The 461373-nt window shown below is 53.7% G+C and carries 387 protein-coding genes, 4 tRNA genes, 11 pseudogenes, 1 riboswitch and 1 other annotated feature (2 of these 404 running past the window's edge); of the genes and pseudogenes, 177 read left to right on the top strand and 225 right to left on the bottom strand.

What is annotated here, in order from left to right; genetic code table 11:
* Both D9980_RS05295 and D9980_RS05290 read right to left on the bottom strand, forming a co-directional pair.
* Nucleotides 1–121, bottom strand: the 5' portion of a protein-coding gene (locus tag D9980_RS05295) for a YmfL family putative regulatory protein (RefSeq protein ID WP_121606630.1). It extends 413 nt beyond the left edge of the window; 121 of the gene's 534 nt are visible here — the first part of the coding sequence; its start codon is at nt 119–121; its stop codon lies off the left edge, out of view.
* A gap of 27 nt (nt 122–148) precedes the next feature.
* The gene (locus D9980_RS05290) at nt 149–358 is read right to left on the bottom strand and encodes a Cro/CI family transcriptional regulator (protein ID WP_121606629.1); all 210 of its coding nucleotides are present in this window, start codon (nt 356–358) and stop codon (nt 149–151) included.
* 102 nt (nt 359–460) lie between these two features.
* Here D9980_RS05290 and D9980_RS05285 point away from each other — a divergent pair, with 102 nt between their 5' ends.
* The 8 genes from D9980_RS05285 (at nt 461) to D9980_RS05250 (ending at nt 5975) form a co-directional block, all read left to right on the top strand.
* Nucleotides 461–1105 (top strand): LexA family transcriptional regulator, encoded by a 645-nt coding sequence (locus D9980_RS05285; protein ID WP_121606628.1) that lies wholly within the window; start codon nt 461–463, stop codon nt 1103–1105.
* Between the two features lie 327 nt (nt 1106–1432).
* Nucleotides 1433–1663 (top strand): hypothetical protein, encoded by a 231-nt coding sequence (locus D9980_RS05280; protein WP_121606627.1) that lies wholly within the window; start codon nt 1433–1435, stop codon nt 1661–1663.
* Between the two features lie 266 nt (nt 1664–1929).
* On the top strand, nt 1930–2550 hold the full coding sequence (locus tag D9980_RS05275; protein ID WP_121606626.1) for a 3'-5' exonuclease: 621 nt from the start codon (nt 1930–1932) through the stop codon (nt 2548–2550).
* Nucleotides 2547–3005 carry a hypothetical protein gene (locus D9980_RS05270; RefSeq protein WP_121606625.1) on the top strand — a complete coding sequence of 153 codons (459 nt, stop codon included), beginning with the start codon at nt 2547–2549 and terminating at the stop codon, nt 3003–3005. Before D9980_RS05275 ends, D9980_RS05270 begins: the two co-directional genes overlap by 4 nt.
* Nucleotides 3005–3340, top strand: coding sequence for a hypothetical protein (locus tag D9980_RS05265; RefSeq protein ID WP_121606624.1), 336 nt, complete (start codon nt 3005–3007; stop codon nt 3338–3340). Before D9980_RS05270 ends, D9980_RS05265 begins: the two co-directional genes overlap by 1 nt.
* Before the next feature lie 43 nt (nt 3341–3383).
* Nucleotides 3384–3629, top strand: coding sequence for an excisionase (locus D9980_RS05260; protein ID WP_121606623.1), 246 nt, complete (start codon nt 3384–3386; stop codon nt 3627–3629).
* Entirely contained in the window at nt 3610–4737 is a 1128-nt protein-coding gene (locus tag D9980_RS05255) for a site-specific integrase (RefSeq protein ID WP_121606622.1), read from the top strand. The genes D9980_RS05260 and D9980_RS05255 overlap by 20 nt, the downstream gene beginning before the upstream one ends.
* A gap of 284 nt (nt 4738–5021) precedes the next feature.
* Nucleotides 5022–5975 carry an HNH endonuclease gene (locus tag D9980_RS05250; RefSeq protein ID WP_121608954.1) on the top strand — a complete coding sequence of 318 codons (954 nt, stop codon included), beginning with the start codon at nt 5022–5024 and terminating at the stop codon, nt 5973–5975.
* A 268-nt stretch (nt 5976–6243) separates the two neighbouring features.
* On the opposite strand, the gene D9980_RS05245 is transcribed toward D9980_RS05250, so the two are convergent.
* Entirely contained in the window at nt 6244–6927 is a 684-nt protein-coding gene (locus D9980_RS05245) for a DUF2971 domain-containing protein (protein ID WP_162304236.1), read from the bottom strand.
* Nucleotides 6928–7342: 415 nt separating this feature from the next.
* The gene (gene icd, locus D9980_RS05240; RefSeq protein ID WP_121606620.1) at nt 7343–8596 is read right to left on the bottom strand and encodes an NADP-dependent isocitrate dehydrogenase; all 1254 of its coding nucleotides are present in this window, start codon (nt 8594–8596) and stop codon (nt 7343–7345) included.
* A gap of 140 nt (nt 8597–8736) precedes the next feature.
* Between icd and rluE the strand changes: the two genes are divergently transcribed.
* From rluE to purB, 5 genes and pseudogenes are all read left to right on the top strand, one after another.
* On the top strand, nt 8737–9363 hold the full coding sequence (rluE, locus tag D9980_RS05235; protein ID WP_121608953.1) for a 23S rRNA pseudouridine(2457) synthase RluE: 627 nt from the start codon (nt 8737–8739) through the stop codon (nt 9361–9363).
* Nucleotides 9364–9372: 9 nt separating this feature from the next.
* Nucleotides 9373–9819, top strand: coding sequence for an NUDIX hydrolase (locus tag D9980_RS05230; RefSeq protein WP_121606619.1), 447 nt, complete (start codon nt 9373–9375; stop codon nt 9817–9819).
* A 95-nt stretch (nt 9820–9914) separates the two neighbouring features.
* Nucleotides 9915–11018 (top strand): tRNA 2-thiouridine(34) synthase MnmA, encoded by a 1104-nt coding sequence (gene mnmA, locus D9980_RS05225; protein WP_121606618.1) that lies wholly within the window; start codon nt 9915–9917, stop codon nt 11016–11018.
* Nucleotides 11019–11020: 2 nt separating this feature from the next.
* Nucleotides 11021–11646: pseudogene (hflD, locus tag D9980_RS05220) on the top strand (high frequency lysogenization protein HflD).
* 21 nt (nt 11647–11667) lie between these two features.
* Nucleotides 11668–13038 (top strand): adenylosuccinate lyase, encoded by a 1371-nt coding sequence (purB, locus tag D9980_RS05215; RefSeq protein WP_121606617.1) that lies wholly within the window; start codon nt 11668–11670, stop codon nt 13036–13038.
* Between the two features lie 147 nt (nt 13039–13185).
* Here purB and D9980_RS05210 read toward each other — a convergent pair whose 3' ends face one another.
* From D9980_RS05210 to D9980_RS05200, 3 genes and pseudogenes are all read right to left on the bottom strand, one after another.
* The gene (locus D9980_RS05210; RefSeq protein ID WP_121608952.1) at nt 13186–13794 is read right to left on the bottom strand and encodes a maltose acetyltransferase domain-containing protein; all 609 of its coding nucleotides are present in this window, start codon (nt 13792–13794) and stop codon (nt 13186–13188) included.
* A 23-nt stretch (nt 13795–13817) separates the two neighbouring features.
* The gene (locus tag D9980_RS05205) at nt 13818–15080 is read right to left on the bottom strand and encodes an MFS transporter (protein WP_121606616.1); all 1263 of its coding nucleotides are present in this window, start codon (nt 15078–15080) and stop codon (nt 13818–13820) included.
* Between the two features lie 213 nt (nt 15081–15293).
* Nucleotides 15294–18172, bottom strand: a pseudogene (locus D9980_RS05200) (beta-galactosidase).
* 44 nt (nt 18173–18216) lie between these two features.
* Here D9980_RS05200 and D9980_RS26935 point away from each other — a divergent pair.
* Nucleotides 18217–18357 carry a hypothetical protein gene (locus D9980_RS26935; RefSeq protein WP_238393686.1) on the top strand — a complete coding sequence of 47 codons (141 nt, stop codon included), beginning with the start codon at nt 18217–18219 and terminating at the stop codon, nt 18355–18357.
* Between the two features lie 169 nt (nt 18358–18526).
* On the opposite strand, the gene D9980_RS05195 is transcribed toward D9980_RS26935, so the two are convergent.
* Nucleotides 18527–19618: a LacI family DNA-binding transcriptional regulator gene (locus D9980_RS05195; RefSeq protein WP_121606615.1), complete on the bottom strand. Its 1092-nt coding sequence runs from the start codon at nt 19616–19618 to the stop codon at nt 18527–18529.
* Between the two features lie 255 nt (nt 19619–19873).
* Between D9980_RS05195 and ebgR the strand changes: the two genes are divergently transcribed.
* The 4 genes from ebgR (at nt 19874) to D9980_RS05175 (ending at nt 26236) form a co-directional block, all read left to right on the top strand.
* Nucleotides 19874–20857, top strand: a complete 984-nt coding sequence (ebgR, locus tag D9980_RS05190; protein ID WP_121606614.1) for a transcriptional regulator EbgR — start codon at nt 19874–19876, stop codon at nt 20855–20857.
* Nucleotides 20858–21202: 345 nt separating this feature from the next.
* Nucleotides 21203–24274, top strand: a complete 3072-nt coding sequence (ebgA, locus tag D9980_RS05185) for a beta-galactosidase subunit alpha (RefSeq protein ID WP_121606613.1) — start codon at nt 21203–21205, stop codon at nt 24272–24274.
* A 3-nt stretch (nt 24275–24277) separates the two neighbouring features.
* Nucleotides 24278–24730, top strand: a complete 453-nt coding sequence (locus tag D9980_RS05180) for a beta-galactosidase subunit beta (protein WP_121606612.1) — start codon at nt 24278–24280, stop codon at nt 24728–24730.
* Nucleotides 24731–24820: 90 nt separating this feature from the next.
* A complete protein-coding gene (locus D9980_RS05175) occupies nt 24821–26236 on the top strand; it encodes an amino acid permease (RefSeq protein ID WP_121606611.1) in 1416 nt (471 codons plus the stop codon).
* Nucleotides 26237–26356: 120 nt separating this feature from the next.
* Here the strand turns inward: D9980_RS05175 and D9980_RS05170 are convergent, their stop codons facing one another.
* The gene (locus tag D9980_RS05170) at nt 26357–27067 is read right to left on the bottom strand and encodes a GNAT family N-acetyltransferase (RefSeq protein ID WP_121606610.1); all 711 of its coding nucleotides are present in this window, start codon (nt 27065–27067) and stop codon (nt 26357–26359) included.
* 484 nt (nt 27068–27551) lie between these two features.
* Here D9980_RS05170 and D9980_RS05165 point away from each other — a divergent pair, with 484 nt between their 5' ends.
* The 4 genes from D9980_RS05165 to D9980_RS05150 all read left to right on the top strand — a co-directional run bounded on the left by D9980_RS05165 (nt 27552) and on the right by D9980_RS05150 (nt 32564).
* Nucleotides 27552–28271 carry a gluconate 2-dehydrogenase subunit 3 family protein gene (locus D9980_RS05165; protein ID WP_121606609.1) on the top strand — a complete coding sequence of 240 codons (720 nt, stop codon included), beginning with the start codon at nt 27552–27554 and terminating at the stop codon, nt 28269–28271.
* Nucleotides 28272–30050: a GMC family oxidoreductase gene (locus tag D9980_RS05160; RefSeq protein ID WP_121606608.1), complete on the top strand. Its 1779-nt coding sequence runs from the start codon at nt 28272–28274 to the stop codon at nt 30048–30050.
* A 17-nt stretch (nt 30051–30067) separates the two neighbouring features.
* A complete protein-coding gene (locus D9980_RS05155) occupies nt 30068–31339 on the top strand; it encodes a cytochrome c (RefSeq protein WP_046808179.1) in 1272 nt (423 codons plus the stop codon).
* A gap of 460 nt (nt 31340–31799) precedes the next feature.
* Nucleotides 31800–32564 (top strand): GntR family transcriptional regulator, encoded by a 765-nt coding sequence (locus D9980_RS05150; RefSeq protein ID WP_024485250.1) that lies wholly within the window; start codon nt 31800–31802, stop codon nt 32562–32564.
* On the opposite strand, the gene D9980_RS05145 is transcribed toward D9980_RS05150, so the two are convergent.
* Genes D9980_RS05145 through D9980_RS05135 form a run of 3 tightly spaced genes read right to left on the bottom strand, consistent with a single transcriptional unit; the run spans nt 32551 to nt 35843 of the window.
* Nucleotides 32551–33525 (bottom strand): PfkB family carbohydrate kinase, encoded by a 975-nt coding sequence (locus D9980_RS05145; RefSeq protein ID WP_121606607.1) that lies wholly within the window; start codon nt 33523–33525, stop codon nt 32551–32553. The two genes, D9980_RS05150 and D9980_RS05145, sit on opposite strands and share 14 nt — an antisense overlap.
* Nucleotides 33522–34541, bottom strand: coding sequence for an ADP-ribosylglycohydrolase family protein (locus D9980_RS05140; RefSeq protein ID WP_024485248.1), 1020 nt, complete (start codon nt 34539–34541; stop codon nt 33522–33524). The genes D9980_RS05145 and D9980_RS05140 overlap by 4 nt, the downstream gene beginning before the upstream one ends.
* A 51-nt stretch (nt 34542–34592) precedes the next feature.
* Complete coding sequence (locus D9980_RS05135; protein WP_121606606.1) at nt 34593–35843, bottom strand: nucleoside permease; 1251 nt, start codon at nt 35841–35843, stop codon at nt 34593–34595.
* Nucleotides 35844–36195: 352 nt separating this feature from the next.
* On the opposite strand from D9980_RS05135, the gene phoP reads away from it, so the two are divergent.
* The 3 genes from phoP to D9980_RS05120 all read left to right on the top strand — a co-directional run bounded on the left by phoP (nt 36196) and on the right by D9980_RS05120 (nt 39532).
* Nucleotides 36196–36867 (top strand): two-component system response regulator PhoP, encoded by a 672-nt coding sequence (gene phoP, locus D9980_RS05130; protein ID WP_021804688.1) that lies wholly within the window; start codon nt 36196–36198, stop codon nt 36865–36867.
* Between the two features lie 5 nt (nt 36868–36872).
* Nucleotides 36873–38330 (top strand): two-component system sensor histidine kinase PhoQ, encoded by a 1458-nt coding sequence (gene phoQ / locus D9980_RS05125; protein WP_021804689.1) that lies wholly within the window; start codon nt 36873–36875, stop codon nt 38328–38330.
* 80 nt (nt 38331–38410) lie between these two features.
* Nucleotides 38411–39532: a cupin domain-containing protein gene (locus tag D9980_RS05120; RefSeq protein WP_121606605.1), complete on the top strand. Its 1122-nt coding sequence runs from the start codon at nt 38411–38413 to the stop codon at nt 39530–39532.
* Between the two features lie 53 nt (nt 39533–39585).
* Here D9980_RS05120 and pepT read toward each other — a convergent pair whose 3' ends face one another.
* Entirely contained in the window at nt 39586–40818 is a 1233-nt protein-coding gene (gene pepT, locus D9980_RS05115) for a peptidase T (RefSeq protein WP_024485244.1), read from the bottom strand.
* Nucleotides 40819–41151: 333 nt separating this feature from the next.
* On the opposite strand from pepT, the gene potA reads away from it, so the two are divergent.
* From potA to potD, 4 genes are all read left to right on the top strand, one after another.
* Nucleotides 41152–42258 carry a spermidine/putrescine ABC transporter ATP-binding protein PotA gene (gene potA, locus D9980_RS05110; RefSeq protein WP_121606604.1) on the top strand — a complete coding sequence of 369 codons (1107 nt, stop codon included), beginning with the start codon at nt 41152–41154 and terminating at the stop codon, nt 42256–42258.
* The gene (gene potB, locus D9980_RS05105; protein ID WP_024485242.1) at nt 42242–43102 is read left to right on the top strand and encodes a spermidine/putrescine ABC transporter permease PotB; all 861 of its coding nucleotides are present in this window, start codon (nt 42242–42244) and stop codon (nt 43100–43102) included. The genes potA and potB overlap by 17 nt, the downstream gene beginning before the upstream one ends.
* Nucleotides 43099–43875, top strand: a complete 777-nt coding sequence (potC, locus tag D9980_RS05100) for a spermidine/putrescine ABC transporter permease PotC (protein WP_021804693.1) — start codon at nt 43099–43101, stop codon at nt 43873–43875. Before potB ends, potC begins: the two co-directional genes overlap by 4 nt.
* A 118-nt stretch (nt 43876–43993) precedes the next feature.
* Nucleotides 43994–45040 (top strand): spermidine/putrescine ABC transporter substrate-binding protein PotD, encoded by a 1047-nt coding sequence (potD, locus tag D9980_RS05095; RefSeq protein ID WP_121606603.1) that lies wholly within the window; start codon nt 43994–43996, stop codon nt 45038–45040.
* A 207-nt stretch (nt 45041–45247) separates the two neighbouring features.
* On the opposite strand, the gene cobB is transcribed toward potD, so the two are convergent.
* The 5 genes and pseudogenes from cobB to lolC form a co-directional block, all read right to left on the bottom strand.
* On the bottom strand, nt 45248–46087 hold the full coding sequence (gene cobB, locus D9980_RS05090) for a Sir2 family NAD+-dependent deacetylase (RefSeq protein ID WP_024485240.1): 840 nt from the start codon (nt 46085–46087) through the stop codon (nt 45248–45250).
* A 9-nt stretch (nt 46088–46096) separates the two neighbouring features.
* Nucleotides 46097–47014 carry an N-acetylglucosamine kinase gene (nagK, locus tag D9980_RS05085; RefSeq protein ID WP_121606602.1) on the bottom strand — a complete coding sequence of 306 codons (918 nt, stop codon included), beginning with the start codon at nt 47012–47014 and terminating at the stop codon, nt 46097–46099.
* A gap of 52 nt (nt 47015–47066) precedes the next feature.
* On the bottom strand, nt 47067–48314 hold the full coding sequence (lolE, locus tag D9980_RS05080) for a lipoprotein-releasing ABC transporter permease subunit LolE (RefSeq protein ID WP_121606601.1): 1248 nt from the start codon (nt 48312–48314) through the stop codon (nt 47067–47069).
* Nucleotides 48314–49017, bottom strand: a pseudogene (gene lolD / locus D9980_RS05075) (lipoprotein-releasing ABC transporter ATP-binding protein LolD). The gene lolE and the pseudogene lolD overlap by 1 nt, the downstream one beginning before the upstream one ends.
* Nucleotides 49010–50212 carry a lipoprotein-releasing ABC transporter permease subunit LolC gene (gene lolC, locus D9980_RS05070; RefSeq protein WP_121606600.1) on the bottom strand — a complete coding sequence of 401 codons (1203 nt, stop codon included), beginning with the start codon at nt 50210–50212 and terminating at the stop codon, nt 49010–49012. Before lolC ends, lolD begins: the two are co-directional and overlap by 8 nt.
* 244 nt (nt 50213–50456) lie before the next feature.
* On the opposite strand from lolC, the gene D9980_RS05065 reads away from it, so the two are divergent.
* Nucleotides 50457–51437, top strand: a complete 981-nt coding sequence (locus tag D9980_RS05065) for a threo-3-hydroxy-L-aspartate ammonia-lyase (protein ID WP_121606599.1) — start codon at nt 50457–50459, stop codon at nt 51435–51437.
* A gap of 349 nt (nt 51438–51786) precedes the next feature.
* On the top strand, nt 51787–55263 hold the full coding sequence (gene mfd / locus D9980_RS05060; RefSeq protein WP_121606598.1) for a transcription-repair coupling factor: 3477 nt from the start codon (nt 51787–51789) through the stop codon (nt 55261–55263).
* Between the two features lie 434 nt (nt 55264–55697).
* On the opposite strand, the pseudogene D9980_RS05055 reads toward mfd, so the two are convergent.
* The 9 genes and pseudogenes from D9980_RS05055 to D9980_RS05015 form a co-directional block, all read right to left on the bottom strand.
* Nucleotides 55698–56233 (bottom strand): annotated as a pseudogene (locus tag D9980_RS05055) (glycine zipper 2TM domain-containing protein).
* A gap of 294 nt (nt 56234–56527) precedes the next feature.
* The gene (locus tag D9980_RS05050; protein ID WP_024485958.1) at nt 56528–57832 is read right to left on the bottom strand and encodes an NAD(P)/FAD-dependent oxidoreductase; all 1305 of its coding nucleotides are present in this window, start codon (nt 57830–57832) and stop codon (nt 56528–56530) included.
* Nucleotides 57833–58164: 332 nt separating this feature from the next.
* Entirely contained in the window at nt 58165–58707 is a 543-nt protein-coding gene (ycfP, locus tag D9980_RS05045) for an alpha/beta hydrolase YcfP (protein WP_024485957.1), read from the bottom strand.
* A 76-nt stretch (nt 58708–58783) separates the two neighbouring features.
* Complete coding sequence (nagZ, locus tag D9980_RS05040; protein WP_121606597.1) at nt 58784–59803, bottom strand: beta-N-acetylhexosaminidase; 1020 nt, start codon at nt 59801–59803, stop codon at nt 58784–58786.
* A 37-nt stretch (nt 59804–59840) separates the two neighbouring features.
* Nucleotides 59841–60704, bottom strand: a complete 864-nt coding sequence (locus D9980_RS05035; protein WP_121606596.1) for a phosphotransferase — start codon at nt 60702–60704, stop codon at nt 59841–59843.
* On the bottom strand, nt 60685–61266 hold the full coding sequence (lpoB, locus tag D9980_RS05030) for a penicillin-binding protein activator LpoB (protein ID WP_024485954.1): 582 nt from the start codon (nt 61264–61266) through the stop codon (nt 60685–60687). Before lpoB ends, D9980_RS05035 begins: the two co-directional genes overlap by 20 nt.
* 25 nt (nt 61267–61291) lie before the next feature.
* Complete coding sequence (locus D9980_RS05025) at nt 61292–61681, bottom strand: YcfL family protein (RefSeq protein ID WP_065685911.1); 390 nt, start codon at nt 61679–61681, stop codon at nt 61292–61294.
* Between the two features lie 12 nt (nt 61682–61693).
* A complete protein-coding gene (hinT, locus tag D9980_RS05020; protein WP_021178295.1) occupies nt 61694–62044 on the bottom strand; it encodes a purine nucleoside phosphoramidase in 351 nt (116 codons plus the stop codon).
* A 130-nt stretch (nt 62045–62174) separates the two neighbouring features.
* Nucleotides 62175–62552, bottom strand: a complete 378-nt coding sequence (locus D9980_RS05015) for a helix-turn-helix domain-containing protein (RefSeq protein WP_121606595.1) — start codon at nt 62550–62552, stop codon at nt 62175–62177.
* A 98-nt stretch (nt 62553–62650) separates the two neighbouring features.
* Between D9980_RS05015 and D9980_RS05010 the strand changes: the two genes are divergently transcribed.
* Entirely contained in the window at nt 62651–63406 is a 756-nt protein-coding gene (locus D9980_RS05010; RefSeq protein ID WP_121606594.1) for an SDR family oxidoreductase, read from the top strand.
* A 65-nt stretch (nt 63407–63471) separates the two neighbouring features.
* Here D9980_RS05010 and D9980_RS05005 read toward each other — a convergent pair whose 3' ends face one another.
* On the bottom strand, nt 63472–64068 hold the full coding sequence (locus D9980_RS05005) for a GNAT family N-acetyltransferase (protein ID WP_121606593.1): 597 nt from the start codon (nt 64066–64068) through the stop codon (nt 63472–63474).
* A gap of 316 nt (nt 64069–64384) precedes the next feature.
* On the opposite strand from D9980_RS05005, the gene D9980_RS05000 reads away from it, so the two are divergent.
* From D9980_RS05000 to D9980_RS04990, 3 genes are all read left to right on the top strand, one after another.
* The gene (locus tag D9980_RS05000; protein WP_121606592.1) at nt 64385–64537 is read left to right on the top strand and encodes a type I toxin-antitoxin system Hok family toxin; all 153 of its coding nucleotides are present in this window, start codon (nt 64385–64387) and stop codon (nt 64535–64537) included.
* A gap of 450 nt (nt 64538–64987) precedes the next feature.
* Nucleotides 64988–65140, top strand: coding sequence for a type I toxin-antitoxin system Hok family toxin (locus tag D9980_RS04995; RefSeq protein WP_121606591.1), 153 nt, complete (start codon nt 64988–64990; stop codon nt 65138–65140).
* A gap of 450 nt (nt 65141–65590) precedes the next feature.
* Nucleotides 65591–65743, top strand: coding sequence for a type I toxin-antitoxin system Hok family toxin (locus D9980_RS04990; protein ID WP_115158366.1), 153 nt, complete (start codon nt 65591–65593; stop codon nt 65741–65743).
* Between the two features lie 149 nt (nt 65744–65892).
* Here D9980_RS04990 and D9980_RS04985 read toward each other — a convergent pair whose 3' ends face one another.
* The 15 genes and pseudogenes from D9980_RS04985 to yceD form a co-directional block, all read right to left on the bottom strand.
* Complete coding sequence (locus tag D9980_RS04985; RefSeq protein ID WP_121606590.1) at nt 65893–66402, bottom strand: hypothetical protein; 510 nt, start codon at nt 66400–66402, stop codon at nt 65893–65895.
* Nucleotides 66403–66555: 153 nt separating this feature from the next.
* Nucleotides 66556–67988: pseudogene (gene ptsG / locus D9980_RS04980) on the bottom strand (PTS glucose transporter subunit IIBC).
* 339 nt (nt 67989–68327) lie between these two features.
* Nucleotides 68328–69104: a metal-dependent hydrolase gene (locus tag D9980_RS04975; protein ID WP_121606589.1), complete on the bottom strand. Its 777-nt coding sequence runs from the start codon at nt 69102–69104 to the stop codon at nt 68328–68330.
* Nucleotides 69105–69118: 14 nt separating this feature from the next.
* Nucleotides 69119–70126 carry a DNA polymerase III subunit delta' gene (gene holB, locus D9980_RS04970; protein WP_046808177.1) on the bottom strand — a complete coding sequence of 336 codons (1008 nt, stop codon included), beginning with the start codon at nt 70124–70126 and terminating at the stop codon, nt 69119–69121.
* Complete coding sequence (gene tmk, locus D9980_RS04965) at nt 70126–70764, bottom strand: dTMP kinase (RefSeq protein ID WP_021804713.1); 639 nt, start codon at nt 70762–70764, stop codon at nt 70126–70128. Before tmk ends, holB begins: the two co-directional genes overlap by 1 nt.
* Entirely contained in the window at nt 70754–71779 is a 1026-nt protein-coding gene (mltG, locus tag D9980_RS04960) for an endolytic transglycosylase MltG (RefSeq protein ID WP_065685095.1), read from the bottom strand. Before mltG ends, tmk begins: the two co-directional genes overlap by 11 nt.
* 13 nt (nt 71780–71792) lie before the next feature.
* Nucleotides 71793–72590: an aminodeoxychorismate lyase gene (gene pabC, locus D9980_RS04955; protein ID WP_121606588.1), complete on the bottom strand. Its 798-nt coding sequence runs from the start codon at nt 72588–72590 to the stop codon at nt 71793–71795.
* A 122-nt stretch (nt 72591–72712) separates the two neighbouring features.
* Nucleotides 72713–73954, bottom strand: a complete 1242-nt coding sequence (gene fabF, locus D9980_RS04950) for a beta-ketoacyl-ACP synthase II (protein ID WP_024485943.1) — start codon at nt 73952–73954, stop codon at nt 72713–72715.
* An 81-nt stretch (nt 73955–74035) separates the two neighbouring features.
* Nucleotides 74036–74272 carry an acyl carrier protein gene (acpP, locus tag D9980_RS04945; RefSeq protein ID WP_004719003.1) on the bottom strand — a complete coding sequence of 79 codons (237 nt, stop codon included), beginning with the start codon at nt 74270–74272 and terminating at the stop codon, nt 74036–74038.
* A gap of 154 nt (nt 74273–74426) precedes the next feature.
* Nucleotides 74427–75161 (bottom strand): 3-oxoacyl-ACP reductase FabG, encoded by a 735-nt coding sequence (fabG, locus tag D9980_RS04940; protein ID WP_021178306.1) that lies wholly within the window; start codon nt 75159–75161, stop codon nt 74427–74429.
* A 12-nt stretch (nt 75162–75173) separates the two neighbouring features.
* Nucleotides 75174–76103, bottom strand: a complete 930-nt coding sequence (gene fabD / locus D9980_RS04935) for an ACP S-malonyltransferase (protein ID WP_021804717.1) — start codon at nt 76101–76103, stop codon at nt 75174–75176.
* An 18-nt stretch (nt 76104–76121) separates the two neighbouring features.
* On the bottom strand, nt 76122–77075 hold the full coding sequence (locus D9980_RS04930; protein ID WP_024485942.1) for a beta-ketoacyl-ACP synthase III: 954 nt from the start codon (nt 77073–77075) through the stop codon (nt 76122–76124).
* A gap of 6 nt (nt 77076–77081) precedes the next feature.
* Entirely contained in the window at nt 77082–78116 is a 1035-nt protein-coding gene (plsX, locus tag D9980_RS04925; RefSeq protein ID WP_121606587.1) for a phosphate acyltransferase PlsX, read from the bottom strand.
* A gap of 12 nt (nt 78117–78128) precedes the next feature.
* The gene (gene rpmF, locus D9980_RS04920; protein WP_004943042.1) at nt 78129–78296 is read right to left on the bottom strand and encodes a 50S ribosomal protein L32; all 168 of its coding nucleotides are present in this window, start codon (nt 78294–78296) and stop codon (nt 78129–78131) included.
* A gap of 16 nt (nt 78297–78312) precedes the next feature.
* On the bottom strand, nt 78313–78834 hold the full coding sequence (gene yceD, locus D9980_RS04915; protein WP_024485941.1) for a 23S rRNA accumulation protein YceD: 522 nt from the start codon (nt 78832–78834) through the stop codon (nt 78313–78315).
* Nucleotides 78835–78975: 141 nt separating this feature from the next.
* Between yceD and D9980_RS04910 the strand changes: the two genes are divergently transcribed.
* On the top strand, nt 78976–79557 hold the full coding sequence (locus D9980_RS04910; protein WP_162304235.1) for a nucleoside triphosphate pyrophosphatase: 582 nt from the start codon (nt 78976–78978) through the stop codon (nt 79555–79557).
* A 79-nt stretch (nt 79558–79636) separates the two neighbouring features.
* Here the strand turns inward: D9980_RS04910 and rluC are convergent, their stop codons facing one another.
* The gene (rluC, locus tag D9980_RS04905; RefSeq protein WP_121606585.1) at nt 79637–80605 is read right to left on the bottom strand and encodes a 23S rRNA pseudouridine(955/2504/2580) synthase RluC; all 969 of its coding nucleotides are present in this window, start codon (nt 80603–80605) and stop codon (nt 79637–79639) included.
* A 553-nt stretch (nt 80606–81158) separates the two neighbouring features.
* Between rluC and rne the strand changes: the two genes are divergently transcribed.
* The 7 genes from rne (at nt 81159) to D9980_RS04865 (ending at nt 89031) form a co-directional block, all read left to right on the top strand.
* Nucleotides 81159–84437, top strand: coding sequence for a ribonuclease E (rne, locus tag D9980_RS04895; RefSeq protein ID WP_121606583.1), 3279 nt, complete (start codon nt 81159–81161; stop codon nt 84435–84437).
* 251 nt (nt 84438–84688) lie between these two features.
* Nucleotides 84689–85738, top strand: coding sequence for a dihydroorotase (gene pyrC, locus D9980_RS04890; RefSeq protein ID WP_121606582.1), 1050 nt, complete (start codon nt 84689–84691; stop codon nt 85736–85738).
* Nucleotides 85739–85812: 74 nt separating this feature from the next.
* The gene (gene dinI / locus D9980_RS04885) at nt 85813–86052 is read left to right on the top strand and encodes a DNA damage-inducible protein I (RefSeq protein ID WP_121606581.1); all 240 of its coding nucleotides are present in this window, start codon (nt 85813–85815) and stop codon (nt 86050–86052) included.
* A 134-nt stretch (nt 86053–86186) separates the two neighbouring features.
* Nucleotides 86187–86465 (top strand): hypothetical protein, encoded by a 279-nt coding sequence (locus D9980_RS04880; RefSeq protein ID WP_121606580.1) that lies wholly within the window; start codon nt 86187–86189, stop codon nt 86463–86465.
* A gap of 197 nt (nt 86466–86662) precedes the next feature.
* Nucleotides 86663–86917: a biofilm formation regulator BssS gene (gene bssS / locus D9980_RS04875; protein WP_024485935.1), complete on the top strand. Its 255-nt coding sequence runs from the start codon at nt 86663–86665 to the stop codon at nt 86915–86917.
* Nucleotides 86918–87062: 145 nt separating this feature from the next.
* Nucleotides 87063–88175 (top strand): N-methyl-L-tryptophan oxidase, encoded by a 1113-nt coding sequence (gene solA, locus D9980_RS04870; RefSeq protein WP_121606579.1) that lies wholly within the window; start codon nt 87063–87065, stop codon nt 88173–88175.
* Nucleotides 88176–88389: 214 nt separating this feature from the next.
* Nucleotides 88390–89031, top strand: coding sequence for a LuxR C-terminal-related transcriptional regulator (locus tag D9980_RS04865; RefSeq protein WP_121606578.1), 642 nt, complete (start codon nt 88390–88392; stop codon nt 89029–89031).
* A gap of 3 nt (nt 89032–89034) precedes the next feature.
* Here D9980_RS04865 and D9980_RS04860 read toward each other — a convergent pair whose 3' ends face one another.
* On the bottom strand, nt 89035–90093 hold the full coding sequence (locus D9980_RS04860; RefSeq protein ID WP_121606577.1) for an AI-2E family transporter: 1059 nt from the start codon (nt 90091–90093) through the stop codon (nt 89035–89037).
* A 428-nt stretch (nt 90094–90521) separates the two neighbouring features.
* Here D9980_RS04860 and D9980_RS04855 point away from each other — a divergent pair, with 428 nt between their 5' ends.
* Together D9980_RS04855 and D9980_RS04850 are read left to right on the top strand one after the other, a co-directional pair.
* On the top strand, nt 90522–91076 hold the full coding sequence (locus D9980_RS04855) for a cytochrome b (RefSeq protein WP_071680514.1): 555 nt from the start codon (nt 90522–90524) through the stop codon (nt 91074–91076).
* A gap of 26 nt (nt 91077–91102) precedes the next feature.
* Nucleotides 91103–91681, top strand: coding sequence for a YceI family protein (locus D9980_RS04850; protein ID WP_121606576.1), 579 nt, complete (start codon nt 91103–91105; stop codon nt 91679–91681).
* A gap of 90 nt (nt 91682–91771) precedes the next feature.
* Here the strand turns inward: D9980_RS04850 and D9980_RS04845 are convergent, their stop codons facing one another.
* Nucleotides 91772–92824: a rhodanese-related sulfurtransferase gene (locus tag D9980_RS04845; RefSeq protein ID WP_121606575.1), complete on the bottom strand. Its 1053-nt coding sequence runs from the start codon at nt 92822–92824 to the stop codon at nt 91772–91774.
* A 208-nt stretch (nt 92825–93032) separates the two neighbouring features.
* Between D9980_RS04845 and D9980_RS04840 the strand changes: the two genes are divergently transcribed.
* Nucleotides 93033–94130, top strand: coding sequence for an NADH:flavin oxidoreductase/NADH oxidase (locus D9980_RS04840; RefSeq protein WP_121606574.1), 1098 nt, complete (start codon nt 93033–93035; stop codon nt 94128–94130).
* Here D9980_RS04840 and D9980_RS04835 read toward each other — a convergent pair.
* Nucleotides 94089–94310, bottom strand: a complete 222-nt coding sequence (locus D9980_RS04835; RefSeq protein ID WP_370454290.1) for a histidine kinase — start codon at nt 94308–94310, stop codon at nt 94089–94091. The two genes, D9980_RS04840 and D9980_RS04835, sit on opposite strands and share 42 nt — an antisense overlap.
* A gap of 327 nt (nt 94311–94637) precedes the next feature.
* Here D9980_RS04835 and D9980_RS04830 point away from each other — a divergent pair, with 327 nt between their 5' ends.
* The 4 genes from D9980_RS04830 (at nt 94638) to D9980_RS04810 (ending at nt 99353) form a co-directional block, all read left to right on the top strand.
* Nucleotides 94638–95558, top strand: coding sequence for a Kdo(2)-lipid IV(A) acyltransferase (locus D9980_RS04830; protein WP_121606573.1), 921 nt, complete (start codon nt 94638–94640; stop codon nt 95556–95558).
* 59 nt (nt 95559–95617) lie between these two features.
* Entirely contained in the window at nt 95618–95902 is a 285-nt protein-coding gene (locus D9980_RS04825; protein WP_024486560.1) for a YciI family protein, read from the top strand.
* 184 nt (nt 95903–96086) lie between these two features.
* Nucleotides 96087–97322, top strand: coding sequence for a multidrug efflux MFS transporter MdtG (gene mdtG, locus D9980_RS04820; protein WP_024486559.1), 1236 nt, complete (start codon nt 96087–96089; stop codon nt 97320–97322).
* A gap of 477 nt (nt 97323–97799) precedes the next feature.
* Nucleotides 97800–99353 (top strand): peptide MFS transporter, encoded by a 1554-nt coding sequence (locus D9980_RS04810; RefSeq protein WP_024486558.1) that lies wholly within the window; start codon nt 97800–97802, stop codon nt 99351–99353.
* Nucleotides 99354–99401: 48 nt separating this feature from the next.
* On the opposite strand, the gene D9980_RS04805 is transcribed toward D9980_RS04810, so the two are convergent.
* Nucleotides 99402–99800 carry a VOC family protein gene (locus D9980_RS04805; protein WP_121606571.1) on the bottom strand — a complete coding sequence of 133 codons (399 nt, stop codon included), beginning with the start codon at nt 99798–99800 and terminating at the stop codon, nt 99402–99404.
* 132 nt (nt 99801–99932) lie between these two features.
* Here D9980_RS04805 and D9980_RS04800 point away from each other — a divergent pair, with 132 nt between their 5' ends.
* On the top strand, nt 99933–100733 hold the full coding sequence (locus tag D9980_RS04800; RefSeq protein WP_121606570.1) for a helix-turn-helix transcriptional regulator: 801 nt from the start codon (nt 99933–99935) through the stop codon (nt 100731–100733).
* Here D9980_RS04800 and leuA read toward each other — a convergent pair.
* A pseudogene (gene leuA / locus D9980_RS04795) lies at nt 100705–102371 on the bottom strand (2-isopropylmalate synthase). The gene D9980_RS04800 and the pseudogene leuA overlap by 29 nt on opposite strands.
* 175 nt (nt 102372–102546) lie before the next feature.
* Here leuA and D9980_RS04790 point away from each other — a divergent pair.
* Both D9980_RS04790 and D9980_RS04785 read left to right on the top strand, forming a co-directional pair.
* Complete coding sequence (locus D9980_RS04790) at nt 102547–102921, top strand: MysB family protein (protein ID WP_024485685.1); 375 nt, start codon at nt 102547–102549, stop codon at nt 102919–102921.
* Nucleotides 102922–103018: 97 nt separating this feature from the next.
* Nucleotides 103019–103567: a GNAT family N-acetyltransferase gene (locus D9980_RS04785; protein WP_121606569.1), complete on the top strand. Its 549-nt coding sequence runs from the start codon at nt 103019–103021 to the stop codon at nt 103565–103567.
* Between the two features lie 3 nt (nt 103568–103570).
* On the opposite strand, the gene D9980_RS04780 is transcribed toward D9980_RS04785, so the two are convergent.
* The 3 genes from D9980_RS04780 to D9980_RS04770 form a co-directional block, all read right to left on the bottom strand.
* Complete coding sequence (locus D9980_RS04780; protein ID WP_370454289.1) at nt 103571–103810, bottom strand: YceK/YidQ family lipoprotein; 240 nt, start codon at nt 103808–103810, stop codon at nt 103571–103573.
* An 81-nt stretch (nt 103811–103891) separates the two neighbouring features.
* Nucleotides 103892–106453, bottom strand: coding sequence for a glucans biosynthesis glucosyltransferase MdoH (mdoH, locus tag D9980_RS04775; RefSeq protein WP_121606568.1), 2562 nt, complete (start codon nt 106451–106453; stop codon nt 103892–103894).
* Nucleotides 106446–108014, bottom strand: a complete 1569-nt coding sequence (locus D9980_RS04770) for a glucan biosynthesis protein G (RefSeq protein ID WP_121606567.1) — start codon at nt 108012–108014, stop codon at nt 106446–106448. The genes mdoH and D9980_RS04770 overlap by 8 nt, the downstream gene beginning before the upstream one ends.
* Nucleotides 108015–108266: 252 nt before the next feature.
* On the opposite strand from D9980_RS04770, the gene mdoC reads away from it, so the two are divergent.
* From mdoC to D9980_RS04755, 3 genes are all read left to right on the top strand, one after another.
* Nucleotides 108267–109394, top strand: a complete 1128-nt coding sequence (gene mdoC / locus D9980_RS04765) for a glucans biosynthesis protein MdoC (protein WP_046808170.1) — start codon at nt 108267–108269, stop codon at nt 109392–109394.
* A 313-nt stretch (nt 109395–109707) separates the two neighbouring features.
* The gene (locus tag D9980_RS04760; RefSeq protein WP_021178338.1) at nt 109708–109932 is read left to right on the top strand and encodes a hypothetical protein; all 225 of its coding nucleotides are present in this window, start codon (nt 109708–109710) and stop codon (nt 109930–109932) included.
* A 280-nt stretch (nt 109933–110212) separates the two neighbouring features.
* On the top strand, nt 110213–111934 hold the full coding sequence (locus tag D9980_RS04755; protein WP_024485690.1) for a potassium/proton antiporter: 1722 nt from the start codon (nt 110213–110215) through the stop codon (nt 111932–111934).
* A gap of 417 nt (nt 111935–112351) precedes the next feature.
* Here the strand turns inward: D9980_RS04755 and D9980_RS27160 are convergent, their stop codons facing one another.
* The 3 genes from D9980_RS27160 to D9980_RS04745 form a co-directional block, all read right to left on the bottom strand.
* Nucleotides 112352–112483: a hypothetical protein gene (locus tag D9980_RS27160; protein ID WP_255417739.1), complete on the bottom strand. Its 132-nt coding sequence runs from the start codon at nt 112481–112483 to the stop codon at nt 112352–112354.
* A gap of 69 nt (nt 112484–112552) precedes the next feature.
* The gene (locus tag D9980_RS04750; protein ID WP_121606566.1) at nt 112553–113056 is read right to left on the bottom strand and encodes a YlaC family protein; all 504 of its coding nucleotides are present in this window, start codon (nt 113054–113056) and stop codon (nt 112553–112555) included.
* Nucleotides 113057–113175: 119 nt separating this feature from the next.
* On the bottom strand, nt 113176–113481 hold the full coding sequence (locus D9980_RS04745) for a hypothetical protein (protein ID WP_071680533.1): 306 nt from the start codon (nt 113479–113481) through the stop codon (nt 113176–113178).
* Nucleotides 113482–113625: 144 nt separating this feature from the next.
* Between D9980_RS04745 and D9980_RS04740 the strand changes: the two genes are divergently transcribed.
* From D9980_RS04740 to D9980_RS04730, 3 genes are all read left to right on the top strand, one after another.
* Nucleotides 113626–114039: an Exc2 family lipoprotein gene (locus D9980_RS04740; RefSeq protein WP_121606565.1), complete on the top strand. Its 414-nt coding sequence runs from the start codon at nt 113626–113628 to the stop codon at nt 114037–114039.
* Nucleotides 114040–114473: 434 nt separating this feature from the next.
* Nucleotides 114474–115976, top strand: a complete 1503-nt coding sequence (gene proP / locus D9980_RS04735) for a glycine betaine/L-proline transporter ProP (protein WP_024485695.1) — start codon at nt 114474–114476, stop codon at nt 115974–115976.
* 241 nt (nt 115977–116217) lie between these two features.
* Nucleotides 116218–117456, top strand: a complete 1239-nt coding sequence (locus tag D9980_RS04730) for an MFS transporter (RefSeq protein ID WP_238393685.1) — start codon at nt 116218–116220, stop codon at nt 117454–117456.
* Nucleotides 117457–117533: 77 nt separating this feature from the next.
* On the opposite strand, the gene D9980_RS04725 is transcribed toward D9980_RS04730, so the two are convergent.
* Nucleotides 117534–118490, bottom strand: a complete 957-nt coding sequence (locus D9980_RS04725) for a DMT family transporter (RefSeq protein WP_238393684.1) — start codon at nt 118488–118490, stop codon at nt 117534–117536.
* A 139-nt stretch (nt 118491–118629) separates the two neighbouring features.
* Between D9980_RS04725 and D9980_RS04720 the strand changes: the two genes are divergently transcribed.
* Nucleotides 118630–119124, top strand: a complete 495-nt coding sequence (locus tag D9980_RS04720; protein WP_121606563.1) for an Lrp/AsnC family transcriptional regulator — start codon at nt 118630–118632, stop codon at nt 119122–119124.
* Between the two features lie 124 nt (nt 119125–119248).
* Here the strand turns inward: D9980_RS04720 and D9980_RS04715 are convergent, their stop codons facing one another.
* Nucleotides 119249–119668, bottom strand: a complete 420-nt coding sequence (locus tag D9980_RS04715; RefSeq protein ID WP_121606562.1) for a hypothetical protein — start codon at nt 119666–119668, stop codon at nt 119249–119251.
* 269 nt (nt 119669–119937) lie between these two features.
* Between D9980_RS04715 and D9980_RS04710 the strand changes: the two genes are divergently transcribed.
* The 4 genes and pseudogenes from D9980_RS04710 to D9980_RS04695 all read left to right on the top strand — a co-directional run bounded on the left by D9980_RS04710 (nt 119938) and on the right by D9980_RS04695 (nt 126913).
* Nucleotides 119938–120390 carry a hypothetical protein gene (locus D9980_RS04710; RefSeq protein ID WP_121606561.1) on the top strand — a complete coding sequence of 151 codons (453 nt, stop codon included), beginning with the start codon at nt 119938–119940 and terminating at the stop codon, nt 120388–120390.
* A gap of 702 nt (nt 120391–121092) precedes the next feature.
* Nucleotides 121093–123398: pseudogene (locus D9980_RS04705) on the top strand (TerB N-terminal domain-containing protein).
* Between the two features lie 3 nt (nt 123399–123401).
* A complete protein-coding gene (locus tag D9980_RS04700) occupies nt 123402–124718 on the top strand; it encodes an ATP-binding protein (RefSeq protein ID WP_121606560.1) in 1317 nt (438 codons plus the stop codon).
* Nucleotides 124715–126913 (top strand): DEAD/DEAH box helicase, encoded by a 2199-nt coding sequence (locus tag D9980_RS04695; RefSeq protein ID WP_121606559.1) that lies wholly within the window; start codon nt 124715–124717, stop codon nt 126911–126913. The genes D9980_RS04700 and D9980_RS04695 overlap by 4 nt, the downstream gene beginning before the upstream one ends.
* Nucleotides 126914–127106: 193 nt before the next feature.
* Here D9980_RS04695 and D9980_RS04690 read toward each other — a convergent pair.
* From D9980_RS04690 to uvrY, 6 genes are all read right to left on the bottom strand, one after another.
* A tRNA-Leu gene (locus tag D9980_RS04690) sits at nt 127107–127192 on the bottom strand.
* Between the two features lie 10 nt (nt 127193–127202).
* A tRNA-Cys gene (locus D9980_RS04685) sits at nt 127203–127276 on the bottom strand.
* Nucleotides 127277–127331: 55 nt separating this feature from the next.
* Nucleotides 127332–127407: transfer RNA gene (locus D9980_RS04680), tRNA-Gly, on the bottom strand.
* Between the two features lie 144 nt (nt 127408–127551).
* Nucleotides 127552–128100, bottom strand: coding sequence for a CDP-diacylglycerol--glycerol-3-phosphate 3-phosphatidyltransferase (pgsA, locus tag D9980_RS04675; protein ID WP_021804755.1), 549 nt, complete (start codon nt 128098–128100; stop codon nt 127552–127554).
* A 56-nt stretch (nt 128101–128156) separates the two neighbouring features.
* On the bottom strand, nt 128157–129989 hold the full coding sequence (gene uvrC / locus D9980_RS04670; RefSeq protein ID WP_021178350.1) for an excinuclease ABC subunit UvrC: 1833 nt from the start codon (nt 129987–129989) through the stop codon (nt 128157–128159).
* A complete protein-coding gene (gene uvrY, locus D9980_RS04665) occupies nt 129982–130638 on the bottom strand; it encodes a UvrY/SirA/GacA family response regulator transcription factor (RefSeq protein ID WP_024485703.1) in 657 nt (218 codons plus the stop codon). Before uvrY ends, uvrC begins: the two co-directional genes overlap by 8 nt.
* Nucleotides 130639–131429: 791 nt before the next feature.
* Here uvrY and D9980_RS04660 point away from each other — a divergent pair.
* Nucleotides 131430–131654: a DUF2594 family protein gene (locus D9980_RS04660; protein ID WP_021178352.1), complete on the top strand. Its 225-nt coding sequence runs from the start codon at nt 131430–131432 to the stop codon at nt 131652–131654.
* Nucleotides 131655–132028: 374 nt separating this feature from the next.
* Here the strand turns inward: D9980_RS04660 and D9980_RS04655 are convergent, their stop codons facing one another.
* Nucleotides 132029–132457 carry a universal stress protein gene (locus D9980_RS04655; protein ID WP_021178353.1) on the bottom strand — a complete coding sequence of 143 codons (429 nt, stop codon included), beginning with the start codon at nt 132455–132457 and terminating at the stop codon, nt 132029–132031.
* A gap of 630 nt (nt 132458–133087) precedes the next feature.
* Here D9980_RS04655 and cycA point away from each other — a divergent pair.
* Nucleotides 133088–134488, top strand: a complete 1401-nt coding sequence (gene cycA / locus D9980_RS04650) for a D-serine/D-alanine/glycine transporter (protein WP_024486730.1) — start codon at nt 133088–133090, stop codon at nt 134486–134488.
* A 66-nt stretch (nt 134489–134554) separates the two neighbouring features.
* Here the strand turns inward: cycA and D9980_RS04645 are convergent, their stop codons facing one another.
* Both D9980_RS04645 and D9980_RS26820 read right to left on the bottom strand, forming a co-directional pair.
* Nucleotides 134555–135469: a DMT family transporter gene (locus tag D9980_RS04645; protein WP_121606558.1), complete on the bottom strand. Its 915-nt coding sequence runs from the start codon at nt 135467–135469 to the stop codon at nt 134555–134557.
* Nucleotides 135470–135615: 146 nt separating this feature from the next.
* Nucleotides 135616–135789: a hypothetical protein gene (locus D9980_RS26820; RefSeq protein ID WP_164721884.1), complete on the bottom strand. Its 174-nt coding sequence runs from the start codon at nt 135787–135789 to the stop codon at nt 135616–135618.
* Nucleotides 135790–136178: 389 nt separating this feature from the next.
* Here D9980_RS26820 and D9980_RS04640 point away from each other — a divergent pair, with 389 nt between their 5' ends.
* Nucleotides 136179–136493 carry a hypothetical protein gene (locus D9980_RS04640; RefSeq protein ID WP_024486732.1) on the top strand — a complete coding sequence of 105 codons (315 nt, stop codon included), beginning with the start codon at nt 136179–136181 and terminating at the stop codon, nt 136491–136493.
* 114 nt (nt 136494–136607) lie between these two features.
* Here D9980_RS04640 and D9980_RS04635 read toward each other — a convergent pair whose 3' ends face one another.
* A complete protein-coding gene (locus D9980_RS04635) occupies nt 136608–136841 on the bottom strand; it encodes a hypothetical protein (RefSeq protein WP_024486733.1) in 234 nt (77 codons plus the stop codon).
* A gap of 503 nt (nt 136842–137344) precedes the next feature.
* On the opposite strand from D9980_RS04635, the gene D9980_RS04630 reads away from it, so the two are divergent.
* The 3 genes from D9980_RS04630 to D9980_RS04620 are packed head-to-tail and all read left to right on the top strand — an operon-like array spanning nt 137345 to nt 139779.
* A complete protein-coding gene (locus tag D9980_RS04630; protein WP_021178360.1) occupies nt 137345–137755 on the top strand; it encodes a GNAT family N-acetyltransferase in 411 nt (136 codons plus the stop codon).
* 25 nt (nt 137756–137780) lie between these two features.
* Nucleotides 137781–138470: a PAS and helix-turn-helix domain-containing protein gene (locus D9980_RS04625; protein WP_121606557.1), complete on the top strand. Its 690-nt coding sequence runs from the start codon at nt 137781–137783 to the stop codon at nt 138468–138470.
* Nucleotides 138471–138489: 19 nt separating this feature from the next.
* Nucleotides 138490–139779 (top strand): cytosine permease, encoded by a 1290-nt coding sequence (locus tag D9980_RS04620; protein ID WP_121606556.1) that lies wholly within the window; start codon nt 138490–138492, stop codon nt 139777–139779.
* Nucleotides 139780–139871: 92 nt separating this feature from the next.
* Here the strand turns inward: D9980_RS04620 and cobT are convergent, their stop codons facing one another.
* From cobT to cbiB, 6 genes are read right to left on the bottom strand one after another with little or no spacing between them, the layout of a single operon-like run.
* Nucleotides 139872–140930 (bottom strand): nicotinate-nucleotide--dimethylbenzimidazole phosphoribosyltransferase, encoded by a 1059-nt coding sequence (gene cobT / locus D9980_RS04615; RefSeq protein ID WP_121606555.1) that lies wholly within the window; start codon nt 140928–140930, stop codon nt 139872–139874.
* Between the two features lie 4 nt (nt 140931–140934).
* On the bottom strand, nt 140935–141552 hold the full coding sequence (locus D9980_RS04610; protein ID WP_121608950.1) for an adenosylcobalamin/alpha-ribazole phosphatase: 618 nt from the start codon (nt 141550–141552) through the stop codon (nt 140935–140937).
* Between the two features lie 9 nt (nt 141553–141561).
* Nucleotides 141562–142308, bottom strand: a complete 747-nt coding sequence (gene cobS / locus D9980_RS04605; RefSeq protein ID WP_121606554.1) for an adenosylcobinamide-GDP ribazoletransferase — start codon at nt 142306–142308, stop codon at nt 141562–141564.
* The gene (cobU, locus tag D9980_RS04600; protein WP_121606553.1) at nt 142305–142850 is read right to left on the bottom strand and encodes a bifunctional adenosylcobinamide kinase/adenosylcobinamide-phosphate guanylyltransferase; all 546 of its coding nucleotides are present in this window, start codon (nt 142848–142850) and stop codon (nt 142305–142307) included. The genes cobS and cobU overlap by 4 nt, the downstream gene beginning before the upstream one ends.
* Nucleotides 142847–144388, bottom strand: a complete 1542-nt coding sequence (locus D9980_RS04595; RefSeq protein WP_121606552.1) for a cobyric acid synthase — start codon at nt 144386–144388, stop codon at nt 142847–142849. The genes cobU and D9980_RS04595 overlap by 4 nt, the downstream gene beginning before the upstream one ends.
* Before the next feature lie 49 nt (nt 144389–144437).
* Nucleotides 144438–145394, bottom strand: coding sequence for an adenosylcobinamide-phosphate synthase CbiB (cbiB, locus tag D9980_RS04590; RefSeq protein ID WP_121606551.1), 957 nt, complete (start codon nt 145392–145394; stop codon nt 144438–144440).
* 160 nt (nt 145395–145554) lie between these two features.
* Nucleotides 145555–145748: riboswitch (cobalamin riboswitch) on the bottom strand.
* A 220-nt stretch (nt 145749–145968) separates the two neighbouring features.
* On the opposite strand from cbiB, the gene cobD reads away from it, so the two are divergent.
* On the top strand, nt 145969–147042 hold the full coding sequence (gene cobD / locus D9980_RS04585; protein WP_121606550.1) for a threonine-phosphate decarboxylase CobD: 1074 nt from the start codon (nt 145969–145971) through the stop codon (nt 147040–147042).
* Nucleotides 147043–147232: 190 nt separating this feature from the next.
* Here cobD and D9980_RS04580 read toward each other — a convergent pair whose 3' ends face one another.
* The 14 genes from D9980_RS04580 to hybO form a co-directional block, all read right to left on the bottom strand.
* Nucleotides 147233–147982: a hypothetical protein gene (locus tag D9980_RS04580; RefSeq protein ID WP_121606549.1), complete on the bottom strand. Its 750-nt coding sequence runs from the start codon at nt 147980–147982 to the stop codon at nt 147233–147235.
* A gap of 211 nt (nt 147983–148193) precedes the next feature.
* Nucleotides 148194–148784, bottom strand: coding sequence for a HupE/UreJ family protein (locus tag D9980_RS04575; protein ID WP_121606548.1), 591 nt, complete (start codon nt 148782–148784; stop codon nt 148194–148196).
* 60 nt (nt 148785–148844) lie between these two features.
* On the bottom strand, nt 148845–151181 hold the full coding sequence (gene hypF, locus D9980_RS04570) for a carbamoyltransferase HypF (RefSeq protein ID WP_121606547.1): 2337 nt from the start codon (nt 151179–151181) through the stop codon (nt 148845–148847).
* A 300-nt stretch (nt 151182–151481) separates the two neighbouring features.
* Nucleotides 151482–152450 (bottom strand): hydrogenase expression/formation protein HypE, encoded by a 969-nt coding sequence (gene hypE, locus D9980_RS04565; protein ID WP_305000459.1) that lies wholly within the window; start codon nt 152448–152450, stop codon nt 151482–151484.
* A gap of 59 nt (nt 152451–152509) precedes the next feature.
* Nucleotides 152510–153625, bottom strand: a complete 1116-nt coding sequence (hypD, locus tag D9980_RS04560) for a hydrogenase formation protein HypD (RefSeq protein ID WP_121606545.1) — start codon at nt 153623–153625, stop codon at nt 152510–152512.
* Complete coding sequence (gene hybG / locus D9980_RS04555; protein WP_024486886.1) at nt 153612–153887, bottom strand: hydrogenase maturation factor HybG; 276 nt, start codon at nt 153885–153887, stop codon at nt 153612–153614. Before hybG (D9980_RS04555) ends, hypD begins: the two co-directional genes overlap by 14 nt.
* On the bottom strand, nt 153887–154852 hold the full coding sequence (gene hypB / locus D9980_RS04550) for a hydrogenase nickel incorporation protein HypB (protein WP_121606544.1): 966 nt from the start codon (nt 154850–154852) through the stop codon (nt 153887–153889). The genes hybG (D9980_RS04555) and hypB overlap by 1 nt, the downstream gene beginning before the upstream one ends.
* A gap of 19 nt (nt 154853–154871) precedes the next feature.
* Nucleotides 154872–155213 (bottom strand): hydrogenase maturation nickel metallochaperone HypA, encoded by a 342-nt coding sequence (gene hypA / locus D9980_RS04545; RefSeq protein WP_121606543.1) that lies wholly within the window; start codon nt 155211–155213, stop codon nt 154872–154874.
* A gap of 6 nt (nt 155214–155219) precedes the next feature.
* Entirely contained in the window at nt 155220–155705 is a 486-nt protein-coding gene (gene hybE, locus D9980_RS04540; protein ID WP_121606542.1) for a hydrogenase-2 assembly chaperone, read from the bottom strand.
* A complete protein-coding gene (locus D9980_RS04535) occupies nt 155689–156189 on the bottom strand; it encodes a HyaD/HybD family hydrogenase maturation endopeptidase (RefSeq protein WP_121606541.1) in 501 nt (166 codons plus the stop codon). Before D9980_RS04535 ends, hybE begins: the two co-directional genes overlap by 17 nt.
* Nucleotides 156189–157883 carry a hydrogenase 2 large subunit gene (hybC, locus tag D9980_RS04530; protein ID WP_098931614.1) on the bottom strand — a complete coding sequence of 565 codons (1695 nt, stop codon included), beginning with the start codon at nt 157881–157883 and terminating at the stop codon, nt 156189–156191. Before hybC ends, D9980_RS04535 begins: the two co-directional genes overlap by 1 nt.
* Complete coding sequence (gene hybB, locus D9980_RS04525) at nt 157861–159060, bottom strand: Ni/Fe-hydrogenase cytochrome b subunit (RefSeq protein WP_021804782.1); 1200 nt, start codon at nt 159058–159060, stop codon at nt 157861–157863. The genes hybC and hybB overlap by 23 nt, the downstream gene beginning before the upstream one ends.
* Entirely contained in the window at nt 159047–160057 is a 1011-nt protein-coding gene (gene hybA, locus D9980_RS04520; protein WP_121606540.1) for a hydrogenase 2 operon protein HybA, read from the bottom strand. The genes hybB and hybA overlap by 14 nt, the downstream gene beginning before the upstream one ends.
* A gap of 3 nt (nt 160058–160060) precedes the next feature.
* The gene (hybO, locus tag D9980_RS04515; protein ID WP_024487114.1) at nt 160061–161194 is read right to left on the bottom strand and encodes a hydrogenase 2 small subunit; all 1134 of its coding nucleotides are present in this window, start codon (nt 161192–161194) and stop codon (nt 160061–160063) included.
* Nucleotides 161195–162248: 1054 nt separating this feature from the next.
* On the opposite strand from hybO, the gene ynfF reads away from it, so the two are divergent.
* Nucleotides 162249–164687, top strand: a complete 2439-nt coding sequence (ynfF, locus tag D9980_RS04510; protein WP_121606539.1) for a selenate/tellurate reductase subunit YnfF — start codon at nt 162249–162251, stop codon at nt 164685–164687.
* Between the two features lie 44 nt (nt 164688–164731).
* Nucleotides 164732–165013, top strand: coding sequence for a hypothetical protein (locus D9980_RS04505; protein ID WP_121606538.1), 282 nt, complete (start codon nt 164732–164734; stop codon nt 165011–165013).
* 376 nt (nt 165014–165389) lie between these two features.
* Here the strand turns inward: D9980_RS04505 and D9980_RS26630 are convergent, their stop codons facing one another.
* Nucleotides 165390–165605 (bottom strand): hypothetical protein, encoded by a 216-nt coding sequence (locus D9980_RS26630; RefSeq protein WP_162304234.1) that lies wholly within the window; start codon nt 165603–165605, stop codon nt 165390–165392.
* A gap of 748 nt (nt 165606–166353) precedes the next feature.
* Here D9980_RS26630 and yahO point away from each other — a divergent pair.
* The 4 genes from yahO (at nt 166354) to xdhC (ending at nt 170633) form a co-directional block, all read left to right on the top strand.
* Complete coding sequence (gene yahO, locus D9980_RS04495) at nt 166354–166623, top strand: DUF1471 family periplasmic protein YahO (RefSeq protein ID WP_037413937.1); 270 nt, start codon at nt 166354–166356, stop codon at nt 166621–166623.
* A 360-nt stretch (nt 166624–166983) separates the two neighbouring features.
* Complete coding sequence (xdhA, locus tag D9980_RS04490; protein ID WP_121606536.1) at nt 166984–169269, top strand: xanthine dehydrogenase molybdenum-binding subunit XdhA; 2286 nt, start codon at nt 166984–166986, stop codon at nt 169267–169269.
* A gap of 12 nt (nt 169270–169281) precedes the next feature.
* Nucleotides 169282–170163, top strand: a complete 882-nt coding sequence (xdhB, locus tag D9980_RS04485; RefSeq protein ID WP_121606535.1) for a xanthine dehydrogenase FAD-binding subunit XdhB — start codon at nt 169282–169284, stop codon at nt 170161–170163.
* Nucleotides 170157–170633: a xanthine dehydrogenase iron sulfur-binding subunit XdhC gene (gene xdhC / locus D9980_RS04480; RefSeq protein WP_121606534.1), complete on the top strand. Its 477-nt coding sequence runs from the start codon at nt 170157–170159 to the stop codon at nt 170631–170633. Before xdhB ends, xdhC begins: the two co-directional genes overlap by 7 nt.
* Nucleotides 170634–170649: 16 nt before the next feature.
* Here xdhC and D9980_RS04475 read toward each other — a convergent pair whose 3' ends face one another.
* The 8 genes from D9980_RS04475 to ygfK form a co-directional block, all read right to left on the bottom strand.
* The gene (locus tag D9980_RS04475; RefSeq protein ID WP_162304233.1) at nt 170650–170856 is read right to left on the bottom strand and encodes a hypothetical protein; all 207 of its coding nucleotides are present in this window, start codon (nt 170854–170856) and stop codon (nt 170650–170652) included.
* 336 nt (nt 170857–171192) lie between these two features.
* The gene (locus D9980_RS04470; protein WP_024485730.1) at nt 171193–172557 is read right to left on the bottom strand and encodes an NCS2 family permease; all 1365 of its coding nucleotides are present in this window, start codon (nt 172555–172557) and stop codon (nt 171193–171195) included.
* Between the two features lie 101 nt (nt 172558–172658).
* Nucleotides 172659–173975 carry a guanine deaminase gene (gene guaD / locus D9980_RS04465; protein WP_121606532.1) on the bottom strand — a complete coding sequence of 439 codons (1317 nt, stop codon included), beginning with the start codon at nt 173973–173975 and terminating at the stop codon, nt 172659–172661.
* 84 nt (nt 173976–174059) lie between these two features.
* The gene (locus D9980_RS04460; protein WP_121606531.1) at nt 174060–175475 is read right to left on the bottom strand and encodes a nucleobase:cation symporter-2 family protein; all 1416 of its coding nucleotides are present in this window, start codon (nt 175473–175475) and stop codon (nt 174060–174062) included.
* 249 nt (nt 175476–175724) lie between these two features.
* Nucleotides 175725–178604 carry a molybdopterin-dependent oxidoreductase Mo/Fe-S-binding subunit gene (locus tag D9980_RS04455; RefSeq protein WP_121608949.1) on the bottom strand — a complete coding sequence of 960 codons (2880 nt, stop codon included), beginning with the start codon at nt 178602–178604 and terminating at the stop codon, nt 175725–175727.
* On the bottom strand, nt 178604–179377 hold the full coding sequence (gene ygfM / locus D9980_RS04450; RefSeq protein ID WP_121606530.1) for a molybdopterin-dependent oxidoreductase FAD-binding subunit: 774 nt from the start codon (nt 179375–179377) through the stop codon (nt 178604–178606). The genes D9980_RS04455 and ygfM overlap by 1 nt, the downstream gene beginning before the upstream one ends.
* Nucleotides 179378–179431: 54 nt before the next feature.
* The gene (ssnA, locus tag D9980_RS04445; RefSeq protein ID WP_121606529.1) at nt 179432–180760 is read right to left on the bottom strand and encodes a putative aminohydrolase SsnA; all 1329 of its coding nucleotides are present in this window, start codon (nt 180758–180760) and stop codon (nt 179432–179434) included.
* Nucleotides 180761–180762: 2 nt separating this feature from the next.
* The gene (gene ygfK, locus D9980_RS04440; RefSeq protein ID WP_121606528.1) at nt 180763–183870 is read right to left on the bottom strand and encodes a putative selenate reductase subunit YgfK; all 3108 of its coding nucleotides are present in this window, start codon (nt 183868–183870) and stop codon (nt 180763–180765) included.
* Between the two features lie 468 nt (nt 183871–184338).
* Here ygfK and yqeC point away from each other — a divergent pair, with 468 nt between their 5' ends.
* Complete coding sequence (gene yqeC / locus D9980_RS04435; RefSeq protein ID WP_121606527.1) at nt 184339–185115, top strand: selenium cofactor biosynthesis protein YqeC; 777 nt, start codon at nt 184339–184341, stop codon at nt 185113–185115.
* A gap of 28 nt (nt 185116–185143) precedes the next feature.
* Complete coding sequence (gene yqeB, locus D9980_RS04430) at nt 185144–186733, top strand: selenium-dependent molybdenum cofactor biosynthesis protein YqeB (protein WP_121606526.1); 1590 nt, start codon at nt 185144–185146, stop codon at nt 186731–186733.
* A 60-nt stretch (nt 186734–186793) separates the two neighbouring features.
* On the opposite strand, the gene arcC is transcribed toward yqeB, so the two are convergent.
* From arcC to ygeW, 5 genes are all read right to left on the bottom strand, one after another.
* Nucleotides 186794–187726 carry a carbamate kinase gene (arcC, locus tag D9980_RS04425; RefSeq protein WP_121606525.1) on the bottom strand — a complete coding sequence of 311 codons (933 nt, stop codon included), beginning with the start codon at nt 187724–187726 and terminating at the stop codon, nt 186794–186796.
* Between the two features lie 185 nt (nt 187727–187911).
* Nucleotides 187912–189312 (bottom strand): dihydropyrimidinase, encoded by a 1401-nt coding sequence (hydA, locus tag D9980_RS04420; RefSeq protein WP_121606524.1) that lies wholly within the window; start codon nt 189310–189312, stop codon nt 187912–187914.
* A gap of 486 nt (nt 189313–189798) precedes the next feature.
* On the bottom strand, nt 189799–191016 hold the full coding sequence (locus D9980_RS04415; protein ID WP_046808163.1) for a YgeY family selenium metabolism-linked hydrolase: 1218 nt from the start codon (nt 191014–191016) through the stop codon (nt 189799–189801).
* A gap of 200 nt (nt 191017–191216) precedes the next feature.
* Entirely contained in the window at nt 191217–192410 is a 1194-nt protein-coding gene (dpaL, locus tag D9980_RS04410; protein ID WP_121606523.1) for a diaminopropionate ammonia-lyase, read from the bottom strand.
* Nucleotides 192411–192483: 73 nt separating this feature from the next.
* Complete coding sequence (gene ygeW / locus D9980_RS04405; protein WP_024529727.1) at nt 192484–193671, bottom strand: knotted carbamoyltransferase YgeW; 1188 nt, start codon at nt 193669–193671, stop codon at nt 192484–192486.
* A 482-nt stretch (nt 193672–194153) separates the two neighbouring features.
* On the opposite strand from ygeW, the gene D9980_RS04400 reads away from it, so the two are divergent.
* Complete coding sequence (locus D9980_RS04400; protein WP_121608948.1) at nt 194154–195902, top strand: sigma-54-dependent Fis family transcriptional regulator; 1749 nt, start codon at nt 194154–194156, stop codon at nt 195900–195902.
* A 68-nt stretch (nt 195903–195970) separates the two neighbouring features.
* On the top strand, nt 195971–197578 hold the full coding sequence (locus D9980_RS04395) for an ABC transporter substrate-binding protein (RefSeq protein WP_121606522.1): 1608 nt from the start codon (nt 195971–195973) through the stop codon (nt 197576–197578).
* A gap of 136 nt (nt 197579–197714) precedes the next feature.
* Here D9980_RS04395 and D9980_RS26625 read toward each other — a convergent pair whose 3' ends face one another.
* The 25 genes and pseudogenes from D9980_RS26625 to tssB all read right to left on the bottom strand — a co-directional run bounded on the left by D9980_RS26625 (nt 197715) and on the right by tssB (nt 230021).
* A complete protein-coding gene (locus D9980_RS26625; RefSeq protein ID WP_162304232.1) occupies nt 197715–197885 on the bottom strand; it encodes a hypothetical protein in 171 nt (56 codons plus the stop codon).
* A gap of 63 nt (nt 197886–197948) precedes the next feature.
* Complete coding sequence (locus tag D9980_RS04390; protein ID WP_162304231.1) at nt 197949–198449, bottom strand: hypothetical protein; 501 nt, start codon at nt 198447–198449, stop codon at nt 197949–197951.
* A gap of 335 nt (nt 198450–198784) precedes the next feature.
* A complete protein-coding gene (locus D9980_RS04385; RefSeq protein ID WP_121606520.1) occupies nt 198785–199282 on the bottom strand; it encodes a CPCC family cysteine-rich protein in 498 nt (165 codons plus the stop codon).
* The gene (locus D9980_RS26620; RefSeq protein ID WP_162304230.1) at nt 199279–199494 is read right to left on the bottom strand and encodes a hypothetical protein; all 216 of its coding nucleotides are present in this window, start codon (nt 199492–199494) and stop codon (nt 199279–199281) included. The genes D9980_RS04385 and D9980_RS26620 overlap by 4 nt, the downstream gene beginning before the upstream one ends.
* A gap of 618 nt (nt 199495–200112) precedes the next feature.
* Nucleotides 200113–200472, bottom strand: a complete 360-nt coding sequence (locus tag D9980_RS04380) for a hypothetical protein (protein ID WP_121606519.1) — start codon at nt 200470–200472, stop codon at nt 200113–200115.
* 707 nt (nt 200473–201179) lie between these two features.
* Entirely contained in the window at nt 201180–201557 is a 378-nt protein-coding gene (locus D9980_RS26615; RefSeq protein ID WP_162304229.1) for a hypothetical protein, read from the bottom strand.
* Nucleotides 201554–206134, bottom strand: coding sequence for an RHS repeat-associated core domain-containing protein (locus D9980_RS04375; protein ID WP_121606518.1), 4581 nt, complete (start codon nt 206132–206134; stop codon nt 201554–201556). The genes D9980_RS26615 and D9980_RS04375 overlap by 4 nt, the downstream gene beginning before the upstream one ends.
* 12 nt (nt 206135–206146) lie before the next feature.
* Complete coding sequence (locus D9980_RS04370) at nt 206147–206617, bottom strand: DcrB-related protein (RefSeq protein WP_121606517.1); 471 nt, start codon at nt 206615–206617, stop codon at nt 206147–206149.
* 204 nt (nt 206618–206821) lie between these two features.
* Entirely contained in the window at nt 206822–207352 is a 531-nt protein-coding gene (locus D9980_RS04365) for a hypothetical protein (RefSeq protein ID WP_162304228.1), read from the bottom strand.
* 943 nt (nt 207353–208295) lie between these two features.
* Nucleotides 208296–209989 (bottom strand): annotated as a pseudogene (locus D9980_RS26930) (type VI secretion system tip protein VgrG); the annotation flags it as partial.
* 328 nt (nt 209990–210317) lie between these two features.
* Nucleotides 210318–211706: a VasL domain-containing protein gene (locus tag D9980_RS04355; RefSeq protein WP_121606515.1), complete on the bottom strand. Its 1389-nt coding sequence runs from the start codon at nt 211704–211706 to the stop codon at nt 210318–210320.
* 60 nt (nt 211707–211766) lie between these two features.
* The gene (tssM, locus tag D9980_RS04350; protein ID WP_121606514.1) at nt 211767–215300 is read right to left on the bottom strand and encodes a type VI secretion system membrane subunit TssM; all 3534 of its coding nucleotides are present in this window, start codon (nt 215298–215300) and stop codon (nt 211767–211769) included.
* 31 nt (nt 215301–215331) lie between these two features.
* Nucleotides 215332–216726, bottom strand: coding sequence for a type VI secretion system protein TssA (gene tssA / locus D9980_RS04345; protein ID WP_162304227.1), 1395 nt, complete (start codon nt 216724–216726; stop codon nt 215332–215334).
* A 5-nt stretch (nt 216727–216731) separates the two neighbouring features.
* A complete protein-coding gene (vasI, locus tag D9980_RS04340) occupies nt 216732–217397 on the bottom strand; it encodes a type VI secretion system-associated protein VasI (protein ID WP_121606512.1) in 666 nt (221 codons plus the stop codon).
* Nucleotides 217398–217399: 2 nt separating this feature from the next.
* On the bottom strand, nt 217400–218182 hold the full coding sequence (locus D9980_RS04335) for a helix-turn-helix domain-containing protein (protein ID WP_121606511.1): 783 nt from the start codon (nt 218180–218182) through the stop codon (nt 217400–217402).
* Nucleotides 218179–220779 (bottom strand): type VI secretion system ATPase TssH, encoded by a 2601-nt coding sequence (tssH, locus tag D9980_RS04330; protein ID WP_121606510.1) that lies wholly within the window; start codon nt 220777–220779, stop codon nt 218179–218181. Before tssH ends, D9980_RS04335 begins: the two co-directional genes overlap by 4 nt.
* A gap of 9 nt (nt 220780–220788) precedes the next feature.
* Nucleotides 220789–221556, bottom strand: coding sequence for a type IVB secretion system protein IcmH/DotU (gene icmH / locus D9980_RS04325; protein ID WP_021178397.1), 768 nt, complete (start codon nt 221554–221556; stop codon nt 220789–220791).
* Nucleotides 221556–222902, bottom strand: a complete 1347-nt coding sequence (gene tssK / locus D9980_RS04320; RefSeq protein WP_024529707.1) for a type VI secretion system baseplate subunit TssK — start codon at nt 222900–222902, stop codon at nt 221556–221558. Before tssK ends, icmH begins: the two co-directional genes overlap by 1 nt.
* A 2-nt stretch (nt 222903–222904) precedes the next feature.
* Entirely contained in the window at nt 222905–223411 is a 507-nt protein-coding gene (gene tssJ / locus D9980_RS04315; protein ID WP_024486773.1) for a type VI secretion system lipoprotein TssJ, read from the bottom strand.
* Nucleotides 223408–224712 (bottom strand): type VI secretion system-associated FHA domain protein TagH, encoded by a 1305-nt coding sequence (gene tagH / locus D9980_RS04310; RefSeq protein WP_121606509.1) that lies wholly within the window; start codon nt 224710–224712, stop codon nt 223408–223410. Before tagH ends, tssJ begins: the two co-directional genes overlap by 4 nt.
* Before the next feature lie 25 nt (nt 224713–224737).
* Complete coding sequence (tssG, locus tag D9980_RS04305) at nt 224738–225790, bottom strand: type VI secretion system baseplate subunit TssG (protein WP_121606508.1); 1053 nt, start codon at nt 225788–225790, stop codon at nt 224738–224740.
* A complete protein-coding gene (gene tssF / locus D9980_RS04300) occupies nt 225754–227568 on the bottom strand; it encodes a type VI secretion system baseplate subunit TssF (RefSeq protein WP_046808159.1) in 1815 nt (604 codons plus the stop codon). Before tssF ends, tssG begins: the two co-directional genes overlap by 37 nt.
* A complete protein-coding gene (gene tssE, locus D9980_RS04295; protein WP_021178403.1) occupies nt 227568–228008 on the bottom strand; it encodes a type VI secretion system baseplate subunit TssE in 441 nt (146 codons plus the stop codon). Before tssE ends, tssF begins: the two co-directional genes overlap by 1 nt.
* 6 nt (nt 228009–228014) lie before the next feature.
* The gene (gene tssC, locus D9980_RS04290) at nt 228015–229496 is read right to left on the bottom strand and encodes a type VI secretion system contractile sheath large subunit (protein ID WP_021804827.1); all 1482 of its coding nucleotides are present in this window, start codon (nt 229494–229496) and stop codon (nt 228015–228017) included.
* A gap of 27 nt (nt 229497–229523) precedes the next feature.
* Entirely contained in the window at nt 229524–230021 is a 498-nt protein-coding gene (gene tssB, locus D9980_RS04285; protein ID WP_024529701.1) for a type VI secretion system contractile sheath small subunit, read from the bottom strand.
* A 761-nt stretch (nt 230022–230782) separates the two neighbouring features.
* Here tssB and D9980_RS04280 point away from each other — a divergent pair.
* Entirely contained in the window at nt 230783–231301 is a 519-nt protein-coding gene (locus tag D9980_RS04280) for an Hcp family type VI secretion system effector (protein ID WP_021178406.1), read from the top strand.
* A gap of 341 nt (nt 231302–231642) precedes the next feature.
* Here D9980_RS04280 and flhA read toward each other — a convergent pair whose 3' ends face one another.
* The 3 genes from flhA to hypA (D9980_RS04265) form a co-directional block, all read right to left on the bottom strand.
* Complete coding sequence (gene flhA / locus D9980_RS04275) at nt 231643–233709, bottom strand: formate hydrogenlyase transcriptional activator FlhA (protein ID WP_121606507.1); 2067 nt, start codon at nt 233707–233709, stop codon at nt 231643–231645.
* 139 nt (nt 233710–233848) lie between these two features.
* Entirely contained in the window at nt 233849–234142 is a 294-nt protein-coding gene (gene hybG, locus D9980_RS04270) for a hydrogenase maturation factor HybG (RefSeq protein WP_121606506.1), read from the bottom strand.
* 15 nt (nt 234143–234157) lie between these two features.
* The gene (gene hypA / locus D9980_RS04265) at nt 234158–234502 is read right to left on the bottom strand and encodes a hydrogenase maturation nickel metallochaperone HypA (RefSeq protein ID WP_121606505.1); all 345 of its coding nucleotides are present in this window, start codon (nt 234500–234502) and stop codon (nt 234158–234160) included.
* A gap of 373 nt (nt 234503–234875) precedes the next feature.
* On the opposite strand from hypA (D9980_RS04265), the gene hydN reads away from it, so the two are divergent.
* The 15 genes from hydN (at nt 234876) to D9980_RS04190 (ending at nt 251871) form a co-directional block, all read left to right on the top strand.
* On the top strand, nt 234876–235418 hold the full coding sequence (gene hydN, locus D9980_RS04260; protein WP_121606504.1) for an electron transport protein HydN: 543 nt from the start codon (nt 234876–234878) through the stop codon (nt 235416–235418).
* Nucleotides 235419–235449: 31 nt separating this feature from the next.
* Complete coding sequence (locus D9980_RS04255) at nt 235450–236070, top strand: 4Fe-4S dicluster domain-containing protein (protein WP_121606503.1); 621 nt, start codon at nt 235450–235452, stop codon at nt 236068–236070.
* Between the two features lie 2 nt (nt 236071–236072).
* Nucleotides 236073–238088 (top strand): hydrogenase 4 subunit B, encoded by a 2016-nt coding sequence (hyfB, locus tag D9980_RS04250; RefSeq protein WP_121606502.1) that lies wholly within the window; start codon nt 236073–236075, stop codon nt 238086–238088.
* Between the two features lie 12 nt (nt 238089–238100).
* Entirely contained in the window at nt 238101–239051 is a 951-nt protein-coding gene (locus D9980_RS04245) for a respiratory chain complex I subunit 1 family protein (RefSeq protein ID WP_121606501.1), read from the top strand.
* A 17-nt stretch (nt 239052–239068) separates the two neighbouring features.
* Nucleotides 239069–240526: a hydrogenase 4 subunit D gene (locus D9980_RS04240; RefSeq protein WP_121606500.1), complete on the top strand. Its 1458-nt coding sequence runs from the start codon at nt 239069–239071 to the stop codon at nt 240524–240526.
* 11 nt (nt 240527–240537) lie between these two features.
* Nucleotides 240538–241188, top strand: coding sequence for a hydrogenase 4 membrane subunit (gene hyfE / locus D9980_RS04235; protein ID WP_024487063.1), 651 nt, complete (start codon nt 240538–240540; stop codon nt 241186–241188).
* Nucleotides 241189–241192: 4 nt separating this feature from the next.
* Entirely contained in the window at nt 241193–242776 is a 1584-nt protein-coding gene (locus D9980_RS04230; protein ID WP_121608947.1) for a hydrogenase 4 subunit F, read from the top strand.
* The gene (locus D9980_RS04225; protein WP_174469079.1) at nt 242719–244509 is read left to right on the top strand and encodes a hydrogenase large subunit; all 1791 of its coding nucleotides are present in this window, start codon (nt 242719–242721) and stop codon (nt 244507–244509) included. Before D9980_RS04230 ends, D9980_RS04225 begins: the two co-directional genes overlap by 58 nt.
* Nucleotides 244510–244519: 10 nt before the next feature.
* A complete protein-coding gene (gene hyfH, locus D9980_RS04220) occupies nt 244520–245065 on the top strand; it encodes a hydrogenase 4 subunit H (RefSeq protein ID WP_121606499.1) in 546 nt (181 codons plus the stop codon).
* Between the two features lies 1 nt (nt 245066).
* Nucleotides 245067–245852, top strand: coding sequence for an NADH-quinone oxidoreductase subunit B family protein (locus D9980_RS04215; RefSeq protein WP_121606498.1), 786 nt, complete (start codon nt 245067–245069; stop codon nt 245850–245852).
* Nucleotides 245842–246258 (top strand): formate hydrogenlyase maturation HycH family protein, encoded by a 417-nt coding sequence (locus tag D9980_RS04210; RefSeq protein ID WP_024487075.1) that lies wholly within the window; start codon nt 245842–245844, stop codon nt 246256–246258. Before D9980_RS04215 ends, D9980_RS04210 begins: the two co-directional genes overlap by 11 nt.
* On the top strand, nt 246255–246707 hold the full coding sequence (hycI, locus tag D9980_RS04205) for a hydrogenase maturation peptidase HycI (RefSeq protein ID WP_024487074.1): 453 nt from the start codon (nt 246255–246257) through the stop codon (nt 246705–246707). Before D9980_RS04210 ends, hycI begins: the two co-directional genes overlap by 4 nt.
* A 335-nt stretch (nt 246708–247042) precedes the next feature.
* On the top strand, nt 247043–249187 hold the full coding sequence (gene fdhF, locus D9980_RS04200; RefSeq protein WP_121606497.1) for a formate dehydrogenase subunit alpha: 2145 nt from the start codon (nt 247043–247045) through the stop codon (nt 249185–249187).
* Nucleotides 249188–249467: 280 nt separating this feature from the next.
* Entirely contained in the window at nt 249468–250637 is a 1170-nt protein-coding gene (rfaQ, locus tag D9980_RS04195; RefSeq protein ID WP_121606496.1) for a putative lipopolysaccharide heptosyltransferase III, read from the top strand.
* Between the two features lie 19 nt (nt 250638–250656).
* Nucleotides 250657–251871, top strand: a complete 1215-nt coding sequence (locus D9980_RS04190) for an O-antigen ligase (protein ID WP_121606495.1) — start codon at nt 250657–250659, stop codon at nt 251869–251871.
* Nucleotides 251872–251933: 62 nt separating this feature from the next.
* Here D9980_RS04190 and D9980_RS04185 read toward each other — a convergent pair whose 3' ends face one another.
* The 7 genes from D9980_RS04185 to D9980_RS04155 form a co-directional block, all read right to left on the bottom strand.
* Nucleotides 251934–253532 (bottom strand): ABC transporter substrate-binding protein, encoded by a 1599-nt coding sequence (locus D9980_RS04185; protein ID WP_046808156.1) that lies wholly within the window; start codon nt 253530–253532, stop codon nt 251934–251936.
* Nucleotides 253533–253696: 164 nt separating this feature from the next.
* Entirely contained in the window at nt 253697–254491 is a 795-nt protein-coding gene (locus D9980_RS04180; RefSeq protein ID WP_024485284.1) for an ABC transporter ATP-binding protein, read from the bottom strand.
* Nucleotides 254488–255390 carry an ABC transporter permease gene (locus D9980_RS04175; protein WP_024485283.1) on the bottom strand — a complete coding sequence of 301 codons (903 nt, stop codon included), beginning with the start codon at nt 255388–255390 and terminating at the stop codon, nt 254488–254490. The genes D9980_RS04180 and D9980_RS04175 overlap by 4 nt, the downstream gene beginning before the upstream one ends.
* Nucleotides 255391–255470: 80 nt before the next feature.
* Nucleotides 255471–256433: an ABC transporter substrate-binding protein gene (locus tag D9980_RS04170; RefSeq protein WP_024485282.1), complete on the bottom strand. Its 963-nt coding sequence runs from the start codon at nt 256431–256433 to the stop codon at nt 255471–255473.
* Between the two features lie 573 nt (nt 256434–257006).
* Nucleotides 257007–258251 carry an amino acid permease gene (locus D9980_RS04165; RefSeq protein WP_121606494.1) on the bottom strand — a complete coding sequence of 415 codons (1245 nt, stop codon included), beginning with the start codon at nt 258249–258251 and terminating at the stop codon, nt 257007–257009.
* 550 nt (nt 258252–258801) lie between these two features.
* Nucleotides 258802–259677, bottom strand: coding sequence for a polyphosphate kinase 2 (gene ppk2, locus D9980_RS04160; RefSeq protein WP_121608946.1), 876 nt, complete (start codon nt 259675–259677; stop codon nt 258802–258804).
* Nucleotides 259678–260052: 375 nt separating this feature from the next.
* Nucleotides 260053–260140, bottom strand: a tRNA-Ser gene (locus tag D9980_RS04155).
* Nucleotides 260141–260368: 228 nt separating this feature from the next.
* Here D9980_RS04155 and yccA point away from each other — a divergent pair.
* Entirely contained in the window at nt 260369–261028 is a 660-nt protein-coding gene (gene yccA, locus D9980_RS04150; protein WP_021181987.1) for an FtsH protease modulator YccA, read from the top strand.
* Nucleotides 261029–261137: 109 nt separating this feature from the next.
* Complete coding sequence (gene tusE, locus D9980_RS04145; protein ID WP_024485653.1) at nt 261138–261467, top strand: sulfurtransferase TusE; 330 nt, start codon at nt 261138–261140, stop codon at nt 261465–261467.
* Nucleotides 261468–261474: 7 nt separating this feature from the next.
* On the opposite strand, the gene yccX is transcribed toward tusE, so the two are convergent.
* A complete protein-coding gene (gene yccX, locus D9980_RS04140) occupies nt 261475–261753 on the bottom strand; it encodes an acylphosphatase (RefSeq protein ID WP_021181988.1) in 279 nt (92 codons plus the stop codon).
* Nucleotides 261754–261846: 93 nt separating this feature from the next.
* Here yccX and rlmI point away from each other — a divergent pair, with 93 nt between their 5' ends.
* Nucleotides 261847–263037, top strand: coding sequence for a 23S rRNA (cytosine(1962)-C(5))-methyltransferase RlmI (gene rlmI / locus D9980_RS04135; protein WP_121606493.1), 1191 nt, complete (start codon nt 261847–261849; stop codon nt 263035–263037).
* Between the two features lie 61 nt (nt 263038–263098).
* Nucleotides 263099–263416 carry a heat shock protein HspQ gene (hspQ, locus tag D9980_RS04130; protein ID WP_024485655.1) on the top strand — a complete coding sequence of 106 codons (318 nt, stop codon included), beginning with the start codon at nt 263099–263101 and terminating at the stop codon, nt 263414–263416.
* A 98-nt stretch (nt 263417–263514) separates the two neighbouring features.
* Here hspQ and D9980_RS04125 read toward each other — a convergent pair whose 3' ends face one another.
* Nucleotides 263515–263928: a CoA-binding protein gene (locus D9980_RS04125; RefSeq protein WP_121606492.1), complete on the bottom strand. Its 414-nt coding sequence runs from the start codon at nt 263926–263928 to the stop codon at nt 263515–263517.
* 239 nt (nt 263929–264167) lie between these two features.
* Between D9980_RS04125 and D9980_RS04120 the strand changes: the two genes are divergently transcribed.
* Entirely contained in the window at nt 264168–264827 is a 660-nt protein-coding gene (locus tag D9980_RS04120) for a DUF2057 family protein (protein WP_121606491.1), read from the top strand.
* 127 nt (nt 264828–264954) lie between these two features.
* Nucleotides 264955–265413: a methylglyoxal synthase gene (locus tag D9980_RS04115; protein WP_021182049.1), complete on the top strand. Its 459-nt coding sequence runs from the start codon at nt 264955–264957 to the stop codon at nt 265411–265413.
* 178 nt (nt 265414–265591) lie between these two features.
* Here the strand turns inward: D9980_RS04115 and helD are convergent, their stop codons facing one another.
* Complete coding sequence (gene helD / locus D9980_RS04110) at nt 265592–267646, bottom strand: DNA helicase IV (RefSeq protein WP_121606490.1); 2055 nt, start codon at nt 267644–267646, stop codon at nt 265592–265594.
* A 201-nt stretch (nt 267647–267847) separates the two neighbouring features.
* Between helD and D9980_RS04105 the strand changes: the two genes are divergently transcribed.
* Together D9980_RS04105 and yccS are read left to right on the top strand one after the other, a co-directional pair.
* The gene (locus D9980_RS04105) at nt 267848–268291 is read left to right on the top strand and encodes a YccF domain-containing protein (RefSeq protein ID WP_024485658.1); all 444 of its coding nucleotides are present in this window, start codon (nt 267848–267850) and stop codon (nt 268289–268291) included.
* A 34-nt stretch (nt 268292–268325) separates the two neighbouring features.
* Nucleotides 268326–270461: a YccS family putative transporter gene (gene yccS / locus D9980_RS04100; protein WP_121606489.1), complete on the top strand. Its 2136-nt coding sequence runs from the start codon at nt 268326–268328 to the stop codon at nt 270459–270461.
* A gap of 4 nt (nt 270462–270465) precedes the next feature.
* Here yccS and D9980_RS04095 read toward each other — a convergent pair.
* Nucleotides 270466–271121 (bottom strand): annotated as a pseudogene (locus D9980_RS04095) (TfoX/Sxy family DNA transformation protein).
* Between the two features lie 277 nt (nt 271122–271398).
* On the opposite strand from D9980_RS04095, the gene sulA reads away from it, so the two are divergent.
* On the top strand, nt 271399–271860 hold the full coding sequence (sulA, locus tag D9980_RS04090; RefSeq protein ID WP_230326628.1) for an SOS-induced cell division inhibitor SulA: 462 nt from the start codon (nt 271399–271401) through the stop codon (nt 271858–271860).
* Between the two features lie 359 nt (nt 271861–272219).
* A complete protein-coding gene (gene ompA / locus D9980_RS04085; RefSeq protein ID WP_121606487.1) occupies nt 272220–273278 on the top strand; it encodes a porin OmpA in 1059 nt (352 codons plus the stop codon).
* Between the two features lie 66 nt (nt 273279–273344).
* On the opposite strand, the gene matP is transcribed toward ompA, so the two are convergent.
* The gene (gene matP, locus D9980_RS04080; protein ID WP_121606486.1) at nt 273345–273803 is read right to left on the bottom strand and encodes a macrodomain Ter protein MatP; all 459 of its coding nucleotides are present in this window, start codon (nt 273801–273803) and stop codon (nt 273345–273347) included.
* A gap of 208 nt (nt 273804–274011) precedes the next feature.
* Here matP and D9980_RS04075 point away from each other — a divergent pair, with 208 nt between their 5' ends.
* From D9980_RS04075 to fabF (D9980_RS04060), 4 genes are all read left to right on the top strand, one after another.
* On the top strand, nt 274012–275760 hold the full coding sequence (locus D9980_RS04075; RefSeq protein WP_024485664.1) for a Lon protease family protein: 1749 nt from the start codon (nt 274012–274014) through the stop codon (nt 275758–275760).
* 68 nt (nt 275761–275828) lie between these two features.
* Nucleotides 275829–276347, top strand: coding sequence for a bifunctional 3-hydroxydecanoyl-ACP dehydratase/trans-2-decenoyl-ACP isomerase (gene fabA, locus D9980_RS04070; RefSeq protein WP_024485665.1), 519 nt, complete (start codon nt 275829–275831; stop codon nt 276345–276347).
* Nucleotides 276348–276459: 112 nt separating this feature from the next.
* Complete coding sequence (locus tag D9980_RS04065) at nt 276460–276984, top strand: helix-turn-helix domain-containing protein (protein ID WP_024530393.1); 525 nt, start codon at nt 276460–276462, stop codon at nt 276982–276984.
* The gene (gene fabF, locus D9980_RS04060) at nt 276981–278255 is read left to right on the top strand and encodes a beta-ketoacyl-ACP synthase II (RefSeq protein ID WP_046808143.1); all 1275 of its coding nucleotides are present in this window, start codon (nt 276981–276983) and stop codon (nt 278253–278255) included. The genes D9980_RS04065 and fabF (D9980_RS04060) overlap by 4 nt, the downstream gene beginning before the upstream one ends.
* Before the next feature lie 70 nt (nt 278256–278325).
* Here the strand turns inward: fabF (D9980_RS04060) and rmf are convergent, their stop codons facing one another.
* From rmf to rlmKL, 6 genes are all read right to left on the bottom strand, one after another.
* On the bottom strand, nt 278326–278493 hold the full coding sequence (gene rmf / locus D9980_RS04055; protein ID WP_071784464.1) for a ribosome modulation factor: 168 nt from the start codon (nt 278491–278493) through the stop codon (nt 278326–278328).
* Between the two features lie 269 nt (nt 278494–278762).
* A complete protein-coding gene (gene pqiC, locus D9980_RS04050; RefSeq protein WP_121606485.1) occupies nt 278763–279320 on the bottom strand; it encodes a membrane integrity-associated transporter subunit PqiC in 558 nt (185 codons plus the stop codon).
* Nucleotides 279317–280963, bottom strand: a complete 1647-nt coding sequence (gene pqiB, locus D9980_RS04045) for an intermembrane transport protein PqiB (RefSeq protein WP_121606484.1) — start codon at nt 280961–280963, stop codon at nt 279317–279319. Before pqiB ends, pqiC begins: the two co-directional genes overlap by 4 nt.
* On the bottom strand, nt 280950–282224 hold the full coding sequence (gene pqiA, locus D9980_RS04040) for a membrane integrity-associated transporter subunit PqiA (RefSeq protein ID WP_237733962.1): 1275 nt from the start codon (nt 282222–282224) through the stop codon (nt 280950–280952). Before pqiA ends, pqiB begins: the two co-directional genes overlap by 14 nt.
* 120 nt (nt 282225–282344) lie before the next feature.
* Complete coding sequence (locus D9980_RS04035) at nt 282345–284249, bottom strand: ABC transporter ATP-binding protein (RefSeq protein WP_121606482.1); 1905 nt, start codon at nt 284247–284249, stop codon at nt 282345–282347.
* A gap of 5 nt (nt 284250–284254) precedes the next feature.
* On the bottom strand, nt 284255–286375 hold the full coding sequence (rlmKL, locus tag D9980_RS04030; RefSeq protein WP_024486046.1) for a bifunctional 23S rRNA (guanine(2069)-N(7))-methyltransferase RlmK/23S rRNA (guanine(2445)-N(2))-methyltransferase RlmL: 2121 nt from the start codon (nt 286373–286375) through the stop codon (nt 284255–284257).
* Between the two features lie 104 nt (nt 286376–286479).
* Here rlmKL and D9980_RS04025 point away from each other — a divergent pair, with 104 nt between their 5' ends.
* Nucleotides 286480–287583 (top strand): YcbX family protein, encoded by a 1104-nt coding sequence (locus D9980_RS04025; protein WP_121606481.1) that lies wholly within the window; start codon nt 286480–286482, stop codon nt 287581–287583.
* A gap of 6 nt (nt 287584–287589) precedes the next feature.
* Here D9980_RS04025 and D9980_RS04020 read toward each other — a convergent pair whose 3' ends face one another.
* Together D9980_RS04020 and pyrD are read right to left on the bottom strand one after the other, a co-directional pair.
* Entirely contained in the window at nt 287590–288138 is a 549-nt protein-coding gene (locus D9980_RS04020; RefSeq protein WP_024486044.1) for a cell division protein ZapC, read from the bottom strand.
* Between the two features lie 157 nt (nt 288139–288295).
* Nucleotides 288296–289306 carry a quinone-dependent dihydroorotate dehydrogenase gene (gene pyrD, locus D9980_RS04015; protein WP_021804888.1) on the bottom strand — a complete coding sequence of 337 codons (1011 nt, stop codon included), beginning with the start codon at nt 289304–289306 and terminating at the stop codon, nt 288296–288298.
* Between the two features lie 597 nt (nt 289307–289903).
* On the opposite strand from pyrD, the gene ssuE reads away from it, so the two are divergent.
* Genes ssuE through ssuB form a run of 5 tightly spaced genes read left to right on the top strand, consistent with a single transcriptional unit; the run spans nt 289904 to nt 294198 of the window.
* Nucleotides 289904–290482, top strand: coding sequence for an NADPH-dependent FMN reductase (gene ssuE, locus D9980_RS04010; RefSeq protein ID WP_115159654.1), 579 nt, complete (start codon nt 289904–289906; stop codon nt 290480–290482).
* A 10-nt stretch (nt 290483–290492) separates the two neighbouring features.
* On the top strand, nt 290493–291458 hold the full coding sequence (locus D9980_RS04005) for a sulfonate ABC transporter substrate-binding protein (RefSeq protein WP_121606480.1): 966 nt from the start codon (nt 290493–290495) through the stop codon (nt 291456–291458).
* A 15-nt stretch (nt 291459–291473) separates the two neighbouring features.
* A complete protein-coding gene (gene ssuD / locus D9980_RS04000) occupies nt 291474–292622 on the top strand; it encodes an FMNH2-dependent alkanesulfonate monooxygenase (protein ID WP_121606479.1) in 1149 nt (382 codons plus the stop codon).
* 11 nt (nt 292623–292633) lie between these two features.
* Nucleotides 292634–293425 (top strand): aliphatic sulfonate ABC transporter permease SsuC, encoded by a 792-nt coding sequence (gene ssuC, locus D9980_RS03995; protein WP_046808141.1) that lies wholly within the window; start codon nt 292634–292636, stop codon nt 293423–293425.
* Nucleotides 293425–294198: an aliphatic sulfonates ABC transporter ATP-binding protein gene (gene ssuB / locus D9980_RS03990; RefSeq protein ID WP_024484581.1), complete on the top strand. Its 774-nt coding sequence runs from the start codon at nt 293425–293427 to the stop codon at nt 294196–294198. The genes ssuC and ssuB overlap by 1 nt, the downstream gene beginning before the upstream one ends.
* A 32-nt stretch (nt 294199–294230) precedes the next feature.
* Here ssuB and pepN read toward each other — a convergent pair whose 3' ends face one another.
* Nucleotides 294231–296846 carry an aminopeptidase N gene (pepN, locus tag D9980_RS03985; protein ID WP_121606478.1) on the bottom strand — a complete coding sequence of 872 codons (2616 nt, stop codon included), beginning with the start codon at nt 296844–296846 and terminating at the stop codon, nt 294231–294233.
* A gap of 344 nt (nt 296847–297190) precedes the next feature.
* Here pepN and D9980_RS03980 point away from each other — a divergent pair, with 344 nt between their 5' ends.
* From D9980_RS03980 to D9980_RS03960, 5 genes are all read left to right on the top strand, one after another.
* A complete protein-coding gene (locus tag D9980_RS03980; protein ID WP_121606477.1) occupies nt 297191–298891 on the top strand; it encodes a GGDEF domain-containing protein in 1701 nt (566 codons plus the stop codon).
* 253 nt (nt 298892–299144) lie between these two features.
* Nucleotides 299145–300350 (top strand): nicotinate phosphoribosyltransferase, encoded by a 1206-nt coding sequence (gene pncB, locus D9980_RS03975; RefSeq protein WP_024484584.1) that lies wholly within the window; start codon nt 299145–299147, stop codon nt 300348–300350.
* A gap of 278 nt (nt 300351–300628) precedes the next feature.
* Nucleotides 300629–302029, top strand: a complete 1401-nt coding sequence (asnS, locus tag D9980_RS03970; protein ID WP_024484585.1) for an asparagine--tRNA ligase — start codon at nt 300629–300631, stop codon at nt 302027–302029.
* Between the two features lie 303 nt (nt 302030–302332).
* Nucleotides 302333–303445, top strand: a complete 1113-nt coding sequence (gene ompC / locus D9980_RS03965) for a porin OmpC (protein WP_024484586.1) — start codon at nt 302333–302335, stop codon at nt 303443–303445.
* 247 nt (nt 303446–303692) lie between these two features.
* Nucleotides 303693–304883, top strand: coding sequence for an amino acid aminotransferase (locus tag D9980_RS03960; RefSeq protein ID WP_024484587.1), 1191 nt, complete (start codon nt 303693–303695; stop codon nt 304881–304883).
* Between the two features lie 62 nt (nt 304884–304945).
* On the opposite strand, the gene D9980_RS03955 is transcribed toward D9980_RS03960, so the two are convergent.
* From D9980_RS03955 to cmoM, 7 genes are all read right to left on the bottom strand, one after another.
* The gene (locus D9980_RS03955) at nt 304946–305593 is read right to left on the bottom strand and encodes an MBL fold metallo-hydrolase (protein WP_024484588.1); all 648 of its coding nucleotides are present in this window, start codon (nt 305591–305593) and stop codon (nt 304946–304948) included.
* 68 nt (nt 305594–305661) lie between these two features.
* Nucleotides 305662–306210, bottom strand: a complete 549-nt coding sequence (locus D9980_RS03950) for a YcbK family protein (RefSeq protein ID WP_121606476.1) — start codon at nt 306208–306210, stop codon at nt 305662–305664.
* Between the two features lie 181 nt (nt 306211–306391).
* Nucleotides 306392–308242: a L,D-transpeptidase gene (gene ldtD / locus D9980_RS03945; protein WP_121606475.1), complete on the bottom strand. Its 1851-nt coding sequence runs from the start codon at nt 308240–308242 to the stop codon at nt 306392–306394.
* A gap of 219 nt (nt 308243–308461) precedes the next feature.
* Nucleotides 308462–312901 (bottom strand): chromosome partition protein MukB, encoded by a 4440-nt coding sequence (gene mukB / locus D9980_RS03940; RefSeq protein ID WP_121606474.1) that lies wholly within the window; start codon nt 312899–312901, stop codon nt 308462–308464.
* Nucleotides 312898–313626, bottom strand: coding sequence for a chromosome partition protein MukE (gene mukE, locus D9980_RS03935; protein WP_024484592.1), 729 nt, complete (start codon nt 313624–313626; stop codon nt 312898–312900). Before mukE ends, mukB begins: the two co-directional genes overlap by 4 nt.
* A complete protein-coding gene (gene mukF / locus D9980_RS03930) occupies nt 313607–314929 on the bottom strand; it encodes a chromosome partition protein MukF (protein WP_024484593.1) in 1323 nt (440 codons plus the stop codon). Before mukF ends, mukE begins: the two co-directional genes overlap by 20 nt.
* Nucleotides 314926–315711, bottom strand: a complete 786-nt coding sequence (cmoM, locus tag D9980_RS03925; RefSeq protein WP_024484594.1) for a tRNA uridine 5-oxyacetic acid(34) methyltransferase CmoM — start codon at nt 315709–315711, stop codon at nt 314926–314928. The genes mukF and cmoM overlap by 4 nt, the downstream gene beginning before the upstream one ends.
* Nucleotides 315712–315863: 152 nt before the next feature.
* On the opposite strand from cmoM, the gene elyC reads away from it, so the two are divergent.
* Nucleotides 315864–316637: an envelope biogenesis factor ElyC gene (elyC, locus tag D9980_RS03920; RefSeq protein WP_121606473.1), complete on the top strand. Its 774-nt coding sequence runs from the start codon at nt 315864–315866 to the stop codon at nt 316635–316637.
* Here the strand turns inward: elyC and D9980_RS03915 are convergent.
* The 6 genes from D9980_RS03915 to D9980_RS03890 form a co-directional block, all read right to left on the bottom strand.
* A complete protein-coding gene (locus D9980_RS03915; RefSeq protein ID WP_059200397.1) occupies nt 316634–317530 on the bottom strand; it encodes a YcbJ family phosphotransferase in 897 nt (298 codons plus the stop codon). The two genes, elyC and D9980_RS03915, sit on opposite strands and share 4 nt — an antisense overlap.
* Nucleotides 317531–317664: 134 nt before the next feature.
* Complete coding sequence (kdsB, locus tag D9980_RS03910; RefSeq protein ID WP_121606472.1) at nt 317665–318414, bottom strand: 3-deoxy-manno-octulosonate cytidylyltransferase; 750 nt, start codon at nt 318412–318414, stop codon at nt 317665–317667.
* Nucleotides 318411–318593, bottom strand: coding sequence for a Trm112 family protein (locus tag D9980_RS03905; RefSeq protein WP_021804911.1), 183 nt, complete (start codon nt 318591–318593; stop codon nt 318411–318413). Before D9980_RS03905 ends, kdsB begins: the two co-directional genes overlap by 4 nt.
* Nucleotides 318594–318865: 272 nt before the next feature.
* Entirely contained in the window at nt 318866–320092 is a 1227-nt protein-coding gene (locus D9980_RS03900) for a winged helix-turn-helix domain-containing protein (RefSeq protein ID WP_121606471.1), read from the bottom strand.
* A 110-nt stretch (nt 320093–320202) separates the two neighbouring features.
* Nucleotides 320203–320424 (bottom strand): cold-shock protein, encoded by a 222-nt coding sequence (locus D9980_RS03895; protein ID WP_021804913.1) that lies wholly within the window; start codon nt 320422–320424, stop codon nt 320203–320205.
* 221 nt (nt 320425–320645) lie between these two features.
* Nucleotides 320646–320855, bottom strand: a complete 210-nt coding sequence (locus tag D9980_RS03890; protein WP_021804914.1) for a cold shock domain-containing protein — start codon at nt 320853–320855, stop codon at nt 320646–320648.
* Nucleotides 320856–321372: 517 nt separating this feature from the next.
* On the opposite strand from D9980_RS03890, the gene D9980_RS03885 reads away from it, so the two are divergent.
* Nucleotides 321373–322779: a VOC family protein gene (locus D9980_RS03885; protein WP_121606470.1), complete on the top strand. Its 1407-nt coding sequence runs from the start codon at nt 321373–321375 to the stop codon at nt 322777–322779.
* Between the two features lies 1 nt (nt 322780).
* Here the strand turns inward: D9980_RS03885 and lpxK are convergent, their stop codons facing one another.
* The 10 genes from lpxK to ansB form a co-directional block, all read right to left on the bottom strand.
* Entirely contained in the window at nt 322781–323758 is a 978-nt protein-coding gene (lpxK, locus tag D9980_RS03880; protein ID WP_121606469.1) for a tetraacyldisaccharide 4'-kinase, read from the bottom strand.
* The gene (gene msbA / locus D9980_RS03875; RefSeq protein WP_021804917.1) at nt 323758–325503 is read right to left on the bottom strand and encodes a lipid A ABC transporter ATP-binding protein/permease MsbA; all 1746 of its coding nucleotides are present in this window, start codon (nt 325501–325503) and stop codon (nt 323758–323760) included. The genes lpxK and msbA overlap by 1 nt, the downstream gene beginning before the upstream one ends.
* Before the next feature lie 35 nt (nt 325504–325538).
* Nucleotides 325539–327770 carry a ComEC family protein gene (locus tag D9980_RS03870; protein WP_162304341.1) on the bottom strand — a complete coding sequence of 744 codons (2232 nt, stop codon included), beginning with the start codon at nt 327768–327770 and terminating at the stop codon, nt 325539–325541.
* 287 nt (nt 327771–328057) lie between these two features.
* Nucleotides 328058–328342 carry an integration host factor subunit beta gene (ihfB, locus tag D9980_RS03865; protein ID WP_004928264.1) on the bottom strand — a complete coding sequence of 95 codons (285 nt, stop codon included), beginning with the start codon at nt 328340–328342 and terminating at the stop codon, nt 328058–328060.
* 62 nt (nt 328343–328404) lie between these two features.
* On the bottom strand, nt 328405–330081 hold the full coding sequence (rpsA, locus tag D9980_RS03860; protein ID WP_021804919.1) for a 30S ribosomal protein S1: 1677 nt from the start codon (nt 330079–330081) through the stop codon (nt 328405–328407).
* A 191-nt stretch (nt 330082–330272) separates the two neighbouring features.
* Complete coding sequence (gene cmk, locus D9980_RS03855; protein WP_021804920.1) at nt 330273–330962, bottom strand: (d)CMP kinase; 690 nt, start codon at nt 330960–330962, stop codon at nt 330273–330275.
* Nucleotides 330963–331155: 193 nt separating this feature from the next.
* Complete coding sequence (gene aroA / locus D9980_RS03850; RefSeq protein WP_024484604.1) at nt 331156–332442, bottom strand: 3-phosphoshikimate 1-carboxyvinyltransferase; 1287 nt, start codon at nt 332440–332442, stop codon at nt 331156–331158.
* Nucleotides 332443–332558: 116 nt separating this feature from the next.
* Nucleotides 332559–333644 (bottom strand): 3-phosphoserine/phosphohydroxythreonine transaminase, encoded by a 1086-nt coding sequence (serC, locus tag D9980_RS03845; protein ID WP_024484605.1) that lies wholly within the window; start codon nt 333642–333644, stop codon nt 332559–332561.
* 248 nt (nt 333645–333892) lie between these two features.
* Nucleotides 333893–334585, bottom strand: coding sequence for a DUF421 domain-containing protein (locus tag D9980_RS03840; RefSeq protein WP_024484606.1), 693 nt, complete (start codon nt 334583–334585; stop codon nt 333893–333895).
* Nucleotides 334586–334670: 85 nt separating this feature from the next.
* Complete coding sequence (gene ansB, locus D9980_RS03835; RefSeq protein ID WP_121606468.1) at nt 334671–335717, bottom strand: L-asparaginase 2; 1047 nt, start codon at nt 335715–335717, stop codon at nt 334671–334673.
* A gap of 148 nt (nt 335718–335865) precedes the next feature.
* Between ansB and ycaO the strand changes: the two genes are divergently transcribed.
* From ycaO to D9980_RS03805, 6 genes are all read left to right on the top strand, one after another.
* Nucleotides 335866–337629, top strand: coding sequence for a 30S ribosomal protein S12 methylthiotransferase accessory factor YcaO (gene ycaO, locus D9980_RS03830; RefSeq protein WP_121606467.1), 1764 nt, complete (start codon nt 335866–335868; stop codon nt 337627–337629).
* 524 nt (nt 337630–338153) lie between these two features.
* Nucleotides 338154–339014, top strand: coding sequence for a formate transporter FocA (gene focA / locus D9980_RS03825; protein ID WP_121606466.1), 861 nt, complete (start codon nt 338154–338156; stop codon nt 339012–339014).
* Between the two features lie 60 nt (nt 339015–339074).
* Nucleotides 339075–341357 (top strand): formate C-acetyltransferase, encoded by a 2283-nt coding sequence (gene pflB, locus D9980_RS03820; RefSeq protein ID WP_065685327.1) that lies wholly within the window; start codon nt 339075–339077, stop codon nt 341355–341357.
* 309 nt (nt 341358–341666) lie between these two features.
* Nucleotides 341667–342407, top strand: a complete 741-nt coding sequence (gene pflA, locus D9980_RS03815; RefSeq protein ID WP_024484611.1) for a pyruvate formate lyase 1-activating protein — start codon at nt 341667–341669, stop codon at nt 342405–342407.
* A gap of 441 nt (nt 342408–342848) precedes the next feature.
* On the top strand, nt 342849–343469 hold the full coding sequence (locus tag D9980_RS03810) for a carbonic anhydrase (protein ID WP_121606465.1): 621 nt from the start codon (nt 342849–342851) through the stop codon (nt 343467–343469).
* Complete coding sequence (locus D9980_RS03805; protein ID WP_121606464.1) at nt 343466–344965, top strand: SulP family inorganic anion transporter; 1500 nt, start codon at nt 343466–343468, stop codon at nt 344963–344965. The genes D9980_RS03810 and D9980_RS03805 overlap by 4 nt, the downstream gene beginning before the upstream one ends.
* Before the next feature lie 33 nt (nt 344966–344998).
* Here D9980_RS03805 and D9980_RS03800 read toward each other — a convergent pair whose 3' ends face one another.
* From D9980_RS03800 to lrp, 12 genes are all read right to left on the bottom strand, one after another.
* Nucleotides 344999–346144: an MFS transporter gene (locus D9980_RS03800; protein WP_065685328.1), complete on the bottom strand. Its 1146-nt coding sequence runs from the start codon at nt 346142–346144 to the stop codon at nt 344999–345001.
* Nucleotides 346145–346265: 121 nt separating this feature from the next.
* Nucleotides 346266–346832 (bottom strand): ferredoxin-type protein NapF, encoded by a 567-nt coding sequence (napF, locus tag D9980_RS03795; RefSeq protein WP_121606463.1) that lies wholly within the window; start codon nt 346830–346832, stop codon nt 346266–346268.
* Nucleotides 346832–347440 (bottom strand): Tat proofreading chaperone DmsD, encoded by a 609-nt coding sequence (dmsD, locus tag D9980_RS03790; protein WP_037412102.1) that lies wholly within the window; start codon nt 347438–347440, stop codon nt 346832–346834. Before dmsD ends, napF begins: the two co-directional genes overlap by 1 nt.
* A 48-nt stretch (nt 347441–347488) precedes the next feature.
* Nucleotides 347489–348349: a DmsC/YnfH family molybdoenzyme membrane anchor subunit gene (locus D9980_RS03785; RefSeq protein ID WP_046808140.1), complete on the bottom strand. Its 861-nt coding sequence runs from the start codon at nt 348347–348349 to the stop codon at nt 347489–347491.
* Between the two features lies 1 nt (nt 348350).
* Nucleotides 348351–348968 carry a DMSO/selenate family reductase complex B subunit gene (locus D9980_RS03780; protein WP_021804936.1) on the bottom strand — a complete coding sequence of 206 codons (618 nt, stop codon included), beginning with the start codon at nt 348966–348968 and terminating at the stop codon, nt 348351–348353.
* Nucleotides 348969–348978: 10 nt separating this feature from the next.
* Entirely contained in the window at nt 348979–351429 is a 2451-nt protein-coding gene (gene dmsA / locus D9980_RS03775; protein WP_121606462.1) for a dimethylsulfoxide reductase subunit A, read from the bottom strand.
* 210 nt (nt 351430–351639) lie between these two features.
* Nucleotides 351640–354090 (bottom strand): selenate/tellurate reductase subunit YnfE, encoded by a 2451-nt coding sequence (ynfE, locus tag D9980_RS03770; protein WP_121606461.1) that lies wholly within the window; start codon nt 354088–354090, stop codon nt 351640–351642.
* A 263-nt stretch (nt 354091–354353) separates the two neighbouring features.
* Nucleotides 354354–355646, bottom strand: coding sequence for a serine--tRNA ligase (gene serS / locus D9980_RS03765; RefSeq protein ID WP_046808139.1), 1293 nt, complete (start codon nt 355644–355646; stop codon nt 354354–354356).
* 108 nt (nt 355647–355754) lie between these two features.
* The gene (locus D9980_RS03760) at nt 355755–357098 is read right to left on the bottom strand and encodes a replication-associated recombination protein A (protein ID WP_037375016.1); all 1344 of its coding nucleotides are present in this window, start codon (nt 357096–357098) and stop codon (nt 355755–355757) included.
* A gap of 7 nt (nt 357099–357105) precedes the next feature.
* Nucleotides 357106–357717: an outer membrane lipoprotein chaperone LolA gene (lolA, locus tag D9980_RS03755; protein ID WP_024485997.1), complete on the bottom strand. Its 612-nt coding sequence runs from the start codon at nt 357715–357717 to the stop codon at nt 357106–357108.
* A 270-nt stretch (nt 357718–357987) separates the two neighbouring features.
* Entirely contained in the window at nt 357988–361455 is a 3468-nt protein-coding gene (locus tag D9980_RS03750) for a DNA translocase FtsK 4TM domain-containing protein (protein ID WP_121608943.1), read from the bottom strand.
* Between the two features lie 120 nt (nt 361456–361575).
* Nucleotides 361576–362070 carry a leucine-responsive transcriptional regulator Lrp gene (gene lrp / locus D9980_RS03745; RefSeq protein ID WP_021804943.1) on the bottom strand — a complete coding sequence of 165 codons (495 nt, stop codon included), beginning with the start codon at nt 362068–362070 and terminating at the stop codon, nt 361576–361578.
* 224 nt (nt 362071–362294) lie between these two features.
* Here lrp and D9980_RS27155 point away from each other — a divergent pair, with 224 nt between their 5' ends.
* The 6 genes from D9980_RS27155 (at nt 362295) to infA (ending at nt 368672) form a co-directional block, all read left to right on the top strand.
* On the top strand, nt 362295–362417 hold the full coding sequence (locus tag D9980_RS27155) for a hypothetical protein (protein WP_255417737.1): 123 nt from the start codon (nt 362295–362297) through the stop codon (nt 362415–362417).
* 350 nt (nt 362418–362767) lie between these two features.
* On the top strand, nt 362768–363739 hold the full coding sequence (gene trxB / locus D9980_RS03740) for a thioredoxin-disulfide reductase (RefSeq protein WP_121606460.1): 972 nt from the start codon (nt 362768–362770) through the stop codon (nt 363737–363739).
* Between the two features lie 346 nt (nt 363740–364085).
* A complete protein-coding gene (gene cydD, locus D9980_RS03735) occupies nt 364086–365852 on the top strand; it encodes a cysteine/glutathione ABC transporter permease/ATP-binding protein CydD (RefSeq protein ID WP_121606459.1) in 1767 nt (588 codons plus the stop codon).
* Between the two features lie 2 nt (nt 365853–365854).
* Nucleotides 365855–367591 carry a cysteine/glutathione ABC transporter ATP-binding protein/permease CydC gene (gene cydC, locus D9980_RS03730; RefSeq protein WP_121606458.1) on the top strand — a complete coding sequence of 579 codons (1737 nt, stop codon included), beginning with the start codon at nt 365855–365857 and terminating at the stop codon, nt 367589–367591.
* Between the two features lie 30 nt (nt 367592–367621).
* A complete protein-coding gene (gene aat / locus D9980_RS03725) occupies nt 367622–368347 on the top strand; it encodes a leucyl/phenylalanyl-tRNA--protein transferase (protein ID WP_121606457.1) in 726 nt (241 codons plus the stop codon).
* A 106-nt stretch (nt 368348–368453) separates the two neighbouring features.
* On the top strand, nt 368454–368672 hold the full coding sequence (gene infA / locus D9980_RS03720) for a translation initiation factor IF-1 (protein WP_002211347.1): 219 nt from the start codon (nt 368454–368456) through the stop codon (nt 368670–368672).
* A 268-nt stretch (nt 368673–368940) separates the two neighbouring features.
* Here the strand turns inward: infA and clpA are convergent, their stop codons facing one another.
* Both clpA and clpS read right to left on the bottom strand, forming a co-directional pair.
* On the bottom strand, nt 368941–371220 hold the full coding sequence (gene clpA, locus D9980_RS03715) for an ATP-dependent Clp protease ATP-binding subunit ClpA (protein ID WP_024529873.1): 2280 nt from the start codon (nt 371218–371220) through the stop codon (nt 368941–368943).
* A 26-nt stretch (nt 371221–371246) separates the two neighbouring features.
* Nucleotides 371247–371567, bottom strand: a complete 321-nt coding sequence (clpS, locus tag D9980_RS03710; RefSeq protein WP_021804950.1) for an ATP-dependent Clp protease adapter ClpS — start codon at nt 371565–371567, stop codon at nt 371247–371249.
* A gap of 344 nt (nt 371568–371911) precedes the next feature.
* Here clpS and cspD point away from each other — a divergent pair, with 344 nt between their 5' ends.
* Nucleotides 371912–372133 carry a cold shock-like protein CspD gene (gene cspD, locus D9980_RS03705; protein ID WP_021804952.1) on the top strand — a complete coding sequence of 74 codons (222 nt, stop codon included), beginning with the start codon at nt 371912–371914 and terminating at the stop codon, nt 372131–372133.
* Between the two features lie 76 nt (nt 372134–372209).
* Here the strand turns inward: cspD and macB are convergent, their stop codons facing one another.
* Together macB and macA are read right to left on the bottom strand one after the other, a co-directional pair.
* Nucleotides 372210–374156, bottom strand: coding sequence for a macrolide ABC transporter ATP-binding protein/permease MacB (gene macB / locus D9980_RS03700; protein ID WP_046808138.1), 1947 nt, complete (start codon nt 374154–374156; stop codon nt 372210–372212).
* Nucleotides 374156–375271: a macrolide transporter subunit MacA gene (gene macA, locus D9980_RS03695; RefSeq protein ID WP_024486524.1), complete on the bottom strand. Its 1116-nt coding sequence runs from the start codon at nt 375269–375271 to the stop codon at nt 374156–374158. Before macA ends, macB begins: the two co-directional genes overlap by 1 nt.
* Nucleotides 375272–375467: 196 nt before the next feature.
* On the opposite strand from macA, the gene D9980_RS03690 reads away from it, so the two are divergent.
* Nucleotides 375468–376409: a VirK/YbjX family protein gene (locus D9980_RS03690; RefSeq protein ID WP_121606456.1), complete on the top strand. Its 942-nt coding sequence runs from the start codon at nt 375468–375470 to the stop codon at nt 376407–376409.
* Here the strand turns inward: D9980_RS03690 and D9980_RS03685 are convergent.
* Entirely contained in the window at nt 376406–378061 is a 1656-nt protein-coding gene (locus D9980_RS03685) for an ATP-dependent endonuclease (protein WP_121606455.1), read from the bottom strand. The two genes, D9980_RS03690 and D9980_RS03685, sit on opposite strands and share 4 nt — an antisense overlap.
* 179 nt (nt 378062–378240) lie before the next feature.
* On the opposite strand from D9980_RS03685, the gene D9980_RS03680 reads away from it, so the two are divergent.
* From D9980_RS03680 to D9980_RS03655, 6 genes are all read left to right on the top strand, one after another.
* Nucleotides 378241–379137, top strand: a complete 897-nt coding sequence (locus D9980_RS03680) for a lysine exporter LysO family protein (protein ID WP_024486521.1) — start codon at nt 378241–378243, stop codon at nt 379135–379137.
* Between the two features lie 180 nt (nt 379138–379317).
* On the top strand, nt 379318–380967 hold the full coding sequence (gene hcp / locus D9980_RS03675; protein ID WP_121606454.1) for a hydroxylamine reductase: 1650 nt from the start codon (nt 379318–379320) through the stop codon (nt 380965–380967).
* 55 nt (nt 380968–381022) lie between these two features.
* Complete coding sequence (gene hcr, locus D9980_RS03670; protein ID WP_121606453.1) at nt 381023–382027, top strand: NADH oxidoreductase; 1005 nt, start codon at nt 381023–381025, stop codon at nt 382025–382027.
* A gap of 125 nt (nt 382028–382152) precedes the next feature.
* Entirely contained in the window at nt 382153–383874 is a 1722-nt protein-coding gene (gene poxB / locus D9980_RS03665) for a ubiquinone-dependent pyruvate dehydrogenase (protein WP_121606452.1), read from the top strand.
* A gap of 108 nt (nt 383875–383982) precedes the next feature.
* Nucleotides 383983–384999, top strand: a complete 1017-nt coding sequence (gene ltaE / locus D9980_RS03660; RefSeq protein WP_024486198.1) for a low-specificity L-threonine aldolase — start codon at nt 383983–383985, stop codon at nt 384997–384999.
* Nucleotides 385000–385091: 92 nt separating this feature from the next.
* A complete protein-coding gene (locus tag D9980_RS03655; protein ID WP_121606451.1) occupies nt 385092–386084 on the top strand; it encodes an MBL fold metallo-hydrolase in 993 nt (330 codons plus the stop codon).
* Nucleotides 386085–386146: 62 nt separating this feature from the next.
* Here D9980_RS03655 and D9980_RS03650 read toward each other — a convergent pair whose 3' ends face one another.
* Nucleotides 386147–386494, bottom strand: a complete 348-nt coding sequence (locus tag D9980_RS03650; protein WP_121606450.1) for a DUF1294 domain-containing protein — start codon at nt 386492–386494, stop codon at nt 386147–386149.
* A 194-nt stretch (nt 386495–386688) separates the two neighbouring features.
* Between D9980_RS03650 and D9980_RS03645 the strand changes: the two genes are divergently transcribed.
* A complete protein-coding gene (locus D9980_RS03645; protein WP_121606449.1) occupies nt 386689–388131 on the top strand; it encodes a DUF2867 domain-containing protein in 1443 nt (480 codons plus the stop codon).
* A gap of 151 nt (nt 388132–388282) precedes the next feature.
* A complete protein-coding gene (locus D9980_RS03640; protein WP_024486194.1) occupies nt 388283–389293 on the top strand; it encodes an NAD(P)-dependent oxidoreductase in 1011 nt (336 codons plus the stop codon).
* Between the two features lie 454 nt (nt 389294–389747).
* On the opposite strand, the gene D9980_RS03635 is transcribed toward D9980_RS03640, so the two are convergent.
* Complete coding sequence (locus D9980_RS03635) at nt 389748–390584, bottom strand: N-acetylmuramoyl-L-alanine amidase (RefSeq protein ID WP_174333475.1); 837 nt, start codon at nt 390582–390584, stop codon at nt 389748–389750.
* A gap of 209 nt (nt 390585–390793) precedes the next feature.
* A complete protein-coding gene (locus tag D9980_RS03630; protein WP_024486192.1) occupies nt 390794–391117 on the bottom strand; it encodes a heavy metal-binding domain-containing protein in 324 nt (107 codons plus the stop codon).
* A 176-nt stretch (nt 391118–391293) separates the two neighbouring features.
* Here D9980_RS03630 and D9980_RS03625 point away from each other — a divergent pair, with 176 nt between their 5' ends.
* The 6 genes from D9980_RS03625 (at nt 391294) to artJ (D9980_RS03600) (ending at nt 395920) form a co-directional block, all read left to right on the top strand.
* On the top strand, nt 391294–391842 hold the full coding sequence (locus D9980_RS03625; RefSeq protein ID WP_121606448.1) for a lipoprotein: 549 nt from the start codon (nt 391294–391296) through the stop codon (nt 391840–391842).
* Nucleotides 391843–392104: 262 nt separating this feature from the next.
* Nucleotides 392105–392833 (top strand): arginine ABC transporter ATP-binding protein ArtP, encoded by a 729-nt coding sequence (gene artP, locus D9980_RS03620; RefSeq protein WP_099049968.1) that lies wholly within the window; start codon nt 392105–392107, stop codon nt 392831–392833.
* A 32-nt stretch (nt 392834–392865) separates the two neighbouring features.
* The gene (gene artJ / locus D9980_RS03615) at nt 392866–393597 is read left to right on the top strand and encodes an arginine ABC transporter substrate-binding protein (protein ID WP_021804969.1); all 732 of its coding nucleotides are present in this window, start codon (nt 392866–392868) and stop codon (nt 393595–393597) included.
* A gap of 9 nt (nt 393598–393606) precedes the next feature.
* A complete protein-coding gene (gene artQ, locus D9980_RS03610) occupies nt 393607–394323 on the top strand; it encodes an arginine ABC transporter permease ArtQ (protein ID WP_121606447.1) in 717 nt (238 codons plus the stop codon).
* The gene (gene artM / locus D9980_RS03605; RefSeq protein WP_024486187.1) at nt 394323–394991 is read left to right on the top strand and encodes an arginine ABC transporter permease ArtM; all 669 of its coding nucleotides are present in this window, start codon (nt 394323–394325) and stop codon (nt 394989–394991) included. Before artQ ends, artM begins: the two co-directional genes overlap by 1 nt.
* Nucleotides 394992–395185: 194 nt before the next feature.
* Complete coding sequence (artJ, locus tag D9980_RS03600; RefSeq protein WP_046808135.1) at nt 395186–395920, top strand: arginine ABC transporter substrate-binding protein; 735 nt, start codon at nt 395186–395188, stop codon at nt 395918–395920.
* Between the two features lie 37 nt (nt 395921–395957).
* On the opposite strand, the gene rlmC is transcribed toward artJ (D9980_RS03600), so the two are convergent.
* The 8 genes from rlmC to D9980_RS03560 form a co-directional block, all read right to left on the bottom strand.
* Nucleotides 395958–397085, bottom strand: a complete 1128-nt coding sequence (gene rlmC / locus D9980_RS03595; RefSeq protein WP_121606446.1) for a 23S rRNA (uracil(747)-C(5))-methyltransferase RlmC — start codon at nt 397083–397085, stop codon at nt 395958–395960.
* A 144-nt stretch (nt 397086–397229) separates the two neighbouring features.
* Entirely contained in the window at nt 397230–398075 is an 846-nt protein-coding gene (gene potI, locus D9980_RS03590; RefSeq protein WP_021804974.1) for a putrescine ABC transporter permease PotI, read from the bottom strand.
* Nucleotides 398072–399034 carry a putrescine ABC transporter permease PotH gene (gene potH / locus D9980_RS03585; RefSeq protein ID WP_021804975.1) on the bottom strand — a complete coding sequence of 321 codons (963 nt, stop codon included), beginning with the start codon at nt 399032–399034 and terminating at the stop codon, nt 398072–398074. Before potH ends, potI begins: the two co-directional genes overlap by 4 nt.
* 24 nt (nt 399035–399058) lie before the next feature.
* The gene (gene potG, locus D9980_RS03580) at nt 399059–400192 is read right to left on the bottom strand and encodes a putrescine ABC transporter ATP-binding subunit PotG (protein WP_121606445.1); all 1134 of its coding nucleotides are present in this window, start codon (nt 400190–400192) and stop codon (nt 399059–399061) included.
* Between the two features lie 222 nt (nt 400193–400414).
* A complete protein-coding gene (gene potF, locus D9980_RS03575) occupies nt 400415–401524 on the bottom strand; it encodes a spermidine/putrescine ABC transporter substrate-binding protein PotF (RefSeq protein ID WP_121606444.1) in 1110 nt (369 codons plus the stop codon).
* 395 nt (nt 401525–401919) lie between these two features.
* Nucleotides 401920–402399, bottom strand: a complete 480-nt coding sequence (locus D9980_RS03570) for a YbjN domain-containing protein (protein ID WP_024528635.1) — start codon at nt 402397–402399, stop codon at nt 401920–401922.
* A gap of 174 nt (nt 402400–402573) precedes the next feature.
* On the bottom strand, nt 402574–403476 hold the full coding sequence (gene rimK / locus D9980_RS03565; RefSeq protein ID WP_121606443.1) for a 30S ribosomal protein S6--L-glutamate ligase: 903 nt from the start codon (nt 403474–403476) through the stop codon (nt 402574–402576).
* A gap of 57 nt (nt 403477–403533) precedes the next feature.
* Nucleotides 403534–403833, bottom strand: coding sequence for a YbjC family protein (locus D9980_RS03560; RefSeq protein ID WP_021804980.1), 300 nt, complete (start codon nt 403831–403833; stop codon nt 403534–403536).
* A 237-nt stretch (nt 403834–404070) separates the two neighbouring features.
* On the opposite strand from D9980_RS03560, the gene D9980_RS03555 reads away from it, so the two are divergent.
* Complete coding sequence (locus D9980_RS03555; RefSeq protein ID WP_021804981.1) at nt 404071–404334, top strand: GrxA family glutaredoxin; 264 nt, start codon at nt 404071–404073, stop codon at nt 404332–404334.
* A gap of 53 nt (nt 404335–404387) precedes the next feature.
* Here D9980_RS03555 and D9980_RS03550 read toward each other — a convergent pair whose 3' ends face one another.
* Nucleotides 404388–404777, bottom strand: a complete 390-nt coding sequence (locus tag D9980_RS03550; RefSeq protein ID WP_121606442.1) for an inner membrane protein YbjM — start codon at nt 404775–404777, stop codon at nt 404388–404390.
* Nucleotides 404778–405121: 344 nt separating this feature from the next.
* Between D9980_RS03550 and D9980_RS03545 the strand changes: the two genes are divergently transcribed.
* From D9980_RS03545 to lpxA, 3 genes are all read left to right on the top strand, one after another.
* Complete coding sequence (locus D9980_RS03545; protein WP_121608941.1) at nt 405122–406813, top strand: aspartate:alanine antiporter; 1692 nt, start codon at nt 405122–405124, stop codon at nt 406811–406813.
* Nucleotides 406814–407639: 826 nt separating this feature from the next.
* Nucleotides 407640–408224, top strand: a complete 585-nt coding sequence (locus tag D9980_RS03540; RefSeq protein ID WP_121606441.1) for a hypothetical protein — start codon at nt 407640–407642, stop codon at nt 408222–408224.
* Between the two features lie 466 nt (nt 408225–408690).
* Nucleotides 408691–409482, top strand: a complete 792-nt coding sequence (gene lpxA / locus D9980_RS03535; protein ID WP_121606440.1) for an acyl-ACP--UDP-N-acetylglucosamine O-acyltransferase — start codon at nt 408691–408693, stop codon at nt 409480–409482.
* A gap of 83 nt (nt 409483–409565) precedes the next feature.
* On the opposite strand, the gene eco is transcribed toward lpxA, so the two are convergent.
* Nucleotides 409566–410078 carry a serine protease inhibitor ecotin gene (gene eco, locus D9980_RS03530; RefSeq protein ID WP_046808133.1) on the bottom strand — a complete coding sequence of 171 codons (513 nt, stop codon included), beginning with the start codon at nt 410076–410078 and terminating at the stop codon, nt 409566–409568.
* A 160-nt stretch (nt 410079–410238) separates the two neighbouring features.
* On the opposite strand from eco, the gene D9980_RS03525 reads away from it, so the two are divergent.
* Together D9980_RS03525 and ybjG are read left to right on the top strand one after the other, a co-directional pair.
* Nucleotides 410239–410997, top strand: a complete 759-nt coding sequence (locus tag D9980_RS03525) for a phosphatase PAP2 family protein (protein WP_121606439.1) — start codon at nt 410239–410241, stop codon at nt 410995–410997.
* Between the two features lie 6 nt (nt 410998–411003).
* Nucleotides 411004–411609, top strand: a complete 606-nt coding sequence (gene ybjG, locus D9980_RS03520; protein ID WP_121606438.1) for an undecaprenyl-diphosphate phosphatase — start codon at nt 411004–411006, stop codon at nt 411607–411609.
* A gap of 31 nt (nt 411610–411640) precedes the next feature.
* On the opposite strand, the gene D9980_RS03515 is transcribed toward ybjG, so the two are convergent.
* Complete coding sequence (locus D9980_RS03515; RefSeq protein WP_121606437.1) at nt 411641–412459, bottom strand: hypothetical protein; 819 nt, start codon at nt 412457–412459, stop codon at nt 411641–411643.
* 227 nt (nt 412460–412686) lie between these two features.
* Between D9980_RS03515 and deoC the strand changes: the two genes are divergently transcribed.
* The 4 genes from deoC (at nt 412687) to D9980_RS03495 (ending at nt 418066) form a co-directional block, all read left to right on the top strand.
* Complete coding sequence (gene deoC, locus D9980_RS03510; protein ID WP_024485555.1) at nt 412687–413367, top strand: deoxyribose-phosphate aldolase; 681 nt, start codon at nt 412687–412689, stop codon at nt 413365–413367.
* Between the two features lie 177 nt (nt 413368–413544).
* Nucleotides 413545–414309: a DNA-binding transcriptional repressor DeoR gene (gene deoR / locus D9980_RS03505; RefSeq protein WP_065685372.1), complete on the top strand. Its 765-nt coding sequence runs from the start codon at nt 413545–413547 to the stop codon at nt 414307–414309.
* A 956-nt stretch (nt 414310–415265) separates the two neighbouring features.
* A complete protein-coding gene (locus D9980_RS03500; RefSeq protein ID WP_024485557.1) occupies nt 415266–416564 on the top strand; it encodes an HAAAP family serine/threonine permease in 1299 nt (432 codons plus the stop codon).
* 134 nt (nt 416565–416698) lie between these two features.
* Nucleotides 416699–418066, top strand: coding sequence for an L-serine ammonia-lyase (locus D9980_RS03495; protein WP_121606436.1), 1368 nt, complete (start codon nt 416699–416701; stop codon nt 418064–418066).
* Between the two features lie 42 nt (nt 418067–418108).
* Here the strand turns inward: D9980_RS03495 and D9980_RS03490 are convergent, their stop codons facing one another.
* Nucleotides 418109–419314, bottom strand: coding sequence for a serine hydrolase (locus tag D9980_RS03490; protein WP_024484085.1), 1206 nt, complete (start codon nt 419312–419314; stop codon nt 418109–418111).
* Between the two features lie 416 nt (nt 419315–419730).
* Between D9980_RS03490 and D9980_RS03485 the strand changes: the two genes are divergently transcribed.
* Nucleotides 419731–420387, top strand: a complete 657-nt coding sequence (locus D9980_RS03485) for an HAD family phosphatase (RefSeq protein WP_121606435.1) — start codon at nt 419731–419733, stop codon at nt 420385–420387.
* A gap of 73 nt (nt 420388–420460) precedes the next feature.
* On the top strand, nt 420461–421081 hold the full coding sequence (locus tag D9980_RS03480; RefSeq protein WP_121606434.1) for a glutathione S-transferase family protein: 621 nt from the start codon (nt 420461–420463) through the stop codon (nt 421079–421081).
* 130 nt (nt 421082–421211) lie between these two features.
* Here D9980_RS03480 and D9980_RS03475 read toward each other — a convergent pair whose 3' ends face one another.
* Complete coding sequence (locus tag D9980_RS03475; RefSeq protein WP_121606433.1) at nt 421212–422315, bottom strand: PQQ-dependent sugar dehydrogenase; 1104 nt, start codon at nt 422313–422315, stop codon at nt 421212–421214.
* Between the two features lie 131 nt (nt 422316–422446).
* Between D9980_RS03475 and D9980_RS03470 the strand changes: the two genes are divergently transcribed.
* Together D9980_RS03470 and D9980_RS03465 are read left to right on the top strand one after the other, a co-directional pair.
* Nucleotides 422447–422866: a GNAT family N-acetyltransferase gene (locus D9980_RS03470; RefSeq protein WP_121606432.1), complete on the top strand. Its 420-nt coding sequence runs from the start codon at nt 422447–422449 to the stop codon at nt 422864–422866.
* Nucleotides 422867–422877: 11 nt separating this feature from the next.
* On the top strand, nt 422878–423858 hold the full coding sequence (locus D9980_RS03465) for a magnesium and cobalt transport protein CorA (protein WP_121606431.1): 981 nt from the start codon (nt 422878–422880) through the stop codon (nt 423856–423858).
* A gap of 115 nt (nt 423859–423973) precedes the next feature.
* Here D9980_RS03465 and D9980_RS03460 read toward each other — a convergent pair whose 3' ends face one another.
* Nucleotides 423974–425152 (bottom strand): HNH endonuclease, encoded by a 1179-nt coding sequence (locus D9980_RS03460; RefSeq protein ID WP_238393683.1) that lies wholly within the window; start codon nt 425150–425152, stop codon nt 423974–423976.
* Between the two features lie 199 nt (nt 425153–425351).
* The gene (locus D9980_RS03455; protein WP_121606429.1) at nt 425352–425735 is read right to left on the bottom strand and encodes a hypothetical protein; all 384 of its coding nucleotides are present in this window, start codon (nt 425733–425735) and stop codon (nt 425352–425354) included.
* A gap of 425 nt (nt 425736–426160) precedes the next feature.
* Between D9980_RS03455 and rimO the strand changes: the two genes are divergently transcribed.
* The gene (rimO, locus tag D9980_RS03450) at nt 426161–427492 is read left to right on the top strand and encodes a 30S ribosomal protein S12 methylthiotransferase RimO (protein ID WP_021179962.1); all 1332 of its coding nucleotides are present in this window, start codon (nt 426161–426163) and stop codon (nt 427490–427492) included.
* 77 nt (nt 427493–427569) lie between these two features.
* On the opposite strand, the pseudogene D9980_RS03445 reads toward rimO, so the two are convergent.
* The 3 genes and pseudogenes from D9980_RS03445 to D9980_RS03435 form a co-directional block, all read right to left on the bottom strand.
* Nucleotides 427570–429961, bottom strand: a pseudogene (locus D9980_RS03445) (glucose/quinate/shikimate family membrane-bound PQQ-dependent dehydrogenase).
* A 118-nt stretch (nt 429962–430079) separates the two neighbouring features.
* On the bottom strand, nt 430080–432248 hold the full coding sequence (gene pqqU / locus D9980_RS03440) for a TonB-dependent receptor PqqU (protein WP_121606428.1): 2169 nt from the start codon (nt 432246–432248) through the stop codon (nt 430080–430082).
* A gap of 323 nt (nt 432249–432571) precedes the next feature.
* A complete protein-coding gene (locus tag D9980_RS03435; protein ID WP_071680793.1) occupies nt 432572–433396 on the bottom strand; it encodes an SDR family oxidoreductase in 825 nt (274 codons plus the stop codon).
* Between the two features lie 283 nt (nt 433397–433679).
* Here D9980_RS03435 and hisL point away from each other — a divergent pair, with 283 nt between their 5' ends.
* The 10 genes and pseudogenes from hisL to D9980_RS03385 form a co-directional block, all read left to right on the top strand.
* Nucleotides 433680–433727 carry a his operon leader peptide gene (gene hisL / locus D9980_RS03430; protein ID WP_100396937.1) on the top strand — a complete coding sequence of 16 codons (48 nt, stop codon included), beginning with the start codon at nt 433680–433682 and terminating at the stop codon, nt 433725–433727.
* Nucleotides 433703–433838: a sequence feature (His leader region), on the top strand. Its footprint overlaps the gene before it by 25 nt.
* A 70-nt stretch (nt 433839–433908) precedes the next feature.
* Nucleotides 433909–434808 carry an ATP phosphoribosyltransferase gene (hisG, locus tag D9980_RS03425; protein ID WP_021179966.1) on the top strand — a complete coding sequence of 300 codons (900 nt, stop codon included), beginning with the start codon at nt 433909–433911 and terminating at the stop codon, nt 434806–434808.
* A 4-nt stretch (nt 434809–434812) separates the two neighbouring features.
* Nucleotides 434813–436120 carry a histidinol dehydrogenase gene (gene hisD, locus D9980_RS03420; RefSeq protein WP_121606427.1) on the top strand — a complete coding sequence of 436 codons (1308 nt, stop codon included), beginning with the start codon at nt 434813–434815 and terminating at the stop codon, nt 436118–436120.
* Nucleotides 436117–437181 carry a histidinol-phosphate transaminase gene (gene hisC / locus D9980_RS03415; protein WP_121606426.1) on the top strand — a complete coding sequence of 355 codons (1065 nt, stop codon included), beginning with the start codon at nt 436117–436119 and terminating at the stop codon, nt 437179–437181. The genes hisD and hisC overlap by 4 nt, the downstream gene beginning before the upstream one ends.
* 8 nt (nt 437182–437189) lie before the next feature.
* The gene (gene hisB / locus D9980_RS03410; protein WP_021179969.1) at nt 437190–438257 is read left to right on the top strand and encodes a bifunctional histidinol-phosphatase/imidazoleglycerol-phosphate dehydratase HisB; all 1068 of its coding nucleotides are present in this window, start codon (nt 437190–437192) and stop codon (nt 438255–438257) included.
* On the top strand, nt 438257–438847 hold the full coding sequence (gene hisH, locus D9980_RS03405; RefSeq protein ID WP_021179970.1) for an imidazole glycerol phosphate synthase subunit HisH: 591 nt from the start codon (nt 438257–438259) through the stop codon (nt 438845–438847). The genes hisB and hisH overlap by 1 nt, the downstream gene beginning before the upstream one ends.
* 5 nt (nt 438848–438852) lie before the next feature.
* On the top strand, nt 438853–439590 hold the full coding sequence (hisA, locus tag D9980_RS03400) for a 1-(5-phosphoribosyl)-5-[(5-phosphoribosylamino)methylideneamino]imidazole-4-carboxamide isomerase (RefSeq protein WP_021179971.1): 738 nt from the start codon (nt 438853–438855) through the stop codon (nt 439588–439590).
* Nucleotides 439572–440348, top strand: a complete 777-nt coding sequence (gene hisF / locus D9980_RS03395) for an imidazole glycerol phosphate synthase subunit HisF (protein ID WP_024486601.1) — start codon at nt 439572–439574, stop codon at nt 440346–440348. The genes hisA and hisF overlap by 19 nt, the downstream gene beginning before the upstream one ends.
* Nucleotides 440342–440959 carry a bifunctional phosphoribosyl-AMP cyclohydrolase/phosphoribosyl-ATP diphosphatase HisIE gene (gene hisIE, locus D9980_RS03390; RefSeq protein ID WP_121606425.1) on the top strand — a complete coding sequence of 206 codons (618 nt, stop codon included), beginning with the start codon at nt 440342–440344 and terminating at the stop codon, nt 440957–440959. The genes hisF and hisIE overlap by 7 nt, the downstream gene beginning before the upstream one ends.
* 126 nt (nt 440960–441085) lie before the next feature.
* Nucleotides 441086–441229, top strand: a pseudogene (locus D9980_RS03385) (IS481 family transposase); the annotation flags it as partial.
* 64 nt (nt 441230–441293) lie between these two features.
* Here the strand turns inward: D9980_RS03385 and D9980_RS03380 are convergent.
* The 14 genes from D9980_RS03380 to D9980_RS03315 all read right to left on the bottom strand — a co-directional run.
* Nucleotides 441294–442355, bottom strand: a complete 1062-nt coding sequence (locus D9980_RS03380) for an acyltransferase (protein WP_121606424.1) — start codon at nt 442353–442355, stop codon at nt 441294–441296.
* Between the two features lie 477 nt (nt 442356–442832).
* Nucleotides 442833–444239 (bottom strand): NADP-dependent phosphogluconate dehydrogenase, encoded by a 1407-nt coding sequence (gene gndA / locus D9980_RS03375; RefSeq protein ID WP_121606423.1) that lies wholly within the window; start codon nt 444237–444239, stop codon nt 442833–442835.
* Nucleotides 444240–444392: 153 nt separating this feature from the next.
* A complete protein-coding gene (locus tag D9980_RS03370; protein ID WP_121606422.1) occupies nt 444393–445514 on the bottom strand; it encodes a glycosyltransferase family 4 protein in 1122 nt (373 codons plus the stop codon).
* Between the two features lie 8 nt (nt 445515–445522).
* Complete coding sequence (locus D9980_RS03365) at nt 445523–446656, bottom strand: glycosyltransferase family 1 protein (RefSeq protein WP_121606421.1); 1134 nt, start codon at nt 446654–446656, stop codon at nt 445523–445525.
* A gap of 47 nt (nt 446657–446703) precedes the next feature.
* Nucleotides 446704–447738, bottom strand: coding sequence for a GDP-mannose 4,6-dehydratase (gmd, locus tag D9980_RS03360; protein ID WP_121606420.1), 1035 nt, complete (start codon nt 447736–447738; stop codon nt 446704–446706).
* Between the two features lie 548 nt (nt 447739–448286).
* Nucleotides 448287–449186, bottom strand: a complete 900-nt coding sequence (locus D9980_RS03355; protein WP_121606419.1) for an NAD(P)-dependent oxidoreductase — start codon at nt 449184–449186, stop codon at nt 448287–448289.
* A complete protein-coding gene (locus D9980_RS03350; protein ID WP_121606418.1) occupies nt 449183–452179 on the bottom strand; it encodes a glycosyltransferase in 2997 nt (998 codons plus the stop codon). Before D9980_RS03350 ends, D9980_RS03355 begins: the two co-directional genes overlap by 4 nt.
* Nucleotides 452180–452213: 34 nt before the next feature.
* Complete coding sequence (locus D9980_RS03345; protein ID WP_121606417.1) at nt 452214–453962, bottom strand: methyltransferase domain-containing protein; 1749 nt, start codon at nt 453960–453962, stop codon at nt 452214–452216.
* Entirely contained in the window at nt 453962–455236 is a 1275-nt protein-coding gene (locus D9980_RS03340) for an ABC transporter ATP-binding protein (protein WP_121606416.1), read from the bottom strand. Before D9980_RS03340 ends, D9980_RS03345 begins: the two co-directional genes overlap by 1 nt.
* Nucleotides 455236–456030 (bottom strand): ABC transporter permease, encoded by a 795-nt coding sequence (locus D9980_RS03335; protein ID WP_121608940.1) that lies wholly within the window; start codon nt 456028–456030, stop codon nt 455236–455238. The genes D9980_RS03340 and D9980_RS03335 overlap by 1 nt, the downstream gene beginning before the upstream one ends.
* Nucleotides 456031–456032: 2 nt before the next feature.
* Nucleotides 456033–457406: a phosphomannomutase CpsG gene (cpsG, locus tag D9980_RS03330; RefSeq protein WP_121606415.1), complete on the bottom strand. Its 1374-nt coding sequence runs from the start codon at nt 457404–457406 to the stop codon at nt 456033–456035.
* 14 nt (nt 457407–457420) lie between these two features.
* A complete protein-coding gene (locus tag D9980_RS03325; protein ID WP_021179982.1) occupies nt 457421–458830 on the bottom strand; it encodes a mannose-1-phosphate guanylyltransferase/mannose-6-phosphate isomerase in 1410 nt (469 codons plus the stop codon).
* 666 nt (nt 458831–459496) lie between these two features.
* Nucleotides 459497–460519, bottom strand: coding sequence for a UDP-glucose 4-epimerase GalE (galE, locus tag D9980_RS03320; RefSeq protein WP_121606414.1), 1023 nt, complete (start codon nt 460517–460519; stop codon nt 459497–459499).
* A 559-nt stretch (nt 460520–461078) separates the two neighbouring features.
* On the bottom strand, nt 461079–461373 hold the end of the coding sequence (locus D9980_RS03315) for a hypothetical protein (protein ID WP_121606413.1). 896 nt of this gene lie beyond the right edge of the window; only the last 295 of its 1191 coding nucleotides appear in the window; the start codon falls outside the window, past its right edge; it ends in the stop codon at nt 461079–461081.

The following is a 461373-nucleotide window of genomic DNA, read 5'->3' as shown; positions in this document are numbered from 1 at the left end:
CGGTACCGGTTAGCGGATCCAACTGCTTGGCCATGGCGCTGTATTTGCCAGGCGTCAGGGTGATCAACTTGTGTATGGCTTCGCTGATATCGTCCTGGGTTGGAAAGTCTCTGTTGTCCACAAGGTTTCCCCCTTTCTGTGGTTTTGGTTAAGCCGATGGAGCGGTAGACTTTTTGTAAAGCAGTGGGTTAAACACAAGCCTTCCCCCCGTGCGCGCAAATGCCTCAGCTGCGCGCCCTTTAGGGATTAGCATTCCAGGCCTTTTTCTCCATTGATAAAACGCCTCTGGAGAAATGCCGAAAAATGCAGCAGCTTTGTTTGGATTGCCAAAGTAGTCCTCCAGCTCTTTAGTGGTCATAACACCCTCCTTTTTCTAAGAATACTTAGATACTATTTCCTAATTTAATTTTGGTCAATAAAAACTAAGATAACTTAGCTTTATTTGATTGAGGGTGATGGTTTGGAAACACTCGGACAGAGACTAAAAGGGCTTAGGAAGGCCAAGAAACTTACCCAGGCTCAGGTAGCAAAGGCGCTGAAAGTTAGTGACGTTACAGTGGGGTACTGGGAGCGTGATCTTAATGAGCCGGGCGGTAAGTCTCTTACAGGGCTAGCCAGGTATTTCGGTGTAACAGAGGAATATCTACTTTATGGGAAAGATGATGTTTCCAATGTAGCGCCGGCCACTCTCGGCTCAACAAGAGTTCCTTTAATTAGCTATGTGCAAGCTGGTGTTTGGACGGCTGAAAGTGACGCGAGAAGCTTGGAGGGGAACGTAGACTATCTGCTAACAGAGCAAACCCTATCCAAAGGGGCTTTTGCATTAAAAATCAAAGGGAAATCAATGGAGCCTGACTTTAAAGAGGGCGATTTGATTATTATTGATCCAGACATAAACCCTCTCCCTGGCGATTACGTCGTAGCAAAAAATGGAGAGCATGAGGCAACTTTCAAAAAATATCGTGCGCGTGGCGTTACCCAAGATGGCCAGGACGTCTTTGAATTAGTCCCACTAAATCCTGATTATCCAACCAAAAGCTCGCTTACAGAACGCATTGAAATAATAGGTGTTCTTGTTGAGCATCGACGTTTATTGCGCCGCTAAAACCCCCTTTTCAATCCTTCCTTAAAACCTGTGTCCACAGGTTAACGAACCAAAATCTAAGTTTATTTAGCTCTTGAGCTTGACGATAAAGCTAAGTTATTTTAGATTTAAGCCATCAACAGCGAACAAGCAGGACACCCACGAAGTAGCCGCCCGAGGCGTATGAAGATCGGGATGATTCGCTCAGTAGTGGTACTCGGTAAGGAAAGCAGAGTATGAGCAAAAACGGATGTAGAGCAGTAGTGTTTAGCGTTTTGGCGGGGTCTGTCATTTGGGGCGCGCTGATTGTCGCAGTGATACGTATCGCCGAATAAGGGGATCTTAACGATGAAACCTACAGCACTTAAGCCCGGTATGCGGGTACTGATTCAGCCACATTATGCTTTAGGTGAAAAATACCACGGTACGTTCATCGAACGCGTACCACGCCATTTCACTCGGGCCGCTTACAGCATCATCCGGGTTGATGAGTTTGCGGGGGCTAAAGGCTCTGATGATCTGGGTGATACACCATATGGTGATTACGACGTTTCACGCCGTGTGTCACCACTGAAATAGCATGCGCCGTGTCGGCGGCACCGTAGCGAAAGCGAGCGCGGATATCCGACGAAATTACATATCAGGTGGCGTACTGTCCGGCCCCTTAAACCTGGATAGTCTAAGAACCACCGGAACGGTGCGCCACCTGATGTGTGAGTAATTAACCGGGAGGATCTGCGCTATGCGGGCGCCCTCCCATCTTTAAACCCGATTTTCCCTCAGCGAAAAGTTGCCAATTCTGGCGGGGCTTCGCTTTGCCGAAAATCAGTGTGGGGTAATTAGCGATGTTCAACACAATCACGATTGATACAGAAACAATGGATGTAAAGCCATCGGCAGTGATCCTTTCTATCGGTGGATTCGCTTTCAATATTCAGGATGTAAAAGGTGTCCAATCATCGATCCTTGAGATAGCCCGCAATCCAGAGCTAGCGAACTACTCCCCCGCCGCTTTTTATGGGTTGGTTGATACCTTCGGCCAGTTGATGCAAGGCCGGACAGTTAGCGCTCAAACGCAGCAATGGTGGCAAAAGCAGGAAGAGGAAGCGCATGAAGCGCTTGCAGGCCAACGTGAACCACTGAGCCAGGCGCTGGTTAACCTTACTGCGTGGATCCAAAAGCACCCGGACGCTCGCATATTCTTCCGCGGCACCGATCTTGATGGTTCGATTCTCGAAAATGCTTACCGTACCTGCGGCCTAACCTGCCCTTGGCATTTTGCCGGTAAGCGTGACGTGCGCACGTACATTGACGCCATGGTGAAAGGTACCAAAGGCTACCTGCCAAGAACCCACCAGCCATGCTTTGCCATGGTTAAACACCATTCCCTGCATGATGCCATGAATGACGCAGAACAGATGGCTATCGCCTACCAGGTGAATTCTCAACAGGTAGGTGCGGTATGAGCTTCGAGTGGGTCAACCAGCACTATGGTGTCAATGCCTGCGTCGGACGCCGAGTAATTGCCTACGGTGCACCAGGTACCATTGTGAAGGATATGGGCAACCACATCGGCATCGTTCTGGATAGTGCGCGGGAAAGAGAACCTGCACCTTACCACCCTATTGACGGGCTCATTTATGGCGATGTGGTCGAGTACAAACTGCCAAAAGTTAGCCTCTCGATACAGCGCTACCGGGAATACTGGCATTCGGAAAGCACACTCAGTTTCGCTGAATGGCTGGGGATCGATGTTCCTGAGCGAGAGTACGGCCACCACTGGAATAACCGTGGCAAGGTTCGCATGCGCAACAGTCGGGTTTCTGGCGAGTTCTGCAAAAACCTTAAAGAGGCCAAGATCAGCTATAAGCAAGCGCTGAAAGCCTACAAGGAAAGACAGAAAATCCTGGAGGCATATTGATGGCTAAACCATCTGCTGAACGTAAAGCAGAACAGCGCGCCCGGCAACGGGCCGCTGGTGATGTAGTTCGGGAATTGCGTCTGGATGTGCAGGAGAACCAAATGGTCGAAGAGGCTTGCGTGATCCGCCGTCCTGGCCGGGAACCGTATGACCTCAATGAGTACGTTTCCATGCTGATCCGTAAAGACCACGCGGAACTGAAAGAAAGGTTGGCGGAATTGAATGGTAAGCAGTGCCAGCGGTGCGGCGAACAGTTGCCGGTCGGTAAGTGCTGTCTCGATACCGAGGCGGCATGCTGGGTAAACCTTGGCTGGCATGATCTTAAATTAATGTGACGTGTCACACCCGTATGCGGCGGGCTATGTGTGGAGAAAACCTATGCTACAGATGTTAACCCTTGAAGAATGGGCAGCGGAGCGATACCGCAGTAAACCGCCCTCGCTGAATACTTTACGACGCTGTGCAAAGGAAGGCCACTTCGCCCCACCAGCACGTAAAGAAGGCAAACTATGGCGTGTACGTGAAGATGCGGAGCTGGTTGGCCCGCTCACTTCCCCAGTCATTAAGCACACTGATAATCCAAAGTTACTGAGGATCTTGAACGATGGCAGCCCGTCCACGTAAGAACAATGTTGATATTCCTAACCTATACCCGTTATTTAGCCGCAAGGTCAACAAGGTGTATTGGCGGTATCGACATCCAGTAACTGGCAAGTATCACGCCCTTGGTGATAATGAACAGGAAGCCCGTGAAATTGCGATCGAAGCGAATAACCGACTGGCGGAGCAGCGTAGCCGGCAGATCTTGGCTCTAAGCGATCGGCTGGCTCGTATTAAGGGCAAGGAAATTACTGTCAGTACCTGGCTCGATCGCTATTGGAAGATTCAGGAAGAGCGTTTGGCCACGCAAGATATCCGGCCGAACACTTTTAAGCAGAAACATAAACCCGTGGCATTGATGCGCCACAGTCTTGGCATGAAACCCCTGCCTGCTGTTGATGCTCGGGATATTGCGGCGATCCTTGATGAGTACAAAGCTATTGGGCAGGCCCGTATGGCTCAGGTTGTTCGCTCTGTTTTGATCGACGTGTTCAAAGAGGCTCAACATGCAGGTGAGGTCCCACCAGGTTATAACCCTGCAGAGGCCACTAAGCAGCCGCGGAGGAAAATTACACGCCAGCGTTTGAACCTAGAAGAGTGGCAGAAAATTTTCGATATTGCTGATAAACAGCATCAATACATGGGTAATGCGATGCTCTTGGCCATAGTCACAGGTCAGCGCCTGGGTGATATCTCAGCAATGAAATTCAGTGATGTTTGGGATGACCACTTACATATTTCGCAAGAAAAAACAGGTTCTAAGTTGGCAATACCGCTTTCTCTTCGATGCGATGCTTTGAACATATCCTTACGTGAGGTTATCTCGCGTTGCAGAGATTATGCTGTAAGTCCGTATCTGGTTCATTACTTCCGTTCGACATCAATGGCCCAGCGTGGAGCCAAGGTTTCAGGTAATACGCTGACAACCAACTTTAGCAAGGCCAGAGATAAAACTGATATTGATTGGGGAAACGGTACACCAGCAACATTTCATGAGCAACGTTCGCTCGCCGAAAGGCTGTATAAGTCCCAGGGAGTAAACACGCAGATACTTCTGGGACACAAAACACAAACCCAAACCGATCGCTATCATGATGATAGGGGCAAAGATTGGATCAAGGTTAGCTGCTAACTTGAGATGCGCTCCTTAAGTGTTTACTTGTATTAGCTCATGCTTAGCCTGTTACTTTATACTCTTGGCTTAATCAAATCCAACTGTCGGTTCTGCGCCAGAAGCGGATGCCCATAGTCCTATAAAGCGAGGTAATTGTAAGTACAGTAAAAAACTCGTCTATTGAGCATGTGGTGTATCACAATACGTTGACATCACGACGACATTGAAGATTTGACTTGCAAATTATAACCATTTGCTATTTGATGGTACAAATCAACGCTATTTATATACAGGGTAATTTCGTGGCACAGCAAGCATGGTCTTTTAAGGCTATTGAACAGGATGATTTAAGGTATTGGGGTAATGATGGTTACCATGACAACTCATCCGTCTTTTATCGTTATGATAGTTTTGTCGCTAACCACAAAAATGTTAAAGAAGGTGATATTGTTATCGTCACGAACAGAGATAGCGTCCTTGGAGTTTCTATTATAGATATAATAGCAACACAAAGCACAATAAAAAAACGCAATAAATGTAGCCACCTAGATTGTAATGCAAAAAAAATCCTCCCTCGGAAAACCATTAAACCTGAATGGCGCTGTGATAATGGTCACCAATTTGATGTGCCAAGAGTGCTTTTTGAACCGGCAGTAGAGTTCATTGCCAATTATGGAGAATACTACAAAGAGATAACAGATATTTCAATATCTCAACTCATTACCGAGACCCCGCGTTACAATGGGCAAATGTCAATTCAAGAGGTTAATCTTCAATGGGCTATCGAATTACTAGGTTCTATACCCGCTGATGTTCTAGACCTTAAGGCTGAAGAAGCAGATAATGACATACCAAACTTAATGACTGATGATCTAAGGAAAATAGTCGAGCGACAAATAAAACAGCGACGTGGACAACAAAAATTCAGAGATAAACTTTTAAAATCAAATCCTATCTGTGCTGTTACTGGATGTGAGCTCGTAGATATTCTTGAAGCAGCTCATATTGATGCATATCGAAATGATAGCCATAATCATATCAGTAATGGACTGCTGCTTCGTAGTGATATTCATACGTTGTTTGACTTGCATTTATTTGCTATAGAGCCTGAAACAAATAGTATTCGTTTATCTACTGGCCCCCTCCAACATGGTTATCAACAGTTCGAGGGCGCCAACTTAAAAATAAAACATAAAATATCGCATAGCGTTTTATTAGAGAGATGGAAAAAATTCAATTCACTAAAGGAGAAGTAATAAAGGTGATTGCCTGAGGGCTATGGCTGCTAGTTAGGTAGTGACCACGTCTTTAAACCTCAGTGTATAATGTGACTCCCCCAGCATTAAGGAGTATTTCAGCCCAGAAAAATTTGCAGGAACGAGTCGTTTTATTAGCGAGTTAGCGAGCACCTGAGTGCTCACATTTAAAACGCCCGCAGACACATGAAATCACTTTCAGGGTTATCATTTTAGATGATTTTTAATTCCCATTTGTAATTTCCTGATTTAACAATCTCCTTTGCAATTATATTTTTGATTGCAAGATACTCAAGAGATGATTTTTATATTCAGGCTTTATGTTTGGACCAAGTATAACAGACTTTATTGTGTCTTCGATAAGTGGCAGTATAAAACCAGAGTCATCATTGACATTATCATCAACAATCTTAACAATTCTAGTTTCAGCTTCATGCTCCCAAAACCTTGCCTTTGTCGCCAAGGATTTTTGATATATCTCTTTTATTGATTTGATTGAAACATCATACCCTTCATCATACATTTCTTTATGTTTTTCATACTCTCTAGTACTCTCAAAAACATCTAGGTGATAGTCCGCTATTGAATCCCAGACAGCCAAGAGTGCTGTATCAATTACCGGAAACTTTTCGGAGTACACTACATCAAAAAGATATGCGTCTTCTTCACTAAGTCTGCAAATTTTTTCTTCGTCATACTCCACACAAATGCCGCTCATCGAATCGGCATAATAAGCCCACATCAATGCATTAAATGGACTTCTAGTGAAACAGGAAATTCTAACTTTATTTCTGAAAGAAGTATCATTTAACTTAGGTTCTATTAGACTTGATGTATAGTCCGTATAATAATTATTCACTATGCTCATATCTATGCTCTCACCAAGCCAAGCCTCTAATATACGATTAAGACGAGGTGTTTTACTGTCTAGAGGTGGAAACCCGCTTTCCACAATGCAATCGAGCTCATAGGGATCGTTGAAAAGATGAGGGGGATTCATGTAAATTGTGTTCTCTGATATATTTCTGAGAGAGTATTCCGTTGGAGGGTAGAATTTATACATCGCTGCAAAAGCCTGGTTGTATTTTAGAGGTCTCAGATAGTACAGCCTTCCACACTTTTAACCAATACCATTCAGCTTGATATACAATCATCAGTGGTAGAACCCGATATTAGGTTGCCCATCCCAGCAAACGATTCTGCCCTACCGTTTGTACCAAGTTCAATCTTAAGCCTCTAGGCTCAAAAGCACCCAAATGGCCGAGTTTTGATAACTTGTTTTGATAACGTTTTGATAACCGTTGCAATTGGAATAATAAAAAACGGGAACCATCAGGCTCCCGTTATCATTCAACGCACAAACACACTTACATGTGTTTAACGATAGCGTCGCCAAACTCGCTACATTTCAGTAGCTTAGCGCCTTCTAGCTGACGTTCGAAATCGTAGGTCACGGTCTTGGCAGCGATAGCGCCTTCCATGCCCTTAACGATCAGGTCAGCAGCTTCAAACCAGCCCATGTGACGTAACATCATCTCAGCGGACAGGATGATGGAACCTGGGTTCACTTTATCCTGGCCAGCATACTTAGGCGCGGTGCCGTGGGTGGCTTCAAACAGCGCACAATCGGAACCGATGTTGGCACCAGGTGCGATACCGATACCGCCAACCTGAGCGGCCAGGGCGTCGGAGATGTAGTCACCGTTCAGGTTCATACAGGCGATCACGTCGTATTCAGCCGGGCGCAGCAGGATTTGCTGCAGGAAGGCGTCGGCGATCACGTCTTTAACCACGATCTCTTTACCGGTGTTCGGGTTTTTGATTTTCAGCCATGGGCCGCCGTCGATCAGTTCACCACCGAACTCTTCACGTGCCAGTTCGTAGCCCCAATCCTTGAAGGCACCTTCGGTGAACTTCATGATGTTGCCTTTGTGAACCAGCGTCACTGAATCACGATCGTTGGTGATCGCATATTCGATGGCCGCACGAACCAGGCGTTTGGTGCCTTCTTCGGAACAAGGCTTAACGCCAATACCGCACTGCTCTGGGAAACGGATCTTCTTCACGCCCATTTCGTCACGCAGGAATTTGATCACTTTGTCGGCTTCTGCAGAACCCGCTTTCCATTCGATACCGGCATAGATGTCTTCGGCGTTTTCACGGAAGATCACCATATCGGTCAGCTCTGGCTGCTTAACCGGGCTTGGTGTGCCCTGGTAATAACGCACCGGGCGCAGACACACGTACAGATCGAGCTGTTGGCGCAGTGCCACGTTCAGAGAACGAATACCGCCACCCACTGGCGTAGTCAGTGGGCCTTTGATCGCTACGCGGTAGTCACGAATGAGTTCCAGAGTTTCTTCCGGCAGCCACACGTCTTTCCCGTAAACGTGGGTGGATTTTTCACCGGTATAGATTTCCATCCAGGAGATTTTACGTTCGCCGTGGTAGGCCTTTTTAACCGCTGCATCCACCACGTGGATCATGGCAGGGGTAACGTCAACGCCAATACCGTCACCTTCGATGAACGGGATGATAGGGTTATGCGGAACAACCAGTTTACCCTGGGCATCAACCGTAATCTTTTTACCTTCTGCCGGAACAACTACTTTGCTTTCCATCAACCTCTCCTTTCTGTCTTCAAGCGCAATTTTTGTTAATGCTTTGTAAGATGCGTGTCAATACTACTTGAATATTCAGCTCGCGCCAATCCGAAACGGATTAGGCTATAATGCGCTTATCATTCGAAATCTCAAAGACCATGACTAAATTCTCTGTTAAAAATCACCAAGTTAAACGATTCAGCCGCAGTAAACCCGCAGCCCGCCAGAAATCGCAGGCACCGCGGCGAGTGGTTATCTTCAACAAACCCTTTGATGTGTTACCACAATTTACCGACGAAGCCGGCCGCGTCACCCTGAAAAAATTCATTCCTTTCAGCGATGTTTATGCCGCCGGGCGCCTCGATCGCGACAGCGAAGGCTTACTGGTGCTGACCAACGACGGCAAGCTACAGGCGCAGCTAACCCAGCCCGGCAAACGCACCGGTAAGATTTACTATGTGCAGGTGGAAGGCGAACCACAGGATAGCGATCTGGCAGCATTGCGCCTTGGCGTTACGCTGAACGATGGGCCAACCCTGCCCGTTGGAGCGGAACGGGTCGAAGAGCCAGAATGGCTATGGCCGCGCAATCCACCGATCCGGGAACGCAAGACCATCCCCACCAGTTGGCTGAAAATCACGCTCTACGAGGGCCGAAACCGCCAGGTGCGTCGCATGACGGCACATATCGGCTTCCCTACCCTGCGCCTGATTCGTTACAGTATGGGCAATCTTTCTCTGGGGAGCTTGCAACCAGGGGAATGGCAGACCGTCGATTCACTATAAGGAACCGCCATGTTTAAGCCGCACGTCACCGTTGCCTGCGTGGTTCATGCCGCCGGTAAATTTTTGGTAGTCGAAGAAACCATCAACGGTAAAGCCCTGTGGAATCAACCGGCCGGCCATCTCGAAGCGGATGAAACGCTGGTCCAGGCCGCCGAGCGCGAGCTGTGGGAAGAAACCGGCATCCGCGCCACGCCGCAGTCTTTTCTGCGGATGCATCAGTGGATCGCGCCAGACAGCACGCCGTTTCTGCGCTTCTGCTTTGTGATTGAGCTGGAGCAGCCGCTGCCCACCGAGCCGCAAGACGATGATATCGATCGCTGCCTGTGGCTCACCGCCGAGCAGGTCCTGGAGGCTGAAAACCTGCGTTCACCGCTGGTGGCTGAGACGATCCGTTGTTATCAGCAGCCGGAACGCTACCCGTTGTCGCTGGTTGCCAGCTTTAACTGGCCGCTTTAACCGCAAATAAGGGCCGTGCGCGCAGGCAGCCAACGTGGTAAAATCCTGCGCTTGTTTTTTATCGCACAGTACGTGTTCAAGTTCGTGAGATCCCCATGTCAGACAACAGCCAGAAAAAAGTGATCGTCGGAATGTCCGGCGGCGTCGACTCTTCCGTTACCGCCTATCTGTTACAACAACAGGGCTATCAGGTCGCTGGGTTGTTCATGAAGAACTGGGAAGAAGACGACGACGAGGAATACTGCTCGGCCGCCACCGATTTGGCCGATGCGCAAGCCGTCTGCGACAAGCTGGGCATCGAGCTGCATACGGTGAACTTCGCGGCGGAGTACTGGGACAACGTGTTCGAGCTGTTCCTTGAAGAGTACAAGGCTGGCCGTACCCCTAACCCGGATATCCTGTGCAATAAAGAAATCAAATTCAAAGCGTTCCTGGAGTTTGCGGCGGAAGATCTGGGGGCGGATTTTATCGCTACCGGTCACTATGTCCGCCGCCAGGACGTGGACGGCAAAAGCCGCCTGCTTCGCGGCGTCGACGGTAACAAAGACCAGAGCTATTTCCTGTATACGTTAAGCCACGAGCAGGTTGCGCAAAGCCTGTTCCCGGTCGGTGAGTTGGAAAAGCCAGAGGTGCGCCGCATTGCGGAGCAGTTGGAACTGGTCACCGCCAAGAAAAAAGACTCTACCGGCATCTGCTTTATTGGCGAACGTAAATTCCGCGACTTCCTGGGCCGCTATCTGCCAGCACAGCCAGGCCCGATTGTTAGCGTCGACGGCCAAACCATCGGCGAGCACCAGGGCTTGATGTATCACACCCTTGGCCAACGCAAAGGGTTGGGCATTGGCGGTATGAAAGACAGCAGCGAAGATCCGTGGTACGTGGTGGATAAAGACGTCGCCAACAATATTCTGGTGGTCGCCCAAGGCCACGAACATCCGCGCCTGATGTCTATCGGCCTGATCGCCCAGCAGTTACATTGGGTGGATCGCCTGCCGTTGACACAACCTCTGCGCTGTACGGTTAAAACCCGTTATCGCCAGCAGGATATTCCTTGCACCGTGACGCCGCTAGACGCCGAGCGCATCGAAGTCCGCTTCGATGAGCTGGTCGCAGCCGTCACCCCAGGCCAGTCCGCCGTGTTTTATCAGGGCGATATCTGCCTGGGCGGCGGCATTATTGAACAGCGTATACAGGAGTAACCGTGGCGAAGAATTATTACGACATCACGCTGGCCATGGCCGGGATTAGCCAAGCGGCCCGTCTGGTACAGCAGTTGGCGCATGAAGGGCAAATGGATGGCGAAGCCTTCCATACCTCGCTCAACAGCCTGTTGCAAATGGATCCCCTTCTACCCTGGCGGTGTTCGGCGGCGAAGAGCGTAACCTGAAAATGGGGCTGGAAACCTTGATTGGCGTACTCAACGCCAATAACAAAGGCCCGGCCGCCGAGCTGACCCGCTACACCATCAGCCTGATGGTGCTGGAGCGCAAGCTTAACGCCAACAAAACGGCGATGAATACGCTTGGCGAGCGCTTGAGCCAGTTGGAGCGTCAGTTGGCACATTATGAGCTGGGTTCAGATACCATCATCAGCGCTCTGGCCGGTATCTACGTCGATGTCGTGGCACCATTGGGGCCGCGTATTCAGGTAACCGGTTCGCCCGCCATCTTGCAAAATCCGCAGGTGCAGGCCAAGGTTCGTGCCACCCTGCTCGCCGGTATCCGTGCCGCCGTGCTGTGGCAGCAGGTTGGCGGTAGCCGCCTGCAGTTAATGTTTTCCCGTAATCGTCTGCTCAAGCAGGCGCAAAATATCGTTGCTCATTGTTAAACTTCCCAGGAGTTGCTACCGATGGAATTATCCTCACTGACCGCCGTTTCCCCCATTGATGGACGCTACGGTGATAAAGTCAGCGCACTGCGCACCATTTTCAGCGAGTATGGCTTGCTGAAATTCCGCGTGCAGGTTGAAGTACGTTGGCTGCAAAAACTGGCCGCTTGCGCAGAGATCAAAGAAGTTCCCGCTTTTGACGCCGACGCAAACGCTTACCTTGATAAGATCGTCGCAGAATTCAGTGAAGAAGACGCCCAGCGCATCAAGACCATCGAGCGCACCACCAACCACGACGTGAAAGCGGTGGAATACTTCCTGAAAGAAAAAGTGGAATCAGTACCCGCTCTGCACGCCGTGTCCGAGTTTATCCACTTCGCCTGTACCTCTGAAGACATCAACAACCTGTCCCACGCACTGATGCTGCACACCGCGCGTCAGGATGTGGTGTTGCCGCACTGGCGCAAAATCATCGAGTCCATCAAAGGGTTGGCGCTGGAATATCGCGATATTCCGCTGCTGTCACGTACCCATGGTCAACCCGCTACCCCGTCTACCGTGGGTAAAGAGTTTGCCAACGTGGCCTACCGGATGGAGCGTCAATATCGTCAGTTAGAGCGCGTTGAGATCCTCGGCAAAATCAACGGCGCGGTAGGTAACTACAATGCCCACATCGTAGCCTATCCGGAAGTGGACTGGCACCGTTTCAGCGAAGAGTTCGTCACCTCGCTGGGAGTGACTTGGAACCCGTACACCACCCAGATCGAGCCTCATGACTATATCGCCGAGCTGTTCGACTGCGTAGCGCGTTTCAACACCATCCTGATCGACTTTGACCGCGATATCTGGGGTTACATCGCCCTGAACCACTTCAAGCAAAAAACCATTGCCGGTGAGATCGGTTCTTCCACCATGCCGCACAAGGTTAACCCGATCGACTTCGAGAACTCCGAAGGCAACCTGGGCCTGGCTAACGCGGTGCTGGGCCATCTGGCTAGCAAACTGCCGGTTTCCCGCTGGCAGCGTGACCTGACGGACTCCACGGTGCTGCGTAACCTGGGCGTGGGCCTGGGCTATGCGCTGATTGCCTATCAAGCCACCATGAAAGGCATCAGCAAGCTGGAAGTGAACCGTGCGCACCTGCTGGACGAGCTGGATCACAACTGGGAAGTGCTGGCCGAGCCGATCCAGACCGTGATGCGCCGCTACGGCATCGAAAAGCCGTATGAGAAGCTGAAAGAGCTGACCCGTGGTAAACGCGTGGATGCGGCAGGTATGCAAGCCTTTATCGATAGCCTGGAACTGCCGGAAGACGAGAAAACCCGTCTGAAAGCCATGACGCCAGCTAACTATATTGGCCGCGCCACCACCATGGTTGACGAGCTGAAGTAAGCGTCTCCCTCTTGTAGCTTTTAAAGGCTCTTTAGTTACCCGCCCAAGGGCGGGTAAACTTTAACCGAGCTGAACCAGACTCCACAGCCGGATCATCTATGAAACAACAAGCCGCGCCCCTACGCAGCGAACAGATTATCTTGCCGTTTATAGTGAGCTATCTGTGAAACGCCGCCCTTTATGGTAGAAAACTCGATCGTGCTCACCGATGGGTCTTAGTACGCGGCAGGGAACGCCCGCAGCGACCACATCTGCAGGCACATCCTTGGTCACCACGCTTCCAGCACCAATAACGCTGTTACGACCTATGGTGACGCCAGGGTTAATGATGACCCCACTACCAATCCAGACATTATCTTCAATGGTGACGGGCAAAGAAAACTGCTGGCCGGTAATACGCACCGCAGGATCCACCGGGTGCCCCGTGGTAGATATCGTGACATTCGGTGCAATCATCACATTATCGCCAATCAGCACCTTACCGTCGTCCACCACAACCAGATTAAAGTTGGCGTAAAAGTTTTCCCCAATAGCGATCTGGCTACCATAGGCAACATGCAGCGGCGGCTCAATCCAAAAGTTCTTGCCGACCCTTCCCATCAGTTGTCGGATCAGCGCTTCACGTTTTGTCCGCTCTGAAGGCCGTGTATGATTAAAGTCATAAACCAATTCTTTTCCGCGCAGGCGCTCTTCTGCCATACCTTCATCCATATCAGTGTATAAACACCCACTGGCTAACTTTTCCCGTTGCGTCATCATCACATTATCCTTGTCGTTGACTATGCCATATCCCTTACGGCTTCAGGTTCAGGTTTAAAAGCTGACAGCGGCCCACGTCCCGACAAAGTGAAGACTGATATCAGAGTAAACGTTAGCGCAATAAGCCCCAGAATAAGGTAGGTTCCGTGGAAGCCGACTTTTTCATACATATTCCCGGCAAAGACCGACATAAACATGATGGCTAATTGTTTAAAGAAACAGAAGCAAACCAGATAAATAGTGGCAGAGAAACGCACCTCAAATACCGAAGTGATATACTTAAAACAGCCAACGATCAGGAACGGAATTTCAAACATATGCAAGGTTTTCAGAATAACCACTTCTAACGGCGTAGAGGCAAATGAAGAGCCGATAATACGTATCGACATGATTAGCCCCGCGAGCAACAGCGCATTTTTCCCACCGATGCGATTCACAATGAGCGGTGCAAAAAACATGATTGAGGCATTCAGCAACTCCCCCATCGTGGTGACATAACCAAAAACACGCGTTCCTTGTTCAGTTGAAGAGAAGAACGAAGTGAAAAAGTTGGCGAATTGCTGATCAAACACATCATAGGTACAGGAAACGCCTACCACGTACAGGGCTAAAAACCACAGTTTTGAGTCTTTCAGTAATTCGAACGCCAAGCGTAAATTAAACGGCTTACTGTTAGCGCCCAATTTGTCAGCAACCTCGGCGGTACTGCCGGTTTCAGGCTTAGCGATAAGTAACAGGATCGCCAGTATCACGGCACAACCAGAGCCCAGCCAGAATACAAATTCGTTGTTGATGGTAAACATAATACCAACTACAGAGGCACACAACGCCCAGCCCACACAGCCAAATAAACGCGCACGGCCAAATTCAAACGAGCTACGGCGGCTTACTTTTTCTATATACGCTTCAATAGCCGGCGCACCTCCGTTATAAATGAAACCAAGATAAATCCCGCCCACGATGGAGCCTAAAACAATATTGGTGCGTAGTAGCGGGCCAAAAACATAGATAAAGAACGGCGCAAACAACACCAGCATTCCTGTGATTATCCACAGCAAGTGTTTTCTCAACCCCAGCTTATCCGACAGCAAGCCAAATATCGGTTGAAAGAGTAATGAGAAGAAGGAGATGCTGGCAAAGATAATGCCGGTATCGCTTTTACTGACCTGGTTGATGTCATGCAGCCAGATAGGAAAAAACGGGAAATAGGCCCCCATGATGAAGAAGTAGAAAAAGAAAAACAGCCCAAACATCCAGAAGTTAGTGTTTTTCAAATAATACATGCGAACTCCTTGTGCAAAACCCAAGCGCGTTTGAGTTCATACTCAAGTACGCGACATTATTTATATTTTCATCAGGTAGGAGATAGATACTTTTCTGTATTGTAAAAATTCGAGTTGCGGGAAGGTGCTAAACCCACGCCTCCAGTCACATAGATAACCCTGTGACTGGAGTAAACAAGTGCAACCAAGAATCCATCCCATGATGAATAAGTCTTATCCGCCGTACTGCCAAACCAACTTATAGTTGTAGTGCTCAGCATCCAAGATAAAATCCGGGCTCACACTCGGGCTCCATGAGTCATCACCGCCGACCCCCATATGGAAACCATCTATATTGACCCAAGCCCCCTGCTCCGCGCGCAACAAATGGTTATGTGAGGTATCAGCCAATTGTTGCTGGCTATATTGGCTGAGGCTAAAGTGGAAATCCCCTTGCCACTGCCAGTGGCCAAAATTCAGTTGGCGAGTATTGCAACGCAATCCATTCTCCGTTGGGAAAATGTATGGCGTATGTAGCTCAGAAAGCGGTAACGTCCACCGCCCAAGCTGAGCGGAAAGCTGGCGGTCAGGGTAGTTTTCGTGTGGGCCTAACCCTAGCCACTTTGCGTGTTCAGCAACCTCCGCAAGTTGGCAGCTCAAGCCAATCCGCGCCGGTGCTGGAATTCCATGGGCTACGTCAACGTTGACATCAATATGCAGTTTACCCTGGCAGTCGATCAAATAGGTCTTGCGGCTGATAAACATGATGTTGTTTTGGTAGGCATAAGCATGGGCTGTGCAGATCTGCACGCCTTGTGAAATCGCATCGGCTTCACATTGCAGTAAGCGCGTTTCTAGCGCGTACATTCCAGCTATCTTCCAACGTTCTACCCATGCATTAGGATCGATGTGAGCGGCATCGCTCACACCAATGTCATTATCAAGCGGTGCGCGGGTAAAGTTGTCGCGTAACGGCGTCAACAGAGCGGCTTTTTCATCCTGCCACCACTGCTCAAGCAAACCGGTTTGCCGATTGAACTGCCAGCGCTGTGTACCCCACTCAATGCTGAAAGCGTCATTATGCTTGTTCAACCGAGGTGACTGCGCCTGAACGTCACTGTGATCGGTTGGTAAGGTTAATGGTCGTGCTAAACGCCACTGGTCCCAGGCACAACGATGATGCTCATCAGACCATGCCGTTGCCTTGATTTGGCGAACCTCCACGTTTAACCACAGTTCACCGCTCTCTTTCAGTTCGGGAATATCACCCAATACGATTTTCTGTGTACCCTGCGCCGCTAATGACAGTTCAACCTCGCCCTGTGCAATAGCTTTCCCGTCCAAGGCTACATTCCAATAAAGCCGCTCGTTATCGCTGGTACGGAATAAATACTCACTGCTCACTTCAATCGTTAACGACTGCTGTTCGAGCATTTGGAACTGATAAAACTGCTGGGCACGCTGCGCTTCAAACAGTGCCGGGTGCGGGCTGCGATCGGGGAATACCAACCCGTTCAAACAAAATTGGCGGTCATTGGGCGTATCACCGAAGTCGCCGCCGTAAGCCCAGTATGATTGACCATCATCGGCAAGACGTGTCAAAGCTTGGTCGACCCAGTCCCAGACAAAGCCCCCTGCAGTCGCGGATGTTTACGAAAAGCCTGCCAATAACGATCAAAACCGCCAAAGCTATTGCCCATGGCATGGGCGTACTCGCACAGGATCAGCGGGCGGTGTTCGTCGGGTAAACCGATCCACTTTTTGATCGACCATTTGGGTACCGCTGGGAAAGGTTGATCCTGCTCTACCCTTGCGTACATCGGGCAGATAATATCCGTTGCGGCGGTGTTGGCTCCGCCGCCTTCATACTGTACCGGACGGGTGGGATCCTGACTTTTTATCCAGCGGTACAGTGCATCATGGTTGCACCCATGGCCAGATTCATTACCCAATGACCAGATGATAATACAAGCGTGGTTACGGTCACGCTGCACCATGCGCGTAACGCGCTCGCTCATGGCGGGTAGCCAGAGCGGATCGTTACAAAGCCGGTTCATCGGCTGCATGCCGTGGGTTTCAATATTAGCCTCATCCACTACGTACAGGCCGAAGCGATCGCACAGCTTGTACCACCGCGGGTGGTTCGGATAATGGGAACAGCGCACCGCGTTGAAATTATGCTGCTTCATCAGCAGGATATCCTGACGCATGGTGGCTTCATCCATGACCTGACCCTGCTCAGGATGGTGCTCATGGCGGTTGGTGCCACGTATCAATAGCGGCTGTCCGTTAAGCTTCAGTAAGCCGTTGCTGATTTCAACCTGGCGGAAACCGACATCATAGGCTTCAGCCTCCACCAATTCACCCGTTGGGGAGAGCAACTTGACCACTGCGCGATACAGTGTCGGCGTCTCTGCACTCCACAAGGCGGGTTGATCCACCGGCAGGCGCAGGGTCGTACGCTCATCATAAGCGCCGCGCTCATCGATAATCTCGCTGCCGAAGTCCTGCGTTTTCTCGGCGATCAGGGCATCTTTACGCCACAGTTGCACCTGCACCCGGTGTTGTTGTGGCTGATGAGCTTGCACCTCTACCACCAATTCCCCTCGGCGGAAACTGTCACTTAATGGCGTGGTGATAGAGATATCGCTCAGGTGAGTGGCGGGTTTATGCAATAGGCTGACATCGCGGAAAATCCCGCTCATGCGCCACATATCCTGATCTTCCAGATAACTGCCGTCGCACCAGCGTAATACCATCACCGCCAGCCGGTTTTCCCCTGGAACCAAAACGTCGCTGAGATCGAATTCAGCAGGTAAACGGCTGTCTTGCGAATAGCCAACCCAGTGACCATTGCACCACAGATAAAACGCAGAATTGACACCGTCGAAAATAATCCGGGTCTGTCCCTGCGCTAACCACTCATCATCGAGATTAAATGTGAGCGAATAACATCCCGTAGGGTTTTCTACAGGGACGAAAGGCGGATTAACCGGGATCGGATAGGTAACGTTGGTGTAAATCGGTGCATCGTAGCCAGCCAATTGCCAGTTTGACGGCACCTGTATTTCATCAGCGTTGTCCAGGTCGCTCTGTAGCCAGGTCTCCGGCACCCGTTCTGGCTGACTAAAATAGCTAAACTTCCAGGTGCCATTTAATGAAGCAGATTGAGCTGAAGCCCTATCCTCTCTTGCATCTTGCTCATTGCGCCAACTTTGAAATGGCGGATGCGCGGGTAGGCGACGGTATTGCGTACAGGCAGGATTTTCCCAGTCTCGACGAGATAAAACAGCGCTGAGTGATTTCCCTGTTTGAGATGAGTTCATGCTTTCCCTCTAAATGTTATACGCTCACAATTAATAATAAAATGAACAATGCGCGTAGAGGTGTAAAGCAAATATCCTTGGGAAAGCGAGATCAGTCACAAATTAAGCTCAGGGATCGCAACCGATCCCTGACTTTGGCGGCTATTTTCCCTCGAGCGCGGAGATTTGACGTGCGATACGCAGCAACTCCTGGGATAAAGTGTGCAGCGATACCTTCTCTTGATTCATAACCGCCGTTGTATGCCTTTGCACCAGACTGGTCGTCAGACGCAAAGAACCGGCATGAGACACATGTCGATCTTCCAGACACTGAACCAGGCGTTTAACGCTTTCCTGCCCCAACATCCGAAAGTCCTGCTTAATGGTTGTCAGCGGTGGGTAATAATAAGCACTGTCTTCTGTATCATCGTATCCCACTACCGACATTTGCACCGGAATTTGCAACCCATACTCCTGCAGCGCACGCAGCACGCCTAACGCCATTTGATCGTTAGCAACCAAGATCGCCGTTGGGTGTTTTGGCAAGCTCAGGATCTGCCCGGCAAGCTGGTAACCGGAGGCCGCACTCCAATCTCCATGGAGCACCGAACAAGGCTTCAGCTGACGCTCTGCTAACGTAGTCAGCCACCCCTGATAGCGCAAGCGTGCCGAAATCGAGACCAGCGGCCCGGTAATCAGTGCTATATCACGATGCCCAAGAGCAACGACATGTTCTACCCCTTGCCGAGCCCCCTGATAGGGATCAAAAAGAATGCTGGAGACATCAGAATCAGGGTCGACGTCCAAAAACAGCGCAGGCACCTCGCCACAAACTTGTTCAATAGCGTGAGAATCTTCAGCGCAGAGCGAAACATTAATCAGCAATCCATCTACCCTTTGCGACAACAGCTCATTTATCGCAGTGCGACAGGCCTGAACGCTAAGATCTTCCACCATGGAAATCACCACGTTAAATCCCATCTGGTTTGCCTGCGTTTTAATTGCCGAAGCGATTTGAGAAGGTGCGTGCAGCGCTAGTTCGGTGGTCGCCAGCCCCAGCGTAAAACTCTGTTTGCCTGCAAGTTGTTGTGCGACACGGTTTGGTACGTAATTCAGCGCAGCCATGGCCTGCTCGACCTTCGCGCGGGTTTTATCCGAAACGTGTTCAGCACGATTTAATACCCGTGACACGGTTTGATACGACACTCCGGAATAGTCGGCGACGTCATTCAGCGTGACAGATTTAGGCTTCATACGGTTTCTCGCGTCGATTAATTCAAAGAAATCAAGCTAATGAGTATCAATCATAGCAGCTTAAAACGCTATCCAACCAGGCATTATTGACAGTACGGCCTGAAGGTATTGATTTCAGGCCTTCGGGCCCATAAAGAGTGAACCCGTTAATCTCGCAACCCTTATTTTTTACTAAAAACTGATGAAAGTTCGCCGACATCACTTACAATGCCAGATAACGAAGTTTGCCGTTCAGGCTGTGAGATAAGGATAGATATGGCAACGCTGAAAGACATCGCGGCCGAAGCAGGAGTTTCATTGGCGACGGTCTCCCGGGTTTTGAATGACGATCCCACGCTCAACGTCAAAGAAGAGACCAAGCATCGCATTCTGGAAATTGCCGAAAAGCTGGAATACAAGACCAGCAGTGCCAAAAAGCATCTGACTAACACAGTGGTACAGCACCACGTGCTGGCGCTATACAGCTATAAGCAAGAGATGGAAATCAACGATCCTTATTATCTTTCCATTCGCCACGGCATCGAAACCCAGTGCGAGAGGTTGGGGATTGAACTCACCAACTGCTACAAAAACAACCAACTGCCGGATTTGAAAAAGATCACCGGCGTGCTGATCGTCAGCAAGCCTGCACCTGAGATCCTGCGTAAGGCAGCGGCGCTAACCGACAACATCTGCTTTATTGATTTTAATGAGCCCGGTTCCGAGTACGACTCAGTGGATATCGATCTGACAAAAATCAGCAAAGAGATCATCGACTTCTTTATTGAACACGGTGCCAAACGCATCGGTTTTATCGGCGGTGCCGATGAGCCGAATAAAGCGGATATCCGCGAAGCGGCCTTTGTGGAATATGGGCGGCTGAAAGGCGTGGTCCGCGATCAAGATATCTACCGTGGCGATTTCTCTAGCGCCTCCGGCTATGAGCTGGCGAAAAAGATGCTGGCAACCGCGGATTATCCTGCCGCGCTGTTTGTCGCCTCAGACTCCATTGCCATTGGGGTACTGCGCAGCATTCATGAGTTGGGGTTGAAAATCCCACAGGACATCGCCCTGATCAGCGTGAACGATATCCCGACCGCGCGTTTCACCTTCCCACCGCTTTCTACCGTGCGTATCCACTCGGAAATGATGGGGATCCAAGGGGTCAACCTGCTGCTGGAGAAATTCCGTGATGGTCGTGCCCTGCCACTACAGGTCTACGTGCCCAGCAAGTTAAAGCTGCGTGAAACCACCAAGTAACTGACGACTCAATTCTCGCCATGTTGGGGCGCCGCATGCTGCGCCCGTTAAAACGCCTATCCCGTATCCAACCGCTTAGTTATTAGTAAAAAATACTAATAATTACGGGATTTTTTACCTCATAATCCACCAATTTTTGCCACTTCTCTCCGCCTACCACGCCAATCAGCCATTTCTTTAACCCGATCACAGATCCACCAGCGCAATGAACATAAAGCGTGATCGAGTTAAAGCAAAACAAATTATCGGCTATGTTTTAGTAAATGTTTTACTAAAATCACTCCAAGCATTGACGCATTCCATGCCAAGACTGCGGCCTACAGCATTCAGACCAGGAGAGATGACGTGAATAATTGGGAAAACTTTCAACACCTGCATGAGAACCGAATGGCCCCCCGCGCCTACTTCTTCTCATATGACTCACTCAAGCGTGCCCAAACCTTTCAGCGCGCCCTCAGCAGCCACTTTATGGCGCTCAGCGGCCAATGGAGCTTTAACTACTTCACCAACCCGCTGCTGGTGCCCGACGACTTTTATTCACAAAGGATGACTGACTGGGGCCAGATCACGGTGCCCAACATGTGGCAAATGGAAGGCCACGGCATCCTGCAATATACCGATGAGGGCTTCCCCTTCCCGATCGATGTGCCTTTCGTGCCGACAGACAACCCAACCGGTGCTTACCAGCGTAGTTTCACACTAGGTGAACAGTGGAGCGGGAAACAGACCATCATCAAATTTGATGGGGTTGAGACCTATTTTGAAGTGTACGTTAACGGCCAGTATGTGGGCTTTAGCAAGGGCAGCCGCCTGACCGCCGAATTTGATATCTCCGGTTACGTACACTCTGGGGAAAACCTGCTGGCCGTGCGCGTCATGCAGTGGGCGGACTCGACCTATATTGAAGATCAGGATATGTGGTGGACGGCTGGCATCTTCCGTGATGTCTATCTGGTGGGCAAAGAGCCGGTTCACGTGCAGGATCTGACCGTTCGCACCGATTTTGCTGCTGACTACCAAAGCGCGACCCTATCCTGCGCACTGGAGATCGAGAATCTGTCTGGGGCTCCGCTAGCAGACTACGTGGTTGAGTATGCCCTGTTTGATAACGATAACCTCCTGGCGCAGCAGTACCAAGGCGCACAAACCCAGACCCATTTTGCTATCAATCTGGCAAATCCCATCCAGTGGTCAGCGGAAAACCCTTATCTCTATCAGCTGTTTATCACGCTTAAAGACCCAAGCGGCACCGTATTGGAGGTGATCCCTCAACGCGTCGGGTTCCGCGATATCAAGGTGCGTGATGGCCTGTTCTATATCAACAACCAGTATGTGATGCTGCACGGCGTCAACCGCCATGATAACGACCATCTGAAAGGCCGTGCGGTAGGCATGGATCGCGTCGAAAAAGATCTGATCCTGATGAAGCAGCACAATATCAACTCGGTACGTACCGCCCATTACCCTAACGACCCGCGCTTTTATGAGCTCTGCGACATTTACGGGCTGTTCGTGATGGCCGAAACCGACGTCGAAACCCATGGTTTTGCCAACGTGGGCGATCTGAGCCGCATCACCAACGATCCGGCCTGGGAAACGGTATTCGTCGATCGCATCGTGCGCCACGTTCACGCGCAGAAGAACCATCCGTCGATCGTGATGTGGTCGCTGGGCAATGAGTCCGGCTACGGCTGCAACATCCACGCGATGTACCACGCCACCAAGGCCATCGACGATACCCGACTGGTGCACTACGAAGAAGACCGCGACGCCGAGGTGGTGGATATCATCTCCACCATGTATACCCGCGCGCCGTTGATGAATGAGTTTGGTGAACACCCACACGCCAAGCCACGCATCATCTGTGAATACGCGCACGCCATGGGCAATGGCCCCGGCGGCCTGACGGAATATCAGAACGTGTTTTACCAGCACGATCATATTCAGGGCCACTACGTTTGGGAGTGGTGCGATCACGGCATCCTGGCGCACGACGAGCAAGGCCAAGCATTTTACAAATACGGCGGCGACTTCGGCGACTATCCGAACAACTACAACTTCTGCATGGACGGGCTGATCTTCCCGGATCAAACCCCAGGGCCGGGCCTGAAGGAGTACAAGCAGGTTATCGCACCGGTGAAGATCCGCGCGCTTGAGGCACGCCTTGGCACCTTCCTGGTTGAGAACAAGCTGTGGTTTACCAATCTGGATGATTACACCCTCACCGCCGAGATCCGCGCAGAAGGGGAAACGCTGGCAACGCTGCCTCTGCGGTTGAAAGATCTGGCGGCCAACTCCTCACGGGAAATCCGCCTCGAGCTGCCTGAACTGGATGAGCGCGAAGCCTTTGTGAACTTCACCGTGCGCAAGAACTCCAGCACGCTGTACAGCCCGGCCAATCACGAAATCGCGGTGTACCAGTTCCAACTCAAAGAGAATACTGCGCAGGCAGAAGTCTATACCAACCTCAACGCCCTGCCACTGCGGGTAGCAGAAAGCCGCCTGACATACTGCATCAGCGGCCAGGACTTTAGGCTGACCTTCTCCAAGGTGAACGGCAAGCTGACCTCCTGGATGAGCAACGGGGAAGAGATTATCGCCTCTGCTCCGGCGTTAAGCTTCTTCAAACCGATGATCGATAACCATAAACAGGAGTATCAGGGCCTGTGGGAACCCGCTCACCTGCAAATCATGCAGGAGCACTTCCGTACATTGGACGTCGTTCAGGCCGACGGCCGCGTTGAGATCACCGTCACCAGCATCATCGCCCCGCCGGTCTTCGACTTCGGCATGCGCTGTTGCTACCGCTACCAAATCAATGCCGAAGGCCAGCTCAACGTGGAACTCAGCGGCGAGCGTTATGGCGATTATCCGTACGTGATCCCGGCCATCGGGTTGGATATGGGCATCAACGACGGCTTTGACCGGGTGAACTACTATGGCCGCGGCCCGGAAGAAAACTATCAGGACAGCCAGCAGGCCAACCTGATCGATATCTACCAGACCACGGTGGCCGAGATGTTTGAGCACTATCCGTTCCCACAAAACAACGGTAACCGCCAGCATGTGCGCTGGGCCGCGCTCACCAATCGCCACGGTACCGGCCTGCTGGTCAAACCGCAGCAACCTATCAACTTCAGCGCCTGGCAGTACACCAACCAGAACCTGCATCAGGCGCAGCACACCAATGAGCTGCAACCGAGCGGTTATATCACCCTCAACCTCGACCACCAGGTAATGGGCCTGGGTTCCAACTCCTGGGGCAGCGAAGTCCTCGACTCCTACCGGGTTTACATGGCGCCATTCCGCTACGGCCTGACCCTGATGCCGCTGCAAGCCGGTGACGTCAGCGCCCAGGCGCTGGCCAATCATGACTTTGCCAATGACTTCTTCACTCCCACCACCAACGAGGCCTGATCCATGCACGTATTAGACAACCTGGAACAATTCAAAGTGGTTTATCGGGACGGCCGCAAATGGAACCGTTGTGTGGAAGCCATTGAGAACATTGCCAATATCAAAGACGGCGTGATGCACTCCATCGGCGATACGCTGGTTTATATGATTGAAGACGGCGTCACCCGCAATCGCGCGACCTTTGAAGGCAACCGTCGCTATTTCACCATCCATTACTACCTCGAGGGCGGTGAAACGGTGGAGTTCGCGCAGAAATCCGCCCTCTCCCCCGTTGAGGCCTACCGCGATGAAACCGACCGCGAATACCTGGAAGGCACCGGGCAAACCTGTGAATTACGTGCCGGGCAACTGGCGATTTTTGACAACCAGGAAGCCTACCGCTTCCACGGCGATAACCGGGTAAGAAAAGTGGTGCTGCGGGTCACCATTGAGGATGGCTACATGTTGAACAAGTGATCCTGCTGATTATGAAGCGAACCGGACGGGATATCACTCCCGCTCCATTCAGATTGAGTTCATCATTGATGTCGTTCATCGGAGGACGCTATGTCCGATTCTTTACGTGGCACGATTGGCAAGTTTGCCCTGTTGTCGATGACCTTTGCGGCGGTGTTCAACGTACGCAATATCGTCAACAACAACATTGAGCTGGGCTTGAGTTCAGCCCCGGTATTTTTGTTTGCGACCCTGGTCTACTTCATTCCCTTTGTGTTTATTATCGCGGAGTTTGTGTCCGCCAATAAGAACTCCGAGTCGGGAATGTACGACTGGCTAAAACAGCCTCTGGGCACCAGAGCAGCCTATATGGGGTCGTTCCTGTATTGGTTCGTCAACCTGTTCTGGTTTGTATCATTGCTGCCTAACGTGATTGCCTATGCGTCGTACGCCATTATGGGCCGCGAATACGCCTTTTCCCCGGTGATGGTATCGATCATCTCGATCGTACTGTTTGCCGCCACCACCCATATTTCCACCAAGGGTGCCAGTTGGTTGGGCAAGATTGCCGAAGTCGTCGCCTATGGGGTATTCGCCCTGTTTGCGATTTACGTGTTGGGCGCACTAATGGCGCTGAGCGGCGATCACGTCCCGGCGCAGCCTATCACGCTGGAGGCGATGACGCCGACGGTGAACTGGGCAACGTTGGGTATCATGTGTTGGATTTTCCAGGCGGCTGGCGGTGCGGAAACGGCGGCGGCCTACCTCAATGACGTCAAAGGGGGCCAGAAGTCGTTTATCAAGGTGATTATCATTGCCGGTGCGGTGATCGGTGGGATGTATGCCGTCGGTTCCCTGTTGGTTAACGTGTTTGTCGCGCGTGAAAACCTGACCTATGCGGGCGGCATGGTGGAAATCTTCACCGGGATGGCCAAGTACTTCGGCATTTCCGAAACGCTGGTGGGCCGCCTGGTGGGTATCGTGCTGTTCATCGCCATTTTTGGTTCGATGATGATGTGGACCTCCGCACCGGTGAAGATCCACTTCTCCGAGATCCCGAAAGGCGTTTACGGCCAGAAAACCACCGAGCTGAACAAGCATGGCGTTCCGGTACGTGCCGCATGGTGGCAATTTGCCTTCGTGTTCGTGATGTTGGTGGTTAACGGCTTTGGTTCCGAATCGGTACAGCAGATGATGAACACCGCGATTAACCTGACAGCGGGGACGGCGATGCTGCCACCAATCTTTATCATGGTGGCCTACTTCGTGTTCCGCTGGAAGCATGACGATACGCCGCGCGAGTTCCGCATGGGGTCGCGTAAATTCGGGATGGGTGTGGTTTCGGTGCTGATCACCATCTTTGTGGTCAGCATGACAGCGTCGGCATTCCCGCCGGGTGTCGATCTGATGAAGGCCTTCTTTATCAACGTCTGTATGACCGCCGTGTTCTCGGCGCTGGCCTGGTGGTGGATTTCACGCTTCGAGGCTAAACAGGTGAGAAATAAGGCGGCACTAACCGAGCAGTAATTAACGAGACACCGTTGCTGAATACGTAGGGGGCGAACATGTTCGCCCCGATATATCAACGGACGTGGCACTCGACAAAGCGGGCGCAGCATGCAGCGCCCCTACCAAGAAATGAGTCGGTTAGCTGTTTGGCGGCATAAACGCCTGCAAACGCTGTATCTGCTGGCCATCAGAGCCAAAGTTCTCGTCAGCCAGCCAACCTTCGAACGCACTACGCATCTGCGGCCAGTTTTGGTCGATCATGGCGAACCAGTCGGTATCCCGGTTGCGGCCCTTGGTAACCAATGCCTGCATAAAACGCCCTTCATATTGGAAACCAAAGCGTTGCGCTGCCTGCCTGGAAGGCGCATTCAGGCTATCGCATTTCCATTCGCAGCGGCGGTAACCCAACTCATCAAAGGTGTGGCGCAGCATCAGGTAAATCGCCTCGGTGGCGCAGGAGCGCTGCTTCATCAGCGGTGACCAACAGACGTGGCCAATTTCCAACACGCCGCTGGCCTCTTCAATCCGCATAAAGGCCACCGTGCCGACGGGCAGATCGGTGGCTAAATCGAACACCACCAGATTCACCAACGCCGGGTTGGCCTGTAGGTTTTCCAGATGCGCACACAGCTCCTGCGGGCTATCCGGCCGCTCCCTCATCAGGTAAGTCCAGTCACGGCCATCTGGCGCTAGCTGGTAAGCCGCAAACAGCGCGGCAAAGTCCCGCTCGGCGTCCAACATCGCGAGGCGGCAAAATTTGCCCGTCAGCGTCACCTCCTGCGGCCGTGGCAAGGCATGCCATTGCACCAAGGGTTCGCCCACCGGCTGACCATATTGATTTATCGCCATAAAAGTATTCCGTCTGGTTGCAGCAAAAGTAGGTTCTCCGCAACAGCATATACCGATGCCAGATCGCAGCATACAGACCAATTAACCCCAGCGACTAGACCAATCACCAACCGCCCGTTAGGGGCTTTAGTCAAGGTAAATTGTTAATGAAATGATCTAAATCAAAAACAATGTGAAGAAAATGTTTTGATACAGATGCTTTATTGTTTGTTTTAGCGGCCAAGACGTAAACTTGAATCACCATACCAGTAGCTTGCTAATCATTATTGGTCATGGAATAGCAACTCCCTCTGCCCGTTTTTACGGCCCAAGACAGCGGCCACGCGGGCATTTCTGTGAAGCAGGTAGCCTATGGATTTCAAGCTGCAGCTAGGCGACAAACTATCTCATCCCCAAGAGCTTACACTTAGTAAGTGACTGGGGTGTGATAGTGCAGGTAACAACGCTGCAGCTTGAAAGACGACGGGTAATTCAAGGTGGAATTATGTCTCGACAGCACTCTCCAGTACCGCCTCGGCGGAACTTTCTAAAGAAAACGCTAGCACTAATACCACTGGCAGCCGCTGGAGGTACCGGCGTTCTGACATTGACGCCCCTACCAGCCTCCGCTGCAGGTGTCTCCTCTCACTATGTTCCCGCTTATTTCAATAACGAGGAATGGCGCTTCCTGTTGGCGGCCTGCGATCGTCTGATCCCCAGCGATAGCAACGGCCCCGGGGCCGTCGAAGAAGGCGTGCCGATCTTTATCGATAAGCAAATGGAAACGCCTTATGGCCACGGTGGCCTGTGGTATATGCACCCGCCGTTTGTCCCTTCGGCCCCTGAATTAGGCTATCAGTCCAAACTGACGCCGCGTGATACCTACCGCATTGGCATTCGCGGCCTCAATGCGCACTGCCAGCAGCAGTACCAGAAAGCCTTTGCGGATCTGGATCATGCCCAGCAAGAGCAGCTCCTAACGGCGTTGGAAAAAGGTGAACTGGACTCCGAGACCCTGCCCGGCAAAGCCTTTTTCAACCAACTGCTGCAAAACACCAAAGAGGGTTATCTGGCCGATCCGCAGCACGGCGGTAATCAGTCGATGGCCTCATGGAAACTGATCGGCTTCCCTGGTGCGCGGGCGGATTACACCGACTGGGTCGATCATCCTAATCAGGCCTATCCCCTTGGCCCGGTCAGTATCTCCAGCAAAAGGAATGCATAAATGAGCACGATAAAAAAACCACCGGTAGACGTGGTGATTGTCGGATTTGGCTGGACCGGTGCCATTATGGGCATGGAACTGACCGAAACCGGCCTGAGCGTATTGGCACTGGAGCGCGGTGAGCAACGCGATACCTACCCTGACTTTGCCTATCCACGGATTGCCGACGAATTGACCTATGGCATCCGCCTGAAACTGGAGCAGGAGATGGCGCACGAAACCGTCACCGTGCGCCATACGCCAGCGGATTTCGCCGTGCCTTATCGTCAGCTTGGATCCTTTTTGCCCGGCAACGGCGTTGGCGGTGCAGGCGTCCACTGGAACGGCATGCACTGGCGCGCCCTGCCCGCCGATCTGAAAATGCGTACCACGGTGACGGAAAAGTATGGCGACAAATGGGTGCCAGAAGGCATGTTGTTGCAGGATTACCCTCTCAGTTACACCGAGCTGGAGCCTTACTTCGATAAGTTCGAGAAGGTCTGTGGTACCGCTGGCAAGGCCGGTAACCTGCAAGGCAATATCGTCAAAGGCGGCAACCCGTTCGAAGGGCCACGCACCAGCGAATATCCCACTGCGCCCCTCAAGCAGCTCTATTCTGGTTCGCTGTTTGGCAAGGCGGCCGAGTCGCTCGGCTATCACCCGTTCAGCATTCCAGCGGCCAACTGCTCGGAGCCTTATACCAATCCCTACGGCGTGCAACTCGGCCCTTGTAACTACTGCGGTTACTGTGAGCGCTTCGGCTGCTTTATGTACTCCAAGGCCTCACCGCAAACCACCATTCTGCCGGTGTTGATGAAGCGGAAAAACTTTGAATTGCGCACTCAGTCGCAGGTCATCAAGGTCAATCTGGACAGCAGCGGCAAAAAGGCGACCGGTGTCACCTATGTCGACGCCCAAGGCCAACAGATTGAACAACCGGCGGACCTGGTGATCCTCAGCGCCTTCCAACTGCATAACGTGCGTCTGCTACTACTCTCCGGCATCGGTAAACCTTATGACCCCGTCACCGGCGAAGGGGTCGTTGGCAAGAACTACGCCTATCAGATGAATAGCGGCATTTCGCTTTTTTACGATAAGGACACCCACTTCAACCCGTTTATCGGAGCCGGAGCTGCGGGCACGGTAATCGACGATCTCAACTCGGAAAACTTCGATCACGGCGCGCTGGGCTTTATCGGCGGCGCCTATATTTCCGCCACCCGCACCGGAGGCCGGCCGATCCAGCAGATGTCGTTACCGCCGGGGACACCCACCTGGGGCAGTGGCTGGAAACAAGGTATCAAAGAGAATTATCAGCACTCGATGAGCATTGGCTCTGAAGGCTCGGTGATGCCCTATCGCGACTGCTATCTCGATCTCGATCCCACCTATCGGGACGCCTATGGGCTACCGCTGCTGCGCATGACCTTCGACTGGAAGGCTAACGAGATCAAGATGACCCAGCACATTACCAGCAAGATGGCGAACATCGCCAAAGCCATGGAGCCGAAGCAGATGGCAATTTCGGTGATGGACAGCGGTTCGCACTATGACGTGCGCCCGTATCAATCCACCCACACTACCGGCGGAGCAATCACCGGCGACAACCCAAAAACCAGCGTGGTGAACAAGTACCTGCAATGCTGGGACGTGCCCAACGTGTTTGTCACTGGCGCCTGCGCCTTCCCGCAGAACCTGGCTTATAACCCCACCGGGATCGTCGGTGCGCTGGCCTATTATTCAGCGGAAGCGATCCGTAATCAGTATCTGAACAACCCCGGCCCGTTGGTTCAGGCCTGATACGCAAGGAGAAGACGATGAAAGGATTAACCCTCTCGCTGCTGGCCTTGCTGGTATTAAGCGCCAGCGCTCAGGCCGCCGAGGATACCCACCAGGTCGGGCAAATCGCTCATGGCGAATATCTGGCCCGCGCCGGTGACTGTGCCGCCTGCCATACCGCGCCAGGTGGCATGGCGTTCGCCGGTGGGCTGAAGATGACCACCCCGGTTGGCGCGATCTATTCCACCAATATCACTCCAGACAAAACCACTGGCATCGGTGCCTACGATCTACAAGAGTTTGCCGACGCCCTGCGTAAAGGCATTAGGCGCGATGGCACTCGGCTCTACCCGGCCATGCCCTATCCCTCTTTCGCCAAAATCAATGATGAGGATATACGCGATCTGTATCTCTACTTCACCCAACGGGTAACGCCGGTGGTGCAGCAGAACAAGGCTAGCGATATCCCATGGCCGCTGAATATGCGCTGGCCGTTGGCAATGTGGGACGGCATATTCCGCGAGGATGGCGCCTATCAGCCAGATGCTAACCAAAGCGCACAATGGAACCGTGGAGCCTATCTGGTTCAGGGATTGGGCCACTGCGGCAGTTGCCATACGCCGCGCGGCATTGGCTTCCAAGAGAAAGCGTTGAACCAGACGGATGACACCTATCTGAGCGGTGGGACGCTGGAAGGTTGGCACGCCGCCAGCCTGCGTGGCGATGCGCTCAGCGGGCTGGGTAGTTGGAACGCGGCAGATCTGAGCCGTTTCCTGAAAACCGGCCACAGCGACAGATTTGCCGCCTTTGGCTCCATGGTAGACGTGGTACAAGACAGCACTCAGCACCTGAGCGATGAGGATTTGCAGGCGATCGCCGCCTATCTGAAATCGCTACCTGCGGGGGATGAGCAAAAAACGCCAACGACCAACCAGCCGCTGGCACTCTACAACACCGGCCAAGGCAACCCTGGCGGGCAGGCTTATCTGGACAACTGCGCCGCCTGCCACCGCAGCGATGGCCAGGGCTATCGCAACACCTTCCCACAGTTGGCCCATAATCCGGCGTTGCTGGCGGAAGACCCTGCTTCGGTGATCAGCATCATTTTGAATGGTTCACGTACGCCGATGACTATAGAAGCCCCTACCGGACTCACCATGCCGGACTTTGGCTGGCGTCTGAGCGACCAGCAGGTGGCCCAGATTGCCACTTTTGTGCGCACCAGTTGGGGGAATAACGCCGCTCCGGTCACCGCCGATCAGGTCAAAGAAATACGGGAGAACAGCGCCGCCAAACCTTCCCAGCAGTAAACACCACAACGGGCGCAGCATGCAGCGCCCCTACGTTTTGACTTGATCGTTGGTGTTACAGATTGTCTCTCATACCTGACTATAGCGCCGTACCGGCCCCCTCTCCTTTTTGGGGAGAGGGTTGGGGTGAGGGGAAACAGTGGGCACCGGCTCACCATTGATTATCCAAACAGTCGCAGCATGCAGCGCTCCTACGTTTTGACTTGATCGTTGGTGTTACAGATTGTCTTTCATACCTAGCTATAGCACCGTACCGGCCCCCTCTCCTTTTTGGGGAGAGGGTTGGGGTGAGGGGAAACAGTGGGCACCGGCTCACCATTGATTATCCAAACAGTCGCAGCATGCTGCGCTCCTACGTAGCGAGTTTGATCTCCACAGATCTTGCTCCACACGGTTGCACAGCCCGGCGAAATCACCTTAAATAAGCTATCGCATTGAGGCTACAGGATTTCGGTCATCTATGAGCACGGATCCCAACCAGCGCCTGCTGGACAAACTGCAACAAGATCTGACCAGCGCTGGCGCTATGCCGCTCTACCTGCGCTTTAACGAATCGGTACGGCAGGCCATTGAGCTTGGCATATTGAGCCAGGGGGATTTTCTGCCCAGTGAGCGCCATTTCACCGAGCGGCTGGGGATCTCGCGCATTACGGTACGCAAAGCCTTGGCCTGCCTGGAGCAGGACGGCATTATCGGCCGCTCGCGGGGCTATGGCACCTTCATTCAAAATACCGTGGCTCAACCTAAACTGGCTTATTCGCTGGCGGATGTGAAAGGCTTTTCACGCGAAGTAATGCTGCAAGGCCGTAAGCCGGACACCATGTGGCTCAGTCGTGAACAGATCCCGGCAGATAGCGCACTGGCCGAGAAGCTGTCGCTGGCCGAGCATACGCCGGTGTACAAACTCAAACGCATTCACTTTATCGATCAGCGCCCCATGTCGGTAGCGGTGTCTTACGTGGTGGCAGAAGCCATAGCCAACGTTGAGGACATCGGCGTTTCCCTGTATGACTACTTCCGTTTGAACAACGTGGAGTTGGGATCGCTACGTAGCCAGGTTAGCGCCGCCATGAGCGATGACGAAACCCTGAAAGCGCTACAGCTGAAAGAACCGATGCCGCTGCTGATCATCAAGCAAACGCTGTTCGACAGCCGGAAAAAGCCCATCGAATACAGCGAAAGCTTCTGCCGCAGCGACATGTACGAGTTTATTAGCGAGGATTGAGTTCCTCGCTGGCCAAGAGCTCAGCCAAGGTTGGCGCACAATCTCCACCGGCCTGCGATACCACGTAACCGGCGATGCTATTGGCTAGCATCATGCTTTGGCGAGCGGTCAGGCCCAGTGCCAATCCGGCGAGCAAACCGGCGCTGTGGCTATCGCCAGCACCAATACTGTCTACCACTTTGACCTGGCGAGCGGCGATCCAGCCTTGATCCTCCGGCCCGGCAAAGTAATATCCGCCTTCCCCGCCGCAGCGCACAATCACTAGTTGCCCGGTGGTTGACCATAATTGCTGGCAAAAACCGGCAATATCTTCCTGCATGCCAAGGTGCTGAGCTTCACGCTGGTTTAGCGTCAGGATCACCCCAGGGCGGATCAGGCGTTGCAACAGGCTCTGCGCCATCACGTCAATGCGCGGGCCAATATCCAGCACCACCCGCACCTGTGCGGGCAGGCGTAACAGCCAATCCACCAGCACGTGGCCCTGCCGGGCACCCAGTTGATAACCGGAGAGGTAAACCAGCCCGCTTTGTGGCGTCACGTCTGCCAACCACTCCGGCTGCCACTGGTTCTCTATGCCATCGATAGAGATAAAGGTGCGCTCACCGTCCGGCTCGACCAACGCCAGACACCAGCCGTTATCCTCACCACCCACTTGCAGATCGGAACTCACGCCGCGCTGCGCCATCTCGCTACGCAAACGCTCTGCCCACACGCCTTCGCCCACCGGCAACAAATTGCGGCTGGTAATGCCCAACTGGCGCAGAGCCACAGCGATATTCAGCGCGCAGCCCCCTAAATGCAGCCCCTGCATCTGGGCCGACACATCGCCACCGCGCACCGGCAACGCATCGGCGCTCACCACCATATCCATTACCGCTGCGCCAATCACCGTCACCGGGCACTGCTGATGCCAGCCGCCCTGGGTCAGCGTCTGCAATAACTCGCGTCTTTCGTGACTCATTCAGCCTCCTGCCAGCGCTGGCGGAAACGGAGAAAGGCCTGCGCGTAGTGGTTGATATCCAGCGGATTCACCCGCTTCAGTTCTGCCAACATGGCCGCGTCGAACGCGTCGATACCGTTCAGGGCACCGCAGATCGCCGTGGCCATCGCGCCAATGGTGTCGGTATCACCGCCCAGATTGGCGCACAGGATCGCACAGCGGGTAGGATCGGTTTGCGCCAGTTCGACCATCGCCAACGCGGCCGGTACGGATTCTATGGTGCTGACCCCTGCGCCAACCAGCTGGTAGACCCGTTCTGAGGCCTGCTCGGTACCGCCAGCCTGTTCGACTACCTGGAAGGCCAGTTCGATGCGCGCAGCTAAAGAAGCACTGAAGGTGGTGCTCTGGCGGCGCTGAGCGTAATCTGCCACCCCTGGCAAGGCCAGGCGGATCTCTGCCCAACTAGCCCCTTCGACCGCCTTGGCAACTGCCCAGGCAATCACCACCGCACCGGCAACCGCGATATCGGATTTATGCGTCGGGCTGGAGGCCAGCCAAACCTGCTGGCAAAACTGCTCCAACGGCGCAGAAGGCAGCACACAGCCCAACGGGGAAACCCGCATCGCCGCGCCGTTGGTCACACCGTTGTTTTCCAAATCGCTAATCGGCGTGCCCTTCTTCTGCTCCCCCAGCGCCAGTTTGGAACTTGGGCCAAGGATGTTTTTGTTGAAGGCGTCAAAACTATCGACCCAGCGGATCACATTGCGGGCAATCAGCTCCGGCACCACTTGACCGTCGGCCTCGATCAACGCGTCGGCGAGCGCCAGAGCCATCGAAGTATCATCGGTATACTGCGCTGCCGTGAAATAGCAGGCGGCGTTGTTCTCCGCCGGGCCGTCAAGGAAACGGTCGATCCAGCCAAAGTGGCGCTTAACCCGCTCACGCGGCCACAGCTCGGAAGGCATACCGAGCGCGTCGCCCAGCATTTGGCCATAAAGTGCGCCCACCACGCGTTGTTCCTGGGTTAACTGCTTCATCTGTTTCTCCTGAATTTTTACCTTGCCGGGCAACACGCCCGGCGCAACGAATTAAGACCGTGCCACGTCAATCGGGGTGATGTTGTCGCTGCGTTCACGGAAGAACAGTAGGAACAGCAGCATGACACCCACCACCATCACCGCACCAACGCCCCACACGGCGAACCAGTCAAATGTCATACCGTCTCGCGGCTGTTCGAGAGCGAAAGTGGTCATTGCACGGCCCCCGAGCCAGTTACCGATAAAGCTGCCCAACCCCTGGCAAATCAGGGTGATCAGGCCTTGAGCGGCGGTACGCATATGCGGCGGCGCTTTTTTGTCGACGTAGATATAGCCGGTCACGAAATAGAAATCGTAGCTGACACCGTGCAGCAAAATGCCCATGAACAGCATGCTGTAGGCCCAGACGTCGGCGGTGCCGCCGTAGATAAAGAACACATAGCGGATCGCTGCGGTCACAAAGCCCAGCAACAGCACCTTCTTGATACCGTACCGCTTGAGCAGCATCGGCAGCGCCAGCATGGCGAAGATTTCCGAGACCTGCCCCAGCGTCATCCAGCCGGTGGCATTCGGCAGCCCAACCTGCGTCAGATAGCCATTGGCAAACTGGTAGTAAAACGCCAACGGCATGCAGAACAGGAACGAGCACAGGGCGAAGGTGGCAAATGAGCGATCCTTCAGCAGGCCAAGCGCATTCAGGCCCAGCAACGCCTTGATTTCCACCGGGCCAGAGCCTTTGGCTGGCGTATTGGGCAGCACAAAGCTGTACAAACCGAGCGCGATCGAGGCCACACCGGTAATGATTAACGGCAGGTTGCTATCGGAAATATTGCCTAACCCCAGCAGCGGCGGCAGCATAAAGCCCACCACCAGACCGGAGGCAATCCAACCCAAGGTGCCCAGTACGCGGATGCGCGGGAACTCTTTTTCGGTATCGGTAATGTTGGCAAAGGCGATGCTGTTGGTCAGCGCCACGGTCGGCATATAGGTAATGGCATAAATCACCAGCAGCGGGAAGAAGGTGGCAAAGGTGGTTTGCCAGGCGATGATAAACATCAGCACCCCACCAGCCAGATGCAACCAGCCCAAGACTTTTTGCGCGGCGAAGTAGCGATCGGCAATGACGCCAACCAGCACCGGCGAAAGGATTGCCGCAATCGCCGTACTGCTGTACGACCAGGCAATTTCGCCCGGTGTAAAGCCCAGTTTGTTGAGGTATTGCCACAGGGGAACAAACCACGCTCCCCAGATAAACCACTCGATAAACATCATGACAGACAGCTTCAGATGAGGACGTTTCATTATTATGTATCCTTGCTGGCTACCTTCCCGGCATCGGCTCGGGAAAGCGGTGTAGGGTTCCTGGTATTAGCATCATTACGATACCTATATAATACCTTAATGATACCTTTAGTCCTTTGCCGCGATCCCGCTCACACTTCAGGCAGTCAGCTTTGTTTAAGTTTTGTTTACCTTTGGCACTGCGCTGTTTATCCTGCGTTTATCAGCCATTGCCGATAATCAATGGATGACAGAATCAAACGATCAGGGAATGGTCAGCTAATGCGCGTTACCACAACGTGGCCAACAGCGTGTAACCTTTTCAGTGTGGGTGCCTGGTGTTGCACCCGCCTAAACAACAGGAGTCTGTACCATGCGAGTACTGGTTGTTGAAGACAATGGCCTATTGCGCCACCATCTTAGTGTGCAAATGCGCGAAATGGGGCATCAGGTTGATGCCGCAGAAGATGCCAAAGAAGCTGACTATTTTCTGCAGGAACATGCGCCTGATATCGCCATTGTCGATCTCGGGTTGCCGGGTGAAGACGGCCTGAGCCTGATCCGCCGTTGGCGTGCCAACCAGATGAAGTTGCCGATCCTGGTGCTGACCGCCCGCGAAAGCTGGCAGGATAAGGTGGCGGTGCTGGAAGCCGGTGCCGATGATTACGTCACCAAGCCCTTCCACCTGGAAGAAGTGATTGCCCGCATGCAGGCTTTGATGCGCCGCAATAGCGGCCTGGCTTCACAGGTGATCGTACTGCCGCCATTCCAGATCGACCTCTCGCGCCGTGAGCTGAGCGTCAACGAACAGCAAATCAAACTGACGGCCTTTGAGTACACCATTATCGAAACGCTGATCCGTAACGCGGGTAAAGTGGTCAGCAAAGATTCATTGATGTTGCAACTCTACCCGGATGCCGAACTGCGCGAAAGCCACACCATCGACGTATTAATGGGCCGCCTGCGTAAAAAGCTACAGGCCGAATACCCACAGGAAGTGATCACCACCGTACGTGGTCAGGGCTACCGTTTCGATGCCAAGTGAGCATAATGTTCAACAGAGATAAAAAGCCCTTCTCACTGCGCGCCCGCTTTCTGATGGCCACCGCCGGGGTGATCCTGGCGCTGTCGCTGTCCTACGGGCTGGTTGCGGTGGTCGGCTATATCGTCAGCTTTGATAAAACCGCCTTCCGCCTGCTGCGCGGTGAGAGCAACCTGTTCTTCAGCCTGGCGCAGTGGAAAGACCAGAAGTTGACCATTGCCATCCCGCCCGATCTCGATCTCAACTCCCCAACGCTGGTGTTTATCTACGACGAAAAAGGCAACCTGTTGTGGAGCCAGCGCTCGGTGCCGGAACTGGAAAAACGGATCCAGAAAGAGTGGCTGGAAGAGTCCGGTTTCTATGAGATAGACACCGACACCCGGATCAGTAGCGAAGTGCTGGGCGACAATCCCAAGGCCCAGGATCAGTTGAAAGACTATGACGATACCGACCATGAGGCGTTAACCCACTCGGTGGCCGTCAATACCTATGCCGCCACCCCACGCCTGCCCGCCTTGAGCATTGTGGTGGTCGACAGCATTCCGCAGGAGCTGCAACGCTCGGACGTGGTATGGGAATGGTTCAGCTACGTACTACTGGCCAATCTGCTACTGGTCGTGCCTCTGCTGTGGCTAGCTGCGTATTGGAGTTTGCGGCCGATCAAGGCGCTGATAACCCAGGTCGGTGAATTGGAAAACGGCGAGCGCGAGCAACTGGATGAGAATCCCCCCAGTGAACTACGTGGTCTGGTACGGAACCTGAATATCCTGGTGCGCAACGAGCGCCAGCGCTACACCAAATACCGCACTACGCTGTCCGACCTTACCCACAGCCTGAAAACCCCGCTGGCGGTATTGCAGACCACCCTGCGCTCGCTGCGTTCCAGCAAGCAGACCACCATCGAAGAGGTCGAGCCGATCATGCTCGAGCAGATTAGCCGTATTTCGCAGCAGATTGGTTATTACCTGCATCGGGCCAGCATCAACTCTGGTCAAACCGTGCTGACCCGCGAGATCCATTCGGTTTCTGCCCTGCTCGACAGCCTGAGCGTGGCGCTGAACAAGGTCTATCAGCGTAAAGGGGTAGTCATCACCCTCGATATCTCACCAGAAGTCACCTTTATGGGCGAGAAAAACGACTTTATGGAGGTGATGGGCAACGTGCTGGAGAACGCCTGTAAATATTGCCTGGAGTTTGTGGAGATCACCTCGCTGCACTCGGACAAATACCTGACGATCGTCATTGATGACGACGGCCCCGGCATCCCGGAAAGCAAGCGTGAGTTGATCTTCCAACGCGGCCAACGCGTCGATACTCTGCGCCCCGGCCAGGGGATTGGCCTGTCGGTCGCCGCCGAGATCATCGAGCAATATGACGGGCAAATTACCATCAGCGACAGCCCGCTGGGTGGAGCACGGATGGAGGTCACCTTCTCCCGCCAGCACGACTCCCACCATCACGATTAAATTCTCTCGCTCAGGCCCCGATCCACGGGGCCTAACTTCCGTTATAATCCCTGCAGGCTCACTCTATCCTGGAATAGAACATGGATTACCAATTAGATCTCGACTGGAACGACTTTTTGCAACGCTATTGGCAAAAGCGCCCGGTAATTATCAAGCGTGGTTTTAGCAACTTTATCGATCCGATTTCCCCGGATGAGCTGGCCGGGTTGGCTATGGAAAACGAGGTGGACAGCCGCCTGGTGAGCCATCAGGAAGGTCGCTGGCAGGTTGGCCACGGCCCGTTCGAAAGTTTCGACCATCTGGGCGAGAACAACTGGTCATTGCTGGTGCAAGCCGTTGATCACTGGCATCAGCCATCCAGTGCCCTGATGCAACCGTTCCGTAAGCTGCCGGACTGGCGCATGGACGATCTGATGATTTCGTTCTCGGTGCCGGGTGGCGGCGTTGGCCCGCATCTCGATCAATACGACGTGTTCATCATTCAGGGGACTGGCCGCCGCCGTTGGCGCGTGGGCGAAAAAGTACCGATGAAACAGCACTGCCCGCACCCTGACCTTTTACAGGTAGAGCCGTTTGACGCCATCATTGACGAAGAGATGGAGCCTGGCGATATTCTGTATATCCCACCGGGATTCCCTCATGAAGGCTACTCGCTGGAAAACTCGCTCAACTATTCCGTCGGTTTTCGCGCGCCGAATGGCCGCGAAATGGTGAGTGGCTATGCCGACTACGTGCTAGCGCGCGAGTTAGGCAGCAAACGTTACACCGATCCGGATATCGCGCTGCGCGATCACCCGGCGATGGTTCTCCCCCATGAGGTCGATGCACTGCGTGGGATGATCCTGGAGCTGGTGCAGCAGCCGGAGCACTTCCAGAACTGGTTTGGCGAGTTTATTTCGCAATCGCGCCACGAGCTGGACATCGCGCCGCCAGAGCCGCCTTATCAGGCCGGTGAAATCTATGAACTGCTGCAACAGGGTGAGCCATTACAACGTTTGGGTGGGTTGCGCGTGCTGCGCGTTGGCGACCAATGCTTTGTCAACGGTGAGCTAATCGACACCGAACATCTGCAAGCCGCCGATGCGCTGTGCCAGCACGCCAGCGTTGATGCCACCTTGCTGGGCGGCGCGGTGGACGACCCGTCGTTCCTGGCCCTGCTGACGGCGTTAATTAACAGCGGTTACTGGTATTTTAACGACTAATCATAATGAGTGAGGGGTAAACTAGCCCCTCACTCATTCTGTTAACGCAAAAACTACCGTTTAGCGCGCTCGGCGCTCAGAGTAGCAATGCGCATAATCACCGCCACCGCCTGCTCCATCCCTTCCAGCGTAATAAACTCATGCTTGCCATGGAAGTTATAGCCACCGGTAAACAGGTTTGGACAAGGCAGCCCCTTGAAGGATAGCTGCGCACCATCGGTACCACCGCGGATCGGCTTCATCACCGGCTCAATATCGCAGTCCCGCATCGCCTGCTGTGCCAGCTCGATCACATGAGGATGCTCAGCCACCTGCTCACGCATGTTGTAGTAATTATCCTCGATCGCCACCTCAATGTAGCAATCCCGTGGTAACCCACGGCCAACCTTTTGCGCGACTTCAATCATCTTGCGCTTGCGTGCTTCAAAACCTTCACGCTCAAAATCCCGCAAGATGTAGTGCATCTCGGCACGTTCGACGTTCCCCTTGATGCTGTTGAGATGGTAAAAGCCCTGATACCCCTCAGTATGCTCCGGTGTTTCCTCGGCCGGTAGCTCCTGTTGGAAACGGGTTGCCAGCGACAACGCGTTCACCATAACCCCTTTGGCACTGCCAGGGTGTACGTTATTGCCGACGATTTTCACCGTCACTGCTGCCGCATTGAAGTTTTCACACTCCAGTTCGCCCACACCACCACCATCGACGGTGTATGCCCACTCTGCATCGAACGCAGCAACATCAAAGAAATGCGCTCCCTTGCCCACTTCTTCATCCGGCGTGAACGCCACGCGGATATCGCCGTGAGGAATTTTTTGCTGCTTTAGCCGCACCATCGCGGTCAAGATCTCGGCAATCCCGGCTTTATCGTCGGCCCCCAACAGCGTTTTGCCGTCGGTGGTGATCAGCGTTTGCCCCAGCATCTGATGCAAGATCGGGAACATCACCGGCGATAACACTTCATCACCGATGCCCAAGGCAATGTCACCGCCGCGATAGTTTTCCACTATCTGCGGTGTCACATGCTTACCCGAAAAATCGGGTGAGGTATCAAGGTGAGAAATAAAGCCAATGGCCGGCACTGGCCAGCTCACATTGCCAGGCAACGTGCCCATCACGCAGCCATGTTCGCTTAGCGATACCCGTTCAAACCCCAGCCCAATCATTTCCTGTTGCAACGCACGCGCCAGCTTCAGTTGCCCTTCGGTACTAGGCACATGTTTGACGTTCGCTTTAGCCTGTGTGTCAAATGAGACGTAGTTAAAAAAGCGATCTAGTAGTTTATCCATGGTTCCGCCCTCAGAATTTCGCGTTTCATTATGCGGAACCGATCCGGATCAAATATTGAGACAGGTCATTAATAATCAGATTTAACACAAATCATTAAAGCAAGTGATGGTTTAATAGGGTCACTATCGACGCAAAAATCGGCCAACTGGCATGACTTATGGGCGGTTTGGCTTTCAATTACCGGATTCTGCGTCTATCATGCGCCCTCTTAAATTTTTGATCGGCGCCGCTGGCTTTGAGCTTCAGTACCTGACGGGTCACTCCCGTAAGCTCGCGCAGTCTTTTCCAGCGGCGGTTCTATCTGCACCACCGTACGGGATAGAGACACTAAAATGACTGAACAATCCTCTTTGGTTACACTGAACGCCCTGAGTAAAAGCTTTGACGGCAAAGAGATCATTCGCGATCTCAACCTTGAGATTAACGATGGTGAATTCCTGACCCTGCTTGGCCCTTCCGGCTGCGGGAAAACCACCGTGCTGCGGCTGATTGCCGGGTTGGAAAATGCCGACCACGGGCAGATCGTGCTCGACGGGCAAGACATCACCGCCATCCCGGCCGAGCATCGGCACGTTAACACCGTGTTTCAAAGCTATGCCCTGTTCCCCCATATGACCGTGTTTGAAAATGTCGCCTTTGGCCTGCGCATGCAGAAAACCCCAGAGGCGGAGTTAACGCCGCGCGTGGAGGAAGCCCTGCGCATGGTGCAATTGGACGAGTTCGCTCAGCGCCGCCCGCATCAGCTATCTGGAGGGCAACAACAACGGGTCGCGATTGCCCGGGCCGTGGTGAATAAACCTAAACTGTTACTGCTCGACGAGTCGCTTTCGGCACTGGACTACAAGCTGCGCAAGCAGATGCAGAACGAGTTGAAGGCGCTACAGCGCCAATTGGGCATCACCTTTGTGTTCGTCACGCACGATCAGGAAGAGGCGCTGACCATGTCCGATCGGATTGTGGTGATGCGTGACGGACGAATAGAACAGGACGGTACCCCACGGGAAATCTACGAAGAGCCCAGGAACCTGTTTGTCGCCAGCTTTATCGGTGAGATCAATATCTTTGATGCGGTAGTGCTACATCGCATCGATCCGCAGCGGGTGCGTGCCCATGTAGAAGGCCGTGAGTGTGATATCTACGCCGATCTCCCTGTCGAGCCAGGGCAATCCCTGAAGGTTCTGCTGCGACCGGAAGACCTGCGCGTCGAAGAGGTGAACGACAGCGAGCAGATAGATGGCCTAATCGGCTACGTGCGCGAACGCAACTATAAAGGCATGACGCTAGAATCGGTGGTTGAACTGGAAAACGGTAAGATGGTGATGGTCAGCGAATTCTTCAATGAAGACGATCCTGACTTTGACCACTCGTTAAACCAGAAGATGGCGATAACCTGGGTTGCAAGCTGGGAGGTAGTGCTGGCCGATGAAGAAATCGCGTAATTTGCTGCAAAACCTGGTGATCAGCGGCACCGTCGGCTGGCTGGTGCTGTTTGTTTTTCTGCCGAACCTGATGATCATCGGCACCAGTTTCCTCACCCGTGACGACGCCAATCTGGTGCAGATGGTGTTCACTCTGGATAATTACACCCGGCTGTTTGATCCCCTGTATGGTCAGGTGATGCTGCACTCGCTGAACATGGCGGCGATCGCCACCTTGTGCTGCCTGCTGCTGGGTTATCCCTTCGCCTTTATTCTGGCTCGCCTGCCGCAAAGGGTGCGCCCGCTGCTGCTGTTCCTGCTGATTGTACCCTTCTGGACCAACTCGCTGATCCGTATCTATGGCCTGAAGCTGTTTCTCAGCACCCGCGGCTATCTGAACGAGTTCCTGATGTGGGCCGGGATCATCGATACGCCGTTACGCATTATGTATACCTCTGGCGCCGTGGTGCTGGGGCTGGTCTACATCTTGCTGCCGTTTATGGTGATGCCGCTCTACTCCAGCCTGGAAAAGCTGGATAAATCCTGCCTGGAAGCGGCCCGCGATCTCGGGGCCAGCAAGCTGCAAACCTTTATCCGCATCATCATTCCGCTGACTATGCCAGGCATTATCGCCGGTTGCCTGCTGGTGCTGCTGCCCGCCATGGGCCTGTTCTATGTGGCCGACCTGATGGGCGGAGCCAAAAACCTGCTGATCGGTAACGTCATCAAGAGCCAGTTCCTGAATATCCGTGACTGGCCGTTTGGTGCCGCCACCAGCATTTGCCTGACGCTGGTGATGGGGCTGATGCTGTGGATCTATTACCGGGCCGCCAAGCTGCTGAACAAAAAGGGGGAGCTGGAATGATCGGACGCCTATTGCGCGGTGGCTTTATGAGCCTGATTTACGCCTATCTCTATATTCCCATCGTGATCCTGATCGTTAACTCGTTTAACACCTCGCGCTTTGGCATCAACTGGCGGGGTTTTACCACCCACTGGTACAGCATGTTGATGAACAACGACAGCCTGTTGCAGGCCGCTGGGCATTCACTGACCATGGCGGTGCTGTCCGCCAGCTTTGCGACCATGATCGGCTCTTTGGCGGCAGTGGCGTTATACCGCTATCGTTTTCGCGGGAAGCCCTTTGTCGGTGGCATGCTGTTTGTGGTGATGATGTCGCCGGATATCGTCATGGCCATCTCGCTGCTGGTGCTGTTTATGCTGCTGGGGGTCTCGTTGGGCTTCTGGTCGCTGTTATTTTCGCATATCACCTTCTGCCTGCCCTTTGTGGTGGTCACCGTCTATGCGCGCCTGAAGGGCTTTGACGTCAAGATGCTGGAGGCCGCACGCGATCTGGGTGCCAGCGAAATGGTGATCCTGCGCAAAATCATCCTGCCGTTGGCCATGCCCGCCGTCGCCGCCAGTTGGCTGCTAAGCTTCACGCTGTCGATGGATGATGTCGTGGTTTCTTCGTTCGTGACCGGGCCAAGCTACGAGATTTTGCCCTTGAAGATCTATTCGATGGTGAAGGTCGGCGTATCTCCTGAAGTTAACGCCCTGGCGACCATTCTGCTGGTATTATCGCTAGCGCTGGTGCTGACCAGCCAACTGCTGTTGCGCGATCGGCAAAAACACTGATTTGCCAACGGGATAAGCGTCTTTACCCCGCTGGGTACGCCACCTATAATGGCCGCTCTCTGGGGTATGGCGCATCACGCTATACTGTAAAAACACGCACTGCTAAAGGATCCGTACCATGAAAAAGTGGTCACATCTGCTCGCAGCCGGGATGATGGCACTGAGCCTTGGCTCGGCAAACGCCGCGGACGACGGCAAAACGCTCTATTTCTACAACTGGACCGAGTATGTCCCGCCTGGGCTGCTGGAACAGTTCACCAAAGAAACCGGTATCAAGGTGATTTACTCCACCTATGAATCCAACGAAAGCATGTATGCCAAGCTCAAAACCTACCGGGACGGCGCGTACGATCTGGTAGTCCCTTCCACCTATTTCATCGCCAAGATGAGCAAGGAGGGGATGCTGCAAAAGATCGACAAAAGCAAACTCAGCCACTTTAACGATCTCGATCCCAACCTGTTGCACAAGCCGTTCGATCCCAACAACGATTACTCCATTCCCTATATCTGGGGCGCCACCGCCATTGGCGTCAATTCGGATGCCATTGATACCAACACCGTAACCGCCTGGGCCGATCTGTGGAAACCGGAATACAAAGGCCGCGTGCTGCTCACCGATGATGCACGTGAAGTGTTCCAGGTCGCGCTACGTAAACTGGGTTATTCGGGCAATACCACCGATCCTAAGCAGATCGAGGCTGCCTATAACGAGCTCAAGAAGCTGATGCCAAACGTGCTGGCGTTTAACTCCGATAATCCGGGTAATCCGTATATGGAAGGTGAAGTCGATCTGGGCATGGTATGGAACGGTTCCGCCTATGTCGCGCGCCAGGCCGGTACCCCATTGGAGATCGTCTGGCCGAAAGAAGGCGGGATCTTCTGGATGGATAGCCTGGCCATTCCGGCTAAAGCCAAGAACGTTGAGGGAGCGTTGAAGCTGATCGACTTCCTGCTGCGCCCAGAGATCGCGGTGCAGGTGGCGGAAACCATCGGTTACCCTACTCCCAATCTGGCCGCGAGAAAGCTGCTACCTAAAGAGATCGCCAACGACAAGTCGCTGTATCCAGATGATGCGGTGATTGAGAACGGTGAATGGCAAAATGATGTGGGTGAGACCAGTACGCTGTATGAAACCTACTTCCAGCAGCTAAAAGCTGGGCGCTGAGACCCCTCACCCCAACCCTCTCCCACAGGGAGAGGGAGCTGTCCTGAGCGCGTAATTAGCCCGAGCAGCTCTGGAAAGCAGAGAATAAGAACAAGTAAAACAAGGTATTACGCAAAGCAATCAACGAACTCGATCGGTCCCCTCTCCCTGTGGGAGAGGGTTAGGGTGAGGGGCATACTAAAGCCACCAATCCCACCCAACATTCTGCTAAGGCTTATCCGCCCGCTCGACCTTGCCCATCAGGAATTTGTGCACAAAGCGTGGCACCACTTCGCTGGCCGGACCGTAATGCTTCTCTTCGAACTGGCTTTCCACCAGGCTTGGCTCCAGGTTCAGCTCCATGGTATAAGCCCCGCCCAACCGTGCCTCGTGAACAAAACCTGCCGCCGGGTAAACATTGCCAGAGGTGCCAATCGCGATAAAGAAATCCGCCTTGGCCAACGCGGCGTAAATCTCATCCATCCCCAACGGCATTTCACCAAACCACACCACGTGGGGTCGCAGAGGCGCAGGGAACTGGCAGCAGTGGCAACGTTCATCCACGCTCAGGTCTCCCAACCATTCCACCACCTGCCCGGAGCTAGTGCAGCGCACTTTCAGCAGCTCGCCATGCATATGCAGCACCTGCTTGCTACCGGCGCGCTCATGCAGGTTGTCGATATTTTGCGTAACCAGCAGGAAGTTCTCCTCCCCCAGCCACTCTTCCAAATCGGCCAGCGCACGATGAGCCGCATTAGGGCCGATATCCGACTGCTGTAGCTGCCGGCGGCGCGCATTATAAAACTCCTGCACCAAGGCAGGATCGCGCTGAAAACCGTCCAGGGTGGCGACATCTTCCACCTTGTGCTCTTCCCACAGCCCATCGGCAGCGCGGAAAGTACGGATGCCGGACTCGGCAGAGATCCCTGCCCCCGTCAGCACTACGACAAACGGCTTTTTCAGCTCTGCCGCCGCCATGGTATCGCGTTGGAATATCCGCGAGCGAAAACGCTGATGCCGCACATGCTTACTCTTGCGAAACTGACACAACCGATGGCGAGTGTGCATGAACTCTCCTTATTTATGACTTTCCACCAAATTGAGGAACGCTGCCCCACGAACACCACCAGCATCGCCATAGCGAGCCTTCTCGATGCGTGGCAGTTTGGCTACCCGTAACAAATGGGTAGGCAAACGCTGGGGCAACGCCTGATAAATTGCGGCAAAATTCGATAAGCCGCCGCCAATCACCACCAGGTGGGGGTCGATGATGGTCAGCAGGTTGCCCAGGCAAATGGCCAAGACATCCAGAAAACGTTCTACGTGTGCTACAGCCTGTGGTTCACCGGCCTGATAATGCGCAATGATTTGCTGCGCTGGCAACTGTTGTTGATAAAAATGCGCGTACATCCACTCAAATCCGCGGCCCGAGATGTAATTCTCGATGCAACCGTCATGGCCGCAGCCACAGGGAACGCGAGGAATATCACGCCCGAGCACCTCCAGCGCATCCACCGGCAAGCGGAAGTGGCCAAACTCTCCGGTGATAAAGTTACGCCCAGAGACCACTTTACCATTAACGATCAAACCACCACCAACTCCGGTGCCCAAGATGATGCCCAGCACCGTCGGGTAATGGCGAAACTCTTCGTCCCAAGCTTCCGAGAGCGTGAAGCAGTTGGCGTCGTTATCGACCTTGACCTCACGGCCAATCAGCGCGCTCAGATCGCGCGGCAACGGCTGTCCCATCGCGGCCGGGACGTTGGCGGTAAACAAGGTACCATCTTCGTTTGGCAACCCGGGAATGCCGATGCCCACCAGCCCTTGCGTACCACAAACGGCATCGGCCTCATGGGTGAGATCGCGTAATACCGCCAGCAGTTGCCGGTAGTCTTCACGCGGCGTCGGCACCCGCTTTTGCCAGATACGTTGCAGATTGGCGTCGAACACCCCAAGTTCAATCTTGGTGCCGCCCATGTCGAAACCGTAGTACATAACTCGCCCTCAGGGTAAAAAAATGGGGCCCGCTACTGGCCCCAGGTTTTTATTACTGCCCGCTCAATACGCGGGCCGGATCGATGCGGCTGGCACGTCTTGCCGGATACCAACTGGCCAGCAGGCTAAGCACGATTGCCGTACCCAGTACGATCGCCACATCAAGCCAGTGCAGCTCGGACGGCAGGAAATCGATAAAGTAGATATCGCCAGACAAGAAAGAGTGGCCCATCAGCTTTTCGATGCCCTTGATGATATTGGTCAACTGTAGCGAGGCGATCACTCCAACCACTACTCCACTAAGGCTACCTACCAGCCCGGCCAACAAGCCATACCAGACAAAGATTGCGCGGATAAAGCCGTCTTTGGCTCCCAGCGTACGCAGCACGGCAATGTCGCCGCTCTTGTCCTTCACCGCCATCACCAGGGTGGAAACAATGTTGAAACAGGCCACGCCGATCACCAGCACCATCGCCAGATACATGATGGCGCGGATCATCTGAATGTCGCGATACATAAAGCCGTAGGTGCCAATCCAGCTCTTGATATAGACGGTGGCATCGGCGACTTCTCCGGCGTCACGCACCAGCTTGTTAGCGGCGAACACGTCGTTGACCTTGATGGCGATACCGGTGACACTGTCACCCATATCCAGATATTGCTGGGCATCCGCCAACGGCACCATAGCCATGCTGTGATCGAGCTGGCCGCTAAGTTGCAGAATACCGGTGACATGCAGGCGAATACGCTTCGGCTGCAGCAGCTTCATCTCAGGATCGCTGTTGGGGATCATCACAGTGACGTAAGAGCCCTGCTTCACGCCCAGAGCGTCAGCCACCCCTTTGCCCAGGATCACCTGCTGCTCACCGCTTTTGAAGTTTGCCCAGGCATCGCCCTGCACATAACTTGGCAGCGCGCTGAGCTGTTTTTCCTGCGCAGGATCGACGCCTTTTACCTGCACGGCGCGTAGCTGAGCACCATTTTCCATCAGCCCGGTAAAGTTGATATAGGGTGCCGCAGCCACAATGCCCGGAACCTTTTCGACCCGTTGCAGGATCTCCGGCCAGCCGGTGAACGGTTGTTTGACCGGTTCGATCTCGCCGTGCGGCACCACCGCCAGAATACGGTTTTGCAGTTCACGTTCGAAGCCGTTCATCGCGCTCAACCCGACGATCAGCACCGCCACGCCCAGCGCGATGCCGATGGTGGAGATCACCGAGATTAACGAAACCATGCCGCCGCGCCGCCGGCCACGGCTAAAACGCAGCGCCATCAGCAATGAAAGTGGCGAAGCGCTCATTACTCGGCCCCCATCAGGGTCAGTTGCGCCTGTAGATGGCCGTCTGCCATTTCCAACTGGCGGCTCAGGCGCTTAGCAAGTTGCAGATCGTGGGTGACCACCAAAAATGCGGTGCCCTGGCGTACGTTCAATTCGCCCAGCAAATCGAAGATGCTGTCTGCGGTGCGTTTATCCAGGTTGCCGGTAGGCTCATCCGCCAACACCAGCGAAGGGTTATTCACCAACGCACGGGCAATCGCCACGCGCTGACGTTCACCGCCGGAAAGCTCGGACGGGCGATGTTTGCTACGTTTTTCCAAGCCCACGGCCGCCAGCATCTCCAGCGCCTTTTCCTTCGCCAGCGCCGGTTTCATGCCGCCGATCAGCAGCGGCATCGCGGCGTTCTCCAGCGCGGTGAAATCTGGCAGCAGATGATGGAACTGATAGATAAAGCCGAGCTGGCGGTTGCGCAGCTCCGCTTTGGCAGTGGAAGAAAGCTTGTTCAACGACTGCCCTTTGTAGATAACCTCACCCGAGGTGGGCGAATCCAGCCCCCCAGCAGATGCAACAAGGTGCTTTTACCGGAACCCGAGCTGCCGACGATCGCCATCATCTCGCCCGGTTGCATGGCAAAACTGACATTGCGCAGCACGTCGGTATGCAGGTTGCCTTCCTGATAGGTTTTACACAGGCGCTCACACTGCAATAAAGGATGGTTACTCATAACGTAAAGCCTCAGCGGGTTGTACGGCGGCAGCGCGCCATGAAGGGTAAAGCGTGGATAACAGCGAGACCGCCATCGCCACTACGGCAATGATCGTGACCTGGATAGGGTCAACCGCCACCGGCAGAGAAGCCCCGTCGATCAACGCGCCAAGGATTGGCATCAGGTTGTTTAGATTGGTGGCAAGCAGAACGCCTAATAGCGTTCCCAGCAATGAGCCGATAATCCCGGCGCTAGCCCCCTGCACCATAAAGACCGACATGATCTGCCGCCGCGTCAGGCCCAGGGTTTGCAGAATGGCCACTTCGCCCTGCTTCTCCATCACCAACAGGCCCAGCGAGGTAATGATATTGAATGCCGCCACCGCCACGATCAGGCTAAGCAACAGCCCCATCATGTTTTTCTCCATGCGCACCGCTTGGAACAGCTCTCCCTTACGCTCACGCCAGTCTTTCCACTGAGTGCCTTCCGGCAGCGTTTGCTGACTAAGGGTGTCAACGCTCAACGGCTGTTGCAGGAACAGACGCCAACCGGTGATATTGCCCGCCGGGTAACGCAGCAGACGTGAAGCGTCTTGCTGGTTCGCCAGCAACTGATAACCGTCCACTTCACTATTGGCGTGGAAGGTACCAATCACGGTGAACAGACGTTGGCTCGGGATGCGGCCCATCGGGGTAAACTGGCTGGCGCTCGGCACCATCAGACGCAGTTGATCGCCACGCTTGACGCCCAACTGCCCGGCAAGCTGCTCACCGATAATCAGGTTGTACTCGCCAGGTTGCAGCTGTTGCTGTTTAACGTTGACCAGATAAGGCGTCAGCGGATCGGGCTGCTGCGGGTCAACCCCCAACATGACGCCAACGGCCACGCTGCGAGCACTTTGCAGCACCACATCGCCGGTAGTCAGCGGGGTGACCCGGGTGACACCATGCAGGTTTTGCACGGCAGAGGCTGGCAGCTGTTCAGGGTTGATTGAACCCTGTTTGCTGGTGAGCAGCGCCTGCGGCATGAGCCCCAGGATGTTGTTTTCGAGATCTTTCTCGAAGCCATTCATCACTGAAAGCACCGTCACCAACGCCATCACCCCCAGCGTAATGCCAATGGTGGATAGCCAGGAAACAAACCGCCCAAAGCGGTCTGAGGCTCGCCCGCGCATATAACGCAGGCCAATAAATAACGCGACAGGTTGATACATGAAATCCGTTTTGTTGCCGTAGCTTAAGCAAAGTGATCAAGGATAATAAAGGCTCTACCGGGTTTATGGAACCACCCGGCCGGTTTTATTCATCATGTTTGCACGGGTTTACAGAAAATGCCTGATTTTGAACATCCTGAAGACACGGTTGTTTCCGCTGACAGCCGTTTAACCGTTTGACAATCCGTTTACAACGGGCAAATTAATAGACTGAACGAATCAATGCCAACCACATGAGGTAGCCATGACCGTTAAGCCCCACTGCATCACCGCCGCCGATATTGCCAAAGCGGCCGAAATCCTGCAAAACCACGCGATCCGCACGCCGGTAATGACTTCCCGCCAGGCGGATGAGATCGCCGGTGCCCAGCTCTTTTTCAAATGCGAGAATTTCCAGCGCATTGGGGCCTTTAAATTCCGTGGGGCCTATAACGCCATCAGCCAGTTGACCCCAGCCCAGCGCCAGGCCGGAGTGATAGCCTTCTCATCCGGTAACCATGCGCAGGCCATGGCGTTGGCGGCCCGTGAGCTTGGGGTAAGCGTCACCATCGTGATGCCACATGACGCCCCCGCCGCCAAACTGGCGGCAACACGCGGCTATGGAGCTAACGTGGTGATCTATCAGCGGCAAACCGAAGACCGGGAAGCCATCACCCAACGGTTAGCGGCGGAAAAGGGCTTAACGGTGATCCCACCTTACGATTATCCGCAGGTGATGGCTGGCCAAGGCACCGCAGCTAAAGAGTTGATCGAAGAAGTTGGCCCGTTGGATATTCTGCTGGTTTGTACCGGTGGCGGCGGGTTGCTCTCTGGATGCGCCATTGCAGCACATCACTGGTCGCCCGGTTGCCGGGTATTTGGCGTCGAACCCGAAGCGGGCAACGATGTGCAACAGGCGTTCCGCAGCGGTGAAAAAGTGTGGATCCCAGTCCCGAAAACCATTGCCGACGGCGCACAGACCCAGCAGGTGGGCAATCTCACCTTCCCGATCATTCAACACTATGTGGAAGATATTCTGACGGTGACCGACCAACAGCTATGCCAGCAAATGCGTTTCTTTATGGAGCGGATGAAGATGGTAGTCGAACCGACCGGTTGCCTGGCTGCCGCTGCGGCGATGAATCAGGTCATCGATCTGCGGGGTAAAAAAGTCGGGGTGATCGTCAGCGGTGGTAACGTGGACGTCGATAAAATCGGCCAGTACCTCGCCATGGCACAGGATTGATTAAATTACCGCCAACAGGAAGCTTGCTCGCGCTTTTACCGGTGTCAGTTTCTCAGCCGCTGGGCTAGTATAACCAAGGTAAAAAGGTGATGGGCTTGAACCACTTGATAGTCCCCTCACCCTAACCCTCTCCCAAAGGGAGAGGGAACCGAATGTGCCACAGCCATACTCCGTACCTAACCGCAACTCCGTTCCAGCCCCCTCTCCTTGGGGAGAGGGTTGGGGTGAGGGAGAACGGGTTAGTTTTAGCCAAACACCAGGTCAACAGGATTTTGTGGTATTCACGCGTCAAGTGCCACGGTGAACACCACAAAAACTGTTATTCAATTCATTGATTAAAGATAACTGAATGAGCATTTCTGATAATAACCGCAGCTCCGCATCCTCCTACCGTTACTCTCTTCCTGAACGCGCGGGCGATTTACGCCAGCTAGGGCAGCTCACCGGTTCTGCCTGTGCCGTTGAATGCGCCGAAATCGCCGAACGCCATCCCGGCCCGGTGATGCTCATCGCCCCGGATATGCAAAATGCGTTGCGGCTGCGTGACGAAATCCAGCAGTTTACCGACCAGATGGTGACTACCCTTTCGGACTGGGAAACGCTGCCATACGACAGCTTCTCGCCCCACCAGGAAATCATCTCGGCGCGGCTTTCCAGCCTGTATCATCTGCCGACCATGGCACGCGGCATCATCATTCTGCCGGTGAATACGCTGATGCAACGCGTCTGCCCGCATGAGTTCCTGCATGGCCATGCGTTGGTGATGAAAAAGGGCCAACGACTATCGCGGGATCTGCTGCGAGCACAGTTGGAACAGGCGGGATACCGCAGTGTCGATCAGGTAATGGAGCATGGCGAATTTGCTACGCGCGGTGCGCTGCTGGATCTGTATCCCATGGGCAGCGAAGAGCCTTATCGCATCGACTTTTTCGACGACGAGATCGACAGCCTGCGCACCTTTGACGTGGATAACCAACGCACGTTGAGCGAAGTGGAAGCCATCAACCTGCTGCCAGCGCACGAGTTCCCGACCGATAAGGCCGCCATTGAGCTGTTCCGCAGCCAGTGGCGTGAACAGTTTGAAGTGCGTCGCGACGCCGAACATATTTATCAGCAAGTGAGTAAAGGCACCTGGCCTGCCGGTATCGAATACTGGCAACCGCTGTTCTTCAGCCAGCCACTGCCTTCCTTGTTCAGCTATCTGCCAGCCAATATGCTGCTCGTCAACACTGGAAATCTGGAAGGCGCCGCCGAGCGTTTCTGGCTTGATGTCAATCAACGCTATGAGAACCGGCGGATCGATCCGATGCGGCCGCTGCTGGCCCCGGATACCCTATGGCTGCGAGTCGATGCACTATTTGCCGAGCTGAAAGCCTGGCCGCGGATGGCGTTGAAAACCGAGGAACTGCCTGCCAAAGCCGGTTGCACCAACCTGGGCTATCAAACCCTGCCGGATCTGGCCGTGCAGGCCCAGCAGAAAGCCCCGCTGGATAATCTGCGGCGCTTTATTGAAAGCTTCACCGGTGGCGTGGTCTTCTCGGTAGAGAGTGAAGGCCGCCGCGAAACCCTGCAAGATCTGCTTGGCCGCATCAAGCTGAGTACCAGCCTGATCCACCATCTGGATGAGGTCGAAGCATCGGGCCGTTACATGATGGTCGGTGCTTCCGAGCGTGGCTTCCTCGATACGCTGCGTGACCGGGCGTTGATCTGTGAAAGCGATCTGCTCGGTGAACGCGTCAGCCGCCGTCGGCAGGATAATCGCCGGACCATCAATACCGATACCCTGATCCGCAACCTGGCAGAGCTGCACCCAGGGCAGCCGGTGGTACATCTGGAACACGGCGTTGGCCGCTACGTTGGCCTGACGACGCTGGAAGCCGGGGGGATCAAAGCCGAATATCTGATCCTCTCCTATGCCGGTGAGGACAAGCTGTACGTGCCGGTTTCTTCCCTGCACCTGATCAGCCGCTATGCCGGGGGAGCCGACGAAAATGCCCCGCTCCACCGTCTTGGTGGAGATGTGTGGTCGAGAGCCAGGCAGAAAGCTGCCGAACGCGTGCGCGACGTGGCCGCCGAGCTGTTGGACATCTATGCCCAACGTGCCGCCAAGAGCGGTTTTGCGTTCAAACATAATCGTGAGCAGTATCAGCTGTTCTGCCAGACCTTCCCGTTTGAGACCACGCCGGATCAGGAACAGGCCATCAACGCGGTACTGAGCGATATGTGCCAGCCGCTGGCGATGGACCGTCTGGTGTGCGGCGACGTTGGCTTTGGTAAAACCGAAGTGGCGATGCGTGCCGCCTTCCTGGCCGTCGAAAACGGGAAACAGGTCGCGGTACTGGTGCCGACAACCCTGTTAGCACAACAGCACTTCGACAACTTCCGCGATCGCTTTGCCACCTGGCCAATCCGCATCGAGATGATGTCGCGTTTTCGCAGCGCCAAAGAGCAGCAGCAGATCCTGGAAGAGGCGGCCGAGGGCAAAGTCGATATCCTCATTGGCACCCATAAGCTATTGCAGAGTGATCTGCGCTGGAAAGATCTGGGGCTGTTGGTGGTTGATGAAGAACACCGCTTTGGCGTACGCCACAAAGAGCGCATCAAGGCAATGCGTGCAGACGTAGATATTCTGACGTTAACCGCCACGCCAATCCCGCGAACCCTGAATATGGCCATGAGCGGCATGCGCGATCTGTCGATCATTGCTACCCCACCAGCCCGCCGTCTGGCAGTGAAAACCTTTGTCCGCGAGTACGACAGCCTGGTGGTGCGCGAGGCCATCCTGCGTGAGGTACTGCGCGGCGGCCAAGTGTATTACCTGTATAACGACGTCGAGAATATCGATAAGGCCGCCGAACGCCTGGCGGAGCTGGTGCCAGAAGCGCGGATTGCCATTGGCCACGGCCAGATGCGGGAACGCGATCTGGAACGGGTGATGAACGATTTCCACCACCAGCGCTTCAACGTGCTGGTCTGTACCACCATTATTGAAACCGGCATCGATATCCCCAGCGCTAATACCATCATTATCGAACGGGCCGACCGCTTTGGCTTGGCGCAGCTGCATCAGCTGCGTGGTCGCGTCGGGCGTTCGCACCATCAGGCCTATGCTTATCTGTTAACGCCAAACCCGAAGGTCATGAGCACCGACGCACACAAGCGGTTGGAAGCGATTGCCTCGCTGGAAGATTTGGGGGCCGGGTTCGCGCTCGCCACCCACGATTTGGAAATCCGCGGTGCCGGCGAGCTGCTGGGGGAAGATCAGAGCGGCCAGATGACCACCGTGGGCTTCTCGCTGTATATGGAGCTGTTAGAAAGCGCCGTCGACGCCCTGAAGAACGGGCGAGAGCCTTCGCTGGAAGATCTCACCAGCAATCAGACGGAAGTGGAACTGCGCATGCCAGCACTGCTGCCCGATGACTTTATCCCGGACGTGAACACCCGTTTGTCCTTCTATAAACGCATTGCCAGCGCTAAAAATGAGGGTGAACTGGAGGAGCTGAAAGTCGAGCTGATCGATCGCTTTGGCCTGCTGCCGGATGCGGCGCGTAATCTGCTGCAAAGCGCGGCGATGCGTCAACAGGCGCAGATACTGGGGATCAAGCGTATCGAAGGCAACGAACGCGGGGGCTTTATCGAGTTTGGCGAGAAGAACCGGGTCGATCCGGGTTATCTGATTGGCTTGCTGCAAAGCAAACCGCAGGTTTACCGCCTAGATGGGCCGACCAAGCTGAAGTTTATGCTGGATCTTAGCGACCGGGTCGAACGACTGAAGTTTATCGGCGAGCTGCTGGCGGCGTTCAGAGAGCATACTTTGGCAGTTTGATGGTCAATGTCCCCTCACCCTAACCCTCTCCCACAGGGAGAGGGGACTGACCGAGTTAGCTCATAGCCTACAAATCTTACCTGATTACCGCACCATTCCAGCCCCCTTTTAAGGGGGGAAAGATCGACCACAGTACTTGATTAAGACACCGGAAAGGCTCACTTCGGCAGGGATCGCTGTGCCTGACGATGACGCCAGAACGGCTCCCTCTCCCTGTGGGAGAGGGGGCTGACCGAGTTCGCTCATAGCCTACAAATCTTACCTGATTACCGCACCATTCCAGCCCCCTTTTAAGGGGGGAAAGATCGACCACAGTACTTGATTAAGACACCGGAAAGGCTCACTTCGGCAGGGATCGCTGTGCCTGACGACGACGCCAGAACGGCTCCCTCTCCCTGTGGGAGAGGGTTGGGGTGAGGGGTAAACTCTGAATATTAGACCTTGGTCAGCACCAACTGGCCGCTTTTATCCAGCGGGATCTGGGTGCCTGGATCGTGATCCATGCGGATTTTGCCCTGCTGGTCGCCAATCTTGTAAGTCACGTCATAGCCCAGCATTTTCTGCGATTTGTCATACACCGTTTTGCAGCGCTGCTGCGTGCTGGTGGTCGTGTCGTTGTCTTGCAAGGCCCCCTGCACCTGGTGACCGGCATACCCACCACCCAACGCACCTACCACGGTCGCAACATCACGGCCCCGGCCACCGCCAAACTGGTGACCAATCACCCCCCGGCAACCGCCCCCAGCACGGAACCAGCGATGCGGTTTTCATCCTGAACCGGTGCACGATGGGTCACCGTGACGTTCCGGCACTCCTGCCGAGGGGTTTTGATGGTTTCTTTGATCGGTGTTGCGGCGAGAACCTGCGCATATTGTGGGCCGGGAGTGAATACGTCCAGACCAGCTACGGCAGCAATTCCCAGAGCGGCTGCAATACCAATCCCAACACCGGCTAACATTGATTTGTTCACAGGAAATCCTCCTGAATGTGTTACCACGCATTATGCACCGGGCAAGCTCGCAGCGATCGCTGGCGATCCCCCGGTTTACGGCGTGCGTGACGCGCCGTCTGTAAACTCCCTAAAGTCTGCACAAGGAAGTTCACCCTCGCAATAAGACTCAATGAGCAAAACGCACTGAAAATGGGCCAAAACCAATGAATTGAGAAGAATCCTATCCCTACCTGTCCCCTTTCTCATGGCATTAAAAAACCCACGCGGCAAACCTACGTGGGTTTTCATCAACCGAACAAGCGGGTTAAAACATCAGTGCATCTTCAAGCGCGGACGGATCACGCGGTTGATCCCACCCACCAACATCATCAGGCCGGTTTTGGTATAGCCATGCAGCGCTACCTGGTGCATACGGTACAGCGAAATATACACCACGCGGGCGATACGCCCTTCGACCATCATCGAACCGCGCATCAGGTTACCCATCAGGCTACCTACGGTGCTGAAGCGGGAAAGCGAGACCAGTGAACCGTGATCCTTATAAACGTAAGGCTTCATCGGCTGATCGTGCATCATCGCCAGGATGTTGCTGTAGCAACGTGATGCCATCTGGTGGGCAGACTGTGCCCGTGGTGGCACAAAACCGCCGCCTTCACGCGGGCAGGAAGCGCAGTCACCAATGGCAAAGATGTTGGCATCACGGGTGGTTTGCAGCGTTGGCTCAACCACCAGCTGATTGATGCGGTTGGTTTCCAGCCCGGCAATCTCTTTCATAAAGTCCGGAGCCTTGATGCCCGCCGCCCACACCATCAGATCGGCATTGATAAATTCGCCGCCTTTGGTGTTCAAGCCATGCTCATCGGCACTGGTCACCATGGTATTGGTTAATACGCGTACGCCAAGCTTGTTCAGCTCCTGGTGCGCCGCTGCGGAAATACGCGGCGGCAGCGCTGGCAGAATACGCTCACCGGCTTCAACCAGGGTAACCTTCAAGGCGCTGTTATCCAGCCCTTCAAAGCCGTAGCTGTGCAGCTGTTTGACCGCGTTATGCAGTTCTGCCGACAGCTCAACGCCGGTAGCCCCACCACCCACGATGGCAATATTCACGCTCTCCTTTTCTTCCGGATTGGCAGAGAACTTGAGGAACAGGTTCAACATCTCGTTATGGAAACGGTGCGCCTGATTCGGGTTATCCAGGAAGATGCAGTTATCTCTTACCCCTGGGGTACCAAAGTCGTTCGAGGTGCTGCCGAGCGCCATCACCAGGATGTCGTAGCTCAACTCGCGGGCGGGAACCAGCTGGCAGCCCTGCTCATCGCAGATCTGCGTCAACTGCAGCGTTTTCTTTTCACGGTCAATGTTGACCAGTGAACCCAGTTGGAAGTTGAAGAAGTGATTACGCGCATGCGCCAGGTAGTTCAACGCATCCACACCGTCATCCAGGGAGCCGGTAGCCACTTCATGCAGCAACGGCTTCCACAAATGGCTGTGGTTGCGATCCACCAGCGTGATCTCCGCTTTATGCTTACGACCCAGTTTATGGCCCAGGCTGGTTGCCAGCTCCAAACCACCGGCACCACCGCCGACAATAACGATTTTCTTCTTTGGCGTTGTCAAAATGACCCCCTGAATGTGAACCAATTGTTGCCTAAGGGTAAATAAATAATATCCTTAGAATACATAGGGTTCGCTTAAGTTAAACCTGCAATCTGAGGCCAGAATAGCACGAGAGGTTATTTGGTCATACCAAAATTGATATACGTCAAAGTTTTTTGGTTAAAGGCTGGACGAAGGGCTTTTTTGAGGATTGTGATTCAAATAGTTAGCGTGAGATCACAGTTTTGCATTTTGCTGCCAAGCGGCGAAAACCGGCTCGACAAAAACAAAAAAGCCGCAATTGCTGCCCTTTAGGAACAACGTTCACGGCTTGGTTATGCGTTATAAAACTGTTACGCCAGCGTCTTGAATGCCTTGATACGCTGAAGGTGTGGCGAGATGTTTTTAAACTTGTGACTCTGCTGTTCATCCCAGACGATTTCATAATACTTGTGCAACAACTCGGCACTACGCTGGCTGTCCAACACTTCATCCTGGCGAGAAAGCACCACCAGGCAGCGATCGCGGTTCTTCTCACGGAAATCTTCCACGCATTTGGTGGCGATATCGCGATACTCTTCCGGCCGGTCGATCTTGCCGTGCATATGTTCTTCCGGGTACAGGTTCGGGTTGAAGATCACCTGACGGATGCCGCACAAAAATCCGATACGTTCGGCCCAAAAGCCCCCAAGACCCACGCCGCAAATCAGAGGATGGGCATCCCCTTCCTGCTGAACCGCCTTGTCCACCTCTTTCAATAAATGCTGCATATCATGGCGCGGATGCAAAGTGCTGTAGCTGATAAAGCGCACGTCCGGATCGATGAACTGTAACTGCATAATCTTTTCATGATTGCCGGGACTGGTGGAATCGAAGCCATGCAAATAAATAATCATGTGGTTCCTCGCAACAAGCTGGAGGCCGCTGGCAGCCCCCATTATTAACGCCGCCTTCTTGCGGCGCCCTGGCCGTTCACCCCGCTGAGCGTTGCTTATGCTCTTCCCAGCGTTCATGCAATTGACTCAGCGCATGATGCGCCTTTTGCCAACGGTCGGAATCGCGCAGTTCCTGACGGGTGAACTGACCGCGATGATATAACCGCTGCAACTTCTCTACTTTGACCGGGGACAGGTTATCTAACACGCTGACCGCCCCTGCCCGATTATTACAGACCAGGATCATATCGCAACCGGCATCCAGCGCCGCCTGGCCACGCTCGGCATAGCTGCCCATGATCGCCGCCCCTTCCATCGACAGATCGTCAGAGAAGATCACGCCCTCAAAGCCTAGCTCCTGACGCAAGATTTGCTGCAGCCAGTAAGGTGAACCGCTGGCCGGGCGCGGATCTGCTTCAGTATAGATAACATGGGCTGGCATGATGGCATCCAGCAATCCGCGTTGGATCAGCTCACGGAAGATAGTCATATCATGTTCGCGGATTTGGGCCAATGGCCGTGGATCGCGCGGAGTTTCTTTATGCGAGTCCGCCGTGACTGCGCCATGCCCTGGGAAATGCTTGCCGGTGGTTTTCATCCCGGCGCTGTGCATCCCCTGGATAAAGCGTTCAGCCATCACTAACGCCTGCTGCGGATCGCTATGGAAAGAACGTTCGCCAATCGCCGCGCTGGCGTGGCCGATGTCCAATACCGGGGCGAAACTGATATCGATATCCTGGGCAATCATTTCCGAGGCCATCAACCAGCCAGCTTCCTGAGCCAAACGCCCGCCTTCCTGGGCATCGTTGAGCGCCGCAAAGGACTGCGCCGCCGGTAAGCGGGTAAAACCTTCGCGAAAACGCTGCACGCGCCCGCCTTCCTGATCCACTGCCACCACCAACCGCGAACGCGAGGCCGCGCGAATTTGGCGAACCAGCTCACGCAACTGCTGCGGATCGGCAAAGTTGCGGGTAAACAGGATCAGGCCCCCTACCAGCGGGTGTTTTAAAATCTCGCGTTCTTCTGCGTCCAGCTCATAGCCGACGACATCTAGCATTACTGGGCCCACGGCCACCTCACATCAGTATTCATGATTAGTTTGACGATGATAAACAAAAACGCTGGTATAACGCTGCGCCCCAACGCAAAAATTCCGCATCCCGACACTGCTGCCAGCGCACTTCACACCACATCAGCATCAGGTAATCCACCCACGGCAACCAACGCTGGACCTGTGAGGCCAACTGCGGCAAATCGGCATAGCCGTGGGGTTGGTATTGCTCCAAAAAGCGTTGTTGCACAGCCGGGGAAAATTGATTGAAGCGAAACATCGCCGCCAGCTCCAGGGCGATATCGCCATCGGCAGCATATTCCCAGTCGATCAACCTGAGCTGCCCGGCCTGTCGCAGCAGATTGCCGGCATGAATATCCATATGCAGCGTTGCCAACTGCAACGGGCGCGGCATGGTACCGTTGATGAAATAGCGCTGCCAACGCAGCCAGGCTGGCGTGAGACGCCTGCGATCGATTTGCTGCCAATAGCGGGTAAATTGCTGTTGCAAATCCAGCCGGTAACCACTCAACCCACGGTTATGCAACCGGGCGGTCAGCTCTGCCAACTCCCCGTTGGCCGTTAAGGAAGCAAACGCCGTTTCATCAACGCTCTCACCGGCAAGCCATTCGACGATCAGCCACTCAGGGCTCTGTAACCACACCTTTGGACCTATGCCCAATCCAGCGCGCTTCAGCACTTGCCCCTCACGCCGACGGTTAACGCCGAGCATGCGTTTTTCCGGCGTCTGCGGACGGGCCAGCAGTTGCACATCGCCACTGTCGATCCGCCAGCTCTCGCCGCTCAACCCTTGTACCAGGCTAAAATGACAACCGGCGGTATTTACCGCCGGCAGTCTGTTACTCAAGAGTCGCCGCAGCTGGGATTCAGTATTTGACGTCGCCATTGCCTGACCAGACGATCTCACCTGTTTGTACCAACATCAGCTGCATTTCCATCGCCGGTGACTTCACATCGCCACTGACGGCGCTATACAAGACGTATTGCGCGTTGACGATACGCGCCAAGCCAATCGCCTTGCTGCGCGACCCGAGGCTATCTTCCGCCGACAGGCCCAGCGTCTGTTTGGCGCTCGCCAACTGCGCTTCCGGCACGACGGCAAAGGTCTTGTTGGATGCCAAAGCCTGGTGCAGCGCCGAAGTGGCATTGCCGATGCTCAATGAGCCATTGGTATTGTTCTTCACGCTGTCCAACAGCAATACGCTGCCAGGCGTGACGCCATCGGCCTTCAGCATCTGATTGACCAACGGCTGCACGCTGCCCAGCCAGTCAAGCTGCTGGATCTTCGGCGGCTGTGGCACCGGCTCGGTGGTTGGTGGCAACGGTTCAGGCTGAGGCTCTGGTTGCGGCTGTGGCTCTACCGTCACCGGTGCCGTAGGCTCTGGCGGGCGTGATGGACAACCGGTTAACACCAACGCGGCCAGCGCCACCCATAGGAACTTTTTCATTACCTTCTCCAACGTAACCCAAAACTTATAAGTATAAATACAGACGTACACGCTTGGCATCAAGGTTGCCATTCAACGAATAAATCTCGGTGTCTGAATTGGCGGCAACGGTGACCGTGCGCGGCTGTTCAAAAGGCAGGATATCCAGCCCCTGTTTGTCATACCAGTAGAAACGATAGTGGAGGGTCACCGGCGTCGTCTGGGTGTTGCTGAGCACCGAACTGGCCCGCAGGCGGCCAGATGCGTCAGCAATAGACGGGTTATCCGCCAGAATACCCGCCGTCAGTACCGGTGAATCCATCACCACCGTTTGCCGTTCATTGACCGAGATGCCCTTCGGACTGCTACAGCCCATCAGCATCGCGGCGGGGAGCACCAGCGCCATCAAGTAACGCGTCGTGTGAATATAGCGCATGGTCTTCCTCGGTTAACGTGACAACAACGGGCCCAGAGCGCGCCCACCAACTAAATGCATATGAATATGATAGACCTCTTGCCCGCCGTGACGATTGCAATTGATGAGCAGGCGGTAGCCGTCTTCGGCAATCCCTTCCTGCTCGGCAATTTTGGCCGCCACGGTGATCATACGGCCTAATGCGGCTTCGTGTTCCACGGTCACGTCGTTCACCGTTGGGATCAGCACGTTCGGCACGATCAGGATATGGGTCGGCGCCTGTGGGGAAATATCACGAAATGCGGTGACCAGTTCGTCCTGGTAGACCACATCGGCAGGGATTTCACGGCGAATAATTTTACTGAAAATCGTTTCTTCGGCCATCTGGAACTCCTTGTTCAGCGAAAATATTGGTTTACGCAGTATCGTGACAAATTCTACTGCTATCAACCCGATTGCGCACTTTCCGTATCGAGTGATGGAGAATCACTCAACCTTACGAGTTTACCGGCGGTTATTGGCTAACGATCAACTGAGGCGCATGGTCACGCATCCAAGCGGCCAACGAGTCCAACGTGGGGCGCAGCGTTTTACCCAGCGGCGTTATCTGGTACTCCACCCGTGGTGGCACCTCTGGAAACACCTGGCGAGTGACAAGACCGCATTGTTCAAACTGGCGGAGCTGACGCGTCAGTTCTTTTTGCGCGATGGGGGCTACCGCGCGCTGTAATTCGCTAAAGCGTATCGGGCCGTCGATCACCATCAGGCGATACAGGATTGGGATGGCCCATTTGCCCGAAACCAAATTGACGAAGCTCACCATCGGGCACGGCTCCCCCGCAGGTGGTAATGGAAAAATTTTTTCAACCTGCCCTTTTACTGTTGACGCCATTGCATCCCACCTTGTCCTTTAGTATCCAAATGGTACCTACTATGCAAAAGGTACTGACAGACCAATAATGGCGTAACTGACCAACGAGAGGAAGGGTTATGTCACGATTAGCAGGTAAATACGCGTTGATTACCGGGGGAACCAGCGGCATCGGGCTGGAGACGGCCCGGCAGTTTATTGCCGAAGGAGCGACCGTGGCGATCACCGGGCGCAGCGCAAGCGGGTTAACAGCGGCTGGCGAAATGCTTGGGGATGTCGTGCTGTTGCACAATGACGCCGGGGATATCGGCCAACAGCCGATTTTGGCCGCGCAGTTGGCTAAAAGCTGGCCCCGGTTGGATATCTTGTATATCAACGCCGGTGATGTCACCCACCTGCCGTTACAGGAATGGGATGAGCAGCGTTATGACCAACTGATGAACACCAATCTCAAAGGCCCTCTGTTTTTGATCCAAGCCCTGTTACCGTTGCTGGGCAATCCTGCCTCGGTGATCCTGTGTGGTTCCGTCAGCGCGCATATTGGCTTGGCGCAAAGCAGCGTCTATGCCGCCAGTAAAGCCGGAATTTTGTCTTTGGCGCGTTCGCTTTCTGCCGAACTGCACCCGCGCGGTATTCGCGTCAACGGCCTCAGCCCTGGCCCAACGGCAACCCCAGCGCTGGGCAAGCTGGGTTTGCCGGCACAGGCTGAGCAAGCATTACGCGAAGAGATCCGCGCGCTGGTGCCGATTGGCCGCATGGGGACCGCGCTGGAATTGGCCAAAGCCGCCGTATTTCTCGCGTCTGAAGAGTCCAGCTACATGGTGGGAAGTGAACTGCTGATCGACGGTGGCGTGGGGAATTTAGCGCGGAGTTGAAAGGCTGCTGTAGGGGCGCTGCATGCTGCGCCCGTTGAGATCATGCCACTGTTTGCTCCTCGAGTTTAGCGCTTCAGCAAAACTTCCAGCCTGGCTTTCACCTCACACCATTCATCATCGATAACGCTGAACCTGACCGAGTTACGTTTACGCCCGTCGGGCATGATGCGTTCATGGCGTACAATCCCCTCCTGCTTGGCACCAATCCGCAGAATTGCCGCGCGTGACCTGTCGTTCAGTTCGTCGGTGGTGAACTGTACCCGTACCGCCTGTAATACTTCAAAGGCATAGCCGAGCAGTAGGTATTTCGCTTCGGTATTCACGCCGGTGCGCTGCACCGATTGGCTCAACCAGGTGTGGCCGATTTCCATTTTGCGATTAGTCCGGTCGATCTTCCAGAAACGGGTGCTGCCGATAATGCGCCCGCTAGCCTGCTGAACAATGACAAACGGCAGCATGGAACCAGCATCACGGCCTGCCACGGCGGTGGCGATATAGCTGTCGATCGTGCTGGTACTCGGCACTGCGGTAACCTTCAGGTTCCACAGTTCGCCATCAGCAGCCGCGCTCAGCATTGCCTCACGGTGCTCTGGCTGCAATGGCCGAAGTTCGATTTGATTGCCGATCAACGTTGGTGGTTTGAGCACGGATGGGTTGGGCATTGTTCCCTCTTTTGCTGCGATCTATGGACTGCCATCAGCATCGCAATAAACAGGGAAAAAAACCAACAAATTAAGCAGGATGTACACTGAGCCGGTTCAGCTTACTTGTTATATGTACCAAAGCGCTGATTTATTACCAGGCAGGATTAGGGGTAAAATTCGCGTGGGTGCTCTGGATCTTTTTGTCCTGAGCATTAGCAAGGGACAAAAAGAGAAAAGCCCCGAATCGATGTAAATCAACCCGAGGCCACTCTTATGCTCCAACAACATAAAGGTAGCCTCTTACCCGCCGAAAGGCAAGGACAAGGAGGCTATCATGCCGCAAAAGTTAGTAGTAATGGCCCTGGTTATTCTCTGTATCACCGTACTGGTGTTTACCTGGATGACCAGGAAAAGACTCTGTGAAATCCGCATTCGTAGCGGAGAAACGGAGGTTGCGGCCATGATGGCTTACGAACCCGCAAGGTAAGGCAACCCAACGGCGGGGCTCGCCCCGCCTGTTGGTTGTTTGAGCAGAGATCCATGAGCGCCCCTCCCTATCTTGTTAAACAATCCCATACAAAAGAGCCCGCAGCCGCCATAGCATATATAAGAAAAATAGGTGTAAAAAAATAAATGTTTTATATAGAGGTTAGTCACCGCAAGAAACGGGCAAAAAAACAATAAACAACAAATAACAAGGATGAGCACTGAGCCGGTTCAGCTTAATTGTTCTATGTAACAAAGCGCTGATTTATTACCAGGCGGGATTACTGTTAAAATTCGCGTGGGTGCTCTGGATCTTTTTGTCCTGAGCATTAGCAAGGGATAGAAAGAGAAAAGCCCCGAATCGATGTAAATCAACCCGAGGCCACTCTTATGCCCAAACACCATAAAGGTAGCCTCTTACCCGCCGAAAGGCAAGGACAAGGAGGCTATCATGCCGCAAAAATTAGTAGTAATGGCCTTGGTTATTCTCTGTATCACCGTACTGGTGTTTACCTGGATGACCAGGAAAAGACTCTGTGAGATCCGCATTCGTAGCGGAGAAATGGAGGTTGCGGCCATGATGGCTTACGAATCCGCAAGGTAAGGCAACCCAACGGCGGGGCTTGCCCCGCCTGTTGGTTGTTTGAGCAGAGATCCATGAGCGCCCCTCCCTATTTTGTTAAACAATCCCATACAAAAGAGCCCGCAGCCGCCATAGCATATATAAGAAAAATAGGTGTAAAAAAATAAATGTTTTATATAGAGGTTAGTCACCGCAAGAAACGGGCAAAAAACCAATAAACAACAAATAACAAGGATGAGCACTGAGCCGGTTCAGCTTACTTGTTATATGTACCAAAGCGCTGATTTATTACCAGGCAGGATTAGGGGTAAAATTCACGTGGGTGCTCTGGATCTTTTTGTCCTGAGCATTAGCAAGGGATAGAAAGAGAAAAGCCCCGAATCGATGTAAATCAACCCGAGGCCACTCTTATGCATGAACACCATAAAGGTAGCCTCTTACCCGCCGAAAGGCAAGGACAAGGAGGCTATCATGCCGCAAAAATTAGTAGTAATGGCCCTGGTTATTCTCTGTATCACCGTACTGGTGTTTACCTGGATGACCAGGAAAAGACTCTGTGAGATCCGCATTCGTAGCGGAGAAACGGAGGTTGCGGCCATGATGGCTTACGAATCCGTAAGGTAAGGCAACCCAATGGCGGGGCTTGCCCCGCCTGTTGGTTGTTTGAGCTGAGATCCATGAGCACCCCTTCCATCAAAAAAGAAGACTTCCCCCGCCTTTAACTACCGCTATCCCCTTCCCAAAAGCCACTTATTATCGACGACGTGCCACCTTTAAGGGAAAGTTATAGCGTAAGTCACTACCATACCAAGGGCATTAGTTCGTTTTTCAATATATATCTTGTTATTAAAATCATAGTTACCTACGGGATGACATACTCTAATACTTATGCCTAAATCTGCATCATTAACTTCTGCCCCAGCGCAGCTGCTGCGACTCCCGTAGGCATAGGAATACGTCGTAGTATATGAAGATGTTTTACCGGGGAGATAGTAAGTGACCGTTATTAACAACATGATAGCGACAAGCGCCGTTACGATGCTGATAGCGGCATACAGCTTGATATAATCAACAAATTTACTGCTGTTAAACACGCCACGTCTGATAATCAAAAGTGAGATAAGCAAAGCCAGTGCCAGCGCCGTCACAAGCATATAACGCACACTTGTACGATTCAGAAAGGTTTGACGATAGATCTCACCATGCCATAGCATCATCCCAAAAACGAATCCCAAAAATAATATCGTCACACCAAAAAGATAAGGATAAGAGTATTTTTTCATCGCCAATGTCCTTCTGGCTGGCTTCATGATGCTAATTTTTTGTACTACCGGATATAAACTTAATACCGAACTCATGTCAATAACGGTGACTAGCTCAGAAAAGTGCATAAAAAAAGGGAGACCTAAGTCTCCCCATTAACTCCCCTACCTGAATCAGTGGTTACGGATGTATTCATCCATATCGGTTTTCAGGTTGTCGGATTTGGTACCAAAGATCGCCTGAACGCCTGAGCCAGCCACAACCACACCGGCAGCACCCAGTTTCTTCAGACCAGCCTGGTCAACCTTGGATACGTCGGCCACGCTAACGCGCAGACGGGTAATACAGGCATCCAGGTTGGTGATGTTCTCTTTACCGCCGAATGCCTGAACCAGCGCAGCAGACATTTCAGAACCACCCTGAGTCACCTGCTCGGAAGCATTGTCTTCACGGCCAGGAGTTTTCAGATCCAGTTTGGCAATCAGCACGCGGAAGATGGTGTAGTACACCAGACCGTAGATGACACCAACGATTGGGAACAGCCAGATTTTGCTGCTGTTGCCGCTCAGTACGATGAAGTCGATCAGACCGTGTGAGAAGCTGGTACCGTCACGCATACCCAACAGAATACAGATTGGGAACGCCAGACCGGCCAGGATCGCATGGATTACGTACAGGATCGGCGCAACGAACATGAAGGAGAACTCGATCGGCTCGGTAATACCGGTCAGGAACGAGGTCAGTGCAGCGGAGATCATGATACCGCCGACTTTGGCACGGTTTTCCGGCTTGGCTGAGTGCCAGATGGCAATCGCGGCAGCAGGCAGACCATACATTTTGAACAGGAAGCCACCAGACAGCATACCCGCAGTTGGGTCACCCGCCATGTAACGCGGAATGTCGCCGTGGAACACTTGACCGGCCGCATTGGTATATTCGCCAATCTGCATTTGGAACGGAACGTTCCAGATGTGGTGCAGACCAAACGGTACCAGCGCACGCTCAACAAAACCGTAGATACCGAATGCTACTACTGGGTTCTGATAAGCCGCCCACTCGGAGAAGGTCTGGATAGCCGTACCGATTGGAGGCCAGATGAAGGAGAGGATCACACCCAGAATGATAGCGGCCAGACCAGAGATGATCGGCACAAAACGCTTACCGGCAAAGAAGCCCAGGTATTCTGGCAGTTGAATACGGAAGAAGCGGTTAAACATGTAGGCAGCAATGGCACCGGAGATAATCCCCCGAGCACACCGGTATCCGCCAGGTGTTTGGCCGCAATCTCTTCGGCTGGCAAATGCAGCACCAGCGGCGCAACCACGGCCATGGTTTTCACCATGATGCCGTAAGCCACTACCGCGGCCAATGCAGAAACGCCGTCGTTGTTAGTGAAGCCCAGGGCAACACCGATAGCGAAGATCAACGGCATATTGGCGAATACGGAACCGCCGGCTTCCGCCATCACGTGTGAGACTACCAGCGGTAGCCAGCTAAAGTTGGCGGAACCGACGCCCAGCAGGATACCTGCGATAGGCAATACGGAAACCGGCAGCATCAGCGATTTACCTACTTTTTGCAGGTTGGCAAATGCGTTCTTGAACATAGTTGAGTGTGCTCCTGAGTAATAGTGCTTTGCTACTTCTCGCGAATTTTCGCGTTGCAGAGGGGGGAGAGAAAACCCCTGCATTTTCAGGGTGTCTGAGCACCCCTTTAATTTTTACGCAGAGTAAAATAAATACCCTGAACAATGTTTGATGGCAGTCACGTTTCGATGAATCTGACCGGCCATTTTTCAAAAATCGTCTACTTTTTGTGAAGAAAGATGAAAATTTGCCCGGCCGCTCCCCTGAAACGGGTGGGAACATTACCCGTTTCGAGGATTAATTACGAGCTTAAAAAGAATTAGATTATCGCCAGCGTTTCGCTAAGCCTAGACGAAGGATCAGAGTTCGATGTGAAACAAACGTGAAAAGTTGGCAGTGGTCGCCTGCGCCAGGTTTTCCAGGCTGACGCCCTTCAACACGGCCAGGTATTCTGCGACGTCACGCACATAGGCGGGTTGGTTTTCTTTGCCGCGATGAGGTACCGGCGCCAGGTATGGCGAGTCGGTTTCCACCAGCATGCGATCCAATGGCACATAGCGGGCTACCTCGCGCAGCGGCTCGGCGTTACGGAAAGTGACAATGCCGGAGAACGAGATATAGAAGCCCAGATCGAGCAAGGCTTTCGCCGTTGGCAAATCTTCGGTGAAGCAATGCAGCACGCCGCCGCAATCCTGTGCGTTCTCTTCGCGCAGAATGGCCAACGTATCGTCACGCGCGTCACGCGTATGCACAATCACCGGCTTGTTGAGATCCCGGCCAATACGAATATGTTGGCGGAACGACTCTTGCTGTAACGGGATATTGTCTTTCTGATAAAAGTAATCCAGCCCGGTTTCCCCCAGGGCAACCACCTGCTCTGCCGCTGCCAGACTGCGCAGTTCGGCATAATCGTAGCCCCCCTCCAGATTCAACGGATGAACGCCACAGGAGAAGGCGACATCGTTACGTTGACCGATCAGTTGGGTCATCGCCTGGTAACCCGGCAGCGTGGTGGCAACCGCCAGTACAAAGCCCACATCCTGCGCTTTGGCTTTGACCAGGGCATCTTCCACGCTGTGGTGCAAGGTGGCGAAGTCCAGGCTGTCGAGGTGGCAGTGAGAATCTACTAATAACATGATAATTAACTCTTTTACAACGAATGAGGGGATGAGTAACCGGTAGTGCCGAGCATCTGCTCCCAACCGAGTAACTGTTCTGTCAGCAACAGCTCGCGATTAACGCCGACCACGCTGAGTAACTGATGGCGGCAGTTAAGCCACTGCTGCATGATTTGCTGGAGCGAAACGCTGCTCAAACGGCTGGCCAACTGCTGGACCAGCGGCAATTGATCCTGGTTCAGAGCATAGTTCGCGGCACCCTGCTGGTATTTCATAGCATCCATCAGTAGCGCGCATAACCAGTGTAGCCGGTCCGCCACGTCGTCATGGTTCAGTGCCGGCAACAGGGCCAACATATCGCACTGCGGCAAAGCGGCGCTCAAGGCGTTACACAGTGCGGCCCGCTGTTGCCAGCGATTCGGTTGCAGCAACTGTTCGGCAGCGAGTGGAGCACCGTCATGCAAGCGTAATGCGGTCAGACGATCGACCGGATTGCCCACACCCTGGCGGTTAAGCCATTGCAGACTAAGCTGTTCATCTGGGCTGGCCAGATGCCAGTAGAAACAGCGGCTACGCAGCGTCGCCAACAGGCGTGAGGGCTCACGGCAGCCTAGCAGGAAGTAGGTATTGGCCGGAGGCTCTTCCAGGGTTTTCAGCAAGGCGTTGGCGGCGGCCTCGGTCAACAGTTCTGCCTGCGATAGCCACACCACCTTGGCTCCCCCCTGCTGGGCATGGGAATAGAGGACCTCAATCACTTGGCGGATCGGTTCGATACCCAAGCTACTTTTGCCCTTTTCCGGAGCCAGTACGTGGTAGTCCGGATGGTTGCCTGCCAGCATCAACCGGCAGCTGTGGCACTCACCGCAGCTCTTTTCACCATTGCGCTTTTGGCAGATCAGCCAACGGCTCAGGGCATAGAGTAGCTCAGCATCGCCGTTGCCCACCGCCGCATGCAGCAGTAATGCGTGATGGCCACGCCCAGCCGCATACTGCCCCACCAAATGACGATAGGGAGCGTTAAGCCACGGGTACCAGTTCATTACGCTCCTTCCTGCTGTTGCAGCCACTGTACAACCACCTGGCGAATATCGGCAGTGACCTGTTCCAGCGTTTGTGCCGCATCTATGGTAACGATGCTCGCATCCTGAGCCGCCAGTTCAAGATAGCGCGCGCGGGTACGTTCAAAGAACGGCAGCGCTTCTTGCTCAATACGGTCCAACTCTCCGCGCGCGCGCGCCCTTTGCAGGCCCACCGACGGCGGTAAGTCGAGATAAAGGGTCAGGTCGGGGCGGAAGTCACCCAATACCGTATCACGCAGCGAACTCATCAAGTGTGGGTCGATTCCCCGGCCCCCGCCCTGATAGGCTTGTGCGGAAAGATCGTGACGATCGCCTACCACCCAGGCTCCCCGCGCCAACGCCGGTTGGATCACGGTTTCCACCAGTTGCACCCGCGCGGCATATATCATCAGCAGTTCCGCCTTGATGGTCGGCAAATCGCCATCTGCGCCGCATTTAAACAGCTCGCGCAGCTTCTCCGCCAGTGGCGTACCGCCCGGTTCACGGGTAAATACAATGTCGTTAATACCCTGCTCGTTTAGCACGTTGACCACGGTATTGCGCGCGGTGGTTTTACCCGCGCCTTCCAACCCTTCAATCACTACAAAGTTACTTTTCATTCTTTTCCTTTTGTACCTGCCGATAGACACGCACCGCAGCATTATGGCTTGCCAGGTTGGTGGTGAACGTATGGCCACCCTTTCCGTCGGCAACAAAGTACAAATAATCGGTTTTAGCCGGATTGGCGGCAGCTTCCAATGAAGCACGGCTCGGCATGGCGATCGGCGTTGGCGGTAGGCCGCTGATCACATAGGTGTTATAGGGAGTTGCCGTCTCCAGATCCTTTCGGGTGATGTTACCGGTATAACTGTCGCCCATGCCGTAGATCACGGTAGGATCGGTTTGCAAACGCATGCCCAAACGCAGGCGATTGATAAACACCGAAGCGACCTTGGTGCGTTCCTCCGCTACGGCAGTCTCTTTCTCAACGATCGAAGCCATCGTCAACAACTCTTCCGGCGTTTTGTAGGGCAAGCTGGTGTCTCGCGCATGCCAAACGTCCTGCAATGCCTTGTACATCCGCAGCTGCGAGCGCTTTAACAATGCCTGATCGGTGGTTCCCGCCGTATAGAGATAGGTATCTGGATACAAACGACCTTCCAGCACGCCACCTTCCGGCAGCCCCAGCGCCTTGGCGATCTCCGCCTCGCTTTTACCTGCCAGGGTATGCTTGACGTATTTGGACTCTTGCAGCACCTGCAACCAATCTTTCAGACGCAAACCCTCGATAAAACGCGCGCTGAACTGGGCTTCTTTGCCGCTCGCCAACAGTTTCAGCATCTGGCGCACCGTCATCCCCGGGGTTAAACGGTAGGTACCAGCCTTGAATTCGGCCAGTTCCGGCTCCAGGCGCAGTAACCACGGGAACCAACGGCCATTGTGGATCAGCTTGTCGCGTACCAGCAGCCCTTCCAGCGCCACACGGCCAGTGCCTGCGGGCAGTTTGAAGTAGGTTTCCTGCCCAATCGCCAGTGGAGTATCGGCAAAGCGTTCAATCCGCTGATGCCCCCAATACAGCGAAGCCAACGCCAGGAGCAGCAGCAGTACAACAATCTTGAGCTTTTTTCTCTTCATCGATCAGCCATCATTAACAGTGTGGTCGCAAAAAATCATACAGTTGGCGCGAAGGGTAGCGCCATGATTGTGCCCTATTCACCGGCAGCAACGGCATCAGCGCGTTGCATATCAGCACTTCCTCCGCATCGGCCAGCGTCTCCAGCGGTTCACTGACGTAATGCAGTAGATACTCGCTGCCCGTCAGAAGTTCAATCACTCGGCGGCGCATCACACCGGCGACACCGGCCTGATCCAGATTTGGCGTAAAGACGTTTTTTCCTTTGCGCCAGAACAAATTAGCCGCACAGCATTCCACCAGCATACCCGCAGTGTCAAGCACCAGCGCCTCATCGGCATCGGCCTGGTCAAGATGTGCGCGGATCAACACCTGCTCCAGGCGGTTAAGGTGTTTCAGGCCTGCCAGCAGTGGATTACGCGCCAGCGCAACCGGGCTGAGCGTCAGGCTGATCCCTTCTTCACGCCATGACTGGTAGTGCATGGGATAGGCGCTGCGCGAAACGATCCGTGTAGGAGCAGCACAGCCGTGCGGGCTGTAACCTCGTCCGCCGCTGCCTCTGGTCAGTATCGCTTTGACCACGCCCAGGGAGAGAGAGCTTGCCGCATGGCGCATCTCAAGTTCCAATGCCGCCCAGTCCAGCGCTGGCAATAGCAATCTCTGCGCCGCCTGCTGCATCCGCTCAAGATGCCAGGGGAAAAGATCGATGTTGCCATCCACTACTCTGGCAGTAGTAAAGCAGCCGTCGCCAAACTGCAAACCGCGATCGCTGGGTGCCAGGGCGTCATGTTGTTGTCCATTGATCCAGTACATGCGTTTCCTCACTGTGTTATCACTACAGCATAACAGGCACATACTACGATAGAACGGCCTGGCGCCATAAAAAAAGCCCGGTCAAAATGCACCGGGCCTTTATCAACTTAAGTTGGCAATAATTATACGCGACGGAAAATCAGCGAACCGTTGGTGCCACCGAAGCCGAAGGAGTTACACAGCGTGAACTCCATATCTTTGGTCTGGCGCGCTTCGTGTGGTACGAAGTCCAGATCGCAACCTTCATCCGGATTATCCAGATTGATGGTAGGTGGAACCGCCTGATCGCGCAAAGCCAACACGGTAAAGATCGACTCAATCGCCCCAGCGGCACCCAGCAGGTGGCCGGTCATCGATTTGGTGGAGCTGACCATTACCCGGTTGGCATCGCTGCCAAATACGGATTTCACCGCTTGGGTTTCGGCTTTATCACCGGCCGGCGTCGAGGTGCCATGCGCGTTGATATAACCAATCTGTGACGTTGTCACACCCGCATCACGCAGTGCGTTTTCCATCGCCAAGGCCGCACCAGCACCGTTTTCCGGTGGCGATGTCATGTGGTAGGCATCGCTGCTCATACCAAACCCGACAATTTCGGCGTAAATTTTCGCACCGCGTTGTTTTGCGTGTTCGTACTCTTCCAGCACCATCATCCCCGCACCATCGCCCAGCACAAAACCATCACGGTCTTTATCCCAGGGGCGGCTTGCGGCCTGTGGGTTGTCATTGCGGGTTGAGAGCGCACGAGCCGCCCCAAAGCCGCCGACACCCAGAGGGGTACTGGCTTTTTCTGCGCCACCGGCCAGCATCACATCGGCATCATTGTAAGCAATGATACGTGCGGCATGGCCAATGTTATGGACACCTGAGGTACAGGCGGTAGCGATGGAAATACTTGGGCCACGCATGCCGTACATAATGGTCAGGTGACCGGCAATCATGTTCACAATGGTCGAGGGCACAAAAAACGGACTGATTTTCCGTGGGCCACCGTTAACCAGTGAGCTATGGTTTTCTTCAATCAACCCCAGGCCGCCGATACCAGAGCCGATAGCGGCACCAATACGATTGGCGTTCGCCTCGTTGATATCCAGCCCCGCATCCTGCATGGCTTGCATGCCGGCGACGATGCCGTATTGAATGAAGGCATCCATCTTGCGCGCATCTTTGCGAGAGATGAAATCTTCACAGTTAAAATTCTTTACCAAGCCAGCAAAACGGGTTGCATAGGCAGTAGTATCGAAATGGTCGATCAGGCTGATGCCACTCTGACCGGCAAGAAGAGCATTCCATGTGGACTCTACCGTATTGCCGACAGGAGACAACATGCCCAGTCCGGTCACAACTACTCGACGCTTAGACACGTTTGTCCTCCAAGGAGGGAAAATATGACGCTAGGGATAGAAAAAACTTAGGCGGTCGAGTGACCGCCTAGATATGTTCGCTTACTGCTGGCTAGCGTTGATGAAATCAATAGCTGCTTGCACAGTAGTGATTTTCTCTGCTTCTTCGTCTGGAATTTCGGTGTCGAATTCTTCTTCCAGAGCCATTACCAGCTCAACGGTGTCAAGAGAATCAGCGCCCAGGTCTTCAACGAAAGAAGCGTTGTTCAATACTTCTTCCTGCTTAACACCCAGTTGCTCAACAATGATTTTCTTAACGCGTTCTTCGATAGTGCTCATACTCTTAAATTTCCTATCAAAACTCGCTTTCGCGATGGTTTTCGTAGTGTATAAAATGTTGAAAAAGATGCAACTAAATCCCGGCTGGTCAAACCACGATTTTACGCTATTTTGCGGTTTTTACCTCAAATAACGCAAATAGTTTTCGCATTTTTTAAATCATATACATGCCGCCATTGACATGTAACGTTTCACCGGTGATGTAGCTGGCCTCGTCAGAGGCTAAAAATGCAACAGCGCTGGCGATTTCTTTAGCTTCCCCAAGCCGGCTAGCCGGAACCTGAGTCAAAATGCCTGCGCGTTGATCTTCTGTCAACGCCCGTGTCATGTCCGTCTCAATAAAGCCAGGAGCCACGACGTTGACCGTAATGCCACGTGAAGCGATCTCACGTGCCAAAGACTTACTAAAACCAATCAGACCGGCTTTAGCCGCCGCGTAGTTAGCCTGCCCTGCATTCCCCATGGTACCAACAACGGAACCGATAGAGATGATACGGCCAAACCGCTTTTTCATCATAGCTCGCATTACCGCTTTTGACAGACGGAATACGGAAGTCAGATTGGTGTCCAGGATATCCTGCCACTCCTCATCCTTCATTCGCATCAGCAGGTTATCACGCGTAATCCCGGCATTATTCACTAAAATGTCGATTTCGCCAAATTCCGCACGAATCGAGGTCAAAACGTTGTCGATAGATTGAGCATCAACCACGTTCAGCATATAGCCTTTGCCGTTCTCACCCAGATAGCTGCTGATGGCTTCAGCACCGCTCTCGCTGGTAGCGGTGCCGATAACCTTGGCGCCACGTGCAACAAACAACTCTGCAATAGCCCGGCCAATACCGCGGCTTGCGCCGGTGACCAGGACAATTTTCCCTTCGAAGCTCATGGTTATCCTCTTTTACTGTTCCAACGCCGCAGACAGGCTGGCAGTATCGTTAACCGCTGCCGCCGTCAAAGTGTCGACAATGCGTTTGGTCAGGCCGGTCAGCACTTTGCCTGGGCCCACTTCCAACAGCAGAGTCACACCCTCTGCCGCCATAAATTCTACGCTTTCCGTCCAGCGCACCGGGCTGTACAGTTGGCGAACCAACGCACTGCGGATAGCTTCTGGCGCGGTTTCTGCGCGTACATCAACGTTATTGACTACCGGGACTAACGGCGCGTTGAAGGTGATGTCTTGCAACGCTACTGCCAGCTTATCGGCAGCCGGTTTCATCAGTGCGCAGTGCGAAGGCACGCTCACCGGCAACGGCAGTGCACGTTTGGCACCGGCCGCCTTGCAAGCTGCGCCTGCACGCTCAACCGCTTCTTTGTTGCCGGCGATAACGACCTGCCCCGGAGAGTTGAAGTTCACCGGTGAAACTACCTGACCTTGAGCAGACTCCTCACAGGCTTTGGCAATCGAGGCATTATCCAGACCGATGATGGCGTACATGGCACCGGTACCTTCTGGTACCGCTTCCTGCATCAGCTTGCCGCGCAACTCTACCAAACGGATAGCCGCAGCAAAATCCAGCACACCGGCACACACCAGCGCCGAGTATTCACCCAGGCTGTGGCCGGCCATCATCACAGGCATGTTACCGCCCTGCTGCTGCCAGACACGGAAGATGGCAACGGAGGCCGCCAACAACGCTGGCTGTGTCTGCCAGGTTTTATTCAGCTCTTCTGCCGGGCCAGTCTGTACCAACTGCCACAGATCGTAACCCAAAGCCGCTGAAGCGTCGCTAAAAGTTTGTTCCACAATGGGAAACTGTGCGGCCAAATCGGCCAACATGCCAACGGTTTGTGAACCCTGGCCTGGAAAAACAAAAGCAGTTTGCGTCATTTTTTTATTCCTGTTGAATCAAAAACGAACCAGCGCCGAGCCCCAGGTAAAGCCACCGCCGAATGCTTCCAGCAACACCAGCTGACCACGCTGGATGCGCCCGTCGCGTACGGCTTCGTCGAGCGCCGCAGGTACCGAGGCGGCAGAAGTGTTTCCGTGACGATCGAGCGTCACCACCACTTTCTCCATCCCCATACCCAGTTTTTTTGCCGTTGCGCTGATGATGCGCAGGTTGGCCTGGTGCGGAACCAGCCAATCCAGTTCGCTGCGGTCAAGATCGTTGGCCTTCAGCGTTTCATCAACGATATGTGCCAGTTCGGTGACTGCCACTTTAAACACTTCGTTGCCCGCCATGGTGACGTAGGCAGGCTGATCCGGGTTCTGACGATCTTTATTCGGCAGCGCCAGCAGATTGCCATAGCGGCCATCCGCATGCAGATGGGTAGAGATAATGCCCTGGTCCTCAGAAGCCCCCAGCACTACCGCGCCCGCACCGTCGCCAAACAGGATGATCGTGCCGCGATCTTCAGGATCGAGCGTGCGCGACAGCGCATCTGAGCCAATCACCAGCGCATGTTTTACCGCGCCGTTCTTGACGTACTGATCGGCCACGCTCAAGGCGTAGGTAAAGCCAGCACAGGCCGCCGCGATGTCAAACGCCGCGCAGTCCTGAATGCCCAGCATCTGCTGCACCTGGCAGGCAGAACTTGGGAACGCATGGCTTGAGGTGGTGGTCGCCACCACGATCAGGCCGATATCTTCTTTAGCCACACCTGCCATTTCCAGCGCGTGAGACGCAGCGTGGAAGCTCATGGTTGCCACGGTTTCATCCGGGGCAGCGATACGACGTTCACGAATACCGGTGCGAGTCACGATCCACTCGTCAGACGTATCCACCATTTTTTCTAAGTCAGCGTTGGTGCGCACTTGTGCGGGTAAGTAACTCCCCGTACCGAGAATCTTTGTATACATGAACGATCAGTCACTCTTGGGTAATACAGCTTCAAGGCGCGCAGCAATCCTGTCCGGAACTTGCCGCTGCACCGCCTGTACAGCCTGTTCGATTGCCACCGCAAACGCGTTTTGGTTTGCAGCGCCGTGGCTCTTAATCACGGTTCCCCGCAATCCTAACAGACATGCACCATTATACTGGTCGGGGTTCAGATGACCAAAACGCCTTGCCACCCTTTTTTGTAACCAACGACCCAACAATTTTAACCACCACGCCTGTTTTCCCCCTTCGGAGGATGACTTGAGTAGCGACAAGAACAGTCTTATCACACCTTCCATGGTTTTCAGAGTGACGTTGCCGACAAAGCCGTCGCAGACCATCACATCAGTTTTGCCGGTGAGCAGGTCGTTGCCTTCCAGATAACCAATATAGTTGATTGCCTGAGTTTTTTTAAGTACGGCGGAGGCTTCGCGGATATTATCCAATCCTTTGGTTTCTTCTTCGCCGATATTGAGCAGCGCCACACGTGGCTGCGCGATACCCAATACCTCTTCCGCCATCACTGCTCCCATGACCGCGAACTGCACCAGCATCGTGCTATCGCACTCTACGTTGGCCCCCAGATCCAGCACCACGGTTTTACCGCGCTGCTGGTTAGGTATCACGGTCATCAACGCCGGGCGTTCAATGCCATCCAACGGTTTGATCAGCAGCTTGGCCAGCCCCATCAACACCCCGGTATTCCCTGCACTGACACAAGCCTGCGCCTCACCGCTTTTAATCAACTCCAGCGCAATACGCATAGAGGTACCTCGGCTGGCCCGGATCGCTTGTGAAGGCTTGGCGTCACCGGCAATAACCGATTCGGCAGGTACGACTTGCAAGCGTTCCAGGACAGACGGATCGGCTTTGGCAAGTAACGGGGAGATGACGTCGGGATCGCCGACTAACAGGAGATGAAGCTGTAAATTAGAGGCCAGTGCCTGCAATGAAGCAGGCACTGTGACGCAGGGACCGAAATCCCCGCCCATTGCATCTAACGCCAGGGTTAGACGAGTCAAAGTATCGCTGACTTAGCCGATAACCTTGCGACCGCGGTAGAAACCGTCGGCAGTGATGTGGTGACGACGATGAGTTTCACCGGAAGTCGCATCTACAGACAAGGTGGTGGTGGTCAGGGCATCGTGTGAACGACGCATGCCACGTTTGGAACGGGTTGGTTTATTTTGTTGTACGGCCATGGACCTTACTCCTCGATTACTTACGCTTTAAACTGGCTAATACGGCAAATGGATTTGGTTTCTCCGCCTCAGGAGGCAGTTTGCCAAACACCATGTCCGCTTCGGACACTTCACAGTGTTCAGATTCATGTACCGGAACGACAGGCAGTGAAAGAATAATTTCATCTTCAATCATTGCCAACAGATCGACTTCGCCAAACTCGTCAACTTCGATCGGTTCGTACGCTTCCGGTAATGCCTCAGCCTGCTCATCATTGACGACCGGGCTAAAACAATATGTTGTGTGGACCTGATGTGCAAACGGGACACCACAGCGTTGGCACATCAGCGTTACCGCGACGTCCGCATGCCCTGTTATCACCGCGAGGCGCTGGTTATCAATATCAAACGACAACTGCACTTCGACATCACTGTCCACACTGACCACAGAGTCGGCAACACGTGTAACCAGCTCAGGCGCATAGGAACCAACATAGTCCAGGCGTTTCTGAGCGGTACGTACCGCATCAATGGTCAAGGGTAATTTTACCTTTTGCATAGGGCGCGCATATTAACTTTGTAACGTCATAGAGTCAAAGAAAAAGGCCCTAAAACGGCACCTTTCACCAATATTCGCTTCCAGAGCGGCCGACAGTTTAAGATGACCGACATATTTACGCTACGGTTTGTGGAAAAAATTATGCAAAGACTCTTACTCGCTTCAACGTCAATCTACCGCCAGCAGCTGTTGGAGAAGCTGCACCTGCCCTTTATTTGTGCAGCACCGCAAACCGATGAAACACCGCTGCCCGGGGAAAGTGCCGAGGCTTTGGTGCTGCGCCTGGCGGCGGCCAAGGCTCAGGCGCTGGCTATGGCCTACCCAGATTATCTGATTATCGGTTCCGATCAGGTCTGCGTGATCGCCGGAGAAATCACCGGTAAGCCCCATAGCGAAGAGAACGCCCGCCAGCAGCTACGTAAGGCCAGCGGCCAGCAGGTGACCTTCTATACCGGTTTGGCGCTCTATAATAGCCGTAGCCAACGACTACAGGTGATATGTGAACCTTTCCACGTTCATTTCCGTACGTTGAGCGAAGTGGAGATCGAAACCTACGTGCGCCTTGAGCAGCCGCTCTATTGTGCCGGTAGCTTCAAGAGTGAAGGTTTGGGGATTGCGCTGTTTGAAAAGCTGGAGGGCCGCGACCCGAATGCGCTGATCGGCCTGCCGCTGATCGCATTGTTGGAAATGTTGCGGGCTGAAGGGATCAACCCGCTGTTATAAGTGGGCGCGGCATGCCGCGCCCCTACGATCGAATATGTTAGGCCCTAACAAATTCCACAGCTGCTCACTATGCCAGGGTTTATTTTTTTGCTGCGGCGGTCCGTTGGCGCAATACCTGTAGGCAATGACGCAGTTCATCATCCATCGGCGCTTCGATGCGCATCGTTTCGCCGGTAGCAGGATGTTCAAAGCGCAGCGCCGCCGCATGCAGGAACAGGCGTTTCAGGCCGGTACCCGCCAATTGGCGATCGAACTCCCGGTCACCATAACGATCGTCAAAGGCGATCGGATGCCCGGCATGCAAGGTATGCACGCGAATCTGGTGGGTACGCCCGGTGATCGGGCTGGCCTTCACCAGCGTGGCATGTTCAAAGCGCTCTTCGATCTTGAAGCGGGTCTCCGAAGGTTTGCCTTCGCTGTTGACGCGAACAATGCGCTCCCCGCTCTGCAAAATATTCTTCAGCAACGGTGCCTGCACCGCTTTACAGTGCGACTGCCACTCGCCGCGCACTAACGCCATATAATCCTTCTGCATCCCCTTGAGGCGCAGTTGCTCGTGCAGCGAACGCAGCGCCGAACGCTTCTTGGCCACCATCAAGACGCCAGAGGTATCGCGATCCAAACGGTGCACCAGCTCCAGAAAACGTGCTTCCGGACGTAATGCCCGCAATCCTTCGATCACGCCAAAACTCAGGCCGCTACCGCCGTGCACCGCCGTTCCAGAAGGTTTGTTCAGCAGCAGCAGGTGATCGTCCTCATAAAGGATGCAATCCGCCAGGGCAGCAACTTTATCCAGCTTGACGGAAACCGGCGCATCTTCACGCTCAGCGACCCGAACCGGAGGAATGCGCACCACATCGCCCGCGGCCAGTTTATATTCAGCCTTGATGCGGCCTTTATTGACCCGCACCTCGCCTTTGCGCACGATGCGATAAATCATGCTCTTCGGCACGCCTTTCAGGCGGGCAAGCAAAAAATTGTCGATTCTCTGGCCAGCTTCGTCGTCAGAAATCGTCACTAATTGTACTGCGGGAATGTTCGTTTTCATGGGGCGGGATTCTAAATAGAGCGCGTCAATAGCGCCACCTCTTTTTATGTGCTTAACTGTCTCTCAGACTGTGAAAGAAACGCCAGCGAACAATAAGGCAGCAAGCAAGGTTCATCGTTTGCGGTTTCGATCATAGTTAAGGAAAAGTCACCTTGCTATAAAGGTACTTGCAATGGAATAATGCTGTAACTTTCCGTGCCGATCCCCTTGAAACGAGGAGAATTGCGGAATTATACAGTTTGTCTGGTTGCACAAAAACGCAGCAATGGCGTAAGACGTAATGTGAAATCAAACAATTAGCGGGCTGCGGGTTGCAGCTTGGCCGGCAAATGGAATCAGATCTGTCAACATAAATCAGAGGCTATTCCCTGAGTCAAAAGCGCTGTGTTTCACAAAGAAATACAGGCTTACCGAGATAATGCGCCCCTATGCAGGCGACAACCGTGAGGTTGACGGCTTTGCGAGAAGACACGGGGTTTTCGGTTTTAACCTGGCCATGAGGTTATTTTGCCCGCAGCTTTGTCGATAATGTAAAAAAAACGAGTAAGTTAAGATGAAAAGAATGTTGATTAACGCAACTCAGCAGGAAGAGTTGCGTGTTGCCCTTGTAGATGGACAGCGGCTGTACGATCTGGATATTGAAAGCCCTGGCCATGAGCAGAAAAAAGCGAATATTTACAAAGGCAAAATCACTCGAATTGAACCTAGTCTTGAGGCCGCGTTCGTTGATTACGGCGCTGAAAGACATGGTTTCCTCCCGCTAAAAGAAATCGCTCGCGAATACTTCCCAAGCAATTACTCTTCCCATGGTCGCCCAAACATCAAAGATGTGCTGCGTGAAGGCCAGGAAGTCATCGTTCAGGTTGATAAAGAAGAACGGGGTAATAAAGGCGCTGCCTTGACCACCTTCATCAGCCTGGCCGGTAGCTATCTGGTTCTGATGCCGAACAATCCGCGTGCCGGTGGTATTTCCCGCCGCATCGAAGGTGACGACCGTACCGAACTGAAAGAAGCGCTCTCCTCGCTGCAATTGCCAGACGGCATGGGACTGATTGTCCGCACCGCTGGCGTTGGCAAATCTGCCGACGCTCTGCAATGGGACCTGTCATTCCGCCTCAAGCACTGGGAAGCGATTAAAAAAGCCGCCGAAGGCCGCCCTGCTCCGTTCCTGATCCACCAGGAAAGCAATGTTATCGTGCGAGCATTCCGCGACTACCTGCGCCCGGACATCGGCGAAATCCTGATCGACAACCCGAAGGTACTCGATCTGGCCAAAGAGCACATCGCTGCCCTGGGCCGCCCGGATTTCAGCAGCAAGATCAAATTGTACAGTGGCGAAATCCCGCTGTTCAGCCATTACCAGATCGAATCGCAGATCGAGTCCGCGTTCCAACGTGAAGTGCGTCTGCCTTCCGGTGGTTCCATCGTGATCGACACCACCGAAGCCTTGACCGCTATCGATATCAACTCCGCGCGTGCAACCCGCGGTGGCGACATCGAAGAAACCGCATTCAATACCAACCTGGAAGCCGCAGATGAAATTGCTCGCCAATTGCGCCTGCGCGACCTGGGTGGCCTGATCGTTATCGACTTTATCGATATGACCCCGGTTCGTCACCAGCGTGAAGTGGAAAACCGTCTGCGCGATGCCGTCCGCCAGGACCGTGCCCGCATTCAGATTGGCCGTATTTCTCGTTTCGGCCTGTTGGAAATGTCCCGTCAGCGCCTTAGCCCGTCACTGGGTGAATCTAGCCACCACGTGTGCCCACGCTGTACCGGTACCGGCACCATCCGTGATAACGAATCGCTGGCGCTGTCTATTCTGCGCCTGATCGAAGAAGAAGCGCTGAAAGAGAACACCAAAGAAGTTCACGCCATCGTACCGGTTCAGGTTGCTTCCTACCTGCTGAACGAAAAACGTGATTCTGTCAGCGCGATCGAGAAGCGCCAGGGTGGCGTGAAAGCGATCATCGTGCCAAACGATCAGATGCAGACTCCGCATTACTCCGTGCTGCGCGTACGCAAGGGTGAAGAAACACCAACCCTGAGCTACCTGCTGCCGAAGCTGCATGAAGAAGAAATGGCCCAGCCGCAGGATGATGCGCCAGTCGAGCGCAAACGCGAGCAACCGGCTCTGGCATCCTTCTCTCTGTCACAGGATGCTCCACCGCAGGAAGAAGAACCTGTGGTTAGCAAGCCTGCCGTTGCCGCCAAACCGGCAGTTTCATCAGCCCCTGCTGCTGAAGCCAAACCTGGCCTGTTAAGCCGTCTGTTCGGAGGCTTGAAGTCACTGTTCGCCGGTGAAGAAACGCCAGTGGTTGAAGCTAAACCGGCCGTAGCTGAGAAAACGGAAGACAGCGACAACCGTCGTCAGGATCGTCGTGGCCAACGTCGCCAGGGTTCTGGCCGTAAAGGTGAACGTGGCGAGCGTAAAGAACGTGGCGAAGGGCGTGACAACCGTGAACGTGGCGATCGTGAGCCACGCGAAAATCGCGAGCCGCGTGAACCACGTGAAAACCGTGACGACCAGCGCCGCAACAACCGCCGTAACGCACAGCAACAGACTGCACCAGCGGCTGCTAACACCGAAGTGCAGACTGAAGAAGCGGCCAAGGTACAGCGCGAAGATCAGCAACAGCGCCGTGAACAACGTGCCGAGCGTCAACGCCGTCGTCAGGAAGAAAAACGCCAGGCTCCGCAAGACGTCAAAGTGCCAGAAACTGCGGAAGTCGTTGTTGCCAGCCATAGCAATGACGAAGATGAAGACCGTCATCAGCAGCCAACGCAGCGTCGTCAACGCCGTCCACTCGCGCAGAAAGTTCGCGTCCTGTCGGCGGAAGAAGAACTGCATCGCGCCGCAGAAGAACTGTTAGCGCCTAAGGCGCCGGTCGCCAAGGTTGAAGAAAACCAGGCTCCGGTATTGGCTGAGAGCGTTAAGCTGTTGCCACAGACCATTGCGGCACAGTCTGAAGATGACGCGCAAGCTGACAACCGTGGTAACGGTGAAAACGGCATGCCACGTCGCTCTCGTCGTTCTCCACGCCATTTGCGCGTCAGTGGTCAGCGTCGTCGTCGCTATCGTGACGAGCGTTATCCGAACCAGTCACCAATGCCGTTGGCCGGGGCGTTTGCCTCACCAGAGATGGCTTCAGGCAAGGTTTGGGTCAGCTATCCTGTGGCACAAGCAGCCGTCTACGTTGAACACGAAGAAGCTCAAGCGCCAGTGGCAGTAGAAACCGTAGTCGTTGCTGCTGCACCGGTGGCTGCTGAAGCCGCTCCTGTTCAGCCTGTAGTTGAAACCGCTCCGGCAGTGACTGAATCGGTGGCAACACCGGTAGTTGAAGCCCAGGTAGAAACTGCACCTGTTGAAACCGTAGCCGTCGCTGCCGAGCCAGCCGCTGTTGTGGTAGATGAAACCGTTGTCAGTGAAACAGCTGAGGATGAGACAGTTGCAGATGCAGCGATACAAGCTGAGCCAGTTATCGCTGAACCCGTGGTGCAAGAGCCTGTAGTTGAAGAAGCCGTAGTGGAAGCCCCTGCAGAGGCTACTGTAACCGCAGAGCCGGAAGTGGTGTCAGCACAGCCAGAGGCAGCTCCAGCTCCTGTGCAGGCGGCCCCAGTGGTTGCACAACCGCAACCGACGCTCTACAAGCATATCGCTACCGCCCCGATGACCAAAGCGCCTGCGCCGGATTACCAGCCGGAAGCCGCGAAGACCAGCGAGTGGCAGCGCCCTTCCTTCAACTTTGACGGAAAAGGTTCTGCTGGCGGCCATGCAGCGGCTAATCAGGCCACCGCTCCAGCCACCAAACCGCAGCCGGTTAACGACTAAGTTAATTCCTGCCATACAAAACCCGCCTAGATGGCGGGTTTTTTCTTACTACTGAACACTCAGGCCCTCCTTTTCAGTTTGTTAATGTCCAATGCCTCAAGTTGCTCCGATCGCGTAAGCCAATTGATTTCAACTTGTCATTAACTAACAGATGCATCCAAAACGTTTTCCGCTTATCCTTTCACCCCGGCGTGAATAACCCTCGTTTATTCGCTTTTATTAAGATTTTTTGACCGCCGGAGCTCTGCACCATGACCGCACAACCCCAAGCCCTGAAAATCCGCCGCCCTGACGACTGGCATATCCATTTGCGTGACGACGACATGCTGAAAACGGTTCTGCCCTATACCAGTCAGGTGTTTGGCCGGGCGATTGTGATGCCGAACCTGGCCCCACCGATCACCACCGTTGCCGCGGCACGTAGCTATCGTGAACGTATTCTGGCAGCCCTCCCCGCAGAACATGACTTCACGCCGTTGATGACCTGCTACCTGACGGATTCACTGGCTGCGGCTGAGCTGGTCAACGGGTTTGAGCAAGGGGTGTTTACCGCTGCCAAGCTCTATCCAGCCAATGCCACCACCAACTCCAGCCACGGCGTGAGCGATGTGGCCGGGATTTATCCCCTGCTTGAGCAGATGCAGAAGATCGGTATGCCGCTGCTGATCCATGGCGAAGTCACCGATGCCAGCGTGGATATCTTCGATCGCGAGGCTCACTTTATCGAACAGGTGATGGAGCCGGTTCGCCGCCAGTTCCCGGAATTAAAAATCGTATTCGAGCATATCACCACCCGGGAAGCCGCTCAGTACGTGCAGGAAGGCAATCGTTTCCTTGGTGCCACCATTACGCCGCAGCACCTGATGTTTAACCGCAATCACATGCTGGTAGGCGGGATCCGGCCACACCTGTTCTGCCTGCCGATCCTCAAGCGTAACATCCATCAGGAAGCGTTACGCAGCGCCGTTGCCAGCGGTTGTGACCGCTTCTTCCTCGGCACCGACTCGGCACCTCATGCCAAACACCGTAAAGAGACCAGCTGTGGCTGTGCAGGGGTATTCAACGCCCCAAACGCGATGCCCGCCTACGCCACCGTGTTTGAGCAATTAGGCGCGCTGGAGCATCTGGAAGCCTTCAGCTCGCTGAATGGCCCCCGCTTCTACGGCTTGCCGGTGAACCAGGACTTTATCACGCTGCAACGCCTGCCGGTGGCCCAGCCAGAGGAGATCACTTTGGGTAATGAAGCCGTGGTGCCCTTCCTGGCCGGTGAGACCATCAACTGGTCAGTGACCGACTGCTAAATATTTTATTTCTGCTCTTGCCTCCGGCGCCAGTTAACTGTATAAATATCCAGTAGACAGTTCCGGGGGCAATTATGCGTGTTGAAGTCACTATAGATAAAACCAAACCACTGCCGCCGGGGGCTATCGAAGCCCTGACCGGCGAATTCAGTAAACGGGTCAATCGCCAGTTTCCTGACACTATCGTCCAGATCCGTTATGCCGGTGCCAATGGCCTTTCCGTAATGGGCGGTGCCAAAACAGATAAAGACCTGATCGAGGAGATACTCCAGGAAACCTGGGAAAGTGCCGACGATTGGTTCAGTGCAGAATAATTCTGCAATGTAGTTGTTGCCGGGGGTCGCTCTCCGGCTTTTTTGTTTCCGCCGTATTGCCCTTTTCCCTGGAAGAAACAGCACTTGTGGTCTGTAATGATTAGACGACTTATGGTGCAACAAAGGTGTAAACAATGGTTCCGGATAAAGGCAAGCCCGAAGAAGCGATGACCTTTGGCGAGTTGCTGGCCCTGATCGCCGATCAAAAACGGCGGCTGAGCGTGCTCGAGGTCGCTTTCTCTTATTTGTCTTTTGGCTTGAATGACAAAGCCAACCAGTTGCTGATCCACAGCCTGAAACTGGAAGCACAAAATCAGAACCGCGATCCTGAAATGCAAAAGCATTTCGCCCATCTTGCAGCCGAATTAGAAAGTCATGCGCACGTGCAACTTCCTCCTGCATCCGAAGAGTAATATTTGAACGTGCGCAACATGCAGCGCCCCAACCATTTGCCGATTAATTGCGCAAAAAATATTTATTTGCAATAAACCGCAGGAAAACACCCCACGTCAGATCTCGGATGCGTATACTGTAAAAGCTCACCATGAAGATGAGACGCATTGATCCTCGTTAGTAACTCCAGCTAGTCACTACTTGATAAGGGGTCTTTATGGACAGAAATGATGAAGTAATACAGACACATCCGCTTGTTGGCTGGGATATCAGTACCGTCGATGTTTATGATGCCATGATGATTCGCCTTCATTACCTGTCTTCACTAGACCAAACAGCCGAAGAAGCGCAAGTGGATCGGACTCTTTGGCTAACCACAGACGTTGCCCGCCAATTGATCAATATTTTAGAGGCTGGCATCGCCAAGATAGAATCTACGGATTATTTAGACCTTGATCGAAGAAAACATTAACCCATTCACCCTCAACCGCTAAGGCGTCGGCAATTAACCGGCGCCTTTTCTTTTGTATCGACCCGCATCGGTTCATGGTGCATTACCGCCGCCAAACTCTTATCATATCCGCCATCAGCGACACATCAAAGAAAGGACATGGCACGTGGAATATGACTTGATCATCGTGGGTAGCGGCTCGGTTGGGGCTGCTGCAGGCTATTATGCGACAGCCGCAGGCCTTAAGGTCTTAATGATCGATAGCGCTTTCCCCCCGCATCGTCAGGGCAGCCACCACGGCGATACCCGCATCATCCGCCATGCCTACGGCGAAGGCGAAAAATATGTGCCTTTTCTGCTGCGTGCCCAGGCACTGTGGAACGGATTAGAGCAGAAAAGCGGCGACAAGCTGTTTCATCCCTGTGGCGTGCTCACCCTCGGGCCACAAGACAGTGAATTTGTCACCACGGCACAGCGCAGTGCCAAAAACTTTAACCTCAATACCGAGTTACTGAGCGCCGAACAGATCCAACAACGCTGGCAAAAGTTCACTGCGCCAGCAGGTTATGTCGGCCTGTTCGAACCCGATGCAGGGATACTGCGCTCGGAACTGATTGTTGCCAGCTACGTCAAATTGGCCAGAGAAGCGGGCTGCGCCCAACTGTTCAATTGCCCGGTAACCGCCATCGAGCCAATCGAGCAAGGGGTTGAGGTCCTTACTTCAGAGGGGCGCTACCAAGGGCGTAAAGCCGTGGTCTGCGTGGGTACTTGGGTTAAAAATCTGTTACCACAGCTTCCAATTTCACCGGTGCGTAAGGTGTTTTCCTGGTATCAGGCCGATGGCCGTTACAGCGAAAACAACCGTTTTCCGGCTTTCACCGTTGAAGCGCAAGACGGCTGCCACTACTACGGTTTCCCATCCGAGAATGACGGCTTAAAGGTCGGTAAACATGATGGTGGACAACCGATGGAGACAGCAGATCAGCGCAAGCCGTTCGGCTCCCTGGCCAGCGACGGTACCGAAGTATTCGGCTTTCTGCGCCACTTCCTGCCAGGGCTTGGCGTCTGTCTGCACGGTGAAGCCTGTAGCTATGATATGAGCCCGGATGAAGACTTTATCATCGACACCCTGCCTGACTGCCAACGCCTGATGGTGATCACCGGCCTGAGTGGCCACGGCTTTAAGTTTGCCAGCGTACTGGGTGAGATAGCCGCGCTGTTTGCGCAAGATAAGCCTTCATCCCTTGATATCACGCCCTTCAGCCTGCGGCGTTTCTGACCGATCAAGCCCCTGTTCGCCCCGCTCTGGCCAGCGGCAGGGGAAAACTCCAACAATAAAATCCCACTAATATACTGATATTCCTGGAAAATAGGTTATAGACGGAAATATCTTCCTATAGCCACTGGATTTCCGAATTGATCCCACAACCGGGTAAGGCCTATTTTACATAATTAGGCTCTAGCCCTTTTGTATCTTCAACAAGGACGTCACTATGAAACTACTCGTTGTGGACGAATGCTGTTTCACTCGTATTGGGATCGCCAACCACTTTACTGACAACGTGTTTGCGTCAGTAAACTGCTGCCCAGACATCGACACCGCGCTTCCTCTACTGGCCAGTTTCAAACCCAGCCATATTTTGGTGAATCTGACCAACTACTGCCGCTGTACAACAGACAATCAACTGCTTTCAGCGTTTATCACGGCGGCGTGGCGTGCAACGGTACATATTTATCTGGATGTTCCTTATCCCTACAGTGAAAGCCCGCTGCGCATTGCCAGCAATACTTTTTTATTCAACAAAGCCGTGCTACCCATTGCGCTAAAAACGCTAAGTAAAATCCCAAGTGAACTAATGAAGGATGAAGAGGCTCATTCGCTTTTCAGCCCGCAAGAGTTGACGGTAATGCGCTATTGGATGTCCGAAATGCCGAATTATCGCATCGCCAAGAAATTACAGATCAGCGCCCATACGGTGTACGTACATAAACGCCATATCACCGAGAAAATCAACGTGCGTAACCGGCTGGAATTTTATTCACTGTATAACATACTGCGTTATTTCTATCCGCCAGAACCCACCACATTTAAGCCGGTGGGTTCGGCTTCGTTAGAACTGCGGGCCGCCGTTTAAGCCTCATTTCGGCGTGATTTCGTTTATCTGGCGTCCATCACCGAGGAGCATGGCCACCTTGCGTCCTCCGTCCATGGTTTCCAACGTGATGCGCGCGATAATGGTCAAAGGGACCGAAAGCAACATCCCCACGGGTCCCATCAGCCAGCCCCAGAAGATCAGGGAAAGGAACACCACCAGCGTAGAAAGCCCCAGCCCACGGCCCATGATCCGTGGTTCCAGCATATTACCGATGATCAGGTTGATCAGAATATAGCCCGCAGCCACCACGGCCGCATCGGCAAAGCCGTTAAACAGCAAAGCCTGGACCAGCGGCGGAATAGCAGCAATGATCGAACCAATATTGGGCACATAGTTGAACATGAACGCCATCATGCCCCAGATAAAGGCAAAACGAACGCCAACCCAGCTTAGAAAGCCCCAGACGATCAGGCCAGTTGCCAGACTGATAGCGGTCTTAATCACTAGATAGTGTGTGACCCCTTGCAAGGCCCGGCGGATAGTGGCCATCCCTTCGGTGGGATTATCCAGCGCCTGCTGCAGCTTAAAGGGCAATACCTTTACCTCAAACAGCATAAAGACCACCGTCATCAATAACAGGAAGATGCTGGTCATCGCCCCAGAAAGGTGCCCCAGCAGGCGGGTCACCAAGTTCATGGTGGCACCAGGATCGACGTATTTGACCACCGCATCTGCCGAGAAGTTAATATCCAGATTGAAGCGTTGCGCCTGGTATTGCAACTCACCCAGCTTCTCCAGCATCATGCCCCGATACTGTGGCAAGGAGCGAGCAAACTCATTTAATGAAGCTCCCAGCATGCCGACCAGGGTCAGCAACAGCACGACGATGGCAATCACCAACAGCGTCACCCCCAGCGCTCTGGGCACACGAAAACGTTCCAGTAGCAGCACCAGTGGGTTTAACACGATGGCCAAGAAAACCGCCAGCAGGAATGGCACCACAATATCTGCCGCCGCCTTTATGCCAGCCAGGATCACCACCAGCATGGCCAGCATCATAATCAAACGTAGCTTGCGGTCATTTAACTCGGGTATGCCCATGAAAATTCCTTGTGTGATACTGGCCCACCAGAGCCATTGATAAATACATGTTAGCAAATTATTCCTTGCTGTCGCAGGCATATTACCCTCAAGTTGCTGAAGGAATTAAGCTAATCCTGGTTGACAGGGCGAACAAATAATCGGCGCTAGTCGTTATTCAATTATTTGCCAAGGTTTCTGATGGTATTTACGAAAAATGACAAAAGCTGACAATGAAGAATAAAGTCGATAGATTTCAATTGGCCAGCGTTTCTCCAGTATTGCCAAAAAAACGCCCTCTCCGACGATTCCTTTGACCAACTTGCCACAACTCAAACAAATCTACTGATTAATATTTTTATGCAGTAACTTAGTTAAATTTATTATTGATTTATGTTTCTTAAAGTTTAAGTATTGCAGTCGGTAAATGAGTTTTGTAAGGAAAACTGATGCTCTGGAAAAATACCGCCGACCGCTTTGGTCACGTTTCTGTACTGATCCACTGGCTGGTGGCGCTGACCGTTTACGGCATGTTCGCCCTCGGCTTATGGATGGTGACGCTGGGTTACTACGACGTTTGGTATCACCAGGCGCCGGAGATCCACAAAAGTATTGGCACGCTGCTGTTTATCGTCATGGTGGTACGGGTGGTTTGGCGCTTTATCTCGCCGCCGCCAAAGCCTCTGGCCAGTTATAGCCGTCTTACGCGTATCAGTGCCGTGCTCGCCCATATCGCACTTTACACCGTGCTGTTCGCCATCCTGATCAGCGGCTACCTGATCTCGACCGCCGATGGTCAGGCAATCAGCGTATTTGGCTGGTTTGACGTACCGGCTAGCGTGACAGGTTTGCCACAGCAGGCCGACACCGCCGGGACTATCCACCTTTATCTGGCTTGGGCCGTCGTCGTGCTTTCGGTACTGCACGCCCTGGCTGCGCTTAAACATCACTTTATTGATCGTGATGTTACTTTGAAACGGATGCTGGGTCGCAGCACCGATTAACCCTTTGGATTTATGGAGATATTGCTATGTTGAAGAAAACCGTATTAGGCCTGGCCGCAGGCGCCCTACTGTTAAACGCCGGTTCCGCTCTGGCTGCCAATTATAAAATCGACAAACAAGGCCAGCACGCCTTTATCGAATTCCGCATCCAGCACCTGGGTTACAGCTGGATTTACGGCACTTTCAAAGATTTTGACGGTAGCTTCACCTTCGATGAAAAAGACCCGGCTAACGATAAAGTCAACGTTACCATCAACACAGCCAGCGTAGACACCAACCACGCCGAGCGTGACAAACACCTGCGCAGCGCCGATTTCTTGAACGTTGAAAAGAACAAGCAGGCTACCTTTACCTCTACCGAAGTGAAAAAAGACGGTGAAGGTTATGCTGTAGTCGGCAACCTGACGTTGAACGGCGTGACCAAGCCGGTCACACTGGCAGCCAAACTGGTCGGCGAAGGTAAGGATCCTTGGGGCGGTTACCGCGCCGGTTTCGAAGCCAACGGTAAAATCAAGCTGAAAGACTTTGGCATCACCACTGACCTGGGCCCGGCTTCTCAGGAAGTTGAGCTGATCATCTCGGTCGAAGGCGTTCGCGAGAAGTAATACATTCTTTATACAACAAGGGCGCTGAATTAGTAGGGGCGCTGCATGCTGCGCCCGCTTAGCAGCGCCCTACTTAACTTATGTGTCCCCTTACTCTTTCGGTTCTGGGATATGCATGGTGGTTTGCAACAGCCCTTTGGACTTATTGAAGATTTTTACGCCATTCTCGCGGCCAGCCCGGCGGGCTCGCTGTTCTTCACGCGGTAGTTTCAACTCTTCGCGGCAGGTCTCGCTGCAACAGCCAGCAAATTTCTCGGCACAGCTTGGGCACTGGATAAACAGCAGATGGCAGCCGTCGTTCAGGCAGTTGGTATGAGTATCACATGCCACACCGCACTGATGGCAGTTGGCAATCACGTCTTCTGAGATACGTTCCCCCATGCGCTCGTCAAACACAAAGTTCTTGCCGATGAACTTCAGTGGCAACCCTTGCGCCTTCGCCTGGCGGGCATATTCGATAATACCGCCTTCCACGTGATAGACGTTTTTGAAGCCATTATGCAGCATATAGGCGCTGGCTTTCTCACAACGGATCCCACCGGTACAGTACATGACAATATTTTTGTCTTTCTGCTCCTGTAGCATCTCCACCGCCATCGGTAGCTGATCGCGGAACGTGTCGGAAGGCACTTCGATCGCCTTATCAAAGTGCCCAACCTCGTACTCATAGTGGTTGCGCATATCAACGAACACCGTATTCGGATCGTCGATCATCTGGTTAACGCGATCGGCCTGCAGATACTCACCCACATTGGCAGGGTTGAAGGTCTCATCTTCAATCCCGTCGGCCACAATACGTTCACGCACTTTCAGGCGCAGTACCCAGAAGGATTTGCCATCGTCTTCCAGCGCAATATTCAGGCGCACTTGGTCCAGAGCCGGATGCGAAGCAAACAGCACGGTTTTGAACGCGTCAAAGTGACTCTGCGGCACGCTGATCTGCGCATTGATGCCCTCTTTGGCCACGTAGATACGGCCAAACACCTTCAGTTTATCGAACTGAATATACAGGCTATCGCGAAATGCCTTGGGGTCGTCAATGGTGAAATATTTATAAAAAGAAACTGTGGTGCGTGGCTCGGTTTCGGCCAGCATACGCGCCTTCAGTTCCTCATTAGAAATTCGGTTATGTAACACTGGCATGGTGTACTTTCCTGTCTTTCGGGAGGTGACTGATTGAGTGCCCACGGGCCGTTAGCCCGCGCGCGGCGCACATCATACCCGAAAATAGGCTGCAACACAGCATTAACCCAGCGGCAATGATTTCCGCACAAAGCTTGACGTTATTGGCAAATACCGATAAGCCTAGTGCACGTTGTAGCAACGAATTTTGACGGACCTTGAGGAAATTATGAGCCAGCTGTTTACTCCTATCACCCTGGGGCTACTGCGGTTGCCTAACCGTATTATTATCGCCCCCATGTGCCAGTACTCTGCCGACAACGGCAAAGCCACCGAGTGGCATACAATGCATCTCGGCCATCTATCCCTTTCCGGGGCGGGTTTGCTGATTGTGGAAGCCACTGCGGTTTCACCGGAAGGCCGTATTTCTCCGGGGGATCTGGGCCTTTGGGACGACGCTACCGAACAAGCACTTGCCGACGTGGTTCAGTCCGTAAAAAAACACGCAACCATGCCTTTGGGGATCCAACTGGGGCATGCTGGCCGCAAAGCTTCATGCGCCCTTCCCTGGCAAGGCGGGGCTCAGTTGGCCAAGAGTGAGGGCGGCTGGCAAACACTTTCTGCCTCCAATCAGCCCTTTAACCCTCTGGATGAGGCTCCACAGGCCATGAGCCTGGAGCAAATCGAGCAGTTAAAGGCACAGTTTGTTGCAGCGGCACGGCGCGCCGACCGTCTCGGCTTCGATCTGATCGAACTGCACGGGGCGCATGGTTACCTGTTGCATCAGTTCCTTTCGCCACTGGCCAATCAGCGCACCGATCAATACGGCGGATGTCTGCAAAATCGTATGCGATTGTTGCTGGAGATTTTCAGCGAGGTGCGGGCAGTCTTCCCGGCCAATAAAGCGCTTGGGGTGCGGATCTCCGCCAGTGACTGGGTTGAAGGGGGCTGGAACGAACAGCAGTCCGTTGAGCTGACCAGCGCTTTAAAGGAATTGGGCTGCGATTACATTCATATTTCCAGCGGCGGCCTATCGCCGCAGCAAAAAATCCCGGTGGGGCCGAACTACCAGGTGCCGTTCGCCGAAACCATCAAACATAAAGTAGGGATACCAACCATCGCCGTGGGGTTGATCACCGAACCGGAGCAGGCAGAAGCAATCGTCGCCACCGGTCAGGCTGATATGGTCGCGCTAGCGCGTGGTATTCTCTATAACCCCCGCTGGCCGTGGCACGCAGCCGCAAAACTGGGGGCCCAAGTGCAGGCTCCGCCACAGTATTGGCGCTCAGAACCACACCGGGTGAAAGGATTGTTCAAAGACCATTAAAACGGCCTCAAGCGGGTGTTTAGCGCCCGCTTGACCATTCCGTAACCCCGGAAATAACCGCACCAGCCAGCAGCCCGCCCCCGCTACGGCTAGCAAAGGGTTGTACTGCATATAGGCACCAAGACAGCCAAGTAACCCACCGATCACCAATAGCCCAGCGCTTAACCATGATGCCAACATAGTTACCTCCTGAATCAATAAACGAATAAAACACCGCCTGACTTATAGGTCGATTCTTACTTGATTTGGCCAAATAACCAACAGCCGCACCTGATTTAGGCCTAAAAAGGGTGTTTTAATGCGGTGAGTTTTCCTGTTACATAAGAAAAATGTCACAATACGCTACTATAAACGGCAGAAAACCATCGCATAGACCGAGTCGTTCAAGCAACCCGTGGCCAGCAAAAAATTCTGATGGCGACCTACAACACGACTTATGGCAACTCGACGTGTCTATGCATTTTATCTGTTATTACTGTTAAATGACTGCTTCTAAGCTGAGAACCCATGACGCAAGTTCCTTCTTTCAATCGATCTTTACTGCATCCACGCTACTGGCTTACCTGGTTTGGCATCGCCTTACTCTACCTGCTGGTCCTGCTGCCCTACCCAATTATTTATCGTTTGGGGACCAGGTTGGGTCGCTTTTCAATGCGTTTCCTCAAACGCCGGCGAGCGATAACTGAGCGTAACCTGGAACTGTGCTTTCCGGATATGCCGAGAGCCGAACGTGATGCGTTGATCGCCAAGAACTTCGAATCCGTGGGGATGGGGCTGTTTGAAACCGGCATGGCCTGGTTCTGGCCCAACTGGCGTATCGAGCGCTGGTTCAGCGTCAGCGGCCTGGAGCACATTCAAAAGGCACGGGACAATCATCAAGGGGTGCTGCTGATCGGCCTGCACTTCCTGACGCTGGAGTTGGGTGCTCGTATCTTTGGCATCCACAATCCGGGGATCGGCGTTTACCGTCCACACGATAACAAGCTGATGGACTGGCTACAGACCTGGGGCCGTATGCGCTCGAACAAATCCATGCTGGACCGTAAAGACGTCAAGGGGATGATCCGCGCCCTGAAACAGGGTGAGATCATCTGGTACGCACCGGACCATGACTACGGCCCGCGGAGCAGCGTGTTTGCCCCGCTATTTGCCGTAGAAAAAGCAGCGACCACCACCGGCAGCTATGTGTTGATCCGCATGGGGAAACCGGCGATCATTCCCTTTACGCCACGCCGCCTGCCAGAAGGCAAAGGGTACGAACTCATCATGCAGCCAGCGGTGGAAAATTTCCCGCTGGATAACGAAGTCGAGGCTGCAGCCTTTATGAACAAGGTGGTAGAAAAAGAGATCCTGATGGCGCCGGATCAATATATGTGGCTACACCGCCGCTTCAAGACCCGCCCAGAAGGTGAGCCTTCTCTCTATTAATCATTACGGGCCGAGATGGCCCGCATGATATTGTCACTTTCCCAGCAACAGGAGCTTCTATGTATATCGTCAGCCTGACCTATCACCGCCCGATTGAAGAAGTAGAAAGCCATCTTGAAGGGCATATCGCCTGGTTGAAGCACTATTTTCAAGCCGGCAGCTTTATTGCTTCTGGCCGTAAGAACCCACGTACCGGCGGCGTGATCCTGGTAAAAGATATGGAACGCACCAAGCTGGATGCCATCCTGGCGGAAGATCCCTTTGTTGCCGTGGCCAATTATGAGGTGACAAACGTCGCTCTCACCACTACCAGCGCCGGATTCGAAGCCTTGGCCGGTGCCTGAACCCTCCGTTCCCGCGTTGCCCGGCGCGGGAATAATTGTCATTCTCCGTTTTAAAACTTTATTTCATTTTCACGCAAAATCACACAGCTGCTCATTTGATAACCTGCGTTATTAAGCGCATACTTACCAAGCTAACTTTTTTGCCTTGCGCGATCGCCAGGCATCTCTTCCCGCACGGAAACCTATGGCCCCGGCAGCAGAACCTATCAATTGGCAACGTAACCTGTTCATCACCTGGCTGGGCTGCTTTCTGACCGGTGCGGCCTTTAGCCTGATCATGCCGTTCCTGCCGCTGTACGTTGAAGCTCTTGGCGTTACCGGCCATCAGTCGCTGAATATGTGGTCCGGATTGGTGTTCAGTATCACCTTCCTGTTCTCCGCGATTGCCTCGCCGTTCTGGGGCAGTCTGGCCGATCGCCGTGGGCGTAAGCTGATGTTGCTGCGTTCTGCGCTAGGAATGGGCATTGTGATGGTGCTGATGGGCATGGCGCAGAACATCTGGCAGTTTCTGGCACTGCGCGCGGTGCTGGGGTTGCTCGGCGGCTTTATTCCCAACGCCAATGCACTGATTGCTACCCAGGTGCCGCGCCATCGCAGCGGCTGGGCCCTGGGTACTTTATCGACCGGCGGCGTCAGTGGTGCCCTGATTGGCCCATTGATTGGCGGCTTGCTGGCTGACCAATATGGCCTGCGCCCCGTGTTCTTCATCACTGCCACTGTGCTGTTTATCTGTTTCCTGCTGACGCTATTTTGCGTACGGGAACAATTCACTCCAGTGCAGAAAAAAGACATGCTGCATGCGCGCCAGGTGTTTGCCTCGCTCAAAAGTCCCAAGCTGATCCTCAGCCTGTTTATCACCACCATGATCATCCAGATCGCCACTGGCTCGATTGCCCCAATCCTCACGCTTTACGTGCGTGAACTGGCAGGCAACATCAGCAACCTGGCGTTTGTCAGCGGTTTGATCGCCTCGGTACCGGGCGTTGCCGCCTTGATGAGTGCGCCACGGCTGGGCAAGCTGGGCGACAGGATCGGCCCGGAGCGGATTCTGGTGTTTATGCTGGTGATTTCCGTGCTGTTGCTGATCCCGATGGCCTTTGTCCAGACACCGTGGCAACTCGGCGTATTGCGCTTCCTGCTCGGCGCTGCCGATGGCGCACTGCTGCCTGCGGTGCAAACCTTGCTGATCTACAACTGTACCAATCAGGTTGCCGGGCGAATATTCAGCTATAACCAATCTTTCCGGGATATCGGCAACGTCAGCGGCCCACTACTCGGCGCCGCCGTTTCTGCCAGCTATGGATTCCGCGCGGTATTCTGCATGACGGCGCTGGTGGTGCTATTTAACGCGTTCTATTCCTGGTGGTGTTTACAGCGGCGGCCAGCGAGAATGCGTGAAGACACGTTACAGGAAGAGTAATAGCGCTATTTATCGCCAGTTGTTCTGATAAATATTACCCAAGCCCCGTTTCCCTTACTTTTATTATTGTTACCCTCCCGCTCCGGCTCTGCCCCAATCTCTAAGAACAATATTATTAACACCTTGTTTTTAGACACAAAAATCACAATCAGAGCAATAAACCACCTGTCAATGGAAATAACGCCACAACCAACATAAAAACCAATAAAGTAGATGTTTGTCGACTTTTCGTCTAAAAAATGGGATACAGGTACTAGACAAAGCCACCATTCAGTTATCAAATGGTTAAATAATATCACGCCAGAAGTAACATTCTGACCAAGTGAATAAAATGGCCTGCAGGGTTTTCAAGCTTAATAGGCGCTGCGGCTGAGGTTTTGTCAGGTAATCCGCATCAGCGGGATTACCTCACTTACAGACACAGACATACCACAGTATCTGCTGCCAGCGCGCAGCACATTATATTGGGAAGACTTTATGCAATCCTCTGTTAATCAGAAAGAAAGCCGGACGTTCCTCGGCCATCCATATCCTCTCGGCTCGTTGTTCTTCACTGAAATGTGGGAGCGCTTCTCGTTTTATGGCATTCGTCCGTTACTGATCCTGTTTATGGCCGCCACGGTTTATGACGGCGGGATGGGGTTGGCGCGCGAAAACGCCTCGGCGATCGTTGGTATCTTTGCTGGCAGTATGTACCTGGCGGCACTGCCGGGTGGCTGGTTAGCCGATAACTGGCTCGGCCAGCAAAAAGCCGTTTGGTACGGTTCGATCCTGATCGCTCTGGGTCACCTGTCGATTGCCCTATCCGCTATTATGGGTAACGACCTGTTCTTCGTCGGCCTGATGTTTATCGTGCTCGGCTCCGGCCTGTTCAAAACCTGTATCTCGGTGATGGTTGGAACCCTGTACAAGAAAGGCGATGCGCGCCGTGATGGTGGCTTCTCGCTGTTCTACATGGGCATCAACATGGGCTCCTTTATTGCCCCTCTGATTTCCGGTTGGTTGATCCGTTCACACGGTTGGCACTGGGGCTTCGGCATCGGTGGTATCGGGATGTTGGTGGCCTTGGTAATTTTCCGGGTGTTTGCCGTACCGGCCATGAAGCGCTATGACAGCGAAGTGGGCCTGGACTCAACCTGGAATAGCCCGGTTGCCAAGAAAAATGGCGTGGGTGCCTGGCTGATTGCGCTGGCCGTAGGCGTTGCCGCGATCGTGGTTATGATCTCACAAGGTATCATCGTGATTAACCCGGTCGCCGTTGCCAGTATGCTGGTTTACGTCATCGCCGCCTCGGTCACGCTGTACTTTATCTACCTGTTCTTCTTTGCCGGCCTGAGCCGCAAAGAGCGTGCTCGTCTGCTGGTCTGTTTTATCCTGCTGATTTCTGCAGCCTTCTTCTGGTCGGCCTTCGAACAGAAACCGACCTCGTTCAACCTGTTCGCTAACGATTACACCAACCGCATGATCGGCGACTTCGAGATCCCAGCGGTATGGTTCCAATCGATTAACGCACTGTTCATTATCCTGTTGGCGCCAATCTTCAGTTGGGCCTGGCCGGCTCTGGCTCGTAACAAAATCCGCCTGAGCAGCATCACCAAATTCGTGATCGGTATTCTGTTTGCCGCCGCAGGCTTTGGCCTGATGATGCTGGCCGCGCAACAAGTGTTGGGCAATGGCGGCGCGGGCGTGTCACCAATGTGGCTGGTGGGCAGTATCCTGATGCTGACGCTGGGTGAGCTTTGCCTGAGCCCGATTGGCCTGGCAACCATGACGCTGTTGGCACCGGATAGAATGCGTGGCCAAATGATGGGCCTGTGGTTCTGTGCCAGCGCGCTGGGCAACCTGGCCGCCGGTTTGATCGGTGGCCACGTGAAAGCGGATCAGTTGGACATGCTGCCAACCCTGTTCGCCCGCTGCTCTATTGCGCTGGTGATCTGTGCCGCCGTGCTTATCCTGCTGATCGTCCCGATCCGCCGTATGCTGGAAAATACGCAGGGTAAAAGCGGTGACAAACCGGTCACGCACGCCTGATAGACACTGAAGCCTTTTAATTAAGCCAGCGCCCAGCGCTGGCTTTTTTTATGCCTGCCAGGCACGTGCTTGCAACACCACGCGATAACCATCCAAATCTTCAAACGTTTGCCCATGTACGTCCCAATAAGGGTTGTACGCCTGCACGCGCTCAAAACCACTGGCTAGCATCCGATCGCACCCTCTCTGCCAACTTGCAACCTCCGGCACATAAAATACCAACAGGTTGTCCTGCGTAGGCGCACGCCCAACCAGCACTCCACGATGATGGGTGAATTCCAGATGATAGGCATGGTGCGGATGACCAAGCATAATGCCATCGAACCCCTGGTGATCTGCAAACTCACCCAGTGGTTCAAACCCCAGCCCCTGGCAATACATTTTGGCAATCGCGGCCAAATGGTCGGTGGGCCGGGCGATCCGTAATACCGCGTTGGCAAGTTCCATATTTCCTCCCGTTGGCAAACAGCTAGCCTAAGCCGTTTCATGGCAAAACGGCGTACAGGAAATGCGCTTTGCGCTAGCGGCAAGACATGGCATGCTGCAACAGACTCGTCATCAGGCTCCAGAGGAGGAACAATGCTGGTTAACGTCGATTTTCTCCCAGAGAATCAGTCTATCGTGCCGTTTTCAAAGGACTATCAGGATGGCGATAGCGAACCGGATCATTACCACAGCTGCGCTCAACTGATCCATGGCCTCAGCGGTGTGGTACAGGTGAATACGCGCGTAGGCAGTTGGGTCGTCCCCCCCGGCCGTGGCGTGTGGTTACCGGCCAAAGTGGAACATAACCTGCGTTTTAGCGGTAACGTGGCGGCACGCACGCTGTTCGTCGATCCCCTGGCCCGTGCCGATTTGCCTGCTCAGTGCCAAGTGGTGCAGATTTCCCCCTTATTGCGTGAACTGATTATCAGCGCGATGGATATTCAGCCCGGCTACCGGCCCGGCGGACGCGAAGAACGCATTATGGAACTGATCCTTGATGAGTTGCGTATGCTGCCGATCCTGCCCCTGCACCTTCCCGAGCCACGCGATGGCGTCTTATTGGCCCTGTGCCAGCACATTCAACAATCTTTGGCGCAGCCTTGGGAGTTGGAGCTGGCGGCGCAGCACATCAACGTCAGTGGCCGTACGCTGTCCCGTCGATTCCAGCGTGAGACCGGCCTACGCTTTAGCGACTGGGTACGTCGTGCCCGCCTGCTGGCGGCGCTCAACGCCCTGGCCGCCGGAAGGTCGGTGCTGGAGGTGGCTTTGGATCTGGGCTATGACAGCCCCAGCGCGTTTAGCGCCATGTTCCGCCGCCTGCTTGGCGTTTCCCCCAGCACCTATTTTGCCCAGGCTCAGCCGGCAATCACGGCAAACAACGGCCAGCCACGTTGAACAGAGCCTGGAGCGAGGCACTGGCCGAGTCGGCGTCAATCCCAACTCCGTAAATTGCCTCCCCCTTGCTGGGGTACAACGGATATAGGTTACTGCCCGGCTATGGCTCTGATGACCCAAGGTGTGTTCATGGTAGTCGTCGATAGCCAGCACCAGGCCAAAGCGCTGGCATAACGCATCTACCGCGCTGGACAACAGCCCGTTACCGCTACCTTGCAACTGCATTGGTTCCCCTGCCAGTGCCACCTGCGCCGTAAAGCTGTAAGCCGCCCCACCCTGGCTTTGCGTTTGATAGCTAAGCAGTTGCAAACGCGGCTGTTCCACCAATCCGTAGCTGTTGCGGAACAGCCGCCAGATTTCTGCCACCGTCATCTCCTTGCCGCTTTCATCCGTGGCCTGTTGCACCACTTTGCTGAAATCGATCTGCAAGCCACGTGGCAAGCGCAATCCATGATTCTGCTCCAGCAGCCAGGCAGCGCCACTCTTGCCAGACTGGCTGTTTACGCGGATCACCGCCTCATAGCTGCACCCCACGTCTGCCGGGTCAAGCGGCAGATAAGGCACCTGCCATAACCCATCCTCACGCTGCTGCTGGGCGGCAAAGCCTTTCTTGATAGCGTCCTGATGCGAGCCAGAGAATGCGGTAAACACCAACTCTCCGGCATAAGGATGGCGCGGATGTACCGGTAACTGGTTGCACTGCTCCACCACTTCAACCACTTCCTTCAACCGGCTGAAGTCCAGCCCTGGCGCGATGCCCTGGGTGTACAAATTGAGGGCTAACGTCACCAAATCGACATTACCCGTGCGTTCACCGTTGCCAAACAAGCAACCTTCCACTCGGTCAGCCCCCGCCAGCATGGCCAACTCTGCGCAAGCGACACCGGTACCGCGATCGTTATGCGGATGCACGCTGATGGTCACCTGCTTCCGCTGGCTGAAGTGGCGACAGAACCATTCGATCTGGTCGGCATAAATGTTCGGGGTACTCATCTCCACGGTGGCGGGCAGGTTGATAATCATGGGCCGCTGGCGTTCAGGTTGCCACACGTCCGCCACTGCCTCACAAATTTGCAGGGCAAACTCCAGCTCGGTAAAGCAGAAGGTCTCCGGCGAATACTCGAAACACCAGTCAGTTTCCGGATGCCGGTCGCACCATTGGCGAATACGGCGTGCGCCATTCACCGCCAGCGCCACGGTAGCAGCCTTGTCCTGCTTGAAAACGATGTCGCGAAACATCGGGGCGGTGGCGTTATACAGATGCACGATGGCACGTGGAGCCCCTTGTAACGACTCCATCGTGCGGTCGATCAGATCGTCGCGCGACTGCGTGAGCACCTGGATTGAGACGTCATCCGGGATCAGCCGTTGCTCGATCAAGTGACGTACGAAGTCAAAATCGGTTTGTGATGCGGAAGGAAATGCTACCTCGATTTCCTTAAACCCGCAGGACAGTAACAACTGGTAGAACTGTAGCTTGCGAGCGTTATCCATCGGCTCTGCCAACGCCTGATTGCCGTCACGCAGATCGCTGGAACACCAGCGCGGTGCCTGCTGCTGGGTGCGCCCCGGCCACTGACGATCGGGTAAATCGATGGCCGGGAATGGCCGGTACTTGCTTGCTGGGTTGGCTAACATCCTGATTCTCCTACAGACCAAAGTGTGTAGTCATTATTTCCTACCCGTAGCCACACGTCTCCCGGCGGATGGACAACCATCGTCGCAAAACGGACAACAAAAAATTTGCATCCTGCGGCGATGCGACAACAATTAATGCTGGTGTCCCCCACGATGATTGAAAAAGGAGATGAGCATGAGCCTGTATGCCACGCTGGAAGAAGCGATCGAAGCCGCTCGCGAAGAGTTTATCGAAACGGCGGAAGGCGGCGATGATGAGCCGCCGGTACCTCAACAGTTTAACCTGCAAAAATACATCATGTTGGATGGCGACACGATGTGGCAGGCGGAGTTTTTCGAAGAAGAAGGTGAGTCCGTTGAATGTATGACGATGCGCAGCGGTGCTGCCGCCCAGGCCATTTTTGACGGTGACTACGACGAGATTGAGATCCGCGCAGAATGGATCAACGAAAATACGCTGCATGAGTGGGAGGAAGGGGATTTTCAGCTCGATCCTCCGCTGGATACCGAAGAAGGCCAAAGCGCTGCCGACGAATGGGATGAACGTTGAGCCCGTTGGGTGGGCGCCTGGTTGCCCACCCTCGCCTTGACGACCCTGGCTACGCATTGCATGCTGCTACATTCTTCCCTTAACACAGGCAGGTATCATGTTCATCAGGCAAGCAGTTCCCGGTGATTATCCCGCAATTCTGGCTCTACAGGCGCAAAACACTCCAGAGCAACTTAGCCCCCAGCAGCGGCAACAGGGCTTTATCGTCTCGCAGATGAACGAAAAACAGCTGGCAAGTATCAACAGCGGCCTGGGTATTTTGATCGCTACCGAAGAAGAACAGTTGGCTGGTTTTGTCTGCCTGATGCCAACCGACGCCCAACCCCGACCGCCGGAAGTGGATGCCATGCTGCACACGTTGGCCACACAGCGGTTTCAAAACCAGGCATTGGATCAACAACGGGTATTTCTGTACGGCCCGGTATGCCTGAGTGCCGATTGGCGGGGAAAAGGTGTGCTACGCCAGTTGTTTGCAGCGGTGAAAGTGCGAACTCAGCAGGATTTTGACGTTGGCGCGCTGTTTGTTAGTGAGGATAACCCGCATTCTCTCGCCGCCCATGTCGCTGGCCTGGGAATGACGGCGTTGACCACTTTCCACTGCAATAACCAAAGCTATCAGTTGGTGGTCTTCGCAACCAGAGGCTAAGACCTATTCGTAAGGCCCGTGCTGCGCATCAAACGGCAGCATAAAGGTATCCACCACCAGCGAGAGCGGCACATCAATCACCATAACACTGCGCCAGGGAGTATCACGCAAATCCCACTGCACCCCTGGATAATATTGGTGCCCGTGGCCTGCACCAGGCACCGTGCGGCTGATAATGCTACCGCAGCCAGATAATGCCGTCACCATAGCGGCCAACAGTGCCAGACGGACTAGTGAAGCCATTTTCAACATCCAAGCTTTATTGAGATTGAAACGAAAAAGGGGAACACGCAGTGCGCATTCCCCTTTAATTAATACTAACCGTTAGCGTTGGCCGACGGGGTGAGCCAGTTCATTATGCGGTAACTGCCGATAATGTTCGCGCCAGGCCTCGCCCTGCGGCAGCAGCCAAATGCGCTGATGCAGGCGTGACAACGCTACCGGATCGCTTAACAGCTCAAGGCGTTTGGCTTTCGCCAACTTCTCTGGCCCTACTTCCAGCGCCTCGTTCACCCGCTCTTCCCGCGTCCGATCGATAATGGCACGCAGATGGTGACGAGCCGTTGCCAGTGCGGCAGCCAAGGCGTTGTAGGACGGGTCCACCGCCGCATGCATAAAGCCATTGCGCAAGGCACGCTGACGATTAAGCTGCAGATAGGTGTCTGTGGCAACCAGTTCACGCGGCGGATCGTACTCTTCCGGGATCAGGAACAGCTTGGCCCGCTTGCTCTTGAGACCGAGCGTAGCACGGCTCGACAGCGCCGAAACAAACGGTGACAGGATCAGCGAGAAGACGATCGGTGACAGCCACCACAGGAAGTTCAGATCCAGCAATGCCATGCCGCCGCCCCAAACCAGCCCCAGCAGCATTTGCGAGCCGTGACGCTTGAAGGCTTCTCCCCAAGGGGTGTCATCGTCATCACGCTGCGGCGAGTTCCACACCACTTCCCAGCCCAGGAAGGCGCTGACCACAAACACGGTATGGAACAGCATGCGCACCGGCGCCAACAGCACTGAGAACATCACTTCCATCAGCATGGAGATCAGCAACCGGATCGGCCCGCCGTACTGCTTCGAGCCTTTTGCCCAGACCAGCACGATGCTCAGCAACTTCGGTAAGAACAGCAGCACCATGGTGGTGGAGAACAGCGCAATCGCCAGTTCTGGCTTCCACTGTGGCCACACCGGGAACAACTGCCGGGGTTGCAGGAAGTATTGCGGTTCCACCAGCGTATGCACTATCTGCAACGCGGTGGACAGCGCCAGGAACATAAACCACAACGGTGCCGACAGGTAGGACATTACCCCAGTCAGGAACACCGCGCGGTGTACCGGATGCATGCCTTTTACCAGGAACAGGCGGAAGTTCATCAGGTTACCATGACACCAGCGGCGGTCGCGTTTCAGCTCGTCCAGCAGGTTAGGCGGTAACTCTTCATAACTACCCGGCAGATCGTAGGCTATCCACACGCCCCAGCCAGCCCGACGCATCAATGCGGCTTCCACAAAGTCATGGGAGAGGATAGAACCGGCAAACGAACCTTCACCCGGCAACGGTGCCAACGCACAGTGCTCGATGAAGGGTTTCACCCGGATGATGGCGTTATGGCCCCAGTAATGGGATTCGCCCAACTGCCAGAAGTGCAGACCAGCGGTGAACAACGGGCCATAGAGGCGCGTGGCGAACTGCTGCACACGAGCATACAGCGTATCCATGCCTGAGGCTTTTGGCGCAGACTGGATGATACCGGCGTTCGGGTTGGCTTCCATCAAGCGTACCAGGCCGGTGAGGCACTCGCCGCTCATCACGCTGTCCGCGTCCAGGATCACCATGTAGCTGTACTCACCGCCCCAACGACGGCAGAAGTCGTCGATGTTGCCGCTCTTGCGTTTAACACGGCGGCGGCGACGGCGGTAGAAGATACGTCCGTGGCCCTCAACATCGCGGCACAGTTCCATCCAGGCTTTCTGTTCGGCGACACAGATATCGGGATCGTAACTGTCGCTCAGCACATAGATATCGAAATGCTCAAGCTGACCGGTCGCCTTCACCGATTCGTAGGTTGCCCGCAACCCGGCAAATACCCGTTCAACGTCTTCGTTACAGATCGGCATGATCAACGCGGTACGGTGCGCTGGATCGATCGGCTCATCACCTTTGATAGTCGAAGAGATGCTGTATTTATCTTTGCCAATCAGCAGTTGCAGGAACCCCATCAGCGCCGTCCAGAAGCCGGCAGAGACCCAGCAGAACAGAATGGCAAACAGGATCAGAATACCGGTCTGCAAAAGATACGGTAATATTTGCAACATCGACTGCATCAGATCCTGATCGAACATGGCGATAGGATCGATCAGCGCCCAGCCCTGATAAGGCAGGATGGTTTTCATGTACCAGGTGGCGATGCCGGTTTGCACCAACATCAGGATCAACAGCACGTAACGGCGCATTGAACCGACAATACGCCAGCGGTTTTCCGCCTCGGCTTCTTCTTTGCTGGCATGACGATTGTGCGTCTTACGACCCAGCAGAGTATCCCAGAAACGCCCCACCGGGTTGGTGCGCCAGGCTTCAGGGAACATGGTGGTACGTTTTATCGGCGGCGTGGCTTTCAGGATGGTGCGCCCTTCCGGGTCACAATCAAAATCGTCGTCATCGACGGCATCCGGCCAAGCCTGGCTGATGCGTGCCTTGACCGAGGCCAGGGCAATGTCATCGGCAGGCAGCGATGCCACATTGACATCAGAGGCCCCCATCTGACGATGCAAAGCCTCCAGTGCCAGGGTATCACCCGCCATCATTTGTTGTTTGAGCACCCCTGACCGCTCATCGGTCAGGGGCATTGCCGCAAGATATTCCTGGGCAGTTTCAGTAGACTTATTCATTGGCAGGTAGCTGATAGCTCCAGGTTTCCGTCAGGGTCTTGTCACCGTTGACCAACGCAGCACGCATTTCTACCGGCTGTTTCTCGTCTTTCACTTTCAAACGCACCGTCAAACGCCAGCCTTTGGTGACCGGATTATAGCGAACGCTGTTTTCCACCATTTCGCCGTTGTCACCAATGCTGATCTGAGAAGCTACCGGCGTATCGGCATCCAGCGCTTTCAGTGCCGGGCCGACGAAGTCAACCAGAAACGCCACGCTGCCGTCCGGCTCGCGGATCAGGTTTGACTGCTTCACATCACCGGTTGAACGCATGGTTTTACCCACGTAGCCGATATCCTGTGAATGCAGCTTCTCTTCGTCGCGGGTGAAGTACAGGCGGTAGTTCAATGCCAACGGCGTTTTTGCATCAGGCAACACGTCCGGCGTCCAGAACGCCACGATGTTATCGTTGGTTTCATCCGCGGTTGGGATCTCTACCAGCTCAACCTTGCCCTTGCCCCAATCGCCGCGCGGCTCAACCCAGGCGCTTGGACGCAGATCGTAACGATCGTCCAGGTCCTGGTAGTCACGGAAATCACGGCCACGCTGCAGCAGACCAAAACCTTTCGGGTTTTCGATGCTGTAAGTGCTGACCGACAGGTGCTTAGGATTGTTCAGCGGACGCCAGATCCACTCGCCGTTACCAGCATGGATAGACAGACCGTTGGAGTCATGCAGCGCCGGGCGGTAATTCAGCGTTGGCGAAGGATTGCTCGGCCCAAACAGGAACATGCTGGTCAACGGTGCCATACCCAACTTGCCCACTTTGTCGCGCAGGAACACTTTGGACTGGACATCTACCGTGGTATCGCGGCCGGGGTAAACCACAAAACGATAAGCGCCGGTGGCTCGTGGGGAATCCAGCAAGGCATAAATCACCAGATGTTTGTCGCCCTGCTTAGGACGTTCGATCCAGAACTCGCGGAAACGCGGGAACTCTTCGCCAGATGGCAAGGCGGTATCAATAGCCAGCCCACGGGCAGAAAGCCCATAAACCTGCCCTTTACCCACCACGCGGAAGTAGCTGGCGCCCAGCATGCTCATGATTTCGTCGTTCTTATCCGCACTGTTGACCGGATAGAGCACTTTAAACCCGGCGAAACCGAGTTTCTTCACCGAGTCGGGATCGTGCTTGACGGGACCAAAGTTGAAATAGTCCGGGCTGTATTTGATCTCTTTGACGGTGGTGGCCGTAACCTCGTTGATGGTCACCGGCGTGTCGAAGTACATTCCTTGATGGTAGAACTCAAGCTTGAAAGGGGTTTTCAGCTTGCTCCACACGGCTTTATCGTGATTGAACTGGATCTGCTGATAGTCCGCGAACTTCATATCGCGAAACTGAGAAGGAAGGTTGCTCTTCGGGGCTTCAAAGCTTTTTCCTGCCAGATCCTGTGCCTGTTTGGCCACATCGTCGATAGAAAAAGCCCAAGCCTGCGAACTCAACAACGTGCATAAAACGGTAGCACCTAACCAACGTACGCTCGTGGCGCGTGGTTTTTTTGATAATAGATTTACTAGCACATCCCCCCCTATTCGTGTGCTCAAAATATTCAAAATCCATATTAATGGATTATTCTGCTCGCCGACAACATGATAAACGTGTGCTGATGTTTACGGCCTAGAGTTTAAGCAGTTGTGCAGCGTAGCAAGCCGTGCTCCAAGACGCTATGGAAAAATGTCGGTCGCTATAGTAGGGTTTGAGTTTGCGATTACCCCATTGCCGACTTATTAAGCGGGTTTACACTCCCCTGATGCAACCACCAGCGGTAACCTATGACTAACAGCACTAACCAGCGCGAGTTTTTCCTGGATTCGATCCGGGCCTATTTGATGCTGCTGGGCATTCCTTTTCATCTTTCTCTGATTTACTCCAGCCACTCGTGGGCGGTAAACAGCACGACCCCGTCGTTTTCGCTGACAGTGCTGAACGACTTTATTCACGCCTTTCGCATGCAGGTGTTCTTCATTATCTCCGGCTACTTCTCCTACATGCTGTACGAACGCTATGACAGCCACCGCTGGTTGAAGGTACGCCTGGAGCGGGTTGCCATTCCGCTGTTGAGCTCTATCCCATTGATTACCCTGCCACAGTTTTTTTTACTCAAGAACTACACCGATAAATTAGCCGGCTGGGATGATTTTACCCCTTATCAAAAAATAAACGTGGCGGTTTGGGAGTTGGTCTCCCATCTGTGGTTTTTATTAACCTTGTGCTTATTGACCTGCGCCTGTTTTTATCTGTTTAAAAAAATTAAGGCGATAAAAACGCCGATGGCACCGCGGCCAATAAATAAAATGACCAATCTCAGCAATATCTCATTGTGGTTTTTATTGTATGCCTTTATATACGGCGTGTTTCATCGCATTATTTTAATCACCGCCCCGCATTTACTGTCTAACGGCCTGTTCAACTTCGTGGTGATGGAAACCCTGTTCTACCTGCCGTTCTTCATTGTGGGTGCCTACGCGTTTAAGTACTCATGGCTGAAAGCGGTGTTCCTCAAGCCCTCGTGGCCAGCCGTACTGGGCTCACTGCTGCTGTTGGTAGCCTACATGCTCAACCAGAAACTGCTGGCGCACAGCAGTTTTGGGTTTGAACTGGAAATCATGATCAAAGCCGTGCTCGGGGTCCTGATGGCCAACGTGGTGTTCGCATTTGGCCATGCGCTGCTCGATTTCCATTCGCCTCGCATTACCTATCTGGTCAACGCTTCGCTGTTTATCTATCTGGTTCACCATCCGCTGACGCTGATATACGGCGCCTTCGTGACTCCGCTGATCGATAATAATCTGCTGGGTTTCCTGCTGGGCCTGGTGTTCGTCTTTGCTTGCGCCTTCCTGTTATATGAGTTGCACAAGCGCATCCCGCTGTTACGCTTCCTGTTCTCTGGTAAAGCCTAACCTCCCGTGTAAGGGCGTTGCTTGCAGCGCCCTGCTAACATGACACTCCCCCCTCGTAAGTGCGCCGCATGCTGTGACCGCTTAGCTATAATTGATCGGTGGTCAGCGCACATATTGCTCAACCTAACGCGACCCGTTGATGCAAAGTTGTGCTGGAGCATATTGCAGTGACTTGTTATAACTACAGTGCATAAGAAAAAATCCACATCCCTGCCTTACGGTAGCGATTGGGCTCACGAACCCTAAGGGATGGCGCATCACCATCGCGTGCGCCGGTAACATTTCCCTTCCGTCACGACAGAGAGGATTTTTAATGACCGATAAACCGACCGCGGCAACCGAAGCCGTAGCAGAAAACGCCACACTACTGAAAATCTTGGGTAGACTGCTGTCCGCACTGGATTCTTCCATCAGCGGCAAAGATCGCAGCGTATTGGTAACCGAGCTTTCCAGCCTCAACCTGGACGGGATCTCCGAAGCCGAAAGGAAACTGGCAGCCGAATTAATCAAGCGTGCCCTGCAATCACTCGATCACTAACCTCCCGCCTGCAAACCATTAAGCCTCCTGCTGGGGGGTTAATGGTTTTTCATCAATAACCTGTTTCCTACCGTCCTCAATGAGCTGATAAATAGGCACAAAAGCCGCAATACCCACATTTCACCTCTCCTTTCATCAAATTTTGCGGCAACCAGCCATAATGACACCGTTTTTTTGGCAATCAGCCTTGGCATTGCACAGGAAAAACAGGCTATTATGACCCGGTGTCATTGCTTTGGCGCCTCCCCCCTTTCAGCTCAACTCGCAGGAGAACATTATTTTGGATGCCAGCACGATCAATAGCTTGTTCATCATCGGTGCCGTGTTGGTGGGAGCAAGTATTCTGCTCAGTTCTTTCTCTTCGCGCCTGGGTATTCCCATTCTGGTGATCTTTCTGGCGATAGGCATGCTGGCCGGTGTTGACGGCCCCGGAGGCATCGCCTTCGATAACTATCCCGTCGCCTATCTGGTCAGCAACCTGGCTCTGGCGGTGATCCTGCTCGATGGCGGGATGCGTACCCGCGTCAGCTCCTTCCGTGTCGCGCTATGGCCCGCATTGTCACTGGCCACCATCGGCGTACTGATCACCGCAGGTCTGACGGGCCTGGCCGCCGCCTGGCTGTTTAACCTCGATTTGATCCAGGGGCTGCTGATCGGTGCCATTATTGGATCGACCGATGCGGCAGCGGTGTTTTCACTGTTGGGTGGCAAAGGGCTGAACGAGCGTGTCAGCGCGACGCTGGAAATTGAGTCCGGCAGTAACGACCCGATGGCGGTGTTTTTAACCATCACCCTGATTGCCATGATTTCCGCTGGCGAGACCTCGTTAAGCTGGATGTTCATCGTCCATCTCTTGCAGCAATTCGGTATGGGTATCGTACTCGGCCTGGGCGGCGGGTGGTTGCTGATAACGCTGATCAATCACATCAAGTTGGCGGAAGGGTTATATCCGCTGCTGGCGGTGAGCGGCGGCATCTTGATCTTTGCCCTGACTACCGCTCTGGATGGCAGCGGCATTCTGGCGGTCTATCTGTGCGGCCTACTGCTGGGTAACCGTCCAATCCGTAACTACCACGGCATTGTGCAAACCTTCGACGGCCTGGCCTGGCTGAGCCAGATCGGTATGTTCCTAGTGCTTGGGCTGTTGCTTAACCCGCACGACCTGTTGCCTATCGCCATCCCTGCCCTGCTGCTCTCGCTGTGGATGATCCTGTTTGCCCGCCCGATTTCGGTGTTTATCGGCCTGCTGCCGTTTCGCAACTTCAACCTGCGCGAACGCATGTTTATCTCCTGGGTGGGGTTACGCGGCGCGGTGCCGGTGATCCTGGCGGTGTTTCCGATGATGGCCGGGCTACCCAATGCCAATCTGTTCTTTAACGTCGCGTTCTTTGTGGTGTTGGTTTCACTGCTGTTGCAGGGCACTTCGCTGTCCTTTGCCGCCAAAAAGGCCAAGGTTGTGGTGCCACCGGCATTGGCCCCGATTTCCCGCGTGGGGCTGGATGTTCATCAGGAAAACCAATGGGAGCAGTTTGTCTATCAGCTAAGCGCAGAGAACTGGTGCGTTGGCGCGGCGCTGCGCGAACTCAAGATGCCGCCGGGAACGCACATTGCCGCGCTGTTCCGTGGGAAAGAACTGTTACACCCGAGCGGCAGCACCCGCTTGCTGGAGGGCGATACCCTGTGCGTTATTGGCCATGAACACGATCTGCCTGCGTTGGGTAAACTGTTCAGCCAGGCGCCTACGGTTACGCTGGATGAGCGGTTCTTCGGCGATTTCATTCTGCAATCCGATGCGCGCCTGAGTGATATCTCTCAGGTCTACGGCCTGAATCTGCAAGAAGGCGTGGACGATCAGCAAACGCTCGGCCAGTTTGTCACCCGGTTAATCGGGGGCGAAGCCGTGGTGGGGGATCAGGTGGAATGGGATGGATTGACCTGGACTATCGCGGAGATGGATGCGAATCAAATCAGCAAGATAGGCGTCAAGATCGTTACCGATTAACCCGTTAATCGCCATTAACCATGCCGTTGCGGGAACTAATCCGGCCCGGAAAACTCTTAATGACAGTCATTAATGCCCACCTCAGCGTTGAGGTGGGCCGTTTGCGGTACATCAACCGTCGGATAAGATCTTGAGCAGCAAAGCGAAGTTCTTTTCAGCCTTGACCGTCATCGCTTTAAGCGTTGCCTTACTGGACTTGGGTATCGCCGATTTGGTCCATCGAATACTATTTGGATGATGTAACCTGATGCAAAAACAACAAGAGAAAGATTTACTGGGAAAAGTGCTGCTGACCGTTTCTGCCCTGTGCCTCGTCACCGTGGCCGGGCTGCTGGTCTGGGGTTTTGTGCTGGATTGAGGCAATGTCTGGCGAGCGGGTATAAAAAAACCGCCGCGGCGGTTTTTTTGGCAATTCAATCAGATTTTGCAGCCTTCGCAGTCTTCTTCATCCTCGAAAATCTCAGGAACTTCCCTGGCCTTCTGCGCCGCATTTTTTTCCGCTTTGGCTAATTCATCATCAATGTCAAAATCAAAAATATCATCACTCATCGCTATTTCCTAAGAATAGTCTCATGACCAACAGCTATTATAGCCAACCTCGACAACGGTGCAACCTATTCAGCTCAGCGCGGCCTGCGGCGCTAACGGGGTGGCTAACCTTTTGGCATAGGCCAGATCGTAAACGTCATAGAAATCAATCTCGCCCTTGTTGGCGATGATTTCCTGCATACGCGTTTTCAACACCGAGCTCACCGTAGGTTCGTTCAACAGCGCCTGGATAGCCTGCGGCGACAGTGCGCGCGTAAAGTACCATTCCCCATTGTAACAAACTCGCAGATCCAGCACGCCGATGTCCTCGAAGCGGTAAACCGGTTTGATTTCAATCAGCAGCATGGCAAACATAAACAGCACAAAGGCAGTAAAACCCAGGAACGAATACAGCCCCATATAGGGCACCGGGTACATCACCGCAATCACCGCAAAATAGCCAGCGAACATGGCAAAGCACAGCCAACGGTGGGTACGTGCAAACTCGCTGTTGAAACGCGGCTTGCCGTCACGCCCTTCCCGCCGGTTAATCTGTTCTATCTCTGAAACCAGGATGTTCTTAATCGTATCCATCGCCATACCTTAATGCCTCAGCGCATCGTGACTATCACCAATCTCAGCCCAAGCTATCACAATGACAGTTTATTGAGGTAGATCAATTCCTGCATTATTCGCCGCAAACTGTTATAGGATCAACGTGACTGTGATGCCCTTCCCTGCCCCTGAGCGACCATAAACATACGCTGTGCAACATCATCCGCCTGCTTGATTTTACGTTTCTGCGGTTCGTCACAGCGATGCGCAGCGCGTACATAGGCGATTTCATGTGCCTGATCGATCATCGAAATCACCTTGTCGCACGCTGTTTTATCCATATTGCCCAATAGGGTGGTGATGATTGCCTGGTAGGCATTGGAGGCCGCAGTGAGTGCCTGTTCACGGGCTTCCAATGCCTCTATACGCTGCAAAAGCACTTGAAGCAGTTCGGTATCAGACATATCCACCTCCACTCACCAGGCAACGCTGCCTGTAATAAGTGTAGCAAGGGTTGCGCTATCATGATGGGTTTCAATGTGTTGCTACTGGGATAGAATAGAGGGACATCCTCTGGAACCTTCAATACCTATAACAAGGAGCATCACATGCCATCAAAACGTTATCGTTCTATCACGTTGTTAGCCACGTTATTACTTTGCGCTTGTACTGCCTCACAAAGCAGCGTTGAAAGACACGCCCGCCATGCCACTTATCAGTTGGCGAATGCGCATTTCGACCCCAACACACAGACCAATATCTCGAAGTCAGCCAAAACCGCCATCCCGTTCTTCGAGCAGTTCTACCAGGCAGGAAAAAAAGATCGCCAGGATGGACTGACCCGCGAACAGGCACAGCAAAGAGTGAATGGGTTCCGCAGCCCTGATTTTTTACCTGAGTCAGAGCAAAAGGCGATGATGTTTAATCAATCCTACACGGCTGACTCGCCGAAAAAACAGCGCGAGATCCTGCTCGAAAATGCTATCGCCACTTACTGGGATGGTTATGACGGCAAGCCTTAACCAGGCGACCTGCTAGCAGCTCAGCCCCCTGCTCTTACCTCTGTGAGGGGGCCTTAACCCTGTATCATTCCTGTACTGTTCGGGGACATTGTAGACAGGTGTTCGCAGACATGCTGAACACTTTTTAACGCCCTTTATTGATGAAAATTGGTCCATCCTTCAGATAATCCTGCAGTAAAAGCCTCTGAAAAACATAACATTTTTTACTCGATTTGATTCAAATCCCAGATAACGCTAAGCTATATGACAAGAAAAACTAATCCTAAGGATGACCTTTTTTGTTTAAAACCCTATTTATTGTGATGAGACTCTCAGAAAAAAACCACGAGGACAATCTGCAAAACAAAGGTGACATTAGCCTGACTGATATCTTGACCAATAAAAATGAGCGGGCCGACGAACTCGCCGACGATCAATTTTGCATGGGATGATTTATGAAGCTAAGAAAAAAAAGGCATAAACCACTACAGATTAATGACATCACGATTATTGATGACAGCAAGTTAAAGAAAGCCATTACCGCCGCCGCATTAGGCAACGCCATGGAATGGTTTGACTTCGGTGTTTACGGCTTTGTCGCCTACGCACTTGGCCAGGTGTTCTTCCCTGGCGCCACGCCCGGCGTGCAGATGATTGCCGCTCTGGCCACCTTCTCGGTTCCTTTCCTGGTACGTCCTTTGGGCGGCGTCTTCTTCGGTGCCATGGGCGATAAATTCGGCCGCCAGAAAGTGTTATCCATCACCATCATTATTATGGCGATCAGTACCTTCTGTATCGGCCTGATCCCGTCCCACGCCTCGATTGGCATCTGGGCCCCTATCCTGCTGTTGCTGGCCAAACTGGCACAGGGCTTCTCCGTCGGTGGGGAGTATTCTGGCGCAGCCATCTTTGTGGCCGAGTATTCACCAGACCGTAAACGCGGATTTATGGGCAGTTGGCTCGACTTTGGCTCCATCGCTGGCTTCGTATTAGGGGCTGGTGTGGTGGTACTTATCTCCAGCATCGTCGGTGAGGCCAACTTCCTCGACTGGGGCTGGCGTATTCCGTTCTTCTTGGCAGCACCGCTGGGTGTAATTGGCCTGTATCTGCGCCACGCCTTGGAAGAAACGCCAGCGTTCCAGCAGCATATGGACAAAATGGAACAGAACGATCGTGCGGCCATTGAGAACCCGCCGAAGACCTCGTTCAAAGAGATCGCCACCAAGCACTGGAGAAGCCTGCTGGTGTGCGTAGGTATCGTGATCTCGACCAACGTGACCTACTACATGCTGTTGACCTACATGCCAAGCTACCTGTCGCATAACCTGCACTATTCCGAAGACCACGGCGTGCTGATTATCATTGCCATCATGCTAGGTATGTTGTTCGTCCAGCCACTGGTCGGCATGACCAGCGACCGCATTGGCCGTAGACCCTTCATCATTGGCGGTAGCGTCGGCCTGCTGTTGCTGGCCATCCCTAGCTTTATCTTGATCAACAGTAACGTTATTGGCCTGATTTTTGTTGGTCTGTTGATACTGGCCGTGTTGCTCAACTCCTTTATAGGGGTGATGGCCTCCATTCTGCCTGCGATGTTCCCAACGCACATCCGTTACAGCGCGCTGGCGATTTCATTCAATATCTCGGTACTGATTGCAGGTGTCACACCAACGCTGGCCGCCTGGCTGGTCGAAACCACCGGCAACCTGTATATGCCAGCCTATTATCTGATGGTAGTGGCAGCGATTGGTCTGGTTACCGGCCTGTATATGAAAGAAACGGCTAACAAGCCGCTGCGCGGTGCTGCTCCTGCCGCCTCTGACCGCTCAGAAGCCAAAGAGCTGCTGCAGGAAACTTACGATAATATCGAGCAGAAAGTCGAAGATATCAGCCAGCAAATCGCCGATTTGGAGAAGAAAAAGCAAACGCTGATCGACCAGCATCCAAAACTGGATTAATTCTCTACGCTGAACAAACAGGCCAGAGCTCGTTAGCGTAACGACTCTGGCCTTTTTATTACTCTCAATGGGCGTATTACGAACCGGTTAAGATTCTGTCCGTTGCCTCGTTCGTTCTGTTTGCTTCCCCCCACGAACATGCTAATTTGCCATGACTTTTCAGGAATGACGCAGTTATCAGGTTCGGATACCTCAATGCTCTGCGCCCCTAACTTCAACAGTAATAATTAAGGGGGTGCTCTTGCCCGGCCGAACTTTCAATCCCGTCGCCATGTACCAAGGGTTGCCAAACGACGTCTATTTTATTGCCTTAGCCAGGTTTGTTCTTGGCCTTGGCAATTTCATCATACCGTTCATGGTTCTGCTGCTAACGCAAAAACTAGGCTATTCAACAACCATAGCAGGCGGCCTGGCGATGGGAGTCACCGCATTCTATCTTTTGGGGAATCTGGTCGGCGGCAAGATGTCCGATAGTTTCGGCCATAAGAACATGATGATTTGGGGAGAGATCATCGGTTCGATAATCTTGGTCGTGAGCGGTTTCTTTACCGATTGGCATACCCTACTACCCGCGTTGCTTTTTGTCAGCTACTTCTTTTTTGGTGTTGCCCTCCCGGCAAGTAATGCCCTTGTCGCCGATCTATCTACCCCTGCCAATCGCAATGCGGTGATGTCGCTAAGCTATCTTGCCTACAATCTGGGCTCTGGCGTTGGCCCGGTTCTGGCTGGCTATCTTTTCTGGCACTACACCGCCTGGATTTTTTGGGGCAATGGCCTCGCTGGCCTGATAGGCGTAATCATCGTTTTAATGTATGTAACCAATCCTACCGACAATCGGGTAACAAACTATCGGGAACACTCAGAACTGGAAGAAGCCACAGATGCTTCGGTATGGCAAGTGTTCAAGCAAAGGCCTCGGCTGCTGGTATTCGGCGTGTTATGTATGCTGCTGTGGTTTTCGTTAAACCAAATGACCATGACTACCCCGCTCTACCTTAGCCATATTTTTGGCCAACAAGGGCCGGTCTTGTTTGGCCAGTTAATGACCTCCGCGAGCATTTTGGTGGTGGTGATGACACCGCTGATTATCAGAATGACCATCAACATCTGCGATATTAAAAGCCTGGCCATTTCCGCGTTTGCGTTAGCAGTGGGATATGGCATTACCCTGCTATCCCCTCTGGTTGCCATGCAGTTTATTGCCTGGTTCTTCCTTACCATTGGCGAGATCTTGCTCGTCACCAAGGAGGGGATCTATTTAGCCAATAACTCCCCGCGCAGCCATCGTGGACGCATCAGCGGGATAGTGACCACCATTAGGAGCCTGGGCCTAATGCCCACTTATATCTTGATGGGGGCGTATATACAAAGCTATGGCTACCTGGATGCCTGGAAATTAATCATTGGTATCTCATTGCTTACGGGGTTGATGTTGATAGCCCTTTCGGTCCAGCAGAGAAAGGTTGGCGAGAATTATTAGAACAGTCCTAACTCACAGACGTAAGCTGACCAAGCTAACTTGGCCATGTTTACCTAGGGGCGCAACATGCAGCACCCCTACTGAGTCTTAATGCCTCTTGCCGATGGCTTTACCGTCACAATAAAAATACCCGACATAATGACCAGCAGACCGATACCCAGCGTGAGAGTCAATTGCTCCCCCAGGAAGACAACAGACATCAGTAAGCCTATCACCGGCACCCCGAGCATCGCCGTCGACATGCTGGTGCTCGACAACCACATGCTGGCGGCATTCACCGCAACAAAGCAGAACGCGGTCGCCAGCGGCCCCATAAACAGCAGTATTTCAATTAACGATGTCGAGCCATCGCCGGTATACGGCCCTTCGAAGACCCGAGCCATCAGTGCTAACGGTACGCTTGCCAACAACATCTGCCAGGGAGCAAGCTCATACGCGCTGCACACCCCTTTATGATAACGCAGGTGCAAAATGCACATCGCCCAGGCAAAGGAGGCCGTAAGCAACATCAGGTTCGCCACGATGAGAACCTTATCGCTCCAGTTAAACGTGAACGGATTGAACAGCACAATGACCCCTACACCACCCAGCAACGATCCCATCAGTTGCCGACGTGACAGTGACTGACGGAAAAATAGTACTGCGATAGGTGTGACCCAGAGCGGCGTGGTGTAAGCCAGGATTGCGGATCGGCCAGCAGGCACTTCGGTCATGGCAAAGGCACCGAGCACGGTAAATGTCAGCATTTGCAGCAGCCCTACGCTCGCCACCAACGGCCAATCCTTGCGTGGCGGGAATCGCAGCTTTTTGGTCAATATCTGCAGAGCAAACAGGCACAGCGCACCACTGACAAATCGGGTGGTAGAAAGCCAAATTGGCGTCATATGAGAAAGCCCCGCCTTCATCACCGGCCAGTTCGCCCCCCAGACCACAATGGCCCCAACCAACAGCAGGACGCCTTTGATTTTCACGCTATCGGGCGCGTAGCTCGACACGTTTGGCGAGCCGGTTAAATATTTACCCTCAGTATCCACAGCGGTTTCTCATCCATTTATTCAACATGCCAATTTTATCTGGATAACCGGGGAAATTTTCTCTTATTATGTTCATCTAATCGGATTTTATGAGTCATTTTAGCCTCATAAATTACATTTTAAGGACAAACTTTCTCATATGAAGAAGCTTGATCGCACAGACGTCGCCATTCTGAACTCGATGCAGACGAACTCGCGGATCACCAATGCGGAGCTTGCCCGCTCGGTCAATCTGTCCCCAACCCCCTGTTTCAACCGTGTAAAAGCCATGGAGGAGTTGGGCATCATCAGAGGGCAAGTCACCTTGCTGGAACCGGCGGTGCTTGGGCTCCATGTGAACGTATTTATTCAGGTGAGTTTGGAAAAGCAGGTGGAAGGTGCACTCAGCAATTTTGAGCAAGCCATTGATCAGCGCCCAGAAGTGATGGAGTGTTACCTGATGACGGGCGATGCCGATTACCTGCTGCGGGTATTGGTGCCCGATATTCGCGCGCTAGAGCGTTTTATTCTGGATCACCTGACCAAGATCCCAGGAGTAGCCAACATCCGTTCCAGCTTTGCCCTCAAGCAAGTGCGCTATAAAACGGCTCTGCCGCTACCGCCAGAAGGCATCAGCATAGCCTCTACGAAATAGTCGTTTGATAACGAGTCACGCATGAGCTGGCAAACTTCAACCGACTCAAGGCGTAGGGGCGCTGCATGCTGCGCCCAATCTTGAATAAGCTGCGCGAAAGTTGGAACCTCCGCGCAGAGAAGGATTATTTTTTCTTGGCAGTAGTCGGATTTGGTTTGGCTTTCTTTGGCTTGGCAACGACTTCTGCAGCAACGGTTGATTCTTTAACCGCTGGAGCAGATACCTTGGTTCTCGCTTTTGTCTCTGCGGAGGGCTTGGCAGCATTGCTTTTTGCTTTTGCCGCAACCACTGCAGGTTTACTCGGCGTTGTAACCACCTTGGCTTCCGAGGCAGGAGGCTCTATAGCGTTGTCCTTAGCTTGAACAGCACCGGGATCTGCAGCTAATGCCTTATACTTTTCCACCAGGTTTTGGTAAGTGTTTAACGCTTTGGCGCCATTAAAGGAGTTGTCAATTTTCCCTGCGCGGATCAACTCTACAACCACCTGCTGGGCCGCTAGCTCTGGATGTTTCGCCGGATTAATAATCTCAATTTCAAATTCCATCGCCATCTCCTGATTGAATAGCCGAGTCTTGTAGCATACCAGTTACCGCTGGCAACGAAATCTGGCTGAATCCATTCAATTTATAAATCGACGATAGAGAAGCCACAACGCTGCGTGATTGAATTTGCCCACGAGCTGAGAAAATACGTCGTTGCTTGTCGAATCGCGTTAAGGGCTATTGAGTGCTAGATTTAGATATGCCCCTCAGCCACCGAAATACCCAGTCCGTTTCCGTGGTAATAGATAGGCTCATTTTGGGAGGAACTACAATGTCAAAAAATGCAGCTGTTATGCTGACACTTACCCTACTTGGTATCGCCCCGGCCCACGCCATCAACGCAAAATTTGCCCAGCAGCTTGAGCGTTCTGGCTGCACCCAAGTGACCGAGGCCCAAGGCTGTGACATTCACAAAACCAAAGCCGAGAATGTCAAGGCCGGTTTTGGAGCCGCCCCCGCCGCTGACACTAGTGCCAGCCCATATACCGGTGAGTGGGTTGCCACATTCCCACAGACGGGTGCCACGGTAGCGACAATCAGTATCGATGCCAAGGATCATGTCTTGGTCAACGGTAAGCAGGTCAAAGCAAAGAAATCTGATGGCGCGCTGGTGTTCAGAAGTGGCACCATCACTTATACCATTCAAGGAGATCGTCGCCTCAAGGGGGAAGATGTCTGGGTGGATAATGATGCAGGCAGCAAAGGAGTGATTAACGCCAAATAAAGATATCGAGTATCCCGCTGAACCGAGCTGTGTCAATTTGCGATTCTACTTTGGCGATGATCTCAAGCGTTTTTACCAATTCTCCTGCGTTAAGCTTGGAGCCTACCACCAATCGCCTTAATCATGCTGCTGTCAAATTATTCTAGCCCAGGGAAACTTGTCACCACATGGCTTCTCAGAGTTTTAACATCGAATTTACCTTCCTTAAACCCGCCTTAAACAAGATAAATCTTACCGTGAATTTAGATTTTTCATCATCACTTTTGGTTTCATGAAAGATATTCAGATAGATTGGCCAATATCCATCAGAGCTCTGCATCAGCGATTGCATCTTTGTTCGTCAGATTGGCTTTCGCAGCCCGTCGAATCGTCTGCGTTGCTCAGTTGACCGGTAAGTTTCGCCAGACAGCATATGGTCCTGTCGAATCTGAATCCCAGTGACGGCCGGTCGCGTGTTGGAAAAAAATAACAGCAATCACACTGAGAGGGGGCCTCACTGACATTAGTCAGTCTTGAATATTTTCTGCTGGATTAGTTTATTTAATTGATATTATTAACTACTAAAAATTACCGAATTAATTAATATAACATTTTGGTTTCAACCACCGTGATATAGAAGTATTATTTTAATATTAATCCACCTGCTTTTTTCTCTCGCAATCGTTCGGTGTGAGCGATCAGTCACTATTAAGGTTACTGTTCATGGAATTATGGATATTCATAGCAGCAATTTATTTCATCTACCTGTTGTTTTTCAAAAAGAAAAAAATAAATCTTCGGGACCGTATGCCTCCAAAACCATGAAAACCCCCTCTAATGTGTGGATTGCTCATAACAAGAAAAAAGAGATTGTTGGGCGAAACGATGACAGTGAAGATGAGAATCTGGCCACCTTTACACTGAGCGATGATCGGAGTATCGAATACCAAATAACAACTACTCCACGTCGCGATCCCTTAAAAATTACTGGTACTTTAGCTCGATGGGTACAGCCTGGTGAGAGGATCACTGCAGGAGGTATAGAAATTACCTCCGGTCACGTCTATTTCGGGCATAGGATGAAGCCCGCCAGGAAGAGCTTAAGCGGTTATTATGGCGATGACAGTGAGGCGTCATTGATTGATGACTCGCTGAAGATACAGCAGAAACCTTACTTCTACGAAGACAGTTCACTGGGATACTGGCCGAGTTACTCTTCGCTTTCAGCTGATGCGCGCGGCGCATATCTCAGTTGGCTCGCCAGCGACAGGCGTGATGCGTCATGCCCTGTTGGTTACGTTTTTATCTATCTATATGGTCTAGAAAGAAGGGCTCTCGTTGATAGCCGGGATGAAAAAACATCAGATACTGAGTTCCGCACGCTGTTTAATGAAATTTTTCGTTTAAGGACGGTATTTATTGAGAACCGCTCCTTTAGAAACTACTCATCCCAGTTACTTGAAGCAATGTCCATTCTGCGCCCGGACATTGATCTGGCTGCTGACGCAGGCAGTGACACTGGTTTCAACAGTGGCATGCAGTTTAAACTGGCATTGGCAAAGGTTGTGGATGCAGGAGAGCCTGTGTCAGCCGATCTGGCGCTGACGTGGATAACAAATCATACGGAGTATGCATTACGAACTCCCGCCCGCCGCTGTGCTAAGGAATTTGCAGCCCTTTTCAAACGGCGCTATACCCTCAAATACGATGAGGGGATGGTTGTCAAGCCGAATAAAACGCGACTGCGGCTGGATTATACGCCAGCTAGTCCCAGTCTACGCGGCATTCGCCTTCCGGTTCCCGACCTGCCTGACCCCTGTGCATTAAAGGGCCCTATCCAGAAAATTGTGACACTTGCAGAGATCTGTACGGACGAACTGGATGCTTACAGCCGCTATCTTGGCAGGAAAGGCACATCAGAAAATGATCCTGCAGCAATTATGTTACTGCCTGTTGAAATCATCAATGAACGTACAGAAAAAATTTTAAGCACATTCAAACACTGGGCTGATGAAGTTATTGAGTATCATGAGGGGTTAACCTCGATTGCTGACTTCTGGGCACATATGGGCGCAGTCTGCCCGGCGAAGCTCAATAAAAAAGAGAATGACCTGATGCAGGCCTTTGCACTAAAGATGGGCTACTGCCTGGCACCTGACCCGTTTTACCACCACGTAAAGGCGGAGGCTGACGGCGCTCTGGTTCTATTCGCTGCCAGTAAGGGCGCACGCTTCTCACCATCTCCTGCCTTTATCTCAGCAGTGATGACGCTCAAGCTAGGGGCGATGGTGGCCTTAACCGACAACCGTCTTGATCTGGCCGAGCGAAAAGTGCTGGATGATGCCATCGCTCATAATTCAGACTTCACCGATGATGAAAAACGCTCCTTATACGCATATTTAACGTGGCAGCTTCATACCCCGGCCAACATGACGGGAATGAAAAACAGAATAGCGCTGCTGAGCACGGCGGAAAAATCAGCTGTGGGTGAAGTCATCGTCGGCGTAGCCTGCTCGAATGGCAGTACCGAGCCTGCCGAAATCAAACAGCTACAGAAGATTTATTCAGGCCTGGGACTGGAACCCTCAACTGTGCCCGGCAACATCCACCAGCATTCCACGGCAGAGATTGTCCCTCTGTCGTCTGCTTCAGCGAGTCTGGGTACTGCGGAGTTCACTCTGGATGCCCGCGTGCTTGCCCGCCATGAATCGGCCACAGACGATGTCCATAAATTACTGAGCACGATTTTCTCCGAGGACGAATCGGAATTGCATGAGAGAACTCCCATAATCAGGGCGCAGGAAAGCCTTGACAGTGCACACAGCCAGCTTTACCACAGGCTGCTTGAGAAAGACCAGTGGTCACGGAACGAGGCGACAGAATTGTGCGGGCATTTTAATTTGATGCTCGGCGGTGCGCTTGAAGTTATCAATGACTGGTCTTATACGGTGGCTGATGCGCCGGTACTGGACGATGCCGATGATGATATCTGGGTAGACCTGGAAATTGCTAAAGAACTAGAGGGATAGTGAATGTCTGGAACACGTATAAGAGTCAAAGAGCGCGATGCAATTATTCAGTCACTGAAGTCAGGTGTAACGCCAAGAATAGGCATTCAGCACATCCAGGTGGGCCGCATGAAAGAGATAACAGCCCTCCATCAGGATATTGAGCGGATCGCGGACGGCGGTGCGAGTTTCAGGTTGATCATCGGTGAATACGGATCAGGTAAAACGTTTTTTCTGAGCGTCGTGCGCTCCATTGCACTGGAGAAAAAGCTGGTAACAGTCAGTGCCGACCTATCCCCCGACAGACGCATTCACTCATCGGGAGGGCAGGCACGTAATCTCTACTCAGAGCTTATGAAAAACATGTCCACCCGAAACAAACCGGATGGCAACGCGTTACTCAGCGTTGTGGAGCGGTTCGTCACGGAGGCGAGAAAAGAAGCTGATGCGGATAGCACTCCAGTCTCATCAATTATTCACAAACGCCTAGCAGCGCTGTCAGACATGGTTGGGGGATATGACTTCGCTAAGGTCATCGATGCGTTCTGGCGCGGACATGAACAGGATAACGAGACGTTAAAATCCAATGCCATTCGTTGGTTGAGGGGCGAGTACACCACTAAAACAGATGCCCGTAACGATCTCGACGTCCGCACCATTATCTCAGACACCTCATTCTATGATGCACTGAAGCTGATGAGCCTGTTTGTCCGTCAGGCAGGCTATGCCGGGTTACTGGTCAGCCTCGACGAGATGGTGAATCTCTATAAGCTTAGCAACACTCAGGCGAGAAAGGCAAACTATGAACAACTCCTGCGGATCCTAAATGACTGTCTACAGGGCTCAGCCGAGAGTATTGGTTTTATTCTCGGAGGCACGCCCGAGTTTCTGTTTGATCCGCGTAAGGGGCTTTACAGCTATGAAGCGCTTCAATCGCGCTTGGCGGAAAACCGTTTTGCACAACGCTCTGGAGTGATTGATTACTCCTCTCCCACACTGCATCTTGCCAGTCTCACCCCGGAGGAATTATATATTTTACTGAAGAACCTTCGTCATATTTATGCAGGCGGAGAGCCCGAGAAATACCTGGTATCGGATGACGCACTCAGCGGTTTTCTGAACCATTGCAGTAAAACCATAGGGGATGCTTATTTCCGTACCCCCAGAAATACCATCAAAGGCTTTCTGGACATGCTGGCCGTGCTGGAACAAAACAACACGATGAACTGGCAGTCGCTTATCTCGGATGTGGCAATTGAAAATGACAACCCCAGCGATATGAGTGACTCTATGGTGCAGGAAGAAGATGATGATGACGACCTGGCCAACTTCAGATTATGAGCAGCGCATACGAAAGCCTTGATCCCCGGGTTCGTAAGTGGGTTTATAAGCAGGGCTGGCCTGATTTAAGGCCTCTACAGGAGAGCGCTATCCCGGCGGTATTAGCCGGTGATCGCGACGTGCTAATCAGCGCAGCCACGGCTGCGGGCAAAACAGAGGCTTTCTTTTTGCCTGCCTGTTCAGCGGTTGCAGATATCACCTGTGGGTTTGGTATTGTGTATATCAGCCCGCTTAAAGCGCTGATTAACGATCAGTATCGCCGTCTTGAGAGTCTCGGAGAAGAGCTGGATATGCCGGTGACTCCCTGGCACGGCGATGTGCCGCAAAGCAAAAAGAAGAAGGCCCGGGCAAACCCGGCGGGCATCCTGCTCATCACGCCAGAGTCACTTGAGTCTTTACTAATAAACTCATCGGGCTGGCTTAAACAGGCATTTTCGCCAGTAGCCTACATTGTTATTGATGAGTTTCACGCATTTATTGGTACCGAACGTGGCATGCAGCTGCTTTCCCTGCTCAACAGAATTGATCATGTGCTGGTGCGTCACGCTAATCCGGTTCCCCGCGTTGCGTTGAGCGCCACTCTAGGAGATCTGGAGAAGGTGCCTGAATTGTTACGCCCGGATAAGCGATTACCCTGCGTAACGGTGACAGACAGTAATAGCGTGACCACACTTCAGGTACAGGTCAAAGGCTACTTGGAGCCGGTAGCCAAGAAAGGAGAAAAGCCCCAGAGCTCAGCGGAAGAACGCGTCTGCACTGACATTTTCAGACTCTGTCGCGGCGACTCCCATTTGGTTTTTGCAAACAGTCGAAAGCGTACTGAGAGCATTGCGGCAACGCTGAGTGACATGTGCGAAGAAAAAGTCGTTCCGAACGAGTTCTTTCCCCATCACGGATCTCTGGCACGGGAGTTACGTGAGACACTTGAAACCCGGTTACAGCGGGGGAATTTACCCACAACAGCTGTCTGTACCATGACACTTGAGCTGGGTATTGATATCGGTAAAGTGCAGTCTGTTATACAGGTTACACCTCCGCATTCCGTCTCCAGCCTGCGTCAGCGCATGGGGCGGTCAGGGAGGCGCGACTCTTCGCCAGTGCTGAGAATGCTCATCACTGAACACGAGCTTTCTCCAACCAGCAGCATCGTGGACCACCTACGGCTGCAACTGGTTCAGTCAATGGCAATGATCAGGTTGATGATCTCTCAGCGATGGTTTGAACCGGCTGATATCCGTCAGATGCATTACTCCACGCTGTTGCACCAGATTCTGGCGATTACCGCGCAATGGGGCGGGGTGAGAGCCGATCAGCTCTGGTCACAACTATGCCAGACAGGCCCGTTCTGTAACGTCGATTTAACTGATTTCAAATGTCTACTCAAGCATATGGGCACATGCGGCCTGCTCACCCAGCTTGCTAGTGGAGAAATGGTTATCGGGGTAGAGGGGGAAAAACTCACTAACCACTACACATTTTATGCCGTGTTCAATACGCCAGAAGAGTTCCGCATTGTTACGGGAAACCGAACCCTTGGCACCGTGCCCGTGGACTCCCCTCTTCTGCCGGAACAACACATTATCTTCGGCGGTCGACGCTGGAGAGTGACAGAAATCGAGGCGGATAAAAAGGTTATCTATGTTGAGACGACCAAAGGCGGCCAGCCGCCAGAGTTCAGTGGTAGGGGCATGTCTGTTCATGATGTTGTTCGCCAGGAGATGCTCGCAATTTATAGGGAAAATGATTACCGCATCGCGGTGGGCAACCAGAGAGTAGACTATGCGGATGCTGCCGCCAGAGGCCTCTTTGCGGAAGGCTGTGACAATTTCCGACATTATAACCTGCAAAATGCCCATTTTATTTCCCACGATCGGCACTGTTACATGCTCCCCTGGATGGGTGATAAAGTCGTCAATACAATTACAGCCTTACTTATGCGTTGCGGCTTTAAAGCCAGTTCTTTTGCCGGTGTTATAGAAACCGGAGATTCAACAGTAGACTCAGTGCGGCACGCGCTTAAAGAAATGCTGCTGTCGGGCTTGCCTTCAGAATCTGAGCTCGCTGCAGATGTTCCGGAAAAGTATCTGGATAAATATGACGAGTATCTGCCTGAGCCCCTGCTTGTAAAGGGATATGGTGCGAAAGCGTATGATGTAGAAGGCACGCGTATTTGGCTGCGGGAAAACCTTCATTAATCTGGTTTATTGAGATACGTGCCGCCCTTATTCATTAAGCACAAAATGATCGGAAAATTGCGGTTGTGCCAGTGGTCGGCGGCCAGAATATGGCGAAATGATATGGCGAAAGGTGATTTTTGGCACAAAAAAACCGCCTCTCGGCGGTACGACATTACTACATATTGCTTTGATTATTCTTAGTTTATTTTCCTGGTACCCGGGGCGGGACTTGAACCCGCACAGCCATAAGCCGAGGGATTTTAAATCCCTTGTGTCTACCGATTTCACCACCCGGGCTCGGGAAAATTGGAGGCGCGTTCCGGAGTCGAACCGGACTAGACGGATTTGCAATCCGCTACATAACCGCTTTGTTAACGCGCCTTAATTCTGTTTGCCTTTGCAGGCTAAAGCTCGTAATCACCAGCTTTACTAAATTTGGAGCGGGAAACGAGACTCGAACTCGCGACCCCGACCTTGGCAAGGTCGTGCTCTACCAACTGAGCTATTCCCGCATTAATCAGAACTTGCTGATTTTTTTAAATCTTTTGGCAACTCACCGCTGCCGTCTGATGCGATGCATTCTACTTATCTGGCGTGGTGAGTCAATAAAATTGTTGTCTCACCGGGTTCGTTTGCCGATTTTTACATCGCTTCGATCAAGGTTCCAGCAAATCGCGGCGTGCCGCGTTCAAATATTGGAACATTGACCAGAAGGTCAGCACGGCGGCGATGTACAGCAAGCCGAACGACAGATACTCCACTGTAGGCTCTGGCCGCCACAACAGGCCAACCAATGACATCATCTGTGCCATGGTTTTCACCTTGCCAATCCACGAAACCGCCACGCTGCTGCGCTTGCCGATTTCCGCCATCCATTCGCGCAACGACGAGATTATGATCTCGCGGGCGATCATGGTTGCCGCTGGCAGAGTGATCCACCAGGTGTGATAATGTTCCGCTACCAGCACCAGGGCCACCGCCACCATCACCTTATCGGCAACCGGATCGAGGAACGCACCAAAGCGGGTTGTCTGCTTCCAGCGACGGGCTAAAAAGCCGTCAAACCAATCGGTTACAGCAGCAAACACGAAAATGACCGCACAGAGCATCGGAGCCCAGACGAACGGCAGATAAAACGCCAGGACGAAGAACGGGATCAAAACTACGCGGAACAGGGTAAGCCAAGTCGGTATATTCAATTGCATAATGCTGGTAACTATCTGGCTGGAGTGGAAATTAAGAGTATGTTGCTACATTGCCCTCAGTGTTTCAATGCATTGTAGATCTTTTCTGCCAATGCTTGTGAAATACCCGGCACTTTTGCAATTTCCTCAACGCTGGCGTTCAATAATGGTTGAAGTCCACCCATATACTTCAACAGCACCTGACGCCGTTTTGGCCCAACGCCGTCGATCAGTTCCAAGGCGCTGGTGTTTTTGACTTTCGCCCGTTTCTGGCGATGGCCGGTGATCGCATGGTTGTGTGAGTCATCACGAATATGCTGGATCACGTGCAGTGCCGGCGAGTCCGAAGGTAGCGAAATCCCCTCCCCCTCAGGGACGAAGAACAACGTCTCCAGCCCGGCCTTGCGATCGCTGCCTTTGGCAATACCGATCAGCAACGGTTTGTGCTTGTCCCAGGTCACGTTCAGCGAATTGAACACGTCAATCGCCATACCCAGTTGCCCTTTGCCGCCATCAATAAAGATGACGTCCGGGATCTTGCTCTCTTCCAGAGCTTTACCATAGCGCCGTTTCAGCACTTGCGCCATCGCGGCATAGTCATCGCCCGGCGTGATACCGGTAATATTGTAGCGCCGATACTCCGAGCGCAATGGACCGTTGCTGTCGAACACCACGCAGGAAGCCACGGTCTGCTCCCCCATCGTGTGGCTGATATCGAAACACTCCATCCGGTTTATTTCAGTCAGGTTCAGCGTTTTCGCCAGTTCCGCCAACCGCTGATGGATAGTCGATTGCTGAGAAAGCTTGGTGACCAGCGCCGTCGAGGCGTTGGTACGCGCCAGCTTCAAGTAGCGGGCTCGGTCGCCACGCGGCTTGCTCTGGATCTGGATCTTGCGGCCAGCCAGTTCGCTTAGCGAGCTAGCCAGCAGATCTTTTTCCGGTAACGTAAAGTCCAGCAGGATCTCGGCTGGCAAAGTGCGCGCCTGGCTGCCTTGTAAATAGAACTGGCCCACAAAGGTTTGCACCACTTCACTCAGTTCTGTACCACCCGGTACTTTCGGGAAGTAGCTGCGGCTGCCTAACACCTTGCCCTGGCGAATAAACAGCACGTGTACGCAGGCCATACCTGCATCGAAAGCCACGCCGATCACGTCCAGATCGTCGCTGTCTCCTGAGACAAACTGCTTTTCTGTCACTCGCCGTACCGCCTGGATCTGATCGCGGATGCGCGCAGCTTCTTCAAAATTGAGCAGTTTGCTGGCGTTTTCCATCCGCGCAATCAACTGGTGCAATACCTGCTGATCCTTACCGGACAAAAACAGGCGCACATAGTCTACTTGCTGGCGGTAATCTTCCTCACTCACCAAACCGGCAACGCATGGCCCCAGACAACGGCCAATCTGATACTGCAGGCAAGGACGGGAGCGATTGCGGTAGACGCTGTTATCGCATTGACGCACGGGGAACAGTTTTTGCAGCAGCGCCAGCGTTTCACGCACGGCGTAAGAATTGGGGAACGGGCCAAAGTATTCACCTTTGGCATGCTTGGCACCACGGTGTACCGTCAGCCGTGGGTGGCTATCGGCACTCAAAAAAATCAGCGGATAGGATTTATCGTCACGCAACAGAACATTATATCGGGGCTGATACAGCTTGATATAATTATGTTCCAGCAGTAGCGCCTCGGTTTCCGTATGAGTAACAGTAACGTCAATTTGCGCGATATTTTTGACCAGTGTTTCCGTCTTGCGGCTACTGACCTGAGTGCGAAAATAGCTCGCGAGACGTTTTTTCAGGTCCTTGGCTTTACCCACATAGATCACCGTCCCCGTCAGATCATACATGCGATAAACGCCAGGCTGACTGGTTACGGTTTTAAGAAATGCCGGTGCATCAAAACGATCATTCACTGCTTAACAATGTCTCCGCGTTGAACAACCCGTGTCTGATCGCCAGATGGGTCAATTCAACATCCCCGCTGATATTCAGCTTGGTGAACATACGATAACGATAACTATTCACTGTTTTAGGGCTGAGATTCAGCTGCTCTGAGATCTCATTCACTTTCTTCCCTTTAGTGATCATCAACATAATTTGTAATTCACGCTCCGACAAGGTGCTGAACGGATTTTCCGCCTGCGGCTCCAACTGGCTTAATGCCATTTGCTGGGCAATGTCCGAAGCGATGTAGCGCTGGCCGGCATGTACCGAACGGATCGCATTAATCACCTCTTGCGGTGCTGCGCCTTTGCTCAGATAGCCAGCCGCACCCGCCTGCATCACCTTGGCAGGCAACGGATTCTCAGTATGAATAGTCAACATGATGACTTTGATATCGGGCGTGTAACGCACAATCTTACGGGTGGCTTCCAGCCCCCCAATACCCGGCATATTCATATCCATCAAAACGATATCGACAGAGTTGCCGCGGCACCATTTTACGGCATCTTCACCGCATTGTGCTTCGCCAACAACTTTAATGCCTTTGATATCTTCAAGAATGCGTCGTATCCCTGCGCGCACCAGTTCGTGGTCATCAACAAGAAGAACGCTAATCAAGGAAAATTCTCCAAAATAAGGGAGTAACGCAATCAATCAGCCTCTGTCATCTAAACAGATATTACTTGGTTTTCAGCAAAGAATGAATACAGATTAATACTTACTCTCGGTTAACTATGGCCGGGTTTGTTGACCCCTGCGCCACCTTTGTTACGATTAAAGCACTGGTTAGCGGATAAAAAACCATCAAGCCTATTAGGCTCAATACATTACCACCATGATACGCCATTTTACGCCTTCTGGCGGGAAAAATAATCGCTGTTTTCACAAAACCAGATAATAACCTCCCTACCAATTATCACCCGTAACTATATGAATTACAAAAAAATAACAAAATTACGCCATTTTTAATCACGTACAAACCGCTATAGGGAAACCCTTATTCAGAATACATAACCGTTGTAGACGGCGAAAAAGGTGACATTTAAAGAGAAAATAACCGACTTAAATGTCAATAGCTTGCAGATGAAATAGTTATTCATCACGTCGAATTAAGCCAGTATTACTTTATAAAATCCACTCGTTCTGAAAGCCCGCAACCGCCGCTAACTATAAATGAGTACGCAAAGGAATTACACCACTAGCGCAAAAAAATGCCCTGCCAACCTGCCCTCACGGGCATCATGCCCTCACCACGCGGCCTCAGCGATACGAACCGCCGATGCTGTGATATACTCCGCGCCCTAAATGAGGCACGGGGTCTGCCTGGGTGAGTCGGCAGCGGGTTGTTGTGCATCAAACCACATTTCACATTTCACTTCAGGCTTATGCCTTAAAATTCAGGAGATAAAATGAGCAACGTTGACTTCACTACGTCTGCAAACCCGCAAGCGCTGGCCACCGAAGTTGCCTGCCTCAAAGCGACTTTGACGTTGATATTAAAGGCAATTGGCCAGGCTGATGCCGGTAAAGTGATCATCAATCTTGAACGTTTTGCCGCTCAGGTAGATGACCCGGATCAGGCTGAAATCTTCAAGAACAGTATTCAGCAGATTAAGCACGCCTACCGCCAATAATCCGTACGCCGTCAGGCCCCCGTTTGGGGTCTGATAACGGCTTGGCGATGTAATTAGAACCCCTCCTTAGCGGTTGAATGATAAGTTTCGTAACAGAATATTTTCTATCACTAACTAAACCAACATACACTCTAGCGCATTAATCATTAGTTGAAAAAACAACAATAGGATTAATCCCATTTAATCATTAATAATATTGTGGGATTTTTATTACCCCATTATTGTTCGTGACGCGAATAAATAGCTCTACAGATTAGGAATTAACTCACCTTTCGCGCAGTATCTGCACAAGCATGCTGGCAAGCACCGTTTTCTTTGGGGGAGGTGATTGGCCCGCAAGGTGCGGGCCGGGTTTGATGAAGACTAACTACTGATTATCGGACTACCATCACCGAGATCTTGGCGTGGCGGACAATAGCGGCCGCATTCGAGCCGAGCAGGTAGGTTTTGACACTAGGACGGCGAGAGCCAATCACGATCAGATCTGCTGAGATTTCTTCAGCAAGTTGTAGCACCTCGTCACGCGGCGAACCGAAGCTGATGGTATAAGAAAGACGCTCCAACGGCAGATCGATCCCCGCCATGAGCTTCTTCAACCCCTCCACCGCCTTCACTTCAGCCTGATTTTCAAACTCTTTGATGCCAAACGAATAGGCGGTCACAAATGCCGAAGCATCCGGCAAGGCATGGAAGAAATGCACCTTGGCTCCAGACATTTTGGCCAGATACTCCACGTGTTCGAGCGCATGTTCAGTCAATACGTCTTCTGCAAGATCTACCGGTACTAAAATGGTCTTGTACATATTCAATCCCCTCTCTGTATTACCGTGATGAACACAGCTTACCGCTGGCCAATGGGAGCTTGTACCTATTTATGATGCTTTTGTGATCAGCAGGTGTAGCTGGTGGCTTCTCGACCTTTTGGCCACCATTACTCAACCAATGATTTATACTTTTGTGATTTGAACCGCAAAACCAACCAAATGTACGCTCCACGCCCGGCGATCCTCTGCCAAGCCGCGCCAGCTGCAGCAATAAACTGATTAGAACTCAACTGCTCCCCGCGCAAAACCCGCTATTAATGCCCCTCAAGCACAGACAGACATCAGGATTAGTTTAATCGCCTTTTAGCATTAGTTTTTCTCATGCGATTTTTATAAGCCCCTGTTTAATCAATGAGATAACCACTGCTGGCACTGTTCATTTGCCGCGGTAAAGAGTAATCTTCCGCCCCCTAGACGTCCGATTTGCCTCCCCTGAGTAAAGAATAATCGGCTTTTATCTCACCTTATTATGTTGTAAATATGTTGCACAAAGGTGGTGATATTGAGTTACCTTAACTTTTGTCGGAAAAACCGGCTAATACAGATAAAAAAGAGCCACTTCAGAGCTCGCCATTCCACTCATGACAGGTAAAAACAGGACAGCATACGATGGTAGATCATTCTAAAATAGCAGTGGACGCCACGCCCGGATCAGAAGATCACCTAAGGCGAAACCTCTCAAACCGACATATCCAGCTGATCGCTATCGGCGGTGCCATTGGTACAGGTTTGTTTATGGGTTCCGGTAAGACCATCAGCCTGGCCGGGCCTTCCATCATCTTCGTGTACATGATCATCGGCTTTATGCTGTTCTTCGTGATGCGCGCGATGGGCGAACTGCTGCTCTCCAATCTGCAGTACAAATCTTTTAGCGACTTTGCCGCCGATCTGCTCGGCCCCTGGGCAGGGTTCTTCACCGGTTGGACTTACTGGTTCTGTTGGGTGGTGACAGGCATTGCCGACGTGGTGGCCATTACCGCCTACGCGCAGTTTTGGTTCCCCGATCTCTCCCAATGGATCGCCTCTTTACTGTGCGTCTTGCTGCTGCTCAGCCTGAACCTGGCAACGGTGAAAATGTTCGGTGAGATGGAGTTCTGGTTTGCGATGATCAAAATCGTCGCGATAGTGGGCCTGATCATCGCCGGTCTAGTCATGGTGGCGATGCACTTCGAATCCCCAACCGGCAGCGTAGCCTCCTTCTCCCACTTATGGAATGATGGCGGCATGTTCCCTAAAGGCATTAGCGGCTTCTTTGCCGGCTTCCAGATTGCGGTGTTTGCCTTTGTGGGTATCGAGCTGGTGGGAACCACCGCGGCCGAAACCAAAGATCCGGAAAAAGTGCTGCCACGGGCCATCAACTCCATCCCTATCCGCATCATCATGTTCTACGTCTTCGCGCTGATCGTGATCATGTCGGTAACGCCTTGGAATTCGGTGGTGGCCGATAAGAGCCCGTTCGTCGAGCTGTTCGTGCTGATTGGTCTGCCAGCCGCAGCCAGCGTGATCAACTTCGTGGTATTGACCTCTGCCGCCTCTTCCGCCAACAGCGGCGTGTTCTCCACCAGCCGTATGCTGTTCGGCCTGGCACAGGAAGGCGATGCGCCTAAATCCTTTGCCAACCTGTCCAAACGTGCGGTACCGGCAAACGGCCTGACCTTCTCTTGTATCTGCCTGCTGGGCGGCGTGGTGCTGATCTATCTGATCCCGAACGTCATGACCGTATTCACGCTGGTCACCACCGTGTCGGCCATTCTGTTCATGTTCGTCTGGACCATCATTCTGTGCTCGTATCTGGTCTACCGTAAGCAGCGCCCGGCACTGCACCAGAAATCGATCTACAAGATGCCTGCCGGTAAGTTGATGTGCTGGGTATGCATGGCGTTCTTCGCATTCGTGCTGGTGCTGCTGACGCTGCGCGAGGACACACGCCAGGCGCTGGTCGTCACGCCACTGTGGTTTATCATTCTGGGGATCGGTTATCAGTTTGTACGCCGTAAAAAGGCGGCCTAACCTTAGTTATTGCAACGCCGCGTTCTCACGCGGCGTTTTTACAGGTGCAGCATGCAGCGCCCGCCCCTATGTCAACTCTACCGGCTTTGGTTTACGCCGAATACGCAACTCACTAACAATCACCCCCAGCACAATCAACCCTGCGCCAATCAGCGCCAACCCAGGCAAACGCTCACCGGCGATACGGCCGACTATCCCTGCCCATACCGGTTCACCGGCATAAATAACCGTGGCACGGGTAGGTGAAACGCTGCGTTGTGCCCAGTTCATCGTCAGTTGGATCACCGCACTGGCGATCCCCAGCCCTACCGCGCTGTAAAGCAGATAGTTGGAAAACGCCGGAACCGACTCTCCGGTGGGAGCCATCATCAAAAACGATAACAACGACGCAGTAGCCAACTGCACAATGGTCACCCGCCGCACATTGACCTTGCCCGCAAAAGCACCGATTAAAATCACCTCGATGGCGATCGCCAACGCACTGACCAACGTCAGGAATTCACCGCCGCTGAATGCCAGGCTGGAACTGCTTGGCCCGCTCAACAGCATCAGCCCGACGAAGGCCAGCAGAATGCCAATCCAGGACATGATCCCCGGCATACGCCCAAGGACCAGCCACTGCAATAACGGCACAATCGGCACGTACATGGCAGTAATAAAGGCCGACTGGCTGCTGGTGATGGTTTGCAGCCCCATGGTTTGCAGGCCATAGCCGAACATGATCGAGGTGCCGATAAACACTCCGGCCTTGATTTCGTACCAGGTCATCCCGCGTAGCGAACGCAGAGAGAACAGCACCAGCGCCAACGTCGCGGTGCCAAAACGTAGCCCGACAAAAAAGAATGGCCCACTGACCAGCATCGCCTGATGCACGGCCAAAAAAGTGCCGCCCCAGAGCATGGTGATAAAGACCAGTACGGCTTCCTGGGGTTTGATCTTCAGAAACAGCGTGGGAGTAGAGTTTTTCTTGGCCGTTGACACTGACTTGCCCTTCCTGCTGGGTGCACTAAAATACACAATTTCTGCCAGTATGGGGAAAAGGCTAGCAATCGGCAATATCGTGCCGGATTGGCAGCAGCAATCGCCGCCCGGTGCCGAGGGTTGACAACCAATCCTCCTGGACCTTTTTACTCTTCTTGGGCCGGGACTTCCGGCAGCGTTTCCAACGGCGGCTGTATCCCCTCAGAGATGTAATCTACGGCAGCCAGGGAGCGCTCGTTGCCCATAGCGTCTTCCACCACCACATGTTTGATAGCGCCATCAGAAAGTATCACTCGCTTAATGCCACGTTCGGGTTCCATATCTCCTCCCGGTGTAAATGTCTGCCCCTCAAGTTTAGCCTGCGCAGCGCTTGTCGGGTTGCGGTCTAAGCGTTTATCTGAATACCCTTCGCAATTTTTATCATATCCTCCCGGTTATCCGAGCTCCGTGCGGCAATGCACTTTGTATGGTCAGCGAAAAATCATCACTGGCAGTTATACATATAAGGCTAGCCATCAATCATCCCTATCTTGTTTGCGGAACCCGAGCAGGGTTAAAATGCCGACCAGCCTACCGCTCACCCGTTGAACGTCCGGTCGATTCAAGCTGTGTCCGCCTGTCCGCCAACCAAAGCCAGGCGTTCTATTTTTTGCGTACTGCAAAGGGAAATAAGTCAGTGTCTAAAGATTTTGATGAACTAATAAGAGACATGGATCTTATTATTGAAAATGTAGACAGTTTCAAGGCTATGGCCCCACGCATGCCGCCACCGGCGGTAGAAGCGCCGCCAACAGCCCACTCCTACGATTCATTCTGCGAAAACATTGCGCTGAAAGTGGTATTGAAGGTTCTGCTGTCATCGGTAGACAAGATCGTCAAGGTGCAAATCGCCAACCGGGTTGAGCAAGAGATCACTCAGATCGAGCAACAGGTCGTCATGGCTGGCGGTGGCCCGGTTGCGCCCGAAGACCTGGCACAGATGACCCACTACGTGCGCCGTACCGTTCACGATTTGCTCAATTGAGTTCCGCCAGAAAAGCGGTTGTGCGTTGGGGATGGATTGTTTCAGCCCGGATAGCATGGCTTGGCGAATATCAGCATTCAGGGAAAGGTTGAATAATCATCGGGTTTCCCCGAATCAAGCGTACTCCAGGCGTTTCGGCTGCAAGCCGGGCGTTTGGGGTTTCGTCACCTTGACGGCTTTCGCCGGATCGCCTGCCACAAACTCCAGGGTGGGCGAATAGTAAAAAGGCAACCATGCCTCGAAATTCTCTTCCCACTCCCATTTGACCGGGCATGGCCACAGAATATCTTCGTGCAGAATGTAATAGATCCACCTCCCATGAGGGCGGCGTGGCTTAAGTGTTTTCATAATGCCATCAATATTTTCTCACCTGTTGCAAGCTGGCCGCGAAATGGGCCACTCGGCCATAATACCTCAGTGGAGCCACTTGAAGCGAGGAGCACCACGAAACGCGGTGCTTAACAGGTAATTATACGATAATGGCACGGATTTTGCGGCAAAGTAGCGGAGTTTAATCCGCTACTTTGCGCAATGCATTACTACGAAGTGATGGTAAATCTTACTACATGTTCAGTGAGGAATAGTGCGGTTGGCAAGTTAGCTTGCTCTTGTCACTACCCTCTGCCCTAAAGGGCGTATCCCTGGTGAAGCACAATATTTTTCTATTCGGTATACTCTTGAGAAAGGTCAATTATTCCCTTCTCTTGCCAACAACATACCCATTTTTTGCCACCAGGAAAACAGGTGAAAAACACCCTTGTAATCATTGTCAATAAATGTTAACAAAAGCTAATCAATACAGACACCTTAATGAACATTTGAATTATTAGCATGAAAAGGAAAGATTGGCCATGAAGATTAACGTAACGGACACTCCAAATCCGCAGGACGAAGAGTTCGTGATTGACAGCCTCTGGGCGCACAACCATCAGTATGATGCGGTAGACATTCATCCGTTATTCCTGACCGTCACCGACGATCGCGGGCAGATTGTGGCAGGGCTGGTTGCCAGAACCTGGTGGGGTGGATTAGAAGTCCAGTACCTGTGGGTGGGTGACGAGTATCGCAAAAAAGGCTACGGCCGTGACCTGATGCTGCGGGCAGAACAGGAAGCCGTCAAGCGCGGTTGCCATATGGCCTATGTCGATACCTTCAGTTTTCAGGCGCAGGCGTTTTACGAAAAACTGGGGTACCAACCGTATGGCAACTTAGCGGGCTATGCGCACCGCCATACTCGCATTTATTTAGCGAAAAACATCTGATAGCGCTGAAGTATGAGGGGTTCAAATGGATTCATTTTGGCAGAGCAATGAATTATATTTAAAAGGTCTCATCACCATGATGGAACATTTAAATGAGCCTTGGGGCATTAAAGATTTATCTTCACGCCATATTTATATGAATAAGGCGGCCTATCTTTATACCAATACACCTCTCAATTTCGATATTACGGGCAAGCTTGATGCCGAATTCCCTGCCGATTGGGCAGAGTTCGCCCCCGACTTGCAAGAACACGACAGGAAAACCGAAGGAACGCGGGATCGCGTAGCCGTCATCGAGACGCACTTCTGGTACGGTAGCGACAGCCTGGTCCCCTTTATCAGCGAAAAACTGCCTATTTATAATGACAAGGAAGAGCTGGTTGGCACCATGTGGAACGCCCGTCCGCTGGACAGTTTTTCACCGCTAAAATATATCAACCAGCAAAAACCCAGCATATTAACTACCGAAGTCAGCATCCGGATTTTTACCCAGTCGGAGCTGGACATCATATTTTTGATGCTGCAACGCTACACCAACAAAGAGATTGCCAGGTTATATGACGTCAGCAATAAAACCATAGAAAATAGAATCTACAACATCTACCAAAAAGCCGATGTGCATACGCTCCAGCAGTTCGAGGAGTATTGCAAACTGGTGAATTTGGACAGCTACATTCCAGTACGCCTGATTGAAAAAGGCATCCAATTTATTTAAACGTTAACGAGAGATTATCGTGATTAAAATTGAAGACTACCCACTGAGCCGGGTACCGCAGGATAAGAGGGTCTCCTTCCTCAGCGTCGCCATCGTGCATATGGGTATGCTAACGGCCTTGGACCAGTTTATGTTGGGTGCCGTGCTGGGTAACTCAATGACCCTGACCGATGCCTTTATCGCCATCTCGATTGGCAGCCTGATCTTTGGGGTCGTGACGTTCGGGCTGGGTTTGGCCGGGATGAGAGAAGGTATCTCCGGCAGCCTGCTGGCTCGCTGGTGTGGCTTTGGCCGCATAGGCTCGGTGCTTATCGGCTTGGTAGTGGCCGTCAGCCTGTTGGGCTGGTTTGGCATTCAGAACGCCATCTTTGCCAAATCGCTTAACTTCGCCTTGGGCGATCGCCTGGGCTTCCCGCTGTCAGCCTCACTCTCCGGCCTGTTTTTGACGGTGCTGGTCGCTTTTGGTTTTAAAGCGCTGCGCATCACTGCACGTATCGCAGTGCCGCTGTTTATCCTGCTGGTGTTCTTTATTTCCTATAACGTCCTCTCTGGGCAGAAACTGCATGAGGCCATTCTGCTGGCACCGATGGGGGACCCGTTAACCATCAGCGCAGGCATCACCATCGTGGTCGGCGGCGCCATTGTCGCCAGCCTGATGACCCCTGACCTGACCCGTTACTCCAAAAACAAACGCCACGTGTTTGGTATTACTCTGCTGACCATTATTGCCGGTGAATTCGTGGTTAACGGTCTGGCGATTTTTATTGCCAAAACCCTCGGCACCGCAGACGTGGTGACGATCATGGCCCAGAGTGCGGGCGGTATCGGTTTGCTGGTGGTCGTGTTCTCCACCCTGCGCGTTAACGATCTGAACCTCTATTCGTCGTCCTTGGGCGTGGTGAATGCGGTTGAAGGAATTACCGGTAAGAAGCTGAAATACACCGCGACCACGGTGATTATCGGTCTTTTGGGCACGCTGCTTTCGGTTCTTGGGATCCTGGACCGGTTTGTGGATTTCCTGACCGTGTTGGGCGTGGTATTCCCACCGATCCTCGGCGTCATGCTGGTGGACTATTTCCTGCTGCGCAGCCACCGCGATGCTCTGGACGCCAGCCGCCAGCTTGGCCAACTGCCGCAAGAAACGCCGCTCATCGGCTGGGCAGCGATTATCGCCAGCATCGTCGGCAGCGTAATCGGCCTGGTGACGGAATGGGGTGTGCCAACCATTAACTCACTGCTGGCAGCCAGCGTGATTTACTGGCTGTTTAAACGCCTGTTTGGCCGTGCAACCAACCTGCAAACTGCTTAATTTGTCGAATTAACAGGGTCGAGCATATGTTCGACCCTAGCTAAGCGGGCGGCGCCCCTACAAGGTGAAATCTTGGTGGTGGTATCAGCCGTTCAGGTCGCGTTACCGGGAATAACGATATTACTGTCCGCCAACGATCCCATCTGATTAAACATCACGCAGGCCGCATCCACGATATGCATGGCAATGGCGGCACCGCTGCCCTCCCCCAGCCGCATATCCAGATGCAGATAAGGTGCCAATTGCAGGTGCTCAAGAGCCGCAGCCGCGCCCTTCTCCGCAGAGAAATGGGACGGCAGCAGATAATCCCGAGCCTGAGGCGCAATGCCGCAGACCGCCAGCGCAGAGGCATAAGAGAGAAAACCATCGAGGATCACCGGCAGACCGGCCGCAGCAGCCCCCAGCATCACGCCAGCCATTCCCACCAGATCGTATCCACCCAGCTTCGCCAACACGTCCAACGCGTCTTGGGCATCCGGCTGATTTACCTCAATCGCCCGACGCACCACGTCCACCTTGTGGTGCAAACGATCGCTGGGGAAATTGGCCCCAATGCCGACCACTTCCTGCGGTTCGCGGCCGGTAAAGACGCTAACTAACGCAGCGGCTGGCGTAGTATTAGCCATCCCCAACTCACCAACGCCAAACAACTTCACCCCAAGCGCCGCCTGTTCCAACGTCAATTGAGCCGTGGCCAACAGCAACTCCTCCGCCTGCTGGCGCGTCATTGCCGCACCACGCGCAATGTTGCCGCTGCCGCGCCCAACTTTCATGTCGATCAGGCCCGGCAAGGGTTCGCTGTCGATGCCAACATCCACCAGCTTCACCTCGGCACCGGCATTGGCCGCCAATACGCAAACGCCGGTATTGCCTTTCACCATATTCAGCGCCTGGATCACCGTCACTTCACGCGGTGACACCGCCACCCCTTCAGCATAAACGCCGTGATCGGCCATCATGACGATTATTTGCTTGCGGCTGGCGGCCATCTCGCTAAAACCGCGCATCCCGGCCAACTGAGTTGCCAACTGTTCCAGGCGGCCAAGGCTGCCCGGTGGCTTAAGCAGGCCATCAATCTTTGCCGCTGCCTGTTGCATGGCGGCCGCGTCCAACGGCTTAATCAGGTCGATTAACGATGACAATGTTTGCATAACTTTATTCTCTGCTTGCAGGCTGCCAATGAGCCTGGCTGTTAAATACTTTTAGCGTGACAAACCCCTGGTTGAGTTCCACCACGCTGTAGGCTCCCTGGGTAAACGGGAAATGCCACATCCCGGTGGGGGGCAACTTTAGTAACCCAGCCAGCAGCAGGCTCAGAGAACCTTGGTGCGCCACCAGCAGACGATCGCCATCGCCCTGTTCGTTCAGCAGACGCTGGGCCTGCTGGCTAATCCTCTGTGAAAACAGTGGAAAGGACTCCCCCGCTGGCGGGCAGGCTAGCTGCCAATCTGCCACCCAGTCGGCCCAGGCAGCACTATCCTGCTGCTGTAAATCCTGGTGATGGCACATTTCCCAGTCGCCAAAATTCATTTCGTTAAAGCCGCCGTCGGGTTGGATCACCAGTTCCCTTTGCCCGAGCACGATCTCGGCGGTATGTTGGGCGCGTCTTAACTCACTGCTGATCGCCTGGGTAAAAGGCACCTCGGCCAGCCATTGTGCGATCTGCCTGGCCTGCTGCTCACCTTGTTCGGTCAACGGCAAGTCGGTCATGCCGCAAAATACGCCCTGCCGATTCGCCGCCGTTTGCCCGTGTCGTACCAAAAATAGCCGCATAACGCCCACTCACAGCAGTGCCAGTAAGAAGATCAGCTCGGCAATTTCTATCGCCGCTCCCAGGGTGTCACCGGTTTGCCCGCCCAGACGGCGGTGCAGATAGGTACGCAGTAACATCACAGCGATCAGCGCACAACCAAGCGCAAACAGCCCCTGCCCATGCCCTAACAAGGCGACCAAAGCGGCCCCCAGCGCCAGAGTGAACAGCGTTTGTCCGCCGCTAATCTTGCCAATGTAAAGGTTCCCCAGCCCGTTACCCTCACGGGCATAGGGCTGGCGATACATCATCAATACCACCAGGCTCCGGCAGGCTACTCCTGCTGCCGCCAACGTGGCCAACATCGGTACCCCGCGCAGTGCCAGTTCACTGATCACCAACACTTTGGCCACAACGATAAAGATCAGCGCCAACCCACCATTGGTACCTAGGCGACTGTCGCGCATGATCTCCAGCATTTTTTCCCGAGTACGAGCCGAAAATACGCCGTCACAGGTATCGGCCAATCCGTCGAGGTGGAAGGCACCGGTAACCAGAGCCAACGCCAGCACGTATCCCAACGCCGCCAGCGGTACCCCACACCAGGGAGCCAACAGGGTAAAGACGGCGCCACCGATTGCACCGACGATCAGGCCAATCAAGGGGAAACCGACGATGCCACGCTGGTAATTATCCATCGCTAACCCCTGCGTCCAACTGGCGGGCAACGGGATACGCGTCATCAATTGCAGGGTGGCCCAAAACAGTCGCAAACTCATTTGATCTTGACCTCAATACCAGAAATTACCAATAGCACCGACTCAGCGGCGGCGGCCAAACGCTGGTTAACACGCCCGGCAATATCACGGAAGTGCCGTGCCAGACGGTTTTCCGGCACGATGCCCATCCCCAGTTCATTGGTGACCAGATAAATCGCCGCTGGGCTGCGGACGCAGGCGGCCAGCAGATCATCGATCTGCCGTTGGATTGCCGTTTCAACCACGGCAAAGTCGATGCTTTCCACCGGCATCTCCCCGGTCAGGTCAAACATCAGGTTGGCGATCAGCGTGGTAATACACTCCAGGATCACCGCATCTCCCGCCCCCGCCTGTTGGTCGATCACGCTGGCCAGTTGCTGGCTGCCCTCCCAGGTACGCCAATGCGCAGGCCGGGCCTGGCGATGCAGCTTGACCCGTTCAGCCATTTCCTCATCGGTGACCACCGACGTGGCGATATACAACACCCGGTCACTGACACCGCTCGCTAACCTTTCGGCCAGCGAACTTTTGCCGCTGCGTGCTCCACCGGTGATCAGGATCATTGGGCCCCCGTTTGCTGGTGCTCGGTCATCAAGCGGTAAATTTTATCCATATCAATATGTTCCCGCATCTTATCGGCCAAGAGATCGAACTGTTGCTGCTTATAATCGGCATAATCGAAAGCCGGGCCGTCGTAAACCGGCAGCCCTTTACGCTGGCGCAATTGGTTTAGCAGCGCGCGGCAAAAAGGTGCGCTGTCGAATAAGCCATGAATATAGCTGCCCAGTACGTTACCGGCGGGGTTAACTGCCCCGTCAAAGGCGCTGTCCGGTTGGCCGTTACGTAGGGAAAGACGGGAGAAGGGCATAGCCTCTGATCCAAGCTGGGTGGTGCCCATATGGATTTCATAACCAACGACGTCCTGATCGCCACAGCCAGACCAGAGGCCGGGCAACCCAGGCTCACATTGCGCTGTCACCTGCGTTGTGACTTTTTGCGGTGCGAAGCGGGTGGTGACATCCAGCAATCCCAAACCCACCATCTGCTCCACTCCGGATTCCACGCCATCAATAATGTGCTTACCGAGCATCTGGTAGCCGCCACAAATACCCACGATCTGCACTCCGGCCCGGTGCTGATCCTGTAACGCCGCCGCCAACCCGCTGTGCTGTAGCCACTGCAAATCCCCTAGGGTATTTTTGCTACCCGGCAGGATAATCAGATCGGCACCGGCCAGCGCCGCCGGGTGCGAAACATAGCGCAACCCTACGTCGGGCTGGGCCGCCAAGGCATTAAAATCGGTAAAGTTGGACATATAGGGCAGCTGTACCACCGCGATGTCCAGCTCATGGCTGCTGCCTGTCGGGGCATATTTGCCATTTTGCAACGCCACACCATCCTCATCTTCCAGATCGATATTCAACCAGGGCATCACGCCCAGCACCGGCACACCAGTCAGGGCTTCGATCTGCTCCAAGCCCGAATAGAGCAAGGCAATATCACCACGGAATTTATTGATGATTACCCCTTTCACCCGGGCTTTCTCTTCTGGTTCCAACAGGGCCAGCGTGCCGTAAATAGCGGCAAATACCCCGCCACGATCGATATCCGCCACCAACAGCACTGGCGCATCGGCGATCGCCGCCATGCCCATATTGACGATGTCGCGATCGCGCAGGTTGATTTCCGCCGGGCTACCTGCCCCCTCCAGCACCATGATGTCGTAGCCGCTGGCCAGGCTGTGATACACCTCGCTGATTTGTTGCTGCAACTGCGGCTTGTACTCGTGATAGCTGACCGCGTCCATATTGCAGGCCACTTTGCCCATCAGCACCACCTGCGCCTGGCAATCGCTGGTCGGTTTCAGCAGTACCGGGTTCATCCGCACATCGGGTGCGATACCGGCGGCTTCGGCCTGAAAGATCTGCGCCCGGCCCATCTCTTCGCCACGGGCGGTAATGCCGGAGTTGAGCGCCATATTCTGCGATTTGAACGGCGCACAGCGATAGCCATCCTGCATGAATATCCGGCACAGCCCGGCCACCAGTAGGCTTTTACCCACATCGGATGCGGTTCCCTGCACCATCACACACCGTTTCATCAATTATTCTCCACGTCGCGCTGGCTGAGCCGCGCAAACCATTATTATTTCAAGCGCCAAGCCATAGCAGGCGCAACGCTGCAAACAGCAGCAGAGCCAACAGCGAGGCCGTCATCATCAGACGAGTGCTGCGTGGAATATCCGCCAGCTCGATCTCCCGCCGAGCCTCACCGATCCACGGCTTTTCGACCCGTTGACCAAAGTAATTGTTAGGACCGCCAAGCCGAACTCCCAGCGCTCCAGCCACGGTGGCTTCCGACCAGGCGCAGTTAGGGCTGGTGTGCTGATAGCGATCGCGCCAGCCAATGCGTAACGCCTGGCGATAGTCCAACCCGTTCAGCCGGGCCGCACAGCTCAGCAGTAGCCAGCTAAGCCGGGCCGGTAACCCGTTGGCGAAGTCATCCATCCGCGCCGACACATAGCCGATAGCGCGGTATTTCGGCGTTTTATAGCCCACCATTGAATCAAGAGTGTTAACCGCTTTATACGCCATCGCCAACGGTGCTCCACCTATCAGCAAAAAGAACAGCGGCGCAATTACGCCATCCACGCTGTTTTCTGCCACCGTCTCCACCACCGCCCGGGTGATTTGCGGCTCTTCCAGTTGTGAGGTATCCCGCCCGACAATCCACGACAGCTTGTGGCGGCTCTCCTCAAGATCGGCACTTTGCAGTGCCCGGTAAACCTCCATGGCCGCCTGCTCCAGGCAGCGCCCGGCGAGCAGGGTATAAATCAGCCAGACTTCCGCCAGCCAGCCTAACCACGGGTGGATATACTGCATCAGCGTCAAAAATCCCCAACTGACCAGCCAGACCGACCCAACGACGCCCAGCCACAGCAGCCCGCCGCCAAGTTTTAGCGCTCTCTCGCTATGGCAAGTCCGGAGGATCGCGCGTTGCAGCACCGTGATCAGGTTACCGATCCAGCGCACCGGATGCGGCCAGTGCGGCGGGTCACCTAACAGGCTGTCGAGCAGAAAGGCCGCGAACCAGGCTAGCAGCGTCATGACACGCACCTTGTAGCCGCGATTGAGAAAGCCTGATGGTGGGTTAATGGCATAAAAAAATCCCGACCTCTCGGGCGGGATTTGGGTGTCAACAGGATACGACCAGGCGGTGCAACATAGCTGCACGTATCTTATGACAACCCCCTTCCCACCGAAGGTGTTGAATGTGTGACCAACTGACCGGTCTTCTGGCTTAGCGTCATCCTCATCCACTCCCTTCCCAATCCTCAGATCAGTGGCGCAGTGGACTCGTCGGCATCACAGCAGCGGGGGCTGCGGGGGAGTTAAACCCCCTTCCCAACCACAACCTGTCATCGTTCAGGGTGTGGGTTATCCAGTTGGCAATAATACGGTTAATCACAACGTATGGGTTCAATGAACTCCACGCTTCAATTTATCACTTAGTTTTCATCTCGATAGCCTCGACAATGGCCATGCCATAATAACCTGTTGATATGGCGAATACACGCCAAGATCTGGCATTCACCTGGGCGACAGGTTCAGTTTGCAACGGATCAACGGCAATTACGCTGTGTTATCCTGCACGCAAACTTGACAGGGGAATAGCAAAACCGTGAGCGAACATGGTGGTAACGTACTGGAAATGGCGTTGAAAACCGGTCTGGATCCGGCCGAGATTATTGATTTCAGCGCCAATATCAATCCGTTGGGCATGCCCGCCAGCCTGAAGGCGGCGATTATCGAGCATCTGACCAGCGCCGAATGCTATCCCGACGTTGAATACCGGCGTCTGCATGCGGCATTGGCACGGGTTCATCACTGCCCGCCAGAGAATATCATGGCAGGCAACGGGGCCACCGAGCTGATTTACGCCATCGTGAACCGGCTACGCCCCCGCACGGCGCTGCTCCTTACGCCGGGGTTTGCCGAATACCGCCGGGCATTGCAGCGGATTGACTGCCAGATCGAGGACTTCCTGTTGGATGAAGCCGGGGGTTTTCAACCCGATGATCGCCTGCTGCAGGTGCTGGCCGAGCGCCAACCGGACTGTTTGTTCCTGGCCACCCCTAACAATCCGACCGGGCTGATGCCAGACCCCGCGCTGTTGCAAGCCATTGTCGCCTGTTGTCGCCAGCACAATATTGCGTTGATCGTTGATGAAGCCTTTATCGATTTTCTGCCGGATGCGCCGGGGCTGATCCCGCAAATGGCGGAGTATTCCCGCCTTTATATCCTGCGCTCATTGACCAAATTCTTTGCCATCCCCGGCCTGCGGCTCGGCTATCTGGTCAGCAGCGATCGCGCGGCTTTACAACAGATGAAACAACAGCGCGAACCCTGGACCATTAATGCCTATGCAGCACTGGCAGGCGAAGTGATCCTCGACGATCGCGATTACATCCAGCAAACCCACCAATGGCTGGGAGAACAGCGTGCTTGGTTGTTTGACGCGCTGGCCACCTTGCCGCACTTGCGCATTTGGCCAGGGACTGCGAACTATATTTTCCTACGCTGCCTGCGTCCCGGCTACGATCTGCAACAGGCGTTGTTGCAGCACCGCATCCTGATCCGCCACTGTGCCAACTACCCTGGCCTGTCCGCCGACTATTATCGGGTGGCGATCAAGAGCGAAGCGGCCAACCACAAGCTGATAGCCGCGCTGCAACAGGTGCTGGCAGAGGACTGAGGCATTTATAGGCGTCAAACATTAACCTATTGAATATCTTAATGGGCGCAGCATGCAGCGCCCCTACAAGGTGAGCCGGAGGTAATTTGTCTGGGGATCGCACATGTTCGACCGTAGGGGCGCAGCATGGCACGACGACTCTGTTCGTAGAGGCAGATTTTTTTCATGGTTGCTAACGACCAGGCACGGATTAAAAACGATGATCGAGCAGTTTATCCTGTGCAACCGGATACGCTTTACCATCGAACTTGAGTTCGACGCGGGTCTTGGCAACGACTTTGCTGCTTTCCACGCAGTCCTCCCCTTTTTTGCTGGCTTCCTTGTGCGTCGCCATGGTCTGTAGTTGTAGATCCTGTAAGCCGTTATGTGCGCTCTTGCCAAGCGCCAATGCGCGATGGGTCGTGGCAAAATCCCCTGCACACTGGCCATCCCACTCACCGCTATATTCATTCATGGTGAGATTGTTGAGCACCAGACTGACCTGCTGATCTTGCAGGGTATAGAGGTTAAGCCGTTCGATGCTGATGGGATTGACCGAGGAGGAGCCACGGTGGATAAAACGCACCCCGAAGGCGCGTATCGCTGGAGATAATTGGTAGCGCGCAGTGTCGATGGTCACGCTGCTGGTGTAGATGGCATCATCCATAATCGCTTTGGGATGATATTTGCTGGCCAGCACCTTGCCGGTCTGGCTATCAACCACCAAAACGGCGACGTCATAGTCGGTAAAATCGGGTTGGGCCTCTTCCTTGGGTTCCAGCATCAGCACCGCTATGGTTTTTTCCGGAGCATAGGGCCACACCTTGCAGGTGGACAGCTCGGTATTCATGGTCGTTTTGGCGGCGAAGGGCTTAGCCAGCTCGGCCAGGAGGGGCTGGCAATCGGCCAGAGAAGAAAAAGAAACCAGGCATAACGCCAGTAAACCTATCACCCTGTTCATAGCAACATTCCCTGTCATTCTTTAATTAACTCATAGGGTTAAAAGTTGTGCGGAAGATAGCGCAGTATCAAACGCAATTAGCTAGCAGGGAATCTAACTATAAAATAGGCACAAATCCAGCCGCTTGTTATTTTTTGAGATAAACAGGAGAGACTGCTGGCAGCGATCGCAAAGTCACTGCCAGCAAACCTTGGTGAGGAAATGGTTAAACTCAGATCACACCGCTGAGCAGGCCGATCCCCAGCAGAGATGAACCGCCGCCAATCACCCGCGCCCAGCCGCTATGCGTAGACGAAGACGCCAGCAGATAACCGATACCCAACCCTGCCACATGCAGCAACGCCGTTGCAATCACCATACCGGAAAGCGCCGCCACCGAATGAGAAAGCTCAGAACCGTGGGCCAGACCGTGGAAAATGGCAAAAGCGCCGATAATCAATGCGCCCGTTATCGCCGACAGTTTCAGCTGTAAGGCAACCATCACGCCAATGCCCAGCAGCGAGGCGGCAACGATGAACTCAGTGCCAGGTACGGTCACACCTGCCATGCCAACCAGCGCACCGGTCAGCAGCAAACCGGCAAACGCCAGCGGCGCCAGCCACCACTGCTTGGTATTCATAGCACTCCAGATGCCTACCAATACCATGGCAACCAGATGATCCATCCCGGTCAGCGGATGGATAAAGCCTTCGGTAAAGCTTAATACGTGATGCGCGCCACCGTCATGGCCCACATGGGCAAAGGCCAGCATGGGGAACAGCGCCAGTAGGGATACAGCTACAGCTTTGACATTAATACGCATAATGAATACCTAAATTTTCCAGTGAATGAAGGTGGTGGTTTTACTCGTGAAAACAGTTGATTACGTTATAAATTCATCCTTATGCCTGCCTTGAATAAGTCGGTTGGCGGCAATCAGCGCCTGCCCCAAGGCCAACCCGCCATCGCCTGCCGGTAAACGGGATGGCAGCAAGACCTGTAATCCGTCCAACTGCTGGAGCAACAGTTGCCGCAACAGCGCGTTATGCATCACTCCACCGGACAGCACGACGGTATTGATGCCGTATTGCTTTGTCGCGTGGCGAGCCAATGCGGCAAATCCCTGGGCCAGGGCGAAATGGAACGCATAAGCACGCTGTGCCGGGGGGGCCTGATAGGCCAGCCATTGCCGCCAGAAGGTGGCCAGATCCAGCTGATTGCCGAGCAGCGGCAGTGAAACCGGGGGCTGATGAGGCGGGCTTTGCCACGCCAAGGCTTCCAACTGGCAGGCAGCCTCCCCCTCCCAGGAAATTTGTGGCGGCACGATTTGTAATGCTGCGGCCACCGCATCAAACAAGCGCCCGGCGGAAGAGGCCAACGGTGAGTTGATTTGCCGTTCTACCGCCCGCAGTAAGATCGTCACCTGCGGTTGAGGAATAGAGGCGGCCTCTGGCAACGTCTGCCAATCGGGGACAAAACGCTGTAACTGGGCCAACAGGTTGCGCCACGGCTGGCGAGCGGCCACATCGCCCCCTGGCAATGCCACTGCGGGCAACCCGCCCAAATGCTCACAATGCTGATAATCTACCAGCAGGCATTCACCGCCCCACAATTGCCCGCCAAGGCCATATCCCAGCCCATCCAACGCCAGCCCTATTACCTTACCGCCGTCGCGCGGCCAGCCGTGTTCCGCCAGGCAGGCTACCAGATGGGCATGATGATGCAGCGTGGTGACACAAGGGATCGTCCGCTCGTTGGCCAACGCCAGGCCCTGCTGTTGGCTGAGATAGCCGGGGTGGGCATCGATGGCGATCGCCTGTGGCACCACGCCGTAGATTTCGCCAAACAGCGCCAACAATCGTTGTTGCTGTTGCCGGGTGGTTTCATCTTCCAGCGAGCCTAGATGCTGGCTGACCACCGCCCGGTCATCCCACAGCAGGCAGAAGGTATTCTTGCTATCGGCTCCCAGTGCCAGAATGGCCGGTTGGGCGGTAAAGCCAGGGGGCAAGGGCATCGCATCCGGGACATAGCCACGTGCCCGGCGCAGCATCTCACTACCCTGCTCGGTCAAGCGTACTAAAGAGTCATCGGCTCGCTGGACGATCTCGCGGTTATGCAGCAGCCAGACGTCAGCCACCCCAGCGAGTTCATCCAGTGCCTGTTGGTTGCTCAGTGCGGGAGGTTTGCCTGCCGGATTGCCGGAGGTCATCACCAGTGGCCGCGCGACCTGTTGCAACAGCAGATGTTGCAGTGGATTAGCCGGTAACATCACCCCTATCTCATTCAACCCCGGCGCAATCTCCCCGCACAAGGGACTTTGCGGGTGAGCCATTACCAGCACTATCGGGGCTGGTGGGCTACGCAACAGCTTTAACAGTGCCGTCGGTTCCGCGACCTGAACACATTGTTGCAGCCAGTGAGTATCCGGCATCATCACCGCCAAGGGCTTGGCAGGGCGATGTTTACGCGCACGCAGGCGCTGTACCGCAGCCGAGTTGGTGGCGTCACAGGCAAGATGAAAACCGCCGATCCCCTTCACCGCCACGATCTGCCCGGCAATCAGCGCCAGTGCGGCCAGTTTCAGCGCATCGTCGGCGCTAGCGGTGGTTTGGCCTGCGGCATCGCTGAGCCACAGGTGCGGGCCACACTCCGGGCAGGCGGTAGGCTGTGCATGAAAACGACGGTCGGCAGGATCCTGATACTCCGCCAGGCACTGCGGGCACAGCGGAAAAGGCTGCATTGAGGTATTGGGCCGATCGTAGGGCATCCGGCGAATGATGGTAAATCGCGGGCCGCAGTGGGTGCAGTTGATAAACGGATAGTGATAGCGCCGGTTATGCGGCGAGTTCAGCTCTGCCAGGCAGGCATCGCAGGTGGCCGCATCCGCCACGATATGGGTATCCACTTGCCCCGCTCCGCTGCTGGCAATGGTGAAACTCGCTGGCTGTTGCGGCCAGTAAAACGGTGTAGAGGTGACGCTATCGATCCGCGCCAGGGGTGGACACTCTTGCGGCAGTACCCGCAAAAAATCCGTTATGGCAGACGATTGCCATAACTGGACGATCACCCCGGCACCGTCATTGCTGACCTCGCCGCACAGGTTAAAGCGCCGGGCCAGCAGCCAAACGTAGGGACGAAATCCGACCCCTTGCACCTTGCCCTTGATCCGCAGGCGAAGGCCGTTGCTGCTGGCGATATTCTCCGGCTCAAAATCTGCCATGTTGTCCTGATCCTTCTGTTGGTCCTGCGCCCCTCACCCCAACCCTCTCCCACAGGGAGAGGGAGCTAATTCGGTGCCTTGGTCAGCTATCGCGATCAATCTTTGTCTCCCTCACCCCAACCCTCTCCCCAAGGAGAGGGAGCTGATTCGGTGCCGTGGTTGAGTACCGCGACCGACCTGTTGTCCTCAGCCATGATCAGGTGACTCTCTGCAACTGAAGCGAACTCGGTCGGTCCCCTCTCCCTGTGGGAGAGGGTTAGGGTGAGGGGCAAAAACACACTCAACACCACAACCAAACCACTAGCAGATCCGTGGCAAAGGCTCATCCAGCGGCAGATCCAGCCGCCGGGAAACCCCGAACAGCCCGGTGAGGCTCACCTGCTGGCGCTCGGTGGTATGGCCAATCACCGCCGCATCGCGGCCCAGCGGATGACTATGCAACGCAGCTAACACTTCAGCTTCAGCCTCGGCTGCCACCACCAACACCAGCTTGCCTTCGTTGGCAAAGTTGAGCGCATCCAGCCCCAGCAGTTCGCAAATCCCCCGCACCGCCGGTTTCAACGGTAACGCCGCCTCGGAAATCGCCATGCCACAGCCGCTAGCAGCGGCAAACTCATGTAGCACCGCCGTCACGCCGCCACGAGTCGCATCGCGTAAAGCGCGCACCCCGGCAATCGGTAACAATGGGGCAATCAGCGGAGCCAACAGCGCGCAATCGCTGCTTAATTCACTCTCCAGGCCCAGCCCTTCACGCAGGTTCAGAATGGTTGCGCCATGATCGCCCAAGGTGCCGCTGACGATAATGCTGTCACCCAGGCGGATGTTAGCGGCCCCCCACTGGACGCCAGCCGGGATGGTTCCCAAGCCGGTGGTATTGATAAAGATTTTGTCTGCCGCACCACGGGGCACCACTTTGGTATCGCCGGTCACAATCTGGATCCCGGCCTGCTGCGCCGTGCTGGCCATCGACTGGACGATGCGTTCCAGCGTGGCATAAGGCAACCCTTCCTCCAGGATCATGGCGCAGCTCAGATAACGCGGCTGGGCACCACTGACGGCCACGTCGTTAGCGGTGCCGCAAACCGCCAGTTTGCCGATATCACCACCGGGGAAGAAAATGGGATCGATAACGTAACTGTCGGTCGATACCGCCAAGCGGTCGCCCGAGGTAACAAGCTCATCCAGTGAGATTCGTGCCTGATCTTCCCGGGCATTTAATGCCGGATTGGCAAAGGCGGGTAGCATGAGTTCTTCAATCAGGGATTGCATGGCGCGGCCACCGCTGCCATGGGCCAGAGTAATTTCTCGCCCGTTGTTCTCTTCACGCATTATGCGTTCTCCCTGCGATACTGATAGTAAGCCGAGCAGGCCCCTTCCGAGGACACCATCAGGGCACCAAAGGCGTTCTCCGGCGTACATTGCTTGCCAAACAGCGGGCAGGCATCCGGTTTGCAGCGCCCGGTCAACACTTCGCCACAGCGTGAACGCGGATCGTCAGCCACCCGCTGCGCCTGCGGTTTAAACCGCAGCTCTGCATCAAAATCCGCATACTCAGGTTTGATCTGCACGCCAGAGTGGGCAATCTCGCCCAGCCCGCGCCATTCGCTGCTCTCTTTCAGGCCAAACACCTCTGCCATCGCCCGCTGGGCCAGAAGATTGCCCTGTTCAGGTACGATGCGCCGGTATTGGTTTTCTACCGCACGGCGGCCATCACGCAGCTGTTCCAGCAGCATCACCAAACCTTGCAGAATGTCCAACGGCTCAAAGCCGGTCACCACCAGCGGCTTATGATAATCCGCAGCGATAAACTGATAGGGCGCGTTGCCGATCACCATGCTGACGTGGCCCGGCGCCAGGAAGCCGTCGATGCGCACATCGGGCTGCTGCAACAGGCTGCGTAAGGTGGGGATCAGAGTGATATGTTGGCAAAACAGAGTGAAATTTTTCAGCTGCCGCTGGCGGGCTTGCTGCAACGTCAAGGCGCTGGCGGGCATGGTGGTTTCAAAACCCAGGCCAAAAAACACCACTTCACGCTGAGGGTTATCCGCCGCCAGCTGTAGCGCATCCAGCGGCGAATAAACGACCCGGATATCGGCACCACGGCGGCGGGCATCCAACAGTGACCCATTGCGGCCAGGAACCCGCATCGCATCACCGTAGGTGCAGAAAATCACCTCCGGATGGGCGGCAATCTCCAGGCAACTATCAATGCGCCCCATCGGCAATACGCAAACCGGGCAGCCGGGGCCGTGGACAAATTCCAGGCTGTCCGGCAACAGTTGGTCAAGACCAAACTTGAAGATCGCGTGGGTGTGGCCACCGCAGACTTCCATCACCTGTAGCGGCAGGCGCTGCGACTGGGGAATGGCTAACATCAACGTTTCGATGCGCCGTAACAGCGCCTGACATAGCGCCGGATCGCGGAATTCATCAACGTAGCGCATTGGCATCCTCGTCATCCCGTGCCAACCCGACGGCGCGCATATGCTGCAATGCCGCCAGCGTCTCCAGCGCTTCCTGTTCATCGAGCAGGCTCATGGCAAAGCCGACGTGCACCAACACCCACTGGCCGATCAACTCCTGCGGTGATCCTTCACAGACCAGCGCAATATTGATCCTGACCGCCACGCCGCACACGTCGGCCCAGGCCAGTTGGTGGATATCCTCCCCCACTGCGGTCACCTTGCCGGGCACACCGAGGCACATTATTGTTCCCCCAGCCAGTTCAGCCAGAGATCCATTCCTTCACCGCTGGTGGCCGACAATGAGATCACCTGGATGGACGGATTAACCTGGCGGGCAAACTCGATGCATTTCTCTACAGAGAAATTAACGTAAGGCAGCAAATCGATCTTGTTGATAATCATCAGCGTTGCGGCAGCAAACATATGAGGATACTTCAGCGGCTTGTCTTCCCCTTCCGTCACCGACAGCACTGCGACCTTATGTCGTTCGCCCAGATCGAAGCTGGCCGGGCAGACCAGGTTGCCGACGTTCTCGATAAACAGCAGGCTGTGATCCTGCAAATCCAGGCGGTGTGCCGCGTCGTGTACCATCTGCGCGTCCAGATGACAGCCCTTGCCGGTATTAACCTGAATAGCCGGTACGCCAGTGGCGCGAATACGCTCGGCATCGTTAGTGGTTTGCTGGTCGCCCTCAATCACCGCGCAGGGTAATTTGCCCGCCAATCGTTCCAGCGTGGCCGTTAGCAAGGTCGTTTTGCCCGAACCGGGGCTGGAAACCAGGTTCAGCACCAGAATATGTTGCGCGGAAAAGTGTTCGCGGTTGTGGGCCGCCAGATGGTTGTTCTTGCTCAGGACGTCCTGTTCAATCTGCACCAGACGGCGCTGTCCGATACCCGGTGCATGGCTTCCCGCCTCGCCGTGTCCATAGTGCAGGTCTTGCGAATGCGGTTGCACCTCTGGCGTAAAGCGCTCCGCCGCTGCGACACCCGCGTAATGGTGATGCACATCGCCCTGGTGGTAATAGTGATGATGGTGATGGATCACCACGCCTGCCGGTGCTTGATGTTCTCCGTCGTGGTGGTGGTGATGATCAGGATGATGGTGGTGAGCATCATGATGGTCGTGATGATGGTGGTCGTCATGGTGATGATGTTCGTCACCTTCGATGGTTTTTTCGCCACTGGCGCAACCGCAAGTCGTACACATCGTTATTCACTCCTCAAAATTATTCCACTTCCAGCTGCTTCAACCGCAGGCTGTCACCGCTCTCAACGCGCAACTGGTGGCTGCCGCACTGTGGGCAACCTTCATCATGTTTTTCAATCTGCACGCTCATGCTGCAACTCCAGCACCAGGCGCGTGCCGGCTGGTAGTCCAGCAATAACTGGCACCCCTCTGCCAGCGTATTGCGGGATGCGGAGGCAAAGCTGAAACGCAGCGCGTGCTCTTCAATACAAGAGAGCGCCCCAATCTCCAGCCACACCGCCGTCACCCGTTTAGCTCCGTGCTGCCGAGCCTGCTGCTCTATCAATTCCATCGTGCTCAGGCACAGGCTGATTTCATGCATCTACGCCTACGCCGTTCTCTGTGACAGACCAAATAGCGCCCTGCGCCCCGGATTACTGGGGATGTTGCCATCCGCCACCGGTAGCGAAAGCGCCATCTGCGCGCTCTGTTGTGCCAACGCCAGCGCCTGCTCGGCCCCCAGATGGCGATCCAACGGAGACATCAGCGAACAGGCCAGGTATTGCCCGCAACCCGCAATCTCACCGACGATGAACCGCACGCTGCCGCAAGGCAGGCTCAACGCCAGCTTGTCTCCCACCGCATAGGGTTGCCAAACCTGTTCAGGACCGGGCAACACCAGCAGGCTGAGCATCCACGGCGTGAGAATGGTGCCGACCCACTGCCGTTCAAACAGCTGAAAGCCACAGGCACGCACCGGGATTTGCGGTTGGAAAAACGGCAAACCCTGCATCTCACCATCGGCGATCGCCTGAAAGGCGGTTTCCAACCGCGCGCTGGGATTGAGCTGAAAACCGTTAGTCACAGTCTGCATTGGCCACCTCTTTTGGCTCCGCCACCACGCCGCTCTCTTGCAGCGCCAGCAACACCTGGGCTAACGCTGGTTCAATCGCCTGGCTGACCACGGCGGTCAGACCTATTCCAGGCTCCAGCGACTCTGGCACCACGCCCACCAGGGTGAGCCGACGGGGAAACTCATCCGTCAGCCGCAGCGCCATCAGCACGTCGGAAAGCCCAAGTTGATGGGGCGAAACCTTACGGGTAAACAGCGCCGGGATCTCTTCGTCATACAGCACGGCGACGCTGCCCGGTGCGGCACCGGTCAACACCGCATCCGCCACAATCAGATGATCGCGATCGGCCATCATTTCCATCAGTTCCATCCCCGAGGTGCCACCGTCCAGCACCTCAACATGGGCCGGTAAGCGATAGCGCTGCTCAAGGGCTTCGACGATGCGCACGCCCACTGCTTCATCGCCCAATAACAGATTACCTATGCCTAATACCAAGATTCTCATTACAGCACCTTGACCCTGGTCACTTCATTGCCAGTGGTGTCTACAATATGTACCGCACAGGACATGCACGGGTCGAACGAGTGGATAGTTCGCACCACCTCCAGCGGTTTGCTCGGATCGGCCACCGGCGTGCCAACCAGCGAGCGCTCGTAAGGACCGGGCTCATCGTTAAAGTTGCGTGGCCCGGCGTTCCAGGTTGAGGGCACTACTGCCTGATAGTTGGCGATCTTGCCGTCCTTGATCACCACCCAGTGGGACAATGCACCGCGCGGAGCTTCGATAAAGCCCACGCCCCGGATCTCACCGGTCAATGGAATATTCGGTGGGATAAAGGTTTCGTGGTCGCCGCTGCCAATATTGCTCACCAACGCCTGCCACTGCTGGCCCAGGGTTTCATGCAGTACACAGGCATGTACCGTGCGCCCGACAATGCGGCCCAGGGTCGACGGCAACTGATCGGCGGTTAACGCTTTGCCGGTCAGGGCCTGGTAATTGCTGTTGACCTTGGCAAAATATTTCTGGGTTGGCGGGTGTTCGGCTTGCAGGGTACACATCAGCCAGGCCAACGGCCCCATCTCTACCGCTTTGCCGTAGAAGGTTGGCGCTTTTACCCAGGAGTATTTACCATCTTCTTGCCAGCCAGTGTATTTAGGCCGGGTCAGCCCTTCCCACGGTGCCAGTGGTTCATCGTCCTGATACCAGGCGTGTTTACCGCTCTCCTGAATACCCTTGATCAGATACTCATCGCGCTGGTTGGCGATCGGTCGGAACTTGCCGTTCTCCAGATAGCCACCCGGCATCAGGAACTGGTCGCCTTTACGATCGATCGGCAGCTCCGGCACGCAGAGATAGCAGTCTGAGCCTTTGCCGAGGGTTAGCCACTCAGGGTAATGCGCCGCGATCACCGCGCTGTCCACCAGATAAACCTGCTCGATAAAGTCGCCCAGGCGATCGATAAAGGTTTTCAGGTACATCAGGCGCTCGAGGTTCAACACGCTAGGGGCATCGAGGTTGATCGGGTTAGCCACCCCACCCACCGCCAGGTTCTGGATATGCGGCGTTTTGCCGCCCAGTATTGCCACCACGCGGTTGGCATCACGCTGGCATTCCAGCGCCTGCAGATAGTGGGCAACGGCGATCAGGTTAATCTCCGGCGGTAACGCCATGGCCGGGTGCCCCCAGTAGCCATTGGCGAAGATGCCCAGTTGGCCGCTGGCGACCAGATCCTTGATCTTCTGCTGCACCCGGGTGAACTCGGCAACGCTGTTCAACGGCCAGCTAGACAGGCCACTGAGCAAATCGGCAGCCTTCTGTGGATCGGCCTTCAGCGCCGAAGTGACGTCTACCCAGTCCAGCGCCGAGAGCTGGTAGAAATGCACAATATGGTCGTGAATGCTGTGGGCGGCGGCAATGATATTGCGGATATACTGGGCATTGACCGGGATCTCCATGCCCAGCGCATTTTCCACCGTCCGCACCGAGGCTAACGCGTGAATGGTGGTGCACACGCCGCAGATCCGCTGGACGATCATCCACGCGTCACGCGGGTCGTTACCTTGCAGGATCTCTTCCATTCCGCGCCACATGGTGCCGGAGGACCAGGCTTTAACCACCTTGCCGTCTTCGATTTCACAGTCGATGCGCAGGTGGCCCTCAATACGGGTGACGGGATCAATGGTGATGCGTTGGCTCATGCTCTACCTCTAACTGGTTGTTTTCATTCTTATGTTGATGCGCAGGCAGCACCGGTAACAACCGGATCAACAGGATGTACGCACAAACTTCAATTGCCACAAAGCCGATGGAGATCAGCAGTTCGCTGGCCGTCGGGAAATAGTGGTAGCCATTGCCAGGGTCGTAGGCCAGCAACGCGTAATTCAGCCGCCAGAACGACGCTCCGCAAACCATGCTCAGCGCACCGAGAAACAGCAGGCGTGAGTTGCGGCGGTTACGTTTCCAGCGGAACATCACCAGCGGCACCAACATCAACAGCGTTTCCACCCAGAACGAGATGGCAAACCGATCGAGATGCCACAGATAGTCCGTTTTGCCGCGCCAGATCAGTTCCCCAAAGCGCAGCACAATAAACAGCAGTAAGAACCCATCGATGATGTAGGTCATGCGGGCAAACAGCGGCGTTTCCTCTGGCCCTTTCCCCCGCAGCCCGGCCTGCACCAGTGAGCCTTCAAATATCACTATCGAGAAGCCCAGAATGCCCGCCGTCAACAGAGAGAACAGCGGTAGCATTTCGTAGCTTTGCCACAGCGGGTGGATTTTGATCCCCGCCGCAATCATCAGCGAACCCATCGAGGATTGGTGCATGGTTGGCAGCAATGCGCCCAGGGCGATCACCAGGAACATCACCTTGTTGAGCCTTTTGAGCGACACCTTCCAGCCCAGCCGTTCCAGCAGCGCTGGGGCAAACTCCAGCGCCACGATGCCAACATAGATCGTCATACAGACCGCGGTTTCAAACAGCACCGACGAGGTGTTGAAATGGCCGGGAATATAGAAGTAAGGCAGGTTCCAGTAACGGCCGACGTCGATGGTGATCGACAGCCCGCCCAGCGAATAGCCGAACAGGCTGGCTAACAGCGCAGGCCGCACCAGCGGGTGATATTCTCCCCGGTTGAACACATACACCGCCCAGGCCAACGCCCAGCCGCCGCAGGCTAAACCGGTGCCTACCAACAGATCGAACGCGATCCAGATCCCCCAGGGATAGCCGCCGTTCAAATCGGAAACATCGCCCAACCCCAACACCAGACGTTTGAGGATCAGCAACAGGCACAGCACCACAAACGGTGCCAGCATCATCACCGGCCAGCTCACCAGCCGCCCGCCGAGTGGCTGCGTTTTATGCGTCGTCATGTTTATCTTCCTTCTTGTCCTGACGCTCGTTACGCTGGTTGCGCTGCACCAGGAAGGTGATCCCGGCCAGAGCGGCAAACGGCAACACCATGCCTTTGTACAGCGTGTGCTGGATATGCTCGGAACGCGCACCGGTTGACAACTCCTCCAGCGCTGGCAAGCCGAGATCCTCAAAAGGCACACCGGTCAGCACCAGCACCTGCGTTCCGCCGCCCTCATGCTCGCCATACAGGTGCGGTTGGTAATGTGGCACCGGGTGTTCGTAATGGTCGTTGCCCTGCAGGGTTTGGCGCGGATAACGGTAATTTTCACCGGGCTTGATGGCCAGACGTTGTTTGGCTTCGGCCATTAACTGCTCGCGAGTGCCAAAGATCACCGCCCCGGTTGGGCAGACTTCGACACAGCCTGGCAGCCCGCCCTGATCCAGCCGGGCAACGCCTTTCTGGTTACAGAGTTCGCATTTGTGGATCTTGCCGAACGGGTTGTCGTAGTCGTATTTCGGCACGTTGAATGGGCAGCCCACCATGCAGTAGCGGCAACCGGTACAGACATCGGGGTTGTAATGCACGATGCCGGTTTTGGCATCTTTGTGCAGCGCCTGGACCGGGCAGACGGATACGCAGTTAGGATCGACACAGTGCATGCACTGCTTTTTGATATAGGCGTAGCCGTTGTCCACCTGGTCTTTGTGCTTGCCGTCTCCGCTGGTCCACACCTGAATAATGTTGTTGGTGTAAGGGCTGAGCTTGTCGTTGTTCGACCAGGTCGCTTCGGTACCCGCGTAGGCATAGGTTTCGCCATGCGGTTCATCGGTATGGTTGATACGTTGGCATTTGCTGACACAGGCCTGGCAACCCACGCACAGGGTCGAGTCATACAGCATGCCCAGCGAGTTGGGGATGGGCTGCTTGTTCTCCGGCCCGGCCTGCGCCGCAGGGGCAACCCCTACCAACATCGCGCCACCGCAGGTCAGTTTTAGAAAGTTACGTCGATTCACGGCTTACTCCTTGCTTGGCGGCTGCTCGTCGTCTTTACGCTGCGTTTTTTGCTGCCGCCCCAGCTCTTTCACCGCCATCAGGCTGACCCCGGCAACCAGGCCGACGACACCGCCAAGCAATCCCATCGCCGTTGGGCTGACATGCCCGCCTTCGACGATACCCACTTCGGGTTTGGCGTTTCGTGGGGTAGGATTTTCGACGCTAGCCAACTGGGCGATCCCTTTGGTAAAGCCGATACCCTCCTCGTTACAGCCGTAGCAGGGGTGGCCGATCCCGACCGGCCAGATGCCACCGCCCACGTCGCAGAACTCCAGCGTTGAGCAGTTGCCGTAGGTTTCTGGCCCCTTGCAACCAAGGTGATACAGGCACCAGCCCTGCCGATGGCCGTCATCACCAAACTGTTTGGCAAAACGCCCGGCGTCAAAGTGCGGACGGCGCTCGCAGTTTTCATGGATCAGACGGGCATAGGCGAACTCAGGGCGATTTTTAGCATCCAGCGCCGGTGGCCGTTGATAGGTGATGATATGGGCCACCGTCGCCAGGAAGTTGTGCGGGTTAGGTGGGCAGCCGGGAATGTTGATTACGGTTTTGCCGGGTAAAATATCCTGCAGGCTGACTGCGCCAGTCGGGTTAGGTCCGCTGGCCGCGACGCCGCCCCAGGCAGCACAGGAGCCGATGGCGATCACCGCAGCGGCGTGCTCTGCCGCATTACGGATATGCTCAACGATCGGCTTACCGGCCACCATGCAGTAGACGCCGCCATCCTTCATCGGAATGGAGCCGTCGACCACCAGCACGTATTTCCCTTTGTATTGCTCAATCGCGCGGTGCTTGTTTTCTTCCGCCTGTTCGCCGAACGCAGCAGAGAGGACTTCGTGGTATTCCATGGAAACCACGTCAAGCAACAGGTTCTCGATCGTTGGGTGAGTGGCCCGTAACAAGGACTCCGTACAGCCGGTACATTCCTGAGCCCCGATCCAGATGACCGGTGGCCGCTGTGGCGAACCTACCGAGTGGGCTATTTCGGCGGCGGCTTTGGTGCTGAGCCCCATGGTGGCGGCCAATGCCGCACATAACTTCATAAAATCGCGGCGATTCACGCCATCCCGGAAAAATGTTTGATTTTCCCTTATCATTATTATCTATCCCCTGTTGATGACTGACATGCAAGCCCGTAAACACAGTATGCGGGTGGTTAATATATTGTTATTTTCTGGCTATCCTGAGTTGATCTTTATCAACCTTTGCTGAGGTAACAGTTAATATTTGCGTAACATGAGAAAAATCGCTTCAGCAAAAAATATTTTTCTTGCATATTTATCTGGCTAGATTTATTCGCGCACGTATTTAAATAACAATAACTCTCATTACCTTTTAAATAAAAATCCTAACCCCGTTAAATAAGCCACCAACCAAACAACAAGAATAATAATGTATTCACCTGCATCGTTTTGTAACAATTAATATCCCCCCCTGCCTCAGCATAAGCTTTACGACACAATCAAGCGTGATGAGTATAGAAAAGCCCGGGGCAGGAAAACACGTAATATGCCGTTTTAGTTTATAATTTTATTGCAGAGTCATCAGCGGGGCCGTGCTTGGTAATGGTGTTGCAGGATGTCGAAATTTTACCCGATTTTCCTACCACTGTGACGGCTGGCGGGGATTGGTCATCATGCAATACATCGGGGATTAAGCAATGAATGACTTTGCTAATCCCTCTAACACGCGCGTAACGGGGGGCTTATGTTGCACGAGGCCATAACAATATTGTATCGACGCTGGATTTAATTCACCAACATCCCTTAATCCTGCCAACCAAATATGCTATAGATTGAGACACCGGCCTCAACACAACGCTTGCCGCTGTGAAAAGAAACAACCAGCCCGCTTTATTCGCTTGCGAAAAGCTAAAACTTGACCTCAAGCAAACTTCATCTGCCCCGCGCACGAGTATACTTATTAAGAGGTAATCTAATTATCAAGCTGAGAGATAACTTTGCATGGCGAATATTACCAATGCAAATTCATTAATGCAGACGGTTTTATTCGCTACAGGTTAGCACTTTTAATAGTTCACGCCACCGTTGCCTGACTTAAAACGTCTTGCCAAGAGACATCATAGGTTAATAGCAAACCAGACATCAGGCGTTATCGGCACCGAAATAGGCCAGCACAGGGAGCACTATCATGAACGATAACAACAACCCGGACCTGCTTCATCACCCGTTCAGCCGTCGTAAGCTAATCAAAACCGGCTCGGCTACCGGCTGTTTACTGGCCGCCACTTCGGGGCTGGTGTTGCCCTTCCGTAAAATCGCTGCCGCCGAGCCGCTGCCAAATGCCCAACTGCCGGAAGACAAGGTGGTCTGGAGTTCTTGCACAGTAAACTGCGGCAGCCGCTGTGCGCTGCGCCTGCACGTGCGGGATGACGAAGTCTACTGGGTGGAAACCGACAACACCGGTAACGATCAATATGGCAACCATCAGGTGCGAGCCTGCCTGCGCGGGCGCTCTATCCGCCGCCGTATGAACCACCCGGACCGTCTGAAATACCCGATGAAACGCGTCGGCAAACGCGGCGAAGGCAAATTCAAACGCATCAGTTGGGAAGAGGCGCTAGATACCATCAGCGGCCAGTTGAAGCACACCCTGGCACAATACGGTAATGAAGCGGTGCACGTGCTGTACGGTACCGGGGTCGACGGCGGCAATATCACCAACTCCAACGTGCCTTATCGCCTGATGAACTCCTGTGGCGGCTTCCTCAGCCGCTATGGCAGCTACAGCACCGCGCAGATCACCGCCGCCATGCCCTATCTGTACGGCGCACAGCAGGGCAACAGCCCGGATGATATCGCCAACAGCAAGCTGGTGGTGCTGTTTGGCAACAATCCGGCGGAAACCCGCATGAGCGGTGGTGGCGTGACCTACTATCTGGAACAAGCCAGGGCAATTTCTAACGCCAAGATGATTATCATCGATCCGCGCTATACCGATACTGCTGGTGGCCGTGAAGATCAATGGGTACCGATCCGCCCGGGCACCGATGCTGCGTTGGTTGCAGGCATCGCCCACGTGTTGATCAGCGAAAACCTGGTGGACCAGCCGTTCCTGGATAAATACTGCGTAGGCTATGATGAAACCACCCTACCCAGCAGCGCGCCAAAAAACGGCCATTACAAAGCCTATATCCTCGGCCAGGGTGACGATGGCATCGCCAAAACGCCAGAGTGGGCGGCTCGTATCACCGGGATACCGGTCAACACCATTATCCAACTGGCCCGCGAAATCGGCATGACCAAACCGGCCTATATCTGCCAGGGCTGGGGGCCACAGCGTCACGCCAACGGTGAACAAACCGCCAGGGCCATAGCCATGTTACCGATCCTGACCGGTAACGTCGGTATCAACGGCGGTAATACCGGCTGCCGCGAAGGTAGCTTCGATCTGGGCGTGGAATGGTTCGACATGCTGACCAACCCGGTACAGACCAAGATTTCGGTGTTTACCTGGACCGACGCCATCATGCGCGGCCCGGAAATGACCGCCAAACGTGATGGCATCCGTGGCAAAGACAAGCTGGACGTACCGATCAAGTTTATCTGGTGCTATGCCAGCAATACGCTGATCAACCAGCATGGCGATATCAGCCGTACCCACCAGATCCTGCAAGACGACAGCAAGTGTGAAATGATCGTCGGCATCGAGCACTTTATGACCTCGTCGGCCAAATACTGCGACATCCTGCTGCCCGATCTGATGCCAACCGAGCAGGAAGACCTGATTTCTCATGAGTCCGCAGGCAATATGGGCTACGTGATCCTGGGCCAGCCGGCCACCACGCGCAAGTTTGAACGCCGCCCGATTTACGAGATCCTTTCCGAGGTGGCCAAACGGGTTGGGCCACAGGCCGAAGCGACCTTCACCGAGGGGCGCAACCAGCAACAGTGGATCGAATACCTGTGTGAGAAAACCCGCGAACGCAACCCGGAGATGCCAAGCTATCAAGAGATGAAAAGCGCTGGTATTTATAAGCGCAAATGCCCGGAAGAGCACGTGGTGGCCTTCAAGGAGTTCAGAGAAGATCCGCAGGCCAACCCGCTGAAGACGCCATCGGGCAAGATTGAAATTTATTCCGAACGGCTGGCGGAGATCGCTGCCACCTGGGAGTTGGCGCCAGAAGATGTGATCCATCCGTTACCGGTCTATGCCGCCGGGTTCGAAGGTTGGGAAGATCCGCTGAGCAGCCAATATCCGCTACAGCTGTTTGGTTACCACTACAAGGCCAGAACCCATTCCAGCTACGGTAATATCGACGTATTGCAGCAGGCTTGCCCGCAGGAGGTGTGGATCAACACGCTGGATGCGCAGGCGCGAGGTATCAAGAACGGCGATCGGGTGAAGGTCTTTAACGGCCGAGGCGAGACGCAGATCCAGGCGAAGGTAACGCCACGCATTATGCCCGGCGTCACCGCGATGGGCCAAGGTGCCTGGCTGGCGGCGGATATGTTTGGTGATAAGGTCGATCACGGCGGCAGCGTGAATATTCTGACCCACCATCGCCCTTCCCCACTGGCCAAGGGCAACCCGCAACACACCAATCTGGTGCAGATTGTGAAGCTGTAGGTAGATTTGGGGCTGGTTGAACTCGGCCAGCCCCTTCAACACCGTTGTGGCTACATGGCGATGCGCTGCTGTGGCAAGGCTATGCTCCGGCCAACCCGGCAGTGACAGATCTGAGTTATCTGACATTACGCAGCCATCAGCCGCAGGCGGAGTTTATTGGCGTATGGGATTTTGACGATCGGCAGCCAATAACCGATATGCATGTCAGCCGGTATAGCGGAGGTCTGCGCATTCAGCTGCGGCGCGGGGAATTAATGCTGACAGTGGAGGTGAACGACGGTAGCGACTCGCTACCTCAATGGCATACAACGCAAGGTGCGGTATGACTGCCATTTAACCATCAAAAAAACGGCAAGATTGGCCCCAAACTGATTAACCGCTATGGGGCCAATATTTTTCCTTGATTAGGCTGGCTATCATTTTTCTTTCGATATTCTGGTCACTATCTTACACACCGCGTTGTAAACCAGATCGATCAAACGGTAGCAACCTAAAGGTATAACGAATACAAGAATTGTCTTGGTAAGCCATGAAGGGAGTTCGATGACAGAAACAGCTAAAATGCCAACGCAATAAAACAGAGGGTTAATAATGAATAATACAAGAACAAAAATCCATATGCTATATAAAAAATTTGATTTAATCATCATTGTATAACCCTCTGTGTAGGTGATGCGATAGGTAACATGCTGGTATTAGTTTTTAGCCATGAATCACATTACCTGCTACAGCTGTTACCTGAACTCCCACCACAATTGCTATTGCTACCCGTTCCGCCACCACCGCCATTACCTGTATTGACGCAACCATTAATCCCGCCCAAGGCACCGAGAGCAGCGCCTGCAGCTGCACCGCCAAGGCCACCTCGCGAACCGCCAATCGCCCCCGCGAAAGCGCCAGAGGCAAGACTACCGACACAATTGGCATCCATACCGGGAGATGAATTGCCGACAAAGCCATTGGCCTGCCCGCCATAGTTAGTGGACGCGCCTCTTCCCTTGTTGTTATTGCGACCGCCGTTATCCGACCGATCACCACCATTATTCCCTCGACCGCCAGAAATTTGATCAAGCATAGCATTATCAATAACTCTCATAAACAGCTCCTTTATTAATTAATATAAAACAACCTGGTTCGAAATCATTATTAACCCAGCGCAATTTAACATGCAACACATTATTTATTAGCGAGTCAAGTAACACGTATAAATATAAACTTACTTATACTCACCACATCTCTATGATTTGCCTGACTTTCAGGCTTACTGCTCAACACTGGAGAAAGTATTTTACCTTGAAAATAAATTAAAGCATCCAACGGATATTATGTGGACCTCTTATTTATTCATTTAAACTTAAAAATAATGTTTTCAGCATCGGGTTGTTCCTCCCCGATAGTTGCACTGCTCACTTCTAAACCCTGCCGCCGCCCAAGTTGGGTGGTGTACGCTGCAGAGGCTGTTTTACCTCCCCTCACGTCAAGACCGATTTGGAGCTCTCGTCAATTATTCGTCTATACTGGGTGGCAGGGACTTTACAATTGAAGCCTTTCACCTGAAAAGTACCTTATGCAGTTGCTTTAGCCTGATCATAACCACTTTTAATCCCTCGCATTAATGCGGTTTTATTTGAAATCATGCACTCAACTAGTCACAAGGAAACACACTATGAAGAAACTGATACTGGCTCTTTTCGCAAGCACACTCGCCTTCAGTTCAGTCGCCGCAGAATTGATGGCAAAAGTAGATTTCGAAAAGGTGAAAGATCAATATGTTAACGTCGGCAGTATTTCCACCTCTGGCGAAACCTCTCAATCTGATGCAAAAGAGGAGCTTTCAAAAAAAGCGGATGAAAAAGGTGGGGATATCTATGTGTTGACCTCGGCTAACACGGATAACAAAGTTCATGGTACGGCGGAAGTCTACAAGAAAAAGTAGCCTTGCCATTGAGTTAGCGTTGGCCATCCCGCAACGAAAATTGCCCTGATCTCTTCAAGGGCAATTTTTTTGCGCTCATTCTGATGCCCCCTCTTCGAGAGTGGGCTGGTTTCGGTATAGCTAGTATCAACCTGATAATCTTATCCTTATCAATATGATAAATTATCGTCGTACATCGTCTTTGCTATGCCGTCATTGGTGCGTCCTCCCCCCTCTTTGACCACCAAAAAACTATCACACCCCCGCCATAAACCAGATTCAACTCACAAATCTCACATCCGGCTGATTTTTCAACCCATTATGGCCTGTAAGTTGCTGCTGTTGGCTATCGCGACTTTTTCTCTCACCGAGGAGAGCAAGATGCCTGTAGGAACTTCGCCCGAACGCGTCGATGCACAAGCCAAAGTCACCGGCCGGGCGCGTTATACCGACGATATGACCATGCCCGGTATGCGCCATGCCAAATATGTCCGTAGCCCAATTGCCCATGGCCTGGTTACGCGTATCGACACCAGCAAAGCCCTGCAACTGCCAGGGGTGGAAGCCATATTCACTTATCAGGATGTGCCGCAGCATGGTTTTCCGACTGCCGGCCACGCCTGGTCGCTGGATGCCAATAAGCGTGACGTAGCGGATAAACAGTTGCTGACCCAGCATGTACGCCATCACGGCGATGGCGTGGCGATCGTGGTCGCCTGCGACGTGTTAACGGCAGAGAAAGCCGCCATGCTGGTTGAAGTGGAATATCAGGAACTGCCAGTGATGACCACAGCAAAAACCGCGCTGGCAGCCGATGCGCCGCTGTTACACGGCGGTAAAAGCAATTTACTGAAACAGCACCAGCTCAACGGCGGCGATCCCGTGGCAGTATTGGCTGCGTCAGAGGTCGTGATCGAAGGCAACTACAGCACGCAGGTAGTGCAACATTGTCATCTGGAAGGGGTGATTTCTTACGCTTACATGGACGAGATGGATCGCATCGTGATCGTCTCAAGCACCCAAATTCCCCATCTGGTACGCCGTGTGGTAGGCCAGGCGCTGGATCGGCCATGGTCATCCATCAGGGTGATCAAACCCTATATCGGCGGCGGGTTCGGCAATAAGCAGGACGTATTGGAAGAGCCGATGGCCGCATTCCTGACCTGGAAACTCGGCGGCGTGCCGGTCAAGGTTGAACTGAGCCGCGAAGAGTGCTTTTTGGCGTCACGCACCCGCCACTCGTTCGCCATCAGCGGTAAGATGGGCATTAACCGCGACGGCATCCTGCAAACCTATAGCCTGGAGGTGCTCTCCAATACCGGAGGGTATGCTTCTCACGGCCATTCCATTGCCTCCGCCGGGGCCAATAAAATCGCCTATTTGTATCCGCGTATCGCCTTCGGCTACAAAGCCACCACCTTTTACTCCAACCTGCCGAACGCCGGAGCCATGCGCGGCTACGGTGCACCACAGGTGACCTTTGCCCTGGAATGCATGATTGACGAAGCCGCCGCCCAACTGGGGATGGATCCGCTGGAACTGCGGCTCAAAAACGTCGCCCGCCAAGGAGATCTCAACCCACTCAATCATAAAGAAATCAAGAGCGCCGGGATTATCGAATGCCTGCAAAAAGGCCGGGAATTGTTTGACTGGGATGCCCGTCGTGCCGCCTGCCTGAACCAAAGTGGCCCCATCCGCCGCGGCGTTGGCGTGGCCTGCCTGAGCTATGCGTCCAATACCTATCCAGTTGGCGTCGAGATTGCCAGTGCCCGGTTGTTACTGAACCAGGACGGCACCATCCATCTGCAAGTCGGCGCGACGGAAATTGGCCAGGGATCGGATACCGTGTTTGCACAAATGGCAGCGCAAACCATCGGCGTGCCCTTCTCTTCCCTCTACGTTATCTCCACCCAAGACACCGATATTACCGCCTACGATCCCGGTGCCTTCGCCTCGCGGCAAAGCTATGTCGCAGCCCCAGCCATCCGCCAGGCCGCTACCGAACTACGCGCCAAGATCCTGACCCATGCAGCCTATATGTGCAACCAGCCCGAATGGGCGCTAGATGTGATCAACGGCGAGGTGGTGCTGAAGGAGATGCCGGAAAAAGTGTTGTGCTCGGTGCAAGAGGTCTCCATGAGCGCCCATTACGATCAGGAGGTCGGCGGGCAGATTATGGCCGAAGTTTCCTGTAAAACCCGCAGCAATCCACCCGCCTTTGGCTGCACCTTTGTTGACCTCACCGTCGATATTGAGCTGTGTAAGGTCACCATCAACAAGATCATTAATCTGCACGATTCCGGCCAGATCCTTAACCCACTGCTGGCCGAGGGACAGGTGCATGGCGGCATGGGGATGGGCATCGGCTGGACGCTGTTCGAAGAGATGATCATCGACGAGCAAAGCGGCATCGTGCGCAATAACAATCTGCTGGATTACAAGTTCCCTACCATTCTCGATCTGCCAGAGTTGGACTGTGCGTTTGTCGAAACCTATGAGCCGCAATCTGCCTATGGGCACAAGGCGCTGGGTGAACCGCCGCTGATCTCTCCCGCCCCGGCGATCCGTAACGCCATCTGGATGGCAACCGGCGTGAAGATAGATGAGTTACCGCTGACGCCCAAAACGCTGTATCGCTACTTTTCGCAGGCGGGCCTGATCGAGTAACTGGAGAACACTATGTACGATATTGCACACTATTATCGGGCGACCAGCATAGACGATGCCGTGCGGCAATTAGCCGCCGATCCGCAGGCCCGGCTGATTGCTGGCGGTACCGACGTGCTGATCCAGCTCCATCATATGAACGGCAAATACCGCCATTTGGTGGATATTCACGGCCTGAACGAGCTGAACGGCATCATGCAACTGCCGGATGGCACGCTGCGTATCGGCAGTGGCACCACCTTTAGCCAGATTATCGACTCACCGTTGGTGCAACGCCATATTCCGATCCTGGCAGAGGCAGCCGCGACGATCGCCGGGCCACAGGTGCGGAATATGGCCACGCTGGGCGGGAATATCTGCAACGGTGCCACCAGTGCGGACTCCGCCTCACCCTGTGTGGTGATGGAAGCCGAGCTGGAAATCGCTACCCCCACAGGGTTACGCCGCACGCCGATCCAGGGATTCCACACCGGCCCAGGCAAAGTCGCGCTGGGGCAAAATGAGGTCGCCGTAGCGTTGCTGTTCAGGCCCCAGCACTATCAGCACTTTGGTGCCAACTATTACAAATACGCCATGCGTGGTGCGATGGATATTGCCACCATCGGCTGCGCTGCGGCCTGCAAAATTGAAAATGGCCACTTTAGCGCGGTGAAAATCGCCTTTGGCGTAGCGGCCCCAACGCCGATCCGCGCCCCCCATGCCGAGGCCGCAGCTCTGGGTCAGCCATTCAATGCGCAAACGCTCGCCGCCGTGCGTGAGGCGGTCATACGTGACGTGCTGCCACGTTCATCCTGGCGCGCCAGCAAAGAGTTCCGTATGCAAATCATCCGTACGCTGGCAGAGCGCGTGCTGGCCCAGGCGGCCCAACGTGCTGGAGGAGAGTTATCATGTTGATCAATTGCACCATCAATGGCCGCCCCTATCAGTTCGAGGTCGATCCCCGCCTGTCGCTGATGGCGTTACTGCGTCAACAAGGGCTTAACAGCGTCAAACAAGGGTGTAGTGTGGGCGAGTGTGGTGCCTGTACCGTACTGATCGACGATGTGGCTACCGATACCTGCATTTATCTGGCGCTCTGGGCCGATGGCAAAACCATCCGCACCACCGAGGGCGAGGTGAAACAGGGCAAACTGTCTGCCGTACAGCAGGCTTATGTGAATGTGGGGGCGGTGCAATGTGGTTTTTGTACGCCGGGGTTGGTGATGACCAGTACCTCAATGGTGGAACGCTTTCGCGGCCACCGCCTCACCGAGCAGGAGATCCGCCGCGGCCTGGCCGGGAATTTATGCCGCTGCACCGGCTATACCTCGATCGTCAAGGCGGTGGAACAGGCACAGCAGCTGGATGAGGAGATGCCGAGTTGAGAAACGCGGGTAAACGCTAGTGGTGGATTTGCGCCAGCTCTTCTTCTGAAAGGCCGGTCAGCTGTATGACTATGGCGTGATCGAAGCCCTTAGCCAGCATGGAGAGCGCTATCTTCAAGATGGCCTCTCGCCCTTCCTTTCGCCCTTCCTCAATACCTTTCTCTATACCTTTCTCTATACCTTTATCGAAACCTTTTTGCTCGAGATATTCTGCAATAGTCATCAATTCCTCCTCATGCTGCGGCGCGCGTCTGGCCAATTCACGGAGCAGTCTCTCCGGTTTGGCCGTACTCCCCGCAGCAGATAATTTATCAACGATATTATTCAGGATCATCAGAGGAAACAGTAAGCCATTCAAATAAAAAAAGCTCAACTTATTGATTTAAATAAAAAACTTAGATTACCACCTGCCAGCCTTGTTCTTATCTGTAATCCATCAGGGTGTTCATAGACACATTCGAACCGAATTGATGTATTGAACTGTGTAGGAGCGCAGCATGCAGCGCCCCTACCTTTAGCATCGAGTGCAAGTTGGTCAGCAATCTGCTCGGTTACCCCATCAAATCGCCCAGCCGCCAGCATAGAATGCCACTAGCGCCACTGCGATTATCACCGTACCAATATTCAGCTTACGCCACTCGTTAGAGAACACGCGGCCAATCACCAACGTGCTGAAGCCCAGCATGATGCCGGTGACAATGTTACAGGTCAGCACGATAAATACCGCGCACACCAGGCCGGACATGGCATCGACAAAGTCGTCAAAGTCCAGCTTGGCCACGTTGCTCAGCATCAGCAGGCCCACATACATCAGCGCCGGTGCCGTCGCATAGCCGGGGACCAGATAAGACAGCGGTGACAAGAACAGGATCAGCAAGAACAGTACTCCCACAACCGCCGCCGTCATGCCGGTTTTACCGCCAGCAGCCGTTCCCGCGGCGGACTCGATATACACCGCAGCCGGTGAGGCCCCAACCAGCGCAGAGAACATGCTGCTCATGGAGTCGGCGGTTAATGCCCGGCCACCGTTGATAATCTGCCCATCCTTATCCAGCAGGTTAGCCTGCCCGGCTACCGCCCGGATGGTGCCGGTAGCATCAAATACCGCCGTCATGACCAACGCCAATACGCTGGGCAGTACCGCCGGGTTCAACGCCCCTTTGATATCCAGGCTAAAAATCAGCGAGCTACCGTCCGGCCCAGACAAGCTCGGCAGCGCAAACAACCCCTGATATCTTACGTTCGGGTCAAAGATCAGGCCGACCAGGGAAATACCAATGATCACCAATAAGATCCCGCCTGGTACGCGCAGTTTCTCCAGCCCAAGGATCATCGCCAGACCGAGCAAAGACATCATCACCGGGAAAGACACAAACGACCCCAGCGCCACTGGCAAGCCGTCCAGCGGGTTCTTGATCACCATGCCGACGCCGTTGGCAGCGATCAGCAGCAGGAACAGACCGATACCAATCCCGGTGCCATGCGCTATACCCATCGGCAGGTTTCGCAAGATCCATGAACGCACTCCAGTTACCGAAATGGCAGTGAATATCAGCCCCATCAGGAAAATAGCCCCCAGGGCGACGGGTATGCTGATGTGCTGGCCAAGCACCAGGCTGAAAGCGGTAAACGCCGTCAAGGAAATGGCGCAGCCAATAGCCATTGGTAAGTTAGCCCACAGGCCCATCACCAGTGACCCCACACCGGCAACCAGACAAGTAGCGACAAACACCGCCGCAGGAGGGAAACCCGCCTTGCCCAACATACCAGGCACCACGATCACCGAATAGACCATTGCCAAAAAGGTGGTCAACCCTGCCAACACTTCCTGCCGTACGCTGCTGCCCCGCTCGCTAATCTTAAAATAGCTGTCTAGCGAGCTGGCCGCTTTTGCTGACGTCGCCTGCGATAAATTATTAGACATATCAATGCCCTCTGAAGGTTTACACTCACCTACCCCGCTGGCTTGCCGCTACGGCACTCGCTTGGGGTAACGCCAATCCTGGCAAATTGCAGTGCGGTTGGTTAAGTACGTTCATACACCAGCCGGCCATCGACATAGGTGCGATAGATCGACCGGTCATCCCCTAGCGTCATCATGACAAACAGCTTATCCATCAAGGTTTTTGAATTGTCGTAGCGCAGCTGTTGCAGCGGCGTGGCCGTCGGCTCCAGCACCACAAAGTCCGCCTCTTTCCCCAGGTTGAAGTTACCAATGGTGTCCGCCAGCCCCAGAGCATCGGCTCCGCCCAACGTCGCCAGATAGAACGCCTCATACGCCGAGAGCCGGTAACCCTGCAGCTGCATGATTTTGTAAGCCTCATTCAGCGTTTGCAGCATGTTGAAGGTGGTGCCCGCACCGATGTCGGTGCCCATCCCCACCCGCACCTTTTTCCGCCAGGCGTTGGGCAAATTAAACAGGCCGCTGCCGAGATACAGGTTGGAGGTCGGGCAAAAGGCGATGGAGGATTGGGTCTGGTGCAGGCAATCCCATTCGGCGTCTTCCAAGTGCACACAGTGGGCAAACACGCTTTTTCTGCCGGTCATGCCGTAGTGATGGTAAACATCGATATAATTTTTGTGCTCTGGATACAGGGCTTTCACCCAAGCCACTTCATCCTTGTTTTCCGACAGGTGGGTGTGCAGGTAAACATCCGGATATTCCTGGCGCAGGCGTTGCACCATCTCCAGCTGTTCCGGCGAGGAAGTCGGCGCAAAGCGCGGGGTGATGGCATACAACAGGCGGCCATTGTTATGCCAGCGCTCAATCAGCGCCTTGGTTTGGCTATAGCTGCTTTCTGCGGTATCCAGCAGGTAATCGGGCGCGTTGCGATCCATCATCACCTTACCGGCGATCATCCGCATATTGATATGACGCGCCGACTCAAACAGCGCCTCTACCGATTCGGGGTGTACGGTGCCGAACACCAGCGCGGTGGTGGTGCCATTACGCAGCAGTTGCTTGATGAAAAACGCCGACATCTCGCGGGCGTACTCCAGATCGTTATAGCGCTTCTCCGCCGGGAAGGTGTGCTTGTTCAGCCAGTCCAGCAGCTGTTCGCCATAGGCTCCCACCATTTCACATTGCGGATAATGAATATGGGTGTCGACAAACCCTGGCACGATCATTTTACCGCTGTAATCACGCACCCGGATGCTGTCGGGGATCTGGTGGTGTCCCTCTTCCCAGTTGCCAAACCACTCCACCCGGCCATCACGAATGATCAGTAGCCCGTCTTTAATAAAGCGCAGATGACCCTCGATTTCTTCCGGGTGCTGTACGGTGCGGGTGATATCGAGAAAACTGCCCCGCACGGCCTTGATTGATTGTTCACGCTCCATACTCAAATTCCTTATCACCATAAAACGGATGTTGCCAGGCGGGCGCAGCATGCAGCGCCCCTGCGTAACCTTTATCAGCAAATCTCAATCGGTGTTTTTTTCCGCTGGAACCCCTTCGAACTCGTCCTCCTGGACGCCAGGTTTCTCACGCTGGTTCTGCGGTATCAGCAAATTGAGGAAAATGGCCGTGAGCCCACCGGCGCAGATCGGGTTTTCCACCAGCACATAAATCGACTCGGGCAAAATACGAAACACTTCCGGATCGTAAGAGACGCCAAGGCCTAGCCCCAGCGATGTGGCGACGATGATGGTTTCGCGACGGTTTAAGCCGTCGGAGATAATGATGCGTATCCCGGCGATGGCGATCATCGAGAACATCAGCGTCATCGCTCCCCCCAGCACTGGCGCCGGGATAGTAGTAAAGAAGCGGCCAATGACGGGGAACAGCCCCAGCACCATCAGGATCACGGCGATATATTTGCCGATATGACGCGAGGCGACACCGGTCATCTGGATCACGCCGTTATTCTGGGAAAATGTCGTCAGTGGTAACGAGCCCAGCATGGCGGCAATCACCGATACCAGCCCATCGGCCAGCACTCCACCGCTCAGGCGTGCGGTATATTCATCCCCTTTGATGGGCTGCTCGGACACTATTGCGGTCGCGGTGATACTGCCGACAGCCTCCAACACGCTGAGCAGATAGATGACGCCAGCCACCAGGAAGGCATGCAGATCGAAAGAGAAACCGTATTTAAAGGGAACGGGAACGGTCATTACCGGCAGGTTTTGCATCACCGAGAAATCCACCATGCCCAGGCACAAGGCCACGACATAACCGACAATCAAGCCGATGGCGATGCCCCCCATGCGCAATAATGCGTTCTGGCAACAGTTAAACCCGATCACCACCAACAGCACCAACAGGCCGATACCGATATTTTCGTAGTTGCCAAAGGTGCCGCTGCTTTTCGCTGAATAACCGCCGCCAAAATCGATAATGCCCACTTTGATCAGGCTCAGGCCAATCATCAGCACCACGATGCCGCTCACGGTGGGCGTGATCACCCGTTTCAGATAGGGCAGAATAAACGAGGAGCCCACCACCAGGAATGCCCCAACAAAAGAGATGCCCAGCAGAGTGGACATGATCGCTTCCACATGCATGCCATCGGCTTTCATCGTGCTGCCCAAGGCGATCATCACCGTCACAAAGGAAAAGTTGACCGATTGAATGGACAATAAGCCGGAGCCTACGCGGCCATAGCGATTCACCTGCAGCCAAGTGCCAATTCCTGAGGCAATCATGGCCATCGAAACCAGATAGGCCGTGACGTCCGGCGGCAACCCCAGCGCGGTGCCGACAATTAATGCCGGGGCCACCATCGGCACAAAAATAGCCAGTAAATGGGTAATCGCCCCCACGATGCATTGGTCAAAGGGTGGTTTATCTTCCACCCGATAAATAAGGTCGTTATTTGAAGTAGGCATATCAGACATCTCTTTACTCCATTCCAGTAAATTTGATCATCTGATTCAATAAGCTCCACGCCCTGCACTTTCGCCATGTTAAATCCACGGGCTAGCCTGAGCCTTTATCTTTAGCTCATCATTTTGTATGGCGGCAATAACAGATTAGCCTTTGGCTAATATATTGAATCGTTTATACCCGCCGCCGGTTTAACTCGGCAGGTATAGCGGGATAATGACCGTCATCAGCCATTATCCCGGTACGACTTATTACAGAATCTACGCTGACAGCTTATTTAACCCCCTCAAGATTTTCTCTGGGGTGAAATGCCATTCGCGCAGCCAAACGCCACAGGCATCGTGGATCGCCATGGCGATGGCCGGAGCCGCCCCGTTGACGCCAATCTCGGAGATCGACTTGGCCCCATATGGCCCTACCCGATCGTCGCTCGGCACCAGGAACGCCTGGAAGTCCAGCGGGATGTCGCCAATCTTCGGCGCGCCGTAGCTTTGCAAATCACGAGTGATCGGCGAGCCTTGGCTGTCATAGATAATCTCTTCCGTCATGCTGTGGCCGATGGCACGCATTGAAGCCCCATAGATCTGCCCCAGCGCCAACTCCGGGTTAACCGGGGTGCCGCAATCGAGCAAGGCATAGAACTTATCCAACCGGATCTCACCGCTGCGCACGTTGACCGCCACTTCGGCAAAGTTGGCACCAAACGGGAAGGCAAAGTCAGAGGAGATATAGCTGGCGGTGGCCACCAGGGTACCAAAGCCGGTGCCCGTCTCTGCCTTATGGGCAATCTGCGCGAACGTCACTTCGCCCTGTTTACCGCGCACCACGCCTGGAACTACCAGCGTGACGTCGCTTTCTGGCTCACCCAGCATCTGCGCGCCGTGGAACAGGATTTTCTTCCTGAGATTTTCCGCCGCATTCTTCGCCGCATTGCCGGAGAAGCAGGTGCCGGAAGAGGCGTAGGCCCCTTTATCAAACAGGGCATGATCGGTATCACCGGAGATCACATGTACCTCGGAGAACGGGCAGCACAGCACTTCTGCCGCGAGTTTGCCCACGACCGTATCCAGCCCAGTGCCGATATCCGCCCCGCCGGAATGAACGATAAAGGTACCGTCCGACTCCAGCTTGATCATGCAGTTGGCCTGATCGATATCCGGAATACCGGATTTTTGCATGATAATGGCCACGCCACGGCCAATCTGCCAGTCTCCCTGGCTGACTTTCGGTGAGCTCCACTGGATCAGCTCACGCCCTTTACGCAAAATCGGCTCCAGCGCACAGCTGGCGGCACTTGGCACCGAGGTCGGCATTTTGCCTTCGCCAATCGCCCCGAGGATTTTCAACTCTTGCCCTTCAACTACCCGGTTGCGCTCGATGATATCCAGCGGATCCATCTGCAGTTGTTCCGCCATCTCTGCCAGGATCATGGTCAGGGCGAAGTTGCCTTTTGGCGCACCGTACCCCTGATAAGCGCCGTTCGGGCAGATGTTGCTGTAATAGGTGGTCACCTGGAAATTGACGTTATCGCAGGGATAGAGCGGCAGCGACAGCGCCGGACCATTGCTGGGCACCGTCAGCGCATGGTTGCCATAAGGGCCGGTATTGGCCAGGAAGTTCATGTCGATCGCCGTCAGGCGGCCGTCTTTTTTCGCCCCAATCTTCACCCGTACCTTGGCCACGTGGCGCGAGGTGTTGCTGATAAACTCTTCTTCGCGGGTATAGTGGAAATAGACCGCACGGCCGGTCACGCAGGTTGCCCAAGCACACACTTCTTCCAACAGGATATCCTGCTTGGAGCCAAAGCCGCCGCCGACCCGCTCTTTGATCACATGCACCTTATGCTGCTTGAGCCCGACGATCCTGGCAACTTGGCGACGCAGGTGCCAAGGCACCTGGGTTGATGCATGGATCACCAGCCGATCGCCGTCCATGTAGGTGTAGCAGACGTGCATTTCCGCCGGGCACTGCTGCACCTGCTTGGATTCGTAGGTGCGCTCCAGCACCACGTCTGCCTCGGCAAAGCCTTGATCCACGTTGCCAATGCGTCCATGTACCGCGGCGGCAATATTACTGTGGGGTTTGGCACCAATCGGGAAGTTGATCGTCACATGCTCGGTGCCACGCTGCGCACTGCCCTGGTTCTGCTCGGCCAGATCGTCCGGTGCGCCGTGGATGTAGACAATCGGCTCGTCGTGCACCAGCGGTGCTCCTTCCGCCATCGCCTCATCAATCGACATCACCGGTTTAAGCACTTGGTATTCAACGTCGATCAATGCCAGCGCAGCCAACGCAATCTCTTCGCTCTCGGCTACTACCGCCGCCACCCGGTCACCTACGTGACGCAGTTTTTGACCAAACATCCGGCGATCAAGCGGTGAGGGTTCTGGCGCGCTCTGCCCACCGGGAGTGTAATAAATATCCGGGCAGTTGCGATGGGTGATCACATGCACCACACCAGGCAACGCCTCGGCTTTGCTGACGTCCAGATGCGTGATCAAAGCATGAGGATGCGGGCTACGCAGCATCTTGATGATACAGGCATTGCGGGCTACGCGGTCCTCCACGTAGCAAGGCTTGGCCTGTACCATTTTCGCCGCGTCCACCTTAGGGCACAGCTTACCAACCACGTTCAGATCGCTGCGGAATTCAGGGGCGGCAAGCGACTGAAATTCAGGATCGTTACGGCGAGCCACCGCCAGCGCTACGACCTGATAGAACTGCTGATAACCGGCGTCACGGCTGAACAAGCCCGACAACGCATCGTCGATCTGCGCACGCGTTGGTTCCTCGATGCGGGCCAACAGATCCGTCAGGATCAGCGCCGCCGCCGCGTCGTTATAGCCGGACTGGACGATCCCCACGTCCACCATCGCCTGTTGCACCAGGCTGAGCTGGTTCCAGCTCCCTAGCGCTTCGGCCGTGGTCACCACGCCATTATCCAACTGGGCGGCGATCAGCAACGAGGCGTTGACCACCACGCCGTTAAACAGGATCGCATCCGAACCGGCAAACCCGAAGCCGTCATCACTATTGCGGACCGAATGCATTCCCAACGTAAACAGCAGTTGCTGGACGTTTTCACCGGGCTGGCACTGCATCTCCTGCGGAGCGTCGTTAAGCGTAAAGCGAATATTCATCATGATTTCTCCCCTGATGCCAGGCAATCCGCCAGCAGGTCTGCCACCACCACACCGGTGATATAGCGCTTGTAAACGCTGCTGCCACAGATGTCATCTGGCGGAGACACCATCTGCGCCACCACCTGCTCCAACGCCAAGCCGCTCAGTCCACTGTTCTCTGCATCACGCAGGCGGCCAGGTGCCATCACGCCGCTCAGGGCGATACGAATTTTCGCCTGCGCATCGCGGGATACTGCCGCAGTCACCACCGGCAATCCCGCCGCTGAACGGGCAATTTTACGGGTCGCGCAGGTACGATAAGGATCCGGCAGTACCACCGCCAGCAGTAGTTCACTGCCGCCGCACAGCGGATAGTCTTCCAGCGCCATCGTCTTACCGCTCCCCACCACCACTTGGGCACTCAATGCCAGCAGCACCGGCAGCAGCAGCGAGTCTTTCGCTGCCGAAACAACTTCACCACCCAGCGTGGCCTGATTGCGAATATGGCGGGAATAGACAAAACCCAGCGCCTCACTCAGGGCCTGCGGGATAAGCTGGGTATCCATTAAACGCTGTAAGGTAATGGTGGCACCGATATGCAATGCCCCCTGCTGCCAGCTCACCTGATCCAGGCCTAGCTGCGACAGCGCGATGGCAATCTTTTGCCGTGTTTTAGTGGGTGTGGCGTTTAGTTTGCTGCCGCCGGCGAAATAGACGGCATCCTGCTGGAACTGGCGTTTTAGCTCTAGCGCCTGCTGTACCGATCCTGGCCGATAGAATTGCTCAATCATGTTGCACCCTCATCAATGTCAGCCGCACCCGATGTTCGCAGAGCGGCGACCGGTTTAATTCAAGGCATCCATACGCTGCCACAGCTTGGCCGCTACCTTGCGAGCCTCTGCGTAGATCGGTTCCACATCGAACGGGAACTGGCGATCCTGATAGATCATGCGGCCTTCCACCATTACGCTGTTGACGCTGCCTGCCCCCATGCCGAAGGCCAGGTGTCCGCCAATATTTTGCGCCGCCAGCGGCGTGGGTGACGGGTAGTCACAGATGGTCAGATCCGCTTTGTAACCGGCGGCCAGGCACCCGAAGTTGGCTCCAAAGTTGCGCGCCAGCAGTTGATTACCGTTGGCCAGGAAGCGAGCAAAGCTATCTGGCCACAGCGGCCCGCCCGCATCACGGTGTTTGAAGAAGGCAAACTTCAGCTCTTCAAACATGTCTGAGCCGATGCCATCGGTGCCGAGCGCCAGGTTGCGGTACTGCACCAACTGATGGTTATAGCCCACGTGGTTGTTCATATTGGAGCGGGCGTTGTGCACCAGGAAGGCATCCTGCTGGTTGATCAGCTCGATGTCCGCCGCAGACAGATACAGACCGTGGGCGACCAACGTTTTTGACCCGATCAGGTCGTATTGCGCCAGACGCGCGATCAGATCCTTGCCATATTTGTCGTGGCTGTGGGATACGTCGTAGCTGTCCTCGGCGGCATGGATATGCAGACCACGGCCAGTAGTTTTAACCGCCGCTTGCAGCATCTCCAACCCGGCATCAGATACCGTGAACGGTGCGTGAGCGCCAATATGCGCCTCCACCAGGTAAGGCTCCTTACCGGCTTTTTTGGCGACGTCGATCAACTGGGCAAAGGCAATATTCTCCTCCACGCCAGCACGCAGTTCGCGCTCCCCGCCGTTGCGATCGGTGGTTTCAAAACAGGTCATGCCGCGTAGACCGGTCTCGATAAAGCCTGCGCGCAGGGTCTTCAGCGAACCGGCGATAAAGTTGGGTGAGGCGTGGTGATCGATCACCGCCGTACAGCCGCTCTTGATAGCCTCCAGCGAGCAGATCAGGCCGCTGTAATACAGCGATTCCTCATCCAGCGCCCGATCCAGCCGCCACCACAGGTTCTTCAGCGTGGAGATAAAGTCCGGGCTTGGCGCGATGTTGGCCATAATCCCGCGAGATAACCCGGAGTAGAAATGGTTGTGGGCACACACAATCCCTGGCATCACCCATTTGCCGTGCATATTGCGCACTTCGGCCTGGGGATATTTGGCCGCCAACCCTTGGCCCACCTCTTTGATCAACGCCCCTTCAATGACGATATCGATACCGGGCTGTACGCTGGCGGGGTCGAGCTGCACGCCGGTTGCATTGGTTAATATCAGCATGATTACACCTCCACCAGGCCAAGGAGATAATGATGATGAGTGTGCACATGGCTGATAATGCGGCACATCTCCTCCAGTTCCGACGGCACTTGCTCAAGCTGGCCGTCGCTATCGATCTGCAGTTGGTAAAGCTTGCCGCCCTGCCGAACGCTGACCTGCTCACCATCCACCAGGAACCCTGGATTGGTGCTGTTGGCAAAGTCCTGCGGCAAGCTGTAGATCGTCACCTTGTCTTTGTATGGCTTACCCTGCCACGGGCAGAACTGGGCGCAGTTACCGCATTCGTTGCAGTAGGCGTCCAGGTGCAGGGTCTGGAAACGATCCTGGAAGCCCGGTATGGCAATCGACACGTTGGCGCGGTTCGGGCAAACGTCGACGCATTTGCTGCACACGTAGTTACATTCCAGGCAGCGCTGGGCTTCTTGGGCAACAAAGGCTTCGCGCTCGGTTTTATCCACCATCGCGACTGAAATAGTGCCTTTGCGGCGATAGATTTCCGCCGGATCGACGTTGGACCAGTATTTGTCGGCGTGATGGGTTTTGACGTTCTCCCGCGCCAGCACGGTTTCGGCGGCGTTGCGGGCGCTACCGATGGCAGCAACAATGGATGACGGGCCACGCTGCACGTCGCCGATCAGGAAAACGTTAGGCCGGGTGGTTTCGCCGGTGGCGGTGTTGACCTGCGGATAGCCCGCATCATCCAACGGTACGCCCAGCTTATGCAGCACTTCCTCATCAGCCTGCTCGCCAATGGCGGTGATCAAAGTATCCATCTGCAGCATCAAGGTCTGTTCTGTGGCGACCGGGCGACGGCGCCCCTTCTCATCCGGCTCTCCCAGCGCCATCACTCTGGCCGTCAAGGTACCGTTGGCATCAAAGTGTTCCGGGTTGGTGAGGAACATAAACTGCACGTTGTCCTCTACCGCTTCCTGATACTCTTCGCGGTAGGCTGGCATCTCATTAAGCGTGCGGCGGTACAGCACGGTGACGTCCTGCACGCCTGGCACTTTCAATGCAGCCCTGGCACAGTCCATTGCCGTGTTACCGGCACCGACCACGGCCACGTGTTTGCCCAGGTTCATCGGCTTACCGAGGTTGAAATCGCGCAGGAATGGCAAGGATTTGTGGACGTTGCGGTTATTGCCCGCCAGCTTCACGCCGCTGTTTTTATCGGTGCCGATACCGATAAACACGTAGTCAAAGCCCTGTTGTTGCAGCTTGTCGACGGTCAGATCGGGATCGCAGCCATAAACCATCTTCACGCCGTGTGCAGCCACGAAGTCGATATCGTGCTCGATAAGCTCCGCCGGGATGCGGAACTGTGGAATGATGTTTTTCACCACCCCGCCCGCATTGGCCTCGCGCTCAAACAACGTAACCTGATACCCGGCCCGTGCCAGGAAGTACCCAGCGGACAGACCCGCCGGGCCAGCGCCCAAAATGGCGACCGGACGTTTGCTGCCAGAGCCTGCCGGTTTATGCCAGCGGCGCTGATACTCATCCCAGCCCTTCTCCAACGCCACTTTTTTCAGTTCGCGGATGTTCAGCGCGCTGTCGTAATCAAGACGGGTGCAGTTGTACTGACACTGGTGATCGCAGATATGCCCGGTAATGGCTGGCAAGGCGTTACGCTGATAAATCAGCTCCAACGCATCGGCATAGCGCTGTTCGCCCAGCAGCCGGATATATTCCGGGATATCCTGCTTAATGGCGCAGGCGGTGACGCAAGGAGCCACGTAACAGTCAATCATCGGCAGTGGGCCACCGGCGTCGATGCGATCCGTTGATTTCCAGTGTTTCTGGGTGTATTCCATGCTGACGGCTTTGTCTGCCAGCGCTTGCAGCTTATCGACATCGATGCGCGTCATCTGCCAGCTATCGGAAGCGTCCAGCTCTTGCATACATTCCGTCAGGCGTAAATAACCGCCGGGCTTGAGCAGATCGGTGGCCATGGTGATTGGCCGGATGCCGGTGTCAAAAATCTCGCGAACGTTAAACTTGCTTGCCCCGCCGGAATAGGAAATCGGCAGTTCCCCGTTGAATTCACGGGAGAGAACCGCCGCCACGTTGATGGAAAGCGGGAACAACGCGCGCCCGGACATATACATCTCTTCGCCCGGCAAGGCGCCTTTATGGTTGATAGCCCCCAGGGTATTGGTCAATTTGACCCCGAAGCCCAACTGGTGCTGTTTACCCAGCGCGGTCAAGCGGTGCAACATCGCAATCGCCTGTTCCAGCTTAAGATCGTGCTCGAAAGATTCTTCTTTCAGCCCAACATAATCAAATCCGCAACTATCCAGAATGGAACGCACACGCGGATAACCCAGCAGCGTCGGGTTTAATTTTACAAAGGTATTGAGCCGTTTTTCCTCCAGCATATAGCGACAGATGGCTTCAATTTCATCTGGCGGGCAACCGTGCATGGTCGAAAGGGTAATGCCGCTGACCAGTTGCGCTGGAATATGCTCTGGCAGCTGTGCCAATGCCCCACGTTGGGTGGATAAGGCGAATTGGCTAATAAAGCCCTCGTCCTTAACCCATGCGGCAAGAATATGTTGATACTCGGCATATTTCGGGTGCTGTGCAGAATCCATCATGTTATGGATAAAGTCCTGCATCGGCGGCTGTTTAATCCCGTCGAGGTTATAACCCACGCTCATATTGAAGATGAAGGACTTACTTTCCCCTTTAGTGCGCGGGTCAAACATCTCCTCCAGCAGGTGCAGGGCAAACCAGGCTTTTAAATATTCATCATAGGCTTTGAGCAGCGTGAACTCGGTCGACCATTCGGTGTTGAAGCATTCGTCTTCGGCATCGATACAGGGCTTTTCCAACTCCAGCCGATCGAGGATCTGCACGGTTTTCAATTCGATAAAGCGCCCACCGGTCAGCCAGGAGACGATGATATTCTGCGCCAACTGAGTATGCGGGCCTGCGGCCGGGCCAAGCGGCGTTTCACAACTTTCGTTGAAGACGTTAATCCGCCGATCGTCATGTTTACGATAAAACTGCTTTTCTGGAATACCAAAAATAGACCGGCTCTCATGATATTCATCGAAAATCCGGGTTAACAGCGCCTTGAACGGAACGGGACGCATTAAATCTCCCATAGCTTTATCTCCTTGCGACGAAATGCCTGAATGATGAGTGAGCAAAAACCTGAGGACGGTTTTTCACATCGGTTATGCATAACGCAGCAACAATCAGGCCAAATCTCCCCACGGGGTTGGGCAGCGGTTAAATTCGTGAGGCAGTTCTAATTGTTAATTTTATTTGTGAACGGGCTCACAATCGCAAGTGAGAATAAAAATCAGTGCCGGTAGTCACTTAATCATCACGGCTACGCTAATGGAATCAATTATCAAAAAAACATCGCCAGCTATCACTTTGATACGGCCAAATAGCACTTTGGTTAAAAACGAGACCGCAATCGATAAAGTATGAATGTTTGCCAAATATCGATTACATCAAGGTTGTTTGCTATTAAACCGGCAATCTATCCTGAAAAAACCGCATATTGGTTATCGGTTAAATCACGGTTATATCTCCCGCTTTCTGACTCACAAATCAGGCTATTTATGACGCCCAGCTTCAGAGAATTATTCAGTGAGGAATATCACCGCCTTGAGCAAGGGCAACCGCTGCTGATCGCCCTGATTGGGGCCGGGGGGAAAACCAGTACCCTGCACTGGTTGGCGCAAGCCTTTTATCACCAGGGCAAGCGTGTGCTGTTCACTACCACCACCAAGATGTACCGGCCTACCGCTGCCAACTACCACCACCTGTTGATAGGCCAACCGCCCACCACCAGCAGCACCCCGGCCATTACCGCCTGCTTCAGTCATTATCAGCCGCAGGATAACAAGGTTATCGGGTTAACCCCCGTGCAAATCGACGAGATCAAACAGCGTGGAGCCTTCGACGTGATCCTGGTCGAGGCGGACGGCTCCCGAGGGTTCCCCCTGAAAGCCCCGGCAAGGCATGAACCTTGCATCCCCTCCCACAGTGATTGTGTTATCGCGCTAACCGGAGGCCAGGTGATCGATCGTCCCGCAGACCCACAGCAAATTCACCGCTGGGCGATTTTCTCAGCGCTGACGGGGGTCGGTGCCGGTGAAGTACTGGATCATCGGGTATTCGACACCCTGATCGCGCACCCTGACGGAATGTTCAAAGGTACGCCTCCGCAGACACGACGAGTATGGCTGATCAATCAGGCTTCTCATTGTGATAATCAACCGGCTTCCCGCTGGCAACCGCTGCTGCGGCCAGAACTGGCGCTCAGCGCCATCTGGTTTGGCGCAGTGCAGGAGACCCCGGCGATCCACCACCTGATACGGCGCTTAACACGATAATATTTCTGAGGTTATTGACGAGGTCATAATGAATATCTTCGCCGAAGCTGCACGTTTAGAAGAAGAAAACCGGCCCTTTGCGCTCGCCCAGATTATCGAAAGCCGTGGCTCTACACCGCGCCATTCGGGGCAAATGCTGGTGATGGCCGATGGTGACTGTATTGGCACTATCGGTGGTGGCATGATCGAACGCCTGGTGATCGAACAGGCAATTGCCGCCATTGCGGAGCGCAAGGCCAGGGTGTTTCATGGCCGCATGGCGCGCACCGGGCAGGATGCGGTAGGCTCGGACTGTGGAGGCGCAATGTCGGTGTATATCGACGTGCATGGCCTGCGCCCGCGCCTGATATTGATCGGTGCCGGGCACGTCAACCGCGCCATCGCCAACGCCGCCAAGCCGCTCGGCTTCGATATTCACGTTGCCGATATCTACCCGGCCAGCCTCGACCTGGCGCTATTTCCAGTGGGCACCACTCTGGTTCATGGCGAGACCTTCCCGGCGGCCATCGACAAGATGAATATTGATCCGGCCAACTTTGTGATTATCGCCACCAACAATCAGGATTGCGAGGCACTCAACGTGCTGATCGAGCAACCGCTGCGCTATCTTGGTTTGCTCGCCAGCCGCCGCAAGGTACAGACCTTTACCCAACAGTTGCGCCAGCGCGGTGTGGAAGATGAGAAGCTTGCCAGGCTGCATGCCCCGGTCGGCTATAACATCGGCGCAGAAACGCCGGAAGAAATCGCCATCAGCGTGCTGGCAGAGCTGCTGCAGGTGCGCAACCAATCCGCTGGCGGGCTGATGAAAAATGACATCCGCTTAACGCGTGACAAACTGGTGGTGATCCGTGGTGCAGGCGATATCGCCACCGGCGTGGCGCTGCGGCTGTTTCATGCCGGTTTTCAGGTCATCATGCTCGACATTGCCCAGCCGACCGCCATCCGCCGGACGGTGGCATTTGCCCAGGCGATGTTTGACGGCAAAACCTGCGTGGAGGGCGTCACCGCCTGCCTGGCCAACGACGTCAACGAAGCCTTCGACATCATCAACCGCGGCGAGATCCCGCTGTTGGTTGACCCAGAGACCCGCAGCCTGGAGCAGCTCAAACCTCGCTTTCTGGTGGATGCCATTCTGGCCAAACAAAACCTGGGGACCCACCGCAATATGGCGCCGTTCACCGTGGCCCTTGGTCCTGGCTTCAACGCCGGGCAGGATTGCGATGCGGTGATCGAAACCAATCGCGGCCACGCACTGGGACGAGTGATTTATCAAGGTTACACCCATCCCAATACCGGTATTCCCGGCAATATCGCTGGCCACACCACCCGCAGGGTGATCCGTGCACCAGCCGATGGCGTTATGCAATGTCGCGTCGCTTTGGGGGATTTGGTACAGGAGGGGGATGTAGTGGCCCACTGCGGCGAGGTGCCGGTGATTGCGCCGCTTTCCGGTATGGTGCGCGGTTTGTTGCATGATGGGCTGGAGGTTAAGATCGGTACTAAAATCGGTGATATCGACCCACGCGGTACGTTGGCGGATTACACCACGGTGTCAGATAAGGCGCGGGCCATCGCCGGGGCGGTGCTTGAAGCCATTATGAAACTTGGGCGCAGATAGCGATTGTTGACTCACAAGGGGTGCTGTATGCAGCGCCTCTTGTGAGTCTGGTGTCTGTGATTAATGGCTAATCACCGTGCCGGTTTTGCCTTCAATGCCCTGCTGAGCCTTGCTCAATACCGTGATTAACGCCTGACGCCCTGGCTTGGATTCGGCAAACGCCACCGCCGCCTCTACCTTCGGCAGCATTGAGCCTTTGGCAAAGTGCCCTTCTTCGATAAAGCGCTGGGCATCGGCAATGCTCAACTGCTCCAGCCATTGCTCATTCGGTTTGCCAAAGTTGATCGCCACCTTTTCCACCGCGGTGAGGATGATCAGCATATCGGCATCGATCATCTCTGCCAGTTTTGCGCTGGCCCAGTCTTTATCGATCACCGCGCTGGCTCCCCGCAGGTGGTTACCTTCGCGGATCACCGGAATACCGCCGCCCCCCACGGTGATCACCACCTGCCCGGCCTCCATCATGGAGCGTACCGTTTCTTTCTCCACGATGTCGATCGGCTTGGGCGAAGCCACAACCCGACGGTAACCACGGCCCGCATCCTCTACCATGTTGTAACCGTTCTTGGTCAGTTGGCTGGCTTCGGCCTTGGTAAAGAACGAGCCAATCGGCTTGGTGGGATTGAGGAACGCCGGATCGCTGCCGTTGACGATCACCTGGGTGATCAGCGTGGCTACCGGCTTGACGATATTGCGATCGAGCAACTCTTCACGCAGGGCGTTTTGCAGGTCGTAACCTATATATCCCTGGCTCAACGCGACGCACACCGACATTGGCAACATCGGCGTATGGGCCTCACTTTTTGCCGCCGCCTCAAACGCCAGATTGATCATGCCCACCTGAGGGCCATTGCCGTGGGTGACCACCACCTGGTGGCCGTGCTCGATTAAATCGACAATCGCCCGCGCGGTGGTTTTAACCGCCTGCATCTGTTCCGCCAGGCCCTCACCCAATGCGTTACCGCCCAATGCCAGAACTATTTTCTTGTTCATTTTGATCCTTATTGATTAGTGCAACGTATGACTCCCCTCACCCTAACCCTCTCCCCAAGGAGAGGGGACCGTCCGTGCCACGTTGTTATTGCGGTGTCTTACTTCAACATTTTACGGGCCACAACGCCGTCCTACTCCCTCGCCCTATGGGAGAGGGTTGGGGTGAGGGGCAACACAAGACTCTGTTACCCCATTTTTGCCGCGATCTGGGCATTGAAAGGTCGACGACGCAAGAACTGCCCGTATCCCTGCCGCCCGGTAAATTCGCCATTGCGAGCTACGATTTCACCTCGGCACATCGTCAGCACCGGCGCGCCCTGGCACTGAAAACCTTCATAAGGCGAATAGTCCGCATTGTCATGAAGCCGCGCGTGGTTGATAACCGTGGATTGGCGCGGATCAAAGATCACCACGTCGGCATCAGCGCCGGGGTTTAGATTGCCTTTACGCGGCCACAAGCCAAACAACCGCGCCGGGTTGCTGCTGGTGAGCGCCACAAAGCGTGAAGGGGAAATCCGCCCGCTCATCACCCCATGAGAGAACAGCAGCATCATGCGATTCTCAACCCCAGGCAGGCCGTTCGGGCAGCGGGTAAAATCCCCCGCCGCCATTGCCTGCCGTTGGTGATAAGGGAAAGTGCAGTGATCGGTGGCGACGGTATCGATAGAACCGTCGGCAATGCCTACCCACAGACGATCCAATTCACGCTGGTCGCGCAGCGGTGGGCTGAGGATGTATTTCGCCCCATCTTCGCGCAGGTAACATTGTTCATTGAGCAGCAGATACTGCGGGCAGGTTTCTACCCACACCGGTTGGCGCTGTTGGCGTGCCAGACGCAAATAATCCAGCCCCAGACCATTAGATAAATGGACGATGTACAGCGGCGCGTTGTCTGCCAGATGGGCCAGATTGATCATCCTGCCAATCGCTTCTGCCTCACATTCCAACGGGCGGCTTAATGCATGGTGGATCGGTGCTGTTTTACCTGCAGCCACCAGCGCAGCACGGCGCAGAGCAATCGCTGCATCGTTTTCTGGGTGAACGGTAGTTAATGCCCCAACCTGCCGCAGTTGCCCCAAGGCCCGCAGCACGTCGGTATCATTAATCTTGTAGAGGTAGGTCAGATACAGCTTAAAACTGCTGATCCCTTCGTCATGCACCATGCTGGCCATCTCTTCGAGAATGCCGTCGTCGATATGCTGGATCACGCCGTGAAAGCCGTAGTCGATCGCCGCATTGCCGGCCGCATACTGGTGGTAGACGTTGAGCTGATGATGGAGATTGCTGCCCGCCGGACCAAATCCCATATGATCGATAATGGTGGTGGTACCGCCGCAGGCCGCCGCGCGGGTGCCACTGAAAAAATCGTCGCAGCTGCGGGCGATGCCGACATCGATATTGAAATGGGTATGGACATCGATGCCACCGGGCATGACGTAACAGCCGGACGCATCGATAACTTCACACTGGCTATCGGCTTCGATCGCCGTGTCGCGCTGGCAGATCACCCCGTTTTCAATCAACAAATCCTGAGCGTACTGCCCGTCGCTATCAACCAGAATGCCGTTCTTAATCAACTGCTTCATTGCTAGGCACTCCATAAAAAAATCCGGCGGAGGGTGCCGGGTATATTGCTGTGTGATGCTTGCTGGGTGCTGGATAGGCCCCTCACCCTAACCCTCTCCCACAGGGAGAGGGAACCGATCGAATTCGCGGATGTTTTAGCGTTCTTCCTGGAGAAGCAGAGGCTCGCCTACTACATCACCCTCGTTACAGATGAAATTTGCACATTTGAAAACCACTCGACACCAGCTCCCTCTCCCTGTGGGGACCGATCGAGTTCGCTGATTTCTATGTGTAATATCTTTCCTCTTGTACCCCACTTTCCGAAGCTGCACGGACCAACCACAGACTCCGGACAGCTCCCTCTCCCTGTGGAGACCGATCGAGTTCGCTGATTTCTATGTGTAATATCTTTCCTCTTGCACCCCACTTTCCGAAGCTGTACGGACCAACCACAGACTCCGGACAGCTCCCTCTCCCTGTGGGAGAGGGTTGGGGTGAGGGGTCGCTTATTTATCCAACTCTTCCAGATAAGCCAAAGGCACGGCGGCATACATAGCCGCACAGGTCACCAGATGGTCTTTCCAGGTCTTCTCGTTCGGCGCGTGGGCTTCAGGCTCTTTGCCCGGGCCAAAACCGATCACCGGAATACCGTGACGCCCCATGATAGAGACCCCGTTGGTAGAGAAGGTCCACTTATCCACCACCGGCTGCTTCTTGAACAGACCTTGATAGGCCTTGCTCAGGGTTTTCACCGTGATGTGATCTTCTTCGACCTTCCAGGTAGGGAAGTAGCATTCGGTTGGATACACCAGACCGGTGTAGGACGGACGGCTATAGTCATACATCGACACGACCGCCTTGGCGGCCTGTACCGCTGGCAACGCACGGATCTCGTCCAACGCCCCTTCCCAGGTTTCACCCCAGGTCAGGCGGCGGTCGATGGATACCGCACAGCTGTCTGCTACCGCGCAGCGGCTAGGTGAAGTGAAGAAAATCTCTGAAACGGTGAGCGTGCCTTTGCCCAGGAAATCATCGTTACCCAAGTTGCCGGACAGCTGTTGCAGTTCGTTGAGGATTGGGCCCATTTTGAAAATGGCGTTATCGCCACGCTCCGGTGCCGAGCCGTGGCAGCTGATGCCTTGCACATCCACGCGGATTTCCATACGGCCACGCTGGCCGCGGTAGATCTGGCAGTCGGTTGGTTCGGTGCTGATCACGAACTCTGGGCGGATGTTGGATTGCTCAATAATGTACTGCCAGCACAGACCGTCGCAGTCTTCTTCCTGCACGGTGCCGGTCACCAGCAACGTATACTGATCTTCCAGCCCCAGATCCTTGATGATTTTGCCCGCGTAAACCATGGAAGCCATGCCGCCTTCCTGATCCGATGCGCCACGGCCACCGATGATCTCGTCATTTTCCATGCCCTGGTAAGGGTCAAAGGTCCAGTTCTTGATGTTGCCGATGCCGACGGTATCGATATGCGCGTCCATCGCGATCAGGTGTGGGCCGTGGCCGATATAGCCCAGGATGTTGCCCATCGGGTCAATCTCAACCTTGTCGAACCCGACCTTCTCCATCTCTTTCTTGATACACAGCACCACCAGCTTTTCGTCACAACTTTCACTCGGGATAGCGATCATGTCCCGCAGGAAGCGCGTCATCTCATCTTTGTATTGGTAGGCTTTCTCTAACACCAATTCGAAAGGAATTTGCTTTGCCATTGTATTTTTTTCTCCAATTTTTTATTACCCCTCGCTACTGCGAGAGGTTGAGTAAACTCAGAATTCGGCCTTGATGCCCTATGGATTTCGAGTTGCAGCTAGGCGCCAAGCTATCTCATCCCCAGGAGCTTACTTTTGTAAGTGACTGGGGTGAGATAGTGCAGGTAACAACGCTGCAGCTTGAAAGACGACGGGTATGCTCAGACGGGATGCTTCCCTTCCCATACAACTTCGCGATAGTGCTTCACGTCGGTATCGCCTTCGGAGCTGATCAACAGCACTACCGACTGGCTATTCAGACCGAGTTTTTGCATCAGCTGCGCACGTTGCGGGCTGTGATGTACCGCAGCCAGTACGCCCAACCCCACGGCACCGGACTCGCCGGAGATAATGCGCGGGTCATTACCCAGCGGATTACCCAACACCCGCATCCCTAACGCCGCCACGCTGTCCTGGCAGGAAATAAACTGCGTGGCGCAGTTACGTAGCAGCGGCCAGCCCAAGGGGTTAGGCTCACCACAGGCCAGACCGGCCATGATGGTGGCCATATCGCCGCCCACGTTGACGATGTCCCCTTTTACCCCGGAGCGATAAACGCAATCGGCCAGCTCGGGTTCGACGATCACCGAATGCAGCTTATCCGCACCAAACACGTCGACCAGATAGCCCAGCACGCCCGCTGCCATCGCCCCGACACCGGCCTGTAACAGCACATGGGTTGGCCGCTCGATCTGCATCTGCCGCATCTGTTCGGCCGCTTCGTCTGCCAGCGTGGCGTAACCCTGCATGATCCAGGTTGGGATCTTGGTGTAGCCTTCCCAGGCGGTGTCCTGCACCACCTGCCAGCCACGTTCCTGAGCCGTTTTCATGGTCAGGCGCACGGTATCGTCGTAGTTCATATCGGTGACGATGCACTCGGCACCCAGGTTGAGAATGTGATCCACCCTCTCCTGTGCCGAGCCTTTAGGCATATACACCACCGCATGCTGGCCCAGCTGTTGCGCCGCCCACGCGACACCCCTACCATGGTTGCCGTCGGTGGTGGTGGCGAAGGTCATCTTCTCGGTCGCCGTGGTTTTAAACTTTTCAAAAGAAAACGCATTAATATCAATCTGGTACTTTTCACACAGCAGCTGGGCAATGGCGTAAGCACCGCCGAGCATCTTGAAGGCATTTAAACCAAAGCGTTTGGACTCGTCTTTGACCAGGATTTTCCGCACGCCAAACAGCTGAGCGAGATCGTCCAACGCGCATAACGGCGTTGGCTGATAACCCGCGATCTTTTTATGAAACTCGCGCGCTTTCTGCGCTTGCGCCTTAGAGAACAGAGGGGAGGTTTCGCCGTTAAAATAACGGTTATCCTCTATCGCCACTTTCAATGAAAAAACCGACATAACCGCTACCTCTTCTGGTCGCATTAACTTTCACCGTGCAGGGACACCGCCCGGTATCCCTGACCAGGTAAATTTATTTAATGCGTTTTTCTGCTTCTTTCAGTAATTGATCCAACACCAGGCCCGGGTTGGAGAATTTGCGCGCCATAATCATCGCCGCGATGATATAAGGCTTCCAACTGGCTTCCTTATAGGTGGCAATACGGTACTTCTCGAATACGCTGGCACAGACTTCCCCTTCACTGCAGGATACGTCGGTGATGTCCGCTGGCAGGCAGTGCATATAGAGCGCTTCGCCGCCTTTGGTCAGCTTCATCATCTCTTCGGTGCAGTGCCAGTTTTTGTAGTAGGCGTTTTGCGCCAGGCACTGTTGCTCCAGCGCCTTGAGGCCCGCGTGATCGTCGGCACGCAGCAGATCGGTACGCTGCTCCATGACCTTGTACGGCGCCCAGGATTTCGGATAAACGATATCCGCACCCTGGAAGGCTTCGGCCATCGAGGTCACCTGCTGGAAGCTGCCACCGGAAGCGGCGGCGTTGTTCTTCGCCACTTCGATCACATCCGGGATCAGGTCGTAACCTTCCGGATGGGCCAGAGTCACCTTCATGCCAAAGCGGGTCATCAGGCCAATGATGCCCTGCGGCACCGACAGCGGTTTGCCATAGCTGGGTGAATAAGCCCAGGTCATGGCGATCTTCTTGCCTTTCAGATTTTCCAGGCTGCCAAAGTGCTCCTGTAACCACGCCAGATCCGCCATCGCCTGCGTTGGGTGATCGATATCGCACTGCAAGTTGACCAATGCCGGGCGCTGTGGCAGCACGCCCTTCTCGAACCCTTCATCCAGCGCGGCACCCACCTCACGCATATAGGCGTTGCCGGCTCCCAGATACATGTCGTCACGGATACCGATGGCATCCGCGCAGAAGGAGATCATGTTGGCCGTTTCACGCACCGTTTCCCCGTGGGCGATCTGCGATTTACCTTCATCCAGATCTTGCTGCGCCAACCCCAGCAGGTTGAGCGCCGAGGCATAAGAAAAACGGGTACGCGTGGAGTTATCACGGAAGATGGAGATGCCTAAGCCACTGTTGAAAATCTTGGTGGCAATGTTTTCTGAGCGCATGGTTTTCAGCGATTCCGCCAGCTTGAGCACCAGTTCCAGCTCGTCACGGCTCTGTTCCCACGTCAGTAAAAAGTCCTTTTGATGTAAATTGGACTTTAACGCGCTTATTTCCTTAATTAACTGGTTAACTGTTCTCATCTTTGCCCCTAAATAGAGAGTGTGGTGGTGATCCGTTAAAACAAGTGCCTAACCTCGGAATAACAAATACGCTTTTTCAGCGTCTGGCTACAGGACAATCAATAAGCGTGCCAACAAGGGGAAAGTTAAGCTACGTAACATAAAACTGCGGATTATTATGATGACGATCACATAAAACGGGAGTTTCGGGGCGGTTAAGGTGAATTTTCCAGCCAGGATATTGCTGGCAAGGGATAATTCCCTGCGGCGTGAATCTGCCATTTATAATTATCAGCCTTTCTCGCAACCCAAAATGATAGAAATTAGCGCGCAGTATCATTTTGATAATAAAATGTGATGCTAACAGCAGAATCTCTATTCTCTGTGGGATTAGCTTGATGACTATCAAATTATATCTGGCCGTAGTGTATTATCGTTTCTTTTTCAATGACGATAACGGGAGACGCGTGATGATAGCATCGGCCACTGCCCAGTCGGCTCTTATGCAGATCCAACCGACAATTTTGCGCTTTACCAAGATGCTCTCCAGCGTGTTGCTGCTGGAGGTAGAGATTGTCGATGCCAACCTGGTACGCGTGGCAGGCACTGGCCCCTATGGCAAACAATTTGGCATCAAGCTCGGCAGCAACTCCTGGTTGTTGAAATATGTGCTTGACACCAAAAACGAAAAAATAGTCACCCACTCCCGTTACGACCCGGTGTGCGAAGGCTGCACCAGCAAAGATGAGTGCCAGGAAAAGGCCTTCCTCGGCATTCCTATCCTGTTCCAAGATGCCTGCATCGGCGTGATCAGCCTGGTGGCCTTCACCCTGGAACAACAGCAAAGGTTGCGGGATAACCTGCAAGAGTTCTCGGGCTACGTGCGCAATATCTCCAACGTTTTCGTTTCCAACTTATTGGAGACGCAAGGCGGCAGCGGTGGCTTAAATAAAGTGCTTTTCAGCCTGATTGAAAATATGGACCAGGGGGTGTTAATACTCAATGAAAAGAGCCAGGTTAAGTTTGCCAATATGATGGCTTTGAAACAGCTCAATATGCCGCAGGAAAATATTATCGGCAAAACCTTTACTATTCGCGCCCTCACCTTCCAGCAAAATTACACCAGCGGACATCTGCAACATATTCTCTCCTTTGACGATAACCAAGAGATTATGATTGGCCAGTTGCATCAGGTTCAGGATCATCAATTATTTTTAATGGCCTTCCATCAGTCACACTCCACATTTAACGAAACTCTAGTCCTGCAAGACCCGCGTATTGAGCAACTGGCGGGGGAAAGCAAACCGATGCGCCTACTGAAAAATTTAATTACCCGTATTGCCCCCAGCCCTTCAAGCGTGTTGGTGGTTGGCGAAAGCGGCACTGGCAAAGAGGTGGTGGCGCGGGCGATCCACCGGCTGAGCAACCGCAGCGATAAACCCTTTATCGCCATTAACTGCGCCGCTATTCCGGATCAGCTGTTGGAGAGTGAACTGTTCGGTTACCTGAAGGGCGCATTTACCGGCGCTTCGGCCAATGGCAAGGTGGGGCTGATCCAGGCGGCCAATCAGGGGACGCTATTCCTGGATGAGATCGGTGATATGCCGCTAATGTTGCAGGCCAAGCTGCTGCGCACGGTGGAATCCCGTGAGGTGTTGCCGATCGGCTCTAGCAAGCCGATCCCGGTCGATATCCGCATTATCTCCGCCACCAACCAGAATCTGGAACAGTACATTGCCGAAGGCAAGTTCCGTGAAGACCTCTATTACCGCTTGAACGTTATCCCCATCACCCTGCCACCGCTGCGTGAGCGCGAAGGCGATATCGAACTGCTGGTGCACTATTTCCTCAGTTTGCACACCAAGCGGATCGGCATTATTTACCCCGGCATCTCGGCAGAGGTACTCGAGCTGCTACGCCGACACCGCTGGCCAGGCAACGTGCGCGAACTGAGTAATTTGATGGAGTATCTGGTTAACGTGGTGCCGAGCGGTGAAATCATCGATACCTATTTGCTGCCACCCAATCTGACCCGTGGGCAACATCTGGAGGCTCGTGCCAGCGTATCTACTTATAAGGCCATAGAGAGTTGCGAAAACCACGATATGGCGGGCTTGGAGAGTATGGAGAAGCTGATGATTGAGGAGGCGCTGAGCCAGCATGCGAACAAGAAGGTGGTGGCGGAGAAGCTGGGGATTGGCATCGCGACGCTGTATCGCAAGATAAAGAAGTATGAGCTGTCTTCTCATTGAGAGGGGAAATAGCTTGCGCAGGTTTACGGGGATAAACTACCTACACTTAGGAAAACCAAGGGAATATCATGAAAAAATTGTCGCCATTGTGGCTGGTCAGCCTGATGAGCGTGGCACCGCTGTATGCCGCTCAAGTCCCGACCGGCACTTCACTAGCCACCCAGCAAGTATTTCGCTACAACAATCACAGTGAACCCAGCACGCTAGACCCACAAAAAATAGAAGAAAATACCGCAGCCCAGGTGGCGCTGGATTTGTTTGAAGGGCTGGTATGGCTTGATGGTAACGGCAACGTGCAGCCCGCCCAGGCCGAAAGCTGGAAAATCAGTGCGGATGGCAAACGTGTGGTATTCACCCTGCGCGACAATTTACGTTGGTCCGATGGTTCGCCGTTAACGGCGGAGGATTTTGTTTTTGCCTGGCAGCGTGCCGTTGATCCTGCGACTGCCAGCCCATTTGCTGACTACTTAGCCTCGGCACACGTAGTGAATGCAGCGCAGATTGTGAGTGGAAAGATGCCGCCGAATGAGTTGGGCATTCGCGCGATAGATGCGCGCACCTTGCAGGTTGATTTGGAACAACCTACCCCGTGGTTTATCTCTATGTTGGCATGGCCAACCACCTTCCCCGTTCCCCATAAGCTGGTGCAGCAATACGGTGAGAAATGGAGCAACCCGGAACATATCGTCTCTAACGGTGCATTTGTGCTAGGCAACCGCGTGGTGAATGAGAAAATTGTCGCCAAGCCTAACCCACACTATTGGAACCGGGCCGCAACCGTGCTGACGCAGGTTGAATACTTGGTGGTCGATAATGCGGTTGCTGGCTACAACCGCTATCGTGCGGGGGATTTGGATCTCACCTGGGTACCGGCAGATCAAATCAAGGATATTCAAAAGAATCTGCCCGGCGAACTGCGGATTATCCCACGCTTAAACACCGAATATTATAATTTTAATACCACCAAACCGCCGTTTAACGATGTGAGAGTTCGCCGCGCCTTGTACCTTACGGTTGACCGCGATCTCATTGCACGTAAAGTGCTCAGGCTGCGTGAGCCAGCAAGCACCTTAACCCCACCGCAAGTTGCTGGCTTTAAACCACCGGTATTGGATGAGTTGAATCAACCGCTGGTCCAGCGCGCAGCAGCGGCGCAGGAACTATTGCGCCAGGCGGGATATGATAAACAGCACCCGCTTAAGTTTGAGCTGTTCTACAACAAATACGATTTGCATGAGAAAACCGCCATTGCACTCTCTTCGGAGTGGAAGAAAATGCTCGGAGCTCAAGTGACATTGCGTAATATGGAGTGGAAAACCTACCTGGATGCACGACGGGCCGGGGACTTTATGCTCTCCCGACAGTCTTGGGATGCCACCTATGATGAACCTTCGACGTTTTTGAATACCTTGCAATCCACCAATGTGGAAAACGTCGGGCACTGGCAGGATAGCGAGTACGACCGGTTATTGAAGCAGGCAGAAAACAGCCTAGATCCTGTGACACGCGATGGATTATATTCGCAGGCCGAAGCACGGATTAACCAGCAAGCACCAATTATTCCTATCTATTATCAGCCACTGATTAAGCTATTAAAGCCTTATGTGGGCGGGTTCCCTACGCATAACCCTCAGGATTATGTTTATAGCAAGGAGTTGTATATTGTTGCTCATTGAGGGGTGCTGGCTGGGAGTACTGTGTTGGCGTAATAACAAATAAAAATAGCAGGGAAATTCCAGAACGGTTCCTTTAGCACCCAGAGAAAGGGTTAGCCAACGCTCTTTCTCTTTACTAATTTTCCATCATCAAGAGTCAGATAGTCTCTTTTGTCACCATTGTAATTCCCACGTATTCATTAACCTCAACCGAATCAATAACTCCACAAAGATAATGCCAAAAAGTCTTATTGGCATTATCATAACGAATCACTCCCCACTCAGATGGAATTAAATAAAAATCATCAGAGATGATGAATAACATCATGCACAGCACCGCCAGGCGGGATATTTCGGATCGAGCTTCTGCCTTTAACTCCAAACCATATACTTACAACATACCAAAACTACTATCATACTCTTGAAAGTTAATTTTTACGTTAAGCTCCCCATTAGAGATTGCGGGGGTAACATAATGAAAGAAAACCTTCATATATAATGATGCCTTTTTTATGGCATCAAATCTATTGGTGACTATACTTGCAACCTGGTACAAGGTTTGTTGTCCCTTACCACTTTTATTTAAATAAAAGTCTACATCATAGAAACATGTAGGTATCTCGCTTAAGTCTCTATCATCAAAAAGCCTGCATCCGACTGATACAACCGCAACAATATTATCTCTGGATGACAAATGATACTCTGTTCTAGAGATAAACAAATCTTCACCAAAAAAATGATCTTTGATTAAAAACAACTCATCTTCTGATGTTATAGTTTTAAACGCAGAGGGGTCTACATCAAACATACTGTTTTTCAATACAAACCAAGACGATAGAATATAAAAACCCGTTAATGGAGAATGCTTATTGAATATATTTATGCGATTCATTGTGCTTCTGCCTCACTCAATCTACACTAAATATTATACTGCGTAAGCAGTCGGGCTTACTCTCTGCATAACCAAATGTTAACTTAAAATTATTACTACCCCTAGGAGTTGAATATGATATTTCTTCTTCCAATGAACACCCCCTAGGTACATCAATAATATGATGTGCTGTATCTGGCGGACGCAGTAGGGCCTAACAGGGCAACGTCAAAGTGATATCCGACATTGCAGTTATTCGGGTGCAATAGAGAAATTTATTAATGTTACAAGGAATATAGATTAGCCGGAAAGATAGAAGCTAAACTTTCCGGTTTGATTTCAAAAATAAAAAACCATCAGGCATTTCTACCTAATTTATACGGTATATTATTTAACTCTGCATTTTTTTCTTCAAATTTTTCTCTGTACTCCCTAAGAGTTGAGTGATTAACAGAGCTATAACTATCTAACTCACTACTTGGCTTCCCATCATCTTCCCAGTAGCATACAGAGCAGACATCATATCCTCCCCGACTAGGTAAGGTTAGATAACCACAACAAGGGCATTCCTCTAAAACATCTTCATTACCTACAACAGTAAATGGTTCCTTATATAAACCCACAAGATATTTTTGTAAATATTCATTAGTAAAGCCTTTTAATTTCACATCAATGAAATAATTCAATAAACATTCTTGAATAGAGTCATCAAAAATATCCGAATACTCTATAGACTCACCGTCTTCATTAAGATACTCAGCAAAAAGAATATTATCAACATCTTCTTCTGAGCATTGTGCTATTTTAATTATAGCCAAGTGAGTTAACGCTAATTTTCTGCTTATTTTTTTCATTTGTAAGTTACATCCGATTGTGAAAGTCCTGTTTTACGCAATGCCTCATTAATAGCATCTGTAAAAGGACTATCCTTAACAAGGTCAGGTTGTAACTTGTAGAATGAAAGGATCTCTCTATCTTTCGCATACCCAACAAGCACTCTATTATAACCCGGATCAAATTTTATTACTTGATTACCAATTTTCGCCTGTTTGAAATCAGGAGACAACTCTAATTAAAACCCCTCCATCTGTTGATGGTATTGCTTCATACTAATATCTCCAAACTCGCCTTGCTTCACAATATGCATATTATAGCACTCGCTTAGCTTGCCTTTTTTTCCAAATATTTTACCATTTCTTCCATTTAATACTACTGAAACATAAACCCAACGGTCTATCCATGTGAGGGGGTAAACGCATATGCATAAAGGTTCATACCCCCCGCCAGCCCTATCGGGTCTGGACACAGGCAACATCCCTCCCGCGAGTCATACTACCGGTTCAGGTGGTACACCTCCGCCAGAAATGCATCATACTCAAGGATCTTAATCACGCTACCGCCCTACCTTGATAGTTTTTATCTGCATAAAGTTATTTTAAATAAAATAGTAATGTAAATACAGAATAATTGAGGCAAGAGAACGTCACCGGATGAGGTTACGGAGCGGACATGAGAAAATGGCAATCTGTATTTAGCGATGGCTTAGCTGCACCAAAGTGATCTGACCGAGAAATCACTGATAACTATATTTATGCTCAACAAAATAACTGTAAATTAATGTACTGATATTGTGACAGATAAAATTAACTGGGAAGTCCTAGATAAGATCTTCCCAGACTTATGTTTACTCTGAGTAAGGAAGCACTTCGCACTCAATTAGTTCTGAAGCAAAATACACATCAGACATTCTGAAGTCATTTTCATTTTCCATAGAGTCGGAGTAAGGCGAAAAGTCAATGAAGTGAATGTTATTTATAATCATGTGGGAAATACCACCAGACAAAACAACATTAGAATGATTTGGCTTTTGCTTAACAGAAAACTCTTTTAGCCCTTTCAAATGGAATTTAACATTAACCCATTCCCCATTCGTTTTTTTCATTACAGATATAACAACAAATGCACTATCAAAAGATAGAAACTCTATCTTCCTGATTAACCCATCATACCCAATGGTTATTTCTTTTAAAAAGTTGTTAATCATAATTTATCTCATTGACCTATTGGTGTATGCGGTTCTATTCCTGGTGAAAGTATAATTTGGATGATGCGGCTTACCTGGGCCATGCCCAGATGCTGGGTTTTCTGGTATAGGGAACTCGTGATAATAACCTGATTCAATGCCATGACTCTTGAAATCCACGTACCAAATTACGCTCCCATTAGAATCATATATAGTATTATGAGCTAATTTTCCTGTCTTAGGGTCAATATGCGTATATATAGAGTTAGGTGTCGCTCCCGTAGTTAGTGGTTTGTCCATACCACTATAATGTAGATTTCCTTGAGCAGTCAGTCCATGAAATATAACCAATTACCAGTTCAGGTAATACAACCACGTCAGAAATACATCATACTCAAGGATATTAACCACGCAATCACCTACCTTGATTGCTTTTATCCGAACAAAATTATTATAAATCAAGAGGTAATGTAAACACAAACTAATTGAGATACTGGAATATAATCCAATGATACTGCGGACTGGGTGCAGGATAATGGCGAGTATATGTGTTGGGGAAATGGCGACGTAAAGCAGCTTAACTAAATTCGGGATAAGAGCAAACTGTGCCTAACGGTAGAATAGCTAATGTACACCAACTTGGCTTACCGATAGTGATTCGCGTACCGGAAAGCCAACATGATTATAGATAAAAACCCCGGAAAGGAACCTTCCGGGGTTTTATTAATTCATAAGTCAACAGGATATAAATAAACTTTATCCGGTGATGTTAAAAACTCAACATATCCATTTATTACAGAAGGCAATGAAACTTCTAAAAAAATTATATCTCCTCCAAGAGATACGGTTAAAACCCCATCATCTTCATAAGATATTACTTCCGCCACAAATGTAATTTTTTTATTAACAACACTGACACTCGATACATTTCCACCTGAAGAAAAGAGATTTTCTCCGAACTCCAAATGTTCATCTATATCTATCTCAACATTATAATTACAACCAACAACGGGCATATCTCCAGACCACGAAGCCATTCCATGACCTAGAGGTGATGTGAATTTTACATATGAGTCAATTAACTCAGTTATAACTATATTGGTCATTTTTTTAAAGGTACCCTTACGACAAGATTATCTACATTCATAACATTATTAACAGGATCATAAGTCCATGTTTCCTCATGATAATGATGTTTCGTTGGTTTACTATTCATCTCATGATTACCATAACGAATACTTCGCTTGCCATCAGCAGATACTATTCTATCTGCATCGGGTAATCCAGTACGAGGATGAGTATTCGAATGAGGCCCTGGCCCAAGGAAATCATTCCATCTATTTAGGGCATCCTCTGGTTTAACAGGCCTTGCTGCATATGTCTCGTTATGATATCCCTGACCTGGAGGAGTCGGTTGCTTAGGGAAGTTAGACGACTCTCTTGCCGCTTTACTCGCAGCAATGTTCTCCAGAACCCGCTGTTTAATCACAGGGCATGTAGCCAACCCAAGCGGATCAATATAAGCCAACGGGTTTTTGACGTAAGAGTATGGATTCCCGCCCCCCGCCAGCCCTATCGGGTCTGGGCACAAGTACTGCCCTGTATCCACATCATAATAGCGATGACGGTTATAATGCAACCCAGACTCGGCATCCGCATACTGACCCGCAAACCGAAGATTGCAGGTAACCTTATCTTCGTCGTTGGCCGCTTGTTGCCACAACTCGGTTTTACCCCAAGTGCTCAAACGGTCTGCCCAGACCATTTTCCCTTGCTCGTTGAGCAATTCACGTGGAGTACCCAAGTGGTCGGCAACGACATAATGGAGTTTGCCCTGTTCATAACGGGCCACCGGTGTTAACGAACCTGGAGTATACAACCAGTGGATACTCTGCTCATAGGCAACAGTGCCATCGGCATAGATAGGAGCTTCCTCTATCAGCTGATCACCACTCCACAGGTACTCATAGCCCTGCACCACAGTGCTAGCTGGTTGGGTCGCTGGTTCAGGCAAATCAAACAACGTTGAAATAAATGGCTTGCTGTCTATCAACCGTAGTTTTCGGATGCGCCGCCCAAAAGCATCGTAACCATAGCGCCAACGCTCACCTTTCGGCGTCATCAATTCCGATAATTGATCCTGTTCATTCCAACGATAGCGCCACACCTGTGGCCGGAATCCTTCTTTAAGAACACGTTTTTCAACCAACCTTCCACCCATATCGTAATGATATTGGCAGTTACCACGGGATACGACACGACCTGCGCGCTGATGCTGCTCGTCTTGCTGTAAGGCAGCTTCAGCCCCGCGTGGCATACGTGCATGCAATGTGAGGTTTTGGTTAGCGTCGTAGGTAAACTGTTCAATTAGCGGCAGAATACCACCAAAGTTCGCACGAACTATCTGGTCATTGAGATCATATTGGTACTGTGTCTTACCCCAACGCCCATCATCAATACCCACCACGTTATAGGCCTGGTCATATTGCCAACTGCGGTTGACTGCACTCCCATGCAACACAGGTGTCATTGAGTCTGGTGTCATTAATTGCTGCTGGAACAAGGACGAGTTACGCCCTGCTGCCTGATTGGCCAACAATCCTACGGAAGTATAATTACAGGACTGGATAAATCCTGCGGCACTTTCGCGCACGGTTTCTCGACCAAGCTTATCGTGCTGCAAGCGTAAGGGCTGATGGCCCGCAAGCGTTAACTGGGTCAGTTCACCCTGAAGACCGTAGTCAAAATCAAGCCCAAGCTCACCAACCAACCGAGCACTTGGCGTGCCGTTTAGCGTATCCCACTGATGCTTAATCTCTCGTCCATTCAAGCGCTCTGCAATCAGTTGACCAGCATCATCATAGTCAAACTCAACAACGGCTTCTGCATTTTCAGCTTTTAGCAAGCGCCCCTGTTCGTCGTAGCTATAACTCACCGTTGCGACCAGCGTAGAGCTCAATTTATCACAGCGCCATGTCTGTTGAGCCAAGACCTGATCACGCGGTGAGTATTGCCAACTGATCACACGACGATCTGGGTAACGCGCCCAAATGCGACGTCCCACAGCATCGTATTGATATTGGATGGTACGCCCGGTAAAGTCCGTTTCCGTAATGACCTGTCCGGCCAAATCACGCGTGTAACGGTAAGTTTCACCTAACGCATTGGTGACACCATCAAGACGAGTTAGCTTGTCATAGCTAAATGTCAATTTCTGCCCATCTGGACGAATAAGGCCCGTCAACAAATCAAAACCGCCGTATTCGTAACGGGTTGTTTTTCCCGCACCATCAGTCATTGCCGCAATGCGTTTTTCACTGTCATAGGTAATCGCCTGCTTAATGCCATCAGGCAGATAAACCTGGCTGACGCTGCCCATCGGGCTGGCATGCTGAGGGCTATAAGCATAACGGGTGATGTGCCCCAATGGGTCTTGGCTGTCTTTCAAGCGGCCAAAGATATCCTGATTTAATAGCGTAACACCGCCATCAGGCGCGATAATCTCACTGACTTGATGCTGCGTGTTGTAACTGTAACGCCACTCTGCCCCGTTAGGCAGAATCTGACGTACTAATGCCCCCAACTCGCCATAACGATATTCTTGCCGTAAGCCCTGCGGATCAACAACATTGCAAAGTTGTCCTTCATCACCATAGATAAATTGCCAACCTTTACCATCCGGTAAGGTGCTATTCGTGACCTGCCCAAAACCATTGTACTCATAGCGATATATTTCACCCGTAGGGGTCGTAATCTGCTCTGTTTCGCCATACTGATTAAGCTGGAACTCTACCTTGCGTCCCAGGGCATCCGTTTCAGAAAGTTTGTTGCCGAACGCCCATTCAGTCAAATGTTCCCGCCCTAGCGGGTCAATTTCACGGGTCACCTGACCATCACTGTTATACCAAAAACGTGTGCATCCTCCTTCCGCATCCAGATAGGTTGTGCATTGGGCGGCATCATCGTAGATAAAACGATCCTGGTAATGCCCGCTAGCGGTACGTGTAGACAGTACTCTGCCCTGCGGGTCATAGAGAATATGAGCGTCAGTTTTGTCAGTGTCATGCCAGCGGGTCATGTAACCAGCATCATTATACTCATGATGAAGATGGGTAAACTGGAAAGTATTGCATTCTGCTAACAGGCCGTTGGCGGCATAATGGCATTTAACCAGCCATTGACGCTGAACTGGTGTGATCAAGTCGATCACAGATAATTTCTGTTGATGATAACTTAGTTCAAGTGAATAACCGTCGCTATGATCAATGCGTGAAAGCTGCCGTTCATCAGAATAGCGAAAACGAATTTGATTACCGAAACGATCGCTGATGGCAGACAAGCAGCGAACATTCCCCTGCGGTTCGGCAAAACTCAGGATTTGTTGTGTTTGTCGGTTAAAAATATGCAATACGCCACTACGTTGGCCATAAAGCAAATAATGACCTTCGTGTAGATTGATGGCCTGAACGTCATCGTCGTCTTGTGGTGCATCGTATGTCAGCAGTACACCTTCATGATTGCGAAAACGAATGACTGCGTCTTCAAGGATCAAATGCTGAGACCAATCATCTGCCCATTTATCGCCAAAACTGCCAGTCAAATTACCACTGGAACGATAGAGCCGGGTGAGCGTCAGCGGCAAAATTCCCGGAATATCGATAATAGGCCATATTTGCAGAAAATCCCCTGTAGCTACGTCGACAGGATCACTAGCACACCCCGTAGATGCAGTGCTTTTGCCATCAGATTCAGCGGAAACTTTGGGCTTGCTTCCCTTTTTCTTCCCTCTGGGTATCGGTAGATAACTGGCGACAATAGTCACCCAGCGCAGGGCCGAGTTACGGCTGTCTTTGACTTTGAAAATCTGCGCCGTTTCTGTGGTTTCAGCAATGGTAGCCGCAGCACTATTGATGTTAGCATCACAAGTAGTACGGTGCCCTAAACGGGCAATTTGTTTGCCATTAGCGTAGACCGTTTTCGCCCCTTCCGCGATAACCGGAGGGGGACCAGGATGATCGCTACACACGATAGGATCGCCTACCCGTGCCACCTTTTTCCCTTCAAAATAAACGTTGGGGGAACCGTCGATAATTGTGCCTTTATTGTCACCGTATTGCCCCATCACTGCGCCAGCTGCGGCTACACCAGCACCAACGAATCCACCTGCTGCCGCTGCCGCTGCAACAACAACAAGAGCCGCGCCACCAGTAGCAACCACCAAGGCTCCCACGGCAACGGCAGCAACCGCTCCAAGCAATATTCCGCCTAATGCCCCCCAGGTACCGAGGTCTTTCTTTTGGTGCGCAATAAAGTCACCCATGCGCGCCGGAGCATCCCCCTCCGTTGCCACCTTTTTCCATCCAAGGTACTCGGCAATGGCTGTACCTGCTTTTTCGCCGACATAACTACCCGCTTGTGCGCCAACGTAACCAGCAGCTAGCCCGACGGCGAAAGGTGCCCCTGCACCACTCGCGACGGCATAGGCCCCCATGCCGACAGTCACCGCACTGTTTACTTCTTCGCTCTCCATAAAGTTCAGAGCTTGCTCGTTAAAAGACTCAGCACCGCCCTCACTGGTATCCGGTGGTGATGCCCCACGCTGTTGTTCCATCACCTCTTGACGAACGGCAGAGCGCCCGCCAGCAGCACCTGCGCCTGACCATACTCCTTGTGCAACACTCATCGTCCGCTCCTGTTACTTTGTAGCCGTTTTTTCTGCTGTGGCCGGTTCCCGCAATTGGAATGTACTCATCAACGTGGTTATTTGTTGCCGCTGTTCATCCGTCATATATCCAGGGATCGTGGCAGTGAAAACCAACACTTTAGGATTGACATCAAGCAACATCATTAATTGATGGATCGGCCCTTGTGGTGATGACCAACTAAATTCAGAGGTTGCCGTATCTCGGGAATCTAACACCCCATTCTCTTGATTAATCTGCTGGTAATTTTTCAACTGTTTTGACAGGCTGGATATCTCACGCTCAGCAAACTGACTGAATGACATTCCCCATGGAATAACGTCTCTGGAAATGGTAAAGCTGATTCCGCTTTGGTCGTTATCGGCTGCACTGAGCACCAGCACACTGAGATCTTTCCAAGCTGTAGGTAGCTCAATAGCCCCCTCGTTAAATTGAAAAATGGAACATTCGCCAGATGCAGTCATTTCTTCATGTCCTTATTTTGTCAGTTCTCTAAAAACACATTAAATTATCATGAAAGATACAATCATTAACACCAAGGGAGTGAAGTAAAAAAAGACAAGTCAGCAATACCTCAATCCTCTATTACTGCATCAACACCCCCCCTAACATTCCCCCTCCTCAACGAAAATAAAAAATCAAGAAGGGGGAAGCAATCATCAGCACAATTAATGTTGTTCAACACTAAACACGATACTACGCAAGCAATCTGGTTTTTTTTCCGCAAAACCAAATGATAACTTAACGTTATTACTATATCTAACAGTGGTGTATGATGTTTCCTCTTCCAATGAGCGCCCACGAGGCACATCAGTGATCGTCAGGTCAGAATAGTGTTGTTTTACCTCAGGTAAAGTGATGCAAATACCGCTAACTTGCAAGGTGAGTAAATAGGGAGCATTCTTATTATTTTTGCGGAACACCTTCGCCCCAATGTTTTCAATATTTACTTTACCATCAAGCATGAAATTTTTATTCTTGTAAGATATAAACACATCATTTTCATCCTCTACGACAAAAGCACCATTAAAAAAATGAGCTATCTGCGCAAGGCCCTCTGGTAATTGTACCTTGACACTGTTAACAAATCGCCAAAAATTTATTGAGTCCATTTCTTCACTCCGTGTTGCATGACATGAGAATGCGGTTAATAACAATAGAGTTACAATGCTATTTTTTAGCTGGGTAATTTTTATCATACCATCCTCCATAGTAATCCTCGTAGGACTCTCCTGTTGTTGATGTATGTTCTCCTTTACCAAACACTCTACCAATAGCTTCACGCGATTTTTTTGCATTACCATCCTTGAGGTACGCATCATATGCCGAATTGTAGGCGGGTTGATTAGCACTATTGCCTGCAATACCAATATCAGCTCCACCTCCCTTCAGAACTTCGCGTCTTACCTCAACATTTTTTAAAGTCGCGGCCCCTTCATCTGACAATGTACTGTTTAAATATGCCTCTCTGGATGAGGTATCATAAGTTGGCGCATAAAGAGCATGGCCTGCTTCATGAGCTAATGTTTGCGTAACTAATTCAGGTTTTCCTAACTCATTTCTATCAACAATTATTTCTTTCTTGTCTCTAGAAGCATAACTACCTTTTCCTGCCTCGCCGGGCTTAATACTCCAACCATCATCTTTAAGTGTTTTCAAGTCCTTCGTCAATGTAGGGGATTTCGCAGTGAGGCTATTAACTTCTGGTGTAAAAATAGGATCTCCCTTCCCATTTGCTGGTTTGCTCGCCCCTGCGGCTCCACTAGCTCCTGCTGCTGGAGCCGCAGGCCCAGATGCAGCCCCCCCTGCAGCACCAGTTGCTGTAACAGCTGTAGCACTGGCCGTTGCCTCTTCGGCATCAGACACCGCTGCAGCACCACCACCAGAATTGCCTTTGTTCAAATGAACAACTGCCCCATCAACGTATACCCCGCCCGCATCCAGCTGTATGCACGAACCACCAAATGTAATCTTTATGCTGCTGGTCGTCATCTTTATTTCCCCAGCCCCCACTTTCAGCGTGATGTCGTCAGAAGATTCATAAAGCTGTGTTCCAGGGCCACTCTTGCCTGCTTTAGCTTTGACCTGAACCTGGTTAGAGCTGGTGCTACGCATGGTACAAATGCTTTCCGTCAGGCCTCCCTGCTTCACGGTTTTGGTTTCGTTACCAGCAAGAATATTTAGTGTCCGGTTACCTGATTCGACGGTAAGGGACTGATCGTTTTTAACCGTCGTACTCATATCCTTCTGGGCATGCATAAACAGCCCCTCGCCCCCCTTGGCATCCTCGAACCGCAATTCGTTGAAGCCCTCGCCCTTATGGGTCTTGGAGCGGAACGCCATCTGGGTCTTGCTGGCAGGCAGCGATCCCGGCGGGATATTGTTGGCGTGATAGGTACGCCCGGTGACGATCGGTTGGTCCGGATCCCCATGCAGGAAATCAACTACCACTTCCTGGCCGATACGTGGGATGGCCAACATCCCCAACCCTGCCCGGCCCACGGCTGGGTCACGCGGATCCAGCACGAGCTGTTGTCGTTACTTTTACCGTAGCGGTCCCACAGGAATTGCAGGCGGATGCGGCCGAACTCATCACAGTAGATTTCTTCCCCGGCTGGCCCCACCACCATCGCGATCTGTGGGCCGTCCATGCTCGGTTTCGGCATCGGCGTCGGTCGCCAGGTCTGGGTATGTGGCAGGAAGACGAACTGGTTGCTCAGCGTGGTACCTTGCCCACCGGACTCCTGCTCTAGCGCTTGAGGCTGGCTGCCGCTGTGCTGAATGCTCAGCAGTTGCCACTGGTGGTTCAAATCGCCACGCGGGTGGCTGGTCAACGTAAACAGCAGCCCAGGCTGCAGGGTAAAGTCGTTACTCTGCCCTTGCCCCAGGTTGGCATCGTTGCGCAGGGCTTCCAGGCGGTAATGGGTAAAGGCCTTGCCGTGCTGTTCGTCTTTGAAACGCCCAGGGAAATCGAAGTGTTCGTAGTCTGGCCGCTGGTTTTGCAGTTCGCTGGCCTGTTCATTAAAGGCCGCCGACCACTGCGGGTTTTTAAAGGTGTAATCCTTCAGTTCCACCACGGCGGTACGCACCTGTGCGCTACGGGTGAAGGTGGTGACACACAGCTCTAGCGCCTGAGAGGCTACGCCTGGGTTATACGGCAGCACAGCGCCCTGCGGCAAGGTGCCCACGTCATCGGTGTACACCACGATGTTTTTGCCTTCGGGGTATTCGAAGTAGTAGAACATCCCCTCTTCGGCGGCCAGCCGCTGGATGAAGTCAAAATCCGATTCCTGATACTGCACGCAGAACTCACGGGCCGGGTGGGGATTGCGCAAGCCAAAGGCAAAATCGGTGATGCCGTTCTCTTTCAGCAAGGTGGTAATGATGCTTTCGATGCTCTGCTGCTGAAAGATACGCGAGTTGCGCCGCAGCGTGGTGCGCCACAGTGCCGGGCGGATCACCATGCTATAACGAGTCTGATGCAGGCCGGTATCGCCCTGTTCAAAACTCGCCACCATGCCGGTGATGCTGCGTTGCACTACCCCTTCACGCTTGATCACCAGCGTCGCATCTTCATCCAGCACCGCGGCAAAGTCGATGGCCGGATCGGCACTGGCCAGGCCCACGTTCAGCACGAACGGTGAGGAGAGCATCTCGGTCAGGCTAAAATCCACCACCACAAAGGTCTGCGGAGGCAGGTTCGCCGTGGAGAGCGTAAACTGCAACCCACTCGGTTCCGCGCCGCCCAGCAGGGCACTGGCAGCAGAGGACGCCATCGCCGTGGCGCTGCCGCCGCTGGCAAAGTTCATCGGCTTTACGCCCGCAGATGAGGCCATGCCCGCGGCACTACCACTGCTGACAATGTTCATCGGTTTCACGCCCGCGGATGAGGCTATGCCTGCAGCGCTCCCCCCGCTGACAATGTTCTTCGGATTGATGCCTACGGATGAGGCTATCGAACCGGCCTTTTTGGCAATATCTGCCGCCTGCGATACCACCTTGCCCGCCTTGCCGCCTACAGCGCCAGCCGCGGCTCCCACCATATCCGCCACCTGATCGCCACTGACTGACGGCGTCTCCGTGGCCACAATGTTCTTCGGCTGCACACCCCCCTTGGGGGCGTTTTTCTTATCATCAGCAAACATATCTTTTCCTTCCTGGAGGTTAACGGGCAGGTGCTGCCTGCTGCGTTAGTTGGTGATAGCGACTGAGCAGTGCGTTCCAACGCTCGTCTATCTGCTTGAGCAGCACCGGTGAAGCCGGTTGTTGTTGTTCCACCGAAACCGCCAACTGCCGCAGCAACTCTTCAAGCGGCGTTTCACGGTTCAGTTCACTTTGCATCTGATAAACCTGCGTTTTCAGATAAGAAAGCGTCAGGCTGCCGCGCGTTTGTTCCTGTTCAAGCAACTTGTCCGACAGCGCCTGCAAGCGCTGCTGCACCTGGAAATAGCTGCTGTCGGCCCGCTCGCTGCCGAGCCGCGCCTGTAGCAGCCGTTGCCAACGTTGGCTTTGGGCAATCTGCTCCGGATCGGTCGGCCACAGCTGGTTGGCCAGCGCCACCGAGGCATCGGCGGTACGCAACCCGGCCAACGGAGAAAGGTTTTCCAGGGTGTTCAATTGCTGGCCGTAGCCGTCCAGGGTGGGTTGGGCTAGCCACAGCTGCGCCGAACCGTCCGGGGTGGCGGCCAGCCCCGCCAGTCGCTCCTGCATCGGTTTCACCTGCATCAGGTAAACCACACCAGCGACCACCAGGCTGCACAGCACACCGCCGCCAAAGCCCCAAGCCGTCGCCGCGCGTTTGGCCGCTTTAGGGATGACAGGTGATGGCGGTGCAAAACGCACTTCCACATTGGGCAGTGGTTGTTCTTTTGGCTGCGGCGCGGGTTCTTCGTAGGCCGGTGGAGGTTCATTCGCGGCCGGTTTTGCCCCCGAGAACAGGGTGCGGACCGGCTCCGCGTCGGGCACCGAGAGATATACCATCGAGGGCATCTTCAGCGGTTGCGCTGGCGGCTGTTTGGCCGCTTCATGGGCGGCTTCCAGCCGTTTGGCGGTGTTCTGCATCAGATACAGCAGGTTTTCAATGCGTGGCACGCGCTTGAGCTCGACCTGCTGCAGTTTGTCGCACAGCAGTTGCAGCGCCCGCTCGGCGCGGTATACCAGGCGCAGGTCGTCAATGCCGAACTCGTGCTGGCGCAGTTGGCTACCGACGCGGGCGTTGAACCACTCCAATATTTCCGAGCGGGCCTGCGGCTGCTCTGGCCACAGCCGTTCCCATTGGCTGACTACCATGCCCGCCAACAGCTCGCAGCTTTCGGTAAACCCGGCCAGTCCGTGCCTTTGGGTACGCGCCAGGGCGTAGTACGCCGTGGTTTGCAGATCGACCCCGTTGGTACGGAACAGCGTCAACGCCAGGGACTCAATCAGCCTCCAGTTAACCTCTGGCCGTGCCGGGTGGTTGATCTTGTTGATCTCTTCACGAATGGCGCTGAATTCCGGCCAATGGCGCGGATCGCCGCCGGTTTGAATGATGATATTTTCTGAGGCTTCGCTCATGCGGACTCATCCTTAAAGCGTCTCTCTGCCAAGCGCGGCAGAGAGACGGGATAACAACGATTAATACAGCGTGTCTGGCAAGGTGAACTTGCTGAACAGACCGCCAGCGAACGGGTTGTCGGACTCATCCACATGGATGCGGTAGGTCATCTCGCCGCCGTCCACCTTGAAGCGGACATCGAACGAGTTGGTGCCGACGTTGGTCAACTCACCGGCGTTGATCAGCCGCAACTGTGCCCAAGGGCCGCTGAAGGTGATGCTGCGCGGGGACTTACCGTTTTCATCTGGAACCAGCGTTACCTTGCTTTCTACCCCGGCCCGCATGGAGTTAGGCCAAACCAGATGCACCATGTTGCTGCGGCCATGTGCGTAGTCCAGCAACTGCCCATCCAGGTTCAGCACGCTGCGGCGTTTGTTGCCGCTCAGCACCACCGGTTCGATGGCGAACTGGGTGCCCAGGCCGTTTTGTGCCGAGAAGAAGGTTTCGCGGATCTTCTGTGCCTGTGCCAGCTGTTGCAGCACGTCTGGGCGGATTAACAGTTGCCCGTCGCTGCCGCTGCTCAGGTTGTTATCCACGAACGGCTTCAGATTCTGCTGGTAGAAGCTGTCCAGGGTGCCTTTCGGGCCGAAGAAGCGTTCAAACTCGCTCAATGGCACGTCCTGCTGCGATTTAGGATCGAACGGATAACGGCCAGCCAGGTAGGTGTGATACTGCTTCACTACCGTCTCGTTCCACTCGACTTCCAACGATTGGATGGCTTCCATCATCACTACGCGCCAGGCTTGTTCGGCCAAATCCCCTACCCAGCGGTTCAGCGGTTCCGGCAGGTTTTTCGCCAACTGCTGAACCTCGAAGATCGGGTCGCTGCTGTTTTGGTCCAGGCGTAGCTGTACCGCCTTCATGGCCGCTTTACCCGGGGCCGGTGAGTTTTGGATCGCCAGCAGGTAACGGTGCAGTTCGGTCAGTTTTTGGTAGACGCTTTGCAGCACGCTGCCTTTGTCACCGTTCTCCACCAGCACGCCGGTTTCCGGCGCGAACTCGCGGTTGACGCGGCCCAGCAGTTGATAATCGGATTTTTGCATCAGCTCCTGGCGTTCTTTACCCTGCAACGCGTCAGGCACCGCAGGCAGCCGGGTGTTATCACTCAGCGTCTGCAAGGCACGGCGGAAAGGCTGCTCGCCGCTGATCACCTGCTCGATGGCGCTGATCGCCTGCGGCAGATCTTCAAACTCACCGACCGACAGGTTATTCATCGCCGCACGCCAGGTGGCGGTATAGTCACCGATATACTGCTCGGTCACCTGCCGCTGGATCTCTTTGCGATCCGCCTCGCTATACTCGACGTTTTTGCTAAGATTCAGCACCCAGCTGTCCATCACCGTCAGATCGACCAGTTGGTCATTCTGCTTGGTGAAGTAGTTCTGCAAACCGTTGCGCGTCAGGAACTGTGGCACCACCAGCAGGCGATCGTTGTTGGAGATAAAGATGTCGTCAAAGCTGGCACCGATCTGATCGCGCAGGTTCAGGGCCGGAGGCAGCGCTTCCTGTGCCTTGATGCGCAGGTTCTGGTACACCCGCTGATAAATCGACAGCTTGCTCAACTCGCGCTGTGCCAGCTGGATCGGCTGGCGATAAGGGATAAAGTTCTTGACGGCAATCTGATCGCCACTTTCCCGCGCGGCTCGCCAATCGGTGTGCTTGAGCGCATAGTCCAGATGGCCCATCAACTGCTGTTGCAACTCGCGCTGGCCGTTAAACTGCTGGCTCCAGCGATCGCCCATAAATTGTTCCACCAGCGCCACGTTGCGGCCACTGCCGTCTTCCAGCATGCGCATCACGCGCAGGATCTCGAGTTTCTCTTCGCTACCTGGAGGTGCGGCATTCAACTGCTCCAACAGGCCACTCATCAACGCCGGCACAAAGCGCTGCTGCAACAGTTGCAGATAGGTGCTTTCCACATACGGGCCGATGTTGTTGCCTTGATACAGGCCCATGTCCGCCAACAGGCTGTTGCGCTCATGGTAGTTGCCATAAGCCAGCGTGGCGTCACGGATCGGGTTCAGCAACGGCAGTTGCAGGTTGCCATAGCGATCGTCACCCTTCGGCGTCGGGATGGAGAGGAAGGTTTTGGCCTGGGCAAGGACCTCTTGTCCGGCACGGTAGTTGCTCTGATAGTAGTATTGCCAGCAACCCCACAGCGTCAACGCCACCACGGCCCCCACGCAGGAGAACACCATCAGGCGTTTTCTGGAGTTACGCAGCCACAGGCCGTTTTCGCCCGCCAGATTCGGTTCCGCCAGCAACACCTGATTAAACAGCTCTTTGGTGAAGTACGGGGTCGTTTCGGCGACCGGCCAGGTTGGGAAGGCCTGCGGCGACAGGTGATACTGCACGGCGGCAGACTGGGTAAACACGTCATCCATCTGTCCGCGCTGTTGGGCAGAAGTCAGATAGATACCGCGCAGCAGTGGCTGTTGATGATCGCCGCTGTAGAGGATCCCCTCCAGCAGTTGCACCACATACTCTTGCAGGCCCTGCATCTGGCGGGTAAAGCTGAACAGTTGGCTACGCTGCCCGGCATCAACGCCGTTGAGCATCATGTCTGGCATCGCGCCATTCAGTTGGGCGATCCATTGTTGCCAGAACTGCTGCAACTCTTTGCGCCACACCTCCGGCTCGGCGGCATTCAGGCTGAATGTTACCCCCAGCACTGCTTCGCGTTGTGCCTTATCCAGCGTCTGGTACATCGCTTCAAACCCGTACAGCAGGTCCAGTTTGGTAAACACCACGTACAGCGGCAGTTGGCTATGCAGCGCCTGGCGCACATCCTGCAAACGCTGATGGAGGCTGGCAATCATGTTTTCGCGCTGGGCCTTGTTCGCCGTCAGCAGTTGATGCAGATCGACGGTGAGGATCAGGCCGTTCAGCGGCTGGCGTTTACGGTGTTCAACCAGCCAGTTCAGCAGGCTTTGCCATAGGCGGCTATTGAGCGCCGCTTTGCCCACTATGGACAGCGTTGGCTGCTCGATCAGTTCACCTGCCGGATCGATCAGCACCGCCTGTTCACCCAGCCAGCAGCGCACGCGCAGCTCGCCGGCGTCTTCCACGCTGGTCAGTTCCGGGCTGGCGATTTCGGTCAGCTTGTAGCCTTCTTTGATCAGGGTACTTTTGCCGCTGTTGCGGGTGCCAATCACCATGTACCAAGGCAGACGATAGAGATAAGCCGGGGTATTCAGCCGCCGTTGCAACTGCTGCTTCCAGACGCCCAGATACTGGTCCTGCTGTTCGATATCGGCCAGGATCGGATCGTCAACCTGCGTTTTGGCCTGCAGCTGCAGCTTTTCCAACTGCTGTAAACGCCGCACCATTTTGAAGGTGAGCCAGCACACCGCCAGCAGCACCACCAATGCAGTCACCAACCAGCGGCTCAGCAAAGGCTCGAACGGTTGGTAATCCTTCAGCTTCCATTCCGGCCCGTAAATCCAGACCCAAATCAAGCCGATACAGGCCAACAGCGCCAACACCACCGGCACCGAGGCTTTGATGCGTGGAATCGCCGGTCTGGCAAAATGAATAAATGAGGGCAATTTCATGCGTTAACGCTCCTGTTCCCTTCCCTGGCCATCACGGCTTGAGCTGCCGCTGCTTGTCTGTCAGCAAGGCGATCAACGCCGGTTCCCATTCGCTTAGCTGCACTTGCTGCCCCACCTGCAACAGGTTGTGGTAGTGCTGCTGTGCCAGCGCCGTCATTCCCGCTTTTTCCAGTAACTGGGCGCTGAGCAATTGCAGGTAAAAACGGTCCCTGGGTTCGGCTTGCTGCGATTGCCGATCGACCATCTGTAACGCGGCTTCCAGTCCTTGCTGTTGATAGCATTGCCAAATTTCATCCTGTTCAATAGTGTTACCTCCCCCTTTGGTACCCGTATCCTGCTGTAACCAGCTGGCAGATTCAGGGGAGAGGAATGGCGTCATATCGGTAAAATAAAGGGTAGTTAACGCCGGCATCCGCTCGATAAAGGCGCTCAGTTCGTCGCGTATGGCCTGCGCAACCCCTGCGTATCCCAGCCGAATAGCGATCTGCGCCGAAAGCGCGTGGCCATCCAGCCAGTAAGGTGCCAGCGCCAGGCTCTGTTCTACCTGTTGCCACAGGGCCAGATCCGCAGTGGCCACGCGCCCCAGATAATCGGCCATGCGATCGACAGAAACGGCTGCCAGCGGCGTGCGCCCATCGGCCTGCGCTATCGGTGGCGCAGTCAAGCTGCCCCACAGGGCATGGCGACGCAGGCGAAAACCAATGGCGGCCTCGGGGTGCAGTTCACACAGTAAATCCGCCATTTTCAGCAGCGTTTGCCGCCAGGCTTTATCGCTGGAGTTATCAATGCTCAGGCTGGGGCTGATCGTTCTGCTGGCAGAGGTTGATGTCGATGCCGAACCAGACTGAGGGCGTTCTTCCTCCTCAACTACCGGTTCAACGGTGCGAGTAGGCAACCGCGCATAGCTGGTTCGCAGGCTATCCACCTCTTTCGCCAGGGCCGGTTCCTCGCTGTGCCACACCTGGGCCAGATGTGCCAGCAAACCTTGCACATCCTGGCGTTGGGCATCCGTCGCCCGTTGGCTAAAGCTGCCGCTGGCGCTGTCAAAACGCTTGAGGATCTGCTGGGCAAAGCGGCGCTTATGCAGCGGATTCAACGGCCAGGCGCTGGTCCAGAAGTTCTGCACGTAAGCGGTCAGCAAGGAGATCGCCAGCATCAGGTCGCTCGGTTCGCCCCCGTGCTGCAAGGTACGCAGCAGGTGCACCACCAAACGGAAGTCTTTGCTTTTTTGCGACAGCAGAGCCATCGCCTGCTGCTGAAGGTCATCAATATTCAGCGAGCTGTGGGTCAGCGAACCCACTTTGACCATCTGGCTGTCGATATGCTCCCATTGCGGATCGTCATCGGCCAACGCCTTGGCGGTCTGCTCGGGCGTCAGCGGTGTCAGCAATAATGCATGCCAGGGATGTTGTGACGTGCTATCCATAGTCCTCACCAGTGGCAGGCGTTACGCAGCGGTTTCAGCGCTGGCGTTAACTGCGAAATATTAAATGTCAGACGGGGTAACCCGCCGTTGGTGCCGTCGATCGTCAGCGTCTGCGCCGACATCAACCGCTTGATCTCATCAATGCCGGCCAGGCCCCGGCTGGATTCCAGCAGATAGCCGTTTTCACGCAGGAACCACTGCACGTTAAACCGGTCACTATCCGCCGTTAGCGTCACCGCACCGTCTTTTTGCGGACCGACCAAGGCGATCTGCAAACGGGTAATGTTGTCGATGCAACTCAGCATCAGCACCGGCCGCGGTGGTGGCACACCAATCGCTGGCGTGGTCAGCACCACCTGCGGGTTGTTGCCCTGCCCTTCGCTTATCAGGAATGCCGTCGAGTGATCGCGGCGGCCTTTTTCCTGCGCCATGGCTCGCTGCCAGGCTGGCCCGGCCTGTACCTGACCAGGGTTGTCGCCGCTGGCCGCTGACAACGCGTTGTCGTAGCAGTCCAGGCGTACCAGCGGCAAGCTTTCACTGCGGCAGTTCATCAGCAGCGCCAACTGATGCGCATCCCCTTCGGGCTGCGACAACGAAAGGCCGCTTAGCCACTCGGTGGCTGAATTGCTGCCGGAAAGCAGTAACGAACCGATCAATAACCACGTATTCATAGCTAACACCTGTATTTCGCCAACTTGTAACCCAGGGTGCGCGGCGTGATCCCCAGGCTGTCGGCGATGCGGTTTTTGTCATTGCCGTATAGACGCTGGCGTTGCGTCAGTACCGCGGCTTCAAACGCCTCCACCGCGCTAGACAGGTCATCTATCTTGCTGTAATCGCGTGATAGCTCTGGCGAGGTGGAAACGTCGGAGGTGCTCAGCGAGATCATCAGCTCATCCAGCTGTTTTTCACGCACCTTGAACATCGACCGCAGCTGGACCAACTGCGATCGCAGATGCTCCACCTCTTGCAGTTTGTTGAGGCGGTGCTGAAAAATCTGGCAATAGATAGAGAACATGCCCCGGCTGTCCACAAATCGATCGATATCCTCGGCAAACACCGCAATCACCCCGCAGGCCCGCCCCTGAAAATCAAACAGCGGTACGCCATACATGCTGCAACCGTTGGGCAACGCCTCAATAAAGCCGCGAAAGCCGTCATCTTCGATGCGCACCCCGCGATTGAGCGCATACCAGACTTCGGGCGCGCCATTACGCAGCACCCGTACCAACGGGTGGTTGGTGTCTTCGATATCGGCTTCCAACTTCACCGTAGCGCGCCGGTTGGCATCAGACAGGTGGAGACATTCCAACTGCCCCTCGCTGGCGTTGAACATCGCCACCATCAAGCCGTCAAACCCGTGACGGTGGTGATCCAGCGTCAAAAAGCCATGAACCAAATGCTCGACCGAATCGTTTTCCAGCAGCGCCAGTAAGCATTTCAGCCGTTGCCTCATAGCGCCTCCTCGACCTGTGCGGTAAACGCATTTCCCTCCGTGGCGATGCGGATATGGCTAATCGCCGTACCTGCCGCCATTTTTTGCAACAGCAGTAGGGAAACCGGTGGCAACAACGCCCCGTCGATAATCGACTCCAGCATGCGCGCCCCGTTCTCGGCACGGGTGGCGCGCAGCAGGATTTCTTCGATCACTTCAGGCTCTATCACCACTTCGGCGTTGAAGCGCTGGCGCAGCAGGTTATCCAGGCGTTTGAGCTTGCCGTGAATGATGGTTTGCAGCGTATCCTTGCCCAGCGGCAGGTAAGGCACTACTTCCATACGCGCCAACAGGGCCGGTTTGAAGAAGGCCGCCAGCTCGGGGTACAGCAGTTCGCCCAGCAGTTCCGGCTGTTCGGCGTGATCGACAATGGTCTGATAGCCCAGGTTGGAGGTCAGGAAGAACACCACGTTTTTACAGTCGATGATGCGGCCTTCGCCGTCGGCCAGTTCACCCTTGTCGAACGCCTGATAGAACAGGTTGAGCACATCGGGATGGGCTTTTTCGACTTCGTCGAGCAGCACCACCGAATAGGGTTTCTGGCGGATGGCTTCAGTCAACACGCCGCCTTCGCCATAGCCCACATAGCCCGGCGGTGAGCCGATCAGGCGCGAAACGGTGTGTTTCTCCTGGAACTCGGACATGTTGATGGTGGTGAGATAGTGGCGCCCGCCGTACAACAGCTCGGAGATCTGCAATACGGTCTCGGTTTTACCGACGCCGCTTGGCCCCACCAGCAGGAAAGCCCCCATTGGGCGGCCCGGACGGCGCAAATCGGCCCTGGCGGTCAGCAGATGCTGGTGCAGGCAGTGGATCGCGGTTTCCTGGCCTTTGATCTGTTCGCCAAGATACGTGGGCAACTCGGTAACCACCGACAGTTCGCTCTGCGACAGGCGGTTTAACGGCACGCCGGTCCACTCGGCGATCACCGCCGCGATCTGATGTTTATCCACGTGTGGAGAAACCAGGGTCTGATGCTGTTGCAACTGTTCCAGCTCGGCACCCAGCGCAGCCAGATTAATAGCCTGTTCTTCCGTGGCATTCTCTTCCTGCGTCAGCAGCTCTGCCCGCAGGGCGATGATCTGCTGCACCAACTGCTGCTGGGTCTGCCAACTGGCATTCAGGTCCGCCAGTTGCTGTTCGATCTCAGCGCGCTGTTGTTGCAATACGGATAAACGCTCATCCGGCTGGCTCAGGTTGAGGCGCTGTTCACGCTCCAACATCTGGATTTCCATCGCCTGTTGGTGCAACTGCGTTTTCAGTGCCGACACCTGGCGCGGTGCCGAAGTCAGGTTGATCGCCACGCGCGCGGCGGCGGTATCGAGCACGTCGATGGCCTTGTCCGGCAGTTGGCGGCCAGAGAGATAGCGATCGCTGAGCACCGCCGACGCCTGTAGAGCCTCGTCGTCGATCAGCACGCCATGCGCCTTTTCATAGATGGTGCGCAAGCCGCGCATGATCACCGTAGCCTCTTCAGCACTCGGCTCAGAAACCTTCACCAGTTGGAAACGGCGCGACAGCGCGGCGTCTTTCTCAAAATACTTTTTGTATTCGCTCCAGGTGGTGGCGGCGATGGTTTTCAGCTCACCGCGAGCCAATGCTGGTTTCAACAGGTTAGAGATATCCAGCCCACCCTGCTGATTGCCGGCGCCGATCAGCGTATGGGCTTCATCAATAAACAGGATGATCGGCGTTGCCGACTGGGCAACTTCCGCCATGATCCCCTTGAAGCGCTTTTCGAACTCGCCTTTTACCGCCGCACCGGCCTGCAACGCGCCGAGATCCAGCGTCATCAGTTCGCTGTTGCACAGCTTTTCTGGCACCTGGCCGTCCACGATACGCAGCGCCAGGCCTTCGATCAGGGCGCTTTTACCCACGCCAGCCTCACCCACCACGATCGGGTTGTTCTTGCGGCGGCGGCACAGGATATCGATCATCAGGTCGATTTCCTCGTCGCGGCACAGCACCGGATCCAACGTCCCTTTACGGGCCTGCTCGGTCATGTTGCTGGCATAGCGTGCCAGCAGGCTTTCGCCGTTGGCGGCTGCGGCGGTTTTATCGCCCGCTTTCGCTACCCGAGGGGCTTCTGCGGAATCGGCGGTCCAGTCAGCAAAGTTCTGGCGCAGCAGTTCGCGGTTCACCGGGGATAACAACCGGCTGGCCGCTGGGGTGAGATAACGCATAGGGCTCAGCAGTAAGGTCAACAACATCACCCCGCCGCGCAGCTGGCCGTGATCCATTTCGGCCGACGCCAATAGCCAACTGTCCTGCAACCACTCCACCAGCAAAGGGGAGAAGCTGGGATAAGCCTGAGTGACCGACTGATAGCCGGAAATACGTTGATCGAGCGACTCACGCAATGCGTCAGTGTCCACGCCAGCATGATTAAGGATCACCCTGACGTCGCTTAAGGGGCTGGCGACCATCTGCATTAATACCTGCGAGACCGTCACTTCCGCTTCCTGCAGGCTGACGCAGTGCGCCGCCGCGGCCTCCAGGGCATGGCGGGCGATGGGATTAAGGCGGTTTACCAGCGTGGGCAAGTCAATTTGAATCATCTGTGCTTCCTAGCTCAATAAATTGTTTAGCTGCTGCAAAATATCCTGAGTCTGTCCATGCAACTGGATGGCATAAAACAGGTAAATCACCGTCAACAGGCCTAAGCCACCCCATAGCAGATGCTTGATGGTCAACCGTTTACTCAGGTAATAACGCCCGCCGGTGCGGCTTTGTTTCTGGTGCAAGACGGTTGCGGGGGCTTCACCGCGCAGCTGTTGCAGTTGGTGATGCAGCCGACGGAACAGCCGTTCAAAGTCATCGCTGTTTTGCAATGTCACCTTGTAGCGGCCGCGATAACCCAGGCAGAAACACAGGTAAATGAACTCCAGCAGATCCTGATAACGTTTGGGTTCACCCATCAGGCGTTCCAGCAGGACGTACACCTTCTCGCCGCCCCAGGTTTCGTTATGGAAATGCACCAGCAAGGACTGCTGCAACCAGCCGTTTTGCGTATTCCAACCGTGCCCTAACGCCGTCTCATCGATAAAGGTACAAAGCACGTAGCGGAACGAAACGATCGCCCCTGGCTCGTAGCCTTTGGTTTGCAGGAACTGCTCAATGGCGCGGATATCCGTTACCACCTGCTGATAAAGCTGGTCTGGCAGCGGCTGGTTTTCCATGTCTTTCAAGCGCAGCACCATGCCGAGTAACGGCGTGGCGGCGTCCACCATCGCATTCAGGCTCTCGCCGCGCAGCGGGAGCTGATATTGCCGATACGAAGTGACGGTTTCCGTTTCGGGCAGCGCTGGGTTATCCGTGACGGCATGCATTTTCATTAGCTGCTCCTAATCGCCCAGAACTGCATATCCAGTTCAGGGAAGTCACCCGAAACGTGGAAGGCAATCGCGTTGCTTTGCAGGACCTCTTTCCAGGTCGGGCTTTGTCGATCCAACATGAAGTAGGTATAGCCGGAATGGTAAGGCAGCTGACGCGGGGCGGCAGAGAGCGCCACCAGCGGTACACCAGGCAGTTGCAGGCTAACCAGCTCACGGATTTTCTCCAGCGAGGTGATCTTGGTTTGCTGCACGAATTGCCGGCGTAGCTGTTCCTGCGGGATTTGCGCCCGGACGGCCAGCACAAAGTCGGCGCTGCGCAACAGATCGCTATCGTTGATCGTCCCCACACGAATGCCGTTAGGCTGTGGATGCAGCTGTACCGAGATGGCACGCGGTGTCAGCACGGTGCTGAGCGTTTGGCGCATCGCCAGGAACAGCGGCTGGAAGCAGTCGGTCAGGTTGTCATGGTTATAAACGATGAAGCTGCCTGCCAAACGCGATTCGTCGGTAAAGGTGCGCAACTCGCCGCAGGTTTGCACCAGGTGGCTATAAAAATCCTGTGGGTGCAGCACCGCCTGATGAGACAGGTGGGTGAATAGGGGCTGCATGCGGTTAAACACCTGCAGCATCATGAATTCGGCCACGTCGGCAATCCCCTGCTGGCCCGGCGAACCGATACGTTTGGCCAGCAACCGGGCGCGCTCCACCAAGGTACCCTCCACTTCATCCATAAAGTCTTTCAACTGTACGGAGGCGTGCAGGGTGGTGCAGGTAGGAATAAATTCTTCATCCAGGATCAGCGAGCCGTCCGGGTGCTTCTCTTTGATGCGGCAGACCGGCAGCACGGAATAGGCGCTGAGATCTTCGGAGCCCTGCATCAAACGCGGTGCCAACTGGGCCAGTAGTAATTGGCTGACATCGCCGCCGTCGGTGTGCAAATCGCGCACGTCATCGGTATGTTCGGCGTAGCGGATCGCCCCAGGCAGTTGGCTGTGCGGGCTGGCAACCTCATTGATGGTGTCGTTGAGCATCGGCAACGCCAGATAGATATCGCGGCTGGCGGCATCGTTGCAGTTCAGTACGTCCAGCGGCTTGGGCGAGCAATCCTGGTAAGGAATATCAAACACCGTGCCATCGGCCATGCTGCCGCTGGCGTTGGTCAAGCCGATACGCCCCAGCTTGAGCAGTTCCTGATTGATCTGCAGCGAGTGGAAGCCATAGGTGTAATTGGTCAGCGCGGTGATACGGCGCTGCAGCTGATAATCGTTATGTCTTTGTTGCTGTTGAAAGTGTTGTGGCTTAATGAACAGGCCTTCGCGCCAAATCACCCGATTCTTGGTCGGCATGGTTATTCTTCCTCTTTCCTTAAGTCGATTTCATCCGCTTTAACGTGGATCAGCACGCCATAGTTATGACCAACATCTTTGATCTTGATGATTTTTTTCCATTCAGCGCGATCAACGTCGGCATAGTAGGCAATCACCCCCAGATAGTGGGTCTTCTCTTCCAGCTCAATGGCGGGTAACGGTTTATATTGGCTCGGCAGCAGGGTGTATTCCTGGTGGTCGATGTAGTTCTTACTGAGCGTTTTCTTCAGTATTTCCGTGTCGAGCTGGTCGTAGTCGGCCGCCAGCAGTTTGGAATCGTCGCTCAGGTACACCACCGCAATCTCGGTCGGCGCGGCCTCGCCTTTCTCATTGGGGTTGATATTCGCGTCCGCCAACAGCGTTAACCGCAGCGTAGAAGGCTGCTCGGTAACGCGCTCCGGCTTCTTGTTTTTCCATATCGTGCATCCTGACAGCATCAGCACCAGGCATAGCGCAGTCGTCAGAAAGTATCCTCTGCCACCTTTCATCGTTCGCTGTCCTTCATCCCCTGGCGCAGCGCCTGGTCGTAAGCCTGTTCATACACTTCGCCAAACAGCTTTTCGAAGCCCTGCTGGCGGCTGGAGGCCAATTCCTGGTAGTAGTTTTTGTACATTTCCCAGGCCCAGGCGGAGTCTTGTTCCTGACGCTCGTTGCTGCGCATGTAATGGCTAAAGCGCGTCAGCAGTCGCTCTGGGGAGAAGGCTTCCAGCATGGTGTTCAACGCCTGGGCAATCGCCTGTTGGTTGGCCTGATGGTGCAAACGCAGGTTATGCAGGCTCTCGGCCACCGCCGCCGGGGCGGAAAGGTGGACCGGGCTTTTTTGATCGGCAAACAGCAGGCTGAGCGTGGTGTCGTAATCCATATTCAGGCGCAGCGGGTTATCTTCGATTGGCCGCAGATGTTTGTCCCGCAGGCCATGTTGGCTGCGCTGCAAGGCCAATAACCCTTCAATAGCGGCCCTGAGCGTTTTGCCTGCTTCCTCGAGAAAGTCATTGGCCTCCTGGCTGTTGCGGATTGGCAGTTGCGCGCCAAAACCCCGCATCAGCGGCGTGATCGCCACGTGCTGCTGTTCCATCTTGCTGTCTGACGGTGCCTGCTGGCCGGAAAGAAAACTGCTGATTTGCGGCAGATCGATAAACTCCTGATCCATGGCACTGTCCTTGGTGATATCAGAAAGTGGAGAAGAGAACAGCGGATCGCGGTAACGATCCTGTTGTAATGATTGATCGGCACCGGTGAGGGCGCTCAAAGGTTCGTGCATCGTCAGGCTTTCGGTTTCCAATACCCGCAGCGGGTCGTGGCTGAAACCGTTAGCGACCGTGGCGGCCAGGCGGTTGTCCTGCTCATGGTGGGAAGGCTGCGCATTGCCCCCTTCCATCATCGCTTCCAGCGGGTTGCTGTAGCTGGAGACCAGCGATTCCGGCGAAACCATCAGCGGATCGATCATATCGGCGTTCGAGCGGCTGATATGGCTCTTGATGGCCAGATTGCCCACGCTGATCTCGTCACCTTGCTGGATGCGCACCAAACCGGAGTTTGCCGTCAGCATCGACTGGTTAATACTCACCGCACCGTTGAGCACCCGCAGGCAAAAGGACCCATCACGCCATTCAATGGCAAACTGTGAAGGGCTGATATTGCCGCCCTGATCTTGAATAGACCAATGATGGCTGCCGTCACTGCCAACCACCCCACCCTGTGCATTAAACAGGCTGCTGGCCGGTTTGCCACTTTCCAATCTGTCGCTATTGACGACTCGCAATGATAGCGTCGGTTGCTGTTTATCCATGATCTCTCTTCCTGAATCTTGATTGTCATTCCATAACGCTGATGGTTACGTGGGGCTGTTGCTCGGGTTCCCCGAGGAAGCTGGTCCAGCCCAGCAGGTTGTTTTGTTCTGTCCCCAGGATCATGCCGCCCACCTGCAGCTCTGCCAGACCCAGGCGTAAATCCCACGAAAACTGGTCACGCATAATGAAAGCTACAAACATCTCTAACGGCTCGTAATTCTCCCCGTTAGGTAAAAATGACAAGAACTGTTCACGCGTCAGTTGGTTGAGGCACAACTGATATTTGCCGCTGCGATCCGCCACCTGCGATCCCAGCGAGAAATTGACGCCAAGCACCGATTTCCCCTGGTATTTCTGGCCGCTGACCTTCACCCTGCCGCCCAGGCGATTCTGCTGCTCCGGGGCGATTTTGACCTTGCGCAACTGCCAACTTTGCAGCGTCACATCCGCCAGGTTGAAACAGTGCGCCACCAGGCTGCAAATCACTTCCGGGGCACGCCCAGGGCTGGCCAGCAAGCCGGCATAGGCCAGCATTTTGCCGTGGTGGATGCGCAGTTTTTTGCGGATCGCCTCGTTACTTAATCCCACTAACGCAAACATGCGCTGCGAGACATCATCGTTACCGCCCTCGTCAAAGCAGATGTAGTAGCGGTATTTGCGCCAAATCTGATGCAGCAGCGTTAACAGCCGGTGGTTGAACACGTTGAGAAAATCCGTCAGGCGGTTTTCATTCTGGGCATCTTCCCAGGCCAACGAGTCCAGGTAATAACCGGGCAACGGCGACTGGCTGCCATGCAACCCAAGGAAAGAGACTTCCAGTTCAAACTGGCCGCGAGCGGAAGTCTCCAACGCGATCACGTCACGGGTTGGAAAAGCCAGGCTGGCGGTCGATTTAAAGCGGATTGCCTCATCGGCTGGCCTGGCTGAACCCGGGGATTTTTGCCACGCTACCGCCATTTGGTTGAGCAGCTCGACCAATTGGTAAAAGTTATAACGTGACACATCCAGCACTGGCTCAGGCGGTACGCCTTCACCCGCGCTTACATCAATGCATGTTGACCCGTCTGTACCGGCCATTGGTAACATTCCTGATTATCAAGATTGATGACTTTCAAAAGGTGGAACGAGTTGACGCTGGCATACAGGGAGAAGAAGCGTGCCAACACCGTACCAAACAGGTAGAGCTCACCTTCAGAACCAAAAGCGCTTTGCTCCAGCCAGAGGGTGGTTTGCAGACCTCTGACCGGCAAACCACGGAACAACCTGTCGATCGGCTGGGTTTCGATACGCGAAATCGCGTCCAGTTTTTTTTGCGACGACCGAGCGGATTGCCGGTTGTGTACGCTGGGAAAATCATAGGTCTGCAGGATCTGTTTTAACGAATCCTTGTCCAATAATGACATGTAGTTCAATGACATATTTGACAGCAAAGACCATTGCAGGCTGCCATCCAACACCGGATACAGCGGTACCGAAGGCCGGGTTATATTACGGAAGGTGGCAAATGACGGGCCTGCTTGCGTCCGTTGGCAGATATCACCCACGCGTAGCGCCAGCGGTAATTCGCGGTTGGTACAGGTCATGCTGACCGACACGTTTTCTTGAGACAGGGCCACCTGCGTCTCATCACTGCGCACAAAGGAGATGTAATGCTCAAAGCCCTTGCGGAACAGCGAGTTTTTCACCCGCAGACGGTAATAGAGCATGCTGCGCTCCTGCGCAGGTTCCACCTGATGATGGAAACTTTCGAACGCCGGGTAGCTTCTGGCCTGCCCCCGCCCGCTGCCTTTGGGATCTTTGCTTAACCAGCTCTCCACGCGATCGATCGAGAAAATCTCGTAGCGCTCAGGATGATGGTAGCTGGCGCACAGCGGATATTCGGTTTGTGTGCCATCCAGGGCTATCGCCTCGCTGTCGCGTTTGAACAGGTTCACCGCGGGGGTGCAGTTCAGGCGCAGCGTGGTTGGCCGTATCTTGACCTCAGGAGGCAATGGCTGGGAGAAATGCAGATTGAGGGTGAATTCGCTGGCTTTCAGATGCGCGGGGAAATCCACCACCCCAGCCACGTCAAAGAACAGGAAGCCTTCCGGGAAACAGAAATACTCCTGCAGGATACGGTAGCCGACATAGGCGTTTTTCGGATAAGGCAACAGCGCATCTTCACGCTCAAAGCCCACCGGGTTGAAATCGAAGTCCGGCATCGGAATGGTGATGCCGTTGACCACCAGCTCGGCCCGTTCGAAATAGTGGCTGATCCAGAAATAGAGTTGGGTGCTGGTGTAACCGTCCTCACCCAGATAGAAACGCAGTTTATCGAGCCGCATTTCCTGCACATTCAACTCTGCCTTGGCGCCGAAGTGAATGCTCAATATCCCCTGTTCGTTGCTGTTGTTGACGGCGATATCCTGGATGCCCATCGGGAACAGCCAGACATCCCGGCACAGCGTGAAGCTGCACTGAGGTCCGTGTGTTTCGCTGTCGTTTTGCAACGCGCCGCGCTCCGCCCTTTGCGCAATCGGGACGCTCTCGATCTGGCTACCGCGCTCGATCAACGTCGCTTCAGTGAGTGCACTGCTGTTCGGCGTGTATTCGACGATGGTCATGCTGGGCACAGGCCGCAAATAGTTCGGCCACAGCATATTCAGCAGGCCGTGCGTCAACTCTGGGAACTGGTCGTCGATCTTTTCGCGCAGATTGCCAGTCAGAAAGGCGAAACCTTCCAACAGGCGCTCAACGTCCGGATCGGAACCCTGTTCGGATAAAAAGGCAGCAAGATGCGGCCGTTCGATTGCGGCATCCCGCCCTAATTGCCGGAGGTAATCCAGCTCATCCCTGAAGTACTTTTCGAACGACATTATGCTTCCTGGTTTAGGCAGTAACGGCGGTTGCTGTCCAATTGGATATTGAACTCAACCACATCACCGATATTGTCGAAATCAACTTGAGCACTGATATGGAAACTCAATAACAGTGGGTCCCCCTGATCCACCAGGGATTGAACGGCAACCTCGGAAATTCTTGGCTCGTAGCGCTCAATACACTCCTTGATGGCCTGCTCAATACTCTTACGAAAATCAGACGTGGTTGCCGTGGCATCATTGAGATCAATAACCCCCAGGCCTGCAGCACTTTGGCAGGCTCCGGGGCGCGAATTGAGGACTTCGTTCAAATGCTGCTTGATTGAGATTAATAGCTCTTGAACACGGCTATGTGAGGAAGGGCCTAAGCCCTTCCCCTGGATACGCTCAAACAAGCTGGCAGAACTTCCTCGCTCCCAATTAAGAAGCGCAGCCATTGCCTGTTATTCCTTATCCAAACGACCAACCAGCGAGAGCTCGAAACTGGCTCCCATGTATTTGAAGTGTGGACGCACCTGCATCGCCACCTGGTACCAGCCCGGATCCCCTTCGACATCCAGCACCTGGATCTGAGCAGAACGCAGAGGGCGGCGGCTGCGGACATCGGTCGGTGGGTTTTCCTGATCGGCAATGTATTGCTTGAGCCAGATGTTCAGCTCACGCTCCAGATCCTGACGCTCTTTCCACGAACCAATCTGCTCACGCTGCAGCACTTTGATGTAGTGAGCCAGACGGTTGATGATGAACATGTACGGCAGTTGGGTACCCAACTTGTAGTTGGTTTCCGCCATCCGCCCTTCATGGGTATTCGGGAATACCTTCGGCTTTTGCACTGAGTTGGCCGAGAAGAAGGCCGCGTTGTCGGTGCCTTTGCGCATGGTCAGGGTAATAAAGCCCTCTTCCGCCAGCTCAAATTCACGACGATCGGTGATCAGCACTTCGGTCGGGATCTTGGCCTGTACCTGGCCCATCGCCTCATAGAGGTGAACCGGCAGGTTGTGCACCGCACCACCGCTTTGTGGCCCGATGATGTTCGGACACCAGCGATACTTGGCGAAGCTGTCTGTTAGGCAGGCTGCCAGCAGGAATGCGGTGTTGCCCCACAGGAAGTGTTCGTGATCCTTGCTGACGTCTTCGTAGTAGTTGAAATTCTTGATCGGGTTTTCAACGGTGGAATACGGCAAACGCAGCAGGAAACGTGGCGTGGTCAGACCCAGATAGCGGGAGTCTTCCGACTCGCGCAGCGCACGCCATTTGGTGTGTGCTGGCCCTTCGAACACCGACTTCATGTCTTTGATGGCTGGCAGTTCGGTAAAGCTGTTGATACCAAAGAAGTCCGGCGCAACGCTGGAAAGGAACGGCGCATGTGCCATTGCCCCAACGGCACTGACGTATTGCAGCAGCTTCATATCCGGGGTGCTGTTGCTGAACGCATAGTTACCGATGATGGCTGCGGTAGGTTCGCCGCCAAACTGGCCGTAACCGGATGAGTACACGTGCTTGTAGAAACCAGACTGGATAATTTCCGGCGAGAACTCAAAATCTTCCAGCAGCTCTTCTTTCGTCGCGTGCATGATGTTGATTTTGATGTTTTCACGGAAATCGGTGCGATCCACCAGCAGCTTCAGTGAACGCCAGGAGGATTCGATTTCGCGGAATTCTTTGGCGTGCAGAATTTCGTCCATCTGGGCACTGAGCTTTTTATCCAGCTCGATGATCATTCTGTCGACCAACAGTTTGTTGATCGGCTCTTCGTTGGTACCAGTGTCCAGAATGCTGCTGATAAATGCAGCAACGCCCTGTTTGGCGACGTCATAGCCATCATTCCCCGGCATCATGCGGGTCTGAGACATAATTTCGTCAAGCAGGAAAGTGGTACTGGTAGGCTCGGCAGCTAAAACCGCATTTTCTTCATGTAAAGACATACGTAAAATTCCCTCTTTCCGTCTCAATTATTTCTGATTAAGAATGTCCAATTCCTTTAGCAACTGCTCACGCATTTCTTCATTGCCCAGGAGATCTTGCAGACGAGAACGGAAGGCAGGAATGTTGCCCAGAGGCCCTTTCAGGGCGACCAGCGCTTCCCGCAGTTCCAGAATTTTTTTCAGTTCGGGGACGTTTTTCGCCACGTTGTCCGGTGAGAAATCGTCGAGAGAATTGATCGCCAATGTGACCGGCATCTCTTCTTTCCCCTCACCTTCCAGGTGATTGGGTACAGTGAACGAAAGGTTGATATTGGCTTCGTTCATCACCGCGTTGAAGTTGTTCTTGCTGACGGAAACGACCTGACGTTCTTCAATCGGGGTGTCTTCACGAACCCCCTTGAGATCGCCAACCACCATCAGGTTCAGTGGCAGTTCGATTTCAGTGGTTTGATCGCCCGTGTTAGGAACATACTTGATGTTGATCCTTTCCTTGGGGGCAACACTGCTTTGATTATTCTTACTCATCACTCGTCCTTTTAGTCACAATAAGGGAATACCAGCTAATGTTTGTTGAATGAGCACCGGAAAATGACATTCAGATATCATCCATGCTAATAGAGTCATCGCCATCTATTCAGATAGTAAATCTATCACCGTAAACCTAAATACCTTCCTCCTATGCCGTGCCGAAGTCTGCGAATAATCCGGTTTTACGCGCAAAGGTGGGAATCCTCCTATATTTCACGAGACTCTGAGAATTATCCCAAATAATGATAAAACCCCGAACATGGGATTACTGCCCACGGCAAAAACTGGACATTTCCTGCATTAGCATAGCTTCACTGAATGTATCGTCCCCGATCTGACCGGTAAAAGTCCATAAATTTTTCTTTACTAAGCGTCCTAATAATTTATCGCCTGGCGAGAACAACTTTCGGCTTATGATCATAAAAAATAATTTCATTTAAATTAATTAAACCATAAAAAACAGCAATTTAAAAAACAACATAATTACCAAGGCTATAGTGACATCAACAATCATAATCACCATCAATACTTAATCCAGCATAAAACACCAATAATGCAAATATTATAATCATTTATACCATTAACAAGACCAATAAACCTTGCAAATTTGTGAGTGACTTGGCACTGGGGAAAGACCCGATTATAGTAATGGCCGAAGTGAGAAGTGGGGCAAGTTACATTCGGGGCCGACTATTATCGGCGAGGGGTGTGACTAACATTGAGAGTTATTACTAAGCTTACTAACAAGGATCTTTAAGATGCCAACTCCAGCTTATATCTCTATCACAGGGAAAACCCAAGGTAATATTACCGCCAGCGCATTTACCGCTGAATCCGTCGGTAACATCTTTGTTCAAGGCCACGAAGACCAGATGCTGGTTCAGGAATTTGAACATATTGTTACCGTACCAACCGATCCGCAGTCAGGCCAGCCATCAGGGCAGCGTGCGCATAAGCCATTCCGCTTCACCGTGGCTTATAACAAAGCTGTTCCATTGCTGTATAACGCATTGGCCTCTGGCGAAATGCTGCCAACGGTTGAATTGAAATGGTACCGCACCTCGATCGAAGGTAAACAAGAGCACTTCTTTACCACCAAACTCGAAGATGCCACCATCATCGATATCGACTGCAAAATGCCACACTGCCAGGATCCAACCAAGGCTGAGTTCACTCAACTGGTTCGCGTTTCACTGGCATACCGTAAAATCACTTGGGAACACACCACTGCCGGGACTTCTGGTTCTGACGACTGGCGTGCCCCAATCGAAGCCTAAGACTAGCCTTAGCTTCGCCCAAGCAGCCAATCGAGAGATTGGCTGTTTTTATTTCCACGTACCAACCTCCCTACCTCATCTCAGCTTGATGGCCAACGGCTAGCTGCCAATCAGACCAAAACCGACGCCATCATCATTAACCCGATGGATTACGAGGCCAACATCGACGTGGTGACCATGGCCAACAAGGCCAATAGAGGGAGCTGGCACTGAGCCGTAATCAGGTGTAGGAGTTAATCTTTAACAGGGGGAATTAGGGGACGAATACGTAAGCTGAGATGTGGCACGTTAGGTCCCCTCTCCCTTTGGGAGAAGGTTAGGGTGAGGGGACGTTACGCCGATCAATTCACCGAAATTCCCCACTTTTTCATTCGCGATAGCAGCGTTGTACGTTTTAGCCCAAGGCGCTGTGCGGCCCCGCGTGGCCCGGCAACCACGCCGTTGGTTTCTCTCAGCACGCGGAGCACCCGTTGGCGCTCATCTTCCTCCGGCGATACCGTTTCCGTGGCTGGTGCGGAGAGCACCATTGAGGGTTGCGAATACTGCAATTCAGGTAGCGGCAACTCAAGCACCGAGCCGCGAGTCAACAATACCGCCCGCTCTATCACGTTCTCCAGTTCACGCACGTTGCCCGGCCACGGCATCTGGCTTAATAACCGCAGCGTTTGCGCCGGGATACTGTCGATGGTGCGTTTCATGCGGCGAGCAATTTTATGGGTCAGGAACTTCACCAACTGGGGGATATCCTCGGGCCGTTCACGCAGCGGTGGAATGACGATCGGAAACACGTTCAGGCGATAAAACAAATCGCTGCGAAACTCACGATCGGCCACCATCTGCTGCAAATCCCGGTTGGTGGCGGCGATCAGGCGGATATCGACGGAGATCGGTTTGTTGCCACCAACTCGCTCAAACTCCCGCTCCTGTAACACCCGCAGCAGCTTGGGCTGCAGCTCAATGGGGATTTCTCCCACTTCATCAAGGAATAGCGTCCCCTTCTCCGCCAGTTCAAAACGGCCCATGCGTTGGGTGGAAGCTCCGGTAAACGAGCCTTTTTCATGGCCAAACAGATCGCTTTCCAACAGGCCCGCAGGCATCACCGCACAGTTCATTTTCACCATGCGCTGGTCACGCCGTTCGCTCAGGTTATGGATTGCTCGCGCTATCAGCTCCTTGCCAGTGCCCGTTTCCCCGAGGATCAGCACCGAACAGTCGCTTTTAGCCACGATTTCGACCTGTTTGAGCACCGCAGACATCCCCGCGCTACGCCCGACAATCTCGCTCAGGTCGGGATGATTGACGTTGATCTGCTCGGTCAGATACAGGTTTTCATGCACCAGGCTCTCTTTAAGCCGGTTGATCTCCTGGCAGGCCAGCGCGTTATCCACCGCGATGGCAATACGCTCGGCAATTTGTTGCAGCACCCGTAAGCTGGCCGCGTTAAAGCCATCTGCCTGGCATTGCGCCAGCTTCAGCACGCCCAGCTTCTTTTGGCCGAATATCAGTGGCAATACGCACAATGCCTCGATCCTGCCCTGTGAAAGTTCAAACAGCCGACGTTCATAGCCGGAAAGCTGCTCGGCATTTTTCAGGTTCAACAGCAGCATTTCACCGCTGCGCATCACCCGTTCGGTTAAGGTGCCTGCCAACGCCACGTTGTACTGCTGGCGTTCGGCAGTATTGTTGTTCAGGTAGTGGGTGGAGTAGATGGTGAGCTGCTCGGCGTGGTTACTGCGTAATACGATGCTGATGGCATCACTGTTGAAAAAGTGGTGAATTTTCTCCGAGATCTCCCCCATCACGTCATCCAGATCCAGCTTTGACAGCACCGCATTGGTGACATCCACCAAAATGCGATAGTCATCCAGCTCATGACGTAGCTGGTGCTGTTGCCGTTGCGCGTTGTCCAACAAAACGATCTGCTGCGTAGCCAGCGCCACTAGCTCCATCAGCGTTTGCAACTGCACCAGGCTGGCATCGCTGAACGGCTCGTTTCCGCTACGTAGTAATTCACAACCACCGAGCGGCCGACCACCCGCATGTAGCGGCATCAAACAGTATTGGTTGAAGGGAGGATGCAACTTTAGGGCGCGGATTTGCGGATAGCGATCGTGCAGCTCATCGGCCTGCCAGCGTTGGGGTAACGAGCTGTGTTGAAAGCGGCTGACCGGGCCATTCGCCAGCAGCGTTTCGTCCTGATAGTTTACCGGCTGCAGCGCGTGATCCAGCCCGTGAAAACTCACCCGTTCACTGTGCGGATCAAATAGCACCAACGCGACGCTGTCGGCCAGTTGCAGACGCCGCAACACCTGACGCAATTGCAGTAACAGATCGATGAAAGTATGCTGCCCGAGCAGCATGCGGGTAATTTCGAGCAGGTCTTGTTGTTCTAAGCGTACAGTCGACATGGTTTATCACTTGTCTGAGTCACGAAGATTATTGCCAGCGAACATCCTCACAAAGAGTAAGGTTTGTTAATGGTAATTTCTCCCGACCGGATCAACAAAACACCGCAACAGGAATGTCATTTGCCGGGGATAGCACAATTTATCGCCGTTCCTGGCCACCTTCGCCTGCCAGGAACAGCGCCACGTCCTGCTCCACTTCCCCCATAGCTTGCAGTGCCGACAAGGTTTCCTGTGCTTCGTGCTCATCCAGGCGGCTCATGGCAAAGCCTACATGGATCAGCACCCAGCTACCGATTAGCGCTTCTGGCGGTTCATCGTCCTGGCACACCAGGGCAATATTCACTTCTCGTTGCACACCGCAGACGTCGACCCAGGCGTGCTGGTGTTGGTTTTCGTCCAGCGCCACAACCTTACCGGGAATGCCTATACACATGCTTTTTCCTCTTGGTTATTCAATTTCCAGGCGCTTGAGTTGCAAGCCGTCATCCGCCTGCACTCGCAGGTTGCGTCCGCCGCATTGCGGGCAGACCAGGACCTGGGGAACCAGCAGTTGCACATCCGCCCGGCAGTCGTGACACCAGCACTGTGCCTGTTGTTCGAGCAGATGCAGCTCGCAGCCTTCGGCCAAGGTGCCGCGACAAACCATGTCGAAGCAGAACCGCAGCGACTCCGCCTCCACGCAGGAAAATGCGCCAATCTCAAACCAGACGGCGGTAATGCGCCGGGCATGATTTTGCCGGGCATGTTGCTGCATGATTTCCATCGCATGATGGCACAAGGTTATTTCATGCATCTGGGCTCCGTTGTTCGGCGATTAATTGCCGGTGCTTCAGCTAGTGCAATTAGGGTGCCAAGGTGATCCCATCACCCTCATCCGCTTGCCATCAGGGAGAAGGCAAGCGGATGAGGGGCAAACCGTCATTTTTGCTACCGATTTCGACAAAAATGACGAAGTGACGACGCCAACCCGGGCGGAACGTGACGAATATCCCCTCCCGCTTCGTCGTTTATGCCCATCTGCCGCTCATGCGCGGCACGTAAAATCCCAACTACATGTTTTATATCTATTTATTACGTTTGGCACGTTTTGTGTATAGCTAACGGCAGCACAGACTCAAAGGCTCGCCGCCTGGGGTTTAACGATGGAAGGTAATCAGGAGTGACTGATGAACAGGTTTATCATGGCCGATCCGCAAAAATGCATCGGCTGCCGTACTTGTGAGATCGCCTGCGTAGTGGCCCATAGCCAAAACCAGGATGTCTCGGCGCTGGATGCCGCCAACTTCACGCCTCGCCTGCATCTGCTGAAAGGCGGCAATGTCAGCACCGTGGTGCTGTGTCGCCAGTGTGATGATGCCCCTTGCGCCAGCGTTTGCCCCAACGGGGCCATCAGCCAGAGCGACGGCATGGTCAAGGTCGCGCAGGAACGCTGCATCGGCTGTAAAGCCTGCGTCATGGCTTGCCCCTATGGGGTGATGGAAGTGATCACCCGCCCGGTAGTCCACCATGGCAATGCCTTGATGTTCCCCGCCGCCGAGAAAGCGGAAGCACACAAGTGCGATCTCTGCACCGGACGAGCCAATGGCCCGGCCTGTATGGAGTTTTGCCCCACCGATGCGTTGCACTGCATAGACCAACAGCTGCTGCAAAAAATGAATGCGGAAAAACGCCGCCGCGCCGCACTCAGCACACTGTCGTTGGCGATGTAAGCATGAACCGCTTTCTGTTGGAGGAACGGCCATGAACCGCTTTGTTATTGCGGAGCCTCAGCACTGTATCGGCTGCAACACCTGCATGGCCGCCTGCACTGAGGTGCATAAGGCTCAAGGGCTACAATCGTATCCCAGGCTGACGGTGACGCGCGTTGGAGAGCAAACGGCACCGATGCTTTGCCGCCAATGTGAAGACGCCCCTTGCGCACGCGTTTGCCCGGTCAATGCCATCACGCACGGCGAACACGCCATCGAGCTGAACGAGACCCTGTGCATTGGCTGCAAGCTGTGTGGCCTGGCCTGCCCGTTCGGTGCAATCACGCCTGCGGGCAGTGGGCCGGTCAATATCCCGTCGATGTTTGAACAGTACGTCCCGGCAGAACTGCTGCCCGACGTGCCAACCAGCCCCGCAAGCCAATCGCCCTATCTGTCCTGGAATGCCGGGATCAAAACGGTGGCGGTGAAGTGCGATCTCTGCGCGTTTCTCGCCGATGGGCCGGAATGCGTACGCATCTGCCCAACCAATGCCTTGCATATCGTCGATGAGCAGCAGCTTGAGCAGGAAGCGCAGGCCCGGCGTTTGGCGCGAGCCGGCCAGGTCGCGATCGGCTGCCCATCCTCTCCTTCTCTCGTCAGGGGGCAGAAATAAACATGGACTCTCTCACTCTACTGCTTTGGGCTTTGGTGATTTATGTCGCTGGTGGCGTGCTGTCACTGCTGCTGTTTCGCCGGGAGCGCCTCGCCATTTTGCTGGCGGGCATCAGCGCGATGATCGGTGGCCTGTTAGGGCTATGCAGCGCCGTCCCCGTCCTGTTAAGCGGGCAAACCCTCACCTTCTCCACGCCTGGCCTGTTCTCGTTTGCCGCTTTCGTGGTGCGCATGGATTCGCTGGCGGCCTTTATGCTGGTGGTGATTTCGCTGCTGGTCACCGTTTGCGCATTGTATTCCATCGCCTATGTGCAGGAATATCGCGGTAAAGGCGCCGCGAGCATGGGGTTCTTTATGAACCTGTTTATCGCCTCGATGGCCGGGCTGGTGGTGATGGATAACGCCTTCTACTTCATCATTCTGTTCGAAATGATGTCGCTGGCCTCCTGGTTCCTGGTGATCGCCGATCAGGATGACGAATCCATCAGCGCCGGTTTGCTGTACTTCTTTATCGCCCATGCCGGTTCGGTGCTGATCATGATCGCCTTCTTCCTGATGTGGCGGCAGAGCGGCAGCCTGGACTTTGACTCCTTCCGCACTCTATCGCTCTCCCCTTGGATGGCATCGGTCGTTTTCCTGCTGGCTTTCTTTGGTTTTGGGGCCAAAGCGGGGATGCTGCCGCTGCACAGTTGGTTACCACGCGCCCACCCGGCTGCCCCTTCCCATGCTTCTGCGCTGATGTCCGGCGTGATGGTGAAGATCGGCATCTTCGGCATCATCAAGGTCGGGATCGACCTGCTGGGTGCCACCGAAATGTGGTGGGGCATCGTAGTGCTGGCCTTCGGCGCAGTGTCTGCAGTGTTGGGAGTGCTGTATGCGTTGGCCGAGCACGATATCAAACGCCTGCTGGCCTGGCACACGGTGGAGAACATCGGCATCATTTTAATGGGCGTGGGCGTGGCGATGGTCGGCATGGCTAGCGGACATCCGGTGATGGCGGCGCTGGGCCTGCTCGGCGCGCTGTATCACCTGCTCAACCATGCGGTGTTTAAAGGTTTGCTGTTCCTGGGTGCTGGTGCCGTGATTTGGCGCGTACATACCCGCGATATGGAACAAATGGGCGGCCTGGCGAAGCTGATGCCGCTCACCGGGCTGGCGTTCCTGATCGGCTGTATGTCGATCTCCGCCCTACCGCCGCTGAACGGTTTTATCAGCGAGTGGTACACCTACCAATCGCTGTTCTCCATGAGCCACGACGGCAACTTTGTGATGCGCCTCAGCGGCCCGATTGCCATGGTGATGTTGGCGATCACCGGGGCGCTGGCGGCGATGTGCTTCGTCAAGGTCTACGGCGTCAGCTTCTGCGGCGGGCCGCGCAGTGAAAAAGCGGCGCAGGCTCGCGAAGTGCCATGGCAGATGACAGTCTCCATGCTGTTGCTGGCCCTGCTGTGCGTATTGCTCGGCGTAGGGGCCAGCGTGGTCGCTCCCGTTCTGGCCCAGGTTGCCATGACGCTGGTCGGCACTCATGACGTCACCGTGGTGCAAGGCTCAATGCTGGTGCCGCAACTGGCCAGCCAAGCCATGCTGTCACCGGCTTTGACCTTCATCCTGCTGCTCGCCCTGCCGCTGATCCCATTGGCGGTGTATCTGCTGCTGAAAAGCAATCAGTCCAGCTTCCGTCGCCGTGGCGACCCGTGGGCCTGCGGCTACAACTGGGAGCAAGCGATGGCGGTATCCGCCGGGGGCTTTACCCAGCCACTGCGTGCCATGTTTGCCTCGCTGTACCGTCTGCGCAAGCAGCTCGATCCAACTCCGGCATTAGCGCGAGCACTGGAACAGACCACCTCAGGGGCAACCCGCGCCGAGCCGTTCTGGGATGACTGGATCATCAATCCGCTGGTCAAGGCCTCTCAACGCCTGGGGGTGCGGTTGCAGGGCATGCAGAGCGGCGACTTCCGCTTCTATTGCCTGTATGTGGTGATCGCCTTGGTGATCCTGCTGTTGCTTGTCGCGGTTTAAGGGGGAAATAGCATGTCGATGCAGGAAACACCGTCGTTAATGATGGGACTCTTCGCGCTGATGCAGGCGCTGATAATGCTGGCGGTCACGCCGCTGTTCACCGGGATCTCCCGCCAAATCCGCGCCCGGATGCACTCGCGCCGTGGCCCTGGCATTTGGCAGGACTACCGCGATATGGGCAAGTTGTTCAAACGTCAGGAAGTCGCTCCTGCGCAGTCGGGCTCCATCTTCCGCGTGATGCCTTATGTGTTGCTGAGCAGCATGTTGCTGGTGGCGATGACGCTGCCCATCTTCACGCGGACGTCGCCGTTTGCCGGTGCGGGGGACTTGATCACCCTGCTCTATCTGTTCGCACTGTTCCGCTTCTTCTTCTCGCTGTCTGGTCTGGATACCGGTAGCCCGTTTGCCGGGATCGGGGCCAGCCGCGAACTGACGCTGGGCGTATTGGTAGAACCCACGCTGATCCTGGCGCTGCTGGTGGTAGCGCTGATTGCCGGTTCCACCAATATCGGCACCATCAGCGCCAGCCTGACCGAAGGTTGGAGCTCCCCCACGGCCACCCTGCTGGCCATGCTGGCCTGCGGTTTCGCCGCGTTTATCGAAATGGGCAAGATCCCCTTCGATGTAGCAGAGGCGGAACAGGAACTTCAGGAAGGGCCGTTGACCGAATACTCCGGCTCTGGCCTGGCGTTGGTGAAATGGGGGATCGGTCTCAAGCAGGTAGTGGTGGCCGAGCTGTTCCTGGCGGTATTCATTCCCTTTGGCAAGGCTGTGGAGCTGACGGTGCCTGCGCTGGCACTGGCGGCAGTCATCATGCTGGCCAAGCTACTGGCGGTGTTTGTCATCGCCTCCATTTTTGAAAATACCTTGGCGCGTGGGCGGTTCTTGTTGACGCACCACGTTACCTGGCTCGGTTTTGGCGTAGCGGCGCTGGCCTTTGTCTTTTACCTAACCGGTCTGTAGCCGCCAGGAAACCCATTATGGAAAATACGCTCTGTTTGCAATATACCGCCCTCGCCACGCTACTGCTGCCGTTTATCGGCGCACTGCTGACGGCCTGCGTGCCGCAACGGATGGCCAAGTGGATCTGTACCCTGTTCGCGCTGTTGGCCACGCTGGGTACGGTGGTCATCGGCTGGCTATTCCTGGCCCATGGCAAGGCGGATACGACCATCACGCTGCTGCAATACGGCAACGTGGCGCTGTTCGGCTTTATCATTGACCGCATCAGCACGCTGATTGTCTTTGCGGTGGTGTTTCTTGGCCTGCTGGTCAGCCTGTATTCCACCGGTTACCTCACCACGGCCAACCGCGAACATCCCCACGAGGGCAGCAACCGTTATTACGCTTTCCTGCTGATCTTTATCGGGGCGATGGCCGGGCTGGTGATGTCCTCCACCATTCTGGGGCAGTTGCTGTTCTTCGAGATCACCGGCGGCTGTTCCTGGGGGCTGATTAGCTACTACCAGACGCAGAAGGCACAGCGCTCGGCCATGAAGGCCCTGCTGATCACCCATATTGCCTCGATCGGCTTATACCTGGCGGCGGCGACGCTGTTCCTCAATACCGGCACCTTCGCCCTGAGCGCGATTGCGCAGCTCAACGGTACGGCCAGCCTGGTCGTGTTTGGCGGCATCCTATTTGCAGCCTGGGGGAAATCGGCCCAGCTTCCGTTGCAGGCCTGGCTACCCGATGCCATGGAAGCCCCTACCCCGGTGAGCGCCTATCTGCACGCCGCCTCGATGGTGAAAGTGGGCGTCTACATCTATGCCCGCGCCATCCTGTCTGCGGATGCGGTACCGCATATTATCGGCTGGGTCGGCATCGTTATGGCGACCATCACCCTGATTTACGGTTTCCTGATGTATCTGCCGCAAAAGGATATGAAGCGACTGCTAGCCTGGTCCACCATCACCCAGCTCTCCTATATCTTCCTGGCGTTATCCATTTCCATCTTCGGTTCCAAAACCGCCTTTCTGGGCGGCGTGGCTTACATCTTTAACCACGCGTTTGCCAAGAGCCTGTTCTTCCTGGTGGCCGGGGCGCTGAGCTACAGCTGCGGCACCCGGATGTTGCCGCGCTTGCAGGGCGTGATGAACAAGATGCCGCTGCTTGGCGTGGGGTTCTGCGTGGCCGCGCTGGCGATCACCGGGGTGCCGCCGTTTAACGGTTTCTTCAGCAAGTTCCCGATTTTTGCCGCCGGTTTTGCACTGTCGCATGAGTTCTGGCTGATGACGCCGCTGATGGTGCTGGTGCTGATCGAGTCGGTCGCCAGCTTTGCCTGGTTCATCTATTGGTTTGGGCGCGTTATTCCTGGCAAACCCAGTGATGAGGTGGCACAGGCCGCTCCGCTGCCGCTGGTGATGAACGTGGTGTTAGTGATTCTGATCGCGATGTCGGTAGGTTCCAGCGTGATTGCCGTCGCCTGGCTTGGATAAGGGAGTTGATTATGACTGGTTCACTTATCGTCAATAACCTCGCGGGGCTGATGATGGTCACCTCGCTGCTGGTGATTGGCGCCAAACGGCCCGTGGCCTCGTGCTGGCTCTATGCCTTGCAGTCGCTGCTATTGGTGCTGATCTTCTTGACGCTGGGGCAAACCCTGGGCGCCCACCAGCTCACGCTGTGGGCAATCAGCGCCTTTATCACCAAGGTGGTGCTGGTGCCGGTGATCATGGCCTATGCCTTTCGCAAAATGGACGATCCCTCGGCGAACGGCAGCCTGATCGGCCCGGTGATGCTGATGCTGGCCGCGGCGGTGATTGTGCTGCTGTGCTGGTTTGTGGTGGAGCCGGTGCAGGTGCCGCTGCTGGCCTCGCTAAAACCGGCGCTGGCGGTATCGCTGGGGCATTTTATGCTTGGCCTGCTGTGTATCGTCACCCAACGCAACATCCTCAAGCAGGTGTTTGGCTACTGCCTGATGGAGAACGGTTCGCACCTGACGCTGGCGCTGCTGGCGAATCGCGCGCCGGAGCTGGTGGAAATTGGCATCGCCACCGATGCCATTTTTGCGGTGATCGTGATGGCGGTGCTGGCGCGCAAAATCTATCGCACGCTCAACACGCTGAATGTTGAACAACTGACGGCGTTGAAGGGGTGAGATGATGAGTAATACCACCATGCTGTTTCTATTACTGCTGACGCCGCTGGCCTTCTCGCTGTTGACCTTTGCCTGCCGGTTGCTGGGCAATGCGGCACGGGCCTGCGTCACGTTGTTGCACTTTGTCGGTATCATGCTGCTGCTGGCAGTTTCCCTGTGGGTGGTGATGCAGGTATACCAGCAAGGCGATATTCTGGCTGCCGGACGCTGGCTGCATCTGGATAGCCTGAGCGCGCTGTTCCTGGCGATCCTCGGCATCATTGGCTGCCTAACCGGGCTTTACTCCATTGGCTATATGCGCCATGAGGTCGATGAGGGCGAGATTTCAGTAGCGACGCTGTGTCACTACTACGGCTTTTTCCACCTGTTCCTGTTCACCATGCTGTTGGTGATCACCAGCAATAACCTGATCCTGATGTGGGCGGCCATCGAAGCCACCACGCTCAGCTCGGCGTTTCTGGTGGGGTTGTACGGGCAGAGCTCCTCGCTGGAAGCGGCCTGGAAATACATCATTATCTGTACCGTCGGGGTGGCCTTCGGGCTGTTCGGCACCATTCTGGTGTACGCCAACGCGGCCAGCTTTATGCCCGATCCCAACGACGCCATCTTCTGGACGGAAGTGCTCAAGCACGCCACACAGTTGGATCCGATGCTGATGCATCTGGCGTTTGTGTTCATCCTGATTGGTTTTGGCACCAAAACCGGGCTGTTCCCAATGCACGCCTGGCTGCCGGACGCCCACAGTGAGGCACCAAGCCCCACCAGCGCCCTGCTCTCTGCCGTGCTGCTCAACTGTGCGCTGCTGATCATCATCCGTTACTACATCATTATCAGCACCACGCTGGGCCATGACTTTACCGGCACACTGTTGATGGTGTTTGGCTTCCTCTCCGTCGCGGTGGCGGCCTTCTTTATTCTGGTGCAGCGCGATATCAAACGGCTGCTGGCCTACTCCAGCGTAGAAAACATGGGGCTGATTGCCGTGGCGATCGGCATCGGTGGCCCGCTGGGCATCCTGGCAGCGCTGCTGCATACCCTGAACCACAGCCTGGCAAAAACTCTGCTGTTCTGCGGCTCCGGCAACGTGCTGCTGAAGTATGGCACCCGCGATATCACCGTGGTGAAAGGGATGCTGAAATGCATGCCGTTCAGTGCCGTGCTGCTGGCCGGGGGGGCCTTGGCGCTGGGTGGCATGCCGCCGTTCAATATCTTCCTCAGTGAGTTTATGACGGTCACCGCCGGGTTGGCGGCTGGCCATATTACGTTGACCATCGTCTTGTTGCTGCTGCTGACGGTGGTATTGGCCGGGTTGGTCCGCATGGTGGCCAGCGTGCTGTTCGGCGCTAAACCCGAAGAGGTCAACAAAGGCGAACTGGGAGTACTGACGACCTTACCGATGGTGATCCTGCTGGTATTGATGCTGGTGATGGGCACCCATATCCCACAACCGGTCAGCCGACTGCTGGAAAACGCGGTCCACATCGTGATGAACAACAAGCCTGGCACTCATGCCCAGCCATTGAGCTGGCCATGGGCCGTTCAGAATCAATCCTCTGCGGCCGAACCTCAGGCAGGAGAAGTAAAGTGAGCTACGAAACCCACGTTTTGACCCTCAATAACGACGAAAAACTCGGCAAAGGCTATCTGGCCAAAGTACGCGAGAAGTTCCCCTCCGCCCTGCTGGATGCCGAGTGGCAAACCGCCAATCAGGTCACCATCACGGTCAAGCTGAACTCGTTACCCGAGATCGTGGAATATCTTTATTACCAGCTGGGCGGTTGGCTACCGGTGCTGTTTGGAAATGATGAACGTACTTTGACCGGCGATTTCGCCGTCTACTACGTGCTGTCGATGGAGGAAGGGGAAAAGTGTTTTATCACCGTCAAGGCTCAGGTTAGCGCCATCACGCTGGAGTTTCCGTCGGTCACCCCGCGCGTTCCCGCCGCCGTGTGGGGCGAGCGTGAAATCCGCGATATGTACGGTTTGATCCCGGTAGGGTTGCCGGACGAGCGCCGCCTGGTGCTGCCGGACGATTGGCCAGACGATCTTTACCCGCTGCGTAAAGACACTATGGATTACCGCCAGCGCCCTGAGCCAACCACCGATGTGGAAACCTACCCGTTTGAAAATGCGGCCACCGGCGAATCACGGGTGGTGCCAATCGGGCCGATGCACATCACCTCCGACGAGCCAGGGCATTTTCGCCTGTTTGTTGACGGCGAGCGCATTGTCGATGCCGACTACCGGCTGTTCTACGTGCACCGTGGCATGGAGAAACTGGCCGAAACCCGTATGGGCTATCAGGAAGTCACCTTCCTGTCCGACCGGGTCTGCGGGATCTGCGGCTTTACCCACAGCGTGGCCTACACCACCTCGGTGGAAAATGCGTTGGGGATCTATGTGCCGCCCCGCGCCCATGCCATCCGCAGCATTCTGCTGGAGGTCGAACGGCTGCACAGCCACCTGTTGAACATCGGGCTATCCAGCCACTTTGTCGGCTTCGATACCGGCTTTATGCAGTTCTTCCGCGTGCGTGAAAAATCGATGACCATGGCGGAGCTGCTGACCGGATCGCGTAAAACCTATGGGCTCAACCTGATCGGTGGCGTGCGCCGTGACATCCTGAAAGAGCAGCGGGTTAAAACCATCAAGTTGATCCATGAGATGCGCGCCGACGTGACGCAGCTGGTAGAGATGCTGCTCGGCACGCCGAATATCGAGCAGCGCACCAAAGGCATTGGCCTGTTGGATCGGCAGATCGCCCGCGACTACAGCCCGGTGGGACCGATGATCCGCGCCAGCGGCTTCAAGCGCGATATGCGCTTTGACCATCCTTATGCCAACTACGGCTCGTTGCCGAAAACGCTGTTCACCTTCGACGGCTGCGACGTGTATTCACGAGTGATGGTGCGCGTACAGGAAGTGCTGGATTCGCTGGCGATGATCGAATACGGCCTGGATAACCTGCCGGGCGGCCCACTGCTCACCGAAGGTTTCCGCTACCAGCCGCACAAGTTTGCCTTGGGCTATGCCGAAGCCCCGCGCGGTGAAGATATCCACTGGAGCATGCTAGGAGATAACCAGAAGCTGTTCCGCTGGCGCTGCCGGGCGGCCACCTACGCCAACTGGCCAGTGCTGCGTTACATGCTGCGCGGGAATACGGTTTCCGATGCCCCGCTGATTATCGGCAGCCTGGATCCCTGCTACTCCTGTACCGACCGCGTCACGCTGATCGATATCAACAAGCGTAAAGCGAAGACCGTGCCGTACAAGGAGATTGAACGCTACGGGATCGAACGCACCAATTCACCGTGCAAGTGAGGGAGGCAGCATGCTGAAACTGTTTAAAACCATCCTGAAGGCCGGTGAAGTCACGGTGAAATACCCGTTTAAGCCGCTGGAGGTGTGCCCGGGTTTTCGTGGCAAGCCAGAGTACGATCCTGAGCAATGTATCGCCTGCGGCGCCTGCACCGTGGCCTGTCCGGCCAATGCGTTAACCATGGAAACTCATGAGGCCAGCGGCGAGCGCGTCTGGCAGTTGTTCATTGGACGCTGCATCTTCTGCGCACGCTGTGAAGAAGTTTGCCCGACGCGGGCGATCCGGCTGTCGGAAGATTTTGAAATGGCGGTGATGCACAAGCCCGATCTGTATATCCGCGCCACCTTTACCCTACTCAACTGCCGCAGTTGCCAGCAGCCCTTTACGCCAACCAAATCGGTGAATTACGCCTTGGCATTGCTGGCCCACGCGGGCATGGGGGCAGACAGCATTGAGGCCTTACGGCCACAGTTCGAGACCTGCCCCGCCTGCAAGCGTAAACAGACTCTGAGCCAGCATCGGCCAATGAAACTGAGCCTTTCGGCGGGAGCGAAATAACATGACGATGCCCGATATCAAGGTCAATCATCACCGCAGCACGCCGATCGCCATTGATGAACAGACCGCCAAACTCAAGAGCAAGTTGCTGAAGGATATCAAACGCTCGGCCTACGTTTATCGCGTCGACTGCGGCGGCTGCAACGGCTGTGAGATCGAGATCTTCTCCGCCATCACGCCGGTATTTGATGCCGAACGTTTTGGCATCAAGGTGGTGCCCTCACCGCGCCATGCCGATATTCTGCTGTTTACCGGCGCGGTCACCCGGGCCATGCGCGTGCCCGCGCTCAGAGCTTACGAGTCGGCACCCGACCCGAAAATCTGTATCTCTTACGGTGCCTGCGGCTGCGGCGGCGGGATTTTCCACGATCTGTACTGCGTCTGGGGCGGCAGCGAGTCGATCGTGCCGATTGACGTGTGGATCCCCGGCTGCCCACCGACGCCTGCCGCCACCATCTACGGCTTTGCCGTAGCGCTGGGCTTGTTGGAACAAAAGCTGAAGGGTGAAAACCACCTTGAGCAGGCCGATGAAAAAGCGGCATTGCTGCTGCCAGGCATCCCACTGCATACCCGCGTACTGATTGAACGCGAGGCACGCCGTCTGGCGGGCTACTATCAAGGCCGCATCATCAGTGACCGTTTCCTCTCCCTGTTGGCCGGTGCCAGCATGGATGCGGCCACGTTGCGCCTGGAAGAATGGTTGCAACAGGAAGGCGATCCCCGCCTGCGCGAGATAGTCGCTTGCCTGGTTGACTGCCTGCAACAGGAGCTGCCCCATGCAAAATGAAGGTAAGGCGGTGTTCTGGTCGTTACGCCAGAAGTTTCTTGATAGCGATGACGATATGCCTGCCCAGGCGCAGCAGGTGATGTATTACTCGCTGGCGATTGGCCATCACGTGGGGGTGATTGACTGCCTGAATACCGAGCTAAGTTGCCCATTGCCGCAATATCAAACCTGGGTTGAGCTGTTCCCGGAGGGGGAGGCCCAACGCAAGATGCGAGGCCTGCTGACCTTTGGCGAAATCACCATCGACTCCACCCACACCAGCCTGCTGGCCAATGCCCTGGCCCCGCTGATTGATAGCCAACCGGCTCCCTTTAGCGAATGGAGTACTAAGCTGCTCGGCTTGCTCGCCGAGATTGAGCGCGAGCCTGCTATCTATCTGATTGTGAAAAAGGTGACCAACCCATGAATGTCGTACTTACCGTAGGCAATAGCATGATGGGTGACGACGGTGCTGGGCCGCTGCTGGCCGAAATGATGGCTGACGCGCCAATCGAGGGTTGGATCGCCGTCAACGGCGGTTCCACCCCCGAAAACGTCACGCATCAGATCCGCGATCTTAAGCCCAGCCGGTTGGTGATTGTCGATGCCACCGATATGGAGCTGGCTCCTGGCGAGATCCGCATCGTCAATCCTGACGATATTGCCGAGATGTTCTTTATGAGCACCCACAATATGCCGCTCAATTTCCTGATCGACCAGCTACGTGAGGATATTGAGGAAGTGATATTTCTCGGCATTCAGCCGGACGTGGTGATGTTCTATTTCCCGATGACGGAGAAAGTGACGCAGGCGGTACGGGTGATTTATCAGCGGTTATCAATATGGGATACGGGGGAAGGTTTTGAGCGGCTCTGAATAGCAGCGCCTAATACCGCAACACGAAAGCTTGAGGCAGGTGGGGATCATTGCAGGTTAGCCGACCGTTGAGCGCAAGGATGCGCGATACGAGCCTCCAGGGACGGATTCACGGCGTGTCGGCGTTCTGCATGATCCCCGCCTGTAACACCATCAACCACAGCAACTTGAGTGTTTTGGATGATGACAATAAATGCGAGTCGTTAATCCACATCAAGTCAGCGTGGCACAATTTATGCTTCAAATAAGTGAGACACATTTTTCGTCACCGGGGAGATTTTCTGGTCCAGTGGCGTGTTGAGCAATGTCGAACAGGTTTAAAAAGGAGTGCTGAGATGAAAACAGTCATCACGGTCTGCCCTTATTGCGCTTCAGGTTGCAAAATCAACCTGATAGTCGACAACGGCAGGATCGTTAAGGCCGAAGGCGCTAACGGCGTGACCAATCAGGGCGAGCTATGCCTGAAAGGGTATTACGGCTGGGATTTCGTTCACGATACCAAGATCCTGACGCCACGGCTGAAAACGCCGATGATCCGCCGGGAACGGGGTGGCAAACTGGAATCGGTGTCTTGGGAAGAGGCCATTGAGTTCGCCAGTTCACGCCTGCTGGCCGTTAAAGAGAAATACGGCCCGAATGCGATTATGACGACCGGCTCCTCACGTGGGCCCGGTAACGAAGCCAACTATGTGATGCAGAAGTTTGCTCGCGCCACCGTCGGTACTAACAATATCGACTGTTGCGCACGCGTCTGACACGGCCCCTCGGTTGCAGGTCTGCAGCGATCGGTCGGTAACGGCGCCATGAGTAACTCAATCTGCGAGATTGAGGATACCCAGTGTATTTTTGTCTTCGGCTATAACGCCGCGGACTCGCATCCTATTGTCGCCCGCCGCATTCTCAAGGCGAAGGAGAAAGGAGCCAAGGTCATTGTTTGCGATCCACGCTATATCGAAACGGCGCGTATTGCGGATATCCATTTGCCGTTGAAAAACGGTTCCAACATCGCCCTGATCAACGCACTCGCTCATGTGATGATTGAGGAGAACCTGTACGATCAGGCGTTTGTTGAACAGCATACCGAGCAGTTCGATGAGTACCGCGCCATCGTGGCGGACTACCCACCGGAGTCGGTTGAAAAAACCACGGGCCTCACCGCCCAGCAGATCCGTGAAACGGCACGCATGTATGCCGGCGCGCCAACAGCCACCATCCTGTGGGGCATGGGCGTCACCCAGTTCTATCAGGGCGTGGAAACCGTGCGTGCGCTGACCAGCCTGGCGATGCTGACCGGTAACCTGGGCAAGCCGAACGTCGGGGTTAACCCGGTGCGCGGACAGAACAACGTTCAGGGTGCCTGTGATATGGGCGCGTTGCCTAACACCCTGCCCGGCTATTTCCAGGTAACGGATGCCGAGGCACGGGAAAGGTTTGCCAACGCTTGGGGGATCGACGCAATGCCAGCCGAGATCGGCTATGCGTTGAGCGAAGTGCCGCACAATATCGACCATGGCAAACTCAAAGCGCACTACATCATGGGGGAGGATCCGCTACAAACGGAGCCGGATTTAGCCACCATCCGTAGAACCTTTGAGAAGCTGGATCTGCTGATCGTGCAGGATATCTTCATGACCAAAACCGCCGCGATTGCCGACGTTATTTTCCCGGCAACCTCATGGGGCGAGCATGAAGGGGTGTATACCGCGGCAGACCGCGGCTTCCAACGCTTCTATAAAGCAGTGGAACCGGTGGGCGATGTGAAGACGGACTGGCAAATCATCAGCCTGATGTCGACGGCCATGGGTTACCCGATGCACTACAACAACACGCAGGAAATCTGGGACGAACTGCGCGAGCTGTGCCCGATCTACTACGGCGCTACCTACGAGAAGATGGCGGACCTGGCTTACATTCAGTGGCCTTGCCCAACGTTGGATCATCCGGGTACCCCTTATCTGTACGAAGGCGGGGAATTCTCTCGGCCCGGTGGCAAAGCGGAGTTCTTTACCTGTGAATGGGCTCCGCCGATCGATCAGCTCAGCGATGAGTTCCCGTTCGTGCTGTCGACGGTACGCGAAGTGGGCCATTATTCCTGCCGTTCGATGACCGGCAACTGTAAGGCACTGGTCGCGTTGGCCGATGAACCAGGCTATGTGCAAGTCAACTCGGAAGACGCCGCACGGCTAGGGATTGAGGATCAGGCATTGGTGTGGGTACGCTCCCGTCAGGGCAAGGTCATTACCCGTGCCAACGTCAGCGAACGCCCTAACCGGGGTGCGATCTACATGACCTACCAATGGTGGATCGGTGCCTGTAACGAGCTGGTGGCGGAAAACCTCAGCCCGATTACCAAAACGCCGGAATACAAATACTGTGCCGTGCAGATTGAGCCGATTAAGGATCAAGAGCAGGCAGAACACTATGTTCAGCAAGAGTACAGCAAGATCAAACAGCGCCTCCGCGAGGCCGCTGCGGGCTAATCTGTAAAAGCCGAACCTCAGGGACGAGGTTCGGCTTTCCACGCATCTCTCACCACCCGCTATTCATCCTTACACTTCTGCCAGTGGCTGCCATACTAAAATTCTTAATAGACGATTTATCCCATGGCTCACAAACCCGCACAATACCCCCTTACTTTGTCCTGGATTGATCGTTTTCAACGATCGGTCTGATCTTATTGATCTGTACAACCAATTATCTTTGTCTTACCGCCACCTATAAGATCGCCTTTTATCGTTCTCTGGGATATATCAGCAAAATATGACGTTCGCGATGAGTGCTGGCAAGGCCGTGTTACCTGACCGTCGCTTGCCCAACGGACTACTGCACCGCGATCGGGTACAGCGCATCCTGGTTATCAAGCTGCGTCACTTTGGTGACGTCCTGCTAACTACCCCGTTGCTCAGTACGCTGCGCGCCAATTACCCCAACGCCCTGATTGACGTGCTGGTATATGACGGCACCGAGGCGATGCTGGCGGGCAATCAGGATGTCTATCTGACCTATACCGTCGATCGCAGCCTAAAACGCCAGGGCTACAAGGCACAGTATCGCGGTGAGCAAGCCCTGTGGAACAGCCTCAACACCGGCCACTACGACCTGGTGATTAATCTGTCCGACCAGTGGCGGGCGGCGTTGTATTGCCGCTTTCTCAAACCGACGTTCAGCCTGGGGTTTGCTTACCCCAAGCGTAATAATCAGCTGTGGCGTGCTTGCCATTCGTTGTTGGTGCCGGTGGACGGGCATGACCAACGGCACACCGTGCTCAATAACCTCTCGATTCTGTCCCCGTTGGCCTTACCCACCTTGGTGACCAAGGTGACCCAGGCTTACCGGCAGCGCGATATCGATGAGATTAATCGCCTCAGCCAACATCATCACCTGACGGATTTCGTGCTGATCCAGCCTACCGCGCGTTGGGCATTCAAAACTTGGTCGGTGGCGGGATTCACACGGGTTATCGACCATCTCACCGCCAACGGAGAAACCGTGTTGCTCACCGGGGGACGTTCTACCGATGAGATCGCCATGATAGCCGCTATTCTGGCCCACTGCGCCATGCCACAACGGGTGGTCAATCTGGCCGGTCGCCTGGACCTGCCGGAGCTGGCCGTCTTGATCGATCGGGCGAAGCTGTTTATCGGGGTGGATTCAGTAGCGATGCATATGGCCGCCGCCTTGCAGACGCCTTCCGTCGTGCTGTTCGGCCCCAGCAATCTGCAACAGTGGTCACCCTGGCAGGCTCCGCACATCCTGTTATGGGCAGGCAACTACCGCTCATTACCACACCCATATGAGGTGAACACCGCTACCTCTGAACGTTATCTGGACGCCATACCCGCCAATGAGGTTATCCGGGCCATAAACCGCCAGCTCACCTGCCTGGAAATCCCAACTTCCCGCACGGTGAATGACACCGTGTTTAATTAACCCTGATTTGAGCCACTCCATGCCATCCACCGAACCGTGTTCTGTATCGTTACTCTCCCCTGCCCGCCTTCGGCTGTTTGGCTTCACGGCGTTTTTGCTCGGTGTGTCCCTGCCGACTTCCAATGCGCTGATGAATGCTTCGCTGGTGTTGGCGGCGATATGTCTGCTGTGGCAGCGTGACTTTCGCCACCTGATGCCTTTGCTCAAACAACCGCTAGTGTGGCTGCCCGCATTGATGTTTGCACTGCTGGCCGCCTCGTTATTGACCCAGCACCACGAGTACGGCCCAAAGATGGTCGGCAAGTATCAAAAGCTCCTGTTTGTACTTCCTCTGGCGCTGTTCTTTCTCACCGACACCAGGCTTATCACCCGGTTTATCAGCGGTTTTCTGCTCGCCAATGCCGTGATACTGGCGATCAGCCTGACTTCGGGGATCGGGCATGTGACGCTGGGTGGCCTCGATCCGCAGAATCCAACGGTGTTTAAACTGCAGATAACCCAGAACGTGTTTATGGCGTTTGCTGCGTTGATATGGCTAACCCGTGCTTTTGCGCAATCAGGCGTGCTGCGTTGGTGTTATGGGGCATTGGTTCTGCTGGCAACGGCGAACGTGCTGCTGATGGTACAGGGGCGTACCGGCTATGTGGCGCTATTGGTCGGCGTGGGGCTTTGGTTGCTGCTGACGCTGCCCCGCTGGCAGCGGTTAGGCGTTCTAGCCTGCGGCTCGCTGCTGACTATTATGCTGATTTTCATCCCCAATAGAGCGACGGAGCGCCTGACGCTCGGCCTTGCTGAGGTACGCAATTGCGTGTTGGCCCCGGCAGAGCAGGCCTATCAGGCTTGCGACAACTCAATGGGGCAACGCACCGCCTTTGCCCGCGAATCACTGCGCCTGATAAAACAGGCCCCGCTGCTGGGTAACGGGGCCGGGAGCTTCTGGTATGGCAATGCGCAGACCGGTTACGGCGTACATAACCCGCACAATGAGTATCTGCTGGAAACGGTACAAAATGGCTTGCTGGGGCTAGCGCTGTTTCTGGGGTGGATGTGGTGCTGCTTCCGAGCGGCCTGGCGGCAACCAACAGCCTGCCGCAACCTGCTGGTTGCCGTGCTCGGCAGTTATCTGGCCTGCCACCTGTTCAACTCATTCCTGCTGGATTCCGCCGAGGGGCATCTGTTTATGGTGTTGGCCGCCGTACTGGCAGGCTACCGCGTCGCCCATCGGCCTGTATAGCCTAAAAAAACGGGCGCAGCATGCTGCGCCCCTTCATGGTAGCCAGGTATATTGAGCTGAGGTTAATTCAGTTTGGCTTTGGAAAAATCACTGCCCATCAAGCTGACGCTATAGCCACTAACGTTGCTGCGCGTAGCATAGAAGGTTTTGCCATTCGCCAGGGCAATCCACGGAGCCTGCTGGTAGAAGATTTCCTGCGCCTGGCCATAGAGTTTCGCACGTTCGGCAGGGACGCTAGTCAACCTGGCCTGCTGTACCAGTCCATCATAGGTTTTATCGCACCAGCGCGCGGCATTCGAGCCGGTTTTGATACTGTTGCAGCCCAGCAGCACCTCGGCAAAGTTATCCGGATCGCCATTATCGGACATCCAGCCAAACAGCGCGGTGTCATGCTCGCCCTTACGCATACCGGCAAGATATTCCCCCCACTCGTAAGAGACGATTTTCGCCTTCACGCCAACCTTTTCCCAATCGCTTTGCAGCATTTCCGCAATACGCTTGGAGTTCGGGTTATACGGGCGCTGAACCGGCATTGACCACAACGTGATCTCAAAGCCTTTTTCCAACCCGGCCTGTTTCAGCAACGCCTTGGCTTTTTGCGGATCGTAACCGTAATCCTGCAGGTCTTTATCAAAGCCCAGCATATTTGGCGGCAGCGGCGATTTCGCCACCGTGGCTGAACCTAAAAACACCGCGTTAACTATCGCCTTTTTATCAGTGGCATAGTTTAGGGCTTGGCGCACCAGCACGTTATCCAACGGTTTTTTCTCGGTGTTAAACGCCAAGTAACCGACGTTCAGTGCATCTACCTTATGCAGGGTCAGATCTTTGTTTTTATTGATTTCATCAAACTGTACCGGAGCCGGTGCGGGGATAATCTGGCACTCGTTAGTCTGGAGTTTCGCCAGGCGCGTCTGTACGTTCGGCGTTATGGAGAAGATCAGATGCTTGGTCGGCACCTCTCCATCCCAGTAATTAGGGTTGGCAGCATAGCGGATCAGTGAGTCGACTTTATACTGCTGCAAGACGTAAGGGCCAGTGCCGATTGGCCAGGTATCCACGTATTCTGGCGTGCCTTTTTTCAGCATCGCATCGGCGTATTCGGCAGAAAGGATCGACGCAAAGTCCATCCCCCAGTCGGCCAGAAACGCGGCGTTCGGCTCGCTCAGAACAAACTGAACGTGATAATCGTCCAGCTTTTTCACTTCCTTAATCAGCGTATCCAGACCTACGTCGTGGAAATATTCGTAATTACCCTGCGATACCTTGTGGTATGGGTGATTTGGGTCTTTCTGGCGTAACACCGAGAACACTACGTCGTCAGCATTAAAATCGCGGGTCGGCTTGAAGTTTTTGTTGCTGTTGAATTTCACCCCTTGGCGCAGGGTAAAGGTGTAGGTTTTGCCGTCCGGGGAAATTTTCCATTCGGTTGCCAATGACGGCGTTGGCGTGTTCTTGATAGGATCGAAATTGATTAAACGGTTATACAGCACCTGCGAGCTGGCAACGAACGTTGGGCCAGAGCTGGCAATCTGCGGATTGAACGACTCCGGTGACGCCTCGGAGCAATAAATCAGTGTATCGTTAGCTGCCGCCATGGCAGCGCTTGCCGGTAAGAATGTGCTCAGCGCCAGCGCGAGCAGCGTTTTCCCTGTAGACATGGTCATCGCCTTGTTTGACTTTTTTTAGCAGGCGACAATCTCAGCACGGACGGGGAACCCAGGCAAATAACCAATTGCTCTCAGGTTATGCCAAAACCGTTGTTTTTGCTGTTTTATTCAGCTACGCGGGCGCAGCATGCCGCGCCCCAACAAAGTGAACAGCCTCAGCTCAGCAGTAGCCCATCATCATCCAGCTTTTCGCCACGTGTTTTCTCAAACATCGCCAGCAGATCGGTGACCTGCATGTTGGCCCGTTGCTCACCGACAACATCCAGCACCACCCGCCCCTGGTGCAACATCACGGTTCGATGGCCATGATCCAGAGCCTGGCGCATGGAGTGCGTCACCATCAGTACGGTCAATTGCTGCTCGGCGACAATACGGTCGGTCAATGCCAGCACAAAGGCCGCCGTTTTAGGATCGAGCGCGGCGGTATGTTCATCCAGCAAGAGCAGACGAGAAGGCTGCAGCGACGCCATCAGCAGGCTGACCGCCTGACGCTGGCCGCCTGACAGCAGCCCCATGTGATCCCCTAAACGATTCTCCAGCCCCAGTTCCAACGTGGCCAACTTATCGCGGAACAGTTGCCGCTGTTTGCTCTTGACGGCACGCTGAAATCCTCGGGTTTGACCGCGCTGCAGAGCCAGGGCCAGATTCTCCTCAATGCTCAGCCCCTCGCAGGTTCCCGCCAACGGATCTTGGAACACACGGGCGACCATACCGGCACGGCGCCAGGCGGGCATCAGGGTAACGTCCTGTTCGCCAATAAACACTTGGCCGCGATCGGGGGTAATATCACCGCTGACCGCATTGAGTAAAGTAGACTTCCCTGCCCCATTACTGCCAATGACCGTCACAAACTGCCCTGCCTCAATGTTCAAAGACAGGCCACGTAATACCGGGTTCTCCAGCGGGGTTCCAGGGTTAAAGGTTTTAAACAACTGCTCGGCACGCATCATGATGGCTGCCTCCCCCGCTTGCTTTTCAATTTTTGTTTCAACTTCGGCAGGACCAGCGCCAACGTAACCAGTAGCGCGGTGATCAGATTCAGATCCTGCGCCTGCAAGCCGATAAAGTCTGCATTCAGGGCCAGAGCGATCATCAGGCGGTACAGCAATGCCCCTAACAGGGTCGCCATAGTGATCAGGAACAGGCTACGGGCAGGCAACAGCGTCTCACCGATGATCACCGCCGCCAGCCCGACGACGATGGTGCCGATCCCCATGGAGATATCGGCGCCCCCCTGAGTCTGTACGTACAGTGCCCCCGCCAGCGCTATCAGCGCATTGGAGACCGCCATGCCGATCACCGTCAGCCGACTGGTCGCAATCCCCTGAGCACGTGCCATGCGCGGATTCGCTCCGGTTGCCCGCAACGCAAGGCCGACTTCTGAGGTCAGGAATGCGTCGAGCGCCAGTTTGACGACCACGACCACCACCAGCAGCAATATTGGTTGGATCAGCCAGGCGTTGTCCTCAACCTGACTGATGAAAGGAGTGAAAACGCTGGGTAAGCCGATCAGGGCCAGGTTTGGTGCCCCCATAATGCGCAGGTTGATGGAATACAGGGCAATCATCACCAAAATGCTGGCTAGCAGTTGTAAAATACCGAGCCGCACGTGCAGCCAAGCCGTCAAACAGCCAGCACCGGCACCCGCGATAGCCGCCAGCAAACACGCCAACCAAGGGTTATAACCGCTGACAATCATCACTGCGGCTACTGCGCCCCCTAAAGGGAAGCTGCCATCGGCCGTCAGATCGGGAAAATTGAGCAAGCGAAAGGAAATCAATACGCCCAACGCGACCAGCGCAAAGATCAGGCCGATCTCAAAAGCGCCCATCAGGGAAATTAACGACATGCGTACCTCATAAACATCTTGGCCCGCCACCTGCGGCAGGCCATTTACACCCGATGTAAACCATCATTCAACGCAGATCGTTATTTGATGACTTCTTGTGCTGATTGCACCAGCTCCGCTGGCAGAGTGACACCCTGTTTCTGGGCGGCGGCAGGGTTGACGCTCAGGCTGAGCTTGTTACCTACCTCAGGAGCTATTGCGCCTGGCTTCTCACCCTCTAACAGGCGGACGACGATTTTACCGGTCTGGCGGCCCAGATCGTAATAACTCATCCCCAACGCCGCAGCCGCGCCACGTTTGGCAACGCTATTGTCACCGGCGATCAACGGGATTTTAGCCTGATTGGCAATGCCGACCAGCGACTCGTAGGTAGAGATAACGTTGTTATCGGTATTGGTGTAGATCACGTCGACTTTGCCTACCAGACTTTTAGCCGCTGGGGCTACGTCGATAGTACGTGCGGCAGGAACCTCTACCAGCGTCATCCCGCGTTTGGTTAATTCATCTTTCAGCTCTTTGACCACCACCGTCGAGTTGACTTCCCCTGGGCTGTAGACCATGCCGACTCGCTTGGCATCGGGTTTAACCTGCAAGATCAAATCGACCTGCGGGCCAATGGCTACGCTGTCTGAAACGCCGGTAACGTTGGTGCCACTCGGCTGCCAGCTACTGACCAGCTTGGCCGCCACCGGGTCGGTTACCGTAGTAAACACCACCGGTATGGTCTTGGTAGCCGCCACCACGGACTGGGCCGCAGGCGTTGAAATCGCCACTATCGCATCGGGCTTGTCACCGATAAATTTACGCGCGATCTGCCCTGCGGTGGCCGTATTTCCCTGCGCGCTTTGGAACTGGACCTTGACCTTATCCTTGTCATACCCCGCAGCCTTTAGCTCATCAATCACCCCATCACGGGTAGCATCCAATGCCGGATGGTCAACGATAGAGAGGATCGCCACGGATTTCGGCGCAGCCGCGTAACTGCTGACTGCAAATAAGGCAGCGGCGAGAGCTACAAAAATATTTTTATTATTCAAAGGCATGGTCATATCCTTTTCAAGTTGGCGTTGATGCCAGAGGTGGTGATTAATCATCCTAGCACAGTGTTTTACCGCCATCTATCGGATAACGTTTTGTTATCATGTGGTTAACATGCAGAATGAGAAGAAAACACTCGGTGCGCTTACATGGGGCAGTGATTCGGGTCACAAACCGCCACTTTTGGCCTCTGGTTGTTCAATGCATAGCCTTGGTGCCACGCCCTGCGGCTGGGCTATTGGGGCTTGATAATACGCAGGCCGTTTACAGCGTCCATAACCCGCACAGCTTGTGGGTTATGGAACTGAACAAAATAGCCTGCTGGGGCTATTTGGGGATTGGATGATACGGTGGGTTATTGCGCTATGCTCAGGCTATTTCTTTTTCGCTGACAATGGCTTTTGATACCAGGCCATAGTCGATCGCTTCTGCCACTGGCATCCAAAAAGACATCACGCTGAGGCGTACTTTTTTCCGTTTTCTCTTCCATCTTGTACCTCGACTGTTTTATCTCTCATCCTGGCCGAACATGGCAAAGATAACCATAGCAGCAATCGTCGCAACTAGCCTGGCAACAATCACCAGCCAGCCGGCAAATAACCAAACAGTGACGCAATCGCATAGACCGCACTTCCCAGATACAACAGCACAATACTCACCTGCAACAGCGGATGCGTGATCCAGTTACATTGCCAGAGCGGCACCCGGTCGCCATGTTTGCGGGCACCTCGCAAAATCAGTATCGGCATGATCGACAAGATCACTCCACTGAATACACCGGCGAAATACAACGCATTGACGAATGAAACCAGACCACTGTAGGCCAGCGCGAACGGTGGCAAAACGACCACCATCAACACGCCGAAGCGGCGCAACGGTCGTTCGTCGTCCCCTAACCTGAACTTATCGAAAATATTGCTCACGAAGCTGCCACCTAGCCCCCAGTAGGATGTCAGCATGGCACATAGCGCAAAGATATTGGCAGAGAAGAAAGCCCATTGGCCAAGCGCCTGCCCCCACGAGATCGTCGCCACGTCAGAAATATTACCCAACCCACTGAGAGCGATCACCGACATCGGCACCACTGCCAACAGCACAAATGTCGTTACCATCCCGACAATAATGGCCTTGGGAAGTTGTTCTGGCTTATCCGCAAAACCGCGTGCCATCTCAGGCACAATATATTGGGCAGAGAAGCAGAACACCACCACACTGAACACGGGCACCATAAAGAGCCAGTCACCGTCAAGCAGGTTGCGCATCTGGGTGGTCTCTTTCAATAGCGTCGCAATAACCAGAGCGCTCAGCATGACAACCATGCCGATACTGATAAATTTTTCGCCACGGCCAATGGCTTTTAAGCCGAGATACAGAACCAACGCCGCCGGGATAAAAAACAGCAGGCTGCCGAGCGCAGGTGAAATGCCGAGCAGGGATTGCAATAATTTGCCGCTACCAGACATGTAAGCGGTAAGCGCACCGATACTATTGACACAAACTGAAGCGAACATGACCCATGAAGCAAAACCACCGACATACCGCCGGGCCAAGCCGCTTAGTTGCAGATGTTCTCGGGTACGAAGGGTGGATTCAGCGACATACAGCATAGAAATGGTGGTTACACAGCCAACCAGTACCAACCAGAATAGCAAAGGTAAATAACCTGCTTTACTGGAAGCGTACGCGATAGAAAGCACGCCTGCACCGATATTAGTGCCAACTATCATTGCGACCCCTTCAAGAAAAGTCAGTGATTTGACGGGTGCAAGAGTCCGTTCCCCTGCGGCTAATGCCGGGGAAATGCCGATGTTTTCGCAAGACATATATCATCCTTTGATACCCGGTAGCGTTAATGACCAGGAAAAGTTAGCGTCTAGAGGGTTAGTTGTTACTTTTCATTCACAAAAATGAAACAACATCACTTGGTTATACAGTGTACGGCCCTATAAACGAGTGCCAATCACGATTACTTGAGGGATCCAATTGCGGTCTTTAAGGGGGATTATTATTACAGCGATTCAGCGAACAGCCTGATGGCAAGCGGCATCTGCGGCTTTATGGCGCAAACCGCACCAGCAACCTTTGTGCTTCAGTCGATTATTGTCTGGCTGGTGTGTACGAGGATTTTTGCAGGACGCGATCAGAGGGCATAAAAAAGAGTGGGAAAGTCGTCAAATGGTTGGCCTTCTGAGGTTAGGATAACCAGCATCATTTCATAATAATCCCTATTATATCAGCCATATTCCGTCACTACCCTTCAGCCCTCTGATTATACAGGCTCATCGTTTTCGCCGTCAGTTTTTGGTACTCAATGGATAAAAACGCCATGAGTTTTTAAACAGCAAATTGCCATGAATTAGAATGACACTTTGTTCAAAAAATCTCAGGAATATGTTTCAAAGGATAGTCTGGTGACTGATATTTTCCGATTTTGCGTTTAGGCAATTTAATCTTATTTTTCGGCAACCGCTTGTAAGGAATATGCTGCAGAAAATGGTGGATAACATTTAGTCTAACCCGCTTTTTGTCTTCTGAATTAGCAACAAACCAAGGAGCCCAAAGGCTATCTGTGGCAGCAAACATGTCGTCTCTGGCTCGGGAATAGTCATCCCAGAGTTCGAAAGAACGGATATCTATCTCTGAAAGCTTCCATGTCTTTCGGCCATCATCAATACGTGCACGCAATCGACGTTCTTGTTCCTTTGGGCTTACATCCAGCCAGTATTTGATTAGAATTATGCCAGACTCCACGATTAACCGTTCCACCATCGGAACCGTCTCCAAAAATTGATGCGTCTGCTCTGGCGTACAAAAACCCATAACTCGCTCGACGCCAGCTCGGTTATACCAACTACGATCGAAGATAACGACCTCTCCTGCTGCAGGCATGTAAGACATGTAGCGTTGCAGGTACATTTGGGTTTTTTCACGTTCGGTTGGGGCAGGAAGGGCAACAACACGGAACACTCGTGGACTGACTCTTTCGGTCAGTGCTTTTATCGTACCGCCCTTGCCAGCCCCATCGCGCCCCTCAAACACGATGCAAACTTTCAGCCCCTTGGCAATCACCCAGCTTTGTAAATGGACAAGTTCTTCGTGTAACAACCTGAGCTCTTGCTGATATTTTTTTTCCGGTATTTTTGCCGTGCCTTTTCCTTGTGGCACACGGTTGCCTGCTATGCGCTTGGGGTTCTTTTCTTTTGAAAGACTGGCAGCGGGTACGATTTTGGTTTTCTTTCGGTTAGTCATGAGGTTACCCCACAATATCATCAATATGACGCTAGCCAGACGTTGAACGTCCCCTCACAGCGCTTGGAGGGCTGCATATGCAGGACAGATAAGGAGTCAGGAGCCGATGAGCAAGTACGTGGTCTCATCTCATACAATATCGTAGTTGTTATTTCTTCATGCTGCGAACGGAAGGCCGCTTCATTATGTCTACTGTTGTTGGAAAAGTTGCATTGGTCACGGAGAGAAACAAGCTGTTGATGGAGGAACAAATAGCTAAATAACTTGCATACCGTCCTATGCCTATCTTTGGCCGATCTGGAGCGGATGGTATATTTACTGGATAGCATAAAACGAAAAACCCCAAGCCTTTTGAGCTTGGGGTCATTCATAATATGGCGGAGGAGCAGAGATTCGAACTCTGGAACGGTTTCCCGTCGACGGTTTTCAAGACCGTTGCCTTCAGCCACTCGGCCACCCCTCCGTAATGCAGCGAACTATAAACACAGCCGATCACGTTGTAAAGCCTGAAACCGTTCAACCGAACGAAAAAACGGCATCTGCAAGCTGACCGATGAAGAAATCAACAATCGGGGTGCGGCAATACCCTAGTAGTCACGTAGGGTAAAGAATGGTAAACAATCTTTAATCAATGGCTTGCACTGCACTATCATCATGATTAATTTTGTGATGACCTGATAAGAGAGATCATATGGACCGCATTGTCGTCTCATCCTCCTCGCGCGACTCTTTGCTAAGTACGCATAAAGTCTTGCGTAACACCTATTTTCTGCTGTCGTTAACGCTGGCCTTTTCAGCACTGACCGCAACCGCCAGCACCATGCTGGGCTTACCGGCTCCTGGGCTGCTGTTAATGCTGGTCGGCTTTTATGGTTTGATGTTCCTGACCCATAAGCTGGCCAATAGCCCTGCCGGTATTCTGGCAGCCTTCGCCTTCACCGGCTTTATGGGCTACGCCCTTGGCCCGATCCTGAGTTCGTTCCTGAACGCTGGCGCGGGTGACCTGATCATGCTGGCGCTGGGCGGTACCGCAGTGGTGTTCTTCTGCTGTTCGGCCTATGTACTGACCACCCGTAAAGACATGTCGTTCCTGTCTGGCATGATGATGGCGGGCTTCGTGGTGCTGCTGGTGGCGGTTATCGCCAACCTGTTCCTGCAGATCCCTGCCCTGCACCTGGCCATTAGCGCACTGTTTATTCTGTTCTCTGCCGGTGCCATGCTGTGGGAAACCAGTAACATCATTCATGGCGGTGAAACCAACTATATCCGTGCCACCGTCAGCCTGTATGTTTCGCTGTACAACATGTTTATCAGCCTGCTGAGCATTCTGGGCTTCGCCCGCAGCAACTGATACAGCGCATTTGTTTTGACCTGAGCCCCGCAATGCGGGGCTTTATTTTTGCCGGAGCAAAAGTTTGCTAGACTGTGGCCCGCAATGAATTACCGATCACCGAGGCTGTATGTTGGAGTTTGAAGGTCAGACGATTGAAACTGACGCCCAGGGCTACCTGAAAAATAGTGCTGACTGGCACGAAGGGCTAGCCCCGCTGTTAGCGGCACAGGAAGAGATTGAACTGAGCGAAGCGCATTGGGAAGTCGTACGCTTTGTGCGTAGCTTCTATCAGGAATTTAATACCTCTCCGGCCATTCGCATGCTGGTAAAGGCGATGGCGCAAAAATACGGCGAAGAGAAAGGCAGCAGCCGCTACCTGTATCGCCTGTTCCCGAAAGGCCCGGCCAAACAGGCGACCAAGATCGCCGGGTTGCCAAAGCCGGTGAAGTGTATCTAGCCACGGGTTAATAGCGAATACTGAAGCCCTTATATTCGGCAACCCCACGCGGCTCCACCAGCACGCGGTCAACGCGGGCGCTGCGTGGGCCGCCGCTTTTCAGCCACGCCATCAGTTGGTCAACGGCCTGTTGTTCGCCACAGGCCAGCACTTCCACGCTGCCATCATCCAGATTACGCGCATAGCCGGTTAACCCCAAAGCCGTAGCCTGGTGTTGAGTGTTATAGCGAAATCCTACCCCCTGCACCACACCATAGACATACGCGGCAATACAAACTTGTGTCATAATCGGCTCCTGATCGATTTCATTACAGGCATTCTCTGCGCTGATGCCCAGAGTGTGTCACTCTTTTTTCTCTATCTGGCAGCATACTTAATTATGACCGCACGCTTGATCCTTGCCAAAGGACGTGAAAAGTCCTTACTCCGTCGCCACCCGTGGATTTTCTCTGGCGCTGTTCTCCGTGTCGAGGGTAAAGCCCAGTCCGGCGAAACCATCGATATCCATGACAGCCAGGGCAAATGGCTGGCACGCGGTGCCTATTCACCAGAATCGCAAATTCGCGCACGCGTCTGGACCTTCAAGCAGGACGAAGATATTGATATCGCATTCTTTATCAATCGCTTGCAACAGGCACAGAGCTGGCGTGATTGGATCGCAAAGCGTGACGGGCTGGACGGTTATCGCCTGATCGCCGGTGAATCTGACGGTATGCCGGGGATCACCATCGATCGCTTCCAGAACTTCCTGGTTTTACAGCTATTGTCCGCCGGTGCCGAATATCAGCGCGCCCCGCTGCTTTCTGCTCTCCAGCACTGCTATCCAGACTGCGCGATCTACGATCGTTCAGACGTTGCCGTACGTAAAAAAGAGGGCTTGCCGCTCACCCAAGGCCCGGTGCTGGGCGATCTTCCTCCTGCCCTGCTACCGATCACCGAGCATGGTATGAAACTGCTGGTGGACATTCAACAAGGCCACAAGACCGGTTTTTATCTCGATCAGCGTGATAGCCGCCTGGCTGCGCGTAACTATTCCGCAGGCCGTCGCGTGCTCAACTGCTTCTCGTACACCGGCGCTTTCGCGGTGTCTGCCTTGATGGGCGGGTGTGAGCAGGTCATTAGCGTAGATACATCGCAGGCCGCGCTGGATATCGCCAAGCAGAACGTCGAACTGAACCAGTTGGATTTGAGCAAGGCCGAGTTTGTACGTGATGACGTATTCCAACTGCTGCGCAACTACCGCACGCAGGGTGAGAAATTCGACCTGATCATCATGGATCCACCGAAGTTTGTCGAAAACAAAAATCAGTTGGCCAGCGCCTGTCGCGGTTATAAAGACATCAATATGTTAGCCTTCCAGTTGCTGAACCCGGGCGGCATTCTGCTCAGCTTCTCCTGCTCAGGCCTGATGCCGACCGATCTGTTCCAGAAAATTTTGGCCGATGCTGCCGTAGATGCCGGGCGTGATGTACAATTTGTAGAGCAGTTCCGACAGGCTGCCGACCACCCGGTGATTGCGACTTATCCTGAAGGCTTGTATCTGAAAGGGTTTGCGTGCCGGGTGATGTAACTTGAAATGCGCTGTTTTTGTCCTCATATAGAGTTCAATGCACTGTTTCTCAGGAGGTCATATGATAGCCAGCAAATTCGGTATCGGTCAGCAGGTTCGTCACCGGCTGCTGGGGTATTTGGGGGTGGTGATTGATGTCGATCCAGAATACTCTCTGGAGCACCCAAAAGCAGACGAGATTGCAGCCAACGACGAGTTGCGCCTAGCCCCGTGGTATCACGTGGTGATGGAGGACGATGAAGGCCAGCCGGTTCACACTTATCTGGCCGAAGCGCAGTTGGCGGGGGAAGCACAGGATGCACACCCTGAACAGCCTTCTCTGGATGAGCTGGCAGAATCCATTCGCAACCAGTTGCAGGCCCCCCGGCTGCGTAACTAAACCTCAAGCCTGAGAAACCAGCGCCTCTACGCAGCGTCACTGGTTGAAGTCTATCAGCAGTCTCAAACGCCAGGGCCAGCCCTGGCGTTTTCACACAATCAGCGTGCCAATCCCAGGCGCGGGATTTCAATCTTCGGGCAACGATCCATAATCACCGTTAACCCGGCCTGTTTGGCCAATGCTTCCGCCTGTTCGTTGATCACCCCGATTTGTAACCACAACACCTTGGCACCTATCGCAATAGCCTCCTGTGCTACCCCATACGCCGCCTCCGAGTTACGAAACACGTCCACCATATCGACAGGATGAGGAATGTCCTCCAATGTGGCGTAAACCACCTGCCCAAGCAGCGTCTGCCCGGCCAGCTTCGGGCTCACCGGAATGACCTGATAGCCTTGCGCCAACAAATAAGCCATTACGCCATAGCTGGCTCGGGCCGGTTTATCACTGGCGCCCACCAGCGCAATGGTTTTGACCTGCTTGAGTACCTCTGCAATTGCTAGGTCTTGCATTTTTCGCTCCTGATTTTTTACCAAAAAGCACTTCATCAGTGTAACCGAAACGCCAACATCAGTTAAAATTTGTTATCAGTCTGCGTCTATACTGCTCGCAGGCTGGTTTGACCCAATGCTATGTTTCAAATACCATCAAAATGTGTGTAAATGTAAATTAAACGGCATTCTGAAAAGATTTGACATAACTAGTGGCGTATCCAACACTAGTCATCCTGTTCCACGAAAAGGAAGTAACAATGAAATTTGGTCTGGTGGTTGCGGGGCTGCTTGGAATATCGCTAAGCGTTTCGGCCGCAGCTACGACCCTGAAGCTTTCCCCGGACATCGAGCTGATGATGGTCGACGGCAAGCAAATGACGGGCTCGTTGTTAAAAGGGGCCGATAGTCTGGAATTAAATGACGGGCAGCATCAGCTGTTGTTCAAAGTCACCAAATCCGTACGTAAAGAGCCACGCTCTCAGGTGCTTTACACTTCATCCGCGCAGATTGTGGTGTTCAACAGTCAAAACGTCAGCGCTGTCACCATCGAGCTACCGCGTATCGAGAATGAGCAGGATGCCCAGCGGTTTGATAAAGCGCCGAATTATAAAATTCTGGGTAACCACGGCAAGCCGTTGGCAATCAAACACGATGTATTACCGCTAACAACCTCGCCCAATGGTAATGACCTGGAGAAGATCGTTGCCGATTATAACGCTCAAAATCGCCAGGCCTCCGTTCCGGCGTTAGCACATCTGAGTGCCAGCGTGATCTCCACGGCACAGGGTAGCCCAGCGGTTATCCCCCTGAACGGCGACAACGTTGCCGAGGAAATGCTGCAATACTGGTTCCTGCGCGCCGATCCCGAGACGCAAAAACGCTTTATCGCCTGGGCTGGCCAATCTCGCAACCGTTAAATGCTGCCAACCACGCCTTTATGCCGTAAAGGCGTGGTTTGTTCGCAATTTCCCGCGTTAGCACTAGGCAGTGAAATACAGTTTCAGTAATCTGTGGCGAATCATTCGATTTTCCAAGGATAGCGATATGGAACAAACCACCCGCACCATCGCAGCGCGCAAGCATATTGCGCTTGTTGCTCACGACCATCGCAAACAGGCCTTGCTGAAATGGGTTGAAGACAATAAGGAAATACTTGCCCAGCATCAGCTGTATGCCACGGGCACTACTGGCAATTTGATCCAGCGGGCCAGCGGTATCCCGGTGCAAAGCATGCTGAGTGGCCCGATGGGCGGCGATCAGCAAGTCGGTGCACTGATATCCGAAGGCAAGATCGATATGCTGATCTTCTTCTGGGATCCGCTAAACGCCGTCCCCCACGACCCGGATGTCAAAGCCTTGCTGCGCCTGGCCACGGTCTGGAACATCCCGGTGGCGACCAACCGCTCCACCGCCGATTTCCTGATCGACTCTTCGCTGTTCAAGAGCGAAGTGGTGATCGCTATTCCTGATTACGAAAAGTACCTCGCCGAACGCCTGAAATAATGCCCAAGGCCTGGTGGAATACCAGGCCTCAGATTGATGACAAAGTGGCAATATTGCTGAATTGGTCGGAATCCATCTATACCAGTATCTGCTAACCCATTGATTATCCAGCGGGCGCAGCATGGCCCCCTACATTGGGAGCACGGTGATGGTTTGTCAGCAGTCTCAGGCCTGTGGTTTACGGCTTTCTTTGCGACGGCACGCCAATATCTTGCAACTGCTCGATAAATACCGACGGGCGTTCGCGATCTTGTAATAACCAAACCTGATGTCTGGCCCGCGTGAGGGCGACATAGAGCAAACGCCGCTCCTCCGCATCCGGGAAATCCTCTGGCTGAGGCAATAATACCTCTTCAAGCACGGATTCACGGACCTCCGCCGGGAATCCATCCTTGCCTTCATACAGCCCGGCAATGATCACGTAGTCGGCCTGTTGGCCTTTGCTGGCATGAATGGTCATAAACTCGATATTCAGCTTCGGCCAACGCGTCGCCGCCTTTTGCAACACCTCCGGCTTGAGGTGGTGGTAGCGCGCCAGCACCAAGATCCGTTCTTGCGGCTTCGCATAGCCACTTAGCTTGTCCAGCAACGCTTCCAACTGCTCCTGCGGCAGGATAACCACCGACTTCTTGTTGCCCTTGGTCAGGCTATTGAGCGGCTTTTTCAACTGGTGCGGGTTCTGCTGTATAAAGCCGTTGGCCACTTCACCGATCCGATCGTTAAAGCGGTAGGTGGTATCCAGCGCACACTGATCGCCTACGCCAAAGTTCTCGGCAAAGGCGGTGGTCAGCGACAGCTCTGCCCCGCTGAAACGGTAAATCGCCTGCCAATCATCGCCGACCGCAAACAGGCTGGTCTGCTTGTTTTGCTTACGCAGCGCCGCCAGCAGCAGCGCACGCTGCGGTGAGATATCCTGGAACTCGTCCACCAGAATATGTTTCCACGGGCTGATAAAGCGCCCTTTTTCCAACAGATTGACGGCTTGATGGATCAGCCCGGCAAAGTCGACCGCTCCCTCATCCTTCAGCGCGGTTTTCCACGCTTTCAGCAACGGTGCCATCAGGCGAATGCGTTTGCTGAACAGATCGCGGATCTCTTCGTCAGCCTGCTCTATCATTTCGGCCTGGCTACCTCCGTGGGTGCGCATCAAGCCAAGCCAGCGCTCCAGGCGCCCACTCAAACGCTCTGCCAGACGCTTGTCATGCCAGAAATCGCCCTCGGGCAATTCCCACTCCAGCTCTTCCGTTAACCATTGCCGCCAGCCTTTGGCCTGCGCTTTCTTCTCGCTGCACTGTTTTTGCCAGTGGGTGATCAGCAACGTCCGGCGCGCTTTACTGTCGGTTTCCAACTTGCTGATCGCAGGCGCTTTGCGGCTACCCTGCTGGATAATCTGCAGTGCCAGCGCATGGAACGTTTTCGCCTGGATCGCCACGCTGCCCAAACGTTCCTGGATGCGTTCGTTCATCTCTTCGGCGGCTTTGCGCCCAAATGCCAGCAACAGGATCTGCTCAGGCTCGGCCTCTTGACGCAGTAGCAGCCAACCCGCCCGCGCCACCAGCACCGAGGTCTTGCCACTACCGGCTCCTGCGAGTACCAGCACGGCATCCTCGCCGTTCACCACGGCCCGGCTTTGCGATTCATTCAACGGTGACGTTTCAACGGTCTGGAAGAAATCCTGGTGGGTTTCCAGCATCCGGTCGCACCACAGTTGATTGCGTTGCGCCACGCTGCGCAGGCCAGACTTGAGCCACTGCAAGCACAAGTGATAACTTTCACGGCAGTTTTCAAACTCTTCCAGCCGCGCCACCGGCATTGGCAATGCGCCAAACGATTGGCGGATCTGCTGCTGCAAGTTGCTCAATTCGGCACGCTTGAACCACTTGTCCTGGAGCTCAATTTGGCGGATATGATCGACCTGCTGTTGCAATACCTCGGCGCTCACTTCACTCATCTCGCTACTCCACTGCTGCCAAGACTGCTGCAGATAGTGGTAAAAGCGTTGGGTTTCCTGCCATTCGGTACCGTGCAGGCGCACAACCTTTTCATCCGGCAGTTCGAACTCGAGCTCCCCCCAGACGATCCCGCGTTTACAACGCACCTGGATTAACTGGTTGAAAGGGATCAGGTATTCATGCTTCTCGCCGCTCACCTCAACGCCAGCATGCAACAACCGTACGCGGTTGTAGGGATGCTGTGCCAGGTGCTTGCCCAGCGATGTCGCTTTAAGTTCCATATGCCCACGCCATAATCAAGTTGAGATATACCCGTCGTCTTTCAAGCTGCAGCTTGAAATCCATAGGGTAGAATTGCTACCAGTTTACCCGCGTTAAGCAATGGCACTCTAGCGTTAAAAAAAGGGTAGAATAGTTTTTGCGTTATGCTGATGAATACTTCCCCCGTGCCGTTTGGCCATCATTAGAGCAGAATGACGACTATGCGTACTGTATTGAACGTTCTTAATTTCGTTTTGGGTGGTTTTTTCACCACGCTTGGCTGGCTGATTGCCACCTTCTTCAGCGTCGTGTTGATTTTCACCCTGCCATTAACCCGCTCCTGCTGGGAAATTACCAAAATCTCCCTGCTGCCATTTGGCAACGAAGCGATCCATGTCGATGAATTATACCCAGAGAAAAGCAATGCCCTGCTGGCTGCTGGCGGTTCTTTGCTAAATATCGTCTGGCTGGTCCTGTTCGGCTGGTGGCTGTGCCTGTCACACATTATTGCGGGTATCGCCCAGTGCATCACCATTATTGGTATTCCGGTAGGCATCGCCAATTTCAAGATAGCCGCTATCGCCCTGTGGCCGGTAGGCCGCCGCGTCGTTCCGGTTGAGGTGGCCCAACAGGCGCGGATCGAGAACGCCCGCCGCCGCTTTTAATCGCGTTAACTTTTCTCCCATTTAGGAGCTTGTCGTGCTCTCTTTAGCACCCAAAATTCGGCGTTATACCTATAACAGTAACCTGCTTTATAACCTGCGTATTTTTATCGCTCTGGCCGGGACCTCTGCGGTGCCGTGGTGGTTGGGCGTCCCTAAACTGACCATTCCGTTAACACTGGGTGTCGTTGCCGCCGCGCTAGCGGATCTGGACGACCGGCTGGCAGGAAGATTGCGAAATCTGCTCATTACGCTAGTTTGCTTTTTTGTGGCCTCGACATCGATTGAACTGCTGTTTCCTTACCCCTGGCTGTTTGCCCTCGGGCTGACGACCTCAACCTGCGGCTTTATCCTGCTTGGGGCATTAGGACAGCGTTACGCCACTATCGCCTTCGGTGCCTTGCTGATCGCCGTCTACACCATGCTTGGCACCTCCATGTACGATGCCTGGTACCAGCAACCTACCCTGCTGATTATCGGTGCCGTTTGGTACAACTTGCTGACGCTGATCGGCCATCTGCTATTCCCTATCAAGCCCCTACAGGAAAACCTGGCCCGCTGCTATGAACAGTTGGCCAACTACCTGGATGCCAAGGCCAACCTGTTCGATCCAGATGCCGAATCGGACGCCGATCTGCCGTGGGTAGACGTGGCGATGGCTAACAGCACACTGGTCACCACGCTTAACCTGACCAAGGCTTCACTGCTGACCCGCTTGAAAGGCGACCGTGGCCAGCGCGGCACCCGCAGAACGCTGCACTACTATTTTGTCGCTCAGGATATCCATGAGCGCGCCAGTTCTTCTCACGTACAGTATCAGGCGCTAAGCCAACAGTTCCGCCACAGCGATATTCTGTTCCGCTTCCAGCGGCTGCTGGCCAAGCAGGCCCGTGCCTGCCAGCAACTGGCGCAGTCGATACTGCTACGGCAGAAATATCTGCATAGCCCGCGTTTTGAGCCCGCTTTTTCACGCCTGGAAGAGGCGCTGACCCGGGTTACCATTACCCCAGAAAATCGCGAACTGACCAGAGCGCTATCCCATCTGCTGAAGAATTTACGGGCAATTGACGCCCAGTTGGCCAATATCGAATCTGAGCAGTCCTTGGCGAGTGGCCAGACCGAGGAAAACAACCTGTCAGACGACCGACTCACCGGTTGGAGCGATATTCGCCTGCGTATCAGCCGCCACCTGACACCACAATCCGCCCTATTCCGCCACGCCATCCGTATGTCGGTGGTGTTGTGCGTGGGCTATGCGTTTATTCAACTGACCGGGATGCAGCACGGTTATTGGATCCTGCTGACCAGCCTGTTTGTCTGCCAGCCCAACTACAACGCCACCCGCAGGCGCTTGGCGTTAAGGATCATCGGCACTCTGGCTGGTATTTTGATCGGGCTACCGATCCTGTATTTTGTGCCCTCGCTGGAAGGGCAGTTGATCCTGATCGTGATCTCGGGAGTGTTGTTCTTCGCCTTCCGAACCGTGCAATATGCCCACGCCACGATGTTTATCACCCTGTTGGTCTTGCTATGCTTTAACCTGCTGGGCGAAGGGTTCGAAGTGGCAGCCCCGCGCGTCTACGATACCCTGCTGGGTTGTGCCATCGCCTGGGCAGCGGTGAGTTTTATCTGGCCAGACTGGAAGTTCCGTCAGTTACCGGCCATGGTGCGTAAGACACTGAATGCCGACTGCCGCTATCTGGATGCCATTCTGGTGCAGTACCATCAGGGCAAGGATAACGGCCTGCCTTATCGTATTGCCCGCCGCGATGCCCATAATAGCGATGCCGAATTGGCGTCGGTGATCTCTAACATGTCTGCCGACCCTAAAGCCGATAAAACCATTCAGGAAGCGGCATTTCGCCTGCTGTGCCTTAACCATACCTTGCTGAGCTATATTTCTGCCCTGGGTGCCCACCGTGAGCGCCTGGAAAGTGCCGCCGTGCTGGATTTGCTCAACGATGCGGTTTGCTATGTTGATGGTGCATTACACCACGACGCTCATGATCGTCAGCGTATCACGCAGGCACTGGAAGCCCTCTCCGAGCGTATTACTGCGCTGGTTCCGGAGCCGGAAAGCAAAGAACAGCTGGTGTTGCAGCAAATTGGCCTGGTGCTCGAATTGCTACCAGAGCTGACGGCACTTAATACACAAATTACTCAAGCCGGTTGATAGTTCAAGGATGTGGGCCGCAGGCGCGGTCTTTTGACCGCGCATCAAAGGAGGGAAGGAGCGCGTTGTTTTCGAACCATTCGGTCAACGCCTCCCTTTGTAGATTAGGCAAGGCGGCATGGTGGTAGCCCGCCATGGCACCCGCCAGTGACATCAGCACTTTCATGCCCAGATTTTTTTGCTGTTGCAGCAACTTCAGATAGCTATCTCTGGCCCCCAACAGGCGAAAATCATAAATATTGCATATGCCTGCTCGCCACAGCTGGCGCTCTAGTGAAGCATCAATATTCGGTAAATCTTTCAATCTGCCATTGCAGCTTTTTTTCACCTTAATCTCTTTACGCGTCTCACAGAGAGCCTGCCAGGCAAGCGCACACAGTTCGCGACGCTGCCGCCACAACTCTTCATTCACCCAGTAATAGCGCATGACCATGGGACCCCTCGCTTTAAATAGGTCATATTCACCATGCCACGCTCACGGAATGCAGTTTCCAGACTTTCTGTTGCACGCAAATACAGCTCACCTTCGGTAATGACCGCAAACATTGTGCCGTCCGCCAGCAGGCCATAGCCGCCAAACTGCGAGCGTATGGCAATATTTCCCAGGGCGGCAAAGCAGGACTTTGCCTGTTCGATCCTCCTTAACGATCCTCCATTCATTTAACTCTCCTTATATGAAGCCACAGCCATTAGGCATGTTTTGGTTGGAATAAACGTAACTGGAACAACTAATTAAAAAAAATACGCATTATCCCTAGTCGTGCCAATCATAAATTCAAGACGTACAATAAATAATCTCAATTATGCGAAGCGTTACGAAAATTTGGGTTGATCTTCTGTTTCGATGGCTATACTGTATATACATACAGTAACACTACGGGCGGGAGACGACATGCGTACTCAATCACTTTATCAATCTCATTTTAGCCAATCCTCAATGCCGGCGGAGCAAGCGGTGATCCCTGCGCAAGAGGGCAACGAAAATGGCCTAATCAGTGAGCTTGTTTACAATGAGCGGCAACCCGCCGTAGCCCAGTTGCTGGTGCCTTTGTTGCAACAGTTAGGCAGGCAATCACGTTGGTTACTGTGGCTGACCCCGCAGCAGAAACTGAGCAAAACCTGGCTGCAACAGGCCAGCCTGCCGGTTGATAAGGTCGTACAGCTTAATCAGATCAATCCACTGGCTACCGTAGACGCCATGGAGAAGGCTTTACTGACAGGAAATTACAGTGTGGTGCTTGGCTGGCTACCTGAATTGACACAAGAGGATCGTCTAAGGTTAAGTAGAGCGGCAGAATTGGGCAATGCCTATGGGTTCATTATGCGACCCCAACGTGACATCGTTGCTGCCGACAGACACTGTTCAACCTTAAAAATTCACTCTTCTTTGTATCATTAAGTAAATTTAGGACTTTTCCCATCACTTTTATCGTTTGGTCTGGCAATCGCAGGCAGATCGGGCGAAAAGCGAGGTTGGCTGCGGTTCGGCGCGACCTTCCAGGTGAAAAAAAGTCTCGTTTAGCACCCCGATATGTTAGAGGATATGTCTAATTCCATGTTTTTTTTTAGAGCTTTATCACATCACACTTGTAACTTTCGCGCCACGTTGTAGACTTTACATCGCCAAGGTTGCTCTATAACGCCAGAAAAACTGGCAGAGTAACAAACGAGGGCTCAAACCTTGGCGAAGGAATTTAAACCAAGGGCTTAAAGCAGCTTTAAAGCTCATTGCCTATTTGGATGATAACGAGGCGCAAAATGAAAAAGACAGCTATCGCATTAGCAGTGGCACTGGCAGGTTTCGCTACAGTAGCGCAAGCCGCACCAAAAGACGACACTTGGTACACTGGTGCTAAACTGGGTTGGTCCCAGTTCCATGACACCGGTTTCTACGGTAACGGTTACACCGTTGATAACGACGCACGTAAAGACCAGATTGGTGCTGGTGCGTTCGTTGGCTATCAGGCAAACCAATACCTGGGCTTCGAAATGGGCTACGACTGGTTAGGTCGTATGAAATATACCGGCGCTAACACCGGTTCTTTCAAAGCTCAAGGCGTTCAACTGGCAGCTAAACTGAGCTACCCAATCATGAACGATCTGGACATCTACACTCGTCTGGGTGGCATGGTATGGCGTGCAGACAGTGATGGTGCTGGCTCTAACGGTGGCAACCATGACACTGGCGTTTCTCCATTGGCAGCAGTTGGTGTTGAATACGCACTGAACCGTGACTGGGCTACCCGCCTGGACTACCAGTGGGTTAACAACATCGGTGATGCAGGTACCGTTGGCGCACGTCCAGACAACGGCATGCTGAGCGTAGGTGTTTCCTACCGCTTTGGCCAGGAAGTTGCTGCTCCAGTAGTAGCTCCAGCTCCGGCCCCAGCTCCAGTTGTTGAGACCAAGAAGTTCACTCTGACTTCTGACGTTCTGTTCGCGTTCAACAAAGCGACCCTGAAGCCAGAAGGCCAACAAGCTCTGGATCAGCTGTACACCCAACTGAGCTCACTGGATCCGAAAGACGGTTCTGTTGTAGTTCTGGGCTTCACTGATGCAGTAGGTTCAGCAGAATACAACCTGCGCCTGTCTGAGCAACGTGCACAAAGCGTTGTGGATTACCTCGTGTCTAAAGGTATCCCTTCAGACAAGATCTCTGCACGTGGCATGGGTAAAGCTAACCCAATCACTGGTGACACCTGTGGCTATCGTTCAGGCCGCGCAACTGCAGCTCAGATCGCATGTCTGGCTCCAGATCGTCGCGTAGAGATCGAAGTTAAAGGTATCAAAGAAGTTGTTTCTCAGCCTCAGGGCTAAGTAAAACGCTTCTTAGTAAAAAACCCCGCATTGCGGGGTTTTTTTTTGGCCTGACGTTAGGTAATGCTATTTATCATCCTTACCCAGGATCGCCTGTAGATCCTGTTTCAGCGATGACATCTGGCTGGCATACTTCTCTTTTCGCTCGGCATCTTCGATCAGCTGTACGACGGTTTCCGACAGAGTGACACCACGGCGATGAGCCAGCGCAGCCAAACGTTGCCAGACCAGGAACTCCAGATCGATCGATTTCTTGCGCGTATGCTGATGTTCTGAGTTGAAATGGCGCTTACGCCGGGCGCGGATGGTTTGTTTCATCCGGTTATCCAGCGTCGGATTCATATGCTCATCGATCCACGCCAGCACATTGACCGGTTCATTTTCCAGCTTCAGCAGTTGGTCAATGACCTCCTGAGCAAGGCTGTTTTCAATGTAGCGGGTGATCGCTTCACCTTCCCGGTGCTTTTTCACCAGGTACTTCCATTTCCAACCGCTCTCCAGATTTTCCAGTTGCTGATATTTCATCGTGAACTCTGCTGTGACCGTGTAACTTTAATAAGCATAACAGCTTTAGCCAACTTTTCCTCGGCAATTACCCGCCGTTTTTGACTGTTTTTTGCACAGTCATCGGGCAATGTCAAACTCCGATGCTCAACAATGACTCTGGAGGTATCAAGCTGGCGTTATTCTTGTATAATCGCGCTTTCCCTTTTTGACGATTGCATCTAACACTTTGACCAATAACCGACTTGAATGGCAATCTCTGTTGCCTGCTGCTACGCCTTATCAGGCGATTTTCGATTCCGCTGCTCAATTGGCACCCGTGGCCTTTTCTGCAATCCAGCCCCGTTTGGAGAATGCGCTGACGCTGTTTTTGCATCCGCTGTCTCTGCCACGTTTTATGCTGTTGAAAGCACAGGAAACACGTGAGTATCTGGCGTTGATCGCCCGAGCGGCAGAAGAGTTGCAACCGCAGAATACCGTTAAAGGCAGTCACTACGTGATTGAAGGCGACACCGTCAGCATTAAAAATGCCCTGCGCGGCGATGAACCTTTTGCCGCCGGCGGTGCTTGCGTTTACCAGGAATGGGTTGAGCCAGAACAGTTATTTGGCTGCGTCAGAATGCACAATGGTGCGATCACCTTGCAACCGGGCCTGGTCCATCAGGCTAACGGCGGCGTGCTGATCCTGTCGGCGCGTGCCCTATTGGCACAGCCGCTATTGTGGCTGCGTCTCAAGCAGATGATTACCCAGCGCCAGTTCCAGTGGCTGACGCCAGATGAAACTCGGCCGTTGCCGATTTCCATCCCTCCGATGCCGTTGGAGTTACGCCTGATTGTAGTGGGCGATCGCCATGGCCTGGCTGATTTCCACGATATGGAGCCTGAAGTCTGCGGTCAGGCCGTCTACGGTGAATATGAAGACGATCTGCAGCTCACCGAGCCAGACGATATGGTGCAATGGTGTGGCTATATCAATAGCGTGGTCGCCGAGCAGCAATTACCACCGCTGGCAGCCGACGCCTGGCAGCCTCTGATGGTCCAGGCGGTGCGCCATACCGGTGACCAGGGTAACCTACCGCTATCACCACTGTGGGTCAGCCAGCAGCTTTCTGAGGCCGCTCTGTATGCCGAAGAGGAGCAGATCACCGCTAAAGCGTTAGAAGCGGCGCTGAATGCGCGCGAATGGCGTGAAAGCTATCTCGCAGAACGCATGCAGGACGAGATTGAGCTGGGCCAGATCATGATCGAAACCGAAGGCGAGGTGATTGGTCAGATTAACGGCTTGTCGGTGCTGGATTATCCAGGGCATCCGCGCAGCTTTGGCGAACCTTCGCGCATCAGTTGTGTAGTCCACCTGGGCGATGGCGAATTTACCGATGTGGAGCGCAAGGCCGAGTTGGGAGGCAATCTGCACGCCAAAGGCATGATGATCATGCAGGCGTTCCTGATCTCCGAACTGGATCTCGATCAGCAACTGCCCTTCTCCGCTTCGATCGTCTTTGAGCAATCCTACGGTGAAGTTGACGGGGATAGCGCCTCACTAGCCGAACTCTGCGCCCTGATCAGCGCATTGTCACAGCAGCCGATCACCCAACAAATCGCCGTGACCGGTTCCGTTGACCAGTTTGGTAATGTGCAACCGATCGGTGGCGCAAACGAAAAAATCGAAGGTTTCTTCGAGGTCTGTCTACGCCGCGGCCTGACGGGCAAACAGGGCGTGATCCTGCCAGCCAGCAACGTACGGCACCTTTGCCTGCGCCCAGACGTCGTCGAAGCGGTGCGTGTTGGGCAATTCCATCTGTGGGCGGTAGATAGCGTTGCGGAAGCCTTGCCGTTATTGACCGGCTATCCGTTCGCCGAGGAGCAGCAGCCGAGCTTGCTGGCCGCCATCCAGGAGCGAATTGCACAGGCCATGTTGCCAGAACGGCGTCCGTTGCCGTGGCCATTGCGCTGGCTTAACTGGTTCAGTCGTGGCTGATCGGACTTGTTCAGCGTACACGTGTAAGTTAATCTGCGTCCTTCATCAAAATAAGGTTTACTGAGAACATGGTAGATAAACGCGAATCCTATACAAAACAAGATCTCGAAGCATCGGGCCGTGGCGAACTGTTTGGCGCCGGTGGGCCACCGTTGCCATCAGGCAACATGTTAATGATGGACCGCGTGGTCAAGATGACCGAAGACGGTGGTAGCCACAATAAAGGCTACGTAGAAGCTGAGCTCGATATCAATCCGGATCTGTGGTTCTTCGATTGCCACTTTATTGGCGATCCGGTCATGCCAGGCTGCCTGGGTCTGGATGCCATGTGGCAGTTGGTAGGGTTCTACCTCGGCTGGATGGGCGGCGAAGGCAAAGGCCGTGCGCTGGGCGTCGGCGAAGTGAAGTTCACCGGTCAGGTGCTGCCAACCGCCAAAAAGGTCACCTACCGCATCAACTTCAAACGCGTGATCATCCGCAAGCTGATTATGGGTGTGGCTGATGGCGAAGTGCTGTGCGACGGCAAAGTGATCTATACCGCCAGCGATCTGAAAGTGGGCCTGTTCAAAGACGCAGCAGCGTTCTAATGCCCTACGGCGACCTCTCTCGGTCGCCGTTTATTTCCCCTGTGTTATTACTGAGCTGGTCGTTTAATCTCCGCCAAGTGACTACAATAAATGTATTCACCAAGAGGGCTGCATGAAAAAAACCAGTTTTGCGACGACCCCCTGCCCAATCGCCCGTTCGTTGGGGCGCGTGGGGGAATGGTGGAGCATCTTAATCCTGCGCGATGCTTTTCATGGCCTGAGCAAATTTGACGAGTTTCAGCAAAGCCTGGGGCTATCCCCCACGCTGCTGACCCGCAGGCTTAAATTTTTGGTGGAAAGCGGCATTCTGTATAAGCAACGCTACCAGACTCGCCCGGTACGCTATCAATATCTGCTCACCGAGCGCGGCAAGGATTTCTTCCCGGTCTTGGTGACGTTGTTCCAGTGGGGCAATACTCATCTGACTGAAGGGGCGCACAGCGCAGAACTGGTCGATCGACGCAGCGGTCAACCCATACAGCCTCAATTAATCGATGCGCTAACCCAGCAGCCTATCGCCCTACAGCACATCACGTTAGCGGCAGGTCCTGCGGCCGGAGAAGCCATGTCACGCCGTGCTTCTCTGATGCAGCATCACTACGCCTTACTTAATGAATCATCCAAGGAGTCACTATGAGCAGTCGTCGTATAGTTATCACCGGTATGGGGGCCGTCTCTCCTTTAGGTTGCGGCGTAGAGCCTATCTGGCAACGCCTGTTGGCGGGTCAGTCAGGGATCAGCCCACTGCCCGAAGAGATGGTGGCAGATTTGCAGGTCAAGATCGGCGGTCAGGTGCCCACGCTGGAGCAAGATGCCGCTGCCGGTTTTGATCCAGACCTGAGCGTGGCACCGAAAGACCAAAAGAAAATGGACCGCTTTATTCTGCTGGCGATGGCCGCCGCTGACGAAGCCATTAAACAGGCTGGTTGGAACGCCGATAGTGAGGAGAAACAGGAGCGTACGGCCACCGTGATCGCCTCCGGCATTGGTGGCTTCCCCGCTATCGCCCATGCGGTGCGCACCACGGATAGCCGCGGGCCGAAGCGCCTATCTCCTTTCACCATTCCCTCCTTTTTGGTTAACCTGGCCGCCGGCCATGTCTCCATCAAGCATCAATTCAAGGGGCCGATTGGCGCACCGGTCACCGCCTGTGCAGCAGGCGTACAGGCCATTGGCGATGCGGTGCGGATGATCCGCAACGATGAAGCCGATATCGCCTTATGTGGCGGAACGGAAGCCGCTATCGATACCGTTAGCCTGGGGGGCTTTGCCGCTGCCCGAGCCATGTCAACCACGCCTGCGGATGCCGCAACCAAAGCGTCACGTCCGTTTGACAGCGCCCGCGACGGTTTTGTGATGGGTGAAGGTGCCGGGATGTTGGTGATCGAGACGTTGGAACATGCGTTGGCACGCGGTGCCAAGCCGTTAGCTGAGATTGTCGGTTACGGCACCAGTGCAGATGCCTACCATATGACTTCCGGGGCCGAAGATGGCGACGGCGCCTATCGGGCGATGAAGATTGCGCTGAAACAGGCTGGCGTCACGCCAGATCAGGTTCAGCATCTGAATGCACACGCCACCTCAACCCCGGTTGGCGATCTGGGTGAAATCAACGCCATCAAACACCTTTTCGGCACCGATGGGCATATCGCTATCACCTCCACCAAATCGGCCACCGGCCATCTGCTGGGAGCCGCAGGCGGCCTGGAAACCATTTTCACCGCCCTGGCGCTGCGCGATCAAATCGCTCCGGCCACTCTGAATCTGGATAATCCAGACCCTGCCGCCGCCGGTTTGCATCTGGTGGCCAATAAGCCGGAACCGATGGCAATGACCTATGCCCTGTCGAACGGATTTGGTTTTGGGGGAGTCAACGCAAGTATTTTGCTGAAACGCTGGCAGGAATAATTTTACGCTTAAAACGAAAACCTCCGCTTGTTTGGCGGAGGTCGTTCCTTAATTCATGACAGAGAGCCGCTTAAGCGGTCACAGCCCTGTCCTCCATGGCTTGTCGCCAACCCCCCAGCCAGTTAGCCCGGGCGTCTAAAGATTGGTAGGGACAAAGTTCCCTTGAACGCCCTGCAATACCTGCTTGGTAACCCCGTGATTCAGCCCGTTCCAAACGATCTCTTTTCTGTCTCTTCATGCCTCATTTCCCTCGTTGTTACTTTGTGGAAAGAAAACAATGGCCGCACGAAATACAACCACATTTAAGGAATAGCCCTAAATGGCGAGAAGATCAACGTTCAAATTTCATACCGTTGTCATATTTGTGAGCTATGCACGGCGCATAAGCTAAGTGGCTGATATTGCTGGAGTGGATTTAATTACATGATAATAAAAGAAAAAAATCCCGGCAAGGCATTTGCTTTGCCTCACCGGGATGGCTTTAGAACGAATTATTACAAGCTATGATTAAAGGCGAGCGGCCTGTGCGGCAATCTCCTGCGCTTCCTGCAACCAGCCTTGGGCCAAGGTGCGAACCAAGGCGTCATAGCCATCTTCACCCTGTTTCAATTCCAGATTGAATGGCCGCTTGATCAGCCTGCCCTGATGGCTCAGCACCCATTCACCACGCACGATCGCTTTACCATCGTAGCGGCCATGGAAGCCGCTGATGGTGACGTTAAGCACATCCTGATCGCTGCTCATCGGCTGTGATGACACCATCCAACCCGGCAAAGCGCTGCCCAGGTTGGTCACCAACGTCTGTTGCAATTGCTGATCCAACGGGCTGGCCCACAGGTTGTTTTGCCCAATCACAAACTGCACGTCGTTAGTCTGGTAGACCACCCCACTCTGCGCCAGGAAATCCGCCACGCTAACGTGCTCCAACCACAGCTGACGTGACGCCTGGGTACCACTCACCTGAGCCGGGGTCCCTAACGCCGGTAACTGGTAGTAAGTCTTGTTGGGGGTACTGCTACAGGCACTCAGCAACAGCGCCAGAACTACCGGGATCCATTTTTTCATTTTTTGGCCTTCTTCGGCTGAGGGTCATTACTGCCCGCGGCTTCAAATACCAGGGCGTTGCTCTTATCGTTCAGGGTACGCAGCACCGGTTGCAGCTCACGCAGCACCTGATCGAGACGTTGCATATCACCGAGCATCTTGTTGTAGGCTGGTGAACCTGGCTGGAACCCTTTCATGCTGCGATTGAGTTCTTGCAGGGTTTTCTGCATATCTTCCGGCAATGCCTTCATCTCTTTACTGCTGATGATGTCATTGAGCGACTGCATGGTTTTCTGCGTTTCTTTCATGGTCTTCTGGCTTTCGGCCAGCGTTTTGGTCGCTTCGTTGATCATTGGATTGATCGGCATCGAATTGATCTTATCCAGCGTCTGTACCAGCTTCTGCTGGATCTGCGCCAGGCCACTGCCGGTAGTTGGCAACAGCGGATAACCGAACAGCTCACGCGGCCCCTTCCACGGCTTCTCATTTGGATAGAAGTCCAGATCGATATATAACGCTCCGGTCAGCAGGTTAGCAGACTTCAGTGAGGCGCGTATGCCGCGTGCTTCTGCATCTTTCAAATGCTGTACTACGTCGAAGCCCTTACCCACCTCTTGGTTAAAGCGCTCTGGCTCAATACGGATCAGCACCGGTATGCGATAGTCATTATCCAGTTGCTGGCGCATGCCTTCTTTGTAGAACGGCACTTGCCCCACGGTACCCAGGCGAATACCACGGAACTCGACTGGTGCCCCTGGCTGCAAGCCACGGATCGATTCGGAGAAGAACACCAGATAATCGACATGCTCGGTATACAGCGAATCCTGAATATTGCGCTGGTTATCGAACAGGGCAAACTCGGCCTTTTCTTTCACCGCAGGGCCACGCTCCCAACCTTCAGGCACGTCAAAGCTCACGCCACCGCTAAACAGCGTGGTCAAGGATCCCATTTCCACACGCATACCTTGTGCGGACATATCGAAGGCAACGCCGCTGTCTTTCCAGAACCGGACGTTGGTAGTGATCAACTGATCGTAAGGCGCGGTAATAAACAGCTGATAGCGCATGGCGCGCAGCTTGGGATCGAAATAGCTGGTTTCCACTGAACCGACGCGGTAGCCACGGAACAACACCGGATCGCCAGCGTTCAACTGGCCAGACTTGTCACTGTCCAGTATGACGCGCAACCCTTTGGCATCGGGTGAGGCCAGCGGGGGAGCATCCAGCAGCTGATAATCCGCTTTTCCTACCTTGCCCTTGTTGCCCGGTTGCAATTCAATGTAGGCACCAGAGAACAAGGTTCCCAGCCCAGAGACGCCTTCACGGCCAATCTGCGGCTTCACTACCCAGAAGGCCGAATCGTCACGCAGCAGCTTTTCCATGCCGGAGTTCAGGCGAGCCTGCACCAGCACTTTACTCAAGTCTTCGCTCAGGGTGACGCTTTCCACCGTACCGACATCCACACTGCGGCTTTTGATCTTGGTTTTTCCCGCTTCCAACCCTTCGGCAGAGGTCGTGACCAACGTCACTTGCGGCCCTTGATGGCTGAAGTGATAAAACAGGATCCACGCACCGATCAACGCGGTGACAATGGGAATGATCCACACCGGCGACCAGCGCTTGATCTTCTCAACATCCGCGACGCCATGATTACTTTCCGTCACCTTGCGGCTCCTTTTTTATTGTTTCATTTGCGCGATCCCAGGTTAAACGGGGATCAAACGCCATAGCAGCAAACATGGTGAGAATGACCACCATGGCGAACAGTAGCGCTCCAATGTCTGGATAAATACTCATCAACTGTCCCATACGTACCAACGCCGAAAGCACGGCGATCACAAACACGTCAATCATTGACCAACGGCCAACAAACTCCACCACTTCATAAATCAGATGCATACGCTCGCTATCGGCCTTGGCCTTGCCTTTGCCATTGGCATCCAGGCATAGCCAGCCAATCGCCAACATCTTGAGCGAGGGCACCATAATACTGGCAATGAAAATCACCATCGCCACCGGATAGGAGCCTTCGCCCCATAGCAGCACCACCCCGGCCATGACCGTTGACGGCATTTTATTGCCCAACGCCTCGGTGATCATAATCGGCATCAGCATCGCCGGAATATACAATATGATCGAGGTGACCAATAACGCCATCGTCCATTGCAGGCTGTGGCGACGGCGTACATAGCCCACCGTGTGACAACGCGGGCATTTGGACTGCTGGGCGGGCAGGATGGCCGTACAGCAGGAGCAGGAACGAACGCCTTGCCGCAGGCCGGTACGCCCAACCTGCAACGGTTGTTCAATCAACGGGGCCGGTTCAATATCTTGCCACAACCAGCGACGATCGACGCATTGGAAGGCTCGCACCTGCAGCAGGCAAAACAGACAGTAAGGGATGAAACTGGAGCCAATGCCGATATCACCATAGGCCATCAGTTTGACGAAGCTGACCAGCACGCCAGCCAGAAAGATCTCGACCATGCACCAGGTCTTCAACTGGAACAGCACCTTGGCCATCCAGATCTTCCATTGTCGTGGCAGCCGCACCCTGGCACACAACAGAATAATCGCCAACATGCAAAACGCCGGGATCAGTTGCACAAACACCATAAACAGGGTGGCCATGCTGGCATAGTCTTCTGCCACCATCACCTGAGGAATTTGGATCAGTTTGATTTCATTGCCCAGACCGGCAACGCGCATGTTGATAAATGGGAAGATATTGGCTAACACCAGCATGAATAATGCGCTGAGGGCAAAACCAATCGGTTGTTTACGCGGTTCTGCCCAGCGGGCGCTGAGTGTCGTTTTACAACGGGGACAAACGGCCTTGGAGCCTGATTGCAAAGGCGGCAACGCCACCAGCATATCGCATTGTGGGCACAGTATCAGGTTATCCTGTTGACGCTCGCCATGCATCGCATGACTCTGCTGCTTATGACTTTCGTGGGAACACACCATTATCCTCCTTAACCGTGTCGCTCATCGGTACAGCCTGGGTTGCCCACAGCAGCAGCGTGCGGGCAACCCTGTTTCCAATCAGCCGTTTTTCATTGCTTCCAGCTCTTCCCAGCGGGCAAAGGCTTGTTCCAGTGCCTGCTCCGCAGTGGCAAGATCGGCCAGCACCTGCTGGGTTTCGCTATGTGGGCGTGAGAAGAACCCTGCGTCACTCACCTGTGCCTGCAAGGCTTCAATCTCCATTTCCAACTGTTCAAGGCGCTGTGGCAACTGCTCCAGTTCGCGCAGCAGGTTATAACTCAGTTTGGCTGCTGATTTCTTAGGCTGCTCGGTTTTTTTCTCCACTGCTGCCTTGGTTTGGCTGGTGGCTACCGTGCGGATCGGCTTGGCGGTAGCACGTTGATGGTGTGCATCGTAGTAGCCCCCGACGTAAGTGTCGATCACGCCATTACCTTCGAAAATCCAGCATTCGGTCACGGAGTTATCAACGAACTGACGATCGTGGCTCACCAGCAATACGGTACCCTGGTAGCTATCAATCATCTCTTCCAACAGTTCCAGCGTTTCGACGTCCAGATCGTTGGTTGGTTCATCGAGGATCAGCAAATTACTTGGCTTAAGGAATAATTTGGCCAACAGTAGGCGGTTACGCTCCCCGCCCGACAACGCTTTGACAGGCGTCATTGCCCGTTTAGGGTGGAACAGGAAGTCCTGCAGATACCCCAGCACATGGCGCGAACGGCCATTGACCATCACTTCCTGCTTACCTTCCGCCAGGTTATCCATCACCGTACGTTCTGGATCAAGCTCGGCGCGGTGCTGGTCAAAGTAAGCCACTTCCAGCTTGGTGCCACAGTGCACTCGCCCGCTGTCGGCTTTCAGTTGACCGAGCATCAATTTCAGCAAGGTGGTTTTACCACAGCCGTTTGGCCCCACCAATGCGATTTTGTCACCGCGCTGCACCTGGGCGCTGAAGCCCCGGACCAGCACTTTGTCGGCAACCTGATAATTGACGTCTTCCATTTCGAACACAATCTTGCCCGAACGCACGGCCTCTTCCACCTGCATCTTGGCGGTGCCCATCACTTCACGACGTTGTGAACGCTCGTTACGTAACGCTTTCAGAGCGCGTACCCGGCCTTCGTTACGCGTGCGGCGTGCCTTGATGCCCTGGCGGATCCAAACTTCTTCCTGCGCCAGTTTGCGGTCAAATTCGGCGTTCTGTAGCTCTTCGACCCGCAGCGCTTCTTCTTTGCTTTCCAGATACAGCTCGTAGTTACCCGGCCATGACACCAGCTTGCCGCGATCGAGATCGACAATGCGCGTGGCCATATTGCGGATAAACGAACGGTCGTGCGAGATGAAGACGATGCTGCCCTGGAACTCTTTCAGGAACCCTTCCAGCCAATCGATGGTGGTGATATCCAGGTGATTGGTAGGTTCATCAAGCAGCAACACGCGCGGTGAACTGACCAACGCCCGGCCCAGTGCCGCTTTACGCAGCCAACCACCGGACAGGGAGGACAGCTCCGCATCGCCGTTCAGGCCTAGTTGCAACAGGACTTCACTGATACGGCTGTCCAGCTGCCATAAGCCCTGGTGATCGAGGATCTCCATAACCTGCGCCATACGCGTCAGGTTCTTTTCGCTCGGATCCAGCTCTACCTGGTGCGAGATAGCGTGATACGCCTTCAGGTGTTCCGCCTGCTCGGCCACGCCTTCGGCCACAAAGTCGAACACCGTGCCGCCGATATTGCGCGGAGGATCCTGCTGCAAACGCGCCACAATCAGATCCTGCTCGTAAATGATGCGACCATCGTCCAATGGGATCTCTTTACCGAGGATCTTCAGCAGGGTCGATTTACCGGCCCCGTTGCGCCCAACCAGGCAGACGCGTTCATTGTCTTCAATATGAATTTCGGTGTTGTCTAACAAAGGTGCATCGCTGAAAGAGAGCCAGGCACCGGACATGCTGATTAACGACATAGTAATTATTTTCCTTCGCCGGCGTGGGTGACCAGCCAGCAGTTGTGGATCTGACGGTTACGGGCAAAGTCTTCTGACTGCGTCTTGGCGGTAATTTCTTTCGCCTCCAGACCCAGTGCGTTCAGACCTGCCAGATCCATCTGGAAACCGCGTTTGTTGTTGGAGAACATGATGGTCCCGTTACGGCGCAGTATCCGTTGTAAATCTTTCATCAGCGCCAGATGGTCGCGCTGTACGTCAAAGGTGTTCTCCATCCGCTTGGAGTTGGAGAACGTCGGCGGATCGATAAAGATCACATCGAACTGTTCGTCGGCATTGTGCAGCCAGGACAGGCAATCTGCCTGGATCAGGCGGTGCTGTCTACCGGTCAGGCCGTTAACCCGCAGGTTCTTCTCCGCCCATTCCAGATAGGTACGCGACATATCCACCGTGGTGGTGCTACGTGCGCCCCCCAACCCGGCATGTACGCTGGCGGTGCCGGTGTAGGCAAACAGGTTGAGGAAGTCTTTGCCTTTGCTCATCTCACCCAGCATACGGCGCGCGATGCGGTGATCGAGGAACAACCCGGTATCGAGATAATCCGTCAGGTTGACCCACAGCTTGGCATTGAACTCTTCTACCAGCAGGAACTCGCCCTTCTGTGCCAGCTTCTCATACTGATTCTTGCCCTTCTGACGTTCGCGGGTTTTCAGGATCAACTGATTAGAAGGCAGCTCTAACACCGCCAACGTGGCGTTAATCACGTCAAACAGGCGCTGGCGGGCTTTCTGCGCGTCGATGGTTTTCGGCGGCGCGTATTCCTGGACCACGACCTTACTGCCATAGCGATCTACCGCCACGTTATAGTCAGGCAGATCGGCATCATACAGGCGATAACATTCGATCCCCTGCTGCTTCGCCCATTTGTCCAATTTCTTCAGATTCTTGCGCAGACGGTTGGCAAAGTCTTCCGCCACCTGCACGCCACCAGCACCCTGCGGGTTTTCTGCCAGCTGGTAGTTTTTCTGTACGCAGTCCAACGGGCCGTTTTTCGCTTTGAACTGGCGCTCGGCGCGCAGCTGCAGGCAACTGAGCAATTCCGGTGAAGCGCTGAACAACGAAAGCTGCCAGCCACCAAAGTGGCTCTTCATGATGCGCCCTAACATATTGTGCAGCGCAATCAGGGCTGGTTCGCTCTCAAGGCGTTCACCGTATGGCGGGTTGCTGACCACCGTGCCTACCGGGCCTTCCGGCAGTGGGTTGGTCAGTTTGCTGACGTCATTCACGTTAAAGGTGATCAGTTCAGCCACGCCAGCGCGGCGGGCGTTCCCCTTCGCCATTTCAATGACGCGGCGATCGATATCCGAACCAAAGAAGCGTGACGGGGTTTCTTGCAGACCACGTTTCGCCCGCACCTGCGCTTCGGTGATCACTTCACGCCACAGTTCGGCATTGTGACCGTTCCAGGCGGTAAAGCCCCAATGTTGGCGATGTAGGCCAGGCGCCCGATCGGAGGCGATCATCGCCGCTTCGATCAACAGTGTGCCGGAGCCACACATCGGGTCCAGCATCGGCGCCCCTGGTTGCCAACCGGAACGTTGGACAATCGCCGCCGCCAGGTTTTCCTTCAACGGAGCCTGGCCGGTCAGATCGCGATAGCCGCGCTGGTGTAAACCTTCACCGCTCAAATCGAGCGCTACGCTGGCCATATCACGCTGCAGGAAAACGTTCACGCGAATGTCCGGCTGCTGTTTCTCTACCATTGGCCGATCGTTGAGCTTGCGGGTAAAGCTGTCCACAATGGCGTCTTTAACCTTCAACGCGCCATATTGGCTATTGCGGATCTCTTCATTGAGGCCGCTGAAGTGCACGGCAAAGGTTTTATCCAGGCCAAATATCGATGGCCAGTCAATGGCCTGCACACCGAGGTACAGATCCAAATCGCTGTGCACGCGAAATTCATTCAGCGGCAACAGAATACGCGAAGCCAGGCGGCTCCAGAGCAGGCTTTGGTACAGAAGACGATCGTCACCCTGAAAATGTACTCCCCCCTGCACCACTTTGCAGGAGTGAGCGCCAAGCCGCTCCAGTTCGCTTTTTAACAGTTCTTCCAGTCCACGCGCCGTGCTGGCAAACAGAGTGTTCATATCGTGCTTATCACCAAAAAGAAAATTGTTGCGCATTATAGCTAATCCAGACCGCTTGTCATAAAGTTGCTCCCTTCTATTTCATTTATCGCACGGAGGCAGGGGTGATCACGCTCTCCCGACTTTACGTTCATCCGGTCAAATCACTACGGGGTTTGCAGCTTTCTCACGCCCAGGTGGCCAGCAATGGCCTGGCTTTTGATCGCTCTTTCATGATCACCGAGCCAGACGGTACCTTCATCACCGCCCGCCAATACCCACAGATGGTGCTGTTTACCCCGGCGTTGTTGGCCGATGGCCTGTTTCTGACTGCACCGGACGGTGAAAGCGCGGCGATCCGCTTCGTTGACTTCGCCCCCGATGCGCAGCCGACCGAGGTGTGGGGCAACCATTTCACCGCGTTGATCGCGCCGGAGGCCATCAACAGTTGGCTAAGCGGTTATTTTCAGAGAGAGGTCCAGCTACGCTGGGTGGGGCCAGAATTAACCCGCAGGGTAAAGAAACACCCGGAAATTCCGCTCTCCTTTGCCGACGGTTACCCTTATCTGCTGATTAATGAAGCCTCATTCCAGGATCTGCAGCAACGTTGCCCAAGCAGCATCAGGCTGGAGCAGTTTCGCCCAAACCTGGTGGTGACCGGTAGCCCGGCCTGGGCAGAAGATGGTTGGCAGGTGATCCGCGTCGGCGACGTGATGTTCGATCTGGTAAAACCCTGCAGCCGCTGCGTATTGACCACGGTCAGCGTCGAGCGTGGCCGCAAACACCCGAGCGGCGAGCCGTTGAGTACGCTGCAACAGTTCCGCACTGCCGATAATGGCGACGTCGACTTTGGTCAAAACATGATTGCCCGAAACAGCGGTATTATTCGCGTCGGCGATAGCGTTGAAGTGCTGTCAACCAAACCACCGCGGCCGTATGGGGCAGGCAAGGTTGTCGAAAGCCTACAGGCACCGCAGGACAGCACCACCAGCGTGAACATTGAGTATCAAGGAAAGGTGTTTGCCGGTAATAACCAGCAGATCTTGTTAGAGCAGTTGGAGCAGCAAGGCATTCGCATTCCTTACTCCTGCCGGGCTGGCCTGTGTGGCAGTTGCAAGATAACGCTGGTGGAGGGCGAGGTTGCGCCGTTAAAGAAAAGCGCAGTGGCCGCCAACGGCGCCATCCTCTGTTGCAGCTGTATTCCTAAAAGCGATGTGAAGCTGGCATAACGCAGATTACACTGCCCTGTCGTAAGCCGGGGCAGACTGTTCGTCCGGGATGCAAGGTTTCAGGCGGTCGTGCATCACTTTGATCGCATCCCCCAGCACCATGGTGCGCCCAGCCAACGTCAGCTGATTTTGTGCCAGCAAACACAGGCTGGCATTATCCCCGGCTTCCACCACCAGCAGACGCGCATCGACACCGCTATCCATCACCTTTACCGCCGCCAACTCGCCATTTTTAGGGCGTAGCGGATAGTGTTGCTGAGCAAAATGCCAGCTCTTGGGCATCAGGGGTTTAAGAAAACGAAAGGCCACCAGCGCATTTAATACCAACTCGGCACGTTGTTCATGGCTGAGCTTTATCTGTTTGCACTGTTCTTCATAATCAAAATAAAGCGCTGCATCATCGACGCAGAATGCACATTCAGCGAAGGCGTCCGGGGTTAGCATTTTTGCCGGAAAGCGTGAACGGAAGATCATACCATTGGCTAAATCGAGCATCAGTCGATCGTGCTCAGCGTCAAAATACCAACGCCAATTGTCATCAGGTTTTATCTTCATTGCTTATCCTTCTCACCACATGCCAACGCAGTATTACGCAAAGGGCGATTTTATCACCGGAAAGGTTGCTTAAACATCGGATAATTCCGCTACCGAACAAAATATAGACGAGCCGGGGGCAGAAATAAACCCCCGGTCGAAAATGAAAGGCAAAATATTAGATATGGGTAACGATATCTTTAATCAAACGCGGTCCGTGGAAGATAAAACCGGAATAAATTTGTACCAAAGTTGCCCCGGCCTCCATTTTTTCCCGCGCCGCCGTCAGGGAATCAATTCCACCAACGCCGATAATCGGCAAGCGCCCTTGCAACTCCTGTGACAGGCGACGGATCACTTCAGTGCTGCGTAACTGTACCGGACGGCCACTTAATCCCCCTGCCTGATCGCAGTAATTCAATCCCTGAACCAGTTTACGATCGAGAGTGGTATTGGTGGCAATGACCCCATCTATATTATGACGAACTAAACTGTCCGCTATTTGGATCAGTTCTTCCTCTGAAAGATCCGGCGCGATCTTTACCGCAACCGGCACATATTTGTGATGGCGAGCCTGCAATTGGGCCTGCTTATTTTTTATCGCCGCTAGCAGATCGTCCAGCGCTTCACCATACTGTAAGGATCGTAATCCCGGGGTATTGGGTGATGAGATATTAATCGCGATATAGCCGGCATACGGATAAACCTTATCCATACAGATCAGATAATCGTCTTTGCCCTGCTCGACCGGCGTGTCTTTATTCTTGCCGATATTGATCCCCAGCACGCCGCCAAAATGGGATTTCTTAACGTTTTCAACCAGATTGTCTACGCCGTGGTTATTGAACCCCATGCGGTTGATCAACCCTTCGGCCGGGACCAGGCGGAACAGACGCGGTTTATCATTGCCCGCTTGCGGACGCGGCGTAACGGTACCGACCTCAACAAAGCCAAAGCCCATCGCGCCAAAGGCATCAATGCACTCGCCGTCTTTATCCAGACCGGCAGCCAAACCTAACGGGTTGCTAAAAGAGAGCCCCATGCAGCTCACCGGCTTGCTCGGCACCGACTGACGGATAAGAAACTCTAGTGGGGTGCCGGTAATACGGCGCAGTTGACTGAAGGTCAATTCGTGTGCACGCTCGGGATCGAGCTGGAACAAGGCTTTCCTGACGATGGGGTAGTACATGTACTCTCCTGATTTCCCGGTTATATCCTGCTGACTTGAGGGTGCAATTAAATCGCTGCGCATGATGGTGCTACAGGTGGAAGTCATGCAGAACGCCGACACGCCGTGAACCCGTCCATGGGGGCTCGTATCGCGCATCCCTGCGCTCAACGTTCGTAACCGCATGACTCCCACCTGCCTCAAGCTTTGGCGTAGCGGTTACTTAGCGACAACCTCAAGTCAGCAGGATAGGCCTGTAGACCGGGGGCGTATTATCCGGTATCCCCTCGCCAATTGGAATTGATTAAAGGCAAAAAAAGCGCGTTTAACGCAATCGTTTTCCTTGTATGCCGCTATTTGCCCGCTTTTCCCCCTTTACGCATATCAAAATCAAAAAATGAGATTTAAACAACGCCCCCTTTTGCTGTTAGCTTTAAAACACTTTACGAACATTAATTTAACAAAATCAACCTTTATACCCTATGGATTTCAAGTTGCAGCTAGGCGACAAACTTGTTCATCCCCAGGAGCTTACTTTTAGTAAGTGACTGGGGTGGACAAGTGCAGGTAACAACGCTGCAGCTTGAAAGACGACGGGTATAGGTATAAGGAGTGGCGATGCGCGTTTTATCTCTGGCTGGCAGCCCAAGGCTCCCCTCACGCTCGGCGGCGCTGTTACAACTGAGCCAACGCTGGCTACAACAGCAGCAGGTGGAAGTGATCCCCTATACCCTGCACGATTTTCAGGCGGAAGACCTGCTACGTGCCAATTTTAACAGCCCTGATATTAAAGCCTTCGCCGCGCAACTGGCCGCTGCGGATGGCCTCTTGATCGCCACGCCGGTTTATAAGGCATCGTTTTCTGGCGCGCTGAAAACCTTACTCGATCTGCTTCCTGAACGTGCGCTGGAACACAAAGTGGTTTTGCCGCTGGCCACCGGCGGTTCCATCGGCCACATGCTGGCGGTGGACTATGCGTTGAAACCGGTGCTGACGGCACTGAAAGCCCAGGAGGTGCTGCACGGCGTGTTTGCCGATGACGGCCAGATAGTGCTTAACGGTGAACAGGCCCAGCTATCCGATGGGGTGGCCGCGCGCCTGAACGAAGCGTTGGACAGTTTTTATCTGGCGCTCAGCCGCCGTAAACCGCCGGTGCCAAACACCGCCGCCTCTCTGTTAACCCGGCAAACTGCCTAAGGAAATCATCATGCCACTCTCTTTGCGCCGCTGGCTTAACACCGGTGCGCTGGCCGCCATTATGGCGCTGGCGCTGACCAATACCGCTGTCGCACAAGATAACGCACCTGCTCAGTTTCGTATCGGCTACCAAAAAGGTTCGGTGAGTCTGGTGTTGGCCAAAACCCATCAGTTGCTGGAACAGCGCTTCCCCTCCACCAACATCAGTTGGATCGAATTCCCGGCGGGCCCGCAGATGCTCGAGGCGCTGAACGTCGGCAGCATCGATCTGGGTAGCACCGGCGATATCCCGCCAATCTTTGCCCAAGCCGCCGGGGCCGACCTGCTGTATGTCGGCGTAGAACCGCCAAAACCCAAGGCAGAAGTGATCCTGGTGCCGGAAAATAGCCCGATCCACAGCGTCGCCGAGTTGAAAGGCCACAAAGTAGCCTTCCAGAAAGGCTCCAGCTCACACAACCTGCTACTGCGGGCACTGCAAAGGGACGGCCTGAAGTTTACCGATATCCAACCGGTTTATCTGACGCCTGCCGATGCCAGAGCGGCCTTCCAACAAGGCAACGTTGATGCCTGGGTGATCTGGGATCCCTACTATTCTGCCGCGTTGCTGCAAGGTGGTGTACGGGTACTAACCGATGGCAGCGAACTGAACCAGACCGGTTCTTTCTACCTGGCCGCTCGCCCTTATACCGAAGCCAACGGTCCGTTCATCCAGCAGGTGCTGGCGGTGCTGACCCAGGCCGATGCGCTGACGCATAGCGATCGGGCGCAGAGCATTACCTTGCTGGCCAAGGCGATGGGCTTACCGGAAGCGGTAATTGCCAGCTATCTGGATCATCGCCCACCGACGGCCATTAACCCCCTAGGGGACGCCACCATTGCTGCCCAGCAAAAAACCGCCGATCTCTTTTTCGCCAACCGGTTGGTTCCGGTTCAGGTCGATATTTCTCAACGCGTCTGGCACCCAGCCGCACAATAATCAGGAGAAAACGCTATGAGCATTAACGTATTCTGGTTTTTACCTACTCACGGAGATGGCCACTATCTGGGGAGTTCAGAAGGGGCACGTGCGGTCGATTACGGTTATCTTCAGCAGATCGCCCAAGCCGCTGATCGGCTCGGTTTCGGCGGCGTGCTGATCCCAACGGGGCGTTCGTGCGAAGACTCTTGGTTAGTTGCCGCTTCGTTAATTCCGGTCACGCAACGGCTAAAATTCCTGGTGGCCCTGCGCCCCGGCATCATATCCCCGACCTTGGCAGCCAGGCAGGCCGCCACGCTAGATCGCCTTTCCAATGGCCGCGCCCTGTTCAATCTGGTGACCGGTGGCGATCCAGAAGAGCTGGCAGCGGAAGGATTACACCTTAACCACACCGAACGCTATGAAGCCTCCGCCGAGTTTACCCACGTATGGCGCAAAGTACTGGAAGGTGAAACCGTCGATTTCGCCGGTAAGCATATTCAGGTGAAAGGCGCCAAGCTGTTGTTCCCCCCGGTGCAGCAACCTCGCCCACCGCTGTATTTTGGCGGATCCTCAGAAGCGGCACAGGATCTGGCAGCCGAGCAGGTTGAACTGTATCTGACCTGGGGAGAACCCCCTGCCCAAGTGAAAGAAAAAATAGAGGAAGTACGAGCCAAAGCAGCGGCCCTGGGGCGCAAAGTCCGCTTCGGTATCCGCCTGCACGTCATCGTGCGCGAAACCACCGCAGAAGCCTGGCAGGCAGCCGACCGTTTGATCGCCAACCTCGATGATCAAACCATTGCGGATGCACAAAAAGCCTTCGCCCGCTTCGACTCCGTTGGCCAACAGCGTATGGCGGCCTTACACGGCGGCAAGAAGGACAATCTGGAAATCAGCCCTAACCTGTGGGCCGGTGTCGGATTGGTGCGTGGCGGTGCAGGCACGGCTTTGGTGGGCGATGGTCCGACGGTCGCTGAGCGCATTCAAGAATATGCCGATCTGGGTATCGATACCTTTATTCTTTCCGGCTACCCGCATCTTGAAGAGGCCTATCGCGTAGGTGAACTGCTGTTCCCGCATCTCGATCTAGCAACCAGCGAACAACCGGCACAGCTGCGTGCGATCAAGCCGCAGGGCGAAGTGGTCGCCAATATCTATGTCCCACAAAAAGTGTCACAAAGCTGAGGAGAACCGTGATGGCGATCGGTGCACAACAAATTCTGCACCGGCTGGCCCCCTGGGCTTTGCCGGTAGCACTGGTGATTGGCTGGCAGACCGCCGTTGAGGCTGGCTGGTTATCTAACCGTATCTTGCCCGCGCCGAGCGCCGTAGTGGCTGCCTTTTGGGCTTTAACCAAGAGTGGCGAACTTTGGCAACACCTGACCATCAGCAGTTGGCGTGCGCTGATTGGCTTCAGTATCGGTGGCAGCATTGGCCTGGTGCTGGGATTCATTACTGGCCTGTCCCGCTGGGGAGAGCGTCTGCTCGACAGCTCGGTACAGATGATCCGTAACGTGCCGCATCTGGCGCTGATCCCGTTGGTGATCCTGTGGTTCGGCATCGACGAGTCCGCCAAAATCTTCCTGGTGGCGCTGGGTACGCTATTCCCGATCTATCTGAACACCTACCACGGTATCAAGAATATTGACCGTGGCCTGCTGGAAATGGCGCGCAGCTACGGCCTGAGCGGCTTTAGCCTGTTCACGCAGGTGGTGTTACCCGGCGCGCTGCCTTCGATCATGGTCGGCGTGCGTTTTGCCCTCGGGTTTATGTGGCTGACGCTGATCGTCGCCGAAACCATCTCCGCCAACTCGGGCATCGGTTATCTGGCGATGAACGCCCGTGAATTCCTGCAGACCGACGTGGTGGTGGTCGCCATTATTCTATATGCCCTGCTAGGCAAACTGGCCGATGCCTGCGCACAGCTGCTCGAACGTGTCTGGTTACGCTGGCATCCGGCCTATCAACTGAAATCAGGAGAAGCATAATGACGGCACCGACTCGCATCCCGCAAGGCACCCCCATTACGCTGGAAGCCATCGCCAAACGTTATGGCAACCGCACCGTGCTGGACGATCTGCAACTCCGCATCACCGCGGGCCAGTTTGTGGCCGTGGTTGGCCGCAGCGGCTGTGGTAAAAGCACCTTATTGCGCCTGCTCGCAGGGCTGGAAACGGCCAACAGCGGGACACTGTTGAGTGGTAATGCCCCGCTCAGCCACGCCAAAGATGATACGCGGCTGATGTTTCAGGATGCTCGCCTGCTGCCGTGGAAAAAGGTGATCGATAACGTGGGGCTTGGCCTACGCGGTAACTGGCGTGATGCTGCATTGCAGGCGTTAACCACCGTTGGGCTGGCCGACCGTGCCAATGAATGGCCGGCCGCGCTGTCTGGCGGGCAGAAACAGCGTGTCGCCCTGGCCCGTGCGTTGATCCATCGCCCACGGCTGTTGCTGTTGGATGAACCCTTGGGGGCACTGGATGCGTTAACGCGTATAGAAATGCAGGGGCTGATCGAAACGCTATGGCAACAGCATGGCTTCACCGTACTGCTGGTCACGCATGACGTTAGTGAGGCGATCGCACTGGCCGATCGGGTGCTGTTAATCGAAGAAGGACGTATCGGGCTGGATCTGACTATTGATTTGCCACGGCCGCGCCGCAAAGGTTCGGCAAAGCTGGCGGAGTTGGAAGCAGAAGTGTTGGCGAGAGTGTTGGCACCACCGCAAGCCGTTGGGACTTCCCGCCGGGCGGCGAATTAATCAGGGGACGGCAAATGCCGTCCCCTCGCTTTTTATGCGTCTAACGCCTTGGTGATCTTCTCAAACAGATCGCCAGACAGGTTATCCAGCCCTTTCAACTGCTCCAGCGCCTGACGCATCAACGCCTGACGAGAGGCATCATAGCGCTTCAGGCGGATCAGAGGTTCAATCAGCCGCGCGGCAACCTGTGGGTTACGCTTGTTCAGATCGCTGAGGATCTCCACCAGGAACTGATAGCCACTGCCGTCTGCCGCATGGAACGCCGCCGGGTTGGCCGAGGCGAACCCACCAATCAGCGAGCGGGTGCGGTTTGGATTACTCAGGCTGAATGAACGGTGTTGCAGCAGCGCACGCACCTTGCCGAGCACGTCTGCCGCCGGGCTGGTGGCCTGGAGGATGAACCACTTGTCCATCACCAGACCATCCTGATGCCAGCGCTCATCAAACTCGGCCATCAAGGCATCACGGCAAGGCAACTGTGCCCCCATCGCCGCAGCCAGTGCAGCCAGCGAATCGGTCATGTTATCGGCCTGCTGGAACTGTTGCACCACCAGCTTGTCGGCCTGCTCTACATCGCCGAAAGCCAGATAGTGCAGACAAATATTGCGCAGCGAACGTTTGGCAATATCGCCGTGCTCAACCCGGTACCCTTCGGTTTTGTTAGCGTGATACACCGCCAGCCACTCATCGGCCAGCTCTTTAGCCAGGCAACGGGTGATCGCTTCATGCACCGCCGAAATGGCTTGCGGATCGATGATGGCGAACAGCTCGGCAATTTCGTTTTCCGATGGCAGCGTGAGGATCTGCGCGGCCAAGGCCGGATCCAGCTTCTCATCCAGCAACACCGCCCGGAAGGCATCTGCCACATGCAGCGGCAGCGACAATGGCTGCTTTTGCTGATATTTGGCGACGTTCAGCTTGATGTAGATGGCCAGCAGGCTCTGCGCGGCATCCCAGCGGGAAAACTCATTGCGCGCATGCTGCATCAGGAAGGTCAGTTGCTGATCGCTGTACGGATAATCCAGCTTGACCGGTGCCGAGAACTCACGCAGCAGCGAAGGAACCGGCTTATGCGCGACGCCATCAAACACAAAAGTCTGTTCGGCGGCGGTGACGTTCAACACGTTATTGACCGGGGAACCGTCTTTCTGCAAGGCAATGACGTTGCCTTCGCTGTCGTAAAGCTCAATATCTAATGGGATATGTAACGGCAGTTTTTCTGGCTGATCGGCCGTCGGCGCGGTTTTCTGGCTGACGTGCAAGCGGTATTGCTGATCCTCGGCGCTATAGTCATCACGCACCGTCAGCAACGGCGTACCAGACTGGCTGTACCAGCGGCGGAACAGCGACAGATCGACGTTGGAAGCGTCTTCCATTGCCTGCACAAAATCATCGCAGGTGGCCGCACTGCCGTCGTGACGTTCGAAATAGAGCTGCATCCCCGCCTGGAACTGTTGTTCCCCTAGCAGCGTGTGCAACATGCGGATCACTTCGGATCCTTTCTCATACACCGTCAAGGTGTAGAAGTTGTTCATCTCGATCACTTTATCCGGCCGGATCGCGTGCGCCATCGGGCTGGCGTCTTCGGCGAACTGCGCCCCACGCATCACCCGCACGTTATCGATGCGGTTGACTGAACGGGAGCCCAGGTCGGAGCTGAACTCCTGATCGCGGAACACCGTCAGCCCTTCTTTCAGGCTCAGCTGGAACCAGTCGCGGCAGGTCACGCGGTTGCCGGTCCAGTTATGGAAATATTCGTGGCCGATCACCGCTTCAATATTCAGGTAATCCTTGTCGGTGGCGGTTTCGGCCTTGGCCAACACATACTTCGAGTTAAAGATATTTAACCCTTTGTTCTCCATCGCCCCCATGTTGAAGAAATCCACGGCAACGATCATGTAGATATCCAGATCGTATTCCAGGCCAAAGCGGGTTTCGTCCCACTTCATCGAGTTTTTCAGCGAGGTCATGGCCCAGTCGGCACGATCCAGGTTGCCACGATCGACAAACAGCTCCAAGGCCACCTTACGACCAGAACGGGTGGTGAAGCTATCGCGCAACACATCGAAATCCCCTGCCACCAGCGCAAACAGATAGCTAGGCTTAGGGAACGGATCCTGCCATTGTACCCAGTGACGGCCATCTGCCAGGTCACCCTCAGCCACCCGGTTGCCGTTCGACAGCAGGAACGGATAACGCGCTTTATCGGCGACGATGCGGGTTGTGAAACGGGCCAGCACGTCTGGGCGATCCAGATAGAAGGTGATATGGCGGAAGCCTTCGGCCTCGCATTGGGTGCACAGCGCTTCGCCAGACAGGTATAGCCCTTCCAACGCGCTATTTTTGGCCGGATGGATGTCATTGACGATCGTCAGGGTAAACTGAGCCGGTAGCTGTTCAATCACCAGTTGGTTTTCTTGCTGGCGATAGGCACTCCACGGCTGCCCATCCACTTGAATACTCACCAGAGTCAGGTCTTCGCCATTCAACGTTAACGGGGCACCGGCGGCACCCTGCCGTTTGATCTGGCTGACGGCGGTAACGCGCGTGGTGTCTGCATCCAGTTCAAAATCCAGGTCGATATCGGTGATGGTATAATCTGGGGCGCGATAATCGTGGCGATACTTCGCCTGTGGCTGTTGTGTCATAAAAACCCTTTGACGTCTCAGTGAGTTACAGATCCCGGACTCGGAGCGTACCGCCGTCCAGGACGACGCGGTACCTCAATGGCCCGATTGTGAATAAACTGTATCACAGCTATAAAAAAAACCCAGAAATGGCAGCAAATCGCACCAAGAAATCACACGACTCACGCAGACATTCGCTGTTGTTTGCTATGCTCCAGCTACCCTGGCGCTTCACTTAACGTCAAACTCAGCATTTTATGCTTAAACAGGCGCAGTTCCGTCCCCGTTGGCAACCGAATTGCGGAGGAAAACCAGCGGTAGCAATGATATAATCATCCAAGAGCCAGTAGGAGAAACAGATTGGCATGAAAGTAAAATACCTGATCTATTTCTTCACCTTTGCCATCATGCTGTCCTTTGCGGTTTTTATTGCCAATGGGCTGATAAAGGCCCGGAACAGCTATGAGCAAAGCCTGGAAAACCTGTATAAAATCAGCAGGACCAAAGAAGTGGCCGAGGCCTTTCAGGCTACGCTGCTGGCACATCGGTTAAAAAGATTAGGTCTGGCGGATAAATCCGTCACCCAAGCCGAATGGCAAGAGGCCGATAAACAGGCGCGTGATAAAATCGCGATTGTTAAATCCAATGTCGACGCCGATCTCGCCCTGCGCCTGGGCATTCGGCAAAAGATTGCCATACTTTCTATGCTCGATTGGATGGAAAGGCTGCTGGATAACGATTCGCGTCAGGTCACGCAAGTCGACACTGCCAACAGCAATCTGTTCAATATCAACAGCGCCTATTATATCGTCCAGACCACCAAAGCCTTCTACCGCTATACCTACGACACCCGGCTGATCAATGCAGACTCATTTCTGTTTTTGGAGGCTGTTCGCCTTAATAACCGGCTGAATATGTCGCTGACCGAGCTGATCGATCAGATTATCGACGTCAATCTCAGCAGCCTGGAACGCAAGAATGCTTATCTGAAAGCCATCCAATTGACCGGGGTATTCACCCCGCTCGGTACCCGTTTGGCGTTCTTAAAGCTGGCCTATAACGATCCGCAGATTGCCGAACTGGTGGATGAGATACTCCGTAACATCTCCAACAATCGGATCAGCAACATTTCAGATGGGTTATATCAAGCCATTACCCACAATACCGTCTATGACATCAACCTGATCGCCGGCTATATCGAGGAGATGGACGAACTTTCCCAAAGACTCTATGAGCGTAGCTTTGAGCTGGAGATGGCCGCTTCCGAAGCCAAAAAGTATGATAGCCAGACGGCCATCTACGGCATGATTTCTCTGAGTGGGCTGATTGCCCTGTTCATCCTGCTGCCTTCCATGATCTTCTGTTCCAACATCACCCGCTGGCTGACCAAAACGCATAAAAATATTCTGCGCCTGTCACAAGGCGATATGAATATTGATGACAACGACGCTTTTTACAGTAAAGAGTTAATCGCCATCAGTGATGCCATCACCCAGCTCAAACAATACAATCAGGTCAAGATCGCGCTGGAAAACGAAAAGCAGCAGCTAATCAAAGAGCTGGAAGTTTCGTCATTCTTCGATCCCTTAACCAACATTTATAACCGCCGCAAATTTTTCCTCGAGTGTGAGATGCTTGCCCAGAGCAGCTACCCGCTGGCGTTCTGTCTGATCGATATCGATAACTTCAAGCGTCTTAACGATACCTATGGCCACGATGTCGGCGACCGAGTGCTGGTAATGTTCGCCCAGTCGTTAAGTAACACCTTCCGTTCCAGCGATATCTTTTGCCGCTATGGCGGTGAGGAGTTTGCCCTGCTGCTCGGCCACTGTTCCCTGGAAAATGCCCGCAGCATGATGGAAGCGCTGCGTGAACAAACCCAACAGATGTGCCTGGAGTTACTCAACGGAAAACGGGTGCGCTTTACCATCAGCTGTGGCATCGCTGCCGTAGGCAACCTGGCAGAACTACATCCAGCCATCAAACAGGCCGATGAAGCGCTCTATTTTTGTAAGAAGAGCGGGCGCAATCGGGTCAGTATTTATACGCCAACCGGTTTTATCTGAATCTGTGTTTAAAATAATTAACCTCATAATTTTTATGAGTAAATCAACTAAGCCATTCAGTTTATTGGATTAAATGGCTTTTTCTGGCTGAGGTTATGCCGCCGGTAAAATAAAGGCACGTTTTATCCTCGACCCGTTCCGGCCATTTGTGGTGTGATGAGGCTTCAATAACAGGATAATCCGGGTATACTCCCCCCACTTTTTTGATTATCCGGATTTGGACACGCGCCTGACGAGGATGCTGTAACGCGATATGACTCTATACGCTTCCCCGATTTTGACTTCACTGCTTGATACTGACGCCTACAAGCTTCATATGCAGCAAGCAGTGTTCCATCGCTACCCCGCAATTACCGTTGCGGCGGAGTTTCGTTGCCGTGGCGACGAACTGCTGGGCGAATATGCCGACGAGATCCGCGCGCAGGTTGCCATGATGAGCGAGTTGGCGCTAACCGAAGCCGAACACCGCTATCTCTCCAGCCTGCCTTTCTTCCATCAGGATTACCTGAGCTGGCTACGGGAGTTTCGCTACGATCCGCAGCAGGTCAGCATTAGCAGTCACGACGGCAAATTGCATATCCGTATCGCTGGCCCCTGGCGCGAAGTGATTATGTGGGAAGTGCCGTTGTTGGCCGTGATCAGCGAAGTAGTGCACCGCCACCGTTCGCCACAGGCCACGCCAGAGATGGCAATTAGCCAGTTGCGCCAGAACCTGGCGCAGTTCAAGCAACTGAGCGGGGATATTGATATCTCACGCTTCAAGCTGATGGACTTTGGCAGCCGTCGCCGCTTCTCCCGCGAGGTGCAACAGGCCATTGTCAGCACGTTGAAAAACGAATTCCCCTATCTGGTTGGCACCAGTAACTACGATTTGGCGCATCGGCTGGATCTGATCCCGGTTGGCACGCAAGCCCATGAATGGTTCCAGGCTCATCAACAGATTAGCCCGGTGCTGGCCAACAGCCAACGTGCCGCCTTGCAGGCCTGGCTGGATGAATATCCCGATCAGCTCGGCATTGCACTTACCGACTGTATCACCATGGATGCGTTCCTGCGTGATTTCGGCAAACAGTTTGCCCAGCGTTATCAAGGATTGCGCCACGACTCTGGCGATCCGATCGAATGGGGTGAAAAAGCCATTGCCCATTACCAGCAATTGGGCATCGATCCCATGAGCAAGACGCTGGTGTTTTCAGACAATCTGGATCTGGATAAGGCGTTGGCGCTGTATCGCCACTTTGATCGGCGTATCAACCTGGCGTTCGGCATCGGTACGCGTCTGACCTGCAATATCCCCGGCGTCAAGCCGTTGAATATCGTGATCAAGCTGGTCGAGTGTAAAGGCAAGCCGGTGGCCAAACTGTCCGATAGCCCAGGCAAAACCATCTGCCAGGACCCTGCGTTTGTCAAAGCGCTGCGCAAAGCCTTCGATCTGCCGCTGGTGAAGAAAGCCAGTTAAGGCATCCCTTCACTCCAACCCTCTCCCACTGGGAGAGGGAGCTGTACGGAGCTGCGTTAAGGAACAGGAGCCAATTGGTGATGCAAACGTGTGGGCATTTCTCGCCAGCGATCCCTCTCTTCCTTTATATACCTCCTGTTTTTTTACCTCACTGCAATAAATCTTGTCCCATTCTGATGATTTCTACTTGTGCTCTGCAACGCGGCAAGTAACATAGCAATATCCCCAAATTCTTGGGTTGTTAGGCTATTTCTGAAAAACTTATAAGAGAGAAATCTATGAGCGTAGTGCCTGTAGTCGACGTACTGCAAGGTCGTGCTGCGGTTGACAGTGAAGTCACCGTGCGCGGTTGGGTACGTACCCGGAGAGATTCTAAAGCTGGTATCTCCTTCCTCGCCGTTTATGACGGCTCCTGCTTTAATCCGTTACAGGCCGTCGTTAATGATTCTCTGCCGAATTATCAGGACGAAGTGTTACGCCTGACCACCGGCTGTTCCATTGAAGTGACCGGTACCGTGGTACCTTCGCCGGGTGAAGGCCAGAGCTTCGAACTGCAGGCCACAGCCATCAAGGTGGTGGGTTGGGTTGACGATCCTGACACCTATCCAATGGCGGCCAAACGCCACAGCATCGAATACCTGCGCGAAGTTGCCCACCTGCGCCCACGCACCAACCTGATTGGCGCGGTTGCCCGCGTTCGCCACACCTTGGCACAGGCGATCCACCGCTACTTCCACGAGAACGGTTATTTCTGGGTTTCCACCCCGCTGATCACCGCCTCTGATACCGAAGGTGCCGGTGAAATGTTCCGCGTCTCCACGCTGGATATGGAAAACCTGCCACGTACTGATAAAGGTGCCGTCGATTTCAGCCAGGATTTCTTCGGTAAAGAAGCCTTCCTGACCGTATCCGGCCAGTTGAACGGCGAAACCTACGCCTGTGCACTGTCAAAAATTTATACCTTTGGCCCCACCTTCCGTGCCGAGAACTCGAACACCAGCCGTCACCTGGCGGAATTCTGGATGATCGAACCGGAAGTCGCCTTTGCTTCCCTGGACGACATTGCCGGGCTGGCCGAAAGCATGCTGAAGTATGTCTTCCAGGCGGTGCTGGATGAACGTGCCGACGATCTGCAATTCTTTGCTGAGCGGGTAGATAAAGATGCCATCGACCGTCTGAAGCGCTTTGTCTCTTCCGATTTCGCCCAAGTGGACTACACCGAGGCGGTCGAGATCCTGATTGCTTCCGGCCAGACCTTCGAGAACCCGGTTTCCTGGGGTATCGATCTGTCGTCTGAACACGAGCGCTATTTGGCCGAGCAACACTTCAAGGCTCCGGTAGTTGTGAAAAACTACCCGAAAGATATCAAAGCCTTCTATATGCGCATGAACGAAGATGGCAAAACCGTCGCGGCGATGGACGTGCTAGCGCCGGGCATTGGTGAAATCATCGGTGGTTCACAGCGTGAAGAGCGTCTGGATGTGCTGGATCAGCGTCTGGCAGAGATGGGCCTCAATAAAGAAGATTATTGGTGGTATCGTGACCTGCGCCGCTATGGCACCGTGCCACATTCTGGTTTTGGCTTAGGTTTTGAGCGTTTAATCGCCTATGTGACCGGGGTGCAGAACGTCCGTGACGTGATCCCGTTCCCAAGAACGCCACGTAACGCCAGCTTCTAAGTCATAAAACCCAGCATAATTTAAACATTTTTTTTACATAATAAAGGCCAGCTAAGCTGGCCTTTCGCATTTTTGATTATTGACCTGCATCACAAAGTTCCCTAAAATACACAAATTGTTACATATCGTTGCTTTCTGAAACCAGATTGCGACATTGGTAGCATTTTCGTTCTAGATAAACCTGCCCGTGAATGGAACACTGCGTGCAGACACAGGACGACACCAATCTATCAACAATAGTTCCAAAAGAATTATTGGCGGCAGTGGCAAGGTGTCCGAATAAAACCAATGAGGGTAATAATGATGATGAAGCGCAACATTCTTGCAGTAGTGATCCCAGCTCTGTTAGCAGCTGGTGCAGCCAACGCAGCTGAGATCTACAACAAAGACGGTAACAAACTGGATCTGTACGGTAAAGTTGACGGTCTGCACTACTTCTCTAACGACAAAGGCAACGATGGCGACCAGTCATACGTGCGTTTTGGCTTCAAAGGTGAAACCCAGATTACTGACCAACTGACCGGTTACGGCCAGTGGGAATACAACGTGCAAGCTAACCACGCTGAGTCACAAGGTACCGAAGGTACTAAAACTCGTCTGGGCTTCGCGGGTCTGAAATTTGCTGACTACGGTTCATTCGATTACGGCCGTAACTACGGCGTAGTGTATGACGTTGAAGGCTGGACAGATATGCTGCCAGAATTCGGTGGCGATACTTACACCACTACCGACAACTTCATGACTGGCCGTACCAACGGTGTTGCTACTTACCGTAACAACAACTTCTTCGGTATGGTTGATGGCCTGAACTTCGCTGTGCAGTACCAAGGCAAGAACGAAAACGACAAGCGTGACCTGAAGAAACAAAACGGTGACGGTTGGGGTGTGTCCTCTACTTACGCAATCCTGGATTCAGGCGTTAGCGTAGGTGCTGCCTACTCTGGTTCTGACCGTACTGACGCTCAAACCAATCTGTCTACTGCTGGTGGTAAAGACGCTGAAGCATGGACCGTTGGTGCTAAATACGACGCCAACAATGTCTACCTGGCAACCATGTATGCAGAAACCCGCAACATGACTCCATACGGCGAATCAGATTTCACCATCGCTAACAAAACTCAGAACTTTGAAGTGGTAGCTCAGTACCAGTTCGATTTCGGCTTGCGTCCATCCATCGCTTACCTGCAGTCTAAAGGTAAAAACCTGGCTGGTCGTAACGCAAACGGTAGTAACTTCGGCGGCGGCGACGCTGACCTGGTTAAATACGTTGACGTAGGTGCGACTTACTACTTCAACAAAAACATGTCTACCTACGTTGATTACAAAATCAACCTGCTGGACGAAAACGACTTTACTCGTGCTAACAACATCGCTACTGACAACATCGTAGCTACCGGTCTGGTTTACCAGTTCTAAGTTGTTGCACTTGATGACGGTTCGTCGTCAGCTAAGTTAAAAAAACAGGGCTTCGGCCCTGTTTTTGTTTTTAGCGCTTTACGCCATTTTTTATTCTGCCAATCTGCCCTTCCCCGTCATTTTTTGTGCTGAATCTGCCGCCGTCACAAGATCGAGGTGTTTTTCTCGCAAACGGTTGGCAAAGACGATAACTGGCGCTACCCTGATGTTTCTGTCTGCTTAACTCTAGGCCATGGAAGCATCTGACATGTTTGAAAAAATCACCGCTGCACCTGCCGATCCGATTCTGGGTCTGACCGACATTTTCCGCGCCGACAAGCGTGAGAATAAAATCAACCTGGGTATTGGCGTCTATAAAGACGAAACTGGCAAAACGCCGGTGCTGACCAGCGTCAAGAAAGCTGAGCAGTATCTGCTGGAAAATGAGACCACCAAAAACTACCTGGGTATTGAAGGTATTCCTGAATTTGCCAGCTGCACGCAAGAGCTATTGTTCGGCAAGCAGAGCCCAATCATTGCCGACAAGCGTGCCCGTACCGCGCAAACCCCTGGTGGTACCGGTGCCCTGCGTGTCGCGGCCGACTTTATTGCCAACCAGACCAGCGCCAAGCGTATCTGGGTCAGCAACCCAAGCTGGCCAAACCATAAAAACGTCTTTGGTGCCGTTGGCCTGGAAGTGTTGGAATACAACTATTACGACGCCGCCAACCATGCGCTGGACTTTGACGGTCTGCTCACCAGCCTGAACCAGGCTCAGGCCGGCGACGTGGTGCTATTCCACGGCTGCTGCCATAACCCTACCGGTATCGATCCAACCGAAGCACAATGGGCTCAGTTGGCTGAGTTGTCCGTAGCCAAGGGCTGGTTGCCGCTGTTCGACTTCGCCTACCAAGGCTTCGCCAAGGGCCTGGAAGAAGATGCACAGGGTCTGCGTATCTTTGCTGCCAAACATCAGGAACTGATCGTTGCCAGCTCCTACTCGAAGAACTTCGGTCTGTATAACGAGCGTGTTGGTGCCTGCACCGTGGTAGCTGCCGATGCAGAAACCGCCGAGCGTGCCTTCAGCCAGGTGAAAGCCGCAATCCGTGCCAACTACTCGAACCCGCCGTCACACGGTGCGGCCGTAGTTGCCACCATCTTGGGTAACCCGGCGCTGCGCGCCATTTGGGAACAAGAGCTGACTGACATGCGCCAGCGCATTCACCGTATGCGCCAGCTGTTCGTTAATACCCTGCAGGAAAAAGGGGCGGAGCAGGATTTCAGCTTCATCATCAACCAGAACGGCATGTTCTCTTTCAGCGGCCTGACCAAAGAGCAGGTTCTGCGTCTGCGTGATGAATTTGGCGTGTATGCCGTTAACTCCGGCCGCGTTAACGTGGCGGGGATGACGCCAGATAATATGGCGCCGCTGTGCGAAGCCATCGTTGCCGTGCTGTAAGCAGATTTTGCATTGAAAAAGGGGCGCATTGGCGCCCCTTTGTTGTTTTGTATGGGAGAGCTCTACCAGATGGCTGGCTCTTCGCGCAGGAACGGGTTGGTTTGACGTTCATGGCCAAAGGTAGACATCGGCCCATGTCCTGGAATAAACGCCATATCATCGCCCTGAGGCAGTAATTTGTTACGGATCGAAGCGATCAGTGCCTGATGGTCACCGCGCGGGAAATCGCTGCGTCCAACGCCACCGTTGAACAACACGTCACCCACTAATGCCAAACGCGCCTGTTCGTTGATAAAAACGATATGACCAGGCGTATGACCAGGGCAATGCAGTACGTTCAGCGACATTTCGCCCACCTGCACTTTATCCCCCTCTTCCAGCCATTTGGTCGGCGTTAGAGCGGCGCATTCATCCAGGCCAAACATACGGCTCTGTGCTGGCAAACCTTCAAGCCAGAAGGCATCCTCCTTATCCGGGCCATAGATTGGCACCTGATAATGTTCGGCCATTTCTGCCGCTGCGCCTACGTGATCGAGATGGCCGTGCGTCAGCAAAATCTGGCTGATCTGCACGCCCTTTTCGGCAATGGCGGCCTTCAGTTTTTCCGGATCGCCACCAGGATCGACCAGCGCCGCCTGCTTGGTCACGTCGCACCAGATGAGCGTACAGTTCTGACTGAACGCCGTAACGGGGATAATATGGTATTTCATAAAGCTCCAACGACAACGGCACCACGCCCAAGGGGCGGGTGCCATTCAGCGATCATGATGCACAATGATTACCAGGTCCGCACCGGGCCGGTATCGATGTGCACAAAGTTACTACGTGGATAATAGCCTACCCCGCCGGCGCGCATTTTTAACGCGGCCTTACGGATATTACTCAGCTGGATCCCTTCGATATGGAAATCCATCGCCTGGCCTTTGGTGTGGTAGCTCTGCTTGGCCACGCCACGGCTGTGCTCACGCATTTCCGTGTTGGTCGCCATTGAACGGTAGCCGGAAATCAGCTGTACCGGTTTGCTGGTGCCCAGCATCACCTGTAGGCGATAGAGATGATCAAACAGAGCCGGATCGATGCTCTTGACCTTGTTGGCCCGATAGTCACGGAAGATATGGTTCAAGCGCACCAATTCTTCTTTATTGTAACCTTTACCGTTGAAGAACTCGGCCTTGATGGACTCGCCAGTATTGAGGTTGTTTAACAACAGAATACGTGGGCGAGCGGTAGAAAGACTGGCAAACGCTTGCCCTGGGAGCAGCGCGATACCCACGGCGGCGCTACCTAACGCCAACCATTTACGGCGATGATGATCAATTTTGTCCATGACTCTTTTAAACCCGGCAAGAATGTCAAAATATATGCACAAAACTGCGCACTGCCCGAACCATAACCGCCAGCGTATTCGGAGTCAACCCGCGATACGCTGTGGTTTACCAGTGCTCACAAAAAACAGAGCCTGCTACTGGCCAGACATTCAGACCGTTATTTATCTAGAATTACTGCATTTATTGCATCAATTTTTCGGCCTGAGCCAAAATTTGTGCACCCGATCTCACTGTCGCATCATAATTGTAAATATCTGTGCGGAACTGTGGCTTACCATCATCAGAGACCCAGGCCGTCAGGTAATACAGCTGCACCGGGATGTTCTGGCGGATGTTCACATACGTCGTATTGCCGCCTTTCAGCGTGGAAGAAACACGCGCGTTGTTCCAACCCGCATCCTGCAACAACATATTGGCCAAATCGGAAGCCTTGTTAACGCGCACACAGCCAGAGCTTAACGCCCGGATATCCTTCTGGAACAGACCGTGGTTCGGAGTGTCATGCAGATAGATGGCATCCGAGCTCGGCATGTTGAATTTGAAACGCCCTAACGAGTTGCTGCTCCCCGGTGCCTGCTGGATGCGGTAAGGGAAGTTGCGTGGTGAAACCACACTCCAGTCAATCATTGCCGGATCGATCACTTGCGCATCGTTGCTCCAGCCAGAGAATACACGGTAGCCGTGTTTCTGGAAGTAGCTGGCATCATGCATGGCCTTGGGCACGATATCTTCACGGATCAGCTTGGTTGGCACGTTCCACGGCGGGTTGACCACCACGTTATTCAGCGCGCTGCTCATCAATGGCGTTTTGCGGCTCGGACGGCCAACAATCACCCGCGAAGATAACACTTCATTACCATTCAGATAGTAGGTGAGCGAGTAGTTCGGGATGTTGACCATAATGCCGGTATCAACGTGCCCTGGCAGAATGCGCAGGCGCTGGATATTCAACGCCAGCAGTGAAGCACGAGTTTGCGGCGAAACGTTCAGCCATTCACGCGTCCGGGCACCGATGACGCCATCAGGCGTCAGCCCTTGCCAGGTTTGGAAGCGTTTGACCCCTTCCACCAGATCTTCGGTGTAACGATTATCCGTTACCGAAACCGGACTGGCAGGTTGTACCTGCGCGGTTGCTTCTGGAGAGGGAGCAAGATCTTTGATCGATGCCGCGCCCGGGCTAACGACAGCCCCTGCGGTAGCACGATCCTTCTCTTCATCCACCGACAGATCGTCATCCGCCGCCGGGGTCGTCGCGCTGGCGTTGGTGACTTGAGGCTCAGGCGAAGCAGATGCTACCGCCGGAGTGGCGATTAGCATTCCGGTACGCGCCAGAATATCGCGCAGTGCGGGAATATCGTCGCTGAGCTGACCTGGACGCAGGCTTGCACCATTGGTCATTTGTGGCCACGGGCGCCCAGCCGCCAGCATTTCGCGCAGCGCCAAATGCATTTTGGCGTACTGCGGATGCTGCGGGGCCAACGAATTAATATACGCCAGCGTTTTGCCCTGATGTATCGAGAGCTGCCACTGGTTGATCACCGTATTCGCTGGCTCCTTCAGCTTGTAAGGAACATTGCTGTACAGCCAGTTGTTGCCGTTGGCCCCGATTGAGGAGACAAACTGCAAATAACCCAGCATCGCATCCGACAGCACAATATCACGTGCCATATCGGTGATGAGCGGATCGGTCAGCAGTTTTACCCATTGAGTAAACTGCGGCTGTACGCCAGAAATGGCCAACTCAGCCAGTTGCTGTTGAAATTGCTGTACCGCTTCCCGATCTTGCCACATAGGTTGCATCTGGTTGGCGGCGTACAGCGGTGCCAACGTGGAGAGATAATACGGCACAACGCTTTTCGGCAATGCCGCCAGCAGTTCGGCACGACTTTGTGCCACGGACATTCCCGATGACGATGACGCCACCGGTAACGCCGGTACAGTTGCCCATGCGGAAAACGACACGGCAAAACCACACGCTATTGCGCAACTCAATGCCAGACGTCGTACTGAGTTTCCATTTTTAAGCAACATCCCTTGCCCCCTGTAGGCTCACAAAAATACCGCACGGACTATTATTAGTTTCAGTATACAAACAGAACGGCGCTTTTGCTCTCAGCGCCGTAAATAACCGTTTCATCCCAGCTTACCACCGGCAAAAAAACACGCCTATCATCCTCGTCATGCAAAAAAATAGCCACCTTCAGGCGGCTATTTTCAGATTTATAGTGCACTTTTTTAGCTTTGTGACGTTTATTCCGACACAGAGTCTAAAGCAGGTTGTTCGCTGGCGAACCCACGCAGGCCAACCACGTGCACGTGCTCATGGTTCTGGAACACTTTACGCACCAGTTTATAGGTGGTCCCTTTTTCCGGGCTGATGTTTTCTGGCGCGGCGATAATCAACTGCATCTCCAGACGATCGCACAGCTCAAACAGCGTGGCGATAGATTTGGCATCCAGACGCGCGGCTTCATCAAGGAACAGCAGGCGGCAAGGTGAAATATCTTTACCCCGCAGGCGGCGTGATTCCTCTTCCCAGCTCTGCACCACCATGACCAGAATTGACATGCCGGTACCGATCGCTTCCCCGGTAGACAACGCGCCACTTTCCGCACGCAGCCAGCCGTCGGAGCCACGGAAGACTTCCACTTCCAGCTCCAGATAGTTACGGTAATCCAGCAGCTCTTCACCGATGGTTTGTGGCGTGCGCTGGCCCATATCGATCTGCGGGTTCAGGCGCTGATACAGCTTGGCCAACGCTTCCGAGAAGGTCAGACGGTTGCTGTTAAACAGATCCTGATGCTGTTCCTGCTGCTCAGAGAGCACATCCAGCAAGGTGGCATGCGCTTCCCGTACGTTGACGTTCAACCGCACGCTCTTCACCTGACCGAAGGAAACCGCTTGCAGCCCCTGGTTAAGCATCCGGATACGGTTCTGCTCGCGCTGAATAGTCTTGCGGATAATGTTCGCCACGCTCTTCGAACTGATCGCCAGTTTCTGTTCGCGCGCGGTCAGCTCTTCGGTCAGACGGCCCAGTTCGATCTCCATCTGTTCGATAGCTTCGACCGGATCGTCAGTGCGGATAATATCCTGACGGATACGCTCGCGCAGATGCTGATAGACCGCGATAAAGAACTGGATCTTGCGCTCTGGCCGTTTCGGATCTTCCGACAGGCGCAGCACATCACGCAGATGTTCGTTATCCGCCACCGCCAGACGCAGCGCACCCAATGCCTTATCCGACATCGAACGCAGCTCGTCACCGTCCATATAGGCCAGTTCACGACGGTGCAGACGGCGTTCAACCCCGTTGTCTTTCACCAGACGCATCACGGCACACCAGCCCGCCTTGGCGGTCACCACTTGCTCACGCAGTTGGTAATAATCACGCTCCAGCTTGCGCAGTCTCTTTTGCAGGCTGTCCATTTCCGCTTCGCAGAAGGTCAGTTGTTTCTCCAACTGGTTGCGGCGGTTACGGTTATTACTCAGCGAGGCATGTAATTCGTCCCGACGCTGCCGCGCGCGGGCTTCGGCATTGGCATCGGCTTGCACACCAATGTCCACCAGTTCCTGGCTCAGCTCTTTAAGCATGTCGCGTTTAGCGTCATAAGAGCTTTTCAGCGAGGCCAGCACCTGGCTGTATTGCGTAAACTGGGTCTGATACTGGCGCAGTTGCTCGCGGGCGCGGGTACGTTCCGCTTCCGCATGTTCCAGGCGTTGACGCAGTTTATCGTTGAGATCGTTATCGGCATTCTGCATACCGGCAGAATCGGTATAGCTGAAGTGCGCGCGGCGCTGTACCACTTCCGTCAGGGCAAAGGCTTGCTGTTTAGCCTGGCGTTGGGTGGCCTGGGCCTGCACATAGTCCTGCTGTAGTTGCTCATGCTGTTCCGGATCGCTTTGCAGCACCGATAACATAGGCTCCAGCTTGGCCAAGGAAACGCCGTGCTGTTGGATATAGCGCGCAGCATCCTGCGCCTCTTCCATTTCCTCGCGGATCTCTTCGACACGATCCTGCAAGGTTTCATCATTCAGCAGTGAGACCAGCGGCATCAGGCGGTTGAGTGCGGAAATGCCCTCTTTGGCCTGATCGTATTGCTGACGCTGCTGTTGGTTCTGCGCTTCGTGGTTATTCAGCGCACGCTCAATTTCACCACGGCGGCTGTTCAGAGCACGGATATCCGCTTCAGGATCTGCGTCAAACGCCACGGCGAGGTGCGAACCGATAAAGCGGCTGAACGCCTGATGAGAACGCTGGGTTTTCTGCACGTCAAATGACAAGGTAGCGTAGCGTTCGGCCAATGAGTCACGCTCTGCGTACAGCACTTCCAGGCGATTTTCCCGAGCAGCACGGCCAAACAGCGGGACTTCCGGGTAGCGGGAGTAACGCCACTGGCGATCGGCGATTTTCACCACCACCGCTTTTTCTTGTTCTTCGACGGCGAACACGCTGTCGTCAAACGACTGCGGATCCCCTTCGATCAGGTAGAGATCTTCCGGGCAGTCTTCCAACCCTTCCAGCATCTCGCGCACCAGCGACAGATCCGGTACCACAATAGCGTGGCGCGATGGACCGTACAGCGCGGAGAAGTACGGGGCATCGTCAATGGTGACATCGTCATAGATTTCTGACAGCAGCACGCCGCCAAAGCGCTCCGCCAGCGTTACCAGACGCTGATCTTCTGCCCCGCTCGGCTGGCTGAGGCGTTCAACCTGCGCTTCGATTTCGCGCTTACGGCTGGCCACTTCATCACGTTCAACCGTGGTTTCGCGTTCGCGCTCCAGCAGTTGCTGCATGTATTCGGTAACCTGCTGACCATCTTCGAAGGCTTCACCGCTCTGCTCGCTGAGCTGGGTCAGTGAATCCTGCGCGGCCAGCCAAATCGGTGCTCTGGCGGTCAGCTCTTTGATGCGCTGCTGGATCTGCTCCAGCTCCTGGCGCATTTCCATCCGGCGCTCACCGGCCTCGCTGACGCTTTGCGACAACGATTCCAAACGCTCTTCCAGCTCTTGCTGCAAGGCGTCAAGTTCATCCGGTTGATAAGTCTGCCCGTGACGTTTACAGAACTCCTGCAACAGACGTTCGGCATCCTGCTGCGAGCGCAAGCGTTGCTCCAACTCGCTCAAACGCATCCGCAACGGCTGCACACGCTCGGCCTGATGCTGCTGCGAAGGCCAGTCACGCAATAGCTCACGCGCGGTTTGCCAGGCTTCACTGCGGCTGACTTCGCCCGCAATTTTACCCACCAACTGGTAGGCCTGCTCGAACTGGCTGTGAGCGGCATCCGCCACGCTTAACTTTTGTTCCAACTGCAACAGGGATTCTGTCGCTTCCTGCTCACGCGCCTGGAAGGTATCCAGCCACTCTTCGGCATTTTCGGCGGTCAGTTCCGGCACCTGACACAGCGCACGGGCGCGCTCAAGCGCCTGGAGTGCCTGCTGATATTGAATGGCGCGGGTTTGTTGCACGTCCAACGCCTGCTGGTAATCGGCGAGCTGGCTTTTCAGCTCATCCACCTCCAGCTCTGCGGCTTCGGCACGCGCTTCGTTTTCCGCCTGCTGTTCGCTCGCTTCGGCGACAACCTCATTCTGCTCTTCCAGACGGTAGGTCAGCTCTTCCAGATCGCCTTCATAGCGTTCGATCTTTTCCTGCTGGCGCATTGCGGTCTGCACCAGATTGAGGTGATCGCTGGCGGCCTGATAATCGGTTTCCAGATCGGATTCAGCACCGCTTTGCTCAGCCAGCTCACGAGCCATTTCAACATGGCGGAACTGCTCGGCGGCCAGCTGTTTACGGCTGCTCAGCAACTCGTTGCGTAATACCAGCGCTCCATCCAGATGGATACGCCGTTCATTAGCGTGGCGCATGTAGTCTGCTGCAACGTACGAGGTCGCTTCGGAGATTAGATGCTTGAACAGATCGCGGTCCGACTGGGTGACGCGAATCGCTTCCAACGTCATGCGGTTCTCGCGCAGTGCGGCTTCCATATCCTGGAACGCTTTACGCACGCCGCCGTTTTCCGGCAGCAGGTAATCACGCAGAGAACGGGTGATGGCGCTGGAAATCCCGCCGTACAGCGAGGCTTCGATCAGGCGATAGAACTTGCTGCGGTCGGAGGAAGTGCGCAGACGCTTGGGGAGCACCCCCAGATCAAACATCAGGGCGTGGTAATCGGTGATGGAGTTGAACTGCTTGAACTGCACCCCTTCCATCTCTTCAACACGCTCTTTCAGTTCCTGCAACGAGAGTACTCGAGCCTGACGCTCACCCACGGTCTCGGTCAGCAGTTCAGTCGGTTGCACCGCCGTTGGCAGGCCCTGAATGGTGAAAGGTTTGATATCGACCTTACGATCGCGCCCCGCAACCTGTTGCAGACGAACTCCGACCACCACACGCTGGTGGCGTGAGTTGACTACGTCCAGCGTTGAGTAGCAGACACCGGCACGCAATTTACCGTGCAGGCCTTTATCGCGTGAACCGCTGGTGGCACCGGCTTCGGTAGTGTTACGAAAGTGCAGCAGCGTCAGATCCGGGATCAACGCCGTGACGAAGGCCGCCATGGTGGTGGACTTACCGGCCCCGTTACCGCCCGAAAGCGTGGTGACCAGCTCATCGAGATCAAAGGTTCGGGCAAAGAAACCGTTCCAGTTAACCAGCGTCAGTGAGCGAAATTTACCGCGTTCAATCATTCCTGTTCATCCTCTGCACTGTCCGGGGTGGCTTCTGCCTGCGCATCTTCCGCATCAACGTCATCGTTCAGTGACAGGCTGTTTTCAACCGGCATCGCCTCACCGTCGCGGATCATCCGCAACTGGGCTTCGCGCGGGTCGTCACCGCTACGCACATCGGCACCGAAGCGGAACACCGCCTCGGTAATGCGGAATTTGCTGTTGTCATTGCCCATGAAATACACCATGCCCAGACGGCGCAGGCGATTGAGCGAAGAACGCACCTTTTCATGCAGCTTCTGACGATCGAGATCCGAACCGGTGGAGCGCTGGTTGACGAACTTCAGCAGTTTGCTCTCATCTGCCAGGCTCAGCAGCTCATCGTACAGTTCCTGCTGGCTGAAAATGCCTTCATGCGCCAGGCGCTCGGGGCTCAGGTAGAGGTAGCACAGGATCTTGCCGACCATCATGTCCAACTCGGAAAGCACCGAGCGTGGAATGAGCGTGGTCGAACGCGGGCGCAAATAGAAGAATCCTTCCGGCGCCCTGATCAGCTCGACGCTGTAACGGGTATAAAACTCTTCCAGCTCGTCTTGAAAATCCATGAGGAATGCGTGGTTGTCCAATTCATCGATACCGATGTGACGACCTGCGCGCAATTGGCTGTCCAACGCCGGAAACAGCGTGTTAGACAATGCCTTGGCCAGTTTGACTGGCATTACTTGTTCAATATTTGTCGATGACATGGGCCTGTACCTTGGCTCCGTAATCATTGATTGCCTGCCACTGCGCGGGCAACCCTGAAAAATCAGCTTCAGCCACACCAAGGCGCACTGCCTGGTCGACCACTATGCGGGCAACGTCAAAGTGACGCACACGCGGATATTGCGCCAGATAATCGCGCATCACAGCCCCTAAATCGAGCGGCATTTTTTGTTCCTGGTAAACCTTCAGTGCCTGTTCGATCATTGCTGCCAGCTGTTCGCGAATTTCGCTGAACTCTTCATATTCCAGATCTGGCGGCAGCTCCCCGGTGACCTCTTCACTGCGCAACGCCAGCTCTTCGTCTCGCATATCGAGCAGACGATCGGCGTTGGCATGGGTCAGCGTCCAAGGGTTATCGAAGTAGTTTTGTACCGATTGGCGCAGGCGTTGGGCGAACACGCGGTTTTTATCCATATCGATGGCGGTACGGATAAACTTGTGCACGTGGCGGTCATAGCCGATCCACAGGTCAATCGCCTGTTGGCCCCAACTGATGATGCGATCCAGCTTGCTTTGCAAATCAAACACCAGCTTATCGACAAAGCCCAGCTCCATCTCACCCAACGTGGCGTCCTGAATGCGCAGCAGGTTGGCCTGGAGTTTATCACCTGCGGCCTCCAGCGTATCCTGAAGTTCACGCAAGGTACCGGAGGTTTCCGACAGCAGCATTTCACAGCTGGAGATCGCCGCACGCCAATCCTGGTTGAGCAGCGCCGCAATATCGGTTTTCACGCTCTGCTGCTGTTCATCCATCAGGCGCTGGGTCAGATCGATACTGTCGAAGATCTCCGCTACCGAGTATTTCAGCGGAGCAAAGACGTTGCGGTGCCAATGGAAATCATCGCCGCCCTCTTCGGCAGCGTCTGCGGCACGCTTTAACTCTTCCGCCACAATCGACAACTGCATGGAAAGGCGCAGGGTCGAAAACTCACGCTGGCGAATATAGTAATCGGTAATACCAATGCCCAGCGGAGTCAGGCGATAGATGGCATTGCCGTCCGCCAACTCGCTGGTAAAACGGTTCAACAGGCGCTGGCGCACCATGTCGTTAATCGCATTGTTGGCGCGTATCGCCACCGTTTCATGCGTCTGTTCAAACCCTTTGCTGACATGGCGAAATGCATCAACCAGCTCACCTTCGCTCATCTCGCCGTCCAGCCGCTCACCATTTAACGTGGCAATAGCCAGCAAAAACGCAAGACGCTCAGTGGGGAGCGAAATAGAGAAATCATTTTTCCGTGCCCAGGCGACCAGTTCGGGTACTGTCTGGGAAAATTCACTCATAGTTCGTCCTTCAGGTTCGGTTTATGCGCCGAGACGTGAATATAGCGCCCCAAACTCACGTAAGGCTCTTGCCGACAATAAAGCTGTTCAAGCGCCAGTAACTCTTCAAATTTTTGGGTCTGTAGCTGCCTGCTTTGCAGATAATCATGGAAAACCCTCACGCCGGTTTTGCCTGAAATCTGCATGCCCATCTGCTCCAACCAGCCGTAGACCAGCGGTGGGCTGTGCGGATACTGCGGCGACAGCGAGCGCTTGCGACGCCGCCTGACCTCGGGATCCACCAGTTGGAAATTGCCCAACACCACATTACGCATCAACAAACCGTTGGCATTAAAGAACATCAGTGACAGTGCGCCGCCGGGCACCAGGCAATCAAACAACGCCTGTAATGCCACCTGTGGTTCGGCGATCCACTCCAAAACCGCATGGAACAATATCAGATCGACCGGTTGTGCCAAATGCTGACCAATCTCTTGCGCCGAACTTTGTATGAATTGCATGTTCTGGCTCACACCTTTCTGCTCGGCCAGCAACGCAGCGCGTTGGATCATCTCACCAGAAAGATCGCACAACAAGACCTGATGTCCTAATTCTGCCAGTTGGCAGGCCATATGGCCTTCGCCTCCACCGGCATCCAGAATACGCAGCGGCCGCTGTGGCAACTGGGCCAGCAGCGTGGTCAGATCCTGCCAGACCACCGCCTGACGGATTTTCCCCTTGGTGGTGCCGTAAATATTACGCGCAAACTTCTCGGCAATATCGTCAAAATTGCGATCCTGCATGGACAACGGCTCCGCTGATTTTATCTTGGCCGACGGCAAAGCGCCTGCCCATTCAAACCTGCTATTTTGGCACAGACTGGCTTAGAATAAATCTTCTTGCAGCATGAATGCGGCCAGATGTCGTTTTTTCGCCCAAAAGGACCTGATTTTTGATGTTATTTAACTTAAAAAAATTTATTGGCGGCCTGATGATGCCTCTACCCGCCCTGCTGTTGTTAATGGGGCTGGCATTATTGCTGCTGTGGTTTACCCGTTGGCAGAAAAGCGGCAAAGTCATGTTAAGCCTGAGCTGGCTGCTGTTGCTGTTGCTCAGCCTGCAACCGGTCGCCGATCGCCTGTTGAAGCCGTTAGAATCCAGTTACCCGACCTATAGAGGCAACGGCCCGATTGATTATATCGTGGTGCTGGGCGGTGGTTATACCTATAACCCAGACTGGGCCCCTAGCTCTAACCTGCTCAATAACAGCCTGCCACGGGTGACCGAAGGCGTCAGGCTATACCTGTCGCACCCAGGTAGCAAGATGGTCTTTACCGGTGGAAAAGGCGCGAAAACGCAAAGCAGCGCGGCCACCGCAGCACTGGTGGCGGAAAGCCTGGGCGTACCTGCCAGCGACATCGTACTGGTGGATCGCCCGCGGGATACTGAACAGGAAGCCGTAGAAGTCGCCAAATTGGTGGGGAAACAGCCGTTTGCGCTGGTGACCTCCGCCAATCACCTGCCGCGTGCCATGCGCTTCTTTGAGGCCCAGGGCCTACACCCAGTCCCGGCTCCGGCCAATCAACTGGCCATTACCTCACCGCTGAATATCTGGGATCGGGTGATGCCTTCCGCGATGTTCCTTGGGCACAGCGAACGGGCGGCATACGAAACGCTGGGCAGCCTGTGGCAGCAGCTAAAAGGTGACGGTGAGGCCAGCAGCGATTAGTGAGCCAGCCAGGGCCGTAGCTGTTGCGCGGCCTGATCGAACGCCGGGCGATCCAGCTTGCCGGTATGGATCATCCTGGCTACCGCTTCCCATACCACATACAGCCAACGACGAGACAGGAAAGACTCTGCCACCGGGGCACGCTGTAGATAGTGGAACAGCAGTTGATCCGGCATCCCCGCCTCGCAAAGCCTGAACAGCTCATATTCCCGTGGCGCCCACAGCATCATGCCAGGGTTGAGCATCGCCAGCAGTTGGTCTGTTTTGGCATCTTTCAACATGCTGCGCAACCCCAGATTGCCGTGCACCAACACGCAAGGGTCGTCAAAATCGGCAAAGAAGTCTATCAGCATTTCGCGCGTGCGGTACAGCAGACGGCGATCTGCCATGCTTAACAGCGGCGAGTTCATATTACCCAGAGTTGACCAAAGCACCTCGATACGCTGCTGGTACCAACTGCACCAATCATTTTCCTGCGTGCTGTCTACCGTACCCACGCAGCCGTGGCTGTCGATTCGGTGCCAGGCCAGCATGCCGTCGACAATCTGGTCCATCAAGGCTTCCCAGCGGGCCAAAGTCCGGGTTGGCGCCTCGACCGATACGCCGCGCAGGCGTTCTATCAGCAAAATCTCTTTGTAGGGCGCTTGTCGGGTGTAGACCACGCCAAACACCGTTGGCAGACGAATATCCCCTTCACGCGCCAACATAGATAGTTTGTAAGCTTCCTGCTGGGCAATGCCCTCACAGACAAAGCTTTTCGCCATCAACGGGATCGCATGATCCTGGCGATCGTACAGTGAATACAGATGGGCATAAGGCTGTTCGCTGACGCGTTCCAGACGACCGACGGACTCTCCCAGCACAATACTCAATTCGGCACGCAGCTGCTCCATGGGACGACCCCCTCCAGATTAAGGATAAGCACCTGTCATCATTGAACGGTGAGCGGAGAAATTCTTCAATGCAGATCAATAAAAGGGGGAAATCAGGGAATTGAGATGGCCGGGGTCCCCGGCCAATAGACGACTCAACGCTTGATGCTGTCTCGCACTCGTTGCAGGTCTTCTGGAGTATCGACACCGACGCTCGGAATGGCCTGTGCCACCGCGACGTGGATCTTTTCGCCGTACCACAGCACACGCAGCTGCTCCAGCAGTTCAATCTGTTCCAGTTGGCTTGGTTGCCAACTGACATAGCGGCGGACAAAACCAGCACGGTAGGCGTAAATGCCGATATGCCGCAGCAGGCTATTGCCAATAGTCTCTTTTGACTGAGCAAAACGCTCGCGATCCCAAGGGATGGTGGCGCGTGAGAAATAGAGCGCATAGCCTTGCGCATCCATCACCACCTTGACCGCATTCGGGTTGAAGGCTTCTTCTGCGGTTTCGATCGGCACCGCCAGCGTGGCCATTCCTGCGCTGCTGGCCGCCAGGTTTTCTGCCACCTGACGCACGATAACCGGCGGGATCATCGGCTCATCGCCTTGCACATTGACAATGATTTCATCATCGGCAAAACCACATTTATCGATCACTTCCGCCAGGCGTTCGGTGCCGGAATGGTGGTCCGGGCTGGTCATGCAAACTTCACCGCCGGCAGCCTCGACCGCTTTGGCCACCTCTGGGTGATCGGTGGCGACAATCACGCGGGAAGCCCCTGATTCACGGGCTCGTTCCATCACATGCACCACCATCGGCTTACCGTGGATATCCGCCAACGGTTTACCCGGCAAGCGGGTGGACGCGTAACGCGCCGGGATGATAGCGATAAAACTCATGCGTGTTTCTCGTCCAGTGGGATGGTGCGCGCTTCGTTTTCCAGCAATACCGGAATACCATCACGCAGTGGGTAGGCCAGGCCGTCCAGCTTGCAGACCAGTTCCTGATGTTCTTTGTTGAAATAGAGCTTACCGTTGCAAACCGGGCAGGCAATGATTTCGAGTAAACGGTGATCCATGCTTCCTCCAGGGGAAGATATGCTAACTAGGGAAAGTGCGTGAGGATAGCATAACGCCATAGGGCCGGTTAATCACCGCCTGATTTGCTCAGACGGTTGCCGAACGGGAAATTTTTCTGCGGGGGTTGAATCACTCCATTCGCAGGCGTAGAATTTTTTGTGATTTACATCACAAAAAAATGAGAGCCTGCAAATGATCAAACGTCTTCATAAAATCATCGCGCTGTTTGCCAACTACAGCAACTAACAAAGCTTAGGGCGAGGAGCGTTAGTTATTCTACTTCCCAGCCCTGCCCCCACTCTGCGGCCAACAGCGCCGGAACATCGCCCAGCGAAATCTGCTGCGCCCCGTGCCATTTCGCCGTACGGGTGATTGCCTGACGAATATCCTGACAACGCTGCTTACCCAGCTTGACCCCAGATTCAAGATGGAAACTGATCACTTCAAACACGCCCTGCTTGCGGTGCATTTTCGCATCTACCCGGCCAATCAGTTCGCCCCGCTGTAACAGCGGCAAGGTGAAATAGCCGTACTGGCGTTTTTCTTTTGGCGTGTAGCATTCCAGCCGATAGTCAAAGTTGAACAGTTCCAGCGCACGCCGCCGATCCCACACCACCGGATCAAAAGGAGACAGCAGGCAGGTTACCGCGGATTTCAACTTCCCTTGTTCTGCCAGCGCCAACTCGGCCGCCAGCGACTGATGGACATAAAATTCCCCTTCCAGCCCGTCGATAGCGATCTGGGAGATCTCTCCCTGCTGTAATAACGTCGCCAACAACGGTTTGGGGGCGACGCGTTTCAAGCGGTAATAATCTGCCAGCCATTCGGCTTTAAACACGCCGAGATAACGGCAACTGCGGGTGAGCATCTGTTGCTGCGCTGTCGCCTGAGATAAGGCATGCACATCATCATCCCACTGCGGCAATAAACGTTCGGTGAGATCGTAGACACGGTGAAAATTACGGCGTTCAGCCACCATCAACTTGCCAGAGGTAAACAGAATTTCCAGATGACGCTTTTCCGGCTTCCAATCCCACCAGCCGTTTGCGCCTTTCTTTTCGGCGCTAAAATCGGCCGAACGCACCGGCCCCTGCACCGCGATATGCTGTAGCAGTTCATCGATAGCCTGCTGGTGCTGTTGCACCCATTCCTGCGAGTATTTCCATCCCATCCCCTGCGGTTGCAGCATGCGGTGGCGTAACAGACCAAAGTCATCGATGGGAAGAAAGCAGGCTTCGTGCGCCCAGTACTCGAACAGTTTGCGGCTAGCCAAAGCCTGTTCCAGCCATTCTGGCCGATAATCGCCCAGGCGACTGAACAGCACCAGGTAAGGGCTGCGGGCCACCACGCTGATGGTGTCAATTTGCAGCAACCCCATACGATCGATGGCGGTAATCACATCATCGGGGCAAGCTTGGCGTTTGATTGGGGATAGCAGCCCTTGAGCGGCAAGATGAAGCGCGCGGGCAGAGGAAAGCGAAATAACGGGGATTGGCATCCTGATATCCAAGGGTCATTGAGCAATGGCCTGATGATAGAGGATCCTGGAGAAATTTTCTTCGCCAGTGCATGGGGTGGCGGCACCGGCACTGGCGAGGAAAGTTTGGGTCAGAACGCGATAACGTCTGCCGCTGACAGCCCGTGAGAGCTACGATAAATCGAGAACTCGACGTTCTGACCTTCGTTTAATGACTTGTTCTTGGTATTGGCGATAGCACGGCGGCTAACATAAATTTCGTCACTACCATCGACCGGTGAAATAACACCATAGCCTTGAGCCTGATCAAACCATTTCACTTGGCCCATTTTTAGCATTGTATTCTTAAACATATTTTATATCCTTTCACTTGAGCATCCTTCACAACGTTATTTTTGTTATTGTGTGGACGCTACCAGCCCATCCTAAAGTTTCTCGTAACAAACCTCTCGTGAGCAAAAATTAAAAAACCCGCACTACGGCGGGCTGTTTGAACTTAATATCTTCCGCATAACTCAGCATAAACGCGTCATTATGGTTGTATTAAGCTCTCTATACGCTATTCCCTGTAAACTTACAGAGCAACAACGTTGGCGGCAGCCGGCCCGCGCGGGCTGTCCTGAATGGTATACTCAACACGCTGGCCTTCTGCCAGAGTCTTGAAACCTTCGGTCATGATTGCAGAGAAGTGTACGAATACATCTTTGCCGCCATCTTGTTGTTCAATGAAACCAAAACCTTTACTTTCGTTGAACCACTTAACCTGACCAGTCTTCTTAGACATTACTATTACCTTTTAAATATTTACAAAAACCTGCCCTATGGCAATTTGGCCGTTTTTCAGAATCATTACTTATGGGAGGTACTTAGAAGGTTCGTCTTTGAAGCGGAATCAGATGATAACGTCTTGGGAGGAACTACTTAATCTATACTCGTACATAAATAGCGCTGCATCACAGGCCGGTATGCATTTACTCATAAACTCATCATCAAGACAAGAGGTTTATCACACTTTTTAGCTACATCCGCCCATAACATCCCTATTATACTGATTTTTATAGTTTAAATTCCTCATATTTTTAGCTCATCGAAGGAGCATCTCGCTCATCACCCGCCACTTGGGGTGATGCCTGCAAATGAGAGCCAACGCATAAAACACTAATATCGTTAGCCAATCGATAACAAATCACGAACCAACTGACTAGACTTGAGTCAAAAACACGGTGAGGTGTCATCTGGCCAGCACTATTGGCGGCCTAAACCGCATTTTTCAGATTTTATTGAGCTAAGGAGCTAGCAGTATGATCGACCAGCACTTCGTCTCGCCGAATGACATTCGCGCCAAATTTTCCCTGGCAATGTCGGCCATGTATCAACAAGAGGTGCCACTGTACGGTGACTTGATCGAACTGGTCGCTGAAACCAATCGGGAGGTGCTGAGTAAAGATTCAGCCTTGGCACATGGGTTACAGATTACCGGTGAAATCGGTCGATTATCGATGGAACGCCACGGCGCTATCCGCGTCGGCACGGCAGCTGAATTGCAGACTTTACGACGACTGTTTACCGTCATGGGCATGTCTGCGGTGGGTTATTACGATCTCACCGCTGCTGGCGTCCCCGTCCACTCCACCGCCTTTCGTGCCGTACATGAAGCCGATCTGCAAGTCAGCCCGTTTCGCATCTTTACTTCGTTGCTACGGCTGGAACTGATTGAGAATGTGGCGCTACGCGAGCTGGCACAACGGCTGCTGGATCGCCGCTGCATTTTTACCGAGCGGGTTTTGGAGCTGATAGCGTTACATGAAGTTCAGGGCGGGCTGGATGCCGAACAGGCGCAAGAATTCGTTGCCCAGGCGCTCGAAACCTTCCGTTGGCACCGTTTGGCCACCGTCAGCGCTAGTGAGTATCAACAGTTGCACAATCAACATCGCCTGATCGCCGATATCGTCGCCTTCAAAGGGCCACATATCAACCATCTGACGCCAAGAACGCTGGATATCGATCGGGTACAGGCGGCAATGCCAGAACGCGGGATCCCGCCCAAAGCAGTGATCGAGGGCCCACCTACGCGCCACTGCCCTATTCTGTTACGCCAGACCAGTTTCAAAGCGTTAGAGGAACAAGTCCTGTTTATCGAACCCGACGGTCATCAGGTTGTGGGCCATCATACCGCGCGTTTCGGTGAGATTGAGCAACGGGGAGTCGCCCTGACCGCCAAAGGGCGAGCGCTTTACGATCGCCTACTGCAGGCCGCCCAGGATGCATTACAGGTTCCGGCTACGGAAGATAATGCTCCACGCTATTACCAACTGCTGGCTGAACATTTCCAGGCCTTCCCGGATGATTACGATGCACTACGCGTGCAGCAATTAGCCTGGTTCCGCTATTTCCCTACCGAATGCGGGCTGGCAGCGAAAGACACCGTTGAGCAGAACAGCACGCTCGAACAGCTCATCGCACTGGACTACATCCGCTTCCAGCCGTTGGTGTATGAGGATTTCCTGCCGGTCAGCGCCGCCGGAATTTTTCAGTCTAATCTGGGGGGGAGCCGCCATGTGCAATACGCGGCGTCATCAAGCCGTACGGCGTTTGAACAGGCATTAGGGGCAGGCGTGATTGATGAATTGGCGCTTTATCAGCAAACGCAGCAGCGCTCACTGCAAGCTTGCGCGCAAGCCTTGGGCTTGCACGCTTTGGAAGCTTAGATTATTTGATTAACTTCTGGATCCCTTGCAACAGTTGCTCGGCCTGCTCGGTGGGAAGTATCGCTTCAACCGGTAAATACCACCAGTCAGGCTGGGCAAAGGCACGGCATTTCACCGCATCCTTCTCGGTCATCAGCAGCGTTTGGCCTTGGCTCGCCAATGAGGCTAACTGCCCGTGGTTGTATTCCTGGTGATCGGCAAAGGCCACCTCGCGCTCGACCTCAACTCCCAACTTTTCTAGCGTGGCGAAAAACCTTGGGGGATGTCCGATCCCTGCCATCGCCACCACGTGGGGCAATTCGATCGCCGGGCGGCGTTCACCGCTGGCGATATTCACCGCATCCTGCGCCTGAAGCTTCATGGCGATTTCCCCCGGCTGGGCAACTCCGCCATTTGCCACACAGGCATCCACCGTCTTTAAGCGGGATACACGCTCACGCATTGGACCAGCGGGCAGCCACCAGCCATTGCCGAAGCGACGAACTCCATCGATCACCACCAGTTCAAAATCACGCTGTAAAGCGTAGTGCTGGAGGCCATCGTCGGTGATGATCAAATCAAGCTCGCCCTGATTCAACAAGGCTTGCACCGCTTCGGCGCGCTTTGGCGAAATAGCCACCGGCGCCCCGGTACGCTGATAGATCAGCACGGGTTCATCACCGGCCTGCCGGGTGGTAGTCTGAGCATCCAGCACCAGCGGATAGACCGCCGATTTGCCACCGTAACCTCTGGAAACCACGCCGACCCGGTAGCCACGCTGTTGCAGCTGTTCAACCAACCAGATCACCATCGGTGTTTTACCGTTGCCACCCGCAGTGAGGTTCCCCACAATAACCACCGGCACCGGCGCACGCCAACTCTTGCGCAAGCCACAGCGGTAGCTAAGGCGGATCAGGCCGCTCACCAGGCCATACAGCCAGGAGAGCGGCAACAGCAGCAGGTAAACCAGTGAACTACCGGACCAGATGCGCTCTATCATTACTGACCAAACTGCATGCGGTGAAGTTGTGCGTAAGCCCCTTTCTGCTCGATCAACTCGGCATGCTGGCCACGTTCAACGATACGCCCATCTTCAACCACCAGGATCTCATCGGCTTTCTCGATAGTCGACAGACGGTGGGCAATCACCAATGAGGTACGGTTTTTCTGCAGTTCGTCCAAGGCCGCCTGGATCGCACGCTCGGATTCGGTATCCAGCGCGGAAGTGGCTTCATCCAGGATCAGGATTGGGCAATCTCGCAGCAAGGCACGAGCGATAGCAATACGCTGACGCTGACCACCGGAAAGCATCACACCGTTCTCACCGATCACCGTATCCAGACCCTGCTCCATTTTATCAATGAAGTCGGTGGCATAGGCCATACGCGCCGCTTTCTCAATCTCTTCACGGCTGTAGCGCTCTTCACGAGCATAGGCAATGTTGTTGGCAATGGTGTCATTGAACAGGTGGACGTTCTGTGAGACCAGGGCAACCTGATCGCGCAGCGAGGCCAGAGTATATTCCCGCAGATCGTGGCCATCCATCAGGATCTGCCCTTCCTGCACGTCGTAGAAGCGCGTCAACAGGTTGGCAATCGTCGATTTACCCGAACCAGAACGGCCAACCAACGCCACCGTTTTACCTTCTGAAATACTCAGATTGATATCACGCAGCGCTGGGATCTCGCGCCCCGGATAGGCAAAGGTCACATTACGGAATTCGATATCACCTTTGGCACGTTCAACCTGGCGAGTACCGGTATCCTTTTCCTGTTCCAAATCCAGGATCGAGAACAACGTCTGGCAAGCCGCCATCCCGCGCTGGAACTGGGCATTCACGTTGGTCAAGGATTTCAGTGGGCGCATCAAGGCAATCATGGCGGAGAACACCACGGTAATGGTACCGGCTGTCAGAGTATCCATCACGCTAGGGAAGCTTGCTGCAAACAGCACAAACGCCAATGCCAATGAGGCGATCAACTGAATAATAGGATCGGCAATAGAAGAAGCCGAAACCAGCTTCATCCCCTGCTGGCGCATGCGGTTACTGACGGTGTTGAAGCGCTCGGTTTCCACCTGTTGGCCACCAAAGATCAGCACTTCTTTATGCCCTTTCAGCATCTGTTCTGCACTGGTCGTCACCTGCCCCATGGTGTTTTGCATATTTTTACTGATATTGCGGAAACGTTTGGAGACCAGGCGGATCGCGAAGGAGACGATCGGTGCCAGTACTATCAGGATCAGCGAGAGCTGCCAGCTGTAATAAAACATCATGATGAACAGGCCGATGATCGAGGCCCCTTCACGCACCACGGTAACCAACGCGCTGGAAGAGGATGAAGCTACCTGTTCCGAGTCGTAGGTAATACGTGACAGCAGAGTTCCTGTCGATTGCTGGTCAAAAAAGGCCACCGGCATTCGCATCATATGGCCGAACAGACGACGGCGCATCTGCATCACCACCATGCCAGACACCCAGGAAATACAATAGCTGGAGACATAGCTGGTGATGCCACGCATCAGCATCAGGCCAATCACGACCAGCGGCATCCAATGCAAGACTCGGCTATCGGCTTTACCAAAGTCGTCTAATAACGGTTTGAGCAGGGACAGCATTAACGTATCCCCCGCTGCGTTTAAAACCAGCGCAATGGCGGCGACCACCAACCCGGTTTTAAAAGGTGTGATCATCGGCCAGAGGCGGCGGAACGTCTGCCAGGTGGACAGATCTTTATCATTCATCATGCAAATACCAGCATCGGAAGAAATAGCGGCCCATTCTACTCATTATCCCCCTCAACGCCAAACCGCTGATGATACCAACGTGGATTTAGTTGTTCGCGAAAGCCTTTAACTTGCCAATCATTACGATAAAAAAACACGCTGAGCTGCCCTGAGCGGGCCGTATCACGCCAGGGAATGTGATTTTCCCGATAGCGTTTGACTATTTTTGCTGCCGGTAACCGCCAAGCGTTATAGCGGGATGCCGAGGCAAACGCCAGCTCGGGGGCAACTGCACGCAAAAATGGCGGCGTTGAAGATGTCTTGCTGCCATGATGAGGCACCTGAAGGATAGTGCTAGGTAAATTCGCACGTTGTTTCAGCAACGCCTGCTCGGCCCGGCGTTCAATATCACCCGTCAGCAGCAGGCTGAACTTGCCGTCATCGACGCGCACTACGCAGGAGTCATCGTTAGCGGCATAATCCACCCGTGCAGGTGGCCACAACACCTGAAAGTTTAGCTCTCGCCACACCCACCGTTGCCCTTGTACGAAAGGCAGGTGGCCTACGTTAACGATCGGCGTACGCACGCTGGCCTGTGGAAATGCGGCGGCCAATATCGGCAAGCCGCCGATATGATCCAGATGGCTATGGCTGATAACGATTTGCTCCAGCGAGATCTGCCGCCAGCGCAGGAATGGCAAAATGTTGCGCTCTGCCGCGCTAGAGGCTTGCCAGCGGTTACCCGTATCAAAGATGACGGCCTTTCCTTCCCGCTCGATTACCACCGCCAGGCCGTGCCCTACGTCAAGCATATCGACCCGCCAGCGATAATCTGGCGATCTTTCCCGCCAGAACAGGCAACTTAGCACCACAACGGCGCAACTGACAGGAAAGTGATACCACCAGCGAAAACGCCAGCAAACCACGGCTAACCACCCTAGGGCGCTAAATTGCAGCAAGGCAGCCCCAACCTGTAGCCACCCTTGCTCGAGCCCGGGAAGCGGCCATAAGGCCCAACTGACGGTAAGATCGGCCAATTGCCAACACCAGTGGCTTACCTGCGGAATAAAAAACAGCATCAGTGCCAACAATATCAACGGAACCGACAGCAAAGAAACGATCGGTACCGCCCAAAGGTTGGCGGGTAACGATGTCCAGCTCAGGCCATGAAACAGGCCAAATTGTAGGGGCATCAGCAACAGCGTCATCCCTAGTTGCATGTGTAGCCAACGCAGAGGTGCCCACCCCCAAAAAGTGCCGAAGCGCCTGGGCAACGGTGCCCATTCGAACCAAAAGATTAAGGCCGCAACCGCCAGAGCAGAGAGCCAGAAGCTGTCCGAAAGCACTGACATAGGATCGCACAGCAACAGCAGGCTGATACACCACAGCCAGATTTGCCAGGAAGTGCAGGAAACTCCTTTGAGGCGCAACCAGAGCCATAGAGACAAGGCAATAAAGGCCCTCATTGCCGGAGGTTGCCCACCTGCCAGCCACACATAGCACAGCGCCATCAACCAACTGACGATCAGCGGCAGACGGTAGCCAATGTAGCGCGCGGGCAATAAAAACTGCACGCCACGCGCCAGCCCCCAGGCAAAGGCGGCGGCCAGGGAAATATGCAGGCCAGAAATCGCCATCAGGTGAGCCACGCCGGTTTTCATCAGTTGCCCACGCAGCTCATTACTCATCAGCGTCCGTTCGCCAAACGCCAGCGCCAGCAACACTGGACGTTGCGTCAGCGATATGAGCGATCGATCCCTCTGTTTGACGATCAATTGGCGCCAGTTGCAGCCCTTATCCAGTGCCGTTGCGGAACGAACAAAGCCACGCAACGGTTGCCGATTAGCAATGGCCCAACGCTGCCCGTCAAAGCCCCCTTCATTCAGGCTGCTGTGTACCGGGCGAAAGCGAACCTTCATCGCCCAACGTTGCCCCGCACAGGGCTTTTCACCGCGCCAGTTTGCCGTAAAGGACAGTGCAGGCACCAGCCAGCGCCCGCTAACCTGCTCAATACGCAGTTGCACCTGTGGCGTTTCAACCCCGTCCAGCCTAATGCTACGCACTGAAGCAACCACGGCTTTATCGCCGCTGGTCGTCAACGTTGCGACTTGTTGCATCAACAGGCTGGCACTGCCGGTGGCGTAAATAAAACCCAGTAGGCAGCAGCACAGTGCCTGACGCCATGGATTCGGTTTATATCGCCATAGCCACAAAGCCGCAACGGCTAGCCCCATCAATAAAAGCCACGACGGTAAGTGGGGCAAAAACAGTATTGGCAGCATCCCCATCACCAAAGCGATGGCGGCCCTATCCAGTGAGATCCTGATTTCCGCGCTCCTTGCCAAGTTTATCCTGCAACAAATGTGACTTCTCAGACGGATAACCGCCAGTTGCAGGTTGCTACTCAGGAAAGTAGTTCGTAAACAATCGGTTGGCTATTTGGCATTTGCAGGAAAGGTTGCGTAGCAGAGCGCAAATTTTGGCAGGTATGGGGGGGTTTTAGGCGAAAAAAAACGGCACCCTAAGGCACCGTTTTATATTCTTTACAAGCAACAACACTATGGGTGGTCAGCGACTAGCCATAGATATTGGCACGGTCACGTAACTCTTTACCTGGCTTGAAGTGAGGAACGTACTTGCCGTCCAACTCAACTTTATCACCCGTTTTAGGGTTACGGCCGACGCGCGGAGCACGGTAGTGAAGAGAAAAACTGCCGAATCCGCGGATCTCGATGCGCTCACCCTCGGCTAGCGTAGCTGCCATGTGTTCGAGCATCTCTTTCACTGCATCCTCAACGGCCTTCGCCGGAATATGAGATTGCTGGCCAGCAAGTCTTTCAATAAGTTCAGACTTGGTCATAGTTCCTCCAAGCTTTGCAGCTAAACTACCGTATCGGGGCGGTCAGAAACCGCCCCCCGTCATTACTCGCCTTTAGCCGCTTTGAAGGCTTCAGCCATAGCGTTAGAGAAGTTGCTTTCTTCCGGCTTGGTGTTGTTAACCGTAGCGATTGCATCTTTCTCGTCAGCTTCGTCCTTCGCACGGACGGACAGGCTTACAACGCGGTTCTTACGGTCAACGCCAGTGAATTTAGCTTCAACTTCGTCACCAACGTTCAGAACCAGAGTTGCGTCTTCAATACGGTCGCGAGAGGCTTCAGAAGCACGCAGGTAACCTTCTACGCCGCCTGCTAATTCAACTGTAGCACCTTTGGCGTCAACTGCAGTGACTTTACCAGTAACAATAGTACCTTTCTTGTTCATAGACAGGTAGTTATTGAACGGATCTTCAGCCAGTTGCTTCACGCCCAGGGAGATACGCTCGCGCTCTGCGTCAACTTGCAGAACCACAGCTGCGATTTCGTCGCCTTTCTTGTATTCACGAACTGCTTCTTCGCCTGCAACGTTCCAGGAGATGTCAGACAGGTGAACCAGGCCGTCGATGCCGCCGTCCAGGCCGATGAAGATACCGAAGTCAGTGATAGACTTGATTTTACCTTCAACGCGGTCGCCCTTGTTGTGGGTTTCTGCGAACTGCTGCCATGGGTTGTTTTTGCACTGCTTCAGGCCCAGGGAGATACGACGACGCTCTTCATCGATGTCCAGAACCATCACTTCCACTACATCGCCCACGTTAACAACTTTGGACGGATGGATGTTTTTGTTGGTCCAATCCATTTCAGAAACGTGTACCAGACCTTCAACGCCTTCTTCGATTTCCACGAAGCAGCCGTAATCAGTCAGGTTGGTAACACGACCAGTCAGCTTGGTGCCTTCTGGGTAGCGTTTAGCGATAGCAACCCATGGATCTTCGCCCAGTTGCTTCAGGCCCAGAGATACACGAGTACGCTCGCGGTCGAACTTCAGCACCTTGACAGTGATTTCGTCGCCCACGTTGACAATTTCGCTTGGGTGCTTAACGCGTTTCCAAGCCATGTCAGTGATGTGCAGCAGGCCGTCAACGCCGCCCAGATCCACGAATGCACCGTAGTCAGTGAGGTTCTTAACGATACCTTTAACTTCCATGCCTTCCTGCAGGTTTTCCAGCAGTTGATCGCGCTCTGCGCTGTTTTCGGATTCGATTACTGCACGACGAGAAACAACAACGTTGTTGCGCTTCTGATCCAGCTTGATGACTTTGAACTCAAGCTCTTTGCCTTCCAGGTGCAGAGTGTCGCGAACTGGACGCACGTCAACCAGGGAACCTGGCAGGAACGCACGAATACCGTTCAGCTCTACAGTGAAGCCACCCTTAACTTTGCCGTTGATAACACCGACGACAGTTTCAGCTTCTTCGTAAGCTTTTTCCAGCGTGATCCAAGCTTCGTGACGCTTAGCTTTCTCACGGGACAGCAGAGTTTCACCGAAGCCATCTTCAACAGCGTCCAGCGCAACGTCAACTTCGTCACCAACCTGGATTTCCAGCTCGCCCTGGGCGTTTTTGAATTGCTCAGCCGGAATGGCAGATTCAGATTTCAGACCGGCGTCAACCAGTACGACATCTTTATCGATAGCAACAACAACACCACGAACGATGGAACCCGGACGGGTTTCGATTGTTTTCAGGGATTCTTCAAAGAGTTGAGCGAAAGATTCAGTCATGTTTAATCTTCAGGGTTCTATAGTTTAACGTCCATTTAGCGTCCCGCCGAATGGGGTTGTTTCACATACCTTGCCATTGGCTTCCTGCCGACAAGGTTTAGGTTACAGGGGTAAAATTTTACCCGATATATTCAGTTACTGCTATGCAGTACGATGACAAATATAACAAAAAGCTAAAAACGCCGCCGCGCTTATTGCTGCGGCAACGCCAAAACTTCATGTGCATATGCCAACGCCCGCTGGATCACTTCCTCGATCGACATGCTGGTAGAATCCAACACGAGGGCATCGAGAGCCGGTACCAGTGGCGCAATAGCCCGATTACGGTCACGGTCATCCCGTTCCTTTATCTCGGCTAAAAGACGTTCAAAGTTAACATTAAAGCCCTTTTCCTGCAACTGTAGCATGCGACGATGCGCACGCTCTTCGGAACTGGCGTCAAGGAAAATTTTAACCGGCGCATCCGGGAACACCACCGTGCCCATGTCACGGCCATCGGCGATCAGGCCCGGAGCCTCGCGGAATGCGCGTTGGCGGCGCAGCAGCGCCTCACGAACTCGTGGGAATGCGGCCGTTTGCGAAGCCGTATTGCCAACGGTTTCGGTGCGGATCTCGTTACTGACGTCCTCACCTTCCAAAATAACCTGCAGCTTGCCGTCCTGAGCAACAAAGCGGACGTCGAGATGGGCGGCCAAGGGGACTAACGCCTCTTCAGAGGTGATATCCACCTGATGGTGCAACGCTGCCAGGGCCAAGACGCGATAAATCGCGCCGGAGTCCAGCAAACGCCAACCAAGGGATTCTGCCAGCGCTTTGCACAGCGTGCCTTTGCCTGCACCACTTGGTCCATCAACGGTTATCACCGGAACTGTAGCCGTCATTTCTCTCTCCTTCAGGTAGGAACCTCACAGGAACACGCCCTGCTGTCTGCCCAATTAGGAGCAGATTCGGGGGCGTATTATACGCGCCTGTGGAGTTTACTGTTACCGCGAACTGTCTGATTGCCGAAAAGATGGGCACCAATGCGCAAAAAAGGCCTCAAACGAGGCCCATTGATAACGAATATAGAGAAGATTAGGCCAACTGGCTGATACGCGCCAACTGCTCAAAATAGTCTGGGAAGGTCTTGGCGGTACACTTCGGATCAAGAATGGTCACCGGCGTATCGGACAGCGCCACCAGCGAGAAACACATCGCCATGCGGTGATCGTTGTAGGTACCAATCTCGGCAAACTGCAGCTTGCTTGGCGGCACGACGTGAATGTAATCCTCACCTTCATCGACCTCTGCACCCACTTTGCGCAGTTCTGTTGCCATCGCCGCCAAACGGTCGGTTTCTTTTACCCGCCAGTTGTAGATATTGCGGATGGTGGTCGGCCCGGTCGCGAACAGCGCGGTGGTGGCAATGGTCATCGCCGCATCTGGAATGTGGTTCATATCCATATCGATGCCTTTCAACTCACCGCGGCTACACTCGATAAAGTCATCGCCCCAGGTGATGCGCGCGCCCATTTTTTCCAGCACATCGGCAAATTTGGTATCGCCCTGCACGCTTTTCTTACCGATACCGGTGACACGCACGGTGCCGCCCTTAATCGCCGCAGCAGCCAGGAAATAGGATGCCGAAGAGGCATCCCCCTCCACCAGATAGTCGCCTGGCGAACGGTAAGTCTGCTGCCCACGGATATGGAACACGCGATAGTTGTCGTGCGTGACTTCAACGCCGAAAGTACTCATCAGGTGCAGGGTAATATCGATATAAGGTTTGGAAACCAGCTCACCCAAAATATGGATAGCGGTGTCTTGGGCCGCCAACGGTGCCATCATCAGCAAGGCAGTCAGGAACTGACTAGATACGCTGCCGTCAACGCTGACGTCGCCGCCGCGGAAACCGCCACGCAGACGCACAGGTGGATAATCGGTTTGTTCAAGGTAATCGATTTGCGCTCCGCCCTGGCGTAAGGCATCTACCAGATGGCCGATCGGGCGCTCTTTCATGCGCGGTTCGCCGGTCAACACCACGTCGCCCTCACCCAGGCACAGTGCCGCCGCTAATGGACGCATTGCCGTACCGGCATTACCGAGGAACAGCTCCAACGGCTGCGTGGCGACCAACGGGCCAGCGTTACCCTCTACGGAACAGGTGGTGCGATCGTCGGAGAGTTGGTAACTCACCCCCAGCGCTTGCAAGGCATTCAGCATATGACGCACGTCGTCGCTATCCAGCAGGTTGGTCAGCCGGGTCGTTCCCCGCGCCAGCGCAGCCAGTAGCAAAGCCCGATTGGATACGCTCTTGGAGCCGGGTAAGTTGACGGTGCCATCGACCAAAGCAACCGGTTGTAACGTCAGGGAATCCACCATGTGAACAAAACTCTCCAGAATCTGATAAACGAAACGGCCCCGGGATAATGCCGGAGCCGCTTTAATGCAAAAGGACAACAGCGGTACGACCGCCCGTTCAATGCGGGCGGTGGCAATCAACCATGGCGACGTTCAAAATCGACCATAAAGTCGGTCAGGGTCTTCACGCCCGCCAGCGGCATCGCATTATAGATGGAAGCACGCATGCCGCCTACTACGCGGTGGCCCTTCAGTGCCTGCAGGCCAATGGCTTCTGCTTCGCTCAGGAACACTTTATCCAGCGCAGGATCGGCAAGCTGGAATGGAACGTTCATCCAGGAGCGGTTGGCAATGGCCACGCGGCTACGGTAGAAGTCCGACTGATCGATAGTGCTATACAGCAACTCAGCCTTGGCCTGGTTACGCTTTTGCATTTCCACCAGGCCGCCCTGCTCTTTCAGCCATTTGAACACCAGGCCAGACAGATACCAGGCGAAGGTTGGCGGAGTGTTGAACATCGAGTCATTTTCTGCCAACACGGTGTAATCCAGGATCGACGGGACTTCACGGCGTGCTTTACCCAGCAGGTCATCACGCACGATCACCAGCGTCAGACCAGCGGGACCAATGTTTTTCTGCGCGCCCGCATAGATAACGCCGAAACGGCTGACGTCCAACGGACGGGAAAGGATGGTCGAAGAGTAATCGCCAATCACCACTTTATCGCCAAAGTCTGGCGTTTCATCAATCGCCACGCCGTCGATGGTTTCGTTCGGGCAATAGTGGACGTAAGCCGCGTTATCGCTCAGCTGCCACTCTTTCATTGGCTTGATGCCGCTTAAGCCATCAACGGTGGTTTTAACGTCGATCACGTTTGGCTGGCAGTATTTTTCCGCTTCGGTGATCGCACTGTGCGCCCAGTAACCGCCATCGATATAGTCGGCAGTGGTGTTATCTCCCAACAGGTTCAGTGGCAACGCGGCGAATTGCGCACGGGCACCGCCGTGGCAGAACAGCACTTTATAGTTGGCGGGGACTTTCAGCAGATCGCGCAGATCCTGTTCGGACTGTTCGGCGACGGCGATGAATTCTTTACTGCGATGGCTGATTTCCATCACCGAAGTGCCAAGACCGTGCCAGTTGCACAGCTCTTGTTCCGCACGACGCAACACTTCAACCGGCAGCATCGCCGGGCCTGAGCTAAAATTATAAACCTGAGTCATTTCCCCTCACCACATTCACTGTGCGCCGTAAAAACCGGCTTTCGACATATGCCCGAAGTTAACGCTGATGTTAACCAACTCTATCGGTTTTATCACTCACGTAACCCGGCTGCAATGCTTATTGTTCCAAGGGTGGGAAACTGGCGAGGCCGCAAATAACAGGCTCTGCGGCCTCAGGGTTTATTTGTGCCATAAAACGCTGTGACACTGGCGTATTCAGCGGGTTAACGCGGTTTTTTGTGCTGTATTCAGCTGACCCGGCTATGGGACAGGGCTGCGATCCATTTACGGTTGCCACAGCGTGGGCAGTCGTGTTCCGGTGATGGCGTCAAGGTGGAGATCAGGCTACACATGCCGCAGGCGTAATCCCCCTCCACATCAATCTCAACCACGCTTTTGACGCATTTTGCCGGTAATACCGGTAACCCGGGCCGTACCTGCTCATCCGGGTAAAAATACACCGATATGGTACCGTTCACCTCAAGAATGCCCAATCTCACCTGCCCAAGGTGCTCAACACCGGCCTGACGGAGTTCCATAAAGAACTCATCATGAGTGATATTTTCCCGGCACAGGATGTCCCAATCGAACAGCCCCTCACTGACCAGAATCAACGGCTCACCCTCCATCCAGGTCTGGAGTTTTTGAAAGCGATCCATCAGCCAGGTGGAAAAGCGATACATCACCATGATGGAAACAAACACCATCAGCACCGGTAGCAAAGGAACATCGTGATAAAACGCGACGTCACCAGCGGCGGACCCCAGAGTCAGGATGATCAGCACTTCAAACAGCGACATTTGGCGTACGCCACGCCGCCCGGTCATTTTTAAAAAGATAAATACCAGCAAAAAAGTGAACAGGCAGCGTAGCGCCACCTCGGCCAGGAACTCTGGCGTGGTCTCGTCAAATGCCATTCTTTGGATATCAAATGCCTGCATGAAATCATTCCTGTGAAAAGTGATTTCCTACAGCATAGTCTGGGCGGGGGAAATGGGGGCATTACGCCCCCACTTGAGTCAGGAATCAATACTGATTAAACATCGCCTGGATCAGTTTGGCGTCTTTGGTTTGGGTTAATGCCAGCTGTAGCAAAATTCTCGCTTTTTGCGGATTCAGCGTTCCGGCTGCCACAAAACCGAGTTTAGTATCATCCACTTCCGCATCTTCGGTGGTGGAGCCAGTAGGCACGCGGGAGGAACGCACTACCGCCACGCCGTTATGGGCCGCCGTGGCCAGCGTATCAAACACGGTTTTATACAGGTTGCCGTTACCCACCCCGGCGCTGACGATCCCTTGATAACCTTCGGCGATCAACGCTTTGGCTGGTGCATCGGAGGCATTGGCATAGTTATAGATAATACCAACCGTCGGCAGCGTACTCATCTGGTCGACGTTAAATGGCGTTTCGCTGGTGTGCTTGCGCTGTGGCGAACGTTGGTAGTCAATTTTGCCGTTGTGGATGTATCCCAACGGGCCAAAATTAGGTGACTGGAAAGTCTGTACGCCGGTGGTATTGGTTTTGGTCACGTCGCGGCCATCGAGCACCGTATCATTCATCACCACCAGCACGCCACGCTTGGCCGATTGAGGGTCTGCGGCTGTGACAACTGCGTTATACAAGTTAAATGGGCCATCGGCACTCATGGCCGTTGCCGGGCGCATCGCCCCCACGATCACTACCGGCTTATCGCACTTGACGGTGAGATCAAGGAAATAGGCGGTCTCCTCCAGTGTGTCGGTACCGTGGGTGATCACGAAACCATCGGTTTTGGCACAGTCCGCATTAATTTTCTTGACCAGCTTGAGCCAGACTTCGTCATTCATATCCTGCGAACCGATGTTGACCACCTGCTCGCCCTGCACGTTGGCAACTTTTTTCAACTCCGGCACCGCATCCACCAACGCCTCTACACCCAGTTTACCCGCAGTGTAGTTAGACTTGGTGGCCGAGTCGCCGCCGCCAGCGATAGTACCGCCGGTGGCCAGCAAGGTGATATTAGGTAACGCCAGTGCCGAACCACAAACCCCGGACAACAGTAGTGCCAATACGCTAAGTTTCACTGATTTCATTACGTTTCTCCGTTATTGATAACCCGCTGAATTATCGTCTTTATCCACATAATTACTGTGACATCTGATCGGCTTTCGGAATACGTGGAGCTTGAGAACAAAACCCCGTATCATTGCGCGTTTTTAGTACGCCATATAAGTGAAGACAATGACGCAAACTTTTATTCCTGGCAAAGACGCTGCGCTGGAAGACTCCATTGCCCGTTTTCAGCAGAAATTAACCGATCTGGGTTTCAATATCGAAGAAGCCTCCTGGCTGAATCCGGTGCCACACGTCTGGTCAGTGCATATCCGCGATCGCGATTGCCCGCTGTGCTTCACCAACGGTAAGGGCGCCAGCAAGAAGGCCGCGCTGGCTTCCGCGCTGGGCGAGTATTTCGAGCGCCTGTCGACCAACTATTTCTTCGCCGATTTCTATTTGGGCCAACAGATTGCCGAAGGCGATTTCGTTCACTATCCCAATGAGAAATGGTTCCCGATCCCGGCTGATAACTCACTGCCAAAAGGCATCCTGGATGAGCGCACGCACGCCTTCTATGATCCGGAGCAGGAACTGACAGCCAGCGATCTGATCGATCTGCAGTCTGGCAATAGCGATCGTGGCATCTGCGCCCTGCCATTCACCCGCCAGTCGGATCAGCAGACCGTTTATATTCCGATGAACATCATCGGCAACCTGTATGTGTCCAACGGCATGTCCGCTGGCAATACCGCCAACGAAGCGCGGGTTCAGGGCCTCTCCGAGGTGTTCGAGCGTTATGTGAAAAACCGCATCATCGCCGAGTCCATCAGCCTGCCGGAAATCCCGAGCGAAGTGCTGAACCGCTATCCTGACGTGGTTGAGGCGATCGCCAAGCTGGAGGCCGAAGGCTTCCCGATCCTCTCTTATGATGCCTCGTTAGGCGGCAACTACCCGGTGATCTGCGTGGTGTTGTTCAACCCCGCCAACGGCACCTGCTTTGCCTCCTTTGGTGCTCACCCTGATTTCGGAGTCGCACTGGAGCGTACCGTTACCGAGCTGCTGCAAGGCCGCGGCTTGAAAGATCTGGATGTGTTTACCGCCCCGACCTTCGACGACGAAGAAGTGGCCGAGCACGCCAACCTGGAAACTCACTTCATCGATTCCAGCGGTTTGATCTCCTGGGATCTGTTCAAACAGGATGCCGACTATCCGTTTGTCGACTGGAGTTTCAGCGGCAGCACGCAGGAAGAGTTCGCCACCCTGATGAGCATCTTTAATAAAGAAGATGCCGAAGTGTATATCGCCGATTACGAGCACCTGGACGTGTACGCCTGCCGCATCATCGTTCCGGGGATGTCCGACATCTATCCGGCAGAGGATCTGCTGCTGGCAAACAACAGCATGGGCGCACACCTGCGTGAAACCCTGCTGCAACTGCCGGGCAGCGAATGGGAACCAGAAGAGTACCTGGCTCTGATCCAGCAGTTGGATGATGAAGGACTGGACGATTTCACCCGCGTACGTGAATTGCTGGGCATTGCGTCAGGTAAAGACAACGCCTGGTACACCCTGCGCGTCGGCGAACTGAAATCCATGCTGGCACTGGCCGGTGGCGATCTCGAGCAGGCACTGATCTGGGCCGAGTGGACGCAGGAGTTCAACGCCTCGCTGTTTACCCCGGAGCGCAGCAACTACTACCGTTGCCTACAGACGCTGTTGCTGTTGGCGTTGGAGCCAGAACGCGATCCTGCTCAATATCACACGGCCTTCGTGAAGATGTATGGTCAGGATGCGGTTGATGCGGCCTCTGCAGCCATGAGCGGTGAAGAGCGCTTCAACGGCCTGTTTGCCATCGACAGTGATTTGAAAGCCCTGCCGGCCCACCAAGCGCTGTTGGCGGCTTACGAAAAACTGCAAACCGCTAAACGCCGTCACTGGGCGCAGGCATAAGCCTGATTGCTGAGTTTGGCAGTAGGGGCGCCGCATGCTGCGCCTTTATGTTGTGAGCCAATGTAGTTGGTCATCAATTGGATTGATACGCCGGTAGAACCTTACCGGCGTTACTCCCAAAGAAGCAGCCTTGATTCGGTTGCCGATCAAAAAAAAGCAAACCCTGGCGTTGAATGTTTTTATCAAAAGCGCACTTATCAGCCAACAGGATAATTAAATCGCCAATTGTTACGCCGGTGTGAAATATTAATTAACCATCAATTAATGCTTATTCATCAAAAAGCGACAATAAGTACAAAAACTTAACCCTTCCCAGCCCAAAACGCCGTTAACTTCAAAATTATTTGTAAACATTAAAAAATATTTTTTACATAAAAATCAACAATATAACTCAATAAACCCTACTAATTTTGCGGTTTTAAGCCGTTTTACTTCCGCGCGTTATGATCCAAGTCAATTTTTACCCTATACTGCTTTGCTAGTATCTCAGTGTGTTGTAATAACCCTTAAGAGCGAGAGTTAGTGTGAGAGCTGACAACCCCTTCGATATGCTGTTACCTGCCGCGATGGCGAAAGTTGCCGAGGATGCGGGGGTGTATAAAGCCACCAAGCATCCGCTGACGACTTTTTATTTAGCGATCACCGCAGGTGTGTTCATTTCTATCGCCTTTGTTTTTTATATCACAGCGACCACCGGCACCGCCGCCATTCCTTTCGGCCTCGCCAAGCTGGTGGGTGGTATCTGCTTCTCCATGGGGTTAATGCTGGTCGTCGTCTGCGGGGCGGACCTGTTTACCTCCACCGTACTGACCGTGATTGCCAAAGCCAGCGGGCGTATTACCTGGGGGCAACTGGCCCTTAACTGGTTAAACGTCTATGTTGGCAACCTGATTGGTGCCCTGTTCTTCGTTGCTCTGATCTGGTTCTCTGGCGAGTATATGGCAGCCAATGGCCTGTGGGGTTTGAACGTATTGCAAACCGCCGACCATAAACTGCACCACACCTTTATCGAAGCCGTCTGTCTGGGCATCCTGGCTAACCTGATGGTTTGCCTGGCAGTCTGGATGAGCTACTCCGGCCGCAGCCTGATGGACAAGATGTTCGCCATGATCCTGCCGGTAGCCATGTTCGTTGCCAGCGGCTTTGAGCACAGTATCGCCAACATGTTTATGATCCCTATGGGTATAGTGGTTAAGCATTTTGCCACGCCAGAGTTTTGGCAAGCCGTGGGGGCAGCACCCGAGCAATTCGCTCATCTGACCGTAAGCAACTTTATCATCGACAACCTGATCCCCGTCACCATCGGTAACATCATTGGCGGTGGTCTACTGGTTGGGTTGACTTACTGGGTAATTTATCTGCGTGGCGGCAAACAGAATCACTAATCTGTTGGCCGGCACGGCGCCGGGTTTACAAAGAAATCCACATTAGAAGGTAGGTGTATAATGACCGAACTTAACGAGAAGTTAGCGACCGCTTGGCAAGGTTTCAGCGAAGGTGACTGGCAGAAAGAAGTCAACGTACGTGACTTCATCCAGAAAAACTACACTCCTTACGAGGGCGATGAATCCTTCCTGGCTGGCGCAAGTCAAGCCACTACCACTCTGTGGGACAAGGTTATGGAAGGGATCAAACTGGAAAACCGCACCCATGCGCCAGTTGATTTCGATACCAACGTCGTCTCCACCGTGACTTCTCATGATGCGGGCTATATCAACAAAGATCTGGAAACCATCGTTGGTTTGCAGACCGATGCTCCTCTGAAACGCGCGCTGATCCCATTCGGCGGCATCAAGATGGTTGAAGGTTCATGCAAGGTTTATGGCCGTGAACTGGATCCACAAGTGAAGAAAGTGTTCACCGAATACCGCAAAACCCACAACCAGGGCGTATTCGACGTTTACACCAAAGACATCCTGAACTGCCGTAAGTCTGGCGTGTTGACCGGTCTGCCAGATGCATATGGCCGTGGCCGTATCATCGGTGACTACCGTCGCGTTGCTTTGTACGGTATCGACTTCCTGATGGCCGACAAGCTGAACCAGTTCAAGTCTCTGCAGACCCGTCTGGAAAATGGCGAAGATCTGGAAATGACCATCCAGCTGCGCGAAGAAATTGCTGAACAGCACCGTGCCCTGGCTCAGATTAAAGAAATGGCCGCCAAATACGGCTACGACATTTCTGGCCCAGCCAGCACCGCTCAAGAAGCCGTACAGTGGACCTACTTCGGCTACCTGGCCGCGGTGAAATCCCAGAACGGTGCAGCCATGTCCTTCGGCCGCGTATCTACCTTCCTGGACGTGTTCATTGAGCGCGATATCAAGGCCGGTAAACTGACCGAACTGCAGGCGCAAGAACTGATCGACCACCTGGTCATGAAACTGCGTATGGTTCGCTTCCTGCGTACTCCTGAGTATGATGAGCTGTTCTCTGGTGACCCAATCTGGGCAACAGAATCCCTGGCTGGTATGGGTGTTGATGGTCGTACGCTGGTAACTAAAAACAGCTTCCGCTTCCTGAACACGCTGTACACCATGGGGCCATCTCCAGAACCAAACATGACCATCCTGTGGTCTGAAAAACTGCCGTTGAACTTCAAAAAATACGCCGCGAAAGTGTCTATCGACACCTCCTCCGTACAGTATGAAAACGACGACCTGATGCGCCCAGACTTCAACAACGATGACTATGCCATCGCCTGTTGCGTCAGCCCGATGATTGTCGGTAAGCAAATGCAGTTCTTCGGTGCGCGTGCCAACTTGGCGAAAACCATGTTGTACGCAATCAACGGCGGCGTTGATGAAAAACTGAAAATGCAGGTTGGCCCGAAAGAAGCCCCAATGATGGACACCGTGCTGGACTATGACAAAGTCATGGAACGTATGGACCACTTCATGGACTGGCTGGCCAAGCAGTATGTGACCTCGTTGAACATCATTCACTACATGCACGACAAGTACAGCTATGAAGCTGCGCTGATGGCTCTGCATGACCGTGATGTTTATCGCACCATGGCTTGTGGTATCGCGGGTCTGTCCGTAGCTGCCGACTCCCTGTCTGCCATCAAGTACGCCAAAGTATCCACCATCCGTGACGAAGACGGCCTGGCTGTCGACTTCAAAATCGAAGGTGAATATCCGCAGTTCGGTAACAACGATTCTCGCGTAGATGACATCGCTTGTGACCTGGTAGAACGTTTCATGAAGAAAATTCAGAAACTGCGTACCTACCGTAATGCGGTACCAACTCAGTCCGTGCTGACCATCACCTCTAACGTGGTTTATGGTAAGAAAACCGGTAACACCCCAGATGGCCGCCGTGCTGGCGCTCCATTTGGTCCAGGTGCCAACCCAATGCACGGCCGCGATCAGAAAGGTGCTGTAGCCTCCCTGACCTCCGTAGCCAAACTGCCGTTTGCCTATGCGAAAGATGGTATCTCTTACACCTTCTCCATCGTGCCTAACGCGTTGGGTAAAGATGACGACGTGCGTAAAGCCAACCTGGCGGGTCTGATGGATGGTTACTTCCACCACGAAGCGTCCATCGAAGGCGGTCAGCACCTGAACGTGAACGTGATGAACCGTGAAATGCTGCTGGACGCGATGGAAAACCCTGAGAAATATCCTCAGCTGACCATCCGCGTATCGGGTTACGCAGTGCGTTTCAACGCGTTGACCAAAGAACAGCAACAAGACGTGATTACTCGTACTTTCACCCAGTCGATCTAATCGCGGTTTCTCCGGGGCGGATCGTTCTGCCCCGCTGAACAAATCTTACCAAGGCCGGATATTCCGGCCTTTTTACTAAGTACTCCCTGACTCTGGTCTTGAGTCTGTTTTGCCAGGTATCTACGCTGCTGCTTAGCCTGTGATAGGTATATACTGCATGGATATCTGGCAAAACAGTGATCCGGTACGTAACCGGCCAACAGGAATCGTTTTACCTGGCGCCTTTTTTCGCCACATCGTTGATCCCTGCCTGGCGGTTACCAGCCTATTTTAGACTGCGTTTGACAGTCGATTTTGGAGAAACCCGCAATGTCCTTGAAAGGCCGCATCCACTCTTTCGAATCCTGTGGCACCGTTGATGGCCCAGGTATCCGCTTTATCGTGTTCTTCCAGGGTTGCCTGATGCGCTGCCTGTACTGCCATAACCGCGATACCTGGGACACCCACGGCGGCAAAGAGGTCACGGTTGAAGAGCTGATGACCGATACCGTAGCCTACCGTCACTTTATGAACGCTTCCGGCGGTGGCGTAACGGCATCCGGCGGCGAAGCGATCCTGCAGGCCGAGTTTGTCCGCGACTGGTTCCGCGCCTGTCACAAGGAAGGGATCAGCACCTGTCTGGACACCAACGGTTTTGTCCGCCGTTACGACCCAGTGATCGATGAGCTGCTGGATACCACCGATCTGGTGATGCTCGATCTGAAACAGATGAATGACGATATTCACCAGAACCTGGTAGGCGTTTCCAACCACCGCACGCTGGAGTTTGCCCGTTATCTGGCCAAGCGTAATCAACGCACCTGGATCCGCTACGTGGTGGTGCCGGGCTGGTCTGATGATGATAAATCGACGCATCTGCTCGGTGAGTTCACCAAGGATATGACCAATATCGAGAAGATCGAGCTGTTGCCTTACCACGAGCTAGGCAAGCACAAATGGATAGCGATGGGTGAAGAGTACAAACTGGACGGCGTTCATCCGCCGAAGGCCGACACCATGGATCGCGTGAAAGGGATCCTGGAAAGCTACGGCCATAAAGTGATCTATTAAGCTCCCGCAGATGTCCTAACCTTCTTCCTGTGAGCAGTCTCTTGATCAGGTCCCCTGTTCAAGAGACTTCGCCAACATTGCGGTTGAACTGCTTTTTTGCAAAATACATTAATAAATAACACTTAACAAAAACGGTGATTGCAGGGGAGATGACGGTCTATTAAATATTAACCAAACTTAAATATCGATTATTATAACAAATACAGATAATTACCTTACTCACTTACCCGCCACGGTTTGACTCCCGCATAGATTAAATTACATTCCCCCCACCCATCTTTACTTATTCATAAAATAAATTTACATATTACCTGCTTAGTATAACTGCGTCGCTCAAGCCAAAGATCAGCAATGCTGGTAGAAACAAGGGTGGTTTACGCGTCAGCGATGAATTCTACAACGTCTGGTCATGGCCGATTAATACCAACAAAGGGACATGTTATGAACTCCTTGAATCATCTATTAGTAAGAAACCGTAACTGGGCAACAGAACAGCAATGGCGGGACCCGAGTTACTTCTCACAGCTTGCAAAATCTCAGCACCCTGAAATTCTATGGATCGGCTGCTCTGACAGTCGAGTCCCTGCTGAAACTATCGTGCGTGCACAACCCGGCGAGCTATTTGTCCATCGTAATATTGCCAATATGGTCGAAGAACAAGATGATAATTTGATGAGTGTGGTGCAATACGCCGTGGAACATCTTGGTGTAAGCAGCATAGTAATTTGCGGGCATTACGGTTGCGGTGGGATCCAGTCAGCTTTAAGTACCCAAAATGTTCCAGTAAAAGACTCATTAACACGCCGTCTTGCATCTCTGCGCTGCTCTCTGGCACCCCATCTAGTCACTCTAAAACCTCCCGAAAATGAAGAAACTGAGCATTTGAAAAAGGCCGTGTATGCCAACGTACGGGTACAACTGAATAAGCTCAGTAAAACCGCCATAATCCAGAGAGCCTGGCAACAGAATAAAGCATTGACGCTATTTGGCTGTATTTACGATATGCACACGGGATTCCTTAATGTACTGGCGCAATACCCCGACGACGGAGAAGTGCCATGAGATACGCTAATTTTCGCTTTGATCTTCCGGCTGGATTAGTCGTATTCCTGGTCGCTCTGCCACTGTGTCTGGGGATCGCTCAAGCCAGTGGAGTTCCCCCCTTCGTGGGGTTACTGACTGGGATCATCGGCGGGCTCCTTGTCACACTACTCAGCCCTTCCCCTTTTTCCGTTAGCGGTCCTGCGGCCGGGTTGGTCACTATTGTTACCAGCGCAATCGTTTCTTTGGGCGATTTTCCAACCTTCTTGTTCGCGTTGCTACTGTCAGGAATATTTCAATTTGTCTTTGGAATGCTACGCAGTGGCAAATTGGCGACACTGATCCCCAGTGCGGTGATCCACGGTATGTTGGCAGGTATTGGCATCCTGCTTATTTTACAGCAATTGCCACTGGCTATGGGATACCCTGTAGGTCATGGGCTGAGCGAAGAAATCACTTTGCAGCAACTACAGGCAGACATTACCCCGGCAGCCATAATAGTCAGCATCGGGGCGCTACTGCTTATCAAATTCTGGGGGAGCTCTTCTGTTAAGCAGCGCCTGCGGCTTTCCGCATTACCGGGCCCTCTGATTGCCGTTTTATGGGGATGTTTATTTGTCTGGCTCGCAGAGCTTTTGTCACCCGGGCTGGCAAACCTGGCACGCATTGAATTGCCTGCGCTGACAAGTGTGGAAGCATTACAATCTCAACTCTCTTTTCCTAACTGGCAAGCTTGGCGTAATCCAGCGGTCTATGTGATAGCAATGACTATTGCCATCGTCGGCAGTTTGGAAACGCTGCTCAGTCAGGAGGCGTTGAAAAAAATTGCCCCCATGACGCCAGAACCGAGCGCCGATAAAGAGCTGCGTGCACAAGGGGCCGGTAATATGCTAAGTGGCCTGATAGGGGGCTTACCTATCACCTCTGTGATCGTAAGAAGCTCTGCCAACGTGCAGGCTGGCGCGCGCAGTCGTCTGTCGATCCTCATCCATGGGCTATTATTACTGCTCAGTGCGGTGATATTTACAGATTTACTTAACAATATTCCCTTGGCGAGTTTAGCGGCAATTTTGATTTATACTGGCTTTAAGCTGGCACATCCAAAAATTATCTTATTGCTATGGCGGCAAGGCCTACAACAATTTATCCCGTTCACCGCCACCCTGTTCGGTATTTTATTTCTCGGTATGTTAGAAGGGATCGCCCTTGGACTCGTTGTACAACTGGTAGGGAGTTTGTATCAAAGCAACCGCAACGCCCTGCGGTTGACGCATTACGACAATCACTACTTAATCAAATGTCAGCAAAACCTGACCTTTCTGAACAAGATGCGATTAAAACATTTATTGGGACAAATTAAGCCGGATAGCGAAGTGATTATAGACTGTGAAGGCATCGACTATCTGGATGACGATATTCGCGAAATGCTCAATGAGTACCGATATAGTGCAGCTAAAAGAGGGATAAAAATTAGCCTGCACTTATCGGAAAATATCTTGGTACGCAATATCAATTAATCGCCTGCCAATCGAAAGATCGGTTTTTCATGTTCAGGCCGCAGCTAACGGGGTGTGGTGATGGTCCGGTTTCTTCAGCAGCATCACCAGATAGACCAGCGCCACTACCGCAATCATCACAAACAGCAGCCGATCGGAGTAGCTCTGCATCAGCATCGACGTCATCGATGGGCCGAGCAAGCTGCCAACGGTATAGCTCATCAACAATGTCTGGTTCATCGCCACCAACTGATGCGGCAGCACCTTTTCGCAGGCCCAGGACATCGCCACCGGGTATAAGGTAAAGCCAGCACAGCCCAGAATAAACAGCGCCGGAGCCATCGCATAGTTACCCAGCATTGCGATGCTGGCAAGGATCACCACGAACACCTGAATGCGCAGCACCAACAGGCGACCATAGCGATCGGCCAGGCGCCCTATCGGCCACTGACCCACGATGCCGGAACTGACCAGCAGCGCCATCCAGTAACCCACGTTGGCATCACTCATCCCCTGATGGTTTAAATACAGCGGCATCAGGCCGTACAGCGAGCCCAGCACAATCCCCGAGATAATACAGCCGTTGATGCCCAACCGGGCGTCACGACGCTTAAACATCTGCCAGATAGAGGCCTGCTGCGGCTCGTCATCTTGGTTATTAACCCGCGCAAACAGCATCGGCAACATAGCGGCCATCACAACGGCGGTCACCCACGGCACCACATCCAGCAGTTGGGTTGAAACACTGCTTAACAGCAACTGCCCCGCAACCGTACCGAGGTAGTAAACTATCATATACGCCGCCAACAATTGGCCACGGTTACTCAGATTACCGCTGCGCAACAGCGCGCTTTCAACGATCACCCAAATCCAGGCACAGCCTACCCCGGCAAAGAAGCGCCAGCCGATCCAACTCCAAAAGTCCAGCGACAGCACCATACCCACGGTAGCGAAGGCAAAGACCAGACAGGCGAGATGATAGCTGCGGGTAAAGCCAATCCGCTTGATCAGTTTGCCCGCCACCAGCGTTCCCAACAGGTTACCGGTAAAATAAGACGAACTGACCACCCCCACTTGCCAGGTTGGCAATTGAGCATGCGTTAACCAGAGGGGAACCAAAGTGTTCAAAACGGCGATGGAAACCGTAAGCAGCAATAGGCCACAGAGCAACATAAGCACTGGGCGAGAATATGCGGACATAGTGAAATTGAAACCGAACAGACAGAGTAGAGTGCGCGCATCATGCCACTGGCGATAAAAAAGTCAATCGGCGGTTAACGGGCGATCGCACAATATGTTTAACAACGGGTTAAAAGTGGCTTTATAGCTGTTCCGGCAACGATTTTTCACCCGAGGCGGCCAGGGAAATATGCCCATGAAAGCAGGAAAGCTTGCACAGTCCGCAACCATTACACAGCGTGTCGTCACACTGCAATTGGCGGGCACCGTTTTCAGAAAGCTGGAAGGATAAAGCCTGTTGCGGGCAGTTGATGGTACACATCCGGCAGCTGTCTTGCCGCCCCAGGCAGCTATGGCTGATTTGCGGGCGCAGCAGCGTGTCGCAGGGCATTTTGTCACGCAGCGCCCCGGTTTGGCAGGCGGTGGTGCATTTGCAGCAGACATCACACTCGGTGAAATCTATGCTCAATACCGGCTTGCTTTGCTCAAGGCTCAATAAACCGTACGGGCAGCTGCTCACGCAGCCGCCACAGCCGTTGCACAACGCGCTGAACAACGCTTCCGGCAAAGCCTGAGGTGGACGAGCCACCGCAGGCAATGTCACAGAGGGCGTATCCTGTTCCGGCAAGGCTTTACTACGATCCAGCCAACCAGTCAGCAACCGGCGGCGGCTATTGCCTTGCGCAGATAACTGCTGGTCGTTGTTCATTAGAAATACAGCTCCAGGCTCGGCACCGGTGACGGGCACTCTTCCGCCCAGGCTGCCAGCGTGATTTGTGCCAACTGAGCCACACCTTGATAGAACGGATGTCCGGCATGTTGCTGCAGCAGCTCCAGATAACGCGGTGCCCACGGAAGAATGTGCAGCGCAATCAGCCCGGAAATCATTTTGTGCTGCTTCTCTTCGGCCAACCAGGCCGCCATCATCAGCAAAGTGCCAATATGGTCTTCCGGCTCATTCTGGTTGCGCTGGGCTTCGATACCGTTCACCCGCAGCCATTGGCGCAGGCGCAGCGTCGAATCACCAAACAGCACGCTCTCTCTATCCAGGTAGACCGATCCCCAAGGAGGAGCAACCAGCGTATGTGGGCCAACAAACAGGCGTTGATAAGCTTCTGACAGCGTCTCTGGCTGGTTTCCAGTCAAACCTTCGGCAATCAGGGCTGCTGCCTCTTGCGCGCCTTCATAAGGCCATTCGGTCAACCACTGCGGGTCGGCCAGAGAATCCAGTAAAGGCTGGCACTCTTTGCTCTCCGGTGGGGCATACAATAAAACACCTAGCACACGGCCAGTCAGGGCAATTTTTTCAAGCATCATAACTTGGGGCTTCTCCAGGGGCGCAGCCAGGCCGCGCCCAGATTAATGTTAGCCAGCCACGGCCATGCCAACGGTCATATGCAGGCCGTAGAACACGCCACGGCCAATCAACTCACCGGCAAAGACTAACACAAAGCCCAAGGTCAACCCCATCACACTGGCGTTACCACGGCGCAACTGCGGGCAAATCCAGCAACCCAGGCCGAGAACCAGCAATACCAGCCGCCATACCATCAGTTGGCCATATTCCGGGATCAGTGCCGACGCCTGCTGTACCGAGCTGCTGATGGTCGCCAACTCACTGCCCTGCAACAGCGCCGAGCACAGGCTAAGCAGCAGCGCCAGCACGCTGATCATCATCAGTTGGCCACGGCCAGCCACTTGCAGACCGGCGGCCCGCAGCAGCAGCACGCCCAACAGCGGCCCACCGATAAACACCGACAGGAAGAAGTTCAGCGTGGTGTAACCGTTATGCCAGGTCGGTACGGTATCGATCTGGTAGACACGCGTCATGGCGTAGACAAACAGCAGGCCTAGCACCATGGTGAGCACCAGCCAGGCTTTACCCAGCGCCGGCGGCATTTTTTTCAACACGGCCAGCAGCCAATAGAGGCCACCAACCGCAAAGAATACCGAACCGCTGGCGATCTCATTACTCAACGCCGACTCACCGATGCGATTGAGCGAGTTAAAGGCCCTGATCGGCGTCCCCAAGTGCATCACGGAGGCGATAAAGGCGATCCCCATCAGCAACCACAGGAAAAACATAGAACCGTGTACCGCCTTGCTCTGGCGATCGGTCAGATTACCGGCGATCAACGCCAGCCCCATTACGATGACGCCGCCCACCACAAACTGCCCTAATACGGTGAACACCATCAGCGGCCATTCATGCCATCCCGTTCCCATTTTAAACCTCCTTCGGATTAGCCAGATGGCCGGTAGTGTCACCACTCGGGCGGCTGTTGGCGTTAGGTTTCAGTACGATGCACGGTTTGGTGAAATGCGCGGCCGGTAACGGTGCCACTTGCGCCAGGGTGCCATGTTGTTTACGCAGTTCGTCGATCGGGCCAAAGTCCAGTGCACGCAGCGGGCAGGACTCGACACAAATCGGCTTTTGGCCAACGGCGACGCGCTCATAGCAGCCATCGCACTTGGTCATGTGGCCTTTCGCTTCGTTGTACTGCGGTGCGCCGTATGGGCAAGCCATATGGCAGTAGCGGCAACCGATACATATCTCTTCGTTCACCACCACAAAGCCGTCTTCCCGTTTGTGCATAGCGCCGCTTGGGCACACTTTGGTGCAGGCCGGGTCTTCGCAGTGGTTACAGGCAATCGACAGGTAATAGGCAAACACGTTCTGGTGCCAGCTATCGCCGTCCTGCTGCCAGTCGCCCCCGGCATACTCATAGATGCGGCGGAAACTGACGTCCGGGGTCAGGTTTTTATAGTCTTTGCAGGCCAGCTCGCAGGTTTTGCAGCCGGTGCAACGACTTGAATCAATGTAGAATCCATATTGCGTAGTCATCAGCTACTCCTTAAAGTTTGGCGACCTGGACCAGATTGGTGTGAGAAGGATTGCCCTTGGCCAACGGCGACGGGCGCTGGGTGGTCAAGACGTTGATACTGCCAGCATGATCGATACGGCTACCATCTGGCGCATACCAGGCTCCTTCACCCATAGCGACCACCCCTGGCAACATGCGCGGCGTCACCTTGGCATTAATGCGTACCTCACCACGGTCGTTGAAAATACGGATCAGGTCCCCGTTGGCTATGCCGCGGGATTGCGCATCGATCGGGTTGATCCACATCTCCTGGCGGCAAGCGGCCTTCAGCACGTCTACGTTGCCGTAGGTGGAGTGGGTTCTGGCCTTGTAGTGGAAACCGGTCATCTGCAATGGATACTTGCCACTTAACGGATCGTCGAGGCTTTCGAAACCGGCCGCATACACCGGCAGCGGGTCGATAACGTCGTCCTTGGATAATTCCCAAGTCGCTGCCAGTTCCGCCAGTTGGGCAGAATAGATCTCGATCTTGCCTGAAGGTGTTTTCAGTGGATTAGCCTGCGGATCGGCCCGGAATGCTTTGTAAGCCACATGGTGACCATCGGGATCGCGCTGCTTGAAGATCCCTTGCTTGAGGAACTGTTCAAACTCCGGTAGCGCCGGAATGGCTTCGCGGGATTGCTGATAAAGGTGACGCAGCCACTCTTCCTGAGTCCGCCCCTCGGTGAAGGCCTGCTCAACCCCCATACGCCGGGCGATCTCGCTGGTCATTTCATAAATGTTCTTACATTCAAACTGCGGCTTGATCGCCTGATCGGCGAAGATGACGTAGCCCATATTGCCGCTTGAGGCATCCAGACAGAAATCCATCTGCTCAGAGGCGGTGCAATCTGGCAGCACCAGATCGGCATATTTCGCCGACGAGGTCATGTGGTTATCGATCACCACGATCATCTCGCACTTCTTCTCGTCTTGCAGAATGTCATGGGTACGGTTGATTTCTGAGTGCTGATTAATCAGGCAGTTACTGGCATAGTTCCAGATAAACTTGATCGGCACGTCCAGCTTGTCTTTGCCCTGCACGCCGTCACGCTTGGCGGTCATTTCCGGCCCACGCAGAATGGCATCGGTCCACATGAACATGGAGATGCTGGTTTTAACCGGATTATCCAAAGTCGGCATCCGAACAAACGGCAGGCCGTAGGAGCCTTCGCGCGCGCCCGTGTTACCGCCATGGATCCCGACGTTACCGGTGAGGATCGGCAACATGGCGATGGCACGTGAGGTCAATTCACCGTTGGCATGGCGTTGCGGCCCCCAACCTTGGGAAATGAACGCCGGTTTGGTACTGCCTATTTCGCGCGCCAGTTTGACGATGCGGTCGGCCGGGATACCGGTAATTTTTGAGGCCCAGGCAGGCGTTTTCTCAATGCCGTCGTCACCTTGGCCCAGGATATAAGCCTTATAGTGCCCATTAGCTGGAGCCCCCGCAGGTAAGGTTTTTTCGTCGTAACCCACGCAGTATTTATCCAGGAACGGCTGATCGACCAAGTTCTCGCTGATTAACACATGCGCCAACCCGGCAGCCAGTGCCGCATCGGTGCCAGGGCGAATGGGGATCCACTCGTCTTCCCTACCGGCAGCGGTATCGGTGTAGCGCGGATCGATCACAATCATGCGCGCATTCGAACGCTCACGCGCCTGCTCCAGCAGGTAGGTGACCCCGCCGCCGCTCATGCGGGTTTCGCCAGGGTTGTTGCCGAACAGCACCACCAGCTTGCTGTTTTCGATGTCCGTCGGGCTGTTACCGTCAGCCCAACCGCCGTAGGTATAATTCAGCCCCATGGCGATCTGCGCGGTGCTGTAGTCACCATAGTGGTTCAGATAGCCGCCGCAGCAGTTCATCAGGCGCGCGATCAACGTAGAACCCGGTGGCCAGGAGCGGGTGACAGTGCCCCCCAAGGTGCCGGTGCCGTAGTTCAAATAGATGGCTTCATTGCCATAGTCTTTGATGATGCGCTTCATGTTGTCAGCGATCAGCGTGTAGGCTTCATCCCAGCTTATCTGCTTGAATTTTCCTTCGCCCCGCTTGCCCACGCGCAGCATGGGGTACTTCAGGCGGTCCGGGTTATACACGCGGCGGCGCATTGAACGCCCACGCAGGCAGGCACGAACCTGATGCAACTCTTGGTACTCGTCGTTGCCTGTATTATCCGTTTCGACATATTTGATCATACCGTCGACCACATGCATCCGCAGCGGGCAACGGCTACCGCAGTTTACCGTACACGCGCTCCACACCACTTTTTCTTCTGGTTTGGCAAGGGCGGATGTCGGGGAGGTTTCAGCGCTGGCACGACGGCTGAAAGGTAGGGAAACGCCACCAACGGCAAGGGCAAGCCCGCCAATGGCACTGTTTTTGACCAGCTTTCGCCTGGAACACTGAAAGCCGGTTAGAGGTTTTTTGGGGGACTCGCTCATAATATTTCGCTCTGGGTTGCTTCAATCAGCCAGGGGTATGGCTACAGGAAAATCTGCAATCAACTACGCAGATCGGTTTTAAAATGGCAGGTAAGGTTTTTTTATTTTGACCTGCTCTAGGTGGAACTATCCTCCTAAATAGGTAGTTCCACCTTGTTCACAATCAATAAATAGTTGATATCACTGCCATTATTGATAATGATTATTATTTCATACCTTTTCGATCTCGATCAGATTGGTATGCTGCGGGTTACCTTTCGCCAGCGGCGATGGCCGGTGGGTGGTGAGCGTATTCATGCAGGCACCGTGATCGATACGGTCGCCGTTCATGTTGGCCTGATGCCAGGCTCCCTGCCCCATAGCTACCACGCCCGGCATGATGCGCGGTGTCACCTTGGCGGCCACGCGAACTTCGCCACGGCCATTGAATACCCGCACCGTTTCACCGCTGGCAATGCCGCGCTGGCTGGCATCCAGCGGATTGATCCAGACTTCCTGCGGGCAAGCCGCCTGCAGCACATCGATATTGCCGTAGCTGGAGTGGGTCCGGGCCTTATAGTGGAAACCGAACATTTGCAGCGGGTAGGTGTTACGCAACGGATCATCCCAACCTTCAAAGGTTGAGGCGTAGACCGGCAGCGGGCTGATGGTTTCGTCCTTCTCCAACTCCCAACTGTTGGCAATCTCTGCCAACTTGGCCGAATAGATCTCAATCTTGCCTGAAGGCGTTTTCAACGGGTTGGCTGCGGGATCGTCCCGGAATTTTTTATAGGCCACAAAGTGCCCATTAGGGTCTTTACGCTTGTATATCCCCATGCTGCGCAAGGCTTCATACGAGGGCAACTGCGGGTCCTTTGCCAACATCTTGGCGTAAAGGTATTGCAGCCACTGCTCCTGAGTACGCCCTTCGGTGAATTTTTGGTGCACCTCAGGCCCAAGGCGGCGCGCCACCTCGCTCATCACTTCATAGATGGGTTTACGTTCAAACTTGGCAGAGGTGGCTGGCTGGATAAAGATCAGGTAACCCATATTGCCAGCGTAGTCGTTTGGGATGATGTCCTCCTGCTCGACCGTCATCAGGTCCGGCAGCAGAATATCGGCGTATTTCGCCGAGGAGGTCATAAAGTTTTCCAGCACCACGATCATTTCACACTGGGAGTCATCCTGCAGAATGTCGTGGGTTTTGTTGATATCGGAGTGCTGGTTGGTAATGGTATTACCGGCATAGTTCCAGATGAACTTGATCGGCACATCCAACTTGTCTTTGCCGCGTACCCCATCACGTTTGGCGGTCATTTCCGGGCCGCGGGCGATGGCATCGGTCCAGCTGAAGCAGGAAATCTGCGTTTTTACCGGGTTTTCCAGCACCGGCATCCGTTCAATGGTGATGGTGTAGGTTGATTCACGCGCGCCACTGTTACCGCCGTTGATCCCCACGTTGCCGGTCAGGATCGGCAGCATGGCAATGGCCCGCGAGGTGAGCTCACCATTTGCCTGGCGCTGTGGCCCCCAACCTTGGGAGATATAGGCCGGTTTGGCACTGCCAATTTCACGTGCCAGCTTGATGATACGCTCGGCCGGAATGCCGGTGATCTGCGATGCCCACTGTGGAGTCTTCTCAACGCCGTCCTCGCCCTGCCCCAGGATATAAGCCTTGTAGTGGCTGTTGGCTGGTGCACCGGCAGGTAAGGTTTTCTCATCGTAACCCACGCAGTAGTTATCCAGGAACGGTTGGTCGACCAAATCTTCGCTGATCAATACGTGCGCCAATCCGGCGACCAGAGCGGCATCAGTGCCTGGCCGGATCGGGATCCACTCATCTTCACGCCCAGCGGCCGTATCCGTATAACGCGGATCGATGACGATCATGCGCGCGTTAGAACGTTCCCGAGCCTGCTCCAGGAAGTAGGTGATGCCACCGCCGCTCATGCGGGTTTCCGCTGGATTGTTGCCGAACAGCACCACCAGCTTGCTGTTTTCAATATCAGAGGTGCTGTTACCTTCATTGCTGCCGTAGGTATAAGGCATGGCGCAGGCGATCTGGGCGGTGCTGTAGGTGCCATAGTGGCTGAGAAAACCACCGTAGCAGTTCATCAGGCGGGCAACCAGCGAGGCATAAGGCGAAGAACGGGTAATATTGCCGCCGACAATGCCAGAGGTATAGTTGATGTAAACGGCTTCATTGCCGTATTTGGCGACGATGCGTTGCAGGCTGGCGGCAATTTCGCTGTAAGCCTCTTCCCAACTGATGCGTTTGAATTTACCTTCGCCACGTTTGCCGACGCGTTTCATCGGGTAATTCAAGCGTTCCGGATGGTTCATGCGCCGACGCATGGAGCGGCCGCGCAGACAGGCGCGCACCTGATGGTTGCCATAAACATCGTCGCCCGTGTTGTCGGTTTCAACCCAGTAAACTTCGTCATCGCGTACGTGTAACCGCAAGGCGCAGCGGCTGCCACAGTTAACCGAGCAGGCTCCCCACACCACTTTATCCTGCGGTGCGGGTTGCACCGCGGTGTTGACCGTTTCTGCCACTGCATGGCGGCTAAAAGGCAACGAAAAACCGCCAGCGGCCAGGGTCAAGCCCGCTACCGTGCCGGATTTCATTAGCGTACGGCGGCTGATACCGTTGGATGATGTTGCAGATTTTTGCTTCGACATAGCTCACTCCAGGTCTTGCCCGAACAACGGGAAAAGTCATGCCTTGGTCGGCAGAGACAGGAGGAAGCTGAATTAGCGCTGGGTGGTTTGATGTGGAAAAATAATTCCCCCTCCATGGGTAAGGATATTACTCACAAGGAGGTAATAAACTTTGTCTGCTATCAATAAATGTGGTTTTCATTCGTAAATGAAAATTATTCACACGAAAAAAAAGCGCCCGTAGGCGCTTTCGATACAACATTTCGCTACCACCGTGGGGTGGATTAACCGATATATTCCAGGCCGCCCATGTAAGGACGCAACGCTTCTGGCACCTGAATACGGCCATCGGCCTGCTGGTAGTTTTCCAGCACGGCAACCAGAGTACGGCCTACGGCCAAGCCAGAGCCGTTCAGCGTGTGCACCAGGCGTGGCTTTTTCTCGGTTTTGCTGCGGCAACGAGCCTGCATACGACGTGCCTGGAAATCTCCCATATTGGAGCAGGAAGAGATCTCACGATAGGTGTTCTGCGCAGGCAGCCACACTTCCAGATCGTAGGTTTTGCAGGAACCAAAACCGATATCACCGGTGCACAGCAGCACTTTACGATATGGCAGGTTCAGCAGTTGCAGCACTTTCTCCGCATGGCCGGTCAACTCTTCCAGCGCATTCATCGAGTCTTCTGGGCGCACGATCTGGACCATTTCGACCTTGTCGAACTGGTGCATACGGATCAGGCCACGGGTGTCACGCCCGTAAGAACCGGCTTCTGAACGGAAGCATGGCGTATGTGCGGTCATCTTCAGCGGCAGATCTTCTTCATCGAGGATCTCGTCACGCACCAGGTTGGTAACTGGCACTTCCGCAGTTGGGATCAGCGCGTAGTTGCTGCTTTCTGATTCTTCTTCCAGCGGTTTGGTATGGAACAGATCTTCACCAAACTTCGGCAACTGACCCGTACCGTACAGCGTGGCATGGTTCACCAGATACGGCACGTAGGTTTCCAGATAGCCGTGCTGTTCCGTGTGCAGATCCAGCATGAACTGGGCCAACGCACGGTGCATCCGAGCCATTTGGCCTTTCATCACCACAAAACGCGCACCGGTCAGTTTCACCGCAGCGGCAAAGTCTAGCCCACCGGCCATTTCGCCCAGCTCGACGTGATCGCGTACCGGGAAATCGTACTGACGCGGTTCGCCCCAGCGGCAGATTTCCAGGTTTTCGCTATCGTCTTTACCGTCCGGCACCGCGTCATCCGGCACGTTTGGCATCACCAACGCGTAATCACGGATCTCGCTCTGCAGCTTATCCAGTGCGGCCTTGGCAGCATCCAGCTTGTCACCCAGTTCGTTCACTTCGCGACGCAGTGGCTCGATATCTTCACCGCGCGCTTTGGCCGCGCCGATGGATTTCGATCGGGAGTTACGTTCTGCCTGCAGTGTTTCAGTTTCTACCTGCAGAACCTTACGGCGCTCTTCTTGCGAACGCAGCAGATCCAGATCGAGTTTAAAGCCTCTGCGAGCCAGTTTTACGGCGACTGCGTCTAGCTCATTACGCAGCAGATTGGGATCGAGCATGCTAATCCTGTGCTTGTTGTTATTGAAAGAGAAATTATGTTTTATGCCGCAATGGTATAGCCGCATAAAAGAAGTGTGATACCCGCTAACCTTACCGCAACGGCAACGCTAGCGGTAGCGTTTTGTCTGGCTATTTTGATCCTGCTCAGCCAGCCATGCCAACTTTTCACCGATTTTACCTTCCAGCCCGCGCGAGGTTGGATGATAGTAGCGCGTGGTGGCCATTTCCGCCGGGAAATAGCTCTCTCCGGCCGCGTAGGCGTTGGGTTCGTCATGGGCATAGCGGTATTCTGCGCCCAGCCCCATTTCTTTCATCAGCTTGGTCGGTGCGTTACGCAGATGCTCCGGCACGTCATAGTCTGCCATCTCTTTGGCATCACGCATGGCGGCTTTAAAAGCGGTATATACGGCGTTGCTTTTGGGGGCACAGGCCAGATAAACGATCGCCTGTGCGATAGCGCGTTCCCCTTCCGCAGGGCCAACGCGGGTGAAGCAATCCCAGGCGGCAATGGCCACCTGCATTCCGCGTGGATCGGCGTTGCCAACGTCTTCAGAGGCAATGGCCAGCAGGCGGCGCGCCACATACAGCGGATCGCCACCGGCGGTAATAATACGCGCATACCAGTACAAGGCGGCATCCGGTGCCGAACCACGCACGGATTTATGCAATGCTGAAATCAGATCGTAGTAGCGATCGCCTTTGTTATCGAAGCGCGCACTGCGTTCACCAGAGACCTCTTTGAGTAACTCCGGGGTTAATACCCGCATGCCTTTGCCGTCGATTTCCGCCATATCGGCCATCATCTCTAGACTGTTCAAGGCGCGGCGAGCATCGCCCCCTACCAGTTCCGAGAGCATGCGCTTGGTTTCCGGTGGCAGCTCGATATTCTGATCGCCAAAACCACGCGCCTTGTCTTCCATGGCCTGATCCAGCACCTGGCCGATGTCGTCCGCCGTTAGCGCTTTGAGTAGATAGACCCGCGCGCGGGACAGCAACGCCGAGTTCAGCTCAAAGGAGGGGTTTTCCGTGGTGGCGCCGATAAAGGTAATGGTGCCGTCTTCGATATGTGGCAGGAAAGCATCCTGCTGACTTTTATTGAAGCGGTGGACCTCGTCAACAAACAGGATGGTGCGGCGGCCTGCATCCCGGTTTTGCCGGGCGCGCTCGATGGCTTCGCGGATCTCCTTGATGCCGGAGGTTACCGCTGAGATACGCTCAACATCGGCCCGACCGTAGCGACCAATCAACTCTGCCAGCGTCGTTTTCCCGGTTCCCGGCGGCCCCCACAGGATCATCGAGTGCAACTGCCCCGCCTCGATGGCGCGTGGCAACGGCTTGCCCGGGGCCAGCAAATGCTGCTGGCCAATGTATTGCGCCAGCGTGGTTGGCCGCATACGCGCGGCCAGTGGCTGGAACTCATTGTGGGAAAAATCGAGTGACATGTTGCTCACGTAGACCTCACTGGCGCTGGTCGTCCAGCGTCACCCCCTTCGGTGGGGTAAATTTGAATTTGGCAGCATCAACGCTGCTGCTCTGCTGGCTCTTCAGCTGATAAGCGCTACGTTGGCCATCTTGCTCAACCGCGGCAAAGCTTTTGATGGTGCCGCTATTGGTCACGGTGATGGCAAACTGCTTCAGATTACCGCTGCTGGCCTTTGGCGTCAGTTCGAAATCATCGCCCTTCTGCTTCACGTTGTACTTTTTCCAGTCGTTAGCATCGTTACGGGTGATCAGCATAAACGGCGTATTGCCTGTGGCGTTCTTCAGCCAGGTGGCCGTCACCTGCTCAACGAACGGGTTGTAGAACCACAGGGTCTCGCCGTCCGAAACCAGCACGCTCTCATCCGGAGAGGTCATGTGCCAGTTAAACAGATTAGGGCGTTTTACCCATAATTCGCCTTCCCCTTGCTGCACTGCAGCGCCGTCACTACTGGTGACCGATTGGGAGAAGCTGGCATGGAAACTGTTTACTTTCGCCAGACGACTTTGCAAATCTTGCGCAGCATCCGCCAACACGGAAGTAGACGCGAATCCCGAAAGCAGACAACAGGCAATCAACAGTTTTTTCATTATTCCAGATACCTTATGAAATGCGTTTACCGCAAACTGGGTCAATATAACCCTGAACACCTCCACTCTACCCGAAGCGCTCGACAGACAGCCAGAGCACTATTCCGATAAAGCAGGGGTTTACGCTTCTTTGCACAAGGGCCGCAAAGCGGCCCTTCAGATTGATAACAACGTGATAATGTTGCTGAGTTTGCAAGCTGATTATCTAACCGGGCGCAGCATGCAGCGCCCCTACGTTATAAGTCCGGTTAAGATTTGTCCGCATGGCAATCAGTCATGCCGCGGTGGGGCCAGCACCTCACGGTTACCGTTGTGCCCTTGCTCGCTGACAATGCCCTGCGCTTCCATCTGTTCGATGATACGCGCGGCGCGGTTGTAGCCGATACGGAACTGACGCTGTACACCGGAAATCGAGGCGCGGCGTTTATCCACCACGAACTCAACCGCCTGATCGAACAGCGGATCCAGCTCTTCGTCACCGTCCAGACCACCGCCTGCGCCACCCTCACCGTCTTCACCGGCGCTGAGAATCCCCTCTTTATACTGCGGCCGCTCACGCGCTTTCCAGTCTTTGACCACGGCATGAACTTCCTGATCGCGGACAAACGCCCCGTGCACACGCACCGGTATTGAGGAGTTCGGTGCCAGATACAGCATGTCCCCCATCCCCAGCAAGGATTCCGCTCCGCCCTGATCGAGAATGGTGCGGGAGTCGATCTTGCTCGATACGGTAAAGGCGATACGCGTCGGAATGTTGGCCTTGATCAAACCGGTGATCACGTCCACCGAAGGACGCTGGGTTGCCAGCACCAGGTGGATCCCCGCAGCACGCGCTTTCTGTGCCAGGCGAGCGATCAGCTCTTCAACCTTTTTGCCCACCGTCATGATCAGATCGGCAAATTCATCCACCATCACCACGATGTACGGTTCTTTTTCCAACACCGGCGGCGTGATATCCATGCTGTCGCTTGGCTTCCAGAACGGATCCGGGATTGGCCGGCCCATCGCCTCGGCCTGATCGACCCGCTCGTTGTAGCCTGCCAGGTTACGAACCCCCAGGGCAGACATCAGCTTATAGCGGCGCTCCATCTCGGCCACACACCAACGCAAGGCATTGGCGGCGTCTTTCATGTCGGTAACCACGTCTGTCAACAGGTGTGGTATGCCTTCATAAACCGACAGCTCCAGCATTTTCGGGTCGATCATGATAAAGCGCACTTCTTTCGGCGTGGCCTTATACAGGATGCTAAGGATCATGGCGTTGACCCCAACCGACTTACCGGAACCGGTAGTACCGGCCACCAGCAGATGCGGCATTTTAGCCAGATCGGCGACCACCGGCTGACCCGCAATATCTTTACCCAATACGATCGCCAGAGGCGATGGATTGTCGCGGAAGGCTGGGCAATCCAGCACTTCGCGCAGATACACGGTTTGCCGTTTGACGTTCGGTAATTCCAGGCCGACGTAAGGCTTACCCGGGATCACCTCCACCACACGTACGGCGGAAGTTGACAATGAACGGGCCAGATCGCGCGACAGGTTGGAGATACGCGCGGCCTTGACGCCAGGAGCCAAATCCAGTTCGAAGCGGGTAATGACCGGGCCCGGCAGAATATCGACCACGTCGGCCTTGACGCGGTAATCCGCCAGGCTGGCTTCCACCAGCCGCGCTTTCTGTTCCAGCGCAAAGGTATCGACCGGTTCGACCTCTTTCGGAGCCTCGGTCAACAGATCCAGCGTTGGCAGTGGCGTAGTCGGTTTCTGCAGCGGCATATCATTGCGCATCAGGAATGGATGGATCAGGCTGTCCATCGCTGGTGCTGGCGGTTGCTGCTGAACGGGTGGCTGATAAGTCTGTTGCGGCTGGTAACCAGGCGCAGGGTTAGTTTGCGGACGCGGTGCCTGATAAGCGGGCACCTCAGGCTCAAACTGCCCGAACGGCACATCGTCTTCCAACTCGCTTTCCTGCTCGATGCTATCCTCAAGCTGTGGCGACAGGGTAAACAGCGGCTCGGTTGGGCCGTCATCCACCAGATCTGCCATCGGTGAGAAACTGTAGGCCTGGCGAGTATCCACCGGACGAGTCACCGGAGCCGGTTCTGGTTCAGGCTGCGGTGCTTCTACCCCATAGCGTGCCTGTTGTTGCGCGGCAAATGCCTGACCGAGTTCGGCCTCACGCTGCGCATCTTCGTCATCTTGTTGTTCTTGCGAATACTCTTCGCCATAGCGCTGGCTTTGCTGTTCGGCAAAGGCCTGACGCAATGCAGCTTCTTGCAGGACTTCATCTTCTTCCTGCGGATTGCTGACCAGTTCTGGCTGCGGTTCATCCCCACGGTTGCGCTGCTCCTGCTCCGCGATCCGCTGCGAAGGCAGCTTGATGCCGTAGGAGGCCAGCTCACGCCGGGTTGGAATACGCACCGGATTTGGCCGTGGCAGTTCCGGGCCGATGCCCTGCTTGACCTGCGAGCTTGCATCGCTGGTGGCAGTGAACGCTGGCATGAAGGTGTTGTTTACCACGCCAGCGGTCGCTGCGGCTGCGGCAGTTGCCGCTGGTTTCACGACCTCTCTGGCGCTGAAACCCGTTGAGCCAATGACATCGTCGCTATCGCGCTGGGCCGCAGAGAAATCAAACGGTGACGGCTCTGGTTTTGGCGTAACGGGGGTCTGCCAGTCACCCAGGCGCGGCTCATGTTCCTCACGATAAGGCTCCGTTACGCGCGTCGTTCTCGGTGCCGGAGTCTCTTCTGGCAGTTCAAACGAATACAGCGGCGGCGTGTCTTGTGGTTGCGCAGGAGTTAATGGATGCTGACTGATGGAAGCAGGCGCCGTCGGAGCCACGGTGACCGGAGCCTGAACGGCCGCTTTCGGCATTACCGGGATATCGGTAACGACCGGCGCTGGCTCGGCAAGCGGGAGGTCATCATCGCTGGCACGCAATCCACTCAATAAAGGATCTGCGGCATCTTGCGCTTCTTCTTCGGCGGTTTCGGTCACGGAAGAGGCAGAGAACAACACGTCGTCCTCATCTACTGCCGTAGCAGCAGGTGCCACAGGTTGGCCGCTTTCTTCGCGATCGTCGAACACGACATCATCATCGTCGTGATAGCGGTCTTCACGGCGTGAACGGTTAGTCATAAAGGTAGCGGCACCCAGTACGACACCACCAATTTTTTCTGCAATCACCAGCCATGACCAACCGGTGAACAGGGTAAGCCCCACCGCCCAAATGCCGAGCAGCGCCAAAGTGGCGCCAATGCCGTTAAACCACGGCAACATGGCATTGCTTAGCAGGCTGCCAATCACTCCGCCTGAAGCGAAGTAATAGAGATCGTCAACGTTCAACGCCGCCAGGCCACACGAGGTAAGCACCAGCGCCAATGTGCCGATCAAACGTAACGAGAGCCCAAAGAAATCGACGTAATCGCCGTTATCGCGCCGACGGTAACCCGACAGGCACAACACCAGCATAATCGGTGGGATCGCGTAGGCAAGGACCCCAAAGGTGAAGAACAACGTGTCGGCCAACCATGCACCTACTCCGCCGCCCAGATTGTGGATAGGCTCATGCCAGGCAGTTTGCGACCAACTAGGATCGGAAGGATTGAAACTGACCAACGCAGCCATAAGGTAAACGGCAAAAATTGCCACCACGATCAACACAGCCTCGAGCAAACGCCGCCCACTGCTGAGTTTTTTCAGGGTAACTTCTTTATCTTCTGTGTATTCCTGGCTCAAGAAAGGCACTCCAGGTTCCTGTTGACGGATAGAGTAACGGCGCCGAGAAATTTCCCCGGCGCCAAAACTGTATGAATAAACAGGAGTGTAACGAATTTAATCAGGTTTTGCACCTGCACCTTACCGTGTTTTGATAACCAGACGGTTACTCTGTTTGACTTCTTCCATCACGACGTAAGTACGGGTGTCATTAACCCCCGGTAAACGCAACAGAGTTTCGCCTAACAGCTTACGGTAAGCTGACATATCTGGCACACGGGTTTTCAACAGATAGTCGAAATCACCGGAAACCAGATGACACTCCTGAATTTCTTCAAGTTTTTGCACCGCAGAGTTGAATTGCTCAAACACATCCGGCGCGCCACGGTTCAACGTGATTTCCACGAAGACCAGCAGGGAAGCATCCAGATAATGCGGGTTAAGCAATGCGGTATACCCATGAATAAAGCCTTGACGCTCAAGACGGCGCACACGCTCCAAACAAGGGGTTGGGGATAACCCCACGCGCTTTGAAAGTTCGACGTTCGAAATGCGCCCATCCTTCTGCAACTCATTGAGGATGTTGCGATCGATACGGTCGAGATCTTTACCCGGGCGTTTTTTAGTATCTACCATTATTATTGTCTCTCTTATGTTCTTCCCTGCACTTGCCACACCCTAGCCAACGTCAATGTGCAAGGATTTGTTCCAAGCGAAGACCCGATGCCAGTGTTAAGCGGTTCATCCCCCTGAGGGAACAGGATACGTAATACCAACCGCCCTTGTGCTTCGTCACTATTCGTCACTACCATCTTCCGCCGTTGCCCAGCCTGTCTGTCACCTCTGGGCAACGAATTCAAATGATTTACGTTCAGAAATCCATCAACTCCCGCCAGGGCAAACCCTCCCTCACCCATCGCGACCCGGCAATGTTCTGCCTGGGTGGCGAAAATGCCTACGATTTGCTGCTGGCACGGGGTTAATTTCTTCTTCCTATGATGTTTTCGCAAATGCGCAGCGGATTGTCAAAGTAAAAGAAGTAAAATCAGTAGAACGTACCGCAAGCAAAACTGAGCACCTGATTTTTTGTTAGGAATTTGCCCCATTCAAAACCGGGCAGTTACCCCCATAAACCCGGCAATAATCGCGTTTTTAGCCTATTGCTGTACAAAATTATCGCGTTCACTCCCCCGCTCTGCCGGGGGATAAAAACCGGCTAATAGGCACTGGTTATCAAACAAATCGGTAACAACATCCCCTGGCGCTTTTTTTACTGCCGCATTTTCCCTACAATCGGTTCCATTGTCCGCCATTGTGGGAAACGAGGTTATTCATGGGCACGGCTAAACATAGCAAATTATTGATCCTGGGCTCTGGCCCGGCTGGCTACACCGCAGCGGTTTATGCAGCGCGCGCGAACCTGAACCCGGTATTGATCACCGGTATGGAGCAAGGCGGTCAGCTGACCACCACCACCGAAGTCGAGAACTGGCCAGGCGATGCCGAAGGCTTGACCGGCCCGGCGCTGATGGAGCGGATGCGTGAGCACGCAGAAAAGTTCGACACCCAGATCGTGTTTGACCATATCAACAGCGTCGATCTGCAGAACCGCCCTTTCCGCCTGTTGGGTGATAGCGGTGAATATACCTGTGATGCCTTGATTATCGCGACTGGCGCATCGGCCCGTTATTTAGGCCTGCCATCAGAAGAAGCTTTCAAGGGCAAAGGGGTCTCCGCCTGTGCTACCTGCGATGGTTTCTTCTATCGCAACCAGAAGGTCGCCGTGGTCGGTGGCGGCAACACCGCCGTGGAAGAAGCGCTGTATCTGTCAAACATCGCCTCTGAAGTTCACCTGGTGCACCGCCGCGACACTTTCCGCAGCGAAAAGATCCTGATCAATCGCCTGATGGAAAAAGTGAAAAACGGCAACATCATCCTGCATACGGACAGCACGCTGGACGAAGTGTTGGGCGATCAGATGGGCGTCACCGGGATGCGCTTACGCAGCACCAAAGACGCTGAGCAGACCAAAGAGTTAGAGCTTGCTGGCGTATTTATCGCGATCGGTCACAGCCCGAACACCGCAATCTTTGGCGGGCAGCTTGAGCTGGAAAACGGCTATATCAAGGTGCAGTCCGGTATTCACGGTAACGCGACCCAGACCTCCATTCCTGGCGTATTTGCCGCAGGTGACGTCATGGATCACATTTACCGCCAGGCGATCACCTCAGCAGGAACGGGCTGTATGGCCGCACTGGACGCCGAACGCTATCTCGACGGTATCGCGCAGGCCGAGTGCAAATAACCCTTCAGCGATAAACGTTACCGAGGCGGCCGATTGGTCGCCTTATTTATTTCCAACCACGCCTACGCTGAAAGCGTGACTGCTGCCCGAATGATTAAACTGCTAGCTCACTACGTAGTGGGTACTACATGCTGCACCCATTTAGATAATCAATCGGTTAACTAGGAGCCTATCTAGAAATTCAGCATGGTTGCCACTTTGCCATCAATCTCAGATTTATTTCACGTCTACCGAGTGACGAGGTAACATTAGCGTTCACTTGTCTTATTTCCCGCTGAGACAAACACTTTTTTAACAGTACGTTAACCAAGCCTGCTACAACAGGCATCGGCGACGCAGACACCTGATGAAAAAAACCAGACAGCACCAGTTAACCCGTTGGCTCAAAACACAGAGTACGTTGGCGCAGCGTTGGCTGCGTTTATCCATGCTGTTAGGTCTGGCAAGCGGCATTTTGATCGTCGCCCAGGCCTGGCTGTTGGCCTCCCTGCTCCATGCGCTGATTATTGAGCATCAGCCCCGTGGCGAACTGGTTTCGTCGTTTATCTGGTTGGCCGCCACCTTTGCCTTGCGCGCCTTCTTGAGCTGGCTGCGCGAACGGGTCGGCTTCATCTGCGGGCAGGTCATTCGCCAGCGTATGCGTGCGCAGGTGCTGGATAAGCTGCAACAGCTTGGCCCCGCCTGGATCCAGGGCAAGCCTGCCGGCAGTTGGGCCAGCATCATCGTTGAGCAGATTGAGGATATGCAGGATTACTATTCCCGCTATCTGCCACAGATGTATCTGGCCGTGTTTATTCCGGTGCTGATCCTGATCACCGTCTTCCCGATCAACTGGGCGGCCGGGTTTATCCTGCTGGCTACCGCCCCGCTAATCCCGCTGTTTATGGCGCTGGTCGGTATGGGGGCAGCCGATGCCAACCGCCGTAACTTTGTCGCGCTGGCAAGGCTCAGTGGCAATTTCCTCGATCGCCTGCGCGGCCTGGATACCCTGCGTCTGTTTAATCGCGGCCAGGCGGAAACCGACCACATTGCCAAATCCTCAGAAGATTTCCGCCAGCGCACCATGGAAGTGCTGCGTCTGGCCTTCCTCTCCTCCGCCGTGCTGGAGTTCTTCGCCTCGATTTCCATCGCCGTGGTGGCGGTCTATTTTGGCTTCTCCTACCTCGGTGAACTTAACTTTGGCAGCTATGGCATGGGCGTAACGCTGTTTGCCGGTTTTCTGGTGCTGATCCTGGCACCGGAGTTTTTCCAACCGCTGCGCGATCTGGGCGCCTTTTACCATGCCAAAGCCCAGGCAGTGGGCGCTGCTGAAGCGCTGGAAACCTTCCTGGCCGCCGAGGGCGAGCAAGTTGGCAATGGTGCTCAAACGCTAAATGACGAAGAACCACTGACCGTGCAGGCACAACAGTTGGAAATCCTCTCACCCAATGGCGTAGTGCTTGCAGGGCCGCTTGATTTTACCCTGCCAGCCAATCAGCGTATTGCCTTGGTCGGGCTTAGCGGTGCCGGGAAAAGCTCGTTGTTGAACCTGCTTCTGGGCTTCCTGCCCTACCGGGGCTCGTTGCTGATCAACGGTATCGAACTGCGCGAGCTGGCTGCGGTTAACTGGCGCCAGCAACTGGGCTGGGTGGGGCAAAACCCCCATCTGCCAGCTCAAACGCTGCGGGACAATATTCTGCTCGGCTATCCGCAGGCCAGCGAGGACCAATTGCAACAGGCAGTTGAACAGGCTTACGTCAGTGAATTCCTGCCGCATTTACCAAAAGGGTTGGCAACCGATCTGGGTGATGGCGCTGCCCGCCTTTCCGTTGGGCAAGCTCAGCGTGTGGCCGTAGCGCGAGCGCTGCTCAGCCCGCGCCGTTTGCTGTTACTGGATGAACCTGCGGCCAGCCTGGACGCTCACAGCGAGCGTTTGGTGATGCAGGCGCTGAATGCCGCCTCCCATCAGCAGACCACGCTGTTGGTCACGCACCAGTTGGAAGATACCGAAGATTATGACCAGATTTGGGTGATGGACAGCGGCAAAATCGTGCAGCAGGGCAACTACGCCACGCTCAGCACCCAGCCCGGTCTGTTTGCCAAACTGATTGCACACCGCAGCGGGGAGCTATAATCATGCGCGTTTTGCTGCCATTCCTGGCGTTATATCGTCGCCACACGTTTCTGATTTTACTGGGTATCGTGCTGGCTATCGTCACCCTGCTGGCCAGTATCGGCCTGCTGGCGCTGTCCGGCTGGTTCCTGGCTGCCTCTTCGCTGGCCGGGCTGGCGGGGTTGTATACCTTCAACTACATGCTGCCGGCCGCTGGCGTACGGGGTGCGGCAATCTTCCGTACCGCCGGGCGTTATGCAGAACGGGTCGTCAGCCATGACGCCACTTTCCGTGTGTTGTCCCATCTGCGGGTATTTACCTTCCGCAAGATCCTGCCGCTGTCACCGGGTGGTATTGCCCGCTTCCGTCAGGCTGAGCTGCTCAACCGCCTGGTTGCCGACGTCGATACGCTCGATCACCTCTACCTACGCGTTATTTCGCCGATGGTCAGCGCTGCGGTGGTGATTGTGGTGGTCACCTTCGGCCTCAGTTGGCTGGATGTGCCACTAGCCCTGACGCTGGGCGGAATTCTGTTATTACTGTTGCTGGCCGTTCCGCCGGTCTTCTATCGCGCAGGTAAGCCCATCGGGGAAGAGTTGACCCTGTTACGCAGCCAGTACCGCACCGACCTGACCGCCTGGCTCCAGGGGCAGGCCGAACTGGTGGTGTTTGGCGCGCTGGACGGTTTCCGGCATAAGCTCAACGCAACCGAACAGCGCTGGCAGAGCCGTCAGTGGCAACAGGCTTCGCTAGGGGGGATTGCTCAGGCGCTGATGATCCTGGCAAGTGGCCTCACCGTCACGCTATTAATGTGGCTAGCCGCCGCGGGGATCGGTGGCGATACTCAACCTGGGGCCCTGATTGCCCTGTTTGCCTTTGCCGCTCTGGCCTCTTTTGAAGCCATGATGCCCGTCGCCGCCGCGTTCCAACATCTGGGCCAGGTGATCGCTTCGGCGACCCGGGTCAAGCAGATCATTGATCAGCAACCGGAAGTCACCTTTCCTGCCAGCGGTCCAACCTCACAGCCGGGCGCAGAGTTGCAACTGAGCAAGGTGTCCTTCACCTATCCCGACCAGCCGCTGCCGGTGTTGAACAACGTGACGCTGAACATCGCCGCTGGTGAGCACATCGCGCTGTTGGGCCGTACCGGCTGTGGTAAATCGACTCTATTGCAATTGCTGACCCGCGCCTGGAATGCTGACAGCGGCCAAATCCTGCTCAACGGCCAACCACTGGCCAGCTATGATGAAGCTACGCTGCGCGCCATGACTACGGTCGTGAGCCAAAGGGTGCATATCTTCAGCAGTACCCTGCGTGAAAACCTGCGTATCGCCGCACCTGCGGCCAGCGATGAGGACTTGAACCTCGCACTGCAACAAGTCGGTCTGGATAAGCTGCTGGAAAATGAGGGGCTGAATGCCTGGCTGGGTGAAGGTGGCCGCCAGCTTTCCGGTGGTGAGCAACGCCGTCTGGGCATTGCCCGCGCCCTGCTGCATCAAGCCCCGCTATTACTGCTGGATGAGCCGACCGAGGGGCTGGATGCCGAGACGGAGCAACAGATCCTGGCCCTGCTGCGCCAGCATTGCCGCGGCAAGACGTTAATTCTGGTGACTCACAGACTCTATGGGCTGGAGCATTTCGATCGCATCTGCGTGATGGACGGCGGCAGTATCGTGGAACAAGGCAGCCACGCAGCGCTGATGCGCCAGCCTGGCCGTTACGCCCAATTCCGCCAACGTATCAGTAATGTATCGCTGTAAAACCGCCTGTGGGCGACGCTAAGAGGTTTTATGCGCATTGTTAAGCTGTCATCGCAGTCTGTAGCGTTTCCTTCACCAGAGACCGCCCTGCACGATCCTAACGGACTGCTGGCCATCGGTGGCGATTTAACGCCTGCTCGGCTGCTGGCAGCCTATGAACGCGGTATCTTCCCCTGGTATTCGCCTGGGGAAGCCATACTCTGGTGGTCACCGGACCCACGGGCGGTGCTGTTCCCAGCGCAATTCCATGTCAGCCGCAGCCTCAAGCGATTCCTGCGCAACCCGCCGTTCCGCATTACTCTCAATCATGATTTTGCCGCCGTGATCGCCGCATGCTCATACCGGCCCGATGAAGGCACCTGGATCGGCGAAGAGGTACAGCAAGCCTATTTACAATTGCATCACCTCGGGCACGCCCATTCCATTGAGGTGTGGCAGGGGGAAGAACTGGTCGGCGGCCTGTACGGTGTCGCCCAGGGAGCGCTGTTCTGCGGTGAATCAATGTTTAGCCGCACTACCAACGCATCAAAGTGTGCTTTATGGGCGTTTTGCCGCCATTTTGCCGGTTATGGAGGAGAATTGGTTGACTGTCAGGTGCTTAACGCTCACACTGCCCGGCTTGGAGCGAGAGAAATTCCCCGCCGCCAATTTTTGCAGCAGTTGAGCAACCTTCAGCGCAGAGTGTTAGCGCCGGAATGCTGGACAGCGCAAGTCATACCCCCACAGCTGGTTGAACTGCCCTCCCAAACTGACTAATTTTGTGGAATCGGTGCATTGTTCACCGACACTCCTTTACATAATGTGGGTTTTTCGGCATTATCTTGCCGGTTAAAAACTAAGGTAGTTAGACCTAGAGGATTCGATGGCCAAAGAAGACAATATTGAAATGCAGGGCACCGTTCTTGATACGCTGCCGAACACCATGTTCCGTGTTGAATTGGAAAACGGGCACGTGGTTACCGCTCATATCTCCGGTAAAATGCGCAAAAACTATATCCGCATCCTGACGGGTGACAAAGTCACTGTAGAGCTGACCCCGTACGACCTGAGCAAAGGCCGCATTGTCTTCCGTAGCCGTTAATCGGCTCACCCGTCGCCAGCCACTGGCGACACCGAGGATGTGATCCCTCAAAAGAGCCCTTTCCGTTTACCCCCGCAGCAACGTTCTCCACCGAGTTGTGTTGGCGCAGGTAAACTGAGAGGGCTCACTCATTTTGTTGGAGGCGAATATTTTCGTCCCGACGGGCGCAGCATGCAGCGCCCCTACGCAGTTTAGTTCCGTAGTTAGTGAAGTTTACGTATAAAAAAAGCGATGCCAAGGCATCGCTTTTTTATTACCGGTCTACCGCTTAGTGCACAGCACCTTCATCCGCTTTACGCTTCTGGGCGCTGAGGAAGTGGTAAGTCAGCTGTTTCTTGTCTGCGTCCAGCTCGACTTTCACCGAGCCGCCGTCAACCAGAGAACCAAACAGCAGTTCGTTGGCCAGCGGTTTTTTCAGGCTTTCCTGCATCACACGCGCCATTGGACGAGCGCCCATCGCACGGTCATAGCCTTTCACCGACAGCCAGTCACGCGCTTCGTCGCTCACTTCCATCGACACGCCCTTGGCATCCAGCTGTGCCTGCAGTTCGACGATAAACTTGTCGACCACCTGCTGGATCACCGCAGGAGACAGATGGTTGAACCAGATGACGTTGTCCAGACGGTTACGGAATTCTGGCGTAAACACCTTCTTGATCTCGTCCATCGCGTCGATGCTGTTGTCCTGTTCGATCAGGCCAATCGATTTACGCTCCGTTTCGCGTACCCCGGCGTTGGTGGTCATCACCAGGATCACGTTACGGAAGTCTGCTTTACGGCCGTTGTTATCGGTCAGCGTCCCGTTGTCCATCACCTGCAACAGCAGGTTGAACACGTCCGGGTGCGCTTTCTCGATTTCATCCAGCAGTACCACCGCGTGCGGATGTTTGATCACCGCATCGGTCAGCAGGCCGCCCTGATCGTAACCGACGTAGCCCGGAGGCGCGCCAATCAGACGGCTGACGGTATGACGTTCCATATATTCGGACATATCAAACCGCAGCAGTTCGATATCCAGCGCTTTCGCCAGCTGCACGGTAACCTCGGTTTTCCCTACCCCTGTCGGCCCAGCGAACAGGAAGGAACCCACAGGCTTGCGATCCTGGCCCAGACCGGCACGGCTCATCTTGATCGCTTCGGTCAGCGCCTCGATGGCCGGATCCTGGCCAAACACCAGCATTTTCAGGCGGTCGCTCAGGCTTCTCAGCACGTCGCGATCGCTGGCGGAGACGGTTTTTTCCGGGATACGCGCAATGCGCGCAACCACGGATTCGATATCCGCCACGTTGACCGTTTTCTTACGCTTGTTCACCGGCAGCAACCGGCTACGCGCACCAGCTTCATCGATCACATCGATCGCCTTGTCCGGCAGATGACGGTCGTTGATGTATTTCACCGACAGCTCCACCGCAGCACGTACCGCTTTAGCGGTGTAACGCACGTCATGGTGCGCTTCGTACTTGGTTTTCAGACCGTTGATGATCTGAATGGTCTCTTCCGGCGTCGGCTCGGTAATGTCTATTTTCTGGAAGCGACGCGCCAGCGCACGGTCTTTTTCGAAAATATTGCTGAACTCCTGATAGGTGGTGGAACCAATCACCCGGATCTTGCCGCTCGACAGCAGCGGTTTGATCAGGTTGGCGGCATCCACTTGCCCACCGGAAGCCGCACCGGCACCGATAATGGTGTGAATTTCGTCGATAAACAGGATGCTGTTCTTATCCTGCTCCAGCTGTTTGAGCAGCGCCTTGAAGCGCTTTTCGAAGTCGCCACGGTATTTGGTGCCCGCCAGCAATGAGCCGATATCCAGCGAGTAGAGCGTGCAGTCTGCCATCACCTCTGGCACGTCGCCTTGCACAATCCTCCAGGCCAGCCCTTCGGCAATGGCGGTTTTACCTACGCCGGATTCCCCCACCAGCAGCGGGTTGTTTTTACGGCGGCGGCACAGCACCTGAATGGCGCGCTCCAGTTCACGGTCACGGCCAATCAGCGGATCGATACCGCCGACGCGGGCCAGTTGGTTGAGGTTGGTGGTGAAGTTTTCCATACGGTCTTCCCCTCCAGGCTGCTCTTCGTTTACCGGGTTTTCCGCATTAGGTGCCTGGCCCGGCTCATCTTTACGTGTACCATGTGAAATGAAGTTCACCACGTCCAGACGGCTGACGTCGTGTTTACGCAGCAGGTATGCCGCCTGGGACTCCTGTTCGCTGAAGATCGCCACCAACACGTTGGCACCGCTCACTTCGCTCCGGCCGGAGGACTGCACGTGGAATACCGCACGCTGCAGTACACGCTGGAAGCTGAGCGTCGGCTGGGTGTCGCGCTCCTCTTCGCTGGTGGGCAGCGTTGGTGTGGTTTGTTCAATAAAGGCTTCCAGCTCCTGGCGTAACGCGGCCAGATCCACCGTACAAGCCTCGAGCGCTTCGCGCGCGGCAGGGTTGCTGAGTAACGCCAGCAACAGGTGCTCCACGGTCATAAACTCATGTCTGTGCTCGCGCGCTCTGGCGAAAGCCATGTTGAGACTGAGTTCCAATTCTTGATTGAGCATAGGCACCTCCCCAATAGATTGCCTTTTCAGGCTTTTTCCAGCGTACAGAGCAACGGATGCTCATTCTCCCTTGCGTAACGGTTCACATGGACCACCTTGGTTTCTGCGACCTCGGCGGTGAAAACACCGCAGATCGCCTTGCCTTGATAGTGGACCGTGAGCATCAGTTGCGTTGCACGTTCAATATCATAAGAAAAGAACTTTTGCAGAACGTCAATCACAAATTCCATCGGTGTGTAATCGTCGTTGTTAAGTATAACTTTATACATTGACGGCGGTTTTACCGCATCGATTTGTTTTTCTTCGGCCAAGTGTTCAATATTTAGCCAATCGTTGCTATTGCCCATTGCTGCTCATCTTCTCTGCCATGCCTCAGTATATGGGGCCATGTTCGGGTTATTCAAACGGGAGTATCAAGACTATTTTACCATCTTCGCGGTTAACGTGCCGCAGCACAACGCGATTAATCGCCCTTATCGCAGCCACAATTTGTTACCAAACCATGTCAATAGCGTTAACTACTTCAAACTTTGGTGAACTGCCCGACGCGGTCATTGGCCGATCCCTTGACGTGTTGATCATTTGCTCTAGAGTGTAATTTTGTGAGTTGTTGGTCTTTTGACCAGTTGGTACTCACCTGGATCAGTTATTCATCTCATTTTAAAAATAGCATTGCGAGGGATGTAGCAGCATGGAGACGGGTACTGTTAAATGGTTCAATAACGCCAAAGGGTTCGGCTTTATCTGCCCGGAAGGCGGCGGTGAAGATATCTTCGCGCATTATTCAACAATTAAAATGGATGGCTACCGAACGTTGAAAGCGGGCCAACAGGTCAGGTTCGACGTACATCAAGGGCCGAAAGGGAACCACGCGAGCCTGATTATGCCGCTGGAAAGCGAGGCAATGGCCTAAACGCTCCCCTTCAGCCACTTCTGCACTGCCAACTCAAAATGCCAGCCGCCGTTCGACTGGCATTTTATTTTTGCTGTTACTCGCGCGCCAACGCATCAATCGGGTTCAACCGCGCAGCGCTACGTGCCGGCAGATAGCCGAACACCACGCCAATACCGGTGGAACACAAGAACGCACTCAGCAAGGCCACCGGCGGGAAGCTGATCTGCCAGCCCGGCATCGCTAACTGCACCAGCAGGCCAATCGCGAACGACAGCGCTATCCCCAGCGCGCCCCCCACCAGGCAGACCAGCACCGCCTCGATCAGGAACTGTTGCAGGACATCGCCAGAGCGCGCACCCACCGCCATGCGAATGCCGATTTCACGCGTCCTTTCCGTTACCGAGACCAGCATGATATTCATCACCCCAATCCCGCCAACCACCAGCGAAATCACCGCCACCAGGGTCAGGAACAGTTGCAGCGTACGGGTGGTTTTCTCCGCGGTTTGCACCAGGCTGTCCATGTTGTAGGTGAAGAAGTCTTTCTTGCCGTGGCGCAGCGTCAGCAACCGCGTCAACTGCTGTTCCGCTTCCTGGCTGTTATAACCCTCACGGATACGCACGGTGATCGAGTCAAAATAGTCGTTACCCATCAGGCGATTGGCCATCGTGCTATAGGGCACCCATACGCTCAGCGCCTTGCTGCTGCCGAACATCGACTGCTTTTCCTGCGCCACACCCACTACCGTGGCTGGCATATTGCCGATCAGGATCACCTCACCCACCACGTTTTTTTTATGCGGGAACAGCCGCCGCTGGGTATTGGCGTCGATCACCACCACCTGCGCCTGGGATTGCACCTGTAGGGTATCGATACCGACCCCCTGGGAAAGCGTCATGCCATAAACTCGAAAATATTGTTCACTGACGCCCGCAACGTTGGCGGCAACATCAATATTGCCAAACCGTAGCCGCATGCTGCTGCTGATATTCGGCGAAAGTGCACTGACATAAGGCTGCTCACGCAACGCGCTTAGATCGCCATACTTCAACGCCTGGCGGAAGCTGGGATCATCGTCTCCAAAGTCTTTGCCGGGATAGATGTCTACGGTGTTGGTGCCGATGGATTTGATGTCTGCCAGGATCATCTGCTTGGCCGCGTCGCCGATCACCAGGATCGAGACCACCGAGGCAATGCCGATGATGATCCCCAACATGGTTAACGCCGTGCGCATCTTGTTGGCTGCCATAGCACGCCAAGCCATGACCAACGCTTCACGGAAACGACCAGCTACCTGCTGCCAGGAAGGCGCTGGCGTGGCCATATCCAGCATTTTGGCCTGCGGGTTACCCTGCGCCTGTGGCCGAGAGTCGGCGATGATTTCACCGTCGCGGATCTCGATAATCCGCTCCGCCTGCTGTGCTACCGCCGGATCGTGCGTGACGATAATCACGGTGTGCCCCTGCTCGCGCAGTTGCTTGAGGATCGTCATTACCTCTTCACCGGAATGGCTGTCGAGCGCACCGGTCGGTTCATCCGCCAGGATCACCTGACCACCGTTCATCAAAGCCCGCGCAATACTGACACGCTGCTGCTGCCCGCCCGAAAGCTGGCTTGGCCGGTAGGTAATACGTTCCCCCAACCCCAGACGTTGCAACAAGGCCGCCGCCCTTTCGCGCCGTGCTGCCTTGCTTAGCCCGGCATAAACTGCAGGCACCTCCACGTTATGCGCCGCACTCAGATGGGGTAGCAGATGATAACGCTGGAAGATAAAGCCAAAATGCTCGCGCCGCAGCTGGGCCAGCGCATCGCCATCAAGCGTTGCCACATCCTGCCCGGCTACGCGGTAAGTCCCGGCGCTGGGCTTGTCCAGGCAGCCGAGAATGTTCATCAACGTCGATTTACCGGAGCCGGAAGCCCCCATAATCGCCACCATCTCACCGGCATCAATGCGCAGACTGACGTTTTTCAGCACGTCTATGGTCTGATCGCCGGAGAGATAGCTGCGCCGGATATCACTCAGTTCTAACAGTGCCGTCATCAGCTGGCCTCCGCGCCGCCGCGGCTGACAATCACTTCTTCACCGGCCTGCAACCCGCTGACAATCTGCACATCCACATTGTTGCGAATGCCGATCGTGACTTCCCGCTTCTCTTCCTTGCCCTGTTTCAGCACCGAAATGTGGTAACGGTTATCGGCGATCTGATCCCCCAATGCCGCCAGCGGGATCACCAGCGCATCGCTGACGCCAGCCAGCTGAATATGCACCTGTGCGGTCATTTGCAGACGCAGCAAGCCCTGTGGGTTTGGCACTTCGAAACGCGCGTAATAGAAAATGGCGTTGTTGACCTTCTCTGGCGTGGGCTGAATGTCTTTCAGCTCGCCGTCAAAACGTTTGCTCGGATCGCCCAGCACGGTAAACCAGGCTTTCAACCCCGGCTTGAGGTGGATCACGTCCGCCTCGGAAACCTGGGCCTTCACCATCATGCTACTCATGTCTGCCAACGTCAGAATGTTGGGCGCTTGCTGCGCGGCGATCACTGTCTGGCCCTGTAAGGTGGTGATCTGAACCACATCACCGTCCATCGGCGCTTCGATACGGGTATAGGCAAGATTGATCTTGGCAGTATCCAGGCTGGCCTGATTTTTGGCGATCTGCGCTCTGGTGGTTTCAACCTGCGCTTTTTTTACCGCCAGCTCAGTGGTGAATTTATCCAAATCCTGGCGCGACACCGCCTGCACCTTGGCCAGTTCGCGGTTACGCTGCAAGGTCACTGCCGCCAGTTGTTGCTCTGCCAAAGCCTGTTGCAGCTGGGCTTGCAGTTGCTGCAGCGTGGCTTCGCCTTCGCGAATGCTGTTTTGTGCCTGTTCGGGATCGATAATGCCGAGCAGTTGGCCTTTTTGCACCTTATCGCCAATCTCGACCTTCAGGCTCTCCAACTGTCCGCTGACCTGAGCCCCCACATCAACCTTACGCACCGCATCCAGTTGGCCGGTTGCCAAAACGCTTTGCTCCAGATCGCGTTTAGCGACCTTGACGGTCTTAAACTCCACCGGAGCCGGATGGCTAAAATGCCAATAAGCCACAACGGCAAGCACCACCAGAACGGCACACACCAGCAATCCGCGTTTCTTACTTTTGAATAACCACGTCAATGTTTGTTCCTACCTGTTTCCTGTCGTTCTCAGACTGCCAACCATGGCAACCCAAGTAAATTAGCATGTTGCGTTTCCGATAATTAAACCCAGGCTCAACGTATTTCGAGCAAGGCAATTTTGCCCTGCCGTATTGAACTCCTGTTTAGTGAAACCTTGATGAAATAGTCTTTTAGACACAAACCAGGATTTCATCATGTCTCAGCTCAGCTATCCACTCATATCGGCCAAACCGGCCAGCCAACTGATGACGGCACTGATCAACGGCGAGAAAGTGCCCAGCAATGCCTGGAAAAAAACGTCATTCCGCCTTAAGTTTCTTGGCCGTTCGCTGCTCTGCTGGCCCACCACTAGCAGCCTGCTCAATACGCTGGCCGCCAACCCGCTGCTGGATGAGATTTTAACCGCACAGCCCAATCTGCCCTGCAAACTGCATCGTCCCTATCTGGCGAACAACATGAGCCGCATCGACCGTCTGTTTGCCCTGCGCGATCACTACGATCTGCTCACCCAACGCATGCCGCTGAAGATGCACCTCGGCCAACTGGGTAGCCATCCCTTTACCTTAAGCCGCGCACAGGACAAAAATGGTGAGCACATCTGCCTGCAACTGGCCTCTCTGGACCACTTGAATAAAGAGGGTGAAACGACCCTGCTGCTGCGCAATAGCCAAGGGGTCATGCTGGCTGAAATGACCTTCACCTTGATGAATTACCAGCAACAACCCACGTTATTTATCGGCGGTATGCAAGGCGCCAATTCCACGGTGCCGCACGCTGAGATCCAAAATACGACCAAAGCCTGCCACGGCCTGTTTCCAAAACGCCTGGTGTTGGAAGGCATTTGCCACCTGGCCCAACAGTTGGGTATCCGGCAGTTGATCGCGGTAGGCAACACCACCCATATTTACCAAAACTGGCGTTACCACCACAAAAAGAAAAGTCAGCTGCATGCTGATTACGATCAGTTCTGGCTTTCCATGGGCGGCAAGCAACTCGATAACGGCTATTTCCTGTTACCCGAGCACATTGGCCGCAAGCCGATGGAAACCATCGCCAGCAAAAAACGCGCGGAATATCGTCGCCGTTACCAGTTACTGGATGAGCTCCAACAGGGGATTAGCAAACACTTTTCTTAATCCGCCCGGCCCCGCGCCAGCCACATCACGCGGGAGAACATTTTCTTCAACAACGGGGGCACCGAGTCGGTGCCCCACGCCCCGGCCTGCATGGCCACCTCAATCGCCAGATCGGGTTTTGAAGTGTGATGCACTGCTTTGATGATCACCTTACGCACCGGCATCTGTACCTTTAGCGGTACCGAAGCCACCCGGTGATAGACCGAGCTGAATCCCTCCCGATACATGAAATGCTCCATATCCGGCGCAGGTAGCGCGGTCAAACGATCGCGCTCGTTATCTTCGTGATTATCCAGCATGCTGCGCACGGCATTGGCATATTTCTTCCCGGCTTCGTCACCATCTACCAGGGCGTGCCATTCAATGCCCATGCGCCGGGCAAACTTCAGCAAGGGTTTCAGCCCGCATTGGGCAAACTCGATCACCCTTACGCCTTCGGACTCGAAACGATAGCCACACTGGCGCGCCAGCTCGTTGAGCAACCAGACTTCGGTTTCCCCTTCCACCAGCAGCCAGCAGCGGGCAAACAGCGAGGCCGGCCGGTTAAAGCGGATGTGGAACGCAATGCGCCGCCCATCCTCCGCACTTAGCCCCTTTGGCCCAAGGCGATAGGTGGCAACCCGGGCCGATTCGCGCACCAGGCGGCAAATATGCTCCACCGGCACCAGCGACACCAGCTCGCTGGAGTTGGTGGTGGTAATACGCTGCAACGGCATCTGGTTGAGCAACCCCCAGGCTACCGACAGCATGATGGGATGCAGGCGCGTTTCCGGGTCTTCTACCAGCAATAATGGCCGGGCATGGGGATCGAGTTTTACGTTGCCCTTGGCCTGCAGCAGCGTAGAGAACATCCCCAGCAGGATCAGTCGCATGCTGCGGCTGTTAGGTTCGGCAATCATGCGGTTGATGCTGTCTAGCGATCGCCACGCCTGTTGTTCCGGTTGGCGACGATGGCGAGGCCCGGCAATCTGCGAACCTTGCTCGGCAAAATAGTGTTCCAGCAACTGCTGCATCGCCGCCAGTCCCTGCCGTAGTTCGGCATTGGTCAGCTTTTGCGGGTTGCGCACCAGTTCACGCGTCAGTTGATCCAACTGCTGTGCCAGGGCTTCGTTATCGGCAGGGAGGCGATCGCTGAGTGAGCTGGGCCGCAGGCGGCGGATAAAGCGCGCATCACGCAGCCGCAGCACCGGATGAATGCGGATCAGGGCGTGTACCAGTTGATCGATATGGTGCAGGTGCAAGGCATTGCCATCGGCATCAAGAAAACGCCGCCAGGTGCATACCGTGCCATCATCATCTAATTCCCCCACGCAGCAGTAGTGAATGCGGCTCAGGTTATCTTCCCCCTTTGACCACAGCGGCGAAAGATGTCGATAGCGCGGCAGATGCGCATGGCCGGTATCCTTTTCACAAAAGGTAAAGATAATCTGCAAATGACGATCTTTGGCCGCCTCGTCGCCAGGTGGGAAGTAGAAATCTTTGGCTTCAAAGCGGTACAGCGTCTGTTCGGGGGCCAGCAAAAAGGTCATGGCGTCCAGCAGGCTGGACTTGCCCCAGGCATTTTCCCCGAGTAGCACGGTATTATCATCCAACGTCAGTGAAAGCCGGTTGATACCGCGGAATCCTACAATCTCAATACGCTCCAGGTACATCTGCTGACTCCTTTATTCGCCTGATACCTTGAGGATGAGCAATAAAGCCATTACAGGTCAAGCAGACATTGCCACAGCGTGCTGCAAACCACGTAAATACGCCACTTTACTCCTTAGCCCATTTTGGTTAGCGTGTTAGGTTTGCCGCATTATCCCAACTTAAAGGACGCTAGTTTCACATGTATTCAGGACTGCTGATTATACTGATACCGCTGATCGTCGGTTATCTTGTCCCCTTGCGTAGCGTCACCCTGATCCGGGCCATTAACCGCCTGCTGAGCTGGATGGTGTATGTGATCCTGTTCATTATGGGGATCAGCCTGGCATTCCTGGAAAACCTCAGCAGCAACCTGATGCTGATCTTTCAGTACACCCTGGTGTTTTTTCTGTGTATTTTCTGCGCCAATCTTCTGTGGTTATCGCTGTTTGAACGCCGCCGCCCCTGGCACAGTACCCACAAGCAAGAAACGTTGCCCTCACGCCTGCATATGGCATTGGAATCCCTGAAGCTTTGTGGGGTGGTAGTGGGTGGCTTTGCCTTGGGTCTCACCCAGTGGCACTGGCTGCAATATGCCGGTCAAGGCAGTGAATACGCCCTACTGTTTCTGCTGCTTCTGGTAGGCGCACAGCTACGCAACAGTGGGATGACGCTGCGCCAGATTGCCCTCAATCGCCGTGGCATGATGGTCGCCGTGGTGGTGGCGCTCAGTTCGCTGGCGGGCGGTGCAGTGGCAGCATTGCTGCTGGGGCTGCCGCTGAAAGCCGGTTTGGCGATGGCTTCGGGTTTTGGCTGGTACTCCCTTTCCGGCATCCTGATCACCGACGCCTATGGCCCAGTGATGGGCAGCGCCGCCTTCTTCAACGATCTCGCTCGTGAGCTGGTGGCAATAATGCTGCTCCCTACGCTGGTGCGCCGTAGCCGCTCCTCTGCATTGGGTTTATGTGGTGCCACTTCGATGGATTTCACACTGCCGGTTCTGCAACGCAGCGGCGGGATAGAAATGGTGCCTCCCGCCATCGTGCACGGATTCTTGCTGAGCCTGTTGGCTCCGGTGTTAATCGCCCTGTTCTCCTGACACCCACGGGCGCGGATCGCCGCGCCTGCTGATCAAAACGTAATAATTCCCATCCGCACGCCAACTTGTTCTAAATCAAACTTTGTTAAAGTTGTATCACAAAAGCCTTTTTAAGGTTGCGTCATCGATCTATGCTTCAAAACAAGCATTATAAATGCAACTTTAAAAAAGGAAGCGATTATGTTCTGTGTGCAATGTGAACAAACCATCCGGACACCGGCAGGTAACGGCTGCTCTTACGCTCAAGGGATGTGCGGCAAAACGGCAGAAACCTCCGACCTGCAGGATCTGTTGATAGCGGCGCTGCAAGGGCTCTCTGCCTGGGCCTTGCAGGCGCGCGCGTTGGGCATTATCGATCATGATGTCGACAGTTTCTCCCCACGCGCCTTCTTCTCTACGCTGACTAACGTTAACTTCGATTCCGAACGCATTATCGGTTATGCACGTGACACTATTGCCCTGCGTGACTCGCTGGCGGTTCGCTGCCGCCTGCTCGACGCCAGTGTGCAAGTCGATCACCCGCTGGCTCAGCTGCAACTGGCCGGCAACGATATGCCTGCGCTGCTGCAACAGGCTGCACAGTTTGCTCTCAATAAAGATAAAGCCGAGGTAGGCGACGATATCCACGGCCTGCGGATGCTGTGCCTGTACGGCCTGAAAGGGGCCGCCGCCTATATAGAACATGCCCATGTGCTGGGCCAGTTCGACAACCAGATCTATGCCGATTACCACGCCTTTATGGCCTGGCTGGGCACCCAACCGAGCGATCTGGACACCCTGCTGAACAACTCGATGGCCATCGGCAAAATGAACTTCAGCGTGATGGCTATTCTGGATCGGGGCGAAACCAGTGCCTTTGGCGACCCACAGCCGACCACGGTCAACGTGCGCCCGGTGGCGGGCAAGGCGATCCTGATCTCCGGCCACGATCTGAAAGATCTGCGCTTGCTGCTGGAACAGACCGCGGGTACCGGCATCAACGTCTATACCCACGGCGAAATGTTACCGGCCCATGGCTATCCAGAGCTGAAAAAATTCCCGCATCTGGTGGGTAACTACGGCAGTGGCTGGCAAAATCAGCAGACCGAATTCGCCAAATTCCCGGGTTCGATCGTCATGACCTCCAACTGCATCATCGATCCGAACGTCGGCAACTATGGCGATCGTATCTGGACGCGCAGCATCGTTGGCTGGCCTGGTGTCAACCATCTGGAAGGGGATGATTTCAGCACCGTGATCGCTCAGGCGCAGCAGTTGGCTGGCTTCCCTTATAGCGAAATCGAACAACTGATCACCGTCGGTTTTGGCCGCCAGGTACTGCTCAGCGCTGCCGATACCGTGGTTGATCTGGTAGTACAGAAAAAACTGCGCCACGTATTTCTGGTGGGTGGTTGCGACGGCAGCCGTGATGAACGCAGCTACTTCACTGATTTTGCCCGCAGTGTGCCGCAAGATTGCCTGATCATGACGCTGGGGTGCGGTAAATACCGCTTCAACAAGCTGGACTTCGGCACGCTGGAAGGCCTACCGCGCCTGCTGGACGTTGGCCAATGTAACGATGCCTATTCCGCCGTAATGCTGGCAGTCAAACTCGCCGAGAAAGTTGGTGGCACGGTCAACGATCTGCCGCTCAGCCTGGTGCTGTCGTGGTTCGAGCAGAAAGCGATCGTCATTCTGCTGACGCTGCTGTCGCTAGGGGTGAAAAATATCGTCACCGGCCCAAGTGCCCCGGCCTTCCTGACCGACAATCTGTTGGCGGTGCTGAATGAAAAATTCGGCCTGCGTTCGGTCACCACCGTAGAGCAGGATATGCAAACCCTTCTCGGCTAAGGCCGTTGTTCCGGGGCTGCCCATCGCGGCGGCCCCGTTTGTTTTGAGGTGCCCTATGAGCCAACCCAGCCCACTTTGCCCTAACCCGATGCAGGTGCACTCCTTACAACAGGAAACCGCCGACGTCTGGACGCTGAACCTGATCAATAACGACTTTTATCCTTATCAGCCCGGTCAGTTTGCGTTGGTCAGCATTCGCGACAGTGAAGATACGCTGCGCGCCTATACCCTTTCCTCTTCGCCCGGCCTGAGTCCTTTTATCAGCATCAGCGTACGTTGCCTGGCGGATGGCCTCGGCTCACGCTGGCTGACACAAGAGGTCAAACCTGGCCAAACACTTTGGCTATCAGATGCCCAGGGAGAATTCAGCTGCGTGCAACACCCCAGCGATAGCTACCTGATGCTGGCTGCCGGCTGTGGCGTCACGCCGATCATGTCGATGTGCCGCTGGCTGGTGGTGAACAAGCCGCAATGTGATATCCGGGTGATCTTTAACGTCCGCACCCCTGCCGATGTGATTTTTGCCGAACAGTGGCAACGGCTATGTGCCGCCCATCCACAATTGCAACTGACCTTGATGGCAGAGCAGGATGCGCAACCCGGCTTCCTGTCTGGCCGCATCAATGAACAAGTGTTGCAACAGGCCGCGCCGGATATCGCCTCACGTACCGTGATGACCTGCGGCCCGGCCCCTTACATGCAACAGGTTGAACAGCTTTGCCTGGGGCTCGGCGTCCCCACAGCCAACTTCCACCAGGAACAGTTCCACACCTCGGCGCAGTTGGATGATGGGAAAAGCGAACAGTTAACATTGCGCATCGGTCAGCCGCTGCGTGAATTCCACGTGCCCGTCGGCAGCACCTTGCTCGCCGCTTTAGAAGCCCATAAGTTACCGGTCAATGCCGCCTGCCGTGCTGGCGTTTGCGGCTCGTGCAAAACCCGTATTATCGATGGCCAATACACCACCACCAGCACCATGACGTTAACCCCGGCGGAAATCGAACAGGGCTACGTGCTGGCCTGTAGCTGCCAGCTACAGGGTGACGTCACCCTCGCCTGACGCTTTGGCCCCATCTTCCCGATGGGGCACATATCGGCAAGCGTATCCCCTAATGCCCTTCTACACTTTCTGTTTGCCTCTAACCGGGCGAGTACCCCTCATTTTGGATAATGACTGGAGGAACGATGAAGCAAACAGTAGCCACGCTGATCGCCAAAACGCTGGAACAGGCAGGTGTAAAACGGATCTGGGGCGTTACCGGCGATTCGCTCAACGGCCTGAGTGACAGCCTGCATCGGATGGGAACCATCTCCTGGATGGGCACCCGCCACGAGGAAGTCGCCGCCTTTGCTGCCGGTGCCGAAGCGCAGCTCACTGGCCAACTGGCGGTCTGCGCAGGTTCCTGCGGCCCCGGCAACCTACACCTGATCAACGGCCTGTTCGATTGCCACCGCAATCACGTCCCGGTGCTGGCTATCGCCGCCCATATTCCTTCCAGCGAGATCGGCAGCGGCTACTTCCAGGAGACGCACCCGCAAGAGCTGTTCCGCGAATGCAGCCATTACTGCGAGCTGGTGTCCAATCCTGAGCAACTGCCGCGAGTGCTTGAGATTGCCATGCGCAAAGCGATCCTCAACCGTGGCGTCTCGGTGATAGTGCTGCCGGGGGATGTCGCCCTGCAAATGGCCCCAGAAGATGCCAGCATGGTGTGGCATACGCCCGCGCACCCACTGATGCAGCCACCGATGAGCGAGCTGCAAAAACTGGCGGAAACGCTGAACAGCGCCAAAAACATCACCCTGATGTGTGGCAGCGGCTGCGCCGGTTCGCATGACGAAGTCGTCAAACTGGCCGAACTTTTGCAGGCCCCGATTGTGCACGCCCTGCGCGGTAAAGAGCACATCGAATGGGATAACCCTTACAGCGTCGGTATGACCGGGCTGATTGGTTTCTCTTCCGGCTATCATGCCATGATGAACGCGGATACCCTGGTGCTGCTAGGCACTCAGTTCCCTTATCGGGCGTTTTATCCTAGCAATGCCAATATCATTCAGATCGATATCAACCCCGGCAGCATCGGCGCCCATTGCCCGGTCAATATGGCGCTAATGGGCGATATCAAAACGACGCTCAGCGCCTTGCTGCCGCAGTTGCAAGCCAAGAGCGACCGCAAGTTCCTGGATAAAGCGCTGGAGCATTACCGGGAAGCGCGTAAAGATCTCGACGGGTTGGCAACCGCCAACGATGACCAGCCGATCCACCCACAATATCTGGCACAGCAAATCAGCAACTCAGCCACGGATGACGCCATCTTCACCTGCGATGTCGGCACGCCGACGGTGTGGGCTGCACGGTATTTGAAAATGAACGGCAAACGCCGCCTGCTCGGTTCGTTCAACCATGGCTCAATGGCCAACGCCATGCCGCAGGCGATTGGTGCCCAAGCCACCGAACCGGATAAACAGGTGATCGCCATGTGCGGTGACGGTGGCTTCACCATGCTGATGGGGGATTTTCTGTCGCTGGCCCAGTTGCAGCTGCCGGTCAAGGTAGTGGTATTCAATAACAGCGTGCTGGGCTTTGTGGCGATGGAGATGAAAGCCGGTGGCTACCTTACCGACGGCACCGATCTGCACAACCCAGACTTTGCCGCCATCGCCAATGCGGCAGGTATCAAAGGCATTCGGGTAGAAAAGGCCTCCGAGCTGGACGCGGCATTGCAGGAAATGCTTGCGCATCCTGGCCCGGCCTTGCTCGACGTGGTCACGGCCAAACAAGAGCTGGCGATGCCGCCGCAGATCAAATTCGAACAGGCTAAAGGGTTCAGCCTGTATATGCTGCGCGCCATCATCAACGGCCGGGGCGATGAGGTCGTCGAACTGGCTAAAACCAACTGGCTGCGTTAATCGCTTCTGGGGGCAATGAAGTTGGTTGTCCCCTGCATTTTCCGCTTTTGCCCCGCGCTAATCCGGTTATGATGAAAGCCACTTCCTCATCGGCTACCAAGGACCCGTATGCTTATCGATTTACGCAGTGACACCGTTACCCAACCTAGCGCAGAGATGCGCACCGCCATGGCGCAGGCTGACGTCGGCGACGACGTATATGGCGACGATCCCACCGTCAACGCCCTCCAGGCCGAAGCGGTCAGGCTCTCTGGCAAAGAGGCGGCATTATTCCTGCCTACCGGCACCCAGGCCAACCTGGTAGCCCTGCTGAGCCATTGCCAGCGTGGTGAGGAATATATCGTTGGCCAGCAGGCGCATAACTATAAATATGAAGCCGGTGGTGCCGCCGTGCTGGGCAGCATCCAGCCCCAGCCGATCGAAGCCAATCCCGATGGCACGCTGCCGTTAGATAAAGTCGCCGCCGCCATCAAGCCTGATGATATTCACTTTGCCAAGACTCGTCTGCTGAGCCTGGAAAACACCATCAGCGGCCGCGTGCTGCCGCTGGAATATCTGCAACAGGCCTGGCAGTTCACTCGTGAGCACAAACTTGCTCTGCACATTGACGGCGCGCGCATTTTCAACGCGGCGGTGGCGCTTAACGTACCGCTGAAAACCCTTGCCCAGTATTGCGACACCTTCACCATTTGCCTGTCGAAAGGCCTGGGGGCACCGGTTGGCTCGCTGCTATGCGGTAGCGAAGAGTTTATTCAGCGTGCCAACCGCTGGCGCAAGATGACCGGTGGCGGTATGCGCCAGGCCGGTATTCTGGCGGCTGCCGGGCTCTATGCCTTGGAGCACAACGTCGAGCGGCTGAAAGAAGATCATGACAACGCCAAATGGCTCGAACAGCAGTTGCGTGACATTGGCGTGGATATTGCCGAGCCGGGCGCACAAACCAACGTGCTCTATCTGCGCCAATCCCCGGAGTTGGCGGCCAAGCTCGGCCCCTGGATGCGCGAACGTGGCGTGTTGATCAGCGCCGGGCCGTTAACCCGTATCCTGACCCATCTCAACGTTAGCCGCCAAGATCTGCAAAAAGTGGTCGATCTGTGGCGGGAATTCTTGCAGCAGCACGCCTAACTTTTTTGTAGTAACACCGGGAGGCCCCGCTTCCCGGTTCTCGCCAAACCCGCCATCTCAGCCTAGTTCCAATACCTGAAGGGATATCCTCTATGAGTCATAAATTTCGCCAGACGTTATTAGCTCTCACCCTCGTTAGCAGTGGAATGATGTTTACCTTGCCAGCTAGCGCCGCCCCAGCGCCGGCCCAACAGCAAACGCAGGCTCCCGGCTATTACCGCATGATGTTGGGTAACCTGGAGGTGACGGCGCTGTACGACGGTTACGTCAAACTGGACGCCAAGCTGTTCCATGGTGTCAGCGAACCGGATATGCAAAAGTTGTTCGCCCGCATGTTTACCGACAGCAAGTCAGGCATTCAGACAGCGGTTAACGCGTTTCTGGTGAATACCGGTACGCATCTGGTTCTGGTTGATGCCGGTACCTCGCAGTGTTTTGGACCGACGTTGGGGGCCATCAAAAACAACCTGCGCGCGGCAGGTTATCAGCCAGAGCAGGTTGATATGATATTGCTGACGCATCTGCACCCCGATCACGCCTGCGGCATCACCGATCAGGGCAAGGCCGCCTTCCCTAACGCCACTGTCTATGCCTCCAAGGCCGACGGGGATTATTGGCTGAGTAAAGAGATAGCGTCCAAAGCCCCGAAGGACGCGCAGCCGATGTTCAAGATGGCCCAGGACGCCGTGGCCCCTTATGCCGAACAGGGCAAGCTGAAACTTTACAGCCCTGGGGAGCAGTTACTTCCTGGGCTGGAGGTGATAGCGACACCGGGCCATACGCCTGGGCATACCTCATACCTGTTCAGCTCCGGCGGCCAGAAACTGCTGTTGTGGGGGGATATCGTCCACAGTCACTCTTTGCAGTTTGCCAAACCTGAAGTCGCGGTGGACTTTGACACGGACTCCAAACAGGCGATCGCTACCCGGCAGAAGGTGTTTGCCGATGCGGCTGAAAACAAGCTGTGGGTTGGCGGAGCGCACTTACCTTTCCCTGGCCTGGGCCACGTGCGCGTCGAAGGTAAAGGCTATGCGTGGGTGCCGGTTGAATATGCTCCAGTGGTAGTCGGCGAGAAGAAACCTTAACGCAGATTGATGACAACGGGCGGCACATACGGCGCCCGTTTAATTGCGCACATTGCGGTAACTTAAACCACCATCCGGCCATAGAGCCAGTAACCCGCAGCCAGTATCAGCAGCAGGTTCAGCACTACGCTGAGGATAAAATAGGTTTTGAACGGCTGTTTCTGCGTTTTATGACGGAACAGTCGTTGCCCGATAATGGCCCCTATCCAACCGCCCAACACGCCGAACAGCAGCAGGGTGATTTCCGGTACCCGTTGCCAACTTTTGCAAGCGGCCAGCTTATCGACACCGTAGATTAGCAGGGTCAGCAAGTTTACCAACAGCAACCACGTCCACAGCGGAGCGGGAAAACACAGGCTGCCAGCCAAGGCAATTAGCAGCAGCAAATAACACAGAGAATTGATTTTCATCGGGCATAGGCTCATTGCTTGATCGCCGCGTAGTGTGAACCGCCCTACGTGCAGATGCAACTTTTGATACCCATACAAAAAGTGCATTTAGCCCGCTAATTTGTCATTCTATACCCTATGGATTGCAAGCTGCGGCTTGACATCCATAGGGTAAAGCTACGCTCACATTAACATCAATAAACTAAGGCAGCGCAATGACCTCCCAACGTATTCTGGTTCTTGGAGCCAGCGGTTATATTGGCCAACACCTGATCCCCCGGTTGACCGAACAGGGCCACGAAATCACCGCAGCAGCACGCCGCATAGAATGGTTGGAAGAGCAAAACTGGCCGCACGTAAGCTGCCGCTACGTGGATGTCTACCGTCCAGAAACGCTAACGGCGGCGCTATGGCAGATCGATGCCGTTTACTACCTGATCCACGGCATGGGCGATGGCGATGATTTTATCGAAAAGGAACGCCAGGCGGCGGAGAACCTGCGGGACGCCTTGCGAGGATCCAACGTTAAACAGGTTATTTTCCTTGGCGCACTGCAACCAGAGGGCAGTAGCTCCCCTCACCTCATCGCCCGTAAGCTGACCGGCGAAATCCTGCGCCAAAGCGGCATTCCCGTCACCGAATTGCGCGCCAGCATCGTGGTTGGCCCAGGGTCAGCCGCGTTCGAGATTATGCGCGATATGGTCTATAACCTGCCGATCCTGACGCCACCGCGTTGGGTGCGATCAAAATCGTCCCCGGTCGCACTGGATAACCTGCTCACTTACCTGACCGGGCTACTGCAACATCCGGCGCAGGAAAACCGGATTTTTGACGTGGCCGGGCCGGAGTACATCAGTTACCAAACCATGTTCGAGCGCTTTATCAAGATCAGCGGCAAAAAGCGCTGGCTGATCCCGGTGCCGCTGCCGACACGCTTTATCTCGGTATGGTTTATCAGCATGATCACGTCTGTACCAACCTCAATTGCCAGCGCGCTCATTCAGGGGCTGAACCATGACTTACCTGCCGATGGCAAACCGCTGCAAGCCTTGATCCCACAGCCACTACAAACCTTTGATGAGGCCGTGAAGGAGACGCTACGCCGCGAAGACGAGGTGGTCGACTCTGCCGACTGGGGTTACGATCCTGAAGCCCGAGCCCGCTGGCGCCCCGGTTACGGTTTCTACCCCAAACATGCAGGCTGCGAACTGGATACCCAGGCCTCGAGTGAAGCACTATGGCACGTCGTGCAGCAGTTGGGCGGCAAAGAGGGATACTTCTACGCCAACATCCTGTGGCAAATCCGTGCCCGCATGGACGATATGATCGGCAACGGCATCGTCTATGGCCGACCGCAGCGTGACACCCTGGAAGTCGGCGATCTGGTCGATGGCTGGAAGGTGATCACCAAGAAGCCATTGCGCCAGCTGGCATTGATGTTCGGGATGAAAGCTCCGGGGCTTGGTCGCCTGACCTTCAGTATCAAAGACCTGGGCGATCGCCGCCAGCTCGATGTCCGCGCCTGGTGGCATCCTGCCGGTTTCAGCGGGCTGTTATACTGGTTTGTCATGATGCCTGCCCACCTGTTTATTTTCCGTGGCATGGCCAAACGGATTGCCCAATTGGCCGAAGAGTACGATAACCAGCGTCCTCATTAGTCTAATTGTCGATCAACCGCACAGTTTGCTGCTGCGGTTAGGTCCTTTCTCATTGCATAGCGCACAAAATCACGAAAGAATGGCACCTTATTTGCTGGGGCGCGCTAAAACGCCCTCAGCATCCTGATTTTTGGTGAGAACAGAGTGAGTTATGAAGGTATTGGTCACCGGTGCAACCAGTGGGTTAGGCCGTAACGCCGTTGAATATCTCCGCCGCCAAGGCATAAAAGTACGTGCCACCGGGCGCAATCAGGCCATGGGTTGCCTGCTGGAAAAAATGGGTGCCGAATTCATCCATGCCGATCTCACCAACCTGATCTCTTCGCAGGCCAAAGCCATGCTGGCGGATGTGGATGTGCTGTGGCACTGCTCCGGTTTCACTTCCCCATGGGGTACAGAAGAAGCCTTCGAACTGGCCAACGTCCGCGCTACCCGCCGTTTGGGGGAATGGGCTGCGGCCTACGGTGTGGAACGGTTCATTCATATTTCGTCGCCGGCGATTTACTTTGATTATCACCATCACCGCAATGTGGATGAAGACTTCCGCCCGATTCGTTATGCCAACGAGTTTGCCCGCAGCAAGGCCGCCGGGGAACAGGTGGTGCAACAGTTGGCGCTGTCCAACCCGCAAACCCATTTCACTATCCTGCGCCCACAGGGGCTATTTGGCCCACACGACAAAATCATGCTGCCGCGCCTGCTGCATATGATCAAACATTACGGCAGCCTGTTGCTACCGCGTGGCGGGGATGCACTGGTCGATATGACCTATCTGGATAATGCGGTACACGCCATGTGGCTGGCCACCGTGAAGGAAGAGACTCCTTCTGGCCGGGCCTACAACATCTCCAACCAGCAAGCTTGCACGCTACGCACCGTGCTGCAACAGCTGATCGATGAGTTGGGCATGAAGTGTCGCATCCGCTCGGTGCCCTACCCGATGCTGGATATGATGGCACGTGGCATGGAAAAGCTGGGCAGTAAAAGCGATAAAGAGCCCGTGTTGACCCATTACAGTGTGGCCAAACTCAATTTCGATCTGACGCTGAACACCACTCGCGCACAGCAGGAACTGGGTTATCAACCCGTGGTTTCGCTAGAAGAAGGCATTAGCCGTACTGCTCGCTGGTTAAAAGATCACGGTAATCTGCACGGGCTATAACTAACCCCTCACCCCAACCCTCTCCCACAGGGAGAGGGAGCTGTTAGTCCCTGCACATTTGGTAGTAAAAAGATAATCTCAGCAAACTCGAACGATCCCCTTCCATTCGGAGAGGGAGCTGTTAGTCCCTGCACATTTGGTAGTAAAAAGATAATCTCAGAAAACTCGAACGATCCCCTTCCATACGGCTGTCTCTTATACACATCTCAAGTTGCGGTCAAATGGCCGTAATTTGAGAAACATAGCAGGCTGATTTTAAAGAGAATTTTTCCGAGTGCCCTATTGATTCGCTTGAAATAATTCCCATAAAAAACAGTAAGATGCCGAGTTGTGTATAAGAGACAGTCCATACGGAGAGGGAGCTGTTAGTCCCTGCACATTTGGCAGTAAAAAGATAATCTCAGCAAACTCGAACGGTCCACTGTGGGAGAGCGTGAGGGCATTTCTTTTGGCGTTAGCGCATAGCTCCGTATCTGCTTAGCAACGCCTCAATAATCGCCTCGCTTTCTGCATCCGGCTCACCGCGATAATCGCTGGGCCGGAAATGCATCTGAAACGCCGCTACCAGATTCCGCTGCTGCTTGGCATCCCATGTGGGATCAACGCCATAGCCGTAGCGCGCCAGCTTTTCCAACAGTGATGCCATCGCCACCGGCTCATGCTTATCACGACCTGCCAGGTAACGTTCCACCTCCCGCTCATCCGGCCAGGCACCAATGCCTGCCTGCGCAAGCTGTTGCCATGGGAAGAGTGGGCCAGGATCCTGCTTACGCTGCGGTGCGATGTCACTGTGCCCTACCACGTCCGTCGGTTGCAGCGCGTAACGCTGCACAATATCGCGGCTAAGTTGGATCAGTAACGCAATTTGCTCGGGCGTATAGGGCTGCCAGTCTGTCTCCAGCAAGTTACGGGTAAAACCCCGGTTGACGATCTCAATGCCGATCGAAGTATCGTTCAAATTGGTACGCCCACGCCAGTTGCTGGCCCCGGCATGCCAGGCCCGCAGCGCTTCCGGTACCAGTTGATACGCCACCGGTTTGCCGCCCTGCTCTGAAGGATGCGCAGGCAGCAAGTAATGGGCGCTGACGTGCTCGTCCGTCAGCGTTTTTAGCGATGAGTGAAAGTTTTCTGCGGTGTAATGCATCACTAGGAAACGGATACGCTGATCGGCCCCCGGAGCCTGATGCAGGGTTTCCAACTGATAGCTACCGTGATCCACCAGCGTGCTGGTGGATTGCTGTTGGCACCCCGTCAAAACTGCAATGGCAGCGATCCACAACCACTTAACCAAAATACGCTCCTTCCTGCTGTGAAATTCCGCCATCAGGATATGACAGGATTTGGCGCAGTCGACTAACTTTCTGTTGCAGTTCACAGCTTCCCTGCTCGGCATTTGCCATTTAACTTCCTTGTTATCGCACCGCACTGCCGCACATATTTGACCGTAGGGGCGCCGCATGCTGCGCCCGCTTAACAACGTTGTGTGCCTATCGGTGAATGTCAGCGGCTGACTTTTACCGCGGTGCCACTGACGCTGACCATCAGCATGGTGCTATCTTTACCCACGGTTTGATAATCGATATCGATGCCGACTACCGCGTTAGCCCCAAGTTCTTTGGCCTGCTCCTGCACCTCCTGAAAGGCCAACTGACGCGCCTTGCGCAGCTCTTTCTCATAGGCACCGGAACGGCCACCAACGATATCACGCACGCCGGCAAAGAAATCACGGAAAATATTGGCACCCAGAATCGCTTCACCGGTGACTACGCCGCAATATTCGGTGATGGTAAACCCTTCCAGGGTGTGGGTAGTGGACAATTGCATCAAGAACTCCTTATAAAATCAAATCATTGCTGTGGTAGGACAGCTAATTTAAACGGATGTTCTGTGGCACAATGGCACACAGCACCAATGCAAGGACCAAAAACGCCTTTATACTGTAGGCTAGTCCCGTGGTTTTCGGTCTTCATGGTTGAGAGACTTTTACATAAGGTTATGAGATGAAAACAAAAACGCTTGCTGTTGTTTTACCCTTGGCCCTGTTCTTAAGCGCCTGTACCACCGTCGATCCGGCCTTTAAGGATGTTGGCGTTCGCACTGGCGCCTGCGTGGAAGGTGGCCCGGATACGGTGGCCCAGAAATTCTATGACCTGCGCATTCAGCAAGGCCCAAGCACCGCACTGCCGGACAGCAGTCGTCTGGCACAGTTGCAGCCTTACCTGAGCCAGGTGCTGTATCAGGATCTGGTCAGTGCCGCTCAGCACCCTGGCAAACACACCATCACCGGCGATCTGTTCTCTGGCAATGCCCAGGGGCCAACCAGCGCATCGGTTGCCAGCGCCTCCACCATTCCTAACACCGATGCCAAAAACATCCCGCTGCGTGTACAGCTGACCCACCAGAAAGAAGGTGCCAGTGCAATCAACTGGCAGGACGAAGTGCTGATGGTCCGTGAAGGCACCTGCTGGGTGATTGACGACATCCGCTTCCTCAACATTCCGCCACATGCCGCCAGCGGTACGCTGCGTCAGGTTCTTGAGAACCAGTAACACCAAGATGGCAGCCGGGTGTATCACCTTCCCGGTTGCCAATTACCCCCTCAGAAACGCTCAAAATTCCATCGCCTTGAGAAAAATAGCTAGCTATCTCACAGTGTGCGCGACAAATCCGCCATTCCGCCAGCGCTCACGGTATCTTCTGCTATTATTTAGTCATTCTGCGACGTACTAATAAATTTTAACTCACAAAGATTGCATAAGTATTCTGTGGAAGTTACCATTCCCGGCATCAATGTCTATTCAATTTCAGCGCATGAGTATTCAACTAAAAGATATCAACTGCTTTTACGGCGCACATCAGGCGCTGTTTAACATTACACTGGATTGCCCTGCCGGCGAGACTCTGGTGCTGCTTGGTCCAAGCGGTGCGGGTAAGAGTTCGCTGCTGCGGGTGCTTAACCTGCTGGAAATGCCACGCTCTGGCCACCTGCGAATCGCGGGCAATCAGTTCGACTTTAAACAGTCACCGGGGGAGAAATCCATCCGCGAACTGCGCCAAAACGTAGGCATGGTGTTCCAGCAGTACAATCTCTGGCCACATCTGACCGTGGTGCAAAACCTGATCGAAGCGCCCTGCCGCGTACTTGGCCTGACCAAGGCACAAGCGATGGCGCGTGCCGACAAGTTGCTGACCCGGTTACGCCTGACCGATTTTGCCGATCGTTTCCCACTGCATCTCTCCGGTGGCCAACAACAGCGCGTAGCCATTGCCCGTGCGCTGATGATGGAGCCTCAGGTTCTGCTGTTCGATGAGCCTACGGCCGCGCTGGATCCGGAAATTACCGCGCAGATCGTCAGCATCATTCGCGAGTTGGCGGGCACCGGTATCACTCAGGTGATCGTCACCCATGAGGTTGAAGTAGCGCGTAAAACCGCCAGCCGCGTGGTGTATATGGAAAATGGCCATATCGTCGAACAGGGCGATGCCAGCCACTTTGCACAACCGCAAACCGTAGAGTTTGCCAATTACTTATCACACTAATAGCGATATTTGCTGTTCTCAGGGAGTTTGCGATGAAAAAACTACTAATCGCCGCCGTTCTGGCTGGCATCAGCGTTTCTGCCTCAGCAGCCGAAACTATTCGTTTCGCTACCGAAGCTTCCTACCCTCCGTTCGAATTTGTCGCGGCGGATAACAAGATCCAGGGCTTCGACGTCGATCTGGCCAACGCTCTGTGTAAAGAGATGCAGGCTGAGTGTACCTTTACCAACCAGGGCTTCGACAGCCTGATCCCAAGCCTGAAGTTCAAGCGTTTCGATGCCGTGATGGCCGGTATGGATATCACCCCTGAGCGCGAAAAGCAGGTACTGTTCAGCAAGCCTTACTACGATAACTCGGCCTTGTTTATTGCCGAGAAAGGCAAAGTGGCCGACGTGGCCGCGCTGAAAGGCAAACGCGTTGGCGTACAAAACGGCACCACGCACCAGAAATTCCTTACCGATAAACACCCGGAAATCACCACCGTGGGTTACGACAGCTATCAGAATGCCATTCTGGATCTGAAAAATGGCCGTGTTGATGCGGTGTTCGGCGATACCGCCGTGGTTAACGAGTGGCTGAAAGAAAACGCTGCGCTGACCGCAGTGGGCGATAAAGTGACGGATAAAGACTACTTCGGTAGCGGTCTGGGCATTGCCATGCGCCTGCAAAATACCGAACTGCAGGGCAAATTCAACGCCGCCCTGGATAAAATCAAGCAGGATGGGACTTACGAAACCATCTACAAAAAATGGTTCCAGCAGTAATCATTATCCATGAATGAAATCCAACCTTTAGCTAGCGCCGCCGGGATGACCGTCGGCCTTGCCGTTTGTGCCCTGGTCCTCGGCCTGATCCTGGCGATGCTGTTTGCCGTGTGGGAGTCATCCCGCTGGAAAGCGGTCAGTTGGCTCGGCACCGCCTGGGTGACCCTGCTGCGCGGCTTGCCAGAAATTCTGGTGGTGCTGTTTATCTACTTTGGCTCCTCACAGCTGCTGATGATGCTGTCCGACGGCTTTGTCCTGAACTTCGGCCTGTTCCAACTGCCGGTGCAGCTGTCTATCGATAATTTCGAAGTCAGCCCGTTCCTGTGCGGCGTTATCGCCCTGGCTCTGCTCTATTCTGCCTACGCATCGCAAACGCTGCGTGGGGCGCTGAAAGCGGTGCCACAGGGCCAATGGGAATCCGGCCAGGCTCTGGGACTAAGCAAGACGGCTATCTTCTTCCGCTTGATCATGCCGCAAATGTGGCGTCACGCGCTGCCGGGGCTGGGCAACCAGTGGCTGGTGCTGCTGAAAGATACCGCACTGGTGTCGTTGATTAGCGTTAACGATTTGATGTTGCAGACCAAAAGTATTGCCACCCGCACCCAGGAGCCGTTTACCTGGTATGTGATTGCTGCGACAATCTATTTGGTTATCACCCTGCTGAGCCAATACATCCTTAAGCGGATCGAGCTGCGCACCACACGTTTTGAGCGGGGGCCAGCCTGATGCTTGAGTTCATCCCCGAAATCATCAAAGGCTTGCATACCAGCCTGTCTCTGACGATTGTTGCACTGATTGTTGCCTTGCTGATGTCGCTAGTGCTGACGGTGATCCTGACGTTAAAAACCCCGGTGCTGACGCAGTTGGTGAAGGTCTACATTACGTTGTTCACCGGTACGCCGTTGCTGGTGCAGATCTTCCTGATTTACTACGGCCCTGGCCAGTTCCCGGCGATCCGTGAGTATCCCTGGCTGTGGAACCTGCTGTCGCAACCCTGGCTCTGCGCGATGATTGCGTTGGCGCTGAACAGTGCGGCCTACACCACCCTGTTGTTCCATGGGGCGGTGCGCGCTATCCCGGCGGGCCAATGGCAATCCTGTGAAGCGCTGGGCATGTCACGCCAGCAAACGCTGCGTATTCTGCTGCCGTATGCCTTCAAACGTGCCTTGTCATCCTACTCCAATGAAGTGGTTCTGGTGTTCAAGAGTACCTCGCTTGCCTATACCATTACGCTGATGGAAGTGATGGGTTATAGCCAACTGATGTACGGCCGGACTTATGACGTGATGGTCTTCGGTGCCGCTGGCATTGTGTACCTGTGCGTCAATGGCCTGCTGACGTTACTGATGCGTATAGTTGAACGCCGCGCATTGGCATTTGAACGGCGTAACTGAGCCAAGCCTCGCTGAACTAGCCCTGCCTTGCGCAGGGCTTTTTTATGGCTGAAAATAATTTTCTAGTCATTTATATTGAATAGTCATTCACTAAATGGCATTGTTATCGGCATAGCCACTCACAATGCCCTTGGGGCGTTGTCAGAAAAAAAGGTGGCGAGACAACAATCAAATTTACGACAGGAGCCGTACCGATGAAAAAGCTGTTACTTGCCGCCACCATTCTCGCCGGGATCACCTTTAACGCTGCCGCCGCAGACACTATCCGTTTCGCCTCTTCAGCGACCTACCCGCCGTTTGAATCTCTGGATGCCAATAACCAGATCGTCGGTTTCGATATCGATTTGGCCAAGGCCTTGTGCAAGCAGATGCAGGCCGACTGCACCTTTACCAACCAGGCTTTTGACAGCCTGATCGCCGCGCTGAAATTCAAAAAATATGATGCGGTGATTTCTGGTATGGACATTACTCCGGAGCGCAGCAAGCAGGTAACCTTTACCCAGCCCTATTATGCCAACTCGGCCATCGTCATTGCTCAGAAAGGCAAGTTCGCTACGCTGGCGGATTTGAAAGGCAAAAAGCTGGGGATGGAAAACGGCACCACGCATCAAAAATACATGCAGGACAAACACCCGGAAATTAATACCGTGTCTTATGACAGCTACCAAAATGCCGTGCTAGAGCTGAAGAATGGCCGTATTGATGGCGTGTTCGGTGACACTGCGGTGGTTAATGAGTGGCTGAAGAATAACCCGGAGCTGGCCGCCGTGGGCGAGCACGTAACCGATGCGCAGTACTTTGGTACCGGCCTGGGCATTGCCGTACGCCCGGACAATCAGGCACTACTGGCCAAGCTGAATGCTGCGCTGGACGCGATCAAGGCGGATGGGACCTACAAGGCGATCAACGATAAGTGGTTCCCGCAGTAATACCTCAGCTAGACTACAGGCCCTCACTGGAGGGCCATTATTTCCGGACTAGCAGCGTCAACACTTCGTAATGAGCAGTATGCGGGAACATATCAAATAGCTGAACGCGCTCAACTCGGTAATCGGGCAACATCGCCAAATCCTTCGCCATACTTAGCGCATTACAGCTGGAATAAAGAATATAATCCGGCGCCATGCGGTTGAGATAATCACACAGCTCGTTGCCAATCCCCCGGCGCGGCGGGTTCACCAAGACCAACTCAGGAACCTCTCCCTCAGCGGTGGCAAATCGGGTCGAATCCAGCGCCTGAAAATCTACCTGTTGTAAGCCGAGAGTTTGTGCCGACTGTTTGGCACAGGCTATCGCTTCTGCGCTGATTTCAATGCCGGTCAGCCGGGTTTGCGGCTGTGCGCAATGCAACCCGAAGCCGCCAACGCCACAGAACAGATCCCACATGCTGGCAATCCCCAGCGCCCGTACCCAATCCCGTGCGGTGGCATACAGCTGGCTGGCCACCTGCGGATTGGTTTGAAAAAAGCTCTGCGGGCGAATGTATAACGGCACCTGGTTGAACCGCTCTTCCAGCGCCTGCTGTTCGGTCAGCGGGATTTCATGCTCGCCTTCCATGATCGCCATGTGTACTGGCTGAATATTGGCGGAGATCACCTTCAACTGCGGCAACTGCTCTTGTAACCAAGGCAAGGCCGCACGCAGTTGCGCCAGCTTGCTTTCGGAACGCAGCACAAAGCGCAGCATCAGGCCGCCGCTGAAGGTGCTTTCCGTCAGAAGTAAATATTTCAGCTCGCCACGCTTGCATGCCACGTTATAAGGCGTTAACCCAGCGCGGGGAATAAAGTCTTTCAAGACCGCGAAAATCGGGGCAAAGCTGGACGGATACAACGGGCAATCACACAGGTCTACCGGCGTGCCATCACGGTGCAACATGCCAAGCAACGGCCGCTCAACGCTACCGCTGACCACCATTTTCGCCTTGTTGCGAAATGCACTCTGTTCACCCGTCACCGGTTCCAACCACTGCGCGACATCGCGATCCGCCAGCAAGGATTGCAGATGATGTTGTTTTTCTACCAGTTGCTGGGGATAAGACTTTTCCAGCCATTGACAGGAACGGCAGGTGCCCGCCGAGTACAAAGCGCAATGCATGAATAGTAACCGTTAACTCAGGATGACCAATGAGGGCTCAGATTGTACCACCCAACGCGGACAAAAACTTATTTACGAGGTCAGAACAAGATAAAACGCCGCCCTGTCAGGCGGCGCTTGAAGCTCGATTAATCGTCAACAGCATCAGCCACGAGCGGCCCTTTGCAGTTCACGCGCGCGCTGTTTTTCCGCCCGCGCCATAAACCACCAGGCAATAAACCCGATGATCCCCACCACCAGCAGGATCAGCGTCGCCAAGGCGTTGATCTCCGGGTTAACCCCCATCCGCACGCTGGAGAATACCAGCATTGGCAAGGTGGTGGCCCCAGGCCCGGCCACGAAGCTGGCAATTACCAGATCGTCCAACGAGAGAGTAAACGCCAGCATCCAGCCCGAGATCAGCGCCGGGGCAATCATCGGCAAGGTGATCACGGAAAACACCTTCAGCGGCGTCGCGCCCAGATCCATAGCTGCCTCTTCGATCGAACGATCCAGTTCACGCAGGCGCGAACTGATAACGACCGACACATAGGCGGTACAGAAGGTGACGTGCGCCAACCAGATGGTGAACATCCCACGCTCAGAAGGCCAACCAAAGGTGTGCCCCATCGCCACAAACAATAGCAGCAGCGACAAACCGGTGATCACGTCTGGCATAACCAGCGGTGCGGTGAGCATAAAGGCAAACCCGGTCGAACCCCGGAAACGCCCAAAGCGCACCATCACCATCGCGGCAATGGTACCGAGGATCACCGCTGCCGTGGCGGAAGCCGCCGCAATGGTCAAACTCAGGCCAACTGCGCTGATCATCGCCGAATCGTGGAACAATTCGATATACCAACGGAACGACCATCCCGCCCAAACGGTAACCAGCTTGGAGCTGTTGAACGAGTAGATCACCAGCATCAGCATCGGTGCGTAGAGGAAGGTGAAACCGACCACCAGAATCGCTATGCGCCACGGTGAGCGCACTACCGGCAAGTTATTCATCCCTGCCCTCCCATTTCCTTGTTCTGGTGCTTGTGGAACCAGAGAATAGGTACAATCAGCAACAGCAGCATCACGGTAGCAACCGCCGAGGCGACCGGCCAGTCACGGTTATTGAAGAACTCTTGCCAGAGCACGCGGCCAATCATGATGCTGTCTGGCCCGCCGAGCAGTTCCGGGATCACGAACTCCCCCACCGCCGGGATAAACACCAGCATCGAGCCGGCAATGATACCGCCACGCGTTAACGGCATGATCACGCTGAAGAAGGTTTTCAACGGCTTGGCCCCCAGATCCAGCGAGGCTTCAACCAGCGAGTAATCAAGGCGCGTCAGCGCGGTATAAATTGGCAACACCATAAACGGCAGATAGGAATAAACGATGCCGATATACACCGCCAGATTGGTATGCAGGATCACCAGCGGCTGATCGATCACCCCCAACCACATCAGGAAGTTGTTCAACACCCCGTTGTTCTTCAGTATCCCCATCCAGGCATACACACGGATCAGGAATGACGTCCAGGAAGGCAGGATCACCAACAGCAACAGAATGTTGCGGGTCGACGGTTTACTGTGTGCCACCGCCCACGCCAGCGGGTAGCCGATCACCAGGCAGCATAACGTTGAAACCGCCGCAATCTGCAAGGATTGCAGATAGGCATCGATGTATAACGGGTCATCGGTCAACTGCAGGTAGTTGGCAAAGTTCAGTGCAATATCGAGTTTGCCGTCTGCCCAACTCATCAGATCGGTATAAGGCGGTACCGCCAAGGCCAGCTCTGAGAGACTGATCTTGAACACGATCAGGAACGGCAGCATAAACAACAGCAGCAGCCACAGCAGCGGCAGCGCGATCACCAACTTGCGGCCATGGGCCATCTGCAAACGTTGGATAAACGCCTTAATCGGGCCGGGTACTCTTGCCGGGGGCTCCGGCGAACGTTCAGAAAGCAATGTCATGGTGGTTACTCCTCACGTTCTCAACTACACCGTCAGAACCACACAGCTGTCGGTTTCCCAACACAGGCGCACTTCATCACCCCAGGTCGGCATCCCTTTGCGGAAGCGATGGCCGTTTTGCAGCTGCGCACTGATCATCTGCCCACTGAGCAGTTTGACGTGGTAGATCGACAGATCGCCCAGATAGGCGATGTTCACCACCTCACCCACCGCAAAGTTGCAGCCGTCTTCCGGCACTTCCTCACACAGCATGATCTTTTCCGGGCGGAGAGCGACCTGAATAGGCACACCGTCTACCACCGATGAATCAGGATCGACCTTAAGCGCATGGCGTAAACCAGGGCTTTGCAAGATCAATGCATCGTCCCGACGCTCCTGTAACACGCAATCGAACACGTTGACCGAACCGATAAACTCGGCGCTGAAACGGCTGTTCGGGTGCTCGTAGATCTCTTCCGGCTCACCAATTTGCACAAACTTGCCGCGGTTCATGATGGCGATACGGCCAGCCATGGTCATCGCTTCTTCCTGATCGTGGGTGACCATGACGCAGGTCGCGCCCACGCGCTCCAGGATATCCACCACTTCCAGCTGCATACGATCGCGCAGTTTCTTATCCAGCGCGCCCATTGGTTCATCCAACAGCAACAGCTTTGGCCGTTTAGCCAGGCTACGCGCCAGCGCCACACGCTGGCGTTGCCCGCCGGAGAGCTGGTGCGGCTTACGCTTGGCGTATTCCTGCATATGCACCAGCGTCAGCATTTCTGTGACGCGCTCGTTAATTTGCGCGCGCGGCATTTTGTCCTGCTTGAGGCCAAACGCGATGTTCTGCTCCACCGTCATATGGGGGAACAGCGCATAGGACTGGAACATCATATTGACCGGGCGCTGGTATGGCGGCACATGGGACATGTCCTGGCCGTCGAGGACAATTTGCCCTTCCGTCGGCTGTTCAAAACCGGCCAACATGCGCAGCAACGTCGATTTTCCGCAGCCAGAGGGCCCCAACAGCGCAAAAATTTCGCCCTTGTAGATCGTCAGGCTGACGTCTTCTACCGCGTTCTGGCCGTCAAAGGTTTTGGTAAGGTTACGGATTTCCAGCAGAGGGGTGAAGACCTTCTGCGATTTGGCTAGCGGACGAGGGATAACATCGTTCAATCGGGGTGCTCTCCGGCTAAAGCAGTGCGAACAACCACAGCAATTGCCATGGCCCAAAATGGCAATGCAGGCGGGTTAACCCCACCTGCTTATCAATACCCTATGGATTTCGAGCTGCGGCTAGGCGACAAGCTTACTCACCCCCAGGAGCTTACTTTTGGGTAAGTGACTGGGGTGAGTAAGTGCAGGTAACAACGCTGCAGCTTGAAAGACGACGGGTATTTACTTCCCGCTTTTAACTTTAGTCCATGCCCGGGTAACAACACGGTCAAGTTTTGGCGACTGCACATTCAGCGTGAACAGCTTGGCGCGAATATCTGCCGGTGGATAAACGTTCGGGTTATCACGCACCTCGGCATTCACCAGCGGCGTTGCGTCTTTCACCGCGTTAGCATAAAACACGTGGTTGCTGATATCCGCGATCACCTCTGGCTTGAGCAGGAAGTTCAGGAACTGGTAGGCCGCATCTTTGTTTTTGGCATCGGCTGGCATCGCAAACATGTCAAAGTAGGTCAGCGCCCCTTCTTTTGGAATGGAGTAGGCCACATTGACGCCGTTTTTGGCTTCCTTGGCACGGTTGGCGGCCTGCATGATGTCGCCAGACCAGCCAATGGCCACACAAATATCCCCGTTAGCCAGATCGTTAATGTACTGGGAAGAGTGGAAATAGCGGATATTCGGACGCAGCTTCATCAACAGATCGTTGGCCGCACCGGTGTAATCTTCCGCACTGGTGCTGTTAGGATCTTTACCCAGATAGTGTAAGACGGTGGCATACACTTCGCTTGGCGCATCCAGGAAGGAAACACCACAGCTTTTCAGTTTCTCCAGGTTTTCCGGCTTGAGGATCAGGTCCCAGCTATCGACCGGGGCATCTTTACCCAGCACCGCTTTGACCTTATCGACGTTATAGCCAATGCCGGTGGTCACCATCATGTAAGGGATACCATACTTATTATCCTTGTCGTTATGCGCAACCAGTTGCAGCATCTCGGGATCAAGGTTTTTGTAATTAGGTATCTTGCTCTTATCCAGCGCTTCAAAAATACCGGCTTTGGACTGACGCTCAAGGAAGTTGGAGGAAGGAACCACCAGGTCATAACCGGTGCTGCCCGCCATCAGTTTGCCTTCCAGAACCTCGTTGGAATCAAAGACGTCATACACCACTTTAATACCGGTTTCTTTCTGGAATTTAGCCAGGGTATCCGGCGCAATGTAGTCGGACCAATTGTAGATGTGCAGCGTATTGTCTGCGGCCGACGCGGTGAAGCAAGCCGTCATCAGCAAGCCGCCAACCACACCCGATAACCACTTTTTACGTTGGGTGACCATCCGTAACTTCCTCCAAAACAAGGGGTAAATTTGTATCTTGAAAGGATACAACGCCTTTGATTAGCCGAGCGCAATCGTTGCGATCGCGAGTGAATAGCTATGCAGTTGATTGCATGCGATTTTCTCACCTGCCAGCCCACGAGGTCACAAACAGGAGCGTGAGCCTTTAGCAAGATCAGCAGCATAACCGGAGTTGCCAGACGGTGCCAGCCTCCAGGGTAAAAAACGCCGTTTATCGATTAATTATGCACGGGGTCTGTATGTGATGCGGCAATAACGGCCTAAAAGACGAGAAATATCTGGCAATAAGGGGAGAAACGCAGAATATTTGTTTGTGGGGGAAAATCCGGGCTGCGTGCCGCCAGAGCTGCGGCACACATAATGTACAGCGAAGATTAATGCAGCATCGGTTGGCTGGCTACGGTAGCCGGGTTCTCTTCTTCATCACCCATAAACAGCAGATCGTTCGCCCTGGCTTCCAGGATCACCATCGAGATCTGTTCTTCGCCCTGTTGCATAAAGTGGGCAAACTGCTCATAGGCTACGCCCACGGCAATGCTCAAAGACTGGCAAACAATCAGCTTTGGCAAGTTATCGTCTTGAATATCAACAAAGGCCTTGATGGTCAGCGAGCTGGCATTGATTTGACTGAGATCGGCCACCAGCGGGATCAGTGCGGTTGGCTTGACTTCGGCCAGCGCGGAAAACAGGATCACATTGTCCACCAGATCGAGCTTGGCATCGAATACGCCGTCAAAGTTTTGCATGTGCGGCAGGTGTAGCGCCTGGCAAGAGTCACATTCAAAAAACGAGATCCCCAACTGATCCAACCAACGTCGTAATAACGCCAAATCGGGGACGATGAGTGAATCCATAAATTACCAGCCTCACAGGGTTCAATGACATGAAAAGGCGCATAGCTTACGGAATATTCAATCGAGATGCCACGATCAAAGCCGCTTAATTCACTAATACGACAACATCGCACAACCTATTCGCACCTGCGATCCCCCGTACACGCTTGGCGCGACAGAGGAAAGCGCAATTTATCATCCGCCTGATTTCAGACGAAAGCCAGGTCGGGCTTGTTGCTCAATGTACTCGATCATCATACCTGCAATATCCAATCCGGTGGTGGTTTCAACGCCTTCCAACCCCGGCGATGCATTCACCTCCATCACCAGCGGGCCACGATCGGCACGTAGGATATCAACCCCGGCAACATCCAGCCCCAGCGTCTCCACGGCCTTGATCGCGGTTGCGCGTTCCTTGCCGGTGATATGCACTTTACGAGCCGTGCCACCACGGTGCAGGTTCGACCGAAACTCCCCAGGCTTTGCCTGGCGTTCAATCGCGGCAACTACCCTGCCGCCAACGACCAGGCAGCGAATGTCACAGCCGTTGGCTTCGCGGATATACTCCTGCACCAGGATATGGGCATTCAGGCCACGAAAGGCGTCGATCACGCTCTCCGCCGCCTGACGAGTTTCGGCCAATACCACGCCGATCCCCTGTGTCCCTTCAACCAGCTTCACCACCAGCGGTGCGCCACCCACCAGTTCGATCAAATCACCGGTGTCATCCGGCGAATGCGCAAAACCGGTAATGGGCAGATCAATCCCCTGGCGCGCCAGCAGTTGCAGCGAACGCAGCTTGTCACGGGCGCGGGTAATGGCTACAGATTCATTGAGCGGATAGCTACCGAGCAGTTCAAACTGGCGCAGCACGGCAGTGCCATAAAACGTAATAGCAGAACCGATACGCGGGATCACGGCATCGTAACGTTCCAACTGGCGGCCACGATAATGAATGCTCGGTGCCGCCGGGTTGATATTCATATAACAAGACTGCGGATCGATAATATCGATACGGTGCCCACGCTGCTCTGCAGCCTCACGCAGTCTTTTACATGAGTACAGCGAACCATCGCGTGAAAGAATGGCAATTTTCACTCGTCACCCCTAAAGGCGTTGATCACCTGCATTGGCAGGCATTCCCCATAGCCGCGTTTAGTCTTGCGGTCCCTGGTCTTGTTTATCTTTCGGCGGGGTACGCCGATCGTTCTGCGGCGGCTGGCCACCGCGCAGTAGCGGGCCGAACCCTTGAACTACGCGCCAGACCAAAAACGCGGCTGCCGGAACCATCATGAAGACGCCAAGAAAGATCATGCCAACCGCCGCCTGTTGCGAAGCCAGCATACCCGGCAAGCGCACGTAGTCATGAATACTCAGATAAGAGAGTATCAACAGCACCATGCCCAATCCTTCAAGCACCAGCACAGAACGCGGTAAGTCACCGAATGAACGCATATTTTTTTCTCCAGACTCACTGTGTCCAGTGTAGTAAATTCGCCATCACAGCAACAGCCCTAGTTGATTAATCGGTTCTATAAATCAAACCAAGAGGCAGATCCTGCTTTTTTTTAGCTCCACCAACGGGCATAGTAAGCGCCATGACGTGAGTGATAGCGCAACTGAAGTCTTTTTATGACGGAAGGAATGTCGTTACAATACGGTTAATTATTAATAACAGACTAGGAGTGTTACATGTTTGCTGTAATCTTCGGGCGTCCGGGCTGTCCTTACTGTGTCCGTGCTAAAGAGCTGGCAGAGAAATTGACTGAAGAGCGTGACGATTTCAACTTCCGTTATGTTGATATTCACGCAGAAGGCATCACCAAGGCCGATTTGGAAAAAACCGTGGGCAAACCGGTAGAAACCGTGCCGCAGATCTTTATCGATCAGACCCACATTGGCGGCTGCACCGATTTTGAAGCCTACGCCAAAGAAAATCTGAACCTGTTCCAGTAAGCTTCAAGCTCGAACAAAAAAAGGCCACCGAACGCAGGTGGCCTTTTTTACGATTAGGGTTTTTGCCGCCGATAGAACTGTTGCAAAGCATGCAACACCATGCGCATTAATAAATACAGCATCCCACCGAACACACACCAAAATACGGCGCTGACCGCATAAGCCAACTCCTGCCAAAACGAATGGCCGGGCGTTAACCAAAAGTGGCGAATGAGCAAACACAGCGGTACCGCACACAGTGCGCCAAGCAACGGACACAGGATACGCTGCTTGCTCGACAAATAGCTGGCGATAAAACCGGGAATAATAAACAACAGCAGGCCGGTTTCACCATGATGCTCAGGCTCTGTCACGCCGAGGGCACCGCTCTTCTGGCCCAGAAAAACCAGGCTAAACAACAGAAAACAGCTGAAAATGCCCACCCAGTATCGATAACTCACCATCCACCTCTCCCCTCCATACCCGAAAAACGACGGATATCGCGATGTGACCGCTCACTACATCGTAAAAAACAGCCTATCGCACAGACCTTGCGACACACAGCCGAAATCGACAGCGCTGGCTGAACTTTTTCCTTGGTCAATAAGGGTTAAATACGTATGCCGACACAGCTTTATGCTGGCTGTCATACGTGATAGCGACTAGAATAAGCGCCGCCATTCGATGGTTCGGATCGCCTTCCGATGGTTGGTTGTTATCTCAGTTTTATCCATATACTCTATGGCTGAATCTAACTCTTATAGTGTTCTTTATCAAGAACTTACTGGTAAACAATAAGTTATCCCCCGTGAACATAAACGTCGCAAGTTTGTTAAATGGTAACTACATCCTGTTACTGTTTGTGGTACTCGCCCTGGGGCTCTGCCTCGGAAAGGTTCGTCTTGGCTCCGTTCAACTCGGTAATTCCATTGGCGTTTTAGTGGTCTCGCTGTTGCTCGGCCAGCAGCACTTTGCCATTAACACCGAAGCGTTAAGCCTCGGCTTCATGCTGTTTATTTTTTGCGTCGGTGTTGAAGCTGGCCCCAATTTCTTCTCGATTTTTTTCCGCGACGGCAAAAACTACTTCATGCTGGCGCTGGTGATGGTCGGTTCAGCGATGGTGATCGCTATCGGTCTGGGTAAGCTGTTCCACTGGGATATCGGCCTTACTGCCGGCATGCTCGCCGGTTCGATGACCTCCACACCGGTGTTGGTGGGTGCAGGCGATACGCTGCGTAATACCATCACCAGCGGCCCGGCACTGCTTGCTGCCCAAGACCATCTGAGCCTGGGCTACGCCCTGACCTACCTGATTGGCCTGGTCAGCCTGATTTTCGGCGCACGTTACCTGCCTAAACTACAGCATCAGGACCTCTCTACCTCTGCCCAACAAATCGCCCGTGAGCGCGGTCTGGATACCGATAGTCAGCGTAAGGTTTATTTGCCAGTGATCCGCGCCTATCGCGTTGGCCAGGAACTGGTTGCCTGGGCAGACGGCAAGAACCTGCGCGAGCTCGGCATTTACCGCCAAACCGGTTGTTACATCGAAAGAATTCGCCGCAACGGCATTCTGGCCAACCCAGACGGCGATGCGGTGTTACAGGTCGGGGATGAAATCTCACTGGTCGGCTACCCTGATGCTCACGCACGCCTGGACCCAAGCTTCCGTAACGGTAAGGAAGTGTTCGACCGGGATCTGCTGGATATGCGCATCGTGACCGAAGAGATCGTGGTCAAAAACAGCAATGCGGTAGGCAAGCGCCTGAGCCAGTTGAAACTGACCGATCATGGTTGCTTCCTCAACCGCGTGATCCGCAGCCAGATTGAAATGCCGATCGATGACAGCATCGTGTTGAACAAAGGCGATGTGCTGCAGGTTAGCGGCGATGCCCGCCGGGTAAAAAGCGTGGCAGAGAAGATCGGCTTTATCTCCATTCATAGCCAGGTTACCGATCTGCTGGCGTTCTGCGCCTTCTTTATCATCGGCCTGCTGATCGGCCAGATCACCATTCAGTTCACCAGCAGCTTCTCCTTTGGCATCGGCAACGCCGCAGGGCTATTGATGGCCGGCATCATGCTGGGCTTCCTGCGTGCCAACCACCCGACCTTTGGTTATATCCCTCAGGGCGCGTTGAACATGGTGAAAGAGTTCGGCCTGATGGTGTTTATGGCCGGTGTAGGCCTAAGCGCAGGGGCTGGTATCGGCAATACCCTAGGCGCAGTAGGTGGCCAGATGCTGATCGCAGGCTTGATCGTCAGCCTGGTACCGGTAGTGATCTGCTTCCTATTCGGAGCCTACATTCTGCGTATGAACCGTGCCCTGCTGTTTGGTGCCATTATGGGGGCACGTACCTGCGCTCCGGCGATGGAAATCATTAGTGACACTGCACGTAGTAATATTCCAGCACTGGGATATGCAGGCACCTACGCCATCGCTAACGTGTTGTTAACCTTGGCAGGTTCACTCATCGTGGTGATCTGGCCAGGTATAATGGGGTAGCAAGGCGGTCTGAGAAGTGGTGCTACGGCGAAAAATTTTTTAATTTTTCGTGTAACAGGTAGAACTTTTCGATCGGGACATAGTCTGAATTAGTGCCACTGCTTTTCTTTGATGTCCCCATTTTGTGGAGCCCGTTAGTCCCGCCTTTTTAGGTTCAAGATTAGCGGGTTTTTTGTTGCCTGAATTCCTCCTTCCCCCTCTGAACAACAGACACTTGCTCCGTTGCGAGTGACTACCGTCAGCATGCCGCCGGACGAGCATCACTGGTACGCGTTGGCAGATGGAAGTTCGATCAGAGAACAAGCTCCAAAGAGGAAACCTCATTATCCGCATACCACATCGTTAATGTGTTAGCGCAGAATAACGCCCTAGATGTGTTCTGATTAACAGACAGATTGTTTCGAACTAAAGTATAGCCGCAGCTTCAATGCAGATCGGCTTTACACCAGCAGCATATTGTTCATTAGTCAAAGTATCTTGGTAGCAATATTAATACAATATAAAACACTGATTTCAGGAGTGTATAAAAGCAGGAGGAGACACCTGTTACGCATAATGTTATCCGCAAAACTACATTTTAAACCGACTCGATTTAACTGCCGAGATTATTGACAACACTATTGCTTTAATGACAACGTAGTGAAACACCGAGCTATCATCACGTGATAAAGAGGATACGACATCGGTCATAAATGTCATTTACACTAGGAAGGTGAGCATGTAAAACCAGCACAATAATAGCACCAAGAATAAAAACCTGATTTACATGGTTAAATGATTTTTATGTGCCATTTCACAATCCCGAAAGGATTTATAGGATTGCATCATGAAAGTGAGTGCTTTAGGTTACTTTTTTCTGGTTATAACCAACTGTTTTTTTTGTGGGCACTTAAGCGCATCTAGCACAGGCACGCTTACGGTGAAGTTTGGTCAGACAACGGAAGATACGTTCAAGGTGACTCACCCGGAAGCGGTAAATGTGGGTTTTAACAACGTTCTGAGAGGAAATGTCTATAAAGAAACACCCGATAACAATAAGGACAAACGAAGCGATATCATTTTTGAAAGTACTAAAGATGTTTTTGTCTTATTTGATCAGAATAAGAGTTTAACCGCATTGCAGTTACAATTTAAAAACGATCAGTTTAGTGTTATCAGTGCAATTCTAGCCAAGAAATACACCACCATTGCAAAAAAAACCTCATTTATCGGCAGTGACTATATGGAACTCTACAACGCCGGCGTTTCTATTTACTTGATGGATCCTTTTTTCTTTTCAAATACTTCACTCTTCTTTATAAGAACTGATGTGAGAAATAAAATCCTAAAAAGCATCCCCACTGACCTGCTTGATGATCAAGTTAAGGTACTGAACTACCTTGTGGGAAAAAGTTTCCCATCAATAGAGTAATCAGATAAGTGCCCCTTCCTCCTGCTATTATGTTGAACATCACATAATAGCAGGAGGAGTGAAAAATATTCGCAGGACATCCCTGCGGCCGCAGATAGTCATGTGACGAAGAATCTAACCTATTGGTTCCCAAACGGGCGCGGCATGATGCTGCGCCCCCGTATGTTGTGACCACGGAGAGGGAATGTCTGCGGTCTTGGTTAACCGCTCTGCATCTAGCCCCCCTGACCCATCTCCCATTACAGAAAGGTTCAGAAAATAAAGAAAATATATGATGGTGTGATATGCCTGGTAACTCCTTATACTCGGCCCTGTCGATAAGAAAAATCACCTGACCACCAACGCCCAACTCTTTCCCCTCCCATTCGACGCTTACTCTCAGATTAATCCAGAATTCGGCTTAATCATTTACCCATGATTGGCCCTGAGTGCCGGAAACGCCACGCGCCATTATCAGGATAACGCAATGTCAATTTCACCCTCTGCCCGGGTCGCAAGCAGCAGCTTGATTGAACCGGGGGCGATTATCGGTGCGCGCGTCAGCATTGGCCCTTTCTGCATCATCGCAGCTGGCGTCGAGATTGGTGATGACACGGTGATAGCCTCTCATGTCAGCATTAACGGCCTCACCCGTATTGGCTGTAATAACGTTATCGGGCAATTTTCCACCATCGGCGAAGTGAATCAGGATTTGAAATATGCAGGTGAAGCGACGGACGTGGTCATCGGCGACAGAAACAGGATCGGCAAGAATGCGACTATTCATCGCGGCACCGCTCAAGGCTATCGGCGAACGACTATCGGCAATGACAACCTGTTCTTGAACAACGTTCACATTGGCCATGATTGCATTGTCGGCAATACCACGGTTATCGGTGATAACTCGGGGCTAGCCGGGCATGTTGAGCTGGATGATTTTGTGCAGATAGGCAATATATGCGCGATACATCAGTTTTGTCTGTTGGGTGCCCATGCGCATATCGCCCATCAGTCCGGCGTGGTGCAGGATGTTCCACCTTTTGTCAGTGCCAGTGGCAACCACGCGGCCCCCATCGGTGTTAACGAGTCAGCGGCAGCCTTCCAATCGCTGGACGATCGGCAACAGCAAGTGATCCAAGCCCTGTATAACATGCTGTATCACAATGCGTTGGCGATCGATGAGGTGAAGCAGGAGGCGCAGCGCTTGAGCGAAATCTATCCGCTACTGCAATGGTTTACTTCTTTCTTCTCACGCTCGGCGCGCGGCATTATCCGTTAGGTAATCCATTGATTATTCAGAGGAGCATGGCAGGCAAGCGGGCGCAGCATGCAGCGCCCCTACAATGCGTAGTCTACAGTCGTTTATTTAATTACCGCACGGCCAGTATTTTCGCTGGCAGACCAGATACGATAGCGCACCTCGACGTCCTTCGGCACGTAAACCACGATCGGCAAGCGGCTGTTATAGCGCTGCATCGCGGCATCCCCCAGATGAGCGGCAACGAACTCCTGACGCTTGGTATTATCCGGGCAAGCCATCATGGTAGAAGCCGGAGCCGAAAGCTTCGGCAGTACAAAATAGTTGTAACCCCAACCGGCCAGCGTTTTACTCTCCAGGTTGCCGCCCATCATGTGACGATTGCAATCCACTTCCAGCGTTTGGCCAATCAGCAGCTCAACCTTAAAGTTTTCTTCATTCTCCTGCTTGGGTAAATAAATGACCTGCCGGCTCATGCCCGGCTCTGCTTTCGGGAACGGTGCTACTTTTTCCAACGGCTGCATATTGAGATCGTCATTACTTGCGGTGGTTGCAGCAACGGCGCTGACAGACGCGGCCATCAGCAGGCTGGTCACTACCATAGAAAGCTTGTTCATTTTTTATCCTTACAATTCATAACCTAAATACCCAACTACGCTAGCATACTTTACGCCGTTAAATTATAGGTCAAATCTGGATATCACCCTCAGACCCCTTGCCATCCATTAAGGTTTTCTTAAGACGGGATGATTACAGTAGCCTGATCCGTTACCGCCTATGAGCCTTCGTGTGAACCCATCAAACGCCAAACAATCGTCATTAAATCAATCCTCAACGGCTAGCCAAATTCAGACTGACGCCCTTTACTCCTTGCCCGCATCCTTTTACCGTTGGCAAGCCTTTGGGCTGATGATGGCTGCACTGCTGTTTATCTGGCTGTCACGCAATGAACAGCTGGATTGGGTAGTCAGTAATTATTGGTATGACGCCGCCAGCCAGCGTTTTCCGTGGCAGAACAACTACTGGCTGGATCTGATCAACCATCGGTTGTTAAAGATTTCGGTGATCGCCGGAGCAGTGCTGGCGCTGTTTTGGGGCATTTATCGCCGTAATGCGCGGCTGATTGTCGCCATGCTGTTGATCGGCATTGGGCCGTTGGTGGTGGGGATCCTGAAGGCAACCAGCGCACACTCATGCCCTTGGGATCTGCTGGAGTACGGTGGCAAAGCGATGTCGTTTCCCCTGTTTGGCAGCACGCCAGCCTTTCCGGGGCCTGGCCGTTGCTTCCCCGGTGGCCACGCTTCCAGCGGCTTTGCCGTGATGGCACTGTTCTTTCTGTTTTATCCGCAACGCCCGCGCCTGGCTTACTGGTGCTGGCTGGGCGGCATCACGCTTGGCATGCTTATGGGCTTTGGCCAGATCATGCGGGGCGCACATTTTCTTTCCCACAACCTGTGGGCCGGGTGGTGGGTTTGGTTCAGCCAATTGGCTGTTTATTGGTGTATTAGCGGCTATTTTCGCCGTAAGACGAGGTAATACTTAATGGAGCAGTTGAACTATCTTCTTTTCGCCTGGATTGATGCCACTCCGGCCAGCCCGGAATGGTTGATCGATCTTGCCACCTTCATCGCACGGGATCTGATTGTCATTATCCCGCTGCTGATTGTCGGCCTGTGGTTCTGGGGGGCGCATACCCAACTGGCAGCACAGCGAGAAGTGGTAGCCAAAACGACCATTGCCCTGTTATTTGCCATGAGCGCATCGGCCGCGATCGGTGCGCTGTTACCCCATGAGCGCCCGTTTGTCACCGGCATCGGCTATACCTTCCTGGCGCATGCACCAGATAGTTCTTTCCCCAGCGATCATGGCACCGCCATCTTCACCTTCGCCCTGGCCTTCCTGTGCTGGCATCGTGTCTGGTCAGGTATTTTGCTGATGGTCGCGGCCGTTGCCATTGCCTGGTCCCGCGTGTTCCTTGGTGTGCACTGGCCGCTGGATATGGTGGGCGGTTTCCTGCTGGCCTGTGTGGGGTGTCTGTTTGCCCAATTGGTGTGGAACCTGTTTGGTGAGGCCATCGCCCAACGTCTGACGCGCCTGTACCATTTCCTGTTCGCCTTCCCGATCCGTAAAGGATGGGTGAAGGAGTAATACCTGCCCGCGGGGGCTAGCCCCCCGCCAGCTATAGCATGCCGGTCGTCACGCGGAACTCCCGCATCTCCCCCGCTTTTAACATCACTGCCATTGGTATTGCTGCAACCTCTGGGCTGCAACTGGCCGGCTGGACAAACGCCGTCGCCCGCGAGTTGGCTCGTGGCCGCTGTAAGACGGCATAGCTGAATTGGCGGGTGGCAAAACGGGTTACATACCTTCTGCCGCACGGCGCCAGCATAAAGAACTCGGCCTGATCGACATACAGCGAGAGGTCGTCAGAGCAAATGACCCGCTGTGGATTATCACGGATATTGAGCGCACAGCCCGGCAGATTTTGACGGAAAACGGCACCCTCTGCGCAGGCATAGTTCATATTGCACATATAACTTAATGGCTGGGCCTGATCGGCCAGGTTGTTGATCACCATTTCAATACTGAACTGTGTGCTGTTGGCGGCTAGCTGAACGGCCGGTTGGATGCGGCAAGGGCCATCGGCCGTGCTGGCTCGTACAGTGATTGCTTCCTCCTCGACCTCCAGCCAGACATCAATCACCGGACCATAATTAGCTGGCAAGCCTTGGTGAGAGGCAAAGCAACCACGGGCATCATTACGCAGTGGCTGCGCCTGGCTGGCTTTTGCTTTGAGAGACTGGCCATCAAACACCGCATCCCAAATCATCAAATCCTGGTAGGGCAATAACGTTAAGGTACCCCGCTGGTTTTGCAGCGCCAACGCGGCGATGTCACCAGGAAACATAAACGCGGTCACCGTAAAACCAGCGCCACGATACACTTCATTCGGCTGTATGCCGAACAATCCAGGGCTCAGATTAATGATCGTCTTCATCTTCTTTCCTCAGGGGGCAGCCGTTGCTCAGTGAACGGATTGGTCAAGGTGTAATCTATGTTATTTAAATAACATTTACCAGCGCATTCTTTGGCAGGTTGTGCTCATTAATTCCGCTTATGGCTAAAAAATTAGTGTTAATACAGCTACCAATCACGATGTGACAATGTTAGGATTATAACATCACTAACATCCCAAAGCGTTATTACACCCACTGAGGAATTACCATGACTACTGAACAGATTGATTACGCTCGCTATATCGACCATACCCTGCTGGCTATGGACACCACGGAAAGCCAGATCAACCAACTGTGCGAAGAAGCGCGTCAGCATAATTTCTATGCCGTTTGCGTTAACTCGGGTTATGTCCCGTTGGCCGCTCACCTGTTGCAGGAAAGCAACGTTAAAGTATGCTCGGTTATCGGCTTCCCTCTGGGGGCGGGTTTGACCGTCTCCAAGGCTTTCGAAGCCAAAGCTGCCATTGCCGCCGGCGCCCAGGAAATCGACATGGTGATCAACGTCGGTTGGCTGAAAAGCGGCCTGAATGACGAAGTGAAGGCCGATATCGCCGCGGTGCGTGAAGTTTGCGCGGCTATCCCGTTGAAGGTAATATTGGAAACCTGTCTGCTCAGCGATGAACAAATCGTTGTAGTTTGTGAAATGTGTCGTGAACTGGATGTCGCTTTCGTTAAAACCTCTACCGGTTTCAGCACAGGCGGCGCTCGTGAAGACCACGTCAAACTGATGCGTGCTACCGTAGGCAGCGAGATGGGCGTCAAAGCCTCTGGCGCAGTGCGCGATCGCGCTACCGCAGGGAAAATGATTGCCGCCGGTGCAACACGTATCGGCACCAGCTCGGGCGTTGCGATCGTTTCTGGCGATGCAGCTGACACCGGTAGCTACTGATTTTCGCTAGCTCTATCTAGGTATAGCGACATCTAATGCGGGGTTGTGCCCCCAGTGCGAACTGGGTCTGCACTACTCCGCATTATTGTGTTGGAGCGAACGAAAGACACTTTTGGCTCCTTTATCCCTTTCGGCCACACTTGAGAAACTTGGGGTATAAACCTGTAGGAAAAACTGATGGAAACCCGGCGCGACGAACGTATCAACCGGCTAGTTCAGGCTCTAAAGCGTTCTGACAAGATCCACTTAAAAGAAGCAGCCGCACTGCTCGGCGTCTCGGAAATGACCATCCGGCGCGATCTCAGTGCCGAACCTGCGGCAGTGGTCTTGCTTGGGGGTTATGTCGTAGCCGATCCGCGTATCAACGGGGTCACCAATTATTTTGTCTCCGACCAGAAAGCCAAACAGGTGGCGGAAAAGCGCCGTATTGGCATGTTGGCGGCACCGCTAGTCAACGAAAATGACACGGTGTTCTTTGACTGTGGCACCACCACCCCGGCCATTATCGACGCCATTGCCGATGAACTCCCCTTTACCGCCATCTGCCACTCACTCAACACCTTTCTGGCGCTGCAGGACAAGCCCAACTGCAAGGTGATCCTGTGCGGCGGCGAATTTAAACCGAGCAACTACATTTTTACCGCTGTTGGCCAACATAACGAGTTGGACCACATCTGCCCTAACGTGGCCTTTATCTCAGCGGCAGGCATCACTTTGCAGCACGGCGCAACCTGCTTCAATCTTGATGAACTGGCGATGAAACACAAAGCGTTGGACAAGGCGCAGCAAAAAATCCTGGTCGCCGACCACAGCAAATTTGCCCAAACCAAGCCTGCCTGCATCGGGCCGCTGGCATTGTTCGACAAAGTCATCACCGATCGCCAGCCTGACCCCGAATTCATCGACTTTTTCAACCAACACGCGGTCACTTTGCGTTTCTGATCTTGGCCTCACTGCCAATTTTATGCCGTGTCCCTGGTGCTACTTGAGGGGCGCGGTTGCCAATTTCTGGTTAAACTCAGGTTTTTTTTTAAGCAATTAAACTTAAATTATTCCTAATGGCCGATAATTACAGGTTAATGGATTGCAACAACTTGCCAGCGTTATTATTTCCCGCAGAACATTATTGCAGTAATTTGCATCAAATCTCCCCCGGATAAAATGGCTCCTTACCTTCACCAGCCTCGTTATGCTGCCTTTTGTTTAAAAATTATCAGCTATTTTTAATCAAATTATCAGGATTTATCCTTATTCATATGATGATTAAGATCGTCTTATTAGGTCCGTCATCTTCCAGCCATATTGACAATGAAAATCACTAAATAAGTTTAAAAACAATCAGATAAACATTTCCCCCTCAATAACCAAACGTGATCTAAATCACTAAAACAGCTTAATCCGGCATTTTAGCTAGATCCAAACCATCACATAAAATATATTGCTCGCCCTGCCACACAAGACAGGTTTTTATCCGGTTAAACATCATACAAACCGGATAAAGGTTGTGGGATTAGTGAGAACGGTTGCAGCATGATGTTTCGCACAAACGCGCAACATTTGCATGAAAATTTACAATAAAAGCCTTTAACCGCACACATCACGCATTTGGGAGCAAGATCACGGTTGTTTCTGCTGTAAATCGTTATCTTGCCGCCAACAAAATCGGCGGGCAATTGCTCCTCCGACAGAAACATCGGCGTTGACCCCGTTAACAGCAGAAACCATTTGGGCAGGTTAGCAACATCATTAGCCTGATAAACAATTCAGAGGCGCAATTCAACCTCTAGTTGTAACAACTGATTTTACCACTGGCGGGATAGCAACTTATTTCACCAGCGGATTTTAAACTTAAGTTTTTCTTTTTATTTTAAATTATCGTGTTCACCTCGGAGATATTTATGGACACTACACAGACCGGCACTATCGCCTCTGCAGCCTCAGGTTCCAGCACGGCCTGGCGTAAATCAGATACCATGTGGATGTTGGGCCTCTACGGCACCGCCATCGGCGCTGGCGTCTTGTTCTTGCCAATCAACGCCGGTATCGGTGGTTTGATCCCGCTGATCATCATGGCCATCATCGCCTTCCCGATGACCTTCTTTGCCCACCGTGGCCTGTGCCGTTTCGTTTTGTCCGGCAAAAACCCAGGTGAAGACATCACCGAAGTGGTAGAAGAACACTTTGGTATCAGCGCAGGTAAACTGATCACCCTGCTCTACTTCTTCGCCATTTACCCAATCCTGCTGGTTTATAGCGTTGCGATCACCAACACCGTGGACAGCTTCATCACCCACCAGTTGGGTATGGCCTCGCCACCACGCGCCATCCTGTCGCTGATCCTGATCGTTGGCCTGATGGGCATCGTGCGTTTCGGTGAGCAGGCGATCGTGAAAACCATGAGTATCCTGGTATTCCCGTTTGTTGCGGTGCTGATGCTGCTGGCGCTTTATCTGATCCCTAACTGGAGCAGTGCCATCTTCGAAAACGTCTCACTGGCCGGTTCTGGCGGCAGCCTGGGCCACGGCCTGGTGATCACCCTGTGGCTGGCAATCCCGGTTATGGTGTTCTCGTTCAACCACTCACCGATCATCTCCGCCTTTGCTGTAGCAAAACGCGAAGAGTACGGCGTGGACGCTGAGAAGAAATGTTCCCGCATCCTGGGCTATGCACACATCATGATGGTGCTGACCGTGATGTTCTTTGTTTTCAGCTGCGTGCTGAGCCTGTCCCCGGCGGATCTGGCCGAAGCCAAAGCGCAAAACATCTCCATCCTGTCTTACCTGGCTAACCACTTTAACAACCCAGTGATCGAGTACATCGCACCAGTCATCGCCTTCATCGCCATCACCAAATCCTTCCTGGGCCACTACCTCGGTGCTCGTGAAGGCTTTAACGGCATGATTGCCAAATCGATGAGAAGCCGTGGCAAGACCATCACCACCAACAAGCTGAACCGCATCACTGCCATCTTCATGCTGGTGACCACTTGGATCGTTGCCACGCTGAACCCAAGCATTCTGGGCATGATCGAGAACCTGGGTGGCCCAATCATCGCGATGCTGCTGTTCCTGATGCCGATGTATGCGATCCGTAAAGTGCCTGCCATGCGCAAGTACAGCGGCCACATCAGCAACGTATTTGTGGTCGTGATGGGCCTGATTGCCATCTCCGCCATCCTGTACACACTGTTCGGTTAATAGCGCTCAGCCGGTGCCGAATGGCACCGGCTATCTCGAATCTCCCCCTCCTTCCCCGCCGCGAACTCAAGCATGACCCATATGCCCCCTAAACGGCAGGCTGAGGGAATTAACTTCAAGAAGGAAGCGAGACTATGGTCAGCGTTTTCGATATTTTCAAAATTGGCATCGGCCCTTCCAGTTCCCACACCGTCGGCCCGATGAAAGCCGGTAAACAGTTTGTCGATGATTTGCAGGCTGCCGGGCAACTCCACGATACAACGCGGGTAGCGGTTGACGTCTACGGCTCACTGTCACTGACGGGTAAAGGGCACCATACCGACATCGCGATTATTATGGGCCTGGCGGGCAATCTGCCCCATGACGTGGACATCGACAGCATCGCTGGCTTTATTCGTGATGTGGAACAGCATGGCCGCCTATTGTTGGCAAAGGGTGAGCACGAGGTTGATTTTCCACAGATTGGTGGCATGAACTTCCACAGCACTAACCTGCCGCTGCACGAAAACGGCATGTCGATCAGCGCCTATGCTGGCGATCGGTTGCTGCACAGCAAAACCTATTACTCCATCGGCGGCGGATTTATCGTTGATGAAGAAAACTTCGGCCAATCGGCCAACAATAGCGTCGCGGTCCCCTACCCTTATCGTTCCGCGCTGGATTTGCAGCAGCACTGCAAAGATACCGGGCTGTCACTTTCCGGGTTGGTGATGCAGAACGAACTGGCATTGCGCAGCAAAGCAGAGATCGAAGCGCACTTTGCCGACGTCTGGCAGGTGATGCGTGCTGGTATCGAACGCGGTATGAATACCGAAGGGTTGCTTCCCGGCCCGATGAAAGTACAGCGCCGTGCCGCCGCCCTGCGCCGCATTCTGGTAACCGGTGACAAGAACAATATCGATCCGATGAACGTAGTGGATTGGATCAATATGTTCGCGTTTGCGGTCAACGAAGAGAACGCTGCGGGTGGCCGAGTTGTGACGGCACCCACCAACGGAGCCTGCGGTATCATTCCAGCGGTGTTGGCGTATTACGACCAGTTTATCCGCCCGGTGAACACCAACTCCTACAGCCGTTACTTCCTGACTGCCGGTGTGATAGGCACGCTGTACAAGATGAATGCTTCAATCTCCGGCGCCGAAGTGGGCTGCCAAGGGGAAGTCGGCGTGGCCTGCTCTATGGCGGCAGCTGGTCTGGCGGAGTTGATGGGCGGTAGCCCGGCACAGGTTTGTATCGCCGCAGAGATTGCCATGGAGCACCATCTGGGGCTGACCTGTGATCCCCTGGCCGGACAGGTTCAGGTGCCTTGTATCGAACGTAACGCGATTTCTGCCGTGAAGGCAGTCAACGCCGCACGTATGGCACTGCGTCGCACCAGCGAGCCGCGTGTTTGCCTGGATAAGGTGATCGAAACCATGTACGAAACCGGCAAGGACATGAACTCCAAATACCGCGAGACATCACAGGGCGGATTGGCCATCAAGGTTGTGGCGTGTAATTGATCTAGCAGAAGGGGCCACTGTTGGCCCCTTATCAAACAAAGATTAGCCGAAAATACCGCCAAACCACTGGGTCAGCTTCATCATCACAAAGTCCCACATGCGGCTAAAGAAGTTCCCTTCCTTCACTTCCTGCATCACCACCAGCGGGTGCTGATCGATAGTTTTGCCATCCAGCTGGAAATCGATGGTGCCTACCACTTGATTTTTCGCCAGCGGCGCTTCCAGCGTCGGTTGGTTAAGCTTGTAGCTGGCCTTCAGGTTTTTCATCTGCCCCTTAGGAATAGTCACGGCGGCATCCTTCGCCACGCCCAGCGGCACTTCGCCCACGTCGCCAAACCACACTTTCTGCGTCACAAAGGCTTTATCGGCCTTGATCGGCGTTGCGGTTTCATAGAAGCGGAAGCCCCAGGTCAGCAACTTCTCGCTTTCGCTAAAGCGCACACGGTCACTCGGAGCCCCTAGCACCACTGAAATCAGGCGCATTGGGCCATCGGTGGCCGAGGCAACCAGGTTATGCCCAGCCCCGCCGGTGTAACCGGTTTTGATACCATCCACATTCAGGTTGGTGCTCCACAGCAGGCGGTTACGGTTTATCTGGCGGATCTTATTGAAGGTGAACTCTTTTTCTTTATGCAACGCGTACTCATCCGGCACGTCGCGGATCAGCGCCTGGCTCAGCAACGCCATATCGCGTGCGGTGCTGTACTGCCCTTCGGCATCCAGACCATGCACGGTCAGGAAGTGGGTATTTTGCAGGCCGAGGGACTTGCCATAATTGTTCATCAAGCCAACGAACGAATCCTGGCTACCCGCCACGAAGTCTGCCAAGGCGATGCTGGCGTCGTTACCTGACTGGATGACGATGCCTTTGTTGAGTTCCGATACCGGCACCTGATCGCCGGGTTTGATAAACATCAAAGAAGAACCACGCAACACCGGGTTGCCGGTTGCCCAGGCATCTTTGCCCACGGTGACCAGATCGTCCGGCTTGATCTTACCGGCTTTCATCGCCTGGCCAATCACGTAACTGGACATGATTTTAGTCAGGCTCGCGGGATCCAGGCGGGTATCCGCATTACCTTCTGCCAGGATCTTGCCGCTGTCGTAATCCATCAATACATAGGCTTTCGCATCGACCTGCGGTGCGGCCGGAGCCTCTGCTGCCTGTACGGTAGGCACAACCAACAACATGACACCTACGCTGAGGGCCAATTTACCAAGAGGAGTGGAACGGTTATTTTTCATCATGACGTCGCCAGAGTGTCCATTCAAACCATTGAAATAGCGTTAACTTTCAAACATGTTCACGTTTTCAGCCAACCAGCGAGAGTGGCACGAGGCCGCGCTGCCAACCGCGAAATACCCAGCGGCTCCCATTTGGGCCAACGCGGCACCGAAAGTGCCCTCGTTGTGAGTTTATTAGATTGCTCTTATTTTTGCAGGGTTTAGGCTGATTTTTCTGCATTTTTACATAACTGTACGTTACCGCAGAGAAATTGGCTGGAAATCAGGCTATGCGCCAGGTTATGCAAACTTTCAACAAACCGTCGCCGCACTGTCATCAAAGTTACTTATGCTCTGCGCATTTCACCGCGGCAACTGGTTCACAGCCGCGCGTATCCGTTATCCTATAGCCCGCAGCATTCCTTGCCGGAGAAATATTGATGGATTTAGCCCTGTTCGACCTGGATGAAACTCTGATTGATGATGACAGCGCCAGCCTTTGGGTTCGCTGGCTGGTAGCCGAAGGGTTCGCACCGGCAGAGTTGGAACGTCAAGAGCAGTTGTTGATGCAATCCTATTATCAGGGCCAGCTGTCGATGGAAGATTATATGCAGGCAACGCTGGTTCCGCTGGCGGGTCTGAGTACCCAGACCGTCGCTGGTTGGGTGCAGCGCTATATTCGCCGGGATATCCTGCCCCGCGTCTACCCCGCGGCACGCGAACGCATGCAATGGCATCGCGAACGCGGCGACTGCATTCTGGTGATTTCAGCAACCGGTGAACATCTGGTTGCCCCCATCGCCGAGCAACTGGGGGCCGATGGCGAGCTAGCTATCGGTGTCGAAGTGTCAGAGGGCCGTTTTACCGGCAAGACCTACGGCACCATGACCTATCAGCAGGGTAAGGTCATCCGCCTGCAACAGTGGTTACAGCAACACCCTGAACTGCAATTTGCCCATAGCCACGGCTATAGCGACTCCATTAACGATAAAGCCATGCTGGAATACGTCGACAGCGCCACCGTTATCAACCCGAATAGCGATCTTGGCGCGTTGGCAGAATTGCACGGTTGGGAAGTCTGCCACTGGGAACGCTGATTTCAAGGTGACAAAAACAGCTTTGTAGCGTAGGTATGAGAGTTACTTTTATCTGTCGATGAAGAGGTGCTTTGTGCTGACCATTTGGGGCCGTGAAAATTCTAACAACGTCAAAAAAGTGCGCTGGTGTGCCGCTGAGTTAGGGCTGAATTACACCCATATCAACGCCGGTGGTGCCTTCGGCAAGGTTAACGAAGAACCTTACCGATCGCTTAACCCCAACGGCCTGGTACCGCTGTTGCAGGATGGGGATTTCGTGCTGTGGGAATCCAATACCATCGTGCGTTATCTGGCAGCCAAGTTCGGCCAGACGCCATTCTACCCGCAGGATCTCCAGGCTCGAGCTGCGGCAGAAAAATGGATGGACTGGAATACATCAACCATCACTGTCCCCTTCCGCAACGTGTTCTGGGGCATGGTTCGCACTCCGCCCGAAAAGCGTGATATGGCCCTGATTGAGGCTGGCATTGCTGAACTGGAGCAACACTTTGCTATCATCGAACGGACGTTGGCTGAGCAGCCTTACCTCTCAGGCCAAGAGTTCGGCATCGGCGATATTCCGCTCGGCAGTTTTGTTTACGCCTGGTTTTCCATGCCGATCGAACGCCAGCCCAGCCCGCATATGGAACGCTGGTATCAACGGTTATGCGCACGCCCCGCTTACCAGCACGCGGTGATGATACCGCTCACTTAATTGCCACAGTGCCCCTACCGAGGCTCTTCGTACAACGCAGGGCTAGACGACGAAATCGTGCGGCGGATTATCCGGATGAACTCCAGAGAGGTCATCACCGCCGCCGATCTCAAACTAATCTGACAGGGCGCTAATCGCGCCCAACCCGCAGTAGTTTCCCATCACTGTCATCAGTCAGCAGATAAAGATAACCATCCGGCCCGACGCGCACGTCGCGAATACGCTCATTGCGATCGCCCAATAGCCGCTCTTCTGCCACTATTTTGTCACCGTCCAGCGTCAAACGGATCAGATCCCGTTGTGCCAACGCGCCAATAAACAGAGAGTGCTGCCATTGGGGGAATCGCGGATTATCGTAAAACGCCATCCCGCTGACCCCCGGCGAAACTTTCCAATAATGCAGCGGCTGTTCGGTTCCTGGCACTACCTGGCCCTTGGCTTCAGGGATGGCTAACCCTGAATAATTAATTCCATAGGTCGCTATCGGCCAGCCATAGTTTTTGCCCGGCAGAGGAATATTGATTTCATCACCGCCGCGTGGGCCATGCTCATGCTCCCAAATCTCCCCACTCCAGGGGTTCAGCGCCAATCCTTGCGGATTGCGATGGCCATAAGACCAAATCTCCGGTCGCTTGCCCTTTTGGTCAACAAACGGGTTATCGGCGGGTACCTTGCCCTCTGCCGTTAGCCGCACAATCTTGCCTTGCAGTTTGTCCGTTTCCTGTGCCGTCGCCCGTTGGTTGTTTTCACCCAAGGTAATAAACAGATAGCCCTGGCGATCAAAGACGAGTTTAGAGCCAAAATGGTTGCCGGTAGACAACTTGGGCTGCTGGCGAAAAATGACACGAAAATCTTCCAGCTGTTTATTGTCTGCACTCAGGCGCCCATAACCGACAGCAGTGCCGGCCTTGTCTGCATCCCCTGCCTCTGCAAAGCTAAGGTAAACCCGGCGGCTAGTGACAAAATCCGGAGCCAGCACCACGTCTAGTAATCCTCCTTGCCCCTGCGCATAGACGTCTGGCACACCGGTAATCGGTGAAGAAAGCCCGGCAGACGGCTGCCATAACCGCAAACGGCCAGGACGTTCCGTTATCAGGATACCGCTATCGTTCGGCAAGAAGGCCAGCGACCAGGGATGCTCAAGTCTGTCCTGTAATTCAGTCACTACCGGTGCCGCATGCAGCAGGCCATTGCCGAACAGCAACCAACCCGCAATCAAAAAAGGCCGCAACATGTCATCTCCTTAAATTGGAAGAGTCCAATGAGTTTAGCCCAGACGGTAAAGTTCGTGCTTTAATCTAAATTTCAATATGTTGCATTTTTCCTTTACTGTGCTTAAGTTAGTTGAACCATTCAGGAGGCACAATGAAAATCACCGTAACAGACGCACTACAGCCAGAAGATACCGAAGAGATTCGAAATCATTTGAAGACTTTCAACCACCAATTTGTCGGTGATATCCTGAACAAAAACATCGGGGTTTTTGTCCTGGATGATCAGGGTAATAAACTCGCTGGGTTAACTGGCAGTACCGTAGGCAGTTGGTTAAGCATCGATCTGTTGTGGGTTTCTGAGACATTACGCGGCGAAGGTGTAGGCAGTAAGCTCATCAAGAAAGCAGAACAGCAGGCAATAGCGGATGGCTGCAAATTTGCGCGTGTAGATACTTTCAGTTTCCAGGCTCGGCCATTCTACGAAAAACAGGGTTACCAATTGCAAATGACATTGCACAATGCGCCGGTAGAACATGAACGCTATTTCTTCACCAAAACCCTCACAGACTGACAGGTAACGCGATGGAAACCCAGGCAATGGTCATCAACTGCGTGGCGTATAAGGCCGGTAAACGGCTGACCGACGTGACGATTGAAGATATCAGTGAAGTGGTCAAGGAGCCGGACACCTTTATCTGGCTGGGCTTGTGGCAACCGGAAGACGCGTTCATGCGCAAGATCCAGGAGGAGTTCGGCCTGCACGATCTGGCGATCGAAGACGCCTTATGTGCCCATCAACGGCCGAAAATAGAGACCTATGGTGATTCGCTGTTCATCGTGGTGAAAACCGCACAGTGGATGAAAGAAGAAGTCGAATACGGTGAGACCCACTTTTTCGTTGGTAAAAACTTCCTGATCAGCGTGCGCCACGGTGCTTCTTCCAGCTATGCCCCTATCCGCGCCAAGGCAGAGGAAAACCCCAAGCAACTGTGCCACGGGCCTGGTTTTGCGCTGTATTCGGTATTGGATTTTATCGTCGACAACTATCGCCATATCGTCGGCAAGTTCGAAACGATGATCGAAGACATTGAGTCCAACATGTTCAGGTCGGAGTTTGACGAAACCGCCATCGAAAACGTCTACAGCCTGCGCCGCCACCTGCTCGGCCTGCGTAATGCCGCCCTGCCGATGGATGAGATCTGCAACCAACTGATCCATCTGCATGAGGATGTGATCCCTAAAGAATTGCGGGCCTACGTTCGCGACGTGCAGGACCATACCCGGCAGGTCGCCAGCACGATAGATGATATGCGCGAAATGCTGACCAACGCCATGCACGTCAATCTGGCATTGGTGACCGTCAAGCAAAACGAAGTGGTTAAGCGATTGGCAGGCTGGGGGGCGATCCTGGCCATTCCAACGGTGATCTTCAGCCTGTACGGCATGAATTTTGCCGATATGCCCGAATTGAAGTTCCCCTGGGCTTACCACACCACGCTGGGCGTCACCGTCGCCGGTTGCTTCTTCCTGTACCAAAAACTCAAGCGTTCCGGCTGGTTATAGATCCGTACTGGCATTACTCCACTGGATACGCGACGTAGGGGCGCTGCATGCTGCGCCCGCTTATCTCCATGCTGCGCCTACTCAGATAATCAATGACTCCAGTTTCAGGAGTTAGCTACTGCAAAATACCAGTGCAAAACTCTCGATGGCGAGCCAGATGTTCTCTCAGTGGCCAATCGCCCTTGGAATTTGGCAGCTCAATCCTTCGGCCTAACAATTCTGCATACTCGGAATCTAATAACATAGGGGCCAAACAGACTTGAAAATCATCATCAAGCCAAAGTAGGCCTTTATCAAAAAGCGTATGGATATCGGTTTTAAGGAGAATTCCGTGTTTTGCCTCACAGTGCCATGCTCCTGCGTAAGGCCTGATATGTGCAGCCTCAAGCAATGCCGTAATAGTTGAGCCCGTTACGGGACATTTTCCCTGATAGGCCGCCATTAGCCGCCGTCTAAAGATAGGTTGCCCTTCGCGAATGACAGCTTCACGCATTGCCCTCACGCGAGCATCGTTGAAATCATCGTCTGTTGTTTCTGTGTCATTGTCGCAAGTTTCAATACGGAGTTGGTGCATGATCGCATCGGTATGCCACGGATCTACAATCTTAATCGGGGTCTTTCCATCATCAGCTATATCCCATACACCATGCAATTCAGGAATATATTCGACATAGCGCGTAGCTCTCAGCTCTCCTGAACGGTAAAAGGTATCACAAGGATGCTCCTTATCGCTTCGCGTATCTGTTCGTCCTTGTAAATAGCGATATCGATGATTACTGTTCACAGTTAACGCGTCCAACTGAATGCGAATTTCATTCGCTTTTAGTGGGGCGTTGCTATTCATTATCCAATTTATTACATCGATGGCTGAAGCCTCGCCTAACTTTCGAACAGCATAAACAACTCTGAGTCGGTTAGGTTCAAGGTACTCATCAGGAATCTCATGATCATCAAGCAAAGTATTACTACTAAATCCATGATAACGCATCCAATCCCCCCATTGTCGCGAATGGGTGCTAATCCCAACCCTGTCAGGTTCACGTCTGTTGATCTCTGCCTTAAATTCTTGACTGGTTGGTGCCCGACCTAATTGAACATACAGATCGTGACAGCAATCCCAAACAGCCCTGACCCGTTCCCCATCGGGATAACCTGTTTTACTCAAACTCATAAAGTATCCTTTTGCCTTATTTTTGCGGCCGCCAGCAGCATTGTTTGGTATCAAGCTTACCCTTTTAGAAAAATCAGATTTCCAACCAATGCCACAAACAGAGATACCTATACGAAATTTCACCCAACAGCTAACGATCAGATCCGATTGCGAGATTTTCCCGAGGATCCAGAACAAACGAAAAATATAGCTATGATATTGATTATTATATTAATTAATAAAAAAATCTGATACGTTCTGATGAATCCCCAAAGAATCTAGCTTTCATTTTTGGGATAAAAGCCTCCTTGCAAATGTAGGCAAGAAAGCTTTTTTATTTCGCTTAAAGTTGCTTAATTGGATAGGTATTTTTGGTACTGGAGCCATCACTATACGTTTCAGTGACCGTTAAATCCCCCCCACTGATTGAGTATTTCACGACACTATCCATAGGATCATCACGCCAACGACCAATGCTATCAGGGTTATCTGAAGCCCATAAAACTTGATCGCCGATTAGCTTGCACTTGATACCCCAACGGGAGTTATCGTCCTGCCTAATGTAATGAACATAAGCTATACCTGATTTAACCTTGTCCAACTTCATGATCTTGTGATCGCGGCCGAACATAGAAGCAGCTGCGGCCTTACAGGCCTTCCCCACATCAGCCTCTGCTGCATATAACGATGAACTGAACAATAACGAAAGTATTAACAACTTCTTCATAAAAAATCGCTCCTTAGTCTAGCCATACGTTTCTGCTGTTATCGTCATCCGTGCGAACAACTTTACCTTAAACGTTGTAACAACCTAGTGAGAGTCTACGCATAAGCGAGATTGAGCTCGTTGCGAGAGTTAACCCCATTAGAATTCCGGACCTCTTAGCTTGCTTCCTGTACCAAAAACTCAAGCGTTCCGGCTGGTTATAGATCGCCATCAAAACGGCTTATACTGCTATAGCTGAGACTGCTGCTGATGCGGCTTGACGGGCGCAGCATGCGGCTGCCCCTACGGTCGAACAGTTTGGCCGTTAAAAATCCAGCCACTTTGTCATCAATCTAGGCCGTTTTTGTTTACGCCGCCAACATATAACGGTGTAATTTCCCGTTGCCCAAGTGTAAAATCCGCCCGTTTCTATTTTGGATTGAGCTATGTCACAAACTATGACCCCAAAAGCCCCCCGTGTCGGCTTTGTCTCACTAGGTTGCCCGAAAAACCTGGTTGATTCTGAACGGATCCTGACTGAACTGCGTAACGAAGGTTACCAGGTAGTGCCTCGCTATGATGATGCCGAGCTGGTGATCGTGAACACCTGCGGCTTTATCGACAGCGCCGTTCAAGAGTCACTGGAAGCGATCGGTGAAGCCTTGAACGAGAATGGCAAGGTGATTGTGACCGGCTGCCTCGGTGCCAAGGAAAACCAAATCCGTGAGGTGCATCCGAAGGTCCTGGAAATTACCGGGCCGCACAGCTACGAACAGGTTTTGTCCCACGTTCACCAATATGTGCCGAAACCGGAACATAACCCCTTTACCAGCCTGACCCCGGCGCAGGGCGTGAAGCTGACGCCAAAGCACTACGCCTACCTGAAGATTTCCGAAGGCTGTAACCATCGCTGCACCTTCTGCATCATCCCATCGATGCGTGGCGACTTGGACAGCCGCCCGATCGGCTCCGTGCTGGATGAAGCCAAACGCCTGGTGGAATCTGGGGTGAAAGAGCTGTTGGTGATCTCACAAGACACCTCGGCCTACGGCGTCGATGTCAAACACCGTACCGGTTTCTGGAACGGCCAGCCGGTAAAAACCAGCATGGTCAGCCTGTGTGAACAGCTTTCCAGCCTGGGTGCCTGGGTGCGTCTGCACTACGTTTACCCTTACCCGCACGTGGATGACGTGATCCCACTGATGGCAGAAGGCAAGATCCTGCCTTATCTGGATATTCCACTGCAGCACGCCAGCCCGAAAATCCTCAAGCTGATGAAACGCCCTGGCGCGGTTGAACGCACGCTGGAGCGCATCAAGCGCTGGCGCGAAATCTGCCCGGATCTGACGTTGCGCTCCACCTTTATCGTTGGCTTCCCAGGGGAAACCGAAGAAGACTTCCAGATGCTGCTCGACTTCCTGACCGAAGCCAAGCTGGATCGCGTTGGCTGCTTCAAGTTCAGCCCGGTAGAAGGTGCTGCCGCTAATGAACTGGCCGACCCGGTGCCAGAAGAGGTGAAGGAAGAACGCTTCCATCGCTTTATGCAGCTGCAGCAGCAAATCTCCGCCCAACGCTTGCAAGACAAGATTGGCCGCGAAGTGCTGGTGCTGATCGACGAAGTGGATGAGGAAGGTGCTATTGGCCGCAGCATGGCGGACGCACCGGAAATCGACGGCGCGGTCTACCTCAACGGTGAAGCCAATGTCAAAGTCGGCGACATCGTCAAAGTGAAGATTGAGAACGCCGACGAGTACGATCTCTGGGGTTCCAAGGTCTGATTTCGACCACCGCGGAAAACCATAAAGGGGTTAGCAGCAATGCTAACCCCTTTATTTATTGGTGAACTACCAGCTAGTTACTTTTCGTCCGGCAGAGCATAAGCAATGACATAGTCACCCCGCTCTGCGGCCTGACGAGCACCACCCGCGCTGATGATAATGTATTGCTTGCCGTTCTTCGGCGAGACAAAGGTCATTGGACCGGACTGGCTGCCCACTGGCAGACGTTCTTTCCAGATCTCTTTCCCGGTTGCCGTATCGAAGGCACGCAGGTAGAAATCCTGAGTACCAGCAAAGAACAGCAGGCCGGATTGAGTAGACAGACTCGCCCCCAGCGTTGGCATGCCCACTTCCATCGGCATACGCATTTTGATGCCCAGCGGCCCCGTATCCTGCACCGTACCTACCGGAACCTGCCACACCAGCTTGCCAGACTTCAGGTCTACCGCTGACATGGTGCCAAACGGTGGCTTCTGGCATGGAATACCCAATGGGGAAAGGAAGCGTTCACGGATCGCACCGAACGGCGTACCGTCCATCGGAACCAGACCCATTTCGATGCCGCTGGCGCCGGTCGGCACCTTGCTGCGTGGCACCATCGAGTTGGCCAGCCCCAAACGCATATCGTTAACAAACATGATGGCATTGTTCGGATCCACCGAAACGCTGCCCCAGTTCATCCCGCCTAATGAGCCAGGATATTGTAGAGCACGGTCGATACCCGGCGGTGTATAGACGCCCTGGTGACGCATCCCTTTGAACTCAATACGGCACAGCAGTTGATCGAGCGGCGTTGCGCCCCACATGTCTGACTCGGTCAGCGTCTGGTTGCCAATATTCGGCATTCCCACCGAGAACGGCTGGGTTTTGGAATAACGTTCGCCAGGCACATTGCCCTGCGGTACTTCACGCTCTTCCACTTTCGCCACCGGCTGACCGTTCTCACGGTTGAGCATAAAGATCATGCCCTGCTTACTGGTTTGCACCAGCACGGGTGTCGTACCACCCTTGCCATCTGGCAGATCGTACAGTAACGGCTGGGAAGGCAGGTCAAAGTCCCACAGATCATGGTGCGTAGTTTGGAAATGCCAACGCACTTTGCCGCTGGTGGCATCAACAGCCACGATGGAAGAACTGTATTTATCATCCAGCTCGGTACGCTCGCCGCCAAAGAAGTCAGGGGTGGCGTTACCGGTCGGCAGATAGATCAGATTCAGTTTGGCATCGTAGGACATTGCGGACCATACGTTCGGCGTACCGCGCGTATAGGTTTCACCCGCTGGTGGCAGCTTGGTAATGGCCGGATTACCCGGATCCCATGCCCAGGCAAGTTCACCAGTATGCACATCATAAGCACGCACCACACCAGGAGGTTCGCCGGTAGAGAAGTTATCCGCCACGCGGCCACCCACCACCACCAGGTTACCCGCCACCAATGGGGTTGAGGTTTGCTGGTAATAACCCGGTTTAACTTCGCCCATGCCCGCTTTCAGATCGACAGTGCCGTTATCACCAAAGTCGGCGCAAGGTTTGCCGGTATCGGCATCAATGGCAATCAAACGCGCATCGATGGTTGGCAGGAACAGACGGCGTTCGCACATGGCTGGTGCCGTAGCGCTAGCGGCAACCACTGGCGATGAGGCAGGCTGAGCCGCATTGTCGTAATAGCCCAAGCCACGGCAGCGCTGCCAGTTAGGGGCTGAGGCTTTAGGATCGAAGGACCACTGTTGTTTGCCGGTATCGGCCTCCAACGACAGCACTTTGCCGTAGGCGGTACAGACATACAGGGTATTGCCGACCTGCAGCGGAGTATTCTGGTCTTCTGCACCGGAACCGTTGCTTTGTGGAATATCGCCGGTATGGGCAATCCACGCCACCTTCAGCTTGCTGACGTTAGACTTGTTGATCTGATCCAGCGCGGCAAAACGGTCACCGTGGGTGGTATTCCCCCAATGTTCCCAGTTTTTCTGCTCACTACCGGCAGCCACCGGTTTAACCGGGATATCTTCCTTGGCCGCCACCAGTGGCGTAGGCACAAAGGTGTAACCAAATCCGGCCACCAGCGCAACCGCCAGCAACCCAGCCAAAGAATAGCTGACGAAGCCGCGAACCGGATGACCGGCACGTTTCTTCAACCATGGATAGGCCAACGCGGCCAGGAAGGCCAGCACGCCGAACATAAACAAGCGTGAGAACAACGGCCAGAAATCCAGGCCAACATCCCACAACGCCCAAATCAGGGTGAACACAAAGGCCAGCGCATACACCCATATGCCCGCAGGTTTGAGCTTGATCACCAGTACCGCAGCGATCAGCATCACCACGCCCATCAGCCCAAAATAGAGGCTCCCCCCAATGAAGCCAGGTAAACGCCGCCGATTGCCAGCGCGAGGCCGATGACACCCATCAGCCCCCCAGCAGCCACATCAAGTAATTCCCTATACTTCGTTTATTGCCTGTCTTTGCCATATTCACTTTCTCCCACCGCTAGCAACGCGCAAATTTTGGCGCACTCACTGGTGTAATAAATAACCATCCCAAGATAACAACTCAACGGGGGTTAGGTTCCCCGCTGTACTACTGCTTACTACTCAAATGAATAAGCAACACTCATGCCCCCACCCCAGTTTCTGCCTGGAGCAGGTTCGAAATAGCGGCCATTGCCTTCGTTGACAATCACCGAGCCGACGTACTGGCGTTCAAACAGATTGTCCACCCGGCCAAAAACGGTAAATTGCCAGTTCCCTACCGGGTAGCGATATCCGGTATTCAGCGCCGCCACGGTGTAGGACGGTGCCTGCTGTGAATTCTGATCGTTGGTCTGGATATCGCTCATGTAGCGCACTTCAGCACCGGCGAACCAACCTTGCGGCGGCGACCAGGCCAGCGAGGCGTACCCCATATTGCGGGCAATCCCCGGCAGGCGGTTGCCTTTTGGCACTTGCTTTGCAGCAGAACAGGTGCTGTCGCCACAGACATCATCGCGGTAAGTGGCATCCAGCAGCGTCCAGGCCATTTGCAGACGCCAGTCGTAGCTGAACTGTTGATCCAGCGCTAACTCCACCCCACGGCGACGGGTTTGCCCCGCGTTCTTGTAGCTGGTGCGCCCGTTGCTGCTCTCATCGACGACAATTTCGTTTTTGGTATCCGTCTGGAACAACGCCGCGCTGAACAGGCCGTTGCCGATACGGGTCTTGCTTCCCAGTTCAACGGTATCGCTAGTCGCCGGTTTTAGACCGAGATTGAGCCCCGCCACGCCACCCGGGCGATAAGAGAGTTCATTGATGGTTGGGGTTTCAAAGCCACGCCCGGCGGAAGCGTACACATTCCAGCCCTTGGTCAACGCATAGTTGAGCGAGCCTACTGGCAACCACTGGTGATAGCGGGCGTCGCCACTGTCATCACCATTACTGCCGGTAATATAGTGATCGTTGGAATCGAAATTGACGGTGCTGAAGCGCACTCCGGCATCCAGCGTCAAACGTTGGGTCAGGTTCCAGGAAGTTTGCAGATAGGGATCCACATTCCACATCAGGTTGCGTTCATCCCGCCGTAGATTACCCTTGGTCCCTAATTCGTTAACGCCATTGACTACCGTGAAATTCTCGTAGCCTTTGCGCTGCTCGGTCATGGTTTCGTAGTCGAGCCCCCCCGTCACGCTGAACGGCAACGTGGCGATTTCACCGCGATGAGTCCAGCGAGTATCGATGCCCTGATAATGACGCGCCAGAGAGATCACTCCGCCGGGATGTTGTTCACTACGCTGCTGTACGGCTACTGGAATTGACTGATACTGCGTGGTTTCCCGCTCACCGGCGTAAGTCATGATGCTCAGATCGTCATTGGCGCTCATCTGGCGTTCATAGCGCAACCCAGCCTGGGTTTGCGAAATGGTTTTACGCGTGTTGTATTGATCTGCTCTTGGTGCCTGGCGCGGATTGTCGTGCCATTCGGCTTCGGTTAAACCACCGGGATCGTCGGCATTAATATCCACCGAGTTAAACAGCAGCGTCAGCGTGCTGACATCATCAATGCGCACACCAAAACGCGCGTTACCCAGGTTCTTGCGTGCCCCGCTGTGGTCGCGGAACCCTTCAGTGGTAAAACGGGTCGCGGAAACGGCGTAGTTCACGTCACCTGCGTGCGTGCCATCGCCGGTTGCACCGCTGGCTTTCATGCCGTAGCGCCAGGTGCCGTCACTGCCGCTATACATACCCGCTTCAATCTTGTCCGGCTGTTGGCCGGTTTCGGTCTCTACATTGATGACGCCACCAGAAGCGTTGCCATACAGAGCAGAAAACGGCCCGCGCAAGACCTCAATCTTATCCACTGAATTAAGATCGATATTCGACGTTTGCCCTTGACCATCCGGCATGGTGGCAGGAATACCATCCACATAAATGCGCACGCCGCGTACACCGTACATTGAGCGCGAGCCAAACCCACGGATTGACAGTTGCAAATCTTGCGCATAATTCTGGCGATTTTGAATTTGCAGCCCCGGCACGCTGCCCAGCCCTTCGGAGAGATTAATCTGCGGCCTGGCCTGACGAAGTTCATCGCCATTAAGCACGCTAACCGCTGCCGGAGTACTCAATTCTGAAAGACCGCTGCGCTTGGCCGTGACCACCATGGAAGATTGGTCCACTGCCCGATCGCTGGCCTGTACGTTTACCGCCACACACAGAGCGCAAGGTAACAGCGCAGAAATGGCGATAGGTGAGATCGCTGTATTTTTTTTATTAAGAAAATTCATGTAAAAACTGCCATTAGACGCTTGAGAGGATAGGTACCTTTTAGAAAAAACCGAGCGTATGTTAATACTTATCGCAACAATTTGAAAATAGCGGAGAGAAACTCAAACTTCCGTTAACTCGAATTTCACACAAATGATAAATATAGATGATGTATATCAGGAGAGGGAATAGGAAGGATTTAGATTATTACTTTCAATATCAATGCGTAAAATTAATTTCCTTGTAATTTAGTCGTGTTTAATAATCAAACTGACAGATTAAAAAGAAGCAAGGTTTTTTTAGGGGGGTACTGCCCCGCAAGCAGCGGGACAGTTCTATTTGGTTAACTGATCGGCATGCGATTCGGGTCTGGGTATTGATATTCAAACCCCAGCTCATTACAGATACGGCTACCGTCCACCAGCCGCCCCTCTTGTTCATCTTCTTGCGCAAACTGCGGAGGTTGCAGATGCAGTTGCTCGGCCAGCGCAGGGTAGAAATCACGTTTGAGCGGATGGCCTGGCGCACAAAGATTATAGGTGTGCCCGCCCTTCGGCAGCTTCAGCAGCAGTTGAATGGCCGCAATCACGTCATCCTGATGTACCAGATTGACCCCGTGCGAGCCACCCTTGACGTCAACCTTACCCGCCAGGAAACGCCCTGGATGACGATCTCCACCCACCAGCCCTGCCAAGCGCAAAACGTCCACCGACGTGTTGGGCAATTGATGCAGCCACAGCTCCAACTCCTCCAGCACTCGGCCAGCCGATGTCACCGGCTTGAGCGGTGAATCTTCCCGAACGGTGCCGGTGGTTTCACCGTATACCGACGTGGAGCTGGTAAAGATAATATGCGGCACGCCAAACGCTATCGCGCTGTCTACCAACATACGTACGGCATCAAAGTAGCTTGCGCTCCCCTCGACGGTGCGGCTGGCTGGCAGAGTGATCACCAACGCATCCGTGTACAACAGCTGTTCCAGATCGTGAGCTTCACAAATCAGCTCCGGCGTCAGTTCCAGGCGATAACATTCGATACCGCTCATCCGCGCGGCTTCTACCCCATCCGGCGTAGTTTTACTGCCAACCACTTCATACCCGTGGCCCATTAACGATAAAGCCAGCGGCATCCCTAACCAACCCAGACCCACAATGGCGACTTTTTTCATCAGTATGCCCCTAAGAATCGACTAACAAGCCCAACTTCACCGTTGCGGAAGGCCAACGGCCACACCGCAGGCGATAGTCGGATACTCCCCTAGGCTACGCCACCGCGCTGGTGGTTACAATCGGTTAACCTTAAGGTTGGGTAAAGCCGCGTGCGGCTAATAACTCAGGCGCTTTCAATAAATTAAATTCATAACCACAAAAAAGGGTTGCAAGTTATACAACGGATAGTTTAGCTTAATTAGCACCTCAGCACTGGCTGACCCAATTTTAAAGAGAAATGACATGACTCGCGTTCAGTTCAACCACCATCATCACCATCATCCTGACTAGTCTTTCAGGCGATGTGTGCTGGAAGACGATTCTCGAATCTTCCAGTGGCGCGTAGAACGAACTAAACGCAAGAAAGAGCCCTCGGAAGATATCTTCCGAGGGTTTTTTTTTGGCTCCGGACAGACAGAAAATATAATTTTAATAACAAATTCATAAAATTACAGATTAAACAGAGGTTACCATGTTGGACAAAACACGTTTACGTATCGCCATGCAGAAATCAGGCCGCCTGAGTGAAGAGTCTCAGGAATTGCTGGCCCGCTGCGGCATCAAGATCAACCTGCAGCAACAACGCCTGATTGCCTTCGCCGAGAATATGCCGATCGATATCCTGCGCGTACGTGATGACGATATCCCTGGCCTAGTGATGGATGGCGTGGTGGATCTGGGCATCATCGGTGAGAACGTGCTGGAAGAGGAACTGCTCAACCGCCGTGCTCAAGGCGAAGACCCGCGTTACTTCACGCTGCGTCGCCTGGATTTTGGGGGTTGCCGCCTGTCGCTGGCCACCTCGCTGGATAGCGAATACTCCGGCCCGCAAAGCCTGCAAGACTCCCGCATCGCAACCTCTTACCCGCACCTGCTCAAGCAATACCTCGATAAACAAGGCGTTCGTTTTAAATCTTGCCTGCTGAACGGCTCGGTGGAAGTGGCTCCGCGCGCAGGCTTGGCAGACGCTATCTGTGACCTGGTGTCTACCGGCGCCACCCTGGAAGCCAACGGCCTGCGTGAAGTGGAAGTGATTTACCGCTCGAAAGCCTGCCTGATCCAGCGTGACGGTGAAATGCCGGAAGCCAAACAACAGCTGATCGACCGCCTGATGACCCGCATCCAAGGCGTGATCCAGGCGCGCGAATCCAAATACATCATGCTGCACGCGCCAAGCGAACGCCTGGACGAAATCGTCGCGCTGCTGCCGGGTGCCGAACGCCCTACCATTCTGCCACTGGCAGGCTCTCAGAACCGCGTAGCGATGCACATGGTCAGCAGTGAGACTCTGTTCTGGGAAACCATGGAAAAACTGAAGGCCCTGGGTGCCAGCTCCATTCTGGTGCTGCCAATTGAGAAGATGATGGAGTAACGCCATGCCAAACTTCAATACCGTCGTCAATTGGGGCAGCTGCAGCGCGGAACAGCGCGAGGAGCTGCTGATGCGCCCGGCCATTTCGGCTTCGGACAGCATCACCCGCACGGTGCGTGAGATCCTCGATAACGTGAAGGCCAACGGGGACCGCGCGCTACGTGAGTACAGCGCCAAGTTTGATAAAACCGAAGTCGCGGCATTACGCGTAACGGCAGAGCAGATTGACCAGGCCTGCGCCCGTCTGGGTGACGAGATCAAACAGGCGATGGCCGTAGCCGTCGCCAACGTGGAAACCTTCCACAATGCACAACAACTGCCAGCGGTAGACGTCGAAACCCTGCCTGGCGTGCGTTGCCAGCAGGTGACCCGTCCAATCGATTCGGTGGGTCTGTATATCCCTGGTGGCTCCGCACCGCTGTTCTCCACGGTATTGATGTTGGCGACCCCGGCACGCATTGCCGGTTGCCGCCGCGTGGTGCTGTGTTCACCACCGCCGATTGCCGATGAGATCCTGTATGCCGCCAAACTCTGTGGCGTGCAGGAAGTGTTCCAGGTTGGTGGCGCGCAGGCGATTGCCGCCATGGCGTTTGGCACGGATTCGGTGCCACGGGTAGCGAAAATCTTCGGGCCGGGCAACGCCTTCGTGACCGAAGCCAAACGTCAGATCAGCCAACGGTTGGACGGTGCGGCCATCGATATGCCTGCTGGCCCTTCCGAGGTGCTGGTGATTGCAGACAGCGGCGCGACCCCGGCGTTTGTCGCTTCCGATCTGCTGTCTCAGGCCGAGCATGGCCCCGATTCACAGGTCATTCTGTTAACCCCAGACGCCGCGATGGCCGAAGCGGTCGCCGTAGCGGTTGAGCAACAGCTAGCACAACTGCCACGGGCAGAAACCGCCCGCCAAGCTTTGGCCAGCAGCCGCCTGATTGTGGCGAAGGATTTGGCCGAGTGTGTCGCCATCAGCAACCAGTACGGCCCTGAGCACCTGATTATTCAGACCCGCAGCGCGCGCGATCTGGTAGACAGCATCACCAGCGCCGGTTCGGTGTTCCTCGGTGACTGGTCGCCGGAATCTGCCGGGGATTATGCTTCCGGCACCAACCACGTGCTGCCAACCTATGGCTATACCGCCACCTGCTCTAGCCTGGGACTGGCGGATTTCCAAAAGCGCATGACGGTACAGGAACTGACGCCACAAGGCTTTATGACCCTGGCCCCGACCATTGAAATCCTGGCAGCCGCCGAACAGTTGGTCGCCCACAAAAACGCCGTGACCCTACGCGTCGCCGCACTGAAGGAGCAAGCATGAGCATCGAAGAATTAGCACGCAAAAACGTGCGCGAGCTGACCCCGTATCAGTCGGCCCGCCGCCTTGGTGGCAAGGGTGACGTCTGGCTGAATGCCAACGAATACCCGGTTGCGCCAGAGTTCCAACTGACCGCCCAGACCTTTAACCGCTATCCGGAATGCCAACCCGCGCTGGTGATTGAGCGCTACGCCGCCTACGCCGGGGTGAATAAAGACCAGGTGTTGGTCAGCCGTGGCGCCGATGAAGGTATAGAACTGCTGATCCGTGCCTTTTGCGAGCCGGGTAAAGACGCCATCCTGTTCTGCCCACCGACTTACGGCATGTACGCCGTCAGCGCCGAGACGTTTGGCGTAGAGCGCCGCACGGTCGCCGCCAAAGAAGACTGGCAGCTCGATCTGCCTGCCATTGCCGCCAGCCTGGATAACGTCAAGCTGATCTACGCCTGCAGCCCGAATAACCCGACCGGCAATCTGCTCGATCCGAACGATCTGCGTAACCTGCTGGAACTGGCCAAAGGCAAAGCTATCGTCGCCATCGATGAAGCTTATATCGAGTTCTGCCCGCAAGCATCGGTTGCTAGCTGGCTGAGCGATTACCCGCACCTGGTAGTATTACGCACGCTGTCCAAAGCCTTCGCCCTGGCTGGCCTGCGCTGTGGTTTTACCCTGGCCAATGAGGACGTGATCGCCCTGCTGCTGAAAGTGATTGCCCCGTATCCGCTCTCAACCCCGGTGGCCGATATCGCCGCCCAGGCGCTGAGCACCGAGGGGATCCGCGTTATGCGCCAGCGCGTCACCGAGATTGCCGCCAACCGCAGTTGGCTTCAGCAGGCGTTACAAGACTGCGCCTGCGTGGAGCAGGTCTTCACCAGTGACAGCAATTACCTGCTGGTTCGCTTTACCGCCTCAAGTCATGTCTTTAAAACCTTATGGGATCAGGGCATTATCTTGCGAGACCAAAATAAACAGCCTGGCCTGTCCGGTTGCCTGCGTATCACCATCGGCACCCGTAACGAATGCCAGCGCGTCGTTGACGCACTCAATACTCTGCCCGGCGCATAGGAGCCAACGTGAGCCAAAAATATCTCTTTATTGACCGTGACGGCACGCTGATTGCTGAACCCCCTGAAGATTTCCAGGTCGACCGCCTGGATAAACTGGCGCTGGAGCCGGAGGTGATCCCTGCCCTGCTGGCCTTGCAGCAAGCCGGTTTCACCCTGGTGATGATCACCAATCAGGACGGCCTCGGCACCGCCAGCTTCCCGCAGGAAACCTTCGATCCACCGCACAACCTGATGATGCAGATCCTCAGCTCACAGGGCGTCAAATTCGACGATATCCTGATCTGCCCGCACAAGCCGGAAGACCATTGCGAATGTCGTAAACCGAAGGTCGCCATGGTCAAAGGCTATCTGGAGCCGGGCGTAATAGACGTGGCCAACAGCTATGTGATTGGCGATCGTCAAACCGATATCCAACTGGCAGCCAATATGGGTATTCAGGGGCTGCTGTATCAGCGCCAGGCGCTGGGCTGGCAGGCCATCACCCAACAGCTGACCAAACGCGATCGCTATGCGCACGTTAACCGCGTGACCAAAGAGACGCAGATTGACGTTAAGGTCTGGTTGGATCGTGAAGGCGGTAGCAAGATCAAAACCGGCGTCGGCTTCTTCGACCACATGCTGGATCAGATCGCCACCCACGGCGGCTTCCGGATGGATATTCAGGTGAACGGCGATCTGTACATCGACGATCACCACACGGTAGAAGACACCGGATTGGCGCTGGGCGAAGCTCTGAGTAAAGCCCTGGGTGACAAACGCGGCATCGCACGCTTCGGCTTCGTGTTGCCGATGGATGAATGCCTGGCCCGTTGCGCACTGGATATCTCCGGCCGCCCGCACCTGGAATATAAAGCCGAGTTCAACTACCAACGCGTAGGCGATCTCAGCACCGAGATGATCGAGCACTTCTTCCGCTCGCTGTCTTACACCATGGGCTGCACCCTGCACCTGCGAACCAAAGGCAAAAACGACCATCACCGCGTCGAAAGCCTGTTCAAGGTATTTGGCCGCACGCTGCGCCAGGCGATCCGCGTTGAGGGCAATACGCTGCCTAGCTCGAAAGGAGTGCTGTGATGAACGTGGTGATCCTGGATACCGGCTGCGCCAACCTCGCCTCGGTCAACTATGCGGTGCAGCGCCTGGGCTATCAGCCACAGGTGAGCCGCGATCCGGAGATCGTGCTGCGCGCCGACAAACTGTTCCTGCCTGGTGTGGGTACTGCACAGGCGGCGATGGACCAGTTGGAACAACGCGACCTGATCGATCTGATCAAGGCATGTACCCAGCCGGTGCTGGGGATCTGCCTGGGCATGCAGTTGCTGGCAGCCAGCAGTGAAGAAAATGGGGGTATCAAAACGCTAGGGATTATCGATACTCCGGTAACACAGATGACCGATTTTGGCCTGCCTTTACCCCATATGGGCTGGAACCAGGTTACGGCGCAGGCCGGCGATCATCTGTTCCGCGGCATCGAGGATGGTGCTTACTTTTACTTCGTTCACAGTTATGCGATGCCGATATGCTCAAGCACCATCGCTCAGGCGAACTACGGCGAGCCCTTCACCGCCGCCGTACAAAAAGACAACTTCTTTGGCGTGCAGTTTCATCCAGAGCGATCTGGCAACGCCGGGGCGCAACTGTTGAAGAACTTTCTGGAGATGTAGGCAGCATGATTATTCCCGCTTTGGATTTGATCGACGGTAACGTAGTGCGCCTGCATCAGGGCGATTACGGCCAACAGCGCGACTACGGCAACGATCCGCTGCTGCGTCTGCAAGACTATCAGCAGCAAGGGGCGCAAGTTTTACACCTGGTTGATTTGACCGGGGCAAAAGACCCGGCGGCTCGCCAGATCCCGCTGTTGCGTAAACTGCTGGCCGGAGTGAGCGTGCCAGTACAGGTTGGCGGCGGTATCCGTAACGAACAAGACGTTGCGGCACTGCTGGAAGCCGGAGCCACGCGCGTGGTCATCGGCTCCACCGCAGTCAAGCAGCCAGAGATGGTGCAGGGTTGGTTTGAACGCTACGGTGCCGATGCCATGGTGCTGGCGCTGGACGTACGCATCGACGCCGCAGGCCGCAAGAACGTGGCTATCAGCGGTTGGCAGGAAGACTCGGAGGCCACGCTGGAACAAGTGGTTGAACAATACCTGCCGTTTGGCCTAAAACATGTGCTGTGCACCGATATCTCACGCGACGGTACGCTGAAAGGCTCTAACGTGGGGCTGTATCAGGAAGTGTGCCAGCGCTATCCGCAGATCGCCTTCCAGGCTTCTGGCGGCATCGGCAACCTGGACGATATCGCCCAGTTGCGTGGCAGTGGTGTGGAAGGGGTGATCGTCGGGCGCGCCCTGTTGGATGGTAAATTCAGCGTTGAGGAGGCTATCGCATGCTGGCAAAACGGATAATCCCTTGTCTGGACGTCAAGGACGGGCAAGTGGTCAAGGGCGTACAGTTCCGTAACCACGAAATCATTGGCGACATCGTGCCGCTGGCCCAGCGCTACGCGCAAGAAGGTGCCGACGAACTGGTCTTTTACGATATCACCGCTTCCAGCGATGGCCGGGTGGTAGATAAAAGCTGGGTATCACGGGTTGCGGAAGTGATCGATATTCCGTTCTGCGTGGCCGGGGGCATCAAGAGTGCCGAAGACGCCAGCCAGATCCTCTCCTTTGGGGCGGACAAGATCTCCATCAACTCCCCTGCGCTGGCCGACCCAACGCTGATCAGCCGCCTGGCAGATCGCTTTGGCGTACAGTGCATCGTGGTCGGGATCGACACCTGGTATGAAGCCGAAACCGGCAAATACCACGTCAACCAATATACCGGGGATGAAAGCCGCACCCGAGTCACCGAGTGGCAAACCCTCGATTGGGTGCAGGAAGTGCAAAAGCGTGGCGCTGGGGAGATTGTGCTCAACATGATGAACCAGGACGGCGTACGCAACGGTTACGATCTGGAACAGCTGAAGCGGGTACGTGAAGTGTGCAAGGTGCCGCTGATCGCCTCCGGCGGTGCCGGTACCATGGAACACTTCCTGGAAGCCTTCCGCGATGCCGACGTTGACGGCGCGCTGGCGGCTTCGGTATTCCATAAGCAAATCATCAATATCGGCGAACTGAAACGGTTCCTGGCAGAGAAAGGCGTGGAGATACGCGTGTGTTAACAGAACAACAGAAAGCTAAGCTGGATTGGGCAAAAACCGACAACCTGATGCCGGCAATCGTACAACATGCCGTTTCCGGCGAAGTATTAATGCTGGGATATATGGATCAGGCAGCACTGGACGTGACCGAGCAAACCGGCAAGGTGACGTTCTTCTCACGTACCAAGCAGCGCCTGTGGACCAAAGGCGAAAGCTCAGGCAACTTCCTTAACGTGGTCAGCATTACGCCAGACTGCGATAACGATACCCTGCTGATCTTGGCCAACCCGATCGGCCCAACCTGCCATTTGGGCAACGACAGTTGCTTCCATCCGGCAAGCAGCGACTGGGGCTTCCTGTACCAGCTTGAGCAATTGTTGGCTTCGCGTAAAACCGCCAGCCCGGATAGCTCTTACACTGCCAAGCTGTATGCCAGCGGTACCAAGCGCATAGCTCAGAAGGTGGGCGAAGAAGGCGTAGAAACCGCCCTGGCCGCCACGGTGAAAGATCGCGAGGAACTGACCAACGAAGCTTCCGACCTGATTTACCACCTGCTGGTGCTATTGCAGGATCAGGATCTGGATTTGAGCAAGGTGATTGGCCGCCTGCGCGAACGGCACGAAAAGAAATAGCGACTCCCGACTAAACCAGGCACAAACTAGCCCCTTCGCCCCAACCCCATGTACAGACCGGGGGCATCATGAAAACTTGTTCAGGGACATGGTAGACACTGATAGCATAGGCATGAGTACTTCTGAGTGGAGCTGCTTATGCCCTGGAGCGAGAGATCTGCCATGTCATTACGTACCGAGTTTGTCCTTTTCGCCTCGCAAGACGGGGCCAATATTCGGGTGTTATGCCGTCAGTTCGTCATAACACCTGCCACAGGCTACAAGTGGCTATAGCGCTGGCTGTGGGACCAGGACTTTGTCATCAATCTGATGGACCGCCAAGCGGTCCATCTAACTATCCAAACCTTTTCTTTCTTAACCACGTATTTATTGGGTATTCATAAAATTTGTACATAATACATGAGGCTAAAACCCCAAATGTAATCACGGAGATCATAAATGGAATAACTGACCTCGCACTATCTATATTTACATTGAAATGGTTGATAGCCACAGTTATTATTATTTGATGAATCATGTATAAACTAAATGATGCCTCACCAAAAAAAATAAGCCATTTATTTGATAAGATTTTAGAAATAGCACCATTACCATAAGCGAAAATAAAAACAGTTAACGCCATGGGAATTATATAATAAATATCATATCGCCATTGCATAGGTACATTGTTAATTCCGAATACAGAAAACACCATAATCAAGAATAATGAAAATATCTCTAGCAATGTAGCCTGAGAACCTTCAATAACCACTTTTTTAGTTAAGAAAAGTCGACACAAAAGCATTCCGATCATAAAATCGATTACTCTGAATGCTGGATTTACGTAGTATGTCCAACCGTAGTACCTTGGAGTTTGAGGCACTTGATACATATGAAATAAAATGACAGCCAACAGGACTGATGATAACACCATCAATTGCTTTGTATTTAGAGTCACCAAGAATATGAAAGATATATAAAAAAACATTTCGGTGGACACACTCCACGAAACACCATTGAAATTAAAGAAATAGGCTGGATTAGGTATAGCGCTTTGAACTAAAAATAAATTAGCAAGGAAGTTTTTAATGTCAATGGTGCTTAAATAGTCAATTTTAACATAAATTATAATTGCAGCTAGCAGAGTTATTAAATGAGTAGGGTAGAGCCGTGCAAATCTGTTATATAAAAAGTCACTAATTCTATATGTACCCCTCTTCTTATGTTGTTCATAACTAAAGTTGATTATGAATCCTGAAAGAATATAAAAGAACGTCACTCCAATAAAACCCTCAAAGAAGAATTTATAAAGAACTTTTAATATTTCGCTCTTTGATTCAGCATAGAAATGGAAATGATGAAAAAAAACCCCTAGCGCTGCAAAAAAACGCAAGGAAGTTAATGACGTTAAGCGCATCTAACGAGATTCCTTTTTGACCATGATATCTCACTAAGTATCCCAATGATCACCATAAAGATACTTAACACAAATAAAAACAAATTCCCAGAGGTGGCTAATCCACTGATTAACGAATAAAGGGATAGGATTACTGCGCCACGAATAAGAAATTTAACGAGTAACGATGTCATAATTTAATTGCTATCTCTATTGATGTCTATCGAGACATCCATAGTTTGTGGTGAATAATTTTTAATCAGCATCATTTTTATCCAAATAACCCTAAAAGCATCGACTAATATGCCCCTAACGTGGCTACTCGTCAAGAGAAGACATAATAGGACAGTAAGCGAACGAGGTAGAATGTCGCAGCGGTATTTCCTTAACAAGACGAGATACCCGAATGCTTGCCTTACGGGCTATTTTCCGATCCTCAAAACAAAAAAACCGCCGGGCATTCACCTCGGCGGTTTTTTTATCGTTCAACGTGCGAGATTATTCCATCCATTCAGTATGGAACACGCCTTCTTTGTCGATACGCTTATAGGTGTGAGCACCGAAGTAGTCACGCTGCGCCTGGATCAGGTTGGCAGGCAGTACGGCAGAACGATAGCTGTCGTAGTACGCGATGGCAGCGGAGAAGGTCGGCGTTGGGATACCGTTCTGCACCGCATAGGAAACCACGTCACGCAGCGCCTGCTGGTACTCATCGGCGATTTGCTTGAAGTAAGGTGCCAGCAGCAGGTTGGCGATATCGGCATTCTCAGCGTAAGCATCGGTGATCTTCTGCAGGAACTGAGCACGAATGATACAACCGGCACGGAAGATCTTGGCAATTTCGCCGTAGTTCAGATCCCAGTTGTTTTCCTTGGAGGCCGCTTTAAGCTGAGAGAAGCCCTGCGCATAGGAAACGATTTTACCCAAGTACAGAGCGCGACGAACTTTCTCGACAAACTCGGCTTTCTCGCCGCTGAAGGCTGCAACTTTCGGGCCGGTCAGGACTTTAGAAGCCGCTACGCGCTGGTCTTTCAGAGAAGACAGGTAACGTGCAAACACCGACTCGGTGATCAATGACAATGGCTCGCCCAGATCCAGAGAGCTCTGGCTGGTCCATTTGCCGGTGCCTTTGTTGGCCGCTTCATCGAGGATCACATCAACCAGGTATTTACCCTCTTCGTCTTTCTTGGTGAAGATGTCTTTGGTGATGTCGATCAGGTAGCTGTTCAGTTCGCCCTTGTTCCACTCGGCGAAGGTTTCAGCCAGCTGCTCGTTGTTCAGATTCAGCGCCTGCTTCAGCAAGGAGTAGGCTTCTGCGATCAGCTGCATGTCGCCATATTCGATACCGTTGTGCACCATCTTCACGTAGTGGCCAGCACCGTCGGCACCGATATATGCCACGCATGGCTCACCTTCAGCCACAGCGGCGATTTTCTTCAGGATGGGGGCCACCAGCTCGTAAGCTTCTTTCTGGCCACCTGGCATGATTGAAGGCCCTTTCAGCGCCCCTTCTTCGCCACCGGAAACGCCAGTGCCAATAAAGTTGAAGCCCTGAGCAGACAGCTCGCGGTTACGACGGATAGTATCCTGATAGTAGGTGTTACCACCGTCGATCAGGATATCGCCTTTATCCAGGTGCGGAGTCAGCGAGGCAATGGTCTTGTCCGTAGCTTCGCCCGCTTTTACCATCAGCAAAATGCGGCGCGGTGTTTCCAGCGATGCAACAAACTCTTCGACGGTGTAGTGCGGCACCAAGTTTTTGCCCGGGTTCTCTGCGATAACTTCGTCAGTCTTGTCGCCTGAACGGTTAAAGATAGAAACGGTATAGCCACGGCTTTCGATGTTCAAAGCCAGATTGCGGCCCATCACCGCCATGCCGACAACGCCGATTTGCTGTTTGGACATTAGGAACTCCTGTCTGAGGATGACACCTGTATCACGGCTCTTGGCCAACAGGTTTTTGATGTGGCCAACATGTTAACTCAGGATTGTGTCCACTGGGTAGTGATTGGTGCGATAGGTCACATAATTGCCTATCACGGATAGACAATGTGGTTTTTACAGGCGCCTCTCGATCAACTGCTGGTATAGCTCAATGTAGCTTTCCGCCATACGTGCAGAAGTGAACAGTTCCTGGAAACGTCTTGCCGCATTTTCACCGTAACGCGCTGCCAGTTGCGGGTCGTCCCACAGTTGCACCATCGCCTGACGCAATGCGTCGGAATCAGAAGGTGGCACGACAATGCCAGTCTCTTTATCCAGATTGATGTAGGTTGTGCCCGTACCGATCTCACTGGAAATGAGTGGTTTACCAAACATCGCGCCTTCCAGCAAAGTTATGCCAAACGCTTCTGAACGCAAATGGGAAGGGAAAACGACGCTGTAGCACAGTTGCAACAAGGCAGCCTTATCATCATCAGGCAAAGCGCCAAGGAAATGAATATTCTTCAATCCTAAATCTGTGGCCTGCTGTTTCAACTCTTGCTCAATAGGCCCGGCCCCAACAATGACTAATGGGAAATCAGTGCCTTTCGCTGCATCCAGTAAAATGTGCAGCCCTTTGTAATAACGGAAAGCGCCAACAAACAGGAAAAAGCGATCTCCTACCTTTTGACGCCAATGTTCAAGATGCTGTTCATCCGCCATAGGGTAGGAGTTTTTATCCAGACCATAAGGGATGACTTTGACTTTAGGCAGATATTTTTGCAAGGTCACGCTCGTTTCCACATAGTTTGGCGAAGCCGCGACGATACAATCAACCGAATCTAAAAACTTGATCATCAAAGGCGTATAAAATTTTAACGCCCATTTTTGTTTCACGATGTCCGAGTGATAACTCACAATCGTCGGTTTTTTAACACCGGCAATAAAATGCACCATATCCATAAAGGGATAAGGGAAATGATAATGAATAATATCCGCCTGTTCAGCCAACCGTTTGAATTTTTTTATTGCACTGAGCGAGAATGGTGTGGATGCCACTTCAAAATTGGTTGCAGAGTAATAAGCCGAATGTGAACCTACCTGCTCGTTATCAATATCACCACGCGTACTTAACGATAGTGTGGTCGATTCAATACCGTGACAGGCACCAGCTTCACTCAGTTGATAGATAACCTGTTCAATGCCACCAAAGGAGTCAGGATAATATGTTTTATAAAAATGCAGAACTTTTAACATGAAAGCTATTAAACCTGCTGATATGCGTGAATAGTCTCTGCAGCGCAACGTCGCCAAGAGAAGGTTTTTGCCCGACTTAAACCACCAGTGATGGCAGATTCACGCCAAGTCTCATCTTCAATGCTTTTATGAATTAACTGTGTCAAGGTTTCGACATCCAAAGCGGCACAAGTCAGCGCACACTCGCCAACGACTTCGGGTAACGAAGAACTGTCGGAACACACCACCGGTACGCCTGATGCCATAGCTTCCAGCACCGGAAGCCCAAACCCCTCATACAGTGATGGGAACAGGAAACTCCTGGCACCAGCAAACAGATAAGGCAAATCTGACGACTTGGTATAGCCCAGATAATGTAACCACCCTTCACGTTGAGCCTGTTCAAATCGCACGTGCAGTGACTCGCTACGCCAACCTTTAAAGCCGCTGATCGCTAATGGGTAGGCCTTCCGCAAGCTCAGCGGCAAACGTTCATAGGCGGACAGCAAGGTTTCAATATTCTTGCGCGGTTCTATCGAACCGGTAAATAAACAATATTGACCAGCCTGTAACCCATACTGGGATACTACAGCAGCAATTGGCTCGGGATCTCGTGGATAAAACTCCCCACTACTAGCCAGTTTTGCCGAATACACTTTACCCTCAGGCAAACTGAAATAGCTCATCACCTCTTGCCGGGTGAAATCCGAGTCGGTAATCAAAATATCGGCACGCTTCATCGTCAGCAATAGCTCTTTCTGCATAAAGCGGACGCGCTCTTGAGGATGACATTGGGGCCATGTAAAGACAGAGAGATCGTGAAAGGTGGCTACGCTAGGCCCAACTTTGGGAGGTAAATAGAAATTCGGGCCGTGGTAGATGGCATCCGGGTGTTTCTTTAACGCTAACGTTTTTAACCAGGGTGCCGTCAAACGGTATAGCTCAGAGGCCACTCTGCTTTTTTGCACCATGTGACGCAAACCCTGGCTTGAAGAACTGCTTTCCCTGGCTTGCGGTATTTGCTTACTTAGCCTACGCCCCTGAAGAAATAAAAGCTCAGATATCTCCGAGCTTTTAGTTAAACAGTTAGCTAACTCATAAGCATATCGGCCAATCCCAGTTAACGGATATTTAATCGGGTCAGTACCAAATATGACTTTCATACCTATTTCACCAAGTATCCCCTACCGTTTCAGATAGGGGATTAATTTTAGAATGAGAAGCCTGCTGTATTTCTTTTCAAATCTGCTTCAACCATCATTTTACAGAGTTCTTCAAGCGTCGTTTTCGGCTCCCAGCCCAAGACATCTTTTGCTTTTTGCGGGTCACCAATTAAAAGTTCAACTTCGGCAGGACGGTAGAATTTAGGGTTGACTCGGACAAGTACTTTGCCGGTTGACGTATCAATGCCAACTTCATTCTCGTCAGTGCCTTCGAAACGAAGTTGATAACCTGCGGCAGCAAAGGCAAGCGAAACAAAGTCGCGAACCGTTTCTGTACGGTTAGTAGCAAGAACGAAAGTATCAGGTACTTCGGCCTGCAACATGCGCCACATACCTTCCACATACTCTTTAGCAAAGCCCCAGTCACGCTTGGCGTCCATATTGCCTAATTCCAGAACGTCAAGTTTACCTAACTTGATCTTAGCAACGGAGTCAGTAATTTTACGGGTTACGAACTCACGTCCACGCAGCGGAGATTCATGGTTAAACAGAATGCCACTACAGCCGAAAATGCCGTAGCTCTCGCGGTAGTTGATGGTCATCCAGTGGGCGTACAGTTTAGCCACACCATAAGGACTACGCGGGTAGAAAGGCGTTTCTTCTTTCTGAGGAATAGCCTGGACCTTACCAAACATTTCTGAGGTGGAAGCCTGGTAGAAACGAATCTTTGGATTAACAATGCGGATGGCTTCCAGAAGGTTCAGTGGCCCAATACCCGTAATTTCTGCCGTCGCCACAGGTTGTTCAAATGAAACCCCCACAAAACTTTGCGCGGCCAGGTTATAAACCTCTGTCGCCTCTGTCTGCTGCAGCAAACGGATGCTGGCAGAAAGATCCGTCAAGTCATATTCTACGAGATGAAGATTTGGATGTTTCTCAATACCCAACTCTTCAATACGCCAGAAATTAACAGAGCTGGTACGACGATAGGTGCCGTATACTTTGTACCCTTTATCAAGCAACAACTCTGCCAGATAAGCACCATCTTGCCCAGTAATACCAGTAATAACTGCTGATTTCATCACTTCCTCACTATATAAATTCATTAGTGCTTTATTAAAATTTATAACATCAAATAAACCACGTTCATTTCTTGGCGTGGGATTTTTTAGGAAAGGCTTTTCTATGAACCGATAGGTGATAACTGAAATAGTAACACTAACCAGCATCATCACCAAGCAAGTCGCAACAAAAGCCCCTATAGACTGTGGATGATGGAACCAATGACTCATCATCCGCATCACATAGAAATTTACTGCCAGATGCCATAGGTAGTACGAGTAGGTCACCTTCCCCATCACTGCAGAATTACCCAGGTTAATCTGTCTAAATAACTGAGTTAAATACCGCTACCCTAAGCCTGATGCAGGGGGAGACATAACGGTTGCGACCGTTGAGCGTAAGAATCCGCGATTGCGAGCCCCACTGACGAGTTCACGGCGTGTCGACGTTCTGCATGGCTCCCTCCTGTAGCGCTATGCGGCACAGCTATTTAGATCTGCTCAGCATGCTACAAGTAGAATATAAGGGTCAGGGCAAATAAAATAGTTCGTGTAGCATCCCTTGTCACCTAAGCCATTGCGGAGTACATGGACGCCAATATGGTTTTCAGATCGGGCAGTTCAGGATCTTTACCAAGATACTTCGTTAGCAGCGATGGATCCCCCACGAGTCGCCACACTTCATTTTTGCGAACATATTGATTGGTAATTTCGATTTTAGGCCTAAAACCACTTATTTCTTCAAGACAATCAAGTACATCATGGCCTGTCCATCCTCGGCCTGAGCATAAGTTAACCGTAAAGGGCTCTTCATGTCCACGCGAAATCAGTTCGGAAATCATCCATGCGGAACGTTTGGCTTCAACATAATCACGCACTGAATCAATATTACCTAGCTGCAGGGTAGGCTCACGATCAAAATAATGCCTAACAATTTTAGGCACTAGGAAAGATTCCGCTTGGCCTGCACCGATGACGTTGAATGGCCGCACGATATGAATTGTGATGTCATCACGATACCTTTCTGCCAGCATTTCCATGACCATCTTGCTATAAGAGTAATGGTTCATCGGATTGTACGGCAGCCCTTCATGCAAAAACTCTGCATCCTGGTTACCGTACACACCAGCAGTGCTGGCCAAAAGCATTTTAGGTCGTTTAATATCAGCACTTAATACAGCATTGAATAAATTTTCGGTTCCTAAGACGTTTACACCATAAATTTGCTCAATATCACCATGCGTGACCAGGGCAATAGCGGCCAGATGAACAATCCAGTCAGGCTTGAATTCTTCAATCAGCGACTTCAGCTTTTCTGTTTCAAAAAGCGTAACTGGCACAAGATCTTCGGTCCGTCGGTTGCCAATGCATGTGCCGAGGACAGTGGCGCCACGCTTTGTTAGTTCAGCCATTAAGTATTGGCCAATAAAACCACTACCACCCGTAACTAATACACGCGTCCCGTTCATTTAGCCTCCGGTTCTTTATTTGCAATCGATTTTAAATCCACGATAACCTGATGGGCACAATCAACCCAAGAGATCGGAACCCACTCATTGCGAATTCGTTCTTCTCTACGCAATAACTCATCCTCATGCAATGAGTAATACTTAATTTTGCTAGCCCAACCGGCCACATCCCAAGGGTGAATATAATCAACCAAATCACGCCCTGTTTCCCGAAGCGGATCAACATCAGATGTTAAGCAGAATCTCTGGTAACCCAGACTTTCTGGCAAGGTCAAACTCCATCCCTCATAGAGGCTAGCCAGTAAGGTAAATTTACAATGACGATACAGAACGTCAAGTTGCTGATCGGTGGTTCTAAGGATCAGAATTTTTCCCTTAACTCGACTATCACGGGAGATGACGTCGAAAAGATCTTTCGCTTTCCATCCCGCACCACCAACAAACACAAGTTGGGGAAGTTGGTCAAAACCTTCCTCTAACAGTTTGAGATAGGCTTTATATAGCGTTTCGTGGTTTTTACGAATCTCCAATGTTCCAACGCTTAACATGAATGGACCGGTGATCCCCATGTCATGCAAGATGGCTTCATCCTGGGAGTGTTCAAGCTGGGGGGCTATATCTGAACCAAACTTGAGCGCGATCCCATCGGCGACTGGCCAACCAAATGAAGACTGCCAAACCTTACCATCACGCATCGCTGTCTCACCACCATAAATGATGCTGTCACTTGCCAGCGTTGACAAATAGAAGAACCGGTTATACCACTCATATGCTTCTACGGCATGTAACTGAGGTGTGATAAGAGGCGTTGCATCGTAAATAATCTGACTGAATTTAAAACCAATAGCCTTTTTCGCTTTTATTATCTCTGCCAATGGTCTTGGATCCCAGTTGATACCAGCAGAAAAAACAATATCTTCTGCATCAAATGGAATCGCCTGTGCCGGGCCGGCACATAATCCAGCAACCTCTGCCATCATACGTGTATTGATATCAGATGCAGAGAGAGCCGCAGTTGCCTCAATACGTTCAGGTGATGCACTATTTGGTATAACACCGAGTTTGTCCGCAATACGAATAGCGGTATTCTGTAACGATCCAGGTAACGCGCTAACGAAATAAGCTCCGGACTGCGCATATTTCTTTAGAACTGATGTTTTTTGCGGTTTGAATACAGCCTTATTGTCTACGCTTCCGATTTCAGTAGCGGCTGGCAAGGGCAACAAGCGATCAAAAGGTATTCTATTTCCGCGACCGGACGCTTCAGCCTCTGCCCAGAAACGCTGGAATTCAGCATATTGGCTACCTACATCAGATGACTCAAACAACCAGCTCAGGTTCTCACGTGGAATTTCGAAGAAACGCCCTTCATAGAAGGCGTAGAATCTTAAGCTAGGTACGAGTTTTTCCAAGTTATGCGCGAGAATCAATTCACTACGGATAATCCCGGTTACACCACCGCGCCAAACTGCATAGGATAGTGTTAGATCATACCACATATTAAATGGAGTATAGCTAGGGAACGAAGCATCATGATATTTATTGACGGCGGCTAAAATATTACTGCCACACTCTAACCAAGAGGTAGAATGCCATTCATTTTTAATCAATAATTCCCGCGCTTCAAGCTCCGCAGGATTGTTAATATAAAAATTAATTTTTTCAGCCCACTGCGCAATATCTAACGGGTCAGTATAAACAGCGAATTGCTTACCGATTTCACGTAATGGTTCTACATCCGCTGCCAAACATAATTTACCGTAGCTGAAACTCTCAGGCATAGGCAACGCCCAACCCTCATAGAAGCTCGGTAACAGGGTAAATTTGCAGTTACGATAGAGTGCATCTAACTCTTCATCGTTTGGTGACAAAATTAGAATATTGGAGCCAATTCGTGGATCCCGACGAATAGTGTCGATCAGGTCGGCAGTACGCCAACCAGGCTTGCCCACAAAAACCATCTGCGGCAAATTCTCAGTTTTATTATCAATCAGCATCGTAAATGCTTTATATAGCGTATCGTGATTCTTCCTTATTTCTATCGTTCCGACAGTCATAATAAAATCACGTGACACACCTAAACGCTTTAGTATCTCCTGGTCTTTTGAAGTATCTTTTACTTTTATTGGGTCGGTACCACCGTAAGGGATCGCGGTGCTTGCTGGAACTCTCCACTCCATTTTTTTCTGATAAGCTATTCCATCATTTTGTGGGTTAATACCACCATATAAGATAAAGTCACAATTTTCAGATATCCAGCTAAAGTAGCGACGAAAATTTTCTTCTTCCTGTGGGCGATACAAATGGTGAGTTGATTCACCAACTAATATTGTATCATAAACCATATAGCCAATTTTAATTGTTGGCAATTGCTTTTTTAGTTTGGAAAAATAGGTTTCTTTACCACTATCAGACCAGCCAACGCTCAAAATAATGTCATCCACATGATATGGATGGCTAAAACCGGGCTGGGTATTATTACTAACAATATTCGGAGTGGTATGGCTGATTTCAGAAGTACCGTTGCTGCTCAATACGCTACGTGTTTTGATTACTGCACCAATGGTTTTGGAAGGTAGCCAAGCTAACACACGTATAATCGGTCGCAGGTTAGTCGGTGTCTCTTGAACCATAAGAGCCAATGAATGCTGTAGACGGCGACCTCGGCTTGGAATAGCAACTTGCAGGCCAGATAGAAAATTATTGACTTTTTGCGTCGCGGGAGTTGTACTAACCTGCCCTGTAGGTGTTGGCTGTTGGCCCCAGGTTCTTTTTGCCAAATATTCATCTGCAACGTTAGCGTCGCCAAATATCCAAGGTATATCTTGACGTGGGATCTCAACAAAGTGCCCATCTTTGAACATACTGAAAGCAATTTCATCGTCAAGCTTGCCCAGAGCTGCTGCAATTTCCAATTCAGCACGGACGATACCAACAACGCCGCCAGTCCAAAGCATTGATGTTGTCAAATCAAACCATTTTTTACTTTTCATTTCATCCCAGCCTTATAAAATCATCAAGTAATAATTACTTAGTTATTAATCGCTTCATTAGTCTCAATGGTTTTGTTATTAACCAAGATGTACTTAGATGGATTTTTACAATTAACTCTTTCAAAGCGCTAATCTCTTGTGTTAGCTGCAGATTATCTGCAACTAACTTTTTCTTTATGTCATCCTCAGCAGCAAGTTGATTTAGTAATTGTTGGTGAACAGCTTCTTGCTGTTTGATAATATGAATAAGCTCTGTATCTTCCGGTTCACGTTGGTGATCGGGTGCTGAAAAATAAAGTCTAGCAACTGACTGTGCAGTATCTAAATAATCTCTTACAGCAACTGTCTCTTTGAAAAGAGCTTCATTGGCAGATAACCACAAGGCTATATTAACACTGTGAATAATAGGTGGTGCACATCTTTTATTGCTATCACATTCGCTATCAATGACCTGATCTAATAATACCTTAAACTTGGCAAACGACCATTCATCTGCTGGAACAGCCCAAATGCTTGCTAACCACAACCTTAGTTCAATGCACTTCGGCCAATTCAGTAAGAACAGCGGGCTACGGTTCGGTAATAAAACTGGTTCCTTTTGCCGCTCAACTTCATTTACGAAAATGATAAAACTTAAGAATATATTGTAGGGCCATACAACATCTGATTGATTTTTCCCTATAGAGGAAAAATCAATCAGGCTAGAACTCTCATCGCCTATTAAGACATTCCAGACACGAACGTCGTTGTGGTAATAACCATGAGACTCAAGTTCACATAATTGACCCAGAACGCTACGGCAAACGTTCAATGAATTATAGCTCTTACTTTGAGAGATTAACTGACTCAAGCGAACGCCAGAAATTAGGTCATAGATTAAAAAACCCGAATTATTTTCTTCGCCATAATAATAAAGATGCGGTAATTTAATGCTCGAGAGATTGCACTGAGACAGGGCTCTTAACGATTTAACCTCATCCTCAATGTCCTTTTTATTAATTGCTGCCAACTCACCTGTGAAACTGTATACCTTAAGAAATTTATCATCAGACCAATAGTAACGACGCGAGCCTTGGTGAATGCTATAAGCGAACTCGTGAGACTCCTTCGACCAGTCATTTATAGGTTCAATTTCATTTTCAACAAACCAATATTTACTGCTTGAGAAATACAGAGGTCTTGTCACATCAGTAAGATGAGTACCGAACTCCCCCAAAGCACGACTAAATGCAATGTCATCAAGAATGTCATCGGCATGTTCTGGTAGTTGCTCAGCCCAATATAACCCTTCTTCTTTCACTGCTAATTCGAGTAAAAGCACACCGGCTTTATTTGCAAGAAGATTAATCTGTTCTTTTGCTGATAGGTAACCATCACTGTGGCAAACATGATGAAAAATACTAAACCCCAAGACAATATCATACTCAGCAAAGTCGATAGACTGTATAACGCTTTGAACTGTACCTTGGTAGAACTCTACATGATCAATTGAGAACTCTTCGGTAAGTGCATTACAAAGTTCTATATTTTTATCTAAGAAATCGACCCCCATAACTTTACTGCAGTACTTTGCCAAACTCAGAGAGAAAAAACCTTGGGCACACCCTAAATCTAATAGTTTTAATGGGCGCTGCAGTTTGTCATGAAGTTTTTTTACAACATTCTCTACAATAACTAGTCTGTCACTGCAATTTCTTGATGTAACAATTTCTAACTCAGGATGCCCATAGATCAACTGATAACATTCAGGCAATGATGCTACGTATTTTTCAATATTTATCATTAGACACTCTCAGTTTTATAGCTTGCTTGTGCGTCACATATTCCAACAAAGACAGTTTCGCTGTGTACATTGATTAATAAAGAGTCATATCGCCTATCGAGTGGAACATCATTCCCGTCTTCATCTTGCACAGTAATGCCAAGAGAGAGCAAATAACTTCCTGAGTTCATCACAGTTCTAAGCGAAAACTCACTATCCACAATCAACCCGGCAACAACATCACCATATTGTGATCCACTGATTATCTCCGAATTGGTTCCATAAATGTTCAGTCCATCAGGAGTTTTTATTAGTAGACCAAAAACAGGATTTTTACAATCCTTATGAAATACTGCTCTATATTTTATTTTTATAATATCATTGGTATCTATTGTTGGTGGAAAATCACCGTTGGCTGTTGAAATAACAACATCTGTAATGGTTGCGCCTTGGCTACCCCACCTATGTTCTATTTTTTGATAATACGGTTTAGTATGATAAATATCTTCGATAGACAATTCAGAGTTTATATTTTTATCAGCTAATGGGACAGAACGCTTGATCGTTTTGCCAAACATTCTATCCCTAAACTCATTAACAACTTCTCTTGGTTCTCCAAACATGGCAACTTTGCCACCATCGAGTAAAATTGCACGATGGCAATGTTTAACAACGTCATCCAATGCATGTGTTACAAAAAGAATTGTAGTTCCTTGCTCTTTGAAAGTCTTTATCCGCCTAAAGCACTTTGCCTGAAACGCAACATCACCGACAGATAATGCTTCATCAACGATCAGCAAATCGGGTCTGACAGCAGTTGCAACACTAAACGCGAGCCGAACCTGCATACCACTAGAATAAACTCTTACAGGTTGATCTATATAATCACCTATATCAGCAAACGCCTCTATTTCTGACATCAATGCCGATATTTTTTCATCACCTAGTCCTAACAGTTGCCCGGACATATAGATATTCTGTCGACCAGTAAAATCTGGGTGAAACCCCATACCCAATTCAAGAAGGGCGGCTACAGAACCATGTCGCTCAATTCTCCCTTCAGTTGGCTGGGTAGTGCCGGTGACCATCTTTAATAAAGTACTTTTGCCTGCACCGTTTACACCAACGATCCCGACAGACTCGCCATGCTTGATATGTATATTGATATCTCTCAACACCCACTTTAGTGAATGCCGATCCTTTCTGCAGAAAGGCAACCATTCGATCAATCTTGAAAAGCGTGTGGGATACTTCTTATAAGCTTTCCCGACCCCGTCAATAGAAATAATATTCATTACAACTCATCCACTATATCACTGGCATGTTTTCTAAAGAGAAATAATCCAATCAGAATAAACACAATCCCCGATATTGCTGCTGGTATGAGTGTCGACCACTCCGGAGCAACCTGGTGCACCATGATACTATGTGCAGCATTAACAATCGCAGCCATCGGATTATAACTCATCAATTCTTTAGCCCAGTCAGGTAGAATACTGATAGGATAAACAATTGGAGTAAACCAGAACCAAAATTGGAGCAATACTCCCATAAGTTGTCCGACATCCCTGAAAAAAACATTAAGGATACCTAATGTCATACCGAGACCGACAGAAAATGCAAGTTGTAATATTAGGATGGGTATAATTGCGATAAATACGGTTCCAGGGAAATTATTAGTCGCAATCAAGAACACCACGAATAAAATAAATATTATAAAAAAATTTAATAGTGCAATATTTACCGTGATAATGGGCAAGCATATTCTTGGAAAGTTTAGTTTCTTCAACAGATTTGCATTATCTATCAATACGGACATGGTCTTGCTGACCACTTCAGAGAAAAGCCCCCACAGTAAAATCCCAGTGCAGAGATAAATACTATATGCAAAGGTTCCATTGACTTCTGGAAGCTTAGCCTTCATTACTGCAGAAAAAATTACAGTATAAACAACTATCATTGAAAGAGGTTGAATAACAAGCCAAATGCCACCAAGCATGCTTGTTTGGTAGCGGGATTGAAAATCCCGCTTCACCGCCCCAAAAATAAAACCTCTATAATGATAAATTGCACGCAGCAACTCTTTCAAAATCATTCCCCACCGAGTAGCGTCAAAAGTTCCTGTGTTTTTTCATTCATCAACGTCACGTTTCCTTTCGACTCAACATTTAAACGAACAACAGGCTCCGTATTGGAAGTTCTCAAATTGAAGCGCCAATCCTCGTACTCGATACTAATACCATCAACTAGATCGATACACAGCGCATCAGGTTCATAAATTGAGCGAATTTTGGCTATGACGTGCTGCGCATTGGCCAGTGTCCGATTGATCTCACCTGAGGCAGGATAAGCTAACATGCGATTTCCTACTAGTTGGTTCAGTGTCTTCCCTTTCGCAGAGAGCAAAGCAGTAACCAACAACCATGGGATCATCCCACTGTCACAGTAAGCGAAACTACGGAAGTAGTGATGAGCACTCATTTCCCCACCATAAACCGCATCTTCTTTGCGCATCCGCTCTTTAATAAATGCGTGCCCAGTTTTCGACATCACCGGTACGCCACCGGCTTTGTTTACGATATCAATGGTGTTCCAGGAAAGACGGGGGTCATGTATGATTTTTGCCCCTTTTTCTTTTTGTAGAAAGGCTTCTGCCAGTAGGCCAACTATATAATACCCTTCAATAAAGTTGGCTTTATTGTCGAAAAGGAAACAGCGGTCAAAGTCACCGTCAAAGGCTATCCCCATATCGGCCTGATGCTTTAGTACCGCGTTTGCGGTATCAGCTCGACACTCTGGCAACAAGGGGTTGGGAATGCCATTTGGGAATTGGCCGTCCGGCTGATTATGGACCTTAACAAAGGAAACGGGCACATTATCTTGTTTGAAACGCCGTTCGATCTCATCGATCACATGACCGGCAGCACCATTCCCTGAGTTGATCACCAACTTCATTGGGCTTAGCGACTTGGTATCAATGTACCCTAACAGATGATCTACATAATCATTCAGAATAGAGATCTGCTGATAGCTACCACGTTTGCTTTCATCAACCGGAGCGAAGTTATTCACTTCGGCCAATTCCTTAATCGCAAACAGGCCTGTGTCGCCACTGATAGGCTGTGCATTCTCACGCACCAGCTTCATACCGTTATAGTTCATAGGGTTGTGGCTTGCTGTAACCTCGATTCCACCATCCATATTGAGATGGAATGTGGCAAAGTAAACTTCTTCTGTTCCACTTAACCCAATGTCAAAAACATCGGCTCCGGCATCACGCAGGCCGTTAGCCAAAGCTAATTTTAATGCTTCACTAGTCAAACGCACATCGCCACCCACAATAATGCGCTTTGGCCTTAAATATTCGCCATAGGCTCGCCCGATGCGGTAAGCAATATCTTCGTTTAACTCTTCACCAAGTTGACCGCGAATATCATAAGCCTTAAAGCATGTTAAACTGTTCATTAAAACCTCAAAAATTAGCAACGCCCGTAGTGATCTTTTATGCGGATAACGTCATCGTCCCCAAGATAAGAACCAGACTGAATCTCAATCAATTCTAGCGGAATGTTGCCTGGGTTTTCTAAACGATGGATAACCGCAACCGGGATAAATGTTGACTGATTCTCGGTAATCAAGAACGTCTTATCGCCAGTAGTCACTCTCGCGGTGCCGGAAAGCACGACCCAATGCTCAGCGCGATGGTGATGCATTTGCAAAGAGAACGCCTCACCCGGATTCACAGTAATACGATTGACGTTAAAACGTTTCTCGGCGACCAAAATGTCGCAACGGCCCCATGGACGATACACTTCACGATGCCGGCGATATTCACTACGCTTGTTCTTCTTCAGATGTTCAACAATCTTTTTAACATCTTGAACCTTGGATCTATCTACTACCAACACGGCATCTTTGGTGTTAACAATCACCAGGTTTTCTACACCTACAGCAGCGACCAGCTTCTCGTCAGTGTTGATGTAGCAGTCACGGGAGTCATAGAGGAAAGTATCCCCGGTTAGCGCATTACCCGCCGAGTCTTTCTTGCTTACTTCCCACAACGCCGACCAAGATCCGACGTCACTCCAACCAGCATCCAGGGGAATGACCACCGCATCGTGAGTCTTCTCCATTACCGCATAGTCAACCGAGTCATCCGGGCAGGCAGAAAACGCATCGCGATCAACATTGATAAAGTTTTTATCGCATTCAGTGTTAGCAAGCGCATCGCGGCAAGCCGCAAGGATATCTGGGCGGAATTTCTCCAGCTCTTCCAGATAGCGCTTGGCACGAAACATGAACATGCCGCTATTCCAGTAGTATTCACCTGTCTCGATATAGCTTTGTGCCGTCTCGCTGTCAGGCTTCTCTACAAACCGTTGAACAGGCGCTGCCACCGAACCATTCTTACATTCCCCACGTTGAATATACCCGTAACCCGTTTCAGGCCCGGTGGGAACAATACCAAAGGTAACCAGACTCTTTGCAGCCGCATGTGGCAGTGCCAGGTCAATGGCACGATGGAATGCTTCGACATCATTGATAATGTGATCGGCCGCCAACACCAGCATGATAGGGTCGTTGCCCTGGGCAATGGCATTCAATGCGGCCAAGGCTATCGCCGGAGCGGTGTTACGCCCTACCGGTTCCAAAATGATGTTATGCGATAACATGTCGATCTGCCGAAGTTGTTCAGCAACCATAAAGCGGTGATCTTCGTTACAGATTACAACAGGCTCACTGACGCCGACACCATCAAGCCGCTTTAACGTTTCTTGCAACATGGAATGGATGCTGTGCAAACGCAGGAACTGCTTGGGATGGAGTTCACGGGACATTGGCCATAAACGACTGCCAGTGCCGCCTGCCATAATTACGGGTAGTAACATTATTTATCCTTTATTACGTTAAGCTAAAAAGCTTCAAGTAATACAATCACTTAACAAAAATACGCTAATCGCAGTTCTTAACTCGCTTTCTTAAGTCATCACTCAGTCTTAATCCTCTTGGCAGTCAGTATGTCATTATTCCGATTTTCACCCAAACCGTCATACTTTGTTACATCATGAAGTATAATGGTTGACCGTAGAGTCGAGGTCAAAAAACAACCAAAAAGCCATTTTACTCACTGCCAGATCAAAAAAGCACGCTACCGCCCTTGGCTCAACAGCTACCAATAGACTGAAAATAAAGTATAAATTTTAGGTTTTGTCCAATCCATACGCTAAGTTAAGCATACAACAAGGCACACGATCATTACCCAAACGCGTACTTAATGCCCATTGAACGAGATTTTTGTTGCGTATGCTACCACCTAAGCGGACAAAACACCTGTAGATTGTCCGCTCTTTCAGTTTAATCTGAATACGTTTGTTGGTTTATTGAGCTACTCCGCTGCTCTATCAGCAAATTTATTTTATATCAATTAATTAAGATGGATGAGATTCCCAAATTCCGTAACAGAGCCTGCAAATAGATAGTCGCCTTATCATTTCAAGGGCGAAAAAAAAGCCCATAAATGGGCTTTTAAGAATGAGTTATATTAAAGAATTTTCTTAGTTTTTACTAGTATATCCCTGCGGGTTGTTCTTCTGCCAGTTCCAGGTATCACGCATCATCTCATCGATACCACGACTCACCTCCCAGCCCAGTTCTTGGCGAGCCAGGTTGGCGTCCGCCCAGAAGGCTGGCAAATCACCATCGCGGCGCGGTAAGATCTGATAAGGGATAGCAACACCGGAGGCTTTCTCGAAAGCATGCACCATCTCCAGCACGGAGAAACCAACACCAGCTCCCAGATTATAAGCTTTGAACCCTTCGACCTTCTTCAGATGATCCATGGCCATCAGGTGTCCTTCAGCCAGATCCATCACGTGAATGTAGTCACGCACACCGGTACCGTCTTCCGTTGGATAATCACCGCCGAAAACACCCAGCGTCTCCAGCTTGCCAATAGCAACCTGCGAGATGTATGGCAACAGATTATTAGGGATGCCATTGGGATCTTCGCCGATCAGGCCAGACTCATGGGCACCGACTGGGTTAAAGTAACGTAAAGCGATAATCGAAAACTGCGGCTCTGCCTTGGCGAAATCCTGCAGGATTTGCTCAACCATCAGTTTGGATGTGCCATACGGGCTAGTCGTACCACCAATAGGCGTGGTTTCAACATAAGGTACTGGGGAGTTAGCGCCATAAACAGTGGCTGAGGAACTGAAGATAAACTGATGAACTCCGGCACGACGCATCTCATCCAGGAGCACCAGGGTGCCAGAGACGTTGTTTTGATAATACTCTAACGGTTTGCGGGTTGACTCCCCTACTGCTTTCAAGCCAGCAAAGTGGATCACCGCAGAGATACGGTGACCATCGAAGATGCGGTTCAGACACTCCGGATCTTGAATGTCGCCTTGGTAGAAGATGGCTGCTTTGCCTGTTAGCTGCTCAACACGGTGCAGTGACTCTTCGGATGAGTTCGAGAGGTTGTCTAGAACGACAACCTCCTCTCCACGCTCCAGCAGGGCCAGAACGGTGTGGGAACCGATGTAGCCGGCTCCGCCGGTGACTAGAATTGCCATTGTTACCCCTTTTGTGCGCGTCTAGCGCTAAGAATCATATGTTAGTGGGCTTCTATTCTACCTTTGAGATTCTTAGTAGCTAGTAGCTTTTAAAAAGAATACCGGTTAGCATTCAGCAAACTCATATTGCTAACGAAACTCCTCTAAATAACTGCGCCTAATACCACTCCAGTTGTCGATTTCGGGTGATGCTTGTCCAGTGAACAGCAGTAGCTGCTGAAGCTGTGTGGTGACTGGCTCCCTTTACCAGCAAAGAGAAAACCCAAGCGTAGCACGGCCTGATGCAAGGTGTAGCACAATTAGGCGCAGCTATTTAGCACATTCTGACCTCACCAAATACGTCCACCTAGTATCCAGAATGCCACCATGATGATCAGGCATTGGATATGACAGTAGTAACGAGTGAAGCCATAACAAAACTAATTGACTAGATCACGTCAGGTGTATGGCTTGCCCCTGCAATGGCAAAAAACGCAGAAATACCTAGGGATAAATACATAGCGACAATTATTCTAGCAAAGTTGTACAATCCTTATGAACTATACTTATATAGAATACTCTATTCATAGCGTTTTTTCACACCAAATAACATAGACATAAATAAGAATAGGTTACCATACTCATATCCGTACGTTTGAAAGCAAACATTCAAAAGATAACCAGACAATAGAATTAACCTACCTTTGTTCCATCTAGGCCTACATAATATCAATAACAAAAACACGGAAAATGCAATGAAATGAAAGATTCCATACGCACCAATTTGATTCATGAAAAACATATGGAAGTTATCTATTCCAACTTTAGATGTAAGCATATTGCTTAATCCATCCATTCCATTCCCAAGAAAAACA

The organism is Serratia sp. 3ACOL1 (genome assembly GCF_003668775.1).
Taxonomy (GTDB): domain Bacteria; phylum Pseudomonadota; class Gammaproteobacteria; order Enterobacterales; family Enterobacteriaceae; genus Chania; species Chania fonticola.
The sequence above is the reverse complement of the archived record's forward strand: the minus strand, read 5'-3'. Positions and strand labels throughout refer to the sequence as shown.

Bases quoted from the DNA above. Each gene is read 5' to 3' on its own strand.
- D9980_RS04750 (WP_121606566.1), bottom strand. From the start codon at position 113,056: ATGGATACGATTAAGAACATCCTGGTTTCAGAGATAGAACAGATTAAC.
- potF (WP_121606444.1), bottom strand. From the start codon at position 401,524: ATGGTCACCCAACGTAAAAAGTGGTTATCGGGTGTGGTTGGCGGCTTG.
- rfaQ (WP_121606496.1), top strand. From the start codon at position 249,468: ATGACGTTCGCGATGAGTGCTGGCAAGGCCGTGTTACCTGACCGTCGC.
- macB (WP_046808138.1), bottom strand. From the start codon at position 374,156: ATGACGGCACTGTTAGAACTGAGTGATATCCGGCGCAGCTATCTCTCC.
- D9980_RS05065 (WP_121606599.1), top strand. From the start codon at position 50,457: ATGACCGTTAAGCCCCACTGCATCACCGCCGCCGATATTGCCAAAGCG.
- ansB (WP_121606468.1), bottom strand. From the start codon at position 335,717: ATGAAATCAGTGAAACTTAGCGTATTGGCACTACTGTTGTCCGGGGTT.
- D9980_RS04185 (WP_046808156.1), bottom strand. From the start codon at position 253,532: ATGTCTACAGGGAAAACGCTGCTCGCGCTGGCGCTGAGCACATTCTTA.
- deoC (WP_024485555.1), top strand. From the start codon at position 412,687: ATGACTACTGAACAGATTGATTACGCTCGCTATATCGACCATACCCTG.
- ycaO (WP_121606467.1), top strand. From the start codon at position 335,866: ATGACGCAAACTTTTATTCCTGGCAAAGACGCTGCGCTGGAAGACTCC.
- cobS (WP_121606554.1), bottom strand. From the start codon at position 142,308: ATGAGTTTGCGACTGTTTTGGGCCACCCTGCAATTGATGACGCGTATC.
- D9980_RS04240 (WP_121606500.1), top strand. From the start codon at position 239,069: ATGGAAAATACGCTCTGTTTGCAATATACCGCCCTCGCCACGCTACTG.
- ebgR (WP_121606614.1), top strand. From the start codon at position 19,874: ATGGCAACGCTGAAAGACATCGCGGCCGAAGCAGGAGTTTCATTGGCG.
- ybjG (WP_121606438.1), top strand. From the start codon at position 411,004: ATGGAGCAGTTGAACTATCTTCTTTTCGCCTGGATTGATGCCACTCCG.
- yceD (WP_024485941.1), bottom strand. From the start codon at position 78,834: ATGCAAAAGGTAAAATTACCCTTGACCATTGATGCGGTACGTACCGCT.
- D9980_RS04780 (WP_370454289.1), bottom strand. From the start codon at position 103,810: ATGGCTTCACTAGTCCGTCTGGCACTGTTGGCCGCTATGGTGACGGCA.
- hybB (WP_021804782.1), bottom strand. From the start codon at position 159,060: ATGACGACGCATAAAACGCAGCCACTCGGCGGGCGGCTGGTGAGCTGG.
- guaD (WP_121606532.1), bottom strand. From the start codon at position 173,975: ATGGAGCGTGAACAATCAATCAAGGCCGTGCGGGGCAGTTTTCTCGAT.
- D9980_RS04535 (WP_121606541.1), bottom strand. From the start codon at position 156,189: ATGAGAATCTTGGTATTAGGCATAGGTAATCTGTTATTGGGCGATGAA.
- D9980_RS04580 (WP_121606549.1), bottom strand. From the start codon at position 147,982: ATGAACAGGGTGATAGGTTTACTGGCGTTATGCCTGGTTTCTTTTTCT.
- ygeW (WP_024529727.1), bottom strand. From the start codon at position 193,671: ATGAGAACAGTTAACCAGTTAATTAAGGAAATAAGCGCGTTAAAGTCC.
- mfd (WP_121606598.1), top strand. From the start codon at position 51,787: ATGAGCATTTCTGATAATAACCGCAGCTCCGCATCCTCCTACCGTTAC.
- D9980_RS03435 (WP_071680793.1), bottom strand. From the start codon at position 433,396: ATGAAAAAAGTCGCCATTGTGGGTCTGGGTTGGTTAGGGATGCCGCTG.
- D9980_RS26615 (WP_162304229.1), bottom strand. From the start codon at position 201,557: ATGACCAATATAGTTATAACTGAGTTAATTGACTCATATGTAAAATTC.
- D9980_RS04455 (WP_121608949.1), bottom strand. From the start codon at position 178,604: ATGAATATTCGCTTTACGCTTAACGACGCTCCGCAGGAGATGCAGTGC.
- clpS (WP_021804950.1), bottom strand. From the start codon at position 371,567: ATGGGCAATAGCAACGATTGGCTAAATATTGAACACTTGGCCGAAGAA.
- D9980_RS05260 (WP_121606623.1), top strand. From the start codon at position 3,384: ATGCTACAGATGTTAACCCTTGAAGAATGGGCAGCGGAGCGATACCGC.
- pqiC (WP_121606485.1), bottom strand. From the start codon at position 279,320: ATGAAAAAATGGATCCCGGTAGTTCTGGCGCTGTTGCTGAGTGCCTGT.
- eco (WP_046808133.1), bottom strand. From the start codon at position 410,078: ATGAACAAGCTTTCTATGGTAGTGACCAGCCTGCTGATGGCCGCGTCT.
- potA (WP_121606604.1), top strand. From the start codon at position 41,152: ATGACTGAACAATCCTCTTTGGTTACACTGAACGCCCTGAGTAAAAGC.
- pyrD (WP_021804888.1), bottom strand. From the start codon at position 289,306: ATGTACTACCCCATCGTCAGGAAAGCCTTGTTCCAGCTCGATCCCGAG.
- rpsA (WP_021804919.1), bottom strand. From the start codon at position 330,081: ATGACTGAATCTTTCGCTCAACTCTTTGAAGAATCCCTGAAAACAATC.
- bssS (WP_024485935.1), top strand. From the start codon at position 86,663: ATGGACAGAAATGATGAAGTAATACAGACACATCCGCTTGTTGGCTGG.
- D9980_RS04975 (WP_121606589.1), bottom strand. From the start codon at position 69,104: ATGTTATTAGTAGATTCTCACTGCCACCTCGACAGCCTGGACTTCGCC.
- D9980_RS05275 (WP_121606626.1), top strand. From the start codon at position 1,930: ATGTTCAACACAATCACGATTGATACAGAAACAATGGATGTAAAGCCA.
- D9980_RS03680 (WP_024486521.1), top strand. From the start codon at position 378,241: ATGTATTCAGGACTGCTGATTATACTGATACCGCTGATCGTCGGTTAT.
- potH (WP_021804975.1), bottom strand. From the start codon at position 399,034: ATGACATTGCTTTCTGAACGTTCGCCGGAGCCCCCGGCAAGAGTACCC.
- D9980_RS03800 (WP_065685328.1), bottom strand. From the start codon at position 346,144: ATGTCCGCATATTCTCGCCCAGTGCTTATGTTGCTCTGTGGCCTATTG.
- ompA (WP_121606487.1), top strand. From the start codon at position 272,220: ATGAAAAAGACAGCTATCGCATTAGCAGTGGCACTGGCAGGTTTCGCT.
- dmsA (WP_121606462.1), bottom strand. From the start codon at position 351,429: ATGAGCGAGTCCCCCAAAAAACCTCTAACCGGCTTTCAGTGTTCCAGG.
- D9980_RS04850 (WP_121606576.1), top strand. From the start codon at position 91,103: ATGTTGAAGAAAACCGTATTAGGCCTGGCCGCAGGCGCCCTACTGTTA.
- cydD (WP_121606459.1), top strand. From the start codon at position 364,086: ATGAAAAAAACCAGACAGCACCAGTTAACCCGTTGGCTCAAAACACAG.
- rluC (WP_121606585.1), bottom strand. From the start codon at position 80,605: ATGAAAACGAACATTCCCGCAGTACAATTAGTGACGATTTCTGACGAC.
- lpxA (WP_121606440.1), top strand. From the start codon at position 408,691: ATGTCAATTTCACCCTCTGCCCGGGTCGCAAGCAGCAGCTTGATTGAA.
- D9980_RS03465 (WP_121606431.1), top strand. From the start codon at position 422,878: ATGGAAACCCAGGCAATGGTCATCAACTGCGTGGCGTATAAGGCCGGT.
- pepN (WP_121606478.1), bottom strand. From the start codon at position 296,846: ATGACACAACAGCCACAGGCGAAGTATCGCCACGATTATCGCGCCCCA.
- D9980_RS04610 (WP_121608950.1), bottom strand. From the start codon at position 141,552: ATGCGGCTATTTTTGGTACGACACGGGCAAACGGCGGCGAATCGGCAG.
- D9980_RS04695 (WP_121606559.1), top strand. From the start codon at position 124,715: ATGAGCAGCGCATACGAAAGCCTTGATCCCCGGGTTCGTAAGTGGGTT.
- fabG (WP_021178306.1), bottom strand. From the start codon at position 75,161: ATGAGCTTCGAAGGGAAAATTGTCCTGGTCACCGGCGCAAGCCGCGGT.
- matP (WP_121606486.1), bottom strand. From the start codon at position 273,803: ATGAAATATCAGCAACTGGAAAATCTGGAGAGCGGTTGGAAATGGAAG.
- mukF (WP_024484593.1), bottom strand. From the start codon at position 314,929: ATGAGTGAATTTTCCCAGACAGTACCCGAACTGGTCGCCTGGGCACGG.
- D9980_RS03645 (WP_121606449.1), top strand. From the start codon at position 386,689: ATGACCTCCCAACGTATTCTGGTTCTTGGAGCCAGCGGTTATATTGGC.
- D9980_RS04390 (WP_162304231.1), bottom strand. From the start codon at position 198,449: ATGAATCGCATAAATATATTCAATAAGCATTCTCCATTAACGGGTTTT.
- hyfB (WP_121606502.1), top strand. From the start codon at position 236,073: ATGGACTCTCTCACTCTACTGCTTTGGGCTTTGGTGATTTATGTCGCT.
- cobB (WP_024485240.1), bottom strand. From the start codon at position 46,087: ATGCACACTCGCCATCGGTTGTGTCAGTTTCGCAAGAGTAAGCATGTG.
- D9980_RS03485 (WP_121606435.1), top strand. From the start codon at position 419,731: ATGGATTTAGCCCTGTTCGACCTGGATGAAACTCTGATTGATGATGAC.
- pqiA (WP_237733962.1), bottom strand. From the start codon at position 282,224: ATGCATGGCGAGCGTCAACAGGATAACCTGATACTGTGCCCACAATGC.
- D9980_RS04710 (WP_121606561.1), top strand. From the start codon at position 119,938: ATGTCAAAAAATGCAGCTGTTATGCTGACACTTACCCTACTTGGTATC.
- pabC (WP_121606588.1), bottom strand. From the start codon at position 72,590: ATGTACTGGATCAATGGACAACAACATGACGCCCTGGCACCCAGCGAT.
- D9980_RS03470 (WP_121606432.1), top strand. From the start codon at position 422,447: ATGAAAATCACCGTAACAGACGCACTACAGCCAGAAGATACCGAAGAG.
- D9980_RS04855 (WP_071680514.1), top strand. From the start codon at position 90,522: ATGCTCTGGAAAAATACCGCCGACCGCTTTGGTCACGTTTCTGTACTG.
- D9980_RS03915 (WP_059200397.1), bottom strand. From the start codon at position 317,530: ATGGAGCAGCTGCGTGCCGAATTGAGTATTGTGCTGGGAGAGTCCGTC.
- tssA (WP_162304227.1), bottom strand. From the start codon at position 216,726: ATGGATAGCACGTCACAACATCCCTGGCATGCATTATTGCTGACACCG.
- D9980_RS04700 (WP_121606560.1), top strand. From the start codon at position 123,402: ATGTCTGGAACACGTATAAGAGTCAAAGAGCGCGATGCAATTATTCAG.
- D9980_RS03625 (WP_121606448.1), top strand. From the start codon at position 391,294: ATGAAAACAAAAACGCTTGCTGTTGTTTTACCCTTGGCCCTGTTCTTA.
- D9980_RS05015 (WP_121606595.1), bottom strand. From the start codon at position 62,552: ATGGCGTCAACAGTAAAAGGGCAGGTTGAAAAAATTTTTCCATTACCA.
- D9980_RS04380 (WP_121606519.1), bottom strand. From the start codon at position 200,472: ATGATTAACAACTTTTTAAAAGAAATAACCATTGGGTATGATGGGTTA.
- hcr (WP_121606453.1), top strand. From the start codon at position 381,023: ATGAGCCAACCCAGCCCACTTTGCCCTAACCCGATGCAGGTGCACTCC.
- cycA (WP_024486730.1), top strand. From the start codon at position 133,088: ATGGTAGATCATTCTAAAATAGCAGTGGACGCCACGCCCGGATCAGAA.
- D9980_RS05000 (WP_121606592.1), top strand. From the start codon at position 64,385: ATGCCGCAAAAGTTAGTAGTAATGGCCCTGGTTATTCTCTGTATCACC.
- lolE (WP_121606601.1), bottom strand. From the start codon at position 48,314: ATGAGCGCTTCGCCACTTTCATTGCTGATGGCGCTGCGTTTTAGCCGT.
- D9980_RS04375 (WP_121606518.1), bottom strand. From the start codon at position 206,134: ATGAGTGTTGCACAAGGAGTATGGTCAGGCGCAGGTGCTGCTGGCGGG.
- D9980_RS04840 (WP_121606574.1), top strand. From the start codon at position 93,033: ATGAGCCAGCTGTTTACTCCTATCACCCTGGGGCTACTGCGGTTGCCT.
- pflA (WP_024484611.1), top strand. From the start codon at position 341,667: ATGTCCTTGAAAGGCCGCATCCACTCTTTCGAATCCTGTGGCACCGTT.
- ynfF (WP_121606539.1), top strand. From the start codon at position 162,249: ATGAACGATAACAACAACCCGGACCTGCTTCATCACCCGTTCAGCCGT.
- tssK (WP_024529707.1), bottom strand. From the start codon at position 222,902: ATGCCGACCAAGAATCGGGTGATTTGGCGCGAAGGCCTGTTCATTAAG.
- galE (WP_121606414.1), bottom strand. From the start codon at position 460,519: ATGGCAATTCTAGTCACCGGCGGAGCCGGCTACATCGGTTCCCACACC.
- D9980_RS05120 (WP_121606605.1), top strand. From the start codon at position 38,411: ATGGATTACCAATTAGATCTCGACTGGAACGACTTTTTGCAACGCTAT.
- D9980_RS04575 (WP_121606548.1), bottom strand. From the start codon at position 148,784: ATGCGTATTAATGTCAAAGCTGTAGCTGTATCCCTACTGGCGCTGTTC.
- D9980_RS04365 (WP_162304228.1), bottom strand. From the start codon at position 207,352: ATGATAAAAATTACCCAGCTAAAAAATAGCATTGTAACTCTATTGTTA.
- mukB (WP_121606474.1), bottom strand. From the start codon at position 312,901: ATGATTGAACGCGGTAAATTTCGCTCACTGACGCTGGTTAACTGGAAC.
- infA (WP_002211347.1), top strand. From the start codon at position 368,454: ATGGCCAAAGAAGACAATATTGAAATGCAGGGCACCGTTCTTGATACG.
- artJ (WP_046808135.1), top strand. From the start codon at position 395,186: ATGAAAAAGCTGTTACTTGCCGCCACCATTCTCGCCGGGATCACCTTT.
- D9980_RS05265 (WP_121606624.1), top strand. From the start codon at position 3,005: ATGGCTAAACCATCTGCTGAACGTAAAGCAGAACAGCGCGCCCGGCAA.
- ltaE (WP_024486198.1), top strand. From the start codon at position 383,983: ATGCTTATCGATTTACGCAGTGACACCGTTACCCAACCTAGCGCAGAG.
- purB (WP_121606617.1), top strand. From the start codon at position 11,668: ATGGAATTATCCTCACTGACCGCCGTTTCCCCCATTGATGGACGCTAC.
- arcC (WP_121606525.1), bottom strand. From the start codon at position 187,726: ATGAACAAGAAAATAGTTCTGGCATTGGGCGGTAACGCATTGGGTGAG.
- D9980_RS03905 (WP_021804911.1), bottom strand. From the start codon at position 318,593: ATGGATCACCGTTTACTCGAAATCATTGCCTGCCCGGTTTGCAACGGT.
- hydN (WP_121606504.1), top strand. From the start codon at position 234,876: ATGAACAGGTTTATCATGGCCGATCCGCAAAAATGCATCGGCTGCCGT.
- sulA (WP_230326628.1), top strand. From the start codon at position 271,399: ATGCCGGCGGAGCAAGCGGTGATCCCTGCGCAAGAGGGCAACGAAAAT.
- fabA (WP_024485665.1), top strand. From the start codon at position 275,829: ATGGTAGATAAACGCGAATCCTATACAAAACAAGATCTCGAAGCATCG.
- D9980_RS03500 (WP_024485557.1), top strand. From the start codon at position 415,266: ATGGACACTACACAGACCGGCACTATCGCCTCTGCAGCCTCAGGTTCC.
- mnmA (WP_121606618.1), top strand. From the start codon at position 9,915: ATGTCAGACAACAGCCAGAAAAAAGTGATCGTCGGAATGTCCGGCGGC.
- icd (WP_121606620.1), bottom strand. From the start codon at position 8,596: ATGGAAAGCAAAGTAGTTGTTCCGGCAGAAGGTAAAAAGATTACGGTT.
- rlmKL (WP_024486046.1), bottom strand. From the start codon at position 286,375: ATGAACACTCTGTTTGCCAGCACGGCGCGTGGACTGGAAGAACTGTTA.
- D9980_RS04400 (WP_121608948.1), top strand. From the start codon at position 194,154: ATGCAGATCCAACCGACAATTTTGCGCTTTACCAAGATGCTCTCCAGC.
- D9980_RS04475 (WP_162304233.1), bottom strand. From the start codon at position 170,856: ATGACTATTGCAGAATATCTCGAGCAAAAAGGTTTCGATAAAGGTATA.
- D9980_RS04280 (WP_021178406.1), top strand. From the start codon at position 230,783: ATGCCAACTCCAGCTTATATCTCTATCACAGGGAAAACCCAAGGTAAT.
- D9980_RS26820 (WP_164721884.1), bottom strand. From the start codon at position 135,789: ATGGAACCCGAACGTGGCATTAAGCGAGTGATACTTTCTGATGGCGCT.
- hypB (WP_121606544.1), bottom strand. From the start codon at position 154,852: ATGTGTACGACTTGCGGTTGCGCCAGTGGCGAAAAAACCATCGAAGGT.
- D9980_RS04385 (WP_121606520.1), bottom strand. From the start codon at position 199,282: ATGAAAAAAATAAGCAGAAAATTAGCGTTAACTCACTTGGCTATAATT.
- D9980_RS04370 (WP_121606517.1), bottom strand. From the start codon at position 206,617: ATGACTGCATCTGGCGAATGTTCCATTTTTCAATTTAACGAGGGGGCT.
- D9980_RS03840 (WP_024484606.1), bottom strand. From the start codon at position 334,585: ATGCAGGCATTTGATATCCAAAGAATGGCATTTGACGAGACCACGCCA.
- D9980_RS04990 (WP_115158366.1), top strand. From the start codon at position 65,591: ATGCCGCAAAAATTAGTAGTAATGGCCCTGGTTATTCTCTGTATCACC.
- D9980_RS03685 (WP_121606455.1), bottom strand. From the start codon at position 378,061: ATGTACCTGGAGCGTATTGAGATTGTAGGATTCCGCGGTATCAACCGG.
- hycI (WP_024487074.1), top strand. From the start codon at position 246,255: ATGAATGTCGTACTTACCGTAGGCAATAGCATGATGGGTGACGACGGT.
- D9980_RS03955 (WP_024484588.1), bottom strand. From the start codon at position 305,593: ATGAAATACCATATTATCCCCGTTACGGCGTTCAGTCAGAACTGTACG.
- hybG (WP_121606506.1), bottom strand. From the start codon at position 234,142: ATGTGTATAGGCATTCCCGGTAAGGTTGTGGCGCTGGACGAAAACCAA.
- D9980_RS03810 (WP_121606465.1), top strand. From the start codon at position 342,849: ATGAACTCCTTGAATCATCTATTAGTAAGAAACCGTAACTGGGCAACA.
- D9980_RS04395 (WP_121606522.1), top strand. From the start codon at position 195,971: ATGAAAAAATTGTCGCCATTGTGGCTGGTCAGCCTGATGAGCGTGGCA.
- xdhC (WP_121606534.1), top strand. From the start codon at position 170,157: ATGTTGATCAATTGCACCATCAATGGCCGCCCCTATCAGTTCGAGGTC.
- D9980_RS05025 (WP_065685911.1), bottom strand. From the start codon at position 61,681: ATGCGCTATATTCACACGACGCGTTACTTGATGGCGCTGGTGCTCCCC.
- D9980_RS04845 (WP_121606575.1), bottom strand. From the start codon at position 92,824: ATGCCAGTGTTACATAACCGAATTTCTAATGAGGAACTGAAGGCGCGT.
- gndA (WP_121606423.1), bottom strand. From the start codon at position 444,239: ATGTCCAAACAGCAAATCGGCGTTGTCGGCATGGCGGTGATGGGCCGC.
- D9980_RS04715 (WP_121606562.1), bottom strand. From the start codon at position 119,668: ATGGAATTTGAAATTGAGATTATTAATCCGGCGAAACATCCAGAGCTA.
- fabD (WP_021804717.1), bottom strand. From the start codon at position 76,103: ATGACGCAAACTGCTTTTGTTTTTCCAGGCCAGGGTTCACAAACCGTT.
- D9980_RS03570 (WP_024528635.1), bottom strand. From the start codon at position 402,399: ATGGATTCACTCATCGTCCCCGATTTGGCGTTATTACGACGTTGGTTG.
- D9980_RS04035 (WP_121606482.1), bottom strand. From the start codon at position 284,249: ATGTCGTTAATCAGCATGTCCGGTGCCTGGCTCTCTTTCAGCGATGCA.
- D9980_RS04835 (WP_370454290.1), bottom strand. From the start codon at position 94,310: ATGTTGGCATCATGGTTAAGCGCTGGGCTATTGGTGATCGGTGGGTTA.
- trxB (WP_121606460.1), top strand. From the start codon at position 362,768: ATGGGCACGGCTAAACATAGCAAATTATTGATCCTGGGCTCTGGCCCG.
- tagH (WP_121606509.1), bottom strand. From the start codon at position 224,712: ATGGATAAACAGCAACCGACGCTATCATTGCGAGTCGTCAATAGCGAC.
- D9980_RS03950 (WP_121606476.1), bottom strand. From the start codon at position 306,210: ATGGACAAAATTGATCATCATCGCCGTAAATGGTTGGCGTTAGGTAGC.
- D9980_RS03960 (WP_024484587.1), top strand. From the start codon at position 303,693: ATGTTTGAAAAAATCACCGCTGCACCTGCCGATCCGATTCTGGGTCTG.
- acpP (WP_004719003.1), bottom strand. From the start codon at position 74,272: ATGAGCACTATCGAAGAACGCGTTAAGAAAATCATTGTTGAGCAACTG.
- artQ (WP_121606447.1), top strand. From the start codon at position 393,607: ATGAATGAAATCCAACCTTTAGCTAGCGCCGCCGGGATGACCGTCGGC.
- D9980_RS03515 (WP_121606437.1), bottom strand. From the start codon at position 412,459: ATGAAGACGATCATTAATCTGAGCCCTGGATTGTTCGGCATACAGCCG.
- D9980_RS04810 (WP_024486558.1), top strand. From the start codon at position 97,800: ATGCAATCCTCTGTTAATCAGAAAGAAAGCCGGACGTTCCTCGGCCAT.
- phoQ (WP_021804689.1), top strand. From the start codon at position 36,873: ATGTTCAACAGAGATAAAAAGCCCTTCTCACTGCGCGCCCGCTTTCTG.
- poxB (WP_121606452.1), top strand. From the start codon at position 382,153: ATGAAGCAAACAGTAGCCACGCTGATCGCCAAAACGCTGGAACAGGCA.
- D9980_RS04180 (WP_024485284.1), bottom strand. From the start codon at position 254,491: ATGATGCGTGCCGAGCAGTTGTTTAAAACCTTTAACCCTGGAACCCCG.
- lpoB (WP_024485954.1), bottom strand. From the start codon at position 61,266: ATGAAAAAGTTCCTATGGGTGGCGCTGGCCGCGTTGGTGTTAACCGGT.
- hyfH (WP_121606499.1), top strand. From the start codon at position 244,520: ATGCTGAAACTGTTTAAAACCATCCTGAAGGCCGGTGAAGTCACGGTG.
- rne (WP_121606583.1), top strand. From the start codon at position 81,159: ATGAAAAGAATGTTGATTAACGCAACTCAGCAGGAAGAGTTGCGTGTT.
- D9980_RS04745 (WP_071680533.1), bottom strand. From the start codon at position 113,481: ATGTCTGATACCGAACTGCTTCAAGTGCTTTTGCAGCGTATAGAGGCA.
- rluE (WP_121608953.1), top strand. From the start codon at position 8,737: ATGACTAAATTCTCTGTTAAAAATCACCAAGTTAAACGATTCAGCCGC.
- D9980_RS04065 (WP_024530393.1), top strand. From the start codon at position 276,460: ATGAAAAAAACCAGTTTTGCGACGACCCCCTGCCCAATCGCCCGTTCG.
- rimO (WP_021179962.1), top strand. From the start codon at position 426,161: ATGTCACAAACTATGACCCCAAAAGCCCCCCGTGTCGGCTTTGTCTCA.
- cbiB (WP_121606551.1), bottom strand. From the start codon at position 145,394: ATGACGCTGCTAGCCTGGTTCGCGGCCTTTCTGCTCGACAGCCTGTTA.
- ihfB (WP_004928264.1), bottom strand. From the start codon at position 328,342: ATGACCAAGTCTGAACTTATTGAAAGACTTGCTGGCCAGCAATCTCAT.
- dinI (WP_121606581.1), top strand. From the start codon at position 85,813: ATGCGTGTTGAAGTCACTATAGATAAAACCAAACCACTGCCGCCGGGG.
- serC (WP_024484605.1), bottom strand. From the start codon at position 333,644: ATGACTCAGGTTTATAATTTTAGCTCAGGCCCGGCGATGCTGCCGGTT.
- D9980_RS05005 (WP_121606593.1), bottom strand. From the start codon at position 64,068: ATGCCCAACCCATCCGTGCTCAAACCACCAACGTTGATCGGCAATCAA.
- mdoH (WP_121606568.1), bottom strand. From the start codon at position 106,453: ATGAATAAGTCTACTGAAACTGCCCAGGAATATCTTGCGGCAATGCCC.
- tssM (WP_121606514.1), bottom strand. From the start codon at position 215,300: ATGAAATTGCCCTCATTTATTCATTTTGCCAGACCGGCGATTCCACGC.
- phoP (WP_021804688.1), top strand. From the start codon at position 36,196: ATGCGAGTACTGGTTGTTGAAGACAATGGCCTATTGCGCCACCATCTT.
- D9980_RS03560 (WP_021804980.1), bottom strand. From the start codon at position 403,833: ATGCGTTCATTCGGTGACTTACCGCGTTCTGTGCTGGTGCTTGAAGGA.
- D9980_RS03690 (WP_121606456.1), top strand. From the start codon at position 375,468: ATGTCTCAGCTCAGCTATCCACTCATATCGGCCAAACCGGCCAGCCAA.
- ssnA (WP_121606529.1), bottom strand. From the start codon at position 180,760: ATGCTGATATTAACCAATGCAACCGGCGTGCAGCTCGACCCCGCCAGC.
- potC (WP_021804693.1), top strand. From the start codon at position 43,099: ATGATCGGACGCCTATTGCGCGGTGGCTTTATGAGCCTGATTTACGCC.
- tssB (WP_024529701.1), bottom strand. From the start codon at position 230,021: ATGAGTAAGAATAATCAAAGCAGTGTTGCCCCCAAGGAAAGGATCAAC.
- dmsD (WP_037412102.1), bottom strand. From the start codon at position 347,440: ATGATGCTTGAAAAAATTGCCCTGACTGGCCGTGTGCTAGGTGTTTTA.
- potI (WP_021804974.1), bottom strand. From the start codon at position 398,075: ATGAATAACTTGCCGGTAGTGCGCTCACCGTGGCGCATAGCGATTCTG.
- hydA (WP_121606524.1), bottom strand. From the start codon at position 189,312: ATGAAGCAGTTGATTAAGAACGGCATTCTGGTTGATAGCGACGGGCAG.
- D9980_RS05140 (WP_024485248.1), bottom strand. From the start codon at position 34,541: ATGAAGCAGTTAACCCAGGAACAACGCGTGGTGGGCGCACTTTATGGC.
- D9980_RS04175 (WP_024485283.1), bottom strand. From the start codon at position 255,390: ATGTCGTTAATTTCCCTGATGGGCGCTTTTGAGATCGGCCTGATCTTT.
- D9980_RS05150 (WP_024485250.1), top strand. From the start codon at position 31,800: ATGAGCACGGATCCCAACCAGCGCCTGCTGGACAAACTGCAACAAGAT.
- D9980_RS26935 (WP_238393686.1), top strand. From the start codon at position 18,217: ATGAAGCAGATTGAGCTGAAGCCCTATCCTCTCTTGCATCTTGCTCAT.
- D9980_RS03980 (WP_121606477.1), top strand. From the start codon at position 297,191: ATGAAAGTAAAATACCTGATCTATTTCTTCACCTTTGCCATCATGCTG.
- D9980_RS05280 (WP_121606627.1), top strand. From the start codon at position 1,433: ATGAAACCTACAGCACTTAAGCCCGGTATGCGGGTACTGATTCAGCCA.
- D9980_RS05195 (WP_121606615.1), bottom strand. From the start codon at position 19,618: ATGAAGCCTAAATCTGTCACGCTGAATGACGTCGCCGACTATTCCGGA.
- D9980_RS05290 (WP_121606629.1), bottom strand. From the start codon at position 358: ATGACCACTAAAGAGCTGGAGGACTACTTTGGCAATCCAAACAAAGCT.
- artJ (WP_021804969.1), top strand. From the start codon at position 392,866: ATGAAAAAACTACTAATCGCCGCCGTTCTGGCTGGCATCAGCGTTTCT.
- D9980_RS04785 (WP_121606569.1), top strand. From the start codon at position 103,019: ATGTTCATCAGGCAAGCAGTTCCCGGTGATTATCCCGCAATTCTGGCT.
- holB (WP_046808177.1), bottom strand. From the start codon at position 70,126: ATGAACTGGTACCCGTGGCTTAACGCTCCCTATCGTCATTTGGTGGGG.
- D9980_RS04120 (WP_121606491.1), top strand. From the start codon at position 264,168: ATGAAATTTGGTCTGGTGGTTGCGGGGCTGCTTGGAATATCGCTAAGC.
- D9980_RS03345 (WP_121606417.1), bottom strand. From the start codon at position 453,962: ATGATAAATATTGAAAAATACGTAGCATCATTGCCTGAATGTTATCAG.
- D9980_RS04255 (WP_121606503.1), top strand. From the start codon at position 235,450: ATGAACCGCTTTGTTATTGCGGAGCCTCAGCACTGTATCGGCTGCAAC.
- pyrC (WP_121606582.1), top strand. From the start codon at position 84,689: ATGACCGCACAACCCCAAGCCCTGAAAATCCGCCGCCCTGACGACTGG.
- cmk (WP_021804920.1), bottom strand. From the start codon at position 330,962: ATGACGGCTACAGTTCCGGTGATAACCGTTGATGGACCAAGTGGTGCA.
- D9980_RS03490 (WP_024484085.1), bottom strand. From the start codon at position 419,314: ATGATGAAAAATAACCGTTCCACTCCTCTTGGTAAATTGGCCCTCAGC.
- tssF (WP_046808159.1), bottom strand. From the start codon at position 227,568: ATGTCGTTCGAAAAGTACTTCAGGGATGAGCTGGATTACCTCCGGCAA.
- hisD (WP_121606427.1), top strand. From the start codon at position 434,813: ATGCCAAACTTCAATACCGTCGTCAATTGGGGCAGCTGCAGCGCGGAA.
- D9980_RS04760 (WP_021178338.1), top strand. From the start codon at position 109,708: ATGACCGATAAACCGACCGCGGCAACCGAAGCCGTAGCAGAAAACGCC.
- D9980_RS04470 (WP_024485730.1), bottom strand. From the start codon at position 172,557: ATGTCTAATAATTTATCGCAGGCGACGTCAGCAAAAGCGGCCAGCTCG.
- D9980_RS27155 (WP_255417737.1), top strand. From the start codon at position 362,295: ATGATTTACGTTCAGAAATCCATCAACTCCCGCCAGGGCAAACCCTCC.
- hybG (WP_024486886.1), bottom strand. From the start codon at position 153,887: ATGTGCCTCGGTGTGCCCGGCAAGGTGACCGCAGTGGGGGAGGATATC.
- D9980_RS04655 (WP_021178353.1), bottom strand. From the start codon at position 132,457: ATGTACAAGACCATTTTAGTACCGGTAGATCTTGCAGAAGACGTATTG.
- D9980_RS03355 (WP_121606419.1), bottom strand. From the start codon at position 449,186: ATGAACGGGACGCGTGTATTAGTTACGGGTGGTAGTGGTTTTATTGGC.
- D9980_RS04635 (WP_024486733.1), bottom strand. From the start codon at position 136,841: ATGAAAACACTTAAGCCACGCCGCCCTCATGGGAGGTGGATCTATTAC.
- ssuE (WP_115159654.1), top strand. From the start codon at position 289,904: ATGCGCGTTTTATCTCTGGCTGGCAGCCCAAGGCTCCCCTCACGCTCG.
- ssuD (WP_121606479.1), top strand. From the start codon at position 291,474: ATGAGCATTAACGTATTCTGGTTTTTACCTACTCACGGAGATGGCCAC.
- pqqU (WP_121606428.1), bottom strand. From the start codon at position 432,248: ATGAATTTTCTTAATAAAAAAAATACAGCGATCTCACCTATCGCCATT.
- lpxK (WP_121606469.1), bottom strand. From the start codon at position 323,758: ATGATAGAGCGCATCTGGTCCGGTAGTTCACTGGTTTACCTGCTGCTG.
- tmk (WP_021804713.1), bottom strand. From the start codon at position 70,764: ATGAAAAGTAACTTTGTAGTGATTGAAGGGTTGGAAGGCGCGGGTAAA.
- D9980_RS05160 (WP_121606608.1), top strand. From the start codon at position 28,272: ATGAGCACGATAAAAAAACCACCGGTAGACGTGGTGATTGTCGGATTT.
- D9980_RS05035 (WP_121606596.1), bottom strand. From the start codon at position 60,704: ATGGCGACGTCAAATACTGAATCCCAGCTGCGGCGACTCTTGAGTAAC.
- D9980_RS04335 (WP_121606511.1), bottom strand. From the start codon at position 218,182: ATGAGGCAACGGCTGAAATGCTTACTGGCGCTGCTGGAAAACGATTCG.
- D9980_RS26625 (WP_162304232.1), bottom strand. From the start codon at position 197,885: ATGATGTTATTCATCATCTCTGATGATTTTTATTTAATTCCATCTGAG.
- D9980_RS03365 (WP_121606421.1), bottom strand. From the start codon at position 446,656: ATGAAAGTCATATTTGGTACTGACCCGATTAAATATCCGTTAACTGGG.
- hypA (WP_121606543.1), bottom strand. From the start codon at position 155,213: ATGCATGAAATCAGCCTGTGCCTGAGCACGATGGAATTGATAGAGCAG.
- D9980_RS03380 (WP_121606424.1), bottom strand. From the start codon at position 442,355: ATGCGCTTAACGTCATTAACTTCCTTGCGTTTTTTTGCAGCGCTAGGG.
- D9980_RS03650 (WP_121606450.1), bottom strand. From the start codon at position 386,494: ATGAAAATCAATTCTCTGTGTTATTTGCTGCTGCTAATTGCCTTGGCT.
- D9980_RS05135 (WP_121606606.1), bottom strand. From the start codon at position 35,843: ATGAAACGTCCTCATCTGAAGCTGTCTGTCATGATGTTTATCGAGTGG.
- aat (WP_121606457.1), top strand. From the start codon at position 367,622: ATGCGCATTGTTAAGCTGTCATCGCAGTCTGTAGCGTTTCCTTCACCA.
- hisG (WP_021179966.1), top strand. From the start codon at position 433,909: ATGTTGGACAAAACACGTTTACGTATCGCCATGCAGAAATCAGGCCGC.
- deoR (WP_065685372.1), top strand. From the start codon at position 413,545: ATGGAAACCCGGCGCGACGAACGTATCAACCGGCTAGTTCAGGCTCTA.
- D9980_RS03455 (WP_121606429.1), bottom strand. From the start codon at position 425,735: ATGAAGAAGTTGTTAATACTTTCGTTATTGTTCAGTTCATCGTTATAT.
- vasI (WP_121606512.1), bottom strand. From the start codon at position 217,397: ATGAATACGTGGTTATTGATCGGTTCGTTACTGCTTTCCGGCAGCAAT.
- artM (WP_024486187.1), top strand. From the start codon at position 394,323: ATGCTTGAGTTCATCCCCGAAATCATCAAAGGCTTGCATACCAGCCTG.
- D9980_RS03785 (WP_046808140.1), bottom strand. From the start codon at position 348,349: ATGGGAACGGGATGGCATGAATGGCCGCTGATGGTGTTCACCGTATTA.
- hspQ (WP_024485655.1), top strand. From the start codon at position 263,099: ATGATAGCCAGCAAATTCGGTATCGGTCAGCAGGTTCGTCACCGGCTG.
- hisF (WP_024486601.1), top strand. From the start codon at position 439,572: ATGCTGGCAAAACGGATAATCCCTTGTCTGGACGTCAAGGACGGGCAA.
- D9980_RS03525 (WP_121606439.1), top strand. From the start codon at position 410,239: ATGAGCCTTCGTGTGAACCCATCAAACGCCAAACAATCGTCATTAAAT.
- D9980_RS04800 (WP_121606570.1), top strand. From the start codon at position 99,933: ATGCTGGTTAACGTCGATTTTCTCCCAGAGAATCAGTCTATCGTGCCG.
- D9980_RS04210 (WP_024487075.1), top strand. From the start codon at position 245,842: ATGCAAAATGAAGGTAAGGCGGTGTTCTGGTCGTTACGCCAGAAGTTT.
- hypF (WP_121606547.1), bottom strand. From the start codon at position 151,181: ATGGCAGATTTTGAGCCGGAGAATATCGCCAGCAGCAACGGCCTTCGC.
- ppk2 (WP_121608946.1), bottom strand. From the start codon at position 259,677: ATGACTAACCGAAAGAAAACCAAAATCGTACCCGCTGCCAGTCTTTCA.
- D9980_RS04115 (WP_021182049.1), top strand. From the start codon at position 264,955: ATGGAACAAACCACCCGCACCATCGCAGCGCGCAAGCATATTGCGCTT.
- ynfE (WP_121606461.1), bottom strand. From the start codon at position 354,090: ATGTCGAAGCAAAAATCTGCAACATCATCCAACGGTATCAGCCGCCGT.
- D9980_RS05270 (WP_121606625.1), top strand. From the start codon at position 2,547: ATGAGCTTCGAGTGGGTCAACCAGCACTATGGTGTCAATGCCTGCGTC.
- hypA (WP_121606505.1), bottom strand. From the start codon at position 234,502: ATGCATGAAATAACCTTGTGCCATCATGCGATGGAAATCATGCAGCAA.
- D9980_RS04930 (WP_024485942.1), bottom strand. From the start codon at position 77,075: ATGTATACAAAGATTCTCGGTACGGGGAGTTACTTACCCGCACAAGTG.
- pncB (WP_024484584.1), top strand. From the start codon at position 299,145: ATGACTCTATACGCTTCCCCGATTTTGACTTCACTGCTTGATACTGAC.
- proP (WP_024485695.1), top strand. From the start codon at position 114,474: ATGAAGCTAAGAAAAAAAAGGCATAAACCACTACAGATTAATGACATC.
- D9980_RS04225 (WP_174469079.1), top strand. From the start codon at position 242,719: ATGGGCCGTTCAGAATCAATCCTCTGCGGCCGAACCTCAGGCAGGAGA.
- D9980_RS05255 (WP_121606622.1), top strand. From the start codon at position 3,610: ATGGCAGCCCGTCCACGTAAGAACAATGTTGATATTCCTAACCTATAC.
- D9980_RS03805 (WP_121606464.1), top strand. From the start codon at position 343,466: ATGAGATACGCTAATTTTCGCTTTGATCTTCCGGCTGGATTAGTCGTA.
- fabF (WP_046808143.1), top strand. From the start codon at position 276,981: ATGAGCAGTCGTCGTATAGTTATCACCGGTATGGGGGCCGTCTCTCCT.
- rmf (WP_071784464.1), bottom strand. From the start codon at position 278,493: ATGAAGAGACAGAAAAGAGATCGTTTGGAACGGGCTGAATCACGGGGT.
- hybC (WP_098931614.1), bottom strand. From the start codon at position 157,883: ATGAGCCAACGCATCACCATTGATCCCGTCACCCGTATTGAGGGCCAC.
- tssG (WP_121606508.1), bottom strand. From the start codon at position 225,790: ATGGCCGGTACAGACGGGTCAACATGCATTGATGTAAGCGCGGGTGAA.
- cobU (WP_121606553.1), bottom strand. From the start codon at position 142,850: ATGATCCTGATCACCGGTGGAGCACGCAGCGGCAAAAGTTCGCTGGCC.
- gmd (WP_121606420.1), bottom strand. From the start codon at position 447,738: ATGAAATCAGCAGTTATTACTGGTATTACTGGGCAAGATGGTGCTTAT.
- D9980_RS05010 (WP_121606594.1), top strand. From the start codon at position 62,651: ATGTCACGATTAGCAGGTAAATACGCGTTGATTACCGGGGGAACCAGC.
- hybE (WP_121606542.1), bottom strand. From the start codon at position 155,705: ATGCAGACTGTGACTAACGGTTTTCAGCTCAATCCCAGCGCGCGGTTG.
- D9980_RS04880 (WP_121606580.1), top strand. From the start codon at position 86,187: ATGGTTCCGGATAAAGGCAAGCCCGAAGAAGCGATGACCTTTGGCGAG.
- D9980_RS04245 (WP_121606501.1), top strand. From the start codon at position 238,101: ATGTCGATGCAGGAAACACCGTCGTTAATGATGGGACTCTTCGCGCTG.
- D9980_RS04165 (WP_121606494.1), bottom strand. From the start codon at position 258,251: ATGTCTTGCGAAAACATCGGCATTTCCCCGGCATTAGCCGCAGGGGAA.
- rlmI (WP_121606493.1), top strand. From the start codon at position 261,847: ATGACCGCACGCTTGATCCTTGCCAAAGGACGTGAAAAGTCCTTACTC.
- clpA (WP_024529873.1), bottom strand. From the start codon at position 371,220: ATGCTCAATCAAGAATTGGAACTCAGTCTCAACATGGCTTTCGCCAGA.
- D9980_RS03895 (WP_021804913.1), bottom strand. From the start codon at position 320,424: ATGTTTAAGAATACAATGCTAAAAATGGGCCAAGTGAAATGGTTTGAT.
- hinT (WP_021178295.1), bottom strand. From the start codon at position 62,044: ATGGCCGAAGAAACGATTTTCAGTAAAATTATTCGCCGTGAAATCCCT.
- xdhB (WP_121606535.1), top strand. From the start codon at position 169,282: ATGTACGATATTGCACACTATTATCGGGCGACCAGCATAGACGATGCC.
- hisA (WP_021179971.1), top strand. From the start codon at position 438,853: ATGATTATTCCCGCTTTGGATTTGATCGACGGTAACGTAGTGCGCCTG.
- cobT (WP_121606555.1), bottom strand. From the start codon at position 140,930: ATGCAAACATTGTCATCGTTAATCGACCTGATTAAGCCGTTGGACGCG.
- yccA (WP_021181987.1), top strand. From the start codon at position 260,369: ATGGACCGCATTGTCGTCTCATCCTCCTCGCGCGACTCTTTGCTAAGT.
- D9980_RS03655 (WP_121606451.1), top strand. From the start codon at position 385,092: ATGAGTCATAAATTTCGCCAGACGTTATTAGCTCTCACCCTCGTTAGC.
- cspD (WP_021804952.1), top strand. From the start codon at position 371,912: ATGGAGACGGGTACTGTTAAATGGTTCAATAACGCCAAAGGGTTCGGC.
- ycfP (WP_024485957.1), bottom strand. From the start codon at position 58,707: ATGATTATTTATTTGCATGGCTTCGATTCCACCAGTCCCGGCAATCAT.
- ssuC (WP_046808141.1), top strand. From the start codon at position 292,634: ATGGCGATCGGTGCACAACAAATTCTGCACCGGCTGGCCCCCTGGGCT.
- dpaL (WP_121606523.1), bottom strand. From the start codon at position 192,410: ATGTCGGTTTTTTCATTGAAAGTGGCGATAGAGGATAACCGTTATTTT.
- rlmC (WP_121606446.1), bottom strand. From the start codon at position 397,085: ATGCATTGCGCTTTGTACTCGGCGGGCACCTGCCGTTCCTGTCAATGG.
- flhA (WP_121606507.1), bottom strand. From the start codon at position 233,709: ATGTCGACTGTACGCTTAGAACAACAAGACCTGCTCGAAATTACCCGC.
- lolA (WP_024485997.1), bottom strand. From the start codon at position 357,717: ATGAAAAAACTGTTGATTGCCTGTTGTCTGCTTTCGGGATTCGCGTCT.
- ssuB (WP_024484581.1), top strand. From the start codon at position 293,425: ATGACGGCACCGACTCGCATCCCGCAAGGCACCCCCATTACGCTGGAA.
- D9980_RS03885 (WP_121606470.1), top strand. From the start codon at position 321,373: ATGATCGACCAGCACTTCGTCTCGCCGAATGACATTCGCGCCAAATTT.
- D9980_RS04355 (WP_121606515.1), bottom strand. From the start codon at position 211,706: ATGAGCGAAGCCTCAGAAAATATCATCATTCAAACCGGCGGCGATCCG.
- D9980_RS04805 (WP_121606571.1), bottom strand. From the start codon at position 99,800: ATGGAACTTGCCAACGCGGTATTACGGATCGCCCGGCCCACCGACCAT.
- D9980_RS03550 (WP_121606442.1), bottom strand. From the start codon at position 404,777: ATGGTGAGTTATCGATACTGGGTGGGCATTTTCAGCTGTTTTCTGTTG.
- ygfM (WP_121606530.1), bottom strand. From the start codon at position 179,377: ATGATTGAGCAATTCTATCGGCCAGGATCGGTACAGCAGGCGCTAGAG.
- D9980_RS04105 (WP_024485658.1), top strand. From the start codon at position 267,848: ATGCGTACTGTATTGAACGTTCTTAATTTCGTTTTGGGTGGTTTTTTC.
- D9980_RS05155 (WP_046808179.1), top strand. From the start codon at position 30,068: ATGAAAGGATTAACCCTCTCGCTGCTGGCCTTGCTGGTATTAAGCGCC.
- D9980_RS04985 (WP_121606590.1), bottom strand. From the start codon at position 66,402: ATGAAAAAATACTCTTATCCTTATCTTTTTGGTGTGACGATATTATTT.
- D9980_RS05205 (WP_121606616.1), bottom strand. From the start codon at position 15,080: ATGTATTATTTGAAAAACACTAACTTCTGGATGTTTGGGCTGTTTTTC.
- D9980_RS04860 (WP_121606577.1), bottom strand. From the start codon at position 90,093: ATGGGCATACCCGAGTTAAATGACCGCAAGCTACGTTTGATTATGATG.
- ldtD (WP_121606475.1), bottom strand. From the start codon at position 308,242: ATGTTGCTTAAAAATGGAAACTCAGTACGACGTCTGGCATTGAGTTGC.
- D9980_RS03640 (WP_024486194.1), top strand. From the start codon at position 388,283: ATGAAGGTATTGGTCACCGGTGCAACCAGTGGGTTAGGCCGTAACGCC.
- serS (WP_046808139.1), bottom strand. From the start codon at position 355,646: ATGCTCGATCCCAATCTGCTGCGTAATGAGCTAGACGCAGTCGCCGTA.
- D9980_RS04230 (WP_121608947.1), top strand. From the start codon at position 241,193: ATGAGTAATACCACCATGCTGTTTCTATTACTGCTGACGCCGCTGGCC.
- mltG (WP_065685095.1), bottom strand. From the start codon at position 71,779: ATGAAGAGAAAAAAGCTCAAGATTGTTGTACTGCTGCTGCTCCTGGCG.
- cpsG (WP_121606415.1), bottom strand. From the start codon at position 457,406: ATGAACAGTTTAACATGCTTTAAGGCTTATGATATTCGCGGTCAACTT.
- D9980_RS04630 (WP_021178360.1), top strand. From the start codon at position 137,345: ATGAAGATTAACGTAACGGACACTCCAAATCCGCAGGACGAAGAGTTC.
- elyC (WP_121606473.1), top strand. From the start codon at position 315,864: ATGTTATTTAACTTAAAAAAATTTATTGGCGGCCTGATGATGCCTCTA.
- D9980_RS05145 (WP_121606607.1), bottom strand. From the start codon at position 33,525: ATGAGTCACGAAAGACGCGAGTTATTGCAGACGCTGACCCAGGGCGGC.
- xdhA (WP_121606536.1), top strand. From the start codon at position 166,984: ATGCCTGTAGGAACTTCGCCCGAACGCGTCGATGCACAAGCCAAAGTC.
- kdsB (WP_121606472.1), bottom strand. From the start codon at position 318,414: ATGAGTTTTATCGCTATCATCCCGGCGCGTTACGCGTCCACCCGCTTG.
- D9980_RS04415 (WP_046808163.1), bottom strand. From the start codon at position 191,016: ATGGCAAAGCAAATTCCTTTCGAATTGGTGTTAGAGAAAGCCTACCAA.
- D9980_RS03630 (WP_024486192.1), bottom strand. From the start codon at position 391,117: ATGCAATTGTCCACTACCCACACCCTGGAAGGGTTTACCATCACCGAA.
- D9980_RS04790 (WP_024485685.1), top strand. From the start codon at position 102,547: ATGAGCCTGTATGCCACGCTGGAAGAAGCGATCGAAGCCGCTCGCGAA.
- D9980_RS05170 (WP_121606610.1), bottom strand. From the start codon at position 27,067: ATGGCGATAAATCAATATGGTCAGCCGGTGGGCGAACCCTTGGTGCAA.
- tssC (WP_021804827.1), bottom strand. From the start codon at position 229,496: ATGTCTTTACATGAAGAAAATGCGGTTTTAGCTGCCGAGCCTACCAGT.
- potB (WP_024485242.1), top strand. From the start codon at position 42,242: ATGAAGAAATCGCGTAATTTGCTGCAAAACCTGGTGATCAGCGGCACC.
- D9980_RS03870 (WP_162304341.1), bottom strand. From the start codon at position 327,770: ATGGGGATGCTGCCAATACTGTTTTTGCCCCACTTACCGTCGTGGCTT.
- tusE (WP_024485653.1), top strand. From the start codon at position 261,138: ATGTTGGAGTTTGAAGGTCAGACGATTGAAACTGACGCCCAGGGCTAC.
- mukE (WP_024484592.1), bottom strand. From the start codon at position 313,626: ATGTCATCGACAAATATTGAACAAGTAATGCCAGTCAAACTGGCCAAG.
- D9980_RS04170 (WP_024485282.1), bottom strand. From the start codon at position 256,433: ATGCCTTTGAATAATAAAAATATTTTTGTAGCTCTCGCCGCTGCCTTA.
- icmH (WP_021178397.1), bottom strand. From the start codon at position 221,556: ATGAAAATGCATGCCGTCACGGATAACCCAGCGCTGCCCGAAACGGAA.
- lolC (WP_121606600.1), bottom strand. From the start codon at position 50,212: ATGTATCAACCTGTCGCGTTATTTATTGGCCTGCGTTATATGCGCGGG.
- pgsA (WP_021804755.1), bottom strand. From the start codon at position 128,100: ATGCAATTGAATATACCGACTTGGCTTACCCTGTTCCGCGTAGTTTTG.
- rpmF (WP_004943042.1), bottom strand. From the start codon at position 78,296: ATGGCCGTACAACAAAATAAACCAACCCGTTCCAAACGTGGCATGCGT.
- D9980_RS03780 (WP_021804936.1), bottom strand. From the start codon at position 348,968: ATGACTACGCAATATGGATTCTACATTGATTCAAGTCGTTGCACCGGC.
- pflB (WP_065685327.1), top strand. From the start codon at position 339,075: ATGACCGAACTTAACGAGAAGTTAGCGACCGCTTGGCAAGGTTTCAGC.
- potD (WP_121606603.1), top strand. From the start codon at position 43,994: ATGAAAAAGTGGTCACATCTGCTCGCAGCCGGGATGATGGCACTGAGC.
- hyfE (WP_024487063.1), top strand. From the start codon at position 240,538: ATGACTGGTTCACTTATCGTCAATAACCTCGCGGGGCTGATGATGGTC.
- artP (WP_099049968.1), top strand. From the start codon at position 392,105: ATGAGTATTCAACTAAAAGATATCAACTGCTTTTACGGCGCACATCAG.
- asnS (WP_024484585.1), top strand. From the start codon at position 300,629: ATGAGCGTAGTGCCTGTAGTCGACGTACTGCAAGGTCGTGCTGCGGTT.
- D9980_RS03325 (WP_021179982.1), bottom strand. From the start codon at position 458,830: ATGTTACTACCCGTAATTATGGCAGGCGGCACTGGCAGTCGTTTATGG.
- napF (WP_121606463.1), bottom strand. From the start codon at position 346,832: ATGAACAACGACCAGCAGTTATCTGCGCAAGGCAATAGCCGCCGCCGG.
- hisH (WP_021179970.1), top strand. From the start codon at position 438,257: ATGAACGTGGTGATCCTGGATACCGGCTGCGCCAACCTCGCCTCGGTC.
- yahO (WP_037413937.1), top strand. From the start codon at position 166,354: ATGAAGAAACTGATACTGGCTCTTTTCGCAAGCACACTCGCCTTCAGT.
- D9980_RS04910 (WP_162304235.1), top strand. From the start codon at position 78,976: ATGCAAAGACTCTTACTCGCTTCAACGTCAATCTACCGCCAGCAGCTG.
- yqeB (WP_121606526.1), top strand. From the start codon at position 185,144: ATGAATATCTTCGCCGAAGCTGCACGTTTAGAAGAAGAAAACCGGCCC.
- D9980_RS27160 (WP_255417739.1), bottom strand. From the start codon at position 112,483: ATGAGTGATGATATTTTTGATTTTGACATTGATGATGAATTAGCCAAA.
- yccX (WP_021181988.1), bottom strand. From the start codon at position 261,753: ATGACACAAGTTTGTATTGCCGCGTATGTCTATGGTGTGGTGCAGGGG.
- D9980_RS04625 (WP_121606557.1), top strand. From the start codon at position 137,781: ATGGATTCATTTTGGCAGAGCAATGAATTATATTTAAAAGGTCTCATC.
- D9980_RS04720 (WP_121606563.1), top strand. From the start codon at position 118,630: ATGAAGAAGCTTGATCGCACAGACGTCGCCATTCTGAACTCGATGCAG.
- D9980_RS03890 (WP_021804914.1), bottom strand. From the start codon at position 320,855: ATGTCTAAGAAGACTGGTCAGGTTAAGTGGTTCAACGAAAGTAAAGGT.
- tssH (WP_121606510.1), bottom strand. From the start codon at position 220,779: ATGATTCAAATTGACTTGCCCACGCTGGTAAACCGCCTTAATCCCATC.
- aroA (WP_024484604.1), bottom strand. From the start codon at position 332,442: ATGGTGGATTCCCTGACGTTACAACCGGTTGCTTTGGTCGATGGCACC.
- D9980_RS05180 (WP_121606612.1), top strand. From the start codon at position 24,278: ATGCACGTATTAGACAACCTGGAACAATTCAAAGTGGTTTATCGGGAC.
- pepT (WP_024485244.1), bottom strand. From the start codon at position 40,818: ATGGATAAACTACTAGATCGCTTTTTTAACTACGTCTCATTTGACACA.
- cydC (WP_121606458.1), top strand. From the start codon at position 365,855: ATGCGCGTTTTGCTGCCATTCCTGGCGTTATATCGTCGCCACACGTTT.
- D9980_RS04005 (WP_121606480.1), top strand. From the start codon at position 290,493: ATGCCACTCTCTTTGCGCCGCTGGCTTAACACCGGTGCGCTGGCCGCC.
- D9980_RS05230 (WP_121606619.1), top strand. From the start codon at position 9,373: ATGTTTAAGCCGCACGTCACCGTTGCCTGCGTGGTTCATGCCGCCGGT.
- D9980_RS04865 (WP_121606578.1), top strand. From the start codon at position 88,390: ATGAAACTACTCGTTGTGGACGAATGCTGTTTCACTCGTATTGGGATC.
- D9980_RS04460 (WP_121606531.1), bottom strand. From the start codon at position 175,475: ATGTCTGATATGCCTACTTCAAATAACGACCTTATTTATCGGGTGGAA.
- D9980_RS04190 (WP_121606495.1), top strand. From the start codon at position 250,657: ATGCCATCCACCGAACCGTGTTCTGTATCGTTACTCTCCCCTGCCCGC.
- msbA (WP_021804917.1), bottom strand. From the start codon at position 325,503: ATGATGAATGATAAAGATCTGTCCACCTGGCAGACGTTCCGCCGCCTC.
- D9980_RS04995 (WP_121606591.1), top strand. From the start codon at position 64,988: ATGCCGCAAAAATTAGTAGTAATGGCCTTGGTTATTCTCTGTATCACC.
- hypD (WP_121606545.1), bottom strand. From the start codon at position 153,625: ATGCGCTACGTTGATGAATTCCGCGATCCGGCGCTATGTCAGGCGCTG.
- tssE (WP_021178403.1), bottom strand. From the start codon at position 228,008: ATGGCTGCGCTTCTTAATTGGGAGCGAGGAAGTTCTGCCAGCTTGTTT.
- hypE (WP_305000459.1), bottom strand. From the start codon at position 152,450: ATGCAATCCCTGATTGAAGAACTCATGCTACCCGCCTTTGCCAATCCG.
- yqeC (WP_121606527.1), top strand. From the start codon at position 184,339: ATGACGCCCAGCTTCAGAGAATTATTCAGTGAGGAATATCACCGCCTT.
- hisC (WP_121606426.1), top strand. From the start codon at position 436,117: ATGAGCATCGAAGAATTAGCACGCAAAAACGTGCGCGAGCTGACCCCG.
- D9980_RS05165 (WP_121606609.1), top strand. From the start codon at position 27,552: ATGTCTCGACAGCACTCTCCAGTACCGCCTCGGCGGAACTTTCTAAAG.
- nagK (WP_121606602.1), bottom strand. From the start codon at position 47,014: ATGTACTACGGTTTCGACATGGGCGGCACCAAGATTGAACTTGGGGTG.
- nagZ (WP_121606597.1), bottom strand. From the start codon at position 59,803: ATGCTAGATGTCGTCGGCTATGAGCTGGACGCAGAAGAACGCGAGATT.
- D9980_RS04830 (WP_121606573.1), top strand. From the start codon at position 94,638: ATGACGCAAGTTCCTTCTTTCAATCGATCTTTACTGCATCCACGCTAC.
- D9980_RS03540 (WP_121606441.1), top strand. From the start codon at position 407,640: ATGAAAGTGAGTGCTTTAGGTTACTTTTTTCTGGTTATAACCAACTGT.
- ygfK (WP_121606528.1), bottom strand. From the start codon at position 183,870: ATGGGAGATTTAATGCGTCCCGTTCCGTTCAAGGCGCTGTTAACCCGG.
- D9980_RS03900 (WP_121606471.1), bottom strand. From the start codon at position 320,092: ATGCCAATCCCCGTTATTTCGCTTTCCTCTGCCCGCGCGCTTCATCTT.
- mdoC (WP_046808170.1), top strand. From the start codon at position 108,267: ATGACTAACAGCACTAACCAGCGCGAGTTTTTCCTGGATTCGATCCGG.
- D9980_RS04020 (WP_024486044.1), bottom strand. From the start codon at position 288,138: ATGAAGATAAAACCTGATGACAATTGGCGTTGGTATTTTGACGCTGAG.
- D9980_RS03370 (WP_121606422.1), bottom strand. From the start codon at position 445,514: ATGTTAAAAGTTCTGCATTTTTATAAAACATATTATCCTGACTCCTTT.
- ompC (WP_024484586.1), top strand. From the start codon at position 302,333: ATGATGAAGCGCAACATTCTTGCAGTAGTGATCCCAGCTCTGTTAGCA.
- tssJ (WP_024486773.1), bottom strand. From the start codon at position 223,411: ATGAAAGGTGGCAGAGGATACTTTCTGACGACTGCGCTATGCCTGGTG.
- hybO (WP_024487114.1), bottom strand. From the start codon at position 161,194: ATGATAAGGGAAAATCAAACATTTTTCCGGGATGGCGTGAATCGCCGC.
- helD (WP_121606490.1), bottom strand. From the start codon at position 267,646: ATGGAACTTAAAGCGACATCGCTGGGCAAGCACCTGGCACAGCATCCC.
- D9980_RS03555 (WP_021804981.1), top strand. From the start codon at position 404,071: ATGTTTGCTGTAATCTTCGGGCGTCCGGGCTGTCCTTACTGTGTCCGT.
- D9980_RS04595 (WP_121606552.1), bottom strand. From the start codon at position 144,388: ATGAAACGGTGTGTGATGGTGCAGGGAACCGCATCCGATGTGGGTAAA.
- cmoM (WP_024484594.1), bottom strand. From the start codon at position 315,711: ATGCAGGATCGCAATTTTGACGATATTGCCGAGAAGTTTGCGCGTAAT.
- D9980_RS05175 (WP_121606611.1), top strand. From the start codon at position 24,821: ATGTCCGATTCTTTACGTGGCACGATTGGCAAGTTTGCCCTGTTGTCG.
- D9980_RS03350 (WP_121606418.1), bottom strand. From the start codon at position 452,179: ATGAAAAGTAAAAAATGGTTTGATTTGACAACATCAATGCTTTGGACT.
- D9980_RS04125 (WP_121606492.1), bottom strand. From the start codon at position 263,928: ATGCAAGACCTAGCAATTGCAGAGGTACTCAAGCAGGTCAAAACCATT.
- lrp (WP_021804943.1), bottom strand. From the start codon at position 362,070: ATGGTAGATACTAAAAAACGCCCGGGTAAAGATCTCGACCGTATCGAT.
- D9980_RS03475 (WP_121606433.1), bottom strand. From the start codon at position 422,315: ATGTTGCGGCCTTTTTTGATTGCGGGTTGGTTGCTGTTCGGCAATGGC.
- D9980_RS04215 (WP_121606498.1), top strand. From the start codon at position 245,067: ATGACGATGCCCGATATCAAGGTCAATCATCACCGCAGCACGCCGATC.
- D9980_RS03495 (WP_121606436.1), top strand. From the start codon at position 416,699: ATGGTCAGCGTTTTCGATATTTTCAAAATTGGCATCGGCCCTTCCAGT.
- hcp (WP_121606454.1), top strand. From the start codon at position 379,318: ATGTTCTGTGTGCAATGTGAACAAACCATCCGGACACCGGCAGGTAAC.
- D9980_RS04660 (WP_021178352.1), top strand. From the start codon at position 131,430: ATGAGCAACGTTGACTTCACTACGTCTGCAAACCCGCAAGCGCTGGCC.
- D9980_RS05210 (WP_121608952.1), bottom strand. From the start codon at position 13,794: ATGACGCAACGGGAAAAGTTAGCCAGTGGGTGTTTATACACTGATATG.
- D9980_RS04740 (WP_121606565.1), top strand. From the start codon at position 113,626: ATGCCATCAAAACGTTATCGTTCTATCACGTTGTTAGCCACGTTATTA.
- D9980_RS04640 (WP_024486732.1), top strand. From the start codon at position 136,179: ATGGATCTTATTATTGAAAATGTAGACAGTTTCAAGGCTATGGCCCCA.
- D9980_RS04825 (WP_024486560.1), top strand. From the start codon at position 95,618: ATGTATATCGTCAGCCTGACCTATCACCGCCCGATTGAAGAAGTAGAA.
- D9980_RS03340 (WP_121606416.1), bottom strand. From the start codon at position 455,236: ATGAATATTATTTCTATTGACGGGGTCGGGAAAGCTTATAAGAAGTAT.
- mdtG (WP_024486559.1), top strand. From the start codon at position 96,087: ATGGCCCCGGCAGCAGAACCTATCAATTGGCAACGTAACCTGTTCATC.